Annotated in this window: 287 protein-coding genes, 1 tRNA gene, 1 other RNA gene and 1 riboswitch (1 of these 290 cut by a window edge); of the genes, 199 read left to right on the plus strand and 90 right to left on the minus strand. The window is 45.8% G+C overall.

What is annotated here, in order from left to right; genetic code table 11:
• On the plus strand, positions 1-335 hold the 3' portion of the coding sequence (locus tag CLV42_RS16230; protein WP_106603248.1) for a DUF1349 domain-containing protein. The gene continues 205 nt to the left of window position 1, outside the view; only the last 335 of its 540 coding nucleotides appear in the window; its start codon lies beyond the left edge, outside the window; its stop codon occupies positions 333-335.
• Positions 336-549: 214 nt separating this feature from the next.
• Here the strand turns inward: CLV42_RS16230 and CLV42_RS16235 are convergent, their stop codons facing one another.
• On the minus strand, positions 550-2,952 hold the full coding sequence (locus CLV42_RS16235) for a glycoside hydrolase family 2 protein (RefSeq protein WP_106602974.1): 2,403 nt from the start codon (positions 2,950-2,952) through the stop codon (positions 550-552).
• Between the two features lie 379 nt (positions 2,953-3,331).
• On the minus strand, positions 3,332-4,201 hold the full coding sequence (locus CLV42_RS16240; protein ID WP_106602975.1) for a TIGR02452 family protein: 870 nt from the start codon (positions 4,199-4,201) through the stop codon (positions 3,332-3,334).
• Positions 4,202-4,323: 122 nt separating this feature from the next.
• Here CLV42_RS16240 and CLV42_RS16245 point away from each other — a divergent pair, with 122 nt between their 5' ends.
• From CLV42_RS16245 to CLV42_RS16260, 4 genes are all read left to right on the plus strand, one after another.
• A complete protein-coding gene (locus tag CLV42_RS16245) occupies positions 4,324-5,352 on the plus strand; it encodes a metallophosphoesterase (protein WP_106602976.1) in 1,029 nt (342 codons plus the stop codon).
• A gap of 320 nt (positions 5,353-5,672) precedes the next feature.
• On the plus strand, positions 5,673-7,391 hold the full coding sequence (locus CLV42_RS16250) for an alpha-keto acid decarboxylase family protein (protein ID WP_106602977.1): 1,719 nt from the start codon (positions 5,673-5,675) through the stop codon (positions 7,389-7,391).
• A gap of 43 nt (positions 7,392-7,434) precedes the next feature.
• Entirely contained in the window at positions 7,435-9,447 is a 2,013-nt protein-coding gene (locus tag CLV42_RS16255; protein ID WP_106602978.1) for a flavin monoamine oxidase family protein, read from the plus strand.
• Between the two features lie 291 nt (positions 9,448-9,738).
• On the plus strand, positions 9,739-11,049 hold the full coding sequence (locus tag CLV42_RS16260; RefSeq protein ID WP_106602979.1) for a T9SS type A sorting domain-containing protein: 1,311 nt from the start codon (positions 9,739-9,741) through the stop codon (positions 11,047-11,049).
• A gap of 61 nt (positions 11,050-11,110) precedes the next feature.
• Here CLV42_RS16260 and CLV42_RS16265 read toward each other — a convergent pair whose 3' ends face one another.
• From CLV42_RS16265 to CLV42_RS16285, 5 genes are all read right to left on the minus strand, one after another.
• On the minus strand, positions 11,111-11,923 hold the full coding sequence (locus tag CLV42_RS16265) for a DUF695 domain-containing protein (RefSeq protein ID WP_106602980.1): 813 nt from the start codon (positions 11,921-11,923) through the stop codon (positions 11,111-11,113).
• Between the two features lie 273 nt (positions 11,924-12,196).
• Positions 12,197-12,652, minus strand: coding sequence for a hypothetical protein (locus CLV42_RS16270; RefSeq protein WP_106602981.1), 456 nt, complete (start codon positions 12,650-12,652; stop codon positions 12,197-12,199).
• Between the two features lie 77 nt (positions 12,653-12,729).
• Positions 12,730-12,800 (minus strand) — tRNA-Gln (locus CLV42_RS16275).
• A 162-nt stretch (positions 12,801-12,962) separates the two neighbouring features.
• Positions 12,963-14,534, minus strand: coding sequence for a S8 family peptidase (locus CLV42_RS16280; RefSeq protein ID WP_106603249.1), 1,572 nt, complete (start codon positions 14,532-14,534; stop codon positions 12,963-12,965).
• Positions 14,535-14,851: 317 nt separating this feature from the next.
• A complete protein-coding gene (locus CLV42_RS16285) occupies positions 14,852-15,646 on the minus strand; it encodes an AraC family transcriptional regulator (RefSeq protein WP_106602982.1) in 795 nt (264 codons plus the stop codon).
• A 98-nt stretch (positions 15,647-15,744) separates the two neighbouring features.
• Here CLV42_RS16285 and CLV42_RS16290 point away from each other — a divergent pair, with 98 nt between their 5' ends.
• Genes CLV42_RS16290 through CLV42_RS16300 form a run of 3 tightly spaced genes read left to right on the plus strand, consistent with a single transcriptional unit; the run spans position 15,745 to position 19,735 of the window.
• Entirely contained in the window at positions 15,745-17,076 is a 1,332-nt protein-coding gene (locus tag CLV42_RS16290) for a TolC family protein (protein ID WP_262509999.1), read from the plus strand.
• 3 nt (positions 17,077-17,079) lie between these two features.
• Positions 17,080-18,147 (plus strand): HlyD family secretion protein, encoded by a 1,068-nt coding sequence (locus tag CLV42_RS16295; protein ID WP_106602983.1) that lies wholly within the window; start codon positions 17,080-17,082, stop codon positions 18,145-18,147.
• The gene (locus CLV42_RS16300; RefSeq protein WP_106602984.1) at positions 18,140-19,735 is read left to right on the plus strand and encodes an MFS transporter; all 1,596 of its coding nucleotides are present in this window, start codon (positions 18,140-18,142) and stop codon (positions 19,733-19,735) included. The genes CLV42_RS16295 and CLV42_RS16300 overlap by 8 nt, the downstream gene beginning before the upstream one ends.
• A gap of 35 nt (positions 19,736-19,770) precedes the next feature.
• Here CLV42_RS16300 and CLV42_RS16305 read toward each other — a convergent pair whose 3' ends face one another.
• Complete coding sequence (locus tag CLV42_RS16305) at positions 19,771-21,282, minus strand: hypothetical protein (protein WP_106602985.1); 1,512 nt, start codon at positions 21,280-21,282, stop codon at positions 19,771-19,773.
• A gap of 855 nt (positions 21,283-22,137) precedes the next feature.
• On the opposite strand from CLV42_RS16305, the gene CLV42_RS16310 reads away from it, so the two are divergent.
• The 12 genes from CLV42_RS16310 (at position 22,138) to CLV42_RS16365 (ending at position 41,540) form a co-directional block, all read left to right on the plus strand.
• Positions 22,138-25,038, plus strand: coding sequence for a SusC/RagA family TonB-linked outer membrane protein (locus tag CLV42_RS16310; protein WP_106602986.1), 2,901 nt, complete (start codon positions 22,138-22,140; stop codon positions 25,036-25,038).
• Entirely contained in the window at positions 25,038-26,552 is a 1,515-nt protein-coding gene (locus tag CLV42_RS16315; RefSeq protein ID WP_106602987.1) for a RagB/SusD family nutrient uptake outer membrane protein, read from the plus strand. The genes CLV42_RS16310 and CLV42_RS16315 overlap by 1 nt, the downstream gene beginning before the upstream one ends.
• Before the next feature lie 17 nt (positions 26,553-26,569).
• Complete coding sequence (locus tag CLV42_RS16320) at positions 26,570-28,153, plus strand: carbohydrate-binding protein (RefSeq protein WP_170117537.1); 1,584 nt, start codon at positions 26,570-26,572, stop codon at positions 28,151-28,153.
• Positions 28,154-28,166: 13 nt separating this feature from the next.
• On the plus strand, positions 28,167-29,207 hold the full coding sequence (locus CLV42_RS16325; RefSeq protein WP_106602989.1) for a DUF5007 domain-containing protein: 1,041 nt from the start codon (positions 28,167-28,169) through the stop codon (positions 29,205-29,207).
• Between the two features lie 25 nt (positions 29,208-29,232).
• Entirely contained in the window at positions 29,233-32,364 is a 3,132-nt protein-coding gene (locus tag CLV42_RS16330) for a SusC/RagA family TonB-linked outer membrane protein (protein WP_245901670.1), read from the plus strand.
• Positions 32,365-32,383: 19 nt separating this feature from the next.
• Complete coding sequence (locus CLV42_RS16335) at positions 32,384-33,910, plus strand: RagB/SusD family nutrient uptake outer membrane protein (protein ID WP_170117538.1); 1,527 nt, start codon at positions 32,384-32,386, stop codon at positions 33,908-33,910.
• A 10-nt stretch (positions 33,911-33,920) separates the two neighbouring features.
• The gene (locus CLV42_RS16340) at positions 33,921-34,622 is read left to right on the plus strand and encodes a hypothetical protein (protein WP_146154399.1); all 702 of its coding nucleotides are present in this window, start codon (positions 33,921-33,923) and stop codon (positions 34,620-34,622) included.
• A gap of 17 nt (positions 34,623-34,639) precedes the next feature.
• Complete coding sequence (locus CLV42_RS16345; protein WP_106602993.1) at positions 34,640-36,214, plus strand: DUF5008 domain-containing protein; 1,575 nt, start codon at positions 34,640-34,642, stop codon at positions 36,212-36,214.
• A gap of 17 nt (positions 36,215-36,231) precedes the next feature.
• Positions 36,232-37,959 carry an alkaline phosphatase family protein gene (locus CLV42_RS16350; protein WP_170117539.1) on the plus strand — a complete coding sequence of 576 codons (1,728 nt, stop codon included), beginning with the start codon at positions 36,232-36,234 and terminating at the stop codon, positions 37,957-37,959.
• 30 nt (positions 37,960-37,989) lie between these two features.
• Entirely contained in the window at positions 37,990-39,372 is a 1,383-nt protein-coding gene (locus CLV42_RS16355; protein WP_106602995.1) for a discoidin domain-containing protein, read from the plus strand.
• Between the two features lie 376 nt (positions 39,373-39,748).
• Complete coding sequence (locus CLV42_RS16360) at positions 39,749-40,276, plus strand: O-acetyl-ADP-ribose deacetylase (RefSeq protein ID WP_106602996.1); 528 nt, start codon at positions 39,749-39,751, stop codon at positions 40,274-40,276.
• A gap of 112 nt (positions 40,277-40,388) precedes the next feature.
• Positions 40,389-41,540 carry a glycoside hydrolase family 172 protein gene (locus tag CLV42_RS16365; RefSeq protein WP_106602997.1) on the plus strand — a complete coding sequence of 384 codons (1,152 nt, stop codon included), beginning with the start codon at positions 40,389-40,391 and terminating at the stop codon, positions 41,538-41,540.
• On the opposite strand, the gene CLV42_RS16370 is transcribed toward CLV42_RS16365, so the two are convergent.
• Entirely contained in the window at positions 41,537-41,929 is a 393-nt protein-coding gene (locus CLV42_RS16370) for a response regulator (RefSeq protein ID WP_106602998.1), read from the minus strand. The two genes, CLV42_RS16365 and CLV42_RS16370, sit on opposite strands and share 4 nt — an antisense overlap.
• A gap of 621 nt (positions 41,930-42,550) precedes the next feature.
• Between CLV42_RS16370 and CLV42_RS16375 the strand changes: the two genes are divergently transcribed.
• The 5 genes from CLV42_RS16375 to CLV42_RS16400 all read left to right on the plus strand — a co-directional run bounded on the left by CLV42_RS16375 (position 42,551) and on the right by CLV42_RS16400 (position 49,865).
• Positions 42,551-43,063 (plus strand): hypothetical protein, encoded by a 513-nt coding sequence (locus tag CLV42_RS16375; RefSeq protein ID WP_106602999.1) that lies wholly within the window; start codon positions 42,551-42,553, stop codon positions 43,061-43,063.
• A gap of 41 nt (positions 43,064-43,104) precedes the next feature.
• Positions 43,105-44,109, plus strand: a complete 1,005-nt coding sequence (locus CLV42_RS16380) for an AraC family transcriptional regulator (protein WP_106603000.1) — start codon at positions 43,105-43,107, stop codon at positions 44,107-44,109.
• A gap of 795 nt (positions 44,110-44,904) precedes the next feature.
• Entirely contained in the window at positions 44,905-46,770 is a 1,866-nt protein-coding gene (locus tag CLV42_RS16390) for a beta-N-acetylhexosaminidase (RefSeq protein WP_106603002.1), read from the plus strand.
• A 142-nt stretch (positions 46,771-46,912) separates the two neighbouring features.
• Positions 46,913-48,598, plus strand: a complete 1,686-nt coding sequence (locus tag CLV42_RS16395; RefSeq protein ID WP_106603003.1) for an Ig-like domain-containing protein — start codon at positions 46,913-46,915, stop codon at positions 48,596-48,598.
• A gap of 286 nt (positions 48,599-48,884) precedes the next feature.
• Positions 48,885-49,865 carry a pectinesterase family protein gene (locus CLV42_RS16400; protein WP_106603004.1) on the plus strand — a complete coding sequence of 327 codons (981 nt, stop codon included), beginning with the start codon at positions 48,885-48,887 and terminating at the stop codon, positions 49,863-49,865.
• Between the two features lie 104 nt (positions 49,866-49,969).
• On the opposite strand, the gene CLV42_RS16405 is transcribed toward CLV42_RS16400, so the two are convergent.
• A complete protein-coding gene (locus CLV42_RS16405; RefSeq protein WP_106603005.1) occupies positions 49,970-50,482 on the minus strand; it encodes a hypothetical protein in 513 nt (170 codons plus the stop codon).
• Positions 50,483-50,648: 166 nt separating this feature from the next.
• Between CLV42_RS16405 and bglX the strand changes: the two genes are divergently transcribed.
• The 20 genes from bglX (at position 50,649) to CLV42_RS16505 (ending at position 72,075) form a co-directional block, all read left to right on the plus strand.
• Entirely contained in the window at positions 50,649-52,904 is a 2,256-nt protein-coding gene (gene bglX / locus CLV42_RS16410) for a beta-glucosidase BglX (RefSeq protein ID WP_106603006.1), read from the plus strand.
• A gap of 225 nt (positions 52,905-53,129) precedes the next feature.
• Positions 53,130-53,984: an ATP phosphoribosyltransferase gene (hisG, locus tag CLV42_RS16415; protein ID WP_106603007.1), complete on the plus strand. Its 855-nt coding sequence runs from the start codon at positions 53,130-53,132 to the stop codon at positions 53,982-53,984.
• Between the two features lie 68 nt (positions 53,985-54,052).
• On the plus strand, positions 54,053-55,342 hold the full coding sequence (hisD, locus tag CLV42_RS16420; RefSeq protein WP_106603008.1) for a histidinol dehydrogenase: 1,290 nt from the start codon (positions 54,053-54,055) through the stop codon (positions 55,340-55,342).
• Positions 55,343-55,354: 12 nt separating this feature from the next.
• Entirely contained in the window at positions 55,355-56,404 is a 1,050-nt protein-coding gene (gene hisC / locus CLV42_RS16425) for a histidinol-phosphate transaminase (RefSeq protein WP_211303468.1), read from the plus strand.
• Positions 56,405-56,462: 58 nt separating this feature from the next.
• Entirely contained in the window at positions 56,463-57,599 is a 1,137-nt protein-coding gene (gene hisB, locus CLV42_RS16430) for a bifunctional histidinol-phosphatase/imidazoleglycerol-phosphate dehydratase HisB (RefSeq protein WP_106603010.1), read from the plus strand.
• A gap of 291 nt (positions 57,600-57,890) precedes the next feature.
• Positions 57,891-59,300, plus strand: coding sequence for an anthranilate synthase component I family protein (locus CLV42_RS16435; RefSeq protein WP_106603011.1), 1,410 nt, complete (start codon positions 57,891-57,893; stop codon positions 59,298-59,300).
• Position 59,301: 1 nt separating this feature from the next.
• Positions 59,302-59,871, plus strand: a complete 570-nt coding sequence (locus CLV42_RS16440; RefSeq protein WP_106603012.1) for an anthranilate synthase component II — start codon at positions 59,302-59,304, stop codon at positions 59,869-59,871.
• 10 nt (positions 59,872-59,881) lie between these two features.
• Positions 59,882-60,877, plus strand: a complete 996-nt coding sequence (gene trpD, locus CLV42_RS16445) for an anthranilate phosphoribosyltransferase (RefSeq protein ID WP_106603013.1) — start codon at positions 59,882-59,884, stop codon at positions 60,875-60,877.
• Entirely contained in the window at positions 60,874-61,674 is an 801-nt protein-coding gene (trpC, locus tag CLV42_RS16450) for an indole-3-glycerol phosphate synthase TrpC (RefSeq protein ID WP_106603014.1), read from the plus strand. Before trpD ends, trpC begins: the two co-directional genes overlap by 4 nt.
• Positions 61,671-62,306: a phosphoribosylanthranilate isomerase gene (locus CLV42_RS16455; protein WP_106603015.1), complete on the plus strand. Its 636-nt coding sequence runs from the start codon at positions 61,671-61,673 to the stop codon at positions 62,304-62,306. The genes trpC and CLV42_RS16455 overlap by 4 nt, the downstream gene beginning before the upstream one ends.
• 7 nt (positions 62,307-62,313) lie before the next feature.
• A complete protein-coding gene (trpB, locus tag CLV42_RS16460) occupies positions 62,314-63,540 on the plus strand; it encodes a tryptophan synthase subunit beta (RefSeq protein WP_106603016.1) in 1,227 nt (408 codons plus the stop codon).
• A gap of 9 nt (positions 63,541-63,549) precedes the next feature.
• Positions 63,550-64,320 (plus strand): tryptophan synthase subunit alpha, encoded by a 771-nt coding sequence (gene trpA / locus CLV42_RS16465; RefSeq protein ID WP_106603017.1) that lies wholly within the window; start codon positions 63,550-63,552, stop codon positions 64,318-64,320.
• Positions 64,321-64,333: 13 nt separating this feature from the next.
• Positions 64,334-64,927, plus strand: coding sequence for an imidazole glycerol phosphate synthase subunit HisH (gene hisH / locus CLV42_RS16470; RefSeq protein ID WP_106603018.1), 594 nt, complete (start codon positions 64,334-64,336; stop codon positions 64,925-64,927).
• A gap of 6 nt (positions 64,928-64,933) precedes the next feature.
• Complete coding sequence (hisA, locus tag CLV42_RS16475) at positions 64,934-66,094, plus strand: 1-(5-phosphoribosyl)-5-[(5-phosphoribosylamino)methylideneamino]imidazole-4-carboxamide isomerase (protein ID WP_106603019.1); 1,161 nt, start codon at positions 64,934-64,936, stop codon at positions 66,092-66,094.
• Positions 66,095-66,123: 29 nt separating this feature from the next.
• The gene (gene hisF / locus CLV42_RS16480) at positions 66,124-66,879 is read left to right on the plus strand and encodes an imidazole glycerol phosphate synthase subunit HisF (protein WP_106603020.1); all 756 of its coding nucleotides are present in this window, start codon (positions 66,124-66,126) and stop codon (positions 66,877-66,879) included.
• Between the two features lie 59 nt (positions 66,880-66,938).
• Positions 66,939-67,547, plus strand: a complete 609-nt coding sequence (hisIE, locus tag CLV42_RS16485) for a bifunctional phosphoribosyl-AMP cyclohydrolase/phosphoribosyl-ATP diphosphatase HisIE (protein WP_106603021.1) — start codon at positions 66,939-66,941, stop codon at positions 67,545-67,547.
• Positions 67,548-67,571: 24 nt separating this feature from the next.
• Entirely contained in the window at positions 67,572-68,660 is a 1,089-nt protein-coding gene (locus tag CLV42_RS16490) for a TlpA disulfide reductase family protein (RefSeq protein WP_106603022.1), read from the plus strand.
• Between the two features lie 136 nt (positions 68,661-68,796).
• Positions 68,797-69,969 carry a TlpA disulfide reductase family protein gene (locus CLV42_RS16495; RefSeq protein ID WP_106603023.1) on the plus strand — a complete coding sequence of 391 codons (1,173 nt, stop codon included), beginning with the start codon at positions 68,797-68,799 and terminating at the stop codon, positions 69,967-69,969.
• A gap of 175 nt (positions 69,970-70,144) precedes the next feature.
• A complete protein-coding gene (locus tag CLV42_RS16500) occupies positions 70,145-70,501 on the plus strand; it encodes a BlaI/MecI/CopY family transcriptional regulator (protein ID WP_106603024.1) in 357 nt (118 codons plus the stop codon).
• Positions 70,502-70,506: 5 nt separating this feature from the next.
• Complete coding sequence (locus CLV42_RS16505; protein ID WP_106603025.1) at positions 70,507-72,075, plus strand: M56 family metallopeptidase; 1,569 nt, start codon at positions 70,507-70,509, stop codon at positions 72,073-72,075.
• A 70-nt stretch (positions 72,076-72,145) separates the two neighbouring features.
• On the opposite strand, the gene CLV42_RS16510 is transcribed toward CLV42_RS16505, so the two are convergent.
• Complete coding sequence (locus CLV42_RS16510; RefSeq protein WP_106603026.1) at positions 72,146-73,198, minus strand: formylglycine-generating enzyme family protein; 1,053 nt, start codon at positions 73,196-73,198, stop codon at positions 72,146-72,148.
• 102 nt (positions 73,199-73,300) lie between these two features.
• On the opposite strand from CLV42_RS16510, the gene CLV42_RS16515 reads away from it, so the two are divergent.
• A complete protein-coding gene (locus CLV42_RS16515) occupies positions 73,301-74,662 on the plus strand; it encodes a GH1 family beta-glucosidase (RefSeq protein WP_106603027.1) in 1,362 nt (453 codons plus the stop codon).
• Positions 74,663-74,747: 85 nt separating this feature from the next.
• Here CLV42_RS16515 and CLV42_RS16520 read toward each other — a convergent pair whose 3' ends face one another.
• Together CLV42_RS16520 and CLV42_RS16525 are read right to left on the minus strand one after the other, a co-directional pair.
• The gene (locus CLV42_RS16520; RefSeq protein ID WP_106603028.1) at positions 74,748-75,980 is read right to left on the minus strand and encodes a PorV/PorQ family protein; all 1,233 of its coding nucleotides are present in this window, start codon (positions 75,978-75,980) and stop codon (positions 74,748-74,750) included.
• Between the two features lie 20 nt (positions 75,981-76,000).
• The gene (locus tag CLV42_RS16525) at positions 76,001-77,335 is read right to left on the minus strand and encodes a DUF4270 family protein (RefSeq protein WP_106603029.1); all 1,335 of its coding nucleotides are present in this window, start codon (positions 77,333-77,335) and stop codon (positions 76,001-76,003) included.
• 251 nt (positions 77,336-77,586) lie between these two features.
• Between CLV42_RS16525 and CLV42_RS16530 the strand changes: the two genes are divergently transcribed.
• The 4 genes from CLV42_RS16530 to CLV42_RS16545 all read left to right on the plus strand — a co-directional run bounded on the left by CLV42_RS16530 (position 77,587) and on the right by CLV42_RS16545 (position 81,105).
• Entirely contained in the window at positions 77,587-78,606 is a 1,020-nt protein-coding gene (locus tag CLV42_RS16530; protein WP_106603030.1) for a Kelch repeat-containing protein, read from the plus strand.
• Positions 78,599-78,985 (plus strand): DUF4907 domain-containing protein, encoded by a 387-nt coding sequence (locus CLV42_RS16535; protein WP_170117540.1) that lies wholly within the window; start codon positions 78,599-78,601, stop codon positions 78,983-78,985. Before CLV42_RS16530 ends, CLV42_RS16535 begins: the two co-directional genes overlap by 8 nt.
• A 178-nt stretch (positions 78,986-79,163) precedes the next feature.
• Positions 79,164-80,420, plus strand: a complete 1,257-nt coding sequence (locus CLV42_RS16540; protein WP_106603032.1) for a sensor histidine kinase — start codon at positions 79,164-79,166, stop codon at positions 80,418-80,420.
• Positions 80,395-81,105 (plus strand): LytR/AlgR family response regulator transcription factor, encoded by a 711-nt coding sequence (locus tag CLV42_RS16545; RefSeq protein WP_106603033.1) that lies wholly within the window; start codon positions 80,395-80,397, stop codon positions 81,103-81,105. The genes CLV42_RS16540 and CLV42_RS16545 overlap by 26 nt, the downstream gene beginning before the upstream one ends.
• Before the next feature lie 95 nt (positions 81,106-81,200).
• Here CLV42_RS16545 and CLV42_RS16550 read toward each other — a convergent pair whose 3' ends face one another.
• Together CLV42_RS16550 and glmM are read right to left on the minus strand one after the other, a co-directional pair.
• Entirely contained in the window at positions 81,201-82,328 is a 1,128-nt protein-coding gene (locus CLV42_RS16550; protein ID WP_106603034.1) for a cysteine desulfurase family protein, read from the minus strand.
• A 137-nt stretch (positions 82,329-82,465) separates the two neighbouring features.
• Positions 82,466-83,848: a phosphoglucosamine mutase gene (glmM, locus tag CLV42_RS16555; protein WP_106603251.1), complete on the minus strand. Its 1,383-nt coding sequence runs from the start codon at positions 83,846-83,848 to the stop codon at positions 82,466-82,468.
• 299 nt (positions 83,849-84,147) lie between these two features.
• On the opposite strand from glmM, the gene CLV42_RS16560 reads away from it, so the two are divergent.
• The 30 genes from CLV42_RS16560 (at position 84,148) to CLV42_RS16705 (ending at position 115,264) form a co-directional block, all read left to right on the plus strand.
• Positions 84,148-86,085: an LTA synthase family protein gene (locus tag CLV42_RS16560; RefSeq protein WP_211303469.1), complete on the plus strand. Its 1,938-nt coding sequence runs from the start codon at positions 84,148-84,150 to the stop codon at positions 86,083-86,085.
• Positions 86,086-86,132: 47 nt separating this feature from the next.
• On the plus strand, positions 86,133-86,876 hold the full coding sequence (locus CLV42_RS16565) for a class I SAM-dependent methyltransferase (RefSeq protein WP_245901671.1): 744 nt from the start codon (positions 86,133-86,135) through the stop codon (positions 86,874-86,876).
• Between the two features lie 2 nt (positions 86,877-86,878).
• Positions 86,879-87,457, plus strand: a complete 579-nt coding sequence (locus CLV42_RS16570) for a phosphatase PAP2 family protein (protein ID WP_106603037.1) — start codon at positions 86,879-86,881, stop codon at positions 87,455-87,457.
• Positions 87,454-88,185 carry a ZIP family metal transporter gene (locus CLV42_RS16575; protein ID WP_106603038.1) on the plus strand — a complete coding sequence of 244 codons (732 nt, stop codon included), beginning with the start codon at positions 87,454-87,456 and terminating at the stop codon, positions 88,183-88,185. Before CLV42_RS16570 ends, CLV42_RS16575 begins: the two co-directional genes overlap by 4 nt.
• Before the next feature lie 24 nt (positions 88,186-88,209).
• On the plus strand, positions 88,210-89,511 hold the full coding sequence (locus tag CLV42_RS16580; RefSeq protein ID WP_106603039.1) for a hemolysin family protein: 1,302 nt from the start codon (positions 88,210-88,212) through the stop codon (positions 89,509-89,511).
• A gap of 160 nt (positions 89,512-89,671) precedes the next feature.
• Complete coding sequence (locus CLV42_RS16585) at positions 89,672-91,210, plus strand: HAL/PAL/TAL family ammonia-lyase (protein WP_106603040.1); 1,539 nt, start codon at positions 89,672-89,674, stop codon at positions 91,208-91,210.
• 19 nt (positions 91,211-91,229) lie between these two features.
• A complete protein-coding gene (fabG, locus tag CLV42_RS16590) occupies positions 91,230-91,958 on the plus strand; it encodes a 3-oxoacyl-ACP reductase FabG (protein WP_106603041.1) in 729 nt (242 codons plus the stop codon).
• Between the two features lie 68 nt (positions 91,959-92,026).
• Positions 92,027-93,250 (plus strand): beta-ketoacyl-[acyl-carrier-protein] synthase family protein, encoded by a 1,224-nt coding sequence (locus tag CLV42_RS16595; RefSeq protein WP_106603042.1) that lies wholly within the window; start codon positions 92,027-92,029, stop codon positions 93,248-93,250.
• A 232-nt stretch (positions 93,251-93,482) separates the two neighbouring features.
• Positions 93,483-93,740: an acyl carrier protein gene (locus CLV42_RS16600; RefSeq protein ID WP_106603043.1), complete on the plus strand. Its 258-nt coding sequence runs from the start codon at positions 93,483-93,485 to the stop codon at positions 93,738-93,740.
• Positions 93,740-94,630, plus strand: a complete 891-nt coding sequence (locus CLV42_RS16605) for an LpxL/LpxP family acyltransferase (RefSeq protein WP_106603044.1) — start codon at positions 93,740-93,742, stop codon at positions 94,628-94,630. The genes CLV42_RS16600 and CLV42_RS16605 overlap by 1 nt, the downstream gene beginning before the upstream one ends.
• Positions 94,631-94,639: 9 nt before the next feature.
• The gene (locus CLV42_RS16610; RefSeq protein ID WP_106603045.1) at positions 94,640-95,059 is read left to right on the plus strand and encodes a 3-hydroxyacyl-ACP dehydratase; all 420 of its coding nucleotides are present in this window, start codon (positions 94,640-94,642) and stop codon (positions 95,057-95,059) included.
• Between the two features lie 13 nt (positions 95,060-95,072).
• Positions 95,073-95,771: a hypothetical protein gene (locus CLV42_RS16615; RefSeq protein ID WP_106603046.1), complete on the plus strand. Its 699-nt coding sequence runs from the start codon at positions 95,073-95,075 to the stop codon at positions 95,769-95,771.
• 17 nt (positions 95,772-95,788) lie between these two features.
• On the plus strand, positions 95,789-96,238 hold the full coding sequence (locus CLV42_RS16620) for an acyl-CoA thioesterase (RefSeq protein ID WP_106603047.1): 450 nt from the start codon (positions 95,789-95,791) through the stop codon (positions 96,236-96,238).
• Complete coding sequence (locus tag CLV42_RS16625; protein WP_106603048.1) at positions 96,235-97,389, plus strand: beta-ketoacyl synthase N-terminal-like domain-containing protein; 1,155 nt, start codon at positions 96,235-96,237, stop codon at positions 97,387-97,389. The genes CLV42_RS16620 and CLV42_RS16625 overlap by 4 nt, the downstream gene beginning before the upstream one ends.
• A 12-nt stretch (positions 97,390-97,401) precedes the next feature.
• Positions 97,402-98,469 (plus strand): methyltransferase, encoded by a 1,068-nt coding sequence (locus CLV42_RS16630; protein WP_106603049.1) that lies wholly within the window; start codon positions 97,402-97,404, stop codon positions 98,467-98,469.
• 30 nt (positions 98,470-98,499) lie between these two features.
• A complete protein-coding gene (locus CLV42_RS16635) occupies positions 98,500-99,747 on the plus strand; it encodes an NAD(P)/FAD-dependent oxidoreductase (protein WP_106603050.1) in 1,248 nt (415 codons plus the stop codon).
• A 37-nt stretch (positions 99,748-99,784) separates the two neighbouring features.
• Positions 99,785-100,366: a beta-ketoacyl synthase N-terminal-like domain-containing protein gene (locus CLV42_RS16640; RefSeq protein WP_146154400.1), complete on the plus strand. Its 582-nt coding sequence runs from the start codon at positions 99,785-99,787 to the stop codon at positions 100,364-100,366.
• A gap of 23 nt (positions 100,367-100,389) precedes the next feature.
• Entirely contained in the window at positions 100,390-100,650 is a 261-nt protein-coding gene (locus CLV42_RS16645) for a phosphopantetheine-binding protein (RefSeq protein WP_106603052.1), read from the plus strand.
• A complete protein-coding gene (locus CLV42_RS16650) occupies positions 100,650-101,864 on the plus strand; it encodes a beta-ketoacyl-[acyl-carrier-protein] synthase family protein (RefSeq protein ID WP_106603053.1) in 1,215 nt (404 codons plus the stop codon). The genes CLV42_RS16645 and CLV42_RS16650 overlap by 1 nt, the downstream gene beginning before the upstream one ends.
• A gap of 3 nt (positions 101,865-101,867) precedes the next feature.
• Positions 101,868-102,932 carry a beta-ketoacyl synthase N-terminal-like domain-containing protein gene (locus CLV42_RS16655; protein ID WP_106603054.1) on the plus strand — a complete coding sequence of 355 codons (1,065 nt, stop codon included), beginning with the start codon at positions 101,868-101,870 and terminating at the stop codon, positions 102,930-102,932.
• A complete protein-coding gene (locus CLV42_RS16660) occupies positions 102,926-103,702 on the plus strand; it encodes a polysaccharide deacetylase family protein (protein WP_106603055.1) in 777 nt (258 codons plus the stop codon). Before CLV42_RS16655 ends, CLV42_RS16660 begins: the two co-directional genes overlap by 7 nt.
• Positions 103,695-104,330, plus strand: a complete 636-nt coding sequence (locus CLV42_RS16665; protein WP_106603056.1) for a LolA family protein — start codon at positions 103,695-103,697, stop codon at positions 104,328-104,330. The genes CLV42_RS16660 and CLV42_RS16665 overlap by 8 nt, the downstream gene beginning before the upstream one ends.
• 7 nt (positions 104,331-104,337) lie before the next feature.
• Positions 104,338-104,928, plus strand: coding sequence for a hypothetical protein (locus CLV42_RS16670; protein ID WP_245901673.1), 591 nt, complete (start codon positions 104,338-104,340; stop codon positions 104,926-104,928).
• Entirely contained in the window at positions 104,928-105,293 is a 366-nt protein-coding gene (locus CLV42_RS16675) for a 3-hydroxyacyl-ACP dehydratase (protein WP_106603058.1), read from the plus strand. Before CLV42_RS16670 ends, CLV42_RS16675 begins: the two co-directional genes overlap by 1 nt.
• Positions 105,293-106,492: a DUF2062 domain-containing protein gene (locus CLV42_RS16680; RefSeq protein ID WP_106603059.1), complete on the plus strand. Its 1,200-nt coding sequence runs from the start codon at positions 105,293-105,295 to the stop codon at positions 106,490-106,492. Before CLV42_RS16675 ends, CLV42_RS16680 begins: the two co-directional genes overlap by 1 nt.
• Positions 106,493-106,510: 18 nt before the next feature.
• Complete coding sequence (locus tag CLV42_RS16685; protein WP_106603060.1) at positions 106,511-110,386, plus strand: trifunctional MMPL family transporter/lysophospholipid acyltransferase/class I SAM-dependent methyltransferase; 3,876 nt, start codon at positions 106,511-106,513, stop codon at positions 110,384-110,386.
• Positions 110,376-111,881 (plus strand): phytoene desaturase family protein, encoded by a 1,506-nt coding sequence (locus CLV42_RS16690; protein ID WP_106603061.1) that lies wholly within the window; start codon positions 110,376-110,378, stop codon positions 111,879-111,881. The genes CLV42_RS16685 and CLV42_RS16690 overlap by 11 nt, the downstream gene beginning before the upstream one ends.
• Positions 111,882-111,894: 13 nt before the next feature.
• Positions 111,895-113,583 carry a C45 family peptidase gene (locus tag CLV42_RS16695; RefSeq protein WP_106603062.1) on the plus strand — a complete coding sequence of 563 codons (1,689 nt, stop codon included), beginning with the start codon at positions 111,895-111,897 and terminating at the stop codon, positions 113,581-113,583.
• A gap of 1 nt (position 113,584) precedes the next feature.
• Positions 113,585-113,962 (plus strand): holo-ACP synthase, encoded by a 378-nt coding sequence (gene acpS, locus CLV42_RS16700; protein WP_106603063.1) that lies wholly within the window; start codon positions 113,585-113,587, stop codon positions 113,960-113,962.
• A 12-nt stretch (positions 113,963-113,974) separates the two neighbouring features.
• Positions 113,975-115,264: a phenylacetate--CoA ligase family protein gene (locus tag CLV42_RS16705; protein ID WP_106603064.1), complete on the plus strand. Its 1,290-nt coding sequence runs from the start codon at positions 113,975-113,977 to the stop codon at positions 115,262-115,264.
• Between the two features lie 5 nt (positions 115,265-115,269).
• On the opposite strand, the gene CLV42_RS16710 is transcribed toward CLV42_RS16705, so the two are convergent.
• Positions 115,270-115,755 carry a DUF6702 family protein gene (locus CLV42_RS16710; RefSeq protein ID WP_106603065.1) on the minus strand — a complete coding sequence of 162 codons (486 nt, stop codon included), beginning with the start codon at positions 115,753-115,755 and terminating at the stop codon, positions 115,270-115,272.
• 71 nt (positions 115,756-115,826) lie between these two features.
• On the opposite strand from CLV42_RS16710, the gene CLV42_RS16715 reads away from it, so the two are divergent.
• The gene (locus tag CLV42_RS16715) at positions 115,827-116,417 is read left to right on the plus strand and encodes a HupE/UreJ family protein (RefSeq protein WP_170117541.1); all 591 of its coding nucleotides are present in this window, start codon (positions 115,827-115,829) and stop codon (positions 116,415-116,417) included.
• Between the two features lie 44 nt (positions 116,418-116,461).
• Positions 116,462-118,789 (plus strand): M1 family metallopeptidase, encoded by a 2,328-nt coding sequence (locus tag CLV42_RS16720; RefSeq protein WP_106603066.1) that lies wholly within the window; start codon positions 116,462-116,464, stop codon positions 118,787-118,789.
• Positions 118,790-118,844: 55 nt separating this feature from the next.
• Here CLV42_RS16720 and CLV42_RS16725 read toward each other — a convergent pair whose 3' ends face one another.
• Entirely contained in the window at positions 118,845-119,039 is a 195-nt protein-coding gene (locus CLV42_RS16725) for a hypothetical protein (protein WP_106603067.1), read from the minus strand.
• A 16-nt stretch (positions 119,040-119,055) separates the two neighbouring features.
• Positions 119,056-119,931 (minus strand): SPFH domain-containing protein, encoded by an 876-nt coding sequence (locus tag CLV42_RS16730; protein WP_106603068.1) that lies wholly within the window; start codon positions 119,929-119,931, stop codon positions 119,056-119,058.
• Between the two features lie 116 nt (positions 119,932-120,047).
• On the opposite strand from CLV42_RS16730, the gene CLV42_RS16735 reads away from it, so the two are divergent.
• The 3 genes from CLV42_RS16735 to CLV42_RS16745 all read left to right on the plus strand — a co-directional run bounded on the left by CLV42_RS16735 (position 120,048) and on the right by CLV42_RS16745 (position 122,672).
• Complete coding sequence (locus CLV42_RS16735; protein WP_106603069.1) at positions 120,048-120,860, plus strand: alpha/beta hydrolase; 813 nt, start codon at positions 120,048-120,050, stop codon at positions 120,858-120,860.
• A 136-nt stretch (positions 120,861-120,996) separates the two neighbouring features.
• Positions 120,997-121,539 (plus strand): DUF4365 domain-containing protein, encoded by a 543-nt coding sequence (locus CLV42_RS16740; protein ID WP_106603070.1) that lies wholly within the window; start codon positions 120,997-120,999, stop codon positions 121,537-121,539.
• Positions 121,536-122,672, plus strand: a complete 1,137-nt coding sequence (locus tag CLV42_RS16745) for a hypothetical protein (protein ID WP_106603071.1) — start codon at positions 121,536-121,538, stop codon at positions 122,670-122,672. The genes CLV42_RS16740 and CLV42_RS16745 overlap by 4 nt, the downstream gene beginning before the upstream one ends.
• A gap of 658 nt (positions 122,673-123,330) precedes the next feature.
• Here CLV42_RS16745 and CLV42_RS16750 read toward each other — a convergent pair.
• From CLV42_RS16750 to CLV42_RS16785, 8 genes are all read right to left on the minus strand, one after another.
• Entirely contained in the window at positions 123,331-125,247 is a 1,917-nt protein-coding gene (locus CLV42_RS16750) for a choice-of-anchor X domain-containing protein (RefSeq protein WP_106603072.1), read from the minus strand.
• Positions 125,248-125,491: 244 nt separating this feature from the next.
• Positions 125,492-127,072 carry a SusD/RagB family nutrient-binding outer membrane lipoprotein gene (locus tag CLV42_RS16755; protein ID WP_106603073.1) on the minus strand — a complete coding sequence of 527 codons (1,581 nt, stop codon included), beginning with the start codon at positions 127,070-127,072 and terminating at the stop codon, positions 125,492-125,494.
• 11 nt (positions 127,073-127,083) lie between these two features.
• Positions 127,084-130,203, minus strand: coding sequence for a SusC/RagA family TonB-linked outer membrane protein (locus CLV42_RS16760; RefSeq protein WP_170117542.1), 3,120 nt, complete (start codon positions 130,201-130,203; stop codon positions 127,084-127,086).
• 334 nt (positions 130,204-130,537) lie between these two features.
• Positions 130,538-132,127 carry a SusD/RagB family nutrient-binding outer membrane lipoprotein gene (locus CLV42_RS16765; protein ID WP_106603075.1) on the minus strand — a complete coding sequence of 530 codons (1,590 nt, stop codon included), beginning with the start codon at positions 132,125-132,127 and terminating at the stop codon, positions 130,538-130,540.
• A gap of 16 nt (positions 132,128-132,143) precedes the next feature.
• Entirely contained in the window at positions 132,144-135,611 is a 3,468-nt protein-coding gene (locus tag CLV42_RS16770) for a SusC/RagA family TonB-linked outer membrane protein (protein ID WP_106603076.1), read from the minus strand.
• Positions 135,612-135,692: 81 nt separating this feature from the next.
• Entirely contained in the window at positions 135,693-136,700 is a 1,008-nt protein-coding gene (locus CLV42_RS16775; protein ID WP_106603077.1) for a FecR family protein, read from the minus strand.
• A gap of 63 nt (positions 136,701-136,763) precedes the next feature.
• Positions 136,764-137,363 (minus strand): RNA polymerase sigma factor, encoded by a 600-nt coding sequence (locus tag CLV42_RS16780; RefSeq protein ID WP_106603078.1) that lies wholly within the window; start codon positions 137,361-137,363, stop codon positions 136,764-136,766.
• 227 nt (positions 137,364-137,590) lie between these two features.
• Positions 137,591-138,466 carry an AraC family transcriptional regulator gene (locus CLV42_RS16785; RefSeq protein WP_106603079.1) on the minus strand — a complete coding sequence of 292 codons (876 nt, stop codon included), beginning with the start codon at positions 138,464-138,466 and terminating at the stop codon, positions 137,591-137,593.
• Between the two features lie 268 nt (positions 138,467-138,734).
• Here CLV42_RS16785 and CLV42_RS16790 point away from each other — a divergent pair, with 268 nt between their 5' ends.
• The 8 genes from CLV42_RS16790 to CLV42_RS16825 all read left to right on the plus strand — a co-directional run bounded on the left by CLV42_RS16790 (position 138,735) and on the right by CLV42_RS16825 (position 154,810).
• Positions 138,735-139,796, plus strand: a complete 1,062-nt coding sequence (locus CLV42_RS16790) for a LacI family DNA-binding transcriptional regulator (protein ID WP_106603080.1) — start codon at positions 138,735-138,737, stop codon at positions 139,794-139,796.
• 744 nt (positions 139,797-140,540) lie between these two features.
• Entirely contained in the window at positions 140,541-143,837 is a 3,297-nt protein-coding gene (locus CLV42_RS16795) for a SusC/RagA family TonB-linked outer membrane protein (RefSeq protein WP_106603081.1), read from the plus strand.
• 37 nt (positions 143,838-143,874) lie between these two features.
• Positions 143,875-145,575 (plus strand): SusD/RagB family nutrient-binding outer membrane lipoprotein, encoded by a 1,701-nt coding sequence (locus tag CLV42_RS16800; RefSeq protein WP_106603082.1) that lies wholly within the window; start codon positions 143,875-143,877, stop codon positions 145,573-145,575.
• Between the two features lie 350 nt (positions 145,576-145,925).
• Complete coding sequence (locus CLV42_RS16805) at positions 145,926-146,501, plus strand: redoxin domain-containing protein (RefSeq protein WP_106603083.1); 576 nt, start codon at positions 145,926-145,928, stop codon at positions 146,499-146,501.
• Positions 146,502-146,522: 21 nt separating this feature from the next.
• Entirely contained in the window at positions 146,523-147,848 is a 1,326-nt protein-coding gene (locus CLV42_RS16810; RefSeq protein WP_211303470.1) for a c-type cytochrome, read from the plus strand.
• Positions 147,849-148,337: 489 nt separating this feature from the next.
• On the plus strand, positions 148,338-151,598 hold the full coding sequence (locus CLV42_RS16815; protein WP_106603084.1) for a SusC/RagA family TonB-linked outer membrane protein: 3,261 nt from the start codon (positions 148,338-148,340) through the stop codon (positions 151,596-151,598).
• 33 nt (positions 151,599-151,631) lie between these two features.
• Positions 151,632-153,347, plus strand: a complete 1,716-nt coding sequence (locus tag CLV42_RS16820; protein ID WP_106603085.1) for a SusD/RagB family nutrient-binding outer membrane lipoprotein — start codon at positions 151,632-151,634, stop codon at positions 153,345-153,347.
• Between the two features lie 149 nt (positions 153,348-153,496).
• Positions 153,497-154,810 (plus strand): monooxygenase, encoded by a 1,314-nt coding sequence (locus CLV42_RS16825; protein ID WP_106603086.1) that lies wholly within the window; start codon positions 153,497-153,499, stop codon positions 154,808-154,810.
• 37 nt (positions 154,811-154,847) lie between these two features.
• Here the strand turns inward: CLV42_RS16825 and mutS are convergent, their stop codons facing one another.
• Entirely contained in the window at positions 154,848-157,421 is a 2,574-nt protein-coding gene (gene mutS / locus CLV42_RS16830; RefSeq protein ID WP_245901674.1) for a DNA mismatch repair protein MutS, read from the minus strand.
• Positions 157,422-157,541: 120 nt separating this feature from the next.
• Here mutS and CLV42_RS16835 point away from each other — a divergent pair, with 120 nt between their 5' ends.
• The 9 genes from CLV42_RS16835 (at position 157,542) to CLV42_RS16875 (ending at position 164,107) form a co-directional block, all read left to right on the plus strand.
• Positions 157,542-158,081 (plus strand): RNA methyltransferase, encoded by a 540-nt coding sequence (locus CLV42_RS16835; protein WP_170117543.1) that lies wholly within the window; start codon positions 157,542-157,544, stop codon positions 158,079-158,081.
• Positions 158,078-158,944 (plus strand): UbiA-like polyprenyltransferase, encoded by an 867-nt coding sequence (locus CLV42_RS16840; RefSeq protein WP_106603089.1) that lies wholly within the window; start codon positions 158,078-158,080, stop codon positions 158,942-158,944. Before CLV42_RS16835 ends, CLV42_RS16840 begins: the two co-directional genes overlap by 4 nt.
• A gap of 9 nt (positions 158,945-158,953) precedes the next feature.
• Positions 158,954-159,364 (plus strand): Holliday junction resolvase RuvX, encoded by a 411-nt coding sequence (gene ruvX, locus CLV42_RS16845; protein WP_106603090.1) that lies wholly within the window; start codon positions 158,954-158,956, stop codon positions 159,362-159,364.
• 111 nt (positions 159,365-159,475) lie between these two features.
• On the plus strand, positions 159,476-160,054 hold the full coding sequence (gene def / locus CLV42_RS16850; protein WP_106603091.1) for a peptide deformylase: 579 nt from the start codon (positions 159,476-159,478) through the stop codon (positions 160,052-160,054).
• Positions 160,055-160,121: 67 nt separating this feature from the next.
• Positions 160,122-160,670 (plus strand): RNA polymerase sigma factor, encoded by a 549-nt coding sequence (locus CLV42_RS16855; protein ID WP_106603092.1) that lies wholly within the window; start codon positions 160,122-160,124, stop codon positions 160,668-160,670.
• Positions 160,671-160,755: 85 nt separating this feature from the next.
• On the plus strand, positions 160,756-161,544 hold the full coding sequence (locus CLV42_RS16860) for an anti-sigma factor (RefSeq protein WP_146154401.1): 789 nt from the start codon (positions 160,756-160,758) through the stop codon (positions 161,542-161,544).
• A 221-nt stretch (positions 161,545-161,765) separates the two neighbouring features.
• Entirely contained in the window at positions 161,766-162,317 is a 552-nt protein-coding gene (locus tag CLV42_RS16865) for an RNA polymerase sigma factor (protein WP_089832245.1), read from the plus strand.
• A 2-nt stretch (positions 162,318-162,319) separates the two neighbouring features.
• Entirely contained in the window at positions 162,320-163,153 is an 834-nt protein-coding gene (locus CLV42_RS16870; RefSeq protein WP_106603094.1) for an anti-sigma factor, read from the plus strand.
• A 27-nt stretch (positions 163,154-163,180) separates the two neighbouring features.
• The gene (locus CLV42_RS16875) at positions 163,181-164,107 is read left to right on the plus strand and encodes a hypothetical protein (RefSeq protein WP_106603095.1); all 927 of its coding nucleotides are present in this window, start codon (positions 163,181-163,183) and stop codon (positions 164,105-164,107) included.
• Positions 164,108-164,189: 82 nt separating this feature from the next.
• Here the strand turns inward: CLV42_RS16875 and CLV42_RS16880 are convergent, their stop codons facing one another.
• Both CLV42_RS16880 and CLV42_RS16885 read right to left on the minus strand, forming a co-directional pair.
• Positions 164,190-165,854, minus strand: coding sequence for a T9SS type B sorting domain-containing protein (locus tag CLV42_RS16880; RefSeq protein WP_106603096.1), 1,665 nt, complete (start codon positions 165,852-165,854; stop codon positions 164,190-164,192).
• A gap of 65 nt (positions 165,855-165,919) precedes the next feature.
• Positions 165,920-166,990: an RluA family pseudouridine synthase gene (locus tag CLV42_RS16885; RefSeq protein ID WP_211303471.1), complete on the minus strand. Its 1,071-nt coding sequence runs from the start codon at positions 166,988-166,990 to the stop codon at positions 165,920-165,922.
• Between the two features lie 353 nt (positions 166,991-167,343).
• Here CLV42_RS16885 and lipB point away from each other — a divergent pair, with 353 nt between their 5' ends.
• A complete protein-coding gene (gene lipB / locus CLV42_RS16890; protein WP_245901675.1) occupies positions 167,344-168,072 on the plus strand; it encodes a lipoyl(octanoyl) transferase LipB in 729 nt (242 codons plus the stop codon).
• Positions 168,073-168,179: 107 nt separating this feature from the next.
• On the opposite strand, the gene CLV42_RS16895 is transcribed toward lipB, so the two are convergent.
• From CLV42_RS16895 to CLV42_RS16915, 5 genes are all read right to left on the minus strand, one after another.
• Positions 168,180-169,010 carry a hypothetical protein gene (locus CLV42_RS16895; protein WP_106603099.1) on the minus strand — a complete coding sequence of 277 codons (831 nt, stop codon included), beginning with the start codon at positions 169,008-169,010 and terminating at the stop codon, positions 168,180-168,182.
• A gap of 182 nt (positions 169,011-169,192) precedes the next feature.
• Positions 169,193-169,789 (minus strand): hypothetical protein, encoded by a 597-nt coding sequence (locus tag CLV42_RS16900; protein ID WP_106603100.1) that lies wholly within the window; start codon positions 169,787-169,789, stop codon positions 169,193-169,195.
• A 47-nt stretch (positions 169,790-169,836) separates the two neighbouring features.
• Positions 169,837-170,736 (minus strand): 1-aminocyclopropane-1-carboxylate deaminase/D-cysteine desulfhydrase, encoded by a 900-nt coding sequence (locus CLV42_RS16905; protein ID WP_106603101.1) that lies wholly within the window; start codon positions 170,734-170,736, stop codon positions 169,837-169,839.
• A 351-nt stretch (positions 170,737-171,087) separates the two neighbouring features.
• Positions 171,088-173,445, minus strand: coding sequence for a family 20 glycosylhydrolase (locus tag CLV42_RS16910; protein WP_170117545.1), 2,358 nt, complete (start codon positions 173,443-173,445; stop codon positions 171,088-171,090).
• A 24-nt stretch (positions 173,446-173,469) separates the two neighbouring features.
• The gene (locus CLV42_RS16915; RefSeq protein WP_106603103.1) at positions 173,470-174,810 is read right to left on the minus strand and encodes an alpha-L-fucosidase; all 1,341 of its coding nucleotides are present in this window, start codon (positions 174,808-174,810) and stop codon (positions 173,470-173,472) included.
• 189 nt (positions 174,811-174,999) lie between these two features.
• Here CLV42_RS16915 and CLV42_RS16920 point away from each other — a divergent pair, with 189 nt between their 5' ends.
• From CLV42_RS16920 to CLV42_RS16995, 16 genes are all read left to right on the plus strand, one after another.
• Positions 175,000-175,902, plus strand: a complete 903-nt coding sequence (locus CLV42_RS16920) for a sugar phosphate nucleotidyltransferase (protein WP_106603104.1) — start codon at positions 175,000-175,002, stop codon at positions 175,900-175,902.
• A 407-nt stretch (positions 175,903-176,309) separates the two neighbouring features.
• Positions 176,310-177,215 carry a branched-chain amino acid transaminase gene (locus tag CLV42_RS16925; RefSeq protein ID WP_106603105.1) on the plus strand — a complete coding sequence of 302 codons (906 nt, stop codon included), beginning with the start codon at positions 176,310-176,312 and terminating at the stop codon, positions 177,213-177,215.
• 400 nt (positions 177,216-177,615) lie between these two features.
• On the plus strand, positions 177,616-179,295 hold the full coding sequence (gene ilvD, locus CLV42_RS16930) for a dihydroxy-acid dehydratase (RefSeq protein ID WP_106603106.1): 1,680 nt from the start codon (positions 177,616-177,618) through the stop codon (positions 179,293-179,295).
• Positions 179,261-181,015, plus strand: coding sequence for a biosynthetic-type acetolactate synthase large subunit (gene ilvB / locus CLV42_RS16935; protein ID WP_317048001.1), 1,755 nt, complete (start codon positions 179,261-179,263; stop codon positions 181,013-181,015). Before ilvD ends, ilvB begins: the two co-directional genes overlap by 35 nt.
• Before the next feature lie 42 nt (positions 181,016-181,057).
• Entirely contained in the window at positions 181,058-181,648 is a 591-nt protein-coding gene (gene ilvN / locus CLV42_RS16940; RefSeq protein ID WP_106603107.1) for an acetolactate synthase small subunit, read from the plus strand.
• A gap of 38 nt (positions 181,649-181,686) precedes the next feature.
• Positions 181,687-182,730, plus strand: a complete 1,044-nt coding sequence (gene ilvC, locus CLV42_RS16945) for a ketol-acid reductoisomerase (RefSeq protein WP_106603108.1) — start codon at positions 181,687-181,689, stop codon at positions 182,728-182,730.
• Between the two features lie 92 nt (positions 182,731-182,822).
• A complete protein-coding gene (gene ilvA, locus CLV42_RS16950) occupies positions 182,823-184,079 on the plus strand; it encodes a threonine ammonia-lyase (protein WP_106603109.1) in 1,257 nt (418 codons plus the stop codon).
• 121 nt (positions 184,080-184,200) lie between these two features.
• A complete protein-coding gene (locus tag CLV42_RS16955; RefSeq protein ID WP_106603110.1) occupies positions 184,201-185,154 on the plus strand; it encodes an NADP-dependent oxidoreductase in 954 nt (317 codons plus the stop codon).
• A 123-nt stretch (positions 185,155-185,277) separates the two neighbouring features.
• On the plus strand, positions 185,278-186,408 hold the full coding sequence (locus CLV42_RS16960; protein WP_106603111.1) for an NAD(P)/FAD-dependent oxidoreductase: 1,131 nt from the start codon (positions 185,278-185,280) through the stop codon (positions 186,406-186,408).
• A gap of 118 nt (positions 186,409-186,526) precedes the next feature.
• Positions 186,527-188,221 carry a sodium/sugar symporter gene (locus CLV42_RS16965; protein ID WP_106603112.1) on the plus strand — a complete coding sequence of 565 codons (1,695 nt, stop codon included), beginning with the start codon at positions 186,527-186,529 and terminating at the stop codon, positions 188,219-188,221.
• A 126-nt stretch (positions 188,222-188,347) separates the two neighbouring features.
• Complete coding sequence (locus CLV42_RS16970; RefSeq protein ID WP_106603113.1) at positions 188,348-189,829, plus strand: xylulokinase; 1,482 nt, start codon at positions 188,348-188,350, stop codon at positions 189,827-189,829.
• A 64-nt stretch (positions 189,830-189,893) separates the two neighbouring features.
• Positions 189,894-191,222 (plus strand): xylose isomerase, encoded by a 1,329-nt coding sequence (gene xylA / locus CLV42_RS16975; RefSeq protein WP_106603114.1) that lies wholly within the window; start codon positions 189,894-189,896, stop codon positions 191,220-191,222.
• Between the two features lie 98 nt (positions 191,223-191,320).
• Positions 191,321-192,271, plus strand: a complete 951-nt coding sequence (locus CLV42_RS16980; RefSeq protein WP_106603115.1) for an aldose 1-epimerase — start codon at positions 191,321-191,323, stop codon at positions 192,269-192,271.
• Between the two features lie 71 nt (positions 192,272-192,342).
• Complete coding sequence (locus CLV42_RS16985; protein ID WP_106603116.1) at positions 192,343-192,528, plus strand: CsbD family protein; 186 nt, start codon at positions 192,343-192,345, stop codon at positions 192,526-192,528.
• 1 nt (position 192,529) lies between these two features.
• On the plus strand, positions 192,530-192,682 hold the full coding sequence (locus tag CLV42_RS16990; RefSeq protein WP_106603117.1) for a lmo0937 family membrane protein: 153 nt from the start codon (positions 192,530-192,532) through the stop codon (positions 192,680-192,682).
• Positions 192,683-192,778: 96 nt separating this feature from the next.
• The gene (locus CLV42_RS16995; RefSeq protein WP_106603118.1) at positions 192,779-193,498 is read left to right on the plus strand and encodes a carboxypeptidase-like regulatory domain-containing protein; all 720 of its coding nucleotides are present in this window, start codon (positions 192,779-192,781) and stop codon (positions 193,496-193,498) included.
• Between the two features lie 83 nt (positions 193,499-193,581).
• Here CLV42_RS16995 and CLV42_RS17000 read toward each other — a convergent pair whose 3' ends face one another.
• Positions 193,582-194,670 carry a S1C family serine protease gene (locus CLV42_RS17000; protein WP_106603119.1) on the minus strand — a complete coding sequence of 363 codons (1,089 nt, stop codon included), beginning with the start codon at positions 194,668-194,670 and terminating at the stop codon, positions 193,582-193,584.
• A gap of 49 nt (positions 194,671-194,719) precedes the next feature.
• Positions 194,720-195,295, minus strand: coding sequence for an RNA polymerase sigma factor (locus CLV42_RS17005; protein ID WP_106603120.1), 576 nt, complete (start codon positions 195,293-195,295; stop codon positions 194,720-194,722).
• Positions 195,296-195,563: 268 nt separating this feature from the next.
• Here CLV42_RS17005 and CLV42_RS17010 point away from each other — a divergent pair, with 268 nt between their 5' ends.
• The 8 genes from CLV42_RS17010 to CLV42_RS17045 all read left to right on the plus strand — a co-directional run bounded on the left by CLV42_RS17010 (position 195,564) and on the right by CLV42_RS17045 (position 203,832).
• A complete protein-coding gene (locus tag CLV42_RS17010; RefSeq protein WP_106603121.1) occupies positions 195,564-195,782 on the plus strand; it encodes a hypothetical protein in 219 nt (72 codons plus the stop codon).
• A 554-nt stretch (positions 195,783-196,336) separates the two neighbouring features.
• Entirely contained in the window at positions 196,337-197,161 is an 825-nt protein-coding gene (locus tag CLV42_RS17015; protein ID WP_106603122.1) for a prephenate dehydratase, read from the plus strand.
• 36 nt (positions 197,162-197,197) lie between these two features.
• Positions 197,198-198,364 (plus strand): pyridoxal phosphate-dependent aminotransferase, encoded by a 1,167-nt coding sequence (locus CLV42_RS17020; RefSeq protein ID WP_106603123.1) that lies wholly within the window; start codon positions 197,198-197,200, stop codon positions 198,362-198,364.
• A gap of 5 nt (positions 198,365-198,369) precedes the next feature.
• Positions 198,370-199,212 (plus strand): prephenate dehydrogenase, encoded by an 843-nt coding sequence (locus CLV42_RS17025; RefSeq protein ID WP_106603124.1) that lies wholly within the window; start codon positions 198,370-198,372, stop codon positions 199,210-199,212.
• A 134-nt stretch (positions 199,213-199,346) separates the two neighbouring features.
• Positions 199,347-200,438, plus strand: coding sequence for a chorismate mutase (locus CLV42_RS17030; RefSeq protein WP_106603125.1), 1,092 nt, complete (start codon positions 199,347-199,349; stop codon positions 200,436-200,438).
• Positions 200,439-200,452: 14 nt separating this feature from the next.
• A complete protein-coding gene (aroB, locus tag CLV42_RS17035) occupies positions 200,453-201,478 on the plus strand; it encodes a 3-dehydroquinate synthase (protein WP_106603126.1) in 1,026 nt (341 codons plus the stop codon).
• A gap of 12 nt (positions 201,479-201,490) precedes the next feature.
• Positions 201,491-202,777: a 3-phosphoshikimate 1-carboxyvinyltransferase gene (aroA, locus tag CLV42_RS17040; protein ID WP_106603127.1), complete on the plus strand. Its 1,287-nt coding sequence runs from the start codon at positions 201,491-201,493 to the stop codon at positions 202,775-202,777.
• Between the two features lie 59 nt (positions 202,778-202,836).
• On the plus strand, positions 202,837-203,832 hold the full coding sequence (locus CLV42_RS17045; RefSeq protein WP_106603128.1) for a chorismate synthase: 996 nt from the start codon (positions 202,837-202,839) through the stop codon (positions 203,830-203,832).
• Positions 203,833-203,892: 60 nt separating this feature from the next.
• On the opposite strand, the gene CLV42_RS17050 is transcribed toward CLV42_RS17045, so the two are convergent.
• From CLV42_RS17050 to gcvP, 6 genes are all read right to left on the minus strand, one after another.
• On the minus strand, positions 203,893-204,615 hold the full coding sequence (locus tag CLV42_RS17050) for an FKBP-type peptidyl-prolyl cis-trans isomerase (RefSeq protein ID WP_211303472.1): 723 nt from the start codon (positions 204,613-204,615) through the stop codon (positions 203,893-203,895).
• A 69-nt stretch (positions 204,616-204,684) separates the two neighbouring features.
• On the minus strand, positions 204,685-206,580 hold the full coding sequence (locus CLV42_RS17055) for a CocE/NonD family hydrolase (protein ID WP_106603129.1): 1,896 nt from the start codon (positions 206,578-206,580) through the stop codon (positions 204,685-204,687).
• Positions 206,581-206,626: 46 nt separating this feature from the next.
• A complete protein-coding gene (locus CLV42_RS17060; protein WP_106603130.1) occupies positions 206,627-206,977 on the minus strand; it encodes an MmcQ/YjbR family DNA-binding protein in 351 nt (116 codons plus the stop codon).
• Positions 206,978-207,112: 135 nt separating this feature from the next.
• Positions 207,113-207,631, minus strand: a complete 519-nt coding sequence (locus tag CLV42_RS17065; RefSeq protein ID WP_106603131.1) for a hypothetical protein — start codon at positions 207,629-207,631, stop codon at positions 207,113-207,115.
• 266 nt (positions 207,632-207,897) lie between these two features.
• Complete coding sequence (locus CLV42_RS17070) at positions 207,898-211,524, minus strand: TraB/GumN family protein (protein ID WP_106603132.1); 3,627 nt, start codon at positions 211,522-211,524, stop codon at positions 207,898-207,900.
• A 186-nt stretch (positions 211,525-211,710) separates the two neighbouring features.
• On the minus strand, positions 211,711-214,581 hold the full coding sequence (gene gcvP / locus CLV42_RS17075) for an aminomethyl-transferring glycine dehydrogenase (protein WP_106603256.1): 2,871 nt from the start codon (positions 214,579-214,581) through the stop codon (positions 211,711-211,713).
• A 188-nt stretch (positions 214,582-214,769) separates the two neighbouring features.
• Between gcvP and CLV42_RS17080 the strand changes: the two genes are divergently transcribed.
• Complete coding sequence (locus CLV42_RS17080; RefSeq protein WP_106603133.1) at positions 214,770-215,264, plus strand: YkgJ family cysteine cluster protein; 495 nt, start codon at positions 214,770-214,772, stop codon at positions 215,262-215,264.
• Between the two features lie 4 nt (positions 215,265-215,268).
• Here the strand turns inward: CLV42_RS17080 and CLV42_RS17085 are convergent, their stop codons facing one another.
• The gene (locus tag CLV42_RS17085; RefSeq protein ID WP_106603134.1) at positions 215,269-216,528 is read right to left on the minus strand and encodes an MFS transporter; all 1,260 of its coding nucleotides are present in this window, start codon (positions 216,526-216,528) and stop codon (positions 215,269-215,271) included.
• Between the two features lie 302 nt (positions 216,529-216,830).
• On the opposite strand from CLV42_RS17085, the gene CLV42_RS17090 reads away from it, so the two are divergent.
• Positions 216,831-218,960 carry a carboxy terminal-processing peptidase gene (locus tag CLV42_RS17090; RefSeq protein WP_106603135.1) on the plus strand — a complete coding sequence of 710 codons (2,130 nt, stop codon included), beginning with the start codon at positions 216,831-216,833 and terminating at the stop codon, positions 218,958-218,960.
• A gap of 85 nt (positions 218,961-219,045) precedes the next feature.
• On the opposite strand, the gene CLV42_RS17095 is transcribed toward CLV42_RS17090, so the two are convergent.
• Both CLV42_RS17095 and topA read right to left on the minus strand, forming a co-directional pair.
• Positions 219,046-219,927 carry a transglutaminase-like domain-containing protein gene (locus tag CLV42_RS17095; RefSeq protein WP_106603136.1) on the minus strand — a complete coding sequence of 294 codons (882 nt, stop codon included), beginning with the start codon at positions 219,925-219,927 and terminating at the stop codon, positions 219,046-219,048.
• A 23-nt stretch (positions 219,928-219,950) separates the two neighbouring features.
• On the minus strand, positions 219,951-222,305 hold the full coding sequence (topA, locus tag CLV42_RS17100; protein WP_106603137.1) for a type I DNA topoisomerase: 2,355 nt from the start codon (positions 222,303-222,305) through the stop codon (positions 219,951-219,953).
• A 306-nt stretch (positions 222,306-222,611) separates the two neighbouring features.
• On the opposite strand from topA, the gene CLV42_RS17105 reads away from it, so the two are divergent.
• The 4 genes from CLV42_RS17105 (at position 222,612) to CLV42_RS17120 (ending at position 225,576) form a co-directional block, all read left to right on the plus strand.
• A complete protein-coding gene (locus tag CLV42_RS17105; protein ID WP_106603138.1) occupies positions 222,612-223,376 on the plus strand; it encodes a Rossmann-like and DUF2520 domain-containing protein in 765 nt (254 codons plus the stop codon).
• A gap of 108 nt (positions 223,377-223,484) precedes the next feature.
• On the plus strand, positions 223,485-224,006 hold the full coding sequence (locus CLV42_RS17110; protein ID WP_106603139.1) for a KdsC family phosphatase: 522 nt from the start codon (positions 223,485-223,487) through the stop codon (positions 224,004-224,006).
• Positions 224,007-224,062: 56 nt separating this feature from the next.
• Positions 224,063-225,004 (plus strand): geranylgeranylglycerol-phosphate geranylgeranyltransferase, encoded by a 942-nt coding sequence (locus CLV42_RS17115; protein ID WP_106603140.1) that lies wholly within the window; start codon positions 224,063-224,065, stop codon positions 225,002-225,004.
• Positions 225,004-225,576, plus strand: coding sequence for a Maf family protein (locus tag CLV42_RS17120; RefSeq protein ID WP_106603141.1), 573 nt, complete (start codon positions 225,004-225,006; stop codon positions 225,574-225,576). The genes CLV42_RS17115 and CLV42_RS17120 overlap by 1 nt, the downstream gene beginning before the upstream one ends.
• Positions 225,577-225,629: 53 nt before the next feature.
• On the opposite strand, the gene CLV42_RS17125 is transcribed toward CLV42_RS17120, so the two are convergent.
• From CLV42_RS17125 to CLV42_RS17135, 3 genes are all read right to left on the minus strand, one after another.
• Entirely contained in the window at positions 225,630-225,992 is a 363-nt protein-coding gene (locus tag CLV42_RS17125; RefSeq protein ID WP_106603142.1) for an iron chaperone, read from the minus strand.
• Between the two features lie 114 nt (positions 225,993-226,106).
• Positions 226,107-227,303, minus strand: coding sequence for a homoserine dehydrogenase (locus CLV42_RS17130; RefSeq protein WP_106603143.1), 1,197 nt, complete (start codon positions 227,301-227,303; stop codon positions 226,107-226,109).
• A gap of 90 nt (positions 227,304-227,393) precedes the next feature.
• Complete coding sequence (locus CLV42_RS17135; RefSeq protein WP_106603144.1) at positions 227,394-228,572, minus strand: trans-sulfuration enzyme family protein; 1,179 nt, start codon at positions 228,570-228,572, stop codon at positions 227,394-227,396.
• Between the two features lie 154 nt (positions 228,573-228,726).
• Positions 228,727-228,843, minus strand: a riboswitch (SAM riboswitch).
• Positions 228,844-228,986: 143 nt separating this feature from the next.
• Here CLV42_RS17135 and CLV42_RS17140 point away from each other — a divergent pair.
• The 6 genes from CLV42_RS17140 (at position 228,987) to CLV42_RS17165 (ending at position 238,509) form a co-directional block, all read left to right on the plus strand.
• Entirely contained in the window at positions 228,987-230,285 is a 1,299-nt protein-coding gene (locus CLV42_RS17140; protein ID WP_106603145.1) for a DUF2851 family protein, read from the plus strand.
• Between the two features lie 351 nt (positions 230,286-230,636).
• On the plus strand, positions 230,637-231,485 hold the full coding sequence (locus CLV42_RS17145; RefSeq protein ID WP_146154402.1) for a hypothetical protein: 849 nt from the start codon (positions 230,637-230,639) through the stop codon (positions 231,483-231,485).
• Between the two features lie 36 nt (positions 231,486-231,521).
• Positions 231,522-232,442 carry a lipoyl synthase gene (gene lipA / locus CLV42_RS17150; protein ID WP_245901676.1) on the plus strand — a complete coding sequence of 307 codons (921 nt, stop codon included), beginning with the start codon at positions 231,522-231,524 and terminating at the stop codon, positions 232,440-232,442.
• 334 nt (positions 232,443-232,776) lie between these two features.
• Positions 232,777-234,105: a TolC family protein gene (locus CLV42_RS17155; protein ID WP_106603147.1), complete on the plus strand. Its 1,329-nt coding sequence runs from the start codon at positions 232,777-232,779 to the stop codon at positions 234,103-234,105.
• A 54-nt stretch (positions 234,106-234,159) separates the two neighbouring features.
• Positions 234,160-235,299, plus strand: coding sequence for an efflux RND transporter periplasmic adaptor subunit (locus CLV42_RS17160; RefSeq protein WP_106603148.1), 1,140 nt, complete (start codon positions 234,160-234,162; stop codon positions 235,297-235,299).
• A gap of 36 nt (positions 235,300-235,335) precedes the next feature.
• Positions 235,336-238,509, plus strand: a complete 3,174-nt coding sequence (locus CLV42_RS17165; protein WP_106603149.1) for an efflux RND transporter permease subunit — start codon at positions 235,336-235,338, stop codon at positions 238,507-238,509.
• 73 nt (positions 238,510-238,582) lie between these two features.
• Here CLV42_RS17165 and CLV42_RS17170 read toward each other — a convergent pair whose 3' ends face one another.
• A complete protein-coding gene (locus CLV42_RS17170) occupies positions 238,583-238,996 on the minus strand; it encodes a hypothetical protein (protein WP_106603150.1) in 414 nt (137 codons plus the stop codon).
• Between the two features lie 202 nt (positions 238,997-239,198).
• Positions 239,199-241,880, minus strand: coding sequence for an AsmA family protein (locus CLV42_RS17175; RefSeq protein WP_106603151.1), 2,682 nt, complete (start codon positions 241,878-241,880; stop codon positions 239,199-239,201).
• A gap of 107 nt (positions 241,881-241,987) precedes the next feature.
• Between CLV42_RS17175 and CLV42_RS17180 the strand changes: the two genes are divergently transcribed.
• Positions 241,988-242,578 carry a TrmH family RNA methyltransferase gene (locus tag CLV42_RS17180; protein ID WP_106603152.1) on the plus strand — a complete coding sequence of 197 codons (591 nt, stop codon included), beginning with the start codon at positions 241,988-241,990 and terminating at the stop codon, positions 242,576-242,578.
• 69 nt (positions 242,579-242,647) lie between these two features.
• Here CLV42_RS17180 and CLV42_RS17185 read toward each other — a convergent pair whose 3' ends face one another.
• Together CLV42_RS17185 and CLV42_RS17190 are read right to left on the minus strand one after the other, a co-directional pair.
• The gene (locus tag CLV42_RS17185) at positions 242,648-243,730 is read right to left on the minus strand and encodes a fatty acid desaturase (RefSeq protein WP_106603153.1); all 1,083 of its coding nucleotides are present in this window, start codon (positions 243,728-243,730) and stop codon (positions 242,648-242,650) included.
• Positions 243,731-243,967: 237 nt separating this feature from the next.
• Positions 243,968-245,317, minus strand: coding sequence for a Fic family protein (locus tag CLV42_RS17190; protein ID WP_106603154.1), 1,350 nt, complete (start codon positions 245,315-245,317; stop codon positions 243,968-243,970).
• A gap of 147 nt (positions 245,318-245,464) precedes the next feature.
• Here CLV42_RS17190 and CLV42_RS17195 point away from each other — a divergent pair, with 147 nt between their 5' ends.
• A complete protein-coding gene (locus CLV42_RS17195) occupies positions 245,465-245,848 on the plus strand; it encodes a hypothetical protein (RefSeq protein WP_106603155.1) in 384 nt (127 codons plus the stop codon).
• A 77-nt stretch (positions 245,849-245,925) separates the two neighbouring features.
• On the opposite strand, the gene CLV42_RS17200 is transcribed toward CLV42_RS17195, so the two are convergent.
• Together CLV42_RS17200 and CLV42_RS17205 are read right to left on the minus strand one after the other, a co-directional pair.
• Entirely contained in the window at positions 245,926-248,334 is a 2,409-nt protein-coding gene (locus CLV42_RS17200; RefSeq protein WP_106603156.1) for a ribonucleoside-diphosphate reductase subunit alpha, read from the minus strand.
• Between the two features lie 86 nt (positions 248,335-248,420).
• Positions 248,421-249,392: a ribonucleoside-diphosphate reductase small subunit gene (locus CLV42_RS17205; protein WP_106603157.1), complete on the minus strand. Its 972-nt coding sequence runs from the start codon at positions 249,390-249,392 to the stop codon at positions 248,421-248,423.
• A gap of 478 nt (positions 249,393-249,870) precedes the next feature.
• Here CLV42_RS17205 and CLV42_RS17210 point away from each other — a divergent pair, with 478 nt between their 5' ends.
• From CLV42_RS17210 to CLV42_RS17230, 5 genes are all read left to right on the plus strand, one after another.
• Positions 249,871-250,503: an ABC transporter ATP-binding protein gene (locus CLV42_RS17210; protein WP_106603158.1), complete on the plus strand. Its 633-nt coding sequence runs from the start codon at positions 249,871-249,873 to the stop codon at positions 250,501-250,503.
• A gap of 10 nt (positions 250,504-250,513) precedes the next feature.
• Positions 250,514-251,617 (plus strand): hypothetical protein, encoded by a 1,104-nt coding sequence (locus CLV42_RS17215; RefSeq protein WP_106603159.1) that lies wholly within the window; start codon positions 250,514-250,516, stop codon positions 251,615-251,617.
• A gap of 89 nt (positions 251,618-251,706) precedes the next feature.
• The gene (locus tag CLV42_RS17220) at positions 251,707-252,579 is read left to right on the plus strand and encodes a YegJ family protein (RefSeq protein ID WP_106603160.1); all 873 of its coding nucleotides are present in this window, start codon (positions 251,707-251,709) and stop codon (positions 252,577-252,579) included.
• Between the two features lie 26 nt (positions 252,580-252,605).
• A complete protein-coding gene (locus tag CLV42_RS17225) occupies positions 252,606-253,685 on the plus strand; it encodes a Gfo/Idh/MocA family protein (protein WP_245901677.1) in 1,080 nt (359 codons plus the stop codon).
• Positions 253,686-253,839: 154 nt separating this feature from the next.
• Positions 253,840-254,700 (plus strand): MATE family efflux transporter, encoded by an 861-nt coding sequence (locus CLV42_RS17230; RefSeq protein ID WP_106603161.1) that lies wholly within the window; start codon positions 253,840-253,842, stop codon positions 254,698-254,700.
• Positions 254,701-254,872: 172 nt separating this feature from the next.
• On the opposite strand, the gene CLV42_RS17235 is transcribed toward CLV42_RS17230, so the two are convergent.
• Entirely contained in the window at positions 254,873-256,426 is a 1,554-nt protein-coding gene (locus tag CLV42_RS17235) for a hypothetical protein (RefSeq protein WP_106603162.1), read from the minus strand.
• 216 nt (positions 256,427-256,642) lie between these two features.
• Here CLV42_RS17235 and leuC point away from each other — a divergent pair, with 216 nt between their 5' ends.
• The 5 genes from leuC to CLV42_RS17260 all read left to right on the plus strand — a co-directional run bounded on the left by leuC (position 256,643) and on the right by CLV42_RS17260 (position 262,194).
• Positions 256,643-258,040, plus strand: a complete 1,398-nt coding sequence (gene leuC, locus CLV42_RS17240) for a 3-isopropylmalate dehydratase large subunit (RefSeq protein WP_106603163.1) — start codon at positions 256,643-256,645, stop codon at positions 258,038-258,040.
• An 11-nt stretch (positions 258,041-258,051) separates the two neighbouring features.
• Positions 258,052-258,810 carry a methyltransferase domain-containing protein gene (locus tag CLV42_RS17245; protein WP_106603164.1) on the plus strand — a complete coding sequence of 253 codons (759 nt, stop codon included), beginning with the start codon at positions 258,052-258,054 and terminating at the stop codon, positions 258,808-258,810.
• Positions 258,811-258,849: 39 nt separating this feature from the next.
• On the plus strand, positions 258,850-259,449 hold the full coding sequence (leuD, locus tag CLV42_RS17250) for a 3-isopropylmalate dehydratase small subunit (RefSeq protein ID WP_106603165.1): 600 nt from the start codon (positions 258,850-258,852) through the stop codon (positions 259,447-259,449).
• Between the two features lie 99 nt (positions 259,450-259,548).
• Positions 259,549-260,628, plus strand: a complete 1,080-nt coding sequence (gene leuB, locus CLV42_RS17255) for a 3-isopropylmalate dehydrogenase (RefSeq protein WP_106603166.1) — start codon at positions 259,549-259,551, stop codon at positions 260,626-260,628.
• 57 nt (positions 260,629-260,685) lie between these two features.
• The gene (locus CLV42_RS17260; protein ID WP_106603167.1) at positions 260,686-262,194 is read left to right on the plus strand and encodes a 2-isopropylmalate synthase; all 1,509 of its coding nucleotides are present in this window, start codon (positions 260,686-260,688) and stop codon (positions 262,192-262,194) included.
• A 48-nt stretch (positions 262,195-262,242) separates the two neighbouring features.
• Here CLV42_RS17260 and CLV42_RS17265 read toward each other — a convergent pair whose 3' ends face one another.
• Positions 262,243-262,905: a M15 family metallopeptidase gene (locus CLV42_RS17265; RefSeq protein WP_146154403.1), complete on the minus strand. Its 663-nt coding sequence runs from the start codon at positions 262,903-262,905 to the stop codon at positions 262,243-262,245.
• Positions 262,906-263,077: 172 nt separating this feature from the next.
• Here CLV42_RS17265 and CLV42_RS17270 point away from each other — a divergent pair, with 172 nt between their 5' ends.
• The 7 genes from CLV42_RS17270 (at position 263,078) to fucP (ending at position 268,997) form a co-directional block, all read left to right on the plus strand.
• A complete protein-coding gene (locus CLV42_RS17270; protein WP_211303473.1) occupies positions 263,078-263,860 on the plus strand; it encodes an SDR family NAD(P)-dependent oxidoreductase in 783 nt (260 codons plus the stop codon).
• A 90-nt stretch (positions 263,861-263,950) separates the two neighbouring features.
• The gene (locus CLV42_RS17275; protein ID WP_146154404.1) at positions 263,951-264,697 is read left to right on the plus strand and encodes a hypothetical protein; all 747 of its coding nucleotides are present in this window, start codon (positions 263,951-263,953) and stop codon (positions 264,695-264,697) included.
• Positions 264,698-264,757: 60 nt separating this feature from the next.
• Positions 264,758-265,609, plus strand: coding sequence for a fumarylacetoacetate hydrolase family protein (locus tag CLV42_RS17280; RefSeq protein ID WP_106603170.1), 852 nt, complete (start codon positions 264,758-264,760; stop codon positions 265,607-265,609).
• Between the two features lie 5 nt (positions 265,610-265,614).
• Positions 265,615-265,947 (plus strand): L-rhamnose mutarotase, encoded by a 333-nt coding sequence (locus tag CLV42_RS17285; RefSeq protein WP_106603171.1) that lies wholly within the window; start codon positions 265,615-265,617, stop codon positions 265,945-265,947.
• 69 nt (positions 265,948-266,016) lie between these two features.
• Positions 266,017-266,844, plus strand: a complete 828-nt coding sequence (locus CLV42_RS17290; RefSeq protein WP_106603172.1) for an amidohydrolase family protein — start codon at positions 266,017-266,019, stop codon at positions 266,842-266,844.
• A gap of 35 nt (positions 266,845-266,879) precedes the next feature.
• The gene (locus tag CLV42_RS17295; RefSeq protein WP_106603173.1) at positions 266,880-267,662 is read left to right on the plus strand and encodes an L-fucose dehydrogenase; all 783 of its coding nucleotides are present in this window, start codon (positions 266,880-266,882) and stop codon (positions 267,660-267,662) included.
• 36 nt (positions 267,663-267,698) lie between these two features.
• A complete protein-coding gene (gene fucP / locus CLV42_RS17300) occupies positions 267,699-268,997 on the plus strand; it encodes an L-fucose:H+ symporter permease (RefSeq protein ID WP_106603174.1) in 1,299 nt (432 codons plus the stop codon).
• A gap of 78 nt (positions 268,998-269,075) precedes the next feature.
• On the opposite strand, the gene CLV42_RS17305 is transcribed toward fucP, so the two are convergent.
• From CLV42_RS17305 to CLV42_RS17315, 3 genes are all read right to left on the minus strand, one after another.
• Positions 269,076-269,498, minus strand: a complete 423-nt coding sequence (locus CLV42_RS17305; protein ID WP_106603175.1) for a hypothetical protein — start codon at positions 269,496-269,498, stop codon at positions 269,076-269,078.
• Positions 269,499-269,595: 97 nt separating this feature from the next.
• Positions 269,596-270,006 (minus strand): cupin domain-containing protein, encoded by a 411-nt coding sequence (locus CLV42_RS17310; RefSeq protein ID WP_106603176.1) that lies wholly within the window; start codon positions 270,004-270,006, stop codon positions 269,596-269,598.
• A 171-nt stretch (positions 270,007-270,177) separates the two neighbouring features.
• Positions 270,178-270,756 carry an O-methyltransferase gene (locus CLV42_RS17315; protein WP_106603177.1) on the minus strand — a complete coding sequence of 193 codons (579 nt, stop codon included), beginning with the start codon at positions 270,754-270,756 and terminating at the stop codon, positions 270,178-270,180.
• A 62-nt stretch (positions 270,757-270,818) separates the two neighbouring features.
• On the opposite strand from CLV42_RS17315, the gene CLV42_RS17320 reads away from it, so the two are divergent.
• Together CLV42_RS17320 and CLV42_RS17325 are read left to right on the plus strand one after the other, a co-directional pair.
• The gene (locus CLV42_RS17320) at positions 270,819-271,544 is read left to right on the plus strand and encodes an MbnP family protein (RefSeq protein ID WP_106603178.1); all 726 of its coding nucleotides are present in this window, start codon (positions 270,819-270,821) and stop codon (positions 271,542-271,544) included.
• Positions 271,545-271,548: 4 nt separating this feature from the next.
• Positions 271,549-272,607 (plus strand): cytochrome-c peroxidase, encoded by a 1,059-nt coding sequence (locus CLV42_RS17325; protein ID WP_106603179.1) that lies wholly within the window; start codon positions 271,549-271,551, stop codon positions 272,605-272,607.
• A gap of 102 nt (positions 272,608-272,709) precedes the next feature.
• Here the strand turns inward: CLV42_RS17325 and CLV42_RS17330 are convergent, their stop codons facing one another.
• Positions 272,710-274,947 (minus strand): DUF4954 family protein, encoded by a 2,238-nt coding sequence (locus CLV42_RS17330; protein WP_106603180.1) that lies wholly within the window; start codon positions 274,945-274,947, stop codon positions 272,710-272,712.
• 24 nt (positions 274,948-274,971) lie between these two features.
• Entirely contained in the window at positions 274,972-276,810 is a 1,839-nt protein-coding gene (glmS, locus tag CLV42_RS17335) for a glutamine--fructose-6-phosphate transaminase (isomerizing) (RefSeq protein WP_106603181.1), read from the minus strand.
• 219 nt (positions 276,811-277,029) lie between these two features.
• On the opposite strand from glmS, the gene CLV42_RS17340 reads away from it, so the two are divergent.
• On the plus strand, positions 277,030-277,560 hold the full coding sequence (locus CLV42_RS17340; protein ID WP_106603182.1) for a histidine phosphatase family protein: 531 nt from the start codon (positions 277,030-277,032) through the stop codon (positions 277,558-277,560).
• A gap of 116 nt (positions 277,561-277,676) precedes the next feature.
• Here the strand turns inward: CLV42_RS17340 and mgtE are convergent, their stop codons facing one another.
• Positions 277,677-279,053 (minus strand): magnesium transporter, encoded by a 1,377-nt coding sequence (gene mgtE / locus CLV42_RS17345; protein ID WP_106603183.1) that lies wholly within the window; start codon positions 279,051-279,053, stop codon positions 277,677-277,679.
• A 51-nt stretch (positions 279,054-279,104) separates the two neighbouring features.
• Positions 279,105-279,974 (minus strand): bestrophin family protein, encoded by an 870-nt coding sequence (locus CLV42_RS17350; RefSeq protein ID WP_106603184.1) that lies wholly within the window; start codon positions 279,972-279,974, stop codon positions 279,105-279,107.
• Between the two features lie 97 nt (positions 279,975-280,071).
• Between CLV42_RS17350 and CLV42_RS17355 the strand changes: the two genes are divergently transcribed.
• From CLV42_RS17355 to hutI, 5 genes are all read left to right on the plus strand, one after another.
• Positions 280,072-280,461: an SET domain-containing protein gene (locus tag CLV42_RS17355; RefSeq protein ID WP_089832436.1), complete on the plus strand. Its 390-nt coding sequence runs from the start codon at positions 280,072-280,074 to the stop codon at positions 280,459-280,461.
• A gap of 152 nt (positions 280,462-280,613) precedes the next feature.
• Positions 280,614-281,099 (plus strand): MarR family winged helix-turn-helix transcriptional regulator, encoded by a 486-nt coding sequence (locus CLV42_RS17360; protein WP_106603185.1) that lies wholly within the window; start codon positions 280,614-280,616, stop codon positions 281,097-281,099.
• 21 nt (positions 281,100-281,120) lie between these two features.
• Positions 281,121-282,689, plus strand: a complete 1,569-nt coding sequence (gene hutH / locus CLV42_RS17365) for a histidine ammonia-lyase (protein ID WP_106603186.1) — start codon at positions 281,121-281,123, stop codon at positions 282,687-282,689.
• The gene (hutU, locus tag CLV42_RS17370) at positions 282,667-284,331 is read left to right on the plus strand and encodes a urocanate hydratase (protein ID WP_106603187.1); all 1,665 of its coding nucleotides are present in this window, start codon (positions 282,667-282,669) and stop codon (positions 284,329-284,331) included. Before hutH ends, hutU begins: the two co-directional genes overlap by 23 nt.
• 3 nt (positions 284,332-284,334) lie before the next feature.
• Positions 284,335-285,561 (plus strand): imidazolonepropionase, encoded by a 1,227-nt coding sequence (gene hutI / locus CLV42_RS17375; RefSeq protein ID WP_106603188.1) that lies wholly within the window; start codon positions 284,335-284,337, stop codon positions 285,559-285,561.
• Between the two features lie 513 nt (positions 285,562-286,074).
• Here the strand turns inward: hutI and CLV42_RS17380 are convergent.
• Positions 286,075-288,321, minus strand: coding sequence for a cellulase family glycosylhydrolase (locus tag CLV42_RS17380; protein ID WP_106603189.1), 2,247 nt, complete (start codon positions 288,319-288,321; stop codon positions 286,075-286,077).
• Between the two features lie 216 nt (positions 288,322-288,537).
• Here CLV42_RS17380 and hutG point away from each other — a divergent pair, with 216 nt between their 5' ends.
• Together hutG and CLV42_RS17390 are read left to right on the plus strand one after the other, a co-directional pair.
• Complete coding sequence (gene hutG / locus CLV42_RS17385; protein ID WP_106603190.1) at positions 288,538-289,539, plus strand: formimidoylglutamase; 1,002 nt, start codon at positions 288,538-288,540, stop codon at positions 289,537-289,539.
• 136 nt (positions 289,540-289,675) lie between these two features.
• Positions 289,676-290,269 (plus strand): hypothetical protein, encoded by a 594-nt coding sequence (locus tag CLV42_RS17390; protein ID WP_106603191.1) that lies wholly within the window; start codon positions 289,676-289,678, stop codon positions 290,267-290,269.
• Between the two features lie 112 nt (positions 290,270-290,381).
• Here the strand turns inward: CLV42_RS17390 and purU are convergent, their stop codons facing one another.
• Positions 290,382-291,245: a formyltetrahydrofolate deformylase gene (gene purU, locus CLV42_RS17395; RefSeq protein WP_106603192.1), complete on the minus strand. Its 864-nt coding sequence runs from the start codon at positions 291,243-291,245 to the stop codon at positions 290,382-290,384.
• A gap of 64 nt (positions 291,246-291,309) precedes the next feature.
• Here purU and CLV42_RS17400 point away from each other — a divergent pair, with 64 nt between their 5' ends.
• Both CLV42_RS17400 and CLV42_RS17405 read left to right on the plus strand, forming a co-directional pair.
• Entirely contained in the window at positions 291,310-291,801 is a 492-nt protein-coding gene (locus CLV42_RS17400) for a metallophosphoesterase family protein (protein WP_106603193.1), read from the plus strand.
• A gap of 38 nt (positions 291,802-291,839) precedes the next feature.
• Positions 291,840-292,934 (plus strand): DUF4421 domain-containing protein, encoded by a 1,095-nt coding sequence (locus CLV42_RS17405; RefSeq protein ID WP_106603194.1) that lies wholly within the window; start codon positions 291,840-291,842, stop codon positions 292,932-292,934.
• Positions 292,935-292,978: 44 nt separating this feature from the next.
• Here CLV42_RS17405 and CLV42_RS17410 read toward each other — a convergent pair whose 3' ends face one another.
• Together CLV42_RS17410 and CLV42_RS17415 are read right to left on the minus strand one after the other, a co-directional pair.
• Positions 292,979-293,611, minus strand: coding sequence for an HD domain-containing protein (locus CLV42_RS17410; protein WP_106603195.1), 633 nt, complete (start codon positions 293,609-293,611; stop codon positions 292,979-292,981).
• Between the two features lie 75 nt (positions 293,612-293,686).
• Positions 293,687-295,960 carry an aconitate hydratase gene (locus CLV42_RS17415; RefSeq protein ID WP_106603196.1) on the minus strand — a complete coding sequence of 758 codons (2,274 nt, stop codon included), beginning with the start codon at positions 295,958-295,960 and terminating at the stop codon, positions 293,687-293,689.
• 233 nt (positions 295,961-296,193) lie between these two features.
• On the opposite strand from CLV42_RS17415, the gene CLV42_RS17420 reads away from it, so the two are divergent.
• Positions 296,194-296,415, plus strand: coding sequence for a PspC domain-containing protein (locus CLV42_RS17420; protein ID WP_089832467.1), 222 nt, complete (start codon positions 296,194-296,196; stop codon positions 296,413-296,415).
• A 155-nt stretch (positions 296,416-296,570) separates the two neighbouring features.
• Positions 296,571-297,374 (plus strand): DUF4382 domain-containing protein, encoded by an 804-nt coding sequence (locus tag CLV42_RS17425; protein WP_245901678.1) that lies wholly within the window; start codon positions 296,571-296,573, stop codon positions 297,372-297,374.
• 80 nt (positions 297,375-297,454) lie between these two features.
• Here the strand turns inward: CLV42_RS17425 and CLV42_RS17430 are convergent, their stop codons facing one another.
• On the minus strand, positions 297,455-297,859 hold the full coding sequence (locus tag CLV42_RS17430) for a hypothetical protein (protein WP_106603198.1): 405 nt from the start codon (positions 297,857-297,859) through the stop codon (positions 297,455-297,457).
• Between the two features lie 256 nt (positions 297,860-298,115).
• On the minus strand, positions 298,116-298,940 hold the full coding sequence (gene kdsA, locus CLV42_RS17435; RefSeq protein ID WP_106603199.1) for a 3-deoxy-8-phosphooctulonate synthase: 825 nt from the start codon (positions 298,938-298,940) through the stop codon (positions 298,116-298,118).
• 253 nt (positions 298,941-299,193) lie between these two features.
• Here kdsA and CLV42_RS17440 point away from each other — a divergent pair, with 253 nt between their 5' ends.
• Positions 299,194-300,138 (plus strand): NAD-dependent epimerase/dehydratase family protein, encoded by a 945-nt coding sequence (locus tag CLV42_RS17440; protein WP_106603200.1) that lies wholly within the window; start codon positions 299,194-299,196, stop codon positions 300,136-300,138.
• A 94-nt stretch (positions 300,139-300,232) separates the two neighbouring features.
• On the opposite strand, the gene CLV42_RS17445 is transcribed toward CLV42_RS17440, so the two are convergent.
• The 9 genes from CLV42_RS17445 to CLV42_RS17490 all read right to left on the minus strand — a co-directional run bounded on the left by CLV42_RS17445 (position 300,233) and on the right by CLV42_RS17490 (position 308,623).
• Complete coding sequence (locus CLV42_RS17445; protein WP_106603201.1) at positions 300,233-301,480, minus strand: sulfate adenylyltransferase subunit 1; 1,248 nt, start codon at positions 301,478-301,480, stop codon at positions 300,233-300,235.
• A 99-nt stretch (positions 301,481-301,579) separates the two neighbouring features.
• Positions 301,580-302,488: a sulfate adenylyltransferase subunit CysD gene (cysD, locus tag CLV42_RS17450; protein WP_106603202.1), complete on the minus strand. Its 909-nt coding sequence runs from the start codon at positions 302,486-302,488 to the stop codon at positions 301,580-301,582.
• Between the two features lie 78 nt (positions 302,489-302,566).
• The gene (locus CLV42_RS17455; protein WP_106603203.1) at positions 302,567-303,250 is read right to left on the minus strand and encodes a phosphoadenylyl-sulfate reductase; all 684 of its coding nucleotides are present in this window, start codon (positions 303,248-303,250) and stop codon (positions 302,567-302,569) included.
• 912 nt (positions 303,251-304,162) lie between these two features.
• Positions 304,163-304,591 (minus strand): RrF2 family transcriptional regulator, encoded by a 429-nt coding sequence (locus CLV42_RS17465; RefSeq protein WP_106603205.1) that lies wholly within the window; start codon positions 304,589-304,591, stop codon positions 304,163-304,165.
• Between the two features lie 60 nt (positions 304,592-304,651).
• Complete coding sequence (gene dapB / locus CLV42_RS17470; RefSeq protein ID WP_106603206.1) at positions 304,652-305,368, minus strand: 4-hydroxy-tetrahydrodipicolinate reductase; 717 nt, start codon at positions 305,366-305,368, stop codon at positions 304,652-304,654.
• A 49-nt stretch (positions 305,369-305,417) separates the two neighbouring features.
• Complete coding sequence (locus CLV42_RS17475) at positions 305,418-306,113, minus strand: DUF5683 domain-containing protein (protein WP_106603207.1); 696 nt, start codon at positions 306,111-306,113, stop codon at positions 305,418-305,420.
• Positions 306,106-307,038 (minus strand): ParB/RepB/Spo0J family partition protein, encoded by a 933-nt coding sequence (locus tag CLV42_RS17480; RefSeq protein ID WP_106603208.1) that lies wholly within the window; start codon positions 307,036-307,038, stop codon positions 306,106-306,108. The genes CLV42_RS17475 and CLV42_RS17480 overlap by 8 nt, the downstream gene beginning before the upstream one ends.
• Complete coding sequence (locus CLV42_RS17485) at positions 307,022-307,843, minus strand: ParA family protein (protein WP_106603209.1); 822 nt, start codon at positions 307,841-307,843, stop codon at positions 307,022-307,024. The genes CLV42_RS17480 and CLV42_RS17485 overlap by 17 nt, the downstream gene beginning before the upstream one ends.
• A 99-nt stretch (positions 307,844-307,942) precedes the next feature.
• The gene (locus CLV42_RS17490) at positions 307,943-308,623 is read right to left on the minus strand and encodes a metal-dependent hydrolase (protein WP_106603210.1); all 681 of its coding nucleotides are present in this window, start codon (positions 308,621-308,623) and stop codon (positions 307,943-307,945) included.
• 294 nt (positions 308,624-308,917) lie between these two features.
• Between CLV42_RS17490 and CLV42_RS17495 the strand changes: the two genes are divergently transcribed.
• The 5 genes from CLV42_RS17495 (at position 308,918) to porQ (ending at position 315,839) form a co-directional block, all read left to right on the plus strand.
• Positions 308,918-310,177 carry a metallophosphoesterase gene (locus CLV42_RS17495; RefSeq protein WP_106603211.1) on the plus strand — a complete coding sequence of 420 codons (1,260 nt, stop codon included), beginning with the start codon at positions 308,918-308,920 and terminating at the stop codon, positions 310,175-310,177.
• A gap of 109 nt (positions 310,178-310,286) precedes the next feature.
• A complete protein-coding gene (locus CLV42_RS17500) occupies positions 310,287-311,225 on the plus strand; it encodes a hypothetical protein (RefSeq protein ID WP_106603212.1) in 939 nt (312 codons plus the stop codon).
• A 188-nt stretch (positions 311,226-311,413) separates the two neighbouring features.
• Positions 311,414-312,028: a porin family protein gene (locus CLV42_RS17505; protein WP_106603213.1), complete on the plus strand. Its 615-nt coding sequence runs from the start codon at positions 311,414-311,416 to the stop codon at positions 312,026-312,028.
• A 172-nt stretch (positions 312,029-312,200) separates the two neighbouring features.
• The gene (gene lon / locus CLV42_RS17510) at positions 312,201-314,603 is read left to right on the plus strand and encodes an endopeptidase La (RefSeq protein ID WP_106603214.1); all 2,403 of its coding nucleotides are present in this window, start codon (positions 312,201-312,203) and stop codon (positions 314,601-314,603) included.
• A 180-nt stretch (positions 314,604-314,783) separates the two neighbouring features.
• Positions 314,784-315,839, plus strand: a complete 1,056-nt coding sequence (gene porQ, locus CLV42_RS17515) for a type IX secretion system protein PorQ (RefSeq protein ID WP_106603215.1) — start codon at positions 314,784-314,786, stop codon at positions 315,837-315,839.
• Positions 315,840-315,925: 86 nt separating this feature from the next.
• On the opposite strand, the gene CLV42_RS17520 is transcribed toward porQ, so the two are convergent.
• Together CLV42_RS17520 and ahcY are read right to left on the minus strand one after the other, a co-directional pair.
• Positions 315,926-316,657, minus strand: a complete 732-nt coding sequence (locus tag CLV42_RS17520) for a pyridoxine 5'-phosphate synthase (RefSeq protein ID WP_106603216.1) — start codon at positions 316,655-316,657, stop codon at positions 315,926-315,928.
• A gap of 123 nt (positions 316,658-316,780) precedes the next feature.
• Positions 316,781-318,109, minus strand: coding sequence for an adenosylhomocysteinase (gene ahcY / locus CLV42_RS17525; RefSeq protein ID WP_106603217.1), 1,329 nt, complete (start codon positions 318,107-318,109; stop codon positions 316,781-316,783).
• A 517-nt stretch (positions 318,110-318,626) separates the two neighbouring features.
• Between ahcY and CLV42_RS17530 the strand changes: the two genes are divergently transcribed.
• Both CLV42_RS17530 and CLV42_RS17535 read left to right on the plus strand, forming a co-directional pair.
• Positions 318,627-324,674, plus strand: a complete 6,048-nt coding sequence (locus tag CLV42_RS17530; protein WP_170117546.1) for a gliding motility-associated C-terminal domain-containing protein — start codon at positions 318,627-318,629, stop codon at positions 324,672-324,674.
• Positions 324,675-324,676: 2 nt separating this feature from the next.
• Positions 324,677-325,588, plus strand: coding sequence for a PorP/SprF family type IX secretion system membrane protein (locus tag CLV42_RS17535; protein WP_106603219.1), 912 nt, complete (start codon positions 324,677-324,679; stop codon positions 325,586-325,588).
• A 301-nt stretch (positions 325,589-325,889) separates the two neighbouring features.
• Here the strand turns inward: CLV42_RS17535 and CLV42_RS17540 are convergent, their stop codons facing one another.
• The 6 genes from CLV42_RS17540 to rplU form a co-directional block, all read right to left on the minus strand.
• Complete coding sequence (locus CLV42_RS17540) at positions 325,890-326,384, minus strand: GNAT family N-acetyltransferase (protein WP_106603220.1); 495 nt, start codon at positions 326,382-326,384, stop codon at positions 325,890-325,892.
• 9 nt (positions 326,385-326,393) lie between these two features.
• Positions 326,394-327,020, minus strand: a complete 627-nt coding sequence (locus CLV42_RS17545; RefSeq protein ID WP_106603221.1) for a DsbA family protein — start codon at positions 327,018-327,020, stop codon at positions 326,394-326,396.
• Positions 327,021-327,053: 33 nt separating this feature from the next.
• On the minus strand, positions 327,054-328,727 hold the full coding sequence (locus tag CLV42_RS17550; RefSeq protein ID WP_106603222.1) for a DNA polymerase/3'-5' exonuclease PolX: 1,674 nt from the start codon (positions 328,725-328,727) through the stop codon (positions 327,054-327,056).
• 423 nt (positions 328,728-329,150) lie between these two features.
• Entirely contained in the window at positions 329,151-329,570 is a 420-nt protein-coding gene (locus CLV42_RS17555; protein ID WP_106603223.1) for a histone H1-like repetitive region-containing protein, read from the minus strand.
• 74 nt (positions 329,571-329,644) lie between these two features.
• The gene (gene rpmA / locus CLV42_RS17560; RefSeq protein ID WP_106603224.1) at positions 329,645-329,917 is read right to left on the minus strand and encodes a 50S ribosomal protein L27; all 273 of its coding nucleotides are present in this window, start codon (positions 329,915-329,917) and stop codon (positions 329,645-329,647) included.
• Between the two features lie 36 nt (positions 329,918-329,953).
• The gene (gene rplU / locus CLV42_RS17565; protein ID WP_106603225.1) at positions 329,954-330,256 is read right to left on the minus strand and encodes a 50S ribosomal protein L21; all 303 of its coding nucleotides are present in this window, start codon (positions 330,254-330,256) and stop codon (positions 329,954-329,956) included.
• A 311-nt stretch (positions 330,257-330,567) separates the two neighbouring features.
• On the opposite strand from rplU, the gene CLV42_RS17570 reads away from it, so the two are divergent.
• The 9 genes from CLV42_RS17570 (at position 330,568) to CLV42_RS17610 (ending at position 348,638) form a co-directional block, all read left to right on the plus strand.
• Complete coding sequence (locus CLV42_RS17570) at positions 330,568-332,061, plus strand: GH3 auxin-responsive promoter family protein (RefSeq protein WP_106603226.1); 1,494 nt, start codon at positions 330,568-330,570, stop codon at positions 332,059-332,061.
• A 102-nt stretch (positions 332,062-332,163) separates the two neighbouring features.
• A complete protein-coding gene (locus tag CLV42_RS17575) occupies positions 332,164-333,330 on the plus strand; it encodes a 1-deoxy-D-xylulose-5-phosphate reductoisomerase (protein ID WP_106603227.1) in 1,167 nt (388 codons plus the stop codon).
• Between the two features lie 95 nt (positions 333,331-333,425).
• Entirely contained in the window at positions 333,426-334,760 is a 1,335-nt protein-coding gene (gene rseP, locus CLV42_RS17580) for an RIP metalloprotease RseP (RefSeq protein ID WP_106603228.1), read from the plus strand.
• A gap of 259 nt (positions 334,761-335,019) precedes the next feature.
• Positions 335,020-335,396, plus strand: a transfer-messenger RNA (tmRNA) gene (gene ssrA / locus CLV42_RS17585).
• 695 nt (positions 335,397-336,091) lie between these two features.
• Positions 336,092-337,294, plus strand: coding sequence for a restriction endonuclease (locus tag CLV42_RS17590; protein WP_106603229.1), 1,203 nt, complete (start codon positions 336,092-336,094; stop codon positions 337,292-337,294).
• A gap of 518 nt (positions 337,295-337,812) precedes the next feature.
• Positions 337,813-341,163, plus strand: a complete 3,351-nt coding sequence (locus CLV42_RS17595; RefSeq protein WP_170117548.1) for an RHS repeat domain-containing protein — start codon at positions 337,813-337,815, stop codon at positions 341,161-341,163.
• 10 nt (positions 341,164-341,173) lie between these two features.
• On the plus strand, positions 341,174-346,660 hold the full coding sequence (locus tag CLV42_RS17600; RefSeq protein WP_211303474.1) for a DUF6443 domain-containing protein: 5,487 nt from the start codon (positions 341,174-341,176) through the stop codon (positions 346,658-346,660).
• An 8-nt stretch (positions 346,661-346,668) separates the two neighbouring features.
• On the plus strand, positions 346,669-347,055 hold the full coding sequence (locus CLV42_RS17605; protein ID WP_106603232.1) for a metallophosphoesterase: 387 nt from the start codon (positions 346,669-346,671) through the stop codon (positions 347,053-347,055).
• A 656-nt stretch (positions 347,056-347,711) separates the two neighbouring features.
• On the plus strand, positions 347,712-348,638 hold the full coding sequence (locus tag CLV42_RS17610; RefSeq protein WP_106603233.1) for a hypothetical protein: 927 nt from the start codon (positions 347,712-347,714) through the stop codon (positions 348,636-348,638).
• 83 nt (positions 348,639-348,721) lie between these two features.
• Here CLV42_RS17610 and CLV42_RS17615 read toward each other — a convergent pair whose 3' ends face one another.
• The 4 genes from CLV42_RS17615 to CLV42_RS17630 form a co-directional block, all read right to left on the minus strand.
• A complete protein-coding gene (locus CLV42_RS17615; protein WP_106603234.1) occupies positions 348,722-349,018 on the minus strand; it encodes a DUF1330 domain-containing protein in 297 nt (98 codons plus the stop codon).
• 16 nt (positions 349,019-349,034) lie between these two features.
• Positions 349,035-349,442, minus strand: coding sequence for a DinB family protein (locus tag CLV42_RS17620; RefSeq protein WP_170117549.1), 408 nt, complete (start codon positions 349,440-349,442; stop codon positions 349,035-349,037).
• Positions 349,443-349,510: 68 nt separating this feature from the next.
• On the minus strand, positions 349,511-350,266 hold the full coding sequence (locus tag CLV42_RS17625) for a helix-turn-helix transcriptional regulator (RefSeq protein WP_170117550.1): 756 nt from the start codon (positions 350,264-350,266) through the stop codon (positions 349,511-349,513).
• A gap of 161 nt (positions 350,267-350,427) precedes the next feature.
• The gene (locus tag CLV42_RS17630; protein ID WP_106603237.1) at positions 350,428-350,832 is read right to left on the minus strand and encodes a cupin domain-containing protein; all 405 of its coding nucleotides are present in this window, start codon (positions 350,830-350,832) and stop codon (positions 350,428-350,430) included.
• 522 nt (positions 350,833-351,354) lie between these two features.
• Between CLV42_RS17630 and CLV42_RS17635 the strand changes: the two genes are divergently transcribed.
• From CLV42_RS17635 to CLV42_RS17680, 10 genes are all read left to right on the plus strand, one after another.
• Entirely contained in the window at positions 351,355-351,864 is a 510-nt protein-coding gene (locus CLV42_RS17635; protein ID WP_170117551.1) for a UpxY family transcription antiterminator, read from the plus strand.
• A gap of 309 nt (positions 351,865-352,173) precedes the next feature.
• Positions 352,174-354,624 (plus strand): FtsX-like permease family protein, encoded by a 2,451-nt coding sequence (locus CLV42_RS17640; protein ID WP_106603239.1) that lies wholly within the window; start codon positions 352,174-352,176, stop codon positions 354,622-354,624.
• Between the two features lie 203 nt (positions 354,625-354,827).
• A complete protein-coding gene (locus tag CLV42_RS17645) occupies positions 354,828-370,679 on the plus strand; it encodes a non-ribosomal peptide synthetase (RefSeq protein WP_106603240.1) in 15,852 nt (5,283 codons plus the stop codon).
• Positions 370,680-370,699: 20 nt separating this feature from the next.
• Entirely contained in the window at positions 370,700-372,454 is a 1,755-nt protein-coding gene (locus CLV42_RS17650; protein ID WP_106603241.1) for a carbamoyltransferase family protein, read from the plus strand.
• A 20-nt stretch (positions 372,455-372,474) separates the two neighbouring features.
• Complete coding sequence (locus CLV42_RS17655; RefSeq protein WP_106603242.1) at positions 372,475-374,562, plus strand: SGNH/GDSL hydrolase family protein; 2,088 nt, start codon at positions 372,475-372,477, stop codon at positions 374,560-374,562.
• Between the two features lie 9 nt (positions 374,563-374,571).
• Positions 374,572-376,449 (plus strand): asparagine synthase (glutamine-hydrolyzing), encoded by a 1,878-nt coding sequence (gene asnB / locus CLV42_RS17660; protein ID WP_106603243.1) that lies wholly within the window; start codon positions 374,572-374,574, stop codon positions 376,447-376,449.
• Positions 376,450-376,470: 21 nt separating this feature from the next.
• Positions 376,471-378,123 (plus strand): ATP-binding cassette domain-containing protein, encoded by a 1,653-nt coding sequence (locus CLV42_RS17665; RefSeq protein WP_106603244.1) that lies wholly within the window; start codon positions 376,471-376,473, stop codon positions 378,121-378,123.
• A 9-nt stretch (positions 378,124-378,132) separates the two neighbouring features.
• Positions 378,133-378,852, plus strand: coding sequence for a thioesterase II family protein (locus tag CLV42_RS17670; RefSeq protein WP_106603245.1), 720 nt, complete (start codon positions 378,133-378,135; stop codon positions 378,850-378,852).
• A 2-nt stretch (positions 378,853-378,854) separates the two neighbouring features.
• The gene (locus CLV42_RS17675) at positions 378,855-379,445 is read left to right on the plus strand and encodes a hypothetical protein (RefSeq protein WP_106603246.1); all 591 of its coding nucleotides are present in this window, start codon (positions 378,855-378,857) and stop codon (positions 379,443-379,445) included.
• Positions 379,446-379,491: 46 nt separating this feature from the next.
• A partial coding sequence (locus tag CLV42_RS17680) for an AMP-binding protein (RefSeq protein WP_170117552.1) occupies positions 379,492-381,813 on the plus strand: 2,322 nt, incomplete at its 3' end.

Genomic DNA, 381,813 nt, shown 5'->3' on the forward strand with positions numbered 1-381,813 from the left:
GATTGATGGTGCGTATAGATGAAAAGAACTGGATCAAAACCGGTATAGAATACGTAGATGGTGTGCAGAACGTCAGCGCTGTCGTGACCCGTGAGGTATCTGACTGGTCAGTAGTGCCAAGACATGATAGTCCCGCTTCCATCTGGCTGAAGCTTTTAAGGAAAGGTGATTATGTGGAGATAAAATATTCCTTTGATGGTGTGAAATATGATATGCTGCGTTTAGCGTACTTCCCGCCAAATGTAAAGGCAGGAATCGGTATAGTGGCTGCTGCTCCGGGTAAACAGTCTTTTGATGTGACGTATGAGAACTTTGAAGTAAAGGCTGTGGAATAGTGACGTAAGCTTTTAAAGTAACTGAGGCTGTCTCATCTTTGGAGGCAGCCTCAGTTATTTTAGTACGGAATATAGTAGAGATTCGATTGAGATTCGCTAGAGATTCGCTTGAGATAGCCTTATCCTCCCTTAATCCTCCCTTTTAAAGGGAAGATTAAGGGAGGATAAGGCTATCTCAAGCGAATCTCTAACGGATTCCAGACGAACTTAATGTCTATTGGTTCTTGCTATTGTTGATAGCCTGTTGGAACATGTTCCTTTCCTGCTCAGGGATATTCTGACCGTATTTCTCCAGGTAGGTATTCGCTACGGAAGCATAGTTGGTCCAATCCTGCTTGTTGAATGTATACACTGTTTTCGCACGCAGGAAGATCTCTTCGCCTGGTTCGCCATAAGGTTTTACGCTGTTGGCGATTGCATTCCAGTCAGGGGTATCTCCGCTTTTCTGCAGTGCCGGGTCGATCACATCTCTGAAAACGATATTCATCAGCTTAACGGTAACAGGTCTTTTTTCCAGTTTGGCGTTTTGGGATTGTAATTGTTCCTGTAATACGCCGAAGCCTTTGTCTTTTGTGCTGGAGGTAAACTGAAGAATGAGGGCCAGCTGTTCAGGTGTATAAGGGGCTTGTAAGGTAGTGATGTATGCTCCACCTGCCATGTTTGCACCGTTCTTATCGCCGGCCTGCTGTGCCATCATCGCCATTTTGAACAGGAAATCTGGATCACGGCGGCCATTGATATAGTCCTGCAGCATTTTGCTGTAGACTTCACCCGGATCAGTGAGATCAGCATTTTTAGCTGTTACCTCAGGGATCGTGCCCAGGTCGGGATTCAGTTGTGAATGAATCTTACGCATCTGTTCAAATGGGATCTTGATCACTTCACGGTCGTAAGTTAGTAAGCCGTTCTGTTCTCCTTCCACATCAAATGGCTGAGTGTAGATGGAACCTGAGAGTCCTTCTGCTTCCAGGAGTTTCAGGTGCTGATTCATGATGGTATACTTGGTGGCAAGACCTGCTGCTTTTTCCTGGATATAGCCCCATGCGCTGCTGCTATTCCATTGATGATCCGGAATGAATACACCGATACCACCGAATTCACCGAGTACTCTTGCCTTACCTGGTTCCGCAGGAGCGTTCATTGGGTCAGGGTAGGAGTGAACGTCGGTCATATCGGCGCTGACCCATGCATTGGGAGAGGGGCTGCGGAGTTGTTCATTGACATATAACATTTCGCCGGAATGTCCATTCACGATACGGGAAGGATCGGTGGCTTTTACCCATTCGGTGATGCGCTGCTGATCGAAGGCGCCCCATTTCTCGTTGAAGATCACCCAGGTGGTGATGGCCGGGTGATTGTGCAGCTGTTCGAGGGTTTCTTTGGTCTCTTTCTCGTATTCTGCTTTAGCGCCTTCCGGTAATCCCTGGTTAGGGTTCACGAAATCCTGCCATACCAGTATACCGAGTTTGTCGGCGTGATAATACCAGCGTGCAGGTTCTATTTTGATGTGTTTACGGATGGTGTTAAAGCCCATGGCTTTGATGGCCTCTATGTCGAATTTCAGCGCATTATCGGTAGGAGCGGTATACAGACCGTCGGGCCAGAAACCCTGGTCTAAGGTACCGAGGTTGAAGTAAGCGTGGTTGTTGAGGAAGATGCGGTCTACCCCTTTTTCATCTTTCTGGATGGCGATCTTACGCATCCCGAAGTAGCTCTTTACCTGGTCTACGGTTTTGCCGCCTTTGGTGAGTTTTACGGTCAGGTCATAGAGGAAAGGATTCGCCGGAGACCACAGCTTCGCATTCTTTACAGGCAGTTTTAAGGGGGTGCCGGCCTTGCCTTTTATCTTGCTGACCTCTGTACCTGCATCGCTGGCAATGAGCTCAACGTTGGTGCCGGCAGGGGCATTTATCTTTACGTTCAGGATACCCTTGTCGATATCCGGTGTTATGTCCAGTCCGGCGATATAATCAGCAGGTACTGTTTCCAGCCATACTGTCTGCCAGATACCGGAGGTAGGGGTGTAGTAGATATTAGCAGGATTCAGTACCTGTTTGCCGTGGGGGCCGATACCTTCACTGGTAGGATCGAATACCTTCACTACGATCTCGTTTTCGCCGTCTTTCAGGGCATTGGTGATATCCTGGGAGAAGGCCTGGTACCCGCCGCTATGGCTACCGGTTTCTTTACCATTCACATATACGGTGGCTTGCCAGTCAACGGCGCCGAAATGCAGCAACAGGTGCTCGCCGTCTTTCAGGACAGGTTTGGTAAAGGTGCGTTTGTACCAGAGGTTCTCGGATGGTTGTAACGGCTTTTTAACGCCTGAGAGGGCCGATTCCAGCGGGTAGGGAACGAGGATCTGTCCCTGGTAGCCGGAAGGCGTGGCAGCATCTTTAGGAGTAATGGTATAGTTCCATAGTCCGTTCAGGTTTTGCCAGTTCTCCCTGACCATCTGTGGACGGGGATACTCAGGTAAAGCATTAGTGGGGGAAACTTCCTTCGCCCAACGTGTCTTGATCGTTGCAGGCTGGACTTGCCAGTTGGTTTGCGCCATCAGGCCTTGACCAAGCAGGGCACTCAAAAAACATACACTCGCAGTCTTAGACAGGTTCATTGCTGTTAAATGATTGGTTATTAATTGATTTGTTGTTTTGTGGAATAAGCTGTTTGACGCTCGTAATCGATTACGTTATGATCGGTAAAAGATTACATTTCGAGGTGTCACACTAATAAGTATTTATTGGTAAAATGGTAACGTGTTGCCGTCTTTCTTCGGATGGAGATTGTTTTGGTCGCTAACTTCTTTGTCTTCTGCTGTCTGGATAAAGATATGGAAATTCATTGATAATCATGCTACTTTCATCACAGGGTTCCTTTTGCCAATGGGGTTCTCATTATAGGGTTCAATGGAAAAATAGCAGGAGTGGAAAGTAGCAGGGGGAAGGATAATGGATAAACCGGAATACCTGGCTGATAGCCGATATTCCGGTGGGTTAACCTACTGGGTTGAAATGGCCGAACTGTTTTTTGAATGCGTCTGCTGTTTTCTTTTTCTCTGAAGGATCATAGATGGCGAAAACAATGTGTTTGAATGCATTTTTGAAAGTCTCATTCTTCAACAGATGATGAGCGAACCATGCAGCGACATCTTCTGTATTGTTTCTGAATACACCACAGCCCCAGGCGCCGAGTATCAGTGTGGTTTGGTTGTTCACGACGGCTACTGACAGGAGATTCTCTATTCTGTTGAGCATCACGCTTTCAATCTTTGGAAGGCTTTCCGGTTCGTTGGTCATCAGCGCTCCCCTGTTAACTGCGGGTGATGTGATGATGGATACGAGATAGTGGTTATCTATCAACCGGTCATGATCATCCCTGAACACAGGTACTAACGGCGAGTAGATCATGTGTTCTGTATAGAGCAGGCTTTTGTATGCCCTGTTCGTATCGTACATTTCATGGTGCTGTTTTAATGTAGGATAGAGGCCGCTGGCCCTTGCCAGGCTTTCTTCCTGTGCCTGTGCACCACCGAGGAAACCACCACCGGGGTTTTTAGCAGAGGCGAAATTGAGACAGCATACATTTTCTTCACCTTCCGTTGCTATCAGTCTGCGGGCGGCAGCAAAGGTAGTTTCAGCAGTTACTTCAATGCGGCATTGGCCGGCAGCAACATTTTTAAGTTGGGTGTCTCTCGCAATGAATACATTTTCAAAGTCTTCGGGTTTGTAATGAATCGTGTTCTTTACAGCATTGCTGAGGTCTTTGCTGATATTGACCACTTCACTCCGTTGGTTCTGGTACTGACCGTTTGCCAGAATGTCCAGTGTTTCATAGGCGATTGCCACTCTTGCACTTTTGTTCATAGGGGTATGTTTTCTTTGTGTTATTATGACGCAAAGTGAATGTTTTTTTCGGAAACAGTCAAATTTTTTTTGAAGGACCGGGAATTTGTAATTTCGCTTTCCCCTAAACCTAATACCGCAATATGAGCCGCACATTCGTAATTGGAGATATCCATGGCTGTTATGATGAGTTAATCCGGTTAACCGCCCAAATCGGGCTAAAAGAGGACGATCTGTTGATTTCCGTAGGCGATATCATTGACAGGGGAGGAAAGTCAAAAGAAGTATATCATTATTTCCGGAACAGGCCCAATAGCATCGTGCTTGCGGGCAATCATGAGCGCAAGCATTTGAACGGGGTATTAAGTTATGCCCAGGAGATCGTAAAGCTGCAGTTCGGCGATGAATATCCTGCATTCCTGGAATGGTGTGAGGGTATTCGTTATTATCACGAAACGGCCGAGGCAATTATTGTACATGCTGCTTTTGAGCATGATTGTGCATTGGCGGAACAGCGGGAGGACGTGTTATCCGGATCGACTGCCGGTGATAAGTACCTGGAAAAGAAATATGGATCATCCGCAGAATGGGTAAACAAATACCAGGGCGTGAAGCCTGTTATTTACGGCCATCATGTAACCGGCGATCTTCCTGAAGTGAAGAATAATACATTTGGTATTGATACCGGTGCCTGTCATGGCGGATATCTTACTGCAATAGAACTACCAGGTTTTATCGTACACCAGGTAAAGGCGGAAAAGGATTACTGGAAAGAAGAACAGGCCAGCTGGCAGATCCCGGTACTGCGGGCGAAAGATTGGGAGCATATGCCTTTTGATACGATCAGGAAACAGCTGGATAAACTGGCATACATTGAGGTGCCGGAAGTAAAGGCTTTCCTGGCGGATATTGAAAGCTGGTCGGCCGGACTTTGTGCACTATATCCTGTCATCATAGAAGCACTGGCAGCCTTTGTGGCCCAACTGGTATCCACACACGGTGCAGACTTTTCCAAAGCAGCTAATCAGTATGTCTTCAAGACATATCTCTTTAAGAGTAAGGGAAATAATCTGAAGATAGAAGACCTGGAGAAAAGCCTGAACACGCCGGCAAAAGTGATGGAGCTGGCGAAGGTGTTGGGAGTAGCAGCTATTCCTGTAAGAAATAACTAATCCCGTAACGAAGTTTTTGTTTTTTTATAAAATTGCTCTAATTTCAGTGCACAAGATGTGCTCAGATAACCTTTTTGCTTTAACATAACCAGACCTCGAATTCTAATATCATCAACAAATTCGGACATCACAACATTGCTGTATCACATCATAAGGATTGTTAAGATTGATGTAATGCAGTGCTCATGCTTTGACTGAGAATCGCAACTAATTGTAAAGAAATACATCTTATTGTTTAACACCCGGGCTATGCGTCCGGCGTAATCGCCATACCCTACTGTATTGTAGTCATCCTCAAATGATTTAATAAACCACAATTCATGCAAAACACCACCTTTACCGTTGCGGATTATCTTTTAACCCGACTAAAACAATTAAATGTCACAGAGGTGTTCCAGATACCCGGTGACTATGTTAAACACTTTACCCAGGCGCTGGAGTACTTTGACGGTGTGAATGCCATTGGTTGTATCAACGAACTGGATGCGGGCTATGCAGCCGACGCATATGGCAGGACCAGAGGACTGGCTGCCGTTTCTCTTCAATATGGAGTAAGTACCTTCATTGCACTGAATGCTATCGGAGGTGCTTATGTAGAACGTAGCCCCGTTGTTGTTATCTCTGCAACGCCGGGTGCGGATGCCCGTCAGATCACCAAGATGTATGATGTGTTGTATCATCATTCTACCGGCAACCTGGCGGCTGACCAGGAAGTATATGACCAGGTAACGGTAGCCTGTGAAACGCTCAGTACCTCTGTGGGTGCTGCGGAGAAAATAGATAATCTCCTGATTGCAGCGCTGACACACAAGCGACCTGTGTTCATAGAATGTTACAAAGAAGTATGGGGCGAACCTTGTCCGCCGCCACCCAATACTGTATTGCAACCCATTATCCCCAAAAGTGATCCCCTCGCATTGGAGAATGCCGTTAGCACTGCCTGGACACAGCTTATGCAGGCAAAGAATCCCCTGATCTTTGCTGGTGTGGAAGTGTTACGTCATGGGCTGTCGCCGCTTTTACAGGAGCTCATCGATGCGAGCGGTTTCCTGTATACCACCACCAGTCTTGGTAAAACAGTGCTGGATGAAGGAGGGGATAAGTTCATCGGCACCTATTCCGATCAGGCGTCTATTCAAAGTGTGCTTGACCTGGTATCGGCAGCAGATTGTTTCCTGACCTTAGGTACTATTATCACCGACGACTATCTCTGGTTTATTGAGAACAAGTATGCAGAGATGGTGTTGGCTACAACTGAGGTGATCAGGGTAGGATATTTCATTTATGAGAACGTGACCATGAAGGATTTCATGGAAGCCTTAATAGCCCGTTTTAAGGCTCAGGGAAGCTCTTATCCGCTGTCGGTAAAGGCACCACCACAACCTCCTTATCCGGAGCCCTGGGCGTCTAATTCTGATCCCCGCTGGAATGATCAGCCCCAGGTGATCACCTATAACCGCTTCTTCCAGCAATCCATGAAGTTCCTGAACGATAATAATATGCTGAAAGATATCGTCTGGACTTTCGGTATCAGCTCTGCCATGTATGTGGCCACCAATGCCTATGGTCTGGCGCAGAACAGTTTCCTGGCATCCGCAGCCTGGCAGATCATCGGGTATGAAACAGGGGCAGCATCCGGCGCACAGCTGGGTAGTTGTAAACGCGCATGGACGGTAGCAGGTGATGGTGGTTTTATGATGGTTTGTCAATCCTTGTCTACGCTTGCCCGGAACAAGCTTAACGCCGTGATCTTCGTGATGAGCAATGGCGTATATGCGATAGAGCAGGTGTATGTGAATATGGACGCCTTTGAAGCTGGTCCTCAGCACAAGTTTGATACATTCGACATCCTGCCTAAATGGGATTATCTGGCGTTGGCGCGGGCCTTTGGCGCCGATGGTTATCGCGTTACCACGATAGACGAACTGGTGGATGTGTTGGGGAAACTCAAAAACCTGACTGGCGTCCCTGCATTGGTGGAAGTGGTGATCCCTGAAAAAGATCTTCCGCAGCAGATGCGTCGCCTCGGCCTCGAATAACAACCAGCTATCAATTACACTCTCAACATTAAACCATACATCTATGGCTAAGACTTATTCTATTTTCGGCGCCGGCGCTGCCGGGCTTTATACTGCATGGCGATTGCTCAACAGCATGACGAACAGCGAATCCGGCAAAGCCAAACAACTGCAATCAGGCGATACCCTGGAACTATTCGACTGGGGTCAGTATACTTTCAATAAAGATAATCAGGGTACCCGTGAGGCAGGTGCACGTGTGTGTACGTGGCATTATAAGGATGATCCGAATAAATCATACCTGGAAGTAGGAGGGATGCGTTATTCCTACTGGGATGGCAATAACGATGGCAAAAGTGGGGGTCATCGGCTGGTAACAACTGTTATCGAAAAACTCGGTCTGAAGCCATTGTCAGTACCCTTTAACGAGTCTACCAATCCACTGTTCTATCTGCGTGCAAAGAACATGTACCTGAATGATATTACATCCAGCAATCCTGCACCGTACAATGCGGATCATTATGCAGCTTCAGACTCTCCTGATACGGGATTCAATACGGTAGAGAACCTCGCAGTTACTGCTAATTCAGGTCCGACAACCAGGGCAGAGTGGTGTAACTTTTACCAGAATGGGGTGATCAGGGTGGATTTGCCGGATACTTCTATTTTTAAGAAGGGAGATAGATTAAGCGATATTGGTTACTGGAACCTGATGTTTGATCAACTGGGATCAGAAGGATATAGCTATACGAATGATGGTAATGGTTATACTTCCAACGTGATTAACTGGAACTCGGCCGTAGCTTTCGATGCGAATAATGAGTTTACACCGGGAACAGAGTACCGCACACTGAAAACAGGGTATTCTACCATGTTCAATGCTTTATTTGACGCTATATGGGTGTTGGCGAAAGAACGAGGGGTGAATTTTAATTACCAGCCTAATACACGTCTGCATTCCATTCTGGCAACGGATGATGGTAAGGTACGGTTTACGACAGCCACCCGTTCTGAACCTAATAAGAAGAACGGCACTTTTATCACGGATGCTGCATGGATGGCAATGCCCCGTGCTTCTGTTGAACTGGTGGCGCAGGCCACCCGTTATGAAGATCATGAAGGCACTGATGTACTGAATGACAGTCAGGTACAGTTGTACCTGGAATCAGCTGTGCTGCAGCCTTCCTATAAAGTGGGTATGTTCTTTAAAGAGCCATGGTGGGCAAATAATTACAGCGGAGATAATGCGGCGATTTATCCTGCACAGATCAACGGTTATGAAGTAACACAAGATGTTATCAATAATCTGCAGCAACAAGGATTTCCGCAGGGCTATCTGAATGCGATAGAGGATCCGAAGAATAATATCCTGGAAGAACCTTTTGCCGCTGCCACTGATCTCATCAAGGCAGTGGAGCATGCCATCCAGGCACGGTTGACGGTTCCACAGGAAGAACAATTGCTGGCTGCTGCAGAACGTAATACTATCGGACCAAGTGTTACTGATATGCCTATCCGGCAGGTAGTTTATTTCGGTAACAATGCGTTGGATCAAAGTGGAGAGAAAGTATACGGTTTACTCGCCGCTTATGATGATGAGCAGTTCACTACTTTCTGGCGTGAATTGGAGCTGGGGCCGAATCAGGCACGTACTATACCGACTTTACAGGATACACAGACGCTTGATGGTCCGCGTACAGTGCCAGACATCATGGTAAAAATGCTGCGTAAGCAGCTGGCAGCCGTGCATTTTGGTCCGGCATCAGATTATACTTTTGTTCCTGAGCCATTGGAAGCGAGGTATATGGACTGGTCACTACCGCCGTTTAATGCGGGTTACCACGCCTTTGCAGCGCATTATGATGTTTGTGATGTGCAGCAGAAGATCAGGAAACCTTCACAGCTGATCCCGGGAGCGGATGCGAATATCTTTATAGTAGGAGAGGCGTATTCGAATGATCAGGCCTGGGTGGAAGGCGCGTATTGCACGGCCGAGTCAGTGTTGAACGATTTCTTTGGGGTTGAGCCGTTGATAGATAATACACACTATCCGTTTATTTGCCCTTGTGGTAAGTAAGTTTTGCTTATGAGGAAAAGAGGCCCGTTGCGATGAGTGCAACGGGCTTTCTTATTAGTCTATGTTATGTCCGTTTTATAAGTGATAAATGAATTTATCAGGCACTCTTTTTCTTTATGCTTTTTCTTGTCGTATTCTTTTTTTTTCGTACATTTGTAATGTTGAATTGTTTAACCCATTAAGACCCTAATGACCAATAACCATTTATTTTTTCACCTAAATAATCTCAATAGTTACCTGTAGTGCTTTCGCACCGATATACCCTGTTTTTTTAAATCCTAAATATATACTATGAAGAAGTTCCTTACGAGGAAAGCCATGCTTATGGCCTTATGTGGCATGTTAACCACTTTTGCAGCCTCCGCCCAGGGCTGGGTAGCAGATGCTACCGGACAGCGACTGTACGCTGTAAATGATTCCCTGAAATTTGGTAGTTTGTTTGTTGGCATCGGTACTAATGTTCCTTCTGCTCAGCTGCACACAACCGGTACGGTACGTTTCGCAGGTATTACGCAGAATAACACATTCAATCGCCTGTTGGTACAGGATACCAGTGGCCGTTTATTCTGGAGAGATGCTGCTTCCATCAGCGGTGGATCCGGGTGGTTACTAACCGGTAATGCAGGTACGAACCCCGCGTCGAATTTTCTCGGTACACTGGATACAGCCAGATTGGTATTCAGGACCAACAACACAGAAAAAGCTACCATCCTATCTAATGGTAATGTGGGTATTGGTGTAAGCCAGGCAGCCAAATTGCTGCATGTACACAACAACAACCCGAATGTTGAAGACAACAATGCGTTCCTTTCCGGCCGTGCTCCTTCTCTTTATTTTAGCCTGACTCCAACGCAACCTAGCGCTCCTCCCTTCAACAGTCCTTATGCAAGAATAGGATTGTCAACAAGGTTAGGAACGTTTGTTAACACCAGTCAGGTAGGTGATTTTGTTATTCATGCCATCACGGCAGGTGGAAGTCTGGTATTTGGCGTGGGAGTAGATGCTCAAGGTACCAATGGTGTGGAGCGTGCCCGTTTGAACAGCAATGGTAACTTCGGTATCAATACTGTTAATCCTTCTGCAAAATTGCATGTAAATGGTAACGTGCGTTTCCAGAACCTGCCTTCAGGTACCGGCAAGGTACTGGTTGTAGACGACAGTGGATATGTATATAGAAGCAACACCAGCGCTGCCCGCGCTTCAGAAGCTGCAACTTCAAGTGAGGATGTAGCTGCTCTGCAACAGGAGGTGAATGTTTTAAAACAGACGCTGGCAGAAGTACAGGCACAGTTAGCCGCCATTAAAAGCGGTAGCCTGCAGGTAAATGCAAATGCTTCCGGTGAATCTTTCGTACTTGGTAATGCACCTAATCCATTCAATGGCAGCACTACTATTAAGTATGCTTATCCACGTTCAGCTTCTAAAGCATATCTGACTGTTTCAGACCTGAGTGGTAAACAGGTCAGACGTTACGACCTGAAGGGCAATAGTAGCAACAGCGTTACGCTGACACTGGATGGCGTTAATGCCGGCACTTATATTTATAGCCTGGAAGTAGACGGACGCATCGTAGAAAGCAAGAAAATGGTGTATACAAAATAAGCGTGATGATGGCGGATCCCGCTTAGTAAAAAGCCCGTTGCTTTATGGCAGCGGGCTTTTTTTATTTTACTACTGCTGTTTCCCAGCCGTTATAAATACCATTACATTTCTTTGCTTCTTTTCTTAGTGCAGAGGTGATACTACTGATGGAGGGCAGATCAACCTTGTCTGTTCTGGAGATGCGCAGTTTAAGCAGTTCACTTTTGGTGTCCTTCCCTTTGGTTTCTACTTTGAAGCCTTGTTTTGTTGCGTATGGGATAAAACAATCTATGTCCTTTTCGCTTGTGAAGTTTATCCAATGATTAACGCGTCTTTCTTTCTCCAGTTTATCGCCCTGTTTTTCAAGTGTCATCAGTATTTTCTCATTCTGCATGTATTCCAGGGTTTCTTCGTTTGGATATAAGAACTTCAGGTAGGCATCCCAGTCTTTGTCAGGTTTGATGTTGATATAAGGATCATATGCGCTGAAATGTTTTTGATACAGCTTTGTAAGGTGTTCTCTTATGTTCGTAGTATCCGTGACATAGTAATATTCCAGTCGTTCACATTGGTAGGTGAACGTGCCGGCCATGATATTCTTTACAAGTGTGGTGACGGTTGCGTAGACAGAATCAGAGATGGTGTATAGGTGAGATAATTCGTTTTCTGTTGGCACACCGTTCGCACAGTCTTTAAATTTCACCCCCGTTATAAGAACGAAGGGATAGCCGCTGACAGGGGCTGTTTGTTTAAGTCCTTTATCGAAGATGGTGTTGCCGGCTCCCTGGTCGTATTGGGCCTTATAGGCGTCAAAATTGGCTTTTTGTGCTGTTAGGGAGGTTGGGACAAGGAACGGTAAAGTAAAGAAGAATATGAGGCGGATAGAGCTATTCATGTTATTGGTTTGAGATATGGGAAATATGCTTATCTCCGGGTATACGTGACAATTTCTGGTTTGTTTTGTGTTACCAAAAAGCTTTTTTTTCTGATATTTCGTTGGGTAAATTCCGGAAAATACCTGACAATGGGAATAGCTGATTATGGCTATTCGTGGTATCCTGAGAATGAAACCAAACTTCACTAATAAAAAATCCGCTCTAAAGCGGATTTTTTATTTAGACTAATGTGTCCTGAATAACATCTCAGGCATTCAGTAAGGGGCCTGTAACTACTTCTTATCCGAAATAAACCTTGTTTTGATAGTCTCTTTATCATCTGTAATATCCAGCATCAAAACATATCCTTTCGAATATCCTTCTGAGGTCATCAACTCCTTGAATAAATCAAGGTCAAAGATCGATGGTACAATCAGTTTGTCATCGACTTTCAGGAACTCGTCTGTACTGTCGATCAGGTGTTGATATTTGAATTTTTTCCCCTTTGGATATGCCTCCATTGTGATCGCGTATCGTTTTGCTTCTGCCAACGCTTCTTCCAGCATTACATAAAACTGCAGTTTATTTACTGGCATTCCCAGGTCATGTGCAATCACCTGCATGCCGGCTTTGATGCTGTCGGTCAATGCGGGGCTTTTATAATCGACGATATGTTTCTTTTTTTCCTGCGCGAAGCCATTGATGCACAGGCTCAGGAGCAGGCAGATAGAGAATAGGATTTTAGGCATAGAGGGATGTTTTTGCAAATAAAAGTAGGGTGTAACGGGGATAAAAAAAAGCCCGCTCATTGAGCGGGCTTTTTTCGTTGCCTGACCTGGATTCGAACCAAGACAAACAGAGTCAGAGTCTGTCGTACTACCGTTATACTATCAGGCAATAGTACCAGGGATATATTTCCCCGTTCGGGACGGCAAAATTATATATTTCTCTTCAATTTCCAAAAAAATCTAAAAGAAAAATATAAATACCTGTAAATCAGAAGAGTAGTTCCGCCTCAGCGAAACTACTCTTCTACTGGAAAAAAGGAGATTGATTGTCTTATTTGTAGGTCGCCGCCAGCTCCAGCGCTTTGTAGGCATTCACCACACCACCGGTGCGGCAAAGGTCTGTCATCTGTACTGCTTTAGGCTGACCTTCTTCGAAGATGGTCACCGGGTGCTCTACTTTTACCGCTGATTTCGGGATGATATCTTTTACCTGTACTGCGCTCAGCTTAGGGTAATAAGAACGGATCAGGGCTGCCAGGCCGGTTACCACAGGAGCCGCCATACTGGTGCCATCATGGTAGTCGTAATGAGAACCCGGGGTAGAGGAGTAGATGCCCACGCCCGGCGCAAATACATCCACAGAGAGCTTACCATAATTGGAGAATGGCGCTGCCAGTGTTTCGTCATTGTCAGGACCGGATGCTCCTACTTCTATCCAGGCAGTCGCGGTGTCACCGTTCTGGTAAACACGGCTGGGATAGTTAGGCGTGATGTCTATATTCTCCGCATCATTACCTGCTGCATGTATCAATAATACGTCTTTAGAGATGGCATATTTAACCGCATCGTCCACAACATTCTTGTTAGGGGAGTAAGCCTTACCAAAGCTCATATTGATCACACGGGCGCCGTTATCTGCCGCATAGCGGATAGCATTGGCCACATCCTTATCTCTTTCATCACCATTAGGTACTGCTCTTACTGACATGATCTCTACATTGTTAGCTATACCGTTGATGCCCAGATTGTTGTTTCTGCCAGCGCCAATGATGCCTGCTACGTGTGTACCGTGGTCAGCGTCCGGACCGGTAGCATCGCCAGAGCCGTAATATCTTTCGGTTGGATTGTTATAGTCGTCGCCTACAATAGCACGTGGATCGTAATCCAGGTTCAGCTGGTATTGTACCTGCTCTTTATAGTGAGCTACGGCAGCATCCAGTTCTTTTTCGCGGAAGGTTTTGAAATCGGGAAAGCGCTCCAGTTGCTGGGCCACTACCTGTTTGATCTGTGCTTCTGCCGGGTTCTGCGGCGTATACGCCTGTAACTCAGCAGCTGTCGGATTGTTATTACCCAGTTTGATCAGCATGGTATCCAGCATACCTACAAAACGGCTGATACCGTATAGTGTCTGCTGTGCTTCTGACAGTTTCAACTCATACTTACTTCTGAGCACTTTATATTGGTACAGACCGGCAGTATCTTTAGACGGAACACTGTTCAAACTGCCGAATTGCTTCTGTTGCTGGCGGATGATACGGGTCAGCTCCAGGTTGTCGTAGTCAACATTACCTTTTGCAGAACCGATGAAGTTCCAACCGTTGATATCATCTGTATAATGGTTCTTATCATCATCTTTACCATTACCCCTTTTTTCTTTAGCGTTTACCCAGAGCACACTTTTCAGGTCCTCGTGCGTTGTGTCAATGCCACTGTCGATTACTGCAACGATTACCGGTTTGGATTTCTTATCCTTCAGCAGCTCTGTGTAAGCTTTCTCAACACTGATACCGAATACGGAATCTTTCTGAAGGTCCATGTTCTGCCAGTTCTGTGTCTGTGCCTGTGCAATGTAACCTGAGGCTAATAATGAGGCAATGACTGCCGCCCGCTTGAAAATCTTCATGTGATAAATCATTGAATCAGCTGTAGTCCTGTTCTATATTTGACTAGCTGGGGTTGGTTTAAGATTGAATTGAATGTTTGTTTAATAAAATGCTACGTCCAATCCTGCGTTGCTCTGACCTAATGCTCCAGAAGGAAAGACTGTGGCGCAAGGTAGAAATTTAATAGTATTGGAAATGTTAAAAGTTGCTCAGCGGTAAGGGATTTATTCAATTGGATTAACTAAGTTTTCTTAAAAGCGGATGTTACAGGGTTAATATTTCATTGAATGGCAGGTGATTTTCATCAATATCTTACCAAATGGACTTAAAGTATTTTTCAATAGATACCCTGCTGAAAACTGGATGGCCGTTTATTTGTAAGCTGATAAAAGACCTTACTAAAAGCTGCAATACTACTGTACCCCGTCTGATAAGCAATTTCACTTAATGTCTGATTTGTCTGGAGGATCATTTCAATACCTTTCACAACCCTTAATGTTTTCAGGTATTGTACAAATGACATGTTGAGGATGTTGGTAAAGAGACGGGAGAGCGTACGCGGACTCAGATCAAACTCATGGCTGACACTTTCCAGTGTGAGCTGTTGATCGAAATGCTGGGCAATATATAGCAGTACCGGCCGTAAGCGTTCATGTTGTGTGGTGGGTAATGCCACGGGTAATGCGGTGGTACTGATCTCAGGAAGGATATCCTTGATAGCGCTCAGGAAACTGAAGCCGGGGTCGCCCGGCAATACGTGCCGCTCCCAGCGGGCTGAATAGGCGATCATCTGCTGTAATAATTCATTGACAGGGTAAATCCCCAGGCGACTGTAAAAAGGATGCAGATGATCATTATGACTATAGAAATACAGGTTACGGATAGTGGTGGCCTTGGAATGCCTGATCTGCATATAATGCTGCTGATGTTTGGGAACCCATATATAATGACGGGCAGGAACTACATAAGATCTGTCCGGCATGTTACAATAGGCAATACCTCCTTCCACATAGGTTAGTTGACCCTTTTCATGCGTATGCATAGAAAACCTTCTCTCTACCTTTTCGTGCAAAACATAGACTGACTGTGGATGTACATCTATCTCGCTTAAATAGCCCGCCAGCGGTAGCATATTCGTAAATGGCTTGAATGGACAAATAATTGGCAATTTAGATAAAAGTGTTCATATGCACGCATAGTAACTTTGCATCCAGAATAAAGAATATGTGGATGAATACCAGAAAGGCATGTGTACTGCTGCCTTTTATACTTTTAACATTGTGTGTAACGGCACAACAACCTCAAGACACCACAACACCGTTACATCTATCAATCGGGCAGATTTGGGAACAGGTGGAATTGAACAATAAACGGATAGAAATGTCAAGGCTTCGCGTACAAAGCAGTGAAGAATCTTTGAAAGATGCGAAGGCTGAAAGACTACCGGAAATCAGTGCTGCAGGAGCTTATGCACGTGTGACCAATATGCCTGTATATGAGGACGGTCTTTTGCATACACCACAACAATTTCCTGTCTTACACAACTATTATAAGGTAGGAGGAGAAGCGTACTTTAATGTTTATAACGGAAACAAGACGAACCTGGAGATAAAAAAGGAAGCAACAGAACAGGCTATAGCGTTACAACAACAAAATCTGACCGTATCTGAAGTAAAGTTCGATGCGGCAGTCTGTTACCTGGATCTGGTGCGTAGTTGCCGGTTTAAAGAATTGATCGCAAAGGATATTGCCGAACAGGAAAAGCAACTCGCCCATATCCGGGAATTGCAGAAGAATGGCGTTGTATTGAAAAGTGATGTGCTGAGAGCAGGATTAAAATTATCCCGCCAGCAGATGGGAATGGTGCAGATCGATAATGACATTGCTATTGCCAGTCAGAAGCTGGCCAATATAATAGGCGCAGATGAGCATGTATTGATAGTACCTGATACCTCATTGACAGCATTGGCTGTAGTACCGGGTACATACGAAGATTACCTTAGCGCCGCGGCTGATCATGCATATGAGTATAAAATCTCTGAAGGAGAGACAACACTTAAAGAACTATCACTTAAACAGGTAAAAGCCAATATATCTCCCAGGGTGGGCCTGTTTGCAGAGTATGCCTGGTCTTATCCCCAGATACAGTTCTATCCTTATGCGGCTGCAACGTATGGCTTAGGGATGTATGGTGTGAAAGCCTCTTTCCCTATCTCTTCTTTTTATCATAATAAACATAAAGAGAAGGTGGCGAAGCTGCAATTGAAAAGACAGGAAGTAGCACATCAGGAGGTGGGCGATGAAATAAAGGAACAGGTGAATGAAGCCTTCCTGCGATATAAGGAGGCGTTGACGCGGATAGATGTGGCAAAGACGAATATGAAACAGGCTGCGGAAAACCTCAGGATAGTGAATAACACTTATTTCAATCAACTCTCTCTGGTGACCGATCTGCTGGATGCAGATACCCAAATGTTACAAACACGTTTTGACCTGGTGTCGGCTAATATAGCTGCCCGTGTCAGATATTACCAGTTACAAAAAGTTATAGGCAATTTATAAATTATGACAGGCAAGAGGAACAAATATAGGAAGACCGATAGACTGATCACTGCCATTACCGGCTGGATAGCAGGCATCATCCTGGTGGCCCTGGCTGTATGGGGTATCAGCACCCTGTTTGAACTGCGCCGGTATGAAGAGACCAACGATGCACAGGTAGAAGAATACATCAACCCCATTACTTCCCGTGTGACTGGTTATGTTAGTAGGATCAACTACGAAGAAAACCAGGATGTAAAAAAAGGGGATACCTTACTTGTAATAGACGACAGCGAATATGTACTGCAGGAACAAGAGGCAAGTGCCGCTTTGACGAATGCCAGGGCGCAGATACAGGTACTGGAAAGTAATGTAACCACCACTACTAAAACAGCTGAGGGTACGCAGGCGCAGATCGCCGCTGCTAAAGCAAAACTATGGAAACAACAACAGGAATATGACCGCTATAAAAATCTGTATGATGCGGAATCAGCTACGAAACAACAGCTGGAGAACGTACAGACGGCATTGGATGTAGCGAAAGCAGATTACGCATCTATTGTTAACAACTATGATGCAGCGGTATCAAAAATAAATGATACCAGATCACAGAAGGCCGCATTAATGGCGGAGATACAACGGCGGGAAGCCCTGTTGGGACGTAATCAGCTCAATGTTTCCTACACCGTGATCAGGGCGCCTTATGATGGTAAAATGGGACGTCGCACTATACAGGAAGGACAACTGATACAGGCCGGCCAGACAATGGCCTTTATAGTGAACCAGGCTACCGGTAAATGGATCATTGCCAACTTTAAAGAAACACAGGTCAGCAAAATGCATATAGGACAGCCTGCTGATATCGAAATAGATGCCTTTCCGGGTAAAACTTTCAACGGAACAATAGAGTCACTATCGCCTGCTACGGGCGCACGTTTTTCGCTTTTACCACCTGATAATTCTTCCGGCAATTTCGTGAAGATCGTACAACGTATACCTGTCCGTATTAAACTAATAAACGCTCCTGGTGAGATCAGCTTGTTAAGGGCCGGTATGAATGCGACTGTTTCAATCAGTAAGAGAAATGGCTGAGCAAACTTCCATATTTAAACCGTGGGCTTCTGAGTGGCTGATCAGGGCAGTGATATTTCTCAATCTGCTGCCTTCTATGCTCGTGTTTGGGCTGTCTACTGCCAGCGGACCAGGAGCAGCCGGTTACTACGGTATAGAGCCTGCGGATGTGCAATACTCGATGGTATTGTTCTATGCATCACTGGCAGGGTTCTTTGCGCTGGAAAGGAGGTTCTTTGTTTTTATTGCCAGTAAAGAATATTTAATCATAGGGACGGTGATACAGATTATTGCTTCCTACGGCTGTTATATCACCCGCGATCTGCATATATTATTGGGGCTTCGCTTCATACAGGGGATGGCAAATTGTGTAACCACGAGCGTATGTATTACACTTGTGTTCAGCAGATTGCGGAGCCATCGTGCAAGGGAAATGGGATACTCCCTGTTTTATGGTATCCTGCTTTGTATTACCGCTATTACCACGTTGCTGACTGCGCCGATCATTGATGCCTTTGACTATAATGCGCTGTACAAGTGGATGATCTTTATGTATGTGCCAGGTGCAGCATTACTTGTGCTGATCATGAACCCGGTACGATTGAACAGGAAGTTCCCCTTGTATCAGCTTGACTGGGCAAGTTATGTGATCTATACCAGCGCGCTTTGTTTACTGGGATATATCCTGTTATATGGACAACAATATTTCTGGTGGAGTGACGAGCGGATCATGGCAGCTACCATAGGATTGATCATGCTCGCCATTATACATGTCTTTCGGCAACGGTCGTTAAAAAGACCTTACCTGAGTCTGGAGGTATTCCGTTACCGGAACTATGTGATAGGCGTAGGTCTGTTGTTGGTCCTTTACGTCTGCAGAGGCGCATTGAATATTACCACAAACTATTTTATGACTGTGTTGGGGATGGACCCCAGGCATTTATCTTATATACTGCTGGCTAATATTGGCGGTGTCATAGGAGGTGTACTGTATTCATCAAGATGGATCGTGTTAAAAAGGTCTGTGAGATGGATATGGATCATCGGCTTTGCATTGTTGCTGATATTTCATTTGTGGATGCATGTGCTGTTTGCCACACAGGCAGATGCGCCTACATTCATTGTACCGCTGATCCTTCAGGGATTGGGTGCAGGGATGTTGATGGCGCCTATGATCGTTTATGCAATTTCTTCCGTACCGCCACACCTGGGCAGCACAGCATCAGCAACAGGTGTGCTTTTCCGTTTTACCGGCTTTTGTCTCAGCATAGCACTCATCAACTATTTTCAACTCTTTTCCAGGAAGGTACACTACAACCGATACCTGGACCTGGTCACGTCGCTGGATCCCTTTGTAACAGAAAGGCTGGAGGGGTATCAAAAGGCTGTTACAGCAAAAGGGATTCCGGCAGATCAGGCTGTAAAGATGGCGAATGGATTGTTATATCGCTCAGCCGATATACAGGCACAGATCCGTTTTTCCATGGATTATTATTACCTGATCAGTTGTTTGCTGGCAGTGATCATTCTGCTGATCGCATTATTGCCTTATCTGAACAGGACTGTTATTAACCTGAGAAATAATCAACCTGCGCCTGCATCATATTGAGTAATTGAAATGGCATGATGATCTTTACGAACGGGCTAATTCCTGGTTTTCTCCTGTAACACTGCACTTAACGTCTTTCGTTTCAGTTTTGCTTCTATCCACGCTGAGAAGTCAAACAATTTCAGTTGCTGGCGTTCATATTTATCCGCTTTTATTTTCTCAAAGCTGGCATTGATCTTTTTCCACAGCGCTGCACGGTAGGTAGTGACTGTCGGTATCTCACCGTAGCCAAGGAATTTAATCACTGTTCTTTCCAGCAGATAGGAACGTTTGGTATCTGGTTGTAAATGACGACGGAAAGCCCTTGTCTCATAACGGATATATTCGTAATTGCCCAGTTCATATTGGATTAGCAGGTGTACGAGACGACAGGTGCGATAGATAGGTAATGTGCTGTAAAGATTACTTTGTAATACCTGTTCAAGACTGTTGTGGGCATTGTTGATATCTTCATTGCCGAGATAGATCAATGTCATATGAAGATAGATCTCCGCCTGCTTATTGATGTCCATCAACAGGATGTTCTTCTTTATCCCCGGGATATATTGCTGCAGTAATGTAAGTGCCAGCGAGAAATTGCCACTGTCTATATACGCGCCTGCCTCGTAGATAAATAACAGGCGTTGCTGCATGATGGCAAAGTAAACACTATCGCCATTCAGGCGTTTAACCTTGTCAATAAATGAAAACAACTCTTCATAATGTTTACCTGCCCGGAGACTATCCAGTATACCTTCTATGATCATCAGATGATCAGTGGGGGTGTCTTCGAACAAGCCGGGATGTGTTTCCAGCAACTGATGCAGTTTGTGAAATACCTGTAATGCAGCCGGATAGTCGCTGGTGACGAGATGGTAATGTGCTTCGAACAACAGATGTACTTTCAAACTGGTGGCAGAGTGAGGTACAGGTGGAGGCATGTCTGCATTCAGGGCATCTGCCGTTTCCTGCTGCCGGATACTACGTGCACTACCTCGGTATAACAGGCGATGCCTAAGGGTTTCATACAATGATGTCTGTTGCCTTATCTGTTGCATAGCCAGCATCGTTTGCTCTATGTTCGATTGCTTTTGTGACAGGTCTTCTTCTGTGATGCCAGGGAAATTCATCTGTTGCAGCAATTGCATCTCCTGTTGTTGTGCCCATAACTGTAATAGTTGTTTTTCATTAGCTGCTGCAGTTGTTTGTACCTTCTGCAATTGTTTCAACGCATCTTCATGCAAAGAACGTTCAAAAAGAATATCGCATTTCAAGATGCCTGCTGTTAATGCAGCAGTAGGATGTCGTTGCATACGCAGATGCAACAGGCAATCCAGCAATACTTTGTACAGATATTTACTGCAAACTTCATAACTACAGCCGGCATATTGTTGCTGAAACGCCTGCTTTAATTCAGCAGTGCTTTTGTACGATATGCGTTCCATCATGTTAAAAAGGTTGACATAGTCTTTGTTTCCCTGCTGGAGCGCCGTATACAAACGAAAATATCTTTTTTCAGCTTTTGTAAGTGTATTTATAAGTCTGCTAAGCATGTCAGCTTTAGCCATAGTCCACCTGGTTTAAATTAATAAGGCCCCCAAACTTTCCATTGTGTTAGTAAGATCCTGGTTGATTGATACGAACCAAAATAGCTAAATAACGAATAGTATTCTACTGATGTTATTAAGACAATGTTATTGCTTTTGGATTATCTTGTTTGTATGGTGATTATGTCTTATTTGTATAGAATTATTTAGTGTCAAGTTGTTGATTTATAAACTAATAATAGCTTTTTATAGTAACCAGAATACTTCGAAAATTTACGTTGGGAATGTCTATTCTTCATAAAAAAAGGTTAAAAAGTTATCAGATGGCTCATTATATTTGAATCGTAATAAAGGCACAAATGCAACTAGCATTGTAACCTGTATTTTGTAGATTCCCGTTACCAGCCCTGATGAAATGAGGAGTGTTAGTTAATCAAATGAGTTCAACCTAAATCGCAGATCAAGAAAATATTGTAGCAGGAGCCCAGGAAATCAAAGCAGCAGGATTACAAGTAACCAGTAGCTTCACAAAGTATCAACAGCAAACTTTTTTTTTAAAAACTTAAACACATTCTATTGATGAAAAGTATACGCTAAAACGTTTTATACAAGCAGTTAAGAGATACTAGTCCAATGCAGCAATGCTGTATATCATTTATTTCACGTTATAGTTTCCACGGGTCAGGTTCGTGTTGTTCACCCTGTTCACTCAAGTATAAATACCACTTTTAGCGTGTAGCTACGCAGAGGGAAGACCTATCATTGTTGGTCTGTACTTCTATTCAAATCAACTATAAATACATGATGTAATCGATTACTCGGTGTGGTTTCATACGCCGTGGTGATCTACTCTGCCTTTTTAAAATCATTTACGTTATGCGTGTACTTGTACGGATCTTTATCACGTGCCTGGCTGTGTATTGCCCACAGTATGTCTTTTCGCAGGATACAATTAAACAATACCATCCGGTGGTGAAGGGGACAAAAGCGGATTCCATATCGCCCGAGCGCGAGAATATTTATCCTTATACTTCATTACAACAGTTACTAAAAGGAAATACTGCAGGGGTATATATACAGGAACCCACTGGGGAGTCCGGAGCCTTTACCAGTATTGCTTTGAGAGGCACTGCTATTCCTTCTATCACCAGCAAGGACATCTATGAATCACAGCCTACCATAGTATTAGATGGCATTCCGCTTATCATGGATCATCCTTTCACTTTTGATATTCAGTTGTTCGGATATAATCATCTGGGGCCTGCTTCTAATCTATTATCTGCTATCGATCTGAATAATATCGAGAAGATAGAAGTCGTGAAAGACTTTGGCAGGGCGGCAATGTACGGGCCGCGAGCGGCTAACGGTGGTGTGATCCTCCTCACGACGAAGGCACCTGTCAAAGGTCGCCGGAAGATTAGTTTCAACACTTACTTTGGTATGGTGCAACGGCCGCATATTTATACAACGAACGCGAAGTTTGAAAATGATTTTCGCCAGCGGTTCTATAATAAATATGCGACCACTGAACAATTGCAGACCTATCCGCTCTATCTGCGTGACTCTACAAATAATGCCTACTATGGTCCTTCCAACTGGACAGATCTCTATTTTAAGAATACACCTGTATATGGCGTAAATGCCAGTCTTTCCAGTGGTACCGACAGAGCTAACTTCAGATTTGCCGCGGGCAATCAGCGTTCTGCCAATACTGCAGATAACAGCAAGATGGACAGGTACAACGCTATGTTCGAGATTAACATGGTGCCGCTGCAGGGCTTCACAGTATCTTCTATGATCAGTGCTTCAAGGCTGGAAAGAACACGGAGCAGATGGCTGCGTGACCGGTTTGCTGAAATGCAATACCTGCCTGATCTGAGCAGTCCGCTGCCACCTAATAAACAGTACTATGCGCAATACCTGGATCAGTTCACCAAGTCGTTCGACGATAACAAAACCAACGAGATAAACGGGTATTTTAAGATCAATATAAAGCCGTCCAACAGTCTGCAAATCAACTCGCAATTCGGGTTTGACTATAATGAAGGACTGAGAGACCTGTTCTATCCCAGTACCCTGCTGGAAACAGTCAACTACCTGTCTAACTATTTCGGGTATAATCAGCGGGTGATCTTCAATAACAGCATCACTTTTGATCATACCTGGAAAGAGAAACACCACGTGACTATTGAGGCAGGTGAAGGTTTTCAGGCAGACTATCACCGGTATAACTATGCTTATGCCTATAAAGGGCCTAATGACCTGATCCGTATTAACCTGTTACATTCAGACAATACAAAAGACGAATACCTGTCGCCGAAGTCATTCGATCATGCATTGATCTTCTCCTTCCTTGACAAACAACGCGCCCGTTTATTATCCTTTTATGGCCGTGCTGCATACGATTATAATGATCAACTGGACCTCTCCGTACTATTCCGGGCAGATGGTTCTTCCAGTGCGCAACCAGACAACTGGTGGTTGTTTACCCCCACATTTACTGCAGGATTGAATATTAAGAATATCTGGTTAAAAGATAACCATGCCGTCGACGCATTGAAGCTGCAAGCCAGCTGGGGAAGAGTAGGCAGGTTGATGCCGGACGACCGTTTTGGTGAAGGACCACAATATACTTCGGACCTTTCATTCAGCAATAACCCTGTTCGCTTCTCCTATAACGGTTTTCCTGGCATCAGCCGGGCCTACTCTTCCGGTTATATCGGGTATGGTATCACATGGCCTTATACAGACCAGTTGAATGTAAATGTCAGTGCCGGGGTGCTTGACAATAAGCTGCAGGTCTCCCTGGACCTTTACAATAAGACTGATCATAACATGCTGCTGGCGGTGCCTTTTTCGGCAGAATATGGCTATAACTTCCGCTACCGGAACGGAATGGCAGTCCGTAATCGCGGGATAGACCTCTCCCTGAAAGCATCTGTACTGCCTGCAAAGAGCGCTGTGCAATGGGTGCCTGGCATCACGCTTAACTACAACAGGAACACCCTGATCGCTTTACCGGATGGCATGCAGGAACTGACTGTTGCCAATGGCAGCAAATTGTTAAAAGTAGGTAATGCAATAGATCAGTACTGGGTACTGGAAAATGAAGGCATCTATAACCGCGACGCAGATATTCCCACAAGCAAGGAAGGAAAACGCCTCAACTACAAAGGCATTCCTCTGATGGCCGGTGATCCACGCTGGAAAGACATCAATGGTGACAATGTGATCGATGATAAAGATAAGGTCCTGAAAGGTCATGTATCGCCTGTCATCTCCGGTGGTTTTAACAATGATATCTACTGGAAAGGTTTTACGCTTGGTTTATCCTTCTATTGCGCACTTGGCAGAAAAGTAATGAATGCAGAAGTGGCCAACCGTTTTGACTTCATCAACCGGGAAGGCAAGATTGACATGAGTGCCGTGAAAGAGATCACGTTCTGGAGCAAGGTAGGCAACTACGACAAATACCCCTTGTACAATCCATGGAGCACGGTGGATGCATACCGTACAGATCAGGACCTGTTCCTGGAAAATGGTTCCTTCCTGAAACTGCGTACGCTGTCCCTGCAATATGACATGACCACGGCAAAGTGGTGGAACAAAAAAGGTAAGATCAACGGACTGGCGATCTATGCCACCGCTACAAATGTGTTTACAATCACTCCATATACAGGGGGCGACCCTGAGCTGGTCGATTTCAATGGTTTTGATACAGGCTATTCCCTGCCACTATCAAGAACATATACAATAGGGTTAAAAATGGATCTCTGATGAAACGCTTATTCCTGATAACAATCTTCTTCTATTGCACCACTTTTACCGGTTGCAAAAAACTGCTGGATATTGATTCTTCTCATGCTGTGTCAGAAGAGAATTTCTGGAACTCGCATGAAGATACACGTACAGCGCTGGTAGCTGTTTACGGCCTCTTACGTGCTGCCATGGCAGACAATAATGCCTGGTGGATGTATGGCGAGTTGCGTAAAGGGGATTTCTACGCCCTGCAACGGCAGGATATGAAAGCGATTATCCGCAATGACCTGCGGGCTGCTTATCCCTTATTGGAATCACTCTCCAACTGGCGTCGCTTTTATGCCGTGATCAATGCCGCCAATATGTTCCTGGAACATGTAGGTGAAGTGAGAGCACGTGATCCGAAATACTCCGAAGAAAATATGCGTGTGGACATTGCACAGATGCGTTGTATAAGGGCCTATGTTTATTTCTTCCTGGTGTCTGTATGGGGAGATGTGCCACTGATCACCTCATCACACGACGGCGAATTTGCTAATAAACCAAGAGAAGATAAGCAGACGGTGCTCGCATTTGTAGAGAAGGAACTGGTGCAGTCTGCCGCAGATCTTCCATATAAATACAGTGCCGATGATCCGCAACAATCAGGCGCTTACTATAATGAAAGCAGTACGCGCTGGTATGGTGTACTGGCACGTAAACACACCGCCTATGCTATACTTGCCCATGTGGCGGCATGGCAGGGGAAGTATGTTGATGCCTCTGTATATGGACAGTTTGTACTGGACAATTACTCTAAAGGCGGCAGCTACTATATCGGCACTGATGAACTGGTGAGTGGCAATGGGTTTTTCAAATGGAAGAAAGATAACCACATCCTTGCTTTCAATTTTGACTGGGGACATGTGGATGCTTCCTTCTCCGGTCACCTGGAAGAAATGACGCTGGCAGCACCTGTTATCAATAAGGCATTGCCGGATATCTACGTGCCCAAAGATACAATCCTCTCAGTGTTCGATCAGCCGGTGGATGAGCGTTTCAGCCTGGATACACTGACAGGTGTACCTACTTCTCAGCGCTACTTCTCCAACTTCAATAGTCAGATCCCCATCTTCAGTAAGATAAAAGTGATACAGGATGGTAATACTTCTGATCCTTCCTTCAGGATATATTCCAGCACTATCGTCATTACCCGCCTGGAAAACATCGCATTGCTGCAGGCAGAAGCACTGGCGGTAATCGGAGAACAGCAGCGGGCTATTGACTTGCTGAACACCATCAGAGACCTGCGTCGGATAAAACGTTATGATGCCGCCAGGGAGGGAGACCTCATAGATGCCATCTTCAAAGAGCGACGTAAAGAGTTGATGGGAGAGGGCTGGCGCTGGTTTGATCTCATCCGCTATAACAAGATCAAACAGAATGATCCTGCTTTTATGGACCTGATTGCCAGGGGTGGTATCTACTGGCCGGTAGCAGATGAAGTCATCAAACAAAATCCATTGATCACCCAGAATCCCTATTGGCAATGATAAAAATGATGAGATATATGATCAACGTAAAGATACTCCTGGTAGCAGGACTGGGAATACTATTGTTATCCCTGGGCTGTAAAAAGGACAGTGGGTACTACAGTTATCAGAATCAGCTGAGGGAGTTTGATGGCAGTACCCTTGAGTTCCTGCAAAGTGAACACCAGTATGATTCGTTCCTGCTGGCAGTGGAAAGGGTACACCTGACTGATACTTTGAAGTCTGGTCTGTACACAGTATTTGCACCTACTGATGCCAGCTTCAAACAGGCGATTGAAAATATGAATACGCTCCGCACTATTCAGGGGCGGGGACATATGTTCATCAGCACAGTGCCTTTTGAACAACTGGATACGCTTGTGAGCCGCTATATTATCCGGGATACATTTCCTTCCCGCGCAATGGTGTTACAGGATGGTATCGGGCTGACTGCTATCAGGTATAACTATCCCATGCATGGCAAGTTCAATCGTACGGATGCGGAAGGCCATGTGAACGGCGGGCCTGGTGTAATTAGATTCAGCGATACCAAAGGTGTGATCTACACCAATCGCTGGAGCAATGCTACCACAGTGGCTATTGATATTAAAACCAAAACAGGACTGGTGAATGTGCTGGATAAAGATCACATGTTTGGTTTTGACGAATTCATCCCCAGGATGAACCCTACGGTGTCTACTCCCTGGAATGAATTTCCTTTTTATATACCAGGTGTGATCGGACTGGAACAATTCAACCGTGGCGGTAATAAGGTGGCTTACCTGGACTTCTCACTGAATAATCAGGGAGGTCAGTACCGTCCTGCGGACCAGGTAGATATCACTACTGCTTCCAGCGAAAATGGTCTCAAGGTAGGTTGGACAGAGACAGGAGAGTGGATGGATTATACTGTGGAGGTAACAGAAACCGGTGAGTATGATATGACGCTGCGCTACGGTAGTGGCGGATCTGATGGCCGGGTGCACCTCGAAGTGGATGGAAAGCCAGTTGTAGGTAGCGCGCTGGTAATGCCCGGTACCGGAGGCTATGACAACTTCCGTGATATTACCACAACCATACAACTGACCGCAGGCCGTCATCTCATGAAGATATACTACGACTTTGCCAACTTCGATCTGCGTTTCCTCAAGTTCCTGCGCAAAGGTGCCCCAATGACAATACCTGGTGTGATCACCCTGGAAGATTTTGACGCCGGTGGAGAAGGGGTGGCATATCATGACAATAACACAGGCAACAATGGTGGTAAATACCGCCCATCTGAAGGTGTGGATATTGACTTCTCCAGAAATGAAGGCGGCGGCTACCAGGTAGGCTGGACAGAGACAGGAGAGTGGATGAACTACACAGTGATGGTAAAATCAACAGGCTATTATACTACAAATATACTGGCCGGTTCTAACAGGAGTGATGGCGTTGTGCATCTTGAGTTTGATGGAGTGGATGTTACAGGCCAGTTGAAAATGCCTAATACAGGCGACTATCATAAAAGACAGAACGTCACCACCAGTGTCTATCTCACCAAAGGAACGCATGTGATGCGCTTCTTTGTAGACCATGAAGGATTTGATGTGAAGTCTGTCACATTCCGGCCATTAAACTAAAACATTACTACCCATGCGACGACTTTTCATAATACTGTCTTTATCACTGTTATTTTTCGCCTGCCGGAAATGGGCAGCGGATGATCTCGACTATCTCAGCAAACGCGCGGTGTACAACCAGAAGGTATTCTCCCCTGTACTGGGAAGGACAACGTTATATTCCCAGATCTTTAATACAGATAATTCTACTACACCCATCAACTTCCGTATACTGAATGTCAGGTATAAAAAGGATGGTAAACCTACGAATGATTTTGATCAGAAAGTGGAAGCACTGGTCTGGAAGTCATCTTATACCGGTGAGGAAAAATCGTTGGCAGAGATAGAAGCCAAACGTGGTATAGAGACACATTCCGTTTTTGAGGTCAGACCCCAGTCAGGCGATTTTGTACTCTGGGCAGAAGCGATCGGTACGCCTATGCGTCAACAGCCTGATTCTGGTTATCTGTTTGATGTGGAAGCCTCCAATTCCGGTGGTACCAATATGTACAAGGACATCTCCCTGATGCCGTTCCGCGAACAGGCTTATTCACCTTATGAGTATGATGCCATCACAGGCGCGCACCGTGCGAATTATCCTAATCCTAATGATTCATCCGTATTTGAGCTGATCTATAATCACCCCGGTGTATACAATATGATAGATGATGGCACCAATCTGCAATTGAAAGGCGATAGTGTCAGGGTATTCTTTCATCGTAAAGGGAATGGCAATTCTTTATCCTTCAAGTTCATGGATAAGGACTCTTTGCCTATTGATCCTCAAAAGTTCAATCTCACTCCCTGGGATTCCCTCTTACATGGCTTCAATAAACAGATGACAACAACGGAAGTGACTTACGAGGTGGCTTACCCGATCCCTGCTATGCGCTTTAAAACAAGATATACAAATGGAGACGGCTCACAGGCGTACGTGAGGTTCAGCTTCACCAGGGTCGGCTTTGGAAATGTCAGGGAGACAGGTGTGCTGGACCTGAATTTCAATATCTATCAGAAAGGCGACTGGGAGATCATCTTCTATTTCAGGAATAATCCAAGGTTCAGGGATGAATGAGTTAACAACACAAAAAACTGTGACTATGCAATGTCTGCGTTTATATAAAATGATAGGACTGTTACTGTTGCTGCCGGTATTGGTGGCACAGGCGCAGGAGAAAATAATGGTGAAGGGCGTGGTAAGAGATGCCCAGACCAATGAGCCACTGGTGGGTGTAAGTATCATGGCTGGTACGCCACCTAAAGCGGTGGGTGTTACCAATGCGGCAGGTGCCTTCAACGTGTCTGTTGCACCGGATGCTGCGTTATTGTTCCGCTATATCGGTTTTTCCGATTATAAATTTAAGCTGAAAGACAAACGTGACCTGGTAGTGAGGCTGGTGGTAACGGAGAATAAACTCAATGAAGCAGTCGTGATCGGTTACCAGAAGAAGACCAGGGAAGTTACCACGGGTTCCGCAGTGATCGTAAGTGGTAAGGAACTGCAGGATATTCCTGTATCGAATGTAGAGCAGCTCTTGCAAGGGCGTGTAGCTGGTCTGAATATCCAGAACAATACCGGTACACCGGGAGGTCGCGGTATCATACAGATCAGGGGTTTGTCCAATATCAGCGTAACCGGTAGTGGTAATGATGCCTTTCTTTCTCCCACTTCTCCGCTGTATGTGATAGATGGAGTACCCGTAGAAGCAGACGCTAATTTTGAATACGGTTATCAGTCAGCGGGACCAGGTGTAAGCCCGTTGTCATTGATCCCTCCGGAAGATATCGAAAGCATGGAGATCCTAAAGGACTCGCAGGCGACAGCTTTGTATGGGTCAAGAGGTGCGTATGGTGTGATCCTGATCACGACAAGGCGTGGTAGTTCTCCAATTCCTATCGTAAGATATACAGGTAACTTCTTCATTAATAACCCTCCTAAACTGCGCCCTACCATTGGTGGTAAGGAAGAGAGAAGGATAAGGCTGGGTATGATCAATGGTGGAAATAATATGGAAGATATTTACAAGATCTCCAATCAACCTTTCCTGGCGGATAGTCTGAATCCTTATTACAACAACTCCACCGACTGGCAGAACGTTTTCTATGCCACTACTTACAACCAGACGCACAACGTGAATATCAGCGGTGGTGATCCTAAGTTTAACTATAAAGTAGACCTGGGGTATTATCATGAAAATGGGGTGATCCGCAATACGGGATTTGACCGTTATTCTATTAATACCAACATGCTGTATCAGCCGAATCCTAAATTCAGGGTGTTCACTACCTTATCTACACAGGTGGGTAAAAGGAACAAAGGTGATGGTAATGGCCTTACACAAAGTGGCGTATCGAATAATGCATCTGCTTCATCATTGTTGCCAGGACCTTCGTTTTACCAGAGCACTGCCGGCGTGTTGTCTGCACTGAACACAAGGAATGACAACAAAACGGGCAACGTACGTAGCAGTCTTGATGTGAGTTATCAGCTGGTACAGGGTCTGAACCTTGGTTCGAGCGTGAGTTATGAATATGCTTCCAATACGGAAGACAGGTTCACGCCTGCAGAGGCGCATAATGATTTCTCACAGATCTATGCTTACAATGACCGGAAGTACACACTGTACAACCGTAATACGATATCATACAACTATGTCCTTAATACAAACCATAATTTCTTCATTTCTGCTTTTAACGAATTCTATAACCGCGGCTTCCAGGCACAGGTGATTCAGCAGGAGAAAACGCCGAATAACCAATACGAAGGGCCGCTCGGTTATGATGGATATGCTTCCCGCGGGGGAGGTCTCCTGGATAACTACAGCAAACAGCACGTGGCCTCCTTTGCAGGAACATTTTCCTACAATTACAAGCAGAAGTATGTACTGGATGTCAGCTACCGTATGGATGGTACCTCCAGCAGCGGTTTCGAAGATCCTTACTCAAAGAACCCCGCCATCGGTATCCGTTGGAACTTCAATAAGGAACCGGGGTTGAGCGATGTTAAATGGCTGACCTATGGTTCCTTGCGTGGTAGCTGGGGACAGAACATCGTACCTACCGGAGATATCTTTTCCATCTATGGTACCTATGACCCCCGTGGTACTTACAATGCGAATCCCCGCTTAGGTATCAACTTCGGTCAATTACCGAATACCTATCTGCAGCCTACAGCCACGACGCAGTATAACTTTGGTTTTGAAGCAGGCTTCTTTGACAGCAGATTAGAGGTGATCTTCGACGGTTACTATAAAACAGTGAAGAACCTGCTGCGTACCAAATCATTGTCCAATATTACCGGCTTCAATGAGATCACAACCAATGAGACTTCACTGATTAACTATGGGTATGAGCTGACCTTTACCTTCCGGCCACTGCCGCGTACCAGTGCAGTGCAATGGACGATCTCCCTGAATGGCGCATTGAATAAAGATGTGCTGACCAGTCTTCCGAATGGTGCAAGACAACTGGTGCAATACGATAATACGACTAATCAGCATACCCTGTTCCGTGTAGGGCGTAACAGCCTGACCAACTACCTGCTGAAAACGGAAGGTGTTTACGCCACTGATGCAGATGTGCCTGTAGATCCTGCCACGGGTCAACGTTTCCGTACAGCGAGTGGTACTTACTTTAAAGCGGGTGATCCTATCTGGAAAGATGTGGATGGCAACTACATCCTGGATGGAAATGACTATGTACCTGCTGGTAATTCACAACCGCTGATCACGGGTGGTATACAATCTTATGTGAACTGGAAGAACTTCTCTCTCAACATCAGCACTTCTTTCACACTCATCAGGGATATCCTGAACAATGCATTCGCAGAAAGAATGCAGTTCCTCGGAGATCCTTACAATAAGAAAGCGATGGTTGATTTCAGTGATGTAGACTATTGGAAAGGACCAGGTTCTACAGCAAAGTATCCTAATCCTTTTGATTACAAGCGCTACAACGACATCAGGCCTTACCGCTATGATCAGACGCTGATACAGGAAGATGGTTCATATTTCAAAGTGAATACGTTAACGCTGGCTTACCTGGTGAACAGGAAGTTCACCAGCCGTTACAGCATCAACTCCGTCCGCATGTACCTGTCTGCCAATAACCTGATCACCTTCTCGCCTTACAGTGGTCCTAACCCGGAGAACGTATCTGCCCTGGGGCGCGACCAGTCGGGAGGTTATCCTATTGCCCGCAGTTACAACTTCGGGATGAATGTTGAATTCTAATGTTTTTAAAAGTATTGCTATGCTCCGGAGGTTTATTTATATCACTGCCTGTTTGCTGCTTTGCAGTCAGTTCGGGTGTAAGAAGTTCCTGAATGTGCAGCCGCTGGACCGGCTTTCAGGAAATACGTTCTTCAAGTCAGCGAAAGATGTGGAAGATAATATCTGGGATATCTATGGCCTGTTCAGGGATGCTTCAGGTTCCTGTCCGCTGTTTGCACTGGCAGGAGAGGCGAGAGGAGGTATGCTGGCCATGTCGCCAAAGGGCGACGGGGCTGACAGGACCTTCGTGGAATATGTGGCCAAGAATGACCTGATACCTGTCATTTACAGACCACCTGGCAAGGACTTCTGGGACATCTTTGATCTTTATATGCTGGCCGACTGGAAGCCATTCTATCGCGTCATACAGGCCTGTAATATCCTGATCTATGAAGTAGACAGGCGTGCCATACCCGATCTGAATGACGCCCGTAAAAGGACTTATAAAGCAGAAGCCACCTTTATGCGTTGTCTTTCCTATTTCATCATGGTAAGGCTATGGGGCGATGTGGTATACTATACAGATGCTTATCACCAGGCGCCTTTGCCAAGGGAAAAGATGGTGACGGTGATGAATAATTGTATTGCCGACCTGACAGCTGTATTGGGAGACTTGCCCTGGACCTTTACAGAACCTGCTTATCAGGGTGCCCGTACCAGCAGGGGATCGGCCGTTGGATTGCTGATGGAAATGAATATGTGGAACGCCGGTTTCGACAAAGCAAATGCACAGAAGTATTACCAGACGACTGCAGATCTGGGTAATGACCTGATGAACAGCGGTGCTTATATGCTGTTGCCGATAGAAGAGTCGTTCACGATCTTCAAGGGCCGTTCAAGAGAAAGCCTGTTTGATATTGTGATCAGCTCCAACTATGGAGAAGGGCTGGCAGAGAAATGGAATGACCTTTCTGAGCTGGTAGTACATTATCCGTATAAACGCCCCGCCTCGAATCATCAGTACAGTTTCTGTTACTTCCGTGCAGAGTACCTGCGCCGCCTGTATCCCTCTGGCGTACCTGATGCCAGGATACAGGTGTGGTTCGACTCCCAGATGTTTTCCAACGACGGTACTTTCATGTTCCTCAAGTATAACAGTCTTTATGAACAGGGTAATGCAGACGTGAATGTGGATAACAACCTTATCGTGCTACGGTATGCCGGCGCCGTGCTGTTAAGAGCGGAAGCACTGGCAGAACTGGGACAGGCCGATGAAGCTATCCGCCTGATGAACATGATCAGGCAGCGCGCGAAGACCACGCTATACCAGGGAGGAGCAGGCCAGGCCCTGAAAGATGCCATTTTCACCGAAAGGGCAAAAGAGCTGATGATGGAAGGGCACTATTATTTTGACGTAGTACGTACCGGCCGGGTAACGAGCCAGCAATGGTGTTACTATCCGCTTACACAGGCGCAATTTGACAATGGTGGCTGGACATGGCCTATCAACTCTGCTGCGCTGGATAACAATCCCTATATGCAACTGAACAATTATTGGTTAAGATAAAACAATACTTATGCGGACAATACTGTGCTTTATGGCTGCCCTGTTACTGGGTTTGTGCGCCTGTAATAAAGATAAATACTTCCAGGATTCCGGTATCCACGATCCTGCTTTTAAAGGAACTACGATGGACTACCTGGACGCCGTGCCTTTCTATTTCGACAGCGTGGCTACGATAGTGAGACTAGCCGGCATGGAAGAGGTGTTTAAACGTGATACGCTTACATTCTTCGCTCCCACTGACAGAAGTGTACTACGGCTGATGCGGAGCCTTAACTATGATCTGTACCGTTTGGGTCATGATACCGTGAAGGCCCTGTCGGATGTACCGAAGGAGATCTGGTTTAAATACCTGCAACGGTATATGTTCCATGGCAGTAATCAGCTAAAGGACTATCCGCAGATAGATTACAACCTGATGAATACTTATCCGGGGCAAGGGTTCCTGTCGTGGAATGGCACGCCTATGAACATCGGCGTTGTATATCACGATGATAACGGTGTCAAATATGTCGGATACCGGCAGATCTCCATCGCTTGTATCCCGGACCCTGCAAGGCCCAGGGAGAACTGGATCATTGATTATGTAGCCTCCTGTAATATCACTACTTACAATGGAGTGGTCCACACACTGACTGATGATCATTACTATTTCGGATTCCAGGGAGATCTCTTCATTGCGGATATGATCTCAGTAATGGAAAACGGAGGTTAATAAAAAGCACGTATCACATGAGAATAATTTCAATGGCAGCGCTGTTAATGATGCTTTTCATAACAGCCTGTAAAAAAGATAAAGTGTATGAGGATCCTTATGCCGGAGGTAAAGAATCACTGGGCGTAACGCTAAGTACGGAAATACCCAATCCGTCGGAGGCTGCACCAGGTACTGTGATCACCTTTAAAGGCAAGGGGCTGATGAAACACAAAGATTCCCTGCTGTTCAACTTTAATGGAGAAGCCGCGGAGATTGTAAAAGTGGATTCTACCGGCATACAGGTGAAAGTGCCTGCTACAGCCAGTACCGGTGTGACTTCTGTAACGATCGGCGACCAGATCTTCTTCGGACCTCTTTTCAGGGTGAAGGGCAACCTGGACATTGATAACAACTATAAGGTGGTGGTAGGCGCCAACAGCTGGGTGAGTGATGTATATCGCTTCGCGGATGGCAGAATATTGTTGGTAGGTGATTTCCTGGATTATGAACGTAAGGGCATCGTAAGACCTATCAGCAGAATTGTACTGACCTCCCGCGACGGTGAAATGGATCGTAGTCTGCAGTCAGGCAGAGGCGCAGACGGCTCGCTGAACAGTATAGCGGCATTACCTAGCGGTAAGCTGGTAGTAGGCGGCAGCTTTGCTTCCTACGATATTCACCAGGCAGAGGCCCACAATATCACTGTACTGAATAGTAACGGTTCGCTTGACTCCATGAGTGTGAACACTTTTACTAAAAAGGACACCGTACCTTCTTTCAATGGCGGTACTGATGGAAGGATCAGCCGGGTCTTTGTATATAATAACCGTATTACCGCTGTCGGTAGTTTCAATTATTATCTGCGCTTCGTATATGACAGATCAGATTATCTGCAGGAAAGAGATTCACTCGTTACTGACAGTATCCTGGTACGCCAGCTGATACGCTTTTATCCAGATGGTACGCTGGATACTTCCTTTAACTATGACCTGGTGCGCCACAGGAGTTTTGATGGCCCTAATGGGCCTATCAGTGATGCGTATCAGCAGGCTGACGGGAAGATCATCATCGTGGGTCGCTTTACCCGCTATAACGGCCAACCGGCACCTTATATCGCACGTTTGAACCTGGATGGTAGCCTGGACCCCGGCTTTGGTGGCAGTGGCGCTGACAACGATATTATTTCTATCCGTTATAATGAGACTACACAACGATTTGTACTGGCGGGCAACTTTGATAAGTTCGATGGTACTGCACATAGTGGGTTGGTGATGTTGCGGTCGGACGGTACACCGGATGAGCAGTTTGTTGCTGCACCGAGAGCAAGTAATGAACTGTACTACTGCGCACAGCAGTTAAGCAATGGACTGATAGTTGTTAACGGTAGTTTCACCCGCTACGACAATGTACACCGCAGTGGGTTTATGGTGTTGGACAAAACCGGCAAACTGGCGCAGGGATATAACAATACCGCTGATTTTTCAGGTGTCCTGCTCAGGGTATTTGAAACCATCAACACCTCCGGACAAACGCAGGCCCTCATTTTGGGAAGGTTTAGCCGCTTTAATAATAAAGAGATCAGTAACGTGGTCCGCCTGTTATTCAAATGATAAAATTATCCGCATATATGAAGAATTTCAACCGGCTGGCAGTGATCATTACGGTTATACTGCTTTCAGCCTGTAACAAGGGCTATGACAGGTTGCTCGATGAGAGGGAATATGAAGATACGACAGGTGTGACAGGTAAGCAGCCGAAAATACTGTTTCTCGTGGTAGATGGCGCCCGTGGGGAATCAGTACGGAGTGCGCAGGCATCACACCTGCTTGAACTGGGCGATAATGCTATCTATTCCTGGAACAGCATCAGCGATACCCTTAGCCTGGATGCTACCGCATGGGCCGATCTGCTGACAGGTGTACGTAAGGAAAAACATGGTGTGGTAAAAAGTGATTTCAGCGATAACCGGCTTGGGCAATATCCTGTCTTTTTCAAATACATTAAAGCACGTATGCCTGCATTCAGAATAGCGGCGTATAGTGCTACAGATTCGCTGGGTAAAATGCTGATCACCGATGCAGATGTGAACCGGACCTTTAGTAATGACGATAACGCAACAGAACAGGCCATCCTCGATGAACTGAAGATAGATACGGCAGGATTGGTTTTCGGTCAGTTCAGTCAGGTGGCTACCGCCGGTAAGACTTATGGTTATGATGCCAGCATACCGGAATACAAGGCAGCTATCCTGCATGTGGATGAATATATTGGCAACATTATGAATGCGCTGCGGCAACGTAAAAACTATCAGCATGAGAACTGGCTGGTGGTAGTAACATCCGGCAAAGGCGGTCCTTTCAACATCTCTCCTGATGACGATGATGGCACCATTCTCAGTAATCCGAAGGTGAACACTTTCACTATTTTCTATTCCCCCCGTTATATGCCAAACTTTATAGACAGGCCTTATACGGGAGCCCGTTATACCGGCAAGGCGGTACGCCTCTATGGTAAAACAGCTACGGATGCTGTATATGCAACCATTGATACAGGGAAGGAAGACCTGGCCATTGGCAAGACCAATGAAGTGACCATTGCACTAAAGATCAAAAAGAACAAGACTGTTTATGGTGATTATTCCTATACCTATCCTAATATCATTGGAAATAACCTGTCGCTGGACTGGTGGAAGAATACCGGCTGGGCCATGTCCCTGGAAACAAACGGCTGGGGTGTACACTACGGGCAGGCCGGCGCTGGCTTTAACATGGTGACCGGCGCCAATATCAGTGATGGTAAATGGCATGACCTGACAGCGGTGTTCCTGAACAGGGACAATAAACGTTTCATCCGGCTGTTCACCGACGGCAACTTTAATACGGAGACGGAGATCACTTCTTACGGCAACTTTGATACGAACGATCCGCTGACACTGGGATATGTACCGGGCAATGTAACAGATGATAACCGCTGGCTGAATGCCTATATTACGGAGATCCGTTTCTGGCGGGCTGCCTTGCCAGACGATGTGATCAAGGAATATGTCTGTGCAGAGGAATTACCAACTTCTCATCCTTATCATGACTACCTGATAGGATACTGGCCCTGCAGGGATGGTTTTGGCGGCGTATTCAGGGATCAGTCGGAATACAAGCACGATTTTAAGATACATAATAACTACCAGTGGGACGACTTCAGTGACCTGATGTGCCCCAGCTCAGCCTCCAACCTGTCGCAGCTTGTACCGCAACCGGTGGATGTGGCACGGCAGATCATGAACTGGCTGCAGATAGCGGTAGATACCAAATGGCAGATGGACGGCAGGGTATGGGTAACATCCTACACCTCTATCTGATTATATTTTTTTAACTGCAAATACGCTGATATGAGTCGCAATATGCTCCCTGTGTTGTTACTGCTGCTGTTGTCCGGTATATTGTCCTGTAAAAAGGATGATAAGTTCCAGGATGAGCAGCTAAGCCCTGTGAATGTGTCCATTCAAAGCACAAACGGGCGGATAGCCGTGCCTTCGGGCAACAATTATATTAAGACAACAGATTACCTCAATATACCAGTTAAGATCGTACTCTCTGCTGCTGCGCCGAAGATCTTCACGATGGATGTGCAAGTGAACAATGATACTATCATGCACATGATAGAACAGCAGCAGCTGGGAGATGCGGTATTGCTGGAAGATGTCTATTACCAGTTGCCCAAAACGGCGGAGATCCGGTTTGGCATAGATACGTTTACATTGCCTTTGCAGATCAGTATGCAGGCTGTTGAACGGTATTATGGCAAGACGCTGGCGCTGGCAGTGGGCCTTTCTGATGTTGGTAAGGGCAATACGCTGGATGCCAAAGGTAAGATGGCTATTTTGCTGATCAACACCACAGAAATTATCCGGCAGGAAGATATTCATTATATCTCCTTTACGGCGGCAGGTAGCGTGTTACAGCAACCTTCGGGGACTGATCATACGCTGGGCACCAACGAAGTGGTACTGCCGGTGAGTGTAACGCTGGGAGGAGTAGCAGGTGGCGCCTTTACCGTGAATGTCAGTGCAAGTCCTGATACAGCGCAGAAACTGATAGACAACGGTACATTGAGCGGGTCTGTGTTGCTGAAAGAAGGAGATGATTACAGCATCCCATCGACGCTGACATTCCCTGCCAATACCAATACGGCAAGATTTAACCTGGTGGTGAAAACAGATGCATTGAAAAGGAATGCACAGAATAAACCAGTGCTGGCATTAAGTCTTAGCAGCCCCACCCGGCACCTGCTGGATGCGGAACGTAGTGCCATTGTCATGGCATTGGATCCTTCCAGACTGATTGAAACAGATATCACCAATACCAATATCAGTTATAAGACACAATATGAGAACACCAGTAATGCGAATGAAACATCAGGTAAGCTGATCGACAACAACATCAACTCGAAGTTCCTGTTGTTTAATTTCTCTACTGTTTGGGCGCAGCTGGAGTTTGCCACTCCGCAAACTACCGGCGCCTATACCATGACGTCTGCCAATGACGCCCCGGAACGTGATCCCAAGAACTGGACACTGGAGGGGTCGGACAATGGTACCGACTGGACGGTGTTAGACACACAAACGGACCAGTCTTTTGGCTCCAGGTTCCTGACGGTGAAATATACATTCAACAACCAGGTAGCGTTTAAATTCTACCGCCTGAATGTATCTGCCGTGAAAAACAGCACATTATTCCAGCTGGCCGAGTGGCGGCTTTTAAAACGTCCATAATACTTTTCCTGTTCCCTCAGAATCAGGAGGTTTAGATCCAGAGGCCGGTTATTGCCGGCCTCTTTGTATGTGAACAATACGGGAGTAGTAGGTTTAATAAGATCAGGTTCTGATCAGGTACAAACTTCGCTTAAGCTTCGCCTTAACAATGTTTCACCTATGTTCATCTTACGTTCATCCTACGTCTGTGAACGTAGGATGAACGTAAGATGAACATAGGTGAAACATTGTTTGTACGGTATCTGAACGAAGTTGAGGTGATATCTGGACGAGTTTATATGCAAGATAAACCGAAAAGAAGAGGAGCTGAAATCGGCAGCAGATTTGTATAAGATTATCTTTGCACAGACGGGATACCCCAGAAATAATAAAAAACATGAAAATAACACTGTTACAAGGCGATATTACCAAAATGGAAGTAGATGTTATTGTCAATGCGGCAAATACGTCCCTATTGGGCGGAGGCGGCGTAGACGGCGCGATCCATCGGGCGGGAGGACCAGCCATTCTGGAAGAGTGCCGTAAGATCAGGGATAAACAGGGAAGGTGTGCCGTAGGAGAAGCAGTGATTACGACAGCCGGCCGGTTGCCTGCGAAGTATGTTATTCATACGGTAGGGCCCGTGTGGAATAAAGGAAGTGATGAAGAGAAAGCATTACTCAGGGATGCTTATCAGAATAGCCTACGGCTGGCAGTCAGACATGATGTGAAGACCATTGCCTTCCCCAATATCAGTACAGGGGTATACCGTTTCCCTAAACAGGTGGCTGCGGAAATAGCGGTAGCCGCTGTGACGGATTTCCTGAGAACGGATAACAAGATAAGTAACGTGATATTCGTTTGCTTCGAAAAAGATAATTACGACATCTATTCTCAACTGCTTACCCAACAGGGAACCATATAGGCTTCCGCAGTACAGTGTGGATCAATGATACGGAGCGTGATGGCATATAAGGGCAGTCACGCTTTTCTTTTTTAAGATTCATTTAGTACTTTTTCCGGTAAAGTAACTGACCATGAAAAAATTCCCGTTATTCGTACTCCTGTTCTGTTTTACTGTACCGGTGCTTGCGCAACAATTCAATGGCCTGGATATGAACCTTGGCAACCTGTACCGTTTATCCGATGCAAAGACCCGCTCTATCAGCCCGGAAAATCTTACCGGGGAGAAAGGTAAAGGAGGGATGGCTACTCCTCAGAAAGATGCAGCTGTCAATACCGCTAATGCCTCTCATGCAGCGCGTGAATTGGGGCAGGGATGGAAGGTGAATCCTTTTGTTATTATCAAACCAGGACAAACATTTACGCTCGGAGAAATAAGCGGTCCGGGCGCTATTCAGCATATCTGGATGACACCGACCGGTGTATGGCGTTATTCTATCTTGCGGATATACTGGGATGATGAAAAGGAACCATCTGTAGAATGCCCGGTAGGCGACTTCTTCGGCATGGCCTGGAATGAATACGCACCCTTGAATTCTATGGCAATCACTGTCAATCCCGGGAGTGCCTTTAACAGCTATTGGATGATGCCTTTCCGGAAGAAATGCCGTATTACGATGGAGAACATCAATACAGAACAAATGACACTGTATTACCAGGTGGATTATACGCTGACAGATGTGCCTGATGATGCCGCCTACTTCCATGCACAGTTCCGGCGTACAAATCCTGATACCACATCAGATTATGTGCTGGTAGATAACATCCGGGGAAAGGGACAGTATGTTGGCACCTTTATGGCCTTGGGAGTGAATAATTCCGGCTGGTGGGGAGAAGGAGAGATCAAATTCTTTATGGACGGTGATACGAAGTTTCCCACCATTTGCGGAACAGGTACGGAAGACTATTTCTGTGGCTCTTATAACTTCGATAGGGGAGGTAAGTATACGGAGTTCTGTACGCCTTATGCAGGCTTGCACCAGGTGATACGTCCTGATGGTACGTACCGGGCGCGGCAGCGTTTTGGCATGTATCGCTGGCATATCATGGACCCTATCCGTTTTGAAAAGGAACTGCGGGTAACTATCCAGGACCTGGGCTGGAGGGAAGGAGGAAGATATCTGCAGCAGCATTCAGATATTTCTTCGGTTGTATATTGGTACCAGACAGAACCGCATCAGCCATTCCCGAAACTACCAGTAAAGGATAAACTGGAAGTTTATTAGGCGAGGGCTTTCGCTAACACATTTTCCAGCTGTTTGCACAGTTCACCAAAGCTGGAAGGTTTGGTCAGGAAATGTGATGCGCCCAGTTCGGCAGTTTCAATGCCATCTTTTTCTCTTAACGAAGTGGTGAAAATAACGACAGGAATATTACAATAGGTAGTGTTCTTTTTGATTGCAGCCAGGAACTGTTTGCCATTCATCTTAGGCATGTTCAGATCCAGGAAGATAAGGTCGCATTGGAGGCTGCCACTTTCCAGCATCCGTAAACCTTCTTCTCCATCGGAAGCAAAGTGGCAGGTAGCGGCGCTATCCACAATGGACATGGCCTCTCCAAAAAGCTCCTGATCATCCATGTCATCGTCTACCAGTAAAATTACTTTTTTTGCCATACGTGCCGCAAAATTAGTGATAAATCGCCAATCTATGGCGGGTTTAGACAGAATGTTTATGCGTGCCAGATATTAGAAAAATGGCAAATGAGTATGTTACTTGGCCGATGTAGTATATACTGCAGTAAAGATATGTAAGTTGCTGCTGCAGGATGATCATATACTGCTGCAAGGTTACCTCTCCGTCTCACAGCCCTTGCAGCAAACGCAGTACGGGTAGATGCGTTGCTAATATGATAAAATAGAATGGCTTATGATTATTATTAATTGTTGTAACTTTTTTTGAAGGAAATATCGTATATTCAATAGTCGCAAATAGTCTATAATGCAATGCTGCACTGGGATTTCAGTGTTGCAGGGAACCCAGCTGATCCCCTGTAGGGTACGTAAAAAGTTAACCTGATTGAAATGGAAGACAATGTTTACTGGCGCATACTCAACGCGCTGTCTTTGAAATTGTGTTCATGCTTTACTCACCCAGGTGTTCAGGTAGTTAACCGCCAACATTACTGCAATGATTCCGCAGCACAATCTGTAAGCTGGTTGAATATGCATCCCGGATAGATAGTATGAATGCAATTGTCCCTACCAAGTTCTCTTCCTCATTTAATAATAACTAACATGAAACTAGACGTTAACTTTAATCCACTCTTGACATTTCAACAAACTGAAACTGTACCTGCAGCCCTTGAGCATTATCTGTCATCAGAGAAACCTCCGTTATTTTATACTGCGCCCCAGTGCAACGTATTGATACAGCAAATGCAGCTTTTTGAAAGAAATTTCTGGTATACTGTTATCAACGCCACAGAAGATAACCTGCTACTGAGATTTGACCTGGTACCTGGTCTGAGCAAATTATTGATCTACACTATTCAGAATGATGATGAAATGATGTTCCTCCATCAGGACATAGGAATTGATATCGGAGAGAACGACTATTGTTACCTGGGAGGCGGCTTTCAGTCAAAAGACCTGCGGGTGCTGGTAAGTAAAGGTACATACCAGTCGCTGGCTTTCCCTTTCTCTCCTGAACAGGATGATAGTGAAGGTATGAAGAGTGCAGAAACTTTTTCGTTCGTAAACAAATTTCTTTTCGCGCTGGGTCTCCTGAATACAGAGACCAGGAAGTAGCGGGAAGATGCCATTTATTCTATCATAAAAACCTTACCAATATGCCAATTGAGTTCCGATTGCCTGACCATTTAGTGCAGGACGTTGTGGTAACGCATGCCGTACCGGCTTGTTACCGTAAAATGAGATTGCCCATTGAAGATACTGCAGCATTGTTCTTATCCGGTAAGTGGGGTGCTTTGCTTAAACAGAAGGTACAGGTTGCAGATAGCTTTTATTGCGAGTTATATGCTGAACCGTTGACTGATATGGAATTGTTGCTCTCTGTCACAAAGCCGGTCATTATTATGCAGACAATGATGACCGGCAGCATACGTATTATACATGGAGACAACCGCATGCAGTTGCAACCAGGAAAGGTAGGTATGCAGTATCTGACCCCGGGTGTTACTTACACTATCAGCCTGACGGCAGGACAACACTACCGCAGCGTTTATTTCCAGGCGCCTGCGACCATGCTGGAAGAGCTGAGTGATACCTATCCGCAGCTGACTGACATGTTGCAGACCGTAAAGGCCGGTAATGGATTTTCGGCACATCTGCCCTACATCCGGTTGAGCGCCGCTATGCGCAGCGAAATTGAGAAGATGAAGAATTGCCCGCTGACGGGTCAGGCACGTGCGCAGTACTACAATAATCGCATCAGTGATGTGGTGATCGCTTACCTGGATAGTATGCACCGTATTACTTTACAGGATAGCAGGCTGATATTGCTGCATGAAAAAGAGATCGACGAGTTTATTGAAAGGGTGGATAAATGCCCGGAAGAACATGTGAACGTAGAACAACGCGCACATGCCCTGGGATTGACAGAACGTGCATTGGAAAATGCTTTTAAGTTGAAGCTGGGCAGTACGGTGAAGATCTATATACTGCAGCAGCGTGTAGAAAAGGCCAAACAACTTTTGCTGGCTACCATGCATACAATAACAGACATTGCGATGGAGGTTGGTTATGCTGATCCTTCTTATTTTATTCGGGTTTTTAAACAGACCGAGGGCGTTACGCCAGGACGGTATAGAAGTGATCACAGTGCGGCTATATAGCTGTATATAGGACAAAAGAAATAAAAAGTTGCCGACTATTTGCCGCCTTTGTGCTATCCGTTTTATTCATGACTAGCGATATTTGAGTTATAAGATTATCCCCTGTATAAAAAGCCATTACATTCAGCATAGTTAATACCACAAAAGAAGTATTCTTATGAAAGATCTCTAAAGAGCCTTGTTTGTAGATTGATTTTCAGGTCTTCTTTAAACCGTCATAGCGTAACATATTTTGCCTTTTCATAATAATGCGGGCAGGCATTCTTCCGGGATGCTGTTTTCCTCAACTACTTACGGAGTAAGTATGCCTGCAGGAGATCAATCAGCCGGATGTCCACTCCTTTGCCTGTGCAAAGGTTTGGAATCCGCTGACTGAGAGGGGCCGAACAGCTTTTTTTAATGGTATATTGAGGATATTTAGCTGTTCTGCCTGTCCAGGCGGGACATTCTGAACTGACTACATTATAGCCCATGGAGATGGTCATCCGATGGGGTACCCATCAAAATGTGAAGCTTGTTCGTAAACATTTTTTAAGCGTTAGTCTTTCAGCCTGCCGCCTTTCTTTATCCATTGCATCAACCCCGCTGAATGGCGGGCTGTACTTCCGCAATACAGTTATATATTGACTCAATGTTCCCTCGTTAACCTCGTGAGTCAGTGACTGTATTTTTAATCGTTCCGGGAGAATTGCCATCAGGCTTTTTTCCCGGAATTTGTATTTTCTTTCCGCTGCTCACAACCTGTCCTGGAAATGCCCGGTATTTGTTATCTTATAGCCCACAAATCAACTCTCCATGAAGTATCCTGCATTATTATGCTTAGCGTTATGCTGCCTGTTCCTGCAGGCTTATGCCCAGAAAAGGGTTCACGTTATACCAGAACCGGTGTCTGTACAAGAACAACCGGGTGAATTTATTGTCGACAATAATGTCGCTATTACTACCACATCAACGGATAAACAGCTGGCCGGTACCCTGCAGTGGTTTTCCGACCATGTAAACACCGCCACCGGGTTCCGTTTAAAACAAACGCGGCAGCCGGGTGCAAAGGCGATTAACATCGTCCTGAAACAGGGCGAAAAAGCGGAAGGGTATACCCTTGCTGTAACACCCAAAGAGGTGACCCTGACGGCAGGGAGTCCGGCAGGTGTTTTTTACGGCTTGCAGACCTTATTGCAACTGCTGCCACCGGATATTGAGAGCAGCAAACAGGTGGCCCGCACCTGGACAATTCCCTGTGCCACCATTACAGACTATCCCCGGTTTGGATGGAGAGGACTGATGCTGGACGTAAGCCGTCATTTCTATACGAAGGAAGAGGTGAAGCGCTACATAGATGAAATGGCTAAATACAAGTACAACATCTTCCACTGGCACCTGAGCGATGACAATGGCTGGCGTATAGAGATCAAGAGCCTGCCGGAGCTGACGAAGACCGGTGCATGGCGTGTACCACGTACCGGCAGATGGGGCAATTTTGAAGTGCCTCAACCGGGAGAAGCTGCCACTGACGGTGGTTTCTATACACAGGAAGACATAAAGGAGGTGTTAGCCTATGCCCAGGCCCGTTATATCACCATCCTGCCCGAAATAGATGTACCTGCACATAGCCTGGCTATGATCGCTGCATATCCTAACCTGTCCTGTACCCAGTTGCAGTACAGCGTCAATCCTGGTAGTCATTTCTATAAAGCTGAAGACAATGCATTATGTATAGGCAATGATTCTGTTTTCCTGGTACTGGATAAGGTCTTCACCGAAATAGCCGCCTTATTCCCGTTCAACTACATTCATGTGGGCGGAGATGAAGCGTATAAAGGCTTTTGGGATAAATGTCCGAAGTGCCAGAAAAGAATGGGAGAAGAGCATCTGAAGAATGTAGATGAGCTGCAGAGTTACTTTGTGAAACGGATGGAAAAGATGCTGAAAAGCAAAGGTAAAAAGCTGATAGGATGGGATGAGATCCTGGAAGGTGGATTAGCCCCTGAAGCGACCGTTATGAGCTGGAGAGGTATGAAAGGTGGTATTGAGGCAGCAAAACAGAATCATCATGTTGTCATGAGCCCCTGGGCCTTTTGTTACCTCGACCTGTACCAGGGAGATCCTGCTGCGGAACCACCCACCTATGGTATGTGTCGTTTGACTGATTCATACAACTACGATCCGGTACCGGAAGGAGTAGAGGAGCAATACATCCTCGGCGGACAGGGAAATCTGTGGACAGAATCCGTGTCAAATTACAGGCATATTCAATACATGACCTGGCCAAGAGCATTGGCACTGTCAGAAGTATATTGGAGCCCGAAATCAAAGCGCAACTGGGACGATTTCATCAACAGAATGGAAATGGAATTCGTACGCATGGATACTGCCCATATTAAATATTCGCGTAGTGCCTGGAATGCGATCGTAAATCCTCAGCAAAACAATGGCGGAGAAGTGTCAGTACAGTTATCGACCGAGATCAAAGGATTGGACATCTATTACACGTTTGATAATTCTGATCCTGATAACTGGTACCCGCGTTATACGGGACAGCCACTGGTTTTTCCAAAGGGAGCAACAAATTTGAGTATCATTACTTACAGGAATGGAAAGCCGGCAGGAGAGCAGGTTACCGTTAGTAAAGAAGAGCTGTTAAAACGATTAAAAGATAACTGATTAATACCCAGCCGGGTAATTGTAAAAGCGTCGTCTGAGTTATCAGACGGCGCTTTACTGTATTACATATATAATATTTTTATTCTTTTTTCAGAAAACAATTCCTTACTTTGAATAGAAATTTAACTATCCGGAAAACCTGATGACGATACCAATTAGGAGCTTACTTCCCTCGGTAGCTCTAACCATTATTTATTGCCTGGTCTCTTCTATTTTTATTCATGCAAAGAATAACAGTATTACAGACAGTGAGCTTTGTACCCAGCCAATAGGAATGCAAGTGAACAACAGGAACAGTGGGGGGGCTGGAGCCCGTGACATGGATACAACGCCTGTTGTTACTACTATTTCTACCACTGCTGCCAATGGTATTTATGGTGTTGGAAGCACAATTATCTTTCATATTACTTTCGATCATGTGGTGAGGGTAAGCGGTGGGACGCCAGCCCTGACATTGGCCACAAATGCAAATAGCACTGCTTTATATATTTCCGGAGATAGTACCAATACCCTTGCTTTTGCCTATACTGTAAATACAGGAGATACCACTGCCAGACTGGATTATACTGGTACGGATGCATTGCTCTTCAATGGCGCTGTTATTCGTGGTAGTGGTGGCTCCATTGCTTCATTGTTATTGCCTGTACCCGGTAGTGCAGGTTCTATTGCGGGACAGCGTTCTATTGTCATTGATGGAAATGCACCTGCCGCACCTGTGATTAGGATACCTGTCAGCAATACCATCTTCAATACGACCGATATGCTCATCAGTGGTACAGCTGAACCGAATAGCCAGATCACTGTATATATAGACGGCAATGTACTGACTACCGCCACTACTGATGCCGGTGGCAGTTGGTCTTCGGCTTTTACGGCCAATTCCCTCGCTGACGGCAATCACAATATCAGGGCTACCGCTACTGACATGGCGAAGAATGTAAGTCCGCAGAGTATAGCTATTCCCATCGTAACAGATGTTACCATTCCCGGCGCTATGTCGGTGGCGATATTATCCAATAACCAGAATCCTGCTTATGCCACTACAGGCGATGTAATCACCGTGTATTTCACGGTAGATGATGATATCTATGTGCCGCAGATCACGGTATTGGGGCAACCTGTCACTGTCAGTATGGTGGGTGCAAAAGAATACGTTGGCAGGTACACGGTAACTGCCACTGATCCTGATGGAACGGTGCCGTTCTCCATAGACTTTAAAGATCTTCACGGAAATGCAGGCGCCACTATCACTGCTACAACAGACAACAGCAAGGTATTTATTGACAGAAAACGACCGGCTGTTACCCTGAATACAATAGAGACTTCACCGCTGAGGCGTGCATTTCTCGTTTACATCAGTTTCAGTGAGGCAATCGCTGATTTTGACCTGAGTTACCTGACTGCTACTAATGCTACTATTTCTGATCTGACCAGTGTCAGTAACAATGTAATGACCGTACTGGTCACTCCGCTGTACGATGGTATGGTCACCGTGAAGCTGGCAGCTAATGCCGCCCACGACGTAGCCGGTAATCCCAGTCTGGCATCAGAAGATCTGCAGGTGGAAGCGCTTTTCGGCGGCTATTTTGAGAAGGTGTACCCAAATCCTGCATCAGGTATTATGCATCTTCACTTCACCGGTACAGTGAATGAAAAAGCTAAAGTGACCATGACAAGTTTCATGGGCGTGCTGGTATATGAAAAAGACCTGCAGATGGATAATAAGACGCTGACAGTGGATGTGAGCAGTCTGGAGCCGGGAGCGTACATCATGAGAATTACATCAAAGAATTATAATTTTTATACCAATGTAATGGTTGTTCATTGACCTTATCCGGTGCGTAATTGCACTGTTATTTTAACACTTCTTAATATTTCCCCTGCATTTTTTGTGCTGTACCATTACGCACAAGCATAGATGGAATTCCTGTGTAATTATTTATTGATGCGTGTCTCAGGGATTGTCTCTTAGTCAGGAATACACATTGTTATGTATGATCTAAATGAAAATAATTTCCGGCAACGATTGCGTAAATAAAAAGGCCGGCTTTCTTCTTCAAGCGGGCAGATTTTAATAGTTTGTTCTGTCAGCTGTATGATTTAAATTCCTTGTTATGAAGAAATATGTTCGTCTTATTTCCGTATTGCTTTTACTATTGCCCGTCTGTGTACATGCGCAGGATACGCGTAAGCGTCTTGTGGTAGCGCAGGATGGCTCCGGCGATTACCAATCGATACAGGAAGCAGTGAATGCTGTACGTGATTTTACGTATTTCCGTGTCACGATCTTTATCAGGAAGGGAATATATCATGAAAAATTGTGCATCCCATCCTGGAAGTGTAGCATCACTCTGGAGGGAGAAGACCGCGACAGCACCATCATCACCAACAGTGATTACTGGGGTAAGCCCTATCCCGGTAAGGACATGTCCGGCAGGGATAAATTCGGCACATTTACTTCGTATACAGTATTAATAGCGGGGGATGATATTATAGCAGAAAACCTGACGTTTGAAAATGCTGCCGGTCCTGTGGGGCAGGCCGTAGCCCTGCATGTGGAGGGAGATCGCTGTGTCTTCCGTAACTGCCGCCTGTTGGGCAACCAGGATACGCTATATGCAGGAAGGGCAGATAGCAGGCAATATTACAAAGATTGTTTTATCGCCGGTACGACAGACTTCATCTTTGGTGCGGCAACCGTATGGTTTGAAGGCTGCACCATCCATAGTAAAAGAGATTCTTACATTACTGCTGCCTCTACAACAGAACGACAACCATATGGCTTTGTATTCAATCACTGTACATTGACGGCGGATACCATTGCGAAAAAGGTTTACCTGGGGCGTCCATGGCGGCCTTATGCCGCTACGCTGTTCATGCATTGTACGCTGGGGGCACATATCCTGCCACAGGGATGGCATAACTGGGACAAACCGGAGAATGAGCAGACGGCCAGGTATGCGGAATACGAGAATACCGGCGATGGTGCGGGTAGTCGTCAGCGGGTGGCATGGTCAAAACAACTAAGTGCTAAGGAAGCGAAGAATATTACACTCATTAAAGTATTTGGCAATTGGGATCCTTTGAGGCAATAGCAGCGCTATGTATTTTCTTCCTTACATCTTTTTGGGCAAAAGGGAATTGGCCCTGCCTTTACCTATGTTTTCAGTACCAGATTTAAACCTGCTGCTATCTGTTTTCATGCATGATGTATATTGAATTTTTCTTTTAGCAAGTTAAGGGCAATTTCTTTCTCCCGAACTTTTCCTAGACGCATTGTATCTACCAGGGCAAATAATTCATACAGTTCGGGATCCCTGACGGCGGCTTTTACTGCATTAGGATATAATGGAATAATGGATTCACCCTTGACCTCCCCTTCGGGATAAGGCCAGACAACCATTTCACTTGATTGATTCGTCATGAGGTGTTTGGACATAACGGGAGATGAAAATGCTGTTGGTACGCCTATAGCAATCGCCCCTTTGATAGCAGGAAAAACATGAGATAATCCATACCGGATGAATTCAAGGAATGTTTTTCTCAAAACTTTTCTCTTAGACGGGTCGATAAGTTCTGCAAGAGCATACCTTTGTAAGGAATAACTTATTTCCGAAGGACTCAAAAGCAAGACTTCTGCAATATCCTTGTTCATCCAATCGGAAGGAGAGATGATTATTTTTAACAATACGGCAATGTCTTGTGGCCGCATTCCATTATGTTGAATCACATTTCAAAGATAATAAATTCATGATTCATGAATTATGAATTGCCTTTATTTTAAGTAGCTTTCCAGGAACTACAGCATAGACCATCGCATTCCCCTATGAATTTATTCCCTACCTTAGTTCCCTCTTGTAAACCTTAAAAACACAGTTATGAAGAACCCGAAGCGCTTGCTGGTAGCATCTTTGTTACTGGCTGCCCTCAGCGTGAAGGCACAAAATACGAAGCAAACCTTCGTCAGCAATCTGATCAAACGCATGACCCTGGAAGAGAAAATAGGGCAGCTGAATCTGCTCACCAGTGATATGGACGTAACGGGTCCTTTTATGAAACCGGGTTATAAAAAAGACATTGAAGCCGGTTTATGCGGTTCGATCTTCAATGCATATACGCCCCAGTATACCCGTCAGCTACAGGAGATGGCTATGAAAACAAGGTTGAAAATACCGCTGTTATTCGGCTACGACGTCATCCACGGACACAAGACTATTTTCCCCATTCCTTTAGGAGAAGCCTGCACCTGGGACATGGCCCTGCTGGAGCAGAGCGCCAGGATTGCCGCACAGGAAGCAAGCGCTGATGGGTTGCACTGGACATATTCCCCAATGGTGGATATCGCCCGTGATCCCCGCTGGGGCCGCGTAGCGGAAGGTGTGGGAGAGGATACCTGGTATGGCACCCAGGTGGCAAAAGCCAAGGTAAAAGGTTACCAGGGATCAGACCTGTCTGCCAACAACACCATCCTGGCCTGTGTGAAACACTTTGCTTTATACGGTGCCATTGAGGCGGGCCGTGACTATAATACCGTCGACATGAGCCGCCGGCAAATGTACCAGTATTACCTGCCGCCTTATAAGGCGGCTATAGACGCCGGAGTGGCTACTGTCATGACATCCTTTAACGAAATTGACGGCACACCTGCTACCGCTAATAAGTGGCTGCTGACAGACCTGCTGCGGAAAGAGTGGGGATTCAAAGGCTTCGTGGTGACAGACTATACCGCTATCAACGAAATGATCTCCCATGGCAATGTAAAAGACGAATATGAGGCAGGTGCAGCTGCGCTGAATGCCGGTGTGGATATGGATATGCAGGGAGGTGTTTTTGCTGGTCAGTTGAAAAAGCTGCTGAAAGACGGAAAGGTGACACAGAAAGAGATCGACAGTGCAGTATATCGTATCCTGGCGGCAAAATATGACCTGGGTTTGTTCCAGGACCCATTTAAGTACTGCAACACCGACAGGGCAGCAAAAGAGATCATGTCTGCAGAGAACCTGGCTGCTGCCCAGAAGATAGCAGAACGCTCGATTGTACTGCTGAAGAATGAAAACCAGTTGCTGCCTTTGAAAAAGGATGCGAAGATCGCATTGATCGGGCCACTAGCGAATAGTCAGCGGGATATGATCGGTAACTGGTCGGCGGCAGGCGACTATAGCAAGGCGGTGACCATACTGGAAGCCTTGAAACAGCGTGCTGCCAATGTGCAATATCTGCCTGGAGCGCATTATACAGGGGATACTACCTTACTGAAAAGAGCTACGCAGAAAGCCAGACTGGAAGCAGTTGATACGGCTGATAGTCAGCAGATGCTGGCTGCAGCAGTGGAACTGGCGAAACAGTCTGACATTGTTGTAATGGCGCTGGGAGAGTCCCAGGGAATGACTGGAGAGGCAGCCAGCCGGTCTGATATCAGCATTCCGGAGAACCAGGAGCAACTGCTGAAGGCCGTATACGCTACCGGTAAACCCGTGGTACTGGTACTGATGAACGGTCGCCCGATAACGCTGGAATGGGAAGATGCCCATATTCCGGCTATCCTGGAAACCTGGTTCCTGGGTACCCGGGCAGGTAACGCCATTAGCTCAGTGCTGTTCGGCGATTATAATCCGGCAGGTAAACTGACCATGAGCTTCCCCCGGAATGTAGGCCAGATACCGATCTACTATAATCATAAGAATACCGGCCGTCCGCTGAACCCTAATAATAAATACTCCACCAAGTACCTGGATACTGACAATGAGCCGCTATACCCCTTCGGTTATGGACTGAGCTATACAAAATTCACCTATGGCGAAATAAAGCTGAGCAAACAACAGATCACAGCGGCTGATAAGCTGCAGGTGAGCGTACTGGTGACTAACAGTGGTAATTATGATGGGGAAGAAGTAGTACAGCTCTATATCAGGGACCTGGTAGGGTCGGTTACGCGGCCTGTAAAGGAGCTGAAAGCGTATAAAAAAATCGCCCTGGCCAAAGGAGAAACCCGGACGGTGACCTTTGATATATCTGTGGAGGACCTGAAGTTCTACGATAAAGATATGCGCTGGAAAGCAGAACCTGGCGATTTTACAGTATTTGTAGGTACTAATAGCAGGGATGTACAGTCGGCAGGGTTCACATTAAAATAATGGTGGATAAGGCAAAAATTAGTTTGATTATTCAAAATTGTTATTAACTTCGCATCGTTATTTCAAATTATGAACATTACCGTACATACACATCATCACCATCATTTCTTACCAAGCAGGTAGGCTGGGATGATTTTATGTATTACATAATAAGATATTAAAACATCATCAGGGGCTTACCAAACGGTAAGCCCCTTTTTGTTTTCACCGAACATTGTTAAAAACATGAAACTGAGAATTGCCATTCAGAAATCCGGTCGCTTACACGACGACTCTATCAAACTGTTGAAGGAATGTGGTATCGACATCAACAACGGTGTTAACAAACTGAAAACGGAAGCCAGCAACTTTCCGCTGGAAGTCTTCTTCCTGCGTGATGATGATATCCCGCAATACGTAGAAGATGGTGTGGCAGATATCGGTATCGTAGGTGAAAATGTGATCCTGGAAAAGAACCGTCCTGTGAAAGTGGCGGAGAAACTGGGATTCGGTAAATGTCGCCTGTCATTGGCTGTGCCAAAATCCGCAGAGTACAACAGTGTGAAGGATATGGACAAACTGCGTATCGCCACCAGCTATCCGGTGATATTGCAGCATTTCCTGAATGAACACAACATCACCGCTGAGATCCATGAGATCAGTGGTTCAGTGGAGATCGCTCCTGGTATCGGGCTGGCAGACGCTATTTGCGATCTGGTAAGCAGTGGTTCAACACTGTTCATGAATGGCCTGAAGGAAGTTGAAGTGATCCTGAAATCTGAAGCGGCCCTGATCAGTAATGGTAACCTGACGGCAGAGCAGGACGCACTGCTGCAAAAACTGTTGTTCCGCATCCAGGCAGTAAAAAAGGCAAAGAACAATAAATATGTGCTGTTGAACGCACCGAATGATAAACTGAAGGAGATCATCGCACTCCTGCCGGGTATGAAAAGCCCCACTGTATTGCCACTGGCAGAAGAAGGCTGGAGCTCTGTACATTCTGTGCTGAACGAAAATGCTTTCTGGGATATTATTGAAAACCTGAAAGCAGCTGGTGCACAGGGTATCCTGGTAGTACCAATTGAAAAGATGATCATATAGGCAGTGATCATTGTATTCGTTACTGATCATTCGTCATTCGTAATAGTTCAACCGTAATTGATTATACCATGCTTGTATTCGAATATCCAGAACGTGCACAATGGCCGGCGTTACTCCAACGTCCGGTGTTAGATACAACAGCGCTGGAAACCAGCGTAGGTAATATCCTTGCCGCAGTAAAGCAGGAAGGGGATGCTGCAGTGCGCAGGTATGCGCAGCAGTTTGATAAAGTACAATTAGATGCACTGGAGGTGACGCCTGCGGAATTTGCACATGCTACCAGTATACTGGATGCCGCGCTGAAAAAGGCGATCCTCCAGGCGAAACATAATATAGAAGTCTTTCATAAAGCCCAGCAGGAACAAAGCAGGATCATTGAAACCATGCCGGGCGTACAATGCTGGCGTAAGCCGGTGGCTATTGAAAAAGTAGGCCTGTATATCCCAGGAGGTTCTGCCCCGCTATTTTCCACTATCCTGATGTTGGGCATACCAGCTATGATTGCAGGCTGTAAGGAGATCATCCTTTGCACACCATCCAATGCGGCGGGTGAAGTACATCCGGCCGTATTATTTGCAGCACAGGAAGTGGGTGTGGAGCGTGTTTTCAAAATAGGTGGTGTACAGGCAATCGGTGCAATGGCTTATGGTACGGAAAGCGTACCACATGTACATAAGATCTTTGGTCCGGGTAATCAGTATGTAACCTGTGCCAAACAGCTCGTCAATAAAAGCGGTGTAGCGATCGATATGCCTGCAGGTCCATCCGAAGTAGCTGTACTGGCAGATGAAACCTGCGTGCCTGCTTTTGTAGCCGCCGATCTTCTATCACAGGCGGAACATGGTCCTGACAGCCAGGTACTGCTGGTAACAACAGCGCCGGACATCATTAAATCGGTGCAACAGGAAGTAGCTGAGCAGCTGGCGCAATTGCCACGTAAGGATATTGCAGCACTGGCGTTGGATAACAGCCGTATCATCCTTGTAAAGGATACGGCCGAAGCCATGGAGCTGCTGAACGCCTATGCTCCCGAACACCTGATCGTTGCCTGCAAGGATGATATCGCCATTGCTGATGCGGTGGTGAATGCAGGTTCGGTATTCCTCGGGAACTATTCTCCTGAAAGTGCAGGTGATTATGCTTCCGGTACCAATCACACCTTGCCAACGAATGGTTATGCTACTGCATACAGTGGGGTATCGCTCGATAGCTTCGTGAAGAAGATCACCTTCCAGCGCCTCACACAGGAAGGACTACAGCATATTGGTGCTACTATCGAAACCATGGCTGCTGCAGAAGGCCTGGACGCTCACAAGAATGCAGTGACCGTTCGCCTGAAACAAAAGACTCAACTATAAAATCTGTTATCAATGTTCGATCTTAATAGCTTACTACGCGATAATATAAAACGCCTGGTGCCTTACTCCACCGCCAGGGATGAATTCAAAGGAGAGGCTTCCATCTTCCTGGATGCCAATGAAAACAGTTTTGGTTCCCCGCTGCCTGTGGCTTATAACCGCTATCCTGATCCTATGCAGTGGAAAGTGAAATATAAACTGGCAGATATCAAAGGTGTGCCACCACAGAATATCTTCCTCGGTAATGGTAGTGATGAAGTGATAGATGTACTGTACCGCTCTTTCTGTCGCCCGGGTGTTGACAACGTTGTGTTATTCCCACCTACCTACGGTATGTATGAGGTGAGCGCTAATATCAATGATGTGATCGTGCGGAAAGTATCCCTGACACCGGACTACCAGATTGATATGGCTGCCTTGCAGGAAGCAGTAGACGAGCGTACAAAGCTGATCTTCATCTGCTCTCCCAACAACCCTACCGGCAATTCGATCAACCGTTCTGACATAGAAATGATCCTGAATAATTTTGACGGCATCGTTGTAGTTGATGAAGCATACATCAATTTCGCCCGTCAGAAGACATTCATTTCTGAATTGACAGAATATCCTAATCTCGTTGTGATGCAAACCCTTTCCAAGGCATGGGGACTGGCAGCCCTGCGTGTGGGGATGGCGTTCGCTGGAGAAGAGATCATCAATGTGCTGAATAAAGTAAAGCCTCCATATAACATCAACCAGGCGGCACAGGACCTGGTGCTGGAAGCGCTGGATAATATCAACCAGGTGAATGAATGGATTAAGGATACCGTAGTGGAAAGAGATAAACTGGCAGCTTCCCTGATGAATCTTCCGCAGGTACTGGAAGTGTATCCGAGTGATGCAAACTTCCTGCTGGCAAAGACAGTAGATGCAAAAGGTATCTACAATTACCTGGTGGAAAAAGGCATCATTGTACGTGACCGTTCCAAAGTGGAATTGTGCAATGGCTGCTTACGTATCACCGTAGGTACGCCGGAAGAGAATGTAACCTTGCTGGAAACGATCGCACAGGTTACTGTATAATACCGAACATCTATCACAAACAGTTCGCCGCTGTTTACAACATAACAACACAGCTATAATGAAAAGAGTGCTCTTCATAGACAGGGATGGTACCATGATCAAAGAAGTACCACCTACATACCAGATCGACAGCCTTGAGAAGATAGAATTCTATCCGAAGGTGTTTACTTACCTTTCCCGCATTGCTGCGGAACTGGATTACGAACTGGTAATGGTGACCAACCAAGATGGTCTGGGTACTGCCAGCTTTCCTGAAACAGATTTCTGGCCATCACAGCACTTCATTCTGCGGGCTTTTGAAAATGAAGGGGTGAAATTCGATGCTATACATGTTGACCGCACCTTCCCTCATGAGAATGCGCCTACCCGCAAGCCTGGTACAGGTATGCTGACGCAATATTTCTCTGCGGACTATGACCTGGCCAATTCATTTGTGATCGGCGACCGCATCACAGATGTACAGCTGGCGAAGAATCTGGGGGCTAAAGCTATCTGGATAAATGAAGGCACCGGTTTAGGCAATGCGGAGGTCGATTCCAATGCCCAGGCATTGAAAGAGGTGATCGCGCTGGAATCTACTGACTGGGAGAAGATCTATGAGTTCCTGAAATTAGGGCTGCGTACCATTTCCCATACGCGTACTACCAAGGAGACAGATATCTTCATTGGCCTGAACCTGGATGGTACCGGTAAGGCGGATATCAGCACCGGGTTGGGATTCTTTGACCATATGCTGGACCAGATTGCCCGTCATGGCAGTATTGACCTGACCATCAAGGCAAAGGGTGATCTGCATATTGATGAGCACCATACCATTGAAGATGTGGGTATTGCGCTGGGAGAAGCGATGGCGCAGGGACTGGCAGATAAGAGGGGTATTGAAAGATATGGATTCTGCCTGCCGATGGATGATTGTTTGGCGCAGGCTGCTATTGATTTTGGTGGCAGGAACTGGATTGTATGGGATGCGAAGTTTAACAGGGAGAAGATAGGGGAGATGCCGACAGAGATGTTCTTCCATTTCTTTAAATCCTTTTCTGATGCGGCAAAGTGTAACCTGAATATCAAAGCAGAAGGGGAGAATGAGCACCATAAGATTGAGGCGATCTTTAAGACGTTTGCGAAGGCAATAAAAATGGCGGTGAAGAGAAATCCGGCAAATATGCAGTTGCCGAGTACGAAGGGCGTGCTGTGATTTTTGGCTTATTAGATTATGAAATTGCAGTAGAAAGCCAGGAACTTGTCACTTCATAAAATATTTCAAAAAAAATTTGCATGTTTTCAAAAAACACCGGATATTTGTTCCGCAAGAAATTAAAACATGATAACAAATATTACAAACAAGCATTGGTGGTGGCACAATATCAGTTCCTGATAAGGTGTTACAGTGCCATGTTTCGTAATGAAATATAATTGGAAGGCTCGCTGTTACACAGCGGGCCTTCTTCGTTTTAGATAGTCACCCAATTTAACTCAACCACAAACCATGGGTAGTATTCAAGTAAAATCAAAATCAAAGAAAATGCTGGCAGACGTATTCACGCCTGTTGGTATCTATTTGCGGCTCCGCGACAAGTTTCCTGGTACCGTACTGCTGGAAAGTACAGACTATCGCGCCAGTGAAAACAGTTTCTCCTTCATATGCATCCAGCCTATCGCTGGCATCGAAGTAACCAGCACCACAGATTTTGAATTTAAGTATCCTAATCTCCCGCCGGAAAGGAAACAACTGAAGAATAAACAAAGTGTGTTGAATGAGCTGCAAAAATTCCTCGGTAACTTCTCTTTCACCGATAAGCCAGTACTGCCTGTAGTGCAAAGTTTATTCGGATATAGCACATTTGATTCAGTACAGTTCTTCGAAACGATAGAATTTAACAAGGATAAACAGAACGGTAATACCATCCCATTGATGCGATATCGTTTTTATCAATACATCATCGCCATCAATCACTTTAAAGATGAGCTTTATCTCTGTGAGAATGTGGTGGAAGGCCTTGATAGCGAATTTGATCTCATAGAATCCCTGATAAGACAGAAAGACGTACCGACATACAATTTCAAAGCAGACGGGGAGGAAGAGAGTAACCTGACGAATGAACAATATATGGAGATCGTCGAAAAAGGTAAACAACACTGCTTCCGCGGAGACGTTTTCCAGGTAGTACTCTCCAGAGCCTTCCAGCAAAAATTCAAAGGCGACGAATTCAATGTGTACCGTGCTCTCCGCTCTATTAACCCTTCCCCTTATCTCTTCTTCTTCGATTACGGCGATTATAAATTAATGGGCTCTTCGCCAGAGGCACAGCTGATCATTAAGGATAATAAAGCCACTATTCACCCTATTGCAGGCACCTTCAAACGTACAGGCGATGATGAGCAGGACAGACAGCTGGCAGCCAGACTGCTGGAAGATCCGAAAGAGAATGCAGAACATGTAATGCTGGTAGACCTCGCCAGGAATGACCTGAGCAGACTGGCAACAGATGTGGAAGTAGAATCCTACAGGAAGATACAGTACTACTCACACGTGATTCACCTGGTGAGTGAAGTGACAGGTAAGATACAGCCGGGGCTGAATCCCTTCTCTTTGCTGGCAGCTACTTTCCCTGCAGGAACATTGTCGGGTGCACCGAAATACAGGGCCATGGAAATCATTGATGAAAATGAACCAACTGCAAGAGGCTTCTACGGAGGCTGTATCGGATCAGTAGGATTCAACGGTGATTTTAACCATGCCATCATGATCCGTTCTGTAATGAGCAAGGCTAACACATTATACTACCAGGCAGGTGCCGGTGTGGTAGCGAAATCTGTTGCATCATCCGAACTGGAAGAAGTGAACAATAAACTGAATGCATTAAAACAGGCCATTATACTGGCTCAAAATATCTGACATGAATATTCTGGTGTTCGATAATTACGATTCATTTACCTATAACCTGGTGCACCTGGTGGAGAAGATCATCAATGGTAAAGTGACGGTGGTGCGCAATGATGAAATACCATTAGAGCAAGTAAAGGATTATGATAAGATCATCCTGTCTCCCGGACCAGGTATTCCTGAAGAAGCAGGGCTGCTGTTACCGCTGATCAAAGAGTATGCAGCAAGTAAATCCATCTTCGGGGTGTGTCTGGGACAACAAGCCATCGGAGAAGCTTTTGGTGCAAAACTGATCAACCTGAAAGATGTGTATCATGGCGTAGCAACGAATGTGAACATTACTTCCAGGAACGGAAGACTGTTCAACGGTTTGCCTGATCAGCTGGAAGTAGGCCGTTATCACTCATGGGTAGTAGATGAAGCCACTTTATCTCCTGACCTGACAATAACCGCCAGGGATGATAACAATTATATCATGGCGCTGCAACATAACAAATACGATGTAAGTGGTGTGCAGTTCCATCCTGAAAGTGTATTAACGCCACAGGGAGAACAGATCCTTCGTAACTGGTTGAACGCTTAAATTCCATGCAATGAAAAAGATACTTAACTACCTTTTTGAACATAAAACATTTAGCCGGGATGCGGCTAAAGAGATACTCATCAGTATTTCAAAGGGCATGTACAACGAAAGCGAACTGGCTGCCTTTATGACCGTTTTCCTGATGCGCAGCATTACGGTAGATGAACTGCTGGGCTTCCGCGATGCATTGCTTGAACTTTGTGTGCCGGTAAATCTGAATGGATATGAAGTGCTGGATATAGTAGGTACAGGTGGAGATGGTAAGAATACTTTTAATGTGTCTACCCTGTCCTGTTTTATTGTAGCGGGCGCAGGCGGAAAAGTAGCCAAACATGGCAACTATGGCGTATCTTCCATTAGCGGAGCTTCCAACCTGATGGAATCTGCCGGGTACAAATTCAAGAACGATGATGCAAAGCTGCGGGAAGAACTGGAAGAAGCTGGTGTTTGTTTCCTGCATGCGCCACTGTTCCATCCTGCCTTGAAGCATGTAGCAGGTGTACGTCGTCAGCTGGGTATCCGGACCTTCTTCAACATGCTGGGGCCGCTGGTGAATCCGGCTTTTGCACAGCATCAGCTGATAGGGGTGTACAGTCTGGAACTGGCGAGAGTATACAATTATCTGTTCCAGCAGACTGACAAGCGTTATGCGATCGTTTATAGCCTGGACGGGTATGATGAGATCTCCCTGACTGCTGATACACGTGTCATCACCAATGAGGGAGAGAAAGACTGGACGCCGGAACAGCTGGGCAAACGCAAAGTATATCCGGAAGATATCTATGGCGGTAGCACCGTGGAAGCGGCGGCGAAGATCTTTATGAAGATCCTGAAAGGTGAAGGAACCTGGGCGCAGAACTCGGTAGTACTGGCCAACGCTGCTATGGGGCTGTATTGCATGAAGAAATTTGATAATTATAATGACTGTTTCCTGGCAGCTGTAGAGTCGCTGGAATCAGGCGCAGCGCATAACGCGTTTAAGAAGTTGATAAGCTTGCAATCATGAAAAATATCCTGACAGAAATAGTAGCCCACAAGCATACAGAAGTGGCCGCCCGTAAACAGCAGCGGAGCGTGGAAGAACTGGAACAGGTGTCCTGGTTCAAACGTACACCACTGTCATTGGCCCAGTTTCTCCGGGACCCGGAGAAGACAGGTATCATTGCAGAGTTCAAAAGACGCTCTCCTTCAAAGGGCGTTATCAATGGTGATGTAACTGTGCAGGATGTAACCACTGCTTATACCCGTTACGGTGCATCCGGGCTGTCAGTACTGACAGATGAGAAATACTTTGGTGGTTCTTCGGATGATCTGCAACAGGCCAGGGCGCTGAACAATATCCCTATCCTCCGGAAGGATTTTATTATCGATGAATACCAGATCCTGGAAGCAAAGGCTATCGGTGCAGACGTGATCCTGCTGATAGCAGAATGCCTGTCAAAGCAGGAAGTAGCACAACTGGCAGCTTTCGCTAATAACCTGGGACTGGAAGTATTGTTGGAAGTGCATAGCGGCGATCAGCTGGATAAGGTAACTGATCATATACAACTGGTGGGTGTGAACAACCGTGACCTTACCACCTTTAAAGTGGATTTCAACCGCTCCTGCGAGTTGGCGCCACAGATCCCTGCCAGCAAATGTAAAGTAGCTGAAAGCGGTATCAGTAACACAGATGCAATCGTGACGCTGAAACAGGCAGGCTTCCAGGGATTCCTGATAGGAGAACATTTTATGAAACAGGAAAATCCGCAAAGGGCATTTGAGCACTTTGTGACGGAACTGGCCAATAAATCAGTACAATGAAAATAAAGGTCTGCGGTATTACACGGAGAGAAGACCTGCAACAACTGGTGAATTACCAGGTTAACTATGCCGGCTTTATATTCTATGAAAAGTCACCGCGCTTTGCGGGACAAAAAATAGATGCCCGTACTGTCCGCGAAATGGAAGGCATCAAAAAAGTAGGTGTGTTTGTCAACGCGCCGCTGGAACAGGTACAACGCGTCATTACTGATTATGGTCTGGATATGGTGCAGTTGCACGGTGATGAAACACCCGAGTACTGCGCTGTGATACAGCAACGCGTACCGGTGATAAAAGCCTTCCGCGTGGGAGATAACGTAGACTGGTCAGCATTGTTGTCGGCTTACCTGCCAGTAACAGACTATTTCCTGTTTGATACAGAAGCCGGTAAGGCATATGGTGGTACCGGCAAACGTTTTAACTGGGAACTGCTGAAGACCTATCCCTACACACATCCTTTTTATCTGAGCGGAGGCATAGGGTTGGAAGAAACGCCTGAGTTGCTGCAGTTGCAGATGCCCGCATTGTTTGCAGTAGATGTGAACAGCAGGTTTGAGCTACAACCGGGTATAAAGGATATGGAAAAGGTGCGGCTATTTACAGATCAGATTCATTCAACTTATTTAAAATAATCATAGCATGAAGATCGCGGAAAACACGTTCGGCTCTAAGTATCATGTAGATGAAAAAGGCTTTTACGGCAGATTTGGCGGCGCTTATATTCCGGAGATGTTATATCCGAATGTAGAAGAGCTACAACGCAATTACCTGGCAATACTGCGTGAGCCGGGATTCCAGGAGGAGTTTGATCAGTTGCTGCGGGATTATGTGGGCCGCCCTTCTCCCTTATATTTTGCAAAACGTTTATCTGAAAAGTATAACGCGAAGATCTACCTCAAACGGGAAGATCTGAACCATACAGGTGCACACAAAGTAAACAATACAATCGGACAGATCCTGCTGGCAAAACGTCTGGGTAAGACGCGTATCATCGCTGAAACCGGCGCAGGGCAGCATGGCGTAGCTACTGCTACCGTATGTGCGTTGATGGGGCTGGAATGTGTGGTGTATATGGGTAGCATTGATATCAAGCGTCAGGCGCCGAATGTGGCGCGTATGAAAATGCTGGGTGCTACCGTAGTACCGGCTACCAGTGGTAGTCAGACCCTGAAAGATGCCTGTAACGAGGCTATCCGTGACTGGATCAACAACCCGGTGAATACACATTACATCCTTGGTACGGCGGCTGGCCCGCATCCTTATCCGGATATGGTGACCCGTTTTCAGTCTGTGATCAGCGAAGAGATCAGAAAGCAGTTACTGGAAAAGACAGGACGCGAAAATCCTGATTACGTGGTGGCTTGTATTGGTGGCGGCAGTAACGCCGCCGGTGCATATTATCACTTCCTGAATGAACCAGCTGTGAAACTGGTAGCAGTGGAAGCAGGTGGTAAGGGCGTACATTCCGGGCATTCCGCAGCTACTACACAACTGGGTAAGCTGGGTATTATCCATGCGAGCAAGACCCTGCTGATGCAGACAGAAGACGGACAGATCACGGAGCCATATTCTATCTCCGCAGGACTGGATTATCCGGGTATCGGTCCCTTGCACGCGCATCTTTACGAAACAGGACGAGCTACATTCCTCAATGCAACCGATGACGAAGCGCTGCAGGCCGCATATGAGCTGACCCGCCTGGAAGGGATCATTCCGGCACTGGAATCATCTCACGCACTGGCTAAACTGGGACAGCTTGCGCTTAAACCAGATGATGTGGTAGTAGTATGTTTGAGCGGACGTGGTGATAAAGACATGGAAACTTACATTCGTAATTTGCCCGGTAATACTGGCGGTAACGTATAAACATATTTTATGAGCAATCGTATAGATCAATTATTTGCCGGCAAAAGAAAGGGTGTGCTGAATATCTATTGTACGGCAGGATTCCCTGAACTGAATGATACATTACCTGTCATGAAAGCACTACAGCAGAATGGCGTGGATATTATTGAACTCGGGATGCCTTTCTCCGATCCGCTGGCGGATGGCCCTGTGATCCAGGACAGCAGTACCCGTGCTATCAGCAACGGTATGAGTTTAAAAGTACTGTTCGAACAGCTGAAGGATTTCAGAGAAAAGATACATGTACCGGTGCTGCTGATGGGATATCTGAATCCGGTGTTGCTGTATGGTATTGAGAACTTCTGTAAAAAATGTGCAGAAGTAGGTGTGGATGGAGCGATCCTGCCAGACCTGCCAATGGATGAATATGAATCAGAATACAGACCTGTGTTTGAAAAGTATGGTCTGCACCTCGTTTTCCTTGTAACTCCTGAAACCAGTGAAGAACGCATTCGCAAAATAGATAGTGTGAGCAAAGGATTTATCTATGCAGTGTCTTCTTCTTCTACAACAGGTACAGATAAGAATATGGGAAATCAGCAGGCATACTTCGAAAGACTGGAGGCTTTGCAGCTGAAGAATCCTGTGCTCATCGGATTTGGTATCAAAGATAAAGCTACCTTTGATGCTGCTACAGTACATAGCAATGGAGGCGTGATAGGCACTGCCTTTATCCGTGCGCTCGAGCATGCAACTAACCTGGATTCAGCCATACAGCAGTTTGTTGCTGGCGTAAAATAGACAAGAATAGCATATGAAGACGGTCATCATAAAATACAATGCCGGTAATATCCGTTCAGTGCTGTTTGCACTGGACAGACTGGGCGTGGAAGGTGTGGTTACAGATAATCCGGAGGAAATAAAGGCGGCAGATAAAGTGATCTTTCCCGGTGTGGGAGAAGCCAGTTCTGCGATGCGTTATCTGAAAGAAAGAAAGCTTGATCAGTTGATCACAGGTTTGAAACAACCGGTGCTGGGTATTTGTCTGGGCATGCAGTTGCTGTGTCAACATTCGGAGGAGAACGATACCAATTGCCTGGGTGTTTTTGACGTGGAAGTAAAGCGTTTCCAGTCGCCGGTGGATAACCTGCTGAAGATACCACAGATAGGATGGAACAACATCACCGGATTGTACTGCACGCTATTTGAACATGTGCCGGAGAACTCCTATATGTACTTTGTACATAGCTACTATGCGGCATTAAGTCCGTATACAGTGGCTACTGCCAACTATGTGATCAACTACAGTGCTGCATTACAGAAAGATAATTTCTATGCTGTACAGTTCCACCCGGAAAAATCAGCCGGAGAAGGACAGAAGATCCTGGAGAATTTCCTGAAGTTATAAACTACTATGCAGCCAATACAGATAAGAAGGATAAATCCGGAAGATACATTGCAGTTACGCAGAGATGTGTTATATCCTGATGCCACTTTAGAGGCAGTGCGCGTAGATCATGATGACGACGGTTTACATTTTGGCCTGTTTGAAGATACAAGGTTAAGAGGGATCGTGTCATTGTTCCCGCAGAAGGATGTTGCTCAGTTTCGCAAGCTGGCTGTTCATCCCGACTGTCAGGGTAAAGGATATGGCAGCCTGTTGATGCAGCATATTGAAGACTTCTGCAGAAAGGAACATATTCCGACTTTATGGTGCAATGCCCGTAATACGGCAGAAGGATTTTATGTAAAGCGTGGGTATGCATTCTGGGGAGATCATTTCACAAAAGATAATATTGTTTTCTGCAAGATGAAATTGCAACTTGATAAAGCAACAGGAAGTGGGTTTGCCATTATTCCTGCGATCGACATTATAGACGGTAAATGTGTACGTCTCACACAAGGCGATTACGGACAGAAAAAAGTATACAATGAACATCCGCTGGAAGTAGCCAAGGTTTTTGAAAGTATTGGTGTACGCCGCTTGCACCTGGTAGATCTGGATGGCGCAAAAAAAGGATCCGTAGTGAACTGGAAAGTGCTGGAAGCTATTGCAGGTAAAACAGGCCTGGTGATAGATTTCGGTGGAGGGATCAAAACTGAAGATGATCTGCGCGTTGTATATGAAAATGGTGCCGCACTGGCAACGATCGGGAGTATAGCGGTAAAAGATCCTGCATTGTTCGCCGTTTGGGTAAAGAAGTATGGTGCAGAGAAGATCTTCCTGGGAGCGGATGTAAAAGAAGAAAAGATCGCAGTGGGCGGATGGCTGGAAACAACAGAACTGTCTGTATTTGATTTCCTGGAGGAGAATGTGAAACAGGGCTTGAAACATATTTTCTGCACAGACATAGCGAAGGATGGACTCTTACAGGGCCCTTCCATTACCTTGTATGAAAAGATCCTGCAACGCTTCCCGCAGATCGACTTTGTGGCCAGCGGTGGTGTGAGCACGATGGCAGATGTACATGCACTGGCAGCGGCAGGTTGCAGTGGTGTAATTGTAGGAAAAGCCATTTATGAGGAAAGGATCAGCATGGCGGAACTGAGTGAGTTCCTGAAATCGAATCCCTGATCCCAATCTTAATTCCAAATTATTTAATCATGTTAACGAAACGTATCATTCCCTGTCTCGATATCAAAGATGGCCGCACAGTAAAGGGTGTGAACTTTGAAAATATACGCGATGCCGGCGATCCTATTGAACTGGGTGCTTTATATGCAGCGCAGGGAGCGGACGAGTTGGTGTTCCTGGATATTACAGCTACCAATGAGCGCAGGAAGACATTGTCTGAACTGGTAACGCGCATTGCGAAACATGTGAATATCCCATTCACCGTGGGTGGCGGCATCTCTTCCGTAGAAGATGTGAACGTATTGCTGCAATCAGGCGCAGACAAAATATCCGTTAATACTTCCGCTTTTAAACGTCCCGAGCTGGTAGATGAACTGGCCCGTGAGTTTGGCAGTCAGTGTGTGGTACTAGCCATTGATACGCGTTTTGAAGACGGCGACTGGTATGTATACCTGAATGGTGGCCGGGTGAAAACCGAAGTAAAGGCTTATGATTGGGCAAAAGAAGCCGTAGGGCGGGGCGCTGGAGAAATCCTGCTGACCTCTATGAACAATGACGGCACTAAAAAGGGATTTGCACTGGACATCACAGGAAAACTGTCCCAGAACCTGAATGTACCTGTGATCGCTTCCGGTGGAGCAGGCACGATGGATCATTTTATGGATGTGTTTGAAACTGCTCAGGCAGATGCGGCACTGGCGGCCAGCATTTTCCACTATAAGGAGATTGAGATCCCCGCATTAAAAACGTACCTGTACCAGCGAGGCATGAACATCAGGTTCTGAGAAAACAACTAATTTTGTCGACTGGACAGCATACTTTACTCTAAAATTATGACTACTGCATGTATAACAACAAACAGATAAATTTTGACAAATGTGCGGACGGTCTGGTACCTGCTATCGTACAGGATCCAGCCACGCTGAAAGTCCTGATGCTGGGGTACATGAACCAGGACGCTCTGGATAAGACCTTGCAGGAAGGCAAAGTGACCTTTTTCAGCCGTTCCAGGCAGCGCCTGTGGACAAAAGGAGAAGAAAGCGGTAATTTCCTGACCCTCCAGGAAATCAGGGTGGATTGTGACAGTGATACTTTATTGATCAAGGCCATCCCTGCTGGTGTGGTATGTCATACCGGGGCAGACACCTGCTGGGAGGAAGAAAATGTCAGTAATGATTTCCTGTTAAAGCTGGAAAGCATTATTACTGACAGGAAGAACAATCCTTCAGAGAATTCCTATACCTCCAAGCTGTTTGCAAAAGGCATTAATAAGATTGCACAGAAAGTAGGGGAAGAGGCGGTGGAAGTCGTTATAGAAGCGAAAGATGATAATGAAGAGCTGTTCCTGAACGAATCAGCGGACCTGCTTTTCCATTATCTCGTGCTGCTCAGTGCGAAAGGATACCGGTTGTCCGATGTATTGTCCGTTCTGAAGAAAAGGCACGATAAATAGCAGTTATTTTTTATATTAGTGGGAATGAAACAACTTGTTACTGGCACGCTTGCAGTGCTTTTCTCATGTGCAGCCTTTGCCCAACAGGAGGTCTCCGGTACATTGACGGGAGCGGAGGGTAAAAAACTCTATCTGTATTCAGATGATGATAATAATCCGAAGGATTCAATATCCCTGAAGGGAGATAAATTCTCATTTAAAGTACCTGAAGCCAAAAGCCTGTCTATTTACGCGGTGGTGCTGGAGGGGGTGCAGAATCCTTTACTGTTTGTAACAGGTAAGGAACCAGTACATTATACACTGGATGCGCAGAGTTTCCCGGTGGCTACGGCTGTAAAGGGAAATGAAGACAACAAGGCGATGCAGGCGTATCAGAAAACCTTTCTGGCCCTGATCGAACGTGCGCAGGTCCTGAATGTGGAAGCGTCAAAAATAGCCAGCGATGATGAGGCAGCGAAGAATGCTTTCCGCGCCAAGGCATCCCTGTTCAACGAAGATGTGGTGAATGCAGGAAAGGACTTTATAAAAGGCCATCCTAAACAACTGGCCAGTTTGTGGATATTGGTCAATGAGTTACGTAACCGCCTGGAGCCGGATGATTTTGAGAACATCTTCAACTCACTGAACCAGCCGTTGAAAGAATCCAAGTATGGGCTGGCAGCCACCAAATACCTGCGTAGTGTGAAGGGTGAAACTGAAGGTGGTGGAATAGCCAGTGACTTTACCCAGGATGATATCAATGGTAAACCGGTTAAATTATCCTCCTTCCGTGGGAAATATGTACTGGTTGATTTCTGGGCCAGCTGGTGTGGTCCCTGCCGTGCAGAAAACCCTAACGTTGTAAAGGCTTTTGAGCGCTTTAAAGACAAGAACTTCACCATCCTGGGTGTTTCTCTTGACCAGGACAAAGACCGCTGGCTTGGTGCTGTAAAGAAGGATAATCTGCAATGGACCCAGGTGTCTGATCTGAAAGGATGGGGTAATGAAGTCGCACAATTATATGGCGTAAATGCTATTCCGGCCAACTTCCTGATAGATCCTAAGGGAAATATCATTGCCCGTAACCTGCGTGGCAGGGCATTGGAAGCCAAACTGGAACAGATATTAAAATAATTAACTTGCCAATTAGCGGCCTCGTACTTACACGAGGCCGCTTTTTTTATATTCATTTCCTTCGCCGTTTATCACAAACAGGTTGATTTTCCTGCCGGGATATGTGAATTTCGTTAGTCTTAAATAATCTAAATCAATGAAGTCCGTAATGATGGCCGTGGCGTTTTTTGCGCCCATGGTCCTGTTGGCGCAGGAAAAATGGAAGGGTGAACAATCATTTACGATACAGGGCACTGTCACAACTTTACAGAAACCAGCAAAAGTGTATCTGAATATCAGGCGTTGTGGTGATAACAAACTGGATAGCACGGAGGTAAAAGATGGTAAATTCTCTTTTTCCGGTGTGCTGGCGGAGGCTACCCTTGCCAATTTGTTACTCAGAGTGCAGGAGCCGTCTGTCCAGAAGGATAATCAGGATAATCCCGGGCCTAAAAAGAATGATGTGCTGACCCTGTTCCTGGACAAAGGAAACATTACCATCACTGCCGAAGATTCTATCAATAAAGCTACCATAAAGGGATCTGTTGCCAACGATGACTACCTCCGTCTAAACAGACAGTTGAAAGACGTGGACAGTCGCCTGGATGAACTGGAACGGCAATATCGTCAATTGTATATGGCAGAAGACGAAGAGGGCATGAAAAAGCTAGAGCCTCAGTTTGACGAGCTGGCTGCGCAGCAGAAGCAGATCATGAGAGATTTTCTCAAGAATAATTGCAACTCGCCCATTGCCGTTTATGTATTGAATAAATACGCCGACTATGAGATCAACCTGGCTGAAATTGAACCTATGTTCAACAAGCTGGGAAAAAATATCCGTAATACACCAGGAGGAAAGGAGTTTGCCTCAGGTCTGGATGCTGCAAAAAAGACAGCGGTGGGGCAACCTGCCCTGGATTTCGCCCAGCCTGATGTGGAGGGTAAAAATGTAAGTCTGGCTGCCTATAAAGGAAAATATTTGTTGATAGGCTTCTGGGCCAGCTGGTGCGGCCCTTGCCGCGCTGAAAACCCGAATATGCTGAAGGCCTATAGCCGGTTCCGGGATAAAGGATTTGATGTACTGTCAGTCTCCCTCGATGATAAACGGGAAAAATGGGTGGCGGCCATAGAGGCTGATAATCTGCTATGGACGCAGGTGTCAGATCTGAAAGGCTGGAAAAATGAAGTAGCGGAGAAATACGGTATCAGGGCTATCCCCCAAAACCTGCTGATCGACCCCAAGGGAAATATTATTGCCAAAAACCTGCGTGGCGATGCCCTTGAGAAGAAACTGGAAGAGGTTTTCAGAGTAGAAGTCGCTGAAAAATAAGGGATAGCGTGAATATTATCTCTCCGGAATAAGTTTTAAAAGTAAGTACATCTCAGGCATAGAAAAAGAAAACAGCTGTTAAAATCAGCTGTTTTCTTTTTTTTATTTGGTGTATTACGAAAAGTTCGTAGATTTACGAAACAATCGTAGATGATTGCATTTAAACCAAATGAATATGGAAAAGCTGACGCAGCAGGAAGAAGTGGCGATGCTAGCCATCTGGAAAACGGGGCCCGGGTTTGTGAAAGACTTTTTAGAAGCGCATGCCGCTCCTCAGCCACCGTATACAACGTTGGCATCTACTATTAAGAACCTGGAGAAAAAGGGCTATCTCAGTAGTGAGAAAATAGGGAATGTATACAGGTATACTCCCCTGATAGCGGAAAATGAATACAAGCAGAAATTTATGAGTGGCTTTGTAAAGGATTATTTCGAAGATTCCTATAAGGCCCTGGTCACTTTTTTCGCCAAGGAGAAGAAGATCTCTCCGGAAGAATTAAAGGAAATCGTCAAGATGATTGAGAAAAACTGATCGTTATGCTTATTTACCTGCTCAAAGCAAATGTTGCGCTTGTTTTGTTTTACCTGGCCTACTATTTCGGGTTAAGGCGGCTCACTTTTTATACGCTTAACCGTTTTTTCCTGCTGGGAGGTATTGTTTGTGCGGCCATTTGTCCATTGATAGACCCGTCGTTATTTATACAGCAGCATCAGCCATTGAATGCTGTAGCAGAGACATACATACCGGACCTGGCGGCTTTACAGACGCATCGGTCAGTGCCTTTCATCAATGTATTCCTGGAATACATTTTCTGGACAGGCGTAGCTGTGATGAGTATCCGTTTAATGATCCAGCTGCTGTCCTTGTGGAAGCTACACCGGCATACTACCGCTATACAATCGCCGGATGCGCAGCCGCTGAGAGTAACAGAAAAGCATGTGAATCCTTTTTCATTCATGCATAATATTTATATCAATCCTTCCCTGCATAGTCCGGAGGAATTTGCTTCCATCATCCGGCATGAACAGGTGCATGTGCGACAGTGGCATACACTGGACGTATTACTGGGAGAGCTGAACAAGATCTTTTACTGGTTCAATCCCGGCGCCTGGTTAATGAGCATTGCCATCCGTGAGAATCTTGAATTCATCACAGACAGGAGCATACTGCAGCAGGGAATGGATGCAAAAGCTTATCAATACAGTCTGATAAAAGTAAGTGGGATCCCATATGCGACGGCCATCGCAAACAATTTCAATTTCTCACATTTAAAACAAAGGATCATGATGATGAATAAAAAGAGATCATCCCGCTATCATTTGCTACGTTATGTCGTGTTGGGTGCCGTTATGGGTATTGCAGTGCTGTCACTGAACTTTACCAGGGCAATTGCCGGCACTGAGAAGGTGGCAAAAAACATAGCAGCTATTGCTTTCTCTAAAGACACAACAGCGCCGGCAGTAGCACCTGTTCCACCACCACCGCCTCCGCCAGCACCTGTAAAAGGGAAAAGAACGCCACCACCTCCTCCTCCGCCTGTACCGGCAGCCCCTGCAGCTCCTGCTGGTACGCCAGCTCCTGTAGCTACTCCGCTTCCTCCGGCACCTCCTGCACCTGGAGCGCCCGTAGCACCGGTAGCTCCTAACAAGGATGTAGTTACGTTAAGCTCTGAATCCGGCATTATTTTAAGAGGAGGTCAGGGCACCGCGGCGCCGCTATATTTTGTAGATGATGTAAATGTGGGACATCGGGTCCCCGATGGATTGCAACCTGCTGAAATATCATCTATTAATGTTTATAAAGGGGAACATGCAACACAATATGGTGAAGATGGTAAAAATGGGGTGATATTTATTTATACGAAAGGGTTTAGTAGTGCCAAGGTAAGAACCGTTACCAGTGACATTGCACAAAAAGGTGGTGATGTAACAACTGTTGTCAGCACTGGTACAGGAGTTGACGGCCAGCAACCGACAGTGGTGAGAGTCAATACCAACACTACAACCAAAACTTCAGTAGACGCGAAAGTAAATGCAACTACAAAGATGAATACCAACGCCAACGTAAGTATTGATACTTTGGATACGAAGCCTAAAAACAGGTAAGCAATAAAGTTATTGTGGAATATCGACAGGGGTTCACCGCGAGGTGAGTCCCTGTTTTGTGAAGGGTCGTTTATTTATCTTTCACACATCTGAAACCAAGATTCTCCAATCCTGACTCCGGTGATGTTTTCATTCTCGCCGTCACCCTGTAACCGGAGCAATATTCATCGGTACACATAAAAGAACCGCCCCTGATAGTATGTTTAGGCATGGTGGGATCGTCAGGGTCATAACCACTGGCCGGACCTTTCGGGTTGTTATTATTGTTTGGTTGCTGGTAATAACGGCTGTCATACCAGTCAGCACACCATTCCCATACATTGCCCGACATATCGTACAGACCATAACCGTTAGGCGCAAAACTTTTTACCGGAGCGAGGCCGGTATAGCCGTCGGTATGTGTATTCTGATAGGGGAAATGCCCGTTCCAGGTATTGGCTTTCGTCTTTCCCACTGTCAGGGCTTCTGCACCCCAGGGATAGGGCTGGTCTTTCAGTCCGCCGCGAGCCGCGTATTCCCATTCCGCTTCAGTAGGCAGGCGTTTACCGGCCCATTTTGCATAGGCCTGTGCATCGTCCCATGAGATGTGTACTACCGGCAGATGTTCTTTGCTATCCAGGTTGGTGTTTGGTCCGCCGGGATGTTGCCAGCTGGCGCCCAATATAAAGGACCACCATTGCGATACGTCATCCAGTGGCACGGCGTGAGAGGGAGGCGTAAATACCAGGGAGCCTGGTTGTAACATGCTGCTATCCGGCTCCGGAGAGCCCGGCGGCAGTTGCTGCATCAGTTCTTCTTTACTGATCGGTTTTTCGGCAGTAGTAAGATATCCTGTTGCCTTCACAAACATGGCAAATTCAGCGTTGGTCACTTCATGTTCATCCATCCAGAAACTGTCCAGCCTTACTGTATGACGCGGCTGTTCATCTTTGCGTGCTTCCGCATCGTCAGCCCCCATGGTAAAGGTACCAGCGGGAACGAGTACCATATGGTTCAGTGTATCGTTTATCGCGGTATGATCTGCGGTACTGTCTGCAGCAGCTTGCCGGCGGCTGCTGCCCTGGCAGGCGTAGAGCAACAGGCTAGTAATCAATGCCCATCCGGTCGTGTATTTACTAAACATTTGCCTAAGATCGTCATTTTGTATGTTAAATTTCAGGCCCCTTAACAATTAAATAATCAGCTATACAAATAAACTATTGTAAACTGCATCCTTGTTTTAACTATGGAACTATTTACCGCGCCTTTCAGCCGCCAGGATTTTGGAGAGCACTTCTTATGGGGAGTGGCTATCTCGGCTTTTCAGAATGAAGGGGCCCATGATGCTGATGGTAAGGGCAGGTCTATCTGGGATGAGTTCACGGCCAAAAAGGGTAAGATCAAGGATGGAACCCATGCGCAGATAGCGAATGACTTCTACAACCGTTACGCCGAAGATATCCGCCTGGCGAAACAACTGGGATTTGATGTATTCCGCTTTTCCATTTCCTGGCCACGGATACTGCCGCAGGGCACAGGCGCTGTTAATCCCGCAGGCATCGCTTTTTATCATCGTGTAATAGACGCCTGCCTGGAGGCAGGCATGATACCTTACATCACACTTTATCATTGGGACCTGCCACATGCCCTGGAATTGAAAGGAGGCTGGTGCCACCGCGGAGTAATCTTTGCATTTGAAGAATATGTGCGTATATGCATGCAGGCATATGGCGACAAGGTAAAGAACTGGGTGGTCATGAATGAACCCTTTGGTTTTACATCTCTGGGATACATGCTCGGTGTACATGCACCGGGGAAATTCGGCTTATCGTATTTTCTGCCTGCGGTACATCATGTGTTACTGGCACAGTCTGCCGGAGCCAAGGTGATCAGGGAAGCAGTAAAAGAGGCCAATATAGGGACTACATTGTCCTGCTCTTATATTTACCCATATTCGCAACAAGCGACCGATATACAGGCTGCAAAGAAGGCTGACGCCTTGTTTAACCGCCTGTTTCTGGAGCCGGTACTGGGTATGGGATATCCGGTGGATGATTTCCCTCTGCTGCGCCGTATTGAAAGGCGGTATGCCCTCTGGCGGGACTGGGACCAGTTATCATTTGATTTTGATTTTATTGGTGTACAGAACTATTTCCCACTGGTGGTACGCCGAAATGCTTTTATGCCCTTAGTCGGTATTTCAGAGGTCAAGCCCAAGGCGCGTCGCGTTCCGACAACAGCGCTGGGCTGGGAGATCAGCGGTGAGGGATTATATGCTATTCTGAAGCAGTTTGCCGCTTACAAAAGCATTAAGAAGCTGATAGTAACAGAAAGCGGCGCTTCCTTTATGGATGTGATGAGTGAAGGAAAAATAGATGACAAGGACCGTGTCAGCTATTTTGAAGAGTACCTGTCAGGCGTATTGAAAGCGAGGAGGGAAGGCGTACCGGTGGAAGGATATTTTGCCTGGACGCTTACTGACAATTTTGAATGGGCAGAGGGGTACAAGGCCCGCTTCGGATTGGTGCATGTTGATCCTGAAACGCAACGCAGAACGATAAAACGGTCAGGATACTGGTTCCGGGAGTTATTGCATAGAGAAAAATAAAGTGCCGGTGTACGAAAAGAGACCATAGAAAAAGCCCATAGCATATGCTATGGGCTTTAATTATTTCATCATCTGTCAGCTCAGATCAATCGTATGTTCTGCGCAGGAACCAGATATCTCTCAGTGAGAAGTGGAATACGGCGTTCACGTAAGTCTCTTTGATAAGTCCGCCGCTGGTAGTACCACGCTGACCTACTTCAAGGCCTACATAATAACGGAGCATATTGGATTTAGCCGGGAGGGAGATACCTGCGGTACCTGCCACATCTTTAATCTGGTTATTATTGACAATCAGGTATGATTTGTAATAAGAGAAACCTGCCTGGAGTACGATACCTTCCGCCTGCTGATTACCGTATTTGCGTTTGAACGAATATTCAAGGCCAGTAGAGTAGCGTTCAGAGTTGGTAAGCTTGTATTTTGGGCTTACGATGCGGCTGTCTGTCCACATCTGTTTGCGCATATCGGCTACCCAGGTCAGGCTACCATTGGTGAGTGAAATACCACCACCAAACTGCTCAGGCAATGTATATTTTTCCTTAGGCAGATCGTCATGGAACAGCGTAGTTTCTGCTGTGTTCTGTACAATCAGCGTTTTCTCGTAGCTTATTTTTGTTTTGAAACGGTAAGTAGCACCGAGGCCCAGCATCCAGTTCTTGCCTATCATACCGGAATACAGGATACCTGTATTGAAGTTGGTATTAAATGCGTAACGCTGGAGTTTGGTAGATACGGTATCTCCACCGATGTTCTCTGTTACGTTGTTAGGACCGAACAGGAAGTTGGTAGATACACCGATAGAGAAGTTTTTTGTCAGTCTTACCCCATTGGAGATATAAGCCTTATAAATGCCACCGGTACCTTCGGTAGTGGTGGTCTGGGGAGATGTATCGATGAATGTGGTAGAGATCAGTTTATAGTCGACGTTGCTGAACTGTCCGAAACCGGCGCTCATACCCCATCTGTTATTCACCTTGAACCCCAGTGCCAGTCGTTTGATGTTTACGTCGCCCGCCTGTCTGTTCAAGCTACCAGCATCTTTATAGTTGATAGATTGTGCACGGAAGGATACGTCAAACATGAAATTCTGACGTGGTATGGCTGAATAGGAAGCCGGGTTCAGTTCATTGAGATAATAATCTGAACGGCGGCCGATACCAGTACTGCCGAGACCAAAGTTGCGGGTGTAATCATGCTCCTCCTGGTCGCCGATGGCGTAGGCAGAATAGAGTGAATTGATACCGTGTTGTGCCATGGCCTTTGTGCCCAGTAAAAGTATCAGGCCACATAAGCCGGTCGTATATTGTAATCGCTTCATGTAGTCAATTCTTGATTGCATTATTTATACCGCAGGTAATAGATCTGAACTGTAATCCTGTTTTTCGTGTTTTTGTTGTCGCCCAGGATAGCACGGTCAAAGTTACTGAGACCGGTTGATCTTGGAGGCAGCAATGCCAGCCCTCTTCGTGAATTATCAGTACTGTTTAATTGTGCAATGCAATAATTGGTAATATCGTAAGTATAGGCGGTTGTCTGATTATAGATAGGATCGAGTAGGAGGTTACCATATTGTACACCGCCGGTGCTGGGAGATACGAGGGTATCTTCTATGACATTACCGTTTTTGATAATGCCGAGTACCAGATTCTTAGGAAGAGTGTATGGATATTTGTAGGTAGCTTTTTCCGGTCTTACGGTCAGTGTAGCCCGCATGATCTTTGAGAACTTGCTCAGCTGATTGAAAGTGTGCAGGTAAGGGAAGTCGATACGACCGACGAGGTTCGTCAGTGGTTGTACGAACAACCTGTTGTCTGCAGCGGAAGATGGCAATAATTTATTGGTCGGGCTCAATGTTGCCAGCGGAGACCCTGAAGGGCGTTGCACGTCAACATGATTGAACTGTACTGCTGAATTATAAACAGGGAAGTCGATGTACGCCTGTACGATCTCACCCGGAGTAGTATGATAGAAAAGGCGCAGGTTCAGGGAATCGTCAGCCCTGAAGCCGTTGATCACCTGGCTGTTAGCGCCTGGTTTCAGTGCGAGGCCCTTAAAGTATCTGGAGAAAAGGGTCTGATTGGTAATGGTTTGTGACTTTTTATCGCAGAGCGTAAAGAACTCTTTTCCCAGTACATCGTCCAGTCTTATTTTAAATATGGTATCGCGGTGAGGACGTATTCTCATTTGTCTGCTACCCAGTGGGGTAGGATCTGTGGCGAATGAGCTACGGCTATACATGAACGTGCTGGATCCAAGTCTTTTGATCTCTTCCTGCACGCGGTATACTTCCAGGTGCTGGGTCAGCGTGGTATCGCCATAATATTGTGTTTTAGGATGCACCACCAATATCAGGGAGTCATAGATGGCCCTTTGAGGAATAGTGGTACCGCTAAATGCCTTGATCTGCCAGTAAGAAGTAGTCGAAATTTTTCCGAAGAACGGATCGTCGGCATTGCCACAAAGGGCTACGCCCAGGTTTGAAGTAGGAACAGAATCCAGGTACGCCGTGCTCATGTTCATGGTAATGGTATCTGTTACCAGAAATTCCGTACCACTCTCATCTGTGATATTATCATATAAAAAACCTTCCTTATCACAGGCGGCGGCGCCAGTGATCAATAATGCACAAACCAGGTATTTACAGGCCACTTTGGCGCGGATACTTTTATTCATGGAGCGCAATTTTAGACAGGAACCCAACTTCACGCTGATTTAATATGCGAACAGGCTCTTTTTATCGACGAATAACCTTCGGCACTCTTTGTGCTACTGCTGGGGTAGCAAGGTGCTGTACATGGCAAAAAACCAGTTGGCAGATAAAAAGACCTGATTTGTCTGTCAAAAGTACCCAAACATCTATTTCGTGATTGCGCTTAAATAAGTGCGGATAATTTTGGCAGCTATTAAAAAAGTAAAAATAACTTATGCGCTATTTAAAAGTATGTTTTCTGGGATTGGCAGTACTTACATTGGCCTCCTGTTCATCAAGCAGCGACACGACTAAGCTGGGTAACTGGGTAAGAAGGGCAGATTACCAGGGAGACGCCAGAAGGGAAGCAGTGAGCTTTGTGATTGGTGATACAGCGTATGTAGGAACTGGCACCAGCGGTGTTGATGGTGGTACCTGGTTAAGTTCTTTTTATAAATATGATCCTGTAAAGGATAACTGGACCCTGGTAGCATCTATGGCGGATAAGAACGATCCGACAAAGGACCTCTCCCGTACCGGTGCTGCAGCTTTTACTGCCGGCGGTAAAGGATATGTAACAACCGGCAGCAATTCCGATCTCAAAACACTGACAGATACCTGGGCATATGATCCTGCTACCAACAGCTGGGAAAACAGAGCTAACTTTCCAGGTGCTGGCCGTTACTATGCGGTAGGTTTCACTGTAAAGGATATGGGTTATGTAGGTACCGGCTATGATGGCGGTAACAACATGAGCGATTTCTATAAATATAATCCTTCTTCTAACACCTGGTCATCAGCTAACTCTTTGAAAGACAAAAGAAGACAAGCTGTTGCTTTCGTGATCAAGGACAGCGCATACGTAGTAACCGGCGCCGGTGCAGGTACAAGCCCTACCCGTATGTATGTGTATGATGCTGATCACGACCAGTGGAATGAGAAATCCAAAATCGAAAATGCTACAGATGCATCTTTCGATGATGATTATTCTTCTATCGCCCGTTATGGTGGTGTGGCATTTGTGATCAATAACAAAGGATATGTTACCACTGGTTCCAGTGCTACTACCTGGGAATATGATCCAATCAATGACCGTTGGGCAGAAAAGACCGCTTTTGATGGTGCAAGCCGTACTTCAGCTGTAGGTTTTACTGTGAAAGGCAGAGGTTTTATAAGCACCGGCTATTCCTCCAGCACTTACCTGGATGATCTGTTCGAATTCTTCCCGGATCAGGAAAATGACACTAATGACTAATTACAAGTCGATTCTTATTGTTTGTACGCCGGTACTGGCAGCAACGTTGTTCTTTACAGCCTGTCAGCAGCCGTCAAAACAAAAAGAAAGTACTGAACATACTGAAGAAGCGCCAGCTACCGCAATGCAAGACAGCATTGCGGTAGTTACGTTTCAACCCGAAGGGGGAGGATGGGGCTTCAAAATCAATAAAGGGTCTCATAATTACATTGAACAACCTTTCATCCCCGTGATCATGGGTAGAACGCCTTTTAAAACAGAGGCTGATGCCAGGAAAGTGGGTGAAAACCTCGCTGCCAAGCTTAGGAAAAATCCCGGTGGACTGCCGGACCTGACCAGGCAGGAATTGCTTGATATGAAAATAGCCGGTGTAGAGTAGCACTAAAAGCTCCCCGGTAGATATATTGTAACTTATATTAATATTGGCCATAGTACTGTATTTGGCCATAGAGACTTTTTGTTCCCCGGAAATTTTAACATTCCTTTTACTACGCTTAACAAATTTTAACAGCCTCTTTACGGGAATTGAGTGTAAGTTTATCGCGCTTTTGGGCTACATGATAAATTTAAAACAACTCTATAGGAACCGGCTATTCAACATAGGACTGCATATTGTAGTTTGGACCTGTTTCCTGTTTTTTCCTTTTTTTATCTACCGGATCAAGATTCAGCACCCCTGGTTCTTTGCCCGGGAAATAGTTGATAACCTCTTCCTCATAGGATTGTTTTATCTCAATTTTTATGTACTGATCCCCCGCTTTTTCACATTAAAGAAAATAGTCTACTATCTCTCTTTTGTGGTGTTGACGCTGGTGTTCATCATTATGCAACAGGCAGTTACCGAGTATGTTTTCTGGAAAACATTCGCGTCTCAGGAAACGGTAATAGCGCCAGACAGGGATCGGGATGCCGGCTTTGCTCCGCCACCTCCTGCCTATATGCGCTACCATTTGCTGGAAGGCCGTTTGCATGCAAAGGCAACATACCGGGAACGGATAACGCCGGTATATGCTGGCGCCACCCTGAACGACTCGATCAGGAAAAGAGAGTTTATCAATGTCCGGAGTGAGCTGTCTTTCCTCGACTATATCCTTTTTCCGGAAATATTGCGGAAGTCGGTTTTTGCAGCTTTGCTCATGCTTTTTATGAGCGGCTTTATCAAGATTGCACAGGAATGGTTTAAGAGTGAACAGCAAAGGGAAGCATTGAAAGTGGAGAATCTGAACGCAGAATTAAAATTTTTAAAGTCTCAGATTAATCCTCACTTCCTTTTCAACTGTCTAAACACCATCTATTCCCTGGCGCATAAACATTCCGTACAGACAGAGCACGCCATCGTCAAGCTGTCTACCATCATGCGGTACATGATCTATGACTCCAACGAGGATAAGGTGCAGCTCAAACAGGAGCTGCAATACCTCGAGGATTATATTGATATTCAACGTTTAAGATTGCCGGACGATATAGTGGTGGACTATGCTGTGCAGGGAAACCCGGTAGGATTGAAAATAGAACCCATGTTGCTGGTGCCATTTGTCGAGAATGCCTTTAAACATGGGATCAGTTATGCCGAACCATCTTTTATTGCCATCGCACTCGCAATCGAAAGGAACCAGGTGAGGCTGGTAGTAGAAAACAGTCGCTTCAGAAAGCGCGTGGCCGAAAAAGGGGGAATAGGCCTGCAGAATGTGCGTAAACGGTTGGAACTGTTGTATACCGGAGACCATGATCTGGAAATCACAGAATCAGAAAACCAATTTATTGTTGATTTAAAAATCGTGTTGAAAAATGATCAGGTGCATAGCGGTGGATGACGAACCACTGGCATTGGAAATAATTACTGACTTCGCAAGGAAGGTTCCTTTCCTGCAGCTGGTTGGCACATTTGAGAATGCAACAGAGGCGCTGCGTTTTTTACAGGAAGAGCGGGTAGACCTGCTGTTCCTCGATATTAAAATGCCGGATATCACCGGTATTCAGTTGATGAAATCCCTGAAGTATCCGCCTATGGTGATCTTTACTACTGCATATGGAGAGTATGCACTGGAAGGATTCGATCTGGAAGTGGTAGACTACCTCCTGAAACCTGTACCCTTTGAGCGTTTTCTCAGATCAGCTACCAAAGCGCTGGAGCTGAGAAGTATGTCCCAGCAGAAGAACGGGGACAGTAATAACGGGCACGTCAACGACTACATCTTTATTAAGACAGAATATAAGATCATTAAGATCAACCTGGAAGATATTTTATTCATCGAAGCACTGAAAGATTATACGAAGATTTATACACCTTTTCAGCCAGTACTTACACTGCGCAGTCTCAAATCATTTGAAACACGTTTACCTGCAGATAAATTCATCAGGGTACACCGCTCTTATGTTGTGTCGCTGAATAAGATCAACTCTGTAGAGAAAAATACTGTGATGATCGCCAACCAGTCTATCCCTATCAGTGATGGCTATAGGGAAAAGTTCTATGATGTGATCAACCGGAACAGTTAATCAGTCTGCAATATCAATAAGCATAAAAAAGAAACGGTAAATGGCTATCTGCCATTTACCGTTTTCTTTTTATTCACTAGTTGGAGTATGATTGTTTAGACGATCTCTTTCAGCCTTGTGATCACTTCGTCTATTTCCGCTTTCGTATTGTCTTTAGCGAAAGAGAAGCGTACGGCGATCCTGTTGGGATCACTATTGATGGCGCGGATAACATGAGAACCTGCATCAGCGCCGGATGTACAGGCACTGCCACCGGATGCACAGATACCGTTAATGTCCAGGTTGAAGAGCAGCATTTCACTCTTCTCTGTTTTAGGGAAGGACACGTTCAGTACAGTGTACAGGCTGCGGCCATAGAGGTCGCCGTTATAACTTACACCGGGTATATGCTGTTTCAGCTGGTCCATCATATAGATGCGCAGGTCATTAATATACTTGCTATGTTCTTCCATGTGTTCAGTTGCCAGTTCCAGCGCTTTGGCGAAACCAACAATGCCATATACATTCTCCGTACCAGCGCGCATATTACGTTCCTGTGCACCACCATGAATGAACGGCGTGATCTTCACATTTTCATTGATGTAAAGAATACCCACACCTTTAGGGCCATGGAACTTGTGACCGGAACCATTGATGAAGTGTACCGGTGTGTTGCGCAGGTCAAAAGCATAATGTCCTACTGTCTGCACGGTGTCTGAATGGAAGATGGCGTCAAACTCCTTGCAAAGATTGCCCACCGCATGAAGGTCCAGCAGGTTGCCGATTTCGTTGTTAGCATGCATCAGGCTTACCAGGCAACGTTCAGTAGAATTGGCCAGCAGTTCACGCAGGTGCGCCATATCCACATGTCCATCGGGCTGCAGCCTTACATTACTCAGCCTGATCTTGTCTTTTGAATGGGCATGCTCCACGGAATGAAGGGTAGCATGGTGCTCAATTTCAGAAGAAATGATATGTCTGCAACCCAGGTTGTGGATGGCCGCGTTTACCGCAGTATTGGTACTTTCAGTACCACCAGAGGTGAAAAAGATCTCCCCCGGATGTGCGTTCAGGATCTTTGCTACGGATTTACGCGCGTTTTCAATGGCCAGTCTTGTTTCACGGCCATATGAATAGATGGAAGAAGGATTTCCAAACTTTTCTGTCAGGTAAGGCAGCATCACATCCAGCACGTCTTTATCCAGCGCCGTGGTGGCTGCATTATCAAAATAAATTCGTTTCAAGGTGGTGGTTTTTGATAAAAAAATGCCGTTGGCGGAGACAAATGTCTGATTTTTTTAGAAAATACAGCAGTCCCAAAAAAAAGCGGCGGATACAACTACATGCGTCCGCCGGCTAATATATTCTAAGTTGTTGAAAATTAGTGCATAAACTCGCGGATGTCCTGCATGATACGTTTGGCGATATTATCTGCCGTTGTTTCATTCTGGCTTTCCGCGTAAATACGGATAATAGGCTCCGTATTGGAAGTACGTAAGTGTACCCAGTCCCTGTCAAACTCAATTTTCAGACCGTCTTCGATGTTAATAGGCTGGTTCCTGTATTTACCTTTGATCTTATCAAAGATGGTAGCTACATCGACACCCTTATCAAGCTCTATCTTGTTTTTGGAAATAAAGTAGTCAGGGTAGCTGTTACGCAGGGCCTTGAGGTTCTTTTTGCTTTGGGCCACATGGCTGAGGAAAAGACCGATGCCGATCAGCGCATCACGGCCATAGTGGAGGTCTGGTACAATAATACCGCCATTACCTTCACCTCCTATCACCGCATTCACTTCCTTCATTTTGCGCACCACATTCACTTCTCCTACTGCAGAAGGATGGTATTCTCCACCGTTCTTCAGGGTTACATCTTTCAGCGCCTGTGTGGAAGAAAGGTTGGAAACGGTGTTCCCCTTGCGGGTTTTCAATATATAGTCAGCTACTGCCACCAGGGTATATTCTTCACCGAACATGCTGCCGTCTTCACATACGAAACAGAGGCGATCCACATCAGGATCTACAGCAATTCCCAGGTCAGCGCTGGACTTGTTCACTTCATTGCTTAACGCAGTAAGGTTTTCCGGTAAAGGCTCCGGATTATGGCTGAAACGACCATTTACTTCATCGAACAGTACTGTTACTTCTTCCACTCCCAATGCTTTCAGCAGGGCAGGAATGAAGATAGCGCCTGTAGAGTTGACAGCGTCTACCACTACTTTAAAGTTGCGGGCCCTGATAGCAGGAACATCAACCAGTGGATAGTTCACTACCATGTCAATGTGCTTCTGCAGGTAGCTGTCATCTTTCTGGTAGGTGCCAAGTTTACTGACATCTGCAAAAGAGAAGTCTTCGCGTGCAGCAAGATCGAGTACGATGGCTCCGTCTTCTCCGGAGATGAATTCACCTTCACTGTTCAGCAGTTTCAGGGCGTTCCATTCCCTGGGATTGTGGCTGGCCGTAAGAATGATACCACCTGCTGCCTGCTCTGCCTTTACAGCCACTTCAACTGTAGGAGTGGTAGAAAGGTCCAGATCAACAACATCCAGGCCCAATCCGTTCAGGGTAGCAACAACGAGCTGTTTCACCATTTCTCCCGAAATGCGTCCGTCCCGCCCTATTACTACTTTTCTATTGTCGGATTGTTTGATGAGCCATGTGCCGAATGCAGCTGTGAACTTTACAACATCGAGAGGAGATAGCCCTTCTCCTGGTTTGCCCCCGATGGTTCCGCGAATGCCAGAAATCGATTTGATCAGTGCCACGAATTTCAATTTTTAAAGGAAGGGCAAATATAAAATTACAAACAGCAATAGACAAATGAATTAAATGCATAGGGCTCCTTTCTAATTAAATATTAATTTAAACAGATGCGTTATAGTTTTAATGTGGGCGATTTATATAGGGGTGAGGAAACTTTGTCCCGTTTTTCATTAATGCCACAGTTTAGCATACTTTTGCATGTCAATTAATCAACAGCTACGTTTACATGAAATATTTATGGAAGAGTATACCCAGGTATATTCGATACGTGATTATCCAGGCCTTATTCCTATATCTCTTCATGGTCGTTTTTCGTCTGGTTTTCTTTTTGTTTTTCTTTAAGACCACCGTTACAGACAGTGGGGCCATCCTGAAGGCATGGACACTTGGCTTAAGATTCGATATGCGTCTTGCCTTGATCCTGACCGTTCCGTTATTACTGCTTGCCTTTATTTTCAGAAACAACTTCTTTACAAAACCGGCCATCAGAAAGCCGGTTTTTGTGTATCTCTTCCTCGTATACCTGGTGCTGACATTCATGTATATATTCGACCTGGGGCACTATGCTTACCTGGGCTTACGCATGGATCCCACTATTACCCGTTTCCTGGCGGAAGGAGAAAGGGCAGATAATGCCAGGATGTTATGGCAGAGCTACCCGGTGGTACGTGCAATGGTCGGGGTCGGCCTGTTCCTGTTCCTGATCTCTTACCAGTTCATCCGTTCCTATCAGCGACTGGCGAAAGAACCACCAATAAGGCTCAGCAACTGGAAATACAGCGGCTGGTTGTTCTCTATGGTGATCCTCTTTGCGGGCGGTATTTATGCCAACATCGCCTACTTCCCACTGCGCTGGAGCCAGGCAATGTTTACCAGGGATAATGGGGTGACCAGCCTGGCGCTGAATCCCGTATTGTACTATGTCGCCAACATGTCTGGTAAAACGGATACCTACGATATAAAAAAGACAAGGGAGCTTTATCCGGTAATGACGCGGTACCTGGGCGTACAACAACCAGATGCGGAGAAATTGAACTTTGTGCGTGATGTTCCCGGGGCAGACAGGAAGAAAATGAATGTGGTGCTGGTTATGCTGGAATCGACCGGAGCAGCTATCACCAGTATGTACAATAACCCGATGCAGCCTACGCCCAACATGAAAAAGCTGGCTGATAGCGGTATCCTTTTCCGCAATTTCTACGTACCTGCTGTCAGCACCGCCAGAACGGTGTATGGCGTAACTACAGGGCTGCCCGATGTCAGTCTGACCAAAACAGCTTCCCGTCACCCGAAGATGATTGACCAGCGTGTAGTACTGGACCAGTTCAAGGGATACGAGAAATATTACCTGCTGGGAGGAAATACCAACTGGGCCAATATCAGGGCGGTGTTTACGAACAATGTAGAAGGCATTAAGATCTATGAAGAAGGCTATTATAAAGCGCCCAAAGCAGATGTGTGGGGCGTATCTGATTACGACCTGATCACAGAAGCCGACGAAATATTCAGGGAGGCAGGTAAAAAGCAACAACCTTTTGTGGCCTTCCTGCAGCTGGCAGACAATCATCCTCCCTATACCACCACAAACGGAGGCGGCGATTTTAAGAAATTGACCACTAAGGATATTGACAAAGAGCAGTTTAAGAAATCAGGATTTGTTTCTATTGACCAGTTGAATGCTATCCGTTATGAGGATTATAACGTGGGGCACCTGATTGATCTGGCAAAAAAAGGAGGGTACCTGGATAATACGATCTTTATCATGTTCGGGGACCATAACTGTACCCTGAATCCTTATCATTTTATGCCTACCCCGGAGTATGAACTCGTCAGTGGATCAGTGCATTCCACCTGCTTTATTTATGCTCCGGCCCTGATAAAGCCACAGGTGATTAACTATGCGGTCAGCCTGGTGGATGTTTACCCCACCATGGCGAAACTGGTAGGCCTGCCGTTCAAAAACTATACACTGGGACAGGATATGCTGGATTCCACACAGACGAGCAGGTATGCTTTCGCCAGCTATGCTAAGAACCTCCAGGGCTATATATCGATGATAGGGGAGCGCTATATGTACGAGATCAATACGAAGACCCAGGACGCTTATCTGTACGACATGCTGGGAGATCCGCTGAAAAATGTAAAGGCGCAATATCCGGATACGGCGAAAGCGCTCGATAATTTAACGCGGGCATTTTACGAAAGCACCCGATATTTGATATTTAATAATAAAAAATAGAGCTTTGAGGCGTTCATCTGATCATGGAAGTTTTTAATGAATTAGCAGTGGAAATACAAAAACAATGGTTTAAAGATTGGTTCAATTCTCCTTACTATCACCTGTTGTACAATAACAGGGATAATGCAGAAGCGGCAACTTTTATAGACAAATTGTTGAACTATCTGCATCCGTCTGCTAATTCTACCATGCTGGATGTAGCCTGTGGCACCGGCCGTCATTCGAGTTACCTGGCAGCAAAAGGATATACGGTCACAGGTATTGACCTTTCCATCCGCAGCATCAACATTGCCAAAAAGCTGGAAAATGACCATCTCAGCTTTTACCAGCACGACATGCGCCTACCCTTCAGAGTGAACTATTTTGATTTTGTGTTTAACTTTTTTACCAGCTTTGGTTATTTTGATACCGAAAGGGAGAACGAGAATGCCCTGCGCACGATGCGGAATGCCCTGAAACCGGGAGGATGCCTGGTATTGGACTACCTGAACAGCCCCTATGTGAAGAACAACCTGGTACCTTTTGAGGTGAAAGAAACAGGGGATGTGGTGTTCGATATTGTCCGGGAGGTAAATGATGGTAAGTTCCAGAAGCAGATCAACATCCTGGACCGTTCCCGCTTATACCGGACAACATTTACCGAGAATGTAAGCGCCTTTACCCTTCATGATTTTGAGGAAATGTTCGCCCACCAGGGTTTACAAATAACTGATATATTTGGAGACTATCATTTCAATAGCTACGATGAACAGCATTCGCCAAGACTGATCATCGTTGCTACAAAACACTAGCCATGCTGGAAAGACTGCTTAGACTGGACTACAAACTCTTTTTCTATATTAATAACGTGTGGCAGAATTCGGTGCTGGATGCTATTGTGCCCTGGTTAAGGGAGCCATATATCTGGGCGCCACTGTACCTTTTCCTGCTGTTGTTCGTAACGATCAATTACGGTTGGAAAGGTTTCTGGTGGATCGTCTTTTTCCTGCTTACTTTTGGTCTGGCTGACCAGGCCAGCTTATATATCAAAGAGGCTGTGGGGCGGTTAAGACCATGCCGGGACCCGCTGATGCAGCACTTTGTGAGGGTATTGGTAGTATATTGCCCGGGCAGCGGTAGTTTTACCTCTTCCCATGCAGCCAATCATTTTGCACTGGGCACTTTTTGTTTCCTCACTTTCAGGCATATTTCAAAGTTATATGCCTCTCTGTTTTTTGTCTGGGCGCTGCTGATCTGTTATGCACAGGTCTATGTGGGCGTTCATTACCCGCTGGATGTGATTGGAGGCGGTGTACTGGGTATCATCATAGGTACCCTGAGTGCCGGATTCTTTCAGCGGCGTATCAGACTGGAACCTGAATTAACAACATGAACTGGATCTTTCTTTTAATTATTTTACTGGCGACCTTAGGCGGCGGTTTAATTCCCATGGTGGTAAGAAGGGTGACGCCCAACTTCCCGATTTACATGCTGGCATTTACCGGCGCCTGTTTGTTTGGCATCACTATCATGCACCTGTTGCCTGAAGTGTATCATGAACTGGGGCATCAGGCCGGTATCTATATCGTACTGGGTTTTTTCCTGCAGGTAGCTCTGCAGGCGTTGTCGCATGGAGCGGAACATGGACATACCCATATTCCGACAGACGGCCACCATCATGTACAGATCTTTCCTTTGTTGCTGGGTTTGTCTATCCACGCTTTTATGGAAGGTATTCCGCTGGGTTTTCAGTTTAAGGACCCGGCGGCCCTTGCTTCCCTGGTAATAGGGGTGGCTGCGCATAAATTGCCGGAGGCCTTTACCCTGATCACCGTCATGATGCATGCCCATCAACGGGGTGGGCGGTTGTGGCGTATTCTGATCATTTTTTCACTGGTTACGCCAGTTGCAGCGGTATTGGCATCGGTGCTGGGGCAGCATTCAACCTATATATCTAACATTACTGCTTACATCGTGGCACTGGTGATAGGAGCATTCTTGCATATTTCTACCACTATTTTCTACGAAAGCGGCACCAAACACCATGAATTGAGCTATCGTAAAGTAATTGCCATAGCGGCAGGGTTGCTTTTAGCATTTCTTACCTTAATATTTGAATAATTCTTTATTTTTAGCCTTTTAAACATGGAAGTCGTCGTCATTATCCTCATCCTTATTTTGCTAAATGGCTTATTCTCAATGTCAGAGGTCGCCATGGAATATGCTCGTAAAGCAAGGCTGGAATATCTGGCCAATAAAGGGGATGAAAAGGCAAAAGCTGCGCTGAAGCTGGCCAGCAATCCGGACAGGTTTCTTTCCACTGTCCAGGTAGGCATCACACTTATCAGCATCTTAATAGGTATATTATCAGGCATCAGCCTCAAACCACGCCTGGTTGAATACATTTCCGGTTATCCACAACTAAGTCCTTATAGCGATGGTATTGCCATTACCGTTATCGTGGTAGTGGTGACTTATTTTACGCTGGTAATAGGCGAACTGGTGCCCAAACGCCTGGGGATGCTCCGTCCGGAAGCCATCGCCAGACAAACTGCCGCCCCGATGAAATGGGTGTCTATGGTCACTTATCCTTTCATCTGGCTGCTGACCATTTTCACCAATCTGCTGGTGAGCATCTTCAACCTGAAACCGAGTACTGACAATAACGTCACAGAAGAAGAGATCAAAGCGCTGATAAATGAAGGTACTACTGCAGGCGCTATTGAAGAGACCGAACAAGAGATCATTGAAAGGGTGTTTCACCTGGGAGACCGTAACATCACCTCCCTCATGACACACCGTACGGATATCGTATACCTGGACATTCATGATCCGAAGCAGGTGATCCGCAGTAAGATCCTGGACAGTCCGCACTCCGTATACCCGGTATGTGATGATGTAATTGACAATATCCTCGGTATTATCACCATCAAAGACCTTTATACAGCAGCAGCTGATACAGGCCATGACCTGGCCCGTATCATGAAAAAGCCCCTGTTTGTCCCTGAGAACAACTCCGCTTACCAGGTATTGGAGAAATTCAAGGAAACACAGAGCCACGCTGCATTTATCGTAGATGAATACGGTACTTTTCTGGGAATGATCACCCTGAACGATATACTGGAAGCCATCGTAGGAGACATGCCGGAAACCGGCCAGGATGACGATTATGAGATAGTGCGCCGGGAAGATGGTTCCTACCTGGTAGACGGGCAGATCCCTTTTTATGACTTTCTTGCCCGGTTCGACAAGGAAGACTGGATGGCAGAATTTGAACAGGAGTTTGATACGATGGCAGGTTTTATCCTGCATCACCAGGAACATATCCCCAAGATCGGGGAAAAATTTGAGTGGCGGGGCTTCACCTTTGAGATTGTGGATATGGACGCCCACCGCATAGATAAAGTGCTGGTAGAAGCGCCAGAAGATGCAGTGGAAGAAGGTTGATCTGATCAGGGGGGAAGGACTGGTTTAATTACGAATTGTAAATGGCAGATACGTATGATTATCATACAGATAAATTGCGTAGTTCTCCATTTGTGATTCGTAATTGTTTTTTGCTAATTTTGAGCACTTTTTTACATAATCAAATAATTTAATTTAAATAATGGTTGTTTTAGGAAGTAAGGTGCTTTCACTGGACGAAGTGTACCGCGTGTTATTCAACGGGGAGGAGTTGAGCCTGGATGAAGCTGCTTTACAGCAAGTAACGCACAACTTTGAGTTTTTAAAGAAATTTGCCGCCAAGAAGCTGATCTATGGTATCAATACCGGCTTCGGCCCCATGGCGCAATATCGTATCAGCGAGAGCGATACGCACCAGTTACAGTACAATCTTATCCGCAGCCATAGCTCAGGAGCCGGCAAGTATATGCCGCCCCTGTTAACAAAAGGCCTCATGATAGCACGCCTCAGCAGCTTCATGCAGGCACATTCCGGTGTACACCCTGAAGTGGTGACCCTGCTCCGGGACCTGATCAATAAGAACGTTTACCCTTGTATATACGAACACGGTGGTGTAGGCGCGAGCGGCGACCTGGTGCAGCTGGCTCACCTGGCATTGGTACTGATCGGCGAAGGAGAAGTGGTGTATGAAGATGTACTGCGCCCTACAGCTGAAGTATATGCCCAGTTAGGTATCAAACCTATGGGCGTACATATCCGTGAAGGACTGGCGGTGATCAATGGTACCTCCGCTATGACAGGTATCGGTCTGGTGAATATCATCGAGGCAAAGAAACTGCTGGGTTGGAGCTGCATCCTGTCGGCTATGGTCAATGAAGTGGTAGAGGCGTTTGACGACCATTTGTCAAAAGAGCTGAATGCCGTAAAACGTCATGAAGGTCAGAACAAGGTAGCGGCTGCCATGCGCGATATCCTGAAAGACAGTAAGATGATCAGGCACCGTCCTGACCATTTCTATAAGGAACTGGAAGAAGAGATCTTTAAAGATAAGGTACAGGAGTACTATTCCCTGCGCTGTGTGCCACAGGTATTGGGGCCTATTTACGATACGCTGGTGGAAGCTGAAAAGATCGTTGTGCAGGAATTGAACTCCGTGAGTGACAACCCGGTAGTGGACCATCACCAGGAGAACGTGTTCCACGGTGGTAACTTCCATGGGGACTATATTTCCCTGGAAATGGACAAGGTAAAGATCGCAATCACCAAGTTGTCTATGTTGTCTGAAAGACAATTGAACTACCTGATGAACGAAAAGCTGAACCATAAGTTCCCGCCGTTCATGAATCTGGGCAAACTGGGACTGAACTTCGGTATGCAGGGTATCCAGTTTACCGCCACGTCTACAGTGGCAGAGAACCAGACTTTATCCTTCCCGATGTATGTACACAGCATTCCCAACAATAACGACAACCAGGATATTGTAAGCATGGGATGTAATGCTGCCCTGATGACCAACCGTGTTATTGAGAATGCATACGAGGTGCTGGCGATCCAGGTAATGACGATGTTACAGGCGGTAGATTATCTGAACTGTCACGCGAAGCTGTCTTCCTTCTCACACCGCATATACAGTGAAGTAAGGGCAATTTTTCCTAAATTTATTGAGGACAGTCCTAAATATAAAGACGCTAAAAAAATCAAGGAATACCTGTTACAGCATGATCCTGAAATAGCATGGTAACCTCTAAAACAATTAACGGATGAAATGTGCTTTAATAACAGGTGGCTCCAGAGGTATAGGAAGGGCAATATGCGTGAAGATGGCTGAGTTGGGGTACTATGTAATTATCAATTATAAAGGCAATGAAGCTGCAGCCAACGAGACACTGGAAGCGGTAAGAGCCAAAGGAAGTGACGGAGAATTGCTGCAGTTCAATGTAGGCAACAATGAGGAAGTACATGCGGTACTGGGCAGCTGGATAGAGAATAACAAAGAGAAACAGATCCAGGTACTGGTGAATAATGCCGGTATCCGTGAAGATAACCTGCTGTTCTGGATGAACAGCGACCAATGGCGGAATGTACTGAATATCAGCCTGGATGGATTCTTCAATGTCACCAAACAGGTACTGAACAATATGCTGATGAAACGCTACGGACGTATTATCAATATTGTATCCCTGTCCGGCATTAAAGGCCTTCCTGGTCAGACGAATTATTCCGCAGCCAAAGCTGGGGTCATTGGCGCCACAAAAGCACTGGCGCAGGAAGTGGCCAAACGTGGGGTGACAGTGAACGCAGTAGCGCCCGGCTTTATCAAAACGGATATGACGGCAGAGCTGAACGAGAAAGAACTGGCGGCGCAAGTGCCTATGAACCGTTTTGGTACGCCTGAAGAAGTAGCAGAAGCAGTGGCATTTTTTGCTTCTTCAGCATCCTCTTATATCACAGGAGAGGTTTTGTCAATTAACGGAGGACTATACACATGATTATAACCGGAAACGAAGAACAGTATCAGTAGTAATTGATCTTACGTTCCCGGGCCAAATTGATTTATATGAACAGAGTGGTGATCACAGGATTGGGAGTTTATTCCTGTATAGGTAAGAACCTGGAGGAGGTACGTGATTCTTTATATAAAGGAAAATCCGGTATTATTCTGGACCCGGCCAGGAAGGCCTTTGGATACCGTTCCGGCTTGACGGGATATGTAGACCGTCCGGACCTGAAAGGAGTACTTGACCGCCGTGCCCGCATGATGATGCCGGAGCAGGCGGAATTTGCTTTTATGAGTACCCGTGAGGCGCTGGAGCAGGCTAAAATAGATCCGGATTATATAGAAAAGACAGAAGTAGGACTGCTGTTTGGTAACGACAGCTCTTCCAAGCCTGTGATAGAAGCTACCGACATCATGCGGGAGAAAAAGGACACCATGCTGGTGGGGTCCGGTTCTGTATTCCAGACCATGAACTCTACCGTGAACATGAACCTGGCCACTATCTTCAAGCTGAGAGGGATTAACTTCAGTGTGAGCGCGGCCTGTGCCAGTGGTTCTCACGCCATTGGCCTGGGATATATGTTCATCCGCAATGGTATGCAGGACTGTGTGGTATGCGGCGGCGCCCAGGAGATCAATATCTACTCCATGGGTAACTTCGATGCCATCGCGGCATTCTCTGTAAGAGAAAATGACCCGCAGAAAGCCAGTCGCCCGTTTGACCGTGACCGTGATGGCCTGGTACCCAGTGGCGGAGCAGCTACGGTGATCCTGGAAAGCCTGGAGTCAGCGCAGCGTAGGGGCGCAAATATCCTGGGAGAAGTGATTGGTTATGGTTTCTCTTCCAATGGTGCACATATTTCTAACCCAACAATAGACGGACCCGTGCGTTCCCTGCAGATCGCCCTACAGGATGCAGGACTGCAGCCAAAAGATATTGAATACATCAATGCACACGCCACCAGTACACCAGCTGGGGATGCGAGTGAAGCGGCAGCGATCGACCAGGTGTTTGGCGGATCAAGACCGCATGTCAGCTCAACCAAGTCAATGACAGGACATGAATGCTGGATGGCAGGAGCGAGTGAAATTGTTTACTCCATGCTGATGATGCAGAATGGCTTTATTGCGCCCAATATCAACCTGGAGAACCCCGACGGAGCAGCTGCCAGATTAAATATCAATAACACTACCATTAGTAAAGATTTTAATATATTTTTGTCTAATTCCTTTGGCTTTGGGGGCACTAATTCATCCCTGATAGTCAGAAAATGGACAAAGTAAGTAGTTAACTGTCAACACTTTAATTCCGTAAAACAGGCAATATTTAATATCTGCCCGGATATTTATACCTTTGAGGGGACTAAAAACAGATGCAAGGAAGGTTGATCAGCTAAACTATCATTAGAGGTAAATTGTAAGGTACATAGGCCCGGATTAACAGCCAATCTAAGCGAACTTTTTAATTCTGATAATCACGTATATAGCTCAACCTATATCCTAGAGTTACACTGATATGGACAAACAAGAAATCATACAAATCACAAATGCGTTCCTGGTAGAGGAATTTGAAGCGGATGGAAGCAAAATAACACCTGATGCCAACCTGAAGGCTACGCTTGATCTGGATAGTCTGGACTACATTGACCTGGTAGTAGTCATTGAAAATAATTTCGGATTCAAGGTAAATCCTGAAGATTTTCAGGGAATAGCCACTTTCCAGGATTTTTACGACTACGTGGCTGATCGTATTAAACAAAAAGAACTGGTATAATGCCTTCCTGGGAGGGGAAATCCAAGGGAAATAAGCTGGGGTACAGTATTTTTATCGGGACATTGCGTTATGGGGGCGTACTGCCTGCTTATGTATTATTAAGGTTTGTTGCCGCATATTATTTTCTGTTTTCCTACAGCTCTTCACGCCCCATTTTTCAATATTTTCATACCAGGGTAGGATATGGCTGGTGGCGGTCATTGGTCAGCGTATACCGGAACTATTATGTATTCGGTCAGGTGCTGATCGATAAAGTCGTTGTAATGTCCGGTATCAGGAACAAATTCACCTTCGAATTTGAGGGGGAACATTACCTGCGGGAAATTACTGCTGCCGGTAAGGGTGGTATCATGCTCAGTGCCCATCTGGGTAACTGGGAAGTGGCCGGACACCTGTTCCAGCGCCTGGAAACGCGTATCAATATTGTCATGTTTGATGGTGAGCATGAGCGTATCAAGCAATATTTGTCATCTGTGACGGGCGAACGTAATGTGAATATTATTGTTATTAAGGATGATTTGTCGCACATTTACGCTATTAATGAAGCGCTGAGCAACCAGGAACTGGTGTGTATGCATTCTGACAGGTTCCTGGCAGGCAACAAAACGGTAACCGCATCCTTTATGGGGGCAGATGCCCGCTTCCCGGCAGGACCTTTCCTGCTGGCAGCTACATTCAGGGTGCCTGTATCACTTGTATTTGCTTTTAAGGAAACCAGCCGCCATTATCATTTATATGCAACTCAGCCTAGAGAATATCATGGCCGCCGCAGGCAGGGCGTAGAAACTGCCGTTCAGGATTTTGTACAGGAACTGGAAACCATGGTGAAAAAATATCCTGAACAATGGTTTAACTATTACGATTTTTGGGAAATATCGGAAGAAAAATAAGCAGATTTTATGTTCATCCACACCGACAACATTACGGCATATATACCGCAACGCACACCGATTGTCATGATCAGTGGCATATTGGAAGTAAAAGACAATATTACCCGTACCGGCCTGCAGATCGCAGCCGATAATCTTTTTGTGGAAGATGGCGTGCTGAAATCACCCGGACTGCTGGAGAACATGGCGCAAACTGCCGCTGCCCGCGTTGGATATGTAGCCCAGCAGGAAAATACCCCTGTTCCTATCGGCTTCATTGGCGCGGTAAAAGATTTTGAAGTGTTTGAGTTTCCTCCTGCAGGCTCCTTTATTGAGACCACCACGGAAATACAGAGTCAGGTGTTCAACGCTACCATGGTAGCTGCCAGAGTGACCCTTAATGGAAAGGTAATGGCGCAATGTGAACTGAAAATTTTCATTAATCCATAAAAATCCATTTGTAATGACCACCTTAAAAAAATGCCTGCTGGCAAGTTTTGTTTTAGTATTCGTGTGCCTGTCTGCCGGAAACATCCAAGCACAGACCCTGAAAGAATTTTTCAGCAATGAATCCACCCCATTGACCTACCTCGGTGTTGATTTCTCTGCCACTAAAATAGAGGGAGAAACAGCCACCGCCGCGGAAATCGTCAACAAGTTTGAGCCAATCAATAGCGTGATCGTTAATGAAGCCAAAAAGTATGACGTTGCCGGCGCCTTCAAAAGGGCCAATGTGAGCAACTTCCTGGAAGCTGTCCAGAAACTCAACGAAGCTGTGAATCCTGCTACTATCAAGGCCAATGGCGTTGCCGACCTGGAAAAAGGTCTGACCCCTGCAGACATTGACAAACATGTAAAGAAGTATGATCTCCACGGTCAGAAAGGTATCGGCCTGGTATTTATCATGGACGGTATGAGTAAGACAAACAAGGAAGCTTACGTATACGCTACACTGATAGACCTGTCGAGCAAAAAAGTGCTGCTGACAGAACGGTTTACCGGTAAGGCGCAGGGTTTTGGTTTCCGTAACTATTGGGCTTATACTATTTATAAGGTGCTGAATTCCATCGACCATGGAAAATATAAAGAGTGGAAGAATAAATCTGCAGCTGCTCCGGAAACAAGGGTAGCGGCTGTGAAAACTCAGGCTAGCCTGAATTAATCCGGAAAAATAAGAAGATGAGCCCTGTATTGACTGAGAGTGCGAATATACTGGTGAAGTTCAATGAAGCCGATCCACTGGGAATAGTATGGCATGGACATTACATTCGCTATTTTGAAGATGGAAGAGAGGCTTTCGGTGAAAAATACGGGTTCCGTTATCTCGATATTTATAAAGAAGGATATACCGTTCCTGTCGTGAACGTGCAATGCAATTACAAACGTTCACTGAGGTACGGGGACCGTGTCGTTGTGGAAACCACTTATGTGAATACTGCTGCTGCAAAGATCAGGTTTGAATACAAACTCTACAATTTCGCTACAGGCGAGCTGGTAGCTGACGGAAGTTCCCTCCAGGTTTTCCTGGACGTAGCTACATCTTCACTGCAGCTGACTATCCCTCCGTTTTTTGAAAAATGGAAAGCGCAGCACGGACAGATCATTGCTCCTAATAATGTGAAAAAATGAAAAGTGTGTATGTAGTGGCAGATAATATTTTGTCGCCACTGGGCAGAACAACAGAAGAGAACTTTGTAAACGTAAGGAATGGCCTGAGCGGCATCCGGTTGCACGACGATCTGGCAATGTCGGCCGCGCCGTTCTATGCGGCTATGATGGCTCCTGAGCAGCTGGAAAAAAGCTGGAATGAGGAAAGCCTCGAACAGTACACAAAGTTTGAACAACTGCTGATACTATCCGTGCAGAATGCATTGGACAGGACATCTGTTGACATTACAGATGGCCGTACCGCTTTCATCGTATCTACCACAAAGGGCAATATTGAACTGCTGGAGCAGCAGGAAGATCCTTCCAAAGCCCCGTTGCAGGAAATGGAACTGTTCCATACCGCGAAAAAAGTAGCGAAGTATTTTAATTATACAGAAGATCCTATAGTAGTCAGCAACGCCTGCATCTCAGGCTTGCTGGCTATTTTAACAGCCAGAAGGCTGATCCTTTCCGGCCGTTATGACCACGCAGTAGTGACCGGGGCAGACGTGATGACCAGGTTCGTGTTATCTGGTTTCCAGTCTTTCCAGGCCGTTAGCAGTGAGCCATGCCGGCCTTTTGATGCCGACCGTAAAGGGGTGACATTGGGAGAAGGTGCAGCGACGGTGATACTGACTAATAACGAAGCATACATTACGCCGTCTTCCATCCATGTAGGAGCAGGAGCGGTGAGTAATGATGCCAACCACATTTCCGGGCCTTCCCGCACAGGAGCGGAGCTGAGTATAGCGATGCAGAAGGCGATGACCGGTTCAGGACTGACGCCTGCAGATATCGGTTTTGTTTCTTCTCATGGTACCGCAACGCTGTACAATGATGAAATGGAATCCAAGGCCCTGTACCTGGCAGGATTGCTGGAAGCGCCTGTAAACAGCCTGAAAGGCTACTATGGGCATACGCTGGGCGCTGCGGGATTGATAGAAGCCGTGATCGGTATGCATGCATTGCAGCAGCAACTGGTCATCCCCACACTGGGATTCCAGTCGTTAGGCGTACCTCACCCGGTAAAGGTGAGCAACCAGCTCAGTAGCAAACCTATGCAGCATTTCCTGAAAACAGTATCCGGTTTTGGCGGTTGTAATGCAGCCATGATATTTTCGAAAATAATCTAATCTTAATTCAGAATGGAGTTTTTTACTAAAGAAACGAAAACAGCACTACAGGCGCAGGAAGCAGCATTGAGACTGGCTTTTGCGCCGATAGCATTTCAGGCTACCCGTGCCCTGCGTGATATGGGCATCCTGCAGGCTATCAGTGACGCCGGACAAAAGGGACTGACCATTGAAGAAGTGCTGGAAAAAGTATCACTCTCCCGTTATGCTGTGCGTGTATTGCTTGAAGCTGGCCTTGGTATTGAATTGCTCATCGTAAACGATAAAAGGTACATTCTGACAAAGACAGGTTATTTTATCCTGCATGATAAGCTGACCCGCATTAACATGAACTTCTCGCAGGACATCTGCTACCGCGGTATGGACCACCTGCAGGATAGTTTAAAAGAAGGCCGTCCTGTCGGATTAAAAGAGCTGGGCCCCTGGGAAACGATCTATCCCGGATTACCACTGCTGCCACCGGAAATAGGCAAAAGCTGGTTCGATTTTGACCATTATTATTCCGATCTGGCATTTCCACAGGCATTGCCGATCGTATTTGAAAATAAACCCCGGACCCTGCTGGACATCGGCGGTAATACCGGGAAATGGACACTGGCTGTTACTGCCTATGATGCTGACGTAAAGGTGACCATGTTTGACCTGCCGGGAGAGATCGCTATTGCACAACAGCGCACCAGGGACGCCGGTGTAGCTGACCGTGTATCTTTCCATGAAGCCAATATCCTGGATGAAAGCCTGCCTTTCCCTTCCGGATTTGATGCTATCTGGATGAGCCAGTTCCTGGATTGCTTCTCGGAAGAGCAGATCGTATCCATCCTGAAACGCTGCCGTGAGGCACTGACAGAGAATGGTACCATCTACATCCTGGAACCATTCTGGAACAGACAGCCGTTTAAATCGGCCGCATTCTGCCTCCAGCAGACATCATTGTATTTTACCGCTATGGCAAATGGCAACAGCCAGATGTACCATACGGAAGATTTCTTTAAATGTATTGAAGACGCGGGACTACAGATAGTTGAAGAGAATAACCAGATGGGACTTAGTTATACGCTGTTAAAATGTAAAAGAAAGTAGTTTCCGTACACCACTCCATAAAACATATCCATGACAACAGAAAAGGTAGACGTATTAGTGATTGGTGCGGGCCCTTCGGGTACGGTGGCAGCATCCATTATCCATCAGGCAGGTTATTCTGTGAAAATAGTGGAGAAGCTGAAATTCCCCCGTTTTGTGATCGGTGAAAGCCTCCTGCCACGCAGTATGGAAGCCCTGGAAGAAGCCGGTTTTATTGATGCCATCAAGGCTAAAGGCTTCCAGCAGAAGTATGGTGCAAAATTCGTGAAGGGCAATAGCGTGTGCGATTTCTCCTTCAAAGAGCAATACACTCCCGGATGGAACTGGACCTGGCAGGTGACCAGGGCCGATTTCGACAAGACACTGGCAGATGCAGTGGAGGCCATGGGGGTACCTGTGTCGTATGAAACAACAGTAACAGACATCCGCTTCAATGGAACTGACTCTGTGACCACCGTTGAGGATATAAATGGCAATAAAAGTGAAATAGCTGCCCGTTTCATTGTAGACGGCAGTGGATATGGCAGGGTGATCCCCCGCCTGTTCAACCTGGAGAAGAATTCCAACCTGCAGCCACGTAAGGCATTGTTTGCCCACACCGTGGATGCCCGCCGTTCTATGGCCGATGAACCTAACCGTATTACTGCGGTGGTACATAAACCAGGCACCTGGATCTGGATCATTCCATTCTCTACAGGGGTGACTTCTGTAGGTTTTGTAAGTGATCCTTCGTTTTTTGATGCGTATCCCGGTACGCCTGAGGAACAATACCGTGCTATGCTGGAAGCAGAACCTTACACCAGGGAGCGTTTCCGCGATGTGGAATTGGTATTCGAACCGCGTATCCTGCAATCATGGTCTGCCACCACAGATAAATTCTATGGGGAAGGCTTTGTGCTGACAGGCAACGTAACAGAATTTCTGGACCCTATTTTCTCATCTGGCGTAACTTTGGCCTGCGTTTCTGCGCAGACTGCCGCTAAACTGGTGATCCGCAAGCTGAAAGGTGAAGCGGTTGATTGGGAAAAAGAATACATGGAGCCTACCATGCAGGGGGTGAATACTTTCCGCTCTTATGTAATGGCTTGGTATGAGGGCACTCTGGACAAGATCTTCTTCTCTGAAGAGCAGCGTTCGGAAGTGAAGAACCAGATCTGTTCAGTACTGGCAGGATATGTATGGGACATGAGCAATCCTTTTGTGCAGAATCATGATACTGCATTGAAACGGTTGGCACGTACCATCGAATTGACACAAATTATTAAACAGGACCAATAGTTTGTATAAGGGCGAGGCATATATAACGGGAGCTTGTGTGATCCGGAATAACCGGGTTGACAGGGACGGGGTATTGTTACTGGAAACACCGCAGGAACAGGAGTTAACAGACTTCTTGCGGGCGGGGTACGATCAGTTTTCCGGTCAGTATCCCAAGTTCCATAAGATGGACCCGCTGAGTAAGCTGGGGTGGCTGGCAGCGGAGGTGTTACTCAAGGATGCCCCGCTGAACAATTATCCGCCTGAAAGTGTGGGCCTGATATTGGCAAATAAAAGTGCCAGCCTTGACACTGACCTGCGGTATTTTGAAACGGTGAAAGATATTGCCAGTCCGGCGTTATTTGTATACACGCTGGCCAATATCGTCATGGGTGAGATCAGTATCCGTCACGGTTTTAAAGGAGAGAATGCCTTTTTTACTACGGATGCATTTGATCCGGGATTTATAGCAGGATATATTAACCAGCTGTTCCTGGAAAATGCTGTTTCCGCTTGTCTCTGCGGATGGGTGGAAGTGATGGGACCTGTATATGAGGTGATCATGTACAAGGTGGAGCTGACCAGTGAAAAGGGATTGGTGTTCAACGCAGACAATCTGCAGAAAGCAGGAAGTATTTAAATTAATATACAGTAATAATAACCATGGAAAAATTGATGGCGGCGCTGAAAGCCCAGATCGTAGAGCAATTGAACCTGCAGGAAGTAAAGCCTGAAGATATCGGGGATGATCAGCCTTTATTCAAGGATGGATTGGGTCTGGACTCTATCGATGCGTTGGAAATAATTGTACTGCTGCAGCAGCATTACGGTATCCGTATTGCGAATCCTGAGCAGGGACCGGAAATATTCCGTTCTGTGCGTACCATCGCTGAATTTATTACCGCGCATCAAACACCTAAATAATGCATAGTGATGTATGGATTGCCGGAGGTGGCGTCATTTGCGGCATAGGGAACAACCTGTCTGAATGCCTGACAGCATTCGAGCGTATGGAGCCCGGTATGGCCCATATGGAGTATCTGCACTCTGTGCACCGCCATACATTTCCGGTAGTGGAAGTCAAGGTGTCCAACGCCATCCTGGCCGGTTGGACAGGCATGTCTGAAAAGATCAGCCGTACTGCCCTGTTAAGCAGTGTGGCGGTGCAGGAAGCCTGGAAAAGCACCGGATTAGGAGACATTAGCCAGTACCGTGTAGGCTTTGTTTCTGCGAATACCGTAGGCGGGATGGACAAAACGGAAGACTTCTTTGCCGATTACCTGCTGGACCCTTCCAAAGGTCATCTGAGCCAGGTGGTGCATCATGAATGTGGCGCCATTACTGAACTGGTGGCTGATGCCATGGGCATCCGTCATCATATATCAACGATCAGTACAGCCTGTTCCTCCAGTGCAAATGCATTGATGTATGGATCAAGGCTGATCAGGAATAATATGGTGGATGTGGTGATAGCCGGCGGTACTGACGCGCTGACCCGCTTTACATTGAATGGTTTTAATACACTGATGATACTCGATCCTGCCGCCTGCCGTCCTTTTGACGATACCCGTGCCGGCCTGAACCTGGGAGAAGGAGCAGGATATGTTGTACTGATAAGTGATGCGCTGGCAGCAGAATTGCCGTCCAGTCACCAGCCCTGGTGCCGGTTGAGCGGTTATGCCAATGCCAACGATGCATATCATCAGACCGCTTCTTCGCCGGATGGCACCGGCAATTTCCTGGCGATGCAAGGCGCGCTGGAAATGAGTGGTATCAGGCCGGAAGATATCGACTATATCAACCTGCATGGTACCGGTACCCAGAATAATGATTCCGCTGAAGGCTCGGCGATTGCCCGCCTTTTTGCACCGCATTATCCTCCGGTAAGCAGTACGAAGTCTTTCACTGGGCATACATTGGGCGCCAGTGGTGGTATAGAAGCCGTTTTTTCTGCCTGGGCAGTAAAAGAAGGTGTGATCTATCCCAATGCGAACTTCAGTAAACAGATGAAAGATGTGCCTTTTTCACCTGTTACAAAATTCTCTGCCGGGAACCAGCTGCAGCATGTCATGTCAAACTCTTTTGGATTTGGCGGTAACTGCTCCAGCCTGGTATTTTCAAAAAATGAGCAATCATAACATATGTACATCTATATACAAGGAACAGGTTGTGTGTCACCGCAGGAAACTGCGGCAGGCAATACATTCCCGGCTGCAGTGTTACCCTGGGAAGGGCCACGCCTGAAAGCCTGGGAGCCTGATTACAAACAATGGATAGATGTGAAGCTGATACGCCGTATGAGCCGTGTCATCAAGATGGGGGTGGCTGCGGCAAAGCTTAGCCTGCAGGAAGCAGGTGTGGAAATACCGGATGCGATCATAACAGGAACTGCCTATGGCTGTCTGGATGATACCGGGGTATTCCTCTCAAAAATGATCAATCAGCAGGAAGAGATGTTAACGCCCACCGCGTTCATCCAATCCACTCACAATACCGTAGCAGGACAGATTGCGCTCATGCTGGGCTGTCATGCTTACAACAATACTTTTGTACACAAAGGCTTCTCTTTTGAGAGCGCTTTGCTGGACAGCATCATGATACTGAGAGAAGGACGTTCTTCCAGCATCCTCGCAGGTGCGATGGACGAACTGACCAATCATAGTTTTAATATCCTTTCCCGCTTCGATCTGTACAAGAAAGAGCCGGTTACCCACGAGCAGTTGCTGAAAAGTACTACGCATGGAACGGTAGCAGGAGAGGGCGCAGCCTGTTTTGTGTTAGGAACCGAAAAAGGGCCCAATACAAAGGCTAAACTGACAGGACTGACCACTTTATACAAACCAGCAGGGAAAGCCGAAATTTCGCCTGATATTACCTCTTTCCTGGCAGCACATAATTGCAGTCAGGAGGAAGTGAGCCTGGTCATTACCGGTCGTAACGGAGATGCTGCCGGAGATGAGTGGTATGAGTATGTCGAGGATACATTGTTTGCCGGTAAACCGGTAGCAGGTTTTAAACATCTCTGCGGAGAATATCCTACTGCTGCCTCTTTCGGTATGTGGATGGGCAACAGGATACTGGCAGAACAAGAGGTACCTGCTGCTGCCTTGTTGAAAGGAACCGTACCGGATCACATCAAAAAGGTCCTGATCTATAATCATTACAAACAAACGCATCATTCACTGATCCTGCTCACGGTATGCTGACACACCGTATCGCAAATATCGGCCTGGTGCTGTTACTGGCAGCTGCACTGCTGGTACATAACCTGTGGCTGACATTGCCCTGGTGGGTGTTCCTGTTGTTGCTGCAGCCATATATAGCAGCGTTGGTATGGGGTGCATGTAATGTAGGATCTAACTTTTATATACCGGTGGTATGTGCCGCCGATACAAAAGAAAAGGTAATTGCCATTACGTTTGATGATGGTCCCTTGCAGCAGCATACACCGGAGATCCTGGACATCCTGCAAAGAGAACAGGCGCCTGCCGCTTTCTTTTGCATCGGTAACAGGATAGGGGGAAATGAACCCTTGTTGCGTCGTATAGATGCCGAAGGACACGTGATCGGGAACCATAGTTTCTCCCATCATTTCTGGTTTGATATGTTCGGTGCAGATAAAATGCTGGCTGAATTAAAACAGATGGATGATACGGTGGAAAGTGTGACAGGCAAGCGGCCCAGGCTTTTTCGTCCGCCATACGGAGTGACGAATCCGAATCTCGCAAGGGCGATCAGGAAAGGCGCTTATACGCCCATCGGCTGGAACATCCGCTCGCTGGACACTGTCGCGAAAGATAAAGACCAGCTGCTGGAAAGGATCAGACAGGGTATCAAACCGGGCGCAGTTTTACTGCTGCACGACTCAATGGAAGTAACAGTACAGGCCCTGCCATCACTGATACAACAGCTGAAGAAAGAAGGATACCGTATTGAACGGATAGATAAATTATTAAACATACCCGCTTATGCGTAGATGGCTTTTGATATTGGGTTGTATAGTATGCGCCATACCAACCATGGCACAGCAGCCAGGCTTTAAGCCGGTAGCAGATGCAGCTGCCTTCAAACAGCAGTTTGCAAAAGCTTCCCAGGCTACACAATCCATTCAGTGCGATTTTGTACAGGAGAAGAACCTGAGCATGTTATCTGATAAGATCGTATCGAAGGGTAAGTTCTGGTTCAGAAAGGAAAATAAGGTACGCATGGAATACATGCAGCCGTCCTATTATCTCCTGGTGATGAATGGCAAAGATATTAAAACGAAAGACGGACAGAAAGAGAACCGCGTATCCACCAAAGGCAATAAACTGTTTGAGCAGATCAATAAGATCACAGTAGATTGTGTGCAGGGAAATGTGGTGAACAATACAGACTTTAATACCCGCATCCTGGAGAACGGGCAGTTCTATCTGCTGGAAATGACACCAGTGAATAAATCACTGGCACAGTATTTCAAAACTATTCAGCTGCTGGTAGACAAGAAAGATTATTCTGTATCTAAGATCCAGATGTATGAAGCGGGTGGCGATGATACCCGCATCAGCTTTTTGCACAAACAACTGAACGTAAATATTCCCGATGCGGTCTTTGCTGTTAAATAGTTTACTGTTGATAGGATTTTTATCCGGTTGTAGTTCTGCATATAAAAACCTGCAGCAGGCCAATGGTGATGTGAATTGTATTGCGAAGTTCCGTCCACAGTTTGCCAATACCTTGTACAGCACACAGGTGGATATTCTGAAGCATCATCTGAGTGGTTTGCTGTTCTTCAAGCAGATGCCGGATAGCAATTTGCGGGTAGTATTTGCTAATGAGATGGGCTTTAAGTTCTTTGATTTTGAATTTACCAGGGATGGTGGTTTTGTAAAACATTACATGCTGCCAAAGATGGATAAAAAAGCAGTGGTGAAAACACTGCGTGGTGATTTTGAACTGGTGCTGCTGCGGCCTGATCTGAGTAAGGCGCATGTCATGCAGGATAGTACTTATCATTACACCGTAGTGCCTACGGCAAAAGGCTATAATTATTACATCACTGATACTGCCTGTGCGCAGCTGGAACGAATTGAGAAATCTTCCAAACGCAAACCGGTAGTAAAGGTATGGCTGAGAAATTATGAAGCAGGAGTGCCGGATACAATATCTATCCGTCATCAGGGCTTTACTTTTAATATATCATTACAACGCGTACAGAAATAATGTTAGCAGGAAAACTATATACACTTGAGCAGGAACAGTCTGCCGGCGAAACCGCAACTTACCAGGTTTTGTGGAATGCAGCACATCCTGTATTTGAAGGACATTTCCCTGGCCGTCCTGTGGTGCCGGGCGTTTGTATGATGCAGACCATCCAGGAGCTGCTGGAAAGACTGCTGCAAAAGAAGGTGTTGCTGAAAAAGGCGTCCCAGATGAAGTTCCTGAACATGATCGACCCTACGGCCAATCCGAAGGTAGATATAAGTGTTCAGTACAAACTGCAGGATGGAGAAATAAAAGTGACTGCATCCCTGAAATATGAGTCGCTCACCTTTATGAAATTCCAGGGAACATTTGTAGATGCATAATGACGGATACGACAACATATCATGATCAGTTCACTGCGCAGAAGACAGCAGTACTGGTGCCAACCTACAACAATGCCAGAACGCTGGAGGCGGTATTAAGAGATGTACTCTCTTATACATCGCATGTCATTGTGGTTAATGATGGCAGCACAGACAATACGGCTGCCATACTGGATGCTTTTCCGGAAATACAACGCGTAGAATATATCTCCAACAAGGGTAAAGGAATTGCGCTGCGTCGCGGTTTCCGCTTTGCTATTGAGCAGGGATATGAATATGTCATCACAATGGATGCAGACGGACAGCATTTTGCTTCCGACCTGCCTGTATTGCTGGAGAAACTGGAAACAGAGCGAAAGGCAATTATCATTGGTGCACGTAACCTGCAACAGGAAAACATGCCCGGTAAGAACACCTTTGCCAACAAGTTCTCCAATTTCTGGTTCTATGTGGAAACAGGATTAAAAGGCCCGGATACACAATCCGGCTACCGCCTGTATCCTATTCACGCCATGCGCAAAATGCGTTTCTGGTGTACCAAGTATGAATTCGAAATAGAAGTACTGGTGCGCAGCGCCTGGAAAGGGGTTAAGATCGACTGGGCGCCTATTAAAGTATACTATCCTCCTGCGGAGGAAAGAGTGTCTCATTTCCGTCCTTTCAGGGATTTCTCCCGCATCAGCGTGTTGAATACAGTGTTGGTGCTGATCACTTTCCTCTACATCAAACCGCGCGATTTTATCCGCTTCCTGTTTAAAGCAGAGAGCTGGCGCATGATGTGGTATGATCATGTGCTGAATAAGGAAGAAACTAATTTACGCAAGGCCGCCTCTGTTGGTTTTGGCGTGTTCATGGGTATTGTACCTATCTGGGGATTCCAGATGGTGACTGCTCTGGCACTGGCTGTATTGTTCAGGCTGAATAAAGCATTGGTGTTTATGTCCTGTCATGTCAGCCTGCCGCCAATGATCCCCTTTGTGATCTTTGCGAGTTTTGCAACAGGAAAGATGTGGGTAAAGGATGGCAGTATCCTGCCGCCGCTTACCAGCAATCTTACACTGGACATGATCAAGCAAAATTTATTTCAATATTTGACCGGCGCTGTTACACTGTCAATAATAGCAGGTGTGGTGGCATTTTTGCTCGTTTATATACTGCTGGCTATCTTCCGTAGAGACCCGGTGAAACAGGTCAGTTAGTATACAGTATGAATTGATATGGGTAAATTATTTGTAAGCATATATAATTTCTTCCACCGGCATAAGGCCTGGCTATGGACCTGTACCATTGTCTGTTTCGCCCTGGCTGGATATTTCGCATCCCGTATTAAGCTGGAGGAAGATATTACCCGTATCCTGCCACAGGATAAAAAGCTCAATAAATTACAGCAGGTGTTCAGTGATTCCCGGTTTGCCGACAAACTGGTGATCACCATCTCCCAGAAAGATACTACGCAGGCGCCTCAGCCAGACAGTCTGACTGCGTTTGCGCAGGCGCTGACTGCCCGCGTGAATGAGCGCTATGCCCCCCACATCAAACACTTTCAGGCACAGGTAGAAGACGCTGCCGTATTAGACCTGATGCAGGTAATACAACAGCACCTGCCCGTATTCCTCGAAGAAAAAGACTATCAAAGGATCGACTCGCTGATCATGCCAGACAGGCTGCAGCAGACGCTTGAAAATAATTATCATACACTGATCTCTCCTGCCGGCCTGGTAGTGAAGAAAGTAATTGCAGCAGACCCTGTGGGTATGTCCTGGCTGGGTATAAAAAAGCTGCAACACCTGCAGTACGACGAACAGTTTGAGTTGTACGATGGTTTTGTGATGAGTAAGAACCAAAGGAATCTGTTATTGTTCATCACACCTGCCAATCCTGCCAATGCTACCGGAAGGAATGTGGTATTACTGAAAGGATTACAGGCAGAAATAGATACACTGCAGCAAAGCTCAGCAACTGCTACCGCTTCTTTCTTTGGAGCAGCAGCCGTATCTGCCGGCAATGCCACGCAGATCAAACAGGATGTGTGGCTTACGCTGGGTATTACAATAACAATACTGGTAGTATTGATTGCATTCTTCTTCAAAAAGAAACGTGCGCCATTACTGATTATGTTGCCAGTATTATTCGGTGCATTGTTTTCAATGGCCATTATAGCCATTGTACAGGGTAGTATTTCGGGGATGGCTCTGGGAGTAGGGGCTGCGGTACTTGGTATTGCTGTAAATTATTCCCTGCATATTTTTAATCATCATCGTCATGCCACTGACATCCGTGAGGTGATCCGTGATCTGGCTGAACCGATGACCATCGGAAGCTTTACAACAGTAGGAGGTTTTCTTTGCCTGCAATTTGTACAATCGCCTATTTTACACGACGTGGGGCAATTTGCCGCATACAGTTTGATAGGTGCTGCATTGTTTTCACTGATATTCCTGCCACATTGGATTGTATTAGGTAAGGAAGCAGCTCAAACGAAAACTCATACGCATACCTGGATCGATAAACTGGCAGCATACAAACCTGAGAAGAATAAATATCTTGTAATTGCCATAATCCTGCTCACTGTCATTTTCTTTTTTACTTCTGGAAAAGTGGAATTTGAAAGCGACATGATGCGTATGAACTTCATGCGCCCCGAACTCAAAGCAGCAGAAGCAAAGTTTAATCAAGTAAATGCCTATACCGCGCAATCCATCTACCTCGTTACTGATGGCTCTAACCTGGAGGATGCATTGCAGCACAGTGAGCGCTTATTGCCGATGATACATCAGTTACAGGAAAAGGGCATTGTAAAGAAATATGCAGGTGTGAATACCTTACTGATGTCCCACAAAGAACAACAGGAAAGGATACAACGCTGGAATACCTACTGGACGCCGGAGAAGAAACAACAACTGGTCAACTATCTTCAGCAACATGGACCAGCAGTAGGTTACAAAGCAGCCGCTTTTGATCCTTTCACACAGTGGTTGCAGCAAGACTTTACACCTGTTCCTGAAAGCGATCTGCAGGCATTACGTTCCGGTAACCTGGGCGACTTTATCACAGAAAAGAAAGACCGTGTATCACTGGTTACCCTGCTGAAGGTAGATCCTACACAGAAAGCAGCCATATATAAGGCGTTGGGAGAACAGGAGCATACGACAGTGCTAGATAAGCAGTATGTAGCAAACCGCCTGGCGGAAGTGCTGCGTAACGAATTCAACAGCATTGCCTGGATGACTTCTTTGCTCGTGTTCTTCGCACTGTTGATTTCCTACGGTCGCATAGAGTTAGCATTGATCACATTTATTCCGATGCTTGTCAGCTGGGTATGGATATTGGGTATTATGGGGTTGTTCGGTATTAAATTCAATATAGTAAATATCATTCTCAGTACGTTTATATTCGGCTTAGGAGATGACTATAGCATCTTCACAATGGATGGCTTGTTACAACAGTATAAGTCTGGCAAAGAGGAAAATATCTCTTCCTTCCGGTCTTCTATTTTTCTGTCTGCTATTACGACCATACTGGGAATAGGTGTAATGATATTTGCGCAGCACCCATCATTGCGTTCTGTAGCATTGATATCTATAATTGGCATTAGCTGTGTAGTGTTGATCTCACAGGTAATGATCCCATTGCTCTTCAACTGGCTGATCACGAACCGTACCCGTAAAGGCAGAGCACCATGGACTTTACACGGATGGGTAAAATCAGTTTTCGCCTTTGCGTACTTTACTTCAGGATGTCTGGTGCTGACTGTAATAGGATGGGTACTGGTGAAGTACAATCCGTTTAAGAAAAAGGCAAAAGCAAAATTTTTATACCACCGCATTTTATCAGCTTATACAAAGTCCGTGATCTATATCATGGGCAACGTGAAGAAGAAGATCATCAATCCGGATGGAGAAAGGATGGATACACCTGCGGTGATCATCAGTAATCATCAGTCCTTCCTGGATATCCTGGTGTCTACCATGCTGAATCCAAAGGTGATCCTGCTGACCAGTGAATGGGTATGGAACTCTCCGGTATTCGGTGCTGTGGTGAAAATGGGAGACTATTACCCGGTCGCAGAAGGGGCAGAAGGTAGTATTGAAAAGCTGAGAAAGAAAGTGGAAGAAGGATACTCTATCGTAGTATATCCGGAAGGCACACGTTCTGCCGATGCATCGATAAAGCGTTTCCATAAAGGCGCCTTCTATATCGCGGAGCAAATGGGACTGGATATATTGCCGATTATATTGCATGGTACGGCATATACCATGAGCAAGAATGACTTCCTGTTGAAGGACGGTTCTATTACCGTGAAATACCTGCCAAGGATCAAAGCCGGCGATACTTCCTGGGGAGAGAATTATACAGCGCGTACGAAACAGATCAGCCGTTATTTCAAGGCAGAATATGAAAAGCTGCGTGAGGAAATAGAAGTGCCGGCTTATTTCAGGGAACAACTCATCTACAACTATATTTACAAAGGACCTGTACTGGAATGGTACATGCGCATTAAAACAAAACTGGAAGGTAACTATGCATTGTTCGACCAGTTGTTACCCAAAAAAGGACGCATTCTCGACATTGGCTGTGGATATGGCTTTATGAGCTATATGCTGCACTGGTTATCTAAAGATCGGGAAGTAAAGGGGATAGACTACGACGAAGATAAGATCATTACCGCACAGCATTGTTACCTGCGGAATGAACAGGTGAGTTTTGAACATGCAGATGTGACCAATTATGTATTCGGACAGTATGATGCTTATGTGATCAGTGATGTGCTGCACTACCTGCAGCCGGAAGAACAGGAGAAAGTACTGTCTGCCTGTATCAGCCAGCTGGGACCTGATGGTGTGATCATCGTGCGTGACGGTGATAGTGACCTGAAGGAAAGGCATGAGGGCACCAAACTGACGGAGTTATTTTCTACTAAACTGATCGGATTCAATAAGACGAAAGATAAACCACTGTCGTTCTTTTCTTCATCCCGTATCCGGGAGATTGTTATGGCCAATGGCGCGGTAATGGACCAGATAGACAATACAAAATATACCTCCAACGTAATTTTCATTATCAAAAAGTTATCCCCGGTACATGCAATATGATGTGATCATTATAGGCAGCGGGCTCGGAAGCCTGGTTTGTGGCGCTATTCTGAGCAAGAATGGCTACAAGGTCTGCCTCTATGAAAAAAACAGGCAGATAGGTGGCTGTCTGCAAACATTTTCCCGTGACAAAGCTATTATCGATTCAGGTGTACATTATATCGGCGGACTGGCCGAAGGACAGAACCTGCACCAGGTATTCCGGTATCTGGGCATCATGGACAAAATGAAGCTGCGGCAACTGGATCTTGATGGATTTGATCATATTCATTTTGGCAATGAGCAGAAAGTATACAAGCTGGCCCAGGGCTATGACAACTTTACTAAACAGCTGCTGAAGGACTTTCCCGGTGAAAAAGATGCGCTGCACGCATACTGTGAAAAAATGCAGGAGGTGTGTAGCAAATTCCCGCTGTTCAACCTGAGGATGGGCGACTATCGTGAGAAGGAAGGCGTAATGAGTATTGATACGTATGATTTCATACGTAGCATCACGAATAATGAACGGCTGCAGCATGTGCTGGCAGGAAATAACCTGTTGTATGCAGGCGAACAGGGCAAAACACCGTTTTATGTACATGCATTGGTGCAGCACAGCTATATAGAAAGCTCCTGGAAATGTGTGGACGGCGGTTCACAGATCTCACGTGCGCTTAACAAGGTAATTAAAGACCATGGAGGGAATATTATCCGGAATACGGAAGTGGTGCGCATTGTTGAATTTGATGGAAAGGTAGACCATATTGTACTGGCCAACGGAGAACAGGTGTCCGCAAGGCACTTTGTATCGGGGCTGCATCCGGCAAAGACCATGGAAATGACGGAAAGTGTCAGTCTGCGGCAGGCCTATAAAGCCAGGATCTGTACGCTGGAAAATACACCAGGTACTTTCATGCTGAACGTGGTATTGAAGCCGGGGACCTTCCCATATCAGAACTTCAACTACTACCACCACGATACTAACAATGCCTGGGATGGCGTGAACTATACAGCTGATAACTGGCCGAATACCTACGCGCTGTTTGTATCTGCGGGTACGGGGAAGGAGCAGTTTGCCGACAACATATCTATCATGACCTATATGCGTTATGCGGATGTGGAACGTTGGCACAATACCTTTAATACAGACTCCCACCCGGATGAGCGCTGCGCTGACTACCAGGAGTTCAAGAAAGAAAAATCAGAGAAACTGCTGGATGCCGTGGAAAGACAATATCCCGGCCTCCGCAACTGTATACATGCCTATTATTCTTCCACGCCGCTGACATACAGGGACTATCTGGCTATGCCGGAAGGCAGTATGTATGGCATTGCAAAAGATGCCGCTGATCCCTTGAAAACAATGATCTCGGCAGCCACCAGGCTACCCAATTTGTATCTTACCGGGCAAAACCTGAACTTGCATGGAATTTTGGGAGTAACCATGACGGCAGTGGTCACCAGTTCGGTGTTACTGGGCATGGAAAAGCTTATAAACGATATTAACGCAGCATAAATCTAATTGAGAGATGTCATTGAAAAAGGGAAAAAAACGGAACGGATGGCGTAGGCTAGGCAGGGCGCTGTTGTATGTAACGGGAGCAATTGTATTACTACTGATCATATTGGTGATTTATGTGGTGAGTGTATCCCATATAGACCCGCCTGCAATAACAGACAAACAGTCCCTTCAATGGCAACGCAAGCCACTGGATAGCACCAGCTATACGCTCGGCAACAGCTGGTTCCGCAAAAGCGAGAGTGGTTTGTATGAACTGTATGTAGAAGGAAAACCCTTTGAAAGAGGCGTAGTGGAAGGTAAACTGACAGCAGAGCTGATACAGCGACAGGAAGATCATTTTACTGATCAGATCAAAAAGATGATCCCTTCACAGTCGTATCTGAAATTCCTCCGCTACTTTGTAGGCTTCTTCAACAGAAACCTCGCCAACAATATTGCTGAAGAAAATAAAGAAGAGATCTATGGAATCTCTTTTTCTGCGTCTGGCAATTACGATTTCATCGGTACCAATTATGAGCGTATCCTCAACTATCATGCTGCACACGATATCGGGCATGCCCTGCAGAATATGGCGCTGGTAGCCTGTACTTCCTTTGGTACCTGGAATGGCGCCTCTGCCGACAGTAGTCTGATCATCGGCCGCAACTTCGATTTTTATGTAGGAGATAAATTCGCAGAAGATAAAATAGTAGCTTTCTATCATCCTGAAAAAGGATACCGTTTTATGACGGTGACCTGGGGCGGCTTTACAGGCGTAGCTTCGGGTATGAATGAGAAAGGACTGACGGTGACCATCAATGCAGATAAAAGCGATATCCCTACCGGCTCTGCCACACCGGTATCGCTGGTAGCGAGAGAAGTACTTCAGTATGCGAAGAACATCAACGAAGCCTGGGCCATTGCCAGCAAACATAAGATGTTCGTATCAGAATCTTTCCTGGTAGGTTCTGCAGAAGACAACCGTGCGGCTATCATAGAGAAGACACCTGAGAAGATGGATATGTACGACCCGAAAGGGCAATTCATTACCTGTACCAATCACTTCCAGGGTGCTACATTGGGGAAGGAAGAAAAGAATACCAAACAACGGGATGAAACTGCTTCCGGTTACCGTTTCAATCGTCTGGCAGAGTTATTACAGCAGCATGGTCCTAATACAGTGCAGAAAACGGTCGACATCCTGCGCGACCGCTATGGCATGCATGGAGAGAATATCGGAATGGGAAATGAAAGAGCGATCAACCAGTTCATAGCGCACCACGCTGTCGTATTTGAACCGAAGAAGAAGCTGGTATGGGTATCTACAGCGCCCTGGCAGCTGGGTAAGTTTGTTGCTTACAACCTGGACTCGGTGTTTAGTATGAAGGGATTGCAATATGACCATGAGATCTACGACAGCACAAAAACCATTGCAGCAGATCCTTTCCTGCAAACGCAGGATTATAAATCTTTCGTAGCTTTCAGGGCTATGAAGGCTGATATCATGGATGGAAAAGAGGTAGATGTAAAACAGCTCATCCGTCTCAACCCGGAATACTATCACGCCTATGTGCTGGCAGGAGATTATGCATTTAAGCGTAAGCAGTATAAAGCAGCGGAAGGCTATTATAAAACAGCACTGACTAAAGTAATAGCAACGAAAGCGGAAGAAGATCATATCCGCAGGCAATTGGAGAAATGCGCTAAAAGTAATTGACATGATATACGGGATCGGTACTGACATCATCGAAGTAGACCGCATTGCGGCCAAGATGGAAAAAGGAAAAGGATTCCGGGATATGGTATTTACGCCGCATGAAATTGCCTATTGTGATGCGCAGGCAAGTCCTGCACAACACTATGCCGCCCGCTTTGCAGCGAAGGAGGCCTTCCTGAAGGCCATGGGCACAGGCTGGGGCCACGGAAAGATCAACTTCGACGAGATCGAGATCAGGAATGACGAAACAGGAAAGCCTTCATTACAGCTGACAGGTAATGCAATATCCTGCTATAGTGAATTGCAGATTAAGCAGATACTGGTTTCCCTGTCACATATAAAAGCAACAGCTATTGCCATGGTGGTAATAGAGATCTGAAAACTGAGTACCATGTACATACCCAACATTGAACTGCAGTCAAAAACAGCTATCAGACAATTTCAGGAAAAGGAAGTACTTCACCTGCTGGGCTACCTGCGTGAGTTTTCGCCTTTTTACCGGCAATGGTTTGTGGAGCATGGTATACAGCCTTCTACCGTTAGGTCATTGAACGATCTGTGGCTGATACCGCCTGTTACGAAGGAACATCTGCAGGAGCAGAACTGGGACTTTTTGTGTGTGGATAAAAGCAAGATCGCTGAATATACAACTACCTCAGGTACCCTGGGCCGGCCTGTTATTATCGCGCTGACGCAGAAAGACCAGGAGCGTCTCACCTACAATGAATACATTTCCTTCTGCTGCGCAGATGGTACGGAGAACGATATTTACCAGCTGATGCTGACGCTGGATCGCCAGTTTATGGCGGGTATGGCCTATTACAACGGTATCCGCAAACTGGGTGCCGGCGTGCTGCGCGTAGGGCCAGGTGTACCTTCCCTGCAATGGGAGAATATCCGCCGTATACAGCCTACTACTATTGTAGCGGTGCCTTCCTTTATTGTGAAGCTGATCGCCTTTGCGAAAGAACATAACATCGATATCAACGACTCTTCCGTAAAGAGTGCGGTATGTATCGGAGAAAATATCCGGAATGTAGATTTCTCCCTGAATGTACTGGGAAAGAAGATCACGGAGCAATGGGATATCAAGCTGTATTCCACCTATGCTTCTACAGAAATGCAGACGGCATTTACCGAGTGCAAGGTAGGGCAGGGGGGACATCACCACCCGGAACTGCTGTACGTTGAACTGCTGGACGATAACAATCAGCCTGTTGGTCCCGGAGAGGATGGAGAAGTGACCATTACCACCCTGGGCGTAGAAGGTATGCCGCTGCTGCGTTATAAAACCGGGGATATCTGCCGTTATTATGATGAGCCTTGCTCCTGTGGCAGGCATACCATGCGTTTGTCGCCCGTGATAGGCAGGCGGAAGCAGATGATCAAATACAAAGGCACTACCTTATACCCACCTGCGCTTTTTGATTTGCTGAATGATATGGAGGAAGTACGGGAATTTGTGGTGGAAGTATTCTCCAATGAAATAGGCACTGACGATATACTGCTGCATCTCTGGCCGGTAGCGGAAACCGAGGATATTGACCGTAAGATCCGTTCCTATCTGCAAGCGAAGCTGCGGGTGATTCCGCAGGTGCGCTATGTTTCCCAGACCGACATCATGAAGATGCAGTTCCCGGAAGGCAGCAGGAAGCCTGTCAAATTCATTGACAGGCGATAGCCGGATCAGAAGGAAAAGTCAGCATCCGTTGTAGGATTGTCCAGTTTTGTGCTTTTGCGCACGGCGTTCTGGATCACGTGGATCATATTGATCTGGTTAGGATGCTCGTCATACAGGATGTTATTTCTGACATGGGCCCGTTTGAAGGCAGGGATCTTCTCCGCAGCCAGAAAGCACCAGGCGGCCTCTTCTTCGATCTTATAACCCAGGTATTGCAGGCGCACGGCTTTACCATCGGTCGTTACAAACAGGTGTTTGGCCAGATAGCCAGCTATCAGGCTGTCGGTGATAGCTTTGTTGGCAGGATGTACGATGTCCAGAGGCGCTTTATACTGCTTTTTAATGGCAGTTTCCAGGTCGTCAGCAAAGATGCGGCAGCTGACCTGCAGCTCGTTTTTGGACTTATCGTGCGTTATTTCAGAGACGCTCACATAAAAAGGATGTAACACCGCCAATGCCGTAACTAACCATTTAAATAATAATACCCCCACTTGCCTAAAAATTTTTAAATTTTAATGATGACCTTTGTATAATTACTGAAACTGGCAACAAATATAGGGTAATGAACGAGTTTGTGATGTACTTTCAGATGGGATGGCAGCATATTGTAGACTGGGCAGGGATGGATCATATATTATTTATTGCTGCATTATGTGCTGTATACCTACTGGAAGACTGGAGAAAAGTACTGGTGCTGGTAACAGCTTTTACTATCGGACATTCCATTACACTGGCATTGAGCGTAACGAATGTGGTATATATCAAAAGTAACGTAATAGAATTCCTTATACCGGTAACTATAGCCATCACAGCTTTTTCAAACGTCGTAAGGAAGCAAACCGTTCCGGGTAAATTACAGATCAACTACTTCTTCGCAGGTTTTTTCGGATTGATCCATGGTATGGGTTTTTCCGGATATCTGAAAAGTTTACTGGGAACACAGACAAACATTGTTCGCCCCCTGCTGGCCTTTAATTTAGGATTGGAATTTGGCCAGATCATGATCGTTACAGGCGTGCTTTTACTGGCGGCTATCGTCTTAAATTTCAGGCGCGTGAAGCGGAGAGACTGGAATATGTTCCTGTCGTCCGCCATTTTCGGGGTTGCTTTTATGATGGCTGTTGAGCGCTATCAGGAATTGATGGTTAAGTAAGCAGTAACAACCAAGCTGCTGACCTTTGTAATATAGACTTGTTTATGAGAAAAAAATCCTTCAAACTGGCACTGGCCCTATGCTTTATGACGGCATTAGCGCAGGCGCAGAATCCAGGCTCTAATCATGGTAACCGCTTTGAGCAGCTGGGTACTATGCTGACAGATCCTAATGAATACCGCTCTGCTTCCGGGGCGCCCGGACCAAAATACTGGCAGCAACGGGCAGACTATGACATTTCCGCTACGCTGGACGATGAGCAGCAGAAGCTCACAGGTGCGGAAACTGTTACGTACTACAACAACTCACCCGATCCGCTGACCTACATCTGGCTGCAACTGGATGAAAATGAGCATGACCTGAAGAGCGATAACAACAGCTTTGATGGCAGCACAATGTCTGAGAAGATGAGTATGCGTACCGTAAACGGTATACTGGGTAATCCGGGCAGCAAGCAATTTGGTGTGAATATCGTGAAGCTTACCGACGAAAGCGGCAAGGCTTTATCTTACACCATCAACCAGACCATGTTGCGTATTGACCTGCCACAGACACTGCAGCCGGGCCAGAAGCTCCGCTTCAAAGTTGAGTGGTGGTACAACATCTCTGACCGTATGGTACAAGGTGGTCGCGGTGGTTACGAATATTTTCCTGACGACAAGAACTATCTCTATACAATCACCCAGTGGTATCCACGCCTGGCAGTATATTCTGACTTCCAGGGATGGCAGAACAAGCAGTTTACCGGTCGTGGTGAGTTTGCGCTCACCTTTGGTAACTTCAAAGTAAGCATGAACGTACCTGCTGATCACGTGGTAGGTGCTACCGGTGAATGTCAGAACTACAAGGATGTGCTGACAGCTGCACAGTTCCAACGCTGGCAACAGGCACAGTCTGCAAAACAGCCAGTGGAAGTAGTAACACTCGACGAGGCGAAGAAAGCGCTGGCTGGACATGCAAATGGCCGTAAAACATGGGTATATGAAGCACAGAATGTACGTGACTTTGCCCTGGTATCTTCCCGCCGCCTGGTATGGGATGCGATGGCGACCAATGTAGAAGGCAAGAAAGTAATGGCGATGTCTTACTATGGTCCGGAAGCTTATCCGCTGTACAACCGTTACTCTACCAAAGTAGTAGCACATACCGTTAAGACATATTCCAAACATACTATTCCCTACCCTTATCCTGTAGCGATCTCCGTAGAAGCTGCGAATGGTATGGAATATCCGATGATCTGCTTCAACTATGGCCGTGCAGAGAAAGATGGTACTTACTCTGAGACTACCAAAAATGGTATGATCGGTGTGATCATTCACGAAGTAGGACACAACTTCTTCCCGATGATCGTGAACTCTGACGAGCGCCAGTGGACATGGATGGACGAAGGTCTGAATACTTTCTGCCAGTTCCTCACAGAACAGGAGTGGGATAACAACTTCCCTTCCGGCCGTGGACCTGCTTACAAGATCACCGACTATATGAAGATGCCGAAAGATCAGCTGGAGCCTATCATGGTGAATTCTGAGAATATCGTGCAGTTCGGACCGAACGCATACGCAAAACCTGCTACTGCATTGAACATCCTGCGTGAAACGGTGATGGGAAGAGATCTGTTCGATTTCGCTTTCCGTGAATATGCACGCAGATGGGCGTTCAAACATCCAACGCCTGCTGACTTCTTCCGTACCATGGAAGATGCTTCTGCGGTAGACCTGGATTGGTTCTGGCGTGGCTGGTTCTACGGTATAGAGCCTGTTGATATCTCCCTCGATAGCGTGAAATGGTTCCGTCTGGATACCAAGGATCCGCAGACCAGCAAGGCTGAAGCAAAAGCGAAATACGACCACGCTGCTGATCATATTTCCCGTGCACGCAACAAAGCTGCGGGTATGAAGTTCGCAGTAGATCAGGATACAAGCCTGCAGGACTTCTATGTGAAATGGAATCGTTTTGAGGTGACACCTGAAGATAAAGCTGGTTATGATACATTCAGTGCAGGCCTTACTCCTGAAGAGAAACGCCTGTATGAAAGCAAGAAGAACTTCTACGAATTATCTTTCTCTAACGTGGGAGGTCTGGTAATGCCACTGATCATCGAATGGACATATGCTGACGGTACGAAGGAAACTGACCGTATCTCTGCATATATCTGGCGTAAGAATGAAAACCATGTTTCTAAAGTTTTCGCAAAAGACAAAGAAGTGGTGGGTATCAAACTGGATCCTCAGCGTGAAACGGCTGATATCGATGAGTCCAACAATAGCTGGCCTCGTGTGGTAGCTCCTTCCCGTTTTGAATTGTTCCGTCAGTCACAGAGTGTACGTGGTGCCTCTACTGGTGGTAATCCAATGCAGAAAGCGAAGAAGTAATAGTTGCAAATAACATCATGCATAAAAAATGCCGCGAAGATCTTCGCGGCATTTTTTATTGTTTCTTTCCGGGCTTCTCTTTATCAGGAGGATTTCCCTTTTTGGGTGTTCTTCCAGCCTCTTTAAGGGCGCGGTGTATAATCCACTCCAGCTGACCGTTGATGCTCCTGAACTCATCCGCAGCCCATTTTTCAAGTGCTTCATAAGTCTCGCTGTCAACCCTTAATACGAATGATTTCTTTTCCGCCATACCCCTTATTTACTGGTTATTGATGTAGTGTGCCGGTATTGACAACAGGCGATACTTTCGATTCTCCGCAAAGTACTACCAACAGGTTGGATACCATGGCAGCCTTACGTTCTTCGTCGAGTACTACTATTTCTTTCTGTGACAGCCTGTCCAGTGCCAGTTCTACCATACCTACCGCGCCTTCCACGATCTTGGTACGGGCCGCAACGATAGCAGTTGCCTGCTGGCGTTGTAACATCGCGCCTGCAATTTCAGGAGCGTAAGCCAGGTGACTGATACGCGCTTCCAGCACAACGATACCGGCGGGTCCGAGGCGTTCATTCAACTCTTTCTCCAGCATCTCATTTACTTTATCGCCACCATCGCGCAGGGTGATGTCCTGTTCTACGCCTTCGTCTTCCATTCTGTCGTAAGGATAACTTACTGCCAGGTGGCGTACGGCTGCTTCGCTTTGTACGTTCACATACTGCAGGTAGTTGTCTACTTCGAAGGATGCTTTGTAGGTATCACTTACCCTCCATACAATAACAGCAGCAATTTCGATGGGGTTACCCAGTTTGTCGTTCACTTTTAACTGCTGCCCGTTGTGGTTATGCGCCCTTAAAGACAGGTGTACTGTTTTGTACAATGGGTTTACCCACATCAGTCCATTTTCCTTTACGGTACCGATGTATTTACCAAAGAAGGTAAGTACGCGGGAGTGATTGGGGTTCACGATCAGGATGCCTTTCACCAGGAAGACAAAGGCAATGAAAGCCAATGCGGCCAGCACGAAAAATCCGGCATTACCGGTCTGTCCCAGCAGGACGAAAAAGATGATGGATAAGGGGAAGCTAATCAGGGCCAGAACAATAGCAAGGTAGCCCGATACGGGCTTGATGATCTTTTCCATAAGTAATGTTGTTTTGATATCATTATGATATCAAAAGTAATCAAAATAAATTGTATTCCAACTAATAATTTGCAAGCATAGCCTAAACAGATTATTTTAAAGAAAAATTCTTGGTTATGAAGTATTTAATAGGAACGCTGTTAGTCTTGAGCGGCTTTCTGACTACAAAGGCTGCCAGCGTGGACACTATCGCCATCTTTAGCAATGCTATGCATAGAAGTATTAAGTGTGTGGTAATAACACCGGACAGTTATAAGGATAAAGAACAGCGTTATCCCGTGGTATATATCCTTCATGGTTATAGTGGGAATTATGCGGATTATATCAGGAAAATCCCCGGCATTGCGGCCATGGCGGACGCTTACCAGGAGATACTGGTATGTCCGGACGGTGCTTACGGCAGTTGGTATCTGGACAGCCCTGTGGACAGTACCATGCGTTTTGAAACATATGTAGGTAAGGAAATCCCGGCCTGGATAGACCAGCATTACCGCACAAAGGCATCCCGTCAGTACCGTGCTATCACCGGCTTAAGCATGGGCGGACATGGCGCCCTCTACCTGGCCATCCGTCATCAGGATACTTTTGGCGCTGCAGGTAGCATGAGCGGGGGCGTGGATTTCCGGCCTTTCCCCAATAACTGGGACCTGGCTTTAAGGTTGGGGGCCTATAAGGATCACGCCGATAATTGGGACAAAAATGTGGTAGTAAATCAGTTGCCTGGCTTAAAGAACGATTCGCTGGCATTGATCATAGACTGCGGTGTGAAGGATTTTTTTATTGATGTTAATCGTCAGTTACACCAGCGTTTACTGGAACAAGGGATTAATCATGATTATATCGAGCGTCCCGGAGAGCATAACTGGGATTACTGGAGTAATTCGATCATGTATCAGTTGTTTTATTTTAACAGGTATTTCAGAAAGTAGGAAATTTTCAACGTGTTTAGGATTCTTATGAGCATGAAAAAATCAATGTGAACAAAATGAATATGAAAGGAAGTGTTCCTTAGAATGAATACATCTTTTTAGAAAAAACTGGTGATATTGCTTGAATAATTAGTTTATGAGAGCATTGAGCCTAAAAGACATTGAAAGCGAAATAAGTTACGCCTATTTACATGCAGTGACATCGCATGCTGGTGCAGGATGTTCATATACAAACAGAGCCACTGACGGAAATGGAATTGATGCTGTTATCACTGGCTGGGGGCCTTTTCCGGGAGGTGGTAATATTGAAGAAGTAGACATAAAAGTGCAGCTAAAGGCTACTGTAGGGATACCACGGCTAAAGAATGGTTTTTTGTCTTATGAGTTACATGGTATTTCAAGGTATGATGATTTAAGAAGGGAGGACCTGGCAACGCCTCGTATATTGGTTGTGTTATTTCTGCCGTCGGACTTGAAGGAATGGCTATCTGTGTCGGAAAGTGAATTGATACTTAAAAAGTGTGCATACTGGGTCAGTCTTAAGGGAGCGCGATCTTCCGCAAACATGTCCAGTCAGACTGTTTATATTCCACAACAACAGATATTTGATGTAGACAATCTGAAAAACATTTTTACCAGATTGAGCAGAAATGAAACACTAATTTATCAGCAGCCATGAATGAGATATTTCAAAAGATTACATCAGCTGACCTCCGGGATTTCGCAAAATCACTCGGTTGGCAATTGTTGCCTCCGTTGGTTAAAGATGGTATATATCTCATGTCTAACCCTCAATATGAGAGAAGACAATTGGTGTTTCCAATAAGTTCGGATGTATCTGATTATCCAGAGGTTATTGAGCGATGTGTGAATAAACTGGCAGAGACATCTGGTAATACTGTATCTGCTATAATAGCACGCATCAGTGAACTGAAAGATGATGCATTACGTTTCCGGATTATAGACAGCCGTGGAGAGCAGCAGTATATTCCTTTGTCTTATGCCGTCACAGCTATTAGTGGGGCGAAAGAATTGTTTCTTTCCGCAGCCTGCAGTGTGCTGAAGCCCCAATATCATCATCCACGTCTTTCCAGGAGCGAGGCTCTTCAGCTGGTAGATAGATCAAAATTCAGGCATACTGAAAGTGGAAGTTTTGTGTTGAATATTTCTAGTCCGGTAAATGCAGTAGAATATCAGGGTAATCTTTTTGAAGAAGTAATGCCATTTGCCAGGCAGACAACCCTGGCAATCAATCAGGGATTGTCCAAACTAGTAACTGCTATTCAGATGGATACTTTGTCTGAGTTAGTAGATGAAATTAAGAGTGGACCCAAACCAGCATTATCATCCAATTTTTGCAAAGCTATTACCAGCTTTCAGGAGGAACATGAAGGCTTCGATTTATTTGTTGATTTCAACTGGGCAGGTATCTTACCATTACCGGAAAAAATGCAGGTGAACAAATCAATAAAGGTCCAGCGTGATTATTTCTCGCGTATCGACGACGTTCGTAAAGAACTCCGGAATGCAGAACAACAAAATAGGCATGAAGATATCTTCATGGCGTCTGTAGAACATCTGGCTGGCGAATTAGGCCCTGACGGAAGGCGCGCAGGAGATGTGATTTTAAACCTGTACCAGGAAGATGAAATTATCAAAGCAAGAGCTTCTCTCACAGCTGAACAATATATACAGGCAGACAAAGCCCATATGACTCCAGGTGCATACATTAAGATTAAAGGGAAACTTAATTCCGGTAACCAACCAAGAAATCTTTCTGATGTAATTGTTTTTGAATTGATTATGATATAATGATTACTGCTAATCCTTACTTTCGAAGATGTGGAATAAAAAGAACTAATTGCCTTTTAAAGAACGATTCTCTATTTCTTTTGGAAATATTATCACCTGTAAAGTCAATTCTGCATTTTCGCAATAAACTGTAAAGTTTTTCTGTACTAAGGCGCTTTATGCTTTATGTTCGATTGAGATTCGGTAGAGATTCGCTCGAGGTAGCCTCATCCTCCCTTAATCTTCCGTTCCAGAACGGAAGATTAAGGGAGGATGAGGCTACCTCGAGCGAATCTCTACCGAACATCTAAGGGATCAATACCCTGGTTTCGGTGTGTTTTGATACCGTCTTGATACCGCTTTGATACCGCTAATCCTGCGTTAATCCTACGTTCATGAACGTAAGATTAACGCAGGATTAGCGGTATCAAAGCGGCATCAAAGCGGTACATTGCAGGTCAAAAATCAGTATTTCCCGCACGTCTTTTTCACTTAGCTTTGTGATGTAATCATCATCCTTCCTGCCACTCTTTCTGAGTTATTTTAGTATCGTTTTGAGAATTCCGCGCTATCAGGCGCGTCCACATAAATGTGTATTTCGTTACCGTATGGAGGTGATTCGCAACACTTGCATCACTGAACGGAATTACTGATTTTTTTGCTGTTGTAACCAGAGCTATTAGTGAGTAAAATTCAATGGTCTGAAGGATAAGGCTCTTACGATCCCCACCAGTCTGGATTTCCCGCATTCTGTTTTTAACAGCAACTGCAGGTCTTCCGCTCTTCGGGCCAGGTCATTGAAAGTCCATTGAATAGGGGATCCGGTTGGTCTGCCAGCAGGATCTGTGACCCGGAACAAGCCGTCTGCCTGAGACGGATCGCCGGTCAGGAAGGCAGACAAGGTGGGTTTGGTACCGAAAGGTTGTGGGGCTATCTGCAGGAAAGAAGCGTGAGGTATACCTGCGGGATCGTTAATGAGATTACCTACAGAAGTTTTGGCTTCTCCGGCGTGACAGCCGCTGCAGGTATTGACCGAGAGGATGTGACGAACCGTATCGTTGGTGATACGGGCAGGTCCTGCAGCAGTGGCGGCATCCCAGAAATGAGCAGGTACGGGCATCTGTGATTTGCCTCCAAGGAAGTTCAGTACGCTGATAGGCTCAATATCGGGCACGACATAGGTCTGGTTAAGGATGTCAGGCTCGTTATTGTTGGCATATACTGCCAGTACCTGCTGATCGGCCAGTGTAGCTCCGGATAACCTGTTGAATTTCAATGCCGGCTCCTGTTTGACGGTCACTTCTTCAAAAAGGCCTTTTTCTCCGATCTTAAACTCTCTCAGTTCCCAGGGACGGGCAAGTGCAATTTCGTTCGTTCTAAGCTGATTTAAGCTGCTTCCATTAGGTTTGGATGGACTGGTCCCCGCGGCGGTAAACTGGTCTGTAATCTTCTGTAAAGCGTCATTATAAGCAGGCGTACCTGGTACCAGTGCCTTCAGGTCCCACCATTGCTGTGCGAAGTCATGTAGTTCTTTGCAGGTGCGTTTGGGAATACCATATTCCAGGATGGTGGTAAACCGCAGCGGGTTGCAATTGGTACCTAATACGCTGAATACAAAACGGCCTTCTCCTGCATTACTGATCTTATACCCGCTGTTGCCACGCAGGTCAAGACGGTTGACTATCGCCAGCAGGCGGAAAGGGGCCAGCGACAGGTTGAACTTGAATGTTTTCCAGTTGCCGGTGTTGATGATAGCACCCGGATTGCTGGCCTGTAACCAGGGAAGGATCACCACGCTAAAGATGTTGGTACGGGCAGCTACATTGTCCCCATTGATGATTTGCGCCGCCATCCATTTTTCCAGCCAGGACTGAAGGAAGGTATTTACACTGATACCGGTGGCCGGAGTATTGGCCATCTGGGTGATCAGGTGACCGAAGGTCCAGACGCCGTCAGGGTCGCCCTTACGGGTACAGGGGTTGAATGTGCGGGTGGGGTCTTCAATAACACCCAGGTCGGTGATCATCAGAGAGCGCTCTCTTAACTCCGGATCGGGGATCAGTTTGAAGAGTTCCGGATTGATGACTGCACCTTTCTCGAAATCGAGATTTCTGACGTTGGTTTCTCTCACCTGGTTGTCGATGACAGTAGCAGACCTTCCGCTCCATCTGAACAGGTGTTCTTTCCTGTTCAGTTTATCCACATTGGCGGTCTGGGTAGCGATCAGGTCTTCCTTGAGCGCATTGAGATCTTCGTTGATGGCGATAGAGAAAATACCATCGTCTGCCTGTTCATCGCCTTCACTGCCATCGTCGCGGAGCGTGAGTGTTTCGTCATTCACAACAATGGCGTGAAGATTATCCTTGATCACGCCACGCGGAAACGTGGCAGTAAGCAGGACATTGTTGCCATTGATCGGTTCTTTTAGTGCTCTTACGTTAATACTGGTGGCAATGGGAGGGTTGCTTTCAAATGCTGTGTTGACAGTTGCTGCTTTAACCGCGTCCTGTGCGGGCGTCTTTTTCTTGCTTTCCCCGCATGCGTGGAGGAAAAGGGTGGCGAGGATGAAACCTGCCGGTAACAGTCTGGTTGACATGCCTTGTTTAATTAGGGGTTTATAAAATATATCGTGTTACATAGCTGAAAATGTTGTGGGCTTCATCGGTAAGGCGTTATGGTATAGATCAGTATAGATTGAGCTTACATGATAAAGATAGGAGGCCCCAGGTGTAGCAACATCGCAGTCACAGCCGTTTTGAAATGTAAAAGCCGAACCTTGAGAGGTCCGGCTTGTTATTGCTGCTTTTTTTATAGCGGTATAGATGGCTATACGAGAATTGTTACTGCTTATCCCACCATACAGGGGTGGTCAAAGCATTAGTGCCTTGTCTTTTAATGGCTTCCTGGTAATTAGTCGGGTTAGAGGCGAGTTCTGAGGAAGGATACAGCATTCTGCGTGGTATCTTTCCACCGGTGGCATTTCCTACATAGTTCACTGGTGTCAGCTGCGGATATCCGCTTCTGCGCCAGTTGGCCCATGCTTCATACCAGTCCAGCACACAGGCTGCCCAATATTGTGTATTGATCTGGTTGTAACCGTCGGTATCTTTATATGGGTGAGCTGTCAGATAGGCCTGCACTTCAGCGCCGCTGATCGAAGCATTAGCGCTGTATTGTGCGAGTTGTTCCATTGCAGCTTTCACGCCATTGTTATAGTGAGTGGCGGCATCAGCACCAACGCTCCATCCTCTTTTGGCGGCTTCTGCCAGCAGGAGTTCTACCTGTGCATAGGTTACCAGGAAAGTAGGTCCGTTGAGCTTCAGTAATACGTTTCTATTCAGCACAGAATATTTTTTCGTGTCGCCGGGATAACCAGGCGCCTTTTTGATATCGGTAGCGCCTTCATTGGAGTCATAACCGTTCGGCATGCCCAGTTGATCTGCAGGTACTTCACTGTTGCTGGCAGGTACTACCGCGATGTATTGCAGGCGTGGGTCATTGTTGTTCTTCAGAAAATCCATGAAAGTTTTACTGATGCAGGCCTCACCTACGTTATCGATGGCGTGCCACTCACCGGAAAGGATGTTGCTCACCCTGTTTACGGTTGTCCTGCCACCTGATGCATCATGTAGTATAAAGGCATTTTCTTCATTGGATGAGATCAGACCGCCGGTATATGCTTTTTCCACCCAGGTTTTGGCAACTGCATCATCTCTTTTTGACAGGCGCATACCTAAACGCAGCATCAGGGAATAAGCCAGTTTCTTCCAATTGGCCACTACCTGCGCAGCAGGGATAGCACCGCCTTTGTTATAGATCAGGTCTCCCTGTCCCGGAATGGCTTTGGTAGCATCCAGTGCTTTCGCTGCTTCATCCAGTTCTTTCAGCATATCCATGTAGATCTCCTGCTGTGCATCATACTTAGGAGCGAAGTTGCGGTCGCTGTAACCCTTACCTGCTTCAGAATAAGGAATGTCTCCGTAAATATCTGTCAGGCGGTGGAAGATCATTACTTTGGCGATACGCGCAATGTTATACTGGTTAGACAGAAAGGCGTTGTCTTTGGTTACCCTTATTACGTCAGTGATATACTTGATCTGATCTGGGTAGGCGCGTTCAAAATAAGCGGCTGCCCAGCCATCATTCTGTATGTATTTATCACCTGCATACCAGCTTACGTTAGCCAGCTGCTGCATCATCATGGAACAATAGATAATGTTCACACGCCATGTGTCATAGCTGTAATCGCTGTTACCGGTGAATTCAAGAATGGCACGGGTGAAGTTGTATTCAGGGACACCACTGTTTTCACCTGATTTGTTCTTGTCTGTATTAAGATCTTCGAAGTTCTTTGTACATGCCGGCATCACCAGTAATGCTGGCAGGCATAGTACGAGTAATAATTTATGAAGAGATTTCATGATACCGTTTTTTAGAATTTAACATTCAGGTTCACACCGAAGGAACGGGTAGTAGGCAAGCCTGCATATTCCAGTCCCTGCGCATTACTGTTGCTGTAGTTAGACTCAGGGTCAATGTTAGGCGTAGATTTTTTGATGTAGAAAAGGTTACGTCCTACCAGTGACACACTGACGCCATTCAGTCTGTTACCCAATGCTTTTTTAGTGAAATCATAGGTCAGGCTCAGAGAGCGGAACTTGATGAAATCTGATTTGTAAACATACAGTACAGAGATGTCAGACAGTGCCTTGTAATAATCATCCACGGCAACAGTAGTGGTTTTCGCATCACCTGCTTCTGTTACACCTTTTACAACTACACCACCTTCACGTCCTGACAGTGTTTCTTTGTGCAGGCCATATGCGTAGGCATTGGCATTGGTACCGGAATAGATCTTTCCGCCTGCTTTGAAATCGATCAGGAAGTTGAGGTGGAATTTTCCGTAAGAGATATCGTTACTCCATCCGCCGGTATACGGTGCTACACCTGTACCCTGCGCGATCAGCGCATCTGTGCGTTGTGGTACACCTGATGCATTCACGATCAGTTCTCCTTTTGCATTACGTTTGAAATCGTACACCATGATCTGTGAATATGGCAATCCTACTACGTGATTGATGAAACCATCTTCTGTGCGTGACTCACCACCTTCTACCAGCATAGAGTTCTGTCCTTCTGCCAGTGCGATCACTTTGTTCTTGTTATGTGCAAAGTTGAAAGTAGTGGTCCATCCGAAGTTGGCCGTCTTCACAGGTGTACCGCCTATCATCAGTTCGATACCTTTGTTTTCCAGTTTACCCACATTCACCAGTGCACTGTTGTAACCGGAGCCTGCGGATACAGTAGCTGTTACGATATCATTGGATGCCTGTTTATTGTACCAGCTGAAGTCACCGAATAAACGGTTGTTGAAAAGTTTCAGTTCGGCACCGATCTCCAGTTCTGTTACTTTCAGTGGTTTCAGCGCCTTATTCGGAATCTTGTTGTCTATATCACCTATTGGCACTCCGTTGACGTTACTACCCAGGGTGCTGTAATAGAGTGCTGTTTTATATTCTTCCGCATCACCGCCAACCTGTGCATAACCGGCCCTGATCTTACCAAAACTCAGCCAGTTGGTTTTGATATTTTCGGAGAATACATAAGAACCGCTTACAGAAGGATAATTATAGGAATTGTTCTTCTTTGGCAGCGTGCTACTCCAGTCGTTGCGGTCAGTCACAGTCAGGTAGAAAATACTGTTCCATGATAGTTCCAATGAACCATATACAGACTGTACTTCCTTATTATATTCTATAATCGTACTGTTTTTGGTAGCAGCCGTAGATGGGTTGTAAACGAATGGGAAAGCAAAGTTGGAAGCAGTTACGTCGTTCACCTTGTCTTTTTTCTTCAGCAGGTTGGCACCGGCAGTGAAGTTCAGATTAAGTTTGCTGGCAATCTCCCTGTTGATGCCCAGTAACGCGTCCACATTCGTTTCATTGAACTGGCGGTTACGTTCCAGATCCAGGCTACCCTTAGGACGGTAAGCGGTACCTGTAGGTGTGATGGAGGTAGCGTTGAAACCAAAGTAATCATTCGCTACACGTGCCTGGATGAACAACCATGGTAAAGGCGTATAACGCAGGCTTGTTACACCCAGTACGCGGTCTTTCTTTGTATTGTTCATGAAGCGGTTGGCAGCGAAGAATGGGTTCGTGCTGAACTTATCAGCGCTGTAGACTATTTCATTCATCTGGGCATCATAGCCTGGAGCCAGGTAGGATGCTGCCATGTTGGCTGGCAGGAAGGCGATAGCATAGTTACCGTTACCGGGAGCATCGCTCAGATTAGAACGGTTGTTGGTCACTTCCTTCGCATAGATGACGTTTGTCTGTCCGCTGAATTTATCTGATAATTTATAATTGAGATCAATGTTTACGTTGTTGCGGATATACTCTGTATTAGGATATACACCGTTGCTGCGCAGGTCGCCCAATGCAACGCGGTAAGTTGTTTTATCACTACCACCAGCTATTGAAAGCGTGTTGCTGAAAGTGGACCCTGTTTTATAAAAATCCTTGATGTGATTACCCTGTTTGGAATAAGGACGGGACACACCGTCGAACATGATGGTAGGAGAGCCATCCAATTTGCTTCCCCAGCTTGACAGGCCGGCATTCAGTGCCGCGTCTACCGTAGCGGGTTTCGCACCTTTAAGGCCCTGTCCGTATACTTCCTGGAAGTCCAGGAAATTATTTACTTTATCAATGGTAACGTTGCTGTTCAGCTCTACCTGCATCTTTCCGGCTTTACCTGATTTGGTGGTGATAATGATCACACCATTCACGCCACGCTGTCCATACAGGGCGGAAGCTGCTGCACCTTTAAGGATGGTCATGTCTTCGATATCGTCCGGGTTAACGCTGGAGATACCATCACCAAGGTCGGTGCCACCCCACTTGCCCGCAGATCCGAGGTTAGCATTGTTCATAGGGATACCATTCACCACATACAATGGTTGATTGGCGCCACTCAGGGAAGAGTTACCCCTGATAGTTACGCGGGAAGAACCGCCCGGGCCCGTGGCTGGAGGTGTACTGTTCACACCGGCCACACGGCCTTCCAGGGCGTTGGCCACACTGATCTCCCTGGCCTTGGTCATGTCTGCACCCTGTACTTTTGATACAGCATAACCATTGCTGCGGGCCTCTTTACGTATGCCCAGTGCCGTTACCACTACTTCATTGATGTTGGCTACATCGTCCTGAAGAGTTACATCGATGGATGACTGATCTCCTGCTGCCACTTCCTGTGTGAGGAAACCAATGAATCTGAATACCAGAATGTCTGATGGGGATTTAACAGTGATAACAAACTTGCCATCTGTGCCGGTTGTGGTACCTACATTGCTGTTTTTAATTAATACGTTAACGCCAGGAATGGGATTGCCGTTTTTGTCCCTAACGACTCCCCTTACCTGCTTCTGCTGCCTCATGCTGGATAAAGGCATAGGAGCAGCAAAGGCCATCTGCGCGCCGTCGGCAAGCATAAGACCGAGCATTACTCCTGCAGTAATGCATGCTTTGTTAAAGCGTAGTTTACTTGTCATAGATACTCCTTTTGGATGATTAGAATAGTTTAAACCCATGATGACATAGCAAGAGCTACTGGGTGCGGATGCATCCATTGCAATCTTTCTCAGAAGCCATCTATACTATGTACGTGATACTTATTCCCTTTTTAGTTGATGAACGGCATAACAATGCATACCGGTGCGCTTTTCACGCACGTGAAATGTTGCGATTTGTTTTAGTTGATATTTATACTGACATGTTCAATACGTGTTGCGCTGCTGTGTCCCTTTGTGTCTCAACAAGTACCATGAGCGCATAAAAAGGTGTCGTATGGAAAATAAAATGGTACCATGTACTGCAAAAAAAAAATTATTGTTTGTCCCACCACAGTCTTGTACCGCCATTGTCTTCCCCTTTCAGCGTGGTGATGGCTCTTTGTACACCGGCCAGATTAGTGGCATATTCGAATTGAATAAAGGGAATGCGGCGGATGAAGGTGGAAGAAGGGATCTTGCCGCCACTGTTATTGACGACAACGGGGAATAGTTTAGGGTAACCGGTACGGCGGAACTCAGACCAGGCTTCTTGTCCGTCGGGGTACATAGCGATCCATTTCTGCGTGATAATACGTTCCAGCTTTTCAGGTACAGACGCATTATGTACCCACTTAATAGTACACTTGCTCAGATAAGGACTACTATAAGGAACATTGTTTACTGGATTAATGGGATCACTGTATGCTCTTGGGGTAGATGTATCATTATTAATATAACTATTGTAAGCGGCTGTAAGATTATACTGTTGAAAGGATGTATAGACTCCTTTTTCATAATTGTCTTTTGCATCGCCCGCGCCCTTCCATGAATTGAGTGCCGCTTCTGCTTTAAGGAACCATGCCTCCGCTGCTGTACACAGCTGAATACGTGATGGTTGCAGGGCCAGCTTGGAGAAACCGGAATATGCATCTTTACTGGTGATAGTAATGCCGTTCCTGATACCCCGGTAAAGGTCATTCCTGTCGTCTGCCGGAATGAAGTAACGGGCAATGCGGGGATCATGATAACCACAGAGGATGGACTCCATCGAAGCACCCATCCTGATATCATTCCATGAATTGCAGATTACATTCAGCGGATGGGTGAGCGGTGCAATATTGATCGTAAAGTCTTCTGCCGGACTGGTGAGAAGACCATATTCCTGGTTTAATGCAGCTTCTCCTTCTTTCCGCCCTCTTGCAGGAGAAACATTGGATATACGTAAAGCCAGCCGTAAACGCAAGGTATTGGCCAGTTTGATCCATTTTATATAGTCGCCATTGTAGGAAAGATCAAAGCTCTTAAACCTCTCAGACGGCGCTGTTGGTGCATAATTACTCAGCGTGGTAATAGCGGAATCAAGATCATTGAAAAATGCATCGTAGGCGGCTTCCTGTGAGTCATAATCAATACTACGGTCGGCATTGATAATGGCATAACGGGTATAAATAATAGGGCCATAAATATCGCTTACCCTGTGCATGGCCAGTACCCTGATGATCTGCGCCCAGGCATAGAAGTCGGGATATTTTCCTCTACATTTATCCATGACAAATCTGCAATTGGGCATGACATTGCCATATGCGGTCAGCCAGGCATCGTCGTTCCAGTTGTCCAGGAGGTCGTAGGTCATATTATTACGGTTGTCCTGGAAGGGGCTGGGTGTCATCATATAACCGGAAAACACATCGCCCATCAGGTTTTGCTGCAGCTGTGTAACCGATACATCACTGCTTACATAGATGTTCAGCATGGATTGTACCAGCGGATCGCCGATCAGCTTGAAGTTTCCCTGCAGGTCGTTATCATACAGATCGTAGGGATTGGTGTTGATACTCTCAAAGTTGCGGGTACAGGCTACCGGGAGGGACAACCCTGAGAGTAAAACAATGATTACGTTAATGACAGATCTTCCTTTATTCATTATTCATAAGCTCTTTTTACAAGACGAGTTTAATATTAGCGCCAATGCTTCTTAAAGCCGATACGCCGAATACGTCTATTCCCTGTAATCCATTACCACTACTCATGGATACTTCCGGATCAAATGGAGCATTCAGTTTGAAAAAACAGAGGTTCCTGCCGATGAGTCCTACCTGCATCATGTTGATCCATTTGCTCTTTAACGGTAATTTACAGGTAAGTGATATCTCTCTGAGCCGGATATTTGTAGCATCGTACATATACGTTTCTCCGATGCCGGCCCTGCCGCCGATGGTGGCAAAATACTTACGTTCATCGTATGTGCCTGTAAGCGGGGCCCCGTTTTCATATACCGCATTGATTGTCACGCCGCCTGCATCCCTGGCTTTGGCGCTGGCCTCACTAACGCCATAGCTGTCCAGTACAGAGTTGGTCACACTCATGACCTTACCGCCGAAGCGGCCGTCTATCTGGAAACTAAGTGCGTAATTTTTGTACGTGATGGAGTTATTCCAGCCTAACATAAAACGTGGATTGGGATTACCTACTTTCTTTAGTACGTTCCGGGTTATCAGATTGCCCTGATTATCAATAACAAGCTGTCCTTTATCATTCCTGTATAATTCCTTATTGGTATAAATATCTCCCCAGGAACCGCCTTCCTTGATAAAAGACCCATACATGTTGGTCAGGAAGTCAGTGAGAATGTAATAGTTATCTGGTCCTGCTCCGGGGATGCTGTTGTTGCTGAGTTTTACTACTTTATTACTATTGATCGTCAGATTGAAATTCGTATTCCATCTCCATTGTCTTTCCTGGACGGGCACAATGTTCAATGTTGCTTCCCATCCCTTGTTCTGTATATTACCCAGGTTCAGGTAATAGAACAGGTATCCGGAACCAGTGGGCGCACGCACTTCCATGTACTGCTGGTAGTTGTTATTCTTGTACCAGGTAACGTCGATGCCAACACGGTCTTTCAGGAAACGGAATTCAAGACCTGTTTCCAGGGAGCGGTTATCTTCCGGTTTCAGGTAGATGCCCGGATAGGGCGCCCGGGTATTGAAGTTGACACGGGGTACGCCTGCTGTGGTCATGATCAGGAAGCGGGCCGGTCTGGAAGCATAAGGAGCAATATCACTACCTGCTTTTGCATATGATACACGCACCTTCGCAAAGCTGATGGCCGCCGGTAAATTGAACCATTCACTGAGTACAGTACTGATGCCCGCTGAGTAATAGAAATATCCCTTGTCTTTGATCGGCGTAAAAGCAAAAGTGCTGGACCAGTCGTTACGCCCGGTCAGATCAAGGAATACGCGCTGTTTCCAATTCAGCTGTGCGCTACCGAAAAGCGCCTGCAACTGCTTTTTATCGATACTCTTTTGTGCATCCAGTGCTTTGGCAGAGATATTATCCGTAGAAAACACATTCGGCACGATCAGGCCATCGGCAGCGGTAGGATTAGTGCTGGTAAGCGTTCTGTCATGCGCTTTTACATCGGTAATGCTGACACCCAGCATGGCCTGCACCTTTACCTGGGGACAAAACTGCTTGCTGCCGGTCAGTATCATATCTGCATAGAGCTGCGTGTTGTTTTCCACTTCGCGGGTATAGCGGCCATTCGGCGGACTTAATACCTGTTGTGTGCCAGCATGGGCCGACATCTCATACCGGTCATCACTCTTGTCAATATTACCCCTTGCCTGCAGCCACAACCAGCTGGCGAGTCTGTATTTCAGGGAAAGGGACGCCATTCCCCTGTACCGGGTTTCACGGCGCTGGTCCCGGTATTGGACCCAATAGGGATTCTGCTGATCATCCAGGCCTGTCCAGTCGCGGTCCCTGCGGATATTCCACCAGTTCTGTAACGACAGGTTGCTGGTTGGATCGTGATATTCATATTGCTTATAGGTGTTGAAATCGAGGCCCCGGGGCATATTATATAATCCTGTGAGGGCATTGTAATACAGGCCGGAAGAGGGGCGGTTCAGCACATCCTGTATCACGTAGGAAATATTGGCATCTACAGCCAGTTTCTTCTTCAGCAGATTGCTGGTGATACGGGTATTGAAGGTATGCCGCTGGAAATGATTGGCGGGTAAAATACCCCTGTTCATCGTGTTAGCATACGAGAGATAGTATTGTGTGTTCTCCGCACCGCCGCTATAGGATAGGCCATTGGTGGAAGTCAGGCCGGTACGGAAGAAATCCCTGGTATGATCAGGAGCCTGTACTTTATCGCCCCAGCTGTCAGCTGAACCGGGCTGCAGCTTGTCTTTATCATCCTTATAAGGCCGGGTAGTCTGTCCGTAGCGGAATTGCAGTTTCGGTAACAGCATAGGTGCATCCACCATCAGGTCTGAAGCCACGTTGATACGTCCTTTACCGGCATTGCCTTTTTTAGTGGTGATCATGATCACGCCATTCGCAGCCTGGCTACCGTATAAAGCCGCTGAGGAGGCACTTTTCAGTACACTGATGCTTTCAATATCATCGGGGTTGATGTTGGAGATACCATCGCCACCATCCCTGCCGCCGGTGCCTACAATACCGGAGGACTGGCCCCAGATATCAGTAGGTTGTGAAGGGGTGAAATTAGCCATGGGCACACCGTCAATGATGTACAGGGGCTGGTTTTCCCGGGTGGACTTATTACCACGTAGTATGACCCTTGCAGATCCCCCAATACCTGATGCACTCCTGTTGATCATAACGCCGGCTATTTTGCCGGAAAGGCTGTTGATGACATTGGCATCTTTTACGGTGGATATATCGTCGCTGACCAGGTGACCGGTGGAGTAGGGGAGTTCTTTATTGCTCTTGGGGATGCCTAAGGCAGTTACTACCTGTTCATTCAGTCCGAAGACGCTTTCCGTTAACATCACATCGAGGGAATGCTGGTCCCCGGAGCAGATCTCTCTGTTAAGGAATCCTACGGAGCGGAAAATAAGTATATCCGCCGGCGTTACCAGTATGGCGTAATAACCTTCATCATCGGTATGCACGCCGTTGTGTGTGCCTTTAACGAGGATAGTAGCGCCGGGTATCGGACGGCCCTGTGTATCCAGTACGCGGCCTGTTATCTGCCAGAGGTTGTCCCCGTCGGTCGCCTCTGTGTTTCCACCGGTGGTTTCCATTGCGGTAGCTGATACAATGATCTTATCCTGTTTTATCAGGAAGGAAAGTCCTGTGCGGATGGAAAGCTTGTCAAGTACTTCCCTGACGGGTAGGTCTTTACAGTGTAAGGTGATCTTTTTGTTGAGATCAATCGCTGCTTTATCGTAGTGGAAATTGAGATGGCTTTGTTTCGCTATTTCGGCCATGACATCAGAGAGGCTTCTGTTGCCGGCAGCAATAGTGATGCAGTCGCTGCAGGGGAGCAGCTGCTGTTGGGCATACAGAGGCATGCTACCCGTCAATGAAGGCATTAACAGGAAGCCGGCAATAATACATACTTTACAGAAGTATGATTTTCCCCTCATATAGCCTCATTTACATTTAAGTTCAAAAGCAGCTTCAATGAAAAAGTGTCTGTCTGTTGACAGGCAAAAGATCTTCCAGCATTATTGTTTGTTCTTTAGTATCACGGTGTCCTTTCCAATGGTGTAGGAAAGTGATTCTGTCAGGCATATGGTTTCAATAACGTTTGCCAGGGTTTCCTCTCTGAAGTTTCCAGTATAGGTCCAGTCTTTTTTATCGCTTTGGTTGATGATGGTCACGCCGAACCTGTTTTCAATGCCGGTACGTACCTGTTCGTAGGATGCGTCTTTGAATATCAGGTAGCCTTTTTGCCAGCCTGTAACTGCTTCTGTATTAAAAACAGTTTTTACGAGCTGCAGGGAGCGAAGGTCATAGCTGGCCTGTTCGCTGGGCTGTAATATAACGGACGGCTGTGATGCGGTGGTCACTTTTACCTTGCCGCTCAGCAGGGCAACGGTGATCTGCTGTTCATGTGTGTAAGCGCGTATATTAAAAGTTGTGCCTAATGCGACAGTAGTGACATTACCTGCATGTACGGTGAAGGAGTTGGCTGCCCCGGGAGCTGCTTCAAACCAGGCTTCTCCTTCCTCCAGGTAGATGTCGCGGTGATTGCCGGTGAAGTGTTGTGGATAGCGGATCCGGCTGGCGGCGTTCAATACTATCCGGCTGCCATCTTCCAGTAGGATATTTTCCCGGCTACCTTTAGGTGTATTGACCGTTACAACGCCATCATCGATGGTGCTGGTCGGTTTTGCCAGGTTGCCCGCAAGCGGCTGCTGTCCCGGAATATCGGACGTAGCCGGCTGATGCCGCTGTTGGAAGAACCATGCTCCGGCAGCTACCAGTACGGTAACCGCGGCGGCCGCATAATACCAGGACCGGCGCATAAGGCGTCGGGGGGCTGGCTGTATCTGTTTCATGAGCGCGCGCTGTACTGCGCTGAGGTCCGCCTGAACCTCCTGCTCATTTTTAGGCGATGTATATTGATCGCCAATGCTGTCAAACCACTCGTCGATGATAGCTGCTTCTTCGGGGGTGCATTGGCCTTCGTTATAACGCTCAAGTAATTTCCTTATCGTTTCTTGCTCCACTGATTGCAAATTTGAAATGTCCCAATGATAAAGCTATGTCGTACCAGTGAGGTACAGGTACCATTAATTAGCGAAAAATGAGTACATGGCCTGTGTGGTGAGCAGGAACAACACGAGATCTGTCCTGGCATGGTTCGCACGTAATATCTTAAGGGCTTTAGTTATCTGGTTTTTAACTGTTTGCTGGGAAAGTCCGAGCCGGAGGGCGATCTGCTCAACTGTCTGATGCTCAACGCGGCTTAGCATAAAGATCTCCTTCATTCTTTCCGGCAGGTGATTGATGGTTTCAAAAACGTCCTGTGTCCTGGTTCTGCTGTCTACCAGCTCTGCAATACCACCGGGTTGCACATCAAAGTGTTCTATCAGCTGCTGCAGGTATTTCCGGTAAGTCGTGTTTTTGCGGTAAATGTCGATGATCTTATGCCTGGCGGATTGGTACAGGTAAGATTTGAGGGATTCATTTACGCTGATAGACTGTCTTCTTTCCCACAGTGAGGTGAAGAGGTCCTGGAGGACGTCTTTACCGGCGTCGGCACCGTCTATCTTGCTGAGAATATAGAGGTATAAAGGGTGACTGTAACGCTCGTAGATAACGTTAAAAGCATTTACACTGTCTTCTTGCAGCAGCGATAGTAATTCTTGATCAGTATAATTACTATACATGGATTACAGAAATAGAGTTTGGTTGATAAATGGCTTATTATCAGTAAATAATTCCATTTATGCTGGCATCTTTCATCATCAGCCGAAAGAAAATTAATACATTTTGATCAATTACCAAACTATTTACAATGCTGGTACACAGCCACTGTGCTTACATGGCTGAAGATCAGTACATAGCCCCGTCAATTCAATGGCAGGGCTATATATTGCTTAAATAAGCGTAGTTATCACGCTTCTTTGAGTCTTAATTCGTTTTTATATTCCTTTGGCGTTTTACCTACGATCTCTTTAAAAAAGCGATTGAAGTTAGAAAGGTTCTTGAAACCGCAGGAGTAAGCAATTTCCGCAATAGACCAGTCTTCTTCCGTGAGCCGTTTGCAGGCATGACCAATACGTACTTCATTAAGGAATTGCACAAATGATTTCTTGGTACGGTTCTTAAAGAAACGACAGAAAGACTGAGGAGAAAGATTGGTGATGCTGGCTACATCCTGGAGGGAGATCTCCTTGGAGAAGTTGCCCATTACATACTTGAACACCTCATCGATCTTGTGGTTGTCTTTTGCATTGAAAGCATGTGAATATCCTGTACTGGCGAGGTATTGCACATCTTTTGTTTCTGCCAGTACCTTCAGAATACTAAGCAGGGAAATGATCCTTTCCAGTCCTTCTTTCTTCGGCAGGGACAATATCTGTTCTTTCAGAATATCATAGGTTGGTCCGAGGATCTTCATACCCCGTTGAGCCCTGTGGAAAAGGTCTGAAAGTGATTTTGTTTCCGGCAGTCCGTAGAACTTATCTCCGAAAATGTCTTTCGGAAAATAGATTACGACTGACCGTGCTTTTAACTGGTCATTGTTTTTGTGGTAACTTTCATCATTGTACCATACGTGGGGAATATGCGGCCCCAGAAATACCATGTCGCCAACATCAAAACTCTCGATGCTGTCCCCCACAATTCTTTTGCCATTGCTTTCCATTACAAATACAAGCTCACACTCCGGATGAAAGTGAAACGGTGTATTAAAATAAGGATCACATCGTTCTATTATGGTGATCTGATTGTCGGCAAATGCCCCCACTTTAATAAGAATGGGTTTCATGTAATTATAATTTAAAACTTCCCTTTAACCCTGTGTGACTCTCGAAACAGTGTATGCAAACTATCCTGGTATACGGTTCCTGCTGCATTTCGATGCAGCAATTTATTGCAGCTATTGCAAATCCCCCTGACAGAACTTTTTCTTATAAAATGCCAAATTAGAAAATTTTGGTTAAAAAAACATCATTTATTCGTAATAATCAAGCCCGGAGAATAGCAAGGGAATATTATTATATTTGGCTATGTGCAGTTAAGGTTCTAAATTTCTAATGAATATCAAACCAAATCTGAATTTCGTGAAAGGAATATCCATTAAAGATATTGCCCAAGAGGCAGGGGTTTCTCCTACAACAGTTTCTTTTGTATTGAATGGTAAAGGAAAAGAAAAAAGGATCAGCGAACAGGTCAGCAAGAGGATTCTCAAAATAGCCGGGAAGTTGAAATATAAGCCAAACCAGCTCGCAAGAGGATTACGCACCGGCAAAACCAAGACGATCGGACTAATAGTAGAAGATATTGCGAATAGTTTTTTTGCCAACGTAGCCAAAGTTGTAGAAGACGAGGCGGACAAATTTGGTTATAAAGTCCTTTTCGGAAGTACGGAAGATAACGAGGAGAAGGCAAAAGGATTGCTGGAAGTGTTGCGTTACCGGCAGGTAGACGGATATATTATCACCCCAACAGTAAATCTTGATAAGGAAATTGTATCCCTTCAGAAGCCGGTCGTGTTGATGGACCGTTATTTTCCCAATATCGCAGATTCCAACTATGTAGTGGTAGATAACTTCCAGGGCGCCTATGTGGCTGTCAGCCACTTAGTGGAACAGGGGTATAAGAAGATCGGTATTATCACTACTACTTCCTCACAGATACAAATGCAGCAACGTCTGGATGGTTTTGTGGATGCACTCAAGAAACATGGTCTGCCGGCAGGTAAGAACGTCATTAAACGCCTGCCATTCGATCTTGACAGGGCAGGGTTCATCCAGGAGATCACACAATACCTGCAGACCAATAAAGACCTGGATGCGCTCTTCTTCGCAACCAACTACCTTGGCATCTGTGGCATAGAAAGCATCCGTGCTATCGGTCTGCGTATCGGTACCGATATAGGTATGGTGAGTTTTGATGATCATGATATTTTCCGCCTGCACAGTCCTTCTATTACCTGTGTAGCACAGCCGGTGGAAGAAATCGGACGGAGACTGATTCATCTGCTGATATCAGAACTCGAGCATAATACTTCCACTACACCTCAGCAGATAGTGCTTTCTCTTGAATTACGCAAAAGAGAATCGTCTATGCCATCCATCTCTCATGCGAATGCATAAAAAAGCACAGTAGATAATTATAAGTGGAATCCCGTGTAAACCTTTTGTAGTCAGTAATACAACGAAGATGTTATGATTGGACAAAGGGCGTTTGATAAACGTTGATATTGTTAAATTATTGCGAAAATTATTTGCACGGGATTAAAACTTTATATAAGTTTGAGATTATTAGAATCATAGTCATAGGGGAACAATAGAGTAAAATCAGAGCATTCAATTTTTTTTTGCAAAAGAGGCTAAAACGTTTAAGAACTGTAGCCTTCGGTGTAAATGAGCATTAAGAAAGTAACAGAATTTCAGGCATTGTGATGAACGTAACGGATCGAACACGTGATGAGGACAACAGGAATAATGAATTCAACCAAATTTAGATCGAATTAGCAGGCAAGAGAGAGTAGCAGATTTTCGCGGTTTTTAATTTTAAAGTAAAAGAAGATTAAGCAGCTTCTTCAGGGTATCTTATTGTTTTGACGATTAATACCGTGAATAGACTTGCTCATAAACGTAACATTTTCCACATAATAATATCAATCAATGATCGGATTTATACAATAACGTATTTCGAAACAAGATACCTATGTCTGTGATGACATAATCTAAATGTTTTTCGGCAATGATCATAAGTTAATGATGCCATTGACAGTGGCAACCAGGGAAACTATGCCTGTTAACCAGGCTCACGATGACAATAGCTAAACTTTATACCTAAACCACCACTTAGTTATCAATCAAAAAGAATAAACAATGAAGAGATCGCTTTTTTTATTTGCGGTTCTTTCTGTTTTGTGCTTCCAGTTTGCCTGGGCACAACAGAAGGTAACAGTAACCGGCGTTGTTAAAGATCCGAAGGGCTACCCGATTCCCGGCGTTAGTGTTTCAGAAAAGGGGACTACCAATGGCGGTGTGACAGACATGAATGGAACGTATAAGCTGAACGCCAACCCTTCCGGTACACTTGTATTTTCGTTCATCGGTTATCTGAAAAAGGAAGCCCCTGTTGGCGGCAGCGGTAGTCTGAATATCTCTCTGGAAGAAGACCAGAAAGGATTGCAGGAAGTTGTGGTAACAGCGTTGAACGTAAAGAGATCCACCAAAGCACTGGGTTACTCCATGACGGAAGTAAAAGGTGAAGACATTGCTCTCTCAGCTCAGGTCAATCCTGTAAATGCTTTACAAGGTAAGGTGGCTGGCGTTAACATCTCTTTAGGTAGTGGCGGTCCACAGTCCAGCGCCCGCGTGCTTATCAGAGGTAATAACTCACTTGGCCTAAATAACCAACCTCTTTTCGTAGTAGATGGAGTGTTTTTGGAAAATGCTATCACTGGCGGCGATGAGTGGGGTAACTCTCAGGACTTCGGTAACATGATGAAGAATCTTAACCCCGATGATTTTGAGAGCGTTTCTGTATTGAAAGGCGGTGCTGCAACTGCATTATATGGCTCACGTGGTCAGAATGGTGTGATTATCATTACTACCAAAAAAGGTTTCGCGCGCAAAGGTCTGGGAGTAACGGTTAATCATGCTGAAATGTACGATAAGGCATATAAGGGATTGGAGATGCAGAATATCTATGGCGTTGGTATCGAGGCGAAGGATTTTCCTGTTAATAGCAGTAATGAGCCATACCTGGATGAAAACTGGAGCAGTTTTAGCTATGGTCCGAAAATGCAGGGACAACGTGTTAAAAACTGGCAGAATAATTGGGTAAATTTCAGCCCACAGCCTAACAACATGCTGGACCTTTATCGCGTAGGTAAATACTACAACACAAATGTGGCTGTTGATGGTGGTAACGAGAAGACAACCTTCCGTTTGTCTTATTCCAATAACCTGACTAACGGCGTTACGCCAAATAACGATTTCAAGCGTAATAACTTCAATCTGCGGGCTACGCATAAGTTGTCTTCCAAAGTGTCTGTCGATGTAAGTGCCAACTATGGTAAGACTAATGTAGAGAATCCGGCTGTAAATGGTGGTAACGAGAACCTGGTATTCAGCAGTGTCTACAAAATGTCACGTAACTACGATACCAAATACTGGAAAGACAGATATATCGATCCGAGTGGCGGCGTGTTAAAGAACGATCCGTATGATATGGCCAGTACTTTCTTCCGTTTATATAATTACAATACCACACAGGATGAAGACAATTTCCAGGGTCGCCTGGGCCTGAAAATGGATCTGACCAGCTGGTTAAATCTGGCATTGAACGGCGATATGCAAGCTAATACACAGCAGTACGAGCGTAAAGAGCTGGGTACTAACAGCGGTTTTGGCGGCGGTTATTACAACCTGACTTCCACAACTAATATGCAGCGCAAACTGCAGGCTATATTGTCCGGACATAGAAAACTGACAAGCGACCTGGACATGGACCTGTCAGTAGGCGCTGAAACTTACAGATGGGGTTATGGTAAATATAACAAGGCTGAAACGCGTGGTGGTCTGAAAGCTCCTGGCTTGTTTTACATCAGTAACTCTGTACAGGATCCATTGGCTACAGCAAGGATCATCAAAGGGGTTAGAACAGACGCTATCTATGCTTTCGCGAACTTTGCCTACAGAGATCAGTTATATCTTGATCTGACAGGAAGGAATGACTGGAACTCTACGCTGATGTATGCAGATGGTCATGGTGTGAACAATTACTTCTATCCTTCAGCGAGCGTTTCCTGGTTATTCTCCGAAACTTTCCATTTGCCTGAATTCTTTACATTCGGTAAAGTAAGAGCTTCTTATGCAGGCACTGGTGCAGGAACTGAGGCTTATGCTACAGGTAAAGGAACTTATTCTTTCATTGGCAACTATATTTCCAATGACGGTTCACAGATCCCGCGTTTCGGATTTGATGGCAATACATTAGGTAATCCGAACCTGAAGAATGAATACACCCGTAACTATGAGGTGGGAGCTGACATCAGATTCCTGAACAACAGAATCGGTATAGATATCGCAGCATATAAGAAGAATACATTTAATCAGATCATCAGTCTGGCCATGCCACAGGAAAGTGGTGTTGAAAGCCGCTTGATTAACGCAGGTAACGTACAGAATAAGGGTATCGAAATTCTGTTAAATACTATACCTGTAAAAACAAAGAACTTCGAATGGAACTCAACGCTGTCCTTCACACGTAACAAAAACCTGATCATTGATATTGCTCCGGGGGTAAGTTCAATCGCTCTTCAGAACGGTAACTCACAAGGTACCGACGTTCAGGTAATAGCGCGTAAAGGTGCAGAATATGGAATGATGCAGACTAAATATGCGTACACATACTATAACGATCCTGCAAAACCTTCAGCTAACGGTAAAAAAGTACTGAAATCAAATGGCCGTTATTTGCGTTCAAGTGATGCTGGTATTGGTTATGTTGATATGGGTACCATTCAGCCTAAATTCCAGACTTCCTGGACCAACGGCATCAGGTATAAAAGCTTCAACCTGAGTGTACTGGTTGATGCTAAAGTAGGTGGCAAATATTCTTCTGCTACATATAACTATGCCAATGCATTAGGACAACTGAAAAATTCATTGGCAGGACGTGATAAGGAAAGTGGCGGTATCGCATTCACGGATGCAGAAGGTCCTCACAATGATGGTATTATTCCTGATGGAGTTTTTGCGAAAGGTACATCCATGACGCCGCTTGCCGGAGGTGCGGCAGTTGATGTAAGTGGCATGAGTTATAAAGAAGCTTACGACAAGGGACTGGTATTGCCTAAGAGAGCATGGGATTATTACTATCGTCTTGGCTCATGGTCTGCCGGTATCAGAGAGAACGCAATATTTACTAATTCATGGGTGGCTCTGAGAGAAGTGACAGTTGGCTACAGTGTTCCTGCTACTGTTTATTCTAAACTGAAGCTGAATAACCTGCGTGTAAACGTTGTTGGAAGAAACCTTTTTTACTTTTACAACAGTCTCCCCGCAGGTCTGAATCCGGAAGGTTTGTACAACAACTCATCAGCTGCATCTGCTGATTACGGTGGTATTCCTTTTATTAGAAGTATGGGCTTCAATATTCAGGCTTCCTTCTAGTAGAACAGACATTACTTAAGACGAAAAACGACATCAAATGACAACATTATATAACAGGTTTAAGCGGCAGGGAATTTACATAGTGATGGTGGCATCACTGGCAGCCTGCAGCAAAAGCAAATTTGCAGAAATCAATACGGATCCGGAAAAATTGGCTACCGTTACTCCTGAGGGACAATTTGTGAATAGTATAGTGAATATCCACAATGGTGATTTCGAATATTTTTATGATTATTATCGTACCATAATGCCGTTTACCGAACTCACGGTATCAAACGGAGGTAACACTGCCAGCTTTATTTCTGAAAATACGGGCAATGCAAATAATCGGTTCGGCTATTATTACACCAGGATCGGAAACAACCTGACGAATGTAGTGAAACTGATTGAAGCAATGCCTCAGGAAGAACAGGCAAAAAGAGTGTATCAAAAGGCGATTGCACAGCTCCTGAACGTTTACTATGCCTGGTACGTATCTGATATCAATGGTAGTATTCCTTATGCTGAAGCCTTCCAGGCCCGTTATGGTGGTACATTCACACCTAAATATGATACACAGGAAGCGCTATTTACTTTGTGGGATCAGCAACTGAAAGATATTACAGCAGTACTGACCTCCAATCCTTCTGTTTCACAGGTTTCATACGGCAACAATGACCTCTACTACAAAGGAGATGTGACAAAATGGGCTAAATGTGCCGCTTCTTTACGTTTGAAGATTGCGTCCCGTTTGTCCAAGGTAGCACCTGAAAAACTGAAAGCTATTGCGACTGAAGTGCTTGCTGCAGGGGGGCTTTTCGGAGGCTATGAAGATGACCTCGTGCTGGTGGCAGGCAATACATTTACTAATGGCGGCAACTGGAATCCGGAAGGTTTTCATTCGTCTAAATCAATTGTGGATTTCATGCTTCCCAACAAAGACCCTCGATTAAGGGTTTTTTATCAGAAAAATGACTATTCAAAGGAGAACTTTGATTCGGCTGTAAGCCAGGGTCTGCTACCTGCTAATGCGGTATTCAATCCCAATCGTTATGTAGGTACTTATTCAAGCCCTGATGCTGTCAACCAGCACAAATCAAGCTACTTCACATTGAGGAAGATAAAGAACGGACAAGGTAATGATCAGAACCTTGACACTACATCTCTTATTCAATACCGTTTATTTCAGGCTGAATATCAGTATAACAACCTGCCTGGTACGGGGAGTACCTCCTTCCCTTTGCTGACATATGCGGATATTTGCTTCCTGCGTGCTGAACTGGCATTCAAAGGTATTGCCGGTAATGATGCCGAAGGGTGGTATAATAAAGGCATTGAGGCATCTATCAGAAGATATGATGCGATGGCATCAGCTGCAAAACTGCCGGATTATTTAGCAGTGACCGATGACGAGATTGCGGCGTACCTGACTAGCCCGGGTGTTAAATACGATGCCGCAAATGCGATGCCGCTGATTGCTTCTCAGGCATTCCTGAACTACTATAAAACTCCTAACGAAGCATGGGCTATCCTAAAAAGATTGGATATGCCTAATGCCACTACTCCACTTGCATTAGAAGTTATGAAGGCGGGAGGTGTAGTACAGGTTATTCCGAGAAGAGCATCCCTGAATGTTGCTGGTGAAACCAACCTGAATGTTGCAAACAACAAGGCTGCATTAGCCGAGATGGCCCAGAATCCTGATTTCGGAGAAGGTCCTTCTGATATCTTTGGCCGTGTATGGTGGGATAAGAAATAGAAGAGTGAAAATAAAAAGTGCCCTATCATTTGATGGGGCACTTTTATGTAAACCATACATATAATATTGAACGATATATTGTTGGTGAACTGAGTAGAGTAATTGGATGTAAAAAAGTGTCGTTCTTTATACAATATTTTTATTTATTTGTATATCTTACAGTCGTAAGTAGACAGAAAAGAAACAATAGCTGGTTTGCTGTATAACCAGAGCGAGCCAGAGAGAAAAGAAGAATAAGAAGATTTTATCAACCGGATTGTAGTAGGAGTTATGAAGAACTAAGGCAGACACACCACTGCCCATAATATATCAACCAGATCGGATATACTGTTATGATAAACTAATTCGTTATGTCGAGACTATTTTTTTGTGCCCTGTTGCTGGGGATCTTGTCGGTGCATACATTGAGCGCACAACTGATTGCCAGTTCCAATGTGATGTCTGCCGGCCGTTTAAAAGATTATAAAGGAAAAACATTTACTGTAAAACCCGCAGGCAAGCCTGTGGTATATATCTTTCTTTCTCCTGAATGTCCTTTGTGTAAGAACTATGCACCTGTGTTACAGGCAATGCAGGACAAGTACAAGGATGTACAGTTCTATGGTATCATCAGTGGCCGCACATTCACGCAGAGTGAAGTAGCTGAATATGCAAAAGATTATAACATCACCTTCCCTATATTGATGGACACCGATAAAAAGGTGGCTAATTATCTCAACGCTACAGTAACCCCGGAAGCCCTGGTTATCGGTAATAACGGAAAAGAGTATTACAGAGGCCTGATAGACGATTGGGTAACAGGACTAGGTACCAAAAGGGCAAGAGCTACGAGGAAGTATCTGGAACTGGCGATTAATAATGTTTTGACAGGAAATGGACTGGTATCGCAAACAACGCCAATTGGTTGTCTGATCAGTAATTATTGAGTTTTATATTAAGTGGCGCGTATGCGATGCAGCATTGCAGTATCTGTAGTATTCTTTTTAATCTTCAATATATCACGTGTAGCAGCACAGCGTATCACCTGGAGTGAGCATATCGCTCCGTTGATACACCGTAACTGTACACCTTGTCATCAGAATGGTGATGCTGCGCCGTTCCCACTGGTGACATATGAGGATGTTGCTAAAAGAGCTGCATTTGTTAAGAAAGTAACACAGAGCAGGTTCATGCCACCATGGAAGCCTGATCCGCATTATTCTACTTTTGCCAACCAGCGTGGATTGACTGATGAAGAGATCACTATGATCGCAGAATGGGCTGATCATGGTATGGCAAAAGGAAAGAAGGTTGAAGTAAAAGATGAAGCACTTGTTGTTACAGGCACACATCATAACCGTAAGCCAGACCTGGTGTTGAAGATGAGCAAACCCTTTCATGTGAAGGGAGATAACCTGGAAAGATTTATTGTATTCAAATTACCATTTGAACTGCCCGACTCTGCTAATGTGGAAGCCATCCAGTTCACCACCACAAATAACAAGATCATACACCACGCGAACTATGAGGTGGATGCAGTACCCGATCTGGATATTTACCATACGGACGACTACATCAATTTGACCGAAGATAACCGTTTCAAGTATGATCAGTATGTGCCTTTCAGGAAACACATGATCTATTACGGCGGATGGATACCCGGTTCTTTCGGAGAATCTTATCCTGAAAACATCGGTTGGGTAATGCCAAAGAGGGGAGTGATATTGTTGACCATGCACTATGCGCCGGTAGCAAAAGAAGAGGATAACGTGAGTGGCGTGGAAATTTATTTTACAAAGACACCTGTAAAACGTCAGATAAGGGCGATCAGCCTGGGTTCAGGCGGCGTCGGCGAAAAAGAGATTGACCCTTTCTTTTACATCCCGGCTAATGCTGTCAAGACCTTCAAATTAAGAGTGACAACCCCTGAAGATCAATCCCTGTTGTATGTGTGGCCACATATGCATTACGTGGGTAAGGTCTTTAAGGCTTACGGTGTAACACCAGAAAAAGACACCATCAAACTGGTACAGATTCCTGACTGGAACTTCAACTGGCAGGAGATCTACTGGTTCCCAACATTGAAAAAAATCCCTAAAGGTACTATCCTCACCATAGAGGGTACTTACGACAACACCGCTAACAACCCGAATAACCCATCTAACCCACCGCAATTAGTTTACTCTAACGGAGACATGAAGTCCACTGATGAAATGTTAACATTAGTGATGGTTTATTTGCCTTATGAGAAGGACGATGAACACATCATTTTGAAGAAAAATGAAAGATTTTGAAAGGAGATACATGGTAGTATTTTGTTTAATAAACATGTAATCTTCTCATTTTTAATGCATTGTTAACAAAAAGGCAAAAAACTGTTAAATGTTTTTTGTTCTTCATTTTATTTTTTATAGTTTGGCATCCACGAACAAAAAGTAAAATTTTGTTTAATGTGTGAAAGAGACTATGCGTAATTACGGGACATGCATTTGAGTAAACAATAGAAAAGAGTAAACTATTTAGCGGAAAAAGAGTAACTATCAATAAAATTTTTGTGCGGACTGGATGAAGACGCCTATGCCTTTAAGTGTTTTTTAAAGAAAAAACGGAAATCGAGAAAGACGATTCAAATGGGCTATGCTTAGCGGTATACTGTAACCTGCTTTTACATCTGAGTTTTAAACTTTTAAGTACCCTTTTTCGTTGCCGGCCAGGCGACCAGGGATATCTATGTTCAACTGTGAGACTAAACAACAAATAATAATTAAAACCTAGAGAAAGCTATGCGAAGATCATTTCTTGTATGCACATTGCTCTTCTTATGCTGCTGTATAACAGCGTTTGCGCAGGATAAGAAGGTAGTGTCTGGAACCATTAAAGATAGCAACGGCGCTTTCCTGCCGGGTGTTACCATTAAGGAAAAAGGCACTTCTAATGGTACAATGTCCAACGCAGAAGGCGGATTCAAACTGTCTGTTCCTTCTAATGCAGTTCTTGTGTTCTCCTACATGGGCTATGCTACCAAAGAAGCGCCGGCAAGCGGTTCATTGGATATTGTCCTGAGTGAAGACAACAAAAATCTGAATGAAGTAGTTGTAACCGCTTTAGGTATGAAGCGTGAGCAACGTAAACTGGGTTATGCGATCACTGAATTGAAAGGTGATGAGATCTCTAAAACCAATGCTATCAACCCTGTTGCCGCACTGCAAGGTAAAGTTGCGGGTGTGGACATCTCCAGCGCTGTGGGTGGTCCTCAGGCTGCAGGTCGTATCATTCTGCGTGGTGCTAAATCACTGAATGACAAAGACCAGCCTATCTTCGTAGTAGATGGTGTGATCTTTGAAAACGAAGTGAGCGACAACGCTGTAAACTTTGGTAACGTGCTGAAAAACCTGAACCCAGATGAGTACCAATCAGTAACTGTGCTGAAAGGCGCTGCTGCAACTGCACTCTACGGTTCCCGCGCACTGAATGGTGCAGTATTGATCACTACCAAGAAAGGTGTTGCCCGTAAAGGTATTGGTGTTACTGTAAGCCAGACAGTTCAGCTGGAAGAAGTATACAAAACTCCTATCGAACTGCAGAATACTTACGGTGCTGGTCTGGATGGTACTTTCTCCACCAGCGATCCGGACGCTGTTGACTGGCAAGGTGGTTACAGCTTTGGTCCTAAAATGGAAGGTCAGATGAAGAAGGTGCTGAACGGTGAATTACGCCCTTTCTCTCCAATGCCGAATAACTATAAGGACATGTACCGCACCGGCCAGTACTACAATACAAACGTAGCAATGGAAGGTGGTAGCGAAAGAGGTACATTCCGTCTCTCTTTCTCTCGCTTGAATAATAAGGGTGTTGTAACCAACAACGAATTCAACAGGAATAACATCTCCCTGAAAGCTTCACAGACTATCTCCAAATATCTGTCTGCTGATGCCGGTGTTACTTATACTGCAAGTAAAACGTACAACCCTGACCGTCAGGGGGGGGACTATACAGGTCAGAACCTGGGTCGTAAATATGTTTACGTATTCCCTCGTAACTATGATCCTGCTTACTGGAGTAGAAAGGAGAACTACCTGGCGCCTGATAATTCAATGCGTCCTACCGGTTCTTATGCTGGTGCTGACTATTGGTATACACTGGCTTTCAATAGCTGGACACGTAGAGAGTCTTTGCTGACTGGTTATGTAAACCTGACTGCTACTGCTACTGACTGGCTGAAATTCTTACTGAAAGGAAACATGAGTAAAGAGAATACCTACGATCAGCGTAAAGACGCAGGTCAGGGTCCAAACTTCTCTGGTTCTGTAGGTTATTTCCAGGAAGGTGGTATGGACAGATTACAGCATACTTTCACCGGTATGGCTATGATCACTCCTAAACTGGGTAAGGACTTCGAAGCTACTTTGAACCTGGGTGCTGAAACCTGGAATAGCGGTATCGGTCAGCAGTATGTGAACAAGACCAGCGGTGGTCTGCGTCTGCCAAGACTGTATGCTATCTCCAACAGTGTTAACGCTGCTCAGATAGATAACAAACCACTGGATCGCAAACGTATCAACTCTGTGTTTTTCGCAGCTAGCCTGGCTTATAAGAACGCGTTCTTCCTGGATGTAACCGGCCGTAATGACTGGTCTTCCGCACTGACTTATCTGACAGGAAACAGTAACAACTCTTACTTCTATCCTTCCTTCAGCGGTGCATGGGAATTCACAGAAAGTCTGAAAGGTAAACTGCCTTCAGTGATCAGTTTTGGTAAACTTCGCGCTTCCTACGCTATGGTGGGCGGTGACCTGAATCCTTACCAGACTAACAGCGGTTACTATACCGACTCTTACTTCCAGGGTGCAGGTTCTAACTCAAGCCTGCCACTGATGAAGATCTACAACGAAGACATCATGCCTAACCCAAGCCTGAAGCCATCTATTTCTCACAGTTTGGAGTTCGGTGCTGATGTACGTTTCTTCAATAACCGTTTAGGTTTCGACGTTGCATGGTATAAAACAAATGTTAAGAACCAGATCCTGCAGCTGCCTGTATCTTTTGAATCAGGTGTTAAATCCCGCTACATTAACGCAGGTAACATGCAGAACACTGGTATAGAAGTAGCGATCAATGCTACTCCGATCCAGCATAAAGACTTCACATGGGATCTGACATTGAATGGTAGCCATAATAAGAACAAGATCATCGAACTGACCAATGGTGTGAGCGAAGTACAGCTAAACGAAGACCAGGGTGTTAGAGTAATTGCTACTGCCGGTAAATCTTATGGTGTACTGGCTACTCCTTACGGTTATACTCGTAACGCACAGGGTCAGAAGGTCATTGAGAAGAGCGGTGACTTCCCTGTTCAGTACAAGCGTGGTGTTAACAACAATATCGGTAACATCACTCCAGACCTGAACCTGGGCTTCAGCAATACCTTCACTTATAAGAACTGGAACCTGGGCTTCCTGGTACAGGCTCGTATCGGTGGTGATATGTTCTCTGCTTCTCACCAGTATGGTACTGGCCGTGGTACTACCAAGAATACAGAAGCTGGTCGCGATATAGCCAGTGGCGGTATTACCTTTACTGACGCAACTGGCCGTACCCGTAACGATGGTATGATCCCTGATGGCGTATTCCAGGATGGTTACACGATCACTGGTTCCAATGGACAGCTGATTGACCTGAGCGGAAAAACTTACCGTGAAGCATACACTGCTGGTTATGTAACTCCACTGACTCCATTCCAGTACTACGGCATGCAGGGTGACTGGGGGATCGGTATCCGCGAGTTCTCTGTATTTGATGCATCTTATGTAGCACTGCGTGAAGTGTCTCTGGGTTATTCTTTACCTTCCAGCCTTGTACAGCGCGTTAAACTGAACAGCGTGCGTGTTAACCTGGTAGGTCGTAACCTGGGTTACCTGTATAACCACATGCCAATCGGAATCAATCCAGAAGCAGTTCGTAACAACAGCTCTTCTGCATTCTCTGAATATGGTAGCACTCCTTATACTCGTAACATGGCTGTTACAATTCAGGTAGGATTCTAATTGATGCCGTTAATCTTTTAAACGATAGCAAACATGAGATTTATAAATAAATTGGGAATGGGTGTTGCAGCGGCATCTTTACTGCTGTCCTCTTGTACCAAAGACTTCAGAGACTTAAATACAAACCCGATTGTTAGTCCGACAACTAACCCGGAAACACTGATTGTAGCTGCGGAATACAAACTGGTAGACCGCGACTTTGAATGGTTCTACGATAACTACCAGTACATCATGCGCTGGATGCAATTCGTAGCGCAGGATCCTGCAGGTAGTGCCAACAACTCCCTGTTTGGAGCTAATTCAAACACCAATGGTCTGTACAATGATTTGTACAATATCATTGGCCGTTACACTTCACAGATTCAGTCTCTGGTAGATAAAATGTCTGCAGAAGACAAAGCGAAATACCAGAACGTTGCTGCAATTGCTAAAGTGCTGAAAGTATATGCTGCATGGAGGGTTTCTGATGCCAACGGTAGCATTCCTTATACACAGGCATGGGCTGCCCGTGACAGCTCTATGTTCACACCTAAGTACGACAGCCAGTCATCTCTGTTCGATGTATGGGATGCTCAGCTGAAAGCAGCTGTAACTACCCTGGCTGCCAATGCTGCTGGTCAGGTATCTTACGGTAGTGCAGAAATGTTCTACAACGGAGACGCTGCTAAATGGGCAAAGGCTGCTAACGTACTGCGTCTGAAACTGGCTATGCGTCTGTACAAAAGATCTGATGTGAAAGCAAAAGCTATCGTAGCTGATGTTATTGCCAGCACTGCAGGTATCTTCACGAGCAATGATGAGGAGTGGAAATTTATCTCCAGCGCAACAAACTTCGCCCGCAGCGGTAACTGGAATCCTGATAACGGTAGCTCTTTTGTAGCAGCCAAGAACATCGTGGATTTCATGTACACGCACAATGACCCACGTCTGCGTGTGTTCTTTAAACCAAACAGCTACACCCAGTCTGTAATTGACAGCCTGAAAAATGGAGGTGCACTGTCTTCCGGTACTACATACAACCCTCGCCGTTATGTGGGTATTCCTTCCAGTCCAGATGCTAAGAGCAACGCTGCTTACAGCAGACTGTATACTAGAAGGATCTATACTATCACATTGGGTGGTAAAACTTCCCAGGTGACTTATGATACTCTGTCTAAAGTACAGACCCGCCTGTTCGACCTCGATCAGGATGGTGGTGCTGGCAGCGGCGGTCAGTATACACAGCCTATTGCTTCTTATGCTGAAATGTGTTTCATCCTGGCTGAATTCACAGAACGTGGTGTAAACACCGGCGGTACTGCTGAAGAATGGTACAATAAAGGCGTAACTGCTTCCCTGAGAGCATACGATAAAATTGGAGCTACAGCTAAGATCATTGGTTACTCTGCACTGGGTGCCGAAGAGATCACTACTTACCTGGCTGATCCGGCTGTTGCCTACACCGGTACGCTGGATGAGAAACTGGAAAAGATCGGTGTTCAGAACTTCCTGAACCTGTTCAAATCTCCACAGGAAGCATGGGGTTCATGGAAACGCACCGGTTATCCTAAGGAAGGTGGTATACTGCCTTTCGAACCATTCATGATCTCCGGTGTGAAATCAACAGTTCCTCGTCGCTGGATACTGCCAATTCCTTCCAATACACAGGAAAACATTCCTAACTATAATGCCGCTATCTCGGACATGCAGAAAGAAGGTGCTTATGGTCAGGCAAATGACTTAACTGGTCGTGTTTGGTGGGATATGTAACAAAATTATATACTCACTTACGCTGAGAATAAGGAACCGTCCGGCTTAAAGCCGGACGGTTTTTTTATGCAGCTACTTTTTGTATCTTGAACACGTATTATGAAGAACGAAGGGCGCTTCCCTGACATGTAAATTAATAAGCCGAGAGTATGAGCATGCGAAGTTCCATTACCTTGTTGTTTTTATTCCTTATTACCTTCCTGAAAAGAGTTTCTGCACAGCAGATCACCTGGTCGCAACATATTGCACCTATTATCCACCGCAACTGCTCGCCCTGTCACCGGCAGGGTGAAGCCGCGCCTTTCTCACTGCTCACTTATGAGGAAGTGGCCAAAAGAGCCTCTTTTATCAAACGTGTAACGGAAAGCCATTACATGCCACCCTGGAAACCGGACCCGCATTATGTCACCTTCGCCAATGAAAGGAAACTGACGGAAGAAGAGATCAGGCTGATCGGTGAATGGGCGGAACATGGAATGCCCCGTGGAGAGACGACAGAGAAAGAAGCAATACCGGCTTTTGTAAATGGTACACTGTTCAACCGTCAACCGGACCTGGTGCTGAAAATGAAATCTTCCTATGTGCTGAAAGGAGATAATGTGGAACGTTTCATCGTCTATAAAATGCCTTTTGAATTGCCGGACTCTGTCGCTGTGGAAGCCATAGAGTTTACTTCGAATAATAAGAAAGTGATCCACCACGCGAACTATGAAATAGACGATGTACCGGATGCTGACCTATATAATACGGCAGACTATGTCGACAATACAGAGTCACACCTTGACTACTATCAGCAATATGTCAGCTACCGCAAAATGATGAAATACTTCGGCGGATGGATCCCCGGCAGCAGTTATGAGTCTTATCCTGAGGATATGGGTTGGGTAATGCCTAAGCGGGGAGTGGTATTGTTGACAGTGCATTATGCACCTACGGGAAAAGATGAAGAAGTGATCAGTGGGGTACAATTCTTTTTCAAAAAGAAACCTGTAAGACGACAGATAAAAGCGACTACTTATGGCTCGGGCGGAGCAGGAGAGAAGGACATAGAACCTTTCTTTTATATCCCAGCCAATGTTGAGAAGAGTTTTAAAGTAAATGTGAAGATACCGGAAACACAGTCGCTGATGTATGTATGGCCACATATGCACCTGCTGGGTAAAACCTTCAAAGCCTATGCTGTGACACCGGAAAAGGATACCATACGATTAGTATCTATTCCGCAATGGGATTTCAACTGGCAGGAAATATACTGGTTCCCTAAGCTGATAAAGATCCCGAAAGGAACAGTGCTCACTATCGAAGGCACCTATGATAATACAGTGAATAATGCCTCCAATCCTTCTTTCCCGCCTCAGCTGGTATATGGCGCGATGAGAACGAAAGATGAAATGATGACACTGATCATGATGACGATCCCTTATGAAAAAGGTGATGAGGAACGGGAGATAAAAAGACAATAACGAAAGAGGGCTCGCTTAAAACGAGCCCTCTTTTTTATTATATCAAATTCTTTATCTCACTTAGCTTCAGCAAGGCTTCCACCGGCGTCAGTCTATTGATATCCACATCTCCCAGCATATCCCTGATCTGTTTGAAAGTATCGCTATGTGCATCAAAGATGCTGAGTTGTAGCTTCTGCGTCGGGCCTGCAATATCTTTCACATGTTTATCCAGTGGTGCATCGATGTGTTTTTCTTCCAGGTGTGCCAGCACTTCATTGGCGCGCTGTATCAGTTGTGGCGGCATACCTGCCATACGGGCCACGTGAATACCGAAACTATGACGGCTGCCTCCGGGCGCCAGTTTGCGGAGGAAGATCACTTTGTTGCCGGATTCCTTATTGGTGATATGGAAGTTCTTGATACGGCTATGCTTGTTCTCCAGCTCATTCAGTTCATGATAGTGTGTGGCGAAAAGGGTTTTAGGCTTGTGTTGCGTCATATCATGCAGGTATTCCACAATGCTCCAGGCAATGGAGATACCGTCATAGGTACTAGTACCACGGCCTATTTCATCCAGTATTACCAAACTGCGTGGCGTGATATTGTTGATGATGCTCGCGGTTTCATTCATTTCAACCATGAAGGTAGATTCACCGCCACTCAGGTTATCAGAAGCACCAACGCGGGTGAAGATCTTATCTGTTAACCCTATCTCTGCCGCAGCCGCCGGTACAAAGCTACCCATGTGGGCCATCAGTGTGATCAGTGCCGTCTGACGCAACAGCGCCGATTTACCACTCATGTTAGGTCCCGTCAGGATGATGATCTGCTGCTCTTCTTTATCCAGCAATATGTCATTGGCTACATAACTTTCACCGGGAGGTAGGCCACGTTCAATCACCGGGTGCCTGCCTTCACGGATGTCAAGATGATAACCCTCGGTAACATTCGGGCGACGGTATTTATAGTGAATAGCGTTGTGTGCAAAACTAAGCAGACAATCTATACGGGCGAGTATCTGTGCATTCTGCTGGATGGCATGAATGTAAGGCTGTAATGCCAGCAGCAGCTCATCAAAGAGTTGTGCTTCCAGTGTAAGGATCTTTTCTTCCGCACCCACAATCTTCTCTTCATACTCCTTCAATTCCGGTGTGATATAACGCTCTGCATTGGCCAGCGTCTGTTTACGGATCCAGGTGTTGGGCACTTTGTTCTTGTGCGCATTCGTTACTTCCAGGTAGTAACCGAATACGTTGTTGAAAGCTACTTTCAGGCTGGGAATGCCGGTAGCATCAGATTCCGTCTGTTGGATACGCAGCAGGTATTCCTTGCCTGAATGGGCAATGGAGCGGAGGTCATCCAGGTCAGGATGCACACCCTTTTGTATCACGCCGCCCTTGCTGACGAGTATCGGTGGTGTTTCCATTACCTGCTCGAGTATACGGCAGAGGATATCCGGGCAGTGATTCAGCTTTTCACTGAGTTGCGTCAGATAAGGATGACTTGTTTCTGCCAATAGTTTTTTAACACCTTCTACCTGTTGCAGTGCTTTGGCCAGCGACATCACTTCCCGCGGATTGATCTTCCGCAGGGGGATTTTGGATACAAGACGTTCCAGGTCGCCGGTCTGTTTCAGATGACCCAGCAGATCCCGGGAAAGGTCTGACTGTTTGATAAAGAACTCTGTTACGTCCAGTCGCTCGTTGATCTGGTTGATGTCCCGTAGAGGAAGTATCAGCCAGCGTTTCAGCAGCCTGGCACCCATCGGGGTCACGGTACTGTCTAAAGTAGCCAGCAGGGTATTCCCGTTTTCCACACTGCTGCCCAGGATTTCCAGGTTACGGATCGTGAAGCGGTCCATCCAGAGGAAGTCGTCCTGTTCTATCCGCTGTATGTTGGTGATATGCTGGAGGTGTGGATGTTCCGTATCGCGCAGGTAATGCAGGGCAGCGCCCGCGGCGATGATGGCATCGGTAAGGCTTTCTACGCCAAAGCCCTTGAGACTGTGTGTCTCAAACTGTTTCAGCAGGATCTCCTGTGCATAGTTAGCCGTGAAGATCCACTCTTCCAGTGTATATGTATAGAATTTGGAACCGAATTGTTCCTTGAAATGTTTCTGTTGCTGGCGGGCAAAGATGACTTCCGCTGGTTTGAAGCTCTGAAGCAGTTTATCCACATATTCCAGGCTGCCCTGGGCAATGAAAAACTCACCGGTGGAAATATCCAGGAAGGATACCCCTGTATGGTCTTTACCAAAGTGAACGGCCGCCAGGAAGTTGTTGCTGGCGTTTTCGAGGATCTTGTCATTAACGGCTACGCCGGGAGTTACCATTTCGGTCACCCCACGTTTAACAATACCTTTTACTGTTTTGGGATCTTCCAGCTGATCGCATACTGCCACGCGATAGCCTGCTTTTACCAGCTTATGGAGATAAGTATCGAGGGAGTGGTGTGGAAAACCTGCCAGATCCTGCTGGGATGCAGAACCATTTGCTCTTTTGGTGAGCACAATTCCCAGTACTTTGGATGCAATGATCGCATCTTCATTAAAAGTTTCATAAAAATCTCCCACACGGAACAACAGCACGGCATCCGGGTAACGGGCTTTAATAGCCTTATGCTGTTGCATGAGAGGGGTTTCTACTGATTTGCTTTTTGCCATTCGGCAAATATATAATAATGTCGGGACGTGCTGAAAGACAGATGTACACATACCGGTACACTATTCATTTTATCGTACTTTTGCAAAATGCGTAAATTAAGCATGGATGAACTTGGCCGCAAAACAGTGGACCAGTTCAAGGCGGCAGATAAAACACCTTTGGTGCTGGTACTGGATAATGTACGCAGCATGCATAACGTAGGCTCGGTATTCCGTACAGCAGATGGTTTCCTTTTACAGGGCATCGTTTTATGCGGATATACCCCCGTTCCTCCCCATCGCGATATTCAGAAAACAGCTCTAGGTGCTACCGAAACAGTTGAATGGCAATACTTTCCAACAACAGTGGAGGCAGTAACGGCACTCCGGGAGGGAGGGTATACAATTATGGCGATAGAGCAGGCGGTAAACAGCGTGATGCTGGACACCTTTGAGCCGACAGGAGAGAAGCCACTGGCATTGGTGTTCGGTAACGAGGTGACAGGTGTAGATGCGGATGTAATGAAACTGGTGGATGGCTGTATCGAAATACCGCAGTCTGGCATGAAACATTCCTTAAATATCTCTGTGAGTACTGGTATTGTGGTTTGGGATATATTTGTAAAACTGAAAAAACAGGCACAATGATCGTAACGGTTAATAAATACCTTTCGCTGGTAAAGTTCAGCCACACCATATTTGCGATGCCTTTCGCGCTGACAGGCTTCTTTATCGCCACCACCAAAACAGATTCCTCTTTCAGCTGGCAGTCTTTCGTACTGGTAGTATTGTGTATGGTATTTGCCCGCAGTGCGGCAATGGCGTTTAACCGTTACCTGGATGCGGATATTGACCGGAAGAATCCCCGTACAGTGAACAGGGAGATCCCACGGGGCGTGATCACAGAGAAGAATGCGCTGACCTTTGTTATTGTGAATTGCCTGCTCTTCATCGGCTGCACCTGGTTTATCAACCTCTTATGTTTTATCCTGTCGCCTGTAGCGTTGCTGGTAGTGCTGGGATATAGCTATACCAAACGTTTCACAGCCCTTTGTCACATGGTGCTGGGGCTGGGTTTATCCCTGGCGCCGGTTGGTGCCTACCTGGCGGTGACAGGTCACTTTGCAGTATTGCCCGTATTGTTATCTTTTCTGGTACTGTGCTGGGTAGCGGGTTTTGATATCATTTATTCTTTACAGGATGAAGATTTCGACCGTTCCCTGTCCCTGAATTCTATTCCCGCCTGGCTGGGAAAAGCAGGCGCACTGCATTTCTCTGAAGTGCTGCACCTGGTAGCAGGAGGACTGGCTATTACTATCGGTATCTACGGTGGCTTCCACTGGTTATATGCAATAGGCGCACTGGTATTTATTATCATGCTGATCTCCCAGCACCTGCTGGTAAAACCCAATGATCTGAGCCGTGTCAACATCGCCTTTATGACTACAAATGGTATTGCCAGCGTGGTATTTGCCGTATTCGTCATTGCCGATATGTTTATTATCGGATAATCTGTTTATATGGCACGCATCCTTGCAATAGACTATGGAAAAAAGAGAACAGGCCTTGCAGTATCAGACCCGCTGCAGATGATTGCCACCGGTCTTACCACTGTGGCTACCCATGACCTGATTCCTTATCTCAAAAAATATATGGCCCAGGAGGCTGTAGAACTGATCCTGATAGGGGAGCCTAAGAACCTGGATGGAGAAGCCACTGATGCTACCGCCCTGGTAACAGAATGTGTGCGCATCCTGCAGAAGAACTTCCCGGAGCTCCCGATCAAGAAGGTGGATGAACGTTTCACCTCCAAACTGGCTGTGCGGTCAATGATAGACAGCGGACTGAAAAAGAAGGACCGGCAGAACAAGGGACTGGTGGACGAGATCAGTGCTACAATCATTCTGCAGGAATATCTGCAGTATAAATAATTGAATTGTCAGGACTTAGATATTTGTGGCGATGATCAATTGCTGCATTTCAATTCCTGATGCCTATTTCCCAATTGATACTTACCTTTGCACTTTTGAAAATTTTTAGAAATGATTCTACCTATAGTTGCTTACGGTCATCCGGTACTACGGAAAATGTGTGAAGATATTACCCCTGATTACCCTCAGTTAGAGCAACTTATTGCCAATATGTGGGAAACCATGTATGGTTCCAGTGGAGTGGGACTGGCAGCGCCACAGATCAACAGACCGATCCGTCTTTTTGTAGTAGATAGTGAGCAGATCATTAACAGTCTGGAAGAGGACGAGAAGAATGACTACCCTGGCGATAATGGCGTGAAACAGGTATTTATCAACGCACATATTGTAAGCACCGGTGGTGAGGAATGGCCTTATAATGAAGGATGCCTCAGTATCCCGAAGATCCGGGAAGATGTATACCGCCCGGAAACCGTGACCATCCGTTACGTAGACGAGCAATTCCAGCCACAGGAAAAAACTTTCACAGGCATTACTGCCCGCGTTATATTTCATGAGTACGACCATATTGATGGTAAATTATTCATCGATCACCTGAAGCCATTAAAGAGAAGGATGCTGAAAGGCAAACTGGATGATATCACAAAAGGCAAAATCAACGTGGATTACAAAATGATATTTCACAAATAAAATAAGTGAAAATTTTGTAATGTTAAAAATCCCTATTACTTTAGTGCCTGCAAACTAATACAATACATTGGGAGCAGCAGTCACATATACAGAATCCGAGTTGGTACTTGGCCTGAAGGCGAGGAACGAAAAACATTTCGGGTACTTATATGATCATTATTCTCCGGCATTATATGGTATTGCCCTTAAAGTGGTCAATGACGAATCTATTGCCGGTGATGTGCTGCAGGAAATCTTTCTCAAGATCTGGCGCAGCATTGAGCGCTATGATTCCGACAAAGGCCGCCTTTTCACCTGGATGGTGAACATTGCGCGGAATACTGCCATAGATACTCTCCGCTCAAAAGCCCATAAAATGGGGCAAAAAGCTACTGAATTAGGGAGCAACGGACTTGCATCAGATCAGCTGGCCATCCATCCTTCTGTGGACCATCTCGGCCTGGTAAAGGTGGTAGAACAGCTTAGCAAGGAACAACGTGTTATTATAGACCTGGCTTATTATAAAGGGTGCACGCAGGAAGAAATTGCGAAGATATTGGATATCCCTTTGGGAACGGTGAAGACCAGGATGCGTAATGCGATCATACAATTGCGGAATATTTTAAAACAGATGTAAGCAAGTGGATGTTCAACGCTACATATCGTCCGGTATAATTGAGAATCACATCACGGGGTTACTTTCAGAATCAGAATCGCGTGAGGTGCTCAATACCATTCAGCAGCATTCCGAAGTAAAGGCTGCTGCCGATGCCTTGCAGGTGGACATGGAGCGCTACATACAGCTATGGGCGGCCAAGCCTCCGGCAGCTATCAAACGCCAGATAATGGACCGCCTGCACAAAGACGAAGCTGAAGACCCCGCTACCGCTGAACCCGAAACCTTCACAGCCAATAATAACGAAAACACATTCTCAGAAGATACAGGATCAGGCATGAGTCTGGGTTTATCCCAGCTTCAGATCTGGCAATACAGTGCCGCCGCAGCTATTGCGCTGCTGCTGGGCAGTGTGGTCATGAACATCGTTTCTTACAGTAACGCCAATAATTATCAGCAACAGGTTGCCGCCCTGCAATCTGATCAGACTTCTTTGCTGGCTGAAAGAGATGCGCTGAAGGAACAGCTGGAGTTTGCCCAGAAAGAAAACGGTGTCATGAAAGACCCTTCCTTCAAATGGATCCGTATGCCGGGCGTTGGTAAACATGCCGGTATAGTAGCCACCATCTGCTGGAACCCACAATCCAAAGAAACATTCATTCTGGCGCAGGCATTACCCGAACCCCCTGCCGATAAACAATACCAGCTCTGGGCTATCGTAAATGGCAAACCCATCGATGCCGGCGTATTTGAGCTGGGCAGTAAAGCCCATACTGTACAGAAGGTAAAAGCAGTAGACAATGCCCAGGTTTTTGCGGTGACCCTCGAGAAGAAAGGTGGAAGCCCATCACCTACGTTGGAACAGATGTTTGTAGCCGGAAAAGTAGCTGGCTGATATCCCTTTATATACCCTTCCTCCACTAGAGCGCTCATTATCAATTATTCCGTAATAATTGCTATCTTTCCTTTAATATTGCATTCCCATTAACCATTTATCAGGACTTATTAGGATTGTAACAAAAAGTTGTACCGGTAACAGTTCCAATCATACTGTAGCACCTGCAGCTAAATTGTGGAGCACACTGAAATGTATTTTTAACAAAATTTTTAACTGTTTTGGAATCCGCGTTTACATATACGGAATCTGAGCTGGTGCAGGGCCTCAAAGCCAAAGACCAGAAGGTGTTCGGCTACCTTTATGACCGTTATTCGCCTGCTTTGTACGGTGTAGCGCTGAAGGTGCTCAACGACGAAAGTAATGCGAATGACGTACTACAGGAAGTGTTCCTTAAAATATGGCGTAATATCGACAGGTACGACGAAAGCAAAGGACGTCTGTTTACCTGGATGCTAAATATTACCCGCAATTCCGCAATTGATACACTCCGCTCGAAGGCACATAAAATGGATCAAAAAATCCAAGACATTGGAGATGACGTACATTTATATACAGGTAATTTAACTGTACTCCCATCCGTTGACCATCTTGGACTTTCAAAAGTCCTTGAAAAATTAACCAAGGAACAACGAATCATCATCGACTTAGCGTACTATAAAGGGTGCACCCAGGAAGAAATATCCAAGGTGCTGGAGATTCCGTTGGGTACCGTGAAAACAAGGATGAGGAATGCAATTATTCAATTAAGGAATTTGTTAAAACTAGTATAAGAGTGGACGCATCACGTTTCATATCGTCCGGATTGATTGAAGCTTATGTAAGCGGACTGGCAACCTCCAACGAAGTACAGGAGCTGGAACGCGGTATGAAGCAATACCCGGAAGTAGCAGCTGCAGTAGACGACTGCCAGCTGGATATGGAACAGTACGTTACGCTACAATCCAAAACACCTCCCTCAGATCTCAAACAACGCATCTTTCATATCATCGTTAATGAAGAAGCTGCACGTGAAGCCGGCACCTTCAGCGAAGAACAGGTCACTGACGAATTTCCCGAAACAAAAACATATGTAAGCAGCGCCTGGCGCTGGATAGCTGCTGCCGCTATCATATTATTATTGGGCAGCCTGTGGATGAACTATGTATTCTTCGGACAAGTCAACGATTATAAAGGCCGCTACGAAGCATTGACAGTTACACAAAATACACTCGCATCAGAGTCCAATCTTTATAAGGCCCGTATCGAACAGATGGAGCAATCTTTCGACCTCATGAAGAATCCTTCCATGAAGGCCGTAAAGATGCCCGGCACCAAACCTTTCCCTACCGCATTAGCCACCGTTTACTGGAATCAACAGTCAAAGGAAGTGTTCGTTATGGTGAACAATCTTCCGGAACCAGCTGCCGACAAACAGTATCAGCTCTGGGCTATTGTGGATGGTAAACCCGTTGATATGGGCGTATTTGAAATGAGCAACCCGCACGAACTCCTGCAAAAGATGAAGTCTATAGACAACGCAGAAATGTTTGCCATCACCCTCGAGAAGAAAGGTGGAAGCCCCGTTCCCACCTTAGACCAGATGTATGTGGCAGGAAAAGCCAGCTGAAACGTGTAAAATATATAATTTCGCAGGATGCGAAAACTCTGGATCTATACTATCACACTGTTTGTATTTCAGCATACCTATGCACAGGATACCGCCAGATATAAAGGGATGACAATTAACCTGGATGAAGTGACCGTCGAAGCCAAACGTATCGGCTTTGATGTCAATAGCTTCATTAAAAGAGTGGAAGATGATACCACCTTTTACCGCGCCTTTAAAAATCTGCGCCTCCTGGGATATACCGCCGACAACGATATCCGTATTTATGATAAGCATGATGGCATTCAGGCTTCCCTCAAGAGTCAGACATTGCAAACCATGCAGGGCAGATGCCGCAGTATGAAAGTGCTTAGTCAGGATGTTACCGGCGACTTCTTCGACAAAAAAGGACAATACAACTACTACACCGCTGAATTATATGGCAACCTCTTTTTCACCCAGGGCACCGTATGTGTGGATGCCAGCGGAGAAGAACCGGAAAGATCGAAGGGTAGTATGGCCAGGCATAAAAACCAGTTGAAACAACTCATTTTCAATCCTGGTAAACCCGTCAGAGGTGTTCCTATCGTAGGCGGAAAGGTGGCCATCTTTGATCCGGAAGTAATGCGCTTGTACGACTTCTCTATTACGTCTGAGAGCTATAACGACGTGCCCTGTTATGTATTCAGCGCAAGGGCCAAACCTAATCTCAACATGTTTGACAGGGGAGATGTAGTGATCAATGAACTGATCACTTATTTCAATAAGGATAACTTTGAAATCGTAGGCCGCATCTATTCCCTCTCTTATAAAACAATGCTCTTTGACTTCAACGTAAAGATGAATGTACAGATGACCAAACAACAGGGCCTGCTCATCCCGGCGCTGGTCACATACGACGGTACCTGGGATGTACCATTCAAGAAGCGGGAAACAGCCAGGTTTATTGCAAAGTTCCACAGCTTCACAGAGTAGCAGCGGACAAAAAACTATTCATACCGGCAATAAAAAAAGAGAGGCTTCACAATGAAGCCTCTCTTTTTTTTGTCAAATTATTTTAGTAAATCACTGTAACCGAACCGGTCTTCTTCACTTTTTCTCCCGTCGCTACTATCTTATAATCCATTACCCATACATATGTTCCAACCGGTACTCTTCCTTTGTCCCAGGTGCCTTTCCATCCAACTCCCGGGTCTGTGGTGTAGTAGATCCGTTGTCCCCATCTGTTAAAGAGCACCAGCTCAAAGTCAGCAATAGCACATCGGAATTTCGGTCGGAAGTAGTCATTCAGGCCGTCCGCATTGGGTGTAAAGGCCGTCGGTAGATATACCTGGCAACCACATTCCTGGAAGGTGATATCCACCTCATCTATCGACTGCCCGCAACTATTCGTGGCCACAATAGCATAGTGCCCTGCCTGCGTGACCGGGAAGAGTGGGAGTGAAGAGCTGTCCTGCCATTTATATTGCATACCGGCACCGTCGGGGTGAAGGTTGTACACCTCACCTATACATAGCAGGGTATCTGCTCCTAAATTCGTTCGTAATGTATCTTCAAACTGTACATGGATGGTATCACTATCTATACAACGTCCCACTTTTGCCTGTACCCAGTAATACCCTGTTTGCCGTACATAGTAGGTAGCCTGTTTGGATGTATCCTGCCAACGGTAGGAGGCGGTTCCGAAGTCGGCTTTCAACACCAGCGTTTCACCTTTACATACTACGGTATCGTTACCAAGATCGAGGTTCTTGTCCGGTTTGAAACGGATCAGGATCGTATCGAGAACTTCGCAGGTGTTATTAATATTCACAAAGACCCAAAGGTCCCATCGACTTCGGATGTTTGTCGTAGGCGTCGTAGCGCCGTTGCTCCAGCGGTAAGCCGTAGCGCCGGGTGTGGTTGCATCGACTGTTATTGATTCCCCCGGACATAAGATCGTGTCTCTTCCCAATGAGAAAGGATGTTGCTGACCGGCAAATGCGATATAGATCGTATCGCGGTACAGGCCACAACCCTTGGCATCGGCAGTCACGATATACTGGGTGGATGGCATGGCTACATCGCTGTGTACAATGATGTTAGGGGTTGTATCGCCGGTGTTCCAGAGATAGGTACAGTTCTGGGCAGTAGCATCCAGTTCCAGTGTTTCCCCCAGACAGAGTATCAGGCTGCTGTCGCCCAGGTCGAGTTTCGGCACAGGTGTATAGAACACGTTGACTGAATCCGGCACCAGACAACCATTGATTTTCACCTTATAGGTCCCCATCGTATCTACCAGTATACTTTGATTAGTGGATCCGTCCTGCCACTCATAGGTCGCTCCGGCCACGGTAGGCGCCGTGAGGGTAATGGTAGTACTGTCACAGATGGTCTGGTCGGTAGGACCAAAATCATAGATAACAGGAGCTACGATTGTCAGGGAAGTGGTAGATGTTGTTGGAACGCCTGCTTTGAAGACGATCAGTTGCACGGTGTAGGTGCCAACAGTATTGTAGAGGTGTGCGCCTTTTATCTTGCGGGAAGTATCCGCAGAACCTGAGGCAGGATCACCAAAGTACCAATGTACAGAATCAATCCCTGCAAGGTCCGCCGGAGTAATCTCGAATCTAACACTATCATTCTGGCAGGTTGTTGAATACGTAAATTGTGTCTGTGCCCGAGCGCTAAATGCACCCAGCATGGTTGTTATAACCGCGATTAATAGATATAGGCTTCTCATGGAGGGACATGGGTAAGGTGCTAAATTAATCGAAAAAATGATATGTTTTTATTTTTTAATGAGATTTAATCCTCAAGAGGTCTGGCACTTACATACCGTCTCCATTTTTCCAGTACTGCTTTGAAATCTTCAGGTAAGGGACTCTCAAAATGCATAGGTTTCCTGGTACGAGGGTGTATGAACCCTAATGTCTGCGCATGCAGGGCATGGCGTGGCATAATTTCGAAGCAGTTTTCTACAAACTGCTTGTATTTGGCAAAGACGGTCCCCTTCAGGATGCGGTCTCCCCCATAAGTATCGTCGTTGAACAGGGAATGTCCGATGTGCTGCATGTGTACCCTGATCTGGTGAGTACGACCTGTTTCCAGGCGGCATTCAATGAGTGTCACATAGTTATACCGCTCCAGCACCTTGTAATGGGTGATGGCTTCCTTCCCATATTCTCCATCCGGATAGGCATCCATGATCTTACGAAAACGCTGGTGACGGCCTACATGTGCCTCAATGGTCCCTTCCTCTTCCTCAAAATCGCCCCATACGAGGGCCATATAACGGCGTTGAACGGTATGGTCGAAGAACTGTTTGGCCAGGTCATTCATGGCCTTGTCTGACTTAGCTACCACGAGTAATCCGCTGGTATTCTTGTCAATACGGTGTACCAGTCCGAAGCGGGGAATAGCTGGTTCGGGCACCGGTGTAGTGGTGCGGTCGCCCAGGTACCAGGCCAGTCCGTTTACCAGGGTGCCGGTATAATTGCCGCAGCCGGGATGGACTACCATCCCCGGTAACTTGTTGACTACCATCAGATCTTCATCCTCGTAAATAATGTCCAGCGGAATTTCTTCAGGGATCACTTCCGTATTCTCCGGGTTTTTATTGGAAAAAACCACAATACGGTCATGCGCCTTCACCTTATAGTTGGATTTTACCGGTTTATCATTGACGATGACCATGCCATTGTCACAGGCCTGCTGGATTTTGTTGCGGGTAGCCCCTTCCACCCGGTTCATGAGGAACTTGTCCACACGGAGTGGTTCCTGTCCTTTGTCCGCCACAATATTTACCCGCTCGTACAGCTCCTCGCTGCCTTCGCCGTTTTCCAGTTCATCTTCAAGCTCAATCAGTTCTTCCGCCATGAGGATTCAAAATTTTTGCAAAGGTAAGGATTGCTGGGCGCATGTCCACAGGTTGAGGACAGGATATCCCCTCTCATATGTCCGATTTCCGTCTTTTTTTCGCTTTATGTTCGCTCTGTGTTGCATTAATCTTCTATATCTCCATATCGCTATACCGTCATCTGGATATCACTTCACCGACATATGTATATCGATTCGATATAGAGATGACGGTGAAATGATATGGAAATGACGGTATAGTGATATGGAAGCATCGAAGAAAGATGCAACAAATAAGCGGTTTTAATCGATTATTGTTGCCCATCGTTTGCCCCGAGGGGATTGAACATGTCAGCCACTAATTCCGTATTTTTGTGCCTGCAATTATGAACAAGAAGATCCACACGAACGACCTGGGAATCATTGATTATCAGAAGGCCTGGGATTACCAGGAGCAGCTTTTACAGGAAAATGTACGTATCAAGCAGGCATTGGCGAAGGGGGATGTACCGGCTGGTCAGGCAAAGGAGACGACCCATTACCTGTTGTTCTGCGGGCATCCGCATATTTATACCCTGGGAAAGAGTGGCCATATGGAGAACCTGCTGCTGGATGATCATCAGCTGCAGGATAAAGGTATCAGCTTTGCAAACACCAACCGGGGAGGCGACATTACCTATCATGGTCCTGGTCAGGTAGTAGGATATCCGATCCTGGACCTGGAACATTTCTTTACCGATATTGGCAAATACCTGCGTTTCCTGGAAGAAGTGATCATCCGGACACTGGCAGACTATGGTATTAAAGGCGACCGTTCTCCGGGCGAGACCGGTGTTTGGCTGGACCCGCAGGATCCCGCCCGTGCCCGTAAGATTTGTGCCATGGGGGTACGCTGCAGTCGCTGGGTCACCATGCACGGTTTTGCCCTGAATGTAAACACCGATCTGAACTATTTTGGCAATATCGTTCCCTGTGGCATCTCCGATAAGAAGGTGGCTTCTATGCACGAAGAGTTAGGTCGGGAAGTAGCCGAAGCAGAAGTAAAGGCTAAGATAAGCCAACACTTTGCAGAAGTGTTTGAAGCTGAAATGATTATGGATTAATATACCTATCAAAATAAAGGCAGAGAACGCATTCGCCGTCTCTGCCTTTTGTTATTTTGATAATAAATTGTTTGTAATTCAATTAGTTAGCGCAGGAATTTAGCGGATTAATTCCTGTAATTCAACGGAATGAACAAATTCCACTTTTCATATGGCTTACCGTTCAGGTCTATCTCAAAATTGAACCAGCCGGAATGCAGGAAAATGGCTTTCTCAAGTATCAGGAATGGTTCTTTCACTTCATCGATCTCAAAGAGGAAGGACCCATCGGGTTCAAAAAATTTTACACTGTATTTTTTCTCCGGAGCATCCGGTAGTTTAATGTTCACATTCCCGTCGGCAGTGGTATAAACATAATTGGATGGATGCCATACTATTTTTTCCTCTTTAGGAGGCGCATTTTTCTCTTTTGTCGTAGCGGTAGGATTAGTATTCACACCAGCCTCTTTGGCGGCTGCAATCGCCTCTTTTACATCAGCCAGCTGTAATTTTTTACTACCGTCAATGGTACTATCCGGAATTGCCAATATGATATTCGAATAAAAGTAGCGCCCGTTATTAAACTGAATGAACAAACGGTAGTAATTGGAACCGGGTAAAGGTTTGACATCCTGGTAGCCGATCCTGAGGTCATTAGGACTGGCCACAAGACCGATCGTACTGAAGTTCAGCACGCTGTCCAGGGAGCGCTGTACCCCTATAAATTTGACATCCCTGAAACCTGACAGCATCTCAAGCTGGATCTTGCCTGTCTTGATCAGTGCAGAGAAGTTTGGAAATACTGGCGGTGTTATGGTAGTCTGTGCCTTAACTAAAAAACCTGACGTTATAAAGACTGCAAAAAATACTGCGAATAGAATAGTACGCGACAACTGCTTCATAGATGCTAATTCCTGTAACCATACTTCCCAATGTCTTCCGTTTTCACAAAAAAACATTGGTTTTCCTCTTAAGTTGGCAAAAATAATGAATAGACGATTGAAAATAGTGAACGGCGTAAATATAAACAATTCCACTATATAGAAATAGCGTAACAATGCGCTATTAACAAGTCTTTTAACAAATGAAAAGAGCCCGAAAGGCAAAATGATACACTATCCTGCCATCGTTATTCTTCAGTTTATTCCTCAGCTGCAGGGACCGTTATAACACGGGACAGGTTTCCTCCTCTGTTCATGACAAATACTTCATTGAACTGTGCTGATCTTGGAATGCGGAACAGCATGAATTTCCTTTCCGGCGAGGACGAACCGAAAACCGGTGCCTCGTTAGCAAACAGGGAAAAGGGAATGGTAAGCCCACAATGCTCTGTATAAGCACTGCCGATGACGAGCCTTGTACTTACGTCAAGCCATTTATCCAGATCATTCGGGTTTGGTGTTCTGTTATCCACAAGAATCCCGACCAGCCAGTTATCTTTAAAATTTAAGGATGGAGGCGTACTATCAGCGGGAATAGGAGGCCTCATAAAATACTTATCGAAATCTTCCTTCGTATTGAAGTATTCAATGTCCAGGAGAAGGGTGAGTTGTTTCTCTGGTTTCAGCTGATATCCTTTAACAGTATCCAGTACAAAAGATTGTTTGCAGGTATCTGTACATACGATGGGTGTTCTGGTCTTTATTTTTTTCCGCTGACCCGAAGCACATGAATACAAACTGAATGCTGATAACAATAAAAGCAATAAAGGTAAAAGGGATCTATCGGATGATTTCATAGGTTGGGATTGTAGTTTAGAAGACCAAGATACACAGAATACCGATATCAGCTTACCTGTCCATCCACAGGGTTCCCCTGTAAACCTCCGGTATGGATCAGCAGTACATTGCTGCCCGTAGGATACACGCCATCCAGCACATCCTGTCTGAAACCCATCAGTAATTTCCCCGTATACACAATATCCAGAGGGATGTGTGTCTCTTCATAAAACTGCCGGATAAACGCCGTTAATGCAGGTGTCACCTTTGCATATCCTCCACCGTGATGCTCATGCCGCAACTGCCAGTGGGGCAGGGGAGCGGCGTGCAGTAAGGATTGTATCTCCTGTTCCAGGTAAGCAGCGCTTTTGAGCACCACATAACCAACGATCTCCTGTTGATGTGCAGCACTATTGATAAGGCCTGCCAGCGTAGTACCCGTTCCTACCGCACACGCGATATGTGTAAAGGATGAATCATCAGAAGAATCATTCACCAATGAGAGAATCTCTTCACAACCCTTTGCTCCCAATGCATTATTACCACCTTCAGGCACTATATACGCATCAGGATAAAGTGTATTCCAATCAGTTTCATTTTTATGCCTGTATGCCTCCCTGCTAATAAAGTGTAACTCCATTCCCCTTAAAGAGGCATCACGCAGTGTATGACTTAACACCGCTGGTCGTTCCCCCCTGATAACACCAGTACAGGCAATGCCTGCAAGCCGGCACGCAGCAGCAGTAGCCGCAATATGATTGGAATAGGCGCCTCCAAAAGTGAATATTCGTGTTTTCCCCTGCGCAGAGGCCTCCTCAAGATTATAACGCAGTTTAAACCACTTATTGCCCGACACCTCCGGATGCAGCAGATCGAGACGCAACACGGAAGCCCGTACGTGATCTGGCAACCATGAAGGAGAGATGGCTTGCAGTGTAATATTGTTATAATCGAGTTGTATGTTCATTTAGAGAAGCGTCAAAGAAAAACAGAAACAGAAGTGGAAGCAGAAACAAAAACAGAAACAATAAAAAGATAAAGACAGCAAAAACCGCAGGAGCTCCAATACATATGCAACGCCTAAAACCGGACACCTTACCTTCTATCGAAACGCCGGAAGAGTAACGGTTTCAGGTGGAGATGGCGGGCCTTCGGCTCTCTGGTGATACGACAGATGCTGTTTAATCCATATTCAAACCCCTATTCGCTTGACAATACCCAATCGACATCCAGAGAGGCGCCGACCGCCGTCCCATCTGAAACCGCTGTACCTTCCACAAACCACCAACCACAAATACAAAGCAACAACACAACAGCATCACTGCCCCGTATACAACACCTCCGCCGGATTCAACTTCTCCCTATCCCTATATATCCCCGCATCCAGCCATGCACCTGCACCCACATTAAAATACTGCACCTTAATCTTATGCAGTCCTTTCCGCAAAGGTAAGAACCCGCTCCTGTCCTGCAGATCATGCTGCCCATCATTATCCACCACAAGTTGATCATCCACATAAAACACCGCCCCATCATCACTATTCAGATGAAACTCATACAGATCATCCGCAGGCACTTTCACATACCCGGTAAAGGTAACCCCACCATTTTTTAACGACAAAGGACGAATATCTATCGCAGGCAATATACCAGTACTGTCGCCAGTAGCAGGCAATTGCCGGGCATTCGCAAACGTATTGCTAACACGTGTGAACTGTACCCCTTTCTTCCCTGGTTTAACAGCCAATGCAGAAAGATAAGGCTTGCGCACATAAGTAGCACTGTACAATGGACTGATACGTCCCGAAGGCAACACCACAATACACTGCACGACTGCACTACCGTTCTCGGGAACAGAAAGTACGAAAGGTTGTGTATAAGGTTTACGCTGTTTACCCGGCTGAGAGCCATCTGTAGTATAGTAGATGAAACTACCCTTTACAGGCGGCTTCAAAGTGACCGTCACAGTAGGCGTAGTCACTACTTTACTCTCCAATCCCACCGGCTCAGGAATACGGAAATTTACCCCGGTAGTGTTGAGCCGCGCCAGTTCCAGCGGTAATTTACGCATGAACTGGAGGTAGTTTTTCTTCCCTGGCTGCGACCATGCTATTTCCGACAAAGCAAGTGCCCGCGGCCATACCATATAGTCCAGCATCTGCTGATCAGGAATGAATTCCGTCCAGATATTTCCCTGCACACCTTTGATGTATTGCCGCTCAGCAGGCGTCAGGGAACCTGGTAGAGGTTCGTAGTTATAAACAGTTTTGAGTGGGAGATAAGCTGCTGCATTGAGTGGCTCAGTGGCAGGCTGGCCTTGTGTATAATCGAAGTAGAGATACGTGTTCGGCGTCATGATAACATCATGTTGTTGCTTAGCCGCAGCAATACCACCTTCTTCACCACGCCAGCTCATCACAGTAGCATTCGGTGTAAGACCACCTTCCAGTATCTCGTCCCAGCCAATGATACTCCTACCTTTACTGTTCACGAATTTCTCCATACGATTGATGAAATAACTCTGCAAGGCATGTTCATCTTTCAGTCCCAGCTTTTTAATAAGCTGCTGTACTTCAGCAGATTCTTTCCAGCGGTCCTTGAGACATTCATCACCGCCAATGTGGATGTATTTAGAAGGAAAGAGATCCATTACTTCTATCAGTACATCCTGAAGGAAAGTAAACACAGAATCATTCGCCGGATTTAACACATCTTTCGAAATACCCCATGTAGTACGTACTTCATAAGGTCCGCCTGTGTTACCAAATTGTGGATAAGCCGCCAGTACTGCCTGAGAATGCCCTGGCATTTCTATTTCAGGGATGATCGTGATGTTCCTTTCAGCGGCATATTTCACAATGTCGCGCACTTCATCCTGTGTATAATAACCACCATAAGGCTTACCATCATAAGTAGTACTGCGACGATGATGTCCTACGATCGTTTCTTTTCTGATAGATGCAATTTCCTGCAAACGTGGATACTTTTTGATCTCAATACGCCAACCCTGATCTTCTGTAAGATGCCAGTGGAAGCGATTGAATTTATATTGCACCAGCATGTCAATGAACTGCTTGACCGCAGCAGGAGGGAAGAAGTGCCGGCCTACATCCAGCATCATCCCACGATAGGCAAAACGGGGATAATCCTGGATCTTAACACCAGGCAAATGAATAGCAGCATGTTGATCAACTACATATGGGGGTTGCAATTTTACGGAGTCCTGTGGCTTATTGCGGGAAGGATCTAATGTAATGAGTTTATTCAACGGAAATAACTGCAGCATGGTCTGCAAGCCATACAACAATCCACCAGCATCGCCCTGCAAATAAACCCGGCCGGTATTCACTTCCAGTATATAGCCATCTTGTTTACCAGTACTGGCTTCTACCAGTACGATCATTGGATGCATAGCGGCTACGGACTTTGGTGAATACCCGCTTGCAGGTAGTTTGAAATTATAATTGCGTTGCAGAAAATCATTCAGGAAACCGGCTACTTTACCAGCTACCTGACTACTGTAATGTATTTCCGCTCTTTCATTCAGCACAAAACTTCCGGGCATGGGATTGAGCATTACTGGTTCAGGAATGATCGTAATATCGCCTGTTTTCAGTTGTGCCATTCCATTCAGGAAGCAGAGAGCCATGAGTGTCGACAAGAATAATTTCTTCATATGCATAGTGTTAGTATGTATTCCTTATTCATTCGTCAGAAATCCTCCTTTCCCGCGATACAACTTCACAGGACCGTCCAGTTCCACTGCGAGTACAGTCATGTATTTATCCTGTACGGTAGCGGGAACGTCGATGTACACCAGTCCGGGTACTGAGCTCCAGGAGATCTTACCTACAATCTTGTGGGTAAGCGCTTGTCCGTTACCCACTACACTGATCTTTTTGATGCTGTTGATCAGTCCTTTCACCATTACCTGTCCGCTTACATTACCGGGCAGGAAGAGGTATAAGGTAGTGGAATCTTTTGATAAAGTGGTAGGCCCGTAGAAGTGTCCTGCCGGAATGCCCGCCACAGTATTGAAGATAGCGGAAGCATGTTTTTTATTCCAGGCACCCAGTTCTTTTAATACTGTCACCTCCTCCGCAGGAATTGTTCCATCTTCAGCGGGACCGATATCGAGCAGCATATTACCGCCATTGCTGATAGCATCTGCAAAGATGGTAATGACTTCATAAGGCGTTTTGAAGTTGGTATCGTCGGGATGGTAGCCCCAGTTGTTGTTGATGGTCATACAAAGCTCCCACCATTTGAAGTTCGGTCTGGATACGGGGAAGTTCTGCTCCGGCGTATCGTAGTCGCCATATCCCTGCAGGCGGCCATTGATGATAGTCTGCGGATTATGGTCTGTGAGCATCTTTCTGATTTTCACAGCTTCCCATTCTTCCGCGCTATGTTCCCAGTCGCCGTCAAACCACCACAGGTCAGGATTATACTGCTGCATTACTTCTTTTAGCTGTCCCTGGTAGTAATTCAGGAAACGTTGCCAGCGGGCAGGATCTTTCTGGGCATTATAGCGGCTGCTATCTTTGAGGAACTGCGGATAATCTGCATAACTCCAGTCGATCAGGGAAAAATAAGCGCCGGTTTTAATCCCTTGTTGGCGTAATGCCGTATATAGAGGGGTGAGTACATCGCGTTTGGCCGGGGTGCTGTTCGCCATATCCAGCTTACTAAGCTGAGTATCCCATAAGGCCACACCGTCGTGGTGTTTGGTGGTGACAACGGCATAGCGGGCGCCGGATTCTTTGATCAGGGCAGCCCATTCTTCGGGATGGTAATGCTTAGCGGTAAAGCCTTTCAGCTGTTGCATATAGTCGGCGTAAGCAATCTTTTTGTTGTAGAATGACCAGGATTCATCTACCCCCTTAACGGAATAGATACCCCAGTGAATGAAAATGCCCAGTTTTGCGTCGGCGAACCATTGCATCTTGTCCTGAATAGCTGCAGGCTGAATGTGTTGCTGGGCTTGGGCCGACTGGAATAGTGAAAATGTCAGTACTGCTGACGATAGGAATCGTTTCATTTATCGTTTACGTGAATTAATGACGTATATAAGCTGGTTTCCCCCGGTTGGTACGGGATTTGTTGTCATGATGGCCCATTAGGCGTAACAGTATGATAACAAAAAGAAGACGTGAAAATAGTTTTAATCATTAAATTTATCGCCAGGAAATTGGTCCAAAATATGAAAACACAAAAAACAAGTCTATAAATGCAACCAACTTTATTGATCCTAGCTGCAGGAATGGCTAGCCGTTATGGCAGTTTAAAACAAATACAGCAGTTCGGCCCCAGTGGTGAAACAATTGTTGATTACTCCATCTACGACGCTATCCGTGCCGGTTTCGGCAAGGTAGTATTCATTATCCGCAAGGATTTTGAAAAAGAATTCAAAGAGATTTTTGAACCAAAACTGAAGGGACGTATAGCGACCGATTATGTATACCAGGAAATGGATGCATATCTGAATGGCTATCCGATGCCGGCAGACCGCGCTAAACCCTGGGGAACAGCCCATGCGGTATTATGTGCGAAAGAGGCTATCAAGGAACCTTTTGCCGTAATTAATGCGGATGATTTCTATGGCCGTGATTCTTTTGAGAAGGCAGCGGCTTTCCTGAAGAATGACGCAAAACCTGATGTGTACAGCGTGATCGGGTACCAGTTGAGCAAAACTATCAGTGAGCATGGTTCCGTATCCCGCGGTGTATGTGCTGCTGACAGCGAAAGCAACCTGGCAGCCATCAACGAAAGGACCAAGGTTTACAAGGATGGCGATAAGATCGTGTATGAAGATGCCGATGGCGGTAAGCATGCCATGGCTCCTGATACACCGGTTTCCATGAACTTCTGGGGCTTCCACCCTTCAGTATTTGACCTGAGCCAGGGTCTCTTCAAAGATTTCCTACAGAAAGATGGTGACAAACCGAAGTCAGAATTCTTCATTCCTATTGTAGTGGATCATTTCATTAAAAATAAACTGGGCGTTGTAAACGTCATCCCTACAGGAGCACAGTGGTTCGGTGTTACTTATAAGGAAGATGCCCCGGGCGTACAGGAAAGCCTCACTGCGCTGGTGCAGAGTGGGGAGTATCCGGACAATCTTTGGAAATAGAGCCTGAAGAATTGTAATATTTTTACTATTTGTCTCGATTTTGGCTAAAGAAACAGGCTTTTATTTGAATATCTTCAAAAAGGGCTGATTTGTTTGCGAAATGACTAAATCTTTTGGATTGTATTGTTTTTTAGTTTAACGACCAATACATTTGTAGAAGCAAAATTAAAAAGGTACCTCCATGTGGGTAAATAAAGACAACAATAAGATCAATCACATAGTAGCTCAGTTGAACTGGGCTATCACGCTAGTCGTGGTTGTCGTTGTCATTATTAGCCACCAATATGGAGGATAGGTAATCGTGCACAATCACTAAAAATAACAACGCCTTCCTCCACACGAGGAAGGCGTTTTTTTACGCCCATAAATGAATAATGAATCCAAAATCGATTTCTAATATCTGAATTATGTATAGCTATTACAACGAGAACACCATTCTTTACGTTAACGGGGAGTATAAGAAAGCCACCGCGGCCACTATCGACCTTTACGGTCAGTCATTGCATTACGGATATGCCGTATTTGAAGGTATCCGTGCATACAAAACAGCTGAAGGAAAAGTGAAGATATTCAAAGCGAAAGAACACTTTGACAGATTCAAACGTTCCTGCGAACTGATACACATGCCTTATCCGTTCAACAATGATGAGCTGATCGCGGCCTGTTACAAGGTGCTGGAAATGAACAATATGGAAGAAGCGTACATTCGTCCGCTCGCTTTCTGCCCCCCGAACATGACCCTGAAAGCTGCCTCCGAAACGCATGTACTGATCTGTGCATGGGAGTGGGGTGCTTATTTAGGTGAAAAACTGCTGCGTGTGATGACCTCATCCTACCAGCGTCCAAATCCAAAAGCATTTAAAATCGAATCAAAGACTGCCGGTCTCTATGTAAATTCCATCCTGGCTTCGCAGGAAGCAAAGGAAAATGGTTACGACGAGGCGTTGTTGCTGGACATGAACGGCAATGTAGCCGAAGGTCCAGGTGCCAACCTGTTCTTCGAAAAAGACGGTAAGATCTTCACACCGCCGCCAGGCAACATCCTGCCAGGTATTACCCGTGCAACTGTGATTGAACTATGCCACGAACTGGGTATTCCGCTGGAAGAAAAGCTTTTCACTGTAGATGAACTGAAAACTGCTGATTGCGTGTTCTATTGTGGTACCGCTGCAGAAGTAGTAGGATGGGATTCTCTTGACGGCCAGGGCTTTAAGAAACCATGGGCTTCATCCCTGGGTAAACTGCTGCAGCAGGCTTATAAAGCCAGAGTGCTCGAAAAAGAATTCGATCGCGCCGCTGTACCGGTTGTATAAGCACTGGACTCAGTGTACAGATATTCATGAAAACTCGTGCTGATTCAGGTATTTAGGGCTATATCACCATACCTGGGAATGATACATTATTATTTGAAACTGATAGTATTGTGTCCTATTCGATCAGATAGCTACGCAAAGCATCCCGCTTTGTACATATATACAAAGCGGGATGTCTTTAAACACTTCGTACAGGCGCCCTGTTTTCCTCCCGCAAAAGCATTTTTATAATAAGTTGGAATTTGGATTTTTAGGGGTACGTTATCCAGTACCATAGCGGGTTTGGACATAAAACGAAGAGATTTGAATACCGGCTAACCGGACAGTAATAGGTTTGGAACTTGGCTTTTATCACTGCTATTTTGTACTACTTTAAATAGCAACCGGAAATAACAAACAGATGGAATTGAATAAATATAGCAAGACGCTCACCCAGGACCCTACACAGCCAGCCGCACAGGCGCAGCTGTATGGAATAGGTTTAACTGAAGAAGATCTGAAAAAAGCGCAGGTAGGCGTTGCCAGTATGGGCTACGACGGTAACACCTGTAATATGCACCTCAATGACCTCGCTCAGCAGGTCAAAAAAGGCGTCTGGGCTAATGATCTCGTCGGACTTACTTTCCATACCATTGGCGTCAGCGACGGTATGAGTAATGGTACACCAGGTATGCGTTATTCGCTGGTCAGCCGTGACCTGATTGCTGATTCCATCGAAACTGTTTGTGGTGCACAATATTATGATGCACTGATCACCGTACCAGGCTGCGATAAGAACATGCCTGGCTCCCTGATGGCAATGGGTCGCCTGAACCGCCCGTCCATCATGGTATATGGTGGTACGATCGCTCCCGGTAAATATAAAGGACAGGACCTCAACATCATATCCGCATTTGAAGCACTTGGCCAGAAGATGGCGGGTCAGCTGAATGATGAGGACTTCAAAGGAATTGTACAGCATTCCTGCCCTGGCGCCGGCGCCTGTGGTGGTATGTATACGGCTAATACCATGTCATCAGCTATTGAGGCATTGGGTATGAGCCTTCCTTACAGTTCTTCCAGCCCTGCACTGAGCAAGGAAAAACAACAGGAATGTCTGGAAGCAGGTAAATATATTCGCCTGTTGCTGGAAAAAGATATTAAGCCTACCGATATCATGACCTTCGAGGCATTTGAAAATGCCGCTACGGTTGTGATGGCCCTTGGGGGTAGTACCAATGCGGTATTACACTTCATCGCCATAGCAAAGTCAGTAGGTGTGAAATTCACTTTGCAGGATTTCCAGCGTATCAGTGACAAAACGCCGCTGATCGCCGACCTGAAACCAAGTGGTAAATACCTGATGGAAGACCTGCACAACATTGGCGGTGTTCCCCTGGTAATGAAATATTTATTGAAGAAAGGTTATCTGCACGGACATTGTCTGACCGTAACCGGCAAGACCCTGGCAGAGAACCTGGAGAGTGTGCCTGATCTGGATTTCGAATCACAGCACATTATCGTTCCTACAGAGCAGCCACTGAAAGCTACCGGTCACATACAGATGCTGTATGGTAACCTGGCAGAACAGGGTTCTGTAGCAAAAATAACCGGTAAGGAAGGCCTGAGCTTCCGTGGACCTGCACGTGTGTTTGACGGTGAGTTTGAACTGATAGCAGGTATCCAGAGCGGCCGTGTGCAGAAAGGAGATGTGGTGGTGATCAGGCAGGTAGGGCCTAAAGGCGCCCCTGGTATGCCAGAAATGCTGAAGCCAACATCCGCTATCATGGGTGTGGGCCTTGGCAAGAACGTGGCGCTGATCACAGACGGGCGTTTTTCCGGTGGTACACACGGTTTTGTGGTAGGTCATATCACACCGGAAGCCTATGAAGGCGGTACCATCGCGCTGGTAAAAGACAATGATATTATTGAAATAGATGCCGAAAAGAACACGATCAATGTGGAACTGAGTGCGGAAGAACTGGCAGCCCGCAGGGCACAGTGGGTAAAACCTGCATTGAAAGTTAACAACGGTATATTATTAAAATACGCAAAACTCGTTTCAAATGCAACAGAAGGATGTGTTACCGATGAAGCCTGAGCCGGCAGAAAAGCGGGCAGCAACAGCTGCTCCCCTTAATATCACTGGTTCTGAGGCAGTGATCCGCTCGCTGATTGCAGAAGGTGTAGAAACCATTTTCGGCTATCCGGGAGGCGCTATTATGCCCATTTATGATGCCCTGTACGATTTTCAGGATAAAGTCCATCATATATTGGTCCGTCACGAACAAGGTGCGACGCATGCTGCACAGGGCTATGCACGCACTTCCGGCAAAACCGGGGTGGTCTTCGCTACTTCCGGTCCCGGTGCTACCAACCTGGTAACAGGTCTGGCAGATGCTTATATGGACTCTACACCAATGGTCTGCATTACCGGCCAGGTGGCAGCACACTTGCTGGGTACCGATGCTTTCCAGGAAACAGATGTAATTGGTATCACCATGCCGATTACTAAATGGAACATCCAGGTAACACGTCCGGAAGATATTCCGGGTGCTATCGCCAAAGCATTCTACATTGCAGGTAGCGGTCGTCCGGGACCTGTCCTGGTAGATATCACCAGGAATGCGCAGGTAGCAAAATTCGATTTTGAATATAAGAAATGTGATTATATCCGCAGCTACCGTCCTGTACCAGAAATGGATCCGGAGGCAGTGAAAGAAGCAGCAGCATTGATCAACAGCGCAAAGAGACCATATATCTTCTGTGGCCATGGTGTATTGCTGGCAGGTGCTGAAAAAGAACTGATCACGCTTGCAGAAAAGGCAGGTATACCTATTGCTTCTACCTTGCTTGGTTTGTCTGCAGTGCCTGTAGATCATCCTATGTATGTAGGTTATCTGGGTATGCACGGTAACTATGCACCGAACATCATGACAAATGAGTGTGATGTGCTGATTGCTGTGGGCATGCGTTTCGACGACCGTATCACCGGTGATGTTTCTCAGTTTGTGAAGCAGGCAAAGGTGATCCACATCGAAATTGATGCAGCTGAGATTAACAAGATCATCAAGGCAGATGTAGCTGTACATGCAGATGCTAAAACGGCGCTGACCGCTTTGATAAAGCTGGTAGAACCTGCTAAACATGACGAGTGGCTGAAAGGTTTCCGTGAGGCAGATAAGAAAGAAGAGGAGAAGGTAAGCCAGAAAGAACTGTATCCTGCAGAAGGCGGTTTAAAAATGGCCGAAGTAGTACGCATGATATCAGAAAGAACAGAAGGCAAAGCTGTACTGGTAACAGACGTAGGGCAACACCAGATGATCGCTTCCCGTTACTATCGTTTTAAAGATCCTAATACCAATATCACTTCCGGTGGTATGGGAACCATGGGTTTTGCACTGCCGGCAGCGATGGGTGCGAAAGTAGGTACGCCTGAAAAAGAAGTAGTAGCAGTAATCGGAGATGGTTGTTTCCAGATGACATTACAGGAACTGGGGACGATCTATCAGTCTGAAATAGGTGTTAAGATTGTGATCCTGAATAACAATTTCCTTGGCATGGTACGTCAATGGCAACAGTTGTTCTTTGACAAACGTTATTCGTCCACAGAAATGATCAACCCCGACTTTGTACAGATTGCAAAAGGGTTCTTCGTTCCAGGTAGAAAAGTAACAGACCGTGCAGATATCGTAGCTGCTGTAGATGAGATGATCTCACACAAAGGCGCTTATCTGCTGGAAGTTGTAGTGGAAAAAGAAGATAACGTATTCCCAATGGTACCTTCCGGCCAGCCAATAGCAAACATCCGGCTTGAGTAGCAGTGGGAAAGAAGGAATTCAGCAATCATTAACACGAACACTATGCAAAAAGAATATACAATAACGGTATATACGGAAGACAGGATCGGTATCACGAACCGTATCACCGTTATCTTTACACGCAGAGGTATCAACATCACCAGCCTGACAACGGCTGAAACGGAGATCCCGGGCGTATATAAATTCATCATCACCGTAATATCTGAAAAAGAAAAGCTGGTAAAGATCGTAGGTCAGATAGAAAGACTGATAGAAATTCACCGTGCTTTTGTACATGAAGAAGATGAGGTGGTATACCAGGAACTGGCACTTTACAAGATATCTACAAAAGCATTGCAGAACGGTAATATCGAACTGCTGATCCGTGAGAATAATGCACGTATCCTGACGCTTACCGACGAGTATTTTGTATTGGAGAAAACCGGTCATCAGCAGGAGCTGATTGACTTACAGGCAAAGCTGGCGCCATATGGTCTGATCGAATATTCCAAGAGCGGAAGAGTGGCAATCGTAAAATGGAGCCGCCGTTTCCATGATCATCTGAAAGAGCTGGAAACCCGTCGCCCTGACAACCTGAAACAGGCACAGTACAGTGAGCATACGGAAGTTTCGGCAGAGGAGGAAAGTATCTAGTTTAAATAATTCATAAAATAAACAAACACTATCAAAACATGGCAACCATCAATTTTGGAGGGGTACTGGAAGACGTAGTAACCAGAGAAGAATTCCCCATGGAAAAAGCTAGAGAAGTGCTGAAGAACGAAGTGATAGCTATCATTGGTTACGGCGTACAGGGCCCCGGCCAGGCACTGAACCTGAAAGATAACGGCTTTAACGTGATCGTAGGACAGCGTAAAGGTTCTAAAACATGGGATAAAGCTATCGCTGATGGCTGGGTACCAGGTAAGACACTGTTCGAAATCGAAGAAGCTGCACAGAAAGGTACTATCATCCAGTTCCTGTTGAGCGATGCCGGTCAGATCGCACTGTGGCCTACACTGAAGCCACACCTGACTAAAGGCAAGGCTTTATATTTCTCCCATGGTTTTGGTATCACTTATAAAGACCAGACTGGTATTATTCCGCCTGCTGATGTGGATGTGATCCTGGTAGCCCCTAAAGGTTCCGGTACTTCCCTGCGCAGACTGTTCCTGGCTGGCCAGGGTCTGAACTCCAGCTTCGCTATATTCCAGGATGCAACCGGTAAAGCACGTGACCGCGTTATTGCGCTGGGTATCGGTGTTGGTTCCGGTTACCTGTTCGAAACAGATTTCAAGAAAGAAGTTACTTCTGACTTAACAGGTGAGCGTGGTACCCTGATGGGTGCTATCCAGGGTATCTTCGCTGCTCAGTATGAAGTACTGCGCAAGAATGGTCACTCTCCATCTGAAGCATTCAACGAAACAGTGGAAGAACTGACACAGTCTCTGATGCCACTCGTTGCTGAAAATGGTATGGACTGGATGTATGCTAACTGTTCTACTACCGCTCAGCGTGGTGCGCTGGACTGGTGGAAGAAATTCAAAGATGCAAGCCAGCCTGTATTTGAAGAACTGTATGCAAGCGTTGCTGCTGGTAAAGAAGCTGCACGTTCTATCGCATCCAACAGTACTCCTGACTACCGCGAGAAACTGGAAGTAGAACTGAAAGAACTGCGCGAAAGCGAAATGTGGCAGGCAGGTGCGGCTGTAAGAAAGCTGCGTCCTAACGCTTAATTCAATATTTGATCAGTAATAAAGGATCAGGAATTGGGCATTTTGCGTCGATTCCTGATCCTTAATTTCTGGTCCTTAATTTTTAAAGAACAATGTCCCAGGTACTAACAAGTGTGAACCCGCTCAACATCCTTGATGCTGCGGTGAAGTTGAAACCTGTGGTGAATCGTACCCCGCTTACATACAGCGCTACGCTCTCCCGCAGGTATAATGCAGATGTCTATCTCAAAAGAGAAGACATGCAGATTGTAAGGTCTTATAAATTGCGTGGTGCATACAATCTGATTAGCAGCCTGGATAAAGAAGTACTGTCAAAAGGTGTTACCTGCGCGAGTGCTGGTAACCATGCACAGGGCTTTGCGTATGCATGCCGCCAGCTGGATATCAAAGGCGTTTGTTTTATGCCCATTATCACACCTAAACAGAAGGTGAACCAGGTGAGAATGTTCGGTGGCGATAACATCGAAATAAAACTGGTGGGTGATACTTTTGATGATTGTGCAGCTGAAGCCCAGGCTTTTACACAGGCGCACAACATGACTTTTATTCCCCCTTTTGATGATCCTAAGATCATCGAAGGACAAGGTACCGTGGCGGTGGAGATCCTGGAAGACCAGGCGAAGATCGATTATGTGTTCGTGCCTATTGGTGGCGGCGGACTGGCAGCAGGCCTGGGTACTTATTTCAAAACATACAGCCCGCAAACACAGATCATTGGTGTGGAACCAGAAGGTGCACCATCCATGACACGTGCGCTGGAGAATGGCAGTCCGGTTACACTCGACGAAATAGAACGTTTCGTGGATGGTGCTGCTGTAAAGAGAGTAGGTGCGCTTACATTCAGCATCTGCAAAGATATTCTGAACAAAATGCAGCTGGTACCGGAAGGGAAAGTTTGCTCTACTATATTACGCCTGTATAATGAAGATGCGATTGTGGTGGAACCTGCAGGTGCATTGTCTATCGCAGCGCTTGATTACTACGCAAAAGAGATAGAAGGGAAGAAAGTGGTGTGTGTGGTGAGTGGCAGTAACAACGATATCGATCGTATGCAGGAGATCAAGGAACGCTCACTGTTATACGAAGGATTGAAACATTACTTCATCATTCGCTTTGTACAGCGCCCTGGTGCTTTGAAAGAGTTTGTGAATCATGTACTGGGCCCTGATGATGACATCACCCGTTTTGAATTTATCCAGAAGCATAATAAGGAGATGGGACCTGCTCTGATCGGTGTGGAGCTGAAGAGGAGAGAAGACTATGATATCCTGCTGGCTAACTTCCGGAAGTATAACATTCACTTTACAGAGCTGAATAAAGATGATGACCTCTTCGGTTATCTGGTATAAAGCATTGATATCTTTTGTTTTTGAGAAAGGGCATTATGTTTTGGTTATAAAACATGATGCCCTTTCTGCATATATGCGCAAATACCTTTTTTTATCATAATTTAAAGTCAAAATATGTAGTATGAGTAATTTTATGCAGGCGGCTATTTTGCCTGAATTTGGGCCGGCCACTGCTTTCAGGATCGAGAAAGTAGCAATACCGCTTCCGGCGGCAGGACAGGTGCTTGTTAAAGTGAAAGCTATCGGATTAAACCCTGTTGATTTCAAAACCCGGTCTGGTAAAGGCTATGCTTCTTATCAGACATTGCCCGCCATCCTTGGATGGGATATAGCAGGCGAAGTAGTAAGTGTGGGAGACGGTGTGAGTAAGTTCTCTATAGGCGACCGCATATTCGGCATGAGTAATTTCCCCAATCCCGGCAACGCATACGCAGAGTATGCTGTAGTACAGGAAGAAGAGTTTGCCATTATTCCTAAGAATATTTCATATGAGATAGCTGCAGGTACTCCGCTGGCCGGCCTTACCGCCTGGGAAGCCCTGTTTGATCATGCAGGTGTAACCTGGGGGCAGCGCGTACTGATACAGGCAGCAGCCGGTGGGGTAGGACATATAGCAGTGCAGCTGGCCAAGTGGAAGCGTTGTTTTGTGGCGGCTACTGCATCAGCAGCCAATCATCCTTTCCTCACAGAATTAGGAGTAGATCAGCTGGTAGACTATAAAACACAGCGTTTTGAAGATGTAGTAGAGAAGGTAGATGTAGTGATAGATGGTATGGGCGGTGAAACAGCACTCCGTTCTATCGATGTGTTAAATCCCGGTGGTATACTGGTGTCATTGCCAAGTATGTATAAAGACGATCCGGCTGTTATTGCCCGGGCAAAAGAAAGAGGTGTGGATGTGAAGTGGATGTCTGTAAGGCCTTCCGGGGAACGCATGGAGCAACTGGCCTTCCTCCTTAGCAATAACCGTCTGAAAGTGCAGGTAGATGAAACTTTCCCGCTGACGGAGATCGTTCATGCGCACCAGCGGCTGGAAGACGGGCATGGCAAAGGGAAAATAGTGCTGACGGTGTAGTCAGAAGGGAATAGAGATTGAAATATAATAAATGTCAGCTTGACATCAATAAAAAGAGTACATTTACAATACATATTCTATTCCGGCGTTTTGAAAACAGGCTGATAGCCAAATCAGGAGGTTATGCTTAGCTACTGGGAAAAACAGAGCCTTTTACAATACGACTATATCATTGCCGGCAGTGGTATAGTGGGGCTTTCCACTGCTATCAGCCTCAAAGACAAGCTGCCTGCAGCGCGGGTGCTGGTGTTGGAAAGCGATATTCTGCCTACGGGTGCCAGTACAAAGAATGCGGGCTTTGCCTGTATAGGTAGTCTGACGGAGCTGCTGTCTGATTTCAGTAATATGCCCCGGGAAGAAGTGCTTGGTCTTTTGCAGATGCGGCGCAATGGTTTGCAGTTATTGCGCCGGCGTATAGGAGATGAGGCGATGCAATACCGGGAAGCCGGTAGTTATGAACTAATAGGCATGCAGGAAGAACATGCCCTCGCGCAACTGGACAGTGTGAACAATGTTTTAAGACCATTGCTAGGGGGAGACGCCTTTACATTGGCCAGCGATAAAATAGACGGATTCGGTTTTAATAAGGACTTCGTAAGAGCGCTGATCCGCAATAATTATGAAGGAGAACTGCATACCGGCAGGATGATGCGTAGTCTGATAGACATCGCCATTGCAAGAGGGGTCGAAATAAAAACCGGTTGCAGGGTAAGTCACCTTGAAGATCTGCATACGGGCGTAAGGGTAACTGTCCCGACAGCAGAAGGAGAGGAGGTCGGATTTATGGCCAGAAGGGTGGCCGTCTGCACGAATGCCTTTGCCCGGCAATTGTTGCCGGAACTGGATCTGCAGCCTGGCAGAGGACAGGTATTACTAACAAACGTGATTCCCGGCCTGCGCTTTAAAGGCGTCTTTCATATGGACGAAGGATATTATTACTTCCGGGAACTGGACGGAAGGGTGTTGTTTGGCGGGGGGCGCAATCTCGACTTTGAGAAAGAAACCACAACAAGCTTTGATCTTAATCCGGAGATACAACAGCAATTGGAAAACCGGTTGCACAATATTATCTTACCAGGACAATCCTTTATGATAACTGACCGCTGGACCGGTATCATGGCTTTTGGTCGGACCCGCCAGCCACTGATCCGTTACCATACACACAACATCGTGCTCGGCGTCCGGATGGGCGGTATGGGCGTCGCAATAGGATCCGCTGTAGGAGAGCAACTCTCCGCATTCCTGACTGAATAAACAATGAAAAACAAAAAAATATGTCCAACACGTAGTGAAAATTTTTAAACGTAAATTTTACGTTTAATTAAAATGTTGCTATATTGATTCCTAATTTATTTATTACCACGTTTTTTTTATGCAAAAGAGCTTACAATTCCTCGATTATGTTGTTTTCTTAGTGTATTTCGTGATTGTTGCCGGTTACGGTCTCTATATCTACAAAAAGAAAAAACGGCAAACAACTGATTCCAAAGATTTTTTCCTGGCGGAAGGTTCCCTTACCTGGTGGGCTATTGGCGCCTCTCTGATCGCATCCAATATATCTGCGGAGCAGTTTATCGGGATGGCAGGCTCCGGGTTCAATATTGGTCTGGCTATCTCTACTTACGAGTGGATGGCAGCTGCGACCCTTATTATTGTGGCGGTATTCTTCCTGCCTATCTACCTGAAGAATAAGATCTATACCATGCCACAGTTCCTGCTGACACGGTATAACAAAACAGTGAGCACCATTATGGCTGTTTTCTGGCTCCTGCTATACGTGGTAGTGAATCTGACTTCAATCCTGTACCTGGGGGCACTGGCGGTGAATACCATTTCCGGTATTAACTTCTATGTATGTATGAGCCTCATTGCGTTGTTCGCCATCTTTATCACCCTGGGTGGTATGAAGGTGATCGGTTATACAGACGTAATCCAGGTGTTCTTCCTGATACTGGGTGGACTGGTAACGACTTACCTGGCATTGAGCCTGGTATCTGAGCACTTTGGTCAGACAGGTGTGCTGAAAGGTTTCTCCCTGATGACAGAACATGCGAGTGACCACTTCCATATGATCCTGAAGAAAGACAACCCGCATTATCTCGATCTACCCGGACTGACGGTACTGGTAGGCGGTATGTGGATCGTGAACCTGAACTACTGGGGTTGTAACCAATATATTACACAGCGCGCACTGGGTGCTGACCTCAAGACTGCACGCAGTGGTCTGCTCTTCGCAGGTTTCCTGAAACTGCTGATGCCCGTGATCGTGGTATTGCCTGGTATCGCAGCATACGTACTGCACTCACAGGGTATGTTCCAGCAGGAAATGATCAAAGCTGGCGAACTGAATCCTGATAACGCTTATCCTGTGTTGATGAACCTCCTGCCTGCAGGTATGAAAGGGCTGGCATTCGCCGCGCTGACTGCTGCAGTAGTAGCTTCCCTTGCAGGTAAGGCAAACAGTATCTCTACTATCTTCTCCCTTGATATCTATAAAGAGATCTTCGACAGAAACGCAGACGAGAAAAAGATAGTGAACGTGGGCCGTGTTGTGGTAATAGTTGCCATGATCCTGGCGATTATTATCTCTCCGTTCCTGGGTATCGATAAAAAAGGTGGCTTCCAGTTCATTCAGGAATATACCGGTTTCGTATCGCCTGGTATCTTCGCGATGTTCATACTGGGCTTCTTCTGGAAGAGGACCACAGCTAATGCAGCGCTGTTTGCAATGATCGGTGGTTTTACCATGTCTCTCTTCCTGAAGTTCCTGCCATTGTGGATGGATCTTTCTTCCCTGTACGATATGGGGCTGGCTGTAGCGAATGCAAAGGGTGTGTATGAAATTCCGTTCCTCGACCGTATGGGTATCGTATTCGGCGTATGTGTGGTGGGTATGGTCATTATCTCCCTGCTGGCTCCGGCTCCGAGCAAACTGGCAGCGGCTGGTACTTCCGGATCTCATGCACTGGAAGTGGATTCCTCTATGTTCAAACCATCTATGGCATTCACTGTTATAGCATTGCTCATCTGTGGTATCCTGACTGCGCTGTATACCATTTTCTGGTAATAGCATAATAGGATCATTCGCAACAATCGGCTCCGTAGGTGCCGTATTGTTTGTAGCCAGGGGGTAACCCTTGGGAAAACGACGGAACGACGAAAACAATTAACATACGAAACGACGAATCGTCATATGAAATATACGATAGGATATGATATCGGTTCCTCCTCGGTGAAAGCGGCACTGCTGGATGTAGAAACGGGGAAATGCCTGGCTACGGCCATCAGCCCTGCACAGGAAATGCCTATGCATGCACCTGTGGCAGGTTGGGCTGAACAGGACCCCGAGATGTGGTGGCAGGAGGTACAGAACGCTACAAAGAAATTACAGCAACAGCATCCGTTTGACGGGCATGCTGTTGCTGGTATTGGTATAGCCTACCAGATGCACGGTCTGGTATGTGTGGATAAAGACCAGCAGGTATTACGTCCTGCTATTATCTGGTGCGACAGCCGTGCCGTGGAAATAGGGAATGAAGCATTTAATGCGCTTGGCCAGAACTGGTCACTGCAATACCTGCTCAATTCTCCCGGCAACTTTACTGCCTCCAAGCTACGCTGGGTACAGCAGTATGAACCGGAGATCTATGCACGCATCCACAAGATCATGTTGCCCGGCGATTTCATCGCCATGCGCCTGACTGGTGAGGCTGCAACCACTATTTCAGGTCTTTCGGAAGGTATCTTCTGGGACTTTAGTGGCCGGCAGGTATCTCCTGTATTATTAAAGCATTACAATATTGATGAAAGCCTGTTGTCAGATGTAGTGCCTACTTTCGGTTTACAGGGTAAGGTAACCGAAAAGGCGGCTGCGCTTTTAGGTATTGCCGCCGGTACACCGGTGACTTACCGTGCGGGCGATCAGCCAAATAATGCTTTTTCACTCAACGTATTGAAACCCGGAGAAGCCGCTACTACAGCAGGTACTTCCGGCGTTGTGTATGCCGTGCACGATCATATCGCGTTTGACCAGGAAAGTCGTGTGAACACTTTCGTACATGTCAACGACAAAGCAGATGCACACCGTAACGGGGTGCTGATGTGCCTGAACGGTACCGGTATCCTCAACAGCTGGTTAAGACAGGTAACAGGAAAGCTGGACTACAGTGAAATGAATACACTAGCTGCCCAGGCGCCTGCCGGAGCCCGTGGCCTGCATATTTATCCTTTTGGCAACGGTGCAGAACGTATCCTTGCCAACAGGGAAACAGGCGCTGTGGTCAATGGACTGAACTTTAATATTCACAGTCGTGAGCACCTGCTGCGCGCAGGGCAGGAAGGGATCGTATTCGCCCTGAAATATGGTATGGATATCATGACTGATATGGGGCTGCAGATCAATCGCGTAAGGGCAGGACAGGCCAATATGTTCCTTAGTCCGCTTTTCCGCGAAGTATTTGCCAATACAGCCAATGTGGTGATCGAGCTGTATAACACAGACGGCGCCCAGGGAGCTGCCCGGGCTGCCGGTATAGGAGCTGGCCTGTACAGTGAGCAGGAAGCTTTCCGCGGTATGGAATGCCTGGCCACCATAGAACCGGATGCTACTTTACAGCAACAATATGCCAGCATCTACAGCCAGTGGCTGGAAGGATTAGAGCACCTTATTAAGTAACTGCATCGCACATAGCAGTTACACACACATATACACACGTTTTGGATTCAAAAAAAGAAAGAAAATGAGTATCACTTTAGGGAATCAGGAGTACTTCAAAGGCATCGGTAAGATCGCCTACGAAGGTCCTCAGTCAACTAATCCGTTTGCCTACAAATGGTATGACGAGAACAGAAAGATCGGTGGTAAGACCATGAATGAACTGTTCCGTTTTGCGGTGTCCTACTGGCACACCTTCTGCGGTACCGGCGGAGATCCGTTCGGTCCGGGCACCAAGGCTTTTCCCTGGTTAACTGCAACAGATGCAGTACAGAGCGCAAAAGACAAAATGGATGCAGCTTTCGAATTCATCACTAAACTGGGCGTACCTTACTACTGCTTCCACGATGTGGACCTGGTAGATGAAGGTGGTAACATCAGTGAGTATGAAAGCCGTATGCAGAAAATTGTGGATTATGCCAAGGAGAAACAGAAAGCCAGCGGCGTGAAGCTGCTGTGGGGTACTGCCAATGTATTCAGCAATCCGCGTTACATGAATGGTGCTTCTACCAATCCTGACTTTTCTGTAGTAGCTTATGCAGGTACACAGGTAAAGAATTCTCTGGATGCTACTATTGCACTGGGTGGTGAAAACTACGTGTTCTGGGGCGGTCGTGAAGGGTATATGACCCTGCTGAATACCAACATGAAGCGCGAACAGGAACACCTGGCCCGCTTCCTGACTATGGCTAAAGACTATGCCCGCAAACAGGGCTTTAAAGGTACGTTCTTCATTGAGCCTAAACCTTGTGAGCCTACCAAACACCAGTACGATTACGACGCTGCAACTGTAATAGGTTTCCTGCGTCACTACGGACTGGATAAAGATTTTAAACTGAACCTGGAAGTGAACCACGCTACACTGGCGGGTCATACCTTCCAGCATGAACTGCAGGTTGCTGCAGATGCTGGTATGCTGGGCAGCATTGATGCTAACCGTGGTGATGCACAGAACGGATGGGATACTGACCAGTTCCCGATGAACCTGAACGACATGGTTGAATTCATGCTGGTGATCCTGGAAGCGGGTGGTTTCAGTGGTGGTGGTGTAAACTTCGATGCGAAGACGCGCCGTAACTCAACTGACCTGGAAGACATCTTCCATGCACATATCGGTGGTATTGATTCCTTCGCACGCGCTGCTATCATTGCAGAGAAAGTGCTGGAACAATCTCCATACAAGCAATTCCGTAAAGACCGTTACGCATCTTTCGATGGCGGTAAGGGTAAGGAATTCGAAGATGGTAAATTGACGCTGGAAGACCTGCGTAGCTTCGCTATCGCCAATGGTGAGCCTAAGCTGACCAGTGGTAAGCAGGAGTGGCTGGAAAATATCATCAACCAGTACATCTGATCACAAACCGATTTGTTGAATTGTAATAAGAAGCTGTCTCGTCTACCACGGGACAGCTTTCTTTTTTGTGTACCTTGTGTGACCATAAACCGATCGCCATGTTTTCCACATATACCTTTCACCAGGATGGTTTTGATATTGTTGCACTGAAAGACAACGACAATGGTACGCAGGTGGAGATCATTCCTGCATATAGTGCCATGCTGCATGCTTTCCGCATTCCATATAAGGAAACACAGCTGAATATCATTGATAACTACGCCAGCCTGGAAGATTACCAGACTAACATGGCAACGTATTTCAAGAGCGCTAAACTCAGTCCCTTTGCCTGCCGCATACCCGGTGGCACCTACGAGTGGGAGGGACAGCAATATAAGATACAGAAAGCCATCGCACCGGGAAGCCATATTCATGGATTACTCTATGATGTGGCATTTACAGTGGAAAATATGCATGCGGATGAAAAATCGGCGATGGTGACATTGCGTTATCAATATGACGGCGCTGACGAGGGATATCCCTTCCCTTACGATTGTGAAGTGCTGTATAGCCTGCAGCCAGACTCACATCTGCAGATGACCACTACTATCAGCAATCGTTCCGCTGCATCCATACCTGTGATGGACGGGTGGCATCCTTACTTTACAACAGGCACGCCTATAGATGATATGGAGCTGCAGTTTGCGTCGGAACAAATAGTGGAATTTAATGCGCAACTGGTGCCTACCGGCAAGATATTGTCCTATGACAGGTTCCTGGAATCCTCCCCCCTGGAAGGTATTCCCCTGGACAATTCTTTCCTGCTGAACTTTAACCAGCATGCATCAACATGTACTTTAAGAGACCCGAAAAAGCATGTTGCTATCACATTCTATCCAGACAGCACTTATCCTGTGTTGCAGATCTATACCCCGCCACATCGTAATAGTATTGCCATTGAGAACCTGAGCGGGGCGCCCAATGCCTTCAATAACAGAATGGGCCTGGTATCCGTTGCTGCCGGCGAAAACAAGGCTTTCAGGACCGCTATCTCGGCTGTAAGCTGGTAACATTCTGACATCCCTTGGCATAGTCTTTGGAACTTTACCAGTATTATTGTTTCACCCAAAAAGAATATGTTATGGATACTTTAGAAATCAGGGGTAAATGGAACGAGGTAAAGGGGAAGATCAAGCAGCAATATGCGAACCTGACAGATGATGATCTTTTGTATGAGGAAGGACAGGAAGACCGTTTAATAGGCAAACTCCAACAGAAATTAGGTAAAACACGTGATGAAGTTATTAAACTCTTAAAATCTGCATAACATGGGAAGTCTATTATATATCATCGCTGTCATACTTATTATCGGCTGGTTACTGGGCTTTTTTGTATATTCTGCAGGTGGATTGATCCATATTCTCCTCGTACTCGCAATTATAGCCATCCTCCTTCAACTCATAAGGGGATCAAGGTTGTGAGTCTATAAATTTAAATATCATGTAAATCCTCCCATTACCGGGAGGATTTTTTCGTTATTTTTTTAGGATATTGCCTGTAGATTAATCCATCAGACAATGAAAAGAATCATCACAGGGTTACTGGTGCTTTGTTGTTGCAGCCTTTTGGGGATCGTGAAAGCCCAGGCGCAGGTAACACTGACAGGAACTATTATGGACAAGGATAACAAGTTAGTTTTACCTTATGCCAGTATCCTCAACAAAAGCACAGGCCGCAGAACCTACTCTGACAAAGGTGGTTTTTATAAGATAACAGCCAGTCCTAAAGATGTGGTCGTATTTTCATTTCTGGGGTTTAGATCTGACAGTGTGGTGGTAAGCCAGTCCAGCGGAACGGAAACCCGGAATATTTCCCTCACGGTGGAGGCCAAGCAGCTGCGTAGTGTAGAAATTGGTACGCATTATACGCCTTACCAAGTCGACTCTCTATCGCGAAGGGAGCAGTTCGGATACATCCTGGATAAAAGGGATATGCCGCTGGCGGGGGGAAGCACTCCTGTAGGAGCAGGTATCGTGTTCAGTCCTTTTACAAGATATTCCCGGTCTGAGAAGCAAAAGCGGGAGTTTAAGAAGGTCTTTGCCAGAGCAGAAGAAGAGAGATATATAGATTCGCGGTATACGCCACAGTTTGTGAGCCGGGTAACCAGCCTGAAAGGGGATTCGCTAATGCTGTTCATGAGGCAGAATTACCCCGATTATAACACGATGAGGGTTATGCAGCAGGAAGACCTTATCTACTGGATAACGGATAAATACCGGGCCTGGAAGAAGAAATAAGACAAGAATCTTATAAAAAGCAGCGGCCACCCTGTTACCAGAGTGGCCGCATTGCATGCAGAGGCCAATAGAAAAAATATCTTTTAGTTATACACTTTCACCATATAGACGAAGTCTTCCAGCTTCTTCACCTGATCCACACGGGTTAATCCTCCCAGCCTGTTCTTATGGTTCCATTCCTTTTTAGGCAGCTTATCCTTTGGCATTTCTTCCAGGAGGCGTTTCAGATGTGCTGATTTAACTGCAAAAGCAATACCATCGGAAGTAGTCTGTTTGCCGGTTACGATACCTACTACATCACCTTTGCTATCCATAAGTGGGGCGCCGCTGTTGCCGGGATTCACCGGGATGGACACCTGGTAGGCAGCGCTGTCGCCGTTAAAACCGGTCTGTGCGCTGATATAACCTTCGCCGTAAACAATCTCATCCCGTGGATAACCCAGGGTGAAGACTGCTTCACCACGTAGTGCGTGTTGCGGCTTCAGGGTGTAGGGGAGTGGCTGACCTTTAAAGGTGCTGTCGGTGATCTTGAGGATGGCCAGATCGCTGGAAATGTCCTCAAATACGCTGGCAGCTTTAAATGCTTCTCCCTTTGTATTCTGGATATAAATAGAATCCGCACCTGCTATTACGTGGTAGTTGGTCACTACGTAGCCATTATTAGAGATGGCAAATCCGGTACCACCATAAGTGCCGGGGTTGGCGGGTGCTTTCTTTTTACTGTTGATGTCGTTAATGAGGGCGTTCTGAGAGCGTTGGATGTTGTTCAGCACACGTCTTACATCCTCATACTGGGCGGTCGTTTTCTGTCTGTTGGCATTTTGCATGAGCGCTATAGTAGACAGGGAGGTGACCAGGGCTATACATGCCGCTGCCGCCATATTAGTGATCAGCCTTCTGCTGATGGTAAAGATCTTTGCAGGGGGCGCGGTTCTCGACGGTGGTAGGACTTCATCAATAGCCAGAGAAGCATGGATCTTATCCATCTTTTCCTGAAATGCTACCCGCTGTCCGTATTGGTCCAGCTGCTGAATGAGCTGCTGGTGCATCAGCACCTGCTCATTGACCGCCGGGTTGGACTGGCGCAGCGCTTCGAAAGCAGTTCTTTCCTGCTCGCTCATTTCGCCCTCCAGGTAGCGTTCTATATCACGTATTAATGTAAAGTCGTTCATCGCCTGTAACCGCTTTTACAGATCTGTCAGGTCTTACACCTGTCAGGTCCTAAGATTTATATTGTTCAAAAAATAGTTTCTTCAATCGCATCAGGCACTTGTACTTCTGATTTTTGGCATTTTCTGAGTTGGTATATCCGAATTTCTCAGCAATGTCCTGCATAGACAGTTTCCTGATATAATAGTCTTCCAGGATCGTTTTACAAGGCTCTCCCATCGTGCTCATTGTCTTTTTCATAACCCTGAACTGCTGGTCTTTCTCCTCGTGTTCTGCTATTGTACTGGCATCTTCTGCCGGTAATACTTCTTCCAGTTCGTCCGGAAGGGCCAGCTGCCAGTTGCCAGTCTGCAATTTCTTCAACCACAAATGACGGCACACTGCATAGAGAAAAGTTTTCAGCTTGCTGTACAGATCAAACTCTCCTTTTTGCGCTTTCTCATACAAGATGATCATCGCTTCCTGGAAAAGATCTTTTGCATCATCTTCAGATCCATTATACTGTAAAACCATTCTTAATATAGAAGGATAATTCTCTGTATAGATGGTTGCCAGCGCTCTATCGTCATTCCTGGTTAATCCCAGCAGTAATTCCCGATCCCTTTCTATGTTCTGATTATGCTTCACTTATTAATACTATTAATTGGCTTTGGTAACCCAAAGTAGCAGAAAAAAAATCCAAATCCCAAATCAGTCCCGGCGCCTGTCCCCCTATGGATGCAGGAATGAACTGATTTCATATATAGTTAGGTGGCTATATATGAAAATATCCTGCCGGAAACCCAAAAAAGGGGGAAAAAGAGGGCAGAAAAAATTTTTTTAAAAATCTGGGTTACCTTTTTTCAAACCCGGTATAAAGGATAGATAATATTCAAAACCTAAAAACATAGTCAAAATGAAAAACGCTCTGAAAATTGGTTTCTTAGCTTTAGCTCTTGGTGTATTTGCAGCTTCTTGCGGTGGTGGTTCTTCAACTCCAGCAGAAGATACAACTGCTGCTGCTCAGACTATCGATTCAGCTGCTGCTACCGTTGATTCAGCTGCTGCAACTGTTGATTCTGCTGCTGCTGTTGTTGATTCAGCTAAAGCTGCTGTTGACTCTACCAAAAAGTAATTACGTTGGTAAGCAAATAAAGGCTTTTATATGACCGCTCCGTTCCAAAACGGGGCGGTTTTTTTTGTTAAGCCTGCTTGTTTAGATGGGAAACTGAAAAAAATATCAGAAATTGACTATTTTATTAGATAGATTGTAATTATTGATAAAAGTGCTTGGAAAATTCAAATCCTGGTGTATTTTTGTCAGGCAATTAAGCAAATTATGATACAGCAAACAACCTTTGGTTACTTTTATGGTTTCTACTTTTTCTGGTACCAGGAATAGGGAGGTCGTTTGTAGTACTTAAATATAAAGAAACTAGCAAAGGGCCTCCCAGACGGGAGGCCTTCTTTTTTTGATAATATCAAGCTTTATGTTACAGCGTTTCAGCCTTTATTTCTTTTACTTTTTCTTTTATTTCTTTTACGTCGTAAAGGCCGGGACTCTTTTGTAATAACTGCACTCCAACATAATTGCAAATAAAAAGGGTCCCGGCTCCACCGGGGCCCTTTTTCATTTTATACGGTAGTTGCTACAGCAACTACAAACCAAAAAAACAAACATTAAAAAAAATGCGTGTCGCAATTCAGGGTTTCGAAGGATGTTTTCATCAGATAGCAGCGGAAGGATACTATGGTAAGAATATAGAGATCGAATGTTGCGCATCCTTTCCGGAACTTGTAAAAAAGGTAGTTAAACAGAAAGATGCCGATGCCGGCGTAATGGCTATTGAGAATTCCATTGCCGGAAGCATCCTTCCGAACTATACTTTGCTAAAGAATTCAGGACTGCATGTCATCGGTGAAGTATACCTTCATATCAAACAACACCTGATGGTGCTTCCCGGACAAAAACTTGAGGATATACGTGAAGTGCACTCACACCATATGGCTTTACTGCAGTGTACGGAATTCCTGGAGAAATACCCGCATATGAAGCTGGTAGAAACAGAAGACACAGCCCTCAGTGCGAAGCATGTTCAGCAGAAGAAACTGAAAAGCACAGCAGCCATCGCTGGTAAACTGGCAGCAGAGATATATGGCCTGGAGATCATCGCACCAAATATTCATACCATCAAAAATAATTATACCCGCTTCCTGGTGATCTCTCCTAACGGAGTAACACCTACTCCAGACGCCAACAAAGCATCCGTATACTTCCAGACCTCACACGATCGCGGAAGCCTGGCCAAGGTGCTGACACAGGTAGCACAGGCAGGGATCAACCTGAGTAAGATCCAGTCATTTCCGATGCCTACCAAAGAATGGAACTATTACTTCCATGCGGACTTCGAATTTGAGAACCTGAGTCACTTCGAAAAAAGCATCAGCAAGATCGAGCCGCTCACCGAGGATATCAAGGTATTGGGTATTTATAAGAAAGGAAACACACATTAATCACAACATACATCAGGACGCGGAAAACAAAGTATTATGAACTTACAGGTAGCAAAAAGGCTGCAGCAAACGGAAGAGTACTACTTCTCCAAAAAGCTCAGGGAAATAGATGAAATGAACAAGGCAGGGGCCAAAGTGATCAATCTTGGCATTGGTAGCCCGGATCTGCCTCCACACCCTTCCGTTATCGCGGCGCTGCATGAATATGCACAGCGACCTGATACCCATGCTTACCAGGGCTATAAAGGTATTCCGGCACTCCGCAAGGCAATGGCCGACTGGTACCAGCGTTTCTATGGCGTATCCCTGGATCCTGAAAAGGAAGTGCTGCCGCTGATAGGTTCTAAGGAAGGTATCATGCACATCTGCATGACCTACCTGCAGGAAGGAGATGAGGCCCTGGTACCTAACCCGGGTTATCCTACCTACCGTTCTGCTGTGAACCTGAGTGGCGCTACCGTTGTAGATTATGACCTGGAAGAAAAGAACGGATGGCTGCCTGACCTGGATGCATTGGCAAAACGCGACCTGAGCAAAGTGAAACTGATGTGGGTGAATTATCCGCATATGCCTACCGGTGCCCGCTTCAATGAGGAGTTTGCCCGTAAACTGGTGGCTTTTGCACAACAACATAATATCTTAATTTGTCATGATAATCCTTACAGCTTCATCCTGAACAAGCAACCACAAAGCCTGTTACAGACGCCTGGCGCCAGGGAAGTGGTACTGGAACTGAACTCGCTCAGCAAATCTTCCAACATGGCCGGCTGGCGTGTGGGAATGCTGGTAGGAAAGCAGGAATGGATCAATGAAGTGCTGCGCTTCAAGAGCAACATGGATTCCGGTATGTTCCAGCCCCTCCAGATGGCTGCTGTAAAAGCACTGGAACTGGGTCCTGAATGGTATGCTGAACTGAATGGCATCTATGAAGGCCGCCGTAAGAAAGTGTTTGAGTTGCTGGAGCTGCTGAACTGTACGTTCGATAAGAACCAGGTAGGGTTGTTCGTGTGGGCGAAGATCCCTGCCACTGCAAAAGACGGCTTCTCGATCACAGACGAGATCCTGCAGAGAGCACAGGTGTTCATTACCCCTGGCGGCATCTTCGGTAGCAATGGCAACGGATATATCAGGGTAAGCCTGTGTAAGGATGAAAAAGTATTTGAAGAAGTGCTGGATAGGATAAAAACAAAATTTAAGCAATAACAGTCATGATCGCAACTATAGTAGGAACAGGATTAATAGGTGGATCGCTGGCCATCAGCCTTAAAGAAAAAGGTGTGGCCAACTGGATAATAGGTGTGGACCAGAACGCGGACAACCTGCAGAAAGCGCAGGAACTAAAGATCATTGACGAAGGAGCTACCCTGCAGGATGCGATGCAACGTTCACAGCTCATTATACTGGCTATCCCGGTAGATGCGCTGCTACAGATCCTGCCGGCAGTATTGGATAAAGCAGGACCTGAACATGTGATCATGGACGTAGGTTCTACAAAACAACAGATATTACAACTCGTTGCCGGTCATCCCAACAGGGGACGCTTTGTAGCGGCTCACCCGATGGCCGGCACGGAGTACTCCGGGCCGGAAGCAGCTATAAAGAACCTCTTCACACAAAAGACGATGGTATTGTGCGATGTGAAGAACAGTGATGAAGATGCGCTGGAGGTCATTGAAAATATGGTGGATAAACTGCAGATGCGTCTCGTATATATGAATGCCGAAGAGCACGACCTGCACACCGCCTACGTATCCCATATCTCGCATATCACGTCTTTTGCCCTGGCACTGACCGTACTGGAAAAAGAAAAGGAGCAGGGACGCATATTTGAATTGGCAAGCGGTGGTTTTGAATCTACCGTAAGGCTGGCGAAAAGCTCACCAGATATGTGGGTGCCTATCTTCAAGCATAACCGCCATAATGTGCTGGATGTACTGGATGAACATATCCACCAGTTACAACAAATGAAGCAGTTGCTGGAAAAAGAAGATTACGAAACATTTTATAAACTGATCCAGAAGTCAAATAAGATCAGGAAAATATTGAAATAGGCCGGTTGCGTATAGTGACTCATTTGCCAGGAAGCTGAAAATGGATCACTAGCCGATAGTCGGACAAGAACAAGAAAACAAACAATCACTGGATTATGGACGACTATCGTCTATGGTCTGAAAAGCATCAAATGATGGAACAGATTCTCGCAAAAACAAAATTCTCCGATCCGGCTTCTGACAAGAAACCGTTGATCATTTCCGGTCCATGCAGTGCAGAAACCGAAGAACAGGTATTGGATACCGCCTTGAGACTGGCGAAAACTGGTAAAGTAGACGTACTGCGTGCCGGTATCTGGAAACCACGTACCCGTCCGGGTTCTTTCGAAGGTATCGGTGTAACCGGTTTACCATGGTTACAGAAAGCGAAGGAACTGACTGGTCTTCCGCTGGCAGTGGAAGTAGCTACTGCTAAACAGGTGGAAGAAGCGCTGCAGCATGGTGTGGACATCCTCTGGATCGGAGCGCGTACTACTGTGAACCCATTCTCTGTACAGGAAGTGGCTGATGCGCTGAAAGGTGTGGATACAACTGTACTGATCAAAAACCCGATCAATCCTGATCTCGAACTGTGGATCGGTGCTGTGGAGCGTGTACGTAACTCCGGCATCACCAAAATAGGTCTGATCCACCGTGGATTCTCCAGCTATGGCAATACTGAATACCGTAACGCGCCGATGTGGCACCTGCCTATCGAAATGAAGCGCCGTATGCCGGAACTGCCAATGATCTGCGATCCTAGCCATATCAGCGGCCGCCGCGATATCCTGCAGGAAGTTTCACAGGAAGCGGTTGACCTGGATTACGATGGTCTGATGCTGGAATCACACATCGATCCTGATAAAGCATGGAGCGATGCTAAACAGCAGGTTACTCCTGAAAGACTGGCAGAAATTTTGGATGGTATCACCTGGCGTCATGAGCGCACAGATAAGAAAGAATTCAACTCTGCGCTGGATAAACTCCGTGGTCAGATCAACCAGATCGATGACGAAATCATGCTGCTGCTGGGTAACCGTATGAAGATCGCTGAGAAGATCGGTATCTACAAGAAAGAGAACAATGTGACCATCCTGCAGACCAACCGCTGGAACGAAATTCTGCAGCGCGGTATTGCTAAAGGTGAGAAACTGGGCCTGACAAAAGATTTCATCCTGAAATATTTTGATGCCGTGCACCTGGAATCCATCAACAGGCAGAACAGAGTGATGAACGAAGACAAATAGACTTAACACAAAATATGAGAACGTTATCTTACCAGTTCCAGCATAGTAATACGAAATATTATCTGGGAGAAAGCCTGCTACAGCTGGGCAATTATGCAGATCCTTCCAGGGCCGTACTGGTGGTGGATGAGAATGTGGATAAACACCATGGGCATAAATTGCCAGGCTGGCGAAAGCTGGTCATCCCCGATGGAGAAGAGAACAAAAGCGGTGAAGTCCTCGAGCAGATCATCAATGGTCTGATCGAACTGGAGGCAGACCGTAAAACCATGCTGATAGGCATTGGCGGCGGTATGACCACCGATCTGACAGGCTATGCGGCCAGCATTTACATGCGGGGTATGCCGGTTGGTTTTGTTCCTACTACTTTGCTGGCACAGGTGGATGCGTCTATTGGTGGCAAGAACGGTATCAACCATGGTAAACATAAGAACATGCTGGGTACTATCCGTCAGCCAGAGTTCATTCTGTTCGATTATTCGCTGCCGCTGACAATGCCGGCAGAAGAATGGCACAACGGCTTCGCGGAGATCATCAAGTATGCGTGCATTCTCGATGCCAGCCTGTTCACCTACCTGGAAGAAAACCGGGATAAAGCCATGCAGCGCGATGTGGCCGTACTGGAATACCTGGTGGAACGTTCTGTAGAACTGAAGACCAAAGTGGTACTGGAAGATGAATTTGAAACGGGTTCCCGTCGCTGGCTTAATTTTGGCCACACGCTTGGGCATGCCGTGGAGAAGATCGAGAACATAGCGCATGGCAAAGCTGTTGCTATAGGTATGGTAGCAGCCTCCAAGATCTCAGAAAAGCTCAAAGGATTGCCTGTGGAGCAAACCAACAGGCTGATCCGCCTCATTAACGATTACCAGTTGCCGGTTACGCTGACGTCCAATAAGGAAGAAGTATTTAACATCTTCAAGCTGGACAAGAAGCGGGAGAAAGATGCGATTCACTTTGTGTTGCTGGAGGAAATAGGCAAAGCTACCACGCAGCCTGTTCCTATTACGACATTGAAGCAGATGCTGGATGAACTATAAACTAACTAATTTATGCAAGTAACAATATCACCCGGCGCTATCAGTGGTACAGTGACCGCCAATCCTTCCAAAAGTGCTATGCAACGCGCTGTTGCAGCAGCCCTGCTGAGCAATGGTACCAGTATTATCCGTAATCCTGGTTTGAGTAATGACTGTCTGGCTGCGCTTGATGTAGCAGGGAAACTGGGCGCTGTTATCAAACGTAATGAGGACCATATTGAAATAACAAGTAAAGGTGTATTTCCTTCCGCTGAAAATAATGAGATCAACTGTGGGGAATCCGGCCTCGGTATCCGCATGTTCACACCCATAGCAGCCCTGTCAGACCAGGCAATTACCATCAACGGACATGGTAGTCTTACCACCCGCCCGATGGATTTCTTTGAACAGGTATTACCTCAGCTGGATGTTAAATGCAAGACCCGCGAAGGGAAACTGCCATTGAATATACAGGGGCCGCTGAAAGCTAAGAACATCACCATAGATGGTTCACTGAGTTCCCAGTTCCTCACCGGCTTGCTGATGGCATATGGTGCGGTAGCGGAAGATGTGACCATCACCGTAAAAGATCTGAAAAGCAAACCTTATATCGCACTGACACTGCAACTGATGGAACAGTTTGGCGTGCAGGTGAAAGAGGAGCAATTCGAAAAATTTCACTTTGGTAAACACCAGGCATATAAAGCCGGTGAATACACTGTAGAAGGCGACTGGAGTGGTGCTGCGTTTCTGCTGGTAGCAGCTGCTGTAGCTGGTAAGGCAGAAGTACACCACCTGAATACACAATCTGCACAGTCAGATAAAGCGATTCTGGAAGCCCTGGAAAAAGCGGGCGCCGGATTGCTGCCAGGTGTATTCACAGTGATCGTACAGAAGAATAAATTGCAGGCATTTGATTTTGATGCAACAGACTGTCCCGACCTGTTTCCTCCGCTGGTAGCCCTGGCAGCTAATTGCGAAGGCACCACAAAGATCATTGGTGTGAACAGGCTGGCGCACAAGGAAAGTGACCGTGGTAAAACACTTCAGGAAGAGTTTGGCAAGATGGGTATTGCCATTGAGTTGCATGGCGATGAAATGTTGGTACATGGTGGTACAGGTATTAAAGGAGCTGTTGTTAAATCCCACAATGACCATCGTATTGCTATGGCCTGTGCAGTGGCTGCACTGACAGCAGATGCACCGGTGGTTATTGAAGATGCAGAAGCCATTAATAAATCATACCCTGAGTTCTATGAGCATCTGGAGAAGATCGGAGGTATAGTAAAAAAGCAGGGATCAGCAAGCCTGACGCATTAACAGAAGCAGAGTTGGCCGATGGATCCATTGGACAGCGCTGAAAAAAATATTCAAACAGCATGAACAGCTTTGGTAGATTATTCCGGGTGAACGTTTTTGGAGAATCGCACGGCGCCAGCGTAGGCGTGAATATTGACGGTATTCCTGCCGGTATTCCGCTTACCCAGGAGGACTTCCTGCCCGACCTGGAAAGGCGTAAGGCAGGTGCGAAAGGTACCACACCCCGTAAGGAAGAGGATCTGCCTTACATCAAATCCGGTGTGTTTAACGACCGTACCACCGGTGCTCCTATCACGATATTATTTGAGAACAACAATACCCGTAGTACCGATTACGAGAAGCTCCGTGAGTTTCCTCGTCCCGGTCATGCGGACTTCGTAGCTACCCACAAGTATGGTGGTTTTGAAGACTATCGCGGAGGTGGTCACTTTAGTGGCCGTCTTACCCTAAATCTGGTAGCGGCGGGTGTGATCGCTAAAAAGATCCTGGGTCCTAACATCTCTGTAAAGGCAACCCTGATCGAAGTAGGTGGCCTGCCTGATGCAGAAAAGGGACTGGAAGCAGCTATCGCTGCCAAAGACTCCGTTGGTGGTATCGTGGAATGTGTGGTAGAAGGCTTACCTATTGGTTTGGGAGAGCCTTTCTTTGATTCTGTGGAATCGACCATTGCACACGCCGTATTCTCCATTCCTGCCATCAAAGGCATTGAATTCGGTGCCGGTTTTGCCGCTGCCCGCATGAAGGGAATAGAGCATAATGACGCTATCCTGGATGCAAGTGGTAAAACAGCTACCAACAATGCAGGTGGGGTAGTAGGGGGCATTACAAATGGCAATCCCCTGGTATTCCGGGTAGCCGTAAAGCCTACCTCCAGCACACCTAAAGAACAGCATACACTGAATATAAAAAGCGGTGAAGTGGAAAACTTCAGCGTAAAAGGACGCCACGATCTGTGCATCGCATTGAGGGTACCAGTAGTCCTGGAAGCTGTTGCAGCCATGGCACTCGCAGATTTCATGCTGCTCGAACAACGAAGCGGCAGGGTGTTCAGATAACACCAATAAAAAAGGCGAATGATCTCCTCATTCGCCTTTTTCTTTATCTCTCCTCAAGAATTATTTCTCGATCGCAATCAACTCTACTTCAAATACCAGCGCGCTGTTAGGACCGATTTTCGGACCTGCCTGACGGTCGCCATAAGCCAGTTCGGAAGGAATGAACAGCTTCCATTTGGAACCTACCGGCATCAGCTGCAGTGCTTCTGTCCAACCTTTGATAACCCCGCTAACCGGGAAGGAGATCGGCTGACCTCTCTCTACAGAGCTATCGAATACAGTACCGTCTATTAAAGTACCGTGATAGTGTGTTTTTACCTTGTCATTGATGGTTGGTTTTGGGCCGGTACCTTCAGTGATGACCTGGTACTGTAAACCACTTGGCAGTGTTACCACGCCTGGTTTGGTTTTATTTTCCGCCAGGAATTGTTCGCCGGCAGCCTTGTTCTTTTGCATTTTCTCGGCTTTTATTTGTTGTAAATAATCGCTAACACTCATATTACCTTGTTCTTTTGTTATCAATGGTGTGCTGCCTTCAACTGCTTCTTTAAGCGCTTTGGCCAATATATCAGTTTTTATGCTGTCCAGACCCTGTGTTTTCAGCATGTTGCCAAATTCCAGACCAATAGCATAACTAACGGTATCCAGTTTGGTTTGCAATAACGGAGCCGGCGCTACAGCTACCGGAACTTCCTCTCCTTTTTTGGACCTTTTCTTCTTTTGAGCGTAGCCAGGAAGGGTGGCCACACCTAAAACTCCAAGTAATAGGGCTTTTCTGATCATATAATGGTTTATTGAACTGTACAAAATATCCTTGCAGAACACCGCCGGGAATAGGCTGCAAGTTAGTAACTATTTGATTACCGGCAACTCTATATGAGAAGCGTGCTGTGCATCATGGTAGATGCGGATGTCTGCCTTCCGGAAATCTTTGTCGTCACAGGTATAAATATCGGTAAATACCTGAGGATTCCTGTCTACCAGCGGGAACCAGCTGCTTTGTATCTGTACCATGATCTTATGTCCTTTTTTGAAGGTATGAGCCACGTCCGGCAGGCTGAAATTCACGTCAGTAGGAGTGTTAGGTTTGAATGCTTCAGGTTTTTCAAAGCTGTTGCGGTATTTACCCCTCATGATCTCGCCACGTACCAGCATCTGGTAGCCTCCCATCGGATAGGTCATAGAAGGTACCCTACGGTGTTCGCTGGGCGCATCCTGCTCATATTTAAAGTCGTTGGGAAACACATCGATCAGTTTCACAACAAAATCCGCGTCTGTGCTGCTGGTACTTACTACCAGTTTAGCCAACAGCGGACCTGCAACCGTAATGTCTTCTGTCAGTACCGATGTTTCGAATGTGGCTACATCCGGACGTCTGGCAGCAAAGCGCTGGTCGTCGGTCATATAATTGATAGTGCGTTCAAAATGGATGTCTTCTGTATATGGCACCGGTTTGGCGGGGTCGCTTACATAGCCGGTAAAGCTGCCGGCAGAGAGGGGTTTGCTGAAATCCAGTTTACCGTTGGCCTGCAGGTACAGTGATTGCTGCTGAGTATTTGTCAATGGCCATTGTGACAACTTACGCCACTGGTTTTCTCCGGTAAAGAAGACAGTCGCTTCTGCAATATTATCAGCAGAACCTTTTCCTTTCAGGTAATAGTTGAAGAAAGGGTATTCTATGTTTTCCTGGTACCATTGGGAGGTGGGACTGCCAAACTGGATATTACCCAGGGAGGAGCCGTTTTTGGTCCTGGCCCATTGCCCATGATACCAGGGGCCCATTACAATACGGTTATTGGTTTTGCCACTTTGTTTTTCGATTGCTTTATAGGTATTCCATGCGCCGAAGCAGTCTTCCGCATCGAACAAACCACCTACCTCCAGCATAGCTGGTTGTACGTTTGTGAGGTATTGCCTTACACTACGGGCTTTCCACCAGTTGTCCAGGTTAGGATGTGTTGTGAGATCTTTCCAGAAAGCGATGCTGTCGCCCATTAAACGGGTAAAGTTCTTTACAGCGCCCGTATGCAGGTAGAAGTCGTAGTTGTCAGTATTATGGTATTCAAAATTGGTAGGTCCTACGGTAGTAGGTTGTCGCCTTGGTTTACCAAAGCTGGTATAAAAGGCGAAGGCGTCCATGATAAAGAAGGCGCCGTTGTGGTGGAAATCATCACCAATAAACCAGTCAGTTACCGGCGCCTGCGGGCTTACAGCTTTTAATGCCGGGTGACCGCTCAGTGCGGCCATAGTAGAATAAAAGCCCGGGTAGGAAATGCCTAGTACACCTACATTACCATTGTTGTTCTCCAGGCTCTTCACAAGCCAGTCAATAGTATCATATGTATCGCTGGCTTCATCAATGTCCTGTTTAGTCTTTTTATTGGGATTATAAGGACGTACATCCACAAATGTACCCTCACTCATCCAACGTCCTCTCACATCCTGTGTAACGAAGATATACCCCTCATGCAGGTAGGTATTGTAGTGGCTGTTCCAGAGTGGTAGGAATTTATCTTCTCCGTATGGTGCACAGGAATAGGGCGTGCGGGTCATGAGGATAGGATGTTTCTCTGATTTGTCTTTTGGCATGTAGATGGTGGTGAACAATTTCACCCCATCACGCATGGGGATGTACACCTCTTTTTTGGTGTAGTTTTCACGCATCCATAAAGAGTCCTGATTGATACCCTTCACGCAGGAAGTGTGAAGGATAAGCGCTGTTATTACCAGCATTAGCAACTTTCTCATAAGCGATTTAATGATTTGTTTTAAGTCTGAACAGTTTGTCCGTATGTTAAGCAGACAGGCCTTCCCTGTCTTTTTTGGGTAATGACTTCACTACGAGGTCATAGGAGTCTTTTATCCATTCATACAGTAAACGGTTAGGAATATTGGAATGTACGTCTATCGTATTCCAATGTTTTTTGTTCATATGATAACCCGGTGTTACACCATCGTACCGCTCCCGCAGTTCAATGGCTATTTCGGGGTCACACTTCAGATTGAATGTGTCAAAACTATCAACATGTGTGAGTGTGAACATCTTACCTTTTACCTTGTATACGAGGATCTCTTCGCCGAAGGGGAACTCCTCCGTAACGCCTGGCAGTGACAAACAATATTCTCTGAATTGTTCAATATTCATAATAGTAGTATGTGAAGCAGAACCGGATAGGATAAAGGTAAAAAAAAGAAGGCCAACCTCATAGAAGATTGACCTTGTTATAAATAAAGGTTGATAGTTGCTATAAACAGCAGATATGGTTGGTTAATGATGAATTTAAAGCTTGGTGATGGCAAGGATCACACGGGAATAACGTCCGTATACGATCTCTACCTGCTGACCAGCTTTGAAGTCATCCAACCTGCCACGCATCCAGTAAAACAGTCGGTTTCTTTTCTTTACACCTTCCTGTTGTACAATGAAGCTTGTCTGCATTTCATTGTTCCCCTGGTAGATCATTTCCAATGGCACCTGTATCTGTCCTTTCTGTAATTTGGTAAGATCCTTTTTGATCGTATAATAACGTACGTCCGTTACCTTGATCAGTGCAAAGATCAGCACCAGTACGAAAGACATCAGCCAAACCCAGAACCAGGCGTTCTTATAGGAAAATAAGGACTGATTGATCTCTTCGTCGCTAAGACGTTTACTGAGAAAAAATTGAGGTACAAAGGCTGCGATTATCACTAGTAACAGGCCAATTCCAATGAATTTGTAAATCTGCTTTGTGTTCTTTTTTAACGCATCCTGAAGAAGAAATATCTCTTCGGTGGACATAAAAGAGTAGTCCTGCATAATTATAATGGTTTTTCTTATATCTAATTTATATAAAATATTATTAAAATACTTATAATAATAACGTGATTTCAGTCAACTTAGTATTAGTTAGCTTTAAAGAGTTGTAAATCAGGAAAAAGTTTTTTATGTCAATCGCCTGATATTACATACAAAAGACAATCGACCGGGGACAGAATTGTGTGGCAACGCACAAAAATGAGCGGAGTTGGTGTATCCACAAAAGAAAAAGGGTGCCTCAACTGCTTTGAGGCACCCTGATAAACTTAATAACTTTTGGCTGATGCTTCGGATTCTTTCAGGAACTTTTCATACGCCTCTGCTGCTTCTTTGACAAGTTGCTTTTTGTCTCTCCACCTGCTTTCATCAGGTATATAATGAATCAGATGTGGACGTATATTCAGCTCTTTGCTGTTTAATGGATGAGGACCGTTCAGTATATATTCAGGGTCCTCGTCTTCTGCGGTTTTAACGCGATATAATATTAGCCATTGAGCAGCTTGTTTTTCATGCTGGACCCTTACGCGGGTGACCTGCTCAATATCAATAGCTGATGCATCGTAGTCTTCGGAGTAATAGTCAGTCAGATAACAACGTCCTATTAACTCCTGGCTAAGCAGATGGCGGATTTTAGACAACTGCTTATTTCCATCCAATGTGGTAATAAAAGAGTATGCGGTGCTGCCATCTGCAAGAATGCTCTTGAGTATTTTCTCGTCGACAGCTATACCACGGCTGATTAATCCACGTGCTCCCAGCGCGCGTACCGACATAACGGTATCAGCCAGTAATTGTCTGAAGCTTCCTGCTGTCAGCACTGGTGCAGATGGTATTGTAAGTATCTCGCCTGTGCTAAGCAACCGGCTTTCCTGTGCCCAGTCACTATCCTCGCTTGCTTGTCTTTCCTGCCATCTCTTTATCTGATGTTCAAACAGCTGAGTAATACCCGGTAACAATTGCCTGAGCACATACTGTTCAAACTGTGGGGATAGCCATATTGAATCTCCACTGGTATATGCTGCAAAAGCCTCCAGGAAACTCTTCGATCGCATCGCCGTGGAAATCATCGCTGGCATATATTGTTTGTACAGGCTGTCTTCTCTGAATAAATAGGAGAAAATGTTACTGCCCGTCTCGTTGTTTTCCGGTATTTCAGGTGCCAGGCGCAGAAATGTACGAATGGCAGAGTCTGAAGAAAGTCCCGTTAGAAACCGCAGGATGCTTCTACGCTGGGTTACATCTGTTGTCGCTGCAAAAAGTATCTCTGCTGTATTGACAACGTTGTCATCACTGACGTGCTTCAATGATGACAATAACCGCACCTTTGCGTTATCACTTCCTGTGTCTGCAGGAAACGGTTTGGTCAGCGCACTTAGAATAAGCGGTTTGTCAGTACTATCTGCATCTGTGTCGACCCAAAAGATATATTTATTAGCCTTGTTGAATATCGCTGTATCGCTGCTCTGCAGATCCTTTAACAGCATAGGCAACTTCTTTTGTGCCAATCGGAATGTATCCGCTTTCTCCCTGTTGCCGGCACGAAAGGCAGAAAGGTACTGCTGTGCATATCCGTTGCCTGCTAATTCTTCGGGTATAACCGCAGTCAGCCGGTAAATAGTATGGCCGGCTACGATCGCTTTCCTGTACCACCGTAGACCGGTATAGCGTCCTTTCATTGCAGTTTCATATACCGGAAGACCTTCCTGTATAGACTGTTTTTGGTTGGTGATAATAAAGTTGCTATCAACAGGATGTATAAAAGTTTTCAGGAGGCTGTCAGGTTCGTTGTGGTAGTAGCGTGAATACTTTCTTACTTCTGTCATGTACATGGAATAAGAAGTACTGTCAATCGCTGAATAGGAATAGATATTAACACGTGATGATTCACGATAATCGTCATCTATCCCCCCGGTAAACTGACCAGGACCAGTTATTGTAAAGCTGCTGTCTGTGGGTGTAAAGGACACTGTAGGTGCCCGGGCCAGTAAAGGAAGTATATGAAAGCCATCGAGGAAACGTTGCCAGTAACTGCTGTCCGTTTGTGCACTGTAATAGTTACATAAAAGGCTGTATGCAAGGTTACCTCGTGGAATAAAATGTAAACGGGAAATAACGCCATTGGAACGCTGGTAAATCAGCCTATATAAGGGTAACCCCTCCCGTTCTGTCATGGTCGAATCGATCAGCTGTAAAGTGCTGTCTTCCTGGAGGAGAAGTGTCCGTATTGTTTCCAGCAGTTTTTTATCGTTCACTCTATAATGGTCACTTTGCATTTTGTCGATCCGCAGTACATAGGAAATGTTATTGGCATCATCCAGGCCGGAATATGCTTCTACGGGAGCAACCTTTTCCCTGTTACCGGTTTGTGCATGATTGGCATCCGAGGGGATAATAGCGGAGAATCCTAACTCCGGACGATGCAGCGTGTCATATGTCGTTACCGGACGTGTAACGTCATAAAAACGTACAGATTTGAAAAACTCCTTTCTGGAACTGCTGTCTGCATCCTGGGAGCTGTGCATAAATATAAAAGCCCTGTTATTGCGGATAAACAGGCGCATATACAGCGGCATGCCTTTTTGTAACATCACTGCTTCCGTACCAGGGATGTTGCGATAGGTGATGGGATAGGATTTTTGTACCTGTGCATTACCCTGTTGCGCCATGTTTGCGATCATGGTGTTCACCAGCTCACGGTCATCCATACCCAGTTGAGTGATATCTACGCAAAATGCAAATCCTGCCTGCATGTTATTGGCGCCGATATACATTTTCCGGTTTATGTTTGGTATCGGGTATGCGATTGGATTACCGGGGAATGTGATACTGTAACCATCCGCTATCCTGTTTAGCGTAAATCCGTTAATACTGTCCAGCCGCTGACGCTCTTTTTTTGCTACTCCGGTGAAAGTAGCTTTTACAGGAGCAGTGGTATAGCCTTTTGCACGTAGCAGCGACAGTATACCTTTTTCGCCGGGTAAATGAGCGACACCAACAGCGGCGAAAACACTGCCTTTGCTGATCAGCCCTGAGAGATTGGCGGCCATTTCCCGGTTGCGCGACTCCAGATCGGGGATGTCTGCAAGTTCTTCTGAGAGATTGACGAGATTTGATATCTTTTGAAGATCGGCGCTATAGTACAGGTTAACAAGTGAGTCCAGGAAAGATACCCGCGCATTGAAGCGTTCATTTTTTTCTTCCGTACCGTCGTTTTCGGAATTTTGATAACCAAGATTTTGCAGGAATACCTCTTTCTGTACTTCCGATACGTTGGCACTCATAAGTGGTAACTGATTCTCGAGCTTCTCCAGGCTATGTACTGGCTTGTTAAGGAGCGTTGCTTTCTGATGGAGCCATCCGTCCAGGAATATACTTTCCGGTTTGGAATCGGGGCCAGCATTCTTTTTAAGGGCCTCTTCCTCATCAAAAAGCAGCTGTTCCAGGAACCATAAACGTTTCACATATAGTTGCGTTATTGGTGTGCCTGTCTTTTCCACCACCAGGCTGTCTACATACCTGTACTCCTCGGCGGTGAGCAGGCGGCGCATATAATTGACGGTATCGAGCAAAGGCCCTCCCGGTGTAAGCATATAAGCCATCATTGAATCCATATCCACTTCCATAGCAAAAGAGGAGGCACTACGTAACGCAACAAGCACAGAATCACTGAATTCAAATACCCTTTCGTCAGTCAGGTGCATGGTGCCAAAAAGATAGGAGGGTGAAGTGATACCCGGGCCTTCAATGCGCCAGAGCAGCTGGTAATTTGATCTGTTGTTATGCTGGGCCCGTAAAACAGCTGTTGGTAGCAACAGGGGTAGCAGTAGGGTAAATATCACGCGGAGAAACCATCCGGGGTTCCATCGCCGGTGGCAGGTATAGGTATAGAACATATATACAAAAGTAATAAAGTTATGCCTTCAGTCGGCTACCGGGGTAACAGCGTTGGAGATCAATGACATGGAGCAGTGAAAGGGGATAAACACATGAAAAAAGGGCGATATCTTTCGATACCGCCCCTTATATTGTATGCCTGTATTATCTACAGGACTTTCTTTTTCAGTGCTCCAATTCCTTTATTATGCCTCTGCTTCTGCATAAGCGCTCACCGGCTCACAGGTACAGATCAGGTTACGATCTCCGTAAGTATTGTTCACACGGCTGATAGAAGGCCAGAATTTATTCAGTTTTACGTATTCCAGCGGATAAGCTGCCTGCTGACGGCTGTAAGGACGTGTCCACTCATCGGCAGTTACTACGAACTGAGTATGTGGCGCGTGTTTCAGCACGTTTTGCTGTTTATCAGCTGTACCGTTTTCGATAGCTGCGATCTCTTCACGGATAGCCAGCAACGCATCGCAGAAGCGGTCCAGTTCACCCTTATCTTCACTTTCTGTAGGCTCGATCATGATCGTGCCCGGTACAGGGAAGCTCAGGGTTGGTGCGTGGAAACCGTAATCCATCAGGCGCTTTGCTACGTCTTCTGCTTCTACACCGGCAGAAGCTTTGAATGGACGCAGGTCAACGATGAATTCATGCGCACAGGTACCATTCACACCATTGTACAGAATATCGTATGCTTTTTCCAGGCGCGCCTTCATGTAATTAGCATTCAGGATAGCGAACTGGGATGCCTTTTTCAGGCCTTCAAAGCCCAAAAGGCGGATGTATGCGTAAGAGATCAGCAGGATGCTGGCAGAACCATATGGCGCTGCAGATACTGCGTGAGCATGTGCTTTAGTGTCGAGGCTTACGTGGCCTGGCAGGAAAGGAGCCAGGTGTTTTGCCACGCAGATCGGGCCCATGCCAGGACCACCACCACCGTGAGGAATAGCGAATGTCTTGTGGAGGTTCAGGTGACAAACGTCAGCACCGATCAGACCAGGAGCGGTCAGACCTACCTGGGCATTCATATTGGCGCCATCCATGTATACCTGTCCGCCGTGTTCGTGAACGGTATTGCAAATGTCTTTTACGCTTTCTTCGTATACACCGTAAGTAGAAGGGTAGGTGATCATAATACCTGCCAGGTTTTCGGCATATTGTGCAGCTTTCGCTTTCAGGTCAGCTACATCGATGTATCCATTTTCCAGTGCTTTCACTACTACCACCTTGAAGCCCGCCATTACAGCAGATGCAGGGTTGGTACCGTGTGCAGAGATCGGGATCAGCATCACATTACGGTGACCTTCACCTCTGCTCTCATGCCATGCACGTATTACCAGCAGACCAGCATACTCGCCCTGGGCGCCGCTGTTAGGCTGAAGACTGCAGGCATCAAAAGCAGTTATTTTACACAGATAATCGCTCAGTTCATCCACGATCTGCTGATAGCCGCCGGTCTGGGATTTAGGTGCAAACGGGTGCATCTTGCTCCAGTGGTTCCAGCTTAATGGGATCATTTCTGTAGCCGCATTCAGTTTCATGGTGCAGCTACCCAGTGATATCATGGAAGTATTCAGGGACAGGTCTTTATTCTCCAGCAGTTTCAGGTAACGCATCATCTCAGACTCGCTGTGATGTGTGTTGAATACCGGGTGTTGCAGGTAAGGAGAGGTCCTCTCCAGTCCTGCAGGAATGCTGGTAGCTTTCAGCTCGGCACTGTTGCTGGTTAAGTTACCAGCTTCGAAGACGCCGAGGATGTCGTTCACATCCTGGATGGTTACGGTTTCATCGAGAGAGATGATCACGCGACCGCTTTCAGGATAGAAGAAGTTAACACCGATCGCTTCTGCTTTATGCTTGATGGCAGCGCTGTTGCTCACACGTACTTCGATAGTGTCGAAGAAGAAGTTAGCAGCCAGTTCCAGACCTTTTGCTCTCAGCTTTTCAGCCAGTGCATTCGCCAGGATAGCCACACGGGTAGCGATATTTTTCAGGCCTTTCGGACCATGATAAACAGCGTACATAGCTGCCATATTGGCCAGCAGCGCCTGTGCAGTACAGATATTTGAAGTCGCTTTTTCACGTTTGATATGCTGCTCGCGAGTCTGCAGTGCCATACGTAATGCACGGTTACCCTGTGCATCGATGCTCACACCGATGATACGACCAGGGATAGCGCGTTTAAAATCATCCTTTACAGCAAAGAATGCCGCGTGTGGTCCGCCAAAACCTAGTGGTACACCAAAACGCTGAGCAGAACCTAACGCTGCATCTGCACCCAGTTCACCGGGAGCCGTCAGCAGTGTCAGCGCCAGCAGGTCAGTAGCCATTGCTACGTAAGCACCAGCTGCGTGTACTTTATCAACGAAGCTGCGGTAGTCTTCCACACTGCCGATGCTGTTCGGGTATTGCACCAGTGCACCGAAGAAAGTTTCGTCTATTGCAGCTGTATTGTAATGGCCAACTACCACTTCGATGTTCAGTGGTGTAGCACGGGTGTAGATAACGTCGATTGTCTGCGGAAAGGTGTTAACGTCCACAAAGAACTTAGGACGGCTCAGGTGATCATGGTCTTTATTCAGTGCACTGAAGAACATGGCCATGGCCTCAGCAGCAGCACTGGCTTCATCCAGCAGGGAAGCATTGGCAATAGGAAGACCTGTCAGATCGCTTACCATGGTCTGGAAGTTCAGCAGGCTTTCCAGGCGACCCTGTGCAATCTCAGCCTGGTAAGGAGTGTACTGCGTGTACCATCCCGGATTTTCAAACACATTACGTAAAATCACACTTGGAGTGATCGTGTCGTAATAACCCTGCCCTATATAATTGCGGAACACATGATTCTTTAGTGATACATCTTTCAGATGGCGCAGGTAATCACTTTCACTTATTGCTGCCGGAACCGCCAGTGGATGCTGCATACGGATTGCTCCCGGTACTGTTTTACCTACCAGTTCTTCCAGGGAAGATACGCCGATAGTATCCAGCATATGATTGGTTTCAGCTTCATTTGGCCCGATGTGTCGGCCTACAAATTCATTTTGTTGTATATCAAAAAGATTCATGATGTAAAGCAGGTATGTTAGAAAAGAATGTGCAAAGCTATAACGTTTTTTAGCAATGGCCAAACCAGCGCGGTCGTTGGAGAAATTGCGGTGATAAATGACGAGGTGAAATAACGGCAATTGTCATAAGCTTGTAATGTATTGTGGGGAGTGGTAGTGTTGTATCCCATTCCTATCTTTGCAGTCTAATGGACGATTTACTTATAAACTGGGAACAGAAGGCCCAGGAGCAGCAAAAGGCTAATAAGCAGTTCCTGCAGAAACTGCAGACGAAAAGGGGAAGAGGTGTGGAGAAGTTATTGCCAGACCTGCATGATGAGGCTTTCAGTCATATCGATTGCCTGAAATGTGCCGGCTGCTGCAAAACGATCAGCCCCCGGTTTAAGATGCCCGATATCAAACGCATCGCCAAATACATGGGCATGAAGGAATCTGCCTTTATTGACCAGTACCTGCGTATGGATGAAGACGGTGATTATGTGGTGAAGTTCAGTCCCTGTCCCTTTCTCGATGCCGATAATTACTGCAGCATTTACGATGCCCGTCCGGGCGATTGCCAGAATTATCCCTACACAGATAGCTTCGATTTTATCAAGCGGCCCAACATCACTTACCTGAACAGTACGATCTGTCCTGCCGTGTTTTATGTGCTCGAAAAGTTGAAAAAGATCACAAAACTATAGCTGGTCAGGGCTTCAGGTCCAGCTTACGCATGGCGGGTGAGATGATATAGGTAGTGATGACCACTCCCAGGGTGACGCAACCGCCAAATATCACAGACGGTACCAATCCCATCAGACGGGCGGCGAGACCGCTCTCAAAGGCACCCAGCTCGTTGGATGATCCTACGAACATGGAGCTTACCGCAGCTACCCGTCCGCGCATGTCGTCTGGTGTTTTGAGCTGCAGAATGGTCTGACGGATAATCACGCTGATGCCATCCAGCACACCGCTGATCAGCAATGCCAGGAAGGACAGCGCAAAACTGGTGGACACTCCGAATACGATAATACACAGGCCGAAACCGAAGACGGCCGCCAGCAGTTTAAGCCCCGGCTGATTGACCAGCGGCCTGTAAGCCAGCACGAACATGGTAGTCAGCGAACCGACAGCTACCGCTGCCCGCAGGAAACCGAATTCCAGCGAACCTACATGCAGCACATCTGTTGCAAAGATGGGCAACATGGATACAGCACCACCAAACAATACGGCAAACATATCCAGTGCCATGGCATTCAATACCACTTTGGTCTTCCACACAAAACGCATCCCTTTCGTTAATCCATCAAAGAAGCTCTCGCCCTGTGGTTTATAGTGAATAGGTTTAGGTTTGATCTTGATAATACTATACAAAGGAGCCAGGAAAACACCCACTACGATCAACATAGACCAGTGAATACCAAATAAATAGATGAAGAGACCACCCAGGGCAGGACCAGTCATTCCGCCTATCTGCCAGGCACTGCTACTCCAGGTAGAGCCATTGGCATAAAGGTTCCGGGGTACTATCAGCGCCATCATGGAGAAGTTGGCGGGACTCAGAAAGGCTCTTGCTACACCACCCAGAAATACCAGCAGGTAGATCATGTTCAATACCCATTGTGTAGAAATGCCGGCTACCGTCCGGTCCCAGGTCAGCAGGAATAATCCCAGACCCATAAGGATATAAGCAATTACACATGAGATTAATAACCCACGTTTCTCCCGCTTGTCCACAATATGTCCGGCAAAGGGAGCTACCAGCACTGCCGGAATCACTTCCGCCAGCCCGATCAGGCCTAACGCAAATGGATCATGTGTCAGTGCATTTACTTTCCATTCTATAATAGTGAACTGCATCGATAATGCAAACACCATGGCAAAACGGATAACGAGATAATAGCTGAATTCTGGTATACGTAGCGATGCGTAAGGGTCATTCTTGATAGTAGTCTCCTGATTCTCCAATGTGCAGTTTTTATGGCCATCGCAAAAATAGAGAATTTGCCCCATTACCCGGTCCTCCAATCTGATAAACGGTACTATAAAATCCAGGTAAGATGTTTATTTTTATGTAAAGAGTCCCCTCCGGAATTTGGTCTGGTTTTAGCATTTGTGAAACTGTTAAATGTGGCAACCCGTTAAATGCGAGTTAATTGCATACAATGCTGCATCACACTGTTTCTCAATCTTTTGTTAAAAGCAAATTGCCCTTCTGGTTGAATGGGCTATTTTATGCTATATTTGATGACGTTCAATATTGGATTTCTATGAGAAGAATGAAAGTGATTATACCAGTTGCATTGCTAATGATCTCAATGGGGGTTTTAGCTTTCAGCAAACTGCATAAAGAAGATCCTCCAGGCAGATACGAAGTGATCATGGGCCTGGTAGGACAGATACTAACCCAGGGGCACTATCAACCTAAGGAGATTAACGATGCTTACTCTAAAGAAGTTTTTGATAAATACCTGAAGAGCCTGGACAGTGAAAAGAAGTTTTTCCTGAAAAGTGATATCAAAGGGCTGGCGTCCGTATCCACCCACATCGATGATGAGCTGCAGGGCGCTCCGCTGGACTGTTTTAATGCCATTAACGCCATTATCAAACAGCGTGTGGCCGAAGCGGCTTCCATTTACCCTGAACTGCTTTCCAAACCATTTGATTTTACGAAAGATGAAAAGGTAGTCCTGGATCCCGACAAGATCGATTACCCCGACAATCTTGACGAACGTAAAGAAGCCTGGAGAAAAGTACTGAAGTACCGTACACTGGAGAAGCTGACGGAACTGCAGGAGACGCGCGATAAGCAGAAAGATAAACCGGGTGAAAAAGAAAAGATCAAGACTGACACCGAGCTGGAAGCTGAAGCGAGAGCAAAAGTTAAAACCGTATACGACCGTTATTTCGACCGTCTGAAAAACAGACAGGATGATAACGAACGTTTCAGCATGTTCATAAATGCCATTACCACTACCATGGACCCACATACGGACTTCTTCCCGCCAGCTGAAAAGAGGGCTTTTGAAGAGCAGATGGCCGGTAAGTTCTTTGGTATCGGTGCCCAGCTGAAAGAAGAAGACGGTAAGATCAAGATCGCCAGTATCGTAACAGGTAGCGCTAGCTGGAAAGATGGACGTCTGAAAGCAAATGACGCTATCCTGAAGGTAGCCCAGGGCGATAAAGAACCAGTGGATATCACCGGTTACGCTGTAGAAGATGCCGTAAAACTGATCCGCGGTAATAAAGGATCTGTTGTAAAGCTGACCGTGAAGAGTGTAGACGGTACTGTGAAAGTGATCGATATTACCCGCGATGAAGTAGTACTGGATGACACCTTTGCAAAATCAGCCATTATCAATGGTCAGCATAAACTCGGTTACATCTACCTGCCTGAATTCTACGCAGACTTCAACGATAGGAACGGCGCCCGTTGCGCAGAAGATGTAGCTAAAGAGATCACCAAACTGAAAGCGGAAAATGTAGAGGGTATCATCCTCGATCTGCGTTTCAATGGTGGTGGTTCCCTGCAGGACGTTGTACAGATGGCAGGCCTGTTCATTCCGGAAGGTCCTATCGTACAGGTGAAATCACGCAGCGGCGATCCAATGGTGCTCCGCGACCGCGATAAGAGCGTACAGTATGGTGGCCCGCTGGCAATTATGGTCAATGAATATAGTGCTTCCGCTTCTGAGATTATGGCGGCTGCTATGCAAGACTATAAACGTGCCGTGATCATTGGTAGTAATACCTTCGGTAAAGGAACCGTACAGCGTATGCTGAATCTGGACGACTTCTACTCCAATAAAGAAATAGGCCCGCTGGGTGCTATTAAACTGACCCAGCAGAAGTTCTACCGTGCAAATGGTGGTTCTACCCAGCTGAAAGGTGTAGCCTCCGATATCCAGCTGCCAGATCCATATTATGAAGTGGCAGAGCGTAAAGACAACGATGCGCTGGCATGGGATGAAATTCCGAAAGCATCTTTCACGCCATGGTATGAGCCAGTTCCTGTGGATGTACTAAAAAGGAATAGTGAAAAAAGAATAGCATCCAGCGAGGCATTCAAGATGATGAATGACAACATCGCTACATTGAAAAAGATGGAAAGCCAGGATGCTTACTCTCTGAATCAGCAAACATACAAAGCAGAACAGAAGACTAACAGTAATGCCCTGAAACGTTATGATTCAGTAAATGACAAGGTGAAGGAACTGAACATCAGCAGCCTGAAAACAGACCTCGACAGGCTGGCTTCAGATTCTGCTAAACTGGCTCGTAACAAGGACTGGCTGAAGTTTAGACAGAAAGATATCTACCTGGATGAAGCAGTAAATGTAATGAACGATCTGATCGCATTGTCTTATCCTAAATTACAGGGTAAACCTGCTAACAAGTAATCATACACTTCAAGTATAAATGAAAAGGCGGCCTGTTTTAAACAGACCGCCTTTTTTATTAGTTATCGGCAAATATCTTATCTGACTATTCCATCTTATCTGCCAGTAGCTTTATCAAGGTCCTCAACTCATCCCTTTTATATTCTTCCTTCTCATCCTGGAAGCACTTCAGCAACTCTTCCAGCAGGAACTGTATAATTCTTGTGTTCGACTGCGGCTGATAGTAGGAGGGTGTCAGAGGAATGGACATCCGCTTCAGGTATCCCTCTACATCCTGGTGTGAATAGATCTGTCCCTGAATTGGATCTATGAAAAAAAGGATCCGCGTATCTTCTGGTTTGGGTGTTTCGGTAAAGTCATAGAAAGTATCGAAATAACCCAATATAAACTGCCGGGGAATATTTACAGCGTACACCGGAAGGTCCAGCATAGCGCAAAGGCTCTGATATACAATACCGTTAGTCAGCGGATTACCCTTGCGGGATTCTATCACTTGGTTGATGAAGAACTGGTTCTTACGTACATAGGCCACTTCTTCTCCTTTCAGTCCGAAGTAGTTGTAGATCATGCTGTTCAGCACATTGATCTGTTCCAGTGGGGTAAGATAGTTATTCAGTTCCAGCCAGATATTCCGTTTGATCCTTTCAATTTCGGCTACCACGTTACCGGGCTGCATATCCGGAAACTGATATTGAGCTACCAGTATGGATCCTTGCAGGAGGTCTGGCGATTCAGTTTTACTCCATATCTGCAAGGCTACCTGTAGATCTTTATAATGCACGCGGTGTATCAACTGCTCAATTCTTTCCTGGATAGATTCATCCACCGTGTTTTCCCATAAGTGCTCGAGGTTGGGAATGATCTCTTTTCCAAACAGTAATATCTTGTTGGCAACAGTATCATACACCTCCTGGTCCGGATCGTCCAACAGGTGGAACAAGGCATTTATTTCTTTGGTCTCGTGCATAAAATGAATGTACAGGTGTCCATTTATTCCGCCTTCTTCTTCCTCGGTGGCGCCTTCTTCTTTGGAGGATTGGCTTTGACATCTTCGATGATGGCTTTAGCTTCTTCCAGTGTTATGTCAGCGGCGGTGTCAATCTTTTCTTTCGGTATCTTATAATTCCTCAGTCCCTGTTTTATATACGGTCCGTAGGGGCCCTTCAGTATCTGGATCTTCTCTTTTTCGAAGATTTTTATTGTACGTTCATCCTTTGCAGCTCTCTTTTCCACTATCAGCGGGGCTATTTCATCCAGCTCCACTGTATAAGGATCCATTTCCTTTTTCAGGGAATAGAACTTCTTGTCATGTGCTGCATAAGGTCCGAACCGACCAATGTTCACCAGTACATCTTCGTCTTCAAACTTACCCAGGTTGCGGGGTAGTTTGAACAATTCCATTGCTTCCTCTAAAGTAATCGTTTCTATACTTTGAGTGGACTTCATTTTTGCGAACTTCGGCTTCTCTTCGTCTTCCGCTTTACCGATCTGGATCATCGGACCATAACGGCCCATACGCGCCACGATTGGTTTTCCTGTTTCGGCATCAGTGCCCAGCTGTCGTTCGCCTTTTACTCTTTCCGCCTTTTCCAGCGTGTTCTCTACGTCTTTATGGAAAGGAGTATAGAAGTCATTCAACATCTTGTTCCAGATCTTCTTGCCATGGGCCACTTCGTCAAACTCCCCTTCGATCTTTGCAGTAAAACCGTAGTCCATCACAGAACCGAAATACTGGTTCAGGAAGTCCGTTACGATCATACCCAGGTCAGTCGGGAAGAGTTTTGACTTTTCCGCACCTGTATTTTCTGTATCAGTAACCTTGGTGATCTTGTCAGCTTTCAGGCTCATGATCCGGAAGTCCCTCTTTATTCCTTCCTTATCACGTTTCTCCACATAGCCACGTTTCTGAACGGTGGTAATGGTAGGAGCGTAGGTGGATGGACGTCCGATACCAAGTTCCTCCAGTTTCTTTACCAGGCTGGCCTCTGTATAACGGGGCGCAGGGCGGGTAAAACGTTCGGTAGCCTTCATTTCTTTCAGGTCAAGCACCTGTTTTACCGCCAATGGTGGTAAAGAGCCGTCATCTTCATCCTCATCGCTGACATCTTCATCGTCTTTGCCTTCCATATATATCTTCAGGAACCCGTCAAACTTCAATACTTCACCACTGGCTGTCAGCTCTTCATGGTTGGTGGAGATGTCTATTTTGGCAATGGTCTTTTCCAGCTCCGCATCACTCATCTGGCTGGCGATGGTACGTTTCCAGATCAGTTCATAGAGCTTTTTTGTATCACTGTCATCAACAGACGCATTTTCCATATAGGTTGGGCGGATGGCCTCATGCGCTTCCTGTGCTGATTCATTTTTGTTCTTGAACTTCCTATGCTGATGATATTTCTGTCCGTAGTTGGTCACAATGGCGTTCTGGATATCTCCGAGGGCTGTATCTGACAGGTTCACGGAGTCAGTACGCATATAAGTGATCTTACCGCTTTCATATAGCTTCTGTGCCAGCAACATTGTTTTGGAAACGCTATAGCCCAGTTTACGGCTGGCTTCCTGCTGGAGGGTAGAAGTGGTGAATGGTGCCGCCGGCGATTTCTTGCCAGGTTTTACCTGTATATCCTTCACCGAATAGGCTGCGCCAATGCACTGCTGGAGGAACTTTTCGGCATCTTCAGCAGTCTTGAAACGGGTTGGTCCTTCAGCCTTAAAAGTAATATTTTTGCCCTGAAGATCTTTAGCAGTAAAGAAGGCTTCTACCTTAAAACTGCTAACGGCATTGAATGTATTGATTTCACGCTCCCGCTCTACGATCAGTCTTACCGCTACTGATTGTACACGGCCGGCAGACAATGAATTGCGCATGCTCATCTTACGCCAGAGCACGGGAGATAATTCAAAACCTACTATTCTGTCGAGAATACGCCTGGCTTGCTGGGCATTCACCAGGTTCATATCTAATAGACGGGGCTGTTGTACGGCTTTTTCGATGGCTGGCTTGGTAATTTCATGGAAAACGATACGTTTGGTAACCTCCGGGTCAAGACCCAGTACCTCACATAAATGCCATGATATGGCTTCACCCTCACGGTCCTCATCCGTTGCTAACCAAACTTCCTCAGTTTCCTTCGCAAGCTTCTTTAATTCCTTAACTATCTTCTCTTTATCCTCAGGTATAGTATACTTAGGTTTAAAGTTGTTGGGGATATCGATACCCATATCATCCTTCTCCAGGTCGCGGATGTGACCAAAGCAGGATTTTACCTCGAAGTCTTTGCCCAGTATCTTTTCTATCGTCTTGGCTTTCGCCGGAGACTCAACAATTACTAGATTTTTTGCCATGAATGCCGTCTTTATGAGCTACTAGATACGTAAAATTCCGTATAAAAAATACAAATACGAATTTTGCAAGTATATAAAAGTAGCTTGAGAATAAAAAATAAGACTGTTTTAACGCATTGAAGGTAAATGTAATATTTTTGATAAAATCATTAAAAATGAGCCGTTAACAGTTTAATAGTTAAATTGCTGGATAAGAACGTTGCTAAACGCGAAGTAACCTGACCATATAAAGATATGAGTGCAATACCTCCGCATGCTTTGTCTTGAAAACCGGTACACCATAATATATATTTAACCTTATACAGAATGGATATAGTAATTATTGGCGCAGGGAATGTAGCGCATTGTTTTGGTCATTTATTGAAACTGCATGGTCACCAGATCCTGCAGGTGATCAGCCGTAGAAAGGAAAATGCTGTTGAGCTGGCAGAATCATTGCATTCCACCGGTACAGACGACCTGCTGGATATTAATATGGAGGCAGACCTTTACCTGATGGCTGTAAGTGACGCCGCTATCCCTGAGCTGAACGACGAGCTGAGACTGGGAAAACGTTTTGTAGTGCATACTGCCGGAGCAGTACCCCTCGATGCCATTAAAAAGATCTCCCTCAATACGGGCGTGATCTACCCGTTGCAATCCCTCCGGAAAGAAGTCCGGAACTATCCTGCCATCCCCTTGCTGCTGGAAGCTGCCAACGATGAGGTAATGCGGAGGGTGAAATCCGTAGCACAGAGCATCAGTTCTGATATTCAGGAAGTTAATTCACATCAACGCCTGCAGTTGCACCTGGCGGCGGTGCTGTGTAATAACTTCACTAACCACCTGATAGCCAGAGCCAAGCGCTACTGTGAAAAAGAAGGATTGGACTTTACCCTATTGCAACCCATTATTAAAGAAACCTTCGACCGGCTGGAGAAATTTCCTCCCGAATCTGTTCAGACCGGCCCGGCTGTACGCAATGATGAGATCACCATGTCCCGCCACGGCGCCCTGCTGGAAAATGAGGAATACCTGAAACTGATCTACCAGGTCATGTCAGATAGTATTTATGATTTCCACCGCAGCTGACATATAAAAATCTGTGGTACTTTTGCCAAATTCAATCAGGAACTAAGGATCAGTGAACAGGGTTTTCTGACTCCCGGTACTTAGTTCCTGGCTCCTAATTTATTCTCGATGAACATATTATCTCTTTTTAAACCTATCTCCACCTTTGTATTTGACGTTGATGGTGTGCTGACAGACGGTACCGTACAGCTGTTACCTAACGGAGAGCAGTCCCGGAAAATGAATATCAGGGACGGCTACGCGTTACAACTGGCGATAAAGAAAGGTTACCGGGTCGCGATCATCTCAGGGGGAAGATCCGAAAGTGTGGTCAGCCGTTTACAGGGCCTCGGCATAAAAGATATCTATACAGGCGTTTTAGACAAACAGGAGAAATTGCAGGACTATGTATTTGAAAATGACCTGCGCTGGGAAGAGATCATATTTATGGGAGACGATATCCCCGATTACAGGGCTATGCAACTTGTAGGTTTACCGGTATGCCCTGCAGATGCCGCTCCTGAGATCAAGAGCATCTGCCGGTATGTGTCTCCCATTACAGGAGGTAATGGTTGTGTGCGGGAGATCATTGAGAAAGTCCTGAAACTGAACAATCACTGGATGATGGATGAGGAGATCGCCAGCCGTTAACAGGTGAGGCTATGTTATTATATAACTGGAATTACTTTTACTGCAATTATTGAATTATGAAATTGCTGATTGCCTTCTTAAGGCTGATCCGATATCCAAATCTGATCTATATAGCGCTGACCCAGTTCCTGCTGCAATATTGTGTAGTGGCACCTGTGTTGGAATATAACGGAGAAGGGCCTTCTCTTTCCTGGCCCTCCTTTTTCCTGTTGTCTCTTTCTACCGTACTGATAGCGGCCGCGGGTAATATCATCAATGACTATTTCGACATCAACATAGATATTATCAACAAGCCTGAAAAGATGGTGCTTGATAAGATCATTAACCGGCGCTGGGCGATGGCCTGGCATACCATATTTAATATGGCGGGTGTGTCGATCGGTTTTATTGTAGCCTGGCAGATCGGCCATATTTATCTGGGTTTCACCCAGGTGATCTGTTCCCTGATCCTCTGGTTTTATTCTACTTCCTTCAAGCGTCAGATCCTGATCGGTAATGTACTGATCTCCCTGCTGACGGCACTGGCGGTAGTAGTAGTGGGCTTTTATGAAAAGCAGATATATGAAAGCTTCGAAGCGATCATGTCACCAACAGGCAGAAAGCTGATCCAGGTCATCGGTGTATATGCCCTGTTCGCCTTTGTCATTTCACTGGTACGTGAGATCGTAAAAGACCTGGAGGATATGATTGGCGATGCTAAAGATGGTTGCCGCACTATTCCTATCGTATGGGGAGTGGAACCGGCCAAACGCATCTGTTATATGCTGTTATTAGCCTTACAGATCCTGATCTTGCTGGTGGAAATAAGAATAGGGTTCATCGGATGGTGGCCGGCTATTATTTATCTCGTACTGTTTGTACAGGCGCCCGCTTATTATATTTATACTCTGTTGAAAAAGGCTCATTTGCCGGAACACTATCACAGGGTAAGTTCATTGGTGAAATGGCTGATGCTGACCGGCATCCTGTCTATGATCTTTTTTAAAATATTCCTCTGATGTATACCGGAAAACGTGTGATCCTGGCTTCACAGTCGCCACGCAGAAAACAACTGCTGGAACAGGCGGGTATTCCTTTTGAAGTGAAAGTGGTGGATACAGCTGAAACCTTTCCTGCTGATATGGCTATCCCGGAAGTACCTGTGCATATTGCCAGGCAGAAATCTGCAGCTGTAGCGGCTTTGTGTACTGCGGATGATATTATCATTACTGCAGATACGGTTGTTGTTTTAGATGATACTATAATAGGCAAACCCAAAGACAGAGAGGATGCCATCCGCATCTTGTCAGCGCTGAGTGGTCGGATACACAGGGTGATCACAGGTGTGGTGATCAAACGGGAGGAGGAAGAACTGTCTTTCTCCAAAGAAACGGAAGTACATTTCAAACCACTCACCAACGAACAGATCACCTACTATGTAGACAACTATAAGCCTTATGATAAGGCCGGTGCTTATGCAATCCAGGAATGGATAGGAGCGGTGGGCATAGACCGTATCGACGGTTGTTTCTATAATGTAATGGGACTGCCGGTGAGTAACGTCGTGGAAGCGCTGGAATCTTATCGTTAGTGAAATAATTACGAGGGATGACGTACAGTGATGGTGCGTCATCTCATTCATAATTACTTTTTCTTCTTCTCTGTATTTTGTTTAACCCTGTACTCCACTATCCTTGTGATCAATGCTAATGGCATGGGCTCATCCAGCGGAAATTGCACAGAACCTTTTCCCTGCTTATATACCGATAATTCCTTTTCAAACGCTTTGATACCTGTTGGTGCAGGGTAGAAGCCTATATGGTTTTTAAATGCAGCAAAATGCACCAGGTTGCCTTTTAGCACGAAAGTCGGTATGGCATATTTGATGGCCTCTGTGGCCTCGGGGGCTGCCTTATGAATGGTAGCGCGGACTTCCTGTAGCATGGCCTGTATATCTTCAGGAAATTCAGCAATATAAGTATCAATGTCTGGAGCTGCGTTTTTCATGAGATGGGGTGTTTGATGCAAATATACAACGCACCGCTACTTTAGACTTCTAAAATAATAAGAGGGTATCAGAACTAACTGATACCCTCTGCGTATATGGCTGATTAATGAAGACTAACGTCCATGTTCCTCTTCCAGTACCAACAGGTTTACCTCCTTGTTCTTCAACCAGCTGGCGCTTTTCAACTTCTCCAGGTTGATGACACCTACCACATAGCTATATGTTGCAGATTCATATTTTTCAGAGATGTTGTAGAAATCTGCAAGGTGTACCTGGTCAGCAGTGCGGTAACGCAGATATACTTTCAGTTGTACATCGTTAGTAAAGGCAGGCTGATTGGATTGTTTGATCTTTTTATATTCGTAGCGGTAGTTATACAGCAAAGCAGAGATGTCTGACAGCACTGCACTACCAGTAGCGGTACCACCTGCTCCTTTACCAACAAAGAACTGTTTATCGGTAAATGCACTCTCAAGCAGGATACCATTGTATTCGTTGTATACATCATACAACAGGTTATGTTCCCTGATCAGATGTGGCAGTACATATGCATTCACATGCCCGTTTTGCCTGCGGCAATTGCCTATCAGCTTGATAGTACAGTTACGTTGCTTAGCGAATTGTATATCAAAATCATTCAGATGATGGATACCATAGTTGAACACTTCTTCCGGTTTGACGAAAGTACCGAAGGCATGTAACAACAGGATCACGATCTTGAACTTAGGATCATATCCTTCAATATCCAGGGTAGGGTCAGTTTCAGCGAAACCTTTGTCCTGTGCCTGTTGCAGCGCTGTTTCAAAGCTCAGGTTCTCTTCAAATATCTTGGTGAGGATGTAATTAGTAGAACCGTTGCAGATACCTTCTACAGCATTCAGCAGGTCATTGTCATAGTATTCTTCCAGGTTACGGATGATAGGAATACTTGCACAGCTGGATGCTTCATAGAGGAAAGGTACTTTGTTTTCTACCTGCAGTTGATACAATGCGGGCAGGTTTTCTGCGATCATGCGTTTGCTGGCACTTACTACTGCTTTACCATTACGCAGTGCAGTACTTACTATTTCAAATGCGGCTTCAGTTTCATTGATCAATTCCACCACTACATCAATGGTAGGGTCATTAAGGATCTCATTTTTATCAGTAGTAAAGTAACTGGCGTCAATAGGACGCGATTTGTTGGGGTCTTTGATACATATCTTTTTGATACGGGCATTGATACCCTTTGTTCTGTTGAGTACCTCGTATAACCCTTGTCCCACACAACCAAATCCGAAAATACCTAAATTGATGATCTTGTTTTCCATGTTCTATACTTAGTGCTTATATACTTCCTTTGACGCAGCCAGCTAATAAAAAGCAAGCTGCATTGTTTGTAATGAATAATATGATAATTGTTACTGCAGTACGGTGATCTGTTTCCCGGCAGGCAGGTTCAGTTTGTCCAGTGCCTGTTTCAGATCATTGATCAGATCATCTGCATCTTCGATGCCTACAGACAGGCGGATACAGGAATCCTGCAGTCCGGTTTTCTTCCTGAATTCTTCCGGGATGTTGCGGTGAGTCATTGTTGCCGGATGGTCCAGCATACTTTTTACTCCGCCGAAACTCTCCGCCAGTTTGAACAGTTTGGTGCTGTTCACTACGCGGATCGCATTCTTTATGTTATCGCTCTTGAGAGAAAAGCTGACAAGTGCGCCGTATTGTTTCTGTTGTTTACGTGCGATGTGATGGTTCTTATGTGTGCTCAGTCCCGGATAAAATACCTTATCCACTGCGGGATGTGTAGACAGCCAGGTAGCAACAGCCATTGCATTGCTGCATTGTTTATCCAGACGCAGACAGAGGGTTTCAATGCCTCTAATAGTCAACCAGGCCTCAAACGGGCTGAGTATACTGCCGGAAATATTCTGATTAAAACGCAGCTGGTCTGCCAGTGTTTTCGAATTCACAACTACCAATCCGGCAATAACATCGGTATGACCTGCCAGGTATTTGGTAGCACTGTGTATCACGATATCAGCACCCAATGGCATGGGTTGCTGTATCAATGGTGTACAGAGTGTATTGTCCACCACCAGCAGCACATTATGCTGTTTAGCTATTTTGCTGATGGACTTGATATCTGATATGCGTAAAGTAGGATTGGTGGGAGATTCCAGCCAGATCATCTTCGTATTGGGAGTGATGGCCGCCAGTACTTTGTCGGTATTGCTGGTATCCACGAAGTTTGCTTTGATCCCAAAGCGTTCAAACATATGCTGGAACATCTGGAAAATACCGCCATAAGTATCTTCCACAGCCATGATCTCATCGCCGCTTTTCAACAGTTTCATCACTGCATCAATAGCCGCCATACCGCTGGCGAAGGCGAAACCGGCATGGCCTTCTTCCAGGCTACAGATGATGTTTTCCAGCACCTTACGGGTAGGATTATTGGCACGGGAAAATTCAAATCCCTTGTTGATCCCCGGAGATTCCTGCACAAAAGTGGAGGTCTGGTAAATGGGAACGGATATGGCGCCCGTCAATTCATCCACCGGAATGCTATGCAATAATTGAGTAGCTATTTTCAATCTTCAAAGTAATTATACTGTTATTATACCCTGGTTGGCACATGCGCAATCAGACGTTCATTCAATAACTACCAGCATAAAGGGCATAAAAAAAGCCCTTCCGTTGTTGGAAGAGCCTTCAGGTATTTTATTACGATGAATATTAATCTCTGCCAACTTATCTTCCCTCGGTTATCGTATAACCGGGGCCGGAATTAGCACCTTTCCCTGTATTACAGGTTGGTTGCTAAGGCATCGCAGGGCCAAGTCCCTCCGCCTTTCTGGATAAGTCATGTGTAAGAACTGGGTGCAAAGTTAAAGGTACTTTGATGAAATTTCCAAAAAGGAATGTTTTTAATTTTTTGGACGTACTTATTTTTTCACTAATTTGTTCTTCTTTGATTAATTTTTAATCACTCTGTTAACCAACCATTTATGACCATTGTGAATGTTGATCCGCTTTTGGCAGAAGAGCTATTTCAACACATCTGGCAGTTCCGCTTATTTAGCCAATCCGGTCTCACAACACTGGAAGGTGAGCCTTTACACATCGAATATCCCGGTCAGCATAACCGGCATGCAGGACCCGACTTTACTGCGGGAAGGATCCGTATCGGGGAAACACTGTGGGTGGGAAATGTAGAACTGCATCTGAAAACGTCCGACTGGTTCCGGCATGGGCACCAGTACAATCTGCAGTATCGCAATGTTATCCTGCATGTGGTATTTGAGCATGATATGCCTGGGGAGACGACTAACGGTATCCCTATCCTGGAACTGCAACCGGCGGTTCCGAAGTTGTTGTTACAGCGATATGAGTCGCTGCGGCAATCTGCCGCTTTTGTACCCTGTGCTGCTCAGATTACTGATGTACCGTCATTGATCTGGACATGCTGGAAAGACCGCCTGTTGGTGGAGCGGCTGGACCAAAAGGCTGACCTTCTGAAAGCCTGGCTGTTGCAAACACAGTACGACTGGGAAGAGGTGTGCTTTCGGGCTATGGCCAGGGCCACCGGTATGCCCGTCAATGCGGAGGTATTCCTGCAACTGGCCCAGTCCCTGCCTTATAAATTACTGCTTCGCCATCAGCATGATCTGTTCCGGCTGGAGGCGCTGTTATTCGGACAGGCAGGTATGCTGGATGATATAGCTACGGACCTTTATATGAAGAGCCTACAGCGGGAATACACCTATCTGCGGCACAAATACCGCCTTACGCCACTGGCTGCCCAGCACTGGAAGTGGCTGCGCATGCGTCCTGCATCTTTCCCAAGTATGAAGATCGCTTTCCTCGCCGCCCTGCTTCATAAGATCCCACACCTGTTTTCCAGGATGTTGGGTGCGTCTAATGCTGCCATGCTGGAAAAAATGCTCGAGGTCAGGCTACCCGATTACTGGCTCACCCATTACCGGTTTGGTAAACCTGTTGTCCGGACGCAGATGCCAGGTACCCGCGCTATCCATAATATCCTGATCAATACTGTGTTACCACTATTATACCTGTATGGCAGGGAGAAGGGCGATAGCCGCTATCAGGAGAAAGCTATTGCCTTTATGCGCCAGCTTCCCGCAGAGGAAAATCATGTTATGACTGGTTGGAATGCATTGAATATCAAGGCGGATTCTGCCGGGGAGAGTCAGGCGCTATTGCAGCTGAAACAATACTACTGTGATGAAAAACATTGTCTGAAGTGTGCCGTTGGGGCGAGGCTACTCCGGTCTGATATAGCCTGAGCGCCAGGTCCTTTAAGTCCACCTTTAAGGCATGTCAAAAGCATATCAAAGGCATGTCAAAGCCATGGATAAAGCGTACTTGTCGGGATACGTAACGGGTTTCAACCCTGGGAAACATCACAGGTTTCACCCCTGGGAAATCTGACGAATTTCCGTCGCTAATCATTCTGTAACCATTTCCGGATTATGGCGTTATATATACACGGGCGTGGGTTTACAGACAAAAACAAATTTACACATGACAGAAAAAACGTGTAGGTTTGTAACGGTAGGCATACCAATATAATGCCCCCTACGTTTATATAGCATAGCCTGGTGGCTATGCTCCCTTAACTAAACAAATCTATACAGGTGAAAAGACTATACTCATCCTTGCTTCTTCTGGTCATGGCGGGTAGTTTGTATGCCCAGGATTCGAATACGAATGGACTTTCCAAAAAAGAACAGCGGGAACAACGGAAACTGAAGCGCATTTCATTGTTCAAACAAATGGAAGAAGGAGAGAACCTGTATCAGAGGGAATTCTCAATAGGCGCGAGAATAAATACTGACGGCTGGACCGGATTATTTGAATTGGGTTACCGGAAGAGCAGGACCAAGGTGAACTATTTTCAGATTGAATTTGGTGAGAAAAAGAACCCTAAGGAAGATAAAAAGGCCGGACAACCAAAAGGTGTTGACCCTTATGGATTTATCTATTCAGAGAAACCCTACATATATGGCAAGCAGAATAATTTCTACCAGGTAAAACTGGGCGTAGGACAGCAAAGGCTGATAGGTGGTAAAGCCAATAAAAATGGCGTGCTTGTGAACGCGATCTATTACGGTGGCCTGTCTGTGGGTATGCTGAAACCGTATTATCTCAATATTGTTGATCCTAATACCGAACAGGGCATCCAGGTTAAATATGGGCAGAACCCTTTATATGACCAGGCATTCCTGGATAGAGCGTCTATTATAGGTGGTGCGGGATTTGGTAAAGGCTGGGGAGAGCTCAGTATCGTTCCCGGAGTACATGCAAAAACAGGCTTACGTTTCGACTGGGCCCGTTTCAATGAGGTGGTAAGCGCTCTGGAAGTAGGTGTGAATGCGGAGTACTACACCAAGGATATCAATATTATGATAGACCAGAATCCTAAGAAATTCTTCTTTAATGCATACATAGCTCTTCAGTTTGGAAAGCGTTGGGATAAGAAATAGAAGTATTAAATTTGTGTCCTAAAGAAAGGATCAGAGATGGAAGAAACACCGATTACAACAGCAACGCCATGCAGCACAGCACCTGCTGCCGCTGCTCCGAGAACCAAAAAACCGGACTGGCTGAGGGTTAAGTTGCCAATAGGAGAGAGTTATAAGCAGGTACGTAACCTGGTTGATACACATAAGTTACACACGATCTGTGAGAGCGGAAATTGCCCTAATATGGGCGAATGCTGGGGAGCTGGCACCGCTACCTTTATGATTCTGGGGAATATCTGTACCCGCAGCTGTGGTTTCTGTGCGGTAGCTACCGGCAGACCGGAAGCTGTGGATTGGGATGAACCTCAACGGGTTGCAGAAGCAATCTACCTCATGAAAGTGAAACACGCCGTGATCACCTCTGTAGACAGAGATGAGCTGAAAGATGGTGGTTCCATCATCTGGGCCAATACAATTAAAGCAGTCAGGTCACTGAATCCGGATACAACAATGGAAACATTGATCCCTGACTTCAGGGGACAGTGGGAAAACCTCCAACGCATCATTGATGTAGCGCCGGAAGTAGTGTCCCACAACCTCGAAACAGTGGAACGCCTCACCAAGCAGGTGCGTATCCAGGCTAAATACCACCGTAGCCTGGAGGTGATCCGTCGCTTGAAAGACGGAGGTATGCGTACCAAAAGCGGTATCATGCTCGGCCTTGGTGAAACTAAAGAAGAAGTGGTACAGGCCATGCAGGACCTGTACGATAATGGATGTGATGTGGTCACACTCGGACAATATCTTCAACCTACCCCAAAACATCTGCCGGTTGTCCGTTTTGTACACCCTGACGAGTTCGCAGAATTGCGTGAAATAGGATATAACATGGGCCTGGATTATGTTGAATCCGGACCATTGGTAAGATCTTCCTACCATGCAGAAAAACATATTCATAGTGGCCGTGCGGTGAGATGAATTTAAACTATCGTTTAAATTTACATCAGTGGTAACATGTTTCTGATTGCGAGTCATTATCTTTGCCGTGCAATTACGGGAAGGGTATAGCTATAATTCCCTTAACAGGAATTATAGCTATACCATTTGTCGGCTTTATCCCAAAAATTGTAAATCTACCGTTAACAACCTGAACCTACCTGTTTGCAGTTTGTGCATATGCTAAACTGTGCCCGTCGTTTGCCGAGATTCACTTTAGCATCGAAATCCAAAATAGATCATTATATATATACCGGACAATATCGTCGTTGTCCTCCGATTGGTGTAAAGAAGAATCTGATTGTCAAAACCTTTTATGAAAAGAGTATTTTATCTGACCGCCGTACTAAGTGCAGTGCTGTACAACGCACCCTCTTATGCGCAAAAGGTCTCCGATTCATTGCTTCCTCAGGCAACCTTGCAGGCTTGCATTCAGTATGCACTTAACCATCAGCCCGTTGTGAAACAGGCCAGACTGGATGAAGACATCACTGAATATACCATTAAAGGTAAGCTTGCCGATTGGTATCCTCAGGTTGGGCTGGACTACAATCTGTACCACTACCTGAAGATCCCGACTTCCTATTTCAACGGTAACTATGCCCAGATTGGCGTTGCAAACTCCTCTGCGGCCCTGTTCCAGTGGAACCAGAACCTGTTTAACCGCGATCTCCTGCTGGCTGGCAGAACCGCCCGCGACGTCCGTAAACAGGCCAAACAGAACACTGAAAGCTACCGGATCGATGTGGTGGCCAATGTTACCAAGGCTTATTTTGACCTCCTGCTGACCCAGAAGCAGATCGATGTGCTGAATGAAGACATCACCCGCCTGGAACGCAGTCTGAAGGACGCCTATAACCAATACCAGGGAGGACTGGTGGATAAGACCGACTACAAACGGGCTACCATCTCTCTCAACAATACCCGCGCTCAGAAAAAGACGGGGGAGGAGCAGCTCAAAGCCCGTGAGGCTTACCTGCGTCAGTTGATGGGATATCCTGCTGCCGGCTCACTGCCACTGGTATATGATACCGTCCAGATGGCACAGAATGTACAGCTGGATACTACTGTTACCGTGGCTTATGATAACAGGATTGAAATGCAGTTGCTGCAAACCCAGAAAGTATTACAGGAAGCGGAACTGAAGTACAATAAATGGAGTTTCCTACCTACTGTGTCAGCTTTTGCCAACTATAGCTTCAACTACCTGAACCCGGAATTCCCGAAATTATACAGCAACAACCTTCCAAGTTCCCAGGTAGGGCTGAAGCTGTCCCTGCCGATCTTCCAGGGCTCTAAACGTATCTACAATATCCGTCAGTCGGAATTGCAGATAAAACGCATAGATCTGGATGTGGAAAACCTGCGCAATCAGATCAATACGGAGTACACACAGGCGATGTCTACCTATAAGGCCAATTTCAACCAGTTTATGGTGATGAAAGAGAACGTGGACCTCGCCCAGGAAGTGTATAACCTCATCGAATTGCAATACCGGGAAGGTGTGAAAACCTATCTTGAGGTGATCACTGCTCAGACCGACCTCCGCTCAGCGCAGCTCAATTATTATAATGCAATGTACACTGTGCTGTCAAGCAAGGTAGATCTGCAAAGGGCACTGGGAACAATATCAACTAACTACTAATAAGGAAACTGGCCAGGCCAACAGCCTGGTCATTGAAAGGACAAATATTTTCAGATGAAAACAAAGCAACACATTCTCCTCATTGGCGCTACAGGCTTATTTTACCTGGCTTCCTGTAAAGGCCCGGCTCAGAAAGCAGCCATGGTATTGCCTCCTACACCGGTAAGCGTTGTTCCTGCCGTTACAGGCACCGCTGTCTATTACGATAAATATCCCGCTACTGTAGTGGCATTGAACCAGGTAGAACTGCGTGCACAGGTATCAGGATATATTACCGGCATTTTCTTCAAAGAAGGTGAAGTGGTACAGAAAGGAAAACCGCTCTATGAAATAGACCGCCGTAAGTACGAAGCTTCTTACCGTCAGGCAGAAGCAAGCATTGCCCAGGCAAAGGCGAATCTTACCAAGGCGCAGAAAGATGCAGACCGTTACCATAAACTGGCAGAGCAGGATGCGATTGCCCGTCAGACGTTGGACAATGCGGATGCAGCGCTGGACGTAAGCCGCAGCCAGCTGGCCGCAGCTGAAGCATCGTTACTGGCAGCACGTACAGATCTCGATTACTCCATTATAAAAGCGCCTTTCACTGGCCGTATAGGTATTTCACAGGTGAAACTGGGCGCACAGGTGAGTGCAGGAACCACATTGTTGAATACAATGTCTTCCGAAAACCCTATCGCAGTAGATTTCGTGGTAAATGAAAATGATATTCCACGCTTCTCTGCCCTGCAGGGTAAGGCAGTAGCCGCTGGTGATTCTACTTTCCGCCTGCAGCTGCCTAATGGAAAACCATATGATGAACCAGGCCGTATCGCTGTCATTGACCGCGGCGTGGATAACCTGACTGCTACCATCAAAGTACGTATCGAATTCAACAACCCTAAAGGCGAACTGAAAGAAGGGATGAGCGGTGTAATGAATGTCCTGAACGATCAGTCAGGCGATCGCGTGATCATTCCTTACAAATCAGTGGTAGAACAGATGGGCGAATTCTTCGTATTCGTTGCGAAAGATACCGTTGCAGAGCAGCGTAAAATACATCTCGGTCCTCGTATGAGAGACAGGATCGTAGTGATGGACGGTGTACAACAGGGAGACCTGATCGTGACCGAAGGGCTGAACCGTTTACGCGATGGTGGTAAAATTGATACCACTACCGTGAAAAAAGCTCCGGATGCAGCCGCCAAGAAATAGATAACAGTTTGAGTTTGAATCAATAGAAGAAGAAACATGATTGCAAATACTTTTATACGCAGACCGGTTACCGCAATAGTGATATCTGTTGTGCTGGTGCTGGTGGGCTTGCTGGCCATGAACAGCCTGCCGATTGGTCAGTACCCGGAAATTTCTCCTCCCACTGTACAGGTAACTGGCACCTATATCGGTGCGGATGCCCAGACCGTTGAACAAACAACGGCCACTCCTGTGGAAGTACAGGTGAATGGTACGCCCGGTATGACCTATATGACCAGTAATAGTACCAACAGTGGGGCTATGAGCTTGACCGTTAACTTTGAGGTAGGTACCGATATCAATATCGCGGCGCTGGACGTACAGAACCGCGTAGGTATCGCACAGCCAACCCTGCCTCAGGAAGTACAACGTCTGGGTCTTACAGTAAGAAAGCGTAATCCCAGTATCCTCATGCTGGTGGCTTTATATTCTCCCAATGGAACACACGACGTAACATTCCTTGATAACTATACCAACGTATACATCAAAGACGCCTTGCTGCGTGCGAAAGGGGTGGGTGATATCTTCACCCGTGCTGACGATTTCAGTATGCGTATATGGCTGAAACCCGACAAGCTGGCCCAGATGGGAGTAACAGCAGAGGAAGTAAGAGCAGCTATCACTGAACAGAATGCGCAGATCTCCGCTGGTACAGTAGGAGCCCCTCCGCAGAAAACCGGGCAAACATATGAGTATACCATTTTCGTAAAAGGCCGTCTCGTTACAGCTGAGGAATTTGGTAACATCATTATCAAAACCCGTCCGGAAGATGGCGCAGTTGTATACCTGAAAGATGTAGCCCGCGTACAGCTGGGCAAATTCAGCTACAGTAACAACTCTTATGTAGATGGTAAAAGGGCTTCCTACCTGCTGGTATACCAGGCTCCGGGCAGTAACGCGATCGAGACTGCAGAAGCAGTATATGAAACAATGGCTCAGCTGAAAAAATCCTTCCCTAAGGATGTAGACTATGTAGTACCGTTCGAATCAGTTTCCGTTATCCAGGTGTCTATCCATGAGGTAGTGGAAACACTGCTGGAAGCCTTGGCGCTGGTGGTAGTCGTGGTGTTCCTCTTCCTGCAAAGCTGGAGGGCGACTATTATTCCCGTACTGGCAATCCCGGTGTCCATTATCGCGACATTCATTTTCTTCATACCACTCGGATTTACCATCAATACCCTGACCCTGTTCGGTTTCGTACTGGCCATTGGTATAGTGGTGGATGATGCCATTGTGGTGGTGGAAGCGGTCCAGCATAATATGGACCATGAGCAGATGACGCCGAAGGAGGCTACCTATGCAGCGATGCAGGAGATTTCCGGACCGGTGATCGCTATTGCGCTGATCCTGGCCGCGGTATTCGTACCGGTAGGATTTATACCAGGTATCGTAGGACGTCTCTACCAGCAGTTTGCGATCACTATCGCTATCTCCGTATTGATCTCCGCTTTCGTGGCATTATCCCTCACGCCGGCATTATGTACGCTGATTCTGCGACCAATGCACCTGGATAAGGATTCCAAGGGTCTGAACAAATTCTTCTTCAAATTCAATACATGGTTTAGTCATGTAACCAGCCGTTACTCACTGGGTGTAAAGAAAAGTATCCGCGGAGCGCGATATTTGCTGATACTCCTGATCTGTATCGTGGTAGGTACTGTGATGTTATTCAGGGGGAAACCTACAGGCTTTATTCCTACGGAAGATGATGGCCGTATATACATCACTTTTGACCTGCCGGAATCAGCTTCTACTGAGCGTACTATCTCAGTAATGACACAGATGATGCATTCACTGGATAGCGTAAAAGCGATCGGTCACTACGCAGCCCTCGGCGGTCTGAACGTAGTAAGCTTCGCAACGAAATCCAACAGTGGCACCATCTTCTGTCAGCTGAGACCATGGGATGAACGTAAGGATAAATCACAGCAGATATTTGCGCTTGTGGGACAGTTACAGGCAAGACTATCAAGATTTAAAGAGGCCAATGTGGTAGTAATTCCTCCGCCGGCTATCCCGGGTCTGGGTTCTACAGCAGGTTTCTCCTTCATCCTTCAGCAGCGGGCCGGTGGTGGCGATATTAAGGAATTTGAAGGCGTATTGCAGAAATTCACAATGGCCATCAACCAGCGTCCGGAAATAGCAAGGGCATTCTCCTTCTTTACCGCACGTACTCCTGGTTACCAGCTGGAAATAGATCGTGAAAAAGCCAAGAAGATGGGTGTACAGATATCCTCTATCGCTACTGCGTTACAGACATATCTGGGTAGTGCGTATGTGAACGATTTCACAGTATACGGACGTAACTTCCGTGTGGTAACACAAGCTGACTCCACTTACCGTGGCGATATCAAAGATCTGTCCCAATACTTTGTCCGTAACTCTTCTGGTACAATGGTGCCGTTGAGTGCGTTGACATCCTATAAAGTGACAGAAAGCGCGCCGGTAATTTCGCACTATAACCTCTTCCGCTCCGCAGAAATAAATGGTAGCCCTGCTCCTGGTTATAGTAGTGGTGACGCCATCAAGGCACTGCAGGAAGTTGCTGCACAGGTACTGCCTGAAGGTTATGGATATGAGTTCTCCGGTTTGAGCCGTGAGGAGCTACTGTCAGGATCGAAGACGGTTTACATTTTCGCGCTGTCTATCGTATTCGTATTCCTCTTCCTGGCAGCCCTTTATGAAAGCTGGTCCGTACCATTCTCCGTACTGCTGGCCGTACCTATCGGAGCCTTTGGTGCGATCCTGACGCTGACTTTTCTGCCAAGCCTGACCAACAACGTGTACGCGCAGATTGGTTTGATCACACTGATTGGTCTGTCAGCAAAGAACGCGATCCTGATCGTGGAATTTGCGAAAGAACGTGTGGACAGGGGGATGGAACTGGTAACCGCAACGGTGGAAGCGGCCAAGCTGCGTTTGCGTCCTATCATCATGACGTCTCTGGCATTCCTGTTAGGTATTATGCCGCTGGTAGTATCCAGTGGTGCAGGTGCAGAATCCCGTAAAACAATGGGTTGGACAGTGTTAGGTGGTATGTTTACCGCTACCTTCCTGGCTATCTTTATTGTACCGGTATTGTTTGTAACTATTACCCGCCTGGCTTACGGTAAAGAGAAACTGAAGGCTATGCAGGACAATTATAAAGCAATGCAGCATCACGATGTATAAACGGAAAACTATTGCATAGAAAAGGCGGCTCGTGCTTACGGGCCGCCTTTATTTATTTAGAACTATTCTGGGCTTATTTGATGGTCATGGCAAAAAAGATTACTGATGCCAGAATGGATGTGGCAATCATTACCAACAGGGCAATGAGTAATATCTTCCAGCCGATATGTACTCTCATCTGGTGAGATGGAGGTACGATATCTTCAAAACGGACAGCTTTTCTCTTTGTATACCAGTTAGAAGTAACAGCAGGTGCTCCGGTTTCTAATGCAATCTTTTGCAGAATATCCGTTTTCAGGTGAGCAGGAGGCAAGGCCGCTTCTTTGAAGGCCAGGCGCTCAAGCTTACGCTCGATCTCCTCTTTTTCGGTCTGTAGTTCCGGGAAAATATCCAGATAGAACTCATACTCAGATTCTTCTTCCGGTGTAGCGAATCCAAGGAGTACTTTTTCGAGATTTCCATCTGATATGTAACGCTCGTAGTCCATAGTTGTGATGAGGGTATTTTCTCAAGTTAACACATCCGCCTACGGGGGATGGAGAAATATGCTTATTTATCCGTTCTGCGAATTTGGTGAAAAACTTAGAGAAAAAGTTGTCCAAACTAGCGAAATGGTGAACAGTAGTAAAAAATGTAAAAAACCGGTCTGAAGGGAAGTTCTCAGACCGGTTTTACTTTGACAGATTATTTTAGTTTGTTTTCTTCTTGTTGAACAGGTTACCGATCGTGTTCTTTACAGCCTGTCCTGCCTGTTTGCCGGCATCCTGTAAAGGAGCTGATTTAGTACCAGTTGTATCTTTCTGGCCGGTCAGCTGTTTCGTGATCTCATTTTTTACACCCGCAATGGCATTGTTCTTCACTGATGTCAAGGTATCCTTCAGGGCTGTTTTCACAGTATCCACCTTATTCTTTACAAGTGTGGATGCCTGGTCTTTCAGGTTGTTCAGCGTACCTGAAGCAGTTTCCTGCAGGTCAGTCTTGTACGTTGGTTTCATGATATTACCACCCAGTAGTACATTCAGGTGAACGCTGTCGCTAACGTTAACAGGAATACCTTTGCTGCTTGCTTTTGACGCCAGGCTGGTGATCAGGGCATCGCCCTGTTTGCCGATCACGCTGCGTGGGAGGGTCATCTGCAGGGTATAGTCCAGTGACTGGTCGAAGCCATGAGAACCGCCTACCAGCATGCTGATATTACTGAAATTCACTTTGAACGGATTTACTTTCACGCGGCCGTTCTCAAAAGCGAAATAGGTCTTGATATCCTTCAGGGAAAGATTTTTCAGCTGGGTAACGTTCAGTGTACTAGCCAGTTGGTCCACCGGTGCAAATTTCTGCAATGCACCTTCCAGTACCAGCAGGTCGCCGTCGCCGGTCAGGCTGCTCAACAGCGGCATCATATCTTTTCCCAGTTTGCCGGTGAGTTCCAGCTTGGAATTGATCTTACCATTCAGGAACTTACCCACAGGCATGAGGGCCTGTACAGTGTTGAAGGCATTGAAAGTCTGCTGCACGTCTACGTTCTGTACGTTGTAGGACATATTGATGTCCGGAGTTGTCTTACTGTTTTTAGTGCTATAGCTACCATTTACTTCCATGTTACCTTGCAGGGCATTTGCCTTGATCTGCTGCATGGAAACGGTTTCGTCTTTCAGTAACAGGTTACCGGAAAGGTTGGACATATCCAGTTTATCGTAATGCACTTTATCTACCTGTGCCTGTAAAGCGAAGTTCAGGTTGGCCGGAACAGCGAAAGGAGCGCTGGCGGTATCAGCAGGTTTTTCAGCTGTTGTTGTTTCAGTGGTGCCCATCCATTTGTCCAGGTTCACCTGATCTGCTTTAACAGCCAGTTTACCGTCTAGCGGCTGATTTTTCAGTACGTAGGCCAGCATATTATTCACTTCACCGTTTGCCTGGAAGTTAGTACCCAGGTATTGTCCGTCGAACTTAGATACGGTTACATTCTTCGGATTGAACTGCATGGCGAGGGTGTTCACCTTTACACCATCTGGATAATCCTTACTGCGGTACAGCAGATTGCTTACCAGGATGTTTCCTGCAGCATAGAATTTATCGTATGCCTGTTTCTCAATAGCGCTCATATTTCCTTTTGCGCTTACATCTGCATCTACCAAACCACTCAGGGCGGTACCTTCATCCAGTTTTACAAACTGGGATACTTTGGAGAGGTCCAGTTTACCTTTTGCAGCACCATCCACATACATGTCGGAGATAGGCGTTTTTACCAGCAGGCGCATATCCAACGGGGTATTGTCCATTTCTACGTGTGCAGAAGACATGTCTACCACAGTATGATCGGGAACACCATCTGGGTTCTTCACGCTCATTTTAACCTGGATATTCTTCACTGGTTTAGGCAGATCAGGATATTGGAAGAAACCATCCTTTACGGCCAGGTTCAGACCAAAGGCAGGCATCTGGGTGGCGCTGTAGGTGCCTTTTACGTAACCGTCAAAAGCAGCGGTACCCTCAGTCTTGATTTTGTCGAAATCCTGCATGAAAATAGCCGGTACGAGAGAGAGGATATCTTTGAATTTAGTAGATGGCGCCTTCATGGCAAGGTCCATACCATAAGTGCTGTCATTCACCAGTTTAAAGAAGCCCTGGAAAGCCAGTTCCAGGTTATTCAGTGTAGCCTTTCCTTTCTGGAAGGTATAAGTGCTGGTTTTGTTATCTACCTGTATATCAGCGTCCATGGTTGTTTTGGTACGCAGCAGGTAGGGGATGAGCCCATAGCGGAAGGTAATACCTTCAGCCTGGGTGTTGGTCTGCAGGGTAAAAAGGTCCTGTGTGAAGTCGCCTTTTCCCTGGTGGTCCAATCCTTCTATTAGTAAAGCCATATCACCCTGCTGATCATCATAGCGGATGGTGGCATCTTCGATACTATATTTCTGGAGGTTCAGGGCGAATTTGGAGGAGGCGGTATCTGCCGGAGTAGCCTGTACGGTATCAGGCTTCATAATATCCCAGTTCACCAGTCCCTGTTTATTGATAATAGCGTGTACTCTTGGTTCCTGGATGCTTACGTTGTAAATATCCATTTTATCTCCTTTGATAACGCTCATAAGGTTCAGTGCGAGGTCGATCTTCTTTATTGAAACCAGTGTATCGCCAGCAAAAGGGGCACGGTTTACAACGCTCAGGTCTTCCAATGCTACAGCCAGTCTGGGGAAATGTCTTATAAGGCTGATATCCACATCTTTAAAGTCGACGTCTGCAACGAGTTGCTTGTTCAGTTCCGTCTTTACGAGAGACATGATCTTGCCTTTGAAGAAGTAAGGGATGGCAATTGCTGCTATAACCAATACCAGCAAGAAGATTCCTACGATTTTGAGGATTTTTTTGAACATGTTTTAGATAAATGTTTTTTATTATGTATGAAGGTAACAAGGAAAACCCGTATTCGAAAGTTTGATTTAGGTTAAATTTGCCCCGTGAAATTAATACAATCTTTATTATGACGCCGGAACGCAGGGAAAGGTTACTATCCGTATTAAATAAAAGACAGGCAGGTCTTACCGTTGTACTGGAAAATGTACAGGACCCGCACAATATTTCAGCTGTAATGCGTACCTGTGATGCCGTAGGTATCCAGGAGATCTATGTTCTGAACAACAAGATCGCCCGGCATAAGAAATGGGGCGCCAGGAGTTCCTCCAGCGCTGCCAAATGGCTGACCATTCATCAGTTCTCCGATACGGCAGAATGTGTAGCTGCTCTCCGACAAAAATATGATAAGATCTTTACCACACATCTTGCTGCGGATGCAGTGAGCCTGTACGAGATTGATTTCACCGGTTCAGTGGCGTTAGTATTTGGGAATGAACATGACGGTGTAAGTGACGAGGTCCGTGCACTGGCAGATGGGAATTTTATCATTCCCCAGGTAGGGATTATTAAGTCGCTGAATATATCTGTAGCGTGTGCGGTGAGTATTTATGAGGCGTTAAGGCAAAGGACAATTGCGGGTTGTTATGAAAAGAGAAATCTGCCAGATGGGCAGTTTGAAGCGTTACTGGAGAAATGGGGATTTGAGGAAGAGGAATAAACTTCAGTATTATTCAATAAAAAAGGCGCTTATACATGATGCATAAGCGCCTTTTTTATTGAATATATCTTATCTGGCAGCTGTTCCGGGTTGCACAATAGCCAGCTTCGTCCGTTTTACTTCTTCGAGGTAAGGATTCCTGTGAGTCTCTATGAACTGCTTCTTTGCATCACGGCAGGAACTCACACCTCCAATAAATTTCAGGGTCCTGATGTAATACCAGGCGAGATCAATTTGCCCTGGTAAAAAGCCCGACCTTGCACTGGCAGGATAAAGATGATGGTTGTTATGCCATTCTCCTGCAACGATTCCCGGCCACCACTGATTGATGGACTTATCTTTTGTATTAAAGTCAAACCCAACTACTTGCTTATCTTCTCCCTTAGCATGCCCTTCATAATTGAAAGTTCTTACACCTACGCCCCATACACAGGCGCCAGCCAGCAGTGCTGCTACCAGGTAAAATCCGCCAATAAGGTAAAATACAGCGATCCAAAATGCCCAGTTTGCAAATGTGGTAATCACCGTTCTTAAAGGGTGTGCTACAGATCCCCATTTAAGATAGCCTTCATAGCTATTGGCTTTTACGCCTGTATGGCTTAACATAGCCGCTACTTTTTTATAATCTTCTTCACTTAGATTTTTAGCTATTGGCTGATGGTTGGCATCTGCCAGGAAGCAGTATAAAAAGCCACCCTCTGCATTATAGGGATCACCTGGTTCATCTGACAAAGCATGATGCACATGGTGTGATACAACATAAACTTCTTCTGCCAGCATCTTAATTACGAGGTTAGCTGTAAGAAAGCGCCAGAATTTATTGCTGAACTGGTAAGCCTGGTGAGTACCATAGCGGTGGTACCAGATGGTGCCATGTGTCCCAATGAAAATCATCCCATACACAAAAGCCGCCAGCAAATACCAGATATTAAAATCCTGTACCTGCATCACAGTAAAAATAATGACGAACGGAGCAAGCAGCAGAATACAGAGCCAGGAGAAAAACGGCAGCCAGTTTTTACGGGAGGCCATAATATTAATTCTGCGGAAAAATTCGGTAAACAGTTGTCTAACAGTTGGCTTCACAAGTAAACCATTGCTGTCTTTCCAACCATAGCTGGGAACAGCCAATACATTCTCAATAAATGACATACTTTTAGTATAAACAGTTGTAAATAAGTTTCATAGGACCCACCAAAGGAAAAAAGGAGACTAATGTGAGAGCAATAAAGGAAAGAATAATAGTTATACTACAATGTAAAAAATATAATTCGCATACAAGATGGCTCTAATCATTGATCTGAGCTAAATATAAGCATAAATCACAGATCTATATGTTAAAGTTATCAAAATGTGTGGAATGGAGCGGGCAGGACTGCCAACGATTGTCTAAATCTTTACCCCACTTTTCTCCTGCATTTCTTCAAATACATGCTGAATACAAATCTTTACAATTGCCTCCATCTCATCTTTTGTTAATGCTTCCGGATATTTTTTAGTGGTGAGAACCAGGCCTTTGTAACCGACAATGTATTCATATTTTTCAAATTGCACGTTGATCAAAGATTCTACGGAAAATGAGGTGCTCTCATTGCGCTTGAAGTCAATAAGCGAATATTGCAGCGAAAGGCTATGGATTATGTCTTTATCGTGACTAGCCTCAAATTCAAGTATAAAACCAGGAAACCCTGATACAGAATTATATGCAGTTTCGTTGAATAACTTTCTGTTAATGATAGGCGTTTCCTGTGTTTTCCAGAAGAGATCATTAAACTGCTCGTGTTGGTATTTAAATAGCAAAAACAGTTGTCCTATTGAATTGGCATATAGATGATTGATATCAATATTATCACGATTGGCAGTTTCGGATTTTTTATTTGTCAAATGTTTTCTCCAAATGTCAATCTGTTTTTTCAGATCGTCATTTTCTAATACGGATAGTCCTTTTGCCGCATTTATGCTCAAATCGAGACTCCATATCAGTTGTTGAGAAATATATTCTATAAAAGGTTCCGGATTCCCGCTATCTGCGTCAGCCAACACCTGCAAATACTCTTTTTTATTTGCAGACTTAATCACTACAGGAGGGAGGTCATGCCTAAACAAAACATAATTCATCAACAACCTCGATAGCCTTCCATTACCATCATCAAACGGATGTATACGCACAAAATGATAATGCAGCATCGCTGCTAACACTACAGGATGTAGCTCATTCTTTTCCTCTTCTTCCCGCAACCACATCATTAATTCTCCCATCTTTATCGGCGTCTCTTCCGGAGATGCATAATGGAACATTTCTCCGTTTGGCAGACGTACAGAATTAGGATATTCTTTGTAATTCCCTACTTTGATTTCACGCCGTGTATGCTGCCCATCCTGCGTGATAGCATCTTTCCAGAAAGGACGAACTAATAATAGTGAGTGCAGATTTTTAATGACAGTTTCATTCAATGGTCTTTCATGATCAGTCGCTAACTCTTTTATCAGCTCATAGGCAACATCATGGCCTTTCATTTCTTCATATTCCCTTAGCTCGTGATTCCCTGTTGTTCTGTCGAAGATCAGTAATAGCTCCGTTTCGCCATATGTAAGTGTATTACCTTCCAGGTGATTGGAATTGTAGTTGAATTCCAGCCTGAACTTTTTGTCAAGTCTTTGCTGGTATTCAGCTTTCATGGGAAGAAGTTGCCTTAACTGTTCAGTTAACAGTGTTACTTTTTCAACGCCGGATGTCATCTGCCATAATTTGTTTAAAATTACCCAATTGAGATAAAGCGGAGAAATTCATTTACTCAATCCCATAGAGTACTCATCCATTCTGTTCATTATTCTCCTTAAATTACTATTGATATACCCTAAATGTTGACTCAAAACCCAATCTCCATGAAAGCACTATCTATGTCCCTGCTTTTCGTTTTGGCATCGTTCGTATTTTCATCATTTAAGCCACTGCCGGCGGCCATGACTACAAGCACAGCGAAATTCGCTGCTGATGGCACACTCGTTGGTTACCAGATCGATGGTACATCGTATGCTTATTTCTTTTCTGCAGATCTTTCTGCCACTTCTCCTTACCCGATCACACAAATTTCTGTGTCCCGTTTATCAGGAGAATCATTAACGGTAGTAGGATTTTCCGGAAGTGTTGTACGTGCACCATTCCTGCATTTCAACATCAATGGAACAGCTACAGTAACATTCATCGACAATGGCACAACGGTAACAAAGAACCTGACAGGATTTATTGAAGGTGGTATCCTTGAATAAGCCTTCTAAGCCGTAAAAAGAGAAACGCCGTTCGTTTATAGCGAACGGCGTTTCTTATAATGATAGCTGTTATTTCATCATGCACTGCAGGTTACACAACCTTCTTCCATCGTACATACCGCACCTTCTACAAATTCAACTTCATCCAGTTTGGAATCAACAGTTGATTTCGCATTTTTTGCTTCTGCTTTCTTTTCCACCATTGGTTCCATCTGCTGACCACCTTGTTTCTCAACAGTGAACTGTACCGCCTGTGCAGCAGCTTGTGTACGCAGGTAGTACATACCTGTTTTCAGACCTTTCTTCCATGCGTAGAAGTGCATAGAGGTCAGTTTAGCTGCAGATGGTGTGTCAACGAACAGGTTCAGTGACTGTGACTGGCAGATGAATGCACCGCGATCTGCTGCCATGTCGATGATAGTACGCTGTTTGATCTCCCACACTGTTTTGTACAGCTCTTTGATCTGCGTTGGGATCTCCGGAATATGCTGGATAGATCCGTTGGAAGTAATGATCTTGTTCTTCATATCATTATCCCACAGTCCCAGTTCTACCAGGTCTTTCAGCAGGTGTTTATTTACTACTACGAACTCACCGCTCAATACGCGACGGGTGTAGATGTTTGAAGTGTAAGGCTCAAAACATTCGTTGTTACCCAGGATCTGAGAAGTAGATGCAGTAGGCATTGGCGCCAGCAACAGGGAGTTGCGGATACCATGTTTCTTGATCTCGCCTTTCAGCGCTGTCCAGTCCCAACGTGGAGATGGTGTTACACCCCACATATCGAACTGCAGGATACCTTTAGATGCAGGTGAACCTTCGTAAGTTTCATAAGCGCCGTCTTGTATAGCCAGGTCTTTGGATGCAGTCAGTGCAGCAAAGTAGATGGTTTCAAAGATCTCACTGTTCAGTTGTTTCGCTTCTTCACTTTCGAATGGATAACGCATCAGGATAAAGGCATCAGCCAGACCCTGTACGCCCAGACCGATAGGACGGTGACGCAGGTTACTGTTACGTGCTTCATCAACAGGGTAGAAGTTGTTGTCGATGATACGGTTCAGGTTCAGCGCAGCCTGATAAGTTACTTCATATAATTTCTCATGATCGAATTTACCATCTATCACGAAGCGTGGTAATGCCAGTGAAGCCAGGTTACATACTGCTACTTCATTTGCATCGGTATATTCAATGATCTCTGTACACAGGTTGGAACTCTTGATAGTACCCAGGTTCTGCTGATTGGATTTGCGGTTAGCTGAATCTTTATACAGCAGATAAGGAGTACCGGTTTCGATCTGTGCATCGAGTATAGCAAACCAGAGGTCCTGTGCTTTTACTGTTTTACGTGCACGTTTCTCCTGCTCATATTTTGAGTAGAGTTTTTCGAACTCTTCACCCCAGCACTCATGCAGTCCTGGTGCTTCATGAGGACAGAACAGGCTCCACTCGCCATTTTCCTCTACACGTTTCATGAACAGGTCAGGCATCCACAGCGCGTAGAAGAGGTCTCTTGCACGCATCTCTTCCTTACCGTGGTTCTTACGCAGGTCGAGGAATTCGAAGATGTCAGCATGCCATGGTTCCAGGTAGATAGCGAAAGCGCCTTTACGTTTACCACCGCCCTGGTCTACATAACGTGCAGTATCGTTGAATACACGCAGCATCGGGATGATGCCATTAGAAGTACCGTTAGTACCACTGATGTAAGAACCGGTAGCACGGATATTATGAATGCTCAGACCAATACCGCCAGCGCTCTGGGAAATCTTTGCAGTCTGTTTCAGTGTATCGTAGATACCCTCGATACTGTCGTCCTGCATGGTGAGCAGGAAGCAGCTGGACATCTGTGGTTTAGGTGTACCAGCATTGAAGAGGGTAGGAGTAGCGTGTGTGAACCAGCGCTCACTCATCAGGTTGTATGTCTTGATAGCAGACTCGATATCTGTTTTATGAATACCAACAGATACACGCATGAACATATGCTGCGGACGTTCTGCTACTTTACCATCTACTTTCAGCAGATAAGAGCGTTCCAGTGTTTTGAAACCGAAATAATCGAACGCAAAATCACGGTCATAGATGATGCTGGAATCCAGGATCTCAGCATTTTTTCTGATGATCTCATATACATCGTCAGCAATCAGCGGAGCAGGTTTACCTACTTTAGGATCGATGTATTCATACAGCGTCTTCATTGTTTTAGAGAATGATTTCACTGTATTTTTATGGAGATTGCTCACCGCAATGCGCGATGCAAGCAAGGCATAGTCAGGATGTTTTGTAGTAAGCGATGCTGCTGTTTCTGCAGCCAGATTATCAAGCTCGCTTGTAGTCACTCCGTCATATAAACCCTGTATCACTTTCTTAGCTACATCGATAGCATCTACATATTCCGCATTCAGTCCGTAGCAGAGCTTTTCGACACGAGCAGTAATCTTGTCAAACTTAACAGCTTCTTTGTGGCCGTCGCGCTTAATTACAAACATGGGTAAGTGAATTTAAGAGGTTGAGTAATATATGAATTATGGTTAGTTGGCAAATTGTGCAATAGCATGCAATTATTATGCCTTTATTAGAAATCTTCGTCCAGGCTGAAGGTTTGTGTATCCTTGCCAGACATCACACCTGCTTTCTGGTAGTCGCCCACTCTCTTTTCAAAGAAGTTGGTCTTACCCTGCAGGGAAATCATTTCCATAAAGTCAAACGGATTTGCCGTATTAAATATTTTAGCATAGCCCAGTTCACTTAACCAGCGGTCAGCAACAAACTCGATATATTCGGCCATTAGTTTGCTGTTCATTCCGATCAGTGCTACAGGTAATGCATCGATGATAAATTCTTTTTCAATGGAAACAGCATCACGGATGATCGTGTGTACCTGCTCCTCAGATAATTTGTTTTCCAGCATGCTATATAACAGACAGGCAAACTCACAGTGCAATCCTTCATCACGGCTGATCAGCTCATTGGAGAAGGTCAGTCCCGGCATTAATCCTCTCTTCTTGAGCCAGAAGATAGAGCAGAAACTACCACTGAAGAAGATACCTTCCACAGCTGCAAATGCTACCAGGCGCTCAGCGAAGTTGCCATTCTCGATCCAGCGGAGTGCCCACTCTGCTTTTCTCTTTACTGCAGGTACAGTATCAATAGCATGGAACAGACGATCCTTTTCTGACGGATCCTTTACATAAGTATCTATTAGTAACGCATATGTTTCCGAGTGAATGTTTTCCATCATGATCTGGAAACCATAGAAGCAACGAGCTTCCGGTAACTGCACTTCGCTCATGAAGTTAACAGCCAGGTTCTCATTCACAATACCATCACTTGCGGCAAAAAAAGCTAATACGTGTGTAATGAAATGACGTTCCCCATCATTCAGATTATTCCAGTCCTTCATGTCTGCACTCAGATCAATCTCCTCTGCTGTCCAGAAACTTGCCTCATGTTGCTTGTACTTCTCCCATACCTTCGGATAGTTGATAGGCAGCAGTACAAATCTGTCTTTGTTTTCCTTTAAAAGCAGTTCATTCTCTAAATTCATCACTCAGTAAATTTTATATGGTTAACGTATACAGATAGAAAGGACATGACGGAGATGTTATTCCCACGTTATATAGTATTGAACCCTTTCTTGATACCCTTTGATACGTGCGTGTTCCGACCGAATTTCATGTGCCTGCTGGTTGTAAAAGTCCTGCCTGGCTACCGGGGGGTGTTCATTCATATCCCTGGAGACTAACAATCGTGTCGTGAACTGATACAAATGTACACATGAATGAAAACCCGCCACTTTTTAGTTTTTAACAGCCTGTGGAAAAACAGCTGATGAATTTCGAAGACATACTATGATAGCGCGCTCAGGCGAAAAGGGATTATTGGTAAATTTATAATCCACATCTTCCGCACAGCAACTTATTTAAGTAGCGGGATATGGGCCGAAAGTTTTGTTAAATCCTCCCGTGGAAATTGACTTTCAGCTATTTATTACACATATTTACAAATAAATTATATTTCTTCTGATGGCATCTCATGTATTAAGTCTTCGCCATATTATTAAATCTTATCATGATACAGTGGTGCTGGATATCCCTAACCTCGAACTGGACTATGGTGTCTATTGGTTGTTAGGAGGGAATGGAGCCGGCAAAACTACTTCCATGAAAGTCATGGCCGGACTGATTCCATTCCGGGGCGATATCCTGGTGGAGAACAATATCAGCTGTAATAAACAGCCTGTACAATACCGCCGCCTGGTCAATTACGCAGAGGCAGAGCCCCTGTACCCGGGTTTTATAACCGGTAGCGACCTGGTATCCCTGTATGTAAAAACCAAGGGGAAAGGGTATAAGGATATCCAGGAAGTGATTGACCTGCTGGGTGTTGCATCGTTTATCCACCAGCCGGTGAGCAGCTATTCCAGTGGTATGTTGAAAAAGGTATCCCTGCTGTTGGCTTTTACCGGTACACCCAAAGTGATCCTACTGGATGAACCTTTAATTACACTTGATACACAATCACTTCCACTGTTATACACATTGGTAGATGAATTTCACCAACAATATGGCGTCACTTTTTGCATCACCTCCCATCAGCCGGTAACTGCCGGATCAATCCACCTGAAGGTAGAAGGGAAAAATATTGTGAAGGTCTAACTTATCCCCAATGGCTTTATCCAAGATATTCACAATACGCTATTATGCGAAGAACACAGGGTTTTTCCTGGTGATATTTTATTTCTTTTTTGGCATCGTTCCCGGCGGACAACTGCTTTCCTATCACCATACGCTCATAAAAGGCTTTACCGGTAGTATGGACTTCCTGGCACTGGTTTGCCTGGCCTGGTTGTTGTATAATCTGAAGTGCATTGCTTTTGTCGTGAATGTGTTATCCACAAAAGAACATACTTTCCTTTACGGCACCCTGGGATTGCTCGATGGTGTTACAAAATGGCGCACCTGGTTATGGCTGCACATGAACCTTTATGCACCTGTATTAATATACAGCTGCATTGCTGCGGGAATAGCCATCCAGTTACATTTTTATCCTTCGGCTGTCATTATAGGTCTGTTCAATATTATTATGCTCATCGCACCACTATGGCTCTATGATCATAAAATGAAACATCCCGGTACGGTATCCTTCCTTGCGCGGTGGCAGCAATGGTTGAATAAGACGATCAGGAAGTCTCTCTGGGCACTGTATGGTTATGAACTGCTGAATAACAATATAAAGTCGCTGGCAATTGCCAAGGTGGTATCAGGTCTGGTGGTTATTGCTACCTGTTCATTGATGGGGACATATGACGAACGTTTCATCCTGGTGGGTTTCCTGGTATGTATTCTGGCTCAGGTAATACTGATATATAATCACAGGCGCTTTGATGATCTTTATCTCTCCCTGCTGCCACAATTGCCTGTGCCGGTGTGGAAAAGATACCTTCAAACGGGCTTACTGTATTTAGTACTATTACTGCCGGAAAGTATCCTGCTGGCATATAAAGTATGGCAACAAGCGGCGCCGGCGCACCTCATCATGCTGGTGGCTACAGGTGTATCTGTTTTAATGTTGTTACGCAGCTTACTGTATTTTCCACGTATGGACCAGGACAGGTATTTCCGCTGGGTGCTGATCATTATCGTAAGCCTGCTTTTTCTGGGACTGGCCCGTTTATATTGGTATGGAATTATCCTGCTGCAGGTACCTGCCTATACTATTTTTTACAATAGGTATTACCGTTATGAAGCTCCACTGGAAAAGGTGGATTAGATACTCACTTTCAAAGTGAAAATATGGGTATATTCGTCCGGAGATCTCAGACAGGGGCACAGGACACAAACATATTTTAACCATTAACTATGGGTTTCTTATCAAAAATCTTTGGTAAACGCAATAATGCGGATACGGAAGACCAATTGCCGGTTGTGCACATAGCTGATGATGATGAACGTATGAACTGGGCTATTGAAAAAGCCAACGCCACTTTACATTATTTTCAGACTTGTTTGCTGGAGCCAGATCCGGAGCAGCAATACTTTTCCGTAAAAGTGCTGATTGACGATGGCATAAACCGCGAACACCTCTGGCTTGTTTCTCCCAGTTTTGATGAAGAGGGCAACCTGTATGGCGTGGTTGGAAATAAGCCGGTCTATGTCAATTCTGTTACGATCAATCAGAAGATCGGTATCGATCCCCGTTTTATTTCCGACTGGATGATCATTGAAGATGGCCGTCTGATAGGAGGATATACCATCCGCGCCATCCGGGATGGCAGGCCTGCCCATGAACGCCCTGAGTTTGACCGGCAGGTGGGCTTATACATCGATGAGGGAATAGATTACTTCGCACATGATTTTTGCACACCTGAAGGAGCCATCCTATGCCTGGAAGACGCCTACGATGAACAGGATATTGAAAAGGCCCTTGCCTGTAAAAACTTTCAAGAGGAAGCCAGATTGCTGTTGCTGAAAATGAATGACAGATTCAGTGGTAAGGAAATCTTAGAGACTACTGCCGACATTTTACGCGCATCTTTCATCAAAAGTCTTAAAAAGGACGGATTCCCGGTTTTTAGAGACCTGCGCCGCGCTTACCCTTATCGCAAGAAGATCACAGACAATCTTTACCTGATCACAGAAGTCTGCATTTTCCCCGATGGCAAAAAAAGCAAACAGGAGATCTACACCTTCAAAGGTGACGAGGGTTGGAGAGTATTAAATGTAGTAGAATAACAATTTACAGGTCAAATATCCATGTCATGATGAAGAAGGTCTTAACTCAGAGCTTTTTAATTTTATTCACTGCTTTCACAGCAGTTGCACAACAACCACTGAATGTAGGGGTAGTCGGTCTGTCGCACGACCATGTACACCTGCTGATGCATCAGTGGAAAAAAGGACAGGTCACCATCGCCGGTATTGCCGAAGCAGATCAGCAACTAATAGCCCGTTATAAAAAAAGCTATCAGTTGCCCGATTCCCTTTTTTATCCCGATCTGAATTCCCTGCTCGCACATAAACATCCTGATGCGGTATTGGGCTATAATCCGGTAGCAGAACATATCAACATCGTAGAAGCCTGCGCTCCTAAAGGCATTCCGGTGATGGTGGAGAAGCCACTGGCCACCACCGTAGCCCAGGCAGAAAGAATGGCAATGCTGGCAAGAAAATATCATATTCCGCTGCTGACCAACTTCGAAACTACCTGGTATAATACCAATCAGTATGTGTACGATATGGTGAAGAAACAGGATGCTATCGGTCCTGTGCGTAAAATGGTGGTACATGATGGTCATGAAGGTCCAAGAGAGATAGGCTGTAGCGAAGACTTCCTGCGTTGGCTGACCGACCCTGTGAAAAACGGCGGCGGTGCGCTGATGGACTTTGGCTGTTACGGCGCCAACCTGATGACCTGGTTGATGGATGGCAAAGCGCCTATCGCTGTTACAGCCGTGGCCCGTCATATTAAACCGTCCATATATCCGAATGTGGAAGACGACGCGACCATCCTGCTGGAATACCCGGAGGCAACAGGTATCATAGAGGCATCCTGGAACTGGCCGTTCAGCATCAAGGACTGGGAAGTTTTCGGTAAATCAGGTTACCTGCACGCGCTGAACCCGAGCGACCTGCAACAGCGTAAGAAGAGTGAATATCAACCGGTTAAGGTGCCGGAAGCCGCATATACGGATAATATTACATATCTTGCAGCTGTGCTGAATGGCACCCTGAAGCCCGGTAACGATCTGTCTTCCCTGGAAAACAACCTGATCGTGGTACGTATTCTGGAAGCCGCCCGTACATCTGTGAAGGAAGGAAAACGCATTGTTCTTAAATAAGAGGGGAAACGGAGATATGCCTGAGAGAACAAGCAGAGAATAAGCAGAGAAGACGCAGAGAACAAGTATAGTAAATAGCCACACCGTTGTTATAAGCAATAGTGTGGCTGTTTGATAATATTACTATCCAACGTAACGCTATTAATAAATACCTATGTCCAACACATCACAGCAAACCCGGTCTGCCAAAGACCGTGCCTGGATCATTACCCTAACCATCCTTTTCGGCGTAATGGCCCTTCTCCTTTTTTACACCATCATTTGTATCTGGCCTTCCGGATATGTGAGCAGCAAAGACCCCTTCAAACTATTTGGGAGCATCTATACCATTACGGCAGAACACCGTTTCCTGCTCCTGATGGTATTAGGTGGAGCCCTGGGTGCTAATGTTCACCTCATTATTTCATTCACCGCTTTTGTGGGTAACCGTACATTTGTCACCACCTGGATTCCCTGGTACCTGTTAAGGCCACTGATCGGAGCTGGTATGGCGATGTTCTTCTATATGTTGCTGAGAGGAGGTATCCTGACCTACAGTCCGCCGGTAGCGCCTGAACTGCCTGAAAATAACCAGACGACTGAAGTTGCTGCTACGCCCGCTGTGACAGAAGGAGAGGTCAGCGCCAGTGCTGTACCGGAAGAATCGACTGTCCACGGTGCCACTACGCAGGATACTACGGCTGCGGACTCCGTTGCTGCAGCTTCCGATTCCACCGCAGCAATACCTGCTGCAGAAAAGAGCGAGGCGACACAACAGCGTGATAGTGTTCCGCTGAACCCTTACGGTATGATGGCGATAGCCTGCCTGGTAGGCTTATTCTCAAAAGAAGCATCTGAGAAACTGGAAGAGGTGTTTAAAACCTTGTTCAACGTCAAAGAGAAAGTACAGTATAAAGATCCGCTGCCGGCAGATAAGAACGGGAATGGCAATGGTAATCAAGATGTTGCCAGTCAGACAGATGCTGCCGATACAGATCTGGGTGATTCAAAGACTGAACCGACTGAAGGGGTATAATTGTGCACATTTGCTGATCCTACTTCGTTCAGATAAGGTACAAGAACCGTACAAGCTTTGTCTTAACAATGTTTCATCTATGTTCATCTTACGTTCATCCTACGTTCACAGACGTAGGATGAACGTAAGATGAACATAGATGAAACATTGTTTGTACGGTTCATAAACGAATTTATATCCTCTTCTCCTTACGGACAAACTTCCGGTGAATGATCTCCTGCACCGGTATCCCCTCTATCTTACTCTCCAGCCAGGAAATAATATCCAGGTACAGGAAGGACCGCCTTTCATAGGGGTTCTGGGACAACTGTACCAGTCTCTCCTTCAGATCAGCAAAGGCGCTGCGCAGGGCTTTGGGATGCGCATAGATATTCCGCCGTAAGAATTTCAGGATCTCCTCCATCATCTGGCCAAGGTCTTTGTTCTTGGCTATGAAGTGGTAAACCGATTTGATCAGGTATTCCACCAGGCTGTAGTTTTCCAGCTCATAGTGGGCGATCAGGTGAAGGATGCGTGCAAAGCATTGAATATCAGCACGCAGATTGCCTATCCGCAGGTGAATGATCTTATTCAGATAATCGATCGCTTTGTTATTATCCCCACTGCCGAAATACAGGCAGGCGATCTTATAGTAGAATAACAGTACCCTGTGCTGGTCTATTTTCAGCTGGTGTTCAGCTATTTCCGTTTCCAGCTGGGGCACCAGGGATAAGCCCTCACTGAAAGTCCCTTCCAGGAAGTAACGGTTAATACGGGCCGTATACACATACACAAAGGCTGAGGTCTTGGTATTCTCATTGAAGCTTTCCAGGTTCTCTGTAATGAAGGTTTCCAGCTCATCCAGGTCACGCATGAACTTTTCGTGGTTCATGGTATAGAAATGGGCCGTCAGCAGGTTGTGCATAGCCTTGATATACAGTTCCACATCGGTCCGCTGCAGGGAAGGGTAGTCCTTAAATAGGTCCACCCATTTCTGGGTGTAACGGTAGAACATGACAAAGTCCTGGAGAATGTAGTAATACCAGCTATAGGCCTGGTACAGGTGGATCTTCTCATAGAAACTCATGTCTGTACCGCAGTTGGGCGGCAATTCCTGTTCAAAGAACATCTTTACCATGTCGGCGTCCTTTTTGTCCCGTGCATGACCCAGTTTCAGGTAGAGGCCGTACATGCGGAGGGCCAGGGTAGAAAGACGGCTGATATTGCTGAGGCGATGTTCTATCTGACGGGATTCGGCGCTCAGTTCGTCTGCCCGGTTCTCCAGGCTGCGGGTAATATGCCGGCTCTCGATCTGCTTTTCAAATTCGATAATTTCATAGCTTAGCATCACCTCTTCCTGTTCGATGGCCATTACTTTGGCACGGGAAAGGATTTTAAGACTTTGATTATAAAGCCCTTTACTGTATAATACACGCGCATAATCCAACTGCTCCCGCAGGTCAATCAGTGGATCTTTCTGCTTGTACAACAGGCGGAGGCTGGTGAGCAGTTGCTTATAAAGATGGGCTTTTACGTTACTGAGCTGCTGCTTCTTAATAGCGGGTATCTTCTTGAGGATCAGCTCTTCATCATACTCCTTTAACTTGTCCAGCGTATTGAAAAGTTGAATGAAGAGAACGTCCTCCTTAGTGTTATTTTTATTAAAAGCAAGTTGAAAATTGCGCTTTTCAGCTTTTGTGAGTGTTTTAATTAATATAAAGAGGGCGTCGTGCTGGTTGTTGGACATCGTTAATAATGTGTTATAATTAGCTGACAATCAAAATAATAATCGATGTCAGGCGTAGTTATATATCGTAATTAAGTCAAATTTAGCTATATAGTAATTAGCATTCACTATTAGCTTTGAAGTTACAAACAAACAAGGAAGCACAAAATTATCAATTTCGCCGGTGTTAATGTTTGATGATATTAGCACAGGGCGTAACAAAATGTAAAATTACGGATGGGAAAAACATTATTTGACAAGATCTGGGACAGCCACGTAGTGGTTAGCAAACCCGGCTTTCCGGATGCAGTATACATCAACACGCATTTTATTCATGAAGTGACCAGTCCGCAGGCTTTTGACGGACTGCGCAAAAGAGGTATACCGGTTTTCCGTACTGCTAAAACCAGGGCTACGGCAGACCATAATGTACCCACCATTGACCAGCACCTGCCTATTAAAGAGGCCCTGAGCCGCAAACAGGTAGAGATGCTGACTACTAACACCAAAGAATTCGGCGTGGAGCTTTACGGTCTGGGACACCCTTACCAGGGTATCGTACACGTGATCGGCCCCGAACTGGGTATTACCCTGCCGGGAATGACCATTGTGTGTGGCGACAGCCATACCAGCACACACGGTGCCTTTGGTGCAATTGCCTTCGGTATCGGTACTTCCGAGGTAGAACAAGTACTGGCTACCCAGTGTATCCTGCAATACCGTCCAAAACGCATGAAGATCGAGGTGAACGGTAAACTGAAGAAAGGTGTGGTGTCCAAGGATATCATCCTGTACATCATCTCTAAAATATCCGCTTCCGGTGCTACCGGCTACTTTGTGGAATATGCCGGCGAGGCCATCCGCAGCCTGAGCATGGAAGCCCGTATGACCATCTGTAACATGAGCATCGAAATGGGTGCCCGTGGCGGTCTGATCGCTCCTGACGAAACGACTTTCGAATATATTAAAGGCCGTGAGTTTGCTCCTAAAGGCGCAGACTGGGATAAGTCACTGGCTTACTGGAAGACGTTGTACACGGATGCAGACGCTGCCTTCGATGTAGTGCTGACCTTTGATGCAGCTGATATCGAACCAATGATCACCTACGGTACCAACCCAGGTATGGGCATAGGTGTCACCCAGCACATTCCTACACTGGAAAGCCTGGAAGACAAGGAAAAACCATCCTTCAAAAAATCACTGGACTATATGGGCCTGGAGCCAGGCAGCGGACTGCTGGGCAAAAAGGTGGATTATGTTTTTATTGGTAGCTGTACCAATTCCCGTATCGAAGACCTCCGTATGGTGGCCGACTTCGTAAAGGGAAAGAAAAAGGCAGATGATGTAGTGGTATGGATCGTACCTGGTTCCAAACAGGTAGAAGCGCAGGCGAAGAAAGAAGGTATCGATAAAATATTTGAAGAAGCCGGTTTCAACTTACGTCAACCAGGTTGCTCTGCCTGTCTGGGTATGAACGAAGACAAGGTGCCTGCAGGTATGTATTGCATCTCTACGTCCAACCGCAACTTTGAAGGCCGTCAGGGACCTAACGCCCGTACCTTCCTGGCCAGCCCGCTGTCAGCAGCTGCAGCAGCTATCACAGGTAAAGTAACAGATGTAAGAGAACTGGTATAATCACTGAAAAAATGTCCTGGAACGCAGAATTATATAAGGAAAAGCACGCTTTTGTATTCGAATATGGCAATAGCCTGATCGAATGGCTGCAGCCAAAGGAAGGGGAGAACATCCTGGACCTGGGCTGTGGTACCGGCGAGCTGACATCCCAGATAGCGGCCACCGGCGCGAAAGTAACAGGAATGGATAGTTCCGCTACGATGATCGCCAGTGCGCAACAGCACTTCCCGGATATCACGTTTAAAGTGGGAGATGCGACTTCCTTCTCCCTGCCTGAAACATTTGATGCGGTATTCACAAACGCTACCCTGCACTGGATACGCCAGCAGGAGAAAGCGCTGGATCGCATCTGGCAGCACCTGAAACCCGGCGGGCGACTGGTGCTGGAAATGGGCGGTAAAGGAAATGTGGATGACATCACGGGAGCGCTGGAGAAAGCCCTGCATAGCAAAGGCTATACTTACAAGCCATACTGGTATTTCCCTTCTGTAGGAGAATATACATCCCTGCTGGAAGAATATGGATTCAGAGTGAACCAGGTACTTTACTTTGACCGTGAAACTGAACTGGCAGACCCTGAGAATGGTATTGTGGAATGGCTGCAGATGTTTGGATCGCATTTCCTTGAACAGATACCGGAACAGGACAGACTACCTGTTCTGCAGGAAGCACAGGAAGCCTTACGGGCAACCAACTTCCGCGATGGTAAATGGTACTCGAAGTATGTGCGCTTACGTGTAAAAGCAGAAAAAATTAATTCGGATCTTTAACTTGTAAAATGAAAGACCTTCTCTGAAGGCCATTAAATAATGAGTAAGAATTTTCAACACCTGGTTTCAACCGCAGTTCCTATTGCGATAGAAAATATTGATACTGATCAGATCATCCCTGCCCGCTTCCTGAAAGCAACAACAAGAGACGGCTTCGGAGAAAATCTTTTCCGTGACTGGCGTTTTGAAAGTAACGATACGCCTAAAAAGGATTTCGTACTGAATAATCCTATCTACAAAGGTGAGATCCTGGTAGCAGGTAAGAACTTTGGTTGTGGATCCTCCCGTGAGCACGCAGCATGGGCTATAGCCGACTATGGTTTCAAAGTAGTGATCAGCAGCTTCTTTGCTGACATCTTCAAGAACAATGCACTGAACAACTTTATCCTGCCTATCCAGGTGACTGACGAATTCCTGGACAAGATCTTCTCCGCTATCGAAAAAGATCCTGCTACGCAAATGGAAGTAGACATCGAAAAGCAGTCACTGAAGATTGTTGCTACCGGTGAAGAAACACGTTTCGACATCAACCCTTACAAAAAGACCTGCCTGATCAACGGCTATGATGATATTGACTATCTGTTGAGTCTTCGTAAGGAAATAGAATCCTACGAAGCCAGCCGCGAGTTTAATTTTTAACATTTTACTTCAGCCGTTTCGCCGTACTTTTCGAAGGAACGGCAGACCGCTGTGGTATGCAATGAGGTAAACATCAATTTAATATCAACTTTAAACTAAATGGGCGTAGACAAAAAGATACTGGTAATTCCCGGTGATGGTATCGGACAGGAAGTAACTGCCTGGGGCCAGAAAGTACTGGAAACAATTGCTGTAAACTACAAACACAACTTTGTTTTTGAAGAAGGCATAATGGGGCATGTTGCCATCGAAGCTACCGGTAATCCGCTGCCTGATGAAACACTGGACAAAGCCCGCAAAAGTGATGCGATCCTCTTTGGTGCTATCGGTCATGCCAAATACGACAACGATCCTACACTGAAAGTACGTCCTGAACAGGGATTGCTGAAGATCCGTAAGGAACTGGGCTTATACGCCAATCTGCGGCCTATTAAGTTGTTTGATGAACTGCTGGAAGCATCCAGCATTAAGCCGGAAATACTCCGCGGAGCAGATATCCTGTTCTTCCGTGAGCTGACCGGTGATGTGTACTTTGGTGAAAAGAAACGTTCGGAAGATCGTAACACTGCTTCTGACCTGATGATCTATCATCGTTATGAAGTAGAACGTATCGCCCGTAAAGCATATGAAGCTGCCCGCTCCCGCCGTAAAAAGCTGTGCTCTGTAGATAAAGCGAATGTACTGGAAGCCAGCCGCCTGTGGCGCGAGGTAGTACAGGAAATCGCTAAGGAATATCCTGATGTGGAAACAGAACATATGTTCATCGATAACGCTGCGATGCAACTGGTGAAAGATCCTAAACGTTTTGATGTGGTGCTGACAGCTAACCTGTTTGGCGACATCCTGACTGACGAGGCGTCTCAGATCGCTGGTTCCATGGGTATGCTGGCTTCTGCCTCTGTAGGTGACAGCACAGGTTTCTATGAGCCTATCCACGGTTCTGCGCATGATATTGCAGGTAAAGGTATTGCCAATCCGTTGGCATCTATCCTGTCTGCAGCACTGATGCTGGATATTTCCTTCGGACTGAAAACAGAATCACTGCGTGTGATCAAGGCAGTAGAAGCAACATTGAAACAAGGCTTCCGTACCATGGATATTGCGAACAAGCATACGGAAAATCACTTCGTGATGGGTACAGATGCAATGGGTGCAAAAGTGCTGGAGAACCTGAGTTAATACAGCCAACACAATTGCCAACTAAAGTTAATTATCCAATAACACAAATAATTTAAGATGAGCGATAAAAATCGTGTATACGTCTTCGATACTACTCTCCGTGATGGTGAACAGGTGCCTGGCTGTCAGCTGACAACTGTTGAAAAAATTGAAGTAGCGAAAGAACTGGAAGCGCTGGGAGTAGATGTTATTGAAGCCGGGTTCCCTATCTCCAGTCCCGGTGATTTTCAGAGTGTAGTTGAAATCTCCAAAGCGGTAAGCGAGCCGGTTATCTGCGCGCTGACCCGTGCCAATACAATGGATATTGACGCTGCTGCAGAAGCGCTCCGTTTTGCTAAGCGTAAGCGTATCCATACTGGTATCGGTGCTTCCGATATGCATATCAAATACAAATTCAACAGTACCCGCGAAGACATCCTGAAACGCGCTGTAGACGCTGTGAAGTATGCCCGCAAGTATGTGGATGATATTGAATTTTATGCGGAAGATGCAGGCCGTGCCGATAATGAATACCTGGCAAGAATGATCGAAGCGGTGATTGCTGCAGGTGCTACCGTAGTGAACATTCCTGATACGAATGGTTACTGTCTGCCTGACCAGTATGGCGCTAAGATCAAATACCTGATGGACAATGTATCCAACATCGATAAAGCGATCATCTCCGTGCATTGTCATAATGACCTGGGTCTGGCTACCGCCAATACCATTGCAGGTGTAATGAACGGTGCACGTCAGGTGGAATGTACTATCAATGGTATTGGTGAACGTGCCGGTAACACTTCGCTGGAAGAAGTGGCGATGATCCTGAAAACGCACCACGGACTCGGTTATCACACAGGTATCAACTCAAAACGTATCTATGGTATCAGCAACATGGTTGAGACCATGATGCGTATGCCGGTACAGGCCAATAAGGCTATCATAGGCCGTAATGCTTTCGCACACAGCTCCGGTATTCACCAGGATGGCGTGCTGAAACACCGCGAGAACTATGAGATCCTGAATCCTGAGGATGTAGGTATCCCATCCAATTCAATCATCCTGACTGCACGTAGTGGCCGTCATGCATTGAAACATCACCTGGAGCGCCTCGGTTATAAACTGGATAAGATCAACCTGGATGAAGTGTATCAGCGCTTCCTCATCATGGCCGATCAGCGTAAAGATATCAACGATGCTGATCTGCAGGAACTGATGGGCGATGGCGACGATAAGAACTATGATGATAAAGCGATCAAGGTAACGCTGTTGCAGGTAGTATGTGGCGATCCGCTGCGTCCGATGGCTACTGTGAAACTGAAGATCAATGGTGAAGAGAAAGAAGCCAGCTCCGCAGGTAATGGTCCGGTAGATGCTGCTATCAATGCTATTCACGAGATCATCAAAGATCACATAGATATCGACGAATTCAATATCCAGTCTATGCGTGGTGGTAGTAAAGATGTGAGCAAAGTGAACATGCGTGTGAAACACAATGGCCAGTCTTACTATGGCTATGGTTATTCCACCGACATTGTGAACGCTTCCATGCATGCATATGTGGATGCACTGAACAAGATCTATTAAGCAACATTGATATGAATGAAGAGGCCTTGTCGACTGACGGGGCCTTTTTTATTTGATGTCTTTAAAAGCAATATTCATCAGGGGATACAGCTTATAGTCTTTCAGATAATAGTGCCACCATTCTGTAGGCAGTGGCACAAACCCATAGCGTTCCATTGTACTGCGCAGTAATGCCCTGTTGGCCGCTATCGTGGGATTAGGTTCAGCATAGTCATGATGTGCTTTCTCTGTGAAGTCGTCATAAACACTGGGCATTGGAAGGGACTTACCGGTACGCAGATCCGCAATAGTCAGGTCCACCGCTACACCCCGGTTATGTCCTGAACCTGCATGTGGGTCTGCTGCATAACGGTCGTCCGGTACGATCTCCCACATCATCTCTGTTACACTATACGGTCGGTAGCCATCAAATACCAGCAGTCCCAATCCTTTTTTATTCAGTTCCAGTTGTACGGCCTTCAATGCTTTGGCTGCAGGTAAACGCAGGTATACAGCGGCATAGGGGTATAATACCTTGTGTGTGAAATTGTTGGCGGTAGCATAGCGGATATCTTTCCGGATACCTGGGATGTAAGTCATAATGTCTACAAACGCCTGGTTGCTGTCGGCCGATACCAGCTCTTTATACAGGGCAACGGTATTGACCACCGGCAAGCCATATTTATTCAGGGGGATCTTTTGTGCAGATGCTGAGTAAATATTGTTTGTCAATATGACATATAAGAGCAGAACAATTGTCTTTAGGGGAGTCCTGTAATTGATTTTCAACCTTTTTTTATTTAAATATTCATAAATATGGTAATAAAGTACAAATTACTGGTAAAAAAGGATAGCTTTTGCCTTCTTAAAAGGGTTATTTTAGAACCCTTAAATCAGACAAAATATGAACCTGTTTAGATTAGACAACAAAGTGGCTGTGATCACCGGTGGTGGTAGCGGCATAGGACAGGCAATTGCGAAGGTATTTGCAGCGCAGGGAGCTAATGTGCATATCCTTGAGTTGAACGAGGAAGGAGGACAGCAGACGGCGGCAGATATTGCTGCGGCAGGAGGGAAGGCGCAGGTACACGGCTGTAACGTAGCGCAGCAGGCATCTGTAACCGCTACTATGGATAAGATCATTGCTGCGGCAGGACGTATCGACATCCTGGTAAACTGTGCGGGTATTGCACATGTCGGCAAGCTGGAAACCACTACGGAAGAAGATCTGGACAGGATATATAATGTGAATGTGAAAGGTACGTACAACTGTATGTATGCGGTGATAAAACAAATGAAAGAACAGAAGAGTGGTGTGATTCTGAACGTGGCGTCTATCGCGTCCAGCGTGGGCATCCCTGACAGGTTCGCTTATTCCATGAGCAAGGGCGCGGTACTGACCATGACTCTTTCTGTAGCGAAAGATTATATCCAGGACGGCATCCGTTGTAACTGTGTCTCTCCTGCACGTGTGCATACACCTTTTGTAGATGGATTTATAGCGAAGAACTACCCCGGTAAAGAAAAGGAAATGTTTGATAAACTGTCAAAAACACAACCGATCGGACGTATGGCAAAACCGGATGAGGTGGGCACGCTAGCCTTGTTCCTGTGTGCTGAGGAAGCAGGTTTCATTACAGGTTGCGACTATCCGCTGGATGGAGGATTTATCAGGCTGAATAATTAAGAATCTGCAAAAGCAATTTACGAATGAGGGATTAGTTATATTCGTAATTCACATTCTTAATTCTTCATTCGTAAATCAATGTACAATTCCATGAAAGCTTGGCCATTATTACTTTCAGCAACCTTATTCTTTGCCTGTGGTCCACGTAATGAACCGGCATCCAACGAGGTAGAAGATACTTCCTCAGCAGGAGCCGCCTTTGAACCAGTAGCACCTGCAGGAAAGGTGACCGTATCTTTCCCGGTGACAGATACAACTGAGATCAAGATTCTTTTTGAACTGAATGGTCAAACAAAAGAGAAAAGCTTTGAACTGCCACTGGCAAAAGACGTTGAAGAGAAAGACCTGTACCGCCTGGTATGGGATAAGCCGAATAGCTGCTACATTGGTGTGTTGAAGCAAAACCGTACCACCCGTTATTATCATGCCAGTGTAGATGATAAGGGCTTCCTGCAGATCAATCATGTAGGAACACCTCCCGCAGGTGTTTGGCAATATGCGGAAAACAGGCAGGGATTAGGAAAAGTAAGCTTGTCAGCAAAAGCGAAACTGGAAGATACTTATAAGCATAATATTCAGTCAGGCCGGATCATCGCGGACTTTATTGTAAGGGTGATACCACTGGCATCTAAAGATTCCGTGCATATTTATGCTGAATTCGGCGGTGCCAACAGGACTATCTCTCAGGCAGTACCTGCAGGGTACAAAGCAGGAGTGCTTGTAGAAGAAGGCAAGCCGGCAGCATGTTTTGTAGCATTGGAGAAAGAGGGAAAGCTGCTCAATACCGTAGAGATAAAAGTAGAGAGCGGACACTTGCAGATCAACAATTTAAGATAATAGCATGTGCTGCGTAGCAGCCATCACATAAAGCAAAACGTATAAACAGTAATTTTTTATATGAAACTGATCAGATTTGGTTTACCGGGTGCAGAAAAGCCAGGTATTGTAACAGCAGCAGGTACATTCGATGTAAGTGCATTTGGAGAAGACTTTGGTGAAAAGTTCTTTGAGACAGATGGTTTACAGCGCCTGGCTGCATGGTGGGAAAAGAACAGCGGCAGCTGTCCGCAGGTGCCTGCCGGTACACGCCTGGGATCTTGTGTACAGAGACCTTCCAAGATCATCTGCATAGGCCTCAACTATGCTGACCACGCAAGGGAGACCAATGCACAGATACCTGCAGAGCCTATCGTATTCTTTAAGAGCACTTCTTCCCTGGTAGGGCCTAACGATAATCTGATCATTCCTCGTAACAGTGAAAAAACTGACTGGGAAGTGGAACTGGCTGTTGTAATTGGCAAAAAAGCCAGCTATGTGGATGAGAAAGATGCGCTGGATTATGTAGCTGGTTATTCATTACACAACGACTATAGCGAACGCGCTTTCCAGCTGGAACGCGGCGGACAATGGGTAAAAGGAAAGAGCAATGACACCTTCGCTCCCCTGGGCCCATGGATGGTGACCAAAGATGAAGTAAAAGATATCAATAACCTGCGCCTCTGGCTGACCGTAAACGGTAAGACCATGCAGGACGGTACTACAGCTAACCTGATCTTCAAAATACCTTTCCTGGTATCTTACCTGAGCCAGTTCATGACACTGCTCCCAGGTGATGTGATCTCTACCGGTACACCAGCAGGTGTAGGCCTGGGTATGAATCCACAGGTATATCTGAAGCCAGGCGATGTGATCGAACTGGGTATTGATGGACTGGGCAGCTCCAAACAAACGGCTGTCGCCTATAAATAGACACTATGAAACGTTACTGCCTGGCATTGGACCTGGTGAATGATCCGGCCCTGATAGCAGAATATGAAGCCTACCATCGTGAGGTATGGCCTGAGATAAAAAAGAGCATTACAGATAGTGGTATCACCAATATGGAGATCTACCGCATCATGAACCGTCTCTTTATGATCATGGAGGTGCACGACAGTTTCTCCTTTGAAGCGAAAGGTGCCGCAGATGTTGCCAATCCTAAAGTACAGGAATGGGAGCAGCTGATGTGGAAGTATCAGCAGGCCCTGCCTGTAGCGAAGCCGGGAGAAAAATGGCTGATGATGGACAGGATCTTTTCACTACATTGATGAAGCGGTATAGCAGTAAGGAAGTATAGCTTTATAGCCACTGAAAAGGAAGCTAAACGTTATGAAATAATGATTATAGACGCACACCAGCATTTCTGGCAATATCACCCTGTAAAGGATGCCTGGATCACTGACGATATGAAAGTGATCCAGGAAGATTTTCTGCCACATCATCTGCAGCCTGTGTTGCAGGAGAATGGTGTGGATGGTTGTGTAGCTGTACAGGCAGACCAATCGGAAACAGAAACCGATTTTCTGCTTGATCTGGCCGCCCAACACAATTTCATTAAAGGTGTAGTAGGATGGGTGGATCTTCGTGCAGATAACCTGTCTGAAAGACTGGAACATTTCAGCCGTTTTGAAAAGCTGAAAGGCTTCAGGCATATTGTACAGGGAGAACCTGATCCTGCCTTTATACTCAGGAGTGATTTCTGCGAAGGAATACGGGCATTGTCAAAATATAATTTCACTTACGACATACTGGTATATCCGGTACAATTACCCGCTGTTGCGGCTTTTGTACAGCTGTTCCCTGATCTGCGGCTGGTCATAGATCATATGGCCAAACCCTATTTTAAAACGGGAGATATCAGTGTATGGGAAACGCATATGCGTGCAATTGCTGAACATCCGCATGTATACTGTAAGCTAAGCGGACTGGTAACAGAAGCTGACTGGCAAAAATGGGATGCTGCACATTTTGCTCCTTTCCTGGATGTAGTGCTGGATGCCTTTGGGCCGGAACGCCTGATGTTTGGTTCTGACTGGCCGGTATGTAAACTGGCTGCGAGTTATACAGAAGTAATAGGGATTGTTACTGATTATATCAGCCGTCTTTCTGCAGATGAAAAGGCGGGTATTATGGGCGGAAACGCTGTCAGGTTCTACGGTCTGTAGGGCCTTGGTCAATTAAAACAATTTAAACGATTCACATGGATCTGGGATTAAAAGATAAAGTATTTATAGTTACAGGTGGCGCTAAAGGTATTGGTGAAGCGATCTCCAGACTGATCGCTGCAGAAGGTGGTATTGCCGTGATCGCGGGTAGAAGCACAGAAGACAACAATAAAACAGCCGCTGCTATCACCGCTGCTGGTGGTAAAGCCGTTGAAGTGACAGCCGAACTGGGAGAAGCAGCAGCCTGTAAAAAGGTGATAGATTTCACTGTTGAAAAATATGGCCGCATCGATGGCTTAGTGAATAACGCAGGTGTGAATGATGGTGTAGGTCTGGAGAGCGGTAGTCCGGAGAAGTTCATGGCATCATTGCAGAAGAACATCTCTCACTATTACAACCTGGCGCATTATGCATTACCTTATCTGAAAGCTACTAAAGGTAATATCGTGAATATCGGTTCCAAAGTAGCAGATACAGGTCAGGGTAATACCTCCGGTTATGCAGCGTCCAAAGGTGGTATCAACGCGCTGACCCGCGAGTGGGCTGTAGAGCTGATCCCTTACGGCATCCGCGTAAATACGGTGATCCCTGCTGAAGTATGGACGCCACTGTATGAAACCTGGATCAACTCTTTACCGAATCCACAGGAGAAACTGGCTTCCATCGTAGCCAAGATCCCGTTTGAAAAACGTATGACCACTTCAGAGGAGATCGCTAATATGACAGTGTTCCTTTTGTCAAATGTGTCATCCCATACCACTGGTCAGATCGTGTACGTAGATGGTGGTTACACTCATCTGGACAGGTCTGTCAGCTAGTTGCCAACAGCAATTTTCATCATATAAATATTACATATGGCCGGAGCCGCAATGCCCACTTCCACAGTTAAGGCAAACACTGATACAAAAAAGAGTTACCTGTTCCCATTCATACTGGTAACCAGTTTATTTTTTCTATGGGCGCTGATCCACAACATGAGCCCTATTCTTATTCCACACCTGAAAAAGGCTTGTCAGTTGTCAGACATGCAGTCTGCGTTTATTGACTCTGCCGTCTTTGCTGCCTACTTCCTGATGGCATTGCCGGCAGGAGCGGTAATGAAGAAGTTTGGATATAAGGCGGGTATCATCCTCGGATTGAGCCTGTATGCATTGGGCGCTTTTTTGTTTATTCCGGCCGCAAGTACCCGTGAATATAGTTTCTTCCTGGGAGCACTGTTTATCATTGCAACTGGCCTGACTTTCCTGGAAACAGCTGCCAATCCTTATGTGTCTGTATTGGGCAGTCCGGAAACGGCTACTACACGTCTGAACCTGGCACAGTCATTCAACGGTGTAGGAGCGATGATCGCGCCGATATTAGGTGCAAAGTTCATCCTCTCCGGTACAGAGCTGAGCAAAGCACAGCTCACGGCAATGTCGCCAGATGCATTACAACATTACCTTGTCGGCGAAGCCAGCACTGTGAAGATGCCATACCTCATCATCGGTATCATCGTATTGCTGATCGCAGTACTGTTTGTGATCACAAAAATGCCGGAGGTAACAGAACAGGAAGATACAAGCATAGATGCAACAGCAGGCGAAAAAGGCAGCATCTTCAGACACCGTCACCTCATTGCTGCTGTAGTGGCCATGTTCTTTTATATCGGAGGACAGGTAGGGGTGAATGCTTTCTTCATCCGTTTTGCAAAGTATACAGCCGGGATAGGAGAGAAAGAGGCTGCCGTATTGTTAGGCTCTGTAGCGGGCTTAGGTTTCATGGTGGGACGTTTCTTCGGTACATTCCTGATGCGTACTATTAAACCGCAGATATTGCTGACACTGTACGGTGCTATCAATGTCGGATTGATCCTGATCGCAATGACCACCAAAGGACAGGTAGCCGTATGGACCGTACTGGCAGTACCGTTCTTCATGTCTATCATGTTCCCGACCATCTTCTCACTGGGTATTAAAGGCCTGGGAGGAGATACCAAATTCGGCTCTTCACTGATCATCATGTCTATCGTAGGCGGGGCTGTTTTCCCTCCACTGATGGGATTGATCTCTGATAATTCCAATATCCAGATGGCGTATATTCTGCCGCTGATATGTTTTGCGGTAGTGGTGTGGTTTGGAACGAAGGGGTATAAGCTGGATAAAGCACACTAATAAACGATTAAATAGTTCAGGAGAAGGGTGTCAGTGATGGCACCCTTTTTATTTTGATAATGTATGGACGATTTGTCTCTATTTTTCCAGTATAACCTTAATAGCTTGACCAATTTCTGTAGGAGCTCGAATGCCGTCATTCTCCTTTAGTAAATCTCCTATTTGATTTATTTTGTTTAAAAGCACTTCACGTCTCGCAGCAATACGCCCAGAGTTTCTGTCTGAAGGACTGGCTTCCTTTAATAAAGCTTTAATATTTGCTGGAATAACATCGCCAATTTTTCCTACTGGTCGAATCTGGGTAACATTTTTGTTGCGGGAAGGAGCGCTACTAAATCTTTCCTGATCACCTTCCGGAAGCCGTTGTGCATTATCATTTATCCTCTTTTCTGCTTGATCAGGAGGGATCGCACTTTTAACGATATCGGCGATAAGAAATCTGATCTCATTGCGATATCGCAGTCGAAAATGAATGGCTTCATCGAGTATAAATGTTTGCATGTCGTAAAATTAGAGTATGTGGAAATAGGATATTACGTCGTAAAAAAAGCTTCCAGGTACTCACCTGAAAGCTTTTTACATCAACTTAAAACCCACTTCACTTCGCCAACACTACTAACGGCTTCCCCTTCTCCACTATATACGTCGCCAGCTCTTTCGCCTCCACATTCCCTACATTCTTCACCTCATGCTTTACGCCATAAGGTATAAACAACACATCCCCTGTTTTAAGCGTCACCGACGCCTTACCTTCAAGCCTATACTCCAACACACCTTCAGTTACATAAATAATTTCCTCTCCCGGATGACTATGCTTAGGAGCTGTTACTCCCGGCTTAAAATCCACCAGCACCTGTACTGCTTCACGTCCGGGAATGCTGAGATCATGCTGTTGGAGATCTTTTCGGCCGAGACCCTTCAACTGTGCACTGGCAGAATCAGGTATAATTAAAGCTGCTGCCATAACTACTGCGACTATCGCGCTTGCAAGAATATTATGTTGTTTCATGTGTTAGATTTTTAAAAGATTATACTGTAAAGGTATAGCCATTACATAGCCCTGAACAGTGCCATTTGGTGTGGTGGACAACATTCACCGTGAAATAGTCATTCTACCCCTTAAAACAGCAAAAGCCTCCGGGAAACTATCCGGAGGCCTTTGTCAAAGAGAGGTGGTCAGTTATTTCTTCACCGCAATAATAATTCCCGTTGCCCACACCATTTTGGTGAGTAACAAGTCTTCTCTTGCTTCGAGGTCTTTTATCAGCTGTGTCACTTTCTCCGCGTGTCCTTCCGGCCAGTTGGGTTGTGGCAGCATATCGTCGATAATGTAAAGTCCCCCTTTATTGAGCATGGTCAGCGTTTCTTCCAGCATCATGTATTTGCCTGGCCAGGTATCTGCGAAGATGTAGTCAAACTTCCTGCGCTTGTTTTCCTTCAGCCACTCGTTGCCATCGGCCTGTACGAGTTTTAGCCGCTTGTCATCGCTTAAAAACTGTTTGGCGATATCCAGGAATTCTGCGGTATTATCTACAGAAATAAGGGTGCTTTCTTTATCCATTCCATCCAGTATCCAGGAGGTGGACAAGCCGGTACCTGTGCCCAGTTCAAGAAAGCTGCCATAGGGTTTGGATGTTGCCAGCGTGCGGAGCAGGGAGCAGGTCAGCTGGTCGGAGGCCATAGTGAATCCGGAGGCGTTCGTCGCATCGGCAATGTACTGATAGTGTTCTGGGAATTGCTGTAATATGTCTTCTGTCATGGGTTATGATGTTAATTCGTCTTTCAACAAGGTAATAAAAAAAATCGCTTACTTTCGATATTATGAACCGTCTCTTAATACTGATATTCCTGTTTATGGCCTCGGGCACCGCTGCACAGCAGGTACAGCTGGAAATCAGTCATGTAGTAGCCGGCCAACCCATGCAGCTGCGGACAGCTACCTATACCAATGCCGCTGGTGATACTTTTAATATTACCCTGTTCAAATACTATCTCAGTAATTTCTCGCTGGTAACTGCTGACGGCAAAAAGACGGCACTAACACCGGCTTATTTCCTGGTGAACGAAGATAGCGTTGCTTCAAAGAAGATATTACTGTCACAGTGCCCGGAGGGGGAATATACGCAGCTGTCTTTTATGATAGGTGTGGATAGTGTGTTGAATTTCAGCGGCCCCCAGGATGGTGCATTGGATCCCTTGCATGGGATGTTCTGGACCTGGAATAGTGGGTATATCATGGCAAAACTGGAAGGCACATCGCCATCCTCCCGCCTGCCCAATCATATGCTGCAATTTCATATTGGCGGATATAGGGCTCCTCATGTTACCCAGCGGATGGTGACCCTAACCCTGCCTTCGCCCCTGCGGACGGGTCCACAACATAAGTCCCAGGTTGTTTTGCAGGCAGATGCCATGGCCTGGTTCAACGGTGCTAACCAGGTCAGCTTCCGGCAGATGCCGGGTTTTATGACACCTGGCACGCCGGCCGATCGTATTGCAGATAATTATCAGCACATGTTTTCCGTTAAAAAGATTGTAAACCAATAAGCCAATGTTCCGGAAAGCGGCATATATCCTTTTCGCCTTCTGCCTGTGGTTATGGATCGTAGGAAGGAACCGGCATGCGTTGACCGCTCATTCCCCGGCTGTGGAGTACTACCAGTTGAAACTACCGGATAGCCTGCCACCCCCCGTATATGATTTTAAGAATAACCCGCTTACCAAAGAGGGCATTGCCCTGGGAAGACATCTGTTCTACGACCCGAAGCTATCCGTTGACAGCTCGATTTCCTGCGGTTTCTGCCATCAGCAGTTTGCTGCTTTCGGGCATTTTGACCATGCCATCAGTCATGGGGTGCTGGGCAGGACGGGTAATCGCTCCGTACCGGCATTGTTCAACCTGATCTGGCAGAAAGACTTCATGTGGGATGGGGGCGTGAATCACCTCGATATTCAGCCTTTAACGCCCATTACAGACGAGAATGAGATGGGAATGGATCTTGGAGTGCTCATTAAACGTTTGCAGGGAAATAAGACCTACAGGAAGCTTTTTAAAGCGGCTTATGGCACAGAGGAGGTGACCAGTCAGCGCTTGTTTAAAGCGCTATCCCAGTTCGTTGTTACCATGATCTCTTTTGAATCAAAATATGATAGTGTGATGCGCCGGGAACCGGGAGTGACTTTTACGGCGGAAGAACAAGGTGGATACAGAACATTCACCCAGAAATGCGCCAGCTGCCATAAACCGCCTTTCTTTACGGATTACAGCATACGGAATAACGGCCTGCCTTACCTGCCTTCCATGAATGATGTGGGCAGAATGCGTATCACCAACAATACAGCCGATTACCTGAAGTTTAAAGTCCCTTCCCTGCGTAATGTGCTGGTCAGTGCTCCCTATATGCATGACGGCAGATTCTTCGATATTTTCCAGGTCTTTGCCATGTACGATCATGGGCAGCAAAAAGGGAACACCATTGATCCTCTTGTGAAGAATGGTATTCCCCTGACAGAAAAAGAACAGCGACAGCTGTATATGTTCCTGAATACGTTGACAGATAAAAAGTTCCTGAGCAATAAGGAACTAAGCGAAGTGCTGATCACTGATTAAAACGGCCGATGCTGTTTGGACATTTTCACAAAACAACTGTTTATCGTTTCATTGCCCTTAGGAGAACAACAACATTGCTGCTTCTCCAACCGTAGTTGCATTTCATTGCTCAACTACCGGCGCAGCACTTAATCCCCACTCTTCAATCAGTCCGCTTACTTTCTTCTTATATCCTTTCAGCTCTGCAATCGTCTGTTGTATGAAGCTGTTATCTTCCAGTTTGCCTATTACTGCTTCCATTTCAGTTTCGTTCTCATATACCATCTGGCGGAAAGGATTCTGGTAATCTTTTGCCCTCGATTTATAAATACCTTCTGTGAGGAAAGTCTGTATACGCACGGATTGTAACAGGCATTCCTTGAGGAAGGAAGGGGTGAATTCTCTTGCAGTTTTTTCCTCTATGTACAATAGTGAAGCAATAGCATGCTGTAGTTTATCTTTTGCATATTGCTCACCGATGATCTTATAGTTTTCGTGTAATGTATTCCATCCATCGATTTCGCCGGAACGGATCCTGTTCTTCAGGTCCATCAGTGTCTCTTCTTTCATTAGCTGTCCGCCTACATTGTACCATGGTCCGCGTTCTGCTGTTTCCGCGATGGCCCGCAGTGCACTGAAATAATGTCCGGGGTGCTGTTCCTGATAACTGAGGATGTTACGCACCGCATACAGGTTGATCAGCTCACGGAACAGCGGATAAGTCCTGTGTACTTTCAACAGTTGTACTTTGCGTGAACTGTTTTCCACATCCGGAGCGAATATCTGTAAGCCTGCTACTATTTCAGTTTCGTGTATCAGCAGTTCCTTGCCTTTCTCCTGCAGGTCATGTTCAGACAACTCAGCCAATGGATCATGCTGTGTATACCATGCTCTGCCAGTGGCAATTTCCATCAGTTTCATGGCATGGATCATCTCTTCAACACTATCCGGCGCGAGGTAATCGTACTCTATCAGTTGTATTTTGTCTGTACGCTTATCGCGGTCAATATATTTCCAGGAGTTACGTGCCAGCGCATACATGTTATGCAGGAACCAGTAGCCGGTCATCACTTTCAGACTGTTGCTCTGCTCATCGTTCAATATGAGGCTGAACGGATAAGGTACATCCATCTCATACATGTAAGTGCCTTTGGCGATCAGCGTAAAGCTGGCAAAGCGGGAATTGTGTTTCAGGCTCACACATAGTCCGGGCCAGAAGCCACGGCCTGCTATTACTTCGCCATCTGCGCCACGGGAGTTGTGATTGGAACCGATCGTTGCCCCGGCAGCCATGTTGCTTTGTCCCATGATGAGCGCCGCGCAGAGGAAAGAGTTGTTATGATGCTGTTCGTGTGCGGGAAATATCAGTGAATTCAATACCTCACAGCAGGAGATCGTTGCATTGTTACCGAGGTAAGAGTTGATCAGGCGGGCGCCATATTTCAGCTGCGAATGAGAGGCCATTACGAAACGTACCGCCTTCACACCATAGAACACGCGACAACCATAACCAACAATACCGTTCACCAGTTCACAACCTTCACCTATCTGGGTGGTGGCTTCCGCAGCGCTATTGATGGTGACGTTCTTGATCTTGTTGGCGCCTTTGAGATAGGCATCTGTACCAATTTGCGCATCCTTGATGATCTTACAGTTTTTGATCACAGATCGATCGCCCACCATACCGTAGTAACCGCGTTTTTTATCAAACTGGTTTTCGGTGAATTTTTTGAATTGTTCCTGTAGGGCTTTATCATCGCGGTTACGTGTCCACAGCCAGGCATCACCTGGCAGCATGCCGTCAAAAGGCATCACACTTCTGCCACCATTCTCGTTGCACAGTTCCAGCCAGATGCGCAGGTTTTCCTGCTCTCCTTCTTTGACGATACCATTGCCGAATTTCGAATGATCGGTAGTCGCCATCTCGTTGACGTTGGAGATGATCACTTCATTACCGATGATATAATGAGAAAGAAAATTAACATTGTGTATAGCGGCATTGTCGCCAAAATCGCAGGAAGTAATGGTGCTGTTATACAACCCTACCGGTAGCCTGAGATTATGAAATTCGAGGTAATAAGGCTCCAGTTTACCGAGGCGCACTACGCCAAAGAAGTGGCAGTGTTTGACCAGCTGCGGAGTGAATTCATTGGCAACGGAGATATTGTTCCAGTTATCGGAGGTATTGTCATTGCGTACCAGTATCTCAATTTCAAGTGCAGTGAGCTTGCGATAATTATTTTGCTGTTTACCCAGTTGTTTGTTCCGCAGGTAGTATTCGTCTTTACCTTCAGGTAAATAAGATGCCGCTACAAAATTGTAGCCTAACTCGGTGAGTGGCTTCTTCTGTATCACATTCATCGGAAAAAAATTGAGGTTAATAGATTATTCTACGGTAACTGATTTTGCGAGGTTCCTCGGCTTATCCACATCAAATCCTTTCAGTACGCCTATATGGTAAGCAAGCAACTGCAACGGAATAACCGAGAGGATCGGCGCTATCAGTTCATCTGCTGCCGGTACCTCGATGACATCATCTGCCATACCGGGAATAGTCTGGTCGCCTTCTGTTACTACTGCGATCACTTTACCCTTGCGCGCTTTTATTTCCTGGATATTAGATACTACTTTCTCGTAATAGCTATCGCGGGTTGCTACGAAAACAACCGGCAGGTTTTCATCCACCAGTGCGATGGGACCATGTTTCATTTCTGCCGCCGGATAACCTTCTGCATGTATATAAGAGATCTCTTTCAGTTTCAGTGCCCCTTCCAATGCAACCGGGAAGTTATAACCACGGCCCAGGTAAAGGAAGTCACGGGCATCTTTATACTTATCAGCGATCTGTTTGACCTGATCATTCAGCTTTAGTGTAGTCGCTACTTTTTCAGAAATAGCATCCAGTTCATCCAGCAGGTGCTGGAAGCGCTGTTGTGTAATGGTGCCTTTCTCCTGCGCCACTTTCAGACCAATCATGCAGAGCACAGCCAGTTGTGCGGTAAACGCCTTGGTGCTGGCCACGCCTATTTCCGGACCGGCATGCGTATAGGCGCCAGCATGGGAAAGACGTGCGATGGAAGATCCTACCACGTTACAAACACCTAATATAATAGCTCCTTTCTGTTTGGCGCTTTCTATGGCTACCAATGTATCTGCTGTCTCGCCGGATTGTGATACGGCTATGATCACATCACCTTCACCTACCACCGGGTTACGATACCTGAATTCAGAAGCATACTCGACCTCTACAGGAACGCGGCATAATTCCTCGATCATGTATTCCGCTACCAGCCCCGCATGCCAGGAGGTACCGCACGCTACAATAATGATACGCTTGGCCTGGCTGAGTATGGCAGCATGTTCGCGGATACCTCCGAGGGTAAGCGTACCGCTCTTTGCATCCAGACGGCCACGCAGACTGTCAAAAATCGTCTGAGGTTGTTCAAAGATCTCTTTCAGCATGAAGTGGTCGTACCCGCTTTTCTCAATAGCAGCCAGTTCAATATCCAGCTTCTGGATATAAGGGGTCTGACGTTCATTAGAGATATTTTTCAGGATCAGTTCGTCCGCCTTTATGATAGCAATTTCATAGTCGTTCACGAACACCACTTCCTTGGTATATTCCACAATAGGAGAGGCGTCTGAGGCCAGGAAGTGTTCTCCTTTACCGACACCGATCACCAGGGGACTACCTTTGCGGGCGGCGATGAGTGTATCGGGATTATCTTCGTCCACCAGTACGATCACATAAGCGCCTACCACCCTTTTTAAGGCGATACGCAGGGCTTCTTCCAGTCCGCACTGATTACTGCTTTGAATTTCTTCTATGAAGTGGATGAGCACTTCCGTATCCGTGTCACTATTAAAAACATGGCCTTTTTTCAGCAACTCCTGTTTGAGTAGGGAATAATTCTCTATGATACCATTATGTATCATGGCCAGCTTGCCGTTGCCGGAGCTGTGTGGATGGGAGTTACGGTCACTGGGCTCTCCATGGGTAGCCCATCTTGTATGGCCGATAGCCACATGACTGCCTACGTCCTTGCCACTGAGATGGTCTTCCAGTTCGGCAACTTTTCCTTTTTTCTTGTAGACTTTGAGACCGTTTCCATTAAGCAGTGCCACGCCGGCACTGTCATAACCGCGGTATTCTAATCTTTTCAATCCTTTTAATACGATGGGGTAGGCTTCTCGCTGGCCTATGTAAGCAACTATTCCGCACATAAAGTTTTTCAGTTTACATGGATAAGACGTGCAATATGGATAAAAAATGTGAAAAACGTATAAAAGATTGCGAAGAATGACTCAGAATAACGAAATGAGACTCACTCTTTTAGCCGTATAAGTATCAATACTTATGCATTTTGTGTCACTCTGAGTTATCAAATTGCATGCCTGCTAAGAAAATTCGTAATTTGTACCCTTTAATCGAACAGAGGTCCTATGAGATACATTGTAATAATATTACTATGCTGCCTGGCATGTGATCCACCTCCACCTGAGCGGCAACCCATTCCGGTTGCTGAAGACAGTACATTTCTTACCGGCACTTTTTACCTGGTACGCAATGCAGAACAGGGCGCTGGTGAAGATTCTGCGCTGACAGAAACCGGTCATCACAGGGCAGGGGCGCTTTATAGGTTATTACAGGACTCAGGGATCCAGAAGGTTTATTTCACCCATTACCAGCGTAGTATCCAGACGGCAGATTCCATATGTCAGTATCTGGCTGTTGATACAGCATCGTATAGTCCTGATTCTACCGGAGAAGATCTGTTATATGCCATTACCCGTAACAGGGACTGGGGCAAGAAATTGCTGGTGATAGGACAGCGTAGTACGCTGGTACCCATTATGCATTCATTAAAAGCCAGACCGAAGATCGATTCTATAGAGGGGAAGGATTATAGCAGCTTGTTTGTCGTGAAGAAGTACAGGGATAGCGTGAAGTGTTGGAGAACCAGCTATGAGTAATGACTTCTTCCGTCAATGAGTATGTCTACAACAACGCATTTAACAAAACGCAACAGGACTCCTTTAGGAGTCACTTTGGTTGTAGCCCCGGGTGCAACCCGGGGGCCGTATTATTTTTATAACAAAATGCCTTTCATCAGCGCAAAGGCTACAGAGAAGTAGATCAATAGTCCCGTAACATCCACAAGTGTGGCCACAAATGGAGCCGAAGATGTGGCGGGATCTGCTCCCAGTTTCTTTAAGAGCAATGGAAGCATGGAGCCGGATAAGGTTCCCCATAGCACAACGCCTATCAGAGACAATCCGACGGTTATCCCAATCAGGATCGTATGATCGCCATAGGTGTGGAAGAAGGAATTCCACAATAGTATACGTGTAAAACCAATAATACCCAGCACACCACCCAGCAACAATCCTGAAATGATCTCTCTCCTCATTACGTTCCACCAGTCGGAGATAGTGATCTCGCCCAGCGCCATTGCCTGAATGATAAGGGTAGATGCCTGCGAACCGCTGTTACCACCACTGGAAATGATCAGGGGAACGAATAAGGCAAGTACAACGGCTTTGGCTATTTCATCCTCAAAGAAGCCCATGGCCGTGGCGGTGAGCATCTCTCCGACAAACAGTATCACCAGCCATCCTATCCTCTTTTTCACCAGTTTCAGCAAGGGCATATCCAGGTAAGGTTCATCCAGGGCCTCGGTACCACCGATACGCTGTATGTCTTCCGTATGTTCTTCATTGGCGATCCACAGGATATCATCAATCGTGATGATACCTAACAGAACGCCGGTATCATCGACCACAGGCAGTGCCACACGGTTTTCCATACGGAACACCTGTATCGCCTCTTCCTGGGTATCATTCACCTGTAAGGCTACAAAACGATCATCCATGAGGGTATGCACTACCGTATCGGGCGATACCAGCAGGAACTCCCTGATACGGAAGTCGTCTATCAGTTTACCCTTTTCGTCCACAACATAGATCACGTCAATGGTCTCACTGTCCTTGCCGTATTCCCGGATATAGCGTAATACCTGTTTCACTGTCCATTCTTCCCTTACGGCGATGTATTCGGGCGTCATGATACGCCCCACGCTCGTTTCGGGGTAGCCCAGGAGGCTAAGAGTGATCTTACGCTCTTCGGGGTCCAGTAGCTTGATCAGCTCTTTTACCACGTCACTGTGTAATTCACCCAGGAAGGAGGTACGGTCATCCGCCGGTAACTCATTGAGCAGCTCTGCAACTTTGGCGGCAGGCAGCTCGCGGATCACATCTTCCTGTACCGGAAACTCCAGGATCCTGAAGGCAGCAGCAGCACGGCCTATGGACAAGTTGTTCATGATCACGTCAGCATGCTTGGGCAGCTCGTGAATGAGCTCGGCCATGTCTGTGATGAGCTGGTCATCCAGGTACACTTTCAGTTCCGGGTAGTTCTTCTCAGCGACCAGCGTCTCGAATTTTTCCTGTAAAGCTTCATTTTCCATATTCCAAAATGCTGTCAGTGAGGCGAAATTAAACAAAGTTGTTGTCCCAGATTACAATATCTCTGCCACGTGTTTACGGATATTGGCAGAAATCGTGTCCGTAGGCAGGTCATTCGCATCCAATCCGAAGGGGTCTTCAATTTCCTCTGCAATCAGCTCAAGGCTGGCCAGCACATAAAAAATGAATACGACTACAGGTATGACAAGGTAATGAAGGGTAAAGACATAACCCAATGGCAGCGTCATTACAAAGAAGAAGATGAACTTCTTGATGAAGACACTATAAGAGAAGGGGATAGGGGTATTCCTGATCCGCTCACAGGCACCGGAGATATCCGTAAAGGACTGGAGCTCCGCATTGATAGTGATCAGCTGTTCACCGGAAAGCTGTCCCTGGCGGTATAATTCATGCACATGCGCCATTATCAGGCCGGCTACCTGGTTAGGTATATGTTTATCAGCCTGTAACTGTATGCCCGCTGGCAGCTGCAGCTCTTCAACAATATATTTATTACGCAGGTGGTTCTTCAGGCAAAAGGCAAAGTTAGGTATCATGATCCGGAAGAACTCACGGGAAGCCGTATTGGATGCAGGCAGCATAGCCGCTAACTTAAGGGCAAGGTTGCGGCTGTTGTTCACCAGGGCGCCCCATAACTTACGGCCTTCCCACCAACGGTCATATGCAGTATTGGTGCGGAATACCAGTAATAAGGATATCACAAAGCCCAGCAATGAATGGATCAGGGTGATCTGCTTGAGGTCACTGTTCTGCGTCAGGTGCAATATGTCCAGCTCAAGGAAGGCGATCAGCGCAGAGTAGGCGGACATGGCTATAAACATGGGGAACAGCTTCCTGACCGTGTCAGCCTTATGGAAGCGGAAGATAAAGGTGAACCAGGCTTTTGGGTTGTAATCAATCATATTTTTTAAAAGAGATTTCCGCAAACCTAAAAATTTTACACATGATTTTGATAACTTCCTGCTTTACCTTTATTTTACGCTTCGTTTACATAACATTATGATCAAGCCATATTTATTCGTCGACAAGACAAAAGGCAAGGGCCGCGGTGTATTTACAAAAGATAAAATACCAGCCGGTACCCGCATAGAAACTTCCCCTGTACTGGTTCTGTCTTACGACGATACAGCGATTGTCGATAAAACTAAGCTGCACAATTACATCTTTCTTTGGGGTGCACGCGAAACCCGTTCCTGTATAGCACTGGGTTTCTGTTCCATCTACAACCATTCTTATGAGCCTAACTGCGAATACGAAATGGATTTTGATGCCGAAACCATGAGTATCATTACCCGTCGGGAAATCAAAAAAGGAGAGGAACTCTGCATCAACTACAACGGAGATGTGACCGATACATCACCTGTATGGTTCGATGTAAAGAAGAAATAGTACTGTAAAGGGCCGTTTAATACCGCTTCACAGGTCTCAGTTGGAAAAACCTTCACCAGCCGGAAAGCCAACTCACTGAAGAAATAAATAAGGAATTGATAAATTCCTTATTATTGTACCAAAATATATAAGCGCTTATATAATCGTACCTTATGAGTTTTTATGCTTCTTTAGGATACCTGGTCTTTGGCAGCCGTTTAAGACGGTTGAGCGAATACTTCCTGATGGAGGTCAATAAGGTATATGAGCAGTCTGGTATTGCATTTGACGCCAGCTGGTTTCCCGTTTTCTATATCCTGTCCCAACAGCAGAACATCCCCCTGATAGACATTGCCGAACAACTGGAAGTCTCCCATTCCGCTGTCAGCCAGCTGATCACCGGTCTTAAAAAGAAAGGCCTGGTGAAGACTGCGCCCTGCCCGGATGATGGTCGCCGGCAACTGGTCATGCTCAGTAAAAAAGGAGAGGAGCTGCTGCAACAGGTACAACCTGTATGGGCCGCTATTACGGAAGCCATGAAAGAACTGACAGACGAACATAAGCAAAGCAGGTTATTGCTGGAGGCGGTGTCGCAGGTGGAAAGCGCTGTGCAGGAAACGCCTTTATCCATGCGGATCCTGGCGTCTATGAAAAACTAATCCGATTCAATCCAATCAACAATGATACACCAATTCAAGTACGGAATTGATCAGCTTACCGTAGGTAAAGCGCTGGAAGTGGCGGCTGGCGGCCTTCCCGGCGTACTGGTGCCCGAGGTGGCTGAACGCATAAAAACCAGTGCCGCACATGTACAGGCCATTGTAGCGGCACATAGTACCGTATATGGTATCAATACAGGCTTTGGGCCCCTGTGTGATACCAAGATATCCGAAGAAGATACCCGCGCCCTGCAATACAACATTCTCCAGAGTCATAGTGTAGGCATCGGCAACCCCATTCCGGAGATGGTGGCCCGCGTCATGCTGGTGACCAAAGTACATGCACTGGCGCAGGGTTATTCAGGTGTGGCCCTCGCTACCCTCGAACGCATCATCTGGCATATCGAACATAACGTTACCCCGGTAGTGCCTGAAAAAGGCTCAGTAGGTGCTTCGGGCGACCTTGCTCCCTTGTCACATCTTTTCCTGCCATTGATAGGCCTGGGAGAAGTATATTATAAAGGGCAACGCCAGCCGGCAGCGAAAGTATTACAGGCCGAAGGACTCGAGCCTGTGGTGCTTGGCCCTAAAGAAGGACTGGCCCTCATCAATGGTACACAGTTCATCCTGTCTTTTGCTGTAACCGGTTTACAGCGGATGCACAATGCACTGGAAGCTGCGGATATCATCGGTGCTTTATCCCTTGAAGGATTGATGGGTACATCCCGTCCCTTTGATCCGCGCCTGCACGCCATTCGTCCTTATGCCGGTAGTCAGCTGGTAGCCCACCGTCTGAAGACTATGCTGGAGAACTCCGGCATCATGGCGGCGCACGTTGACTGTGGCCGTGTGCAGGACCCCTATTCCCTGCGCTGTATGCCACAGGTGCATGGGGCTTCCCGTACCGCATGGCTGCACCTTTGCGACCTGACCACCATAGAATTGAATGCCGTGACTGACAACCCGATCATCTTCAGTGCAGAAGATACGATCAGTGGTGGCAACTTCCACGGACAACCACTCGCCTTGCCGCTGGATTATGCTACCATAGCCTCTGCGGAACTGGGCAACATCTCTGACCGTCGTTGTTATATGATGATTGAAGGCCGCTACGGACTGCCTAAATTATTGATAGAAGATGCCGGTCTGAACTCCGGTTTTATGATACCACAGTATACTACCGCTGCATTGGTAACGGAGAATAAAACCCTCTGTTTCCCTGCCAGCGCAGACAGTGTACCCACCTCTCTTGGCCAGGAAGACCATGTCTCCATGGGTTCTATCAGCGGCCGCAAACTGCACCAGGTAATAGATAACCTCGAATATATACTCGCTATAGAACTGTTGTATGCCGCACAGGCAGTAGATTTCAGACGTCCGTTGAAGTCTGGTCCTATCCTGGAAGCTGTTCACGCCTTTACCCGTGAAACGGTTTCATTCGCAACGAAAGACAGGATCTTTGCGAATGATATACAACTGTTACATCATCTCATCGCCAATCAGTCTTTAGTAAAAGTGGCCAACGATGCGGCCCTGGATAATCATTTATCACTAAACGGTATTTATCATGACCAGTTCGGAATTTATTAAAACATACGCGGCACATCCGCACTATAAAGCTCCCCGTGGTAACCAGTTGCATGCACGCTCCTGGCAAACGGAAGCGCCCTTACGCATGCTGTTGAATAACCTCGACCATGAAGTGGCTGAAAACCCTGATGAACTGGTCGTGTATGGTGGTATTGGCCAGGCAGCGCGCAATAAAGAAGCATTATTGAAGATCATTGAGATACTGCTGGAACTGGATGAAGATCACTCTTTACTGGTGCAGTCAGGCAAACCTGTAGGTGTGGTACGTACACATCCGCAGGCGCCGCGTGTGATGCTGGCTAACAGTAACCTCGTACCAAAATGGGCTACCTGGGAACACTTTAATGAGCTGAGGGCTAAAGGCCTGATGATGTATGGCCAGATGACAGCTGGCAGCTGGATCTACATCGGTACACAGGGCATTTTACAAGGTACTTACGAGACCTTTGTGGCCTGTGGTAAACAGCATTTCAACGGTGACCTGAAAGGTAAATTGGTCGTAACAGCCGGTTTAGGAGGTATGGGGGGCGCTCAGCCACTGGCCGCTACGATGGCGGGCGGGGTGTTCCTCGGCGCTGATGTAGATGAATCACGTATTCAAAAGAGAATAGCTACCCGTTATATAGATCGTATCACACACTCTTATGAAGAAGCTATTACCTGGGCAATGGATGCCAAAGCCAAAGGTGAAGCGCTTTCCATTGGTTTAGTAAGTGATGCCGGTGATATGCTGGAACGTTTGCTAAAGGATAACATCATCCCCGATGTATTAACAGATCAGACATCTGCACACGATCCTGTAAATGGTTATATTCCTAATGGCATGTCTTTATCCGAAGCAGCAGATCTGCGTAAGAAAGATCCTGCTACATATAAACAACGCGCATTGAAAAGTATGGCCCGTCATGTCGGTCATATGCTGGCATTACAGGCGAAAGGTGCTGTTACTTTTGATTACGGTAATAACCTGCGTGAATTTGCACGTGAAGGCGGCGAGTCTAATGCGTTTAATTTTCCTGGCTTTACACCCGCGTATATCCGTCCTTTATTCTGTGAAGGAAAAGGGCCTTTCAGATGGGTAGCCTTATCAGGCGATCCGCAGGATATTTATACTACTGATCAGGCATTAATAGACGCATTTCCTGAGAATGAAGCATTGATCAACTGGCTGAAGAAAGCACAGCAACAGGTGGCTTTTCAGGGCTTACCTGCGCGTATCTGCTGGCTGGGACTGGGTGAACGTGAAAAGGCCGGTCTGATCTTCAATGAACTGGTAAGAACAGGTAAAGTGAAAGCGCCTATCGTGATCGGTCGCGATCACCTTGATTGCGGCTCTGTAGCCTCTCCCAACAGGGAAACAGAAGCGATGAAAGACGGCTCTGATGCAGTGTCTGACTGGACATTGCTGAACCTCATGGCCAATACCGGTGGTGGCGCTACCTGGGTTTCTTTCCATCATGGCGGCGGTGTGGGTATGGGCTATTCACAACATGCAGGTATGGTGATCCTGGCAGATGGCACTGACCGTGCTGAAGCCTGTCTGCGAAGAGTCTTGTTCAATGATCCGGCCCTGGGCATCTTCCGTCATGCAGATGCAGGTTATGAAGACGCAAAGGAAACAGCCAAAAAATTCAATATCTAATGTATGGAACTAATTGGCCCCTTTTCACAGATATTACCGCTGACAAATCTTCCTTTGAAAGGAGCTTTACACGATGAACAATTGCTGATCATCGAACATGGCGGTGTTGTAACAGATGGCGGCAGAATACTCGCTGTAGGCGATTTCAAAGCATTGCAACATCAGTATCCTGATTGTGATGTCACACATATCACAGTGCCTTCTGTATTATTGCCAGGCTTTATAGACTGCCATACGCATATCTGTTTTGATGGTTCCCGTAACAGGGATTATGCCATGCGCATTGCAGGTAAGTCTTACCTCGAAATAGCCCGTGCGGGTGGTGGTATATGGGATTCCGTGATGAAGACAAGAGCTGCAGATCAGGAAACACTGATGAACAATACAGCTGCCCGTGCCAACAGGCATTTGCACGAAGGGGTTACCACCATCGAAGTAAAAAGCGGTTATGGTTTAAACCTGGAAGGAGAACTGAATATGCTGCGCGCCATCCAGGATGCTGCCAGTCATACGAAAGCTACCCTGATCCCTACCTGTCTTGCGGCGCATATGCGGCCAAAAGATTTTGAAGGAACAGAGGAGGCTTATCTTAACTGGATCATCACCACCTTACTACCCCTCATTCAATCAGAACAACTCGCACATCGTGTTGATATCTTCGTAGAAGAAACTGCATTCACGCCCGGTCCTGCAAAACATTTCCTGCAACATGCTGCTGATATGGGCTTTGCTGCTACTGTGCATGCCGATCAGTTCTCTGCTGGCGGTGCTGCCGTGGCTGTAGCTGCAGGTGCGCTTTCTGCGGATCATCTTGAAGCCAGTGATGACGCTGCTATTGCTTTACTGGCAGCTGCGGATATTGTTGCTGTTGTATTACCTGGTGCTTCGTTAGGTTTAGGTATGCATTATGCACCAGCAAGAAAACTGCTCAATGGTGGTGCTACAGTAGCCATTGCGAGCGACTGGAACCCTGGCTCCGCCCCAATGGGAGACTTGTTGTTACAGGCCGCAGTTTTAAGTGCGGCAGAGAAGCTATCTACTGCTGAAGTGTTTGCGGCCCTTACTACCCGCGCAGCAAAAGCATTACAACTATACAATATTGGGCAACTCGCCTCCGGATTCGTAGCAGATATGCAGGCGTATCCCTGCGCTGACTACCGTGATATCCTGTATTACCAGGGTAAAATGAAACCAATAAGGGTCTGGAAAGAAGGGGAGCGGGTGAAATAAGTAAGTTCTTCCCAGGCTCTGGCTTTTGATAGGCTTTCGATAAGCTTTGAGATAGCTTTATCCTACGTTGATTTTACGTTCAAGACGTAAAATCAACGTAGGATAAAGCTATCTCAAAGCTTATCGAAGCGAATCTCATACTAATTCCGGCGCTACAAACAGCATGCCTCGCCACCCAGCTGCCGATCTCCGGAGTTGATCCTGTTATGTGACATTATTTTTGCTTTGCCGTACAAAGGCGAACGGCTCTTATACGGCGTTTTTGGGCTCTTATGAGCCATTTTTCCTGCCTCGTATACTTTTTTTTGAACAGCTTCCATATCCTTTTTAACATTGCATCGTGAAGTATGTAAAAGTGCTGTGACGCTACGATACATCACCTGTTGACTGTTGTTGAAAACGTTCTTTGATAGATGGAATTTTCAGATTTAACTGAATTGATCTCAATAAAAAACCGCCTCATTTTCATGAGACGGTTTTTTATTGATGGTTGGTAGATATGCTGATGCGTTGTTATTGTTTTACAACTTTACGTGTAAGCGCTTTTTCGCCATAAGTCAGTTTCACTGTATACACGCCTTTAGGCAGGTGATGACCTGCAAAGCTGCTATTGTACTGTCCTGCATCCAGACGGCCGCGTTTCAATACCGCTACCTGTTTGCCATTGATGTCGTATACAGCAAGTACTACATCAGCTGGTTTCTCCAGGAAGAAGCTGACAGTGCTGTTATCGCCAAATGGGTTAGGATAACTGGTGAGGGTAGTGGTCAGTTTAACTGGCTCCTGCAGCGGTTTTGCTGCTGCCAGTTTTGCTGCGGATGTTGTGGAAGTGATCAGCAGTTGCGGTGCAGTCAGCCCTGCTTCTTTTGAACGCCAGAAAATGCGTGGCTCAGCAACGGTGCCACTCAGCAGGGCCAGGGAAATACCGTTACGGCCAGCAGCTTTTTCGCTCTGTACATAACTGGTGATATCCCATGAATAGTATCTGCCCGTGGAATCAGTTACTGTTGTTGTCTGCAATGCGGCAGTTCCTGTAGCAGGTTTGTTGTTCCAGGTCAGTGCAGATTCTGTCCAGGTAGTATTGCCTACAGCATAAACACCTACAGGAATATTGGATACACGGTTATCTTCAATCTTACCAAATACTTTCAGTACTGCTGAAGCAATGTTGCTTACGCCGCTTACATCGAAACGCAGATAGGTCTGACGGTCGTAACCCGGTGTGGTAGACACGTTTACCTTGGATGCCAATACCGTAGGATCAGTTGTGCCGTAAGTGGTCGATGCGTAATCACCATTCCTTACATAGGCATCCTGTAATGGCGCCAAGGTTGTCTGTGTTGATGAAGTGGAAGTAACGACCCTTACTTCAGTCAGGCTGTTCCATGCGTTGACGCTGTTGCCATGGCACAGTATCCTTACATGTTTTGCACTGCGTGCAGAGAACGTGAATGTTTCCAGCGCGTTGGAGGTACCGCTGCTATGAAGGCCTGTAGCAGCTGATGACCAGCTGCTGCCATCAGTGCTGGTTAAGATATCGAAGTTTGTCTGTCGTTGTGTGCCGTTGTAGAACGCGATATCAACACGTGAAACAGTAGTAGTGCTTTCCAGGCAGAATTGTATCCACTGTCCGTCGCCTTCCGCAGACCAACGGGTGTTGTAATCATTGTCCTGTACATTGGCTGGTACGTTGCCGTCATTCGCGCTGGCAGATACCGGTACGCAAACATTACCACCTGGAAAATCATCCGCAGGATTCAGCATACGCTCACGAACCCACGCGCCTGCAGGTTTTAATCGGGCGGTGGTCCATGGACCGTTAGAGCAGGTCCCGGTTACCCATACAGCGCCGGAACGGAAGTCGTCAGAATAGTTCCAGTTGGTCCAGCTGATCTTTTTATTGCGCATCAGATCGATGTATTGCTGCGCCATGGCGAAGTCGTTCGCTCCATCACCACTTGCTTCCTGTGTACCAAATTCGGTTACGAATACAGGCAGTCTGTCAGACGCTGTATTCAGCTGGTTCAGGTATTCAGTACGATGTTCCTTTGCATAGAAGTGGAAAGTATACATCACGTTAGGAAACTGCAGCGGATTGTTGAGGATATCCTGCAGGGAACCATCGCCGGAAAGGCCCATGGTAGACCATCCGTGAGTACCTACGAGGATAACGGCATCGTTATCAATGGCACGGATAAACGGGATCATCTGGTCTGCATATGTTTTGATCTTTGCCCAGGTGGCACCTGAGTTAGGTTCATTACAGATGTCGTAAATGATGTTGTTCTTGTTCTTGTGTGTGTTGGCAATAGCCGAGAAAAAGGTTTTCGCTCTGGAAAGGTTGTAGTTTGGATCGCCTGGTGTGAGCTGATGCCAGTCAACCAGTGCATACATGCCACGTGCAGTAGCTTCTTCGATAAGACGGTTCACCTGTGTGGTAAAACCTGCAGGGTCGGTTTCATAACCGCCTTCCTGTACATAAAGGGAAATACGAAGTACATCTGCTCCCCAGTCGTTGGCAAGGGCATCGAGAGAGGCAGCTGTAAGACAGCTTCCCCAGCCATACCACTGGATACCATGTGTGCTCATGCCTCTGAGCTGGATGGGATTGCCGTACTGGTTGCATAGTTTGGTGCCGATCACCTGGAGCTGGCCATTTCTGGCAACCGGTGTCTGTGCGTGGCTCTGTGAAAAGATGCCCGTCAGGCATAACAGCAACGCCGCAAGTTTGAAAGAGAGGTGTCTTCCATTCTTTTTCATGTGGATAGTTGTTTTGAGGGTGAGAAAATAAAAAGGTGATATGTTGATTTTGTAATGGCTACATAGGCAGATATTGATATGGTTATGCCATAGGTTAATGCTACAGGTTATAAAATGCTACTAGTCGCTATAGGTTGTTTAATTCGCTTGTCGCAATATAGGTACAAATTCGTTAATACGAACTTATTTTAAGTAACAATACTACCTTTACAGCATATGAAGAAGCCAGATTTTTACAGGCAGCCCGTTGCATGGACGGGAAGGATAGATGGTACGGATGAAGAACTATTGCGTTGGCATCAGCGTATAATACCCGTCAATCTGCTTACGGGTACATTGCCGGCATTAAAGTCCCATCAGCAGGGTATTGCGTTCCTGGGGTTTGCATGTGATGAAGGCGTACGCCGGAATAAAGGGCGTGTAGGCGCTGCAGAAGGACCTGTAGCATTGAGAAGCGCGTGCAGCAATTTTCCTGTACACTTTGATAATGATCTGATATTCGCAGATGCAGGTGATATCATCTGCAAAGACGATCAGCTGGAAGCTGCACAGGCCGCATTGGCAGATACTGTACTGACTATACGTAAAGCTGGTTACCTGCCGGTATTGCTGGGAGGTGGTCATGAAATCACTTACGGACATGCACAGGGTATTTACCAGCATCTGCAGCAACGCAAACGCAATGAGAAGCTGGGACTGGTGAATATAGATGCGCATTTCGATCTGCGTATACCCGGGCAGGAGGGAAGTACTTCCGGTACCGGCTTCTGGCAACTGGCGCAGGATTGTAAACTGGAAGGTGTTCCCTTTCATTACCTGGCGTTGGGTATACAGGCCAACAGCAATACACAGCAGTTGTTCCGTATAGCGGGCGACCTCGATGTACAGTATGTGGATGCTGACGCTTTTCTTCTTCAGGATAAAGTGCTTTTACAGGCTGCTATAAGCCAGTTTCTGAGAGATGTGGACCATATCTACCTGACGGTGGATTTAGACGTTTTTTCGGCCGCTTTTGCCCCTGGCGTGAGTGCCGTCGCTTATAACGGTATCCGTCCAGAGGGTTTGTTCCTGGAATGTTACCGCAGCATCCTGCAAAGTGGTAAACTGGCAGGTATCGATATCGCAGAACTGAACCCTTCCCTGGACATTGATAATCATACGGCAAAACTGGGTGCCTCCCTCTTGTTTGAGATTGCGAGTAACCTACATTATCACTAAGATCATTATTATCGCTTTATAGCTGCAAAATAGTATCAGTATCCCTGGCAGGATGTACGTAGTTCCCGTAATTCTTGCCGGGGAACGTTGTTTTTTAGAGCGCTTTTCTATATTTGCTTCATAAACATATTACATTATGAAATTAATCCCCAAAACAGCTATCATCGCCATGATGGCTTTATGTTCAACCTATCTGGCTGAAGCACAGAAAATAAAAGTTACAGAAGGCGATTTCTCTGCATTAAAGGGACAAACAGAGATCAACACGGAGTATTCATACGATCATATCAAGGTGGGTAATTTTGATAACGAAGATGATTACATCCAGAAGAAAAAAGACGAGTATAACAAGAAAGAACCGGGAAAAGGCGATACCTGGGCTATTGCCTGGAAGAATGATCGCGCCAGCCGTTTCGAGCCTAAATTCGAAGAATTGTTCTCAGAGACTGCTGGCATCAAAGCTGGCAAATTCCCCAATGCAAAGTATACACTGATCTTTAAAACCACCTATGTTGAGCCCGGCTATAACATTGGGATATCACGTAAGAACGCTTATATCGACGGAGAGATCTGGATCGTGGAAACGGCTGATCACAGCAAGGTGGTAGCTAAAGCAACTGTAGACAATTCTCCCGGCAGAATGTTCGGTTTCGACTTCGACACTGGTGCCCGTATCGCTGACGCATATGCAGCTGCAGGTAAATCATTCGGTAAGAAAGTAAAGAACTAAGCTGAATAATAATTGCGCCCTGTGCGTTGAAGACGATAATAAAACTAAGGTGGATACCGGGTTTCCTGGTATCCACCTTAGTTTTGTGGAAGATGTTTTTATAAGCCCTTTATCAAAATACGATCGTCTTATTACCATGGATGATGATCCTGTCTTCGACATGCGCTACCACTGCTCTTGTTAACACCTGCCTTTCGATATCACGCCCCAATGCTACCAGATCGCTTACATCATGCCGGTGACTGACACGGGCCACATCCTGGTCAATGATCGGCCCTTCATCCAGATCGTTGGTCACGTAGTGCGCGGTGGCACCTATCAGCTTTACGCCACGTGTATAAGCATTCTTATAGGGATTGGCGCCTGCAAATGCGGGCAGGAAAGAGTGATGTATGTTGATGATCTTCCCCGGAAATACGCCGACGAATGCAGGGGATAAGATCTGCATATAACGCGCCAGTACCGTGAAATCGGCTTTTGCCTCCTGTATGAGCCGGATGGCTTCCTGCTCCTTTTCTGCTTTGGTGGCAGCAGTAACCGGCAGATAGTGGAATGGAATGCCAAAATCTTCTGTCAGCTCTCTCAGCTCTTCATGATTGGAGATCACCAGGGGAATATCCACCGGTAATTCCCCGCTGCGCCAACGCCAGAGCAATTCCATGAGGCAATGGTCGTAACGGGACACCATGACAGCCATCCTTTTACGGTGGAAGGTATAGTTGATATGCCAGTCCATGTGTAATGGCCCGGCTACTTTTTCCTGAAATTGTTTTTCCAGTTGTTCACTTGTAATGCCAGCATTTTCCAGGTGGAACTCCATGCGCATGAAAAATACCCCTTCTTTAGGGTCGGTGCTGTGCTGACTGGCGTCCAGGATGTTCGCGCCACAGGTATAAAGGAACTGTGATACGCCGGCAACGATTCCGGGCCGGTCCGGACAGCAGATCAGTAGCCTGCCGGTAATATCGCTCTGCATAAATCGAAAATATATTCCCAGTAAAATACTAAATGTTATTTTACTTTTGGGCCAATTTTGAAGCATGAAGAAGATAGGATTGATGTCAGATACGCACAGTTACCTCCATCCGGACGTGTTCAGGTACTTTGATAAAGTAGATGAAATATGGCACGCAGGAGATATCGGTAATACGGAGCTGGCGGATAAACTGGAGGCTTTTAAGCCATTCCGTGCTGTATATGGGAATATAGATGGGGCCGATGTAAGGGTCCGTTATCCACTTAACCTGCATTTTGAACTGGAGCACGTAAAAGTTTACATCACCCATATTGGTGGTTATCCGGGGAAATATGCCCCCGGTGTAAAGGATGAACTGTTGAAAAACACGCCAAAGCTGTTTATCTGCGGTCATTCCCATATATTAAAAGTAATGCCTGATCCGGCTTTGAAGCTGCTGCACATCAATCCCGGAGCCTGTGGTATACAGGGATGGCATAAGGTTAAAACATTGTTACGTTTTGAATTGTCAGAAGGAAATATCAGTCAACTTGAAGTTATTGAGTTGCCAAAATAGAGAAGTACAACGTGAAGTATCTTAGACCTGTCACACTAATGCAAAAATGGTTCATTCTGTTGTCGGGATGCCTGTTTTTATGTCTGGCTGTTCCGGCACAGAAAACGTCACTGTTTAAAAAAGTGGGAAGCTGGCTGGATGCGGGAAATGATCCAAATTATATTGAGGAGCATACCAAAGACCTCACTCTTCGCGTGTTCGGTTCGCGCAAGTATAACTATTACGATATTGTCGACAATAAGATCGTGGATAATGGGATTGTGGACAATGGGATCGTCTCAGGTACAAAAAGCTCCAAGGAAGTACTGTACAGGCCCAATACACCCTTTAACGTCGGTGTTGGCTTCAACTACCGCTTTATAGGTATGAACGTCGCTTTTAACCTGCCATTTATCAATAAGGCATCAGGGGACTATGGCCAGACAAAAGTACTGGACCTGCAAACACATATTTACTCCCGTAAACTGGTCATAGACTTTTACGGGCAGGTTTATAAGGGATATTATATTGCCAATACAAGAGGATTGTTCAGCAGCCTGGGGTCGGGCAATGTGGAAATGATCCGGCCGGATGCCCGGAATGTGAATCTGGGGCTGGATGTGCAGTATGTATTCAATGCAAAACGTTTCTCTTACCGGGCGGCTTACCTGCAGAATGATTACCAGAAGAAGAGCGCAGGATCTTTCCTGATAGGAGGGGGCATTTTCGGGATGCGAATGAAAGGTGATTCAGGGCTGATCCCTTCATATCTGCAGAAAGCAGGATTCTTTGATGGAGTGAATTTTAGGAGGACAAGGGTGCTCAGTGCGGCTGCCAACGTCGGTTATGCCCATACTTTTGTCTATAAGAAACATTGGTTTGCTACACTTTCCCTCACGGGAAGCTTAGGGGCGAATTATACGACCCTGAACAGGGTAAAAGGTGGTGAGGTGAGTAAAGTAGGGCTGCAGCTGAATAACAATATCCGTATTTCCATCGGGTATAACTCTGCCCGGTATTTTGCAGGTATTCACTATGTGAATCTGACCACCAGAAGCCAGTCGCCCGTACCGGCTACCTACCAGACCATGGGCGCAGGCAATTTCCGTATTAGTATAGCGAGAAGGTTCAAGCTGAAGAAGCAATTGTTTTAATAGTATATCCTGCTGATGATCTATCCTGTCTGCGCGTTCAATGATCATGTTAAAGTCTTCAATTCTTCCTGCATATTCTGCCGGGCGAGTGTCTCCCGTTGTTCCCTGAATAAATCGGTTTTATAAATGGCAGGAAGCGCCAGGAAATGAGCCAGTACTTTCTTTCTGCCGGGTTTATACAATTCATCGGGGTAGATGCTGTATTCCTTCCTGATCTGTTGTGTATAGGCAATATAATCCGCAGCCGATGCGCTTAAAATAGACAGGTCAAAGTCCAGGAAATAATCCAGGTCGGTATTGCCGCTGGCATTCAGATGTGTTTTGGTAGCGCGGATGAAGTCCATTACCTTTTCTATGCTCTCAGCCGGATAGCTGGTCTGCCGCAGGAAAGTGCCTGCCGCCAGGGCACTCTGTTCTTCATTATCTGCTTGTTTTACATCATAGATCACATCGTGGAAATAGATGGCCAGTGACAGTGCTTCATTGTCAGTGATGTGATCTGCATACATGTGCTGCAGCTGCAATAAAGCCTGCAGATGGTGCAGGTCATGATAATGCCGGTGCATTGCTGTATAGTGGCTGATGATCGTTTGAAAGCCGTCTTCAATAAGGGCCTGATCGGGTGTATATGGTTGCAGCAGTTGCTGCCAGGTAGTATGCAGTATATCGGTTAGCATAGGATTAAAGTTAAAATAAAAATCCCGCCTACTGGATGCAGGCGGGATCTCTTTATCATTTATAGCCGAAGGCTATTATGCTTTTGCTTTTGCAAACTGTGCACGGATCACGTTCAGTGCACCACCTGCTTTGAACCACTCGATCTGTTGTTCATTGTAAGTGTGGTTTACCAGGATCTCGTCCTTGCTACCGTCTTTGTGGTTAGCCACAACAGTCAGTTGTTTACCAGGAGCGAAAGTGGTCAGACCAACGATATCGAAGGTATCATCTTCCTGGATCTTATCGTAATCTTCCTTATCAGCGAAGGTCAATCCGAGCATACCTTGCTTTTTCAGGTTGGTTTCGTGGATACGTGCGAAAGATTTAACCAGGATAGCGCGAACACCCAGGTGACGTGGTTCCATTGCAGCGTGTTCGCGGCTGGAGCCTTCACCATAGTTTTCATCACCTACTACCACAGAGCCGATGTTAGCAGCTTTGTAAGCACGCTGTACTACAGGTACACCTGCATATTCACCGCTCAGCTGGTTCTTTACAGAATCAGATTTGTCGTTGAATGCGTTGATCGCACCGATCAGCATGTTGTTGGAGATGTTATCGAGGTGACCACGGTATTTTAACCACGGACCAGCCATAGAGATATGGTCAGTAGTACATTTACCTTTTGCTTTGATCAGCAGTTTCAGGCCTTTCAGGTCAGTACCTTCCCATGCAGCGAATGGCGCCAGCAGTTGCAGACGGTCGCTGGTTGGAGATACGATTACCTGAACACCGCTACCGTCAGCTGCAGGAGCCTGATAACCAGGATCGTCTACAGCAAAACCTTTTGCAGGCAGTTCAAAGCCGGTAGGCTCATCGAGCATTACTTCCTTACCATCTTTGGTTTTCAGTTTGTCTGTCAGCGGATTGAAGGTCAGATCACCTGCAATAGCGAAGGCAGTAACGATTTCCGGAGATGCCACGAAAGCGTGTGTAGCAGCCAGACCATCATTCCTCTTAGCGAAGTTACGGTTGAAGGAAGTGATGATGGAGTTCTTACGGTTAGGATCGTCGATGTGACGAGCCCACTGACCGATACATGGACCGCAGGCGTTAGCCAGTACGATACCACCGATCTGGTCGAAAGTATTCAACAAACCGTCTCTTTCGATGGTATAACGTACCAGTTCGGAGCCCGGAGTGATGGTATATTCAGCTTTAACGTCAAGGTTCTTGTCAACCGCCTGTTTCGCCAGGGAAGCAGCGCGGGAGATATCTTCATAAGAAGAGTTGGTGCAGGAACCGATCAGGGCAACTTCCAGTTTTTCTGGCCAGTTGTTTTCCTTTACAGCCTGTGCGAATTTGGAGATAGGCCATGCCAGGTCCGGAGTGAAAGGACCGTTTACATGTGGTTCCAGTTCGTCCAGGTTGATCTCGATCACCTGATCATAGTATTTGGAAGGATCTGCGTATACTTCAGCATCAGGGCGCAGGTGATCTTTCACACCGTCAGCCAGGGCTGCGATATCTGCACGTTCAGTAGCAGACAGGTAAGCAGACATTTTGGTATCGTAAGCAAATACGGAGCAGGTAGCACCTATTTCCGCACCCATGTTACAGATAGTACCTTTACCGGTAGCGCTCAGGTTATCAGCACCTTCACCAAAATATTCAACGATGCAACCGGTACCACCTTTTACGGTCAGTACGCCGGCTACTTTCAGGATTACGTCTTTAGGGGAAGACCAGCCGCTCAGTTTACCTGTCAGTTTAACACCGATCAGTTTTGGCATTTTCAGTTCCCATGGGAGACCTGCCATCACATCCACAGCATCAGCACCACCAACACCGATAGCCAGCATACCCAGACCACCTGCGTTAGGCGTGTGGGAGTCAGTACCGATCATCAAACCGCCTGGGAAAGCATAGTTTTCCAGTACAACCTGGTGGATGATACCAGCACCTGGTTTCCAGAAACCGATGCCATATTTATTGGAGATAGAAGACAGGAATTCGTATACTTCCTTATTGGTGTCCACAGCTGTCGCCAGGTCTTCCGTGGCGCCAGTTTTGGCTTGAATGAGGTGATCACAGTGTACGGTAGAAGGAACAGCTACTTTATCGCGTCCGCAGGTCATGAACTGTAACAGGGCCATCTGTGCGGTGGCATCCTGCATTGCTACGCGATCGGGCGCAAACTCCACATAAGACTTTCCACGCTCATAAGCCGCGGTGGTAGGTGCATATAAGTGAGCATATAAGATCTTTTCTGACAGTGTGAGCGGGCGTCCCAGCAGTTTACGGGTAGCTTCCACTTTACCCGGCAGTGCCGCATACACTTTTTTAATCATTTCAATATCAAACACCATGGAAAAAAATATTTAAGACCGGTTAGAAAATGCACCGCGAAATTAATTAAATTCAACAAGTTTTTAAAAGATATGTAGACGATTGTCTATAAATGCTAAGCCTGGAAAATAGCCGTTTGCCCTGCCGGCCCACTGTTTAAAATACCGCTAAAGCACTGCCAGCTTACTATCAGCTATTTATTGGTACGGAAATCAGACTTGTTTTTAACCCGGGATTGTAATAAATTTGATATATGAATAGATTTAAAGATTTTGTGGAATGGCAGGCCTTTGGGGTTTGTACAGCTATCGGCAATAAGCTCGGTATAGCTACCTCCCGTATCCGCCTGTTTTTTATCTATACCTCCTTTATCACCATGGGATCCCCTCTCATCGTTTATATGATTATGGCCTTCTGGGTGAATATGAAGAATTATATCCTGAACGCCCGCAGGAACCCTCTCAGATACCTATAACAGATTCAGCATCATTTTTGTAATACAGCCATTTGAAAAGAATGGTCGGGACATTATTCCCTGATAACAGGGATAGTTTGCATTATTATTAGTTTATATATTCGTGCCACAATAAGGATAAGGAAGCAGAAATTTTAACCAAATACACTTATAAAATGAGAATGCCTTCATGGAAACACCTGACAAATGGTGTGCTGCTTTTATCTACCGCGTTATTTATGGCTGCATGTTCGAAAAACGATAACGATGGCAAATCGAGAATTCAGGTCGCACTTACCGATGATCCAGGAGATTTTAAAGCTGTTTACATTGATGTTCAGGAAGTAAATGTCAACTACAATGATAGTGATGACAATGGCTGGCAGACATTAGCCGGCATGAGAAAGGGGCGCTACAACCTACTCACACTCGTTAATGACAAAGACACTGTACTGGCAGATGCTGAAATAGCATCGGGTACGATCAAGCAAATCAGGCTGGTATTAGGAGATGACAACTGGGTGGTAACTAACGCCGGTGACTCCATCAGACTGCAAACACCCAGCGGACAGTCTTCCGGTGTGAAACTGAAGGTTAACATGGCCGTATCCGAAGGGGTACTTTACAAAATGCTGCTTGATTTCGATGTAGCGAAATCTATTCACGAAGCAGGAAACGCCGGCAAGTATATGCTGAAACCGGTTATCAGAACTGTGCTTGAAGCGCAGGGCGGTAGCATCAAAGGTGTTGTATTGCCTGCGGTAGTGCCTTCTGCCGTACTGGTACTGAACGGTACTGATACCGTTGCCAGCACTTATTCCAGTGTAGGCGGCGCTTATCTGCTGAAAGGTGTTGCAGCCGGTAGCTATACCCTGCATTACATTTCTACCGATTCTACCCTGCAACCTGCTGCAAAACAGGGTGTAGTAGTGGAAATGGGTAAAGTAACGACAGTTGATACGCTGAGGTTAGTAAAATAAGCCTGTTAGTCACAGACTGCAGTAAAACACAAAAAAAATCCATCCGTATGCAGCCGGATGGATTTTTTTATTGCGTTATATTAATCCAGGTGGAAATTTGTCATTGCTTTATAGTGGTTCTGCAACTGGTTCACCGTAATGGAACCTTTGATCTCCCGGTGTTCGTCCCGGTAGTCGAGACGTGTGGCCGGCATCCCGTCTTCCAGTGTATGTAGTTTCACTGAGAATGGCCCGCGTACATAGATCTGCCCACCGCCGTTAACAGAAAGGGATTCGTCTTTTTTAAATTTGAGTCTGATTAACTGATCTTCATTCAGTGGAATGGGGTGGAGGTCTTGCAGGTCGTACCAGAACTCCTGTTCTCCTGTTAGTACGCATACCTGTTTGTCCTCGCGGTTAACTTCCAATACCTGACCTTCCACAGTGTTTCCTTCGTACTGTATTAATACTGTATCTCCAGCTTTTACATCTTGTAAATTGATCATGGTGAATAAAATTTTGGGTGTTTAGTGTTATAGTTATAGTCTCTAAAAGAACGATCGTAGCCTTATCCTAAGATAAGCATAAGATAAGAAATAGTCCATAGGCCCCGGACATTTTCCTATCTTCTGCTGTAGTACAAAAGGCAGGCCATCCGGTTTCCATGGACTATTAAATATTATCGTCTATAAATATTTGGCTATAAACACATTACCATAACCAGGCAGCGATACAGTCATCACTGTAAACAGGGGATGTGTGTTATTTCACTACTTCACGAAGTCTCACCAGTTGTTCCAGCAGGCCTTCCAGCAGGTCGAGATGCAGCATGTTGGCGCCGTCTGACTTAGCCTGGGCCGGGTTAGGGTGGGTTTCAATGAACAAGCCATCTGCTCCGGTAGCAATGGCCGCTTTGGCGATAGTGCTGATCAGTTTAGGATTACCACCGGTAACACCACTGGTCTGGTTTGGCTGTTGCAGGGAGTGGGTACAGTCCATGATCACAGGTACGCCGTGTTCCTTCATGATAGGAATATTGCGGTAGTCTACCACCAGGTCCTGGTAACCGAAGGTAGTACCACGTTCGGTCAGCCATACTTTATCATTACCACCCTGTTTTACCTTTTCTACGGCAAATTTCATTGCCTCACCACTTACAAACTGTCCTTTCTTCACATTGACGAATTTACCGGTTTCTGCTGCTGCCAGCAGGATGTCGGTCTGGCGGCACAAGAATGCCGGAATCTGCAATATATCTACATAAGCGGCAGCCATGGCAGCTTCTGCGGCAGAGTGAATATCCGTAGTAACAGGCAGATTGAAGGTCTGACCCGTTTTCTGCAGCAGGTCCAGGCCTTCTACATCACCTACACCACTGAAGGAGTTGATGCTGGTACGATTGGCTTTACGATAGGATGCTTTAAAAATATATGGAATGTTCAGGCGTTTACAAATGCCTGAGACCTTTTCAGCTACATGCATCAGCAGCGCTTCATCTTCTACTACGCAAGGCCCGGCTATCAGAAAGAAGTTATCTGGGTTGTATTGATCCTTAAAAAGTGACTTCAGGTGTGTTTGTGCTGACATGATTTTTGTATTTGAGAGTGCAAAGTTATGCTATTCTAAGGGATTACTTTTCAGTAGCGCGGATAGCCGCGACTTCCTTAATTGTCATAATATTGTAATTCGACACTATGGAATGTTTACTGGGCTTGCATCTGTTCCAATGGGATGTGGGAGATTGTTACCGCATTGTCATGCGCTGGGTAATCTGTTCTGAATTATTGCGGAAGCTGTTAATATTACGCCTAAATTTCAAAAGTCATTCATTCGAGATAGCATGAAGAAAGATAAAATTCTGGTAATCGGTGCCTGCGGGCAGATTGGTGTGGAACTTACACTGGCATTAAGGAAGATGTACGGAGACGCCAATGTGGTTGCTTCCGATCTGCGTGAGGAGCATGACCTGCTCAAAGGAACGGGCCCTTATGTATCCCTGGATGTCATGAATAAGGAGATGCTGCACGTGCTGGTTATCCGTCATAACATCACCCAGATCTATCTGCTGGCGGCCATCCTTTCTGCCACCGGGGAAAAGAACCCGCTGCTGGCATGGCATATCAACATGCAAAGCCTGCTGAATGTACTGGATATTGCGAAAGAAGAAAATGTTGATAAAGTATACTGGCCAAGTTCCATTGCGGTATTCGGACCAGATTCCCCTAAAGAGTCCACTCCGCAGCATACTATTATCGAGCCTACCACCATTTACGGTATCAGCAAGTTTGCCGGTGAGCGCTGGTGCGAATATTACAGCCACCGTTATGGTGTAGATGTACGCAGCTTGCGTTATCCTGGTCTGATCAGCTACAAATCCGCTCCGGGTGGTGGTACAACAGATTATGCTATTGAGATCTTCCATGAAGCACTGGAAGAAAAGAAATATACCTGCTTCCTCTCCGAAAGCACTTACCTGCCAATGATGTACATGCCGGATGCTATCCGCGCCACTATTGAGCTGATGGAAGCCGATAAGGCAAAGATCAAGGTGCGCTCTTCTTACAACCTGGGCGCGATGAGTTTCTCTCCTAAAGAAATAGCAGCGGAGATCAAAAAACATATCCCGGAATTCACGATCAGTTATGAGCCGGATTACCGCCAGCAGATTGCTGACGGATGGCCACAAAGCATGAATGATTCCGAGGCTAGCCGGGATTGGGGGTGGAAACCGGAGTTTGACCTGGAAAAGATGACGGCAGATATGCTGAAGAATCTTAAGAAATAAGCAGTAGTATCAGGTAACCCCCTGCGGAATATTATCTTCAAAAAAAAGACGAATGCAGCATGCATTCGTCTTTTTTTTGAAACACTTGTAATTATTAGCTTACAAACCCAACCGCTACGGTTGAATTACTGAATTCGTCGATCAGGATGAATGCACCATTGGCAGGGTTAGCGTCATAGCTATCCGCAAATATCGGATGTGCGAGTTTCACAGTAATTTTACCAATATCATTCAGGCCCAGCTCTTTCTTATCTTCCAGGATCTTATTGGAAGTTACATCTATCACATGTTCTATCTGCTGTACTTTTGCTTTCACACGGTTAATACCATGCTGGAACAGGTATGCTTTGCCCGGCACCAGTTTCTGCTGATCCATCCAGCATACCTGTGCTGATAGTTCTTTCAGCAAGGCAGGTGCATTTTCAGGTTTGGAGAACATGCTGCCACGGCTGGTGTCTATTTCATCTTCCAGCGTGATCACTACACTCTGACGTGCTTCTGCAGTGGTGAGCTGTGTTTCGAACTGTTCGATGGTTTTAATCCTGCTCTTCTGCTGTGATGGGAGGGAGATGATCTCATCACCTACATTGAAGTGACCACTTACCACTTTACCCGCAAAACCACGGAAGTCGTGATAAGCCTCTGTTTTAGGACGGATTACGGACTGTACTTTGAAGCGTGCCGGGTGACTGTTATCAGCATGATCAAAGGTGATCTGTTCCAGGTACTCAAGCAGAGATTCACCGCTGTACCAGCTGATCTTTTCAGAGCGGGTAGCCAGGTTCTCACCATAGAGGGAGGAGATCGGAATGAACTTGATAGAAGGTGCTTTGAAACTTGCACTGGCAATCAGTGCCTGGAAGTCTTCCACGATCTGATTAAAGCGTGCCTCGTTATATTCCACCAGGTCCATTTTGTTCACACATACCACCAGGTATGGGATGCGCAGCAGGCTGGCGATAAAGAAGTGACGGTAGGTCTGTTCTACGATACCTTTACGTGCATCGATCAGTATCAGAGATACCTGTGCATTGGACGCACCAGTCACCATGTTACGGGTATATTCGATATGTCCCGGCGTATCGGCAATGATGTATTTACGGGTAGGAGTAGAGAAGTAAATGTGTGCCACATCGATAGTGATACCTTGTTCACGTTCTGCTACCAGACCGTCTGTCAGCAATGACAGGTCTGTAAAATCAAGTCCCTTACGTTTGCTGGCAGCGTGTAACGCTTCCATTTTATCCTGTGGAATAGAATGTGTATCGTACAGCAGCCTGCCTATCAGGGTGCTTTTGCCATCATCTACGCTGCCGGAAGTGGTTATACGTAAAACCTCCATGTTATATTTTTTGAGTGCGGAGCGCTTCGCTGTCCGCGACGATTTTATACTAATTGATTAATTCCTGTAACTGAGAAGAGTGATAACAACCGGCGGCTATTAAAAGTAACCAGCCTGTTTTCTTTTCTCCATCGCTGCTTCGGAGCGTTTATCATCGATACGGGCGCCTCTTTCAGAGATTTTGGCTTCCAGTATTTCACCGATAATATCTTCCAGCTTATCAGCTTCAGAGATCACTGCTGCGGTACAGGTCATATCGCCAACGGTACGGAAGCGCACTTTTTGACGGAAAGGAACTTCTTCCTCAGTGGTATTGAGGAAAGGGGAGTAAGGCCAGTACATACCATCGCGTTCGATGATCTCTCTCTCGTGGGAGAAGTAGATGGATGGGATCTGCAGGTTTTCCCGGCGGATATAGTTCCATACGTCCAGTTCTGTCCAGTTGGAGATAGGGAATACCCTCACATTCTCTCCCAGGTGTATTTTACCATTGAGCATATCGAACAGCTCAGGACGTTGCATTTTAGCGTTCCACTGACCGAATTCATCTCTTACAGAGAAGATCCTTTCTTTTGCACGTGCCTTCTCTTCATCACGGCGGGCACCACCGATGCAGGCATCAAATTTCAGTTCTTCGATAGCATCCAGAAGGGTGACAGTTTGCAGGGCATTTCTACTGGCGTATTTACCAGTTTCTTCCTGTACTTTACCCTGGTCGATACTGTCCTGTACATTTCTTACAATAAGCTCAAGACCCAGTGATTCCACCAGCCAGTCGCGGAACTGGATAGTTTCGGGGAAGTTATGTCCGGTATCTATATGCAGTAACGGGAAAGGAACTTTACCCGGATAGAACGCTTTCTGTGCCAGGCGCACAATAGTGATTGAATCCTTACCACCTGAGAACAGGATGGCCGGGCGTTCAAACTGTGCAGCTGTTTCACGTAAAATATAGATGGCCTCATCTTCCAATGCCTGCGGAAACTCCCACTGTATTTTATTGGTCATAAGTCTTTATTTAAATGTCCCTGCGGACCAGTTAGTTTAATCAATTTAATCAGATCGTTTTCTCTGTTGTCTTTGTCATTATCCGTGCAATCCACACTCTTTCTTGGATATTTCCCACCACCATCTGCCGGCGCGGGGATGTTCTCCGGGTTCAATTGCACGGGTACAGGGAGCACAACCGATGGAGACAAAGCCTTTATCGTGCAATTTATTATACGGCACGTTCTTTTCCTTCAGATAATCGATCATTTCATCATATGTCCAGTTGATCAGCGGATTGTATTTATATAATTGCCTGGCTTCGTCCCATTCAATGGCGTGTAATGACTGGCGGTTTTCCGATTGTTCAGCGCGAAGACCGGTGATCCAGACTTTAACACCCTGGAGGGCACGGTTCAGTGGGACAACCTTACGGATGTGACAACATTCTTTACGGTTGTCCACAGATTCATAGAAGCTGTTGGGCCCTTTTTCCGCCAGGAGTTTTTCTACAGAAGCCGTTTCAGGGAAATAGACTTCGAAGTTTTTCTTGTAGCGGGCGCGGGTGAGGTCCATCAGGTCATAGGTTTCCTGGAACAAACGTCCAGTGTCGAGGGTAAACACCCTGATCGGCAAGTTGGCGTGCCAGATCATATCGGCAATTACCTGATCTTCCTGTCCAAATGAGGTGGAAAAGGCCACCGCTCCGGGGAATTGTGCTGCCAGATACTGCATGGCAGCGATTGGATCTAGTCCTTCCAGTGCTGTACTGATATTATCCATGTGATCTATCTCAAATAGCCTGACATCCGTCTATAGTTGCCTATAGATGTCAGTAATACTTCCTTTAGTGAATTGGCAATTTCTGCTGTCTACAAAAATACATAAACTCTATAAAAAGGATAGACTTTTTTTAAGAGGCAGGTTGTATGATGTGTTTATTATTGGTTATCAATGTTTTATTGGGACTTTGGTTTGTTGGGTGGAGATGATTGGTGGGGAAGGCCGTCTGCCGGTTTCAGTGAGGGATACCGGGCTGTACCCCTTGCGAGCACTATTTATTGGGCATTTTCAATCGTATGGGCATTTGGATGTGGATTAAACCCCTGCCAATCGTATAGGGGCTCGTCAAGGGCTAAGGCCCGGTATCTCCTCCTGAAACCGTTGCGATTCGGGCCTTCCGGTTGAGTATGGGTGTGGGGAGAATGCGAAATGAGATTAAGCCTTCCAATTAAGTTTAGGCGGTAAACGAAAATAACAGAAAGCCTACGATTACGCTATTCGTTGTGGAAGGGTCGTGAAATACCCGCCAATCGCTATAGCCGGATATGTAATCATTGGAAGGCATGAAAGAAGCTGCTCATATCCTTCTCTCTCCCTAAAATCCGTTGGAGGTCGGGAAGTAGCGGACGGTTCCAGATGGAGACTGCGGGCCTTCAGCTCTTCGGATATACGATTGATGAAGCCCAATATAAATTCGATAGTTCATACGCTTGATAAAGCCTAATAGCAATCCCTGGCCCGGAGAGGTGCCGACCGCGGTCCCATCTGGAACCGCAACGCGTATCGCAATCCCAACGCTAATCCCACCACAAAACACAATCTTAACAATCCTCAATCAAGGAAGGTGCGACCACAGTTCCAACAAGCCTTATAAAAACAAAAGCCGGAGATCACCCCGGCTTTTAAAGAAGATTATAATATTGAAACGTTTCTCGTCAATATATCCTTCAGTGTTTTATTCTCAAGGATCTTCAGTGTTGCGTCCCGCACTTTACTCATGACGTCATTCAATCCACACACTGCTTCATCCCGGCAATTCTCACATCTTTCATAGTAATTGAGACTCACGCAGGGAAGTAGTGCAATCGCCCCATCCAGCAGACGAATAATCCGTGCCAAAGGTATTTCCTTGGGCGTCTTCAGCAGGTAATAGCCACCACCTTTGCCTTTTTTACTTCCCAGAATGCCTGCATTCTTCAATTCCAGCAGGATATTCTCAAGGAATTTGATAGAGATATTCTTCTCCTGGGCTATTTCAGAGATGAGAATGGGACCCTTATCTGCATTTTCTGCCAGGTGTATGAGCGCATGAAAAGCGTATTGCGTTTTTTTAGACAACATATTGATTGATTTGCATCCCTCCCAGATGTTTGTACTACAAAGATAACAGCTTTTTACGTCTTACAGGCTCAGTACATCTTTCATACTGAAGATGCCTGTTTTTCCCTTCAGCCATTCCGCAGCAATCACGGCGCCGGAAGCGAATCCTTCGCGGGAATGGGCGGTATGGGTAATGGTAATATCGTCAATAGCGGAGGTGTAGGTAATGCTGTGTGTACCAGGAGCGGGATCTTCACGTTTGGAAATGATGGAGAGCTGTTCCGGACGGGAAGTTTCCTCATTCACCCATTCCTGCTTGCGACGCACTAGCTCCATCAGCTGCTCTGCCAGGGTAATGGCGGTACCGCTTGGCGCATCTCTTTTTTGGGTATGGTGGATCTCCTCCATTTTTACTTCGTACTGTGACTGATTCGCCATCAGTTCCGCCAGGCGTTTGTTGATCTCGAAGAAGATATTCACGCCTACGCTGAAGTTACTGGCATAGAGGAATCCCTGATGCTGTTCCAGGCACAAAGATTTTACAGCGGGGAGGTGTTCCAGCCAGCCGGTGCTGCCACAAACGACAGGAACATTGGCGGCGAAACACTTCAATATATTACTATAGGCGGTTTCCGGACCGGTAAACTCAATAGCCACATCAGCCTTGCTCAGTTCTTCCTTTTCCAGCAGGTGCTGGCTACTCAGGTCAATACGATGAACGATCTCATGTCCTTTGGCAACAGCGATGGTCTCAATTGCCTTTCCCATTTTGCCGTAGCCGATAAGCGCTATTTTCATAATATATTGAATTATAAACTATTAGTAGAGATTAGTAGAAGGGAAGAGATTACCACCTGTTGTTGCTGATGGCAACCTGATTGTTGTACTTCTTTTTGCCGCCTCCTATAGAAAAACGGAGACTGAGCCCTAATGCCTGATTATTGATAACGGTAGGTACGATCTTCATACTCAGGTCATCCGACATGTTAAAGTCCTTCAGGTGGGCAAACACAGTAGCATCCACAATGTTCAATCCATAGGCGAGCACGAATACAAGCACGGAGTAGTCTACATATTCCCGGTAAGCATCACGGAGGAATTTAAGACCATTGTCACTGTACAATCCAACATAGTCATCTACTGTATCGGCGTTGCCGTCCATACGGATACGATAGGCATTACGGAAGGTGCGGTAGTTGTCCATGTTGATAATAAAGGTACCGGTAGTGATGCCAAGGGCGGCATATACCAGGGGGATCTTCCAGTACTGCCTGTTGTAAGCCTGTCCGAGACCCGGCAGTACGGCGGAGTAAAAAGCTGCCTTCCGCGGACTATGAGGAGTGGGAGGGACCGGTTTTACCGAATCCCGTTTAATGAAAAGTTCAGCACTGTCTTTCCGGTTATCCGGCTGCTGCTTACGCAGATAGGCGGCCTTGGTACTGTCCTGAGCCAGCAGGCTAGCGGGCAGACAAACAAATACCGGTAATACCAGTAAACAAAGACGTAGTAAGTAAGAAAATGTATTCCCGGACTGTTTAGCCACCGTATAAATCTATTTTTTCTAATATGCTATCAAGTTCCTCGTCAGAGTAAAACTCGATGGTAACGCTACCTTTACCGTTCTTGCTTCTGTCCAGTTTCACTTTTGTGGCAAAATGGGTTGCCAGGTTATCTTCTATCTTCTGATAGGCCGGTGGTAATGAGCTTTTTAAAGGCTTTTTCACATTGCCTTTGTCAATATGGGTGGTTTTACGCACCAGGTCTTCCGTTTGACGTACAGACAGTCCGTTCTGCATGATCTCGTTGAAAACGAAGAGTTGTTTCTCTATATTTTCCACGGCGATCAATGCTCTGGCATGTCCCATGCTTATTTGTCCATTGCGGACAGCTACCTGGATATCGGGTGGCAGTTTAAGCAGGCGTATATAGTTGGTAACGGTACTTCTTTCTTTACCCATGCGGTCGGCTACCTGTTCCTGGGTGAGTACACACTCTTCCATCAGGCGTTTGTAGCTCAGGCCGATTTCTATGGCATTCAGATTTTCCCGCTGTAAGTTTTCCAGCAGGGCCAGTTCCAGCAGTTCCTGGTCGTTTGCCTGACGGATATAGGCCGGAATATCCTTCAGACCTGCCATCCGGCTGGCGCGTAAACGCCTTTCACCTGCTATCAGCTGGTATTTATTGGGTCCCACCCTGGACACGGTAATAGGTTGTATTACGTCGTGCAGTGAGATGGACATACTTAATTCCTGTAAAGCCTTCTCGTCAAAGTCCCGGCGCGGCTGCTTAGGATTCACTTCCACCTGGTCGAGCGGAATGCGCTCAATGCCGGTAGCCCTTGCCACGACCTGCTCCCCCAGAGCGCTGGTGGTTTGTTTCAGGTCAGTATCAATATTTTGCAGCAGCGAGCGGATACCTTTACCCAACGCCTCTTTCTTATTCGGATTCCCCTTACTCTGATTGCTCATTGTTGATTGCTAATATTTTATCTTCCAGGTTAATACGTGTAAAGTTATTCTTTTGCAGAATTTCTTTTGCCAGGTTGAGATAGTTGATTGCTCCGGTACTGGCTGCATCGTACATGATCACGGATTTACCGAAGCTGGGCGCTTCACCCAGTTTGGTATTACGGTGAATGATCGTGTTGAATACGCTTTCCTCGAAGTGTTGTTTCACTTCATCTACCACCTGGTTGCTCAGGCGCAGACGGCCGTCGTACATGGTCATCAGAATACCCTCTATGGCCAGGTTGGTATTTAAACGGCTCTGAACGATCTTAATTGTATTTAACAACTTACCCAGACCCTCCAGTGCAAAAAACTCGCACTGTACCGGAATGATCACAGAGTCGGATGCTACCAGGGCATTTACGGTGATCAGACCCAGGGAAGGGGAACAGTCTACTATAACAAAATCATAGTCATCCTTTACAGCATCTATCACCTGCTTCATTACCTGCTCCCTGTTAGGATGGTTAATGAGCTCCAGTTCTGCACCTACCAGATCAATATGGGATGGCAGCACTTTCAGATTGGGTGTATCTGATTCCAGGATCACATCTTTGGCCTGCCCGTCATTTACCATACAGTCATATAAGCTCTGCTGTATATTACGCAGGTCAAAACCTAAACCGGTGGTGCTGTTAGCCTGCGGATCCGCATCTACCAGCAATGTTTTATATTCCAGCACAGCCAGGCTGCTTGCCAGGTTAATAGCACTGGTAGTTTTTCCTACCCCACCTTTCTGATTAGCGATTGCAATTACTCTTGCCATTGTTGATTAGGTATTTCTTAGGTTTTACTATAGGATAATAAATAAGGCATGGATTAGGAAGACTCCTGTCTCTTTCACCATGAAAAGATATGCGTTTTACTATAGATCGATACTGCTTCCTATTGCCGGCAGCAATAATTCCAGGCCTGCGGCTGCAAACTGTTGCTGCGTTTTCTCCTTATCTATCTTGATATACCCAAAGGTGTCGTAGTGTACGCCGATAATGCGTTTACAATCAACAAATCCTGCCGCTGCAATTGCATCGTCAGCTCCCATGGTGAAATTATCTCCTATTGGTAAAATTGCAAAATCAAGTTTAGCATACCTGGGTATCAGCTGCATGTCTAAAGTCAGCGCTGTATCCCCTGCAAAATAAAAATTTCCCTCCTCAGTCGTAAAAACGAATCCCATAGGATTACCCCCATAGGAACCATCTGGCAGACCACTGGAGTGATGAGCCACCACACACTTTACTGTGCCAAAGTCAAAATGCCATTTACCCCCGGTGTTCATTGGGTGTACTTTCTCAATGCCCTGCCTGCCAGTCCATTCGGTCAGTTCAAAAGCGCCTACTACAGTCGCATTGGTACGTTTTGCCAGTCCTATGAGGTCGGCTACATGATCGGCATGACCGTGGGAACAGAAAATATAGTCGGCCTCTATCTTGTTGATATCTACTTCCTTAGCCAGTTCGTTGTGCGTAATAAAAGGGTCAAAAACAATCTTCTTCCCCTTAATTTCAACCGCAAAGCTGGAATGTCCGTAATAGGTGAATTTCATCTTGCAGGTGCTAATGTGAACAAAGTATACTTACTCAAAAGTGTACAAAAGTACAACGATTAGAGAATAATAAGGTCTACCCCGATATTTATTTATTCACAGCTGCTTCACATTTGAATTGTTAATTAGCTCACAATGAATTGTTTAGTATTATTTGTTAAAGTAAATGCAAAATCTGTCCTTCTGGTACAATATGTGGACCGGTAAATCGTCATAACAGGATACTGCCTCTGGTACCAATAAAAAAGGATAGGTTTACGTAAGGGGTTATTTTTGCAAGGACAAATATTCTACATGCGTTCAGGATTCAATACGATAGTACTGTTAATCATACTATTATTACTCGATCTTTATGTTTTTATGGCCATTAAGGCCATTTTTAATGGCTCAACAACAAGAGTACGCAGTTTCGTATTCGGTGGTTACTGGGTGTTATCAGCCCTGGTAATATTAACTATTGCCCTGTTACCGTACATGAACTGGCAGGAATGGCCCGCCAATGCCCGCTCATACGTACTTACTATTATATTCGGACTGGTCTTCGCTAAAATGCTGGCAGCTGTATTCCTCCTGCTCGACGATGGCCGCCGGGCCGTTCAATGGATCATCAGCCGGTTTTCTTCCGGCGGAGGGGATGCTGTAGCTGCCAATGCCATCACCCGGTCGAAATTCCTTTCCCAGATGGCCTTGATACTAGGAGGTGGCATGTTTGCTACCCTGGTATACGGTCTGTCCAATAAATACAATTACAGGGTCCACAAGCTGAAACTTGCGTTCAAAAACCTGCCTCCTGCCTTTAAAGGATTGCGCATTGTACAAATATCTGATATTCACTCCGGTAGTCTGAGCAATAAGGAGGCAGTAGAAAAAGGAGTGGAGCTCATCAACGCACAAAAGGCTGATATTATACTCTTTACCGGCGACCTGGTAAATGACCGCGCCACAGAGATGGATAACCTGATGGATGTGTTCAGCCGGGTGAAAGCCCCGATGGGCGTTTACTCAACCCTGGGTAACCATGATTATGGCGATTACTACGCCTGGCCTGACAGAGACGCCAATGGCTTCAGCGCCCAGCGGAATGAGAACCTGGAAAGACTGAAAGCCGTACATGGTGAACTGGGTTGGAAATTACTGATGAATGAACACGTCACCCTGGAGCGTGGCGGACAACAAATTGGTTTACTGGGTATTGAGAACTGGAGCGCTATGAGCCGCTTCCCTAAATACGGCGATTTGAAAAAGGCGTACGCCGGCGCCTCACATTTGCCATTCAAGATCCTGATGTCTCACGATCCTACCCATTGGGATGCCCAGGTAAGAACAGAATATCCTGATATTGACCTGATGCTGGCAGGCCATACACATGGCATGCAGTTCGGTGTGGAAATCCCGGGATTTAAATGGAGCCCTGCCCGCTTTATCTATAAAGAATGGGCCGGTCTTTATAAAGAGGGAGATCAGCGCCTGTACGTGAACAGAGGATTTGGGTTCCTGGGGTATCCTGGTCGTGTAGGCATTCTTCCGGAAATTACTGTGATAGAGCTGACATAGTCTGTCGGCTCTTGTCTCGCAGTCAACGACTTTCCGTCCCCATCCACCGACAAACGGCTATGGGCTATCGACTATTTAGCCTATCTTGCGGCTGTAAAATGCTCCGTGCATGCGCTGCTGCTTTCTATTCTTATTTCTGTTATGTAGTAAGGCTGCTATGTGCCAGTCCCTTGCCGAATTGGAGAAACAATTGGATTCCCTGCTGAAAAAGAGGGAAAGAAGTGAGTTGATCCTTGGTGTCGGGTATGGTAATAGTCCTGCCTATGGGAAGAAAACACAGACGTATGAGACGCCTATCGTCATGAAGCCCTTCATTAACCCAACGGTTTCCTACTTCCATAAAACAGGTTTATATGCTAATGTGAGCAGCTATTACCTTTTTCAGTCAATCGGTAAACCCTGGTTTGAATGGGATTTTTCCGTAGGATACGACTATTCGAAGAGCCGGAAGTTCCTGACGGGAGTTTCCTATACCAGATACATTTTCACTGACTCTGTTGATATACCGGTTACGCCGATCAATAATGAATTATTTGCTTATTTCTATTACAGGGACTGGTGGTTGCAACCCGGCGTGAGCTTAGACCTGGGATGGGGAAGCACACAGGAGAAGATCGCAGGAGGCAGGTTGAGCCGGAACCTCTCCGGAAAGGATTTCAATATCGTGACAGCCATCCGCCATCCTTTTATCTTTATCGACGTATTAAAGCGGGATGACGCCATTTTACTAACGCCTTCTGTAGGCCTTACAATGGGTACTGCCAATTATTACAGTAATCTTAAGTCATTCCAGTATATGTCCCGCTCATCCAAATTACATTGGGAATGGAGCGAAGCCCATCCACCGGGAGATATTCAAAGCGCATTTATGAGCAGGAAAACTGCTACGGGCTTTGAAATGAGGGCTGTTGACCTTACCCTTAATGCATCTTATATGCTGGGAAACTTTACCATCTCACCATCCTACACCATTTTCAAACCTTTCCAGGGAGAAGAGAAACAACTTACCGGCTATTTTACTGCCAGGTTAGGATATACTTTTAAATGATCCCTTTTTCTTCACGTTACTGTTTTTTTTGCTTTGTTATCCACACATTGCTAATTGTTAATAATTGTAGCACGCATTTTGCTATCTCTGCAATAGGGGTACGTTTTGTGAGGAACGTTATAATAATCAGAACCTGAAAAACCTTTAATCAATCGATAAATCATCCTCTTCTGTTTAAAACAACTATTATGAAAAAACTGTTTCTCGCGATCGCAGTACTCAGCGTAACTGCCGTTTCTACCGCAAATGCCCAGACCAGATTTTTAAGATTCGGTCTTAAAGGAGGTGCTAATCTGGGTAAACTGGACGGTCAGGGTTACAAAGATGGCTTCAATCTGGGGTACCACCTGGGTGGCTTTGCACAGGTTAACCTGACAAAAGGCTTCGGTGTACAAGGTGAATTGATCTTTTCTTCAAATTCAGTAAAAACTACAAGTGATTTCAGCCAGGTATACAATCCTGATAATCTGAATGATCCTGCTAACAACAACAAAAAGATAAAACTGAACTACCTGAGCATTCCGTTACTCGCCAATATCTCTTTGGGTAGCCCGCGTATTAAACTGCAGGTAGGTCCTCAGTTCAGCGCCCTGGTGAGCGATAAAAATGTATTCAAAGGTGCTAATGATGCCTTTAAAGGTGGTGATGTATCCGGTGTGGCGGGTTTATGGTTGCAATTGCCAATCATTAATATCAGTGCCCGTTATATCGTCGGCTTTACTGATGTGAAGGGTGTCAATACACTTAATACAGACAACTGGAAAAACCAGAGCATTCAGCTGGGCGTAGGTGTAACTTTATAAACACAGCTTAAATGATATTGAAAAGTCGCTTCGTCATAAAACGGGGCGACTTTTTTAATATCATTTATTTTTTCGTGGCATCAAACTTGACAATATACCTATGCTTATAAAAATGAATGGAAAGGGGGCCGCAGGCTGACAATTTGGCCACTTTCCCGATTAAACTACGCAGATGAATAGATTCTATTTTGCAAACTCGGAAGAAGAGATGGAATTCATGCCGATTATCCCTTTAAATGAAGAGAATGATGGGCTGGAGGACGAGAAAATACCTGATGAACTGGCCTTGCTGCCGCTTAGAAATACTGTGCTTTTCCCAGGAGTGGTACTGCCAATTACAGTTGGCAGGGATAAATCCATAAAGGCAGTGAACGATGCCTATAAGGCAGACAAACTGATTGGAGTTGTAGCACAAAAAGACAGTACTGTAGAAGATCCTAACCTGGTTGATCTTACTGATGTGGGCACTGTTGCCCGTATCGTTAAGCTTATTAAAATGCCGGATGGTGGCACCACTATCATCATACAGGGGCGTAAACGATTTAAGATCGGTGAAATAGTATCGGAAGATCCATATTTTAAGGCCCGCATCGAACTGCTGCATGATGAAATAGTGACAGACGATCCGGAATTTGACGCCTACATTTCTTCTATCAAAGACCTGGCGGGTCAGATCATCCAGTTATCGCCCAACCTGCCTTCCGAAGCGAGTATCATCCTGAAGAACATTGAAAATGCATCCTTCCTGGTACACTTCGTGTCTTCCAACTTAAACTGTGACCTGAAAGATAAACAGCAACTGCTGGAGATCAATAACCTGCGTACCCGCGCTGAATTGCTCCTGAAATTATTGCAGGTAGAACTGCAGCTGGCAGAGCTGAAAAATAAGATCACCAATAAAACCAAAGCTGATCTTGACAAACAACAGCGGGAATATTTCCTCCAGCAACAGCTCAAATCCATTAAGGAAGAACTGGGAGGAGACTCGAATGACCGTGAAGTAAAGGAATTACAGCGTAAGGCAGAAAAGAAACAGTGGACAGAAGCTGCTGCTGAACTGTTCCGCAAAGGCATTGAAAAGCTGGAACGTATGCATCCCAGCACGCCCGACTACTCTGTGGTGTACAATCACCTGGACCTGATGCTGGACCTGCCCTGGAAAGAATATACCGAAGACAGCTATGACCTGAAAAAGGCGAAAAAGATCCTGGATAACGACCATTATGGTATGGACAAGATCAAGGAACGCATTCTGGAATACCTGGCTGTTCTCAAACTGAAAGGCGACATGAAGTCTCCGATCCTCTGTTTTGTAGGTCCTCCGGGTATTGGTAAAACATCCCTGGGCCGTTCTATTGCCAGTGCAATTGGCCGTAAGTATGTAAGGCTGAGCCTTGGCGGTCTGCATGATGAAAGTGAGATCAGGGGCCATCGTAAAACATATATCGGCGCTATGCCCGGTCGCGTGTTACAGTCCATCCGTAAGGTGAAAACCTCCAACCCTGTCATGATCCTCGATGAGATTGACAAGATTGGTAATGACCACCGTGGAGATCCAAGTTCTGCTATGCTGGAGGTACTTGATCCGGAGCAGAACGGTACTTTCTACGACAACTACCTGGAACTGGAATATGACCTGAGCAAGGTACTGTTTATCGCTACTGCGAATAATATCAACGCTATTAGTCCTGCACTTCGTGACAGGCTGGAGATCATAGATCTGAGCGGTTATTCCATCGAAGAAAAAGTGGAGATCGCCAAACGTCACCTGATACCTAAACAGAAGGATGCACACGGTCTGAAGGCGCTGAAAATGCGTATCAGCAACGGCATTGTAGAAAGAGTGATCCAGGATTATACCCGTGAAAGTGGTGTCCGTGAACTGGATAGACAATTTGCATCCATCATGCGTTCCATCGCCAAAGATGTGGCACTGGAAGAGGAAATCCCGGAAAGCCTGACAGAAGATCACATAGAGGAAATATTAGGTAAGTCCCGCTATTCCAATGAGATCTATAAGGTCGGGAATCCAGCAGGTGTCGCTGTCGGACTGGCCTGGACGTATGTAGGAGGAGATATCCTGTTTATCGAGACCAGCCTGAGTGAAGGTAAAGGTGAATTGAGGCTGACCGGTAACCTGGGTAATGTGATGAAGGAATCTGTAAGTACGGCGCTCAGCTATCTGCAGGCGCATGCCAGGGAATTCAAGATCGATCCTAAACTGTTCTCCCAACGTAATGTGCATGTGCACGTTCCGGAAGGCGCTGTTCCGAAGGATGGTCCAAGTGCGGGTATCACTATGCTGACGGCCTTAACGTCTGCATTTACAGGCAGAAAGGTAAAGTCCTACCTGGCTATGACAGGTGAGATCACCCTCCGCGGACAGGTGCTGCCGGTAGGAGGTATCAAGGAAAAGATACTGGCTGCCAAAAGAGCAGGTATTAAGGAAATCATCCTCTGCTGGCAGAATGAAAAGGACATTAAAGAAATAAATCCCGACTATATCAAAGGATTAAAGTTCCATTTTGTTAAAGAAATGAACCAAGTTGTCGATATAGCGTTATTAAAGAAGTAACATTTCCCTGCCGGCCTTTTTAACAGTTGTGGCTGGCAATGGATACTAATGTTGATTGTTTTAAGGGTTTGGAGATGCCATATGCTACGCATATGGCATCTCTGTTTTTAAGCCATTCTGCTGATGACAGATTGGCTTTCGTGTTTTATAACCTATTATTATTTAGTTTTATGCCTCTTTATGAGGAAAAACATCATTGCGCTGCTGATTGCGCTCCCATACCTCTGTCTTTCTATGAGAACCGCCAGTGCCCAGGTACTGGGAGGCAAGAGTGTATTTTCCTTTCTTGATCTACCTGTTTCCCCTCAAATAGCTGCCCTGGGCGGCTCCAACGTCAGCTTACAGAATAATGATATCGCCCTGTCGGCATTGAATCCGGCTCTATTGAGGGAGAGTATGCACCAGTATTTGCAGGTGAATTACACCAACTACTTTGCCGGTGTACAATACGCTCATGCGCTATTTGGTTACCACCTGGGAAAATATAAGACTACGCTTGCCGGCAGTGTGCAATACATTGATTACGGCAGTGTCACTCAGACAGATGCAGCAGGTAACATTCTCGGAAATTTCAAGCCCAGAGATATGGCCTTCCAGCTAACAGCGTCCCGCAGATACCTGGAAAGATGGTATTATGGCATCAGCGTCCAGTATGTTCAGTCCTCCTATCTGCAATACAAAGCCTCCGGATTAGCATTTCATGTAGGCCTGAACTACCAGGATACAGCCAACCACTGGCAGGCCGGTCTGGTAGTAAGAAACATGGGGGCACAGTTAAAAACCTATACAAAAGGCAACCAGGAACCCTTACCCTTCGATTTGCAGATAGGTGTTTCAAAAAAGCTAGAGAACCTTCCTCTGCAATTCTCTGCCACGATACATCACGTACATCAGTTTGACGTCCGCTATGCAGATCCAAACTTCCAGGAGGGTACTATCATTTCTGATGGAGACACGACCAGCACCCATGGCAATACCGCAGATAAGATCTTCCGGCACTTTATACTCGCCGCACAATGGGAGATAGGCCGTTATATAGAACTAACAGCATCTTACAACCATCTCCGCAGGCAAGAACTGGGTTTACCACAACAAAAAGGCATGAGTGGATTCTCCGGGGGAATCGGCATCATTACCCGCAAACTGCAATTAAGATATACCCGCTCCTGGTATCAACGCAGCGAAGCTTTAAATCAGTTGGGTATAAATTTACCATTAAAGGAATGGCGATATTAAGCTCAAAATAAAACCGTGAGAAACAATCCAAAAAAAATGGGACTACAGAAATCTGTAATCCCGCAAAAAAATTATAACACCAACAACTACTCTTCGAGTTGTCTCTTATACAACTGTATCGTATTCTCCAGTCCGAAATAAAGCGCATCACACACTAACGCATGTCCAATAGACACCTCTTTCAACTGAGGAATATGCAGCTTAAAAAAACGTAAGTTATCAAGATTAAGATCATGACCTGCATTAAGATCCAACCCGATAGCTGTAGCCGCGCGGGCAGTATTTTTATAATCATTGAACAACTGAAGATTCTGCGGCTGTGTACGTGCACGCTCATACTCTTCTGCATAAGGACCGGTATAAAGCTCAATACGATCTGCACCAGCAGTTTTCGCCGCCTCTACTTTATCAACTTCAGCATTCAGGAATATAGACACACGGATACCAGCAGCCTTTAATGTGCCGATCACCTCGCGGAGGAATGATTGGTTTTTAATAGTATCCCAACCGGTGTTGGAAGTGATCGCATCCGGAGGATCGGGTACAAGCGTTGCCTGATGAGGCTTTACGGAAAGCACAAGGTCCATAAAGTCTTTCGAAGGATATCCTTCAATGTTGAATTCCGTTTTCACCAGCGGCTTCAGATCTCTTACGTCCTGGTAGCGGATATGTCGTTCATCCGGTCTCGGATGTACGGTGATACCGTCTGCGCCGAAACGCTCGCAGTCCTGCGCTACTTTCAATATATCCGGCATATTACCACCACGTGCATTGCGAAGGGTGGCAAATTTGTTGATGTTTACGCTTAGCTTGGTCATAATACAAAATTAGTGGAATTACGCGGATAGTCCATCGAGATAGATGAAGGGGTAAGTAATCTAAAGCAAATAGCCCATAACTATCAAAGTTATGGGCTATTGCTAATATAGTGATTAATCAGATTAGTATCTGTAGTAATCTGGTTTGAACGGCCCTTCAGCAGGAATGTTCAGGTATGTTGACTGTGCAGGGGTCAGAATATCCAGTTCAACACCGATCTTCTTCAGGTGCAGACGGGCAACTTTCTCATCCAGGTGTTTAGGCAGTACGTAAACTTTGTTTTCGTATTTGTCTGTATGCTGCCACAGTTCCAGCTGAGCCAGTACCTGGTTGGTGAAGGAGTTACTCATCACGAATGATGGGTGACCGGTAGCACAACCAAGGTTTACCAGGCGGCCTTCAGCCAGCAGGATGATGTCTTTACCGTCGATGGTATATTTATCTACCTGAGGTTTGATCTCAACTTTGGTATTACCATAGTTTTTGTTCAGCCAGGCAACATCAATTTCGATATCGAAGTGACCGATGTTGGAAACGATACACTTGTCTTTCATCAGTTTGAAGTGTTCAGCAGTGATGATATCGCGACAACCGGTAGTGGTTACGATGATATCAGCTTCTTTCACGGCGTCGCTCATTTTCTTCACTTCATAACCTTCCATAGCAGCCTGTAGTGCACAGATAGGATCGATCTCAGTTACGATTACGCGGGCGCCTGCACCTCTCAGTGATTCTGCAGAACCTTTACCTACGTCACCAAAACCGGCAACAACAGCCACTTTACCAGCGATCATTACGTCTGTAGCACGACGGATAGCGTCTACACAGGATTCGCGGCAACCGTATTTGTTATCAAATTTGGATTTGGTAACAGAGTCGTTGATGTTGATAGCTGGAATAGGTAGTGTACCATGCTGCATACGCTCATACAGACGGTGAACACCGGTAGTGGTTTCTTCACTCAGACCTTTCACGTGCTGGATCAACTCAGGATATTTATCAAATACCATGTTGGTCAGGTCACCACCATCGTCCAGGATCATGTTCAATGGACGGTCCTGGCTACCGAAGAACAGGGTCTGTTCTATACACCAGTCAAATTCCTTTTCATTCAGGCCTTTCCAGGCAAACACAGGTACTCCTGCAGCAGCGATGGCAGCAGCAGCGTGATCCTGGGTAGAGAAGATGTTGCAGGAGCTCCAGCGAACCTCAGCACCCAGGTGAACCAGGGTTTCTATCAGTACGGCAGTCTGGATGGTCATGTGCAGACATCCGGCAATACGTGCACCCTGTAAAGGCTTGGTGTTACCATATTCTTCCCTCAGAGACATCAGACCTGGCATTTCGGCTTCTGCAAGTTCAATTTCTTTACGTCCCCACTCGGCCAGAGACATATCTTTTACCTTGTAAGCAAGGGTAAAGTCAATGTTAGAATTAGCTATTGTAGACATTATTTCTTGTTTTGTGCAAATCTAGCGTTATTTTATGGGTTTAAACTGTGCATTTGTTCTTTTTTTATTTGTCCAAACAGAACAACTGTACTTCTATAAGCCGGTTAACCTCATATAACTGCTAAAAATGTGTTATGACACCGATTTAGCATAAGTATAATGATTTTATCCACTATAAATGTGGATTTATAATTTATTGAGCACTAGTACCTCATGGTAGTTATCCACATTCCAGCACGCAACATATGCACAGAATATATAAATTTGTTTGTATAAGTATGAAAATATAAATATGTTTGTATCTTATATATATGTATTGTCTTTTATTTTATCAGATAATACTGTAGGTGGTTCCCGGAAATGGGGGGTGGAAAATTGTTTGATGTGAACTACCAAAAAAATGCTGCACATCATAGTGCGAAAGCTAACCATCTTTATTGAGCAGTGACTTTTTTTAAGCTATTTGATGGATTATTACAACGTTACACAGTTTACTATGTCTAAGCTTCCCAATCCTATGAAACGCAGTTTCGTTGCAGCGTTACGTAAATTGCCGAATGCACTCTGCAGGATCGTGCTGCCATTACTACTACTGCTGCTATGCAGTGAGGTGAATGCGCAAACTGTTAAAGCTGTGATCAATCCGACCGGTGGAACTCCAGCGTCTAATGACCTGAAGATTGAGGTCCTCAGTGACGGCGGTATTAAGGTCACGCGGAAAGGATTATTAGAAAGTTACATCAGAACAGACAGCTCTCAGGGTATGAGGGCTTTTTTAGATTTTAAGAACAGTTCTTATCTGGTTCCGCCAAACCTGAAAAGTCCCGCTGTTTGCTACATTTCACCAATATCAGGTACAGGTGAATACTGGGATCCTTACAAGGTACATATCGTAGGTACTATCCTCGATAAATATAAAAATTATCCTACCGGACAAACCGGTACGGTAACTATCATCGTGTCTTACGTGAAGAATACTAACTATTTCTTCATGGACTATGTATTGCACCTGCCACAGACCAGCGGCTTTACCAAAGCGTTGTTGTATCAGTCAGAACAGGTAGTAATGGGTGTTGCCGCCAGTGATGATCCGGATGCTGCAAGTACCTGCGCCTACGGTTTCATGAGCCCGGATGGTACTACTGTCGGCGTGTATCGCGATGCCAGCTGTGCCCTGACCCCGGAAGCGCCCAGAAGCCACGTATATCGCTCACTGAGGAAGTTCGATTCCTGGGAGGTATCCCTTCCCGGCCATCGCTTTTATATAAATGATGCCGGTAGCTTCCCTTACAATACCGTTGCCGGCGGTATTGACGGAAATGCCCGTTCTATGGGTATCATGAAGCAGTTAGGCTCCGTGTTCCGTGATGGATCCCTGGATCCTGATCCGATGAACTTTAAAACATATCGCCTGCTTTCCGGATATGGAACGAGTATGACCGAGTTCGATACCATCGCGGCGATGAAAGATACCATCCCTGTTCCGGGATTTGCGGCAGTAAACATCAAATTCTCCAACGGTACTTTATCTGGTAACGAAGGAAATACTGCCGACGGAGAACAACCTGCACAGGGTCTTACCCTGACAGTATCCGGAGGTAAACTGAATGCACCAGCCTACGTACTGGTAAAATATGATCCGACGTATGCTTCCAACTATTCACATCCGGCTGCACCTGGAACAGATTTTACCCTGACACAGGAAGCATTCCTCGTACCTGCAGGCGACTATACCACGCCTAAAAACGTGACTATCCCTAACCTGCATGTGATTGGGAATGACCAGCTACAATATAGCCGTACACTCCGCCTCAAACTGGTAAGTACCTGTACATCCCTGTTAAGCATCTCCGGAACTTCCGAAGTGGATTACACGATCGTGGATGATGAGCCAAGAACGCTGACAATGAATATTGACAGCACTTCCCTGTTTGAAGGAAATTCCTCTAAGGCAAGGATCACCATGCCAATTGGTATTACCTGTCCGGAAGATATCGTGATCACTTTCTCCCGCGTAGGAACATCGACCGCAGGAGATACCGACTACGTTGTACCCGCTAATGTTGTAATACCTGCTAACCAGACAGGTACGCCAACATTTACTTTCTCAGCAAAAGCAGATAAAGTATTGGAAAATACGGAGAACCTGTCCCTGAAATTCCAGGGTACCATCTTAGGTATCGGTGTGGCTAGCCAGAAAGATCTGCAGATTAAGGATAGCACCTTCCTGAACCCTGCTTACTCACAGATCCAGGCTGACTGTATCTCTCCTGATGCAGCAAGACCTATACCTGAAGGATATAGCGGTTTCCTAGGTTTACATCTGCCTCCGGGGGTAACCACAGAGGTGACTATCACGATGCAGGAGATCTATGTGGATTGGGACCATGCGACTGCAGAAGACCAGGTGGACTTTGACCTGAACTATTATTCCGGTCTGGAGTTCAAGATCACTCCGGGTACTACAGTTACCAAAGTGCCTTTCACTGTCTTTGCAGATAAACTCATAGAAGGACCTACGCCTGAATATTTTGACCTGGATATAGTAGCAATGGATGATGTAGGCGCCGGTCGTGTATATAATTATACCGGTCCGCAGATCACTATCAAAGATGTGGATGCCGACAGTTCCAATAAAGTGATCCTGATAACTACGCCATCAACTATTAAAGAAGGAGATGCTGGTGCTACTGTAATAGTATCATTGCCACCAGGTGTTACTTCTTTGTATGATATTCCGGTAGTTATTTCAAAAGGCCCAAGTTCAAAAGCGAAAGATGCTGATCTGGTAGCGCCTTTGCCAACCAGCTTAGTGATCAAAAAAGGACAGAACGCTGTATCCTTCCCTGCCAAAGTAATGGCAGTGGCAGACAATATACTGGAGAATGACGAAAGCCTGTGGATTGTAACACAGCCTAACGGATTTACCATAGACTCGTCCCTGATCACCATCCAGGATGCGACAGGTGATGTTGCCGGTAACAAGGATATGAAGATCGAACTGGAGACACCTACTTTAAAAGAGGGTAGCAACAGTGGTATCAAGATTAGCTTTGTAAATACAACAATTACCGCAGAAGACCCGATCTCCATCACGTTATCACACGATGCTTCTTCTGCAGCAGCTACTACTGATTATACAGCGCCGGCTACTATTACTTTGCCAGCCGGTCTGAATACTTATACTATACCTGGTAGCTTTGTTGCTGTCAGCGATAAGATCTTTGAAGCGGATGAAGCAGTAACCCTCACAGGAGTGGCTACCTCTCTCCCAGGTCTGACAGTAAGCGGTTTCAGTGGATTGATCCAGGATGCTACAGGAGATAATCCGGCAAATAAACAGATCACTGTTACCGCTAGTCATCCGGAAATGGATGAAGGTGGTACTGGTTATAGCTTTACTTTCAGCCTGCCTGCCGGCTTCACAACAGAAATACCTATCGACATTGCACCGGCACTGGTTCCACCATCTACTGCTTCTACGGATGACTATACCTTAGTTACAACTCCGCTTACAATCAATAGTGGCGGTAGCAGCGTAACAACAGGTGTAACAATTGCGTCGGATGTGGTAGTAGAAGGAGATGAAAACATGGTGCTTGGTGGTACGGCTAGTTCTTCAACCATTACCGATTGGACATTAGTACCTGCTACTGTAGTCATCAAGGATAAAACAAAGATCTCAGGACCAAAAGTTACTGTAGACACAACGAATATTGTTGAAGGAGGTGCTGGTGCGTTTATCACCATCACTATGCCAGCAGGTACAGTGCCTTCCACGCCATTGACTGTTAACCTGACAAGGGGACTCAGTTCACAGGCGGTTGCCGGCTTTACCGGTCTGCCACAAACAGTTACACTGAGTGGAAACTCTATTACCATTCCGGTGCCGATAGCAGCCAGCACAGATAACATACTGAATGATAATGAGAAACTGGTAGTGATAGTAGACACAGAAGGTTATCCGAAAGATTCAGTAACACTCAACATGATCGATGTTACTGCAAATGATCCGGCAAACCTGAAAGTCACTTTCACACCGCAGCCAGCCAGCCTGAGTAACCATGTCAAAGAAGGTGTTCCGTATGTGGTGCGTGCCAGTTTACCTCCGGGAGTAACGCCATATAAACCGGTATTGTTCTCCGTATATGCAACATCAGCTTCAGATGCTGTGCCTGCAGATTATACCGGAGTGCCTACCAGCTTTACACTGAATCCGGCAATAGGTTATGCAGACTTCACGATCACACCAACAGCAGATAAGATTATTGAAAGCCCGGAACTGCTGCAGTTCACCGGTAACGCCACTCTGATGCCAAACCTGGTGGTTGACACTTTTAATCTTTATATAGATGATGCGACGATTACTGATCCGAGCAAAGCTACATTGCAGATATTCTTCGATTCTACTGCCATCACCAAAGGCGGTGGCGCAACAAAAGTAACGATCGGATTTACTGATCCTGCAGTGATAACGACGTTGCCAATCACAGCCAGCATCACACCAGATCCTTCTTCTACTGCCGATGTCACCAACTATGTTGGTCTGCCAACAACAGTAACAATACCGAAAGACAGTAACCATGTAACTTTCTTTCTGAATGTACCAGACAACTACAAGCTGGAAGGAACTACAATATTGCAGTTTGCCGCCAGCGCCACAGGCTTCAGCTGGGCACCTGTGCCACCATTGAACATCCTGGAAATAGCAGGACAGGCGCTGACGATAGAGAAAGTAAGTGATGCGGCGGAACCATCAACAGATGGTGCATTTATCATCAAAATGCCAATTGTTTCTACGTCAGATGTAACGGTGAGCTACAGAGCAATATATGGCAGCACGAATATTGAGCCGCTTCCTACATCAGTAATTATACCTGCTGGTTCACAGGAAGTAACTGTACCAATACGTATCAAGGATGACCTGATCCTGCAGGGCGATCAGCCTCTGAGGATAACATTGACCAACGCAGTTGCTGATAATGGAGGCAAGCCTATCAGCCTGACCGTGGATATCACCCCTGTACTGATAACAGTAGGAGATGATGAAAATGCTACAACCGGTCCGAAAGCAACAGCACGTCAGATATTAATAGAAAAGATGAGTGACGCCACTCAGCCGTCTACGCCGGGTTCATTCAGGATCCGCTTTAATGACTCAACACTGGTGGCTTCAGATAATGTAAAAGTAATTTACAATCTCGGAGGTACTGCTACACCAGGAACCGACTATGGTATCTTACCTGGATATGCGATCATTCCGAAAGGAGAGAGCATGGTGTATGTAAAAGTATCGCCTGCGGGCATCCACTACGCCGGACCAGATGTAACTGTACAGTCTACATTGACAGATGCTTCATCTACACTGCCTAATGTAACCTGGACGTTTGTCAGCAATCCGGTTGCAACAATGACCATCTATAACCACAACATCGATACACCGGTTGTGAACCTGTTTGCTGCTACCAGCCAGATCACAGAAGGACAGGAAGTTGAGTTTGTGGTAAGATTGAGCAGGACTATAACAGTAGATATACCTGTAACACTTGATTTAACAAATGATGTTTACAGAACACTCACACTTTCAGGTGGCACGGTAAACGGTAAGAGTATAGAGGTGACAGTACCGAAAGGGGCACAGGAAGCGCGCTTTAAAGTAAGAGTAGATAATAATGAACTGAGTGATGACGATGGATGGATTAAAGCGGCAGTAAGAGATTTCGATCCGCTGAGTGGTAAACCTCCTTATTATACTGGTCTGGCAAGTGAAGTGACCAATTCAGTAGGAGATGACGATTCACTGAAACTGACCTTTACTGACAACCGTTATGCTGTGAAGGTAGCGTTTGATACCATTGGTCAGCCATTACCATTCAAGCTTCATTTCAACCGCGCCAGCTCACGTATCATCACTGTATACTACGAGTTCTATACGCCGGCGCCAACTGAGATCCCTGCTAATACACTGGCAGCGACACCAGTGAAAGACTATGATAATACTGTATCACCAATATTGGTATTACCAGGTGAAACAGATGTTGATATATCGGTACCAGTGAATAGCGTGGAGAAGGATAAGATCTTTGGTATGCGTTTGCTGAGAGCAACCGTATCATCCAACCAGCATCCGCCAACCCTGGATTCCATTATAACAGCAACTGGTCTGATCCAGATCTGTATGGATTGTGATGTGGATGGCGATGGTGTACCGGATTATGTAGAGCGCTTCATCACTGATGGCAGATGGAAGGATGACAATGGTGGCAACCTGCGTGTACATCCTGCAATGTCTCCTAACAACGACGGATTGGGTAATGATGTGATGCAGGTAGAGAACATTGAAAAATATCCGGAGAATGAGGTAACCGTATTTAACCGTTGGGGTGGTACTGTATTCACAACGAAGAACTATAACAACCAGACGAATAACTTTAATGGTAAGGGTAATGTTGGTGGAGCGAAAGGCCAGGATGTTCCGGATGGTTCTTACTTCTTCATCATTCATACTACGGATGCCAATGGTAATAAGAAACGTTACACTGGATTCATTGTAATAAAAAGATAGCGATGACTGCGAAGAAGAAAATCCTTTTAAATCTACTGGTAGCTGCTGCATGTTATGTACCGGCAAAGGCTCAGCAGAGTCCTATCTATTCCCAGTACATGATGAACGGGGTAGTGATCAATCCTGCTTATGCCAGTACAGATGAATCGGCCAGTTTAACAGTAGTAGGGCGTAATCAGTGGGTAGGAGTGGACGGCGCACCTAAAACAGCCACCATGTCGTTTTATTCGCCGTTGAATCAGAGAGGAACCAGCCTTGGTTTCTCTGCTATGAGGGAATCGATCACTGTACAGACACGTACCGACTATAATCTCCTGGCAGCACAGAAGGTATCGCTGAGTGAAACCGTCCAGCTGGCATTGGGCCTGCAGGCGGGCATGTCACAGTATAATGAAAAGAATAGTGAACTGACCACTACTGACCCGACATTCGCTTCCAATTTGAGTTACTGGAAGACGCAGGTAGGATTTGGCTTCGCGCTCTTTTCAGAGAATTTTTACCTGGGTTTGTCTGCACCTGCCTTCAAAAGTTTTGATATGGGCAATAGTGTAAATAAAGTGAAGACAATTTCACACTATTATATGCAGGCGGCATATGCAGCGAGGGTAAATGACGATGTATTGGTGAAACCGTCTATATTGCTGAGACAGGCAAAAGGAAGTGGTTTGCAATATGATATTAACACAAGCGTATTGCTGAAGGAAGTGGTATGGCTGGGTGCATCCTGGCGTTCAGAGAAAACGGTGACTGGTTTGGTACAGGTGAGAGTAGGACCTTATTTCCAGATCGGTTACTCTTACGATACACCGATGTCTTCAAACCTGAAGGGCGCTCAGACAGTATCACATGAACTCATGCTGAATTTGCGTTTTGGATGGAGTAGTGATCATGAAATTCTCCCGCGTGTCTTCTAAAATTTGAGCTTATATTACCGAAAACACATACTGATTTATCATTTTCCCGCATTTATCATGCGGGAAATTTTTTTATTGATATACGCTATTGATAATGAGGGAGTAGTGAGGTTTTTCTTCTTTTTAGGAAAAAGGTGAGTACCAAAATCCATGTTTAAACATTTACCGTAAGTATCTATAGATAGGTGAAGAGGGATAATAATATTTTCCGGATACACCTGAAGAATTTTAATTAGAAAAGTTGTGTCTTTTAATGGTTAACTTGGGAAACAGCCTGGTATTTTTACCAGGCTGGATTTTTTTATAGCGGTTTCCTCATCACATAATCTCTCATCCAGTAACCGTTACCGATATCGGTATCTTTCTCTTTCAGGATGGTAAAACCCTGTTTTTCGTAAAAGAATCTTGCCTTATTGTCCCTTTTCACATCAAGCTCCAGGGTGGTCGCATTTGCAGCCTTTACACGTTCAATTACGCCCTCCAGCAGGAATCTTCCTACTCCTTTTCCCTGGTAATCACCATGCACGTATATCTTCTGCAGTTTGTATATGCCAGGTTCGTCAGTAGTGCTGTATGACGCAAAACCGATAGGCCGATGCTCATCATATAACAGCAGGAACGCATGCTGTTTTTTAGTCATCTGGCTGTTCAGTGACGCTGTGCTGTAGATCAGTGCTATCATATATTCCAGTTGCTCAGGTGTCATGAGATCCTTATAGGTGGGTCTCCAGATCTCGTCTGTCAGTTGCTGTATAAGTGGAATATCGTCTATAGTGGCTGTTCGTATCTGATACATAGTTATTGTTTATACCTTCCCTTTAATTTTTTCTATTACTTCCAGCAAGCGATCGAGGGGCGTATATCCCTTAGCGATCAGGAAGTATTCTTTCCCATCGTCTAGTATAGCTGCAGGGAAGCCTGTGATGCCCCATTGCTCTACCTGTTTAAATTCCTGCACGGTATCATACCTGTTGGCATCTTCCTTCATTTTTTCGAGGAATTCATCCACTGGCAGCTGATATTTCGTTAGTAACTGGCGATAGGTATCATCTTCATTCAGGCTTTTGCCATCGTGGTTCAGGGCCACCTGCATATCATGCGCGAAAGAGAGCGCTTTAGTTGGCTGGTATTGTTTGAAGACGGTCAGCGCAATGCTGGGTTTCTCTGAGTCCATGACATCATCCGTACGCAGGTATTCTTCCAGGAATGCCGGTCCGAATTTAACACCGGTTACTGCCTCTACCTGTTTATGGGCCTGGCTGATGTAGTTATACATAGCGGATGCCGGCCTGTGATTGGCGCTCAGGAACATGCCTCCGGAGAGGACATCAACTTCCATTTTGTCTCCGAAATGTTGTAGTAATTCCTCTATAACGGGTGTAAATCCATAACACCACCCACAGAGGGCGTCATATATATAGATCAGTTTCATGTATGCGGTTTACGTTGGCACCTCTTAATATCGTTATTTTTTCTTTTTGCTGATGAAGACTTCCAGTTCAGCGGCACTGAAGCTGCTCAGGTTATGAGCTGCTGTTAATCTGCCTTTACGTGCGGCCAATGTACCGTAGTAAATATCATGGAATCCATCTGTACTATGTGCATCCGGATCGATGGATAGCAGGACGTTTTTCTCCATGGCATAAGGTATCCATTCCCAGTCGATATCCAGCCTGCGTGGATGTGCATTGATCTCAATAACCACATTGTTGGCCGCGCATGCATCAATGATCTGCAGGTGATTTACAGGATATCCGTTACGACTCAGGAGTAGTCGTCCGGTCATATGTCCGAGGATAGTAGTATATGGATTTTCGATAGCTTTCAGCAGCCGCGCCATTGCTTTCTCTTCACTCATCTTCAGATTGGAGTGAACGGATGCGATCACCAGGTCAAATGTTGCCAGTATCTCATCCGGATAATCCAGGTTACCATCGTTCAGAATATCAGCTTCAACACTTTTGAATATGCGGAAGGGCGCCAGTTGTTTATTCAGCTCATCTATCTCTGCATGTTGTGCCTGTATTCTTTCTATACTAAGACCATTGGCATAAAATGCAGAGCGGGAGTGATCACTTATAACGAGGTATTCAAAGCCCTGTTCTTTTGCTTTCACAGCCATTTCCTGGAGGGTATGTTCACCATCGCTCCAGGTACTGTGACTATGGATGATGCCTTTAATATCTTTGTGTGTGATCAGCGCAGGTAGTTGTTTTTTGAGTGCCAGGTCAACGGTTTCTCCGCTATAACGCAGGCAGGGCTCAATATAATCCATACCGGCGAGGCGGAAGATCTCAGTTTCTGTCGTATTAGCCGGCGTGTTATTCACATCATATACGGCATTGAAACGCTCCAGGAAGGAAGGAGATGCCGTGGTAGTGAATAATGTTTTGCCAAAGTTTTCCGCTGTCGCGGGATAGATCCGGATCTTAATATGTTGTTCATGTTGCCCTAACAGCGCATCTTCCAGAGCAGTCAGCTGATTCAACACCGGAACCTGTCCCAGTTTTTCCAGCAATACAGGAAGCGGGAGGGCGGCAACCAGCTCTATTTCATCGATGATATCATCAGTACGGCGGAACTGACCTGTTAAGGAGACAGCGGCAGGCGCCAGTAACTGTTGCAGGTCTTTTTCGAGCGACAATGCAAGCGCCTCTGCCTGGGCGTAGAGGTAGCGGCCCTGATTACTGAAGTAGAATTCTATGCTTTGTTTTACGGCATCCTGTGTTTTCTGACCAAATCCTTTAAGGAGGGTTAGGCGGTTTTCGTTACAGGCGTACAGTAATTCTCCCAGGGACTCAACTTCCAGTTCTTTCCAGATAGTAGCGATCTTTTTGGGTCCCAGGCCCTTTATTTTCAGCATTTCGAGTATGCCTGGAGGTGTTTTGAGCAGGTATGTTTCGAGCGCGGAGAACTTTCCGGTTGTCAGCATTTCCTGGATAGCTTTGCCGATGGAATCGCCGATGCCTTTTATTTTAGAGATCTCTTCCTGCGGGGTGACCTGTAGCTGTACGGGTAATTTTTCCACTGTAAAGGCGGCGCTGGAAAAGGATTTTGCTTTGAAGCTATTGTCTCCCTGGATATCCATTAGTTTGGATAGGAGGGAAAAGTTATCGGCGATGGCGTAGTTATCGAGCATAAATTGGATTGAATTGCGAATTTAATGGATCAAGTTGAAAACCTGGGGGAAAGGTTGCTGCATTTCAGCCCGGGACTGGCAGGTTGCGTGTTTGTAGCTGCGGGTGAAACAAGGGAATTGTGATATCGGTTTACAACAACGCATTTAACAAAACGTCAACGGCTTCGTCAGGTGCCGTTTGTTTGTAGCCGTAGGTGACAAACAAGGGAATTGTGATATCGGTTTACAACAACGCATTTAACAAAACGTCAATCGGCTCCGTCAGGTGCCGTTTGTTTGTAGCCCGGGGTTGCAAACCCCGGGAATGGAATCGTACGCCCGGAGGGCCAACCCTGGGAATTAATACCCCGGGTATATGTACAAATAAAAAAAGATCCTGGTGATAACCAGGACCTTTTATTTTCACAGTTTGTAAAGTCGATCTTACAACTCTGGAGCGATTGGAGCTGCCGGAGATTGTGGAGCGCTTGCTGGTTTGGAAGTTTTTTTCCTTGCAGCAGCTTTCTTTTTAGGAGCAGCTTTCTTAGCAGCAGCCTTTTTAGGAGCAGCTTTCTTAGCAGCAGCTTTCTTAGGAGCGGCTTTCTTAGCAGCAGCTTTCTTTTTAGGAGCAGCTTTCTTAGCAGCAGCCTTTTTAGGAGCGGCTTTCTTAGCAGCAGCCTTTTTAGGAGCAGCTTTCTTAGCAGCAGCTTTTTTAGGAGCAGCTTTCTTAGCAGCAGCCTTTTTCTTTGGAGCAGCTTTCTTAGCAGCGGCTTTTTTAGGAGCAGCTTTCTTAGCAGCAGCTTTTTTCTTAGGAGCAGCCTTTTTAGGAGCAGCTTTTTTAGCCGCTTTCTTAATTGTTGCCATTGTTTTTTGAATTTTGGGTTAGTAATTAAAATTGGGTATTAAAAAAAAACTTTATGGCAAACACTGTTCCAGACTTACGCCTGGGCAGTGGTGTCAAGTGACTTTACGGAAACGATGGTTCTGTTCTCACGTCCCTTTCTGAATTCCACAACACCATCAGCTACAGCGAAAATGGTAAAATCTCTACCAATTCCTACATTCTGTCCAGGATGATAAACGGTACCGCGCTGGCGAACAATAATGTTACCAGATACGGCTGCCTGACCACCAAATATTTTTACTCCCAGCCTTTTGCTTTGGGAATCACGGCCGTTCTTAACGCTACCTTCACCTTTTTTATGTGCCATTTCTTATGTAAGGTTTAAAACTTTATCAAATAATAATTAAGCAATCTCGTTGATCCGGATCTTCGTAAAGTGTGTACGGTGACCAACTTTCTTTCTGAAACCTTTTCTGCGTTTCATTTTGAAAGCAATTACCTTATCACCCTGAACGTGGCTCAGGATCTCTGCTTTAACCACTGATTTTACATCAGTACCAACGGTCAGCTGGCCGCCATTATCTATTAACAACACGTCAGAGAACTGCACTTTATCTCCAATATTTCCCTGCAACTGTTGTACAAAGATTTCTTGGTCTTTTTGTACTTTGAATTGCTGACCTGCGATTTTTACAACTGCAAACATAGTTATCCAAAAATAATTTCCTGCAAAAGTAGGATTTGTTTTCTAATTGACAAAGTTTTCTCAGCTTTTTGCTATCAGACTGTAAACAGACTGATTCCGCTGAGAATTACAATTTATATTTTCAAAGATACATACTTTATTTTAATATAGTTGATTGTAATCGCTATATATACTGCTGTTTTCGCTGATAATAACCGCCAAAGAGAGGTTTACGATATACCTATAAATACCTGCTAACCCTTGCAATATGGGCTTTTATAACAATTTTTATTTTATACATTTGTCCTTTCACTTATCCTAAAATAAAAGGCATGAAGCTTAAATCACTGCTTGCCAAACCATTTGCTTCCATCGTAGCCAACAAGATCAGGAAGGAAATGCAACGGGCGGTAGAAGACCAGGAGGCTATTCTGGAGGAGTTGATAAAAACAGGCAGGAAGACCGAGTTTGGAAAAGATCATCATTTTGACAATATCAGTAACTATAATGACTTCAAACAGGCAGTGCCTGTCAGGGATTATGAACAGTTCAAACCCTATATCAATAAGATAAAAGACGGTAAACAGAATGTATTATGGAAAGGACAGCCCATTTACCTGGCTAAGACTTCCGGCACAACGAGTGGTGTAAAATACATTCCTATTACAAAAGACTCCGTATCCAATCATATGGACACCGCCCGTAATGCTTTGCTGATGTACATAGCGGAAACCGGGAAAACAGAGTTTGCCAGCGGAAAGCTCATTTTCCTATCCGGTTCTCCCGTTCTGGAAAGGGTGGGAGGCATTCCTTATGGTCGTCTGAGCGGTATTGTGAACCATCATGTACCCCGTTATCTGCGCACCAATCAGCTGCCTTCATATGAAACAAATTGTATAGAAGACTGGGAAACCAAGTTGGATAAGATTGTCGATGAAACCATCGATCAGGATATGACACTGATCAGCGGCATTCCACCATGGATGCAGATGTACTTTGACAGGCTGATTGAAAGAAGCGGAAAGCCGGTAGGAGAGCTGTTTAAGAACCTGGACGTACTGGTATATGGTGGTGTAAATTTCGAGCCTTATCGTGCAAAGCTGATGGCTTCTGTCGGTCGCCCGATCAATACAATTGAGACTTTTCCGGCATCCGAAGGCTTCTTTGCTTTCCAGGATACGCAGGAACATAAAGGACTATTGCTGAATACCAACTCCGGTATCTTCTATGAGTTTATTCCTGCCAATGAAATATTTGATGCGAATCCTACCCGTTTATCCCTCAGAGATGTACAGGTAGGTGTGAACTATGCGCTGGTAGTAAGCACCAATGCGGGTTTGTGGGGATATAATATTGGCGATACAGTGAAATTTGTATCCACTAATCCTTACCGTTTGCTGGTAACAGGTCGTATCAAACACTTTATTTCCGCATTTGGAGAGCATGTGATCGGAGAGGAAGTAGAGTATAGTCTGATGAAGGCTGCAAAGGAGGAGAATTTGCATATCACTGAGTTTACCGTGGCCCCAATGGTAGCGCCACAGGACGGACTGCCTTATCACGAGTGGTTTGTGGAATTTGAAAATCCACCTGCCGACCTGGCTGCTTTTTCGAAGAAAGTAGACGGATATATGCAGGAAAAGAATATTTATTATAATGATCTGTTGACAGGAAATATCCTGCAACCCCTGAAGATCAGACCGGTGCGCAAACACGGGTTTATTGATTATATGAAGTCGGTGGGTAAACTTGGTGGACAGAATAAGGTACCCCGTTTAAGCAATGACAGATCGTTAGCAGATGAATTGAGCAAGTTCCTTCAATAAGAACTTTTTCATCAGGAATTAGTAATAAAGGATAAGAGGATAGTACTACTTCCTCTTAAATCCGACATTCCTAATTCTCTTATTTCCCTTATTATTGCATCAATGAGTAAGAAGAACATAGCCATATTTGGCTCCACAGGATCTATTGGCATCCAGGCATTGGAGGTGATTGAAGCACATCCTGACAAGTTCAGTGTGGAAGTATTGACCGGCGGAACGAACGCCGCACTTTTAATTGAACAGGCGCTGAAGTTTCGTCCGAATGCCGTTGTGATAGCTGATGAAACACAATATGAGAAGGTTAAAGAAGTATTATTCGATAAAGGAATAAAAGTATTCGCAGGCGCCAAAGCGATGGTGGAAGTGGCTGCCTGGAGTAATATAGATATGATGCTGGCCGCTGTGATGGGGTTTGCTGGTCTGGCGCCTACCCTGGCGGCTATTGAGCAGGGCACACCTATCGCCCTGGCCAACAAGGAAACCCTCGTAGTGGCCGGAGACATCGTAATGGCAGCCGCTGCTAGGAGAAATGTGCCGATAATCCCTGTAGATTCCGAGCATTCTGCTATTTTCCAGTGTCTGCTGGGTGAGTCGCTCAGCAAAGTAGACAAGGTGATCCTGACCGCCTCCGGTGGACCTTTCCTGGGTAAGAAGCCGAACTTCCTTATCAATGTGAAGAAGGACCATGCGCTTCAGCACCCTAACTGGAGAATGGGCGCCAAGATCACGATCGACTGCGCTACCCTCATGAATAAAGGCCTGGAGATGATTGAGGCTCGCTGGTTGTTCAATCTGCCGCCGGACAAGATTGAAGTGGTGATACATCCACAGTCTATTATCCACTCCATGGTAGAGTTCATCGACGGATCGGTGAAAGCACAGATGGGGGTGCCAGACATGAAATTACCTATACAACTGGCTTTAGGATTTCCGGAGAGATTAGCCAACGATTTTCCGAAGTTCTCTTTCAAGAACAATCCTACGCTGACATTCGAGCAGCCGGACACCAAGACTTTCCGCAACCTGGCCATTGCCATTGAGGCGATGCACAAAGGAGGAAATGCTGCCTGTGTAATGAATGCTGCCAATGAAGAAGTAGTAAATGCCTTCCTGAAGAACAGGATTGGTTTCCTGCAAATGACAGAGGTGATCGAAGAGATCCTGGTAAAGGTGCCATTCATTGAAAAGCCTACCTTGCATGACTACTATGAAAGCGACCAGGCTGCCAGAGAATATGCGAATTCTATGATCAATGCGATTGTAATTTAATATTACATTAACGCCGTACTGCAGTTGAACCGCCTATATTTGCCGGACTATCTATAGATTATTAACATTATATATTTACTGTCAGATTCATCTACATGACCACACAAGAAATATTGGTAAAGGCCGGGCAGTTAATACTGTCACTCTCAATACTGGTAGTATTACATGAGCTTGGGCACTTTATCCCTGCCAAGCTTTTTAAAGCAAGGGTTGAAAAATTCTATCTGTTCTTTGATCCCTGGTTTTCCCTGTTTAAAAAGAAGAAAGGAGACACTGAATATGGTATAGGTTGGTTACCCCTCGGCGGATATGTGAAAATATCCGGTATGGTGGACGAAAGCATGGACCGCGAGCAGATGGCCAAACCACCTCAGCCCTGGGAGTTCCGCTCCAAACCAGCCTGGCAGCGTCTGATTATCATGATAGGTGGTGTCACTGTCAACCTGATCCTCGGTTTCCTGATATACGCCATGATGTTGTGGCATTGGGGCGAAAGCTACCTGCCTACCAAGAACCTGACCTACGGTATCGCTGTAGACTCCCTGGCTGGAAGTATTGGTTTACGTGACGGTGATATGGTCCTGTCTGTTAACCATCAGCCTGTTGAGAACTTTAAAGCTATCCCTGCCGAGATTATCCTTCGCGAAGCTACCAGCATCCAGGTAGAACGTGCCGGCAAACCGTTAGATATTAAGATCCCTTCCGGTTTTATCCGTGAAATGATCAAAAAGAAAGGGACTTTGATGGAGGTACGTATTCCTTTCACTGTAGATAGCGTTCTCTCAAAATCAGCCGCTGAAAAAGCTGGTTTCCGGAAAGGGGATAAGACTTTGACTGTCAATGGTCAGCCTGCTTATTATTTCCATGAATTCAAAAAGGCTTTACAGGCTTATAAGAATAAAACTGTTCCGGTTCAGGTATTACGTAACGGTGACACCCTTCAGTTATTCGCCAATGTACCGGAGACCGGTATGTTAGGAATGGCTCCGGCCAGCCCTGATAAGGACTTCAAACTGGCTACCCGCGAGTATACCTTTTTTGAGGCAATCCCCGCTGGTTTCTCCAAATGTATCAGCACACTGGTGAAATATGTGCAGCAGCTCCGACTGATCTTCGTATCTAAAGAAGTAAAAGCGAATGAGTCACTGGGAGGTTTTATCAGTATTGGTAACTTGTTCCCTGCTCATTGGGACTGGGTTGCTTTCTGGGAAATGACGGCTTTGCTGTCTATCATCCTGGCGTTTATGAATATCCTGCCTATTCCTGCTTTGGATGGTGGTCACGTGCTGTTCCTGCTGTATGAGATCATTACCGGTCGTAAACCAAGTGAGAAGTTCCTGGAGTACGCGCAGATCGTGGGTATGATTATCCTGTTTGGTTTGCTGATATATGCGAACGGGCTGGATATATGGAGGAGTTTGTTTAAGTAGTAGATAATCAATGTCTATATTGGAAAAAGAGGCCTTGAAGCCTCTTTTTTTATGTGGTGAATTTGCTTCACGGCGTTATTGGCAAGGTTGTTAGTTTGCTGCTTGAATATTTCAGGTCCAACTGTGCGTTATGTATACGGCACATATAAAGCGTACTTGACCTACTTAATACAAATATCGGTCAATTCTCCTGCATTAGTCCTTACTGTGATGGAATTTCGTTAGAATGTTGTACCTTTGTAAGCTGCGAAAGCAAACTGGGGTCGCCTGGTTTTGACAGCATAGATCTTTGAGAGTGTAAGCATGTCGTGCGTTGTATAATTAGCACGTAAATCTGAATATACAACCTTTAATTGGCGAATCTAACTACGCCATGGCTGCCTAATCAGCGATTAGCGCACCCATTTTGGCCGCCGCAAGTTCCCGTCTGCTAGAACTGCCGCCGCCTAAATCAAAACCTTAGCGGAATAGGTACTCATGGTTTCTGTGAGTGAGTACTGAAACAACAACGGATAAGGACCAGGCTGGTTAGTTGCGCCCCTGGCATGGTTCCGACACACTAATGCGCAAATAAGCATGTAGAAAGCTTTCGGCGAATATGTTTGGACGCGGGTTCGATTCCCGCCGACTCCACAGGCCAGATTTCGTATATCGAAGAACTGGGAAAAAATTGAGAAGGTCATCTTGAAAAAGATGACCTTTTTTTATGCCCATAAAGGATAGATTTTCATCTACCTTTTTCCCATTTTGTCATTAATTCCCTCAACAATTTGCGATATATCCGTTCGACTATTTTACTCCTATTTGAGGGCTTAAAATTGGGAATGCCGCTGGTTTTTAGTAGAAGATGACGAGAGCGAATACTATTTTAATATTTATTAAACTTAAATAGTTCCTAAGCTGTCAGTTGGGAATATATGAAGTACTTCTTGACTGCTCCTTTGTTATTGGCCCACGTCAACCTTATTTTTTAGCAGCATATTATAGTTTTCAAAATCTACAATTTCTTCCTTTTCTTCTGATTTCAGCGAGATTATGACCATTATACTTTTACTTGTACAGGATGTAATTAATTGATTTACAGATATTTTTTAGCTTAATGCCAAACCAGGCTTTTCTTTTACTATTTTTGAACGGTTGAATCCTAATAACTAGCCACCATGAAGTTGATTGATAACTAGGCCACCCGCTTATTTGATGCATTACAAGCTGTGTTAACAGACAATGCTGAAGTGCTTATCTGCGCCTCTTATTTTAGTGTTAATGCACTGTTCGAGCTGGGTACCCTGCTAAAGAAGGCTTCACATATCCATATACTTCTAGATTGCCAAATGGATACAGAGGCTCGTTTCGGATATGATGCCTTGGAATGGCAACAATACCATGATGTAAAGGGAAAGCATAAGGCTGAAGCAGCCCTTGCCATTATTGAGGAAAAATGCTGCATAATGACTGGTTACATAAACAAAAGCGGAAAAGTACAGGACACGTTAAAGGCAGATTTGCGTTCCGGTAATGTGCAGCTTCCTGCTGACCTGGATAACAATGTTAAAAGAAGTGTCATAGAAATACTGAAACAAACGTCCGGCAAACTGGAAATCAAAAGAAATGAAGAAAAGCAGGTAATACACGTCAATAAACAGGTACTGTTAAGCCCCGAGTTCAAAGAGCTCTGGAATAAAATAAAATACAAAACTACCTATGCTGTTGATTTTGATTCGGAGAGCCTCATTAAAGCTTGTCAGAAACAGATAAGCGATAGACTAGTGGTGAGTCGTGGAAAGCTGGTATACGAAAAGGCTACCATCGATGTAACGAAAGGTGGCGTAGAGGTGAAGGGAACGCCCGAAACAGAGTATGGTGCCATAAACACAGAAGTGACGGTTTTACCAGATATTGTAAGCTATCTCCAAAACGAAACCCAACTTACCCGCAAAAGTATTGTAGCTATTTTGATGGGCTGCACCAATCTTCGCTATTTCAAGCTGAACCCGCAAAAATATATTGAGGGATGCATTGAAATCATCAATGAGCAAATGCGTCTGCACATAGTTGGCGGCATTGTGTACACCCGAATGGGAGAGCACGAAGTGTATAGCCAGGAACTGTTTCAGAACGAACAACTCACGGGTTATCTAAAAAACAATATGGTGGCAAGCACCAAGTCGCCCTACAAGCATGTGGTATACCAAAGTAATGTTGAATCTGATTTAACGAAGGAGTTTGAGAGAAACAACAATGTAAAAGTATATGCCAAGTTGCCCGGTTGGTTTCAGATCGATACCCCCTTAGGTAAGTACAACCCCGATTGGGCAGTGCTGTTTGATGTGGATGGTACAGAAAAGCTCTTCTTAGTGGTGGAAAGCAAAGGAACGATGGGCTTTGACTTTTTGCGTCCAGCCGAACAAGGTAAAATTGAGTGTGGCAAAAGGCATTTCCAGGAACTGGCGAGGAACACTGGCAGTAGGGTAAGCCTGGAGTACGTAAGCAATATGGAAGAATTTGTGACTAAAGTATTAGCGAAGGTGGATTAGTATTTGAGTATTGCATTATACTACAATGGATATCGGGGGACAATACCGTATAAAAACACGCTGATGGGGAGTGTAACGTATTAAGCATTGGTATGTGATTGGCAATCGGACATCCAATGCTTCGTAATTTTAATACTAAATGCCTTTTGGAAACTCGTGGAAAATACATTTCTTTGTATATAATCTATATCTCTATACTGAATTGGATGTTTGAGATGTTGAAAAAAATCAGTGATTTTCATTTCATGCCAAGCTAATTAAAGACGTTGTACCCAAATTATTTTTTTTCATGGTGTAGTAGGATTCTAATAATTTCTTTAGGGGAAATGTTAACCAGTTCTCTACAGAATAAAATGCTTCGTTTGTTTACTAACGAAAAAGTTTTTTACGCTGGATCAGTATAGGAAGAAGGTGTTTTAAATGTTTTTTTAATCTTTTGCTTAGCTCCCTGATACCTCTAATTTTAGTAATGGATAATACCTATGTATAAATTAAATCTCTTAACTGGAGTACTTCTAATGATATTGAGTACTTCATTGGCACAGGTCAATCTTCCGACTGGTAAGGCCGAATTCAACTTCCCACTTTATAGTTACACCGATGGAAACAGACTATCGACAGCTGTGAGTTTGAATTATACGGGTGGAAATGGCATCAAGGTAGACGAAATGGCTTCCAGTGTGGGACTCGGTTGGCAACTGCAATGCGGAGGGGTTATTTCACGGACAGCTATTGGCGATCCGGATGACCAGATAGGTCGTGAATTGCCGGACTATGATGCCATTGGTTATGGGCGAATGAAACATACTTATGAAAGGAATTGCATGCCTATGTCCGGATGGGTACCGCTTTTGTCAACACCGGCGACATGGTTTAAGCATAACGCTCAAACAATTGCAGATAGAGAACAGGATCTGTTCACTTTCCGTTTTGGTGCTGAATCAGGAAGTTTTGTGATCGGAACCGATGGTTCTATACTTCCTGTTGAAGATACCCATCTCAAAATAGAGAAAGTTGAAGAAGACATGAGTGCCAATGGGATCATCACTACGATCAGCAAATTTGTTATCACTACTGAGTCTGGAATACAGTATGTGTTCAATGACAAGACGCTGAATAGGGTCATATCTTACTCAACCGGTATTCCTGTTCAGTTCTTTAAAGATGTTCCCTATGCGAATTGGACGTTTTTTTTGTCCAAAACAAGCTATAGGCTTTATAATTATTATTCTGTCGATAACTGGTTGCTTACAGAGATCAATAATCCTATGACCGGAAAAAAGATCACATTCAACTATGATTCCTATACGCTTGATTATATCGCAGGAGAAGACGCTACACAATCTGTAGAGCAGGTAGATGCTTCCAATTCCAAAGAAGTGGTTCAATGGGTACAACGCCGGTTCAATGGAACGGTGAAGAGATTGAGAGCCATTCAATTACCTAATAATGCTGCTGTTAATTTTACCTATTACGATAATGACAGGGTCGATCTGGCTGGCGACAAAGCTTTAAAGCAGATTGCTATAATAGAGAATGGAGTGGAAAAATCCGGATATGTTTTTAATTACCAATATTTTTCTAAAGGTGTGATCAGGCCTTTTACCTATTCGTTTCCTGCCGATGAATCAGGCAATGCCAGATTAAGTCTGCAATCTGTTCAGCGTAAAGGTATGAATAACTATCTCGACAAGCCATATTCATTCTCTTATTTTATTTCAGACAATGTTTCCGGATGGGTACCACCGCGCATGTCTTCTTCGCAGGATCATTGGGGATATTATAATGGTATTGCCACCTATCCTTATGATAATAATTTCAACATTTATAAAAACTGCGAAAATCTTTTCAAAGAGCGGCAACGTTTCGTTAATGCCTCTGCAACAGCAAAAAACGGGTGTCTGAGAACAGTTACTTATCCAACCGGGGGAACATTGAATTTTGAATATGAGTCAAACAGGGCTTATATCAATAATGCAGAAGTATTGGCAGCTGGCGTAAGAGTAAAAAAGATAACGCAGTCAGATGGAGTAGATGATACCAAACTTATCACTACTGAATATAAGTATGTAGATGAAGCCGGCCATCCTTCCAGCTGGGGATATGAAGCACCCCTTTATAATAGAGATGCCAATTCCTTGCTGGTAGTACCTAAAGGCCTTGATTTCTATGTAGCAACTCTGGTATATAATATTATGCCGAACGTCATTTCCCAGGGACTGATGCAAATGGGGCGTGCTACAGCCATAAAATCAGGTGAGATGGCCTCAAAATACGCAGGGGCAGCTTTACAGATCAACCTGCTCACTACAATTATCACCTATATGGTGGGCAAGATCATTCAACCAGATGGTAATCAGGAAGTGTCAAAGACAACTGCTATTTCATACAGCAGTCATCCGGCTAAGGCAAATCTGTTGCCTTTCCTGTATAAACGGGTAGAGGTCTACAATGGTACGCAGGAATCCAATATTGGTAAAACGGTATTTACATTCACTTCTAATGAAGATTTTCCTTTGTTTGTACCCACGTTGGATGCACCTTATTCCAGCCGGTCAAGAGCGTTTCTGCCCGCCTATGGTTTGACTAAAGCATATAAGGTCTATAATAAATTGAATGAACCAGTATTGGAAGTCTATAATAAATATAATGTGCTTGTGCTGGAACATCCTACGGGGCTGCATGGCTCTATTAAATGTGTTCCTTCAATGATACTGATCACCAACAATGATAATTTGGGTGCTTACATGAGCAGGATAGCGTTCTTTTCTGATGCCTATTACGCCATAACAGGACGCGTGGAAATGGAATATTCTGTTGAAAAAAAATATGGTATCGGCGACTATATTATGAACCGGACAGATTATACATATGATCCTAACTATTTTAATGTAAAGAAGATAACTACTACCGGCAGTAATGGTGACATTACGGAAAAAAGGATCTATTATCCCTATGATTACAATATTGCCGGGCCTTTGAGCCAGATGAAAAGTAACAATATAATAGATGTACCGGTTTCCTCAGAAACATGGATCCTCAAGGCTGGCAGCCAGCAGTTGATGGTCGGCGCTCAGATCATGGATTATCAGCAGATCACAAATGGAGATTTTAAGCCTGTCAATGTATATAACCTGGTAACTGATAAACCTATTGACCAATCAATCGTAGGACAATTTGACGCCACTAAGTTGAAGTGGAAGGATGAATATTTTAAGACTGACATTTCTTATAGTTATAATAGTAATGGAGATTTGAGCCAGATCGTAGAATATGGAACGGCTGGCTGTGTCTTAAAAGATGACAGGAGTGAGTCGGTGATCGCTACTGTTAAAAACGCCGGTTTGAACGATATTGCCTATTCAAGCTTTGAAGATGGTGCATTAGGAAATTGGCAGCTTTCATCTTCAGCGCCCTCTATGATCATGACGGATGCAGATGCACCGACCGGAAAGAAAGTACTGTTGCTGTCTTCATCATCTACTCTTTCAAGATCAGGATTGACGCAGACGAAAGAATATATTCTGTCATATTGGTATAAAGGGGGCGCTGTGAACATTTCAGGAGGAACTGTAACAAGTTCAGTATCGGTAAAGACTGTCAATGGCTGGACTCTGAACGTGCTGCGTGTAAGGTCAGCAAATAGTCTGACGATCACAGGGAGTGCTTATGTGGATGAACTGAGATTGTATCCTGCAGATGCCAAAATGGTGACCAGATGCCATAATGAATTGATGAAGGTAGTTACTGAAACAGCTGCGGATAATAATTCTGTATATTATGAATATGATGAACTAGGTAGATTAAAGGCCACAAGAGATGCTGACAAAAATATACGGGGCTTTTACGAATACAAAGATCATCAATAAGATTAAAATTATGAAACATCCCCGTATACTTAAAAGAAACATCGCCAAGAAGCTGGCTGGTCTTTATTTCATACTAATACTGCTGCTTGGTATCATAACTGCTGACCGCTCGTCTGCGCAAACATCATGTACCACCACCACAGGTGTGATCGGCGATCTGTACGGTTTTCATTTATCCAGTTCAGAAACGGATGGTGCAAATAATTATTTCTGGTTTACAACTTCTGCCGGAGCCATACAGGGAGCGAATACAAACCGGGATGTGACTATAAAGTGGGTGGCTACCGGGACTGCAAATGTACAGGTGACATACAATAACAGGCAAGGTGCTCAGGTGGTGAAATGCTGGGTAGTAACAATATATCCCAAATTCCAGCCTGGAACGATCACTTCTTCTGTTACAACAGCAATCTATAATGAGGTGTTTTCTTATACTAATCTGGTTAACAGTACCGCTGCGTCAGGTGGTATCACCCAGGGCACATCAGGGCCTTATTATACCTATCAGTGGGAAAAATCAACTGATAATGTAAACTGGACGAAGATAGCCGGGGCTACTGATCTCAATTGTACTGGTAGTGATATAATGACAGTTAAGCAGTATTTCAGAAGGTCAGTTAATGGCGTCGGGTTTGGAGTATCAAATGTGATCGCAGTTGATATTGTGCAACCATTTAAAGCAGGACGTATTTCTTCTTCTCAGAAAATAAGTGCGGGTACTACACCAGCCCAGCTGCTGGCCGCTACTGCTCCTTCAGGAGGTAACGGCACCTATACCTATCAATGGGAGAGTTCTGTTGATGATAATGTCTGGAATGCTATATCCGGAGCTACAGGAGCTTCATATCAGCCGGGAGGACTGTCCAGAACGACCTATTTCAGGCGCAAGGTAATGTCAGGAATTCAGTGGTTATATTCCAATACCCTTCAGATAATGGTGGATAATGGCAGCGGATTGAACACACCGGCCAATAACACATCTTCCACCACGGCAGTAAAGCAAAGCATACCTGCTTATAGTGGATTAAACCCTGACGCATTGGCCACTGTTAGCAGTTACAGCATCTCAAGGCCAGGAGTTAGCAGTGCTTCGCAGATCTCGGGGCTTGATGCTACAAAAGACTACAGTAAAGAGATCGTTTATCTGGATGGTTTATCCAGACCGGTACAAAGTATATATTATAAGAATAGTTACAACGGCAAGGATGTAGCTGCGATAGATGTGTATGATGAGTATGGAAGGGAGCAGGTGCATCATCTGCCATATATAGCACCAACAGACGCAAGTAATGGCGGAAAATTCCGTACTGACGCTGCAATACAGCAACCGCAGTACTATAACACATTGACGGGGAACCAGGACGACTATTATTATACAGTGGATCTTTTAGAAGAATCACCTGTTGCACGTAAGAGGAAGAGCATTCCGGCGGGCAAGAGCTTTGCCGGGAATAATAGTGGTACATCCGGTCAGTTCAGAGTTAATTATGACTATGACAATGTCAGGATCTGGACAGTGGGTGACAATGCCGGTGACATGCCATCCAGTACAGCAATATATAGTAGCGGAACATTAGCGGTAAGCGTCCGGACTTATGCACATCATAACAAAGAATATCAGTTCACTGATAAGAGCGGCAAGGTTGTGATGACGTCGGTCATGAATGATGCAGATAATGAAGGAGAAGGTTTGCGTACTTATTATGTCTATGATGATCTGGGAAATCTCCGTTATATTATACCTCCGCTTGCTGTGAAATATTGCAGCTCGTCAAATAACTGGGATTTTGCTGTATCCACGGTAAGCTCCAATATTTTAAAGGAGTTGTGCTTCAAGTACGTCTATGACGAAAAAGGTAGGGTAGTTGCAAAGGAAATACCGGGTGTGAATGGCCCTGTTTATCTCGTATATGATGTCAGGAACCGCCTTGTATTTGCACAGGATATTGGTTTGCGTAACCGGGGCTTAGGAGAATGGTACCTGTACTTTTATGATGGTCTGGACCGTCCGGTGATGACAGCCTTATACAAGAATCCGACGGCCACAAAAGAGAGCCTGCAAACTATGATGAACACAATAACAGGTGCTTCGATGGTTACATCGCCACTGGCTGCGGATCTAATTATAGATGGAAGTACTCCTTTTGCCTCCAACTATGTAGCTACGAATTCTATCACTTTTCTACCGGAATATACCAGCCCGGACAATGCGGGATTTACTGCGGAGATCGTTCCTGCCGGTACAGGTATCATTGTGAATAATCCATCTGCGAATATTACAGGTTACGAGGCATTGCAAATTACTTATTATGATAATTATGATTGGAGCGGAGCGAAGACATTCAATACTTCATATTTACTGGATGCCGGTACAAACCCGAATCCGGTAGCTGTAAGTCCAGCCAAAAATTCACTGGGCAGACTAACAGGAACCAGAACAAAAGTGCTGGGTACAGACCAGTGGTTAAGTCATACCATTTACTACGATGATCATGGTAGGATTATTCAGGTAGCTGATGATAATATCTCCGGAGGTACTGATGTGGCCACCAGGCAGTATGACTTTTCAGGAAAGACTTTGTCCACTTATTTATCTCACAAAAACCCCAAGAGCGCTGCAAACCCCGAAATACAACTACAGCGGCGTTATGAATATACCAGTAACGGCTGGTTGTCGCGCATATACCAGACTATATTGAATAGTAGCAATGCGCAGCCCAAGCTCCTGTCAGAATTTACCTATGATGAAGCAGGACGTATTAAGACGAGTACTTTGGGTGCATTGGAAACAATGAATTATGATTATACTTTACATGGCCAGCTGAAGGGAATCAATGCGGAATATGCCAGAAATAAAAGCACCAACCATTACTTCGGAATGGAGTTATTTTATGAGAATGGGTTTTCTGCACCGCGTCTGGATGGAAATACATCGGGAGTTACCTGGAGGCGAAAGGGGGATCCAGATGAGTGGCATGCTTACGGATATACGTTTGATAATGTCTCTCGCCTTACAAAAGCCGATTATACACAGAATACTTCTGGCAACTGGACGAACGATGTTGCTGACTATAAAGTATCAGTTCCTCAGTATGATGAGAATGGCAACATCAAAACGATGAAGCAGGATGGTATGCTTGCAGGAAGTGTCAAAACCGGTGTTGATGATCTGACCTACTTCAATAAAAACAGCGAGTATAGTAATCAGTTATCTGGTGTGACGGATGTGCAGGGGGACAAGAAACAGGGTGATTTTAAAAATTATAGTGGAAGGACAGGAACCGAAGACTATTCGTACGATCTGAGTGGGAATTTGATCAAAGATAAGAACAGAGGGATTTCTATTGCGTATAATTATCTCGTAAATAAACCCGAAAAGATCACCTTTGACAATGATCCAAATAAAAGTATCACTTATGTATACAATGCAGGCGGTGATAAATTGCAGCGGATAATTAAGGATGGCACTTCAACGATTACCTATGATTATGTGAGTGGATTTATTTATAAGAATAATATACTGATGCTTTTCCCGACTCCGAATGGACGGGTCAGAAGGAATGCCAGTGGGGACTTTGTGTACGACTATTTTATTGCAGATCATTTGGGTAATACAAGAACGGTAATAACTGAAGAGACCAATGAGATCTATTATAAAGCAACCCATGAGGATAATCCTCAACCTGCACCGGCAATCCCCGAAAGGGATCTGTTCACGTTCCCTAAGAATGTAGACAATATACCCACCACCAATAAGTTCTATGATTATAATGGCACTAACCGGAAATTTATTAAGCTGAATAATAATGATCCCGACAGGAGGATCGGTACTGCAAAAGTATTGAAGGTAATGGCAGGAGATGTGGTAAATATGGGTGTAATGTCTTATTATCCCGTTAATTCTGCCGCTAATAATGTAAATAATCAGCCAGTTAACCTGATCCTGGATCAACTGATCAATCTGATTTTAGGGCCTGTCAGTGTGTTTCCGAACGGAAAAGGCAACATCGTTCAGAGTAATTCAAATGGATTGCTTCTCAATAGGGATGACTTTAGTAATTATCTTACCAGTACACAAAATGATAATCCCACTTCCACTGTTCCCAAGGCCTATCTGAACTACGTATTGTTTGATGAGAAATTTAAAATGGTAGCAGGAGGCGCCGTGAGAGTAAGCACACCGGATGTGGTGGCACCATTGACAGCTAATCTGAATGTGAACAAAAATGGATTCCTGTATATTTATGTAAGTAATGAAAGCCCTTCAGATGTGTATTTTGATGATCTGAGCATCAGACATACGACCGGTCATCTGCTACAGGAAGATTCTTATTATCCATTTGGTTTGCAGATCCGTTCGTTGAGCAGCATGGCGCTGAACAGGTTACAAAATGACTATCTCTACAATGGTATCGAAAAGATCTCTGAGTTTGATCTTGAAATTTATGATGCATTATACCGGAATTCAGATCCACAGATTGGCAGATGGATGCAGGTGGATCCTAGGGCGGAGAGCTACTTTGGAATATCCCCTTATAATAGTAATTTTAATAATCCTGTAGGTTTTACGGATCCTTTGGGTGATGAACCACCAGGAGATGATCCTCCGGCGTGGTTGAAGCTACTTTGGCCGAACGCGAGGTATGAAAATGGTATTATAACGCTGAGCGAGGTGACTGTGAAAGGAACTTCACCTTTCCTCAGAGTTGTTTCTGATTTCAGTGTTCATTTTGTAACGAATGATTATTATGGCATCGCAATGAAGTACCTGAAGGCCAGATCGACGAGGACGGACAGGCCGAGTAGGGATAATCTGGTGCCTGCAGATATAAGGCCTTTGCCAACTTCAGCTCCCAAGGCAATACCAAAACCGGATATTACTGTAACGGAACCGAAGCAGACTTTTATACAAGCTGATGACGATTACTATTGTGAGCCTTGCAAAGAAGAAGGAAGAAGGATAGCTAGTGAGAGAGAGTATAACAGAAGATTGTTTGAAACAGAGCAGGGAGGAAATTATTTAGTAGTTAAGACGGCCGTGGAGGCTGCTGCATGGGAGTTTGCTATGCACAAAGTCATTCAAGGTGCAACTTATCTGGGGATAGGATTTTTGGGAGGAGATTTTTTTGCGGAATATTTGGGTGGAAGTTTTAGAGGAAATGGAGTACATGTAGCAGAGGGCGCGTTGGAATATACGATGGAAGAAGCTGCGATGGCAAGAGAATTTGGCCTCTATCCTGAAACGATCTCCATCAAAGATGGTGTGGCCAACCTTCCTATTGGATGGATGGATAGAATGAAGCCAGCTGCTGTCAGAATGCTGAAGGAAATGTTGAAGCGTAATGGTGCAAAATATGCCATGATTGATTCAGGACCTATTATCAGAGATGATATAATTCAAAGTTATGAATATATGCGACAGTTCAAAGGTGAGATCTATGGCTTGAAGATATACAAGGTAAACGATTATACATATGTTTTTTTTGGAGAATTATAAATATAATCATGGTAAATTATAAGGCCAGAATAAAGCGTAAGCGCTTGGATGAATATGCGGGTGAAGCTTTCCGGGATGAAAATGCCGCAATTGTGAAGCACTTAAATAATGCCGGGAAAAAGGCATTATTTGGCATTCAACAGGCTGATGGTATGTATACCATTGTTGGAGAAGACACTGTATATTATTTGTCACCTTCAGGAAAGTTCGGGGAAATTCCCTTAGGAGATTTTCTGAAGTTGTTAAAAGATCATGCATATCGTCTGGGCAGGACTGGCGTGTTTGATTTCCTGCCAATCGATGACTCAGAGCAGGTGTGGCTGAAGGATGCCCGAACGATGAGTGTTATGTGGGGGATAATGTCATTACTGGACGATTTCAACAACGGCAAGTAATAAAGGGCGCTTTCTGACCGGAAAGCGCCCTTTTGTCATAATTTTTTTCTTGCAAACATTCATTAATAGAAAAGAACAACATGATTGAAGTCCTCCCAGGTAAAAAATGCAAACTTAAGTACCTCAAGTCTATCTCTTTCAAAGTTGCAGTATGCGGCCCTTGTAGAGACCTTATTGAAGCACTGAAAACTTTCTGTCTTTACTTTGAACTTTAGTATAATTATTGCTTTGTGACTAAGTTATACTGTTCACGCTGGGCCCTAATTTCTTACAATTTCGGAATCCAATTCCGAAATTGTAAGAAATTTAATATAGTGAATCGTAAATTATTGGTTATCAATAAATATTTTAGCTAATAAACCTTATAATCAATCCTATCCCTCCGCCCACCCCCTCAATTAATCCCTCTTTTCCAAAACTATTCCCCAACTTAAGTCCAACTCAAGCCCTATTCATGTTCTATTGAAATTCGATTCCATCAGCTCATTTCAAACTCATTATAAATGTATTTGAATAGCCCTAAAGAAATATAGAAGTGCCCTTTTTATCCCTTTATAATACCCATAAAGAATAAAAATTCAATTGAACAAAAAAGCTAATTATCAACTCTTTAATCCCACTTTTTCCGTAAATTGAATAAAATCTATTGCTAGTTAATGGCCCAAAACTTCAACATTCTTACCCAGGGTCTCTCCGGCCATGTCGGAGACCTGATCTACTACGAGCGCAACGGCAAACAATTCTGCCGTAAAATGCCTCAATATGGCCCGGACAGTATGTCCGCCGCCAGCAAACAAAGCAGCCGTGAATTCGCTAAGGCCAGTAAGGCAGCAAAATCGATCCGTGCAGCCTTGAACGGTATCTGGCAGCCGGCTAAAGACGAAACGACCGTATACAGGCTAAATAAGGCCGTTTATGCGGCGCTGAGAGAAGACAACCAGCATCCGAGAGGTAGGCGTGTATTCACTGCTGCTGCCTTACATCAGCACCTCAAAGATTTCAGATATAACAAGAAGGCTGTCATGACTATTGGCGGCATAGACACCATCCGCCAGGAGAATGGCAGTATAATAGTAAAACTGCCCATGCACTGGCAAGACTGGCTAAAACCGCCCAAAGACGCCCGTTATATACAACTCCATGCCGTAGCACTCGATATGGATTTCGAACAAAACACCTGTCTCCGCGCTACGACTGCCGCCAGCTGTGTGCTGCTGGGAGAGAAACAACATACCTTGTCCTTACCAGTTACACCCATAAAGGCGACTGCCACCATCGTTCTTTTGCAGATCCGCTTCCTGCATACCAACACAGGTATTCAGGCCACCGGCACTGCCAGCAGCGAACAGGCGTTTGCAACTGCCGTACTGGAACCGGTATTACCACTGGCAGAAAAGACAAAAGATCCGCAGCCAGCAGCCAGGACGCCCAGAATTGCAAAGAAAAGCCGCTCCGCGGTGGAAATGCTTCAGGCTGTTAACGAGCCGCAAAACAAGTCTCCTAACGAAGAAACGAAGTCACGAATCATGGAGAGATTTATTCAGGGAGGACTGATCCCACTACCGGATATACCGGAAGGATGAACACATAGCTGACCTAATAGCAATCCAACAACAGCATTCCTCAAATTGAAAAGCCTGGAAATTAATCCAGGCCTTTGGTATATCTATTGTCCTACAAATTCCTTCACCAGCACCATCGTGCAATTTGTCGTTGAACGATGTCTGATCGCTTTTACCGGCTGATACTCCGGATCAGCATAACAAGCTAACGCTGCTTCCTCCGAAGGAAACTTGATAATCGCGTTCATCGTCCTCGCTACACCTTCCACTGCAATTGCATGGAGGTCCGAAGCGATGACTTCTGCTCCATATTGCTGCAGTAATTTATACACAGGAGCAGCATAATTCGCATACTCCTCCATGTCAATGATGTCATAACTATTGATATAATAAACCGCCATTGAATAAAATTAGAGGTTAAAAAATGTATTCCGGTGGAGTTATACCCTTACAACGCAGATACGTTGTAGCCTGGCCTCTGTGATGTGTAATATGATCCAATGTGCCGAAGAATCCAATAACAGCCTCTCCGTCCGACGCCATTTTTTTCAGCGTATTTTCCAGTGCTGCGAAGGCGGTTTCCAACCAGGCAATGGTTGTATTTTTATCCGCAGTTACAGCAGGTGGCTCCCAGGCCGGTTCTTCTTTTTCGATCAGTGTCGCTTTGAACCAGTAAATTCCATAACCGATATGGTGCATTAGTTCCCGGAAACTCCAGACTTCTTCCGTTGGCTTAAAATCATAATGTGCAGATGGCATTCCGTTTGCCACTGCCAGGGTGTAATTTTTTGAATTCTCCAGCTTGGCCAGTAATTGCTTTTTCATACGATGTTTATTTTGATAAGCAAAGCTAAAAAGCATAACTGGCGCTGACTTAAGACATCTTGCTATTTTTAAACCCGCAATTGAGAAGGGGCTTTACCGTATATATTTTTATACGAAGCAGAGAAATGCTCGAGGCTATTGAAACCGCAGGAGAAGGCAATATCAGTGATGGGTAGATGGGTATTCCTGATCTGCAAAGTAGCTTGCGTTAGCCGTACACGTAATAAATAGGTGTACGGTGTAACACCTGTTAGCTGCTTAAATAAACGGCTGAAATGAAAAGGACTTAAATGACCAATACCCGCAAGTTCAGTCAACGAAATATCGTCGGTAAAATGGTCGTTAATATAATACTTCACCGATTCAATAATGGGGAGATAAAACTTCTTCTGTTTATAACTCAACACAGGATGCACTTGTGGATCACCGGTTGATACCACCATCAACAGCAGATTAGTAACAAGTTGTTCTATCAACAATGCATCATGACGTGATTTCGCAAGTTCACAAAAGATGATATGATGCAGGTATTCCGTCTGTGGCGTAGCCTTTATCAATACCGACTGTATATCCGGGTTATTGAAAAACCAGGAAAACTCATTTGTCTGTCCTTTGAATGATTCCAGATTTTCAGCGGGCAGTGAAAAGATGGTACACTCGTCAGGAAGATCGTGCACATGTCCCACCCGGTGCTCATATCCCGGCTTACAAACAAGGAATAATCCATGATGTGCATCGAGATCATTTCTAAAAACTTTAAACTCGAAATTCCCTTTACGCACGTAAGCAATCGAGAAAGTTTCCTGCCATTCAGTTTTGGACACTGTACATTCCGTACAGCGACACAGAAAGTCATGTACTGTACATAATGATGATTTATAAAGTTGGATAACATCTGCCTGCATAACCTTTGTAATATACAACAAAGTAAAGCAGTGGTAGTGACAACAGTATGTCAGTAGGAAATTGACCAATAAATCAGGTATTAACCTGCATACGTTGCATCACTCACTGCCTCAAGCCAATTCACAATCCCTTTCTCCGTATTAATACCAATAGCTGTATGAACCATCACTGCATACGGAGATGCACCATGCCAGTGTTTGACTCCCGGTAATATATTAATAACGCCACCTGCTTCTACATGGCGAACAGGCTTACCTTCTTCCTGGTAATAACACGTCCCTTCTTTAATCAGTAGTATCTGATTACTGGGATGCGTATGCCAATTATTCCTCGTTCCCGGTTCAAATAGCACGTCGCTAATAACGCAATTAGTAGTCTCATCCGGAATGACAAGCGTTTTCAACCATGCCTGTCCGGTAAAATATTCAGCTGGTGCGGGTTTATAGCCTTCTTCCTCAAGTTGTTTTTTCGTATACTGTTCCATAATTAATATTGTATTAAGAATTCCTTAGCGATAACAACTCCCATTACAGTGTAGTTCTCTGCATTTCTTTCGAACACAAAGTTACCACCGTAGTAACGTAAAAAGTAACAATAATCAAACCATTAGTTTAAAAAAGTAAATCATCTCAATGCGGAGGTATGCTGTGTGTTTATCCGCTATTTTTCTTTAAGGAGTAAACATGCAGAAAATATGAGGTGTGTATTGCTCATTGAAACACACATTAGTGTGTAGCGAATCCCAACTACTCATTAATATATTTAATAGAAAATAAGGCAGCCAGCCTAATAAAAAAAATTTTACTTACATTCCTTTTTCTCTACTTTTGAAAACCTGTCGATGTAAAACAGATTATTGCTATTTCCAAATCCTTAGACTAGTTAAAAGCTTTAGAGCGCTTATTGTGTGAGCAGTGCGGGCTATGTCCGTTTTATTGCCACGCTTTTAGCATCCTGTTCGTTATTCCATCAAACCATTATTGTTAAGCAATGAAATCCCTTAATGATGGCCCTACAAAATACCCCAAAGTTCGACTGGCATTTGCTTTACACCCGTCCGAGATTTGAAGCAAAGCTGAAGAAAGAAATTACCGATCTGCAATACGAATGCTATTTGCCGATGCGGACCGTTACCCGGAAATGGAGTGACAGAATAAAAAAATTAAATGAACCACTATTTCCCGGTTATGTCTTCGTAAAAATTCCGCGAAAAGACCGATATCGCATATTGCTGCTGAATGGTAGTGTAGGTTTTGTATCATTTGAAGGCGAACCTGCTATATTACAGGAAAAATTAATTGAAGATGTGCGCAGGCTTGAAATGCATGATACGGAGTCGATCCCGTACTATTCCACAGGTGAGAAAGTGATGATCACGCAAGGCGCATTTGCAGGATTCGAGGGAGAATTGATACGCATCCAATCAAGACTGAAGGTAGTGATAAAGATATCTCCCATAAAACAAGCACTGGCAGTGGAGGTTGACAGTTCATGTATCAGCAGACTGGTCTACTAGGAAAGAAATTTTTTGAAACTATGAAAAATTATCTATTTTAGGGGCCGCAAGAATAGTTAACCGAGACGTTAGAATAAGCATCCACCAACATTTTCAGCCTATCATAGAACTTTTGTGACTCATGTTCCTGTGACTTGATTGGGCGAAGCCGTGTTAGCCAAAGAGAACAATCGTAAAATATACGTACAAACACATTGACAGACTGTATAAATACGCAGAATTCAGGGTGTATATCATCACACGTAGTCCCGCCACCAGTCACACGTCTTTTGATATTGTATCTACCGTTTATAACCAATTCAAAGGTAAATGCTCAGAAATTATTTCATTATCGCCTGGCGGAATCTGCTCAGACATAAGGTATTCTCTTTCATAAACATATCTGGTTTATCAGTAGCCATCGCAGCTTGCCTGCTGATTCTTCAGTATATCCTGTTCGAGTTTAGCTATGATAGATTTCATACGCGGGCGAATGCTATATACCGCGTAAAACAGGAGCGCTACCAGGATGGCGCACTGGCAGAACGCTCTGCCAGAAGCTTTTCTGCCATCGCGAATGCAATGAAAAGCGATTTTCCCGAGGTCCATAATGCTACGACCTATTTCCCGCTTGAATGCATCGTATCTGCTTCAGAAACAGAGAATATTACCCGCTCTTACAAGATGCCGCACGTGTTATTTGCGAGTGCATCATTCCTGAAGATTTTCAATTTCCCCATCATCAAAGGCCGTGACGCACTGGATGAGCCTAATTCGCTGATCCTTACTGCGTCTACCGCAAAACGCTTCTTCGGCGATACAGATCCCATCGGCAAGAAATTGAGGGTCGTGAATTTTAACCAGGGAACAGACATCGATGGTTTTGTAAAAGGTGTATGCAGTGATATTCCTGCTAACTCACACTTACAGTTTGAAATGCTGGTGTCTACAAATCCCAAAGATGTTTCATGGACCTATGCAGACAACTATACGTATGTTGAATTAAACGACAACGCAAACGTAGAAAAGCTGGAAAGCAAACTGCCGGCTTTTCTTGCAAAATATACTTCCGGCCTGACAGGCAGTAACAAAGTAAAACTAGGACTACAGCCACTTACACAGATACATCTGTATTCAGATCTCAGCGGTGAACCTACCGTGAGTGGTACGGGTAAACTGGTGTGGTTCATGGTGTTGATTGCAGTACTGATCCTGCTGATTGCATATATCAACTACATCAACCTTTCAACGGTAAAAGCAATGGAGCGTGCGAGGGAAGTAGGACTGAGAAAAGTGTTTGGATCGGAGCGCATTACACTCATGAAGCAATTCTTCTTTGAATCTTTACTGCTGAACTTCGTCGGTATTGTCATCGCTATCATTATTGCATTGTTCTGTCATGAGCTGTTTAACCAGCTCGCTGGAGTGGATATACCAATGGGATTCTGGACCAGCTATTGGTTCTGGCTGGCCTTTCTGACATTACTGATCGGCGGCGCATTGGTGTCGGGTATCTATCCTGCCTACCTGCTGTCCGGTTATCAGCCGGTACAGGTACTGAAAGGAAAATTGCCACTCACCGGAGCAGGGATCAGTATAAGAAAGATACTGGTAGTGTTCCAGTTTGCAGTCTCCATCGCATTGATCATTGGTACATATGCGATCTCCCGGCAGGTGAACTACATGAGAGAGACGAACCTTGGCATGAACATAGACCAGACACTGATCATTGACGCACCTGCCAATAAGCTCGAATCACAGGGAGGAAAGAATTTTTATCAGCGCATCAATACCTTCCGCACATCGTTGTTACAATCTCCGAACATCAAAAGTGTAACAGCTGCTTCCAGTATGCCCGGTCTGGATATACTGTGGAACAGGCCTTATCAGCGCAGGGACGATGTATCTGCCAATAAAGGGAATATGTATGCAACGTTCTCTATCGGACCAGAGTTCGTCAATCAGTTTGACATAAAAGTGGTAGCAGGACAACAGTTCTCCATTACACCCGATCAGATAACAGATAGCGCAAAGGCCACTATCCCAATTATGATCAATGAGTCTGCCGTAAGGGCCTTCGGCTTTGAAAACGCGAAAGATGCAGTGGGAAAGATCCTGGTCGACAGAAATGGTTTTGGGGTCACATTCGAATATGAGATCGTTGGTGTACTGCAGAACTTCCATCAGAAATCATTGAAAGAATCTTTTACACCGATCGTATTCCGCCTGGAAGATGGTTCGAGCATAGAATATTATGCGGCAAAAGTAAGCGCCACCAACATAGAAAGGACGATCGCATATATAGAAAAAAGTTATAAAGAATTATTCCCGGCAAGTCCCTTCCAGTATGCATTCCTGGACGAATTTTTTGATAGGCAGTATCGCACCGACGTACGTTTCGGAAAGATATTCGGCCTCTTCTCAGGCTTCGCCATTTTTGTTGCCTGTCTCGGACTCCTGGGTTTGTCATTATTTACCAGTATGCAGAGAACAAAGGAGATCGGCGTGAGGATCACACTTGGCGCATCTGCTATCAGCATCTTTGTTTTATTGGTGAGAGACTTCATGAAACTGATACTGATTGCCTGCTGTATTGCATGGCCACTGGCATGGTGGGGACTATACCAATGGTTGCAGCACTATCCCTTCAGGATTGGTATCAGCCCCTTATTGTTTTTTATTCCAACTTTTATAGTGCTTTTCATTGCGCTGTTAACAGTCGCCTTTCACACATGGAAAGCTGGAAAATTGAATCCGATTAAAGCCTTAAAGTATGAGTAAGAGCAGATTGTTTATATCGTAGAGCAAATTAATGACCCCAAATTGCTTGCCTGGCTGATCATTCCTTGCTGGTGAGTAAATATTGTTTCCTGTTTTGATGTAGAATTCAGGCAGGCCGTAAGGTCTGCACGTGTTGTTATCCGGCTGCCCAAAAGGGCTGCCAGGCGGAGCTATTTTGTTTTCAAAAAAATATACTGCATTGTATGATAAAAGAGTTAATCCATACTGTTTTTGAAGATATTGCTGAACAATACCCCACAAAGACTGCTGTGGAAGAAGATAATTGTAATATCACTTATCAGCAGCTGAACAAGCAGGCAAACAGAATTGCACATCTGATATTATCCCTCAATATCAGCAGCGGCACTCATGTTGCAGTGATATTGCCTTCCGGTGTACACCTGGTAAGCACCTTGTTAGGCTGCCTGAAGGCCGGCGTTGTTTATTTACCCTTATCCCGCAATACCGGAGCACCTGCTCATCATATTTTTCATCAGACCAATCCAGGCTTCATCATAACTGAAAGCGATCATCTGCCTGCGCTGGAGTCAATGCTTTCCACTCTAAGTGGAACAATGCCTCCACTGCTTGTATTTCCTTCCTCCATGCACGGACTGCTGAAAGGTTTGGATCTGCAGGATATGGGCATCATAAGTGCTGTAGAAGAACCAGCTATGTTGTGGGAATGGGACAATGGTAAATACCTGCGCACAGATATATCACTGGATGACCAGCAGTTTACAGATCCGGGCCTGGCTATCGACAAGCAGTCCGACGCTTACATATTTTTTACATCTGGTTCTACCGGCATCAGTAAAGGCATTATTGGTTCGTACAAGAGCCTTGCGCATTATATACACTGGCATCGCGGCGCTTTTAACGTGAACGAAAATACACGTATCAGTCAGCTGGCGCCTGTAACTTTTGATGCTTCTCTGAAGGATATCCTGGTAGCAATTACTGCGGGTGCAACACTACATGTGCCTGCCACAGGTTTGAAGGAACAGAGCGATCTGCTGGCTACCTGGTTACATGAGAAAGATATTACGCTACTGCAAACAGTACCATCTATTTTCAGGCTTATTACAAAATCGCTGAAAGAGAATGGCCGTGATCTTCCATCATTGGAACAGGTCGTACTGGCAGGAGAAAAACTATATGGAAAAGATGTGCTGAACTGGCGCCAGGTGAATGGCGAAAAGACACGCCTGACCAATATGTATGGCCTCACAGAGACCACAATATTGAAAAGCTGTTATCATATTCAATCATGGAACTGGGATCCCGGAGAGACGATCCCGGTGGGTACGCCTATCAGTAATAGTATGATAGCTGTAGTAAATCAGGATCAGATATGTGCGCCGGGTGAAATCGGAGATATTTATATCAAGAGCCCTTTCATGACAAAGGGATACCTGGATACTTCGCTGAACAGCCGGTTATTTGTGCAGAACCCATTGGTGAGCGACAGACAAGACATTGTTTGTTACACAGGAGATATCGGCCGCTACAGAGAAGACGGCAATCTCGAACTGCTGGGAAGAAGAGATGAACAGATAAAATTGCATGGGGTAAGGGTTGAACTGGACGCAGTAAAAGCCGTTGCATTAAAGCAGGAGGGCATCGAACAGGTAGAGTTATTACTACACACTAACGATGAATTCCAACAAGAACTGATCTGTTACTATAGTGGCAAACAGTATGAACCAGCAGCGCTGAGAGCATTGCTGGAAGTGACGCTCCCGAAAGAGTATCTACCCGCTTATTATATATGGCTCGCTGCTTTTCCCCTGAATATAAATGGCAAGGTAGACAGAAAGAAACTGCCTCGCCCCTGGGAATTGCTGGAAGATGATAACTATGAAGCGCCTTTACCAGGAGTGGAAACACAGTTATTGAAGATATGGCAGCGTATACTGGGAAATGAGAAGATCAGCAGACATGCATCTTTTTTTGTTTCAGGAGGATCGTCATTGAAGGCAATACAGCTGGTCTCCCGTATTTACCGGGAAATGGAAGTGCAGCTGTCTATTGCAGATGTTTTTAATGCAACATCTATTGCTGCACAGGCAGAACTGATCTATGCGACAGGTAAGCATTTACAGCCTCTTATCACACCGGTGGCGCAACAGTCGCATTATGGCTTGTCCCACGGACAAAGAAGATTGTGGGTATTGGAACAGCTGCATGATAAACTCGTCGCATATTCCAGACCTGATGCCTATCGCTTACAAGGAAAGATAAATGTAGAGGCACTGGAACAGGCATTCATAGCCGTGATAAAACGACATGAGAGTCTGCGCACAGGGTTCATCGCTGTAGATGGAGAACCCAGGCAGGTAATTATTCCTGCGGATGCCGTGAAATGGAATATTGCCTATACTGATCTCCGAGCTATTGCAGAACAGGAGCAACAACTGGACGAAATATTAAGCGGAGAAACACAGGTACATTTTAACCTGTCGGCGGCGCCGTTGATTAGAGTAAGTGTAGTGCAACTCGCAGAAGAGGAATACGTACTGATACATGCACTACATCATATCATCTCTGATGAATGGTCCATGCAGGTGCTGATCCGTGAAGTACTAAGCGTTTATAATGATCCTGCATTGGTATTGCCGGAGCTGACGTTCCAGTATAAGGACTATGCCGCCTGGCAGGCTACGCAATTGAGCGGAGCAAATCTGAAGAAGCATGCAGATTACTGGCTGTCTCAATTGCAGGGAGAATTGCCCGTGTTGGAGCTACCGACAGACTACGAACGTCCTGCAGTAAAGAGTTATAAAGGCGCACAGGTAGCGGTGTCCTTGCCTGCAGCGTTAACAAGCCGTTTAAAGGCATTGGCAGAAGGAGAAGGCGGAACCCTGTTCATGGGACTTGTATCGCTGGTAAAGACCTTATTATACCGTTATTCCGGCCAGGATGACATTATCACCGGTATACCGGTTACCGGCAGGAGCGGGGCGGGCCTGGAACAGCAGATAGGCTTTTATCTGAACACATTACCATTGAGAAGTCACATTAATGGAGAACATGGATTTGTGACTTTACTGCAACAGATCAAAGAGCAGGCACTGGCATTATATGCGCATGAAGTGTATCCTTTTGATCTGTTAGTGGATCAACTGCAGTTACAAAGAGACATGAGCCGGTCGCCGGTATTTGATGTGGCGATTATTTACAGAGAAGAGCAGACCACACAGCAGGAGCCTGAGATGCAGGGTGTGCAGGTATCACAGATTGGTATGCCGGTGCACACCAGCCTGTACGATCTCACTTTCTGGTTTTCACATACCGGAGACATAGTAAAACTTATACTGGAATATAATACAGACGTATTTGCAGTGCAGCGTATTACAAACGCATGCGATCATCTGCTACAGCTGTTGGATAGTGTATTGACAGATAGCAATCAGCCGCTGAATAAGATCAGTTATCTTTCTAAGCAGGAATCAGAATGGATACAACAACAACTGACAGGAACACAGCTCTCATATCCTGCTGATAGTACATTGATCGCTTTATTTGAAGAGCAGGTGCGGCAGACGCCAGCGCAGAAAGCATTGGTAATAGGGAATGAGGTCTGGTCATACCATGATCTGAATGTAAGGGCGAACCAATTGGCAAATTATCTGCTACAACAGCATAAGATTGCACCAGGTGACGTGATTGCGCTGAAGACGGATAGAAATGAATGGCTGCTACCGGGCATATTGGGCATTCTGAAAACAGGTGCAGCATACCTGCCGGTAGATCCATCACTGCCGGAAGCGAGAATTGCCTTTATGCTGAAAGACAGTGATACACGCGTTATACTGACTGACCGGCAGGAAGACGAGGAAGACTGCACGACAGTGTACATGCCGGAAGTATTGAAAGCTCCATATACGCTATTGGTGGATAATCCGCCTATAGCAGCCAATGGCGATAGCCTGGCCTATATGATGTATACCTCTGGCTCTACAGGAACTCCTAAGGGAGTACTGGTTCCTAATAAGGCCGTGATCAATCTCCTGTATAGCATGACCGCTATGCTGGAAGTGAAAGACAGTGATAGTCTGCTGGCAGTAACTACTTATTCGTTTGATATTTCTGTACTGGAATTATTCCTGCCACTGCTTAATGGTGCAACAGTGATCCTTGCAGAAAATGAAACGGTAAATAGCCCCTTGCTGTTGCAGGAAATGATCCGTATACAACAGCCAACGATCATGCAGGCAACACCCTCACTATGGAGTTTACTATTTGAGCATGGCTGGAATGGTCATAGTGGTATGAAATTATTATCCGGAGGAGAAGCGCTTGGCCGGACGCTTGCAGGTCAGTTACTGGGTGCAGCGGCAGAAGTATGGAATGTTTACGGTCCCACCGAAACAACCATATGGTCTGCTGCTCACAAGGTAACGACTGCAGATGCTGCTATCCCCCTGGGGAGGCCTGTAGCAAATACAACTATTTACCTGCTGGATGATCAGGGACTGCCAGTACCAGCTGGTGTTCCTGGCAATCTATTGATAGGAGGTGCTGGCTTGTCAGATGGTTACTGGAAGCGCCCCGCACTAACAACAGAAAAGTTTATCAAAGTGCCATTGGTAGCAAATGGCTTATTATATCGCACAGGAGATAAGTGCGCCATCGGATTTGATGGTATGTTATATTTCTCTGGCAGAGAGGATGAGCAGGTGAAAATCAGGGGATATCGTGTAGAAACAGGGGAGATCGCGGAACAGATCAATCAATATAAAGGCATTTTACAGTCTGTAGCAGTATTGAAAACTGTTGATGCTGAACAGCAACTGGTAGCTTATTTCGTTGCATCAGATAAAATAGATATTGCTTCCTTGCGTACTTACCTGGCAACATTCCTACCTGCCTACATGATGCCGGCTGCGTTTGTGCAAATGGAACAACTGCCCGTGAATGCGAATGGTAAAATTGATCGAAAGGCATTGCCATTGCCGGAAATGCATGATGCCCGGGAGTATATAGCACCCGTTACAAAAGAAGAGCGTACCATAGCCGCTATATGGCAGGAAATATTAGGTGTGGATACGCTGAGTGTGACAGATAACTTCTTTCACCTTGGAGGCCATTCCTTAAAAGCGATACAGGTAATTGCGAGAATATACAGAGATCTTCAGATCAGAGTTGGGTTAAAGGACTTGTTCCACTATCCTGTATTGAGTGCATTTGCCGCAGTAGTGAGGAATGCAGATCATAGTAGCTATGCACATATTCCGGAGGTACTGCCGCAGGAATACTATCCGCTGTCGCATGCACAAAGGAGGTTATGGTTGTTACATCAACTGGAAGGGAATGCAGTCTTATACAATCTGCCAATGAGTTATTACTTCAATGGCGTGTTGAATGAAGCTGCGTTGAACGATGCTTTTAGCGCATTACTGGCAAGACATGAGAGCCTGCGTACCCGCTTTGTAATGAGAGACGATAATCCGGTACAGGAAATCATCTCCGTAGAACATCTCGCATTTAGAATCGTCAGAGAGGATCTTCGCGAAGAAGAAGATGTTCGGAAGGCCGCTGAGGCAAGAGCCCTGGAACTGGCATTGCTGCCATTTGAATTGTCTGACGCCCCGTTACTGCGCGTGCATTTATTGCAGACAGCAGATCAGGAGTGTTTATTCTTTTTGTGCATACATCACATCATCGCAGACGAATGGTCTATCCGCTTGCTGATACGCGAACTGTTGTATTACTATAACAGTTTTCAGCATGAAAATATTACACCATTACCTGCACTGCGGATACATTATAAAGACTATGCGTCATGGCAGCTGGAGGCGCTGAATGATGCGCAGCTGACGCTACATCGGCAATATTGGAAGGAACAGCTGAGCGGTCCATTACCTAAGCTTGAATTGCCATCAGACAGGTTAAGGCCGGTTGTACAGCATTACAGCGGCGGACAAATAATCTATCATTTCAATCAGGAAGGAACTGCTGGCCTGGACGGCTTATGCAGGCAGGAACAGGCCACCCGATTCATACTACTTACAACGCTGGTGAAGACCCTGTTATTCAGGTACAGCGGACAGGAAGATATTATTGTTGGTACGCCGGTAGCCGGCAGGGAGCATACAGACCTGGAAAACCAGATCGGTTATTACCTGAACATCCTGCCTTTGCGCTCTTATCCGGGAGGCAGAACGACCTTCCGTCAGTATCTGCGGGAGCTAAGGGAAACAGCCTTTAATGCGTATACTCATCAGGCATACCCCTTTGATATGCTGGTAGATGAGCTGGGACTGAAACGGGATATCAGCCGCGCTCCGTTGTTTGACATTGTGATCACATTGGAGAATGCTGCTGAAGACCTGTATCCTGAAATGAATGATATTGAGATCAGTGAAGTAGTACTACACCCTGAACTAAGTAAGGTGGATTTGCATTTTATATTCAGGGAAACCAGTGAAGGGCTTTATCTGAAGCTGGAATACAGCCGTGAGTTGTATGACGAAGACCGTATGCTGCGCATGATGCAGCACCTGGAAAGCCTGATGATAGCCGTTGCCAGAGACCCTGAAACGGAACTGGCGAAGTTGAACATCCTGCCAGAAGCAGAGCGTGCACAGATATTGTCCATATTCAACAATACAACCTTTGACTACCCCAGGAACATTACCCTGGTGGATCTTTTTGAAGCAAAGGTAAAACAGTCGCCGGATGCCGTAGCGCTTATGTCAGGAGATAAATCAATGACATACGCAGTACTGAACGAGAAGGCTAATCGCCTTGCAAAAGTATTACGCCATCAGCATGGCATTGAGTCCGGAACGCCTGTGGGGGTGATGGCTGGCCAACAGGAGTGGCTGGTGATTGCTATTCTTGGTGTACTGAAGGCAGGAGGCGCCTACGTGCCGATCGACGTATCTTACCCTGCAGAAAGGATCAGTTACATTATAGAAGATACTTCATTGCCACTGCTGATTACAATATCAGACTACCTGCTGGATGTAACCTATTTTACAGGACAGTTACTGGTAGCTGATATTGAGATACCTGAATTGCCGGTAAGTGAAGGGGATCTGCCGGCAGTTTCCGGCCCATCAGATCTGGCTTACATTATATATACCTCCGGCTCAACTGGTAAGCCCAAAGGTGTGATGGTCAAACATGCTGGTGTGGTAAACATGGTGCAGAACGAGCTGTCTGTTTTCGGTACCACCACAACAGACAGGGTATTACAGTTTGCCTCTCCTTCTTTTGATGCTTCCGTAGCAGAGATATTTATGGCCTTTGCGGCTGGTGCTACATTAGTGCTGATCCCTGCTGCATTAGGCAGGGACGCCACCAGGGTGACGGAATACATGGAAGCTGCCGGAGTAACTGTAGTTATCTTACCGGTTTCTTATCTGACAGCATTGGATATTACAAAGCTGCATTTCCTACGGAAGGTCATTACTGCAGGCGATGTCGCACATGTGCCTACGGCAGTTGCCTGTGCCGCCTTCGCTGATTATTATAATTGTTATGGACCGACAGAAGCTACTGTATGGGCAAGCTCTTATCAGGTAACAGCTGCAGACGCAGGACAAGGCAGACTGCCGATTGGGAAACCTGTGCATAATGTACGGATGTATATACTCGACGAATTACAGCAGTTATTACCTGTAGGTATCAGTGGTGAGATATGTATTGGAGGTGCTGGCGTAGCCGCAGGATATTACAATAACGAAATACTATCAACAGCGAAATTTATTAAAGATCCTTACGGCGCGGGATTCCTATATAGAACAGGAGATACGGGGCGCTGGTTAGCCGATGGTAATATCGATTTCACAGGCAGACTGGACGACCAGGTAAAGATCAGAGGCTACCGCATTGAGACAGGAGAAGTAGAACAGGCATTGTTATCTTATCCCGGCGTTAGTGCTGCGGTAGTAAAAGCCTTTGGCAGTGATGCCGATAAATACCTGGCAGCATATTATACAGCAACAGGTAATATAGCAGGTGCCAGTCTACGCACTCATCTCCAACAATTCTTACCCGAATACATGCTGCCATCCTACTTTGTTCAGGTCGAACAGTTCAGGATGAATAACAGCGGTAAAATTGACCGTAAAGCACTGAAGGCACCACAGGCCGATAGTCAGGTAGCAGTGGAAAAACCTGTCACCGCAACTGAAGCCGTACTGTTGGAAATATGGAAAGAGATATTGGGCAATGAGCAGCTAGGCACAAAGCATCACTTCTTTGACGCAGGTGGACATTCCCTGAAGGGGATACAGGTAGTAACCCGGGTGTACAAGCAGCTGGGCATCAGAATTGAATTGAAAGACCTTTTCCTGTATCCGGTATTGTCTGATCTGGCAGCAGAGATTGACAGGACACAGGCTGGTAGTTATACACCGATCAGCACAGTGGCGGCGCAGACGCATTATAAGTTGTCGCATGCACAGCGCAGGCTGTGGGTACTGGACCAGTTTGAACCGGAAGGTTCCATCGCTTACAACCTGCCGGTAGCATACCGGCTGGAAGGTAAGCTGGACCTGAATGCATTGGCGACAGCATTCCATACTTTGATTGAGCGTCATGAAAGCCTGAGAACAGTCTTTGAGGTGGTAGAAGGTGTGCCTATGCAGCGCATACAGACAGTGGCAGAAAGCGGCTTTGAACTACAGCTGGAAGATCTTCGTGGCAATCTACAGGCGGAAGAACAGGCCAGGGATAAAGCAATGCAGCTGGCACTTGAACCATTTGATCTGAAGAATGGCCCCCTGCTGAAAGCAAAGTTGATGCAGACCGCAGATGAGGTATTCCTGTTTGTGTTATCCATGCATCATATCATTTCAGATGAACGCTCCTTACGTGTTATACTCGAAGAACTGATCGCAGTATATAATTCGACGCTTACAGGTACATCATTCAGTTTACCCGTATTAAAAGGACAGTATAAAGACTATGCGGCATGGCAGGAAATGGAGTTGTCAGGCGAAAGAGTACAACAACACCGTACTTACTGGTTGAACCGCTTTGAAGGAGACATACCTGTACTGGACTTGCCTGCTGATCATCCAAGGCCTCCTGTACAGACTTATAACGGTGGACAGGTGTACATCAAACTGCCGGAAGCATTAAGCAATGGTCTGAAAAAACTCGCTTCTTCAGAAGGCGCTTCACTGTTTATGGGATTGGTCACATTGGTGAAGGCATTATTATACCGTTATACAGGACAGGAAGACATCATTATCGGATCACCGGCAGCGGGAAGAGAACATCCTGACCTGGAACACCAGATAGGATTTTTCATTAACACGTTGGTATTGCGGTCCCGGTTTGATGGAAAAGAAAGCTTCCGCAGGCTATTACAACAGGTAAAACAAACCGCTCTTGAAGCATATTCACACCAGGTATACCCATTTGATACGCTGGTAGATGAGCTGGACCTGGAACGTGATATGAGTAGGGCGCCGCTGTTTGATGTGGTGGTGGTGCTGGATAATACCAGTGAGCAACCATTACCCGCCATGCCTGGTCTAAACGTTGAAGATGCGCTGGTACAGTTACCGGTGAGCAAGATCGACCTGCGTTTCTTCTTTACAGATACCGCTTCCGGTATCGGGTTAACGCTTGAGTATAATTCTGACCTGTACAACCGCGATCGTATACAACGGATGACCAGCCACCTGGAACAGTTATTAATAGGGGTATTGGCGTCTCCCGAAAAGAGCCTTCAGACATTTGAGATCTTATCTGATGTGGAGCAGGAACTGCTGACATCATTTAATCATACAACAGTCGTTTTTCCTGCCAAGGATACATTGGTGGCCCTTTTCGAAGAGCAGGTAAGACTTCATCCGGATGCCATTGCACTGGAAGGACCCGGGTGGAATTGCAGTTACCATACATTGAATGAGCGTGCGAATCAGTTAGCAAGACTGTTGCTCGATACACACCAGGTAAAGAAAGGAGACATTGCAGCCATTATGCCCGGCCGGAATGAATGGCAGATCATTGGGTTATTAGGCGCATTAAAAGCGGGACTGGCTTATCTGCCAATAGATAGCAAACTTCCGAAAGACCGTATCCGGTTCATGCTGGAAGATGCCGGTGCAAAAATATTACTGACGGAATCTGCATTCATGTTTGATATTGACTATTTCAGCGGATCGCTGGTAGTGATGGATATCGAACTATATAATGCAGACCTGCCGGTTGAAAACCCCGAAACAGAAACAGGTGCCAACGACCTGGCGTATGTTATTTATACTTCAGGATCTACCGGGCAACCGAAAGGGGTAAAGATCAATCATAGTAGTGCTGTAAATATGGTATTTAATCAGCAGCACGTCTTATCTGTGAGCAGAGAAGATAAAGTGTTGTTGTTCTCTTCCTTTTCTTTTGATGGTGCGGTTTTCGAAACCTTTATGGCTATATGTAGCGGTGGTGTATTGGTAATACCGGAAGAGGATACTTTGAAGAATGCGGAAAAGCTATTGGACTATATAACAGCGACTGGTGTCACCGCAGCTGTATTCCCGTCTGCTTTCGCCGCTATGTTGCCACCGGAACGGCTGGCTGTATTGCGCTTTATGATTACCGCAGGAGATGTGGCGCCGGTGGAAACATTATTAAAAGCCAGCGCATATACCACTTGTTATAATGGGTATGGACCTACCGAAAATACTGTATGTACCACTTTATATAAAGTCAGTAAAACTGACAGGGGCAGACGTTCCCTGCCTATTGGCCGGCCGGTAGGTAATGTACAGGTGTATGTGTTGAATGCCGCAGCTGCGATCCAGCCTGTAGGAATAGATGGAGAACTGTGCATCGCAGGCGTGGGCCTGTCGGCAGGATACCTTGATCGCCAGGCGCTGACAGCAGATAAGTTTATCGCGAATCCATTTGGAACTGGTTTACTATACAGAACAGGAGATAAGGGGCGCTGGCTGCCGGATGGTAACCTGCAGTTCAGCGGTCGTATAGATAACCAGGTCAAGATCCGCGGTTTCAGGATAGAGAAAGATGAGATAGCGCAGGCATTGTCCCTTTTTCCGGGCATTGACGGCGTTGCTGTCGTTGTGAGGCAACTGGCCGGCGACAAGTACCTGGTGGCCTATTATGCGGCTGAAAATGCGATTGACGGGCTTTTATTGAGACAGTTCCTGGGAAGAAGTTTGCCGGAATATATGATACCCTCCAGGTTCATACACCTGGCAGCCTTACCCTTGAACAACAGTGGTAAGATCAGTTACCGGCACTTACCGGTTCCGGTAGATCAGCCGGTAGCTGCCGAAGAAACAGGAGGAACCGTAACAGAACAGCGCCTGCTGGCTATCTGGAAAGACATATTACAGCGGGGAGATATCGGGTTCTCCAGCGATTTCTTTTTATCCGGCGGTCATTCATTGAAAGCCATCCAGCTGATCACAAGGATATACCGTGATTTCAGTATACAGTTATCCATAGGGGATATTTTCGGAAACACCGTACTGGCAAGTTTGGCGGCACTGATTGATCAAACGCAGCAACAACAGTTCAGAGAGATCCCCGTAGCACCCGAAGCTGCATACTATCCGCTGTCACATGCGCAGCAACGTTTATGGCTGCAGGCATTGCGCCTGAAGGATGTACAGGCCTTCAATGGAATAGAGGTTTACCGCATCACCGGACACCTGAGACGGGATGTACTGGAAGCTGCATTCGCCGGGGTAGTGGAAAGACATGAAAGTCTGCGGACGGTATTTGTCACCCGCGAGGGAACACCGATGCAGCAGGTAGTGGCGGCTGACTTCCGTATAACGTATGAAGATCTGCAGGGTATACAGCAACAGGAAGAAGTAATAATAACACATATCCGGCAGGCAGGCGAATGGAAATTTTCACTGGACCATGGACCGCTGATACGCGTATTGTTGTTGCAGACAGGGACAGAAGAGCATGTATTGCTATTGACATTACATCATATCATTGCTGATGAATGGTCTATGCAGGTGTTAATAAAAGATCTGCTGATCAGTTATAATGCAGGCGTAAAAGGAGCGGTTAATCCGCTGAAGCCTTTGCGTATTCAGTACAAAGACTATACACTATGGCAGGCGCAGGAGCTAAGTAATGAGCGCCTGACTGATCATGAGCAATACTGGTTGAAACAGTTGGGGGGGACCTTACCACAGCTGACCTTACCGGCAGACAGGCCAAGGCCGGCAGCACCTTCATTCAGTGGAGAACAGCTCACATTCCGTTTTTCTGAAGAAAGCAGTGCCTTGCTAAGGCAATATGTAAAGGCAAATCATGCCACACTGTTCATGGGATTATTGTCATTGGTGAAGGCGCTGTTATATCGTTACAGCGGGGAACGTGATATTATTATCGGAACGCCGGTAGCGGGTAGGGACCATGCTGACCTGGAAGACCAGATCGGCTATTACCTTAACACGTTGGCCCTACGTACCCATGTAGATGGTAATGCGGGATTTTATGCGTTATTGCAACAGGTGAAACAAACGGCGACAGATGCATTTGAACACCAGGTATATCCTTTTGACAGATTGGTGGAAATGTTGGGTGCAGGAGAAGATGTAAGCCGGAATCCTGTTTTTGATGTGGTGATGATATTGCAGAACATCCGCCTGGAACCACTGGCTTCATTGGAAATGGAAGGTGTAGAGATTCTACCCTTACCCGGAGAACTGAAAACAAGTAAAGGTGATCTGCGATTCCTCTTTGCTGAGGAAGAAGGCTATATCAGTGGAAATATTGAGTATAGTACAGACCTGTTTAACAGGGAACGTATAGAACAGATCATTAAAGACCTGCAGGCATTGTTGATATTGGTACTGCAGTCACCGGAAGCGCCTGTTTCCTCCTTGGCTTACAGGGAGGATGCATCGTGGCAAGTAGCCTCATTCAACGCCGCTATAATAGCGCCTGTATATCCGTTTCTGACAGACGTTATCACTGCACAGGCATTACAACAGCGGAATAAAACAGCCATCAAAGATGGGGAGGATGCTATCAGTTATGAAGAACTGACAGCACGTTATACGATGCTGGCTGCTCACCTGGAACAGCGCACACCTGTACAATCAACAGTGGCCGTTGCATTGAAAGCAGGCATAACACAGGTAAGTAGCTTGCTGGCGTGTTTTAAAGCCGGTATGATATATCTGCCAATGGATGCCGGCATGCCTGTACAACAGTTGATCTATATACTGAAAGAGGCTACACCTGCTATATTGATTACTGACAGAGAGCAGGTGTCTGCCTGGGAAACAATATTACAGCAGAGTGGCCATACGGCTGAGATACTGGTGCCGGCAGAGTTAGAGGCTACAAATACAGTGGCATCAGCACAGGTCACCAGCAATATGTCCGCTTATATATACTATACTTCAGGTTCCACCGGAATGCCGAAGGGGATTGTAGGAAGTCAGGGCAGTATCAGTCATTATGCACATTGGCATGCAGCCGCTTTTAATATCGGGGTGAATGACAATATCAGTCAGCTGGCGCCGGTCACATTTGATGCTTCACTGAAAGATATTTTCCCTGCATTGATGACAGGGGCCACCTTACATATACCATCACCGGCTATCCGTCCACAGATGGACCTGCTGGCTGCATGGCTGTCTGATAACAATATCACTATACTGCAAACCGTACCATCATTGTTCCGGTTGATCACTGCCAGTCTGCAGAAGCCATTGCCAGCTATCCGGCAGGTGGTGCTGGCAGGAGAAAGGCTGTATGGCAGAGATGTGATTAACTGGAGAACAATACACGGTGCAACTGCCAGCATCTCTAATCTGTACGGCTTAACAGAAACCACCGTCTTAAAGACCTGCTATCATATACCGGAAACTGAAATCACTCCGGGAGCAGTCATTCCTGTAGGATATCCTATCACGCATACCGCCATAGCTGTGCTGAATAATAATCACTATTGCCAGGAAGGGGAAATCGGGGAAGTGTATATCAGTAGCCCGTTCGTGACCAAAGGCTATTTATCACCTGTGCATAAAGACATCTTTGTAACACACCCATTTGTAGAAAACGTGCAGGTAGTGCGTACCGGCGACCTGGGACGTTATCTGCCAGGAGGTCTCCTGGAACTGTTGGGCAGGAAGGATGAACAGGTGAAGTTACATGGCGTCAGGGTTGAAACAGCTGGCGTGCGCTCGGCTATTCTGGAGCAGGAGGGTATTACACAGACAGAACTGGTATTGCACGAAGAACAGGAACTGATCTGTTATTATACAGGCCGGCATTACGAGGCAGAAGAATTGAGAAAGGCATTGGCAACAATACTGCCGCAAAGCCATCTTCCGTCAGCTTACATCTGGCTGGAAGTATTCCCGATGAATATTAATGGCAAGGTAGATCGCAAGCGCTTACCACGTCCTGAGTTGGTATTGGCCAGCCGTCAGCGGGAGTTACCACATGCCGGTATAGAACGGCTGGTAGCAGATATCTGGGAGCAGATACTGGGTACTACAGATGTTGGCAGAGCGGAGTCTTTCTTTACAATGGGTGGATCTTCCCTGAAGGCCATACAATTACTATCACGCATTTATAAGATGTGTGAAGTACAGCTGAGTATTGCAGATGTATTTGAATATCCCACAGTAGCAGGACAGGCAAGGCTGATACTGGGCGCATTGAAGACGGCTTACCTGGCCATTCCACATGTAGCAGAAGCAGCAGATTATGCGCTTTCTTATGCCCAACAGCGTTTGTGGGTACTGGAAGAACAAATGGAGGGACAAGCCACGTTCAACATCTTCATGAGTTATCTCCTTGAAGGCTCAGTACATCGGGCACTACTGCAGCAGGCATTTACCACACTGGTACTACGACATGAGAGTTTAAGAACAGTATTTGTGCTGAACAATGGTGTACCAAGACAAAAGATATTAACGCAGGCCAACATCAGCATACAATATGAGGACCTTAGGGCGGCAACGGATAAAGAAGAGATAGTAGAGGAATACAAAAAGCAGGTGGCCTTGTCACCATTCGATCTCCGTGAAGGCCCATTGATGCGTGTTGTGCTACTCCATTGTGATGAAGAAGAGTATGTACTCTTATTCGCCATCCATCATATTGTAGCAGATGAGTGGTCATTGCAGATATTGGTAAGAGAAGTACTAAACCTATATAACAACTACGTAGCAAGTACAGAGGTAGTGTTGCCATCCTTACCGCTGCAATACAAGGATTATGCACATTGGCAGTCAGCAGCCATGGAGAGTGTTCGCTTAAAGGCACAGCGCAGTTACTGGCTGGCAAAACTGGGTGGAACATTGCCGGTGCTGGAACTACCGGTAGACAGACCAAGACCGGCAGTTCAGACTTATAACGGGCAACAGTACCTCTTTGAATGGAGCCCCGAGATCAGCAACAGCTGGCGTTCGTTCCTGGAAGCGCAACATGTAACGATGTTTATGGGGCTATTATCACTGGTGAAGTTGTTGTTATTCCGTTACAGTGGTCAGCAGGATATCATCGTAGGAACGCCTGTAGCAGGCCGTGATCATCCGGACCTTGAAGGACAGATCGGCTACTATCTGAATACACTGGCCTTAAGAAGCAACATCAACGGAGAAAGCGGATTCAATACACTGTTATCTGCTGTGAAACAAACTTCGCTGGAAGCATTCGATAACCAGCTGTATCCTTTTGACAGGCTGGTAGAAGAGTTGGGCGTCAATAGAGATCTTAGCCGTTCACCATTATTTGATGTGGTATTGATATTACAGAACGTACAGGTGGAAGCTATCGCATTGCCGGAAATGGCTAATGTACTGATTACGCCTGCTGCAATGGATCCCGGTATCAGCAAGGGCGATCTGCGTTTCCAGTTTGAAGATCAGGGTACACATATCAACGGCAGTATAGAATACAACACAGATATCTATGACAGGGCACGCATTACACGTATGTTACTCCATCTGCAGCAGCTAATGGTAGCTGTAATGGCACAGCCGGAACTGCCCTTAACCACCCTCAATTATCTGACAGAAGAGGAGCGCGAAGAAGAACGCCTCCAGTCTGATATGTTCAGCGCTACTATAGACAAAGGTTTTTAACCATTATAAAATCATCATCCATGAGTTTAAATATAATTGGCATCTCCGCCTTTTACCATGATTCAGCCTGTTGTATACTCCAGGACGGCGTATTGAAAGCCGCCGTGCAGGAAGAAAGATTCAGCAGAAAAAAGAATGATCCCGATCTGCCAAAGGCTGCCTTTAACTATTGCCTGAAAGAAGCAGGCATCACTATTTCTGATATTGATTGCATCGCCTATTATGAAGATCCTGTAAAGAAATTGTCCAGGCAGTTATGGAGTGGTAGCAGATTTGTTACTGCGGATAGTATACGTAATACAGATCATGCAGCAGTAGAACGGCAGATCAGGGAACAGTTTGGTTATGACGGGCCTGTCAGGTTCTACGAACATCATCAGTCACATGCAGCCAGTAGTTATTATTATTCCGGTTACGACCATGCTGCTATTCTCACGGTGGATGGCGTGGGAGAGTGGGCTACCACTACCTATGGCATGGGTAAAGGTGCGAAGCTGGAACTGTTCGAAGAAGTATCCTTCCCGGATTCACTGGGATTATTATACAGTACTATTACCAGCTACCTCGGTTTCAGCGTAAACAGTGGAGAGTATAAGGTAATGGGACTTGCGCCTTATGGCAAGCCTTTATATGTTGACAAAATAAGACAGCTTATCAGGAGCGGTGAGGCCGGTCAGTATGAGCTGAACATGGAATACTTTGATTTCCTGAAAGGAGAGAAGATGTACAGTGAGGCCTTACCTGTATTATTCGGGTTGGCGCCGAGAAAGAAGGAGACAGCAATACTGCCGGTGCATGAAGATATTGCTGTCAGTTTACAGGTAGTGCTGGAAGAGATCCTGATAGAGAAAGCGCGTTATCTGCATGAAAGAACAGGCGCGGAAAATCTTTGTATGGCCGGCGGTGTAGCATTGAACTGTGTGGCGAATGGAAAGATCCTGAAGAGTAGTCCTTTTAAGCAACTTTTTGTGCAACCCGCTGCGGGAGATGCCGGATGTGCATTAGGGGCAGCAGCATTGGCGCATACTGATCTATCAGGAGAGGCAATGACCAGTCAGTTGGAACATGTTTACCTGGGGCCTTCTTATGGTTCGACAGATATCAAGAAACTGTTAAGTGCTACGTCTCTGCGCTATACACAACAAAAGGATGATGAGGAACTCGTGAAGCAGGTAGCACAGCGCCTGGCAGAAGGTAAAGTGATAGGCTGGTTCCACGGTAGAATGGAGTTTGGTCCGCGGTCACTGGGGGCACGTTCCATACTAGCTGATCCGAGAGGGGCCGATATGCGTGACCGCATCAATGCAATGGTAAAGAAGCGTGAAGCTTTCCGCCCCTTTGCACCTGCTGTACTGGAATCGGCAACAGGCGAACATTTTGACATAGATCATCCATCCCCCTTTATGCTGGAAACCTGCCAGGTGATCTCGTCTTTTGACCTGCCTGCTATTACCCACGTTGATGGTTCTGCCAGGGTGCAGACAGTAAGCGAAAAGACCAATCCACGGTTTGCTGCATTGCTGAAGGCTTTCGCTGATTTAACAGGATGTCCTATCCTGCTGAATACCTCCTTCAATGTAAGAGATGAACCTATAGTATGTAACCCGGAGGAAGCATTGATCTGTTTTGTTACCACGGATATAGACTGCCTGATACTGGAAGATTTTATCATTGACAATGAAAACAATGATACCAGCATATTGGAGATGATCAACCAGAATCTGCTGGAGCGTCCTTCATTCGAACTGAATCCTAATGTCTACACTTTTATCTGATCTTAATAAAAAAAAGGAGTATGTCTGTACGACCATCATCAACATTAAGAGAGAAAGCAGACGCCCTTGCTTTGTTATTAAGCAGCGGGCAGTCGTCCACTATAGAGGTAAATACCTTGTTCGAAGAATTGGGTATTACCAATGAACAGATGGCAGATACATCACTGTCAGTATCCGACGCAACCGGGCATATCGGTATTTACAAACCAGAGGAAGTAGATGGCGAAATTGTGTATAGCCGGGATATATCCAGGAAAGCACGCTGGACATACTTTGCGGATATTCCTGTGATCCCTGCCAAAGGGACGCGGAAGAGAGTTGTTTTACTGGGAGAATCTGTAGCCCGTGGATTTTTACTGGACCCTGGTTTTACGCCAGCACAGGTGTTAGGCACTTTACTGAATGGTAATACCGATAAAGATGAATTTGAAGTGATAGATCTGGCAGAGACGAACCTGGGTATGGCCGGCCTGAAAGAGCGTTATCGTGAGGCACTCGATCTGGAACCTGATATGGTATTATTCCTGGCTGGTAATAACTGGCGGGAGGACCTGGTAAATATGATATTGACTGACAAAACATATTTGTCCCGGGTAAGAGAAGCACTGGTGATCAATCAGGATATCAGCAGTGCGAGAACTATACTGGAAGAACTATTTGCTGAACTGGTAGGTTCTTTCCTGGAATATGTACGAACCGTAGGAGGCTCTGCATTGCCTGTAATATTTGCTATTCCGGAATTTAACCTGCTGGATTGCAGAAGTACACCGGGAGAACGTTTTATATCAAGGCTGCCTGATAATGGTATTGCCGGCTGGATAGCAGCCAGAGATCAGGCGGAGCTGGCCTTAAAAGACAATGACGCACAACGCTGTATTGCGCAGGCCACCGGGATGATCGCATTGGACCCCAGTCATCCCTATGGATATGAATTGTTGGCCGATGCACACCTGCTATTACAGGAATATGATAAGGCACGTGTTTACCTGGAAACAGCGAGAGATACCGCCTTGTTCTGTCGCACGAATAGTAAGCCACGCATGTTCAATATAACAAGGCAGACGATCCTGCAGGAAGCTGCAGGGCACAATATAGCCGTGGTGGACATCCCCGAGGTGTTCCGTCAGCATCTGAATGGAAGAATACCGGGTAAGGACCTTTTCCTGGACTATTGTCATTTTACTGCTGAAGGTATACAGATCGCTATGCAGGCAGTAGCCGACAGGATATTCACGCTTTCGGGCAATAAGGCCAGCGGTAAGCTCTCAGCGGCAAGTATCAGGCCCGACCAGGAAGTACATGCCATGGCGCATCTGTTTGCTGCTATTCATAATGCACATTGGGGACAGCAGTATGATATACTGTATCATCATTGTGTAAAGGCGCTGCAGTACTCCAAAGAGATTGCCCGGACAATGATCTACTACTGCGATATGATGAACCGCAGTGCGTCCAATAACCTTTGTAAAACACTCGAAATACTGGTAACAGGGAATACCCGTCTGGACAGATATGTGCATGCCCTGTTACATCCCCGTTCGGGCAAGACCATGGAGATAGATCTGGTGAATGCAATGGTAGCTGCCCTACAAACAGCAGGAGTTAACCTCAGTAAGTATGTGGACGATCTCCGGAACAAGGAGCACGGAGTAGCTGTGCAGGCTGTGAACCTGCTGGAGACATTCTATCATGCTACCTCATACGATGAATACCAGGGCACAAAAGCAGCCTTTTATCAGGCCAGGGATGCACAATCTGTCTTCTTCCTGGTAGCGGCTAAAGACGAGCCGGTATTCTTTGACATTTCATTGCGCGTACCCGGCTTACAGGGTGACGGTAAGATCAGGGTGTTGTTGAACGGCGTACAGGTAAGTGAAGTGGCTGTATCAGGGAAATGGACACGTCATTCATTGACAGTACCAGCAGACATCTGTACAAATGGTATCAATACCGTCACTGTCTGCTGGCCGGTGCCCGAACAGCTGGTAGCCGCAGAACAGCGGGCTACAGCAGATGAGGCCATCCTGGATGCGGCTTTTTATGTATTTGGTGAGATCGTGACATTTACGGCAACCAGCAATACGTCTACTCACTTTGAGCTCAATTAAACTTTTCTTATGTGCGGTATAACCGGGATTATTTACAATAACAGGCAGCAGACCGTTGACGAGAACATATTAAGGCAAATGGCTGGTAAGATGGAACACCGCGGCCCGGATGATGCCACCAGTTATGCAGATGGACATGTCGGGTTTGGTTTTCGCCGGCTGAGTATTATTGATCTTGCACATGGACAGCAACCTTTTTTTAGTGCCGATGATAACATAGTGATGATCTGTAATGGAGAGATCTATAACTATAAAGAGTTAAGGGCCGGTCTGCAGGCAAAGGGACACCTTTTCCGCTCTGCATGCGATGTGGAAGTGATCCTGCATCTGTACAGGGAATATGGAACCGGGTTTCTGAATATGCTGAACGGACAGTTTGCTTTTGCCTTGTATGACAAACAAAAACAGACACTATTCTTTGCCAGGGATCATTTCGGCATTTGCCCCTTGTTTTATAGTCAGCAGGAACATGTATTCCTCTTTGGATCAGAAATGAAGGCCCTGCTGGAATTCCCCGGTATGCCCAGAGAGGTTGACCTTGGTGGACTTGACCAGGTGTTTTCTTTTCCGGCGAATATAGCGCCTGTAACTATGTTTAAACACATACGGAGTTTACAGCCGGGATATTATGGACTGTTCGGCAACGGTAAACTGGAACTGCATGAATACTGGGATCTTGAATATCCGGAAGAAGCACATGTTTACGAAGAGAAAACAGAGTCTTATTATATAGAGCAGCTGGATGAGTTGCTACAACAATCTGTCAGGTATCGTATGCATGCCGATGTACCGGTAGGCTTCTATCTGAGCGGAGGATTAGACTCGTCTATTATCGGCGCTACTATGCGTAGCCTGAAAAATGGAAGGGACTTTAGTTCTTTTTCAATCTGCTTTTCCGGTTCACCCGACAATAAGGAAATCAATGAACAGCGCTACCAGCGGCTCATGAGTGAACATATCGGATCCATGCATCATGAAGTGGAGTTCAACTGGAAAGACCTGGATAATAAGTTGAAACAGGTGGTATATTTCTCCGAAGCCCCATTGAAAGAAACGTATAATGTTTGTTCACTGGCATTGTCGGGGAAAGCAAAAGATCAGCAGATTAAAGTAATCCTGTCCGGAGAAGGCGCTGATGAGCTGTTTGGAGGTTATGCAGGTTATAAGTTTGACTACCAGCGGGCGAAGAATGGAGTGGTGAAAGACCTGGATTACCTGATGGAAGACCAGGTGAGGAAAACGCTGTGGGGGAATGAAGATTTTATCTATGAGAAGAATGAGTACGAATTTAAAAGCACAAAAGAAGCGCTGTATTCCACGGGCGTCAATGATGTGTATAATCAGTTTGACTGCTTGCGGAAACCGGCAGTAGCACATAAACGTTTACAGAACAGGCATATTTTCCACCAACGTTCTTATGTGGACTTTAAATTAAGACTGGCAGGACACCTGATTGCAGACCATGGAGACAGAATGACGCTGGCCAATAACGTAGAAGGCCGTTATCCCTTCCTGGATGTCCCACTGGTGGAATTTGTGCGGCAGATACCACCAGGGCTGATGCTGAAGAATATGAAGGAGAAGTATATTCTTAAACGGCTGGCAGATAAATATGTGCCAAGAGAAATTATTGACCGCGAGAAGTTTGGATTTGTTGCTCCTGGTAGTCCGCAGTTATTAAAGAATAACAATGAGTGGGTGAACGATCTGTTGTCTTACGACTATATTAAAAGAAAAGGCTATTTCAATCCGGATACCGTAGAGCGCTTGAAAGCCATGTATACGCATAAGGACTTCATTCTCACTCCGCCGTATGATATGGACCTGCTTATCATTATACTAACGTTCAACATCTTCTCTGAGGTATTTGAAGTTCCCTCTTTATAGACCTCTATTAAAACTATTCTTATGAGTTTTCTCGATACACTGATAAAGAAGTCGAAACAAGCGATCGGGTATGTAGTAGTACTGGGTGTGTTTAATAGTTTGCTGAACGGAGGTTTACTGATGTTTATCAACAGCACTATTGCAGGTAAACCGTTTCCGGTATTTCCCGAGCATAACTGGGCAGTATTCATTGCAATTGTAGTGACCTCTTTAATCTGCTCAAGGTATTTTCAGGCCTACATGATCCGGCTGACCAATAATATACTGTTTGATTTTGAATTGACGATACTAAGCAAGTTGCGTCACGCCGCTTATGAAGATTTTGAAGCACTTGGGAATGAGAAAGTATATACAGCAATCAATGACACAAAAATACTGGCACATGCACCGGAAGTGTTTATGAATGCTTTTAATGCTTTTGTGGTGATCCTATGCTGTTTTGGATACCTGTTCTGGATAGCTCCCCTGGGCGCTGCGTTTGTGTTGCTGGTGATGGCAGCACTGTTGGTATTCTATATTGTGCGCAACAGGTCTATTGAAGCTGATCTGAACAGGCAGCGCGATTTGCAGAATGTATATTATAAACATCTGGAAGACCTGCTGCACGGTTTTAAGGAATTGAAGATGAGTATCGTCAGGAATCTTTCCATATTCGATAATTTCCTGATAAAGAATAGAGAGGCCGGGCGGAATATATCCATAGGTACATCCGTGAAGTATATGGACAATGAACTGATAGGCAGCTACAGCTGGTATATTGTAATGGGGATCACGATGTTTGTGCTGCCAGTAATGTTTCATCTGGATATAGCAAAGACGGCTGCATTTCTGATCACTATTTTGTATCTTATAGGACCGATTGCTATCTTATTGACATTGGTACCCACCTATACTGCGGTTAAGATATCTGTGCAGCGATTGAACGTATTTGACAGTATGCTGGATGCGCTGGACAGCCATACCGCCACAACCGTTGACCTGGCGGATGAGCCATTTGATAACATACGCTTTGAAGGTGTAAGCTACCGTTATGATAAGGGAAAGGAACAGGGATTTCACCTGGAGCCTTTTAATCTTGCCATTCAGCGTGGAGAGATCGTATTTGTAACAGGAGGAAATGGTAGTGGCAAGAGCACATTTGGTTATCTGCTGTCTGGCCTCTACCGGCCTTATTCAGGTAAGATTTACCTGAATGACCATGAGATTAACGATGAGAATTATGTAAATTACAGTGACAGCATGAGCGCTGTATTTACTACCAATTATTTATTCAATGACAACTATGATGGTTTTGAGTTAACCGCCGCCAATGAACAGTTGTCAGAATATATTGAGCTGATGGATATGGGCAAGATCCTGAAGTTTGATGGAGAGCAGAAGACCCTGGGTAAGAAATATTCCAAAGGGCAACAAAAACGTCTTGCACTTATTTACGCCTTGCTGGAAAATAAGGAAGTCATTATTCTCGATGAATGGGCTGCCGAACAGGATCCGCGTTTCAGGAGATACTTCTACCAGCAGATTTTACCGTTACTGAAAGAGAAAGGAAAGACCATCATAGCAATTACCCACGATGATGACTATTATGATTGCGCGACACGGATCATCAAGTTCAACTATGGAAAGATTGTAAGCGATAGTCCGGTGTATGCTGGTAAGGTTGTTGAAAATTAACCCATCATTATGGTAAATGTTAATCTGTTTTGTATACCCTTTGCTGGTGGAAACCGCTATTCATTCCTGCCACTTGAAAAAGCAATAGGAAGTTCCTTAACGACCGTTCCGCTGGATTATCCGGGAAGAGGCACCCGGTATGGTGAACCCTTATTAAAGCGCCTGGATGCTTTGTGTGAGGACCTTTTCAGACAACTAGCAGGGAAATTGCAGGAGCCTTATGCCATATATGGGCATAGTATGGGAGGACTGCTGACCTATCTTTTAACGAAGAAGATCAGGGATGAGCAATTACCGTTGCCGGTTCACCTGTTTATCAGCGGTAGCAGGGCCCCCTCCATGAGGCGGGATATGCCGGATTACCATCAATTACCGAGGCCACAATTCATAGAGAAACTACGTTCTCTGGGTGGTACCACTGATGAAATATTGAACAGCGAGGAAATACTGGAACTGTATGAACCAATACTCCGCGCAGATTTTGAAGCGGTGGAAACATATGAATACGAGGCTTGCGAGCCATTTAATATACCGGTTACTGTTTTCAATGGTTTGTCTGACAAGATCAGCCGCGAGCAGGCAGAAGCCTGGCAGCGGGAGACAAGCTTCCCGATAGTACTCCGTGAATATCCCGGAGGTCATTTCTTTATTCTCGAACACACCACTGCAATCGCCAGCCTGATCGTACGAAACGTTTACGCTGGATTTTCTTTAAAAAACACCATATAGTTATGCGCTATCTAAGTATTCTTCTTTTATGTCTGATGGGCTTTTTCTCCGCAAATGCCCAGGTAAACGCCAATGGCCAGATAAATGTCAAAAAGGGCGACGTGCTGAAATATGCAGCCAAAGCGCCTGATGGCAGCAGCGTAGACTTCCTGATTACAGTATTGTATAAGGATAAGACCGGCGTCGGTTTTCTGTATAAGGTCATCAATGGAAAAAAGACCATACAGGGGAAATGCCTGGTAACCCCGGAAGGCACAAAAGACGGTAGTAGTCTTAACTGGGACAATCTGAATCCGGGTGAGGAAAGACATGTGAGTAAAGACCAGACATTGTTCTTCTATTCGCAGAAGTTCTATAAAGAGCTGGTGAAGAATAAAAAGGCGATATATGGTGGAACGACCTATGTGTTGAAACCAACACCCACGGCTTCGCAGATTAAGATTAATAATAAGAAGGTGAAATCCCTCTATGTAACCAGCCAGGATGGCAAGGAAGCATTCTGGATACTTGATAACCCCGATTTTCCATTGTTACTGAATTCCACAGGTAATCAGCAGGGTCCTGATATGCTGCTGGTAAACGTAGGGAAATAAAAAGGAATCTCCATTTGTGTTCATGATACAGGAGCGTTGTAATACTTTGGTTAATATACTTCAGCAGGCGGCAGAAGGAACTACTGGTATCACCTTTATTCTGGCTTCAGATAAGGAACGATACCTGTCCTACGATGATCTGAGGAAGAATGCATTGCATGTGCTGTATAATCTCACGTTGCAGGGAGTAAACCCTGGTGACGAGCTGGTTATGCAGATAGAAGACAATGCGCTTTTTCTGACGGTTTTCTGGGCTTGTCTGTACGGGAAGATCATTCCTGTTCCCATTGCTATGGGGAGTCAGGAAGGGCATAAGGATAAGCTGTTTAATGTGTGGAGTACGCTACACCATCCTTTTCTGCTAAGTGAGGATGACTGGAGCACGCCAGCCCGCAGGTATGCGGAAGAGAAGAACTGTCTAGCAGCATGGGAGGAGATGAGCAAACGGCACATAGCTGTTGACTCATTGACTGCGCAGGAAGGCAGCGGCACGTGGTTGCCAGCAGCACCGGATGATATCGCGTATATACAGTTTTCTTCCGGTTCGACCTCTCAGCCCAAAGGTGTTATGCTAACGCATGGAAACCTGCTGGCCAATATCAGCGATATCCGGGAGCGTTCCGGCACAACTGGTGTTGATAGCGCTCTAAGCTGGTTACCGCTGACGCATGATATGGGGCTGATATGTTTCCATCTGTCCTGTGTGATTGCTGGCATCAGGCAATACCTGATAGCAACGCCGCTTTTCATCAGGCGGCCGCTGTTGTGGATGGAGAAAGCCCATCAACACAGGATCACCCAATTATATTCACCGAATTTCGGTTATCAGTATATGCTTGCGGCATTATCTGGTATTGATAGACCCACCTGGGATCTGGCGGCGGTGAGGATCATCTACAATGGTGCAGAGCCTATCAATAAGTTGCTCTGTGAAGAGTTCATGCGGGTAATGAGTCGCTTCGGATTAAGGGAGCATACCATGTTCCCCGGCTATGGGCTGGCAGAGGCCTGTGTAGCCGTGACGTTACCTACACCGGGAGATCCTTTGCAGTTTGTATCACTGGATAGGAACTATCTGCAGACAGGTGATCGTGTGAGGTATGTACCGGACAGGTTGTACTTTGCCTGTGTAGGCTACCCGATGCGTTCAACCAGTATTGCTATTGTAAATGATCAGGGAGCATTGTTAGAAGATGATCATATCGGTAACATATGGATCAATGGAGATAATGTGACTGCTGGCTACTATAACAATCCGGAAGCAAGTAGCCGGGCTATTGAAAATGGCTGGCTAAAAACCGGGGACCTTGGTTTTATCAGCGGAGGAAAGTTGTACATAACGGGGAGAGCCAAGAATATTATCATCATTAACGGGCAGAATTATTACCCTCAGGATATAGAGCATCATGCGCAGATACCCGGTATTAAACCGGGAGACATCGTTGCTTGTCAGGCATTGCCAGCTGGCAGCGATAAACATGAATTAGTGCTGTTCGTACATTTCCGCAGATCAGTACAGGAGTTCCATCCGCTGGTAATACAGTTGAGAGCACAGCTGTTGGGCAAACTGGGCATCGTGCCGGATAAGATTGTAATGGTGAAAAGTGTACCCCGTACTACGAGTGGCAAGGTGCAGCACTATCTGCTGGTACAACAGTTTGAACATGGTGATTATGATAGTCAGCAGGAGGCTTTGGCCATGCTGGACAAAGCATATTACCAGGTAGACGCAGATACAGTAAGGGCGCTCATACAGGAGGTATTCAGTGTTTCCGGCGATCCCGACGAAGACTTCTTCCGGAATGGATTGAACAGCCTGGAAGCAGTGAAGCTTGTTTCCAGACTGAGAGCAGCCGGCTTTGAACTGACAGTAAGAGAGGTGTTTGAGCATCATACAATAAGTTCGCTACAACGGTATCTGTTAGGGAAGGAACATAGCGAAGCGAATACTATCCCGGTAACAGCGGCGCATTCATTATACAGGTTGTCTTACGGACAACGACGTTTCTGGAATTTCTGTCAGCTGGAAGGAGCGAGTGTGGCAGCTAATATCGCCAGTGGCGCTTATATACAGGGCCATCTTTCCGCTGAAGCCTTTACACATGCGTTTACAAATATCGTATCCCGTCATGAATCGCTTCGCACTGTATTTGTTATACAGGATGGAGAAGTATGTCAACGGGTATTAACAGCTGATGAAATTGGCTTCAAAGTAAACGTGGTGGATCTGAGCGGTGAAGTAGCACCATTATCTGCTGCAAAAGAGGCCGCCTTGGTGCAGGCGTCAGCTGAATTTGACCTTTACCATGGCCCTTTATTGCGGGTAACACTTTTCAAATTATCTGCTACTGAATACTATTTCGTGTTT

This window comes from Chitinophaga ginsengisoli (assembly GCF_003014595.1).
In the GTDB taxonomy this organism is placed as follows: Bacteria; Bacteroidota; Bacteroidia; order Chitinophagales; family Chitinophagaceae; genus Chitinophaga; species Chitinophaga ginsengisoli.

Coding starts and splice junctions, on each gene's coding strand:
- CLV42_RS17160 (WP_106603148.1), top strand. CDS start 234,160: ATGAAAACAAAGCAACACATTCTCCTCATTGGCGCTACAGGCTTATTT.
- CLV42_RS16690 (WP_106603061.1), top strand. CDS start 110,376: ATGCAATATGATGTGATCATTATAGGCAGCGGGCTCGGAAGCCTGGTT.
- CLV42_RS17245 (WP_106603164.1), top strand. CDS start 258,052: ATGTCCTGGAACGCAGAATTATATAAGGAAAAGCACGCTTTTGTATTC.
- CLV42_RS17110 (WP_106603139.1), top strand. CDS start 223,485: ATGAACATATTATCTCTTTTTAAACCTATCTCCACCTTTGTATTTGAC.
- CLV42_RS16820 (WP_106603085.1), top strand. CDS start 151,632: ATGAGATTTATAAATAAATTGGGAATGGGTGTTGCAGCGGCATCTTTA.
- CLV42_RS17545 (WP_106603221.1), bottom strand. CDS start 327,020: ATGAAACTGATCTATATATATGACGCCCTCTGTGGGTGGTGTTATGGA.
- CLV42_RS17620 (WP_170117549.1), bottom strand. CDS start 349,442: ATGAAAAAGCAATTACTGGCCAAGCTGGAGAATTCAAAAAATTACACC.
- CLV42_RS16915 (WP_106603103.1), bottom strand. CDS start 174,810: ATGAAACGATTCCTATCGTCAGCAGTACTGACATTTTCACTATTCCAG.
- dapB (WP_106603206.1), bottom strand. CDS start 305,368: ATGAAAATAGCGCTTATCGGCTACGGCAAAATGGGAAAGGCAATTGAG.
- CLV42_RS16760 (WP_170117542.1), bottom strand. CDS start 130,203: ATGACAAGTAAACTACGCTTTAACAAAGCATGCATTACTGCAGGAGTA.
- bglX (WP_106603006.1), top strand. CDS start 50,649: ATGAAGAACCCGAAGCGCTTGCTGGTAGCATCTTTGTTACTGGCTGCC.
- CLV42_RS17555 (WP_106603223.1), bottom strand. CDS start 329,570: ATGGCAACAATTAAGAAAGCGGCTAAAAAAGCTGCTCCTAAAAAGGCT.
- CLV42_RS16920 (WP_106603104.1), top strand. CDS start 175,000: ATGCAACCAACTTTATTGATCCTAGCTGCAGGAATGGCTAGCCGTTAT.
- CLV42_RS16880 (WP_106603096.1), bottom strand. CDS start 165,854: ATGAGAAGCCTATATCTATTAATCGCGGTTATAACAACCATGCTGGGT.
- hisIE (WP_106603021.1), top strand. CDS start 66,939: ATGTATAACAACAAACAGATAAATTTTGACAAATGTGCGGACGGTCTG.
- glmS (WP_106603181.1), bottom strand. CDS start 276,810: ATGTGCGGAATAGTTGCTTACATAGGCCAGCGAGAAGCCTACCCCATC.
- CLV42_RS16680 (WP_106603059.1), top strand. CDS start 105,293: ATGACGGATACGACAACATATCATGATCAGTTCACTGCGCAGAAGACA.
- CLV42_RS17355 (WP_089832436.1), top strand. CDS start 280,072: ATGATCAAGCCATATTTATTCGTCGACAAGACAAAAGGCAAGGGCCGC.
- CLV42_RS17550 (WP_106603222.1), bottom strand. CDS start 328,727: ATGCTCGATAACTACGCCATCGCCGATAACTTTTCCCTCCTATCCAAA.
- leuD (WP_106603165.1), top strand. CDS start 258,850: ATGAGTAAGAATTTTCAACACCTGGTTTCAACCGCAGTTCCTATTGCG.
- CLV42_RS17405 (WP_106603194.1), top strand. CDS start 291,840: ATGCAAAAATGGTTCATTCTGTTGTCGGGATGCCTGTTTTTATGTCTG.
- purU (WP_106603192.1), bottom strand. CDS start 291,245: ATGCAGAGCGATATTACCGGCAGGCTACTGATCTGCTGTCCGGACCGG.
- aroB (WP_106603126.1), top strand. CDS start 200,453: ATGAGAACGTTATCTTACCAGTTCCAGCATAGTAATACGAAATATTAT.
- CLV42_RS16755 (WP_106603073.1), bottom strand. CDS start 127,072: ATGAAATCTCTTCATAAATTATTACTCGTACTATGCCTGCCAGCATTA.
- CLV42_RS16635 (WP_106603050.1), top strand. CDS start 98,500: ATGACAACAGAAAAGGTAGACGTATTAGTGATTGGTGCGGGCCCTTCG.
- CLV42_RS17610 (WP_106603233.1), top strand. CDS start 347,712: ATGGCCCAAAACTTCAACATTCTTACCCAGGGTCTCTCCGGCCATGTC.
- CLV42_RS16745 (WP_106603071.1), top strand. CDS start 121,536: ATGAATGAGATATTTCAAAAGATTACATCAGCTGACCTCCGGGATTTC.
- CLV42_RS17320 (WP_106603178.1), top strand. CDS start 270,819: ATGAACCGTCTCTTAATACTGATATTCCTGTTTATGGCCTCGGGCACC.
- CLV42_RS16685 (WP_106603060.1), top strand. CDS start 106,511: ATGGGTAAATTATTTGTAAGCATATATAATTTCTTCCACCGGCATAAG.
- CLV42_RS17390 (WP_106603191.1), top strand. CDS start 289,676: ATGAAATTAATCCCCAAAACAGCTATCATCGCCATGATGGCTTTATGT.
- CLV42_RS16315 (WP_106602987.1), top strand. CDS start 25,038: ATGAAACGCTTATTCCTGATAACAATCTTCTTCTATTGCACCACTTTT.
- CLV42_RS16780 (WP_106603078.1), bottom strand. CDS start 137,363: ATGTATAGTAATTATACTGATCAAGAATTACTATCGCTGCTGCAAGAA.
- CLV42_RS17270 (WP_211303473.1), top strand. CDS start 263,078: ATGAACCTGTTTAGATTAGACAACAAAGTGGCTGTGATCACCGGTGGT.
- hisC (WP_211303468.1), top strand. CDS start 55,355: ATGTTCGATCTTAATAGCTTACTACGCGATAATATAAAACGCCTGGTG.
- hutH (WP_106603186.1), top strand. CDS start 281,121: ATGATACACCAATTCAAGTACGGAATTGATCAGCTTACCGTAGGTAAA.
- CLV42_RS16785 (WP_106603079.1), bottom strand. CDS start 138,466: ATGAAACCCATTCTTATTAAAGTGGGGGCATTTGCCGACAATCAGATC.
- hisG (WP_106603007.1), top strand. CDS start 53,130: ATGAAACTGAGAATTGCCATTCAGAAATCCGGTCGCTTACACGACGAC.
- CLV42_RS17025 (WP_106603124.1), top strand. CDS start 198,370: ATGATCGCAACTATAGTAGGAACAGGATTAATAGGTGGATCGCTGGCC.
- CLV42_RS17020 (WP_106603123.1), top strand. CDS start 197,198: ATGAACTTACAGGTAGCAAAAAGGCTGCAGCAAACGGAAGAGTACTAC.
- CLV42_RS17070 (WP_106603132.1), bottom strand. CDS start 211,524: ATGTTCTATACCTATACCTGCCACCGGCGATGGAACCCCGGATGGTTT.
- CLV42_RS16705 (WP_106603064.1), top strand. CDS start 113,975: ATGTACATACCCAACATTGAACTGCAGTCAAAAACAGCTATCAGACAA.
- CLV42_RS17065 (WP_106603131.1), bottom strand. CDS start 207,631: ATGCAGGACTACTCTTTTATGTCCACCGAAGAGATATTTCTTCTTCAG.
- CLV42_RS17295 (WP_106603173.1), top strand. CDS start 266,880: ATGGATCTGGGATTAAAAGATAAAGTATTTATAGTTACAGGTGGCGCT.
- CLV42_RS16605 (WP_106603044.1), top strand. CDS start 93,740: ATGCCTTCCTGGGAGGGGAAATCCAAGGGAAATAAGCTGGGGTACAGT.
- hutG (WP_106603190.1), top strand. CDS start 288,538: ATGAAGAAGCCAGATTTTTACAGGCAGCCCGTTGCATGGACGGGAAGG.
- mutS (WP_245901674.1), bottom strand. CDS start 157,421: ATGCAACAGCATAAGGCTATTAAAGCCCGTTACCCGGATGCCGTGCTG.
- CLV42_RS17225 (WP_245901677.1), top strand. CDS start 252,606: ATGATGAAGAAGGTCTTAACTCAGAGCTTTTTAATTTTATTCACTGCT.
- hutU (WP_106603187.1), top strand. CDS start 282,667: ATGACCAGTTCGGAATTTATTAAAACATACGCGGCACATCCGCACTAT.
- CLV42_RS16435 (WP_106603011.1), top strand. CDS start 57,891: ATGGGTAGTATTCAAGTAAAATCAAAATCAAAGAAAATGCTGGCAGAC.
- CLV42_RS16895 (WP_106603099.1), bottom strand. CDS start 169,010: ATGTTTTTTTGTGAAAACGGAAGACATTGGGAAGTATGGTTACAGGAA.
- CLV42_RS16355 (WP_106602995.1), top strand. CDS start 37,990: ATGAGTCGCAATATGCTCCCTGTGTTGTTACTGCTGCTGTTGTCCGGT.
- aroA (WP_106603127.1), top strand. CDS start 201,491: ATGCAAGTAACAATATCACCCGGCGCTATCAGTGGTACAGTGACCGCC.
- CLV42_RS16280 (WP_106603249.1), bottom strand. CDS start 14,534: ATGAAGATTTTCAAGCGGGCGGCAGTCATTGCCTCATTATTAGCCTCA.
- CLV42_RS17665 (WP_106603244.1), top strand. CDS start 376,471: ATGAGTTTTCTCGATACACTGATAAAGAAGTCGAAACAAGCGATCGGG.
- CLV42_RS17275 (WP_146154404.1), top strand. CDS start 263,951: ATGAAAGCTTGGCCATTATTACTTTCAGCAACCTTATTCTTTGCCTGT.
- CLV42_RS17640 (WP_106603239.1), top strand. CDS start 352,174: ATGCTCAGAAATTATTTCATTATCGCCTGGCGGAATCTGCTCAGACAT.
- CLV42_RS17325 (WP_106603179.1), top strand. CDS start 271,549: ATGTTCCGGAAAGCGGCATATATCCTTTTCGCCTTCTGCCTGTGGTTA.
- CLV42_RS16245 (WP_106602976.1), top strand. CDS start 4,324: ATGAGCCGCACATTCGTAATTGGAGATATCCATGGCTGTTATGATGAG.
- CLV42_RS16610 (WP_106603045.1), top strand. CDS start 94,640: ATGTTCATCCACACCGACAACATTACGGCATATATACCGCAACGCACA.
- CLV42_RS17185 (WP_106603153.1), bottom strand. CDS start 243,730: ATGTCATTTATTGAGAATGTATTGGCTGTTCCCAGCTATGGTTGGAAA.
- leuB (WP_106603166.1), top strand. CDS start 259,549: ATGGGCGTAGACAAAAAGATACTGGTAATTCCCGGTGATGGTATCGGA.
- CLV42_RS16995 (WP_106603118.1), top strand. CDS start 192,779: ATGAAAAGAATCATCACAGGGTTACTGGTGCTTTGTTGTTGCAGCCTT.
- CLV42_RS17045 (WP_106603128.1), top strand. CDS start 202,837: ATGAACAGCTTTGGTAGATTATTCCGGGTGAACGTTTTTGGAGAATCG.
- CLV42_RS16300 (WP_106602984.1), top strand. CDS start 18,140: ATGGCTGAGCAAACTTCCATATTTAAACCGTGGGCTTCTGAGTGGCTG.
- hisF (WP_106603020.1), top strand. CDS start 66,124: ATGTTAACGAAACGTATCATTCCCTGTCTCGATATCAAAGATGGCCGC.
- CLV42_RS17540 (WP_106603220.1), bottom strand. CDS start 326,384: ATGTATCAGATACGAACAGCCACTATAGACGATATTCCACTTATACAG.
- CLV42_RS16790 (WP_106603080.1), top strand. CDS start 138,735: ATGAATATCAAACCAAATCTGAATTTCGTGAAAGGAATATCCATTAAA.
- CLV42_RS16955 (WP_106603110.1), top strand. CDS start 184,201: ATGAGTAATTTTATGCAGGCGGCTATTTTGCCTGAATTTGGGCCGGCC.
- CLV42_RS17170 (WP_106603150.1), bottom strand. CDS start 238,996: ATGGACTACGAGCGTTACATATCAGATGGAAATCTCGAAAAAGTACTC.
- CLV42_RS16370 (WP_106602998.1), bottom strand. CDS start 41,929: ATGGCAAAAAAAGTAATTTTACTGGTAGACGATGACATGGATGATCAG.
- CLV42_RS16310 (WP_106602986.1), top strand. CDS start 22,138: ATGCGTGTACTTGTACGGATCTTTATCACGTGCCTGGCTGTGTATTGC.
- CLV42_RS16380 (WP_106603000.1), top strand. CDS start 43,105: ATGCCAATTGAGTTCCGATTGCCTGACCATTTAGTGCAGGACGTTGTG.
- CLV42_RS16805 (WP_106603083.1), top strand. CDS start 145,926: ATGTCGAGACTATTTTTTTGTGCCCTGTTGCTGGGGATCTTGTCGGTG.
- trpA (WP_106603017.1), top strand. CDS start 63,550: ATGAGCAATCGTATAGATCAATTATTTGCCGGCAAAAGAAAGGGTGTG.
- CLV42_RS16375 (WP_106602999.1), top strand. CDS start 42,551: ATGAAACTAGACGTTAACTTTAATCCACTCTTGACATTTCAACAAACT.
- CLV42_RS16660 (WP_106603055.1), top strand. CDS start 102,926: ATGCTGACACACCGTATCGCAAATATCGGCCTGGTGCTGTTACTGGCA.
- CLV42_RS16440 (WP_106603012.1), top strand. CDS start 59,302: ATGAATATTCTGGTGTTCGATAATTACGATTCATTTACCTATAACCTG.
- porQ (WP_106603215.1), top strand. CDS start 314,784: ATGAGGAAAAACATCATTGCGCTGCTGATTGCGCTCCCATACCTCTGT.
- CLV42_RS17200 (WP_106603156.1), bottom strand. CDS start 248,334: ATGTTTGTAATTAAGCGCGACGGCCACAAAGAAGCTGTTAAGTTTGAC.
- asnB (WP_106603243.1), top strand. CDS start 374,572: ATGTGCGGTATAACCGGGATTATTTACAATAACAGGCAGCAGACCGTT.
- CLV42_RS16320 (WP_170117537.1), top strand. CDS start 26,570: ATGATCAACGTAAAGATACTCCTGGTAGCAGGACTGGGAATACTATTG.
- CLV42_RS16825 (WP_106603086.1), top strand. CDS start 153,497: ATGAGCATGCGAAGTTCCATTACCTTGTTGTTTTTATTCCTTATTACC.
- CLV42_RS16265 (WP_106602980.1), bottom strand. CDS start 11,923: ATGAATAGCTCTATCCGCCTCATATTCTTCTTTACTTTACCGTTCCTT.
- CLV42_RS16525 (WP_106603029.1), bottom strand. CDS start 77,335: ATGAATAAAAGTATCCGCGCCAAAGTGGCCTGTAAATACCTGGTTTGT.
- trpB (WP_106603016.1), top strand. CDS start 62,314: ATGAAGATCGCGGAAAACACGTTCGGCTCTAAGTATCATGTAGATGAA.
- CLV42_RS16535 (WP_170117540.1), top strand. CDS start 78,599: ATGACTAATTACAAGTCGATTCTTATTGTTTGTACGCCGGTACTGGCA.
- CLV42_RS17670 (WP_106603245.1), top strand. CDS start 378,133: ATGGTAAATGTTAATCTGTTTTGTATACCCTTTGCTGGTGGAAACCGC.
- hutI (WP_106603188.1), top strand. CDS start 284,335: ATGGAACTAATTGGCCCCTTTTCACAGATATTACCGCTGACAAATCTT.
- CLV42_RS17290 (WP_106603172.1), top strand. CDS start 266,017: ATGATTATAGACGCACACCAGCATTTCTGGCAATATCACCCTGTAAAG.
- ahcY (WP_106603217.1), bottom strand. CDS start 318,109: ATGTCTACAATAGCTAATTCTAACATTGACTTTACCCTTGCTTACAAG.
- ilvN (WP_106603107.1), top strand. CDS start 181,058: ATGCAAAAAGAATATACAATAACGGTATATACGGAAGACAGGATCGGT.
- CLV42_RS16490 (WP_106603022.1), top strand. CDS start 67,572: ATGAAACAACTTGTTACTGGCACGCTTGCAGTGCTTTTCTCATGTGCA.
- CLV42_RS16575 (WP_106603038.1), top strand. CDS start 87,454: ATGAACTGGATCTTTCTTTTAATTATTTTACTGGCGACCTTAGGCGGC.
- hisA (WP_106603019.1), top strand. CDS start 64,934: ATGCAGCCAATACAGATAAGAAGGATAAATCCGGAAGATACATTGCAG.
- CLV42_RS16545 (WP_106603033.1), top strand. CDS start 80,395: ATGATCAGGTGCATAGCGGTGGATGACGAACCACTGGCATTGGAAATA.
- CLV42_RS16905 (WP_106603101.1), bottom strand. CDS start 170,736: ATGAACATACAACTCGATTATAACAATATTACACTGCAAGCCATCTCT.
- ilvD (WP_106603106.1), top strand. CDS start 177,616: ATGGAATTGAATAAATATAGCAAGACGCTCACCCAGGACCCTACACAG.
- ilvC (WP_106603108.1), top strand. CDS start 181,687: ATGGCAACCATCAATTTTGGAGGGGTACTGGAAGACGTAGTAACCAGA.
- rplU (WP_106603225.1), bottom strand. CDS start 330,256: ATGTTTGCAGTTGTAAAAATCGCAGGTCAGCAATTCAAAGTACAAAAA.
- CLV42_RS17495 (WP_106603211.1), top strand. CDS start 308,918: ATGCGTTCAGGATTCAATACGATAGTACTGTTAATCATACTATTATTA.
- CLV42_RS16795 (WP_106603081.1), top strand. CDS start 140,541: ATGAAGAGATCGCTTTTTTTATTTGCGGTTCTTTCTGTTTTGTGCTTC.
- CLV42_RS16655 (WP_106603054.1), top strand. CDS start 101,868: ATGTACATCTATATACAAGGAACAGGTTGTGTGTCACCGCAGGAAACT.
- CLV42_RS17595 (WP_170117548.1), top strand. CDS start 337,813: ATGATATTGAGTACTTCATTGGCACAGGTCAATCTTCCGACTGGTAAG.
- CLV42_RS17400 (WP_106603193.1), top strand. CDS start 291,310: ATGAAGAAGATAGGATTGATGTCAGATACGCACAGTTACCTCCATCCG.
- CLV42_RS17570 (WP_106603226.1), top strand. CDS start 330,568: ATGAAGCTTAAATCACTGCTTGCCAAACCATTTGCTTCCATCGTAGCC.
- CLV42_RS16325 (WP_106602989.1), top strand. CDS start 28,167: ATGCGACGACTTTTCATAATACTGTCTTTATCACTGTTATTTTTCGCC.
- CLV42_RS17340 (WP_106603182.1), top strand. CDS start 277,030: ATGAGATACATTGTAATAATATTACTATGCTGCCTGGCATGTGATCCA.
- CLV42_RS16970 (WP_106603113.1), top strand. CDS start 188,348: ATGAAATATACGATAGGATATGATATCGGTTCCTCCTCGGTGAAAGCG.
- xylA (WP_106603114.1), top strand. CDS start 189,894: ATGAGTATCACTTTAGGGAATCAGGAGTACTTCAAAGGCATCGGTAAG.
- CLV42_RS17600 (WP_211303474.1), top strand. CDS start 341,174: ATGAAACATCCCCGTATACTTAAAAGAAACATCGCCAAGAAGCTGGCT.
- CLV42_RS16270 (WP_106602981.1), bottom strand. CDS start 12,652: ATGCCTAAAATCCTATTCTCTATCTGCCTGCTCCTGAGCCTGTGCATC.
- CLV42_RS17310 (WP_106603176.1), bottom strand. CDS start 270,006: ATGAAACAACATAATATTCTTGCAAGCGCGATAGTCGCAGTAGTTATG.
- CLV42_RS17155 (WP_106603147.1), top strand. CDS start 232,777: ATGAAAAGAGTATTTTATCTGACCGCCGTACTAAGTGCAGTGCTGTAC.
- CLV42_RS16500 (WP_106603024.1), top strand. CDS start 70,145: ATGGAAAAGCTGACGCAGCAGGAAGAAGTGGCGATGCTAGCCATCTGG.
- CLV42_RS16335 (WP_170117538.1), top strand. CDS start 32,384: ATGCTCCGGAGGTTTATTTATATCACTGCCTGTTTGCTGCTTTGCAGT.
- CLV42_RS17055 (WP_106603129.1), bottom strand. CDS start 206,580: ATGAGAAAGTTGCTAATGCTGGTAATAACAGCGCTTATCCTTCACACT.
- CLV42_RS17505 (WP_106603213.1), top strand. CDS start 311,414: ATGAAAAAACTGTTTCTCGCGATCGCAGTACTCAGCGTAACTGCCGTT.
- CLV42_RS17530 (WP_170117546.1), top strand. CDS start 318,627: ATGAAACGCAGTTTCGTTGCAGCGTTACGTAAATTGCCGAATGCACTC.
- CLV42_RS16305 (WP_106602985.1), bottom strand. CDS start 21,282: ATGGCTAAAGCTGACATGCTTAGCAGACTTATAAATACACTTACAAAA.
- CLV42_RS17210 (WP_106603158.1), top strand. CDS start 249,871: ATGGCATCTCATGTATTAAGTCTTCGCCATATTATTAAATCTTATCAT.
- hisB (WP_106603010.1), top strand. CDS start 56,463: ATGAAAAGAGTGCTCTTCATAGACAGGGATGGTACCATGATCAAAGAA.
- CLV42_RS17650 (WP_106603241.1), top strand. CDS start 370,700: ATGAGTTTAAATATAATTGGCATCTCCGCCTTTTACCATGATTCAGCC.
- CLV42_RS16665 (WP_106603056.1), top strand. CDS start 103,695: ATGCGTAGATGGCTTTTGATATTGGGTTGTATAGTATGCGCCATACCA.
- CLV42_RS17175 (WP_106603151.1), bottom strand. CDS start 241,880: ATGTTCAAAAAAATCCTCAAAATCGTAGGAATCTTCTTGCTGGTATTG.
- CLV42_RS16530 (WP_106603030.1), top strand. CDS start 77,587: ATGCGCTATTTAAAAGTATGTTTTCTGGGATTGGCAGTACTTACATTG.
- CLV42_RS17575 (WP_106603227.1), top strand. CDS start 332,164: ATGAGTAAGAAGAACATAGCCATATTTGGCTCCACAGGATCTATTGGC.
- lipA (WP_245901676.1), top strand. CDS start 231,522: ATGGAAGAAACACCGATTACAACAGCAACGCCATGCAGCACAGCACCT.
- CLV42_RS17190 (WP_106603154.1), bottom strand. CDS start 245,317: ATGACATCCGGCGTTGAAAAAGTAACACTGTTAACTGAACAGTTAAGG.
- CLV42_RS16580 (WP_106603039.1), top strand. CDS start 88,210: ATGGAAGTCGTCGTCATTATCCTCATCCTTATTTTGCTAAATGGCTTA.
- CLV42_RS17165 (WP_106603149.1), top strand. CDS start 235,336: ATGATTGCAAATACTTTTATACGCAGACCGGTTACCGCAATAGTGATA.
- CLV42_RS17350 (WP_106603184.1), bottom strand. CDS start 279,974: ATGATTGATTACAACCCAAAAGCCTGGTTCACCTTTATCTTCCGCTTC.
- CLV42_RS16290 (WP_262509999.1), top strand. CDS start 15,745: ATGAATACCAGAAAGGCATGTGTACTGCTGCCTTTTATACTTTTAACA.
- CLV42_RS16770 (WP_106603076.1), bottom strand. CDS start 135,611: ATGAGGGGAAAATCATACTTCTGTAAAGTATGTATTATTGCCGGCTTC.
- CLV42_RS16345 (WP_106602993.1), top strand. CDS start 34,640: ATGAGAATAATTTCAATGGCAGCGCTGTTAATGATGCTTTTCATAACA.
- CLV42_RS17050 (WP_211303472.1), bottom strand. CDS start 204,615: ATGATCAGAAAAGCCCTATTACTTGGAGTTTTAGGTGTGGCCACCCTT.
- CLV42_RS17630 (WP_106603237.1), bottom strand. CDS start 350,832: ATGGAACAGTATACGAAAAAACAACTTGAGGAAGAAGGCTATAAACCC.
- ilvB (WP_317048001.1), top strand. CDS start 179,261: ATGCAACAGAAGGATGTGTTACCGATGAAGCCTGAGCCGGCAGAAAAG.
- CLV42_RS17455 (WP_106603203.1), bottom strand. CDS start 303,250: ATGGATAATATCAGTACAGCACTGGAAGGACTAGATCCAATCGCTGCC.
- cysD (WP_106603202.1), bottom strand. CDS start 302,488: ATGACCAATAAAATACAGTGGGAGTTTCCGCAGGCATTGGAAGATGAG.
- CLV42_RS16260 (WP_106602979.1), top strand. CDS start 9,739: ATGAAGAAGTTCCTTACGAGGAAAGCCATGCTTATGGCCTTATGTGGC.
- CLV42_RS16765 (WP_106603075.1), bottom strand. CDS start 132,127: ATGAATAAAGGAAGATCTGTCATTAACGTAATCATTGTTTTACTCTCA.
- CLV42_RS17360 (WP_106603185.1), top strand. CDS start 280,614: ATGAGTTTTTATGCTTCTTTAGGATACCTGGTCTTTGGCAGCCGTTTA.
- leuC (WP_106603163.1), top strand. CDS start 256,643: ATGGGAAAAACATTATTTGACAAGATCTGGGACAGCCACGTAGTGGTT.
- CLV42_RS16625 (WP_106603048.1), top strand. CDS start 96,235: ATGAAAAGTGTGTATGTAGTGGCAGATAATATTTTGTCGCCACTGGGC.
- CLV42_RS16840 (WP_106603089.1), top strand. CDS start 158,078: ATGATCGTAACGGTTAATAAATACCTTTCGCTGGTAAAGTTCAGCCAC.
- CLV42_RS17010 (WP_106603121.1), top strand. CDS start 195,564: ATGAAAAACGCTCTGAAAATTGGTTTCTTAGCTTTAGCTCTTGGTGTA.
- CLV42_RS16730 (WP_106603068.1), bottom strand. CDS start 119,931: ATGGAAAAGATCATCAAGCCCGTATCGGGCTACCTTGCTATTGTTCTG.
- CLV42_RS16350 (WP_170117539.1), top strand. CDS start 36,232: ATGAAGAATTTCAACCGGCTGGCAGTGATCATTACGGTTATACTGCTT.
- CLV42_RS17105 (WP_106603138.1), top strand. CDS start 222,612: ATGGATATAGTAATTATTGGCGCAGGGAATGTAGCGCATTGTTTTGGT.
- CLV42_RS16595 (WP_106603042.1), top strand. CDS start 92,027: ATGAACAGAGTGGTGATCACAGGATTGGGAGTTTATTCCTGTATAGGT.
- CLV42_RS17605 (WP_106603232.1), top strand. CDS start 346,669: ATGGTAAATTATAAGGCCAGAATAAAGCGTAAGCGCTTGGATGAATAT.
- CLV42_RS16695 (WP_106603062.1), top strand. CDS start 111,895: ATGTCATTGAAAAAGGGAAAAAAACGGAACGGATGGCGTAGGCTAGGC.
- CLV42_RS17440 (WP_106603200.1), top strand. CDS start 299,194: ATGAAGAAAGATAAAATTCTGGTAATCGGTGCCTGCGGGCAGATTGGT.
- CLV42_RS17590 (WP_106603229.1), top strand. CDS start 336,092: ATGGATACAGAGGCTCGTTTCGGATATGATGCCTTGGAATGGCAACAA.
- CLV42_RS16255 (WP_106602978.1), top strand. CDS start 7,435: ATGGCTAAGACTTATTCTATTTTCGGCGCCGGCGCTGCCGGGCTTTAT.
- CLV42_RS16515 (WP_106603027.1), top strand. CDS start 73,301: ATGGAACTATTTACCGCGCCTTTCAGCCGCCAGGATTTTGGAGAGCAC.
- CLV42_RS17635 (WP_170117551.1), top strand. CDS start 351,355: ATGGCCCTACAAAATACCCCAAAGTTCGACTGGCATTTGCTTTACACC.
- CLV42_RS17060 (WP_106603130.1), bottom strand. CDS start 206,977: ATGAATATTGAACAATTCAGAGAATATTGTTTGTCACTGCCAGGCGTT.
- CLV42_RS16240 (WP_106602975.1), bottom strand. CDS start 4,201: ATGAACAAAAGTGCAAGAGTGGCAATCGCCTATGAAACACTGGACATT.
- fucP (WP_106603174.1), top strand. CDS start 267,699: ATGGCCGGAGCCGCAATGCCCACTTCCACAGTTAAGGCAAACACTGAT.
- CLV42_RS17000 (WP_106603119.1), bottom strand. CDS start 194,670: ATGAACGACTTTACATTAATACGTGATATAGAACGCTACCTGGAGGGC.
- CLV42_RS17115 (WP_106603140.1), top strand. CDS start 224,063: ATGAAATTGCTGATTGCCTTCTTAAGGCTGATCCGATATCCAAATCTG.
- CLV42_RS16875 (WP_106603095.1), top strand. CDS start 163,181: ATGCGAAAACTCTGGATCTATACTATCACACTGTTTGTATTTCAGCAT.
- CLV42_RS16815 (WP_106603084.1), top strand. CDS start 148,338: ATGCGAAGATCATTTCTTGTATGCACATTGCTCTTCTTATGCTGCTGT.
- CLV42_RS16965 (WP_106603112.1), top strand. CDS start 186,527: ATGCAAAAGAGCTTACAATTCCTCGATTATGTTGTTTTCTTAGTGTAT.
- fabG (WP_106603041.1), top strand. CDS start 91,230: ATGAAATGTGCTTTAATAACAGGTGGCTCCAGAGGTATAGGAAGGGCA.
- CLV42_RS17230 (WP_106603161.1), top strand. CDS start 253,840: ATGTCCAACACATCACAGCAAACCCGGTCTGCCAAAGACCGTGCCTGG.
- CLV42_RS16740 (WP_106603070.1), top strand. CDS start 120,997: ATGAGAGCATTGAGCCTAAAAGACATTGAAAGCGAAATAAGTTACGCC.
- CLV42_RS17410 (WP_106603195.1), bottom strand. CDS start 293,611: ATGCTAACCGATATACTGCATACTACCTGGCAGCAACTGCTGCAACCA.
- CLV42_RS16630 (WP_106603049.1), top strand. CDS start 97,402: ATGGAGTTTTTTACTAAAGAAACGAAAACAGCACTACAGGCGCAGGAA.
- CLV42_RS16360 (WP_106602996.1), top strand. CDS start 39,749: ATGAAAATAACACTGTTACAAGGCGATATTACCAAAATGGAAGTAGAT.
- CLV42_RS17015 (WP_106603122.1), top strand. CDS start 196,337: ATGCGTGTCGCAATTCAGGGTTTCGAAGGATGTTTTCATCAGATAGCA.
- CLV42_RS16570 (WP_106603037.1), top strand. CDS start 86,879: ATGCTGGAAAGACTGCTTAGACTGGACTACAAACTCTTTTTCTATATT.
- CLV42_RS17120 (WP_106603141.1), top strand. CDS start 225,004: ATGTATACCGGAAAACGTGTGATCCTGGCTTCACAGTCGCCACGCAGA.
- CLV42_RS17330 (WP_106603180.1), bottom strand. CDS start 274,947: ATGAATGTGATACAGAAGAAGCCACTCACCGAGTTAGGCTACAATTTT.
- CLV42_RS16650 (WP_106603053.1), top strand. CDS start 100,650: ATGCATAGTGATGTATGGATTGCCGGAGGTGGCGTCATTTGCGGCATA.
- hisH (WP_106603018.1), top strand. CDS start 64,334: ATGAAGACGGTCATCATAAAATACAATGCCGGTAATATCCGTTCAGTG.
- CLV42_RS17305 (WP_106603175.1), bottom strand. CDS start 269,498: ATGCAAACATTTATACTCGATGAAGCCATTCATTTTCGACTGCGATAT.
- CLV42_RS16620 (WP_106603047.1), top strand. CDS start 95,789: ATGAGCCCTGTATTGACTGAGAGTGCGAATATACTGGTGAAGTTCAAT.
- CLV42_RS17500 (WP_106603212.1), top strand. CDS start 310,287: ATGCGCTGCTGCTTTCTATTCTTATTTCTGTTATGTAGTAAGGCTGCT.
- CLV42_RS16715 (WP_170117541.1), top strand. CDS start 115,827: ATGAACGAGTTTGTGATGTACTTTCAGATGGGATGGCAGCATATTGTA.
- CLV42_RS17425 (WP_245901678.1), top strand. CDS start 296,571: ATGAGAATGCCTTCATGGAAACACCTGACAAATGGTGTGCTGCTTTTA.
- CLV42_RS17520 (WP_106603216.1), bottom strand. CDS start 316,657: ATGACCAAGCTAAGCGTAAACATCAACAAATTTGCCACCCTTCGCAAT.
- CLV42_RS17415 (WP_106603196.1), bottom strand. CDS start 295,960: ATGGTGTTTGATATTGAAATGATTAAAAAAGTGTATGCGGCACTGCCG.
- CLV42_RS16250 (WP_106602977.1), top strand. CDS start 5,673: ATGCAAAACACCACCTTTACCGTTGCGGATTATCTTTTAACCCGACTA.
- CLV42_RS17480 (WP_106603208.1), bottom strand. CDS start 307,038: ATGAGCAATCAGAGTAAGGGGAATCCGAATAAGAAAGAGGCGTTGGGT.
- CLV42_RS17285 (WP_106603171.1), top strand. CDS start 265,615: ATGAAACGTTACTGCCTGGCATTGGACCTGGTGAATGATCCGGCCCTG.
- CLV42_RS17615 (WP_106603234.1), bottom strand. CDS start 349,018: ATGGCGGTTTATTATATCAATAGTTATGACATCATTGACATGGAGGAG.
- CLV42_RS16390 (WP_106603002.1), top strand. CDS start 44,905: ATGAAGTATCCTGCATTATTATGCTTAGCGTTATGCTGCCTGTTCCTG.
- CLV42_RS16885 (WP_211303471.1), bottom strand. CDS start 166,990: ATGGCGGAAGAACTGATTGAGCTTGAAGATGAACTGGAAAACGGCGAA.
- CLV42_RS17380 (WP_106603189.1), bottom strand. CDS start 288,321: ATGAAAAAGAATGGAAGACACCTCTCTTTCAAACTTGCGGCGTTGCTG.
- CLV42_RS17445 (WP_106603201.1), bottom strand. CDS start 301,480: ATGGAGGTTTTACGTATAACCACTTCCGGCAGCGTAGATGATGGCAAA.
- CLV42_RS16835 (WP_170117543.1), top strand. CDS start 157,542: ATGCGTAAATTAAGCATGGATGAACTTGGCCGCAAAACAGTGGACCAG.
- CLV42_RS16725 (WP_106603067.1), bottom strand. CDS start 119,039: ATGGCGGAAAAGAAATCATTCGTATTAAGGGTTGACAGCGAGACTTAT.
- kdsA (WP_106603199.1), bottom strand. CDS start 298,940: ATGTCAGCACAAACACACCTGAAGTCACTTTTTAAGGATCAATACAAC.
- CLV42_RS17130 (WP_106603143.1), bottom strand. CDS start 227,303: ATGGAAAACAAGATCATCAATTTAGGTATTTTCGGATTTGGTTGTGTG.
- CLV42_RS17090 (WP_106603135.1), top strand. CDS start 216,831: ATGAGAAGAATGAAAGTGATTATACCAGTTGCATTGCTAATGATCTCA.
- rpmA (WP_106603224.1), bottom strand. CDS start 329,917: ATGGCACATAAAAAAGGTGAAGGTAGCGTTAAGAACGGCCGTGATTCC.
- CLV42_RS17215 (WP_106603159.1), top strand. CDS start 250,514: ATGGCTTTATCCAAGATATTCACAATACGCTATTATGCGAAGAACACA.
- CLV42_RS16985 (WP_106603116.1), top strand. CDS start 192,343: ATGGATACTTTAGAAATCAGGGGTAAATGGAACGAGGTAAAGGGGAAG.
- CLV42_RS17030 (WP_106603125.1), top strand. CDS start 199,347: ATGGAACAGATTCTCGCAAAAACAAAATTCTCCGATCCGGCTTCTGAC.
- CLV42_RS16330 (WP_245901670.1), top strand. CDS start 29,233: ATGCAATGTCTGCGTTTATATAAAATGATAGGACTGTTACTGTTGCTG.
- CLV42_RS16585 (WP_106603040.1), top strand. CDS start 89,672: ATGGTTGTTTTAGGAAGTAAGGTGCTTTCACTGGACGAAGTGTACCGC.
- CLV42_RS16720 (WP_106603066.1), top strand. CDS start 116,462: ATGAGAAAAAAATCCTTCAAACTGGCACTGGCCCTATGCTTTATGACG.
- CLV42_RS16675 (WP_106603058.1), top strand. CDS start 104,928: ATGTTAGCAGGAAAACTATATACACTTGAGCAGGAACAGTCTGCCGGC.
- CLV42_RS16925 (WP_106603105.1), top strand. CDS start 176,310: ATGTATAGCTATTACAACGAGAACACCATTCTTTACGTTAACGGGGAG.
- CLV42_RS16400 (WP_106603004.1), top strand. CDS start 48,885: ATGAAGAAATATGTTCGTCTTATTTCCGTATTGCTTTTACTATTGCCC.
- CLV42_RS16900 (WP_106603100.1), bottom strand. CDS start 169,789: ATGAAATCATCCGATAGATCCCTTTTACCTTTATTGCTTTTATTGTTA.
- CLV42_RS16810 (WP_211303470.1), top strand. CDS start 146,523: ATGCGATGCAGCATTGCAGTATCTGTAGTATTCTTTTTAATCTTCAAT.
- CLV42_RS17420 (WP_089832467.1), top strand. CDS start 296,194: ATGAATAGATTTAAAGATTTTGTGGAATGGCAGGCCTTTGGGGTTTGT.
- mgtE (WP_106603183.1), bottom strand. CDS start 279,053: ATGGAAAATGAAGCTTTACAGGAAAAATTCGAGACGCTGGTCGCTGAG.
- CLV42_RS16800 (WP_106603082.1), top strand. CDS start 143,875: ATGACAACATTATATAACAGGTTTAAGCGGCAGGGAATTTACATAGTG.
- CLV42_RS16340 (WP_146154399.1), top strand. CDS start 33,921: ATGCGGACAATACTGTGCTTTATGGCTGCCCTGTTACTGGGTTTGTGC.
- CLV42_RS16505 (WP_106603025.1), top strand. CDS start 70,507: ATGCTTATTTACCTGCTCAAAGCAAATGTTGCGCTTGTTTTGTTTTAC.
- CLV42_RS16540 (WP_106603032.1), top strand. CDS start 79,164: ATGATAAATTTAAAACAACTCTATAGGAACCGGCTATTCAACATAGGA.
- CLV42_RS17655 (WP_106603242.1), top strand. CDS start 372,475: ATGTCTGTACGACCATCATCAACATTAAGAGAGAAAGCAGACGCCCTT.
- CLV42_RS17235 (WP_106603162.1), bottom strand. CDS start 256,426: ATGTCCAACAACCAGCACGACGCCCTCTTTATATTAATTAAAACACTC.
- gcvP (WP_106603256.1), bottom strand. CDS start 214,581: ATGAATCTTTTTGATATACAACAAAATGAATTTGTAGGCCGACACATC.
- CLV42_RS17490 (WP_106603210.1), bottom strand. CDS start 308,623: ATGAAATTCACCTATTACGGACATTCCAGCTTTGCGGTTGAAATTAAG.
- CLV42_RS17675 (WP_106603246.1), top strand. CDS start 378,855: ATGCGCTATCTAAGTATTCTTCTTTTATGTCTGATGGGCTTTTTCTCC.
- CLV42_RS16750 (WP_106603072.1), bottom strand. CDS start 125,247: ATGTCAACCAGACTGTTACCGGCAGGTTTCATCCTCGCCACCCTTTTC.
- CLV42_RS17140 (WP_106603145.1), top strand. CDS start 228,987: ATGACCATTGTGAATGTTGATCCGCTTTTGGCAGAAGAGCTATTTCAA.
- CLV42_RS16395 (WP_106603003.1), top strand. CDS start 46,913: ATGACGATACCAATTAGGAGCTTACTTCCCTCGGTAGCTCTAACCATT.
- CLV42_RS17205 (WP_106603157.1), bottom strand. CDS start 249,392: ATGAATTTAGAGAATGAACTGCTTTTAAAGGAAAACAAAGACAGATTT.
- trpD (WP_106603013.1), top strand. CDS start 59,882: ATGAAAAAGATACTTAACTACCTTTTTGAACATAAAACATTTAGCCGG.
- CLV42_RS17430 (WP_106603198.1), bottom strand. CDS start 297,859: ATGATCAATTTACAAGATGTAAAAGCTGGAGATACAGTATTAATACAG.
- CLV42_RS16495 (WP_106603023.1), top strand. CDS start 68,797: ATGAAGTCCGTAATGATGGCCGTGGCGTTTTTTGCGCCCATGGTCCTG.
- CLV42_RS17645 (WP_106603240.1), top strand. CDS start 354,828: ATGATAAAAGAGTTAATCCATACTGTTTTTGAAGATATTGCTGAACAA.
- CLV42_RS16560 (WP_211303469.1), top strand. CDS start 84,148: ATGGTCGTTTTTCGTCTGGTTTTCTTTTTGTTTTTCTTTAAGACCACC.
- CLV42_RS17485 (WP_106603209.1), bottom strand. CDS start 307,843: ATGGCAAGAGTAATTGCAATCGCTAATCAGAAAGGTGGGGTAGGAAAA.
- CLV42_RS16960 (WP_106603111.1), top strand. CDS start 185,278: ATGCTTAGCTACTGGGAAAAACAGAGCCTTTTACAATACGACTATATC.
- lon (WP_106603214.1), top strand. CDS start 312,201: ATGAATAGATTCTATTTTGCAAACTCGGAAGAAGAGATGGAATTCATG.
- acpS (WP_106603063.1), top strand. CDS start 113,585: ATGATATACGGGATCGGTACTGACATCATCGAAGTAGACCGCATTGCG.
- CLV42_RS16405 (WP_106603005.1), bottom strand. CDS start 50,482: ATGCGGCCACAAGACATTGCCGTATTGTTAAAAATAATCATCTCTCCT.
- CLV42_RS16600 (WP_106603043.1), top strand. CDS start 93,483: ATGGACAAACAAGAAATCATACAAATCACAAATGCGTTCCTGGTAGAG.
- CLV42_RS17080 (WP_106603133.1), top strand. CDS start 214,770: ATGGACGATTTACTTATAAACTGGGAACAGAAGGCCCAGGAGCAGCAA.
- CLV42_RS16295 (WP_106602983.1), top strand. CDS start 17,080: ATGACAGGCAAGAGGAACAAATATAGGAAGACCGATAGACTGATCACT.
- CLV42_RS17465 (WP_106603205.1), bottom strand. CDS start 304,591: ATGTTGTCTAAAAAAACGCAATACGCTTTTCATGCGCTCATACACCTG.
- CLV42_RS17095 (WP_106603136.1), bottom strand. CDS start 219,927: ATGCACGAGACCAAAGAAATAAATGCCTTGTTCCACCTGTTGGACGAT.
- topA (WP_106603137.1), bottom strand. CDS start 222,305: ATGGCAAAAAATCTAGTAATTGTTGAGTCTCCGGCGAAAGCCAAGACG.
- ilvA (WP_106603109.1), top strand. CDS start 182,823: ATGTCCCAGGTACTAACAAGTGTGAACCCGCTCAACATCCTTGATGCT.
- CLV42_RS16990 (WP_106603117.1), top strand. CDS start 192,530: ATGGGAAGTCTATTATATATCATCGCTGTCATACTTATTATCGGCTGG.
- rseP (WP_106603228.1), top strand. CDS start 333,426: ATGACCACACAAGAAATATTGGTAAAGGCCGGGCAGTTAATACTGTCA.
- CLV42_RS16615 (WP_106603046.1), top strand. CDS start 95,073: ATGACCACCTTAAAAAAATGCCTGCTGGCAAGTTTTGTTTTAGTATTC.
- CLV42_RS16645 (WP_106603052.1), top strand. CDS start 100,390: ATGGAAAAATTGATGGCGGCGCTGAAAGCCCAGATCGTAGAGCAATTG.
- CLV42_RS17125 (WP_106603142.1), bottom strand. CDS start 225,992: ATGAAAAACGCAGCTCCAGACATTGATACTTATATTGCTGAATTTCCT.
- trpC (WP_106603014.1), top strand. CDS start 60,874: ATGAAAAATATCCTGACAGAAATAGTAGCCCACAAGCATACAGAAGTG.
- CLV42_RS16735 (WP_106603069.1), top strand. CDS start 120,048: ATGAAGTATTTAATAGGAACGCTGTTAGTCTTGAGCGGCTTTCTGACT.
- ruvX (WP_106603090.1), top strand. CDS start 158,954: ATGGCACGCATCCTTGCAATAGACTATGGAAAAAAGAGAACAGGCCTT.
- hisD (WP_106603008.1), top strand. CDS start 54,053: ATGCTTGTATTCGAATATCCAGAACGTGCACAATGGCCGGCGTTACTC.
- CLV42_RS16520 (WP_106603028.1), bottom strand. CDS start 75,980: ATGAAGCGATTACAATATACGACCGGCTTATGTGGCCTGATACTTTTA.
- CLV42_RS16455 (WP_106603015.1), top strand. CDS start 61,671: ATGAAAATAAAGGTCTGCGGTATTACACGGAGAGAAGACCTGCAACAA.
- CLV42_RS16285 (WP_106602982.1), bottom strand. CDS start 15,646: ATGCTACCGCTGGCGGGCTATTTAAGCGAGATAGATGTACATCCACAG.
- CLV42_RS17180 (WP_106603152.1), top strand. CDS start 241,988: ATGACGCCGGAACGCAGGGAAAGGTTACTATCCGTATTAAATAAAAGA.
- CLV42_RS17315 (WP_106603177.1), bottom strand. CDS start 270,756: ATGACAGAAGACATATTACAGCAATTCCCAGAACACTATCAGTACATT.
- CLV42_RS16365 (WP_106602997.1), top strand. CDS start 40,389: ATGAAAAAATTCCCGTTATTCGTACTCCTGTTCTGTTTTACTGTACCG.
- CLV42_RS16235 (WP_106602974.1), bottom strand. CDS start 2,952: ATGAACCTGTCTAAGACTGCGAGTGTATGTTTTTTGAGTGCCCTGCTT.
- CLV42_RS16910 (WP_170117545.1), bottom strand. CDS start 173,445: ATGAAGAAATTATTCTTGTCGACACTCATGGCTCTCTGCTTCCTGAAT.
- CLV42_RS17260 (WP_106603167.1), top strand. CDS start 260,686: ATGAGCGATAAAAATCGTGTATACGTCTTCGATACTACTCTCCGTGAT.
- CLV42_RS16980 (WP_106603115.1), top strand. CDS start 191,321: ATGTTTTCCACATATACCTTTCACCAGGATGGTTTTGATATTGTTGCA.
- CLV42_RS17535 (WP_106603219.1), top strand. CDS start 324,677: ATGACTGCGAAGAAGAAAATCCTTTTAAATCTACTGGTAGCTGCTGCA.
- CLV42_RS17195 (WP_106603155.1), top strand. CDS start 245,465: ATGAAAGCACTATCTATGTCCCTGCTTTTCGTTTTGGCATCGTTCGTA.
- def (WP_106603091.1), top strand. CDS start 159,476: ATGATTCTACCTATAGTTGCTTACGGTCATCCGGTACTACGGAAAATG.
- CLV42_RS16510 (WP_106603026.1), bottom strand. CDS start 73,198: ATGTTTAGTAAATACACGACCGGATGGGCATTGATTACTAGCCTGTTG.
- CLV42_RS17220 (WP_106603160.1), top strand. CDS start 251,707: ATGGGTTTCTTATCAAAAATCTTTGGTAAACGCAATAATGCGGATACG.
- CLV42_RS17280 (WP_106603170.1), top strand. CDS start 264,758: ATGAAACTGATCAGATTTGGTTTACCGGGTGCAGAAAAGCCAGGTATT.